Source organism: Isoptericola jiangsuensis (assembly GCF_048320105.1).
GTDB classification, from domain to species: Bacteria; Actinomycetota; Actinomycetes; order Actinomycetales; family Cellulomonadaceae; genus Isoptericola; species Isoptericola jiangsuensis_A.
In genome coordinates this window covers 2,377,721-2,839,093 of record NZ_CP182942.1, presented here as the reverse complement: position 1 = coordinate 2,839,093, position 461,373 = coordinate 2,377,721, and the positions used below count along the sequence as shown (strand labels likewise).

Sequence of the window (461,373 nt, the reverse complement as noted above, 5' to 3'; positions counted from 1 at the left end):
CACCGGGCACCCGGTGCTCGACGGTGCGCTCGACGTCGTCGGGCGGCAGCCGCGCAAGCCCGAGAACCTCGTGGCACCGTTGGCGAAGGGCGTGACCGAGGCTCTGCTCTCCGGGCTCGCCGACCGGCGGATCCTGCGCCGCCAGGAAGGGCGCTTCCTGGGGATCTTCCCCACCACCTCGTGGCCCGCCACGGACTCGTCGCACGAGACCGCGCTGCGGGCGGAGTGCGCGGACGTGCTGCTCGGGCACCGGGCGCCGAGCCCGACGACGGCAGCACTGCTCTCCCTCACCCACGGCACGTCCCTGGTGAAGACGCTGGTCCCCGCAGAGCACCGCAAGCAGGCCGAGGCCCGCGTCAAGGAGCTGAGCGAAGGGTCCTGGGCGAACACCGCCGTGACCAGGTCCGTCGAGGCGGTCAACGCCGCCGTGATGGTCGCCGTGATGTTGCCGCTGACGACCGCCACCATCATCTCGAGCTGACCCGCGCCGCGCGGCACGAGAGAAGCCGGGCGCCGTCCCGGGGATACAGGACGACGCCCGGCCGAGGGGTGCGCCGGGCAGCAGGGCTGGTGACCCGCGCCCCGGCGCACGTGTTGCCGGCGTCGACCCACGCCGGGAACAGTCGGGAAAACTTGTGGCGGCCGCCTCAGGCGAACGCTGTGGAGAACCGCGTTCGCCGTCGGCTCCGCTCCAGGCGAGTGCCTTGCTCCGCTGCGGCCCTCACCCTGCGCTGCACCTCAGGCGAACACCGTGGAGAACCGCGTTCGCCGTCGGCTCCGCTCCAGGCGAGTGCCTTGCTCCGCTGCGGCCCTCACCCTGCGCTGCACCTCAGGCGAACACCGTGGAGAACCGCGTTCGCCGTCGGCTCCGCTCCAGGCGAGTGCCTTGCTCCGCTGCGGCCCTCACCCTGCGCTGCACCTCAGGCGAACGCGGAGACACCGGTGATGTCGCGGCCCACGATGAGCGCGTTCATCGACTCGGTGCCCTCGTACGTGTGCAGCGCCTCGACGTCGGCGAAGTGCCGCGCGACCCGGTTGGCGAGCAGGATGCCGTTGCCGCCCAGCATGTCGCGGGCGACCGAGGCGATCTCCCGCGCCCCCCGCGTGCACGTGTACTTGGCGAGCGAGGCCTGCTCGCCGGTGAGCTGCCCGGCGTCGGCGAGCTCGGTGAGGCGCCCCACGAGCAGCTGCATCTGCGTGAGCGTCGACAGCATGCGCGTGAGCCGTTCCTGGACCATCTGCTTGGCGGCGAGCGGCTTGCCGAACTGGATGCGCTGACGGGAGTACGCGACGGCGGCCTCGTAGCAGGCCACGGCGTGCCCGACGGCGGACCAGGCGACGGAGAGCCGGGTCGCGAAGAGCACCTGGGACGTCGCCTTGAACGACGTCGCGCCGGGCAGCGCGGCGTCGGCGGGGACGAACACGTCGTCGAGCACGATGTGCGCCTGCCAGATGGCGCGCAGCGCGAGCTTGCCCTCGATGGTGGTGCCCGTGTAGCCGGGGGTGTCCTGCGGGACGATGAACCCGTGGACCTGGTTGTCCCCGTCCTCGCCCACGAGCCGGGCCCACACGACGGTGATGTCGCCGCAGGAGCCGAACCCGATCCACTTCTTCTCGCCGTCGATGACGTAGCCCTCGACGCCGTCGCGGGTCTCGCGGCGGGCGGTGGTCTCCAGCGAGACGGAGTCCGAGCCGTGGGTGGGCTCGGTGAGCGCGAACGCGCCGAGGATCTCCCCGCGCGCCATGGGCTCGGCGTACCGCTCGATCTGCTCGGGCGAGCCGTGCATGACGATCGAGCGCAGGGCGAGCCCGCCCTGGACGCCGCAGATCGTCGCGACGGAGCCGTCGCCGCGGGACATCTCCATGCTGGCCAGCCCCTCGGCCATGAAGCTCACCGGCTCGTGGCCGGGGACGTCGACGCCGTCGCGCAGGAGGTCGAGCTCGCCCAGCTTCTTGACCAGGTCGAACGGGACCTCGGCACGCTCCCAGTAGCCGTCGATGACGGGCAGCACCTCGTCCTGGACGAAGGCCCGCACGGCGAGCTGGTGGGCGCGCACCTCGGGGGCGACGTCGGCGAAGGCGGCCGCGTAGTCGACGTCGGAGGGGGTGGCGACGTCGTAGTCGGGGGCGGTGACGCCGAGCAGGGCGGGGGCGGGGCGGTTCATGAGGTTCTCTCTCTGCAGCGCGTGGACGACGGCGCCGCTGCCCGAGGCTGGTGGGCAGCGGCGCCGGTCTTCTCTCATCATGCTCCCGCGACTCCGTATCAGTCAAGCGATACGGGGTATCACCCTGCCGAAGCCGTCCGCGCCCGCGCCCGGACGGACGTCCTCCCGCCGGACGCCCCGGTCTGCCACCATGTTCCCCGTGCCCGACGACGCGGACCCCCGCCCCACCCACCCGCCGGACCCCGCTCCCCCGGTGGCCACCGAGGCCGACCGCGGCGGCCGGCTCCTGGCGAGCCCCTGGCTGCTGACCCTCGCGTTCGTCGTCGTCCACGCCCGCCTCGTCCACGAAGCCATCACCTGGCAGAACACGATCTTCGGCGACGTCACCCTCTACGAGTGGTGGGCCCGCCACGGACAGAGCGTCGGCGAGTGGCCCGTCCTCGACTACGAGTGGGTGTACCCCGCGGGCGCCCTCGTGCCGGTGGTGCTGCCCGCGGTCTTCACCGACAGCGTCGTCGGCTACCAGATCCTGTGGACCGCGATGATCGTCGCGCTCGACGCCGTCGCCACGATCGTCCTCGTCCGGGCCACCCCGCGCGGCGCGCTCGGCGCGTGGTGGTGGCTCGTGTTCCTGCTCGCGCTCGGCCCCATCTTCCTCGGGCGGCTCGACGGCGTGGTCGCACCCCTGATCCTCGTCGCCCTCGTCCTCGCCCTGCGCCACCCGCGGGTCGCCACCGCCATCGCCACGGCCGGCGCCTGGATCAAGATCGCCCCGGGCGCCGTCGTCGTCGCGATCGCCGCGACCCGCCGCGACCTGCGCGACCTGCTGCGCGCCGTCGTCGTGCCCGGTGCGATCGTGTCCGTCGTCGTGGTCGGCCTCGCCCTCGCCGGCGGCGCCGGCACCCGCGCGCTCAGCGTGTTCGGCCAGCAGAGCGCCCGCACCCTGCAGGCCGAGTCCGTGGCCGGCACCTGGTTCTCGATGTCGCGGTGGTGGGACCCGAGCGTCACCATCGAGTACAACGACGAGATCTTCACCTACGAGTTCACCGGCGACTCCGCCCGTGCCGTCGCGGACGCCCTCGACTGGCTGCTCGTCCTGGCCGTGCTGGCGATCGCCGCCGTCACCTGGTGGTCCGCGCGCCGCCGACCGACCCAGCGCTACGAGCTCACGCTGCTGTCCGCCGCCGCGCTGCTGGTGGCGCTCATCGTGTTCAACAAGGTGGGCTCGCCGCAGTTCATCGCCTGGATCGGGCCCCCGGTGGCGGTCGCGCTCGCCGCCGTGCCCGCCGGGCGTCCCCTGCGCTGGTGGTGGCCGCCCGCCCTCGGCATGGTGCTCGTCGCGTACGGCACCTACCTGGTCTACCCGGTGGCGTACGGGCCGTTCCTCAACGGCGAGTCCTGGATGATCGTCGTCGAGGCGCTGCGCAACCTCGCCCTGGTGGCGCTGATGATCGGTGCCGTCGCCCGGATCGTGCGGGTCGGGCTCCTCGCCCCCGAGCGGCCGGTCGCCGAACCCGCGCCGTAGCGCCCGGTCCGCGCGCTTCGGGGCGAACGTTCGCCGTCTGTTCGGCCACTCGACCCCGACACGTCGCCGCACGCACCCCCGCCGGTCACTCCCCGGCACCACAGTGCAAGACGTGAGGGTAGCGATCGTCGCCGAGTCCTTCCTCCCGCAGGTGAACGGGGTCACCAACTCCGTGCTGCGGGTCCTCGACCATCTCCGCGGTACCGGGCACGAGGCACTCGTCCTGGCACCCGACTGCGACGACGGCGACGTCCCGCCGTTCGTCCACGGCGCCCCCGTGGTGGAAGTGCCGGCCGTCGGGCTGCCGGGCTACCCCGACGTGCGGGTCGTCGTCGGCCAGCGGGCGCGGATCGAGCGCACCCTCGCCGCGTTCGGGCCCGACGTCGTCCACCTCGCCTCGCCGTTCATGCTCGGCTACCGCGGCCTGCAGGCCGCCGAGGCGCTCGGGGTGCCGACCGTCGCGGTCTACCAGACCGAGGTCCCCGGCTACGCCGCCCGGTACGGGATGCGCCACCTCGAACCGTTGCTGTGGCGCCGCGTGCGCAACCTGCACCTGCGCGCCAGCGTGAACCTCGCCCCCTCGACCCCGACCATGGACCACCTGCGCGCCCGCGGCATCCCCCGGCTGCACCGCTGGGGTCGCGGCGTCGACACCGTGCAGTTCCACCCCGGCGCCCGCGACGAGGACTGGCGGCACGAGGTCGGGAACGGCCGCCCCCGGCTGGTCGGCTACGTGGGCCGCCTGGCCGCGGAGAAGCAGGTCGAGGACCTGCGCGCCCTGGCCGACCTGCCCGACGTCCGCCTCGTCGTCGTCGGCGACGGCCCCGAGCGTGCGCTGCTGCAGGAGCTGCTGCCCGGTGCGCACTTCACCGGGCTCCTGCGCGGCGCCGAGCTGGCGCGCGCGATGGCGAGCCTCGACGTGTTCGTCCACCCGGGCGAGCTGGAGACCTTCGGGCAGACCCTGCAGGAGGCCCTCGCCTCCGGGGTGCCCGTCGTCGCACCGGCCGCGGGCGGGCCCGTCGACGTCGTCGCGCACTCCCACACCGGCTGGCTCTACCCGCCCGGCGACCTCGCGGCCATGCGGTCCCACGTCGCCGACCTGCTGGGCGACGACCGCAAGCGCCGTGCGTTCGGGCAGGCGGCCCGCGAGCGCGCACTGGGTCGCACCTGGGCGAAGGTGTGCCACGAGCTCCTGGAGCACTACGAGGCGGTCCGACTGCCCGCGGGGGTCTGAGATGCGCATCGTGCACGTCGCCAACGCGTACGCGCCGCGGTCGGGCGGCATCCGCACCGCGATGCACGCCCTGGCCCACGAGTACCTGAGGAGCGGCCACGAGCCGGTCCTGGTGGTGCCCGGCCCGACGGCGCACGTGCACCACGCCGCCGGCGTGCGGGTGGTCCAGGTCCCGGCGCCCCGGGTGCCGGGCGCGCCCGGGTACCGGATGGTGGTGCGGCCGGCGGTGGTGCGCTCGGTGCTGGAGGCGCTGGCGCCGGACCGGCTCGAGGTGTCCGACCGTGCCTCCCTGACGGGGCTGGGTCTGTGGGCGCGTGACGCCGGCGTGCCGTCTCTGGTGATGCTGCACGAACGGCTCGACGGCGTCCTGGCGGCGTTCTGGCCCGGGGCGGGCAGCGGAGCCCGCCCGGCGGGCGCGGTCCGGGCGCTCACCCCGGTCGTGGCGGACGCCTGGAACGCCCGCACGCTCGGCCGGTTCGACCGGCTGGTGGCGACGACGGAGTTCGCGGCGGGCGAGGTGGAGCGCCTCGCGGCACGACGGCGTCCGGCAGGCCCGGGCGGGCAGGACGGCGCGCACGGCCTGCCGCCGCTGCACCGGGTGCCGCTCGGCGTCGACCTCGACCGCTTCACCCCGGACCGCTTCGAGGCGCCGCTGCGGCGGTGCCTCGCCCCGCGCGGGGAGACGGTGGTGCTGGTGGTCAGCCGGCTCTCGCGGGAGAAGCGGGTCGACCTGGCCGTCGACGCCGTGGGTCGCCTGGTGGCCGACGGCGTGGGGGTGCGTCTGGTCGTCGCGGGCAGCGGGCCGCAGCTGACGGCACTGCGCCGGCGAGCGCAGCGCCTGGGGATCGACCACCGGTTCTGCGGGTTCGTGCCGCAGCGCGACCGGGTGGCGGCACTGCTGGCGAGCGCCGACGTCGTCGTCGCCCCGGGGCCGATCGAGACGTTCGGGCTGGCCGCGCTGGAGGCGCTGGCGTCGGGGACGCCGGTGGTGTGCAGCGCCACGAGCGCGCTGCCGGAGGTCGTGGGCGCGGCAGGCGCGTGGGCGTCCCCCGAACCGGGACCGTTGGCGCTGGCCGTGCGCGAGGTGCTGGACAGGCCCGTGGCGGCACGGCGGGCGGCGGCGCGGGCACGGGCCGAGCTGTTCGGGTGGGCCGCGACGGGCGAGGCGATGCTCGCCCTGCACCACGCGACGAGCGCGGGACCGTCGGCCCGGACGGGCCCACCCCCGCGGGCGGACATGCGACCCGTGGCGCGGGTCGGCGACGGCGGTGCACGATGAGCGGCCCGACGATGGTCGCGCTCGGCGACTCCATCACCTCGGGGGTGGGGGACGCCGTCGGACCGGTCGCCCCGCACGGGCCCGGATGGGCCGCGCACCTGGCGACCCTCGTCGGGGCGGCGGCGTTCACCAACCTGGCCCGGGACGGGTCGCGAGCCCGGACGGTCGTCGAGGAGCAGCTCGACGACGCCCTCGCCCTGCGCGCGGACGTCGTCACGCTCGTCGTGGGCGGCAACGACGCGCTCCGCAGCGACTTCTGCCCCGCCGAGGTGGCGCGCCACCTGTCGCGCGCCGTCGGGGAGCTGCACGCCCGCGGTGCCGTCGTCGTCCTGGCGACGCTGCCGCCGATCGGTCTGTTCGAGCTCTTCCCGGGGCGGGTGCGGCGCGTCATGCGGGCAAGGATCGCCGCGGTGAACGCCGCGGTGCGGATGTGCGCGGCAGCGTGCGCGGCGGTGGACCGCACGGCCCTGTTCGACGTCGCGGGGTCGCTGCAGGGCATCGGTGCGGCGGCGTGGCACGTCGACCGGGTCCATCCGTCGGCGCTGGGGCACCGCTACCTCGCGGCCGGGGCGTACCACCGCCTGGCGGGCGGGGACCTGCACGGGCACGTCCACCGGCTGCCCGCGCCGCCGCCCGCGCCGTCGGTGGCCGCCCGGACCGGCTGGCTGGCGGTCGCCGGCGTGCCGTGGCTGATGAACCGGGGACGCGACTTCCTGCCGGGGCTGGTGCGCGCCGTCGTCGACGACCTGCGCCGCACCGCCCCCGCGCCGGCCCTGCTGCCCCCGGCCGACCTGCTGTCCACGGCCGACCTGTTGTCCACGTCGCCGCAGCGGGACGCCGCCGAGGCGTTCATCGCCGGGACATGACCGGTTCACCGGACGGGGGCCGGCCCGCTACCCGCCGTCCCTAGCGTGCGAGCGACGGGCGTCGCGGCCTGCGCGCGCCCCGGGACCACGGAGGACCTCCTTGTCACGCACCAGCCGAGCCGCGCTAGCGCTCACCGCCGCCGCAGCCCTGTCGCTGCCCCTCGCCCTGCCGGCCTCCGCGGCCGGGCTCGAGCCGGTCGAGCACCTGGCCGACGGCGCCGCCCTCACCCTGGACCCGCTGGGCACCTACTCCACGGGCGTGTTCGACGAGTCCGCGCAGGAGATCGTCGCCTACCACGCGCTGACCCGGCGCATGTTCACCGTCGACGCGCACGCGGCCCAGGTGCGCGCCCTGGACGTGCGGAACCCGACGAAGCCCACCGAGCTCTTCACGGTCCAGACCACGGGCGTGCAGGCCGCCGACGGCTCGACGGTCCCGGACGGCGCCGTCGCGAACTCCGTGGTGGTGCGCCCCGACGGGCTCGGCGTCGTCGCCGTGGAGTCCGACGTCAAGACCGATCGCGGCTGGCTGGTGTTCTTCGACGCGGCGGGCCGCGGTGCCGCGCTCGGTGCGGTGCGCGTCGGCGCCCTGCCGGACATGGTGACCGTCTCCCCCGACGGCCGCACCGCCGTCGTCGCGAACGAGGGCGAGCCCGCGGACGACTACAGCGTCGACCCCGAGGGGTCCGTCGCCGTCGTCGACCTGCCGTGGCTCAAGCGCAAGGCCGGCAGCATCCGGCAGAAGGACGTGAGCATCGCGGACTTCCACGCCTTCGAGGGCGACGCGCTGCCCGACGGCGTGCGCGTCTTCGGGCCGGACGTCGCGGACGCGTCGGGCTCGCTGGCCCACCGTGTCTCGCGCAACCTGGAGCCCGAGTACGTGACCGTCTCGAAGGACTCGCGCACCGCGTACGTGACGCTGCAGGAGGCGAACGCGATCGCCGTCGTCGACCTCCGGCGCGCGCGGGTGGAGGACGTCTGGTCGTTGGGGTCGAAGGACCACTCGGTCGCCGGGCAGGGCATCGACCCGAGCGACCGGGACGGCGCCGCGAACGTCCGCACCGTGCCCGTCAAGGGCCTGTACATGCCGGACACGATCGCGTCGTACTCCGTGCGCGGCACCGAGTACCTCGTCACCGCGAACGAGGGCGACGCCCGCGAGTGGGGCGACTACGTGGAGCCCGCCCGGGTGAAGGACCTCGGTGAGGACGGCCTCGCGCCCGTGTGCGAGGACTCCCCCGCCGCGACGCTGCTCGACGACGCCGGCCTCGGCCGCCTCAACGTCACCACCGCCTCCGGGCTGCGCGCCGACGGCTCCTGCTACGCCGAGCTGTACGCGATGGGCGGCCGCTCGTTCTCCATCTGGACCACGGACGGCGACCTCGTGTTCGACTCCGGGGAGACGCTGGAGCAGGTGACCGTCGAGGCGCTGGGCGAGGCGTTCAACACCAACCACTCGGAGACGAGCTTCGAGGGCCGCAGCGACGACAAGGGCCCCGAGCCGGAGGCGCTGACCATCGGCGAGGTGTCCGGGCGCACGTACGCGTTCGTCGGGCTGGAGCGCGCCGGCGGCGTCGTGACGTTCGACATCTCGCGCCCGCGTGAGACGTCGTTCGTGTCGTACGTGTCCAACCGCGACTACTCCGTGTCCGTCGAGGACGCGCTCGACGACGGTGCCGACGTCGGCGAGACGCTGGCCGCCGCGGGCGACCTCGGGCCCGAGGGCATCACGTTCGTGCCCTGGTACGCCTCCCCGACGTGGCGGCCGATGCTCGCCGTCGCCAACGAGGTGTCCGGCACCACGACGCTGTACGACGTCGAACGGCCGGGTCGCCGCTGACATCCGTGCGGAGAGCACCTCGGCCCTGGCAGGTCACGGACGCCTGGCCTCGACCAGGTGCCGCGTCGAGTGCGCGACGAACGGGCCCTCGGCGGCGATGAGGTCGTGCAGGTCTCGCAGCCGGTCCCGGTACGCCTCCACCGTGAAGCCCGGCACCCACCAGATCACCTTGCGCAGCAGGTAGACGACGGCGGCGACGTCGTGGATCTCGATGCGCAGGCGGGCGGTACGCAGGTCGACGATCTCCAGGCCCGCCACCCGGGCGGCGGCGGTCTCGTCGTCGGGGTGGCGGCCGCGGTGTGCCGCCGGCTGGGGGCCGAGGAAGAACTCGATGAGCTCGAACACGCTGCCCGGGCCGACGTGCTGGGCCAGGTAGGTGCCACCCGGGCGCAGGACGCGGGCGACCTCCTCCCACCAGATCGTCGCCGGGTGGCGGCTCGTCACCAGGTCGAAGGCGCCGTCCGCGAACGGTAGCGGCGGCTCGTCCGGGTCGGCGACCACGACGACGCCCCGCGGGTGCAGGCGTTGCGTCGCACGGGCGACGTGGGGCGGCCACGACTCGGTGGCCACCGCCGTCGGCGGGAACGTCGTCGCCTCGGCGAGGACCTCCCCACCCCCGGTCTGGAGGTCGAGCGACGCCTCCGCAGTGGCGAGGCGCTGCGCCATCAGGCGGGCGTAGCCCCACGGGGGCCGTTCCTCCGTCGCGCGGCCGTCCAGCCAGGAGAAGTCCCAGCCGGACACGTCCGCGGACGCGCCGGCGTCGAGGAGGGCGTCGAAGGTGTCGCTCACACGACCACTCTCCCAGGGCTGTCCAGGCGCGGACAGCTCATTGCCGATGCGCGACCGGGACGCGGTGGCTAGCGTCGAGGGCGACAGCAGGGACGACGAAGGGAGACATCGTGACGCTGCACGGCAAGGTCGCGCTGGTCACCGGCACGGGTTCGGGGATCGGACGGGCGACGGCGGTACGCCTCGCGCAGGACGGCGCCACGATCGTCGCGCTGGGGCACCGGCAGGAGAGCGCGGAGGACGTCGCCGCGGAGATCCGGCGCGACGGCGGCACGGTGCTGCCCGTGGCCGCGGACGTCGGGGACGCGGACGCGATGCGCGCGGTGGCGGCCCGCGTGGAGGACGAGCTGGGCCGGCTCGACGTCGTCGTCGCGAACGCCGGGGTCAACGGCGTCTGGGCGCCGCTGGAGGAGCTGGAGCCTGAAGAGTGGTCGAGCACCATCACCACCAACCTCACGGGGACGTTCCTGACCGTGCGGTACGCGCTGCCGCTGCTGCTGCGCCAGGGGGGTGCCGTCGTCGTCGTGGCGTCCATCAACGGCACGCGCACGTTCAGCAACTCCGGGGCGTCCGCGTACGCGACGAGCAAGGCGGGTCAGGTCGCGTTCGCGCGCATGGCCGCCGTGGAGCTCGGGCCGCGCGGGGTGCGGGTCAACGCCGTCTGCCCGGGCGCGATCGAGACCGAGATCGACGACAACACCGAGCAGCGCAACACCGACGGGCTGGGGGTGCGGGCCGACTTCCCCGACGGGCAGATTCCCCTCACGGGACGCGAGCCGGGGGCCGCGTCGCAGGTCGCCGACACCATCGCCTACCTCGTCTCGGACGCTGCGAGCCACGTGACCGGCACCGAGGTGTTCGTGGACGGCGGCCAGTCGCTCATCGCCTGAGCCGCCCGGCCGACGCGACGGACCGGGGCCGGCGCCCTACCCTCGGGTGATGCTTGCCATGCGACGCCCCCTGCTGACCGTGCTCGCCGTGGCGACGGCGGCCCTCGCCCTCACGTCCTGCTCCGACGACGACGGCGTCGCGTGCGTCGACGGCGTGGTCGAGCTCGGGACGGGCCTCGACCTCGAGCTCGGCGACGACTGCGCCCTCGTCCGCATCAGCGGGACCGACACCACCGTGGACGTCACGGGTGTCGACGTCGAGCAGGTCGAGATCAACGGCGACCGCAACCACGTCGTGGCCGACGCCGTGCCGGAGGCCGTGCGGATCTCCGGTCAGGAGAACACGATCGAGGGCGTGCAGCTCGGGACCGTGGAGATCCACGGCGACCGCAACGTCGTGTCGGTGGAGGACGACGTCACGGCGGTCGCCGTGCACGGCAACGACAACGAGGTCGGGGCGGAGACCGTCGGCGACGTGACCGACGGCGGCGACCGCAACACCTTCGCCGAGAGCTCCTGACCCGTTCAGCCTCTAGGAGACCAGGGCGGACTCGACGAGCATGGCGACCTGGAGCAGGACCATGGCCGTCAGGGCGACCTGGACAGGATCCCGTCGACGTCGCAGGAACCGCACGGCCTCGACGGCCACGGCCCCCACGGCGAGCGCCATCGTGGCTGCGCTCACCCAGACGGGCACGGTGGCGACCCCGTCGAGGCGCGGACCGAGGTTCTCCAGCCAGTGGCCGGCGAACAGCCACGCGACACCGACCTGGACCAGACCGAGGAAGATCAGCATGATCCCGCGGAACGCGCCAGGCGCCGGCGTGCCGGGCTTGTCGGCGGTCGCAGCGCTCGACTCACCGGGGTGCGCGTCCATGCGGCCTCCTTCGGTGCGGGTGCGCTCACCGTAGCGTCCGACGCCGGGGCATGTTCTGCGATGAGGCGGGCACAGATCAGGACATTCCGACTGTCGACGTGGAACTCTGTGGTCACCGACGGGACAGGAGATCGAGAATGAGCTCGACGCAGGAACGCTGGGCCACGGTGGCGACGTGTGCCGTCATAGTCGCCGTGATGGCGGCGACGTGGTTGATGTGCGAGGGCACTCTCGGCTGGCGTGACACCTTCCGGCTCGAGGACCTGGCGGCAGCGCGCGGCCAGGACGACGACTTCGAGGCGTACCGGCCCGGCGGCGTCTTCGAGTCCGCGACGGCGTGGGCCGCTGCGGTCGCAGGCCTGGTCGCCGTCGTCCTCGCCGTCGTCGCCGGCGTCCGGTCGGGGCGTTGGCGCCCGCTCCTCGCGAGCGCCCTGGCCGTCTGCTGCGTGATGGTGGTGCTCGTCGGGACGGTGCTGCCCTTCGGCCTCTTCGCCCTGCTCTTCGCCGCGCTCCCCCTCACGCTCGCCGTGCGCAGCCTGTCGGGCGGCAGGTCCGTGCCGCACGACGTCGACGTCACGAGCCCGATAGCGTCGGACCGGTGACCGCGAACCAGAGTGCCCCGACGCCGCTGCGCGCGCGTTGGGTCAACTCGGCGCGGACGACGATGGGACGCGCGCTGAGGTCGTCTGGCGGAACCTCACCTTCGCCATGCCGGTCTTCGTCGTCTACTCCCTGCTGATCTGGGCGCTGCTCCCGATGCTCGCGACCCTCGCAGTCGTGGGTCTCGTCGCGGTCTTCACGAACGTCGAGCTGCCCCTGTGGGCGGCCGGGGCCGTCGCAGGGCTGGCGACGGCGGCCTGGGTGTCGTGGGGCGTCGGCTACCCGGACGACGGCATCACCGACGGACTGATCCTCGGTGCCGGCGTCGTCGGTGCGACCCTGGTGCTCGGGAACAGCTGGCGCCGGGGCGTTCGGCTGCTGGCCGCGACGGGGGTCGCCGCCGCCGCCGCGCTCGTGGCGTTCGCCGTGTTGTTCGCCCTCCACTGAGCGGGGGCGGAACGCCTGCCGACACTTCCCTGCCGCCCGGGCCGCTCGTCGAATGTCAACATACAGCGACAGGTGACCCATGTCGCCGCACGTTGACACGGCAGCGGTGTCGCCGTACGTTGACAACATGGATTCCCCGTCCTTGCTCAACGCGAGGTCGCTGTCTCGGCTGGGTGCAGCGGTCCGCCGCCTGCGCCACGATCGAGGCCTGACCCAGGCCGAGCTCGCGCGGGCTGCCGGGGTGTCCCGGCAGTGGCTCGTGGGGCTCGAGAGCGGCCGAACCCCCGGTCTGGAGATGTCGCTCCTCCTGCGCGTGCTCGACCAGCTCGACGCGAGCCTCACCATCCGCGACGACCACGAGAGCGCCTGAGATGGCCGGCGCGAACCACCTCGCCGTCCTGCTCGAAGGCCGCCACGTCGCGAACCTCCGACGCACCAGGTCGGGCAGGCTTCGCCTCGACTATCTCGACGAGGCGCGCGAACCCAGCGCCACTCCCCTCTCACTCTCCCTGCCCACCAGCGAACCCACGCACCGCGGAGACGCCGTCGAACGTTTCGTGCGCGGCCTCATACCCGATCACCCCGGAGCGCTTCGCGCGATCGCGCGCCGTCACGGCGTCGACGCGGACGACGTGCTCCAGGTGCTCTCCGCGATCGGCAAGGACTGTGCCGGCGCGGTGCAGTTCTGCCCCGAGGACGAGATCGACGAGACCATCGAGCGCGCCGGAACCCTGGAGGAGTGCACGACCATCGACATCGAGATGCGCCTCGCCGAGATGGACACCGACGAGAACACGGCATGGACCATGGCAGGCGAGCACTGGTCTCTCGGCGGGACGCAGCAGAAAATCGCGCTGCCACGGGAACCTGACGGGTGGTACGTCGCCCAAGGCGCCGCGGCCACCACCCACATCATCAAGCCGGGGATTCGCCGGATGGCGGCGCAGGCGCTGCTCGAGCACGTCTCGATGCGCGCCGCTCGGCTGCTCGGCGTCGACGTCGCGGACACGGAGTTCACGTCCTTCAAGAGCGAGGATGCCATCGTCGTCACCCGCTTCGACCGACGACGGCGAACGGACGGCACGGTGGAGAGGCTCCACCAGGAGGACCTGTGCCAGGCCCTCGGCAACGTTGAGAAGTACGAGGAGTTCGGCGGGCCCTCGCCGATCGAGATCGTGGCCCTTCTGCGCGACGCCGCGGCAACGGCGGCCACAGCTCGACGCAACGTCGACCGATTCGTGGACGGGCTCGTCTTCAACACGGTCGTCGCGGCGCCTGACGCGCATGCCCGCAACTACGCCGTCTTGCTGAAAGGCGACGACGTCCGACTCGCGCCGCTCTACGACGTCGCATCCGGGCTCGCGTACGAGATGCGGCCAGGATCGCGCCGGGCTCTCTCGATGAGCGTCGGCGGCACGTTCGACGCCGACTCGATCACTGCTGGCCACTGGGCGGAGTTCGCGGAGTCCGCCCGGCTGGACACCGAAGAGTTGCTCGAACGAGTCCACACGATGCGCCAGGGTGCACCTGGCGCGTTCGCCACCGCCCTGGACGAGATCGACGACGTCGACGGCCACGCGGCAGCACTGCGTGCACGACTACTGCCTGCACTCGAAGCCCGCATGTCCTGACGCGCGATTGCCGAAGACGTCCGCTGCCCGCTTCCGGCGAGTATGTCGATGATACGGAGCCCGGACGGCGTGCACCGACGCGCAGATGACGAAGGACCCCACAGCCGCATGATTCTGCGGGTGGGGCCCTTCGGGTGGCGGTAGCGGTGGGCTTGAGAACAGCGGGTTGGCTGGCACTGCTCGGCTGGGTGCTTCTGGCATCTGACCTGGTTTTTCGCAGTGCTGACCCTTGGACGATCTTGCACCCGTGGGGACGGATGCGGCGACGAAAGCGGAGGCATTCCGGAGACCTTTCGGCCCCCCTCCGGGCGGGGACACTCCGAGGCGCCGTACCGATAGCGGAGCAGCAGAGGCCGGCGGAGGTCCGGGTCAAGGGTGGCCGCAGGCCATCGCGCAGCGACGCCGCAGGCGCCCTTGACGCGGGCCGGAGCCGGCCGGATGCTCGGCGATCGGTGCGGGGCCGGAACGTACGTCGGCGCCGCTTCCGCTGCCATCGCCGGTCATTCGCGTTAGCAGCTTCGCTAGCATCGCCACCATGGGAACTTGGAACACCGGACCCTTTGACAATGACACTGCCTTGGACCTCCTTGATGAGATCGCTTCGCCGGAGTTCGCCTTCGACGACCTTCAGTGGGCGTTCGACGATCCGGAGTACCTTGGCGTCGTTGGCGGCGTGTTCGCGATCGCCCTCGGGGCACTCGTCCGGGCAGTTCGTGGTGAGCCAGGCACAGAGGTTCCGGAGGGGTTCAACCTCGCGAGCTTCGCAAGCCACGTCACTGCGGAACGAGTCGCATGGACCCGCGCTCAGATTGATCGTGCGTTGGCCGGAAGCAAGGAGTCTGAGCTATACGAACTTTGGGAGGAAACGCCGAGCCTTGACGAGTGGCTCCTCGCCTCACGTGCGGCGATCCCCTCTGACACGGGCGAGGCGCGCTGACGTCATTCGGCCGCCGCGTCGGCGTTCGGTGCGGGACCGGTCATCGAGCCACGATGCGCCACGGCGTCCTACGATCTCACCATGCCGGACGACGACCATCCGCACATCGGGCGTCATGCGCGCCGACGCGGCGATCCTAACCCTGGCACCTGGCGAAGCCGCCTCAAGGCCGTCGTCCATACGGACCTCCGCAAACTCCGCGCGCTCCCCAACGACGTCCGCGAAGTCGCACACACCCTGTCCGACGCGCCCTGGCGACCTGCGTAGGCTCTGGCGCCGGCGTCGCGGAGGCCCGCAGGACGGGGCGTAGGTGTGGGAGTGCATCGACGTAGCGTCGGCAGGGCTGACACGAGGACCATCGAGGGCGGGCTCCAGAACATCGGGCCCGCCCTCCGTCACGCGCCGGGACAGTCGTTCGGGTGGGGTGCGCGCAGCGAGCTTGCGAGCGGAGCGCGGGGCCCCGACCGAACGACTGCTCTACGCGCGGCGGAGCCGCGCGCTTGAGTCAGTAAGGAAACTCCTCACACGGCCAGCGGTCGCGGACACGCCGGGCATCGCGCCAAAGTGGGTGAACTTCCGAGTAAAACCTACATTCGAGTCGCTGCACGAGTAACCTCCCAGGAGGTTCGCAGCCGGTCCCCGCGATACGGAGGTCAAGTGACTCCCCCCACCCCATCGGATAATGGCCCCGACTTTGAAACGCGGGCGATCGCACTTGCGCGCGCTCGACATGACCCACTCGGTCATCAAGGTGCAATCATGTTCGAAGGCGCGGAGCACGACGGCGCATTCGTTGACGGGACTTCAATCAGCGTCTACGAGTTTACGACCCTAAGATCAAAGGCGAAAGCCGAAAAAGACGTTCGAAAAATCGCACGTCTGGTGAAGCACCTAGAATCACAGCCCGACAACCGATTCAAGAGCGCCACAGGGTACTTCGTCACGAGAGATGAGCCCACCGCGGAACAACGCTCCGTGGCCGTCAACATCTCCAAACAATCAGGCGTCACGATTCGCGCACTCAGTTTTATTGTACTTCAGAAGCTACTGGTTGATATCGAATCATACATCCGTCTCCGCCAAAATGCACCCTTCGGTAGCGCCTCCACACATCTTGCCGACAGCGAGTATCCGAACACGTCTTCCACGGACTACGTCGAGCCCGAATTTCAAGGTGGCGTCAATGAGATTCTGCGTCTAAACGATCTGGTCGACCTAATCGAATCCTCGTCACGAGTGGCGGTTACAGGGGATTACGGAATCGGTAAGAGCGCGGCCTTTCGCGAGTTATTCTTTCGACTTCGGAAGCGGTACTTCCGCGCGCCGGACGAGCGCTGCTTCCCGGTACACATCAATCTGCGCGACTGCATCGGCCTCAAAACTCCGAACGAGATCCTGCGGCGACACGCAGAAGAGATCGGCTTCGAAGGTGCCTCTGGGCTAGTTTCGGCGTGGCGAGCAGGCCGTGTGCACCTCCTGCTGGATGGATTCGACGAACTGGTCCCCACCCGATGGGTTGGTTCGGTGAAGAACCTCAGACAGGTGCGCTGGAACGCTCTCGCCGCCGCAAGAAAACTGATCGAGCAGACTCCGCTGGAAGCTGGCGTCGCGGTTTCAGGGAGAAATCAGTACTTTGGAGATCACGAAGAGCTCTCCAAGTGCCTCGCCATTGACGAGAATCAAATCTTTCGGCTTGCGGACTTTGATGATGCTCGGGCTCGTCAATTGGCTCAGGGCGTCCAACTTCCTGAATGGCTTCCGACACGCCCCCTCGCGATCGCATTTTTCCGCGAGTCCACCCGCTCCGAGAGCGCAGTATCAGGAATTCCGCAATCTCGCGGAGCTGTGACTGGCTGGCGCGATCTCATTCGGATGGTCGCGACTCGTGAGGCGCAACGAGTTGACTCGATTGACGAGAGCACGTTTGTTGAACTGCTCGCCAGAATCGCCGTCTATGGGCGCATAGAGTCCGGCGGCGAACGGATCTCCATATCGAACATGAGCCGGGCGTTCGTCGAAGTTTGCGGGTACGAGCCGGAAGAGGAGGGAATCCAGGCACTTCTCCGACTGCCTGGTCTTGCCGCCCCACCGACTTACAATGGCACCGAAGACGTCCGCTTCTTCGTCGACAGAGATCTCGCGGACGCGGCGTTCGGGCTGGGAATGGCAGATTACGCGCAGGCTCCGTACTCCGATCACCCACTCGGTGAGGATGCCGGTTGGCCCACAATTAGCGGAACGCTGGTCTGGGAAACTTGCTCAGATGAGCTGACCGCAAAGGGGTTCTCGCCGGCAATCGTCACGGGCGCCATAAAGCAACGGATGGATGGCGGGAAGTACGATGCGGTCCTAGCCGATCTGATCGGCATTGCGGACGCGATGGGCATGACCGCACCTAAGGCGCCTTCGAGTGTCACTGGCGTTATTGCCGAGCGAATTAGCGTAAGCGAAGAAGCATCGACGTTGGCGGGTACGACGTGGACTAGTTGCGTGATCGAGACTCTTGACGTTGCCGATCATGGGGGCGTCGGCGACTTTCCGCATTTGGTCGACACACTTATCGGAAGCATCGAAGGCTGGGCGCAGATCCCGCCAGCACTGGCCAGTCATTTTTCTAACTGCGAGATTGGAGCATTCTCGCCGGGTGGTTCGAATGTCTCGGAGATTAAGGCTCTAGAATTGACCGGGGTGCAACGTGTCGCACTGACGGTCCTCCGAAAGGTCTTTATGCAGGCTGGTAGTGCTCGGAAGTTCTCCGCACTGCGCCGAGGATTGCCCCCGGAGCTTCGCGACCTCGTACCAGCCGCTGTCGACGTCCTAGTATCGCGAAGCTTCGTCGAAATTGTCGACGGAAAGGCGGAGAAGCTGGTGCATGGCGTGAGAAGTGCCCGCTCGCAAGCAATGGCTCTTCTCAATGCTCCTGCAGGAATTCGCGAGATCGTACCAGACTGATGCGCTACAAGAAGCTGCTTCCGGCGTCGATTGCAGTCCCGGAAGGCGGGTATCACCTAAGGCGGGCGGCGGCAATAGCTTTGTCGTCGTGCCGCTTCGCGCGGGGAAATTCTTTGCTGCCTGGGTCCTCGATTGACTCCCAGCGGTAGAGATTATTGAGGAGCCGCTCGAGTTCGATGCTGCTCTTGGCTGCAATACCGGCCCAGTTGTCGAGGCCGAGCTTTTGCGCAAGCCGATGGGCGCCATCAGTAGCGAGGACTAACCAGGGCGTGGTCTCGAGGCCGACCTGCACCATGATTGCGCGTTGCGCCGCGGCAGGATCGGCTTCAGCGATCCAGTAGCCACCATCGACCTTTCGATGTCTAGCCTGCTCGGTCTGTAGGGTCGCGAGGATCTTGGTGTGCGTCTCATCGTACCCGTACCCGTTCGCAAGACGTGCCTGGTACGCCGCTCGTTGTTGCTGAGCGATGTGGGCGATTCGGTCGTCGACGTAGATGCCGTTCGGCGTGGCGATCTGGGTGTCGCCCAGAACCAGGAGGTCGACGGCTTCGCCGTCCTGCCGAACTATGGCGACCGTGCTCGATGGCGATGATCCCGGGCAGAGGTCGAGTTGCGAAGCGGTGGCCGCGATCGCCTGTGCCAGCAGGTCGGTAAGGGGGATCCCGGGCTCAGCCGACAGTCCTTCAATGAGGAACTTTCCGAGGGTGTCGACGTAGGTGGTCGGCGAGACGTCGACCGGCACGAAGGCCGATGCCCGGCACCAAGGTCACGCCGCACGACTTCCGCCGCACCGTCGCTACCCAGGTCGCCAACTCCACCACCATCGCCAACGCGACCGCGCTGCTCGGTCACGCCGACGAGGGCACCACCGTGCGGCACTACGTCAAGCGGACCCACGTCGCCCCGGACCTGCGAACGGTGATCGACCAGCTCATCACCCAGGCGTCGACGTCGGAGATCGGGAACAGCCGAGAGGTCGGTGATCCCGGTGACGACTAGAGAATCAAGACGACGGCTGGATCGGGCTCGCCAGCTCGTTGAGGCTCACCATGAACTTCTTCAGGGTGCGCCGCTTGAGCCGACCCGAGAGCGACTCGTCGAACCAGTGGAGCCAGATCGCGTCGACCTGCTCCACCGTGATCGATCCGTCGTCGACGAGGTGCCGGGCGATGGGTTCGGCTTCGAGCTCGTACTCGTCGAGCGGAGCGCCGTCCGGGAGGCCGGGCTCCAGACCGTAGGGGTCGACGTCGTTCAGCAGGGCGAGTACGCCCGACACCGTGCTCTTCCACAGACTGCTTCCCTCGTTCACTCCGCCATGATGACGCAGCGCGGGAGCCAAAGTGGTGAGTTTCCGGTGACCTGGGAACGACGAAGGGCCCCACATCCGCATGATTCTGCGGGTGGGGCCCTTCGGGTGGCGGTAGCGGTGGGATTTGAACCCACGGTGGACTTGCACCCACACACGCTTTCGAGGCGTGCTCCTTAGGCCGCTCGGACACGCTACCTCCGCCGGACGGACCGGCCCGACGATGCTACCGGACCAGCAGCCCTACGACGAAATCCGCGGGGACCGAGGTGTCCCACGTCTCTTCGTCGTCGTGCTGCCGGACCGGCGCATCGGCGACCTCAGGCGCAGGGCGTCCCGGCGTCCCAGGCGTTCCACGTCTCCGCGCCGGGCACGGATCCTCGGGTCCACCACATGGCGGTGTGGTTGACGCCGCCCTTGGAGACGACGTCACCGGAGGTGTAGGCAGTTCCGGCGTCGAACGCCGCACCGCACTCCTCCACGGCGGCGGGGTGGTCGCCGTGGGTTCCGACGACGGCCCACGGGCCGTGCGGGGAGGTGCCGGGCTCTTGGTTGCGGGTCCACCACTTCGCGGAGTACTCGGTCCCGTTGTGGGAGACGACGTCACCGGTGGTGTAGACGCCGGTGGCGTACCAGGGCGCTGCGCCGCCGTCGGCGACGAGCGGTCCGGGTGCGGCCGCGCGGAACGTGTCGGCGAGGGTGCCGCCGAGCTCGTTGCGGTAGTCGCCGGCGATGTCCCAGAAGTAGGCGCCGCCGTACCCGTTCTCGGCGATCCAGTCGGCCTTGGCGGCCACGGACCGGGGGGTGTCGAGGCTCCACCACTGGTCGCCGTCGTAGCGGTAGGCGGCCACGGCCTCTCCGTCGTAGTACTCCGTGCCGAGGGTGCGCAGCTCAGAGTAGTTCTTCACGCCGACGGCGGCACCTGCGGCGGCGCCGGGCGTCGGGTCGTCGATGCCGGACCAGCCCTGGCCGTAGGCGGCGAGCCCGAGGACGATCTGGTCGTCGTCGTACCCGGCGGCGCGGTAGGCGCCGAGCAGGCCGTCGGCGGCGAGCCCCCAGTTGGCGCTGGGGTTGTCCGGCCAGGCGTAGGGGTGCAGGTTGCCCTGGTGGCCGGTGCGGTCCGCGACCCAGGTGCCGTGGTAGTCGTAGCCCTGGATGTTGAGGAAGTCGACGACCTCGGCCAGGCGCGGGTCGACCCAGCCGCCGTTGGTGCGCGGCGACCAGCCGGCGGGGGCGAACCCGGTGAGCAGGTAGTCCTCGCCGGTGGCGGCGGAGCGCTCGTCGAGCTCGGCGCGGAACAGCTCCATGAGCGACAGGAAGTTCTCCTTGTCGACGTCGGGGTTCGGGGAGGCGTGCTCGCCGGAGGCGGCGGGCCACTCCCAGTCGATGTCGAAGCCGTCGAAGATGCCCGCGGCGACGCCCTCGCCGCCCTGTGCGCCGTAGACCGGCAGGTCGCCGTCGAGGTAGACGTCCAGGCAGGAGTCGACGAGACGTTGGCGGGACTCGGCGGTGAGCGCCGCCTCGGAGAAGTTGTCCGACCAGGTCCAGCCGCCCAGCGAGACGGTGATCTGCAGGTCGGGGTACAGCTCCTTGAGCTTGCGGAGCTGGTTGAAGTTGCCGGCGAGCGGCTGGTCGGCGGTGTCGGCCACGCCGTCGACGGCGTCGCTCGCCCCGACGAGGCGCAGGTAGTCGTTCTCGGGGTCGCCCTCGGGGGTGCCGGGGTCGATCCCGTCGTCGGGCACGACGTCGTCGCTGGCGTCGCACACGAGGTCGCTCGTGACGTTGCCGAAGGCGTAGGTGAGGTGGGTGAGGTCGGCGACGGCGCCGGTCTTGACGAGGTCGGCGACCTCGTAGTCGTGGCTGTCGCCCACTCCCCAGCCGGGGAAGTAGCCGAGGGTGCGGAACCCGTTGACGCCGTCGGCGTCGTGGGTGGAGCCGGCGTCGGGGGCGGTCGGTGCGGCCGCGGCGGCGGCCGCGGTGCCGACGACGAGCGTGGTGGCGGTGGCGAGGGCGAGCGCGGTGCGGTGGCCCGGGGTCGAACGGTGTCTCATCGGTGAGCCTCACTGGCAGACAGAGTTTGTTCGGACTCCTGCAATTTAGTCGGCGGGCGCACGGTGTGACCAGGGACACACCGCGGTCGTCACCTATTCGTTACCTACCCTCACAGACCGGCGCTGGCATGGGCCTCCCAGCGTTCCCAGGAAAGCCGCAGGTCCAGCCCAGTTCCGCCGAAGTCTGGTCGTGTTCACTCGGTGTTCATCAGCCCGTACGCCCCCGTCGCGGCCCACCCGCACACGACATCCGGAGAAGCCCCATGTCGCCCTACCTGCTCTACGCGATCGACGCGGTCGCCGTCACGATCCTCACGTTCGCCCTCTACTTCCCCCGGCACCGGCGCCGCGACCTCGTCGTCGCCTACCTGGGCGTGAACGTCGGCGTGCTCGCCGTCGCGACCGTGCTCGCACAGAGCAGCGTCGGCGCCGGCCTCGGCCTCGGCCTGTTCGGCGTGCTGTCCATCATCCGGCTCCGCTCCACCGAGCTCTCCCAGCACGAGGTCGCCTACTACTTCGCAGCTCTCGCGCTCGGCCTCCTCGGCGGGCTCGGCTCGTCGGTCGGCTGGCTCGCCGTCGCCGGCATGGCCCTGATCGTCCTGGTCATGGCGCTCGCCGACAGCCCCCGGCTGTTCGCCGGGCACCGCACCCAGCGCGTCGTCCTCGACCGGGCCGTCACCGACCACGGCGTCCTCGTCGCCGAGCTCGAGCACCTGCTCGGCGCCCACGTGCACAGCGTGTCCGTCGAACGCCTCGACCTCGCCAACGACACCACCGCCGTCGAGGTGCGCTACCGCACCACCTCCACCCGCGGACGCGCACAGGCCCGCCCCATCGAGGACGACGTCTCGGCGCGCAGCGGCGACCTGGCGGTGACCCGATGACCATCCCGCCGACCGCCACCCAGCCCTGCCCCACCTCCACCGACGTCGTCACCCACGCCCTCGCGGACAGCACGCCCGTCTCCCTCACCGAGCTCGACGCGACCGCCGCGCTCCAGACCCGCGTGGACCGCAAGTACGTCCTCACCCCCGGCGAGGTCGCCGACCTGCTCGCCGGCATCGGGCCCGGCGTGCGCGTCCTGCAGATCGACGGCAGCCGCACCTTCACCTACGCCTCCACCTACTACGACACCGCCGACCTCGTGACGTTCCACCAGGCCGCCCGCCGTCGTCGTCGCCGCTACAAGGTGCGGATGCGCACCTACGTCGACACCGGCGGCACCTTCCTCGAGGTCAAGACGCGCGCCGCCCGCGGCGTCACCGTCAAGGAACGCGTGCCCACGGCGGACGCCGGCCCGCAGCTCGCACCGCAGGCCGCCCGGTTCGTCGACGACCGACTCGCCGCCGCCCGCATCGCCGCACCGCCGTCGTCGCACCTGGCACCCGTGCTCTCCTCGCACTACCGCCGCACCACCCTGCTGACGCACGACGCCCGCGTCACCCTCGACACCGACCTCACCTGGCGGCTCGCCCCCGGGCCCGACGGCGTCGCCCGCTGGGCCGACGTCGGCGGCCTCGTCGTCGTCGAGACCAAGGCGGGCACCGCGCCGTCGTCCGTGGACCGCCTCCTGTGGCGGGCCGGGCACCGACCCGACCGCATCTCCAAGTACGCCACCGGGCTCGCCGTGCTCCGGCCCGAGCTGCCCGACCATCCCTGGCGACGCCTGCGCCGCGAGCGCCTGGCCGCCTGACCCGTACGCCCCCGACCCCGAAGGGATCACCCATGAACCCGCAGCACCTGCCCCGCTGGGCACGCACCCCCTGGACCAAGGCGGTGGCCGTCGCGGCCGCCGGCGTCCTCACCGTGGGCGCCGTCGCGGCGTGCTCCACCGACGACGCGACCGCCACCGAAGCATCCTCGACGACCACCAGCGAGGTGTCGGCGACGTCGTCCGCGGGGATGACGGCCGCCGAGGTCCTCGCCGAGAACCTCGACGCCGGCGAGACCGTCGCGCTCGCCGACGGCACGTGGGACGAGGCCGACGAGATCGCCGTCGACCTCGACTCGCCGTCCGCCGCCGACGGTGTCGAGGTGGACGGCGACACCGTCACCATCACCGCACCGGGCACGTACCGGCTCTCCGGGACGCTCGCCGGGCAGGTCGTCGTGGAGTCCCCGGACGACGGCGTGGTGCGGCTCGTGCTCGACGGTGCGGACATCACGTCCTCCACCGGTGCCGCGATCGACGTCCAGGACGCCGACCAGGTGTCCGTGGTGCTCGCCGACGGTTCCACGAACCGCCTGGAGGACGCCGAGGAGTACACCGAGACGGACGAGGACAACGCCGCCAACGCCGCGCTGTACTCGACCGCGGACATGGCGATCTCGGGCGAGGGTTCGCTCGAGGTGGTCGGCAACGCGAACGACGGCATCACCGGCAAGGACGGGCTCGCCATCACCAGCGGCACCGTGGACGTCACGGCGGTCGACGACGGCATCCGCGGCAAGGACTACCTCGTGGTGGACGGCGGCACGATCGACGTGACCGCCGGCGGCGACGCCCTGAAGGCGGACAACGACTCCGACGCCACCGCCGGGTACATCGCCCTGCTCGACGGCGACGTGACCCTCGCCGCGGGATCCGACGGCGCGCAGGCGTTCACGGACATCGCGGTGGCGGGCGGCAACGTCACGGTCACCGAGTCCGAGGAGGGCCTGGAGGCCGCGGTGGTCGCGATCTCCGACGGCGTCGTGGACATCACCGCCTCCGACGACGGCATCAACGCCACCGTCAAGGACGCGGAGGACGACACGGCCACGGACGAGACGACCGACGAGTCGACCGACGAGACGACCGACGGTTCCGTGGCCGACGACGGCACGGTGCCCGAGGACTCGGCGGCGGCCCCGGCCGCACCGGAGGCTGACGGCACCACCGGTACCACCGGTACCGAGGACGACGCCACGGGCGACGTGCCCGGTGCCGTGCCCGGCGACACGGGCGACACGGCCGACGGGAACGCCATGGGCGCCCGCCCCGGCCCGGGCGGCGGCGAGGAGCCGGCGCAGGAGGGCGCCTCGCTGACCGTCACCGGCGGCACGGTGAACATCGACGCCGGCTTCGACGGGCTCGACTCCAACGGTGTCACCGAGATCAGCGGCGGCGACCTCGTCGTGGAGTCGGCGCCGGGCGTCGGCGGTGACGGCGCGCTGGACGCCAGCGGCACCACGACCGTCACGGGCGGCACCATCGTGACCGTCGGCAACGCCAACACCGGCACGCTCGAGAGCACCAACGGGTGGATCTCGGTCGAGACGTCGGTCGCGGCCGGCAGCACGGTCGAGGTGACGGACGCCGACGGCACGGTCGTGGCCACGGCCGAGCTCAGCACGGACGCGACGACCGTCTCCGCGACCGCCGAGGGGATCACCAGCGGTGAGACCTACGGCGTCTCGGTCGACGGCGAGCAGGTCGCCGAGGCGACCGCCGTCGAGACGTTGACGGGCAGCGGACCCGGCGCCGGTGGCGCCGGGGGCCCCGGTGGCGGCGTCCCGCCGGAGGACGGCCAGATGCCTGGTGGCGGGGTCCCGCCCGAGGACGGCCAGGTGCCGCAGGACGGCCAGGTGCCGGGCAGCGCGACCGACGGCACGACGTCGGGCACGACGTCCGGCACCGCCTGAGCGAGGCTGGACGACGCACGGCCCGAGGGCCGGGAAGCACCGTGGGGTGCTTCCCGGCCCTCGGGCCGTGCGTGCCGGCGTCAGCGGCAGAGCTCCACGGCGGACCAGGACCCCCAGACGCTCGCACCCGGCTCCTGCCCACGGGTCCACCACATCGCCCGGTGGTTGACGCCGTCGAACGACACGACCTCACCCCCGGTGTAGGTGGTCCCCGCGTCCCAGGCGGCGGCGCACTCGGCGACCGCGGGGGCGGCGTCGGCCGGGCCGACCTCCGCCCACGGACCGAAGCCGAGGAACGTGCCCGGCTCCTGGTTGCGGGTCCACCAGCGGGCCTCGTAGACGACGCCGTCGTGCTGCACCACGTCACCGCGGACGTACACGGTGGAGGCGAACCACTGGTCCGGGCCCGGCTCGGCGTCCGAGACCTCGGGCAGCAGGTCGATGACGGTCGGCTCCTCGACCGGGGCGAACCGTGCCCCGGCGTCGGCGGGCGCGGCCTCGGTGAGCTCGAACAGGCCGTGCATGTCGATCGAGCCGTCGGCCGCGATCTCCGGCGTCACGGCGTCGACGTCGGTCGACACGAACCACGACGCGTCCACCGTCGTCGCGCCACCGAGGTTCCAGTGGTTCGACGGGTCGGTGAGCAGCGACGTGTCCGCCTGCTTCAGGGCGAGCAGGTCGACGGTCGGGTTCTGCCACGAGACGGCGCCGGTGGCCTCGTACGCGGTCGAGGCCGCGTTGGTCTCGAGCCGCACGCCACGGTCGTTGGCGACCGACGTGACGCCGTCGAGCCGCACGTCCGGGCCGGAGTTCGACGTGACGCCGGTGCCGAGGTTGCCGTAGCTGAGCGAGTTGCGCAGCAGGTGGTCGCCCGGCATGGACTCGCCGCCGAGCTTGAACCCGTTGCCCTCACCGGTCCTCGACGGGTCGGCCTCGAGGCGGCCGTTGTCGTACGCGACGGAGTCCTCCACGATCACGGTCCCGATCGGTCCCGTGGTCGACTTCGCGTACAGGTCCCAGCCGTCGTCGATATTGTGGTGGGCGATGTTGTGCCGCAGCACGTTGCCCTCGCCGACGGTGAGCTTCACGCCGAAGCCGTCCGCGTCGTTGCCGCCCGGGTCCGCGTTGTTGTGCGACACGGACGACACGACCAGGTTGTCCGACGGCCACATCGACGGCGGCTCCGCGGAGCGACCGGAGATCTGGATGCCCGTGTCGGCGTTGTGGTGCGACTCGACGCGCTCGACCACGTTGTGGTTGCCCTCGATGAGCATCGGCTTCGCCTTGTCGCGCGAGCCGGTGATCTCCAGGTCGTACACGTGCCACCAGTCGCCCCGCAGCACCAGGCCGCCGTCCGGCGAGCCGGCCAGGTCGAGCGTGGCGCGCGCGCCCGGCTGGGACATCAGCGTGATCGGGGCGTCGGCGGTGCCGTCACGCCCCCGCTCCACCACGACCTTGCGCTCCAGCGCGTAGGTGCCGTCGGCCAGCACGACCTGCTGACCGGCCTGGGCGAACCCGACGGCGGTGTGCAGGTCGAGCGGGTCGGCCTGCGTGCCGGTGCCGTCCGCGGAACCGTCCGGGGCGACCCAGATGGCCTGGCCCGGCCGACCGTAGGAGTGCACCGTGATTCTCAGGCGCACGTCGACCGGGTCGGTGGACTCGATCTCCTCGCGCTCACCGAGGTGGGGCTGCTCGGCGTCGGGCAGCAGGCGCGCGGTCAGCTCGTTGACGCCGGGCTCCAGGTCGACGGTGGCCAGCGCACGCTCCCCGGGGGCGAGCGCGATGTCGTCCACGACGACGTCTCCTGCGGCGTCGAGGATCTGGCCGGTGCCGTACATGTTCGCCACGAACGGCACGTCGAGGCTGTCCTGCGGCGTCGTCGAGGTGATGTCCACCCCGAGGGTGGCCGGGACGTACTCCGTCGGCGGCTCCAGCGGTGCCTCGTCGTCGTCGGGGTGGATGGTGGTGAGCTCCCAGTCGGAGACCGTCACCTGGATCTTGCGTGCGACGGCCATGCCGACGTAGAGCCGGTCGCCGTCCTGCTGGAGCAGCATGTCGGGGTCGTACTGGATGACCTCGAGGTCCTCGCCATCGCGGTGCCAGGTGGCGTGGTAGCCCGTGTTCGACCTGCGCAGGCTGAGCGTGAAGACGTCGCCGGTGGCGAACTTCGGCCCGGTCGCGACCTCGGAGCGCCACGCGGGGTCGAAGACCTCGGAGTCGGACGAGTCGCGCGCGCCGGCGGTGTTGTCGGTCGGCGCACCCGTGTAGCCCTGCACGAACCGCGCTCCGGGCATGCCGTCGGTGACGCTGCCGGTGCCCTCGCCGTACCGGGTGATGAGCGCGCCGGCCGAGTTCATGTAGCGGGCCGCGGACTCCCCGGGGACCAGGGTGTCGACGGCGAGCACGCCGAAGCCGGACTGGTTGTCCTTCGTGGCGGCGTCGTCCACGGTGAACGTCGCGGTGAGCGTGAAGTTCTCCGTCGTCGGGTCGATCTCGGTGTAGTAGTACTGGAAGCCGTCCTCCGAGGACGCGAGCTTGGTGGAGCTGGCGCGCGCGTCGAAGGTGATGGTGCCGTCGGCGTTCTCGACGATCTCGCCGCCGGAGTTGGCGTTCGAGCCGATGTCGGAGCTCTTCCACCGCTCGACCGCGGCGGCGACGGCGACCTCGACGGGCTCGCCCGCCGTCGTGTCGGTGCCGCGCTGGGCCACGACGCGCACCTGGTAGGTGGCGCCCGGGGTCAGCCCGGGGACGTCGGCGGTGGTGCCGGTGACGTCGGCGACGGCGGTGGTGAACTCCCCGCCCTGCGCCGTCTGCACGGAGTACGCCTCGGCCTCGGCCACGGCGCCCCACTCGACGGTGACGGTCGCCGTGCCGGCGGCCACGGCCGTCGTCAGCGCACCGGTGACCTCGGGGCCGGCGAGCGGCAGCGTGAACCCGTCGTGGGCGACGCGCTCCGAGGTCAGCGGGGCGTCCTGACCGTACCGGGTGAGCTCGACCTCCACCTCGTAGTCGCCGGAGGCGGGCGGGTTCAGCGCGATGGTGCCGTCCGGCCCGTCGGTGACGGTCATGGCCTGGTCGACGACCGCGCCGGTCGCGTCGTACAGCGCCGCGTGGGCGACGTCGCCGCCGTCGGTGCCGAGCAGACCGGTGTAGTCCACCAGGAGGGTGCCCGGGTCGGCCGGGTCGAGCGTGACGGCGTCGACGGTGGGCGCCGCGACGTCGGCCCAGGGTGCGCGGTCGCCGAGGTCGAGAGCCCCGAGCTGGGCGTAGAACACGTTGACACCGGAGCTCGGCGAGGCGAGGTAGTAGTCACCGGCGGCCTCGACGTCGATCGTGGCGGTGGCGACGGGCACGTTCTCGTCGTCGCCGAGCGCGGGCACGCGGGCGACCTCACCGGTGGCGTCGTACAGGGCGATCGCGCGGTCGCTGCTGCCGCTGCTGCGCGCGTTGACGACGACCTGGGTGGGCACGTCGTCGGCGCCGACGGTGAAGTGCAGCGAACGGCTCTCGGCGGTGCCGGAACCGTTGAGCTTGATCCGCTGGGTGAACACGTCGCCACGGTCGGAGATGCGGTCGGTGGAGTCCACGGACACCTTCTTGGCGTCGGTGGCGTAAAGGGTGAAGTCCGTCCCGGTGTCCGTGACGGTGGCGTAGTCGCCGGGCGCGAGGTCGCTCGCGTCCAGCGCGTCGTCCGGCCCGACGGCGACTGCCGTGAGCGCGGACGTGACAGTCAGTGCCGCTGTGGCCAGCACGGCCAGCGACGTGCGGAAGCTCCGCCCGATCGGTGTCATGGATCTCCTCGTCGAGATGTTGCGTCGTTCTGCGGTGAGCGTCGCGAGAAACCGGTTTCTCATCAAGGTAACCGCTATCCCGACGGTTCGTCAACGCCCTCGGGGTTCCTTCACCCGATCGTGACCGGCGCCGTGCGCCACCCCGTCCCGGGCCCGTCAGCGGGGCCACGCACCGGACGCCCCACGAGCCGCCGTCGTACCCTCGAGGAGTGCAACCCGTCGTGCGTCCCGTCGCCCCCACGTACCAGGAGCGTCACTGGTCCCTGCCACCGGACGCGGTCGTGGCCCACGGCACCGTCGAGGACGCCGCCCGTGCGCTGGAGGGCCGCACGCTCACCGTGCTCACCGGCGCCGGGATCTCCACCGACTCCGGCATCCCGGACTACCGCTCCCCCGACTCCCCGCCGCGCAACCCGATGACCTACCAGCAGTTCGTGAGCGACGACGCGTTCCGGCGGCACTACTGGGCCCGCAACCACGTGGGCTGGCAGCACGTGCGCCGCACCCACCCCAACGCCGGCCACCGGGCGCTCGTCGACCTGGAGGCGCGCGGGATCCTGCGCGGCGTCATCACCCAGAACGTCGACCTGCTGCACGAGGACGCCGGCTCCCGCACCGTCATCGACCTGCACGGACGCTACGACCGCGTCATCTGCCTGCAGTGCTCCCGCGTGATCTCCCGCGAGCACCTGGCCGAACGCCTCGACGCCCTCAACCCGGGGTTCGTGGAGTCCGTGCTGGAGGGCGGCACCACGGTCGCGGACATCGAGGTCGCCCCGGACGCCGACGCCGTCGTCGAGCGCACCTCCCACTTCCGGCCCGCGGACTGCGAGTTCTGCGGCGGCGTCCTCAAGCCGGAGATCGTCTACTTCGGGGAGAACGTGCCGCGCGACCGCGTGCAGCGGGCGTTCGACCTGGTCGACTCCGCCGACGCGCTGCTCGTGGCCGGCACGTCCCTGACGGTGATGAGCGGGCTGCGGTTCGTGCGCCACGCCGCCAAGGCGGGGATGCCCGTGGTGATCGTCAACCGGGGCGTCACCCGGGGTGACGCGCTGGCCACCGTCAAGGTCGAGGCCGGCGTCACCGAGACGCTGGTGGAGCTCGCCGACCTGCTCTGACGCCGCACGTCTCCGAGCGCGCCAGGTCAGGGCGCGAGGTACGCGACGTCCCCGTTGGAGCTGTGGATCTCCACCGTCCTCGTCGCCGCCGGGTCGGTCGGCCCCTCGACGACCTGCTCGCCGTTCGACGTGTCGATGGTCAGCGCCACCGGTTCCCCGTCGCCCACCACGGTGACCCGACCGTTGGAGGTCCTCGCGAAGACGTCGCCCGCCACCGCCGCCACGTCGACGGACCCGTTGCTGGACCGCGCGTCCGTCGACCCGCCGACGTCGCGCACCTCGACGTCGCCGTTCGACGTCCTGACCACGGCCCGGTCGCCCACCTGCGCGACCTCGATCCGACCGTTGGACGACTGCGCCTCCAGGCGTCCGCTCACCCCGGAGACCTCGATGTCGCCGTTCGACGAGCGCGTCACCGCGTCGCCGGCGACACCCCGCACCTCGACGTCGCCGTTCGACGACCGGGCCCGCACGTCACCGTCGACGTCCTCGGCCCGCACGCGACCGTTCGAGGTGTCGATGTCCGTGTCACCCACCGGCCCGGCGGCCAGCACGTCGCCGTTCGAGGTCCGCACCGTCACCTCGGTCCCCGCCGGGACGACGGCGTGCAGCCGCCCCGAGCACGTCCACGACACCAGGCCCGCCCACGCCGGGCACTCGTTGGTCAGGACGAGGTGGTCGCCGCCCACCTCCTGCCGGGAGTAGGCCGGTGTCGCCAGCCCGCCGCGGGACTCGACGTCGACCTCGACACCGGTGGCGTCCTCGGCCGCACGGACCGTCACCTCACCGTCCGCGACCAGCTCGAGGTGCTGCGTCGCATCGAAGGACTCCTGGCGGTGCTCGGTGCCGCTGAGCGCCAGGTCCACCAGGTGCACGCCACCCCACAGGGCGCCGAGCACCGCGACCGTCACGCCGACGACGAGGAGCACCCGCCCCGCACCGCTGCGGCCTCCCGTCGGCGCAGGGCCCGCGGCCTCACCCGTCGAGCCGGACGGCGGCACCGTGGACTGCGGCGCTGCGGACTGCGGCGGGGTCGTGGGGTGCGGCGGGGTCGTGGGGTGCGAGGACGATGCCGTACCGGCCCGGTCGAGGGGCTGGGTGTCGTTCATCGCAGGTCTCCGTTCAGGTCGAGCCAGCGCAGCACCGCGAGCACGCGCCGATGGGTGTCGGCGTCGGGCGGGAGCCCCAGCTTGGTGAGGATGTTCGTGACGTGCTTCTCGACGGCGGGCAGCCCGACGACGAGCCGCTCGGCGATCGCCGCGTTGGACAGCCCTTCGGCCATGAGCGCCAGCACCTCGCGCTCGCGGCGGGTCAGACCCCCCAGGTCGCTGCGCGACCGGGCCAGGACCTGCGAGACCACCTCGGGATCGAGGACCGTCCCGCCGGAGGCGACCCGGTCGACGGCGGCGAGGAACTCCTCGACGTCGGCCACGCGGTCCTTGAGCACGTAGCCCAGGCCCCGCGTCCCGGCGGCGAACAGCTCGGCGGCGTAGCGCTGCTCCACGTACTGGGACAGCACCAGCACGGGCAGGTCGGGGTGCACGGAGCGCAGGTGGACGGCGGCCCTCAGGCCTTCGTCGGTGTGCGACGGCGGCATCCGGACGTCGGTGACGAGGAGGTCGGGGAGCTCCGCTCCGTCCCGGGACAGCGCGGCGACCATCGGCTCCGCGGTGCGGTACGTGGCCACCCCGTGCCCCTCGGAGCGGAGCAGCCGGGCGAGGCCGTCGAGCAGGAGGACCGAGTCCTCGGCGATCACGATGCGCACGGCACCTCCACGGTCAGTCGGGTGCCGGCGCCGGCCGGGCTGGTCAGGTCGAACGTGCCGTCGAGCGCGGCGACGCGCCCGCGCAGGCCGGCCAGGCCGCTGCCGGCACGGGGTTCGGCCCCACCGGCGCCGTCGTCGACCACCTCGATGCGCAGCCGCCCGGCGGCGTCCGTCCCCTCGGGTCCGGTGTCCCCGTCGGCCGGGCCGGTCACGACGGCGCGCACGACGGCGTGCTGCGCGGCCGCGTGCCGGGCGACGTTGGTCAACGCCTCGGCGACGACGAAGTAGGCGGCGGCCTGCGCCGTCGCGCCGGCCCGTTCGAGACCCGGACCGGCCTCGACGCGCACGGGCACGGGGCTGCGGGCGGCGAGCGCCGACAGTGCGGCGTCGAGCCCGCGGTCGGCGAGCACGGCGGGATGGATGCCGCGCACGAGGTCGCGCAGCTCGGCCAGGGTCTCCTTGACCTCGTGGTGGGCGTGCTCCAGCGCGACGACGGCGGCGCCGGGGTCGCGCTCGGCCTCCCGCCGGGCGGTGCCGAGCGCGACGCCGAGGGCGACGAGGCGCTGCTGGGCGCCGTCGTGCAGGTCGCGCTCGATGCGGCGTCGTTCGGTGTCGGCGGCCTCGAGGGCTGCGGTGCGGGTCTCGGTGAGGACGTCGGCGCGCCGGCGGGCCGTCTCGGCGGCGGTCTCGGCGGCGCGCGCCTCGGCGGCGGCGGCACGTGCCTGCCGTTCGGCGGCCTGCTGGGCGGCGCGCGCCTCGGCGTCGGCGGGCGGTCCGAGCATGGCTCGCGCGAGAGCGACCGTGACGAGGTTGCCGGTCTGGGCGGCGAGCGCGGCGGTCCAGACCAGGACGACGGCGGCGGGGACGGCGAGCAGGCCGAGCGGGTCCGCGTCGGTCAGGGCGCGGACGCCCAGCACGACGGCGGCGACGGCGCCGGCCATCAGCTCCACGACGACGGCGAACAGCAGCGAGTAGGCCAGGTAGGCGACCATCAGGTAGGCGACGGCGAGCCAGCTCCGCGCGTCCGCGAGCTGTGCCCACGTCCACGACCACCAGCCGGGCCGCGCCGGGACCCGGCGGGCGGGCGCCGGGACGACGACGCCGGTCTGCGCGGCGATCCGGCGGCGTTCGAGGGCGACGAACCCTCGGGTGAGCGCGAGCGTGGGCGGCAGCAGCAGCAGTCCGAGCCCGAGCGCGGGCACGAGCCCGGCCGCGGTGACGACCAGGACCCACACCGGGATTCCCACGAGCAGCCAGATCCAGCCGACGACCACCTGGGCGATCCCGTCGTAGGTGGCGGACGCCCAGGGCGCGCGACGCAGGTCGCGCAGGGTCGTCAGTGCCGGCGCGACGCGGGCGGTCGTGGGCGGGTGGGTCGTCATGCCCTCGACACTACGGAGCGGCGGGCGGGCACGACATGCGGTGCGCCCACCTCCTCGGGGTAGGGCCTGCCCTACCCTCGGCCCGGCGCGGCCCGGCGCTGCGACCGGCGGTCCCGGCGGGTCAGCGCCGTGCGGCGAAGAAGTCCTGCAGGACGGCGGCGCACTCGTCCGCGCGGACGTCACCGATGACCTCGACGGCGTGCAGGGAACGCTGGTCGCGTACGAGGTCCCACACGGACCCGGTGGCGCCGGCCTTCGGGTCCCAGGCGCCGAGCACCAGCCGGTCGACGCGGGCCGCGACGAGCGCGCCCGCGCACATGACGCACGGTTCGAGGGTCACCACGAGCGTGCAGCCCTCGAGACGCCAGCGCCCCCAGGACGCCGCGGCCTGGCGCAGCGCGAGGACCTCGGCGTGCGCCGTGGGGTCCCCGGTCAGCTCGCGCCGGTTGCGCCCGACGCCGAGGAGCCGCCCGTCCGGGGAGACGACGACGGCGCCGACGGGGACGTCGTCGGAGGCGAGCGCGTGCGTCGCCTCGTGCAGCGCGAGCCCCATGAGGTGGCGCCAGACGGCGTGGCGCCCGCTGATCGTCGCGGGCGGGAAGGTGCCGTCGGCCCAGGGCAGCGCGAGGCCTCGTTCCTTGTCGGCCACGCCCACCACCTCTGTTCCGGTCCGGCATCGGCGGGTCCGGACGGACCCGTGCAGGGACAGCGTAGGGACGATGCGGGGCCCCTGCCGGACGTCGACGATCGTGACCAATATTTCTGACATGCCGTTCTTCTGTACTTTTTCACCCCGAACTGCTGGGATGGCTTCCGTCCCCCGCTGTCTCCGTCGGGCGCCGTGCCGGTGCTCGCACCCGTCGAAGGGAATCACCCCCACCGTGAAGAGGATCCTGGCGGCCGTCGCGACCGCGACGCTCGCCCTCGGAGGGCTCGTCGCCACCGCGACGACCGCCGCCGCCCACACCCCGAACGTCGACGCGACCTGTGGTGCCCTGTCGATCAACCTGACCCAGTACTCCGACCGCGGCGGGAACGCGAACACCGTGAAGGTCGTCGTCGACGGTGAGACGCTGCTGGCCGAGTCCTTCGGTCGCTCCATCGAGCGCAGCTTCTCCCTCACCAAGGACGAGAAGCACGAGTGGAGCGTCGTCGTCGACGCCGTGGACGGCAGCCGCTACGACGCGAAGAAGCGCGGCACCATCAAGCCCTGCGTCGAGGGCTCCACGGAGCAGAAGGTCGAGACGGCCTTCTACGTGTACCCCAAGCTCGACGCCGACAAGCCGGCGGCCTGGGCGAACTCGGGCTACCAGACCCTCATCGCGACGCGCGACGGCGGCGAGTTCTGGGAGACCCTGCCGGAGAACTACCCCGGCGACCTGTTCGACGTCGCGGACCTGCCCGCCGACGTCTGCGAGGGATCGTGGGGCGTCCAGCAGGACGTCGTCGGGATCCACCGTGGCTTCGACTGGGCCGACTACCAGCACATCACCTACCCCAAGGGTCCGTACTTCGAGAAGCTCGTGCGGCACCGCCACAGCGAGCTGGCCGACCTCCTGCCCGAGTGCGGGGAGGACGCCGGGGAGCCCGTCACCCTGCCCGCCCCGTCGCCGGTCGAGGTCTGCGACGCCGAGAACAGCGTGACGCTGCCCGAGACCGAGGACGCCGCGTACACCGAGGAGTGGAACGACGAGCGCACCCAGGTGACCGTCACCGCGACCCCGGCCGAGGGCGTCGTCCTCGCCCCCGACACCGTCACCGAGTGGACCTTCGAGTTCACCGGTGAGATCTGCGAGACCGAGCCCGTCGTCGTCACCCCCGAGGCGCCGCAGGTGACCGACCTGTGCGGCGTGGAGAACGACGGCCTGGTCGTCCCGGCGAACACCGACGAGATCACCTACTCCTCGGTCGACGAGGGCGTCCTCGCGACGGCCGCCGAGGGCGCCACCCTGGGCGAGCTGCCCGAGGGCTTCACCTCCGTGGACGCGTCCACGGCCCTCTTCGCGGTGGACGAGTCCGCCTTCACCGACGAGGCCTGCGGTCTGATCCCCGGCGACATCGCCGCGGTGTGCGAGTCCGACGTCCCCTACCTCGCCTACGCCGTGAGCCTGCCCGAGGGTGTCGAGGTGGACGGCGACTCCCCGCTGACCGTCACCTTCCTCAACCCGGACGGCGAGAACCACGTCACGACCGACCTCCCGCTCGAGGGTCGTCTCCTGTGGCCGGGCGCCTCGGCCACCGAGCCGCTGCAGTGGCCGGGCTGGGAGCTCGTCGACGGCGAGTACGTCGAGACGGACGGCAACTTCGCGTGGACGCGTGACGGCGTCCAGGTCCTCTTCGAGGTGAACCCGGACTACTCCACCGTCGTGGAGTACCCGGAGGCCACCGCCGACTGCGCCAACCCGCCGTCGGACGTGCGCCTCGCCGCCCAGGAGACCGCGGTCGACGCCACGGGCGACGACGTGGCGGACGCCGACGTGGCCGCCCAGACGGCCGCCGAGCTGCCGCGCACCGGCGCGACGGTCGGCATCGCCGCCGGCGTGGCCGCTCTGCTCGTGGCTGCGGGCGTGACGCTGTTCCTGGTGCGTCGCCGCCTCGCGCAGCGCTGAGTCACCCGTGAGCCGCTGAGCGGCTGACCACGACGGGCCCGGCACGGAAGCTCTCCGTGCCGGGCCCGTCGTCGTCCCGGTACCGTGGCACCATGCGCCTTCACGTCGCCGACCACCCGCTGGTGGCCCACAAGCTCTCCGTCCTGCGCGACAGGACCACGCCGTCGCCGGTCTTCCGCCAGCTCGTCGACGAGCTGGTCACCCTGCTCGCCTACGAGGCGACCCGGCACGTGCGGGTCGAGCCCACCGAGGTGACCACGCCGGTCACCACGACGACGGGCGTGACGATGAGCTCACCGAACCCGATCGTCATCCCCATCCTGCGCGCCGGCCTCGGGATGCTCGACGGCATGACCCGGCTGCTGCCGACCGCCGAGGTCGGGTTCCTCGGCCTGCAGCGCGACGAGGAGACGTTCGAGGCCGTCACGTACGCGAACCGGCTCCCCGACGACCTGACGGACCGGCAGGTGTTCCTGCTGGACCCGATGCTGGCCACCGGCGGCACCCTCGTCGCCGCGATCGACTACGTGCTGGAACGCGGCGCCCACGACGTCACCGCCGTCTGCCTGCTGGCCGCCCCCGAGGGCATCCAGGTCGTGCAGGAGTCCGTGGGGGACCGCGTGGACGTGCAGGTGGTCGTCGCCGCCGTCGACGAGCGCCTCAACGACAAGAAGTACATCGTGCCGGGCCTGGGGGACGCCGGGGACCGCCTCTACGGCGTCGTCTGACCGACCGTCGTCAGCGGTACTCGCAGAGCGAGAGCTTCTCCCACTCGCGCCACTGGCCGTTCCAGCGGCCGTCCTTCCACCAGCGTGCTCCGTCGCCCTCGGCGGCGGCGCCCTCCGGCGGGGTCCCCGACCAGCCCTGGTACCGGAAGGCGTACCCGTTCCAGGAGCGCACGTCGCCGGCCTGGTACTCGGTCCCCCAGGCGATGCGCTCGGCGCACCACCCGGACTCGGCGGCGGTGAACGTGCCCGTCTCCAGGGTGGTCGACCAGGTGCGGGTCTTCACCGTGTACGACGCGCCCTGTCGGCCGTCGACGCGGGGGCCCTCGACCGTCCGGGTCTCACCGGCCGGCACCTTGGTCGACTCGTCCAGGCCGTGCGGCCCGATCACCTGGAACGTGACCGGCACCGTGGACCGCGTGTTGTCCAGCACGACGCCGACCTTGCGCCAGGACGTCACGTAGGCGTCGTACCGGTCCGTCTGGACCTCGCCGTCGTCGATCCGCGCCCGCGGGTCGACGACGACGCAGCGGACGCGGTCGTGGTCGACGACCTTCTCGACGGTGAACTCGGTGCCCTCGATGCTCCGCGAGAGCTTCACGGTGACGCTGCCCGACCTCAGCCACGCCTTGCCGGCACCGCCGGTGAACCCGGCCGAGCCACCGCCGCTCAGCGTCGTCGACCCGAGCCTCTCGTCGCCCCGCTCGACGACGGCCCGCCAGGTCCGACCGCCGGAGTTGACGACGTCGACCGCGAGCGACGCCACGCCGTCCGTGCACTGCGGTGCTGTGGAGACGGTGACCGATCCCGGCCATCCCGGGCTCTGCGCGCAGGAGCCGAAGCCCACGTCCAGGGTGCGCAGGTCGCGTCCGTCCGCCGTGACCGTCCCGGTGCGGGTACCCCAGGGCACCTGCACCTCGACGGTCTTCTTCTCGCCGGCGCCGAGCGTGACCCGCACCGGGTCCCCGCCGGCCCGCACGACGAACGCGACCGGCAGCGTGGACCCGGAGTTGTCCAGCGGCACCGTGAAGGCGCGCGTCGAGGTCTCCTGCGACGCGTCGTACGTGCACTCGCCCGCACGGTCGGCCTGCCCGGCGGCGGGGGCGATCGTGGCGCCGCGGTAGGTGGCGGTGGGGGTGGTCGCGGGCACCACGCCGGCCGAGGGCTGGTCGCCGTCGAAGTCCGTGACCCACCGGAACAGGTCGAACGTCACCGACCCGGCGTCGAGGGCGGTCTTGTCGGTGGTGATGCCGAACGTCAGGGTCTCCCCGCCGCCGAGGCGCGCCGCACCGGACCGGTCACCGGCAGCGGACATCGACGCCTGCATCGGCTCGCTGCCCTGGTTGGTGATGGTGCCCTCGACCCGCACCCGGCCGCCGTCGTTGACGACCTCGGCCGACGACTCGACCTTCCAGCTCGGGGAGTAGCACTCGGCCTGCTCGTGCCGGCCGCCCAGGACGTCTCGCTCGTACGTCGTGCCGGCGACGCTCGTCGAGACGTTCCACGTGACGGTCCCGCCCGGGACCCGCAGGCCGTCGGGGACGACGACGGTGACCGCGTCGCCCGGTGCGAGCGGCTCCCCCGCGGACGCCCAGCTCCCGGCGGCCCCCATGCGCACGCGCAGGGTGAGCGCGGTCTGGTTGCGGTAGGTGCTCGTCACGACGGCGTCGGCGACCCCGACGCCACCGGTCGCGGCGCAGGACGCGGCGGCGGGTCCGCCGCCCGAGGCCGCACCCGCCCACGCCCGGCCGACCGAGACGGTGGCCGCGGAGCGCAGGGCGGGCTGGTCGTCCGGCAGCACCGGGACGACCGCGAGCTCGTAGTCGCCCTCGGAGGTCGTCCCGTCGGCGACGACGGTGGCGACACCGGCGACCGAGGCTCCCGGGGCGAGCTCGGCGCCCGTGCAGCGCCAGACGTTCGTGCCGGAGTCCTTCGCGGTGGCGTCGGTCTCGCAGGCGAGGTCGCCGGTGATCGACTGCGGCACGAGCCCGGCGGGCACCCGCACGCGGGTCTCCCAGCCGGAGGCGGCGGGACGGTCGCCGGTGTTCTGGACGCGGAAGGTGACGTCGGCGCGTCCGGGGTTGACGACGGCGGCGACGGCGCCGGTGGTCGCCGTCAGCTCGGAACCGAAGTAGGCGACCTGCGCGGAGGGCAGCGTGGCGGTCCGCGGTTCGACGCCGTCCGCCCAGGTCTTCACCGCGACGTCGTACGAGCCGCCCGCGTCGGCCCTGACGGGGACCGTCACGGTGCGCGTCGCTCCCGGCTCCAGGGTGCCGATGCGGCAGAGCGCCTGGGCCGCGACGTCGGTGGGCGTGCACGGCAGGGTCGTCACGTCGAGCGGTGCCGCGGCCGAGGAGCCGCCCGCCGTGGAGCCGCCGGTGGAGGATCCACCCGCCGAGGACCCGCCGGCTGACGTCCCAGAGGTCGAGGAGCCCGGGGTCGAGGCGGCGGGAGCCGCGGAGCCTCCGTACGACGCCGTCCTCGCGACCCGCATGCCGGTCGGAAGGTCGACACGCACCAGGGTGTCGTGCGCCGTCGTGCCGCCGGAGTTGGACACCGTGAGGTCGATCCCCTCGGCGACGCGGGGCTGCAGGACGTCGCCCGCGTCGGCCACGCTGACACCGACGGCCGCCGGCGCCGGGACCGCCACGGCCCGCACGACGTCGGGGTCGACGAGCGCGGGCACGTTGGCCGGGTTGGTCGGGTCGGCGCTCGGCTCGGGCGCGGGCGAGGCGGTGGGGGTGGGCAGCACCGCCTCCTCGGAGGGGAACTGTGCGGCTTCGGCGGCCGGCGGGGCCGCCGGGGGCTCGGCGGGCTCCCCGCCGCCCATGGCGCCGAGCATGGTGACGACGCCGACTGTCGCGGCGGCCACGGCGCCGGTGGAGGCGGCCACCGTCACCCCGGAGATGCCTGCGGTGCTGGTGGCGAGCACCGCGGTGGTCGCCACGGAGGTGGCCGTCGACGCCGTCGCGGCGGTCGCGGTCGTCGCGGTGGCGGCGGTGGCCATCGTCGCGGCGCTTCCCGCGGTGGCGGCCGTACCAGCCGCACCGCCCGCCGCAGCGCCTCCGGCCGCAGCACCTCCGGCGGCGGCACCGCCCGCGGCGGTCCCGCCGGCCGTCGCACCGGCACCCACCGTGGCGCCCGCCCCTGCCGTGGTCCCGACCCCGGCACCCGCACCGGCACCGGCACCAGTGAACGCGCCGCTCGCACCCGCTCCGACGGTCCCGGCACCGGTCGCGGTACCCACGCCTCCGGCGGCGGTCCCCGCTGCCCCGGCGGCACCCGCCGCGGCGCCCGCACCGGCTCCTCCGGCGCCCAGCACGGCCGCACCGAGCGGGAGTGCGCCCAGCAGTGCCAGCCCGGCGATGCCGACCACCAACGGGGCGATCACGGTGCGCATCCCGTGCGCGACGTCGCCCAGCTCCAGGACGAGGGTGCGGCACCCGCCGCAGTCCTCCAGGTGCTTGTCGACCTTGCCGATCTCCCGTCGCGACAGGCTGCCGCGCACGTACCCGCCCAGCAGCGGGTTGACGGTGCGGCAGGTGTCCGCGGGCTCGGCGGTCAGGTGCTCCTGGAGGTAGCCGACGCGCAGGCCTTCGCGCGCCCGGTAGGCGAGCGCGGAGACCCCGTTCGCCGTCAGCCCGAGGATGGGGGCGACGTCCGCCGGGGACATGCCCTCGACCTCGGTGTACCAGAGCACCGCCTGCCAGCGTTCGGGCAGCCCCTCGTAGGCACGGGCCACGACCGAGCTCTCGAAGCCCGCCAGGGCAGGGTCCTCCGGTGACGACGAGGGGCCGAGCGCCAGCTCGAACGTGCCGTCGTCGTCGGTGGGGCGCAACCGCCGCGCGCCCTTGGCCAGGTCGGCGGCGAGCCGGCGCACCACGGTGAACAGGTAGGCGCGGAAGTGGGTGTCGGGCCCGTTGCCCTGCTGCAGGACGCCGAGCACACGGTGGAAGGCCTCGGCCACGACGTCGTCGGCGTCGCTCTCGCTGCGCACGTACTGGCGGGCGAGCGCCTTGGCTGCGGCGGCGTGGCGGGCGTACAGGGCTCCGTAGGCGTCGAGGCTGCCGCTGCGCACCTCAAGGATCAGCTCGCCGTCGCTGGGAGCTGATCCGTCCGAACCTACGTAGACGTCGGTCACGCCTTTCCCGCTTCTCGTGCCGTCAGTCGTCCCGACGCCAGATCGGTGCGGGACGGCGCTACTCTACTGGCCCCCAGGACGACTCGCGTCAGGGCCGACCGGGTGAAAGTCTGGTCAGAACGTTTCACCCGCACCCGGATGCCGGAAATCGCGTCATAGTCGTACCTCATGGGAGTCTCAACAGCATGACCACGCCGACCGGTGGCCCTCCTGCCACCAGCACCCGCGAACGCTGGCGCGCCGCCAGCCTCACGGAAGTCTGGCTGCGCCCGGGCGACTGGTACCACCCTGCCGTCGACGCCGTCGTCGAGGCGATCATCGACGGCCGCTCCCCGAGGCTCCTGCCCACCGACTCGGGTGCGCGCGCAGCTCGGCGGGCATCGGCCTGGACGAGACCCTCGAGGACGTGGCCTGCCTCTACCGTTCCGTCGGCGCCCCCGTGGACGTCGACGTGGTGCGCGGCGCCGCCCTGGGCTGGGTGCAGGGGCGCGAGCGCGAGCCGTCGCTGGCCGGCGTCCGCGACCCGGCGACGGGCCTGCCGACGGCGGACTACCTGAGCGAGCGCCTGCGCGAGACGTACGGACGCACGGAGGGGACGTGCCAGTCCGTGGCCGACTCCCACTGCCTGGTGGTCATCGACGTCGCCATCGACGACCTCGACGCCTGGCAGCGGATGGCGCGTGCGGCGTCGGTGGGACGCACCCTGGAGCAGGTCTTCGGGCCCGGGCACCCGATGGCGTCGCTGAGCGACGGCGTGTTCGCCGTCCTGTGCGAGCGGACCCCGGACGTGGCGCGGTTGTCGCAGTCGGTGCGCCGGATCGTGGAGCGCAACGCGCAGATCCTCGGCGTCGCGGACACGATGCGCCGTCCGGTCCGGGTGTGGATGGAGCGGCTGCCCGCCACGCACGGCAGCGCCGTGGACCTGCTCGAGCACCTGCGTCGCTGAGCGCGACCGCGCGACGCCGCCACCACCCGCGGGCCGCGGGTCACCGGCCACGAACGTCGAAGAGCCCGGACGGATGGATCCGTCCGGGCTCTTCGTGATCGTGCGGTCTGCCGCTGCGGGACTCAGGAGGTCTGGAAGGTCAGGCAGTCGGCGTGGTCGGTGCTCTGCGGGCCGGAGCCGACGCGGATCGAGCTCGCGGCGCACTCGAGGCCTTCGTTGTGGACGCAGTCCTGCCGCTGGCAGGCGCCGACGTGGGCGACCACCTTGTCCAGGCCGCCCTTGGTGCCGAGCGGGATGAACGTCGCGCAGGCGGCGTCGCCGGGGACCCCGCCGATGGTGACGGCACCGGCGTGGCAGTCGTGGTCGTGGTTGTAGCCGCAGCCCTCCACCGAACACTCGGTGACCTCGGGCATCTCCATCAGGGTCGACATGTTCGCTCCTCGGGTCGGTACTCGTCGTGACGGCAACTCGTCGTGACCGATGACACCACAATAGGCGCGAATTCGAATCCTGCCTAGGCAGGATATGCTAACCCGAAAGAATTAAGGAAAGCCTTACCGCACAGAATTTGAGTTACGAAACATCGCCATTTCGTAATTATTCGTGCTCTCGGTGCGGCGACGGCCGCCACAGCACCAGCGCCCCGGCGGACTCCCGCCGCGCCTCGATCTCGAACCGCAGGTCGGTCCGGTTCACCCGGCGGCCGAGCGGGACGGCGACCACGTCGCCCCTGGTCCCGGCCGCGAACACCCGGCCGTCGGCCTGCCGGCGCTCGGCGATGAGCCCGGCCAGCTCGGCCAGCCGGTGCTCCAGCACGGACACGTGCTGCTCGAGCTCGAGGATCCGTTTGATGCCGGCGAGGTTGATGCCCTCGTCCTGCGCGAGCCGCTGCACCTCGAGCAGGCGCGCGACGTCGCGACGCGAATAGCGCCGTCCACGGCCCCGCGTGCGGCGCGGGACGACCAGCCCGAGCCGGTCGTACTGCCGCAGCGTCTGCGGGTGCATCCCGGCGAGCTCGGCCGCCTGGGAGATCGTGAGCACGGGAACGTCGTCCGTGGCCATGCCGACCTCCTTCCCGACGTCCTTCCTGGTGCGAGGCTACTGCGGGGCCTGCGCGCTGCCGGCGCTACCGCGCCGCGCGCTCGGCCAGACCGGCCCGCACGTCCTCGCCGTCCACCTCCGCGGCGAACTCCTCCAGCGCCTTCTTCTGCGCGCGGCTCAGCTTCTGCGGGACCGCCACCTGCACGGTCACCAGCAGGTCGCCGGGATGCTTCGCCGGGACCCCTCGGCCCTTGACCCGCAGGGTCCGGCCAGACGGCGTCCCGGACGGGACCTTGAGCCGCACCGTCTCACCGGACAGCGTCGGCACCTCGACCGTCGTGCCCAGCGCCGCCTCGGCGAACGTGACGGGCAGCGTCATGCGCAGGTTGTTCCCGTCGGCGCTGAACACCGGGTGCGGCTCCACGCTGATCTTGATGAGCAGGTCGCCGGCCGGTCCGCCGTTGACACCCGGGCGGCCCCGGCCGCGCAGCCGGATCTTCTGCCCCTCGTGCACACCGGCGGGGATGCGCGCGGTGAGGTCCTTGCCGTCCACGGTCAGCTCGACCGTGGTGCCCTGCACCGCCGCGCGGAACGACAGCGAGGCCTTGTGCTCGATGTCGGCGCCCTTGCGCTGCTGCGGTCCGCCGAACCCGGCGGGACGCCGTCCGGCACCGCCGCCGAACATCTGCCCGAGGATGTCCTCGAAGCCACCGGGCTGCTGGTACTGCACGCGAGGACCGCCCGGCCCGCCGGCGCGGCCGGTGCCGCCGCCGAACATGGAGCCGAAGACGTCCTCGAAGCCCGCGGGCCCGCCACCGGGCCCGCCGGCGAACCGGGCGCCACCGCCCGCCATCGACCGGATCGCGTCGTACTGCTGCTTCTGCTCGGTGTCGGACAAGACGGCGTACGCCTCGCCGATCTCCTTGAAGCGCGCCTCGGCGGCGTCGTCCCCCGGGTTCTGGTCCGGGTGGTACTGGCGCGCCAGCTTGCGGTACGCCTTCTTGATCTCCGCCTGGTCGGCGTCCTTGGAGATGCCGAGCGCGGCGTAGAAGTCCTTCTCGATCCAGTCCTGACCGGTCATGACACCTCTCTGCTCCCTGGGAAGTACGGGTGGGGTCCGGGCCTCGTGCGCGAGACCCGGACCCCACCCCTGCCGTCACTCGGGGCCGACGACGCCCACGCGGGCGGCTCGGACCACCTTGTCACCGATGCGGTAGCCCGGCTCGACCACCAGGTTCACCGTGGTGGACGCGGCCTCCGGGTCGGTGCTGTGCATGAGGGCCTCGTGCACCGTCGGGTCGAACTCCTCCCCGACGGTGCCGAACCGCTCGACGCCGAACTTCGTCAGCGACGCGTCGAGCTTCTCCGCGATGGCGGCCATCGGCCCGGAGAGCTCGTCGTGCTGCCTGGCGCGCTCGATGTCGTCCAGCACCGGCAGCAGCGCGGCCAGCACGTCCTGCGTGCCCCGGGTCCGCGCGGCCTCCTGGTCGCGCAGGGCCCGGTTGCGGTAGTTCGTGAAGCTCGCCCGCTCACGCTGCAGGGCGTCGAGGTGCTCGGCGGCCTGTGCCTTGGCGGTCAGCAGCTCCGAGTCCTCGGCGGCCTCGCCCTCCGGGGCGAAGTCGAGCGCCTCCAGCGGGTCCGACGTCGCGGACGCGTCGGCGTCCTGCTCGGCCGGGGTGCCGACGTCGGGGGCGTCGCGCTTCTCGCCCGAGGTGGGGTCGACCTTGCGCTTGTCCGTGAAGTGGAAGGGGGAGTCCCCGAGCCGCCCTCGGGCTGCTCGGGGGTTCCCTTGGTCTCGTCCGCCGTCACTTGCGGTCCTTGTCGTCCTCGTCGTCCACGATCTCGGCGTCGACGACGTCCTCGTCGGAGCTCTCCGGCTCCGGCGTGGCGCCGCCCGTCGCGCCCTCGGCACCGGCGTCCGCACCGGCGGACTGCTCCGCCGCGTACAGCGCCTCACCGATCTTCTGCGAGGAGGCCCCGAGCTTCTCGTAGGCGGCCTTCACCGCGTCCGCGTCGTCGCCCTCGAGCGCCGTCTTGACGGCCGCGACGTCCGCCTCGACCTCGGAGACGACGTCGGCGGGGAGCTTGTCGCGGTTGTCCGCGACCTGCTTCTCCATCGAGTAGGCGAAAGACTCCGCCTGGTTGCGGGTCTCGGCCTCCTCGCGACGCTTCTTGTCCTCCTCGGCGTGCTCCTCGGCCTCCTTCACCATGCGGTCGATGTCCTCCTTGGGCAGGGCGGAACCGCCGGTGATCTTCATCGACTGCTCGGTCCCCGTGCCGCGGTCCTTGGCGGACACGTGCACGATGCCGTTCGCGTCGATGTCGAAGGTGACCTCGACCTGCGGCACGCCGCGGGGGGCCGGGGCGATGCCCGTGAGCTCGAACGTGCCCAGCGGCTTGTTGTCCCGGGTGAACTCGCGCTCGCCCTGGAACACCTGGATCGCCACCGACGGCTGGTTGTCCTCGGCCGTGGAGAAGATCTCGCTGCGCTTGGTCGGGATGGCCGTGTTGCGCTCGATGAGCTTCGTCATCACGCCACCCTTGGTCTCGATGCCGAGGGACAGCGGGGTGACGTCGATGAGCAGCACGTCCTTGCGCTCACCTCCGATGACACCGGCCTGCAGGGCGGCGCCGACGGCGACGACCTCGTCCGGGTTGACGCCCTTGTTGGGCTCCTTGCCACCGGTGAGCTCGCGCACGACGTCGGTCACGGCCGGCATGCGGGTGGAACCACCGACGAGCACGACGTGGTCGATCTCCGAGACCGACACGCCCGCGTCGCGGATGACCGCGTGGAACGGCGCCTTGGTCCGGTCGATCAGGTCCTGCGTCATCTGCTGGAACTGGGCGCGGGTCAGCTTCTCGTCCAGGTGGACGGGGCCGTTCTCGCTCATCGAGAGGTACTGCATCGAGATGTTGGTGCTGGTCGCGGACGACAGCTCCTTCTTGGCCTGCTCGGCCGCCTCGCGCAGACGCTGCAGGGCGATCTTGTCCTTGGACAGGTCGACGCCCGCGGTGTTCTTCACCTGCTTGATGAGGTGCTCGACGACGCGCTGGTCCCAGTCGTCACCACCGAGGCGGTTGTCACCGGAGGTGGCGCGCACCTGGATCGTGGAGAAGTCGTCCTCGTCCTTGCCCACCTCGAGCAGGGAGACGTCGAACGTGCCGCCACCGAGGTCGAAGACGAGGATGAGCTCGTCCTCCTTGCCGCGGTCCAGGCCGTAGGCCAGCGCGGCGGCGGTGGGCTCGTTGACGATGCGCTGCACGTTGAGTCCGGCGATCTGGCCGGCGTCCTTCGTGGCCTGGCGCTCGGCGTCGTTGAAGTACGCCGGGACCGTGATGACCGCGTCGGTGACGGGCTCGCCCAGGTACTCCTCGGCGTCGCGCTTGAGCTTGCCGAGCACGCGGGCGCTGATCTCCTGCGCGGAGTACTTCTTGTCGTCGATCTGGGTGGACCAGTCGGTGCCCATGTGGCGCTTGACCGAGCTGATCGTGCGGTCGACGTTGGTGACGGCCTGGCGCTTGGCCACCTCGCCGACGAGGACCTCACCGGTCTTGGAGAACGCCACGACCGACGGGGTGGTGCGCGCGCCCTCGGCGTTCGCGATGACGGTGGGCTCGCCGCCCTCCAGGACGGCGACCACCGAGTTGGTGGTTCCGAGGTCGATACCGACTGCTCGAGCCATGTTGGCGCTCCTTCGTGATGGGGGTTGAGTCGTCTGCACTCAACTTAGGACGCGACCCGGAGCATGTCCAGTCGAGACGCTCAAAGTTGAGTCCACCTGGCTCAACCTCGGCGCAGAGACGGATATTCCTGCAAGTGAGGCGCCCCGTTCGCCCTGAGCGATGCCGGTGTAGGTTCGCGTTGAACCTGTCATATTTAGCGTTACCGTGTCATGGTCGTGGCATATTTCGCGTTAGCGTGTCATCGGGCATGATGCGGCTTGTGACCGTTTCGTCCACTCTTCGTGCTACCTACGTCGACGGCGACGGCGTGGAACGCTCGGCGCCTCTCGACTCGATCGATGCTCGGCAGGTCGCCGACGGCCTGCCTGTCCGGATGCCGCCCTCGTACGTCGGCCAGAGGCACTACCCCGGGCACTTTTGGTCGTCGACCATGGGACGCCACGTCGTCTACGAGAGCCTCCTCGAGAGGGACTGGTTGTGGACTGCCGACTTCGACCCCTCCGTCGTCAGGATCGCCGCTCAGCCCATCCTGATCGAAGGATTTGATGGTGCCGCCAAGCGCACTCGGTTTCCAGACTTCATGTGTCTCGCGGTCGACGGCCGCGTGCACGTCGTCGATGTCAAAGCGCCGCAGGCTCTGAGCAAGCCCGAGGTCACGACGGCGCTCGATTGGACCCGGCGAGTGATCGAGGAGCGCGGCTGGTCCTACGAAGTTTGGACCGGGGCGAGTCGGACAGTGCTCCGCAACATCCAGATGATCGCCGCAGGTCGCCTGTCTTGGGTGTGCGACGAGCAGTCACTTGAGGTGGTCGTCCGCGAGGCCCGTTCCACGACAACGATCGAGGAGCTTGAGCGCCGCCTGCTGTCGCAGCCGGACCTCACGTCGCTACCGCGGCTCGCCATCCTTGCCGCCCTGTGGAAGGGCCGCCTTCGCTGCGACATGACAGTCCCGCTGGCGAGGTCCAGCTGGATCGGGGTGGCATGAACGCTCCGAAGACGACGCGGATGCAGATCGGCGGGCAAGTCTGGTGGGAAGGGGCGTACTGGGAGCTGTGCGCCCTCGGTGAAGGCCGCGCGACCCTGAAGCGAGGCGGCAGCACCGCATCTGTCTCGGTCAACCGACTCGCTCAGCTGACGATCGACGCTGCACCACCGTCCGACGACGACACCGACGACGTGACCGACTCTGCACTGTCACTGTCGATGGTGCCAAAGACCGAGCGAGCCCGAATCGAACGGTTGACGGGCGTCATCGTGGAACTGGGACTGCTGCACGGATAGGTGACACCTGACCTGTGGTGCCTGCGGGTGCTGTTGGAAGGATGTGTCCCGTGCCCAGACCCCATCCGAAGGAGTTCCGCGACGACGTCGTGGCGATCGCCCGCCAGGGCGAGACTCCGATCAAGCAGATCGCGAAGGACTTCGGCATCTCCGAGTCGTGCCTGCGCAACTGGCTGCATGCCGCTGACGTCGAGGACGGTGCCAAGCCCGGCGTGACGAGGTCCGAGTCGGCCGAGCTGCGCGATCTCAAGCGTCGCAACAAGCTCCTCGAGCAGGAGAACGAGGTGCTGCGCCGCGCGGCGGCGTACTTCGCCCAGGCGCACCTGCCGGGAAAATGAGCTACCCGCTCGTCCGAGAGCTCGCCGAAGACGGGATCCCCGTCGCGGTGACGTGCCGGGTCCTCAACCTTGCCCGCCAGCCGTACTACCGGTGGCTCGCCGCACCGGTCAGCGCCCGTGAGCTGGCCCAGGCGCATCTCGCCAACACCCTGTTCGACGCCCACCGCGATGACCCGGAGTACGGGTACCGGCTGCTGGCAGACGAGGCCCGCGAGGCGGGCCATGTCGCGTGCGACCGCACGATGTGGCGGGTCTGCCGCGACGGGCGCTGGTGGAGCGTGTTCGGCAAGAAGCGGTCGAAGAACGGCAAGAGGCCCGGCCCGCCCGCGCACGACGACCTCGTCCAGCGGAACTTCACCGCGGCCGCGCCGAACGAGCTGTGGCTGACCGACATCACCGAGCACCCCACCAGCACCGGCAAGGTCTACCTCTGCGCGATCAAGGACGTCTACTCCAACCGGATCGTGGGCTACTCCATCAGCGACCGCATGAAGTCCTGTCTGGCCGTCGCCGCGCTGGAGAACGCCGTCGCCAGACGGACCGTGGAGGGCCGCGCGGTGGCCGGCTGCATCGTCCACTCCGACAGGGGCAGCCAAGGCGGATTCAACTGGTCGTCGCAACACGTTGCTGTTCCAGGGATAGTAGGTGCTCGTTCCAGGCTTCGGCGGGGGTACGCCAGCCGAGTCTCTTGCGGGGGCGAGTGTTCAGAGCGTGAGCGACGGCCTGGAGGTCGTCCGGTCTCCACCGGGCGAGGTCGGTGCCCTTGGGGAAGTACTGGCGCAGCAGCCCGTTGGTGTTCTCGTTCGTTCCGCGCTGCCAAGGGCTGCGGGGGTCGGCGAAGTAGACCTTCAGGCCGGTGTCGATGGTGAACTGCGCGTGGGCCGACATCTCCTTACCGCGGTCCCAAGTCAGTGACCGCTTCAGATCGTCAGGCATCGATGCCAGCGCCGCCGCCAACGCCTTGTTCATCGAGATGGCGCCGTAGCCCGAGAGCGAGACCCCGTTCTTGACGATGGGCTGCTCGCGCCACCCGACCTCTCGCGGTAGATGGACGAGCGTCGTGAAGCCTGTTGTGCGCTCGACGACGGTCCCGATCGCTGACCTGTTGATCCCGATGATCAGATCGCCCTCGTGGTGACCTGGAACGGCCCGGTCGTCTGCCTCTGCGGGCCGCTCGCTGATCAGGACGTCGGGGGTGACGTGCGCCCAGGCCGCCCGCTTGGAGCGGGCGCGAGGCATGCGCAGTGCCCGCCCGGTGCGCAGGCAGAGGATGAGTTCGCGCTTGAGCGCGCCCCTGGCCTCGATGAACAGGGCCTGGTAGATCGCCTCGTGGCTGATCCGCATGGACTCATCATCGGGGTGGTCGATCTTGAGCCGGTGCGAGATCTGCTCGGGGCTCCACGCGTTGACCCACCGGCGATCTTGACGGTGCGGCTTGTTCAGCCCCTTCCACTCCCGCACGGTCGGACCGGGCACGATCACACCGTTCGGCAGGCGGATCTGTCCGGCGAGGCGTTCCTCGACGTACTTCCGTAGCTCGGGGTTCGTCGCGAGCTTTGCGGCCTTGGGCCGGCGGGCGTACAGCTCCGCCTTCCACTGCGCCACCGACGCCCGGTACTCGACCTTGCCGCCGCGGGTTGCCGCGTTGCGGCGTAGCTCCCTCGAGACCGTCGACGGGCTCCGCCCGAGCGCGCCGGCGATCTCGCGAACGCCCTTGCCGAGCGCGTTGAGGATCGCGATCTCCTCTCGCTCTGCGAACGACAGATACCGGCCCGACGGGGCAGGCCAGGAGTACGGCGTCATCCCGCCAGCGTGGCGGAACCACCGCTGCCCCACGGCCTGCGCCACACCCACGGCTTCTGCGGCCTCCCGCGGCAGCTTCCCGGTGGCGACCTCATCCCAGAACGCGCGCTCCACCGCGCGCTGATGGCCCGGATGTCCCGGAGACCGCATCGGCCCCCGCTTGGCCACCTCCGTCACCCATCTCGACGGTCGTCCCACAACACCCTCCTGACCTCGGGTGTTGCGACCACCGGTTGAGCCCGGGCAATTTCGAAGCCGGCGATTCCTGGCCGCGCTGCGCCGTCACGACCTGCGCGGATCCATGGGGCAGGTCGCCTCCGCGGGAGACAACGCCGCCATGGAGTCCTTCTTCGCGCTGCTGCAGAAGAACGTCCTGAACCGGCGCCGCTGGACCACCCGCGAAGACCTGCGGATCGCGATCATCACCTGGATCGAACGCACCTACCACCGACGCCGCCGCCAGGCCCGCCTCGGACGATTGACCCCCATCGAGTACGAAGCCATCATGACCACTCAGGTCGCACTCGCCGCCTGACACCCGCTGTCACCTATCCGTGCAGCAGTCCCTAGCGACCGGATCGGCGCAGCACTCCTGCTACGACGTACTCGCGCTCCGCCTGCGGAGCCGTCTGCACCAGGTCTCCCAGTGCAACGTCATACAGGAAGAACGGGATGCAGCACACCTCGAAGGTGTCGTCGCTGACCTGGCGGCACCACAGCTGTTCGTAGCGTTCTTGCTCGGGCAGTGCGGCATTGACGATGAAGTTCGCGCGCTCGCGCCAGGCCGGCTCGTCGTGAACTGAGAACTTCTCCGTTGGTGCACTCATCCGATAAGTCTCCACGTCTTGCGAGGTCGATGGCACTCGACTCTCGCTGGCGGCTCGACCGGGCAGTCCGACGCGCTTCTGCATGAGGTGCGCAGGGCGACACACGGTGACACGGCGTCCGGGCAGGGGTCGAGGTCCCCCAGGATGGAAGTTCTCACACTGGCCATCCGGAAGACCTCGACGTGCGTGACGCTACCTTCGCTGCTCCTGACCTGACCACCTTCGCGCGCCTGGACGAGCTCGGCCTCGTCGCTGTCGGGCAGCACGTGGAGCCCGACCGGGCGGTGCTGGACTGCCGTGTCGCAGGCCGGCAGGACGATCCGTTCTGCCGCAGGTGCGGCGCCGAGGGCGTCATCCGAGACACCGTGACGCGGCGTCTGGCGCATGAGCCGTTCGGGTGGCGTCCGACGACGTTGCTGATCAGGGTGCGCCGCTACCGCTGTGCGGGATGCTCGCGTGTGTGGCGCCAGGACACCACGAAGGCTGCTGGACCGCGGGCGAAGCTGTCGCGCGCGGCGGTGCGCTGGGCATTGGTCGGGCTGGTCGTCGGGCACCTGACCGTCGCCCGGGTGGCCGAAGCGTTGGCGGTCGCGTGGCACACCGCGAACGACGCCATCCTGGCCGAGGGCCAGCGCGTCCTGATCGACGACGACACCCGGTTCGACGGCGTCAGGATGATCGGCGTCGACGAACACGTATGGAGACACACCCGCAGGGGCGACAAGTACGTGACCGTCATCATCGACCTCACCCCGATCCGCGACGGCGCCGGACCTGCCCGCCTGCTCGACATGGTCGAGGGCCGCTCGAAGAACGCGTTCAAGCAGTGGTTGGTCGGGCGCCCGAAGACCTGGCGCGACGGCATCGAGGTCGTCGCGATGGACGGCTTCACCGGCTTCAAGACCGCCACCACCGAAGAACTGCCCGACGCGACGGCGGTGATGGACCCTTTCCACGTCGTGCAGCTCGCGGGCGACGCCCTGGACCGCTGCCGACGCCGAGTCCAGCAAGACCTGCACGGCCACCGCGGACGATCCAAGGATCCGCTCTACCGGGCCCGGCGGACCCTGCACACCGGTTCCAGCCTGCTCACCGACAAGCAGCACGCTCGACTTGAAGCACTGTTCGCCGTCGAGGAACACATCGAGGTCGAGGCGACCTGGGGCATCTACCAGCGGATGATCAGCGCCTACCGCCACCCCGACAAGGCCCGCGGCCGCGAGCTCATGACTGCGGTCATCAACTCCGTCAGCAAGTCCGTGCCCGCCGCCCTCGTCGAGCTGCGCCGACTCGGACGAACGCTCACGAAGCGTGCCACCGACGTCCTGGCCTACTTCGACCTACCCGGCACCAGCAACGGTCCGACCGAGGCGATCAACGGCAGGCTCGAGCACCTACGCGGCTCCGCCCTCGGATTTCGCAACCTGGCCCACTACATCGCCCGATCCCTCCTGGAAGCCGGCGGCTTCAGACCGCTGCTACACCTTCATCTGCGATGAGCCACCAACCTCTCCGGCGTTCGACGGCAGCAACGGTTCGATCCGCTTCCACTGCTTGTTCGTCAGGATCTGGAAACGGCTCACGGCCGAGAGTCCGCCGCCACCGCCGCGCGCGGAGTTGGGAGAAACGCCCGAGGTCAGTCACGATTCGGTAACGATCGAGGCGCCGGTGAAATGTTCTGCTGCCGACGGCAACGTATAGGCGACAAGCAAGCCTCGCGAGGCGCCGCCCTTCACCCCGCGAAAATCAGATCTTGCGTGAGCGCCACACACGGGTCGAAACGCCATGCCCAAATCGCACCTGACCTGACATGAAAGATTTGCGCCCAACACTTGACAACCCTCATGGGTGGCACCAGAATCCCAAGCGGCGAACCACCCCAACGAAAGGACCTCGGGTGCCCACTCACGCAAGTAGAAAGAATGCTCGAATGGCTGTGACAGCGTTTGTCGCTGCGGGTTGGCTTGCATTGGCTTCAAGCCTTCCCGCGTCAGCCACCTACTACTCCGGCGGTGTTGGCGACAACATCTTCTCGGTCCAAATCACGGGCGTGAACAGCACGTGGAATGGATACCTGAAGCATGGGATCACCACGTGGAGCAACACCTACAGCAAAACGGGGACTTCGATCGCGAACTCATCAAGCTCGAACAAGAAGATGACGGCGTCCAACTACAGTACTACCTGGCTCGGCCTGTACACGCCGGGAGGTACTCGTTCGGATCGCTCCTTTACGATCAAGGCAAACGCGACGAGAATTAACGACATGACCGGTGGCACATTTGCGCGCTGGGCACAGTGGGTCTCCAATCACGAGCTAGGTCACGGACTCTCGCTCGCTGACAACCCAAGCACCAGTCGGTCCTCCGTCATGAAGTATCTTTCCTCGTCGTCCAACCCGTCTACTGGCCTTTTCAGCTATGACCTCGACGAAGTCATTCGCATTTACTAGGGAGATTTGATGAGTAAACTGATCCGCACCGCACTCGTCGGCGTCGGCCTGGGCGCATCGGTCGCGTCGATTGCTGGATGCTCACCCGCATCTAGCGGCGACGAGGTGGTCTACCACGCTTCGTATCCGGTCTACTCAAGTGTCGAAGATCTGGAATCATCTTCGGACCTCATTGTGATTGGTACACCGATATCCAGTGAAGTACGGCAGATCGATGTTGCGGCAGAGGCACCCGTGCCAGGAGACTCGGAACTTGATCCTGGCTCTGGCGATGTCGAAGGTGAGGAGTTGTCGAGTCTGTTGACGTACACGGTCTACGAGGTCGAGGTCGACCAGGTCTTGCAGGGCGATGCACGCCGTGGCGAGACCGTGGAAGTTGCGATCCTGGGGGGCACGATGGGGGGCGTCACTTACCGTGAGGCTGAGGGAATCGACCCACTCGCGCTGAACGAGGACGCCGCGTTCTATCTCGCCGCGTTCGAGGGCGCACCTTATCAGCCCCTAAACAGTGCACAGTCCATCTATGCGAAGAGCAGCGACTCGACGTTCACATCTGTTGGAGTCGAGAACCCCATCTCTCGAGATGTCGCCGCTTCTCTCCGAGCGGTGACCGAGTAGGGCCTGAGTTCTGGACATGACGGGCCCTAGACGGTATGGCGTGACCGCTCGTCGTTGAGTTGGGCCCCGGCCCGAAACCACTCCACGACGAGCGGTCACGTCAGGGACTGCTGCACGGATAGGTGACGTTGATGGTGTAGGGGTCCGCGTCGTCCGAGCGTGTGACCCCGTCGGTGACTGACGACCGAGGGCCTGTCTTGGAACTGATCCGTCCACGCTCGGGCGGCGTGGGCGCCGGTCCGACGCATGTCGGCCAGAGGTCCATCATGACTACTTCCGTCACTAACGTCATCGGGGCGCCCACCATCGTCGCGGGCGTCGATACCCACTCCGAGACGCATCACGTGGCCGTCTTGTCGGCAACGGGAGCCAAGCTCGGCGACCGGGCCGTCCCGGCGACGGCAGCCGGCTACGACGAGCTGCTCCGGTTCGTGCGTTCGTTCGGTCAGATCGGCCTCATCGGCGTTGAGGGCACCGGCTCCTACGGGGCCGGGCTCGCCCGCTTCCTGAGTGGTGAAGGCGTACCGTTTCGGGAAGTCATCCGTCCTCGCCGCGCCCAGCGTCGCAGGGGCAAGTCTGATCCGATCGACGCCTACGCCGCTGCTGCCCAGGCGCTGGCCGAACCCGAATCGCTTCCGCTGGCCAAGGCCGGCGACAGTGCCGTCGAACAGATCCGCGTGCTGCTGATCGTGCGGCGCAGTGCCGTCAAGGCACGCGTCGCCGTGATCCGACAGATCAGATCGATGCTGGTCACTGCCCCCGAGGCGCAGCGCGTGCGCTGGTCACGGTACCGGGAGCCCGAACTCATCGAGACGATCGCGGCCACCCGACCCGGTTCGGCCACCGACTCGGTGACCGCGGCGACCGGATCCGCCCTGCGACGTCTTGCACGCCGCCACCAGTACCTCACCGCCGAGATCGACGAGCTCGAGGACGACCTGCGCGTGCTGGTCCAGCACACGGCTCCCGCCATGATCGCCACCAAGGGCTACGGCGTGATCACCACCGCCACGCTCCTGGTCACCGCCGGGGCCAACCCTGACCGGTTGCGGTCGGAGGCCTCGTTCGCCGCCCTGTGCGGAGCATCACCGATCCCGGCATCTTCCGGCAAGACGCACCGGCACCGACTCAACCGCGGAGGCGACCGGCAGGCGAACTGGGCGCTGCACCAGAACGCACTCTCCGCCGACCCGCGCACGAAGTCCTACTCCACGCGCCTGCGCGCCAGCGGAAAGTCGACCAAGGACGTCCTGCGCTGCCTCAAGCGCGCCATCGCTCGCGAAGCGTTCCGACTTCTCGTCCGACCCGACCCAGTCCCCGCGACCGGTGACCTGCGCCAGCTACGCCACGAGCAGGGCAAGACCCTCGCCCAGGTCGCCGCGATCCTGGCCGTGGAGCCCGCGCGAATCAGCGAACTCGAACGCGGACGACGCCCCCAACGCAGAGCTGGCGACCGCCTACCGCGCCCTCCTCAGGGCCGCTTGACACCCATAGGAGCATCATCATCTGATCTGGCAGGAGTCCCGCACATGCGACGGTTGAGTACCAGCGCACCGCGGGTCTGCCGTCTGAGGAACTCGCCACCCTAATGAGAACCCGGCTACGACACGCTACCGCGAAGCTGCAGGCCACAGCCCCGCTCGTCCGACAGGTACCGCGCGAACCTACAGCCGGGGCACAGGAACGCCCGCGGCGATGACCGCCGCGGGCGTTCCGGTGCCCTGTCGCTCCGACGAGCTCGACTCGGACGATGCCGGCTCAGACGATCTCGACGCCGTCGGCCTGCGGCCCCCGATCGCTCTGGCGGACCTTGTACCGGACCCGGTCGCCCTCTTCCAGGATCTCGGATCCCCGCACGACCGAGACGTGCACGAACAGGTCCTCACCCCCGGCGTCGGGCGTGATGAAGCCGAAGCCCCGGTCCTCGTCGTAGCGCGCCACGGTGCCCTCGCCACCGCGCACCGGCCCGCCCGACGCACCCGGGCGCCCCGGGCGGCCGCGGTCCGCACCACCGCGAGCGCCGCGGGAGCCGCCGACGACCTGCACGTTGCGAGCGTTCGGGCCCTTGTCGCCCGCGACGACGTCGTACGTCACGCGCGCGCCCTCGTCGAGCTCGGTCAGGCCGCGGCCGAGCGCCTTGACGTGCACGAAGACGTCGTCGCCGCCTGCGTCGGGAGCGATGAACCCGAAGCCCTTGACGTCGTCGTACCAGGTCACCGTGCCGTCCGCGCCGTCCGCCGCGGGTGCGGCGGCCTGGGCGCCGAGCGGCAGCAGGTTGTCCGCCTGCGGCCCCTTCTCCCCGTCGACGACGAGGAACGCCACCCGCTGACCCTCGGCGATGACGCCACCGGTGACGATGGCCGAGCTGTGGACGAAGATCTCGGTGCGGCCGTCGTCGGGGGTGACGAAGCCGTACCCCTTGGCGGGCTCGTACCAGTTGACGGTGCCGAGGACTCCCAGCGGCGCGTCGGCGGCCAGGTCGCCGGTCACGCGGACTCGGCGCGCCTGCGGGCCGCGGTCGCCCTCGCCCATCTCGAACTCGACGGCCTGCCCCTCGCGGAGCTGCTTCGGGCCGTCGTCGCCGACGATCTCGGACGCGTGCACGAACAGGTCGTCGCCCTCGTTCCCGAGGTCGATGAAGCCGAACCCTCGGTCGGCGTCGAACCATCGGACTGTTCCCTGGGGCACGGAGACTCCTTCACTCGTCAGACATTGCTGCCACCCAGTGTCCCCGACAGAACTGCCGGCGCGTGCCCGGAGCCTCCCCTGCGCCCCGGCAGCGCAGGGAATGTGAGCGACGACGCACATACTTGCCGGGTTGGAAAGTAGTTGCCTAAAGTGCCACCATGGAACACCTCCAGGGGCCCGAGGGCGCACCGACGCACCGCGATGCCTCGCACCTGCTCTCGCAGGCGGGAGCCACCACGGTGGAACGTCCGGGAGACCGGCGCACCCACGCCACCTCGGTCGCCGCGGTGGGCCTCCTGTGGGGACTGTGGGCCGGTGCCTACTGGGCCACGGCGGGTGCGCGATGGGAGGGGCTGATCACAGCCGCTCTCCAGGTGGTCGCCCTGGTGGCGCTGATCGCCCTCGTCGTCCACCGGGAACGTCGCGTCCGCACCGTTCCACGCGGCGTGCGTCGCACCGCCATGGTGGGCGCGCTGTGCACCGGCCTGCTGTTCCTGGTGGCCGCGTTCCCCACCGTCGACCGTGGCGCCGGTGGTCTGCCGGCCGCGCTCGCGATCGCCGTCGGTGTCGCCGCCCCGGCCGTCTGGGCCGCTGCCCGGGTCGCGCGGGCACCTCGATGACGCCCGACGAGTCGGACGCTCCACACCCGCGTCATGACCTCGACCCCCTGCTCAACTCCCCCGTCCGCCTCAGCATCGTCGCGGCACTGGCGTCGGTCGACGCGGCGGAGTTCCGCGTCGTGCGCAACACCGTCGGACTCAGCGACTCGGCCCTGAGCAAGCAGGTGAGCCGGCTCGAGACCGTCGGCTACGTCGCGGTCCGCAAGGACGCGATCGGCCGCTATGCCCGCACCTGGCTGCGCCTGACCCGCCCGGGTCGCTCCGCCCTGGCCAGGCATCTCGACGCGCTGCATCGCATCGCCGGCTGAGCACGCCGCCGTCGGCACCCGAGCGTCGGGGCGCGGGTGGTGACCTGCTCGGATAGGTTCGGCCCATGGCAGCCGTCCGCCCCGGTCCCGTGCGCGAGCGCTCGACGCTTCTGCGGTGGGGTCGCCGTGCCTGGGCGGTGGTCGGGATCGTCCTGGCGGCGATCGCCGTCTACCTCGGCATGTCGATGATCTCGGGACTCGTGGTCCCCCTCGTCATCGCGCTCGTCGTCGGTGCGCTGTTCGCGCCCGTGTGCGTGGTGCTCAGCCGGTGGATGCCGCGCCCGGCCGCTGCGCTGGTGGTGCTCGTCGGCCTGGTCGCGGTCGCGGTCGGGACGCTGTGGGTCGCGGTGCGGGGCGTGGTCGAGCAGTCCGCGGAGATCGGCGAGCAGATCTCCCGGGGCTTCGACGCGCTCGCCGTGTGGCTGGCCGAGACCGGGGTGACGATGCCCTCGTTGACTGACGCCTCCGAGGGCCTGCCCGAGTGGGGCACGTCGCTGCTGTCCGGGTTCACCGCCCAGCTCGGCGACGTGTTCTCAGGGACGGCCGCCCTGGTGATGGGCACGTTCGTGGGGATCTTCCTGCTGTACTTCGTGCTCGCCGACTGGGACCTGCTGACCCGCTGGACGTCACGCCACCTGGGGGTCGCCGAGGACGTCGGGGCGGGGATCATCGAGGACAGCTCCTGGGCGATGCGCCAGTACTTCCTCGTGCTGACGGTGTCGAACCTGGTGGTGGCGATCATCGTCGGCCTCACCGCCGTGTTCCTCGACCTGCCGCTCGCCTTCGCCATCGCGGTGGTCACCCTCGCCACCGCGTACGTGCCGTTCCTGGGGGCGATCGTCTCCGGCGCGTTCGCGGTCCTCATCGCCCTGGGCTCCGGCGGGATCACCGCCGCGGTCATCATGCTCGCCATGATCCTGATCGCCCAGAACGGCGTGCAGACGATCATCCAGACCTTCATGTCCCAGGGCGCCCTCAAGCTGCACCCCATCGTCATCCTCGGGTCCACCATCGCGGGCGCGGCCCTGTTCGGCCTGCTGGGCGCCGCCCTGTCGACGCCGGTGGTGGCGATCCTCATCAAGGTCGTCGAGCGTTTCCGTGCGCTGCAGGCCGCACCGGCCGACGACGTCGCTCCGCAGCCTCCGTCGGCGCCCGAACCTGCGTAGCAGGACCCCGCTGGTCGCCGCCGGGAGCACGGGGCCCGGCATCGCCCACGGGGCAGGCTCCCGGCCGTAGAATCGGCGGATGCTCTCTTCGCTCCGGCGTGGCGTCGCATCGGCCTTCTGGCGCCTGAGCCGGTGGCGGTTGCACTCCGAACCCGCACCCCCGCACGCCGGCATCCTCATCGGTGCCCCGCACACGTCCAACTGGGACTTCGTCCTCATGCTCGCCATCTCCTGGCGCCTCGGCCTCGACGTGCGCTGGCTCGGCAAGCACAGCCTGTTCGCCGGGTGGAAAGGACCGCTCATGCGCGCCCTCGGCGGGATCCCCGTGGACCGCCGCGACCCCAGCGGCGTCGTCGCGGAGGTCCTGGAGCACGTCCGTGCGGGCGAGGTGTTCCACCTGGTCGTCACCCCGGAGGGCACCCGGTCCGGGGACGGCTGGAAGTCCGGCTTCTACCGCATCGCCCGCGAGGCCGACCTGCCCGTCACGCTCGGCTACGTGGACCGCACGACGATGACGACGGGACTCGGCCCCACCATCCGGCTCACCGGGGACGTGGGCGGCGACATGGACCGGATCCGCGAGTTCTACGCCGACAAGGCCGGGTACCGTCCCGAGCTGCGCACCGAACCCCGGCTGCGCTCGGAGGAGATCTGACGGTGCCCGACGGCGTCACCCCGGTCGCGCTGCCCGCCGGCGTGACGCTGCGGCTCGTCGGGATCGACGACGGTCCGGCGCTGGCCGCCGCCCGACGGCGGGACCGGGAGCACCTCGCCCCCTGGGAGCCGGTGCGACCCGAGGGGTTCGAGGACGTCGACCAGCACGTCGACCGCATCCGTGACCAGCTCGACGGCCACCGGGCCGGCCGGCTGGTGCCGTACGTGCTGGAGCAGGACGGGCGGATCGTCGGCAGCCTCACCGTGAGCGACGTCGTGCTCGGCGCCTTCTGCAGCGCCCACGTCGGCTACTGGCTCGCGAGCGACCTGACCGGGCACGGGGTCATGACGGCCGCCGTCCGCGCGAGTGCCGTCCAGGCGCGCGACGTCCTCGGGCTGCACCGCCTGCAGGCCGCGACCTTGCCGCACAACACGCCGTCGCAGCACGTCCTGGCGCGCGCCGGGTTCGAGCAGATCGGCTACGCCCCCGCGTACCTGCAGATCGCGGGGCGCTGGCAGGACCACGTGCTCTTCCAGCGGATCCTGCACGACTGACCGGACGGGGCCGGGCGCCGTTCACCGCGGGTGACCGCCGACCTCGACCGCATCGTCACCGGCCGCCTGGTCGGCGCCCGCCTCGACGTGGGTGTCGGCGTCGGTGTCGCTGCCGGTGTCGGTGTCGGTGTCGGGTCCCCCGGCCTCCGCCGTGGCCCGTCGCTTCCTGCGCCGCACCCGACCGAGGGACAGCAGGACCAGACCCGTCAGCAGCGCCAGCGCCGCCACGACGACGGCGGCCCCCACCCACGGGGCCCGGTCGGCGGCGGACTGCGTGTCGGCCGCGAGCGCCCGGGCCCGGTCGAGGTCGCCGTCGGCGAGGGCGGTGCGGGCGTCGGCAGCGGTCTCGGCGGTCCCGAGCAGGGTCTGCCCGAGCTCGGTGACGGGGTCGTCCTGGGCGGCGACGGTGTCGCGTGCGGCGCCGACCGCGCCGATCGTGGTGGCCGCCTCGCCGAGGAGCTCGGGGAGCGCGGCGTGGTCCTCGGCGGTCTCGGCGCCGTCGTAGGCGTCGAGGACGGCCGCCGGGACGGGCAGGCCGGTGGTTTCGGCGGCGTCCTGGACCGCGGCGGCGACGGGTGCGGTGGTGGCGAGGGCGTCGACGGTGTCGGTGGCGGCGGCGAAGCGCCAGCTCGTCATGGCGGTGCGCAGGGCTCGGGGCGGCTGCCAGTCGCCGTCGGCGTCGTCGTAGGCGGCGTAGGCGGCGCGGGCGTCGGTCCGCTCGTCGAGGAGGGCGGCGTCCTCGGAGCCCACCACCCAGGTGCGCATCGCCTCGGTCCCGTCCACACCGCCGCGTTCGGCGGCGAGGTCGAGGAACTGCTGCCAGTCGACGGCGCGGGTGATGCGGTCGCTGCCCGGTGCGGCGTAGGGGTCCTCGCCGGCGAACGCGGCGGAGACGACGGCGGTGAAGGTCTCGTCGTCGAGGTCGCCGAGGACGGCCTGCACGGCCGTGTAGGCGGCCGGGTAGCCGTAGTCGTCGGCCTCCCGGTCCCACTCGGTGTCGGTCCAGTCGAGCAGGGCGAAGGCGTCGGCGTGGTCGCGGTCCGGTGCGCGCCGGGGTGCGTCGTCGGACCCGAGGGCGTCGAGCACGCGGTAGGCGGTGACCTCGGTGAGTCCCTCGTAGAGCCAGCGGCCGGTGAAGCGTTCGCCGTCGAACCAGGCGTGACCGAGCTCGTGGTAGAGCGTCGCGTCGTCGAACTCCTCGCCGACGACGATCTCGTCGCCGTGGTCGTCGAACCAGGCGTAGCCGAGGACCTGGGGCGAGACGTCCTCGCGCACGACGTCGATGCGCCCGGGCCACGGGTCGCCGATGAGGCGTTCCAGCTCGGGCATCCCGGTCTCGATGCGTTCGGCGGCGAAGGTGAGCCAGGCGTCGTCGCCGGGGAAGCTCTGCACGGTGAGGGTGTCGCCGTCGCCGACGGCCAGCTGCTTCTCGTCGGACCTCTCCGGGTCCCGCACGGACACGGCCGACCAGATGCCGCCGTCGCCGTTGTTCTCCCGCAGGGTGTAGGTGGTGCGCTCGTCGCCCGCCTTCTCGTCGAACTCGTCGGTCGCGTCGAAGGTGGAGCCGGTGGGCGCCTGGACGACGACGCGGGTGCGGCCGTCGTCGCCCCACGCCTGCACGGGGAAGGTGGCGTAGCCGGGTCCGACGCGGGTCCACAGCTCGTCGTCGCGGATCGGGTCGCCGGCGATCCGGTAGGTCCACTCGATGGTGCGGGTGCGTCCGTACCGCAGGGGCGCGAAGCTCACCTCGGCGTAGCGGGTGCTCGGGTCGTCGGAGGCGCTGAGTCGCACCGGCAGGTCGGTGCCGCCGCTGGTGGCGGTGACGTCCTTCGCGGAGTGCGGCACGGGGATGCTGTAGTCGACGAAGAAGTAGTACCGGTCGCCGCGGTCGGGGGTGACGTTGGTGATCGTGGTGGTCACCTCGGCGGTGACCTTGCCCTTCGCGCCGACGACGTAGGTGGCGCGGGACTCCTCGGTGAGGCCGTTCGCGGCGGACGCCCTCGGGCCGGCACCTCCGGCGAGGACGCCGGGTGCGAGGAACCCGGTGAGCGCGAGCCCGACGGCACACACCGCCGTGGCGGACCGGCGGACCAGGGAGCGCAGGCGTCCCTGGTGAGAAGTGTCCGTCTGCTGCACTGTGCGCCCCGTCGGTCCTGCGGCGGCCGCCGTGACCGCCGTCCAACCCTAGCGATCGCGCGGGGGCCCGTGGGCGGCCCTGTGGACGGTGAGACGGAATCGTGACGCGGCCCACCGAAGCGGGCAACCGGTTGCTCGGGACATTTGTTGATCGGTTCAGTGATCGCGCGCCCGCTCGGCTCGCGGGTGGGGCCCACCTCAGGTAGACCGGTGCAAAGAGGAACTGACCCGGGGGGACACCATGGGGACCGAGGCCGGAGCGACGACCATCGCACTGCTCACCGCGTGCTCCGACGACGACCTGGGGATACGTTCCGCCGTCGTGCAAGAGCTGCTCGACGAGGCGACCGGGGACCCGCGCCTCGCCCGGCAGGTGATCACCACCATGCTGACCGCGTCCGTGCTGTCCCTGCGCGCCTACTCCGACGCGACCGACCGGGAGCCGTCCGACGTGCTGCAGGCGCTCGGGCTGAGCTGGTCGGCGCGCTCCCTCGAGGTCTGAACCTCTCCGCCCCACCGGTGCCCGACGGCGTGCGCGCGCACCCGACGACGCACCTCAGTGCCCGGCGCCGAGCCGACCCGCCAGCAGGTCCAGCCGCGCCCGGCTGTCCTCGTTGAGGCCCCGGAACTCGACCGTCTTGCCGTGCGCCGCGTACTTGTGCTGCACGGCGTCCAGCGCGGCCACCGTCGAGGCGTCCCACACGTGCGCCGCGGACATGTCCACCACGACGCGCTCCGGGTCGCCCGCGTAGTCGAACTGGTACACGAGATCGTTCGACGAGGCGAAGAACAGCTCGCCGTCGACGGCGTAGACCCGCACACCGTCCTCGTCGGACGCGTCCAGGCGGGTCACCGTCGTCATGTGCGCCACCCGCTGCGCGAACAGCACCGCCGCGACGACCACGCCGACGATGACGCCGTAGGCCAGGTTGTGGGTCCACACCGTCACGCCGACCGTGGCGAGCATGACGACCGTCTCCGGCACGGGCATGCGGCGCAGCGTGGAGGGCCGCACCGAGTGCCAGTCGAACGTGCCCACCGCGACCATGATCATCACGGCCACCAGGGCCGCCATCGGGATGATGGACACCACGTCGCCCAGCACCACCACGAGGACCAGCAGGAACACCCCGGCGAGGAACGTGGACAACCGCGTCCGCGCCCCCGAGACCTTCACGTTGATCATCGTCTGGCCGATCATCGCGCAGCCGCCCATGCCGCCGAAGAACCCGGTGACCAGGTTGGCGACGCCCTGACCCCACGACTCGCGCGTCTTGTTCGAGTGCGTGTCCGTGACGTCGTCGACCAGCTTGGCGGTCAGCAGCGACTCGATGAGCCCGACCAGCGCCATCGCCAGCGCGTAGGGGGCGATGATCTGCAGCGTGTCGAGGTTCAGCGGCACGTCGGGGAAGAACAGCGTCGGCAGCGACGACGGCAGCTCGCCCTCGTCACCGACCGTCGGCACCGCGATCGTCGCCGCCACGCACACGAGCGTGAGCAGCACGATCGCGACCAGCGGCGCCGGCACCACCCGGGTCAGGCGCGGGAAGAACACCATGATCGCCAGGCCCGCCGCGACCAGCCCGTAGATCCACCAGCGGTTGTCCGCGGTCACCTTGTCCCCGAACAGGTGCGGCAGCTGGGAGGAGAAGATGAGGATCGCCAGCGCGTTGACGAACCCGACCATCACCGACCGCGGGATGAACCGCATGAGCCTCGCGACGCCGAGCACGCCGAGCACCACCTGGATCAGCCCACCCAGGATGACCGTCGCCACGAGGTAGTCCAGACCGTGGTCGCGCACCACCGGCGCGATGACCAGCGCGATCGCCCCGGTGGCGGCGGAGATCATCGCCGGCCGGCCGCCGACGAACGAGATCGTCACCGCCATCGTGAACGCCGCGAACAGGCCGATCTTGGGGTCCACGCCCGCGATGATCGAGAACGCGATCGCCTCGGGGATGAGGGCCAGCGCGACCACCAGGCCCGCGAGGACCTCGGTGCGCAGCCGGGTCGCCGAGCTGAACGCCGCACGGAACGAGCCGGACGACGTCGCCTCGGGAGCCCCCGAGGCGGGTACCGGCACGGGAGCCGGGTCGGGCAGGGAGGCACGCAGGTCGTCAGGCACGAGGGCGTCTTCCTCTCGGTGGTGGCGCAGCGGGGCGCGCCGGGCACGGACGGGGGCGCGACGTGGCGCGGAGAAGGTGAGGTGCCGCGAGCGCCACCTGGGCATGGGCGCTCGCGGCTCGCGCAACTCTACCCTCACGTGAGGGTAGAGTTCACCTTCGTGCCCGCACGCGCGAGAATCCAGCCATGAGCACGCCCGGGACCATCCACATCGGAGCGGTCGCCGAGCGCACCGGCCTGTCCCTGCGCACGCTGCGGCACTACGACGAGGTGGGCCTGCTGCCCCCGTCGGCCCGCTCCGAGGGCGGGTTCCGGCTCTACACCGAGTCCGACGTCGAACGCCTCCTGCTGATCCGGCGGATGAAGCCGCTGGGGTTCTCCCTCGACGAGATGGCCGACCTGCTGCAGATCGCCCACAGCCTCGCGGCCGGGCAGCACGACGGGCACGACGGCGGTCCGGCGTTGCGCCGTCGGCTCGACGAGTACGTCGTCGCCGCCCAGGAGCGCCGCGCCGACCTGGCCCGCAAGCTCGACATGGCCGACGAGCTGATCGGGCTGCTGCGCGACCTGTGAGCCGGGCTCAGCGCGCCAGGGCCTCGCCGAGCCGGTCCACCAGCGCGGCCTGCGCCGCGACCACCATCCGGCGTGCGTCGTCAGGGGCGAACCAGGCGACCCGGTCGATCTCGGGGACCTCGAGCACACGGCCGGAACGTGGCGGCCACCGGATCTCGACGGTGTTGCTGCGCACCCGGCTCAGGTCGGGCCCGGGGTCCGGCCACTCGCGCGCCCAGGCCAGCACCCGCTTGCCGGCCTTCTGCCGGACCTCGCCCAGGTCGACGTCCCGGCCCGACGGCGGCAGCTCGAGCCCGAGCTCCTCGGCCGCCTCCCGCTCGGCGGCGGCGTGCGGCTCCTCGCCGTCGTCGACCTCGCCCTTGAAGATCGTCCACGCGCGCTCGTCCTTGCGGGCCCAGTAGGGCCCGCCCATGTGGCCGAGCAGGACGTCGAGGCCGTCCGGCCGGACACGGTAGAGCAGCAGGCCCGCACTGGTCCGCACGGCCGGGCTACCGCCGTCGTCCCTGCAGCTTGTCGATCTCGCGGCGCTCCCGCTTGGTGGGGCGCCCCGCGCCCCGGTCGCGCAGGCCCACCTCGGCGCGCTCCGCGCGGGTCGGCACGGGCGGGCTCTGGTCGAGGTAGGCCTTGACGGCGAGCGGGGCGCCGACCCGCTTGGGCAGCAGCTCGCGCACGACGACGACGCGGTCGCGCAGGGGGTCGCGCCACGTGACGCGGTCGCCGACCTGCACCTGGCTGGCCGGCTTGGCGACGGTCCCGTTGATGCGCACCCGCCCCGAGCGCAGCGTGGAGGCGGCCACCGAACGGCTCTTGAAGAGTCGCACCGCCCACAGCCAGATGTCGATCCGCATCTGCCTACTTTCGCACGCCCCGCCCTCGCACCGGGGCGCGGGGGCCGTCCCGGGCGCCGAGACCGAAGACCAGCTGCGGCACGCCGTCGACGTCGAGCCGGCGCACCGCGATCTCGTACACCGGCTCCAGCACCTCCGGCACCAGCACCTGAGCCGGCACCCCTGCCGCGACCACGCGGCCCGCGCACAGCAGCACGAGCTCGTCGCAGTAGCGGGCCGCCAGGTTGAGGTCGTGCAGCACGGTGATGGTCGTCAGCGGCAGCCCGTGGACCAGGGAGAGCACCTCGTGCTGGTAGCGCACGTCGAGGTGGTTGGTGGGTTCGTCCAGCAGCAGGTGGCTCGAACCCTGCGCCAGCGCCCGGGCGATGAGGACGCGCTGCCGTTCGCCGCCGGAGAGGTCGTCGACGGGACGGTGGGCGAGGTGGGTGACACCGGCCCGGGCCATGGCCTCGTGCGCCGCACGTTCGTCCTCGGGGCGGTACCGGCTCCACCCGGACAGTCGTGCGGAGCGGCCGAGCAGCACGGACTCCCAGGCCGTCAGGGGCAGCCCGCTCGGCTCCTCCTGGGCCACCACGGCGATCCGGTCGGCGCGTTGACGCGGGGTCAGGTCCCGCACGAGGTCGTCGTCCACCGTCACCGCTCCCTCGGCGGTGACCGCACCCAGGACGGCGCGCAGCATGGTCGACTTGCCGGACCCGTTCGGACCGATCAGGCCGAGGGTCCGCCCGTCGGCGGCCGCGAGGTCCGCGGCCGCCACGGCGACCGTCCGGCCGTACCGGACGGTCAGCCGTCGCGTACCGATCATCAGGGCGTCACCGGTCCAGCTCGCCGGTGCCTGCGAGCACGGCCTCGAGTCCGCGGATCGACCCCGGGTCGGGCGCGAGGTCCGCCGCGGGCACGCCGACGACACGGCCCTCCTGCACCGCGACGAGGTCCTCGACGCCGGGCTCCCCCATGAACGTGGCCAGCGCGTCGTCGTAGCTCTCCCCGTACAGGCCGTACGCCAGCACCACGACGTCCGGGTCGGCGTCGAGCAGCGTCTCGACGTTCACCTCGAGGTAGACGGACGCCTCGTCGCCGTAGACGTTGTCGAGGCCGGCGCGGGCGAGCACGTCGTCGGCGATGCCCAGCCCGCCCCGGGCGGACAGGGAGGCCTCGGCGGAGAAGTGGTAGACGACGGCTGCGGACTCCTCGCCGCCCGACCGCTCACCAGCGGCAGCGGTGAGCTCGTCGAGCTCGTCGCGCAGGGCCGCGACGTTCCGGGCCGCGGTCGCCTGCGTGCCGAACACGGTGCCGAGGCGTTCGACGTCGGCGAAGATCGCGTCGAAGTCGGTCCTGGCCGTGAGCGCCGAGTCGTGGCTGCACTCGCCGTCGATCACCACGCTGGTCATGCCGGCCGCTTCGACGTCCTCGGTGGCCGTGTTGAACAGGCCGTAGCCGACGATGATGTCGGCCTGGGCCCCGACGATCACCTCGATGGTCGGGTCGTAGGGGTCGAGCACGGGCGCGTCGGACGGCGGGTTCGTCAGGTCCGGGGGGAGGTCGGCGCCGAACTCGCCGGCGCGCGCCACGATCCGCTCCGAGGCTCCTGCGGCGTCGAGCAGCGCCACGGCGGAGGTCCCGACGGAGAGCACCGACTCGGGCTCTGCGGGGATCTCGAGCTCTTCGCCGCAGTTCTGGACGGTCACCGGGTAGACGGTGGCCTCGGTCTCGCTCGCCGGCGGCGTGACCGTGCCGTCGGCCCGGGACGAGGCGTCGGCGTCACCCGAGCAGGCGGTGAGCGCTGCGAGGGCGAGCAGGCCGAGCACGGCGGTTCCGCGGCGGCGCAGGGGGGCAGGGGGAAGCATGGGAGAGGTCTCCGTCTCTGGGTGGGGTGATCCTCAGCGGGTGAGGGATCGTCGGACGAGCGCGATGAGCAGCGGGGTGCCGATCAACGCGGTGAGGATGCCGAGCGGCAGCTCACGAGGGGCGAAGGCGGTGCGGGCCAGCACGTCGGCGCAGACGAGGAGCAGTGCGCCGAGCAGCGCGGACACGGGCAGGACGATCCGGTGGCCGGCGCCGACGAGGCGGCGCGCGATGTGCGGGACCACCAGGCCGACGAACCCGATGAGCCCGGACACCGAGACCGCGACGGCCACGAGGAGGCTGACCAGGACGACGGCGGCGGAACGGAACCGGACGGGGTCCGTGCCGAGCGCGAGCGCGGTGTCGTCGCCGATGGCGAGCGCGTCCAGCCGGCGGGACCAGCCGACGAAGACCGCCGTGGCGGCCAGGACGGCGACGACGGCCAGGGGCACGGATTCCCACCGGGACTGCGCGAGGGAACCCAGCGTCCAGAACATGACGGCCCGGGCGCCCTCGCGGGACTCGCTGGCGAACACCAGGAAGTTCGTCAGGGCGGTCAGTGCGAAGCCCACGGCGATCCCGGCGAAGACGAGTCGCGACACGATCAGCCGGCCGCCGATCCGCGCGACGGACAGCACCAGGACGATCGCGAGCAGGGCCCCGGCGAACGCGCTGCCGGTCAGGGCGAGCACCCCGCCGCCCACACCGAACAGGATGCTGGCGGCGGCCCCGACCGAGGCGCCCGAGGAGATGCCGAGCAGGTAGGGGTCGGCGAGCGGGTTGCGCACCAACGCCTGGACGACGACACCGGCCAGGGCGAGCGCCGCCCCGACGGCGACGCCGAGCACGACGCGGGGCACACGGATCAGCCACACGATCGAGTCGTCCGCGGCGCCGGTCCCGGCCGTGTCGGCCAGGCCGAGGCGACCGAGGACGACGTCGGCCACCGTCGACGGCGCGATCGCGACGGGGCCGATGCCGACGGCGACGACGCAGACGACGGCCAGGCCGGTGGACAGCGCGACCAGCAGCAGGGCGTGCCGTCGGCGTGTCGCGCTCGCTGCTGCCGAGAGGACGGACTCGGTGACGGTCACCTGTGGCGCCCCTCACGGTCGATCGTGTACAAAGGACCTCCAGTAGTGCGAATGATTCTCACTCTCACGATAGCAGGTACCTGTGATCCACCTCCGCCTCCGGCGCCTCACGCGATCCGTCGCCCCAGGTCAGACCTGGTGCGTCGTCGTCGGGCTCCTCCTCAGCGGCCTCGCGGTCGCCCAGGCGATCGCCATGTCCCGACTCTTCGCCGGGATCCTCGACCAGGCAGCCCTGGCGGACCTCGCAGCACCCTTCGGCCTCCTGGCCGTCGCCCTGCTGCTGCGCCCCGTCGGCACGGCGCTGCGCGAGCTGACCGCGCACGCCGTCGCCGGCCGCATGAAGCGAGGCCTGCGCGCCCGGCTCCTCGACGCCGAGGTCGCCCGGGGTCCCTTCGCCCGCACCTCCGACGACGTCGGCGGTCGCCACTCCGAGCTCGTCGACGGCGTCGAGAACCTCGAGCCCTACGTCACCCGATACGTCCCGCAGGTCGTCGTGACCGCGGTGACCGCCACCGTGACCGTGTCGATCCTGCTCGCCGTCGACCCCGTCGTCGGACTGACCGCCGGCCTCACCGCCGCCCTCGTCCCGCTGCTCCCCCGCCTGTGGGACCACGCGCTGCGGTCCCGCGGGGACGAGCACTGGGACGCCTACGCCGGCATGCACGCCGACGTCGTCGACTCCCTGCGCGGGATGGAGACCCTCAAGCTGCTCGGTGCCACCTCCCGGCGACGGGAGCACCTGGTCTCCGCGAGCGCCCGGCTGCTGCGGTCCACGTTGCGCCAGCTCCGGCTCTCCCTGGTGGAGTCCGGGCTGACCGGCCTCCTCCTGGTCGCCGGGCCGGCACTGGCCCTGGCCGTCGGGGTGCTGCGCGTCGACTCCGGCGCACTGGCCGCACCGGCCCTGTTCACCGTGACCCTGGTGGCGTTCGAGGTGTTCCGACCCTTCCGGGACCTCGCCAACCACTGGCACGCCGGCTACCTCGGCGTCTCCGCCGGGTCCCGGCTGCTGGAACGGCTGACCGCAGCGGAGCCCGCGCCGTCGGCACCCGCGCCGTCGACCGTCGCCACCACCGGCGACCCGGCGACCGTCGTCGCGCTCGACCACGTCCGCGCCCGCTACCCCGGCGCCGACCGGCTCGCCGTCGACGGCCTCACGCTGCACGTGCGTCGCGGCTCGGTCACCGCCGTGGTCGGCCCGTCCGGCGCAGGGAAGTCGACGGTGGCGAACCTCGTCCTCGGACTGCTGGCCCCGGAGTCCGGGCAGGTCACCGTCCGGGCGTCCGAGCGCGACACCCCGCCGGTGACCCTCGTCTCCCAGGACCCCGTCCTGTTCGGCGGCACGGTGCGTGACAACCTCCTGCTCGTCGCCCCCACGGCGTCCGACGCGGAGCTCGTCGACGCCCTCGGCCGCGCCCAGGTGCCCGAGCTCGCCGGCACCGACCGTGCGGGCCTCGACGACGAGGTCGGCGAGGGCGGCAGCCTGCTCTCCGGCGGACAACGCCAACGTCTCGCCGTCGCACGTGCGCTGCTGCGCCGCTCCCCCGTGCTCGTCCTCGACGAGGCGACCTCCGCCCTCGACGCCGACCGCGAGCGCCGCCTCCTGACGGCCCTGCGCTCCGGCCCCGAGGCACCGACCCTGCTGATCATCGCCCACCGGCTCAGCGCGGTCCGGGACGTCGAGCGGATCGTCGTCGTCGACGACGGCCGCATCGTCGAGGACGGCACCTACGACGACCTCGCCGCCGCCGGCGGGACGTTCGCGCGGCTGCACGCCGCCCAGGCCGAGGAGGTCGGCGCATGAGCGCGAACGCCACCACCGTCTCCCTGCTGCGCCCCGTCGTCCGCCTGCTCGGCGAGGTCCGCGACGAACGGTCGCTGCTGCTGCGTTCCACGGCCGCCATGACCGGCTACCAGGTGGCCACCGCGGCCGCGGCCGGTCTCAGCGCTGCCGTCGCCTCGCTCGTCGTGTCATCGGACCCCTCGATGGTGGGCCTGCTCCTGGCGGCCCTCGCCGCGGCCGTCGTGGCCGTGGCGGTCCTCACCTGGATCGAGTCCTGGCTGAGCCACGTGCTCGCCTACCGGGTCATCGACGCGCTGCGGGTGCGGGTCTACGACGCCGTGGAGCAGATCGTCCCGGCGCGGTCGGGGCGCCGTCGTGCGGGAGAGGTCGCCGGGACGGCGATGAACGACGTCGAGATCCTCGAGTGGTTCTACGCCCACACCCTCGGCGCCGGTCTGAACGCCGTGCTGTCCCCCGTGCTCGTCTCGGTCGCCCTGGTGGCCCTGGTGGGTCCGCGGGGGCTGATCGTGCCCGCGGGGGTGGCCGTGCTGCTCGCGGTGCCCTGGGTGTTCGCGTCGCTGCAGCGTCGGCAGGGCGCGGCGATCCGGCGTGAGCTCGGCGCCCTGCAGGCGGTGGCCTTCGAAGGAGCGCAGGCGCGGCGGGAGCTCGCGGCGCTCGACCTCACCGAGCACCACCGCGCCCAGGTGCTCGCCGGCACCGACGCCGTGCAGGACGCGAAGCGGCGGTTCGCGTTGCGGGCCGCCGGGGAGTCGGCCCTGGCGGACCTCGTCGTGGCGGCCACCAGCCTGCTGTTCCTCGTGTCCCTGGTGCAGGGTTCCCTCGTCGGCGCCGTCGAGGCGGTCCTCATCCCTCCGGCCGCGGTGCTCCTGGCCGCGGCGGTCTCCCCTGCCGTCGGCGCGTTCGCCATGGTGCAGCGCCTCGGGGAGATGTCCGCGGCGGCGCAGCGGGTCCTCGACCTGATCGACCAGGGTGATCGTGCCCGGACCGCGGTCGAGGGCGGCGACGCCCTCGCCGGTGCGCCCGGACCCCGGTGCTCCTCGACCGGGCGCGGGCACCTGCGGCTCGACGGCGTCCGGTTCGCCTACGACGACGGCCCGCCCGTGCTGGACGGGGTCGACCTGGAGATCCGGCCCGGGGAGCAGGTCGCCCTCGTGGGGGCCTCCGGTGCCGGCAAGTCCACGCTCGCGCGGCTGCTCACGCGGCTGTGGGCCCCCCAGGGCGGGCGGATCCTCCTCGACGGCGCCGAGACCGGCTCCCTCGAGGCCGACGAGCTGCGCCGACGGGTCGCGATGGTGTCCCAGCATCCCTTCGTGTTCCGCGGCACCGTGCGCAGCAACCTGCTGCTCGCTGCGCCCGGGGCCGACGACGCCACGCTGTGGCAGGCGTTGGAGGACGCCGGCCTCGCGGCGACGGTGCGCTCGCGACCCGACGGGCTCGACACCCCGGTGGGCGACCGGGGGGCGACGCTGTCCGGAGGGCAGCGGCAACGTCTGTCCGTGGCGCAGGCGCTGCTGCGCGACCCGGCCGTGCTCGTCCTGGACGAGGCCTCCGCGCACCTCGACGCGGTGGGCGAGCAGGACCTCGCCGACACGGTCGCGCGGTGGCGCCGCACCACGGTGGTGATCGCCCACCGTGTCTCGACCATCCGCCGCGCCGAGCGGGTCGTGCTGCTGGCCGGCGGGCGCATCGCCGCCGACGGCACCCACGCCGACCTGCTGCGCACCTCCCCCGACTACCGGCGTCTGCTCGACCTGTCCTCAGGTCGAGCAGACGCCGGAGAACCGGAGCCGGCCGTCCTGGCCGGTTCGAACCGAGAAGAAGGAAGGAGTGAGCACCCATGACGACGATCACCCTCGTCGCGGTGGCGACGGAGCGGTCCGAGGACCAGATCCTGGCCCCGAACGCGAACAACCACGGTCACGTGTCGACCGCCTTCGCCTGGTCCTGACCAGGCAGCGGGTGTCCCCGGTGGCCCACCGGGGACACCCGTCCCCCGTCTCCCCACCCGCCGTCCCGGAAGGACCTGCCCGTGCCGACCCCCTCGCTCACCCTCACGCCCCGCGTGGAGGTCCGTCCGCTCACGGCGGGCCGCAGCCTCGTCACCACCCCGGTCGGTGCGTCGTTCGTGCTCGACGTGCCCGCCGAACGGGTGCTGCAGATCCTCGACGCCTGGACCACCGGGCAGGCGAGCCCGGCCCTGCCCGACGGCTGGGAAGCGGCCGCCGCCGTGCTGCGGGACGTCCTGGACCGCGACGGGGCGTTCACCCCGGCTGCCGTGGCCGGTCCCGACCTCGGCGATGGTTCGCCGTCGTACGACGACATCGACGCGGCGCTGCCCGGGGACCTGCTGCTCTCCGGCGACCCCGCCGTGGTCGCGGCGCTGCAGACGGTCGCGCGGACCGCTCGGCCGGAGGTCACCGTCCGGGCCGTGCCGGCCGACGACTGGCAGCGCGTGGTCCACCGCGCCTTCCGCACGGGCGAGCTGCTCGTGCACGTCGTGCGGGGCGGCGACGACGCGACGCTCGTCGCCCTGGACCGGCTCTGCGCCGACGCCCGCACCCCGTGGGTGGCGCTCGAGGTGACCCGGTCCGTCGTCTGGCTCGGCCCGTTCGTCACGCCCGGCGTCGGCGCGAGCTACGAGGACCTGGCGGACCGTCGTACCGCCGCCGCGTACGACGCCGAGTCCCACCGGGCGCTGCGCTCCCCGCCGTGGGCGGGGACGCTGGCGCGCCGCCGAGGCACCTCGCCGACGCCCTGCGCACCGCTCTCGACCTGCTGGCCGGGGCGAGGTCCCCCGCTGCCGGTCCTGGCGCGCCCGGACCCGACGGCGACGGACCCGCCGGGGACCTGGTGTGGGAGATCGCCGCCGACGGCACCGCGACCACCCACCCGGTCCTGCCGCTGCCCACCCGGATCCTCAGCGGTTCGCGGTCCCACACCCCCCGCGACCTCGTCGACCCGCTGACCGGGCTGGTCCAGCGCACCCGCGACGTCACCCACCACCCCAGCCTCCCGCCGTCGCTGGCGACCGCGCAGAGCGACGTGTGCAACATGCGCCGCGTGTCACGGTGGGCCAACAACACCTCGTGCCAGGGCTCGGCGTTCGGCGACCCCGCCCAGGCGCGCGCCAGCGCCGTCGGCGAGGCCGCCGAACGCTACTGCGGGAACCTGCTCGACACCCTGCCGGTGACCGTCGGGAGCTTCGCGGACCTGCGCCGCCGCGGCACCCGCGTGCTCGACCCGGCCGAGCTGGTGCTCTACTCCGAGCAGCAGTACGACACCCCCGGCTTCCCGTTCGTGCGGATGACGCCCGACCTGGAGCTGCACTGGGTGCCGGGCCGTTCGCTGACCACCGGCGAGGAGCTGCTGGTGCCCGCCAGCACGGTGTACGTCAACTGGTTCACCGCCGGGTACTCGGCCGCCCCGGTGACGAACTTCTGCCCGTTCGCCGGGATCGCCGCCGGCCCCTCCCTGGACTACGCCGTCACCTCCGCCCTGGAGGAGGTCGTCGAACGCCACGCGACCATGGTGTGGTGGCTGAACGCCCAGCCGATCGACGCCACCCACCCCGGCGAGCTGGCCCGGCTGTGGGACGACGTCCCCGCCGAGCACGGGCAGCGGCCCAGCCTGATCATGCTCGACAACGAGTTCGGGATCCCTGTGGCCGCCGGGGTGCTGCACAACGACGTCGACACGCTGGTCAACGTCGGCTTCGCCTGCCGGGACACCCCGCAGGCCGCTGCCTCGAAGGCCTGGACCGAGGCCTGCACCCTGCAGGAGGGCAGCCGCGACCTGCTGCGTGCGGACGGCGCGCACTGGGACGCCATGCGGCACGGCGAGCTGAACAGCAGGTCGTTCAAGCCGTGGCGGGCCGACCGCCGCTACCTCGACTCCTACCGCGCCGACATGCGCGACTGCGACGACCTCATGGTCCAGCAGCAGGTGCACCTGGACCCGCGTGCCGTCACCCACGTGGCGCCGCTGCTGGAGCGACCGGTCACCCGGACCTTCTCGGACACGCCCTCGCTGCCCGAGCGCACACCTGACGCCTACCGGACGGCGCTGGAGGCCGCCGGGCACGAGGTGATCGTCGTCGACGTCACCTCCCCGGACGTCGCCTCCACCGGGATGCGCGTCGTCCGGGCGATCGTTCCCGGCACGGTCGGCAACGCCCCGGCAGCCTTCCCGTTCCTGGGCCGACGGCGGGTGCAGGACCTGGCGGTCGAGCTCGGCTGGCGCACGACGGCGCTGGCGGAGGACGACCTCAACCACTTCCCGATCCCGCACGCATGAGACTCACCGTGCACCGGCTGGGCGAGGACCGCGTCCTGGCGTGCCGGGACGACGGACGGCGCTGGGTGCTCGACGTCGGCGCGGACGGCCTGGAGGGCGATGCGGCGCGCTCCGCGCTGGACGCCCTGGCCGCCGTCGCCGACGGCGAGCCGGTCACCGGTCCGCCGCCGGGCCCCGACGTCGCCGCAGCGAGCCTGCGGGGCCTGGCGCAGGTCGCGGTCGCACTGGACCGCGAGGGTTCCGACGGTGGGACCTCGGAGCGTGAGGCGTCGGAGCGTGTGGTGCGCTGGCCCTTCGCCGGGTCCACCTACCGGGTACGTCTGCGCGCCGGACGGGCCGTCGAGCTGGCGGACACGGTCTCGGCGCTGCTGCGGGCCACGGTCGCCGACCCGGAGCAGGCCCGTGCGCTCGTCGAGGACCCGGTGGCGATCGTGGCGGGCCCGGCCACGGTCGCGGTACCGGGCTCCGGTGCGGGCTCGCGGAGCCCTGGCCCCGGACCGGCCACCGGCTTCCTGGAACGGTGGACCGACGGCGGGTGGCGTCCCCACGCCGTCGACCCGCCCGCCGTCGTCGACCCGGTGACCGGGCTGCTGCACCGGGTGGTACGCCGCCGTGCCGATCCGCGGGTTCCGAGCGGCTTCGTCCACCTGCACGCCGAGCTGCCGTACCTGGCGAGCGTCGACGCGCGCTGGCAGCCCGACCTGCTCGCACCGGCCGGTGCCCTCGGGGCCGACGCCGACCGGGCCGCCGTGCTCTCCGGTCTGGCGCACCTGTGCGGCGCCCACCTCGGCCAGGGTGAGCTGCGCCGCGCCACCCCTGCGGAGCTGACCGCCACCGGGCATCGGGTGCTCACGGTGACGCAGTGGCGTCCCCACGACCCCGCGCTCGACGGCATGCCGGGATTCCCGTTCGTCCCGTCCGGACCTGACGACCGCGCCTGGTGGCTGCGCGGGACCGAGCACGCCGAGGACGGCCCCGCGCCCTGCTGGGCGCCCTTCAGCCTGGTGCACGCCGGATACCTCTCCGCCCGGCTGGAGGGGCTGACTGCCACCAACGGGCACAACCTCGTCGGTCTCGAGGCCGGCCGCAGCCGCGACGAAGCACTCGACCGGGCCGCCGGGCGCCTGCTCGCCCAGGACGCCGTGGCCCGGTGGTGGCACGACGGCGGTGCGCCGCTACCTGGCGTGCCGACGCCGCCGCGGGTCGGTGACGACGGCGCGGTCGTCGAGGTCCGGGTGCTGGCCGTGCCGACGAGGTCCGGCGTGCCGGTCCGGCTCGCCGTCGCCGACGATCCCGAGGACGACGTCGTCGCGCTCGGTTACGGGTGCGCGGTCGATGCGACCGTCGCCGCCGAGCTCGCCGTGGGCGAAGCGCTCGTCCAGCACGCCTCGGCCCGCGACCTGGCGGTCGAGGAGAGCCTGATCCGTCGAGCCCCGGTGCTCGGGAACGGGGGCGTGGCCGGGCTGGCGCCGCACGACCCGGATCGACGCTACGGCGAGACGTTCGCGGACCGGAGGTCCTTGATCGACCCGATGTGCCACGTCCAGTACGGGCTGGACCCCGCGGTGGTCGCGGACGTGCGCCGTCGTACCCGGGCCCTCGGCGACGCCCCGGACGAGCCGCGGGCCGACGGTGCGCCGTTCGTCCGGCTGGTCGCGACTGCCGACCGTGTCGTGACCGTCGACGTGACCACCCCGCGGGTGCGGGACGCCGGGTACTGCGCCCACCGGGTGCTCGCGACGGGGCTGCGCCGCCTCTCCGTCGGCGCGTTCCCCCAGGTCCGCTCCGACGCGACGACGCCGTATCCCGGGTGGTGACCGCCGCCGTCGGCGACGGGAGTGCGCGTCGGCCAGCGGGTTCGTTCGGCACTTCGCGCTTCGTTCGGCAGTTCGTACTGCCGAACGAAGCGCGAAGTGCCGAACGAACCCCAGCGCCGCGCTACCTCGCGACCGTCGCGGTGGCGACGCGCGGATCGCTGACGGTCACCTCGTGGACGCCGCCGGTGAGCCGGGCCACCGCGCGCGGCGTCGCCGACCCGGGCAGCTCCTGCTTGCGGGCCGACTTCTCGTTGCTGATCGCCCCGCCCGTGGTGTCGCGCAGGTCGGTCGGCGGCTCCGCCACGGCCGCCACGTGGGAGCCGACCCACACCTCCACGTCGCCCGGCTCGACGACGCGCACGCCCCGGCGGTCGCTGAACGCGAACCGTGAGGTCGGCACCTCGAAGGTGACGGTGGCCGACTCCCCCGGCGCCAGGTCGACGCGCTCGTAGGCGAGCAGCTGCGCCACGGGTCGCGCGAGGGAGGCGACGACGTCGTGCCCGTAGAGCTGCACGACGTCGGTCCCGGTGCGGTCGCCGGTGTTGGTCACCCGCACCGCGACGGTGAGCGAGCCGTCCGTGGCGGCCTCGGACGGCACCCGGAGGTCGGCGTAGGCGAACGACGTGTAGGACAGCCCGAACCCGAACGGGCGCAGCGGCGTCGGGTCGGTCGAGGTGACGTCGCTCGCGCCGCCCAGCACGGGGTGCAGGTAGGAGTACGGCTGGGCACCCGCGGAGCGCGGCAGGGAGACGGGCAGCCGGCCGGACGGGTTGACGGCACCGGTGAGGATCGCGGCGATCGCGGTGCCGCCCTCCTCGCCCGGGAAGAACGCCTGCAGCACGGCCGCGGGACGGCGGTCGCCGTCGAGCGCCCAGTCGACGGCGTACGGCCGGCCGGACAGCACCACCATCACCACGGGCGTCCCGGTCGCCACGACGGCCTCCACGAGGCCGCGCTGCACGCCCGGCAGGTCGAGCGACTCGGTGTCGTTGCCCTCCCCCACGGTGCCCCGGCCGAACAGCCCGGCCTGGTCCCCGACGACGACGACGGCGACGTCCGCGGAGGACGCGGCGGCGGCCGCCTCGGCGAACCCGGAGGTGTCCGCCCCTTCGACGTCGCAGCCCCGGGCGTGCACGAGCGCCGGAGCGGGCGCGCCCGCGGCGGCGAACGCGCCGCCGAGGGCGTCGAACACGGTGGGCACCTCGAAGCCCAGCTCCCGCTCCGGGTGGTGCGCGAGCACGTGGTTGGCGAACGAGTAGCACCCCATGAGCGCCTCGGCCCGGTGCGCGTTGGGTCCGACGACGGCGACCCGCTGCGGCGACGTGGTCCACGCCGACAGCGGCAGCAGCCCGTCGTTGGTCAGCAGCACGACGGACTCGGCGGCCAGGCGGCGCGCCACGGCCCGGTGCCGGGTGGAGTCGAGGTCGACGACGTCGGGCGGGTCGTCGGCGAACGCGTCGTCCTCCAGCAGCCCGAGCTCCTCCTTCTGGGCCAGCGCCCGCAGTGTGGCCCGGTCCACCAGGGCCTCGTCGACGCGGCCCGCGCGCACCGCCTCGGCGAGCGGGTCGAGGTAGGCGTCCCCCGACGGCAGCTCGACGTCGAGCCCGGCCGCGAGCGCCTGGGCGGCGGCGGCGGCACGGTCGGCGGCCACGCGGTGCATGACCTCGAGGAACGCGACGCCGAAGTAGTCGGCGACCACCACGCCGTCGAACCCCCAGCGTTCCCGCAGGATCCCGGTGAGGTACTCGGCGGAGGCGTGCTGGGGCACGCCGTCGATGTCGTTGTAGGAGGCCATGACGGACCGCACGCCGCCGTCGACGACGGCCATCTCGAAGGGCGGCAGGAACACGTCCGCGATCTCGCGCGGGCCGGCGGAGACCGGCGCGTGGTTGCGGCCCCCGCGGGAGGCGGAGTAGCCGACGAAGTGCTTGAGGGTGGCGTGCACGCCCTGGGACTGCAGGCCGCGCACGTAGGCGGTGCCGAGGGTGCCGACGACGTACGGGTCCTCGGCGATGCACTCGTCGACGCGTCCCCACCGGGGGTCGCGCACGACGTCGAGCACGGGCGCGAGGGCCTGGTGGATGCCGAGGGTGCGCATGGACTCCCCGATGAGCGCTCCCATCTCGGCGACGAGACCGGGGTCGAACGAGGCGCCCCAGGCGAGCGGCGTGGGGAACGTCGCGGCCTTCCAGGCGGCGAGGCCCGTGAGGGTCTCCTCGTGCACGAGCGCGGGGATGCCGAGCCGGGTCTCGGTCCGCAGGCGGCGCTGCTCGGTCCACAGCCAGTCGGCGCGCTCCACGGGGTCGACGGGCCGGGTGCCGTACACGCGCGTGTAGTGGCCGATGCCGTGGCGGGTGATCTCCCCGAGCCGGTCGGTGCCCTGCTGCCCCGCGGTCATCTCGCCCTGCAGGGGCGCGACGACGTCGCCGCCCTTGTCGAGCCAGTACCCGACGATCTGGGCGAGCTTCTCCTCGAGGGTCATGCGGGCGTGCAGCGCGGCGACCCGGTCGGAGACGTGCGGCATCGCCGCGACGGTGGTGTCGGACATCGGTACCTCTTTCTGCACGGTCATCCCTTCACCGCGCCCTGCAGTCCGTTGACGATGCGCTTCTGCATCGCCAGGAAGAAGACGAGGGCCGGGATCATGGCCAGCGTGGTGAAGGCGAAGACGCCGGCGGTGTCGGAGGAGTGCTCTGACGAGAAGTCGGCCACGCCGAGCGGGAGGGTCTTCTTGTCGCCCTGCAGGAGCAGCAGGGGCAGCAGGTAGGCGTTCCAGGACCCGACGAATGCGAGCACGCCGACGGTGACCATGCCGGGCCCGGAGAGCGGCAGGAGGATCCGCCAGAAGAACCCGATGCGGCTGGTGCCGTCGAGCTGGGCGGCCTCGTCGAGCTCCCGGGGAAGCGCCGCCAGGAACGGGCGCAGGATGACCACGGTCATGGGGAGCGCGAACGCGGCCTGAGGCAGGGCGACGCCCCACCAGGTGTTCCCGAGCCCGAAGTTCTGGGTGAGCAGGATGAACAGCGGGATGACGGCGACCGTGGCGGGGAAGAGCAGCCCGGCGACGAACACCATGAACAGCGCCTCGCGCCCCTTGAACCGGTAGCGGGCCAGCGGGTAGGCGGCCATCACCCCGAACACCACGACGATGGCGGTGGTGATGACGGCGACGATCACCGAGTTGGCCGTGTACTGCCAGAACGACGGGTTGGTGACCACGCCCGTGTAGTTGGTGAAGATCCACGGGTCCGGCAGGGAGGCGGGCGCCTCGGTGAGCTGGGCGTTGCTGCGGAACCCGCCGAGCACGCCGTAGACGACGGGACCGAGGGTGGCGCAGACGACGACGAACGCCACCGCGTAGACCACCGGGTTGCCGCCCTGGAACCTGCCGGCCGCGCCTCGGCGCCGGCGTCCGGTCGGTGGTGCCGCCGGTGGTGAGGTGGGTGGCGGTGTGGTCGGTGCTTGAGTCGACGTGGTCATCACGCCACCCCCTTGGCGTCTCGGCGCAGGATGAGTCGCTGGTAGAGCACCGCCATGACGAGCGCGATCATGAAGAGGATCACGGAGGCGGCGCCGGCGATCCCGAAGTTGTTGCTCCGGGTGCCCTCGTTGACGAGGAAGATCGCCATCGTGCTGGTGGAGTTGGCGGGGCCGCCCTTGGTGAGGATCCAGACCATGTCGAACAGCTGCAGCGAGCCGATCATGGACAGGAACCCCCAGGTGCGGATGGTGGGGCCGAGCAGGGGGATGGTGATCCGCCGCTGCACCTGCCACCAGGAGGCGCCGTCGAGCTGGGCGGCCTCGTAGAGCTCGTCGGGCACGCCCTGCAGCCCGGCGAGGAAGAGGATCACGGCCAGGCCGAGGTACTTCCACGTGAGGATCGCCAGGACGGTCCACAGGGCGAGGTCGGGGTCGCCGAGCCAGCCCTGGGCGGGCGGTTCCAGGCCGATGCCCTGCAGGATCGTGTCGAGCACGCCGTAGTAGGGCTGCAGCAGCTGGAACCACACGACGCCGGCCACGACCTCCGCCAGGACGTACGGCACGAAGATGATGGTCCGCAGCAGGCCCTGGCCCCACATCTTGCGGTTGAGCAGCAGGGCGATCGCGAGTCCCAGCGGGAGCTGGACGGCGATCGAGGCCACGACGATGACCAGGTTGTTGACGAGCGAGCCGACGAACACGTCGTCGGTGAGCACCGAGACGTAGTTCGCGAGCCCGACGAAGTCGACCAGCGGCCCGCGTCCGTTCCACCGGTAGCCCGACATCTGGACGGCCGTGATGACCGGCCACGCGACGAAGAGGACGAGCATCGCGAGCGCCGGTGTGACGAAGAACGCGATCTCGAGGCGCTTGCGCAGCTCGGAGCGGTCCGCCCGCCGACCTCCTGCCGGACGCCGGTCCGCCGGGCCGCCCGGCTGGGCGGCTCCGGCAGGCCGGCGCGGGGAGGTGGCAGGCGACGCCGTGCCCGTCGTGGTGACGGCGTCGTCTGCCCTGCCGGTCACTGCTGTGCTGCCGCGGCGTCTTCGATGGCGTCCACGACGTCCTGCGGGCCGGCCTCGCCGGCGAACATCAGGGCGATCGCGTCGTTCATCGCGTTGCCGACGCTCTGGCCGAGACGGGTGTCCAGGTAGAGCTGGGTCTGGCCGCCGCCGTCACGCACCGGGACGAGCTGCGCGAGGGTCTGGTTGGAGATCGAGCCGGTCGCGGCCGGGTTGGTCGGCAGGCCCATGTCGAGCTCGGCGAATCCGGTCTGCACCTCGTCGGACAGCAGGTAGGCGGCGAAGTCGACCGCGGCGTCGGGGGCGTCCTGGGACACGGCCCAGGCGTCACCGCCGCCCATCTGGTCGGTCGGCGCGCCGGCCTGGCCGGTGAAGGTCGGGAAGGCGAACCAGCCCATCCAGTCGGGGACCTCGCCGTCCTCGCGCAGCCCACCGACGACACCGGGCTCCCAGTGGCCGGCGAGCTCCATGCCGACGCGCTCGCTGGCGAGCAGGCCGGAGGCCGACGTCGGGCCCTCCTGCGCCCCGGTCGCCAGGAAGCCGGGGTTGAACGGCTCCTTCGCGAGGATCTCCTGGACGTCCTCGCCGGCCCGGAGGAAGCACTCGTCGGAGTAGTCCCCGGACTCGATCGCCGCCTCGACGGTGTCGAAGGCGCACTCGCGGACGACGCCGTAGTACCAGTAGTGCGCGGCGGGCCACTTGTCGCCCGCGCCGACGGAGATCGGGTCGATGCCGGCCGCCTCGAGCTGGTCGACGTAGCCGGCGAACTCCTCGATGGTGGGGCTCGGGGAGACGTCGGTGATCCCGGCCTCCTCGAACAGGTTCTGGTTGTACCAGAACCCGACGATGCCCATGGAGAAGGGCAGCGCGTAGACGCGGTCGTCGATCGAGTACTGCCCGGCGAACGCGGAGACCGTCTCGACGGTGTCGGCGGCGTCGTCGGTGAGGTCGCGCAGGAGGCCCGCGTCGACGTCGTTCGCCAGCTCGCCTCCGCCACGGCTCATGAAGACGTCCGGGACGTCGGACCCGGCCTGCATGGCGGCCTGCAGCTTGGTGACCATGTCCTCGTGCTGCATGGCCTCGACCTGCACCGTGACGCCCGGGTTCGCCTCCTCGAAGTCGGCGGCGACCTGGTCGTAGTACTCCTTGCCCTCGCCGGTGTTGGAGTTGTGCCACCACTCGACGGTGGTGTCCCCGCCGGCAGAGGCGGTGGTCTCGTCGTCGTCCTGGTCCGCCGTGCCCTGTCCTGCGCAGGCGGTGGCCAGCAGGGCGATGCTCGCCCCCAGCGCGAGGGCGCTCGCGCCCCGCATCTTCCTCGTCATCGTGGAACCCCTCGGTCGTCGTCGACTCCTGTGGTGGACGGGCCGTCAAGACGCCGGCCTGCCGTGCAGATCTCAGACTGGCAGGTGCGTCCATCGTTCGTCAATCGTTTTCGATAACGGTTTCGCCACGAGCGGTCCCGTCCGTCGCCCCGCGCGACGGACCGCTACGCTCCTGTGTGTGAGCACCGCTGCCGACCCGCCCCTCGCGGGCACAGACCCGCGCCAGTACACCGGTCGCGTGACGATCTCCGACGTCGCCCGGGTCGCGGGGGTCTCCGTCGCCACGGTCTCCAAGGTCGTCAACAACCGGTACGGCGTCGCGCCCTCCACCGCGGAGCGGGTCCTCGGCGTCGTCGCCGACCTCGGCTACGAGTCCTCCCTCGTGGCCCGCAGCCTGCGCCGGCAGTCCACCAACGTCATCGGCGTGCTCGTCGCCGAGTTCGAGCCGTACTCCACCGAGCTCCTCAAGGGCATCTCGTCCGCCGTCGACGGCACCGGCTACGAGCTGCTCGCCTACTCCGGAGGGTCCGACGGCGGCGCGCTGGGCGGCTGGGAACGACGCTCCCTGTCCCGGCTCGCCGGCACCCTCATCGACGCCGCCATCGTCGTGACCCCCACGATGGTGCTCTCCGAGGCCAACGGGATCCCCGTGGTCGCCATCGACCCGCACACCGGCCCCGAGGGCACCCACACCGTCGACTCCGACAACACCACCGGCGCCCGCGAGGCCGTCGAGCACCTCATCGCGCTCGGCCACCGACGCATCGCGCACCTCGGCGGACGCACCGACCTGGAGTCCGCTCGCCTGCGCGAGCTCGGCTACCGCCAGGCCCTCGACGCCGCCGGCATCACCGTCGACCCCACGCTCGTGCGCGTCGGCGGCTACCGCTCCGACACCGCCGACACCCCCGCCCGCGAGCTGCTGTCAGCACCCCGCGGCGAACGCCCCACCGCCGTCTTCGCCGCCAACGACCTGTCCGCGATGCACGTCGTGGAGGTCGCCGCCGAGCTCGGGCTGCACATCCCCGAGGACCTCTCCGTCGTCGGCTTCGACAACGTCCCCGAGACGGCGATGGTCGAACCGCCGCTCACCACCGTCGCCCAGCCCCTGCACCGCATGGGCGCCGAGGCCCTGCGCATGCTGCTCGACATCCTGCACGACACCCCCCGCGAGCAGCACCTGCGCCTGCCGACCTCGCTCGTGGTGCGCTCCAGCACCGGCCCCGCGCCTACCGAGTGAGGACCGCAGGGCTCACCCGCTGACGCGGGGTTCCACCGGCCCAGGGCTCAGCCGGGGATCCCGGCGAACCAGCGCTCGACGGCGTCGAGCCGGTTCGAGGTCTGGGCCGGCCAGTCCGCCTCCTGGACCCGGTGCGGACCCGTGGCCAGGGACAGCAGCACCCCCGCGATGCGCGCCGACAGCTCGGCCGGGTCGACGACGTCCTGGAAACCCCGGGCGTACCGGACGGCCAGGGCGTGCAGGCGCGGCTCGTCCCAGCCCCGCAGCAGCGAGAGCGTCTCGATGTGCGCGACGAGGCAGGCGAGGTCGTCCGCGCGGCGACCGGGACCGGCGGAGTCGACGTCGAGCAGGCCGGTGATGTGCCCGGCGTCGAGCATCACCTGCGCCTCGTAGAGGTCCCCGTGGGTGGGCTGGTCCGCCGGCTGGCCGGCGATGCGGGCGGCGATCGCCTCGGCGAGATGGGCGGCCCGGTCCGCCTCGGCGGGCAGCGCCGCCCCGATGACGGAGGCGTAGTGGGCCGCGTTCTCGCTCCACGAGGTCCGCAGCGGGAGGTCCGCGACGGCGTCGGGCAGGCGGCCCAGCAGCGTGACGACCTCCTCGGCGCTCGGGACCGGGCCGCCGTCGCGCACCGCGTGACGCATCGACTCCCCCGCCAGCGGCGCGATGACGAGCAGTCCGTCCGCGTTGCGGCCCAGCGGCTTGGGCACGGGCAGCCCCGCGTTCGCCAGCAGGGCGTGCCGCGCGTGGAGGTCGTCGACCTTGTCCGGGCGGACCACCTTGAGGAACACCCGGGCACCCGGGGTGCTGGCCTCGATGACGGCGCGCCGGGTCGGGCGGTAGGCGCGCACCTTGAGCGTGACGGGACCGCGCGCGACCTCGGGGACGCCCAGGTCGCCGAGCAGGGCGGCGACGGCCGACGCGTCGTAGGCCGTGGCCAGCGCGGGCAGCGCGGGATCGCCGGGGAACCTCCACACGGCGACCGCGTGCTCGCCGTCGTCCAGGGTGAGCACGCCGGGCACCTTCTGGTCGCCCGGTCGTCCGAGGGACGCGCCCAGCGTCTCCGTGCGGACCTTGGCGCCGTCCCCGGTGCTCGCCCAGCGGACGCGGGCCCGGTAGGCCACGGTGGTCGAACGACCCGGGCGGTGGTCCACCTGCCGGACCGACCAGTCGACGAGCTCCCCGCCCGCCGTCGACACGGCGGTGGCGAGCAGCTCGGTGGCGTCCTCGCCGGTCAGGAGATCCAGATCGTTCTGTGCCATCGCACCATCCTCGCCAGAACCGGCCCGCGGCGCCCGTTCACCACGCCGGACGACGACGGCACCTTCGTCCTCGACGGTACGCAGCAGGTACGCAGCAGGTGCACCGGACGCCCACGACGACGCACCCCCCGGGTCCGTGCGGACCGGGGGGTGCGGGGACGTGCGGGACGTGCGGGGACGGCGCTCAGGCGCCGAACATCTCCCGGAGCTCACGGCTCTCGACGTCGGAGACGTTGGTGCTGACCAGGGTCGCCTTGATGCCGTGCAGACGCTCCCGGAACCGGTCGACGTCACCCTGCTCGGACGCCAGGAAGAGGGCGGAGGTGCCGGGGACGATCTCGGACTTGATCGCCTCGAGGTCCTCCTTGCGGATGCCGACGTCGGACAGCGCGCGGCTCAGCCCGCCGATCGCCGCACCCGCCACGGCCCCGACGACCGGGATGAAGAACAGGGCGCCGATGAGCAGGCCCCACAGCGCACCCCATCCCCCGGCCTTGGCGGCGTCGTCGTTGATGCCGTGGGTCTTGGGCTGCTTCTCGCCCTCGGGCCACTCGACGACCGCGTGGTCGATGATCGTGACCAGGTTGTCGGCGGCGGCGTCCTTGACGATCTGGGCGGCACGGGCCGCACCTTCCGTGTCCTCGAACTTCCACACCGTGAAAATTGCCATCTGCGCAGTCCTCCTCGTGCCGCGTGCTGTCGCGTCCCGTCGCGGGCCGACCGCCTCGATCCTGACACCGGGGGACGAATGCCGCCACAGCAGGAGAAAACACGTGACCGACCGCCGGACGGCCACGCACGCGCGGGCGCGGGTCATTACCGTAGGGACCATGACGACCACCCCTGTCGACGCCACCGCCACGTCCTCCTGGGCCGAGCTCGAACGCCACCACCGCGAGTTCCGCGGCGACCTGCGCGGCTGGTTCGCCGCCGACGCGGGCCGCGCCGAGCGCCTCAGCCGCACCGCGGGCGACCTCCTGGTCGACCTGTCCAAGAACCTCGCCACCGACGAGACCCTCGACCTGCTGGTCCGCCTCGCCGAGGAGGTCGACCTGCCGGGTCGTACCGAGGCGATGTTCACCGGTGAGCACATCAACGTCACCGAGGACCGCGCCGTCCTGCACACGGCGCTGCGTCGCGCCCCGGGCACGGAGCCTCGGCTCGTCGTCGACGGCCAGGACGTGGACGCCGACGTCGCCGCAGAGCTCGACAAGGTCGCCGCGTTCGCCGAGAAGGTCCGCTCCGGCCAGTGGACGGGCGTGACCGGCAAGCCGGTGCGCACCGTGGTCAACATCGGCATCGGCGGGTCCGACCTGGGGCCGGTCATGGTCTACGAGGCGCTCAAGCCGTACGGTCGCGACGACCTCGAGGCGCGCTTCGTGTCGAACATCGACCCCACCGACGTCGCGCAGAAGACGGCGGACCTCGACCCGGAGACGACGCTGTTCATCGTCGCCTCGAAGACCTTCGGCACGCTGGAGACCCTGACGAACGCGCGTCTCGCCCGTGCGTGGCTCTGGGAGACGCTGACCGCCGCCGGTGCGATCGAGAACTCCGACGCCGCCCGCGAGTCCGCCGTCGGGCAGCACTTCGTCGCGGTCTCGACCGCCCTGGACAAGGTCGAGGCGTTCGGCATCGACCCCGCCAACGCCTTCGGCTTCTGGGACTGGGTGGGCGGTCGCTACTCGGTGGACTCGGCGATCGGCACGTCACTGGCGATCGCGTTCGGCCCGGACGTCTTCCGGGAGCTGCTGGCCGGTTTCCGCACGATGGACGAGCACTTCCGCACCGCCCCCCTGCACCAGAACGTGCCCGCCCTCATGGGCCTCCTCAACGTCTGGTACGTCAACTTCCTCGGCGCGCACACCCACGCCGTCCTGCCCTACGCCCAGCAGCTCCACCGGTTCCCCGCGTACCTGCAGCAGCTGACCATGGAGTCGAACGGCAAGTCGGTGCGCGCCGACGGCTCGCCCGTCACGTCCCAGACGGGCGAGGTCTTCTGGGGCGAGCCCGGCACCAACGGCCAGCACGCCTTCTACCAGCTCATCCACCAGGGCACCCGCACGATCCCGGCGGACTTCATCGCCTTCGCGACGCCCGCCTACCCCCTGGTCGACGCCGCCGGGGACGGCAAGGACGTCCGTCCGGGCGCCGACGTGCACGAGCTGTTCCTGGCGAACTTCTTCGCCCAGACGAAGGCCCTGGCCTTCGGCAAGACGGCGGACGAGGTGCGCGCCGAGGGCACGGCGGAGGAGCTCGTGAGCGCGCGGACCTTCTCGGGCAACCGCCCGACGACGTCGATCATGGCGCCTGCCCTCACGCCGTCGGTCCTGGGTCAGCTCGTGGCGCTCTACGAGCACATCACGTTCGTGCAGGGCGTGGTGTGGGGCATCGACTCCTTCGACCAGTGGGGCGTGGAGCTCGGCAAGAAGCTCGCGCTGGAGATCGCGCCCGCCGTGTCCGGCGACGGCGACGTCCTCGCCTCCCAGGACTCCTCCACCCGCCGGCTCGTGGAGTACTACCGCGCGCACCGCGCCTGACCAGCACCGTCGTCGAGAGGCCTCCTGCCGCACGGCAGGAGGCCTCTCACGCTCGCCGGCCGGCCACGGAGAGAATTCACAGAGCGGACATTCGGAGGTCGCCCGCGTCAGTACACTGGGGCCGCGGTCGAGCAGACGGCCGCCGCAACCCCCCGCTCCAGCAAGGAGTCCCGCGATGACGACCGTCGCCCCTGATGCCCTCGCCTCGACCCTCCGCGACAACGCCGAGGCCGTGCGCGCCGTCTGGCTGGACACCGCCGCGGCGGAGCTGCGGGGACGCACCTCCCGCGGGGAGCTGGAGCGTGAGCAGTCCGACATCTACGAAGCGCTGGTCGACGGGCTGGACGCCGGGAGCGTCGCCCTCGACACCCCGGCCTTCGACCAGCTCCGCGGCATCCTCGCGGACGTCTCCTCCGCGCGGGCCCGGCTGGGCTTCACGCCGCGGGAGACGGCCGTGGCCGTCTTCGCCCTCAAGGAGGGCCTGTACTCCCTGGGGGCGGTCCGGGGCGACGGCATCAGCGCCCTGCTGCGCCTGGTCGACGACCTCGGCCTGTTCACCTTCGAGTCCTTCGCCGCCGCGCGCGAGGCGATCATCAGCGAGCAGGCGGAACAGCTCCTCGAGCTGTCCACGCCGGTGGTGAAGATCTGGGACGGCATCGTCGCGGTGCCGCTCGTCGGCACGCTGGACTCGGCCCGCACCCAGGTCGTCATGGAGAAGCTGCTGAACACCCTGGTGGAGACCGGCAGCGAGCACGCCATCATCGACATCACCGGCGTCCCCGCGGTCGACACCCAGGTCGCCCAGCACCTCCTCAAGACGGTCGTCGCGGCCCGCCTCATGGGCGCGGAGTGCACGATCAGCGGCATCCGCCCCCAGATCGCGCAGACCATCGTGGCTCTCGGCATCGAGTTCGGCGACATCACCACCCGCGCCTCGCTGGCCGACGCCCTGGTGGACGCGCTGCGCTCCGGGAACCGCACCGCCGCGCTCGGGACGTCAGCGTGACCGACGCCGTCCCCATCCTCAAGATCGGGTCCACCCTGCTCGTGTCGATCCAGGTCGACCTGCAGGACGACACCGCGCTGCAGCTGCAGGAAGACCTCGCCGACCGCATCACGCAGACCGGTGCGCGCGGCGTGATCATCGACATCTCCGGCCTGGAGATCGTCGACAGCTTCATCGGCCGGATGCTCGCGTCCGTGGCCGCCATCTCCCGGGTGCTCGACGCGCGGACCGTCGTCGTCGGCATGCGCCCGGCCGTGGCCATCACGATGGTCGAGCTCGGACTGTCCCTCGGCGGCGTGAGCACCGCGCTCGACGTCGACCGTGGGCTGGCCCTGGTCGCCCCCTCCGAAGAGTCCGCGGAACAGGTGTTGCTCCGCGCCGTCGAACGTGAGGAAGGATGACGACCGTCCTGCCGGCGACCGCTCAGCGGCTGCCGATCGCCACGGACTCGGACATCGTCCACGTCCGTCAGCTCGTCCGCACGGTGGCCCAGCAGGCCCGGCTCACCCTCGTCGACCAGACCAAGCTCGTCACGGCCGCCAGCGAGCTGGCGCGCAACACCCTCGTCTACGGCGGGGGCGGTGACGTCATCGTCACCCTGGTGAGCGACGCCCGTCGCACGGGTGTGCGCTGCGTCTTCTCCGACTCCGGTCCGGGGATCGCGGACCTCGACCTCGCCCTCACCGACGGCTGGACGAGCGGCAGCGGCCTCGGCCTCGGCCTGTCGGGCTCGCGACGCCTCGTCGAGCACTTCTCCATCGACACCACTCCCGGGCTGGGCACGCGCGTCGAGATCGCGACCTGGTCCAGATGACGGGCGTCGTCGACCCCGAGGAACCCGGCCGGGTGCTGGAGAACGGTGCCTGGTACACCCTCGACCACCCGTCGGCCGTGGGCGGGGTGCGTCGTGCTGCCGCCGTGTCGGCGCTGCACCTCGGGTTCGGCGAGTCCCGTGCCGCGGAGATCGGCCTGGTCGTGTCGGAGCTCGCCACCAACCAGACGCGTCACGCCGGCGGCGGGTCGGTGCTGATCCGGGTGCAGCGGTCCGCGTCGGCGGCCGCCCTGGAGGTGCTCGCCGTCGACGGCGGCCCCGGGATGCGGGACGTCACGGCGGCGATGCGCGACGGCGTGTCCTCACGGGGCACGCTCGGCATCGGCCTCGGCACCCTGCCCCGGCTCACCACGGCGTGGGACGCCTGGTCCTCGCCCGGCCTCGGGACCGTCGTGGCCGCGTCGTTCTCGTCCCCGGGCGGAGCTCCCGGGCTGGACCGGACCACGGGCATCACCCGGGCGATGACCGGGCAGCAGGTGTGCGGCGACGCCCACGCAGAGCGCGACGACGACGGCGTGCGGACCCTCATGGTGGCGGACGGGCTGGGTCACGGGCCGTTGGCGGCGGCGGCCTCCCAGGCCGCGGTCCGCACGTTCCTCGACGCGCCTCTCGACACGCCGGCCACGATCCTGCGTCACGTCCACCGCGCGCTCGGCGGCACGCGGGGCGCCGCCGTCGCCATCGCCCAGCTGCGCGGGTCGACCCTGCACCACGCCGGGCTCGGGAACATCGCCGGTACCCTGCACGGCGCGCGGTCGCGCAGCCTGCTCAGCCAGCCGGGCATCGCCGGGTCGCACGCCCCCTCCCTGCAGGAGACGGCCCTGCCGGTGTCCCCGGGCGACGTCGTCACCCTGTTCAGCGACGGGCTCACCAACCGGGTCGACCTCGGCGCCTACCCGGGACTGGCCACCCACGTCCCCCTGGTGGTGGCGGGCGTGCTCATGCGCGACCTCGCCGTCCGACCCGACGACGCCTGCGTGGCAGTCCTGCCGGTCTGGGAGGCCGCATGACGACCCTGCTCTCCACGGTGCTCACGGACGACGCCGCCCTCTTCGCCCTGCGCCGGGCGGGCCGCGAGATCTGCAGCATGCTGGGCCTGGACGCCCACGCCCAGGTTCGGCTGGCCACCGCGCTCTCGGAGCTCGGGCGGGCCGCGCTCGACGTCGGGCCGGTCGAGGTCGAGCTGCGGACCGCGCGGCGGCACGGCACGGTCCGCCTGCAGGCCGAGCTGCGTCCGGCCGCCGCGCTCCAGACGTCGGGCGACCCCGCCGACGGCGGCCTCCCCGCCGCCCGCCGCCTCGTGGACTCCGTCGAGGTCTCCGCGGACGGCCGCCGCGTCGTGCTGACCGTCGAGCTCGGCGCGTCCGTGCGCCTCGACGACGCGGCCGTGGAGCTGCTCGCCCGGTCCGTCTCGGCAGGGCCTGCCACCGACGCGCTCGACGAGCTGCGCCTGCAGAACGCCGACCTCCTGCGCGCCCACGACGAGCTGCGCGTCCAGCAGGAGGAGCTGCGGCGCCTGAACGCCGAGCTGCAGGAGACGAACCGGCACGCCCGGGCGATGTACGACCAGCTCTCCGCGGAGCTCGAGGAGACGAACAGCGGAGTCGTCGCGCTCTACGCCGAGCTCGACGAACGCAGCCAGGAGCTGCAGGCCACGAACGAGGCCAAGTCCCGGTTCCTGCGCAACGTCAGCCACGAGCTGCGCAGCCCCGTGAACTCGATCATCGGGCTCGCCTCCCTCCTGGCGGAGTCACCGCTCGACGGCGACCAGACCCAGCAGGTCGCCTACGTCCGCGACAGTGCGGGAACGCTCCTGACGCTCGTCGACGAGCTGCTGGACCTCGCCCGCGCGGAGGCCGGGCACCAGGACGTCACCCCCGAGCCGATCGACCTGACCGCCCTGTTCGACGAGCTGCGCGGCACCATCGCACCCCTGACGCGCCCCGGGGTGGAGCTGGTCGTGGCCGCCGCGCACGGGGTGTCGCTGGTCAGCGACCGCGACCTGCTGGCCCGCGTGCTGCGCAACCTGCTGACGAACGCCGTGAAGTTCACCGAGGCGGGGTCGGTGCGCCTCGACGCGACGACGGACGACGTCGGGCGGGCCGTGCTCACCGTCCGCGACACCGGCGTGGGGATCCCCGCCGACCAGGTGGCGACCATCTTCGAGGAGTTCGTCCAGGTGCCCAACCACCTGCAGCCGAGCGTGCGGGGCACCGGCCTGGGCCTGCCGTACGCGCGGCGCACGGCCGAGGCGCTCGGCGGGTCGCTGGTCGCCCGGTCCGAGGCGGGCGAGGGCAGCACGTTCACCGTGACGCTGCCCTCCCTCGAGGCCTCTCCCGACGTCGTCGCCCCGGCGGTCTCGGGTGCCGGCACGGACGGCACGGCTCCCGACGGCGCCGCCCCGACCCCCGTGCCCGTCGCGGCACCCGCGCCCTCGCTCGGGCACGTCCTGGTCGTCGACGACGACCGGGCGTTCGGCGCCGTCGTCGCCGGATTCCTGAGGGACGAGGCGTCTCAGGTCAGCGTCGCCCACGACCCTCGCCACGCGCTCGCGCTGCTGCGCGACGGCCCGGCCGACGCCGTCGTCCTCGACGTGTGCATGCCCGGGATCGACGGGGCGACCCTGCTCTCCCGGGTGCGCGCCACCCAGCCGGCGATCCCCGCCGTGCTCATGTCGAGCGGGCCGCCGCCCGAGGTCCCGGACCAGGCCGGGCCCTTCGCGTTCCTGCCCAAGTCGGGGATGGACCGCCCCTCGCTGGTGGCAGCCCTGCAGGACCAGGAGCGGCCGGACCGGTGACGAACCTGACGACACCCCGCACGGTGCTCGTCGTCGACGACACCGATGCGCACCGCTACGTCATGGCGACCTGGTTGCGGAACGCCGGGTACGACGTCGTCGAGGCGTCGACGGGCGGCGCCGCCCTGACCCTGGCGACCGCCGCGACGGACGCCGTCGTGCTCGACGTGAACCTGCCGGACGTCCCGGGCCGGGAGGTGTGCCGACGCCTCAAGGAGGCCGCCACCACGTCCCAGGTCCCGGTGCTGCACGTGTCGGCCACGTCGATCGACGCGGCCTCGCGCACCGCCGGCCTGCAGGGCGGGGCCGACGCCTACCTGCCCGAGCCCCTCGACCGGGCCGAGTTCCTCGCCACCATCGACTCGTTGTGCCGCAACCACGCCGAGAAGCGGGGCATGGGTCGCGCGGCTCGCCGGCTGGAGGCGCTGGGCGAGGCCCTGGTCCCGCTGCACGAGGCCCGCTCGCCGGAGCGCGCCGCCGACCTGGTCGCGCGCGGCGCCGCGGCCGTGCTCGGGCGTCCCGTCATCGCGATGGTCGTCGCGGAGCCGCAGACCGTGCTGCGGTCGCTCTGCGTCGCGCCGGACGCCCCGCTCGTGCGCGGGCGGGGCACCGCGCCGGTGCTGCCTCCCGGCCCGCTGTCCGAGACGGTCTTCCGGGCGGACGAGGTGCCGCCGGCGTGGCGCCCGCTGATCGACCGCGCCGCCCTCCCTCCCGCCGCGTGGTGGACGGTCTGGCTGCGCGACAGCGCCGGGGACCTCGTCGGCGGGCTCGCCGTGCAGGTCGCCCCCGGCCAGGAGACGCCGGCCGCCGAGGACCAGCGGGTGGTCCGGCGCTTCGTCGAGGCGACGTCGGTCGCCCTGGCGAACCTGCGCTCGTTCGCCGAGGAGCACCGCATCATCACGGCCCTGCAGCACGCGATGCTGCCCGCACAGCTGCCGGACCTGCCCGGGCTGGACGTCGCGGCCTGCTACGAGGCGTCCGACGACCGCCTCGACGTCGGCGGCGACTTCTACGACGCGTTCGGCCTGCCGGACGGCCGCATGGCCGTCGTGATCGGCGACGTCCAGGGCCACTCCCTGCGGGCGGCGACCGTGATGGCGCAGGTGCGTCTGACGCTGCGGGCGTACCTGCGCGAGGGCCACGACGCGGGCCGCGCGCTCAACCTCCTGAGCGATTCGCTGCGCCAGGACCACGCCGAGCTCGTCACCGTGTGCGTGTGCGTCGTCGACCCGGCCACGGGCGCGCTCGAGGCGACGGACGCGGGGCACCTCCCGGCGGTCGTGGTGCGCCAGGACGGGACGACGACGTCGCTCAAGGCGCCGTCGCGGCTCCTGGGCCTGCCGGCCCCGGACGTCCGCCCGGTGGACCGCACGGTGCTCGCACCGGGAGACCTGCTCGTGCTGGTCACCGACGGTCTCGTCGAGCGTCGCGGCTCCACCCTCCGTGCGGGCATCGAGCGTCTCCTGGAGGCGGCGGCCGGGCTCGCCGGGCTCGCCGCGGACGAGACGTGCCGGAACCTCCTGGACCGGTTCGACGACGGCGAGCGGGAGGACGACGTCGCCATCGTCGCCGTGCGGCGCACCGACCCGGGGGCCTGAGGGCCGCCGCCCGGTCGTCCCTGCGGGCCGGGTCCCTACCCGTCGGATCCCTGCCCGTCGGATCCCTGCGTGCGGGGTCCTCGGGCGTCGGGAACCTGCGCGTCGGGAACCTGCGCGTCGGATCCCTGCGTGCGGGGTCCTCGGGCGTCGGGAACCTGCGCGTCGGGAACCTGCGCGACGACGTCCTCGGACGTCTTCGTCGGGGGTGCCGCGACCGGCCGGTAGACGAGCCGCACGACGCCGGTGGGGAGCGCCTCGCTCGCCACGAGGGCGAACGCCCGCGACGCGGCGTCGTCGCCGAACAGACGCAGCCTCCCGCCACCGGCGGTGGCGGGGTGCAGCAGCAGGCGCAGCTCGTCGAGCTGGTCGGCGGCCAGGAGCTGACGCACGACGCTCACCGACCCGGCGACGAGGATCTTGTCGATCCCGTCGGCCTGCCGGAGCTCGCGGACCGTGGCCACGACGTCCGACGACGCGGCGACGTTGCGCCAGCCGAGGTCCTGGGAGCCGCGCGTCGCGACGATCTTGCGCAGGTCCCCGAGCTCGGCGGCGAAGGCGGCGTCCTGCTCGCCGGCTGTCTCCCGCTCGGGCCACGCCCCGGCGAAGCTGTCGTAGGTGACACGGCCGAGCACCAGCACGTCGGTCCCGGCGTAGTCCTCGGCCACGGCGGCCCCCACGCGGTCGTCGAAGTAGGGGAAGTGCCAGGTCTCGTCCGGCTCGACGACGCCGTCCAGGGCGATGAACAGGGTGGAGATCACGAGGGTCATGCGGGGGTCGACCCTTCCGACGGGCGGAACTCATCGCCCGGCGGGGCGCCGGATCGCTAGGGTCCTGCTCGTGGCCACCTTCGACCCGCGGGCGATCCTCGCCGGACGCCCCACGGCACGCCCGTCCGTCGGTACGGTCGTGACGATCGCCGTGTCGTCGGTGTGCCTGGTGGTCGCGCTCGTCGTCATGCTGGCCGGCGGCGCCTCCGGCATCGGGACGTCCGTCGTGCTGGCGCTCGTCCCGCTCCCGGCGCTGCTCGCCGGCATCCTCGCCCTGGACCGTCTCGAGCCCGAGCCGCCGGACGCCCTCGTCACCGCCTTCGGGTGGGGTGCCGGGGTGTCGGTGCTGGTGGCGCTCCTGGTGAACACCGCGGGCACCGAGCTGCTCTGGACGCCGCTGCTCGGTGCCGAGGCGGGGATGCTGGCGACGGTCACGGTGGGCGCCCCCGTCGTCGAGGAGCTGGCCAAGGGTGCGGTGCTGGTGGGACTGCTGTGGTTCCGGCGCCAGGAGCTCAACGGGCCCACGGACGGGATCATCTACGGATCCATGGTCGCCCTCGGGTTCGCGACGGTGGAGAACATCAGCTACTACGCGTTCGCGCCGCCCGGGGCGCTGGCCGCCACGTTCGTGCTGCGCGGCGTCGTCTCCCCGCTGCTGCACCCGCTGTGCACGTCGCTGATCGGCATCGGCGTGGCGACCGCGGCGCTGCGACCTCGGGGTCGCCGGGTCGCTCCGGTGGTCGCGGGCTTCGCCGGCGCCGTCGGCCTGCACGCCGTGTGGAACGCTGCGGCGTCGTTCGGGCTCGGCGGCCTCGCCTGGGGGTACGTCGTCGGCCTGGCGGTGCTGGTCGGCCTGGCCGTGGTGCTCCACCGTGACCGACGCCGGATCGTGGGGCTCGTGCGGACGTACCTGCCGCCGTACGCGGCCGTGGGCGTGGTCACCGACCGCGACGTCGTCATGCTGAGCACCCTCGGCGGGCGGCGCCGTGCCCGCGAGCAGGTGCGTGCCCGGCGGGGCCGGGGCGCGGCCCGGGCGATGGCGGACTTCCAGCAGGCCGCCACCGAGCTCGCGATGCTGCACCGGCGTCACGCGCTGGGACTGGTGGAGGGTCCGGAGTTCGAGGCGCGCCGCGAACCCCTGGTGATCCTCATGGCCCACGCGCGGGTCGCGTTCGGCGGCTGAGCCCGGCTGCACCGTACCCGCCTGCCTGCGCTGAGCCGTGCCCGACCCGCGGGCCGGTGGGCCTCAGATCCCCAGGAACTCCGCGACCCGGTCGGACGCCGGCGCGGTCCGCAGCGCGTCGGGGGTGTCGACCTGGAGCAGCCGACCGGCGTCCATGACGGCGACCCGGTCGGCGACGGTGAACGCCTCGGCGTGGTCGTGCGTGACGAACACCGACGTCGTGCCGGTGTCCTTCAGGGTGCGGCGCACGTCGTGGGCGAGGCGTTCGCGCAGCTGGCGGTCGAGCGCGGAGAGCGGTTCGTCGAGCAGCAGCAGCCGGGGCTGGGGCGCGAGCGAGCGCGCCAGGGCGACCCGCTGCTGCTGCCCTCCGGACAGGGTCGCCACGGCGCGCCGGGCGTACCCGGTCAGCCCGACCGCCTCGAGGAGCTCCTCGACCCGCGCGTCGCGGTCCGCCCGCGACATCTTCTGGATCTCCAGCCCGTAGGCGACGTTGCGTCCGACGTCGCGGTGCGGGAAGAGCTGCCCCTCCTGGAACAGCAGCCCGAACCCGCGTCGGTGCACGGGCACGTCGGCGAGGTCCTCGCCGTCGAACTCGATGGTGCCGGCGGCGACGGGTTCGAGCCCCGCGACGGCCCGCAGCAGCGACGACTTGCCGCAGCCGCTCGGTCCGAGCAGGGCGAGCACCTCGCCGCCCGCGACGTCGAGCGTGACGCCGTCCACCGCCGTCGTCGTCGTGTCGCGCCGTGACCGGCCGTAGCGCACGACGACGTCGCGGATCGCGAGCCCACCGGGCTCGATCATCAGAACTCCCCTCCGCCGGCGTCGCCGCGCAGTCGTTCGGCCACCATCATGACGCTCGCGGTGAGCACGGCCAGCACCACGGACGCCGCGAGCGCCATCCCGTAGTTCTCGGCCCCGGGCAGGCCGATGAGCCGGTAGATGACCACGGGCAGGGTGGCGGCGTCGGGTCGCGCGAGGAACGACGTCGCGCCGAACTCGCCGAGCGAGACCGCGAACGCGAACCCGACGGCGAGGCCCAGGGACCGTGCCGCGAGGGGGAGGTCGACGGTGCGCAGCACCCGTCCCGGAGGCGCGCCGAGCGTCGTGGCGGCCTCGCGGAGCCGGGGGTCGATGGCGCGCAGCACGGGCAGCACGGTGCGCACGACCAGCGGGATCGCCACGACGGCCTGCGCGACGGGGACCAGCAGGCCGGAGGTGCGCAGGTCGACGTCGAGCCCGAGCGGGCGGTCGAGAGTGATGAGGAACCCGAACCCGACGGTCACGGCGGAGACCCCGAGGGGCAGCATGAACACGGTGTCGAGGGTGCCGACGGCGCGGCGCAGGCCGCGCGAGCGGGGGCGGCGGGACACCACGAGGGCGACCAGCCCTCCGACGACGACGGCGATGAGCGCGGCGAGCGCGGCGGTGCGCAGGGAGGTGGCGAGAGCCTCCCAGACCGTGACGGTGAGCGCGTTGCGTCCGCCGGTGGTGCCGAGGGCCACGTAGTTGTGCAGCCCCCAGGACCCGTCGGGCGCCCGGAAGGACCGGGCGACGAGCCCGGCCATGGGGAGCACGAGCAGGCCGCCGACGACGACGGCGGTGACGGCTGCGGGGACGACGTCGGACGGCGTCCAGCGCCACCGGTGGGCGCCGGACCTGTCGCTGGTGAGGTGCAGCGCGCGCTCGCGACCACGGCGCAGGCGGGCGCTGACGAGGAGTGCCGCGGTGACGACCACGAGCTGCAGCACGCTGAGGACGGCGGCCGACCGCAGGTCGAGGAACTGGGTGGTCCGGACCCAGATCTCGGTCTCGATGGTGCCGTAGCGGAGGCCGCCGAGCACGAGCACGACCCCGAAGGCGGTGGAGCAGAACAGGAACACGACGGAGGCCGCCGATGCGACGGCGGGCCCGAGCGCGGGGAGCGTCACGGTCCGGAAGGCGCGCCAGGGTGTGGCGCCGAGCGCGCGGGCGGCCTGCTCGGCGCGCGGGTCGAGGCGTTCCCACAGCCCGCCGACGGTGCGCACCACCACCGAGTAGTTGAAGAACACGAGGGCGGCGACGACGGCGGCGAAGCTCTCCTCCCACCCGAGCCACCCGAGCGGTCCCGACGGCGACAGCACGGCACGGAAGGCGACGCCCACGACGACGGTCGGCAGCACGAACGGCAAGGTCACCAGGCCGCGCAGGAGCGTACGTCCCGGGAACCGGCACCTGTACAGCAGGTACGCACCGGGGAGGCCCAGCAGCACGCTGAGCACCGTCCCGGCCGTGGCCTGCGCGAGAGTCTGGCCGACCACCCGCCAGGTCCGGGGCTCGGACAGGACCTCCGCGAACCCGCTGAGGTCGAGCGCACGTCCGCCGGCGCCGTCGTCGGAGAAGAAGCCCTGGACGACCAGGGCGACCACGGGCCAGACGAAGAACACGCCCAGGAACAGCAGCGGCAGACCCGCCGCCAGCCCCCAGGCGATCCGGGCGCCCGGCCCCGGCCGGGGTCCGGACCTCTCGCTCACCCGATGACCGTGGCCGTCCACCGCTGGATCCACTCGTCGCGGTGGGCGTCGATCTCGGCCGGCGCGACGTCGAACGGCTCGGCGGCGAGGGGGGCGAACTGCTCCCACTCGGCGGGCAGCGCCGTCTGCGGGTCCGCCGGGTACATGTACATGCTCCCCGGGACGTCGGCCTGCACGTCCGCCGAGGCGAGGAAGTCCACGAGGGCGCGCGCGCCGTCCGGGTTGTCGGTGCCGGCCAGCACGCCCGCGTACTCCACCTGCCGGAAGCAGGTGTCGAGCAGCGCCGCCGTCGTCGACTCGCTGCCGTCCTCGGTCACGGTGAAGGCGGGCGACGTCGCGTACGACAGCACGATCGGTCGCTCACCGCCCTCGCCCGCGCCGGAGAAGTCGGCGTAGTAGGCGTCCGACCAGCCCTCGGTCACCTTCAGGCCGTTGTCCGCCAGGGCGGACCAGTACTGCTCCCAGCCGTCCTCGCCGAGCGCGTCGATCGTGGCCAGGAGCATCGCGAAGCCCGGGGACGACGTCGCGGGGTTCGGCACGACGGTCAGGTCCTGGTAGGCGGGGTCGAGCAGGTCCTCGAAGGTGGTCGGCGCCTCGACGTCCTGCTGCTCGAACCATGCCGTGTCGACGTTGACGCAGACGTCGCCCTGGTCGATCGGCGTGAGCGCCTCGAGGCCGTCGCCGGCGAGCGCGCCCGCCGCGGGGTCGAGGTCCTCGGGCTGGTACGCCTCGAAGACCCCGGCCCCCACCGCGCGCGACGCGAAGGTGTTGTCGATGCCGAACACGACGTCGCCGAGCGGCGAGTCCGCCGTCAGGACGAGCTGGTTCACCAGGGTGCCCGCGTCGCCGACCGCGACGTGCTCGACGGTCAGCCCGCTGGACTCCTCGAACGAGGCGAGCAGCCCGTCGCTCAGGGCGAACGAGTCGTGGGTGACGAGCGTGACCGTCCCGGAGAGCTCCCCCGCGGCGCCGTCCGACGAGGGCGACCCGCCGGGCTGCTCGCCGGCGTCGTCCCCGCCGCAGGCGGCGAGCAGCGGGAGCAGCGCGACGACGCCGAGGGCGGCCGCTGTCGTCCGAGGGGTCCTGATGGTCATGCGTCCTCCTGAAGGTGCTGGAGGGGATGCCGTCGGCCGGGCACGCGCCGACGGGTTCGAGAAGCCCGACTTCCTCCACCGGTGCTAACCGGATCAGGTTCGAGGGTCTGCGGTGGCCCGCACTCTCAGCGCCCGCGGGCGCTCCCCTGTCGTTCACCCCGAGCCTACTACCGGCGCGCACGCTACGGTGGAGCCCGTCCGTCGTGCGGACGCCTCCGGGCACGTGCGACGCCATCGACCCTCAGGAGGACCCGTGGTACTGCAGGAGCACGGCGAGCCGACGCTGGCCGTCAAGATCGGGACCGTCGCGGCCACGTTCGCCGCCGGCTGGGTGGCCCAGAAGCTCATCAAGGTCGCGTGGGAGAAGGCCACCGGCAGCGAGGCCCCGATCGACGTCGACGCGGACGAAATCCCCGTCGTCCAGGCCATCGTGTTCGCCGCCGTCACCGGTGGCGTCGCCGTCCTCGCCCGGCGCCTGGCGCGTCAGGGCGTCTCGAAGGCGTTCGACCGCCGCGCGGACAAGGTGTCCGTCGTCTGAGTCAGGAGTCGCTGGGCCGCCGCCGGGCGAGCTGGGCCTCGTGCCCTCTCGGCCGGTCGACCGGGTGCACGGACGCCAGGGCGCCCTCCAGCCGGTCGACGGGTTCGCCCTCGGTCCTCCACGCCGCCACCACCTGGGCCGCGGCGACCTGCACCGGGACGCCCGCCCGCGCGGCGAGGTCGGCCAGGGACGCACCCGCCTCCGCCTCCCCGACACCGCGCACGATCATCAGGGCGCCCTTGACCTGCTCGACGGCGGACGCCGCGACCATCGCCCGGCCGACGGCCCGCTGCGACTCGCGATCGAGCGCCTCGCGCGTCACGGGGCTGATGTCCAGCACGTAGCCGACCACCTGGACCGTGGTGCCGTCGGAGTCGTACTTGCCCTGCCCGGTGACGACGACGGTGCGGGACTTGCCGTGCGGGTCGACGATCCGGTGCGCGCTCGCGAACGGACGTCCGCCGCGCAGGGCGACCGCGGCCGTCCGGAACACCCGCGAGCGGTCGTCGGGGTGGGTGCGTGCGCGGATGACGTCGATGCTGGGTTCGAGCTCGCCGGGCTCCTGCCCGTGCAACCGGTAGACCTCGTCCGACCACCACGTCCGACCGGTCTCGACGTCGATCCGATACCGGCCGACCACGAGCTGCGTCCCGGTGGCGAGAACCTCCGCGACGGCCGAGAGGCCTGCGGCCTGGGTCCTGTGCGACGTCGGCGCAGTCATGGTCACCCCTTGGTCAACGCGGCCCTCGGTAGCCGCTGCCGGTTGCGCCCACGGTACCCCGGGTGCCGATGAGCGCCACCCGGGGCCGATCCTTCACCCGCGCGAGACCTCGGGCCCGACCCCGTCGACGGCCTGCGCCGACGCTCCGACGGCGGCCGGGACCGGCTCCGCGAGAGCTTTCTGCGCACGGTGCGCCCGCACGGACCAGACGACCGCGGCGGCCCAGACCGCGGCGATCAGGGTGAGGGTGCCGGCGAACCAGGAGCCGTCGACCTCGAAGGTGGTGAGCAGGGTCCGTGCGTTCGTGAGGACGATGAGGCCGCCCACGGCAGAGCCCAGGACCCGGGGCGGCACGATGCGGACCAGGTAGGCCGCGATCGGTGCCGCGACCAGGCCGCCGACGAGCAGTGCGACGGCCCATCCGGCGTCGATCCCCGCCGTGCCGAGACCGACGAAGAACCCGAGGCTCGCGGCGATCGCGACGAAGAACTCGCTGGTGTCGATGGACCCGATCACCTTGCGCGGCTCCATGCGCCCGCTGGCCAGGATGGCCGGCGTGCCGACCGGACCCCAGCCACCGCCACCCGTGGCGTCGACGAACCCGGCGACCAGGCCGAGGGGGGTGAGGAACCGCTTGCGCAGCGGGGTGCCGAGCCGGTCGGTGCGCAGCCCGCGGAACGTGAAGCGCAGCAGCACGTAGAGGCCCAGGGCGAGCAGGATCACGGAGATGAGCGGCTTGGCGAGGTCGGTCGCGAGCCACGAGAGGAACGTGGCACCCACGAAGGCACCGACGGCACCGGGGACGCCGATCCTGCCGACCACCTTCCAGTCGACGTTGCCGAACTTCCAGTGCGAGATCCCCGACGCGAGGGTGGTCCCCACCTCGGCGAGGTGGACCGTCGCCGAGGCCATCGCGGGGTTGGTGCCGATGGCCAGCAGCAACGTCGTCGAGGTGACGCCGTAGGCCATGCCGAGGCTGCCGTCGACGAGCTGGGCGGCGAAACCGACGATTGCTATGAGGACCAGCGTCTTCATCATGACTCCCAGGTAGTAAACCGACCAGACATGTAGGGATACTAGACATAGGTGGTCGCGCTCGTCCACCGTCATCTCAGGACGAGGACGACTTCACCCTGCGCCGGCGGACCGGTGCCGTCAGGGGTTCTCCCAGGCGTCGGCGTCCTGCACCAGCAGCCGGACGGACTCCGGGATCGCGCCCGCAGCGATGTCCGCCACGGTGACCTGCTCGAGGACCGCGCGGACGTTGGCGCGCAGCGCCACCCACACGTCCAGCAGCGACAGCGCCGCCCCCGTGTACTCGAGGTCCGCGGGCCGCTCGTCCCGCACGTACACCAGCGGCCCGTCCACCGCCCGGACGACGTCGGCGATCGTCACCTCGCTCGCCGGCCTCGACAGGGCATACCCCCCGCGCGCCCCCCGCCGGCTCACGACGATGCCGTCGCGGCGAAGGTCCCTCAGGATCGCCTCGAGGAAGCGGTGCGGGATGTGCTGCGCCGTCGCCAGCGCCTCGGCGGAGACCGGATCGGAGCTTCCCGCAGCCGCCAGCTCGACGGTGGCGCGAACGGCGTAGTCGGCCTTCGCGGAAACTCTCACCAGTGGTCCTCTCGGTCGCCTCTCAGCCGGTGACGTCGCCACCGAGCGCGAACAGCTGCCCGATCGTGCGCGCGCCGCCCGCGAAGGACCCGGCCAGGGGCAGCTCCGGCAGGATGACAGCCTGAGCAGCATGGTAGACGTCCGGCTTGCCGATCCAGGTCCGCCCCGACGGCCGGTTGTCCACGTCCAGCTCGTGGAACCAGGAGCCGCCCTCATGGTCCACGAGGTGGTCGTCGATCCACTCCCACCAGCGTGCCGCGTCGTCCTCGTACCGCTGCTCACCGGTCACCCGTCCCAGCACGTCCGCCGCGGCCACCGCCTCGGCCGCCACCCAGTGGAACCGTCGTGCCTCCACCGCCGCACCGGACCAGTCGGTCGTGTACACGAAGCCGCCCGCAGGGTCCCAACCGTCGGCGGCCGCACGGTCGTAGAGCGCGACCGCGGCCGCGGTCCGGTGGGAGGGCGTCCCGCCGGCGACGTCGAGCTGGAGCAGGAGGCGCGCCCACTCCAGACCGTGACCGGGGGTCGCCCCGAAGGGCTTGAACGGGTCACGGGGGTGGTCCGCGTTGAAGTCGAGCAGGACGTTCCACCCGGTGTCGAAGTGCTCGGGGATGCGCCAGGAGTTCTGCGCGGCCCACCCCACCACCCGATCGGCGATGGCCACGGCCCGGGCGATGCACTCCGTGTCCCCCGTCGCGTCAAAGGCAGCCAGCAACGCCTCGACCGCGTGCATGTTCGCGTTGACGCCGCGGTAGGGGGCGATCGTCGACCAGTCCCGTGAGCACTCGTCCGCATGGAGCCCGGCCCTCGACTCCCAGAAGCGTCGGTCCAGGCACGTCAGCGCCGAGTCCAGGAGCTCCCGCGAGCCGTCCACGCCGGCCTGCACGCCCGTCGAGGCGGCGAGCACCACGAAGGCGTGGGCGTACGCCTGCTTGGTGGCGTCCCCGTCTTCATCCGGGGTACCGACTGACGCAAACCATCCGCCGTAGGTCCCGTCGTGCAGGATGTCGGCCAGCGCTCCGATCGTCGAGCGAGCCCCCTCGGCCGCACCGGAGACACCCAGGATGGCGCCGAGGCCGAGGACGTGCGCCATGCGGGCCGTGATCCATGTGTCCACCCGACGATCCAGGAGCGGCTCGAGGTCGTCGTCGAGCCAGCACGCAGCACCGTCCTGACGCAGCGAACGTCCAGCCACATCGACCAGGGACCGGAAGTGCTCCCTGCGCTGTGCCGCGGTGCGCACACCGGGGAAGGACGTCAGGGCTCCGTCGCTGCTCACCACGACATCCTAGCGGCCGCGCCGGATCCATCTGAAGCGCTTCAGTACCCGCTGTGCGGGAGCCCTGGTCGGATCCTCCCTGTCGCGCCACCTCGTGCTGACCTGTCCTGCCGTGCTGCCGTGCTGCCGTGCTGCTGGTGGCGGGTTCGCCTGCGAGGTGCGCAGAGCTGCGATCGTGGGGGGTGCCCGGAATGCAGCAAGGCCCCCCAACCGGTGGTTGGGGGGCCTTGTTGTGAATGGTGTCCGGCGGCGTCCTACTCTCCCACCCCGTCTCCAGGGCAGTACCATCGGCGCTGAAGGGCTAAGCTTCCGGGTTCGGTATGGGACCGGGCGTTTCCCCTTCGCTGTGACCGCCGTAACGTTGTCGAGTTGTTCGGGTTTCCCCCCTTGTTGTGGTGGCTGGTGTCAACGGGTGTGTTGACGGCCTGGCCGGCCTGGGGGGGGGTGGTGCCCGTTTCTCGGGAACCGCACAGTGGACGCGTAGCATGTTTTGTGGTGTGTGAAGTTGTTGGCTGATTAGTACCGGTCAGCTGCGACAGTCTTTGGTCCTGTCTTCCACTTCCGGCCTATCTACCCAGTGGTCTAGCTGGGTGCCTTCACCCCTCGAGGGGGATGGAAACCTCATCTTGAAGCAGGCTTCCCGCTTAGATGCTTTCAGCGGTTATCCCTTCCGAACGTAGCGAACCAGCGGTGCTCCTGGCGGAACAACTGGCATACCAGAGGTTCGTCCGTCCCGGTCCTCTCGTACTAGGGACAGCCCTTCTCAAGTTTCCTGCGCGCGCAGCGGATAGGGACCGAACTGTCTCACGACGTTCTAAACCCAGCTCGCGTGCCGCTTTAATGGGCGAACAGCCCAACCCTTGGGACCTACTCCAGCCCCAGGATGCGACGAGCCGACATCGAGGTGCCAAACCATCCCGTCGATATGGACTCTTGGGGAAGATCAGCCTGTTATCCCCGGGGTACCTTTTATCCGTTGAGCGACGGCGCTTCCACAAGCCACCGCCGGATCACTAGTTCCGACTTTCGTCCCTGCTCGACCTGTCGGTCTCACAGTCAAGCTCCCTTGTGCACTTGCACTCGACACCTGATTGCCAACCAGGCTGAGGGAACCTTTGAGCGCCTCCGTTACATTTTGGGAGGCAACCGCCCCAGTTAAACTACCCACCAGGCACTGTCCCTGGTCCGGATCACGGACCGAGGTTAGATGGTCGATGCGGTCAGAGTGGTATTTCAACGGCGACTCCACTCGCGCTGGCGCGCGGGTTTCATAGTCTCCCACCTATCCTACACAAACCGCACCGAACACCAATACCAAGCTATAGTAAAGGTCCCGGGGTCTTTCCGTCCTGCTGCGCGTAACGAGCATCTTTACTCGTAGTGCAATTTCGCCGAGTTCGTGGTTGAGACAGCGGAGAAGTCGTTACGCCATTCGTGCAGGTCGGAACTTACCCGACAAGGAATTTCGCTACCTTAGGATGGTTATAGTTACCACCGCCGTTTACTGGGGCTTAAATTCTGGGCTTCGCCGAAGCTGACCCGTCCTCTTAACCTTCCAGCACCGGGCAGGCGTCAGTCCGTATACATCGTCTTGCGACTTCGCACGGACCTGTGTTTTTAGTAAACAGTCGCTTCTCCCTGGTCTCTGCGGCCCTCACCGCTTCCCCCAGCAAGTGGGTTCACGGATCAGGCCCCCCTTCTCCCGAAGTTACGGGGGCATTTTGCCGAGTTCCTTAACCACGATTCTCTCGATCGCCTTAGTATTCTCTACCTGACCACCTGAGTCGGTTTGGGGTACGGGCGGCTAGAACCTCGCGTCGAGGCTTTTCTTGGCAGCATAGGATCACCCAGTTCCCCCGTACGGGTTCTCTGTCAGCTCTCACCCTTGATGCTCTGCGGATTTGCCTACAGAGCGGGCTACAGCCTTGGACGTGGACTACCATCGCCACGCCGGGCTACCTTCCTGCGTCACCCCTGTTAATACGCTTACCTACTACCGGTTTGGGTCGCACGCCGCCTCGTCAGGTGTCACCCGAAGGTGACGGTTGACGTCTTGGGGTGCTGAGCATCACCGGGCTCGGTATGGGCGGTTCTTCGCCGGTAGGAGAATATCAACTCCTTGTCCATCGACTACGCCTGTCGGCCTCGCCTTAGGTCCCGACTTACCCAGGGCGGATTAGCCTGGCCCTGGAACCCTTGGTCATTCGGCGGACGGGTTTCTCACCCGTCATTCGCTACTCATGCCTGCATTCTCACTCGTGTAGTCTCCACCGCTGGATCACTCCGCGGCTTCACTGCCCACACGACGCTCCCCTACCCACCCACACTCCTGAACACACCTCAAGGATGTGCTGGGATATTGTGTGAGTGCCACGGCTTCGGCGGTGTACTTGAGCCCCGCTACATTGTCGGCGCGGAATCACTTGACCAGTGAGCTATTACGCACTCTTTCAAGGGTGGCTGCTTCTAAGCCAACCTCCTGGTTGTCTGTGCAACTCCACATCCTTTCCCACTGAGCACACGCTTAGGGGCCTTAGCCGGTGGTCTGGGCTGTTTCCCTCTCGACTACGAAGCTTATCCCCCGCAGTCTCACTGCCACGCTCTGGCTTACCGGCATTCGGAGTTTGGTTGACGTCAGTAACCTGGTGGGGCCCATCGGCCATCCAGTAGCTCTACCTCCGGTAAGGAACGCGTGACGCTGCACCTAAATGCATTTCGGGGAGAACCAGCTATCACGAAGTTTGATTGGCCTTTCACCCCTAACCACAGGTCATCCCCTCAGTTTTCAACCTAAGTGGGTTCGGTCCTCCACGCCGTCTTACCGGCGCTTCAACCTGCCCATGGCTAGATCACTTCGCTTCGGGTCTAGACCCGGCGACTGTATCGCCCTATTCGGACTCGCTTTCGCTACGGCTTCCCCACACGGGTTAACCTCGCCACCGAGCACTAACTCGCAGGCTCATTCTTCAAAAGGCACGCCGTCACCCCTGCTAGGGAGGCTCCGACGGATTGTAGGCACACGGTTTCAGGTACTATTTCACTCCCCTCCCGGGGTACTTTTCACCTTTCCCTCACGGTACTGGTCCGCTATCGGTCACTAGGTAGTATTTAGGCTTAGCAAGTGGTCTTGCCAGATTCACACGAGATTTCTCGGGCCCCGTGCTACTTGGGATCCCCTCCACCAGGCCGCACCATTTCGTCTACGGGACTCACACCCTCTACGGTCCGCCTTTCAATGCGGTTCGACTATGACACGGCTTTCTTACTGGTCCCAGGACTGTCAGATCCTGAAAGAAGGTCCCACAACCCCGCACACGCAACGCCTGACAGCTTGACACGTGCACGGTTTGGCCTCATCCGCTTTCGCTCGCCACTACTCACGGAATATCTCTTCCTGCCGGTACTGAGATGTTTCACTTCCCGGCGTTCCCCCCTACACCCTATGTATTCAGATGCAGGTGACCCAACATGACTTGGGCCGGGTTCCCCCATTCGGACACCCTCGGATCACAGCTCGTTTGCCAGCTCCCCGAGGATTATCGCAGGCTACCACGTCCTTCTTCGGCTCCTAGTGCCAAGGCATCCACCGTGTGCCCTAAGAAACTTCGACACACTCTACAAAATTGCTACAGAAATCCAAGAAACAAGCACCCCCTCAAAGAAGAGGTGCCGCTTGAACATCTGAGATGCTCGCGTCCACTGTGCAGTTCTCAAGCAACGGACGAACCCGCCGGCCCCCGTGCCACCAACCCCGCGACCAGACCCCCTCCCCTCCAGGGAAGAGAACCCAGCACCAGGCGGTATGACACCAGCCGACGACCCGCGTCGTGAAACCCCCGACCATGGCCGGTTGCCTCAGGACCCAACAGTGTGCTCTCCCAGCCAACCCCGACACCGAGACCCGTTCCCACCAGCAGACCCCCGAAGGAACCCACCAGCTGTACTGGACGCCTCGACCACCAGGGCCGACCGTACGGTCAATGTTCCACCCAGAGCAGCCACCAGACACACGAACGGTGCCTCGAGCGGCCTGCATGGACCCCAGCTACCAGCCCCACCAGCAACCCACCCGAACGGGCGAGCACACGCCGACGAGACCACCAGGGCCACGTGCTCCTTAGAAAGGAGGTGATCCAGCCGCACCTTCCGGTACGGCTACCTTGTTACGACTTAGTCCCAATCGCCGGTCCCACCTTCGACCACTCCCCCCGGAAAACCGGTTGGGCCATGGGCTTCGGGTGTTACCAACTTTCGTGACTTGACGGGCGGTGTGTACAAGGCCCGGGAACGTATTCACCGCAGCGTTGCTGATCTGCGATTACTAGCGACTCCGACTTCATGGGGTCGAGTTGCAGACCCCAATCCGAACTGAGACCGGCTTTTTGGGATTCGCTCCACCTTACGGTATCGCAGCCCTCTGTACCGGCCATTGTAGCATGCGTGAAGCCCAAGACATAAGGGGCATGATGATTTGACGTCATCCCCGCCTTCCTCCGAGTTGACCCCGGCAGTCTCCCATGAGTCCCCGGCATAACCCGCTGGCAACATGGGACGAGGGTTGCGCTCGTTGCGGGACTTAACCCAACATCTCACGACACGAGCTGACGACAACCATGCACCACCTGTGCACCGACCTTGCGGAACAACCATCTCTGGAAGCGTCCGGTGCATGTCAAGCCTTGGTAAGGTTCTTCGCGTTGCATCGAATTAATCCGCATGCTCCGCCGCTTGTGCGGGCCCCCGTCAATTCCTTTGAGTTTTAGCCTTGCGGCCGTACTCCCCAGGCGGGGCACTTAATGCGTTAGCTGCGGCACGGAACTCGTGGAATGAGCCCCACACCTAGTGCCCAACGTTTACGGCATGGACTACCAGGGTATCTAATCCTGTTCGCTCCCCATGCTTTCGCTCCTCAGCGTCAGTTGCGGCCCAGAGACCTGCCTTCGCCATCGGTGTTCCTCCTGATATCTGCGCATTCCACCGCTACACCAGGAATTCCAGTCTCCCCTACCGCACTCTAGTCTGCCCGTACCCGATGCACGCCCCAGGTTGAGCCTGAGGTTTTCACACCAGACGCGACAAACCGCCTACGAGCTCTTTACGCCCAATAATTCCGGACAACGCTTGCGCCCTACGTATTACCGCGGCTGCTGGCACGTAGTTAGCCGGCGCTTCTTCTGCAGGTACCGTCAACCGAAGCCTTCTTCCCTGCTGAAAGAGGTTTACAACCCGAAGGCCGTCATCCCTCACGCGGCGTCGCTGCATCAGGCTTTCGCCCATTGTGCAATATTCCCCACTGCTGCCTCCCGTAGGAGTCTGGGCCGTGTCTCAGTCCCAGTGTGGCCGGTCGCCCTCTCAGGCCGGCTACCCGTCGACGCCTTGGTAGGCCATCACCCCACCAACAAGCTGATAGGCCGCGAGCCCATCCCCCACCGAAAAACTTTCCAACCCACACCATGCGATGCAGGCTCATATCCGGTATTAGACCCCGTTTCCAAGGCTTATCCCGAAGTGGAGGGCAGGTTGCTCACGTGTTACTCACCCGTTCGCCACTGATCCACCCAGCAAGCTGGGCTTCACCGTTCGACTTGCATGTGTTAAGCACGCCGCCAGCGTTCGTCCTGAGCCAGGATCAAACTCTCCGTAAAAGAGAGAAAACACCACAACACCCCGAAAGATGCGCGATGCCAATCGATACTGGCCAGACCAAACAAACTAGCAAAACTAGCTGTCCAATCTAGTCCAAAGGAACCAATAAGGTTCAAAATTTGGCATTGACTATCAAGCACACTGTTGAGTTCTCAAACAACCGACACACACCATCAGAAGCCAGAACAACCGTCCCGACCCCCTCCGGGGCAACCCCTCTAACTTAGCAGTTCCGGATTGTCTTCGCAAATCGCTCGGATCCGTAGATCCTCGCCATTCCTGACAAAAGGAACACGCCCCACGTCACCAGAACGCAATACGTCCCGGTCCAGAAGGATGTGGTGGCCAGCTCCGGCCCGGCCACCGGTACCCAGCCTCTCGGCTGTCTCCTCGGTGTCCGTCGGCCTGTCGGGCTGACTCAGAGAACATTACAGACGTCTTCCGTCGGAAGTCAACGCGGTGCAGCGTGGCGCGCGCCACTCCCTCGACACCTCCCTGGGTACTCACCCGTCATGCCGTCATCGTCGGTCGCACCACCGGTCGATCTGGACGCCGGGCGACGGCTCGGTGGCAGGCGCTGGAGGCGGAATCCTTGCCGGCTGGTCTCGCGGGCCCCGGATCGTCCGGCGCAACCTGGCCGGTCTGCCTGCCGACGCTTCACCACGGTCGTTTCCACGCCGCGGCGCCTGCCGTGCACAGGCAGTGCACCCTCCCGCTCAGACAGCCCCCGGCATCGAGCACTTCCGTGGCGACGGGCGGCAGCCTCCTGGGCGACCCCAGGGCAGCGGGCGGGCACCCCGTTCGGGCGACCCGATGGAAGCGGGCGACGCGCACTCCCTCAGACAGCACCGGGCGTCAGCCGGCCGCGGGGGCACCGGCTGATCCCCGGCGACGAGCGGCACCCGGCGCAGGCAGCTCCGGAGCGTTGCAGCTCTTGAGGTGCCGGGTGTGCCCGAACAGGAGAGGCGAATGCACCGGCCGACGGCCGTACGGAGCGCTCACTGGACGCAGGACCGAGCTGCGAGCTGATCATCGGCCGAGTGCGGTCGTCGAAGCCGCGATCGCGACGCCGGCGACAGGGAATGTCCTCGAGCCAGGACGGCGGTGGGCGGGGTCTCGAGCGAGCAGGCGATCACGCCGACGGCCTGATCGGCATCCACCGGCGCTGCCGCGCCGCAAGCTTCGAGGGGAAGCATGGCCCGGTTGCCGACAACGACGAACGGCCCGATCCCCGGTGGGATCGAGCCGTTGGTCTGCGTGTGCGCCCGGAGGGATTCGAACCCCCAACCTTCTGATCCGTAGTCAGATGCTCTATCCGTTGAGCTACGGGCGCCTACCGGCCGGAACTCGCGTACCGGCCGACGAGAACATTACCGCGCCGGGCGCCGAGCGCCAAACCCGATCCGGCGAACGTGACCCAGGCCACCTGGACCGACCTGCGGGAACAGAAAAGGCCCCGGGCGACGAGCACCGGAGCCTTCCTGGCGGAGACGGCGGGATTTGAACCCGCGAACGGGTTGCCCCGTTACCACCTTAGCAGGGTGGCGCACTAGACCAGACTATGCGACGTCTCCATGACAAGGCCCCGTCAAGGGGCCGCAGCGACCAGGGTACCGGCCGACCGTCCTCTGGGGCAAAACGCACGACCGGCGCACCCGCCACGCGTCATCACCCCAGGTCAGCACCTCAGGTCAGTGCGGACAGCGCCAAGCCGAGACCGACCCAGCTCGACCTGTCCGGCGTGCGGGGGCGCGGCGTCCACGGACGCCACGCCCCCGGCCGAGTTGGCGGAGGGCGCGGGATTCGAACCCGCGGTTGCTCGCGCAACAACGGTTTTCAAGACCGTCACATTCGGCCGCTCTGTCAGCCCTCCAGGCTCCGGATTCTATCCGGAGCGCAAGCGAGGCCGACGCGGCCGCCGGGGTCGGTGCTCCGACCCCGACGGCCACCGTCGGCCTCGTGCTCAGCTGGCCGTGCCGCCCGTCCGCAGCTGGCGCATGGCGAGCTGGACCAAGGAGATGAGCGTCTGCTTCGTCGCAGCGCGTGACCTCGCGTCGGTGTACAGCATGGGGACGTGCGCCGGGATCTGGAGCGCCTCACGGACGTCCTCCAGGCGGTGCTTCGCCACGCCGTCGAAGCAGTTCACGCCCACCACGAACGGCACGCCGCGCTGCTCGAAGTAGTCGATCGCCGGGAAGCACTGCTCGAGACGGTCCGTGTCCACCAGGACGACCGCACCGATCGCCCCGCGGACCAGGTCGTCCCACATGAAGAGGAAGCGGTCCTGGCCAGGGGTGCCGAACAGGTAGAGCCAGAGGTTGCCGGGCAGCGACACCCGCCCGAAGTCCATCGCCACCGTCGTGGTGGTCTTCCGGTCGGTCACGCCACCCGCGTCGTCGACGCCCACCGAGTGCTCGGTCATCGCCGCTTCGGTGTTCAGGGGCTCGACGTCGGAGATCGAGCCGATGAAGGTCGTCTTGCCGACCGCGAACCCGCCCGCGACCACGATCTTGGTCACCGTCGGAGCCGCGCCGGCAGTGCCGGGGGTCGGCGCAGCGGCCGGGGCAGCCTGCGCGGCCGGCTGAGCAGGGGCCTGCGACTGTGCCGGCGTCTGCGGCTGTGCTGCTGCGCCCGCCCGGTCGTCGGCCTGCACCGCAGGCGACGCGTCGAGCGTCGCGGCCGGGGCGGCGCCCGTCGACGACGCGGCGGCCGGGCTCGAGGCCGACTCGCTCTGGTTGCGGGCCGTCCCCGTGGTACCACCGAGCACGCTCTGACGCGCCGGTGTGCTCGGCGCCGCAGCAGGGCTCACGGCCGCGGCCGGCGCAGGCGCCGGTGTGGCCCACACACCCGACGGCTGCGAGACCGGCGCCCAGGCAGGGGCCATGGCGCCGGAACCCTGGGGCGCCGCGCTGTCAGAGGGCGGAAATGCCATTGAGAACACTCTCCAAGACGCTCAGGGAAAGACCCGAGTGGTTGCTGCCGTGGCCCGTGTGGACGTTCACCGGGGCCGAGGTGTGCACGGTGATGTGGCCCTCCTCCTGCATGTCCGCCACGAGGATGCGGACGACACCGAGAGGAAGCTTCAGCAGTGCCGAGAGCTCGGCGATCGACACGTAGGTGTGCGCCGCGTGCTGAAGGATGGCCCGCTTCTCAGGGGTCAGGCCGAAGCTGCTCACAGCACCCGGCATGACCTCGACCAGCGCTTCGAGCGGCAGGTCGGACATGGAGGAACGGACGCGGCCACCAGTGACCGCGTAGGGACGCACCGTGGAAGCCTCGTAGCTGTCCGCGGTCTGCGAGCCCTGGGAACCGAACGGTGCGTGTGCCATGGCTGCCTCATCCCACCCGCACGGAGCGGACAGCGCCGTCGACGGGGAGGTTGCCACGCATCTCCGAGATGAGCTGCGGGGTCAGGGTCGCCTCGGTCCGCGACACCAGGAGCGCCATCTCGTAGCCGATGAGACCGATGTCGCAGGTCGCCTCGGCGACGACCGCGAGCACGGACCCGTTGGAGACGTTCATCAGGAACAGGAACCCGTTGTCCATCTCGATGATCGCCTGGCGCACGTTGCCGCCGTTGAGCTGGCGGGACGCGCCACGGGTGAGGCTCGACATGCCCGACACGATCGCGGCGAGCTGGTCACCGCTCGTCCGGTCGAGCTGGTCCGACATCGCCATGAGCAGACCGTCGGCAGAGACCACCAGGGTGTGGCGGCTGCCCGGCACGGTCCGGACGAAGTTGTCGAGAAGCCACCCGAAGTTGGTTGCTTCAGTACTGAGGGTCACGCTTCCTCCTCGTCAGGTGCGCGTGTGCGCGCAGGTCACCGCTGGTGCGGAGCAGATCCATGGACATCATTCATCGTGAAGGCCCCATCCGTCGAGGCCCCGTCCTCCGTGACTTCCGAACGACCACGTGCTGTGGCGGACTGGAAGGCCGAGAGACGCGCGCGCAACTGCTCCGGGTCGCGCTCGATCCGTGCCGTGAAACGATCGTTCGACGCGACCTGCTCGGCGCTGCGGTTGCGGCGTGAGAGGCCCGGGCCGGCGGGGACCACGGTGGTGGGCTCATAGGTGGGCTCGGGATTGCTGGTCGTCACGTTTCCTTCCTGGAAGACACCCCGCTGCATGAGCGTCGACATCTCCTCGTAGAGGACCGCCGACGCCATCCACTCCGAGCGCGCCTCGACGGTGTCGTGCGTGTACGGGGAGTCCAACGGATCGGCGGGTCGGCCGCTCGTCGAGCGCAGGGGCAGCACTGATTCGCCGTAGCCCGTCGATCCGGCATAGGCGGTCGGCTCCGGCTCGTCGGCCCGCGCAGGCGCGGGCGCGGGCGCCGGCGCCGGGGCCGGTGTGGGGGCCACCTGCGCGTAGGGGACTTCCTCGACCGCGGGGGTCAGGTCCGCGGCCGGCGCGGGCGTCGACTCGGCGGGCGGGGCAGGTGTGGTGGAGGACTGCGGCGCCATCCACGACGGGTACGGCACCGACTCCGGCGTCGATCGGTCGGGGCCCGACGACGCCGGCCGCGGATCGAACGACTCGTCGAAGGCCGGAGCAGCGGCGGACGCCCAGCTCGGCTCGGCCTCGGGGACGAAGCGCTCGCCGAGCGGGTCGTTGCCGTCGAGCGATCCGATCGGCTGCGTCGAGTCCGCGACATCGTCCGGGGCGACCGCGTCGACGGCCGGCTTGCGGCCGAAGAGGCCGCGCTTGCGGCTGGTCGGAGCCTGACCGTCGCCCCGCTTGTTCGGCAGGTCCGACATGAGGTCCTCGAACGCCGGCAGCGCGGAGTATCCCTGCGACTCCTGCTCCTCCCGGGACTCGGGAGCCGACCCGGTCTCGGCGACCGGCTCGGACTCGACCGGGCGCACCGGCTCGGGCTCCGGGACGCGCGTCGGCTCGGGCGCCGGGACGCGCGTCGGCTCGGGCGCCGACTGCGAGGCCGCGTCGACGTCCGGCGCGGTGACGGGTGCGTGCTCGGCCGGGGACTCCTCGCCGAAGCTCGCCGGGAGGTCCGCCGGGTCGTCGGTGACGGCGTCGAGCTGGAGAGTGCTCTCCTGCGGGCTCTCCTCGAGTCGCTCCATGGACCGGAAGCTCGAGAACAGCCCGGTGCGCTGCTCGACACCGAGGGACTCCAGCGGGCTCTCGACGTCGGGCGCGATCAGCGGCATGGTCCCCGAGACGGCGGGCGGTTCGGTGCTCGACTGCGCGGACCGCTGCCGGCTCGGCAGCGAACGGCTCGGCAGCGACCCGCTCTGCGCGGCCACGTCGCTGGGCGGGCTCCACTGCGCGTCGAGCTCGGCCGGCAGCGAGGACTCGTCCAGCTCGGGGGTCGCGAGCGGCGGCAGCACGATGGCCTCGGTGGGCGTCTCGGTGTCGTTGCGGCGACGGCGCGGCATGCCGCTCGTCGTCGTGCCGTCGGTGAGCGCGTCGAGGTCGACCGCCTCCACGACCGGAGGTTCGGGCTCGGCCAGGCCGAAGCTCGAGGTGGTCGGGTGCGCCGACGCGGTCGGCGCCGCGCTGTCCGCGCTCGCCGAGGCGACGGGCGAGGGCTGCGGCCGGGCGACGGGGGCGTCGTCGGACGCGGTCGGCACGGGGGTCTCGGACACCGCGGGCGCCGTGCCCAGGGCCGCCACGGAGCGCTGCGTCGCCGCCTCCAGGGGGTCGGTCGGCTGCGGCAGGGGCACGGCCTCGTCGGCGAGGAACAGCTCGGGCGGGAAGACGACGGTCACGAGCGTGCCCTTGCCCTCGATCCCGGTGCTGAACTCGACCCGCGCGTTGAGGCGGGCCGCCAGGCGTCCGACGACGTAGAGGCCGAGGCGCTGGGCGCCGACGGCGTCCGACGCGGTCGACGAGCCGACGCGCACGTTGGCGTCGGCGATCTCCTGTGCCGACATCCCCAGGCCGTGGTCGCGCACCGCCACGACGACACCGCGGGCGTCCCGCGTGGTCGTCACCTCGACCGGGGTGTGCGGCTCGGAGAACATCGTCGCGTTCTCGAGCAGCTCGGCCAGCAGGTGCGCCGCGTTGAGCGCGTTGTGGCCCAGCATCTGCGGGTCGACCATCAGGTTCAGTCGGACCCGGTCGTACAGCTCGATCTCCGACGACGCCGTACGGATGACGTCGGAGACCGGCATCGGGTTGCGCACACGCCGACCGGAGTCGATGCCCGCGAGGACCAGCAGGGACTCCGCGTTGCGGCGCATCCGGGTCGCGAGGTGGTCCAGCCGGAAGAGGTTGGACAGCGTGCTCGGGTCCTCCTCGGAGCGCTCGAGGTCGTCGAGGAAGGCGAGCTGCCGGTTGAGCAGCACCTGGTCGCGGCGGGCGACGTTGACGAACATCTCCGCGATCGACCCACGGAGGGCGGCCTGCTCGCGGGCGACCTCCATCGTGGTCTCGTTCACCTCGTTGAACGCGTTGGCCAGGCGGCCGATCTCGTCGGACGACTCGACCGGGATCTGCACCAGCTCGATGGCGGGCGCCTGACCGGGGACGGCCATCTGCTCGACCATCTGGGGCAGGCGGTCACGGACCTCGGCGGTCGCCGTCGTCAGGCGACGCAGCGGCGTGACGATCCGGCGGGCGATGACGAGCGCGATCACGAGCGAGAGGAGCACGATGCCGAAGGTCGCCAGGATGGTGCCGATGGCCTGGTTCCGGGCGTTCGACGACAGGTCGGTCGCGTAGCCGACCGTCTCGGCCCGGACGTCGTCGCGGACCGGCTGCATCGCGGAGATCCACTCCTGGGAGAGCTCCGCGGCGCGGGCGGCCGCGGCCGGGTCGATGCTCGTCGGGCTCCAGAACTCGAGCGCGAACCGCAGGTCGTTGAGGTCCTCGGACAGCGCCGGCAGGTCGCCCATCCCGAGGTCGCTCAGCCGCTCCTGCGCCTCGCCGCGCAGCTCGTCGGTCTCCTTGATCGCGCTCACGACCCGCTGGGTGAGCTGCGTGTCGTAGACGGGGTTGTCCTCGTCCTTGAGGCGGGCCTGGGCGATGTCCGCGATGGCCAGCGAGATGAGCGGACGCTCGTAGGTGTTGGCCAGCATGGCGTCGTCCATGGCGATGTACGCGTTGAGCCGCTCCGACAGCCCGACGTCCTCGGCGGAGGCCGAGACGCTGCGCGGGACGTCGAGCGCGTTCTCGATGACGGCGGTGTACTGCTCGGTGGCCGCGGACTCCGAGATGGGGCTGTTCGCGACGCGGTCCTGGAGCTCGTCGAGCACGCTGCGGTCCGCGAGGGTCTTGTTGATCGCGTCCCGGACGTTGAGGCTCATGGCGCTCGTGTCGAGGTCGCGCAGCCGCTCGTTGCGGGCGTCGACGGCGATGTCGGTCTGCTCCTGCGCCTGCGCGAGGGCTTCCGCGGTGTCGGGCACACCCCTCAGGAACGCCATCGCGACGGCACGTTCCGTCGCCACGGCCGTTCCCGCCGCGTCCTGCAGCTCGAGGCTGTCGACCAGCTCGGACGTCTGACGAGCCTCGACCGCGTCCTGCGCGGCACCCCACGAGATGTAGGACGCCGCGAGCACCAGGACGAAGATCGGCACGGCGAGTGTCGCAAGGATCTTCCCGCGAACGCCCAACCTGCGGAGCATGGGGACCTCTCTCCATCACTGATCGTTCGGCGGCACGGGAGGGTCTTCCCCTCGCGCCGTCGGTGTACGCCGCAACCGCCTGGGACCGCTCCCTTGCTCGACATCGCGCGCGGGTAGGCTCAATCGGTGTGCGAGCGGTCACGATAACGGTCCAGGAGCCCTCAGGGAAACTCACCACGAGTCGGGCGGAACTTCGCGAACCGGACCAGGGCGAGGTCCTGGTCGAGGTCGCCTCCAGTGGCGTCAACCGTGCTGACCTGCTACAACGCGCCGGAAACTACCCTCCGCCGCCCGGCGCACCCGAGTGGCCGGGTCTCGAGATCTCCGGTATCGTCCGTCGGCTCGGGCCTGGCGTGTCCTCCCGGCGTGTCGGTGAACCGGTCCTCGCGCTCCTCGAAGGCGGTGGGTACGCCGACCACGTGGTGGTGCGCGCGAGCCAGACGATGCCCCTGCCCGCGGGGGTCCCGCTGGTGGACGCCGGCGGCCTTCCCGAGGCCGTGTGCACCACCTGGGCGAACGTCGTCGACGCCGGCCGCCTGCGGCCCGGGGAGACCCTGCTCGTCCACGGCGGGTCGGGGGGCGTGGGCAGCATCGCCGTCCAGGTCGGGGCCGCGCTCGGTGCGCGTGTCGTGACGACCGCGGGTGGCCCCGACCGTGCCGCCCGCTGCCGCGACCTCGGTGCCGACGTCGTCGTCGACCACCGCACCGAGGACGTCGTCGAGGCGGTCCGCGACGCCACCGGCGGGCGGGGTGCCGACGTCGTCCTCGACGTGCTGGGCGGCGGCGGCCTGCAGGACAACGTCCGAGCCCTCGCGCCCGGCGGCCGACTCGTCGTCATCGGGCTGCAGCGGGGCCGTCGCGGCGAGCTCGACCTCGGTGCGCTCATGGCGAAGCAGGCGGTCGTCACCGGCACCACGCTGCGCCCGCGCAGCGCCGACCAGAAGGCCCGTCTCGTCAGCGACGTCGTGGAGCACGTCTGGCCGATGATCGAGGCCGGGCAGGTCCGGCCGGTCGTGCACGCCCGGGTGCCGTTCGCCGACGCCGAGACGGCGCACACGCTGATGGAGTCGGGCGAGGTGTTCGGCAAGGTGCTCCTCATCCCCTGACGTCGTCCGCCGACGCGGTGCCCCGACGACCCGGCCGTCCCTCAGCGGCGGCCGGTCGCCGTCATCATGATGGCCCCGCTGATCAGGGCCAGCCCGACCAGCTCGGGCCAGGTCGGCAGCTGCTGCAGCACGACGGCCCCGACGACGGTCGCCGTCGCCGGCAGCATCGCCAGGAGCACGGAGAACGTCGCCGTCCCGACGCGCCGGAGCACCACCTGGTCCAGGACGTAGGGCACCACCGACGAGCACAGGGCGACGACGAGCAGGAAGCCGAGCAGCGCCACGTCCGGCACCACGACGGCCACCGAGGAACCGAAGAACGGCGCGAACACCAGCGCGCCCGCGACCATGCCGACCGCGAGCGCGTCGATCCCGCCGCCCGCCCCGGCCACACGCTTGCCGAGCACGATGTAGCCCGCCCAGCACGCCGCGGCCGTCAGCACGGCGACCAGGCCCACGACGACGTCGTCGCGCGGCAGGTCACCCTCCAGCGTGACGCCCGCGAGCAGCACGACGCCGAGGGCTGCCACGACGATCGCGCCACGCTCGCGCCAGCCCCGGCCGGTGACGGCGGCGACGGCGATCGGCCCGGTGAACTCGATGGCCACGGCCACGCCGAGCGGGAGGTGGTCGATCCCCACGTAGAAGACGATGTTCATCGCGGACAGCGCGATGCCGAACAGGGCGGCGACCAGCAGCTCGTGCCGCGTCCAGCGGCGGCGCCACGGGCGCCGCCAGGCGACGAGGACGACGGCGGCCAGCACGATCCGCCACCAGCTCACGGTGGGTGCACCGAGCGTGTCGAACAGCCCGACGGCCACCGCCGCCCCGAGATAGAGCGTCAGCCCCGAGACGACGAACAGGGCCGGCGCGGGCACCCGGTCGAGCGCCGGCACGCGCGTCGACGACGGCGGACCGGGCGGCACGGGGGCGGTCGCGTCGGGCACCTGGGGAGCCTACGTCCGCGGCGGGGCGAGACCGTCTCGCTGAACCGAGCGTGTGATGAAATCATGGCGAATGTCTGGACGCCACGTGGGCACAGACCCTATGTTCACGGTCCGTGGCACGCCTGTGCCGCGGCCCCACCTCGAAAGGCGCACCATGGGATTCGGCGAGGCCGTCACGTCCGTCCGCACCAACCTCACGACCTTCACCGGGCGGTCGCGACGCTCGGAGTTCTGGTGGTGGTACCTCTTCTGCGCCCTGGTGGGGCTCGGTGTCGGCATCGTGGCGGGGGCCATCAGCGGCATCATGGCCGCGATCGACGTCCCTGCCCTGACCTGGACCGTCGGTGTCGTCCTGGGTCTGGCGCTGCTGGCCCTGTGGGTGTACTTCTTCATCGCCACCCTGTCGGTGGCCGTGCGCCGCCTGCACGACCAGGACAAGTCCGGCCTGTTCCTGCTGCTGGCGTTCATCCCGGTCGTCGGCGCCATCGTCCTGCTCGTCTTCTGGCTGCTCGAGGGCACCCGGGGACCCAACCAGTACGGCGCCGACCCGCGCGGCGCCGTCGCTCCCGGGTACCCCGCCGGAGCCTGACCACGCCCGGATGCTCCGGCCGTCCCCCTCGGGGCGACGACGGAGCGAGGGGCTGCCCATGAACGGTGGGCGGAGGAGAACCTCCGCCCACCGTTCGTCGGCCTGGTGAGGCGCCGACGTGAGGTGCCGACCGGTGAGGTGCCGACCGGGTGATCAGCCCTTGACCGCCCCCGCCAGCATCCCGCGCACGAAGTACCGCTGCAGCGCGATGAACACGACCAGCGGCACGATCATCGAGATGAACGCACCGGCCGTCAGCAGGTGCCAGTCCCCGCCCCGGGAGCCCGCCAGCTCGGCCACGGCCACCGTCATCGGCTGGTAGGGGCGCGCCGCGAAGGTGAGGCCGACGAGCAGGTCGTTCCAGACCCACAGGAACTGGAAGATCCCGAACGAGGCGATCGCCGGCACGAGCAGCGGGAACAGGACGCGGAAGAAGATCTTGACGTGGCCTGCGCCGTCGACCCGCGCCGCCTCCACGAGCGACGGCGGGATGTCCCGCATGAAGTTGTGCAGCAGGAAGATCGCCAGCGGCAGGGCGAAGATCGAGTGGGAGAGCCACACCGTCCAGAAGGAGCCGTTGATCCCCCAGTCGACGTAGTCCGACAGCAGCGGGACGAGGGCGACCTGCAGCGGCACCACCTGCAGCGAGAACACCGCCACGAACAGCACCTCACGGCCCTTGAACGGGATCCACGCGAACGCGTAGGCCGCCAGCAGGGCCAGCGTGAGCGGGATGATCACCGCGGGGATGGTGATGACGAACGAGTTGACGAAGAACGTCGCCAGGTTCGAGGAGTTCCCGTAGAGCGCCTCGTTGTAGTTGTCGGCCGTGAACTCCGCCTCGCCGGTGAAGATGCCGGGGATGACGGTCCACCACCCGCTGTTGCGGATGTCGAGCTCGGGCCGCACGGAGGTGACGAGCAGGCCGATCGTGGGGATGGTCCACAGGATCGCCAGCAGGATCGCGATCCCGGACGCCCACGGCGAGCTCAGCCGGCCCTTGGTGGCGATGGCCCGCTTCTCGAGCCGGGACAGCTTGCGCGGGGGCGCCTGGGCGGCCGTGTCGTCGTCGACGGCGTGGGTGGGGACGGGCGTCGGGGTACTCATCGGATGTCCTCCGCCTTCCGCATCTGGCGCACGTTGTAGACGATGATCGGGACCACCAGGATGAACAGCACGACGGCCAGCGCCGCGGCGAGCCCCTGGTTGTTCTGCCGGAACGCCTGGGTGTAGAACTCGTTCGCCACGACCTGGGTGCCGAACTGCCCACCGGTCATGGTCCGGACGATGTCGAAGGCCTTGAGCGTCGCCATGGCGATCGTGGTCAGCACGACGACGAGGGCGGGACGGATGCTCGGCACCGTGATGTACCGGAACATCTGCATCCCGTGCAGGCCGTCCAGGCGGGCCGCCTCGACGATGTCGTCGGGGATGGCCTTGATGGCGGCGGACAGCACGGTCATGGCGAAACCGGTCTGGATCCAGATCATCACGACGATGAGGAACCCGGTGTTCCACGGCTGCCCGATGAGGAACTGCTGCGGCGGCAGCCCGAGCCAGACCAGCACCTGGTTGAGCAGACCGATCTGCTGGATGCCGGCCTGGTCGGGCCGGAACTCGTAGACGAATCCCCAGATGATGGACGCGCCGACCATGGAGATCGCCATCGGGATGAAGACGAGCGCCTTGGCGAGCTTCTCGAACCGGGTGCGGTCCACCAGGACGGCGTAGACCAGCCCGATGACGGTGCTCAGCAGCGGCGCAAGGACGACCCAGGCCGCTGTCACCAGCAGCACCTTCTGGAACTGCGGCGTGGTGAACGCCGTCACGTAGTTGTCGAGCCCGACGAACTCGGTGCTGTTGCGGTTGAGGAACGAGTTCCACAACGTGATCCCGGCGGGACGCAGCAGCCCGTAGGCGAGGAAGGCGAGCGGCAGACCGACGAACCCGAGCGCGACGAGCCAGTTGGGGATGCGCTTCGGTCGGTCCACGGCGAAGAGGACGATGCTCATGATCGCGACGAACAGCAGGATCGCCACGAACATGACGAGGAACTTCTCGGCGGGGTTGGACGGCTCCAGCAACCAGGACACGGGTGACCTCCTTCAGGGACGGCGCGGCCGGTCCGGGACGCCTCGGGCGCCCCGGACCGGCCGCGGACGGATCACTCGGGCCAGGAGCTCTCGATCGTGTCCACGACCTCCTGGGTGTCCGAACCGGTCAGCCAGTTGACGATCCCGGTCCAGAACGTGCCCGCACCGACGTCGCCGGGCATCAGGTCGGAACCGTCGAACGCGATGACGGCGTTCTCGTCGGCCAGGGTCTCCCAGGCGAGCTGGTCGAACTCGGTCTGCAGGTTCTCCGGGTCGAGGCCCGTGTTCGCGCTGACCCAGCCGCCGTCGGGCGTGGCCATGGCCTTCTCGTTGGCCCAGTCGTCGCTGGAGAGGAAGGTCTGGAAGGCCTGCACCTCGGGACGGTCGTCGAACGCCGCCACGAACTCGCCGCCGCCGAGGACCGGCTTGATGTCCGTCTGGTCGGTCGGCAGGTAGAACGCGAAGACGTCACCGTCGGAGGCGACCTCCGTGCCGGACGGCCACTGCGTCTGGTAGAAGTTCGCCGCCCGGTGCAGCCAGCAGTTGCCGTCCAGGATGGGGAACCCGGCGTCCGTCCACGGGGACGTGGCGATGGAGTCGACCCCACCGAGCCCGGCGTTCACGTAGGCGTCGTTCTTGAGGATCTCCCCGGTGGTGTCCCACGCCTCGACGATCTGCGGGTCGTTGAAGGGGATCTCGTGGGTGTACCACTGCTCGTAGACGTCGGGACCGGCGGTCCGCAGGACGACGTCCTCGATCCAGTCGGTGCCCGGCCAGCCGGTGGCGTCACCGGACTCGACACCGGCGCACCAGGGCAGGGTCTCCTGGTCCGAGGCGATGGTCTCGGTGAGCGCCATGAGGTCGCTCCACGTCTCGGGGATCTCGTAGCCGGCGTCGGCGAACATCTGCGGGGAGTACCAGACGAACGACTTGGCGTTCGCGCCGAGCGGGGCCGCGTAGAACGTGTCGTCGACGGTGCCGTAGCCCTTCCACGTCTCCGAGAAGAACTCGTCGACGTTGGCCACGGTCGCGTCGGGGGCCGGGACGATGGCGTCCGGGTAGTCGTTGACGATCGTGTTGAGCAGACCCGGCTGGGGCAGGTAGGCGATGTCCGGGGCGTTGCCCGCCTGGACGCGCACCAGGAGCTGCGCCTCGAACTCGCGGGAACCCTCGTAGTTCACCGTGACGCCCGTGCACTCCTCGAACGCGTCGTAGGACGCCTCCTGGGTGGCCTGCTCGGGCTCGACGATCGAGGTGTAGACGCTCACCTCGGTGCCCTCGAGGTCGCCGAACTCCTCGTAGTCGGCGCAGTCGACCATCGACTCCATGGCCTCGCCGGACTCCTCGTCGGTGCCGACGCCGCCCTCACCGTCGGGGTCGCTGCAGCCGGCAAGGATGAGCGCGAGGCTCGCTGCGCCCGCGAGGACGACACCTCCGCGCCGTCGTGTCGTCGTGCTTCTGGTCATGCCAACCCCTCCACTGCGTCGTGTGGTCACCGACGACGGTCGCCGTCGACCTGGGCGAGTCCCTGGTCCACTTTGTCCCGGACAGGTCGATCTCGCACCCTTTGTAAAGCAGACCGCAACGTTGCTGAGAGCGCAACCGGACAAGCGGTGTCCCAGGATCACGATGCGGTGACGATCCACGCGCCCGAAAGCGTCGCGATCCGCGGCACGAGCCTGCCGTGATCCGTGCCACGCCCCCTGCCACGACCCCTGCCACGAGCCGTGCCGCAATTCATGACACCCTGTAGCCAGCACCCCCGGACCGGACCCTGGAAGGACACCCATGATCGAGCTGAGGACCCCGCGCGAGGTCGAGGAGATGCGGCCCGCCGGGCGGTTCGTGGGCGAGACGCTCACCGCCGTGCGCGAGGCCGCCAGGCCGGGCGTCAACCTTCTCGAGCTCGACGAGCTGGCCCACCGGCTGATCAAGCAGCGCGGCGCGGAGTCCTGCTACATCGACTACCACCCGTCGTTCGGGGCCAGCCCCTTCGGCAAGGTCATCTGCACCTCGGTGAACGACGCCGTCCTGCACGGCCTGCCCCACGACTACACGCTCGTCGACGGCGACCTGCTCAGCATCGACTTCGCCGTCGCGGTGGACGGCTGGGTGTCCGACTCCGCCCTGTCGTTCGTCGTCGGCGAGCCCACCACCACCGAGCGCGGCGAGGCCGACACGAAGCTCATCCGCACCACCGAGCTCGCCCTCGACGCCGGCATCGCCGCGGCGCAGCCCGGCGGCAAGATCGGCGACATCTCCGCGGCGATCGCCGCGGTCGCCCGCGAGGCGGGGTACTCCATCAACACCGACTTCGGCGGCCACGGCGTCGGGCGCACCATGCACGGAGACCCGCACGTGCCCAACGACGGGCGCGCCGGGCGCGGCTACCCCCTGCGACCGGGCCTCGTCATCGCCATCGAGCCGTGGTTCCTGGAGACCACCGACGAGATCTACACCGACGACGACGGCTGGACCCTGCGCTCGGCCGACGGCTCGCGCGGCGCGCACAGCGAGCACACCGTGGCGATCACCGCCGACGGCCCGCTGGTCCTGACCGCCCGCGACTGAGCCTCACCCGAGGAGGGCGCGCAGCACCGTCGCTGCGCCGTCCTCGTCGATCGTGCCCGTGACCTCGTCCGCCGCGCCGCGCACGACGTCGTCGGCGTGGCCCATCGCCACCCCGCGCGCGGCCCAGCGCAGCATCTCGAGGTCGTTGCGGCCGTCACCCAGAGCGAGCGTGCGGTGCGGCTGGACGTGGGTGCGGCGTCGGACCTGCTCCAGCGCCGTCGCCTTGGAGACGCCGAGCGGCGCGAGGTCCATCCAGGCGCTCCACCCCACGGCGTAGGTGACGTCGTCGAGCCCGAGGTGATCCACCAGCTCGTGGAACCGCTCGGACGTGGACTCCGGGCTGCGCACGATCACCCGGGTCACCTCCGTGGCCCACAGCTCCTCCAGCGGCACCACGACGTGCACGCCCTCCAGCTCGCCCTCCGGGAAGCTGTCGGTCATCCGGAAGCCCACGCCGAGGTCCTCGACCGCGTAGAGCGCGTCCGGGAGCTCGTGACGCAGCACGCTGAGCGCCGGCTGCGGGTCGAACGTGACGACGTCCTGCGCGACCCAGCCCTGCGGCAGGTCCCAGTCGAGCCGGACCGTCACCGCACCGTTCGAGCACACCATCCAGCCGGACCCGATCCCCAGGTGCTCCGCGACGGGCAGCATCGAGATCAGCGAACGCCCCGAGGCGAGCACCACCTCGTGGCCGGCGTCCCGCACGGCGCGGACGGCGTCGTGCACCACCGGCGCCATCACGCCGTCGTAGGACAGCAGCGTGCCGTCGATGTCGAGCGCGACCAGGTACCGGTCGCCGCCGCCCTCGGTCGCCACCGGTCAGCGCACCGGCTCGAGGACCTCGAGCCCGCCCAGGTAGGGCCGCAGGCCCTCCGGGACGCGGACCGAGCCGTCGGGCTGCTGGTGGTTCTCCAGGATCGCGACGATCCAGCGCGTGGTGCCCAGCGTGCCGTTGAGCGTCGCGACGGTGCGCGTGCCGTCCTGCGTGCGCTCGCGCACGTTCATGCGGCGCGCCTGGAAGGTGGTGCAGTTGGACGTCGAGGTCAGCTCCAGGTAGCGCTCCTGGCTGGGCAGCCACGCCTCGCAGTCGAACTTGCGGGCCGCCGACGTGCCGAGGTCGCCCGCGGCCGTGTCGATGACGCGGTAGGGCAGCTCGACCTTCGCCAGCATCGCCTCCTCCCAGGCGAGGAGACGCTCGTGCTCGGCCGCGGCGTCCTGCACCGAGCAGTAGCTGAACATCTCCACCTTCTGGAACTGGTGCACGCGGATGATGCCCCGCACGTCCTTGCCGTGCGAGCCCGCCTCGCGGCGGTAGCAGGCGCTCCACCCGGCGTACCGCTGCGGGCCGTCGGACAGGTCGATGATCTCGTCGCCGTGGTAGCCCGCGAGCGCCACCTCCGAGGTGCCGACCAGGTAGAGGTCGTCGCGCTCCAGGCGGTAGATCTCGTCGGCGTGCTCGCCGAGGAACCCGGTGCCGCGCATCGTGTCCGGGGTGACGAGCGTCGGGGTGATCATCGGGGTGAACCCGGCCTGGAGGGCCTGGTCGATCGCCGCGTTGAGGATCGCGAGCTCGAGGCGCGCGCCGACGCCGGTGAGGAAGTAGAACCGCGAGCCGGAGACCTTCGCGCCGCGAGCGGTGTCGATCGCGCCGAGACCCTCGCCGATCTCCAGGTGGTCGCGCGGGGCGAAGCCCTCGGCGGCGAAGTCCCGCGGCGTGCCGACGTGCTTGAGCTCCACGAAGTCGGCCTCGCCCCGGGGGGCGCGCCCTCGACGACGTTGGGGATCCGGTACAGCAGCGCGTCGAGCTCGGCCTCGGCGTCGTTCGCGGCCGCCTGGTGGCTCTTGACCTGCTCCGAGAGCTCCTTGGTGCGGGCGAGCATAGCCGACTTCTCGTCGCCCGAGGCCTGGGCGACCTGCTTGCCCATGGCCTTCTGCTCCGCGCGCAGCGACTCGTACTCCGCCAGGGAGGTCCGTCGTCGGGAGTCCGCGGAGATCGCCGCGTCCACGAGGGAGGTGTCCGCGCCGCGGGCCTGCTGGCTCGCACGGACGACGTCGGGCTGGTCACGCAGGAGGCGGATGTCGATCACCCGGCCAGCCTATCGGTCCGGGTTCCCGGGCCACCCGTGGTTTCCCGGCTCAGGGTCTCCCGGGCCGCCGCACGGTTCGGGTGCTCTCGGACCGGTCGGGTGGAGCGGCAGGTCGCGGTGGTGGGCGTTTCGCCCTATGTTGCGGACATGCCATGGGAGCTGATCGTCGGGATCGTCGCACTTGTCGTCGGCCTCGCCGCGCTCGCACTCTCGCTCGTCCTGCTGCGGCGGCACCGCCCGTCGTCCGCGCCGGCTCCCGCCGCGCCGGCCGCGGCACGGCCCGCCGGACCGCAGGTCGCCGTCGTCGTCAACCCCTCCAAGGAGCACACGCGGCAGGTCGCCGCGACCGTGCGTCGCATGGCGGCGGAGGCCGCCCTGCCGGAACCGCGGTTCTACGACACCACCGTGGAGGACCCGGGCACCGGCCAGGCCCAGGAGGCGCTGGCGGACGGCGCCGACATCGTGGTCGCCGCGGGTGGCGACGGCACCGTCCGGGCGGTCGCCGACGGCATGGTCGGGACCGGCCGACCGATGGGCATCATCCCCGCCGGCACCGGCAACCTGTTGGCACGCAACCTCGACCTGCCGCTGACCGACATCGAGGACGCGTTCGCGATCGTCCTCGGCGGGATCGACCGCACCATCGACGTCGGTCGTCTGCGGGTCACCGAGCGCCCCGCCGACGACGAGTCGGCGGACGACGGTTCCGACGACGCCTCTCCCGACGACGGCACTTCCGACGACGGCACTTCCGACGACGGCACTTCCGACGACGGCGCTTCCGACGGTGCGGCTCGGACGGCGGACGACGAGCGGGCGCACGACGCACCCGCCGAGGAGCCCGCCCACCTGTTCCTCGTCATCGCAGGCCTCGGGTTCGACGCCGCGATGGTCGCCGACGCCGACGACGTCCTCAAGGCGAAGATGGGCTGGGTCGCCTACTTCCTCGCCGGGGCACGCCACCTGCACGGCCGCCGGCTGCACGCCCGCATCACCGTGGACGACCTGCCCCCGGTCGAGGCTCGCCTGCGCACCATCATGGTCGGCAACTGCGGCCGGCTGCCGGGGGGCATCACGCTGCTGCCCGACGCCCTCATCGACGACGGCGTGCTCGACATCGCCGCCATCGACACCCGCGGCGGCCTGGCCGGGTGGGCGCAGCTCTTCGGGGAGGTCGTCGCCCAGGGGATGGGCATGCAGAACGACCTCAAGATGAAGATCGGCCGCATCGACCACGCCCGCGCCCGCCGGGCCACGATCCGTGTCGAGGGCGGCGAGCAGGCCCAGGTCGACGGCGACGTCCTCGGACGCGCCCTCGAGGTGGAGACCTGGGTGGAGCCCGGTGCACTCGTCGTGCGCACCACCGCCTGAGAGCCCGCCCGCAGGTCGGCGCCGCATAGGCTGACCGCGTGCGTCACCCCGTCCGTCCCCTCGCCGTCGTCCTCGGCCTGCTCTGCGCCCTGGCGCTGAGCCTGCTGCCGACCGCCGCGCACGCCGACGACACCGAGACACCCACCGACACCCCCCTGGTGCTCGCGGGGGTCGCGGGACTGCAGTGGACCGACGTCGACGCCGCCCGCACCCCGAACCTGTGGCGGCTCGTGGGCGGCGGGTCTGTCGCGTCCGTGTCCGTGCGCACCCTGACCCCCACCTGCCCCCGCGACGCCTGGCTGTCCCTGTCCGCCGGCAGCCGCGTCGTCACCGACGACGCCCAGGACCCGCAGGCCGGCGACGACGACAGCGGCGACGACAGCGAGGGCGACGGCGACGGCGAGACCGAGCAGACCCTCACCTCGTGCCCGCCGCTGCCCGTGCCGCCCGGCTCGACCACGCCCGAACCCACCCGCGTACCCGGCTGGTCGACCCTCGTCGACGACGAGGAGCTCCCCACCAGCGCCTCCCCCGGCGCCCTCGGTGCGCTGGCCGAGACGGTCGGCACCTGCACGACGGCGGCCGGACCGGGCGGAGCGCTCGCGCTCGCCGACCCCGACGGCGACGTCGAGCGCTACGTCACCGACGCGGCCGACCTCACGGACGTGGACGTCGCCGCCTGCCCGGTGACGGTGGTCGACCTCGGCGAGCTGCCCGACACCGCCGCGGAACGCATCGACGCCGTCGCCGAGGTGGACGACGCCGTGGGACGTCTCGCCGACCTCCTGCCCGACGGCGGCCGGCTCGTCGTCGCCGGGCTCGCCGACACCCCCCTCGGGCCCGCCGACCTCCAGGTCGTCGTCGACTGGACCGCGCCGGGCGGGTCCGCGACCTGGCTGAGCTCGACGTCGTCCCGCTGGCCGGGCGTGGTCGTCACCGGCGACCTGTCCGCCACGCTCGCGGACGCGCTCCTGCAGGAGGCGGACCCGCAGGGCGGGCAGGACGAGCAGGACGAGCAGTACGAGCAGGACGAGGCGGTGACCGAGGCGGCCGCGGCGTTCACCGGGTCGCCCCTGCAGCGCGGGGAGGACCGCCGGCTCAGCGTCGCGCGCACCGTGGAGAACCGGCAGTACCTGTCCGTCCTCACCGAGACGCTGCCGCGCATGACCCCCGTCCTCGTGGGGGCGATGGCGCTGGCCGTCGTCGCCGTCGTCGTCTCCCTCGGGCTGTCCCGGCGGCGCACGCCCACCGGTCACGGCACGCGGCTCGCGCTCGCCACCCTCGTCGTGGCGGCCGTCGTGCCCGTCGCCGCGACCCTCGCCACGCTGACCCGCTGGTGGGTCGGGCCGGCGCCCGTGACCGTGCTGTCCCTGGCGGTCGCCGGCATCGCGCTGCTCGTCGCGGCGGCGGCCTGGTGGGCACGGCTGCTGCTCCCCCGTCCCGGTGGCGTCTGCCCACGACGCTCGCGGCGGCCACGTGGATCGTGCTGACCGTCGACGGACTGACCGGCACCACCCTGCAGCAGGGCTCGCTGCTCGGCCCCGCCCCGTCGCTCGGCGCACGGTTCTACGGCTTCTCCAACACGGTGTTCGCGATCTACGCCGTGGTCGGTCTCGTCCTCGCGGGCGGCACCGTCGCGATCCTGCGCGCCGCCGGCGCCCGCCGGCGCACCCAGGTGCTCGCGGCGTCCGCGGTGGCGGCCGTGACGGTGGTCGTCGACGGGCTGCCCCCGTTCGGCGCCGACCTGGGCGGCATCCTCGCACTGGTCCCGGCGTTCGGCGTGCTGGTGCTCGGCGTCGCGGGCGTCCGGATCACCTGGAGGCTCGTGCTGCTCGTCGGCGGCCTCGCCGTCGGGATCGTGGCCGTCGTCGCGATCGTCGACTGGGCGGTGCCGCCCGCCACGCACCTGGGCGGGTTCGTGCAGTCCGTGCTCGACGGCGCCGCCTGGCAGGTGCTGGCCGGCAAGGCCGGCGGCGCGTGGGCGACGGTCGCCAACCCCGTCGGAGCGCTCGCCGCCGTGGTCTGCGTCGTGACGGCCTGGGCCGTGCTCGACCCGCGCCGGGCACGGCTGGAGCGCCTGGCGGCCGCCTACGACGCCGACCCCCTGCTGCGCCGCACCGTCGTCGCCGTCGTCACCGTCGGCGTCGTCGGCACGCTGCTCAACGACTCGGGTGTCGTCGTCGCCGGGTACGTCGTCCTGATGTCGGTGCCGCTGCTGCTCGCCGGCGCCCTGGAGGCGCGCCTGACCGACGCCCCCGGTGGCGGTCGCGGCACCGCCCGGCACCTGGCCGGCGTGGCCGCCGCGCTCGTGATCGCGATGCAGCTCGGCGGTGTCGCGCTGCCCGCCTCCGGGCTCTCCCACGCCGGCGACGTCACCACGGGCGGCGACCCCGTCCTGACCGACGACGAGCCCGTGGTGGTCGTCGGGACCGAGGGCGTCCGCTGGGAGGACGTCTCCCCGGCCGCCACCCCCACCCTGTGGAACATGCTGCGCGACGGCGGGAGCGCGGGCGGGGTGACCGCCGCCGTCACCGGGGCGTCCGGCGACTGCTCCGCCGCGGGCTGGCTCGGGTTGTCGTCCGGGCGCAGCCCGGTGACCGGTGAGGTCGTCGACGGCACCTGGACGTGCGCGCCCTGGGAGGTGGACGCCGACGGTGCGGACGAGGGTGCGGACGAGGGTGCCGGGCCTGCGGCCGTCGAGGGCTGGGACGAGCTCGCCGCGCTGCAGTCGTCGTCGGAGTACCGGCCACGGCTGGGTGTCCTCGGCGACACGTTCGCCGCGGGCGGCATCTGCACCACCGCCGTCGGCCCCGGCGCCGCGCTCGCCCTGGCCACCGGCGACGGACAGGTCGCCCGCTACCGCGACCTGGACGCCGCGCTCGCGGACCCGGCGGACGCGTTCTCCTGCCCCGTGACGTTCGTCGACGCCGGGGCAGCCCCGTACCACCCCGGCGGGAACGGCTCCGGGAACCGGACCGTGCCCGACGACGCGACCGGCGACGGCGCGCTGCGCCAGGAGGCCCTGCGGGCCGTGGACTCCCGCGTGCGCCAGGTCCTGGCCGCGGCGCCGCAGGACGTCACCGTCCTGGTGACGGACGTCGGCAACCCCGCTCCCACGCGCCCCGCGCTCGGTGTCGGGATCGTGCGCGCCGACGCGGAGGCCGCGCCGTCGTACCTGGCGTCGGCGTCCACGCGCTGGCTGGGCGTGGTCCGCCTGCTCGACCTCCCGCCGTCCCTGGTGGAGGACTTCGGCCTGGCCCGCCCGACCGAGTTCTCCGGCGCGCCGATCGGCCTCGCCGACCAGCGGCCGAGCAGCACCGGTACGACGGTGCGCGACCTGTCCGCGCTCACGGAGCGCGACCACTCGCTGCGGGTCGTGACGGGCACGGTCACGGGGGTGCCGACGTACGTCGCGCTCGTGGCGTTCGCGCTGGTGGCGCTCGTCCTGCCGCGGGTACGACGACGGCGTCCGGCCCGCGTGGTGGCGGTGTGGACGCGGTCGCTGGAGGCGGTGCTGCTGGTGTGCGCCGCGGTCCCGGCGGCGTCGTTCCTCATGACGACCTGGTCGTGGTGGCGCCTGCCGGACCCGACGGCGGGGCTCTGGCTGGCGCTGGCCGGGGGCACCCTGCTGGTCGCGACCGTGGGGACGCTCGCGTCCCGCCGCCCGGCCTGGGGCGGCACGGTGCTCGTCGCGAGCGTGACGTTCGTGGTGCTCACGGTCGACGCGGTGCTCGGCACTCCCCTGCACCGGGGCAGCCCGCTGGGTGCCGCACCGACGCTGGGCGGCCGGTTCTACGGCTTCGGCAACCCGACGTACTCGGTGTACGCGGTCGTGGCGGTGCTGTGCGCGGCGGGGCTGGCGTCCCTCGTCGCCCGCCGCTGGAACCGGGTGGCCGCCGCGGTCACGGCGAGCGTGATCGGCGTGGTGACCCTCGTGGTGACCGTGTGGCCCACGTTCGGCGTCGACGTCGGCGGCGGGCTGGTGCTCGTCCCGGTGTTCGCGGTCGTCGTGCTGGCGGTGCTCGGCGCACGTCTCACCTGGCAGCGGCTGCTGGTGGCCGGCGGTGCGGGCGTGCTGCTGGTCGCCGTGATCGGCGTCCTGGACTGGCTGCGGCCCGCGGACGAACGCTCCCACCTGGGCGCGTTCGTGCAGTCCGTGATCGACGGGACGGCGTTCGAGACGGTGTGGCGCAAGGCCGGCTACGCCCTGCGGTCCCTCGACGCGGGACCGCCCGCCTGGCTGTCCCTGGCCGTGCTCGTGGGCGTCGTGCTCGTGCTGTGGGGCGGCCGCCGGTTCCGTGCCCGCTGGCTTGAGCAGGCGGAGGACGCCTGGCCGCTGCTGCGGGCGGTGCTCGTGGCGATGCTGGTCGCCGGCGTCGGGGGTGCGCTCGTCAACGACTACGGCATCCGCGTGGTGACGATCATGCTGTTCCCGGCCGTGCCGATGATCGGGCTTCTCGTCCTGCGGGCGGGCCTGACGGACGAGCCGTCGGAGCGTATCGTCACCGATCGCGCTCACTGACCTGCGGCCCCGCCCGTCCGGACGTCGGCGAGCACGGCGACGCGCCGATGACGCGGGAATCATCACGGCGTGTCGCACGTTATGTCACCAGCTACCGCCGAACGAACGAGGAGAGCAGTGCGACGCATTCCCCGGAAGGTCGAGATCGAGGACGCCGCCGGCAACGTCACCCGGTACGTCAAGCACGAGAACGGTGAGGGCTACGCCTCCCCGCAGGCGTCCGTGCACCGCGAGGCCCGGCTCGAGCCCGGCGCCTACGTCGAGGCCGGCGCCCAGGTGGCCGCCCTCGCCCGCGTGGGCCGCTACGGCTGGGTCGACGTCGACGCCGTCGTCGGACCCCGGGCCCACGTCGGCAGCGGCGCCCACGTCGGCGTGCGCGGCCGGATCGGTGCCGGCGCCCGCATCGGGGCGCACGCACGCCTCGGCAGCGACGTCCGGGTCGAACCCGGCGCCGTCGTCCTGCCGGACGAGGTCGTCCCCGACGGAGCGCACGTCGCCCCCGACCGCCGACGCAAGGTCGACGTCGCCGCCTGACCGTCCCGGCGGAGCGACGGACCCGGTCGGCCGACGGCCGGCCACCTCCCTCGTCCCGCGCCCCGCGTTGCACGACCGTGCCCGGACGGCGACGCTGGGGAGGCCGGGGACCCCGGCCGAGGACGAGGAGACCGCGATGACCCACACCGCCACGGCAGGCACCGAGCCCGACCCCGACGACGCACGCAAGCCTGCCTCCCCCAGCGACCTGGCCAAGCCGTCCTGGGGGCTGGCCCTGAAGAACACCCTGCGCGAGTTCTCCGACGACCAGGCCACCGACCTCGCCGCCGGGCTCACCTACTACGCCGTGCTGGCGTCCGCGCCCGCGCTGCTGGCCCTGGTGTCGCTGCTGGGCTTCGTCGCCGACGCCGAGGCCGCGATCGACTCCATCCTGTCCACCGTCGAGCAGTTCCTGCCCGAGGAGACGCTGGCGATCGTCCAACCCCTGGTGGAGAACGCCGTCGGCGCCACCGGGGCGGGCTGGGCCCTGCTGCTCGGGCTCGTGCTGGCCCTGTGGTCGGCCTCCGGGTACGTCGGGGCGTTCGGCCGGGCGATGAACCGCGTCTACGAGGTCGACGAGGGCCGCCCCGTGTGGAAGCTCCGCCCCGTCATGCTGGGCGTCACCGTCATCGTGGTGCTGCTCGCCGTCGTCATCGTCGCCAGCCTGGTGCTCTCCGGCCCCGTGGCGCAGGCGATCGGCGACTCCGTGGGCCTGGGCGACACCGCCCTCACCGTGTGGAACATCGCCAAGTGGCCCGTCGCGCTGTTCCTCGTGGTCGTCGTGGTGGCGCTGCTGTACCACCTGACCCCCAACGTCAAGCAGCCGAAGTTCCGGTGGATCAGCGTGGGCGCGCTGGTCGCGATCCTCACCTGGGTGGTCGCCTCGGCGGCCTTCGGGTTCTACGTCACCAACTTCGGCAGCTACGGCTCCACCTACGGCGTGCTGGGCACGTTCATCGTGTTCCTGCTGTGGCTGTGGATCACCAACCTCGCGCTGCTGTTCGGCGCCGAGCTCGACTCCGAGCTGGAGCGCAGCCGAGAGCTCCAGGGCGGCATCGCCGCCGAGGAGACGCTGCAGCTCCCGCCCCGTGACACCAGGGCCAGCGACAAGAAGGCGGGCAAGCGCCGCGACGCGATCGCCGAGGCGCGCGACCTCCGGCTGTCAGCCGGCACACCGGCCGACGGTGCAGGCGACGCCAGGGCCGACGGGTCCTCCGGCTCGGCGTCCGAGCGGCCCTGACGCGTCAGGCCTGCCCGCGGCGACGCAGGAAGGTGAGCACCCCACCGACCGCCACCAGGAGCACCGCCAGGCCCAGCAGCGGCAGCACGAACGCGCCGGTCCGCGGCAGCGGGTCGCCGCCCGGGGCCGGCGGGGGTGGCGGCACCGGGTCGAACGTGTTCGTCACCGTGATCGTGGCGGCGTCCCCGGCGGCGATCGTCACCACGCCGGGCTCGCCGCCGTCGATGCTCGACACCTCGCTGAGGGCCGCACCACCGGCGTCCGTCTCGGTGACGACGCACTCGGCGCCCACCGGCAGCGGCGACCAGGTGACGGTCTCGCCCGCCTCGACGTCGCGGGTCGCGCCGCCCGGCACGTCGAGGTCGCGCCCCTCGAACGTGCACGCGAGGGACACCTCGAACGGACCGGTCTCGAAGGAGCCGCCGGACAGGTCCACCACCTTCGTGGCCCGCAGCGCGCCGGCGGGGTAGTCGTTGGTGACGGTCACGACCACGGGGTCGGCGTCGGCGGAGGCTGCGGGCACCACGACCTCGCCCGGCCCAGCTCCCTCGCCGAGGGTGGACACGGTGGACGACGTCGCGCCCGCCGCGTCGGTCTCGGTGACGACGCACCCGGCCCCCACGGGGAGCTCGTCGTAGGTGGTGGTCTCCCCGGGACCGAAGGTGCGGACGGCGCCGCCGGGGACGTCGATCGGCTCGCCCTGGAACGTGCACTCGGCGGTGACCTCGTACGGGCCCACGCCGAACTCGGCCGCCCCGCCGGTGAGCTCCTTGGTGACGTCGAACGATCCGAGGTCGAACTCGTTCGTCACGGTGACCTCGGCAGGGCCGGCGTCGGTGCCGGGCACGACGACCTCGCCGGGCGCACCGCCGTCGACCGTGGTGGACACGGTGCTCGACGTCGCCCCCGCCGCGTCCGTCTCCGTCACCAGGCACTCCGCACCGACGGGCAGCTCGGAGTACGTGACGGTCTCCCCGCCGACGAGGGGGCGCGACGCGCCGCCCGGCACGTCGATCGGCGTGCCCTGGAAGGTGCACTCCAGCTCCACCTCGAACGGCCCCGTGCCGTACGCGGCCCCGTCACCGTCGACCACCTTGGTGACGGTGATCTCGCCGAGGTCGAACGTGTTGGTGACCACGATCTCGAGCGGGTCCCCGGGGTCACGCTCCGAGACCGTCACCATCGACGGTTGGATCGTCACCTCGGTGGCGCCCCCCTGGCCGGTCTCGGCGAGGGTGCACTCGGCACCGTCCTGCAGGCCGAAGTAGACGGCGACCCCGAGACCGTCGACCACGTCGATCTCGCGGACGGGCCCGCCGGGCACCTCGATCGGAGAGCCCTGGAAGATGCACTCCAGGGTCACCTCGAACGGCCCGGTGCCGTACGCGGCACCCTCGCCGTCCACCACCTTGCTCACCAGCAGCGGGCTGATGGCGAACGTGTTCTCCGCCGTCACCGTCACGGTGGAGGGCGCCCCGCCCTGGTTCGGCGGGACCACCACGTCGACGGAGGTCCCGGGCACGGGGTCTCCCCCGTCGACGGTCATCGTCGTGGACGTCGCACCGAAGTCGTCCGTCTCGGTGACCGTGCAGGTCGCACCGACGGGCAGGCCCTCGTAGACGGCGGGGGCGTCCACCTCGAGCTCCCGCACCGGACCGCCGGGAACCTCGATCCGCTCCCCCTGGAAGGTGCACTCCAGCGTCACGTCGAACGGGCCGACGGGGTACAGGATCGCTCCGAGCCCGGCGGTCTCCTTGTCCACCTGGACGGTGCCGACGTCGTAGGTGTTCGTCGCGGTGATGGTCACCGGGTCGGCGTCGTCCGCGGGGACGACGACGTCGCCGGGCGCGCCGCCGTCCACGGACGTGGAGATCTCGACGCCGGTCGCGCCGTAGTCCTCCGTCTCGGCGACGACGCACTCGGCACCCACCGGCAGGCCGTCGTAGGTGACGGACCCGCCCGGGGTCAGGGTCTGCGTCGCACCGCCCGGGACGGCGATCTCCGCACCCTCGAACGTGCACGTCACCGACACCTCGAACGGGCCGACGCCGAACGCGGCGCCGTCGCCGTCCACGACCTTCTCCACCGTGAACGACCCGAGGTCGTAGGTGTTGGTCACGGACACCTCGACGACGTCCGTGGTGCCGTCCGCACCCCCGACGACCACGGTGTCCGGGTCGATCACGACGGAGGTGGCCTGCCGCGGGTCGGACTCGGAGACGGCGCATTCGGCGCCGATCGGCAGCCCGCCCCAGCTCACGGTGCCGCCGTCGGTGACGGTCCGGGTCGCGCCGCCGGGCACGTCGATCGGCTCGCCCTCGAAGGTGCACTCCAGCGTCAGCTCGTAGGGGCCCTGCGCGAACTCCGCGCCGTCCCCGTCGACCGTCTTCGTGGCCTCGACCGCTCCCGCGTCGAACGTGTTCGTCGCGACGACCTCCACGGTGCCGCCCCCGTCGGCACCGGGCGGCACCACGACGTCCACCGTGGTGCCGTCCACCGGGGTGCCGCCGTCGACGGCGAGCGTCGTCGAGGTCGCCCCGCCCGTCGACGTCTCCGTCACGGTGCACTCCGCGCCCACGGGCAGGCCGTCGAACGTGACGGTCTCCCCGCTCACGAGCGTCTGCGACGACGGGTCCACCGGGACGTCGGCTCCCTGGAACGTGCACTCCACGGTGACCTCGAACGGCCCGACCCCGAAGTCGGCGGCCGCGCCGTCCACCGCCTTCGACACCTCGATCGCCCCGAGGTCGAACGTGTTCGTCGCGGTGACGGTCACGGTGCCGTCGGCCTCGATCGTCACCGGGCTGGGCGAGACGTCCACCGTCGTCGCGCCGCCGTCCTCGGACTCCGTGACCGTGCAGGAGGCCCCCGCCGCCACGTCCTCGATGGTCACCGACTCGCCGCCGGTCAGCGAGACGGTGTCCCTGTAGACCTCCGTCTCGCCCTGACCCGTGTCGAGCCGGCACACGACGTCCAGGGTGAACGGGCCGGTCCCGAACCCGGCACCCTCACCGTCCACGGTCTTGGTGATCTCCAGCGTGCCGGTGTCGAAGGTGTTCGTGATCTCGACCTCGTTGCGCAGGGCGCCGGTGGTGACCACGTCGGGTTCCAGCACGACCGTGGTCGACGTGCCGTCGGTCGTCACCGGGTCCGCGTCGTCCTGCGTCACCGTGATGGACGTCGACGGTGCACCAGCGGTTCCCGTCTCCGTGATCGTGCACTCCGCTCCCGCGGGCAGCCCCGTCAGGGCGACCGGGTCGGCACCGTCCTCGAGCGGCACGACCATCGGCGTGTCCGCGCCGTAGCCGTCGGCGTACACGGGATCGCCGAGGAACGTGCACTCCACCGTCGCCTCGAAGGGACCGTAGGCGATCGGGTCGCCGTCGGCGTCGACGGCGTCGCTCTCGACCGTCTTCGACAGCTCCAGTCCCGCCAGCCGGTAGACGTTGACCACGTAGATGTCGGTGACGTCCGGCTCCTCGGCGATCGTGACCGACGAGGGCACGACGACGACGTCGGTCTGCCCGTTGGCCGGGTCCTCCGCGATGGTGCACTCCGCCCCGTAGGGAAGGTTGGGCACCAGGACCGGCTCTCCCGGCGTGATCGTGATCGAGATCGGGTCCAGCTCGGTCTCGACCCACGAACCCACCGCCGACGTGCACAGCACCTGGAGGTCCATCGAGTCGGGGGCGTAGCCGACGCCCGCGCCGGTCACGAACTTGTTGACCTCGAGCGGCCCGCTGGCGGTCGCGATGCCCACCTCGCTGCCCTCGACGGGCAGCAGGCTGCGCAGGGTCCCGTCCTCGCGCTCGTACACCGCCGACACGGCGGCGGAGTTGAACCCGATGGACCGGTCACCGGCCTCGGGAACCCTCGGCGGGGTCGTCGACGTCGCCTCGAGGGAGACGGACTGTCCGGGCTGGAACGGTTCGTCCTCGGGGAAGGTGAGGACGAACTTGATCGCGGTCATCTGCCGTACGAGCTCGGTCGGCTCGTCTCCGGTCAGTGCGACCCAGCCCGTCTCCGGGTCGTCGGTCGGGCAGATCGGTTCGTTCAGGGGGTCCTCGATGTCGTCCAGGCAGTAGTCGTCCACGGTGGTGTAGAAGAACGTGACCCCGGTGCCCTCCGGGGCGTTGACGAGCCGGGGCGGGGGGTCTCCCCGCAGGATGGGTCCGAAGGCCGAGTCACGTGGCGTGTCCGCGTAGGATCCCGTGTCCCCCGGGGTGGGGAGCCGGTCGTAGCCGACGATCTTGGTGAACGGGTCGTTGCCGACGTTGCCGATGTTGATCCGCCACGTCTGGTCGTGGCCCGGAGGGATCACCGGCGTGCACGGGTAGGAGTAGAAGCCGTCCGCGTCCGTGGTGCAGACGGTGTCCGGGTCGGCGCCGGGCGCCAGGACGACGTCGATCTCGTCGTCGTCCGTCGCCTTGACGAGCTTGGTCTGGTTGAGCACCGCCGACTCGGTGGGGCGCACGTCCGCGTCCGCCTCGCAGGCCCCGGACTCGTCGTCCAGACGGGTCGTGCACTCGTCCCAGGGGCGGTCCCCCACCACGGCAGCGGTGTTCTCCACCGTGATCTGCGACGACAGCCCGAGCCGGAAGTTCACCTGCACGGTGATCGTGTAGGTCTGCCCGACGCCCAGGACGGAGCCGTCGGGGAACGAGACCTCGATGCTCTCGAGGTCTCCCGTCTGGTCGAGGACGACGCCGTCCGGCCCACCCGCCGTGGTCGGCAGCGGTGTGCCCTCGGCCGGGTCGGGGTCCGGCCCGGAGAGGGTGAACGTGTACGGCTCGTCGACCTCGGCGAGGGTGAGCTGGGGGCCGTCGTCGTCCACCGGCATGACGTCGCTGATCACCAGGTCCCCGATCGCCCGGTCGCCCGTGTTCTCCACGGTGATGTTCATCGGGAACGTCGAGGTCGGTGTCTTGGTGCCGCCCGTGACCACACCGTCGAAGTCCTTGACGATGACGACCTCGTTGCTGGCGTGCACGTACACCAGGTCCGCCTCGGCCTCGGCCGCGTCGTTGACGGCCACGAGTTCTCCGGTGTCCGGGTCGATGACCTGTTCGATCCCGGTCACGGTGCCCTGCAGGCTGTTGCTCGCCAGGCCGGGAGACGTCTCCCCCGGGCCCGGAAGGTTGGCGGCGAGGTCCGGCAGCACCGGTCCCCCGGTGCGCATGTCCTCGCGACGCTCGATCGTGACCGGGACGTCCTGCACCGGGAGGGCGGGGTTCTCCCAGATGGAGCCGTCCGTGCGGCTGAACGTGAAGCGCAGCCCCTGCACGTCACCTGCGGTAACCCCGTCCGGCAGGGCGAACGTGGCCGACGGCGTCCCCTCGACCCAGTCGCCGCCGCTGACCGTGACCGGGTCGGGCGACCCCGGGTCGCCGCTGAACGTCCCGCCCACGAAGGCGTCGACCTGCACCTGCTGGATCGGGGCGGTCAGGGACGCCCCGTCGAAGCCGACGAAGTCGTACTGGTTCCAGAACTGCGGGTCGTCGTCGACGAGCACCATCTCGGCGGCCCGCGAAGGTCCGAGGGGCTGCCCGGTGAGGGTCATGGTGACCGGGCCGGTGGAGGGCTCGACGACCTGCTCGGGAGAGAACGCCTTCGCCACCCGCAGCTCGATGGACGGGTTCTCGAGGACCATCTCGGCGTCGTCGTACGCGTCGCGGACGTCTTCCCCGGTACCACCGGGGTCGTCGATGGTGGCCACCGCCCCGTTCGGCACCGGCGAGTACTCGCCGACCGAGACCTGCTCGCCGTCGTACCGGTCGAGCACCCGCAGCTTGAGCGACAGCTCCATCGACCCCGACGCGCCCGCCGGCACCAGGCCGTCGAACGCCACCTCGACGCCGACGACGTCCAGCAGCTCGAGAGGGGTCAGCGCCTCCGCCTCCGCCTCGTTATGCGTGGTCGTCGTGCCGTCCTCGTGGTGCACCGTCACCGTGGTCGTGGCGTCCGGCGACATGCCCGGCGGCGGGGTGACGGTGATGCCGGTGAGCGTGAAGGCGTCGAACGGGGACGTCTCCGGAGCCGTCTGCGCATCGTTCTCCCCCGGCGCTCCCGGTTCCACCAGGCGCAGCTGGTCCACCTTCGCGTTGGAGCTGTTCGTCCCCGTGATCGTGGCGACGGTGGTGGGGTAGGCGGAGATCGGGGTCTCCGCGGGCGGGACCGAGACGGGGCCGTCGTCCCAGGTCTTCGTCACCCCGACGTTGAGGGGCTGGTCGATGATGAGGACGTCGTCACCGTCGGTGTCGGTGTACTCCTCACCCTCGTAGGTGCCCACCGCCTCGACGGTGTCGTTCACCAGGCCGGGGTCGCCCGTGTTGTACAGCGTGCCGTTGGTCGACCCCAGGGCCGGCGAGCCGTCGGAACGCTTCGTGTCCCGGACCCGGAACGTCAGGTCCACGTGGCGATCGTCGTCCAGCGTGGACCGCGCCACCCCGTCACCGGGCTGCGGGGCCAGCGGGTCCGTCGTGGGACGGTCCGGGTTCTCGGTGTACGTCAGCCGCACCGAGGTCGCCTGGTCCTGCTCGTCGGCCGTCAGCGTGTAGCCGGGGAACGAGCCGGCGCACGGGCACGGGTCGCCCGACGCCGGAACCCACGCGCCACCGATGTACAGCTCCACGGACTCCACCTGGTCGTACTCGATCAACGGGTCGGTCGAGGAGTCGATCGCCTCCACGCGCACCAGGTCGAACGCGTCGTAGAACGAGTCGGCGATGTCGGTGCCCTCCGGGTCCGCGACGTCGGACAGCACCAGCGGGTCGACGCCGGAGAAGCCCCCCGTGGACCAGGTGAGCCGCGCGGTGGCCTCGTCGTCCGACCGGGCGAGCACGCTCACCGGGGCGTCCCCGAGGAAGTTCTTCTCCACGAGGTCCACGTCACCGTCGCCGTCCACGGGGAACGGGTCGACCGTGGCGCAGCCCTCGGCAGGCACCGTCGGGTCCACCGCGACCGCCGACGCGCTGGAGGCGCCGCAGTTCTCCAGCGGGTCGTCCCAGTCGTCCGGGCCCGTGAACTCGGCCACGAAGTTCGGCTGGAACTGGGTGCCGGGCGGGAAGCCGTCGCCGGTGGAGTCGTAGACGAACTGCACACCCTGCGCGCCGTCGGGCAGGTCGCAGCTCGCCGTCGCCGGCCCCGTGTAGGGGCCGCAGCCCGGAGCGGGCACCCAGGCCGAACCGTCCCAGTAGTTGATCGTCAGCGTCGAGTCCGCCGGCACGTCGGTGGTGCGGACGGAGCCGGCGGTGAAGTGGTCCCAGAACGAGCTGGAGTCGGTCGGGTCGGTCGGGTCGGAGATGACGACCTGGTCGGCGTTCGTGGTGGACCCGTCCGGGCCGAACGGCAGGAGCTGGCTCGGCAGCTGCACGATGACGCTCTGCCCCGGGACGGCAGGGAACTCGGACGGGGAGATCACCTTGCCCGTGTCGGTCGCCAGACGGTCGTTCAGCGTGACGAGGGTGTCGGACGCCGTGCCCTCGGCGTTGGGGACGTCGACCGTGATCTCGTTCGGGTGGTCCACGTCCGGGTCGGTCTGGTCGGGGTCGGTGTCCGCCGTGAACGGGATCGAGGCCTCGCCGCCGGCGACGATGTCGCCCGTGAACTCGATCGTGAACCCCACGACCTCGCAGCCGTCCGGAGGATTCGGCAGCGTCCCGACCGTCGTCGTGCTGCTGGTCGGCGTGTCGCCGTCCGCGCACGTGAACGTCACGTCGGCCGCGGTCGCGTCGGCCGGCCAGGTCACGCCCGTGCCGTCACCGGACGGGCCGAAGCCGGTGAACGCCAGGGAGTCGTCACCCTCGAAGGGGCTGGGCGTGCCCTCCGACGGCTCGGTGATCGTCAGGTGGTCGACCGGCGTGCCGGTGTTCTCGGCGCCGAGGGTCACGGTGACGGGCTCGCCCGCGCTGACCGGGTTCGGGCTGAAGCTCTTCGAGGCGTCCACGCTGTTGTTCGGCGGCGTGATGACGTACGTGTCGTCGTCCGTGGACGGGTCGGACGGCTCCGTGTCGGGGTGCGTGACGAACGACGAGGCGTCGTTCGTGACCGTGGTCGGGTCCGTGAGCTCCTCGACGTCGTCGTTCTGCACCACCTCGATGGGGACGCTCGCCGTCGCACCCGGCTGGATGTCGCCGCTGAACGTGTACCGGACGCCCTGCACGGAGGCCGGGTCCACCGTGTCGTCCAGCGGCTCCCACGAGTCACCGTCCCAGTACTCCGCCACCACCGTGTCCGCGTCCGGCGGGTAGGTGATCGTTCCCGTGCCCGCGTAGTCCAGGTACTCGAACGGGTTCGGGTCGGCGGTCGGGTCCACCGGGTCCTGGATCACCAGGGTGTCCACCGGGTCGTTCGACGTGTTGGTCGCGTCCACGGTGACCGTCGCGCTCGTCCCCGGGGACGCGAGCGCCCCCTCCGGCGTGATCGTCTTGGCGGTGTCGGAGTCCAGGACGAGCTCGACCTCGGGCACGACGTCGGCGGTCGCGGTCTGCTCGGACGCGTTGTCGGCGACGACGTCCGCGGTGTTCGTGATCGGCACGCCGCTCGCGGAGTACGGCAGGTCGGGGTCGATCTGCACCACCACGGTGACGACGGCCTGCTGCCCGTTGGGGAAGGTGTCCCACTGCGCGGTGGCAGTGTCGGTGTCGGTGTCGGCGTCGATCGTCCCGCCCTCGGGACCGCTCGCGATGGTGGCGCTGACCAGCTCGAGCCCGTCGGGCAGGGCGTCCGTCAGGACGGTGCCCGTGCAGGACTCGACCGGGTCCGAGCAGGCGACCGTGATGTCGAACGACACCTGCTCCCCCGGCTGGAAGGGGCCCTCCCCCTCTACCACCTTGGAGACCCCCAGGGTGGCCGCCGACGCCGTCGTCGCCGGGATCGCGACCATCGGCAGAGCGAGCGCGAAGACCGCCAGCACCGACCATCCGCGCCGGAACCTGCCCCGCGCTCCGCCGACCCTGGGCTTGCCGCGCATCCTGCCGTGACGGGCCTCTGCTCGACCCGTCGACGCGCGACGATCCCCCATCGGTGCCCCTCCACGAGGTCCGTGTCACCTCCCGCGCGGCCCCTGCCGCGCAGACTCACCACGACGGTGCCAGACATCACCGCAGTTGGCGCGGCGAAAAGGGGTGACTCCGGCGGACTGCCGGGGTCGTGACCACGCAGACCCGGCATTCCACGCGAAACCACCTGCCGGGAGCGGACCCGAGACCGGGCCGACGGTCCGGTCACCGCTCGCGAGGGCGGGCCCGGTGCGGCAGGGTGCTGCCAGGACCGACGACCCCCGTGAGAGGCGGTACGAGTGACGCGGCCGACCCGCCCGACACCCCGTGACGTCGTCTCCGGGTTCGTCACCGGGCTGTTCTCCATCCCGGAGGGGATGGCGTACGCGACCGTCGGGGGGTTCGCCGCACCGATGGGCCTGTGGTCGGGGGCGGTACCGACCGTCATCGGCTCGATCTTCGCCCGCAGCGTCCTCATGGTCACCACCCTGACCAGCGCCATCGCGCTGTCGGCGAGCAGCATCCTCACCGACGCGGGCCTCGACCCCGGCGACCTGGGCGCCGTCGCCGCCCTCACCCTCGTCGTGGGCCTGTGGATGGTGCTGCTGGGCGTGCTGCGCCTGGGCTCGGTGATGTCGTTCGTCTCCACCGCCGTCATGACCGGGTTCACCGCGGGCATCGCCGTGCAGATCGTGGCGGGCGTCGTCGAGGACGCCACCGGGTACGCCCCGCAGTCCCACAACACGGTCGGCAAGCTCGTCGAGGCGGTCGCGCACGTCGGGGCGTGGGACGGACCGACGGTCGCCGTCACCGGAGCGACCGTCGCCGTGTGGGCGGGACTCAGCCTCGTGCCCCGGCTGCGCAAGACGGCCACCCTGGCCTCCCTCGTCGTGGTGACCGTCGTCGTGGCCGTGGCGGGCGTCGGGGTGGAGAAGGTCAGCGACATCGCCGCGATCCACCGTTCGCTGCCGCCCCTGACGCTTCCCGACGTCGGCGCGCTGCCCGACCTCGCGTGGGGCGGCCTGGCCATCGCCCTCATCGCCCTCGCCCAGGCCGCGGGCATCAGCGCCGCCGTCCCCAACCCGGACGGATCCCGCGCCGACGCCTCGAAGGACTTCACCGCCCAGGGTCTGGCCAACGTGGCCGGCGGGTTCTTCGGGGCGCTGCCCACCGGCGGTTCACTGTCTCGCACCGGAGTCGCCACCAGCGGCGGGGCGCGGACCCGGTGGGCCGGGATCTTCGCCGGCGCGTGGCTGATCCTCCTCGTCCTCGTGCTCGGGCCGCTCGCCGGCGCGATCCCCATGGCGGTGATCGGTGGGCTGCTGCTCGTCATCGGCGGAGAGCTCGTCGCCGGCCGCCGGCGCGACATCCGGCTCGTGATACGAACGTCCTGGCTGTCGGCGGCCGCCATGATCATCACCTTCGCCGCCACCACGCAGCTTCCTCTGCAGCGGGCCATCTTCCTCGGGGCAGGCCTCTCGATGGTCCTGTTCGCGGTCCAGGCGGCGCTGCGCGGCCGGGTCCTGGAGCTGGTCGCCCAGGATGACGGCGACTTCACCATCGCGGACGCCCCCACCGTCCTGCCGAGCGGCCGCACCACCGTGCTGCACTACGCCGGGTCCGGGTTCTTCGCCGAGGTGAACCGCCTCGAGGAGCAGTGGCCCGATGCCGCCGGGACGCACGACGCCGCCCTCGTGATCTCGCTGCGGGGATCCGCCGGCGTCCCCTCGACGACGTTCCTCAAGTCGCTCGACCGCCTCCTCGACCGTTGGCACCACCAGGGCGTCCAGGTCGTCATCTGCGGCGTGCCCGACGAGGAGCGCCGCCGCTTCGACCGCGGCGGCGTCTCGGAGCGGCTGCGCGACTCCGTGATCGGGGACCAGGGCGGTGTGCTCGCGACCGTCCGCGAGGCGTACGACCTGGCCGAGGGGCGACGTCGTGCCGCGAGCGCCACCACCCACCGAGGCCCCGCCGGCCCGACCGACCGGCCGGGCCGACCCGAAAAGGAGAGCCCATGACCGACGTCCTCACCACGATCGCGCAGGTCGCGATCCTCGTGTTCGTCCTGACGTCGATGATCGGTCTCGGCCTGTCGCTGACGGTGCGTCAGATCCTGGACCCGCTCAAGGACGCCCGCAAGGTCGTGCTGGGGTTGGTGCTGAGCTTCGTCGTCGCTCCCGCGCTCGCGTGGGGCATCGCCGCGGTGTTCGGGCTGAGCGACAGCGCGACCCTCGGACTGCTGCTGCTCGGTGTGGCCGCAGGGGCGCCGTTCCTGCCGAAGCTCACCCAGATGGCGCACGGCGAGGTGCCTTACTCGGTGGCCCTCATGATCCTGCTGATGGTCGTCACCGTCGGGTACGTGCCGCTGGTGCTGCCGCTGCTCGTCGACGGCGTGGCGGTGAGCGCCTGGGACATCGCCCGGCCTCTGCTGACGCTGATGCTGCTGCCGCTGGCGGTCGCGCTGGTGGTGCGGGCCCGCTATCCGCAGTCCGCCGACCTGGCGCCGCGGTTCAACCAGATCTCGTCGGCGTCGATGGCGCTCGGCATCGGCGCGGGGATCGTCGTCGCCCTGCCCCAGATCTGGGACCAGGTCGGCACGGGCGTCATCCTGGCGACGCTGCTGATGGTCGTGGTGCTGCTCCTGGTGGGCTACCTGCTGGGCGGCTCGGGACGCGACCAGCGCGTCGTCACCGCGCTGGGGACGGCGCAGCGGAACCTGTCGGCCGCGCTGCTCATCGCGGGCACGAGCTTCATGGACACCCCCGAGGTGCTGGTCACCGTCCTGGTCGCGAGCCTCGTCCTGACCGCAGCGCTGCTCGGCACAGCCGCCGAGCTGGGACGCCGGCGTGGCACCACGACGACCTCGGAGAAGCAATAGGGCTTGGGCGGGCGAGCCCCGTCCCGCGCTGGCAGTCTGGAGGCATGTCGCAGCCAAGACCCGCCTCGCCCACCGTCGCGCGCCAGCAGCAGGAGCTCCGCGAGCGACTTCCCTTCGACGACACACAGGACTTCGACGACGCCACCCGCGGTCTGGTCGCCCGACGCGAGCCCAACGCCATCAGCGCCGACGACGGCACCCCTGTCTGGGACAACGACACGTACTCCTTCCTGGAGGGGGACGCCCCCGACACCGTCAACCCCAGCCTCTGGCGCCAGAGTCGGCTGCTCAGCGAACAGGGCCTGTTCGAGGTCGTACCCGGCATCTACCAGGTTCGCGGGTTCGACATCTCTAACGTGACCTTCATCGAGGGAGACAGGGGTGTCATCGTCCTGGATCCTCTCCTCACCCGGGAGACTGCCGCGGCGGCGCTCGCCTTCTATCGCGAGCATCGAGGCGACCGCCCTGTCACAGGGGTGATCTACACGCACTCCCACGTCGACCACTTCGGGGGGGTCAAGGGCGTCACCAGCCAGGCGGACGTCGACGCCGGACGCGTCCCCGTGATCGCTCCGGAGGGCTTCACGCAGCATGTCGTCTCGGAGAGCGTCTATGCGGGTACCGCGATGGCCCGGCGGTCGGGCTACATGTACGGCGCCACCCTCGACAGGGGGCCCTACGGCCAGGTGGGTGCCGGGCTCGGGCAGACCACCGCCACCGGGGAGATCACCCTCATCACGCCTACCCTCGACATCACTGCTACCGGCCAGGTCGAGACGGTAGACGGAGTACGCCTGCACTTCCAGATGGCTCCGGACAGCGAGGCCCCCTCAGAGATGCTCGTCCATCTCCCCGACCACAAGGCACTGTGCACGGCCGAGGACGCTACCCACACCCTGCACAACATCCTGACGATCCGGGGGGCCGTCGTGCGCGACCCCCACGCGTGGGCAGGGTACCTGACCGAGACGATCGACCTGGTGGGCCACGAGGTCGAGGTCGTGTTCGCCTCCCACCACTGGCCTACCTGGGGCAACGAGAGGATCGTCGAGTTCCTCAGCCTCCAGCGCGACCTCTACGCCTACCTGCACGACCAGACGCTCCGACTGCTCAACCAGGGCCTGACGGGCATCGAGATCGCCGAGACGATCACACTGCCACCGGCGCTCGAGAACGCCTGGCACGCCCGGGGCTACTACGGATCGGTGAGCCACAACGTGAAGGCCATCTACCAGCGCTACATGGGCTGGTACGACGGAAATCCTGCGCACCTGTGGCAGCATCCCCCCGTCGAGGCAGGCCGGCGCTACGTCCAGTTCATGGGCGGCGCTGACGCCGTCGTGGAGAAGTCCCGTGCGTCGTTCGACGCGGGCGACTTCCGCTGGGTGGCCGAGGTGCTCAACCACGTCGTGTTCGCCGAACCTGACCACAGGGGCGCCCGTGAGCTGCTCGCCGACACCTACGAGCAGCTCGGCTACGGCTCCGAGAACGGCACCTGGCGCAGCGCCTACCTCTCGGGCGCCACCGAGCTCCGGGACGGCGGCTTCGGCACCCCCGTGGTCTCCGCGTCCTCGGACGTCGTCGCTCAGCTCACGCCTTCCATGCTCTTCGACGCCATCGCCATCCAGGTCGACGGCCCCCGCGCGTGGGACGAGGCCCTGACGATCGACGTCGTGCTCACCGACCTCAACGCGCGCTACCGCCTCCGTCTTGCGAACGGTGTCCTGACCCACACGTCAGCGCCCCAGAAGGGTGCGGCGGACACCGTCATCACCACGACCCAGCGTGCACTGCCGACGTTGGCGCTCGGCGGGTTCGCCCCCGACAGGCTCGCCGACGCCGGGATCGAGATCACCGATCCCACCGTACTGGCACGACTGGCCGCCGTTCTCGATCCCGGCGACCCGGACTTCGCCATCGTCACGCCCTGAGCCCCGGCGGACCTCCGTGCGCGGTCTGCCACTGCCACCAGAGGTCTCATGAACATCGAGTCGCTCGCACCGCTGGCCGTTCTCGTGCTCGGCTGGGCGTTCGTGTCCGGTGCGCTGCAGCGTCAGGAGATCACCGGGCCGTTCGTGTTCGTCACGGCTGGTGCGCTGCTCGCCAACGATGCCTGGGGTCCGTTCCCCATCGCCGTCGAGACCGCCTCGGTGCACGCCCTCGCCGAGATCGCGCTCGCCCTCGTGCTGTTCTCGGACGCCGTCCGCATCGACCTGAGGGGGCTGCGCAGGCACGCCGCGCTGCCCGCGCGCCTGCTGCTCGTCGGCCTCCCTGTGACGATGGCGCTCGGGTTCGGTGCGGCGCTGCTCCTGCTGAGCGACCTCCCGTGGGAGCTCGCGCTGCTCGTCGCCGCCGCGCTCGCGCCCACCGACGCGGCGCTGAGCTCCCAGGTGGTCGGCGACAAGCGGGTACCGGGACGGCTCCGGGTGGCGCTGAACGTCGAGTCGGGGCTCAACGATGGCATGGCCACGCCCGTGGTGGCGCTCGCCATCGCGCTCGCGGCCACCGTGCTCGGCCTCGGTACGGTCGAGAGGGCCGGGATCGGCGGTGCGCTGCTCGAGCTCGGGCTCGGCCTGGCCGTCGGCGGGGGGTTCGGGCTGATCGGTGCCTGGGGCGTGACCGTGTCGTCGCGTCGCGGCTGGGCCGACGCCGACGCGCTGCGGATCGCGACGTTCGCCACGGGTGTCGGGGCGTTCACCCTCGCCACGGCCGCGGGCGGGAACGCCTTCATCGCGGCGTTCGTCGGGGGCCTGGTGTTCGGCCTGGTCGCCGACCGCGCCCAGTGCGACGACCAGAACCTCTCGGCGCTGTCCGAGCTCGGTGGTGAGCTGATGACCCTGGTCGTGTGGTTCCTGTTCGGCGCCGCACTGATCCCGCTCGTGATCGAGTACGCGAGCCTCGCCATCGTGGGCTACGCCCTGCTGTCCCTGACGGTCGTGCGGATCGTGCCGGTGGTGCTGTCCATGCCCGGCTCCGGGCTGCCGTGGCGGGACGTGCTGTTCCTGGGATGGTTCGGCCCGCGCGGGCTCGCGTCCGTCGTCTTCGCCCTGCTCACCGTCGAGAGCCTCGGCGAGTCCGAGGCCGTCTCCGTCGCCGTCGCCACCATCGCGACGACGGTGGCCTGCTCCGTCGTCCTGCACGGGCTGACGGCCGGGCCGGCGGCTGCCCGGTACGGCATGGAGGACGACATGGTGGTCAGGGGTCGCCCGTCGCGTCTCGGCTGACACCTGCGGATGCTGCCCGTCCACACGCCTAGAAGACGAGCACCGCCACGAGTCCGCCGAGTCCGAGCAACGCCGTCCCGGTGCAGATGACGGCGATGCGGCGTCCGTGCCGCAGCCGGGGCTCCTCGTGCCCCAGGTGGTGCACCGTGTGCTCCGCGTGCCGCTTGGCGAACCACCACAGCGGCGGGGTGAGCACCATCGCGATGGCGACGGCGACGACCAGCATCGTCGGCCCCTCGACGAACGGCAGCGTCTGCCACGCGACCCCGCAGGCCGACGCGAACGTCAGCAGGGTGCGGCGCCACGCGAGCGACGTCCGCTCGGCCTGCAGCCCTCGGTCACGGTCGGGGCCGACGAGCGGCGGGTCGGGGCGGTCCATGTCGGCCTTCTCAGCGCAGCAGCGTCGCGAGGAGGACGAGCACGCCGACCACGGTGACGGTCACGACCAGCAGCATCCCCGTGCGGCCGCCCGGCAGCGGGGCGTGCTCGCGCATCGCACGCTCGACCCGGGCCCACTCGACCCAGGCGACCACCGGGGTCAGGGTGCCCGCCACGAGCAGGACGATCGCGGCGACGAGACGCAGCGTCGGCTCCATCGGCAGGTCGAGCGCCTCGAGCGCCGTCCCCCGGCGATGAGGCCCAGCGAGGTCCGCAGCCAGGCGAGGATCGTGCGCTCGTTCGCCAGGGAGAACCGCGCGTCCGGCTCGGTGCCCCGGGCGTACACCCAGCGGGGGAACCGTTCACGGCTCATGCGCGCTGCTCCGGCGCCTGGGTTGCCATGCCCAGCACGCTAGCGTCGGCCCGCCGCAGCGGCACCTCGAAGTAGGCCAGCACCTCGCCTTGCGCAGGGATGCGTCCTCGCGTCAGCGGATCAGTCGTCCTCACGTCCGGTTCGACGGCGGACCCCGTACAGCAGCCCGCCCGCCACGATCAGCGCGAGCGCGACCGAGGCCAGCGCGACCCACTCGGCGCCGGTGCGCGGGAGGAACCCGGACGGCGGAGACGTCGCCGGGGGCGTACCCGGGGATCCCGGTGCCGACGGCTCCGGCGAGGACGGCTCGACGACGGGCACGCTCGTCGAGCAGTCCGGGTTGAACGCGGCCAGCAGCGTCGGCAGCGTGATCGGCACCACCGCGGACATCCCGGCCGGGCTCATCGACGGGTCGACCGCGCACGTGGACTCCGGCGGACCGGACACCACGTTGTCGAGCACCCCGTCACCGGTGTCCGGATCGTCCACCGTCACCGAGTAGGTGATCATGACCGTCTGCCCGGGCTCGATGGGTCCGGTCCAGGTGAGCTCCGGCGCGGTGTAGTCGAGCGTCCCGACGTCGGGGTCGGCCGCCGCGTCGTCGTCGTACGTCGCGTCGTCCAGCACCGCGGACAGATCGTCAGTGACCACGGCCGGGTCGTCGTCGGTGTAGACGAACGTGCCGGTGTTGGTCACCTCGACGGTGTACCCGACCGTCTGACCGGGCATCACCTCGTCCCCGGCGTCGGAGGTCTTGACGATCTCCAGCGCCCGGACCGGAGTCTCGGTGGTGCACCCTTCCTCGGTGCCGTCCACACAGCTCGACTCCGGCGGACCGGTGACCACGTTGACGAGATCGCCGTCACCGCTCACCGTGTCGCTGACGGACACGGTGTACGTGATCGTCACGGACTCCCCGGCCGCCAGCGGGCCGGACCACGAAAGGATCGGGTCGTCGAAGGTCACCTCGCCCTGGTCGGGCCCGACCATGATCGAGTCCTCGTCGAGCGTGGCGTCGTCGAGGACGTCGGACAGGTCGTCGGCGACGATCGCAGGATCGTCGGCGGTGTAGTCGCCGGCGCCGGTGTTCTCGACCGTCACCGAGTAGGTGACGTCCTGCGTCGGGCCGGTCCAGTCCTCACCGGACTCCGTGGCGACCGACTTGACGATGTCGAGCTCGCGCACGGGGGTCGACGTCGCACCGCAGGGCTGGCCGTCCTCCGTCAGACCGTCCTCGCACTGCTCCGGCGGGTTCGGCGGCTCGGGGGCGCAGAAGCCGCCGGGGCACGGGCCCGGGTGGTGGACGATGTTGTCGAGCACGCCGTCACCGTCCTCGGCCAACGGGTCGCCGACGGTCACCGAGTAGGTGATCGTCACCGTCTCGCCCGGCTCGAGCGGTCCGTACCACGCCAGGTAGGGCTCGACGTACGCCAGGGTGCCGGCCTCGGGATCGACGGTCGCGTCCTCGTTGTACGTCGCGTCGTCGAGCACGTTCGTCAGGTCGTCGATGACCTGCGCCGGGCTCGCGTCCGTGTACGGGGCGGTCCCTGTGTTGGTCACCTCCACCGTGTACTCGACCGTGCCACCGGGCAACGTCGTCTCCGGCGATGCCGACTTGGTGACGTCGATGTCCCGCCCGGGCACCGACACGGTGCAGCCGTCCTCGTTGCCCTCCACGCACGGCCCCTCCGGGGGTCCGGTCACGGAGTTGACGAGCACGCCGTCACCGGCCAGGGGGTCGTCGACCTCCACGGTGTAGGTGATGGTCACCTCGTCACCGACGGCCAGCGGGCCTTCCCAGCGCAGGACCGGGTCGTCGAAGGTCACCTCGCCCACGTCGGGGTCGATCGTGATCGAGGCCTCGTCGAGCGTGGCGTCGTCGAGCACGTTCGTCATGTCGTCCTCGATGAACGCCGGGTCCTCCGCGGTGTAGTCGAATCCACCAGTGTTGGTGATCTCCACCGAGTAGGTGATCTCGTCACCCGGTGCCAGGGCCTCGATCGGTTCGACCGGATCGGTCACCGTCTTGACGATGTCGAGCTGACGGACCGGGTCGGTGACCGTGCAGCCCTCCTCGGTGCCCTCTACGCAGGTCGACTCCGGCGGGCCGGTCACGGTGTTGGTGAGGACACCGTCCCCGCTCACCGGGTCGTTCACGGTGAGCGAGTACGTGATCGTCACCGACTCCCCCGCGGCCAAGGGACCTTCCCAGGTCAACGACGCGTCGGCGAAGTCCACCGCACCCTGGTCCGGCGCCACTGCGGCGTCGTCGTTGTACGAGGCGTCGTCCAGCACGTCCGACAGGTCGTCGGACACCACGGCAGGATCGGCGTCGGTGTACACGAACCCGCCGGTGTTGGTCACCGTCACCTCGTAGCTCACGGTGTCGCCCGGCAGCACCTCACCCGCGGCGTCGGAGGTCTTGACGATCTCCAGCGCACGCACCGGCGTCGTCGTGGTGCAACCCGGCTCTTCCGGATCCACACAGGTGGACTCCGGCGGCCCGGTCACCGCGTTCGTCAGCACCCCGTCGCCATCATCCGGCAGCGGGTCGCCCACAGTGACGGAGTACGTGATCGTCACCGTCTCACCCACCGGCAGCGGACCGGACCAGGCCAGCAGCGGATCCGCGAACGCCACCGACCCCGCGCCGGCCGCCGCGTCACCGTTGTAGGTCGCATCGTCCAGCACGTCCGACAGGTCGTCCGTGGCCGTGGCTGGGTCGGCGTCCGTGTAGTCCATGCCACCGGTGTTCGTCACCTCGACCGTGTAGCCCACCGTGTCACCCGCCTGCACCTCACCGGCGGTGTCGGAGGTCTTGACGATCTCCAGCGCACGCACCGGCGTGGTGGTCGAGCAGTTCGGATCTGCCGGATCGGCGTCCTCCACACAGTTCGACTCCGGCGGACCGAGGATCGCGTTCGTCAGCACCCCGTCACCGGCCGGCGGATCGTCCACCGTCACCGAGTACGTGATGGTCACCGACTCCCCGGCGGCCAACGGACCCGACCAGCTCAGCGTCGGGTCGGTGAAGTCCACCGCACCCTGATCCGGCGCCACTGCGGCGTCGTCGTTGTACGAGGCGTCGTCCAGCACGCCGGACAGGTCGTCCGACACCACGGCAGGATCGGCATCGGTGTACACGAAGCCGCCCGTGTTGGTCACCGTCACCTCATAGGTCACCGTGTCGCCCGGCAGCACCTCACCCGCGGCGTCGGAGGTCTTGACGATCTCCAACGCACGCACCGGCGTCGTCGTGGTGCAACCCGGGTCTTCCGGATCCACACAGGTGGACTCCGGCGGACCGGTCACCGCGTTCGTCAGCACACCGTCGCCGTCGTCCGGCAGCGGGTCGTCGACCGTCACCGAGTACGTGATCGTGACCGTCTCGCCCGCAGCGAGCGGACCGGACCACGTCAGCGTCGGGTCCGTGAAGTCCACCGCACCCTGGTCCGGGTCCACCCCGGCGTCGTCGTTGTAGGTCGCATCGTCCAGCACGCCGGACAGGTCGTCCGACACCGTGAGCAGCGAGTCCGGGTCGGCGTAGTCGACGCCACCGGTGTTCGTGATCTCGACCGTGTACTCCACGGTGTCACCCGGCAGCACCTCACCCGCGGCGTCAGAGGTCTTGACGATCTCCACCGACCGCACCGGCGTCGTCGTCGTGCAGTCCGGGTCCGCCGGATCAGCGTCCTGGACGCAGTTGGAGCCCGGCGCGGAGACCGCGTTCGTGAGCTCACCGTCCGCGAGAAGTCCCGGCGGGTCGTCCACGGTCACCGAGTAGGTCAGGGAGACGGTCTCCCCGACGTCAAGCGGACCGGACCACGCCAGGTACGGGTCGGCGAAGGCGAACGTCCCCGAGTCCGGGTCAGCCGCGGCGTCGTCGTTGTAGGTCGCGTCGTCCAGCACGTCGGACAGGTCGTCGGTCACCACCAGAGGGTCGTCGTCCGTGAACGCCACCGCACCGGAGTTCGTCACCTCGACGGTGTACGCCACCACGTCGCCCGGGACCACCTCGCCGGCGGCGTCGGAGGTCTTGACGATCTCCACGGCCGGAGTCGGGGTCGACGTCGAACAGTTCGGGTCCTCGGGAACCTGGTCGGGGTCGCAGTTGGACTCCGGCGGCCCGACCACGGCGTTCTCGACGATCGAGTCGCCCGCCGGCGGGTCGTCCAGCGTCACCGAGTAGGTGACGGACACCGTCTCCCCCACGGCGAGCGGCCCGGACCACGTGAGCTCGGGATCGGTGAAGCCCGCGGCGCCCTGGTCCGGGTCCACCACGATCGACCCGGTGTCGAACGACGCGTCGTCCAGCACGCCCGACAGGTCGTCGGTGAAGGTCGCCAGGTCGTCCGGGTCGGTGTAGTCGACCTGACCGGAGTTGGTGATCTCCACGGTGTACGTGATGGTGTCGCCGGGCGCGACGTCCTCGGCGGCGTCGGAGGTCTTGACGATCTCCAGCGCCCTGATCGGGTCGGTCACCGTGCAGTCCGGATCCTGCGACCCCTCGGGGCAGTCCGAGCCCGGCACCACCACGGTGTTCGTCAGCACGCCGTCCCCGGTCGGCGGGTCGTCCACCGTCACCGAGTACGTGATCGTCACCGTCTCACCCACCGCGAGCGGACCGGACCAGCTCAGCACCGGGTCGGTGAAGTCGACCGTGCCCTGGTCCGGATCGACGACGATCGAGTCCTCGTCGAGGGCGGCGTCGTCCAGGACGCCCGACAGGTCGTCGGCCAGCGTCGCCGGGTTCAGCAAGGTGTAGTCCACCTCACCGGTGTTCTCCAGCGTGATCGTGTACTCCACGGTGTCGCCCGCCAGCACCTCGCCCGCGGCGTCCGACGTCTTCTCCACGGTCAGGCCGGGCTCGAGCACGGGCACCTCGGTGGAGCAGTCCGGGTCGAACGCCGGGTCGTCCGGATCCGTCACCGCCGGGTCGGGGCAGTCGCCGCCCACGACGGCGTTGGTGAGCACACCGTCACCGCTCACCGGGTCGTTCACCGTCACCGAGTACGTGATCGTCACCGTCTCGCCCACGTCGAGCGGGCCGGACCAGCTCAGCGTCGGGTCGGTGAAGTCGACCGTGCCCTGGTCGGGGTCGAGGGTGACGGCGTCGTCCCACGTCGCGTCGTCGAGCACCTCGGTCAGGTCGTCCGACACCACGGCCGGGTCGTCGACGGTGTACACGAACCCGCCAGTGTTGGTCACCTCGATCGTGTACGTGACCTGGTCGCCCGCGACCACGCCCGTGGGCGAGTCGGACGTCTTGACGACCTCGAGCGACGCCACCGGCGTCGTCGTCGTACAGCCTTCCTCGGTGCCGTCCACGCAAGTCGACTCCGGCGGGCCCGTCACCGCGTTCGTCAGCACCCCGTCGCCATCATCCGGCAGCGGGTCGCCCACAGTGACGGAGTACGTGATCGTCACCGTCTCACCCACCGGCAGCGGACCGGACCAGGCCAGCAGCGGATCCGCGAACGCCACCGACCCCGCGCCGGCCGCCGCGTCACCGTTGTAGGTCGCATCGTCCAGCACGTCCGACAGGTCGTCCGTCGCCGTGGCAGGATCCAGCAGCGTGTAGTCCACGCCACCGGTGTTCGTCACCTCGACCGTATAGCCCACCGTGTCGCCCGGCTGCACCTCGGTCTCGGCGTCGAAGGTCTTGACGATCTCCAACGCACGCACCGGCGTGGTGGTCGAGCAGTTCGGATCTGCCGGATCGGCGTCCTCCACACAGTTGGACTCCGGCGGACCGAGGATCGCGTTCGTCAGCACCCCGTCACCGGCCGGCGGGTCGTCCACCGTCACCGAGTACGTGATGGTCACCGACTCCCCGGCGGCCAACGGACCCGTCCAGCTCAGCGTCGGGTCGGCGAAGTCCACCGCACCCTGATCCGGGTCCACCACCGCATCCTCGTTGTAGGTCGCGTCGTCCAGCACCTCGGACAGGTCGTCGGACACCACGGCAGGATCGGCGTCGGTGTACACGAAGCCGCCCGTGTTGGTCACCGTCACCTCATAGGTCACCGTGTCGCCCGGCAGCACCTCACCCGCGGCGTCGGACGTCTTGACGATCTCCAACGCACGCACCGGCGTCGTCGTCGTGCACCCCTCCTCGGTGCCCTCGACGCAGGTCGACTCCGGCGGCCCGGTGACCGCGTTGGTCAGCACCCCGTCGCCGTCGTCCGGCAGCGGGTCGTCGACCGTCACCGAGTACGTGATCGTGACCGTCTCGCCCGCAGCGAGCGGACCGGACCACGTCAGCGTCGGGTCCGTGAAGTCCACCGCACCCTGGTCCGGGTCCACCCCGGCGTCGTCGTTGTAGGTCGCATCGTCCAGCACGTCCGACAGGTCGTCCGACACCACGGCAGGATCGGCATCGGTGTACACGAAGCCGCCCGTGTTGGTCACCGTCACCTCATAGGTCACCGTGTCGCCCGGCAGCACCTCACCCGCGGCGTCGGACGTCTTGACGATCTCCAACGCACGCACCGGCGTCGTCGTCGTGCACCCCTCCTCGGTGCCCTCGACGCAGGTCGACTCCGGCGGCCCGGTGACCGCGTTGGTCAGCACCCCGTCACCGTCCTCAGGCAGCGGGTCGCCCGCGGTGACCGAATACGTGATCGTCACCGTCTCGCCCACGGCGAGCGGACCGGTCCACGTCAGCGTCGGATCGGTGAAGTCCACCGCACCCTGGTCCGGGTCCACTGCGGCGTCGCCGTTGTAGGTCGCGTCGTCCAGCACGTCGGTCAGGTCGTCGGAGACCACGGCCGGATCGGCGTCCGTGTAGTCCACCTCGCCGGTGTTCTCCACGGTCACCGTGTAGGTGACCGTGTCCCCGGGAAGCAGCTCGTCGCCCGCGTCGGACGTCTTCGAGATGCCCAGGCCCGGCTCCAGCACCGGCACCTCGGTGGAGCAGTTCGGGTCGACAGGGTCGGCGTTCTCGTCGCAGTTCGACTCCGGCGGCCCGACGACGAAGTTCGTCATCGTCCCGTCTCCCGACGGCGGGTCGTTCACCGTGAGGGTGTACGTGATCTCCACGGTCTCCCCGACGGCCAGCGGCCCGGTCCAGGTCAGGGTCGGGTCGGTGAACGACGCCGTCCCCTGGTCCGGGTCGACGACGATCGAGCCCTCGTCGAGGGTCGCATCGTCCAGCACGGCGGACAGGTCGTCCGTGACCGTGAGCAGCGAGTCCGGGTCGGCGTAGTCCGCGCCGCCGGTGTTGGTGATCGCCACCGTGTAGGTGATCTCTTCACCCGGGGCGACACCGGTGACCGGGTCGGACGTCTTGACGATCTCCACCGCCCGCACCGGCACGGTCACCGTGCAGTCCGGGTCGGCCGGGTCCTGCGCCGGGTCGCAGCCGGACTCCGGCGGGCCGACGACGGTGTTGTCGAGCACCCCGTCACCCGTGAGCGGGTCGTTCACCGTCACGGTGTACGTGATGGTCACCGACTCCCCGGCTGCCAGCGGACCGGACCAGCTGATCGAGTCGCCGTCGAACTCCGCGTCGGGCGGCGTCGGGTCGGTGCTGATGTCGCCGAACGTGGCGTCGTCGAGCACCTCGGTGAGGTCGTCGAACACCTCCGCGGGGTCGAGGACCGTGTAGTCCGCGCCACCGGTGTTCGTGACCTCGATGGTGTACTCCACCGTGTCGCCCGGCAGCACCTCGCCGGCGGCGTCCGAAGACTTGACGACGTCGAGCGAGCGCACCGGCGTCGTCGTCGTGCAGCCGGGGTCGGTGCCGTCCACGCAGGTGGACTCCGGCGGACCGGTCACCGCGTTCGTCAGCACCCCGTCGCCGTCGTCCGGCAGCGGGTCGTCGACCGTCACCGAGTACGTGATCGTGACCGTCTCACCCACGGCGAGCGGACCCGACCAGCTCAGCGTCGGATCGGTGAAGCCCACCGCACCCTGGTCCGGGTCCACCACCGCGTCGTCGTTGTACGACGCGTCGTCCAGCACGCCGGACAGGTCGTCCGAGATGGTCAGCAACGAGTCCGGGTCGACGTAGTCCACGCCACCGGTGTTCGTGACCGTCACCGTGTACTCCACGGTGTCACCCGGCAGCACCTCACCCGCGGCGTCGGACGTCTTGACGATCTCCACCGACCGCACCGGCGTCGTCGTCGTGCAGCCGGGGTCGGTGCCGTCCACGCAGGTGGACTCCGGCGGACCGGTCACCGCATTGGTCAGCACACCGTCGCCGTCGTCCGGCAGCGGGTCGTCGACCGTCACCGAGTACGTGATCGTCACGGTCTCGTCCACGGCGAGCGGACCGGTCCACGTCAGCGTCGGGTCGGTGAAGTCCGCGGTGCCCTGGTCCGGGTCCACCACCGCGTCGTCGTTGTAGGCCGCGTCGTCCAGCACGCCGGACAGGTCGTCCGAGATGGTCAGCAACGAGTCCGGGTCGACGTAGTCGACGCCACCGGTGTTCGTGATCGTCACCGTGTACTCCACGGTGTCACCCGGCAGCACCTCGCCCGCGGCGTCCGAGGTCTTGACGATCTCCACCGACCGCACCGGCGTCGTCGTCGTGCAGTCCGGGTCCGCCGGATCAGCGTCCTGGACGCAGTTGGAGCCCGGCGCGGAGACCGCGTTCGTGAGCTCACCGTCCGCGAGAAGTCCCGGCGGGTCGTCCACGGTCACCGAGTAGGTCAGGGAGACGGTCTCCCCGACGGCCAGCGGACCGGTCCACGTCAGGTTCGGGTCGGCGAAGGCGAACGTCCCCGAGTCCGGGTCGGCCGCGGCGTCGTCGTTGTACGTCGCGTCGTCCAGCACGCCGGACAGGTCGTCAGTGACCACCAGGGGGTCGTCGTCCGTGAACGCCACGGCACCGGAGTTCGTCACCTCGACGGTGTACGTCACCACGTCACCCGGGACCACCTCGCCCGCGGCGTCGGAGGTCTTGACGATCTCCACGGCCGGCGACGGGGTCGTCGTCGAACAGTTCGGGTCTTCGGGGACCTGGTCAGGGTCACAGTTGGACTCCGGCGGCCCGACCACGGCGTTCGCGACGATCGAGTCGCCCGTGGGCGGGTCGTCGAGCGTCACCGAGTAGGTGACGGACACCGTCTCCCCCACGGCGAGCGGCCCGGACCACGTGAGCTCGGGATCGGTGAAGCCCGCGGTGCCCTGGTCCGGATCGACGACGATCGACCCGGTGTCGAACGTCGCGTCGTCCAGCACGCCCGACAGGTCGTCGGTGAAGGTCGCCAGGTCGTCCGGTTCGGTGTAGCCGACCTGACCGGAGTTGGTGATCTCCACGGTGTACGTGATGGTGTCGCCGGGTGCGACGTCCTCGGCGGCGTCGGAGGTCTTGACGATCTCCAGCGCCTTGATCGGGTCGGTCACCGTGCAGTCCGGGTCCTGCGACCCCTCGGGGCACTCCGAGCCCGGCACCACCACGGTGTTCGTCAGCACGCCGTCCCCGGTCGGCGGGTCGTCCACCGTCACCGAGTACGTGATCGTCACCGTCTCACCCACCGCGAGCGGGCCGGACCAGCTCAGCACCGGGTCGGTGAAGTCGACCGTGCCCTGGTCCGGATCGACGACGATCGAGTCCTCGTCGAGGGCGGCGTCGTCCAGCACGTCCGACAGGTCGTCGGCCAGCGTCGCCGGGTTCAGCAGGGTGTAGTCCACCTCACCGGTGTTCTCCAGCGTGATCGTGTACTCCACGGTGTCGCCCGCCAGCACCTCGCCCGCGGCGTCCGACGTCTTCTCCACGGTCAGGCCGGGCTCGAGCACGGGCACCTCGGTGGAGCAGTCCGGGTCGAACGCCGGGTCGTCCGGATCCGTCACCGCCGGGTCGGGGCAGTCGCCGCCCACGACGGCGTTGGTGAGCACACCGTCACCGCTCACCGGGTCGTTCACCGTCACCGAGTACGTGATCGTCACCGTCTCGCCCACGTCGAGCGGGCCGGACCAGCTCAGCGTCGGGTCGGTGAAGTCGACCGTGCCCTGGTCGGGGTCGAGGGTGACGGCGTCGTCCCACGTCGCGTCGTCGAGCACCTCGGTCAGGTCGTCCGACACCACGGCCGGGTCGTCGACGGTGTACACGAACCCGCCAGTGTTGGTCACCTCGATCGTGTACGTGACCTGGTCGCCCGCGACCACGCCCGTGGGCGAGTCGGACGTCTTGACGACCTCGAGCGACGCCACCGGCGTCGTCGTCGTACAGCCTTCCTCGGTGCCGTCCACGCAAGTCGACTCCGGCGGGCCCGTCACCGTGTTCGTCAGGACGCCGTCGCCGCCCGGCGGGTCGTCCACCGTCACCGAGTACGTGATCGTCACGGTCTCGCCCACCGGCAGCGGGCCGGACCAGGTCAGGTTCGGGTCGGCGAACGCGACCGACCCGGCGTCTGCCGCCGCGTCACCGTTGTAGGTCGCGTCGTCCAGCACGTCCGACAGGTCGTCCGTCGCCGTGGCCGGATCCAGCAGCGTGTAGTCCACGCCACCGGCGTTCGTCACCTCGACCGTATAGCCCACCGTGTCGCCCGGCTGCACCTCGGTCTCGGCGTCGAAGGTCTTGACGATCTCCAACGCACGCACCGGCGTGGTGGTCACACACTCCGGGTCGAACGCCGGGTCCGCCGGGTCCGTCACCGCCGGGTCCGGGCAGTCCCCACCCACCACGGCGTTCGTCAGCACCCCGTCACCCTCCAACGGGTCGTCCACCGTCACCGAGTACGTGATCGTGACCGTCTCGCCCGCAGCGAGCGGACCGGACCACGTCAGCGTCGGGTCCGTGAAGTCCACCGCACCCTGATCCGGCGCCACTGCGGCGTCGTCGTCCCACGTCGCATCGTCCAGCACCTCGGACAGATCGTCCGACACCTCAGCCGGCAGCACGTCCGTGAAGTCGACCCCACCGATGTTCTCCACCGTGATCGTGTACGCCACCGTGCCACCGGGCTCGACCTCACCGTTGAAGTCGACCACCTTCGACACGTCCAGAGCCGCCACCGGCGTGCTGGTCACACACTCCGGATCGAACGCCGGGTCCGCCGGATCCGTCACCGCCGGGTCCGGGCAGTCCCCACCCACCACGGCGTTCGTCAGCACCCCGTCACCCTCCAACGGATCGTCCACCGTCACCGTGTAGGTGATCTGGACCTGCTCGCCCACGGCCAACGGACCCGACCAGCTCAGCACCGGATCCGTGAACGACACCGTCCCCTGATCCGGCACCACCGTGACGTCGTCGTCCCACGTCGCATCGTCCAGCACCTCGGACAGATCGTCCGACACCTCAGCCGGCAGCACGTCCGTGAAGTCGACCCCACCGATGTTCTCCACCGTGATCGTGTACGCCACCGTGTCACCCGGCTCGACCTCGCCGTTGAAGTCGACCACCTTCGACACGTCCAGAGCCGCCACCGGCGTGGTCGTCGTGCAGTCCGGGTCCACCGACCCCTCCGGGCAGTTCGACTCCGGCGGACCGAGGATCACGTTCGTCAGCTCCGCGTCGCCCGTGACCGGGTCGTTCACCGTCACCGAGTAGGTGATGGTGACCGTCTCGCCGGCGGCCAACGGGCCGAACCACGACAGCTCCGTGCCGGAGACGTCCACCGTGCCCTGGTCCGGGTCCACGGCCGCGTCGTCGTTGTACGTCGCGTCGTCCAGCACTCCCGACAGGTCGTCGGTGAAGTCCGCAGGAGCCGCGTCGGTGTAGTCGGCCGCACCGGTGTTGGTCACCTCGACGGTGTAGGTCACGGTGCCGCCCGGCAGCAGCGGGTCGGAGGACGGCGTGGCCGTCTTGGCGATGTCGAGCCCCGGCGCGGGCAGCACCACGGTGCAGTCCGGGTCGGCGGGGACGGCGTCCGGGTCGCAGTTCGACTCGGGCGGGCCCTCGACGACGTTGAGCAGCTCACCGTCGCCCGACAGCGGGTCGTTCACCGTCACGGTATAGGTGATCGTCACGGACTCCCCGGCCGCGAGCGGGCCGCTCCACGACAGCACCGGCTCGGCGTAGCCGACGGTTCCCTGGTCGGGATCCACCGCCGCGTCGTTGTTGTAGACCGCGTCGTCCAGCACCGCCGAGAGGTCGTCGTCGGCCGTCGCCGGGTCGTCGGCCGTGTAGTCGTAGCCGCCGGTGTTCGTCACCGTGAACGAGTACTCGATGTCCTGGCCCGGCGTCAGCGTCGTCACCGCGTCGGAGGTCTTGACGATCTCCAGCGACCGCACCGGCGTCGTCGTGGTGCAGTCCGGGTCCGCAGGGTCGACGTCCGGGTCGCACGTGGAGTCCGGTGCCACGACGGTGTTGCTCAGCACGCCGTCGCCGCCCGGCGGGTCGTCCACCGTGACCGAGTACGTCAGGGTGACCGTCTCGCCCACGGCCAGCGGACCGGACCAGGTGAGCGTCGGGTCGGTGAAGTCCACCGTGCCCTGGTCCGGGTCCACCGCGGCGTCACCGTTGTAGGTCGCGTCGTCGAGCACGTCGGACAGGTCGTCCGTCAGGGACGCAGGATCTTCCGGATCCGTGTAGTCGGCCGTCCCGGTGTTCTCCACCGTGACCGTGTAGGTGACGACGTCTCCGGGCGAGACGGTCTCCCCGGCGTCGGACGTCTTGACCACCGTCAGCTCCGGCTCGACGACGGTGACGACGTAGTCCTCCACCTCGCCACCCGTCCAGCTTCCCGTGGGTTGCGGGTCGTCGTTGGCGCCGTCGAACAGGCGCACGCGCAGGTAGGACTCGCCGAGCACGCTCGCCGCGGGCAGCGTCACCGGGTAGGTGTCCGATCCGCTGCCGGCCGGGACCGTCACCGCGGTACTGGCCTCGCCCGGGTCGAACGTGCCGTTCTGGTCACCGTCCATCCACGCGACGAGCGTGGCGTCGGTCGTGGTGTCGTTGGTCGCGAGCACGTCGAGGGTGACGTCCTGGCCCAGCTCCGCCGTCACCGGCTCGGTGATCGACGACTCGTCGTCCACCCCGGCGAGGTCGTCGCCGTCGGCTCCCGCCGTGGGGACGCCGTCGTCCTCGGTGTCGACCGTGTTCTCGTCACCGAGCATGAGCGGCGCGGTGCTGGTTGTCTCGTCGTGGTCGACGACGGCGTGGCTCGCCCCGCCGGACTCCGCGAGCGTCCCGTAGGAGTCGGGTGCGTCGCCGTAGTCCACGGGGAGCTCGACGAGCTCCACCGGCCAGTCCTCCACCTCACCCGTGTCGACACCCGGCCCCACCTCGGAAGTGTCCGTGGGCAGGCCGTCGGGCGGGAGAAGAGCGGCCCGCAACCGCAGGTAGGACGCGCCCGGCACCGCGTCGGCAGGGACGTTCCACGTGAGGTTGTCATTGCCCGACCCCGTCCCCGTGTCGACCTCCGAGCGCTCATCCTCCTCGAACGTGCCGCTCAGGTCGAAGTCGATCCAGCCGACCAGAGCCGCTGCCACGTCGGAGTCGTTGGTGATCGGGACGCTGAGACTGGTCTCCGCGCTGTCGATCGACACCACTGGATCCTGGGTGAACGCGTCGTCCTCGTCGAGCGCCGCCGAGGCGTCGGGCTGTCCGTCGACCTCGGTCGTCACCGAGTCACCGATCGTGAGCAACGGGTCGTCGGGGTCGTTCGTCACGCCGTGGAAGGGCCCACCGGAGGCCAGCAAGGTGTCGTACGAGTCAGGCGCGTCGCCATAGTCGATAGGAAGCGGGGCAGTCGGGCACCGAGTGCCGTCATTGCTGCTCGACGGCGGACCGTACGAGAAGAACTCCGCGGTCGTCGGATCAGCCATGTCGATCCGCCAGATCTGCCCCGTGTTGTTGTTCGACATGTACAGATAGCCGTCGGGTGTCGTGTATGCCGCACCCCACGCGCTGGTCTGCGGGTTCGCGACGCCGTTTGGGCCGACCAACTGTCCCGGGACCCCGACAACGGTCAACGAACCGTTCGCCGGGTCGAAGCGGACGATTCTCGGTCCCCCGGCCGTTGCGGGAGTCATCGCCAGGAAGGTACTCGTGCCAGGGTCGAAGCCCCAGTCGTACACCCCCGCTGACACGCCCGGAAAGCCCACCTGGCCCGAGTCGAGGACTTCGAAGTAGGTCGAGGAGTCCGGGTTCATGTCCAGTTCTACCCAGTAGAGGGGCGAAGCACTTCCACCGTTCGCGAGCCAGAGGTGTCCCTCCTCGTCGAACTCGCCGACGTTGTAGATGGTCTGGGGACTTCCGACCGTGGACCAGTTGCCCGGTGTCCCGAGGTTCTGGACCTCACCGCTCGCGGTGATCCGGACGATCTCCGTCGGGCTGCTCCCCGTGAGGGATCCGTAGAGATAGTCGTCGAGCGTGTTGTACCCCACCCCGTTGATGCCCTGCTCCGAGAAATCGCTCGCGATCTCCTCGGCATCACCCGTGATGAGGTTGATTCCATAGGCGTCGACCGGCGTGTTCTGGAAGAGATAGGCGCCGGCGTCGCACTGGAACGCATCGTCGATAAAGGTGACGTCCGTGTCCCCGGGTGGGTTGAGTCCGAAGAGCTCGGTGAAGTCGTCGGGGCCGTTGGTGTACGTCCCCACGGTGTCGGAGGTGACACCGACGGTGATGGTGCACGTGACCAGGTCCGGGTCGACCAGGTCGCCACCCTCCAGCGAGACGGTGCCCGTGCCCGCCTCGGCGGTGACGACGCCGTCGCCGCACGTCGTCTCGGCGTCCCCGGTCAGGACGAGGTCCTCGGAGTTGAACACGTCGGTGAAGGAGAAGTCCTCCTTGGGGCCGGACGGCGTGCTCTCGTCGACCAGCGGGTCGTAGGTGTTCGTCACCGTGTAGGTGAGCGTCGCGTCCGTCCCCACGGGGTACGGGCCGGTGGAGAACTCCTTGTCGATCTTCGGCGTCGTGTCGAGGATGACGATGTTGTCGAACGCGGTGTCGTTGCCGTTGGCGCCCGCCTGCTGGTTGACGATCTGCACGCCGATGGAGTCGCCGGTGGAACGCAGGGACGTGTCGCCGAGGAACGTGCCGATGCGGGTCTGGCGCGACTGGTTGCTGACGCTGGCGGCGGGCAGCACCATGCCGTAGGCGGCGTCGCGCGCGATGTCGCAGGTGTTCACTGGGCTGCTGAAGGCCGACGTCGTCGACCCGTCGGCCTGGGTGAGGAGGAACTGCGGCTGCGCACCGACCGCTCCGGAGACGTTGCAGCTCTGGCTCGCCACGTCGATGGAGAACTGGTAGTACCGGCCCGGATCGACGGGGAGCGGCTGCTCGAACTCGAGCATCGCACCCGGTTCCACCGTGTTGCCGGTGCCGGCGTTGGTGTACGACGACACGATGTGGTTCTCGCTCGCGTCCTGCGGCTCGACCTGGTCGAGGTAGGGGTACTTCGCGTTCTGGTGCCACTGCCCCATGGCGTTGCTCATCGCGCGCAATCGGTTCCACCAGGTGTTGTCTGACTGGTTGCCGGTCGGGATGCAGCCGTCCGTGGGGTTGAGCAGGGGATCGGCCCAGTACTGCGGCCTGGGGGAGTCGTACTGGGTGCCGGCGAACGCGATGGCGCCGTGGGTGGCGACGATGATGCCGTTGCAGTAATTGCCTGCCGCCCAGTCGTTGTCCGCGGTGTAGGTGGTCACCCCGTCCGCGTTCACGTACCCGGGCTGGTAGTTCTCCTCCGAGCCGTCCGCGCCATAGGGGAACTCGGTGAGGGTCTGGACGAAGTCGCCGGCGTCCCAGTCGTTGCTGTTCGATCCCGCACCGGCCTCGTCCGGCTCCTGCCAGGTGACGTTCTCGAAGTTCTCGAAGTAGAAGTCGCTCGGCGCCTCCATCACACCCGGGTTCCCGGGCACCGCCGCGGCCTGCGGCAACGCCTCCTCTGCCAGCGGTTCGATCACCACCGGGAGGGCTGTGAGCCCCCCGGCCAGCAGGAAGGAAGCCGCGGTCGCCGACGCCACGTTGCGTCGAGTCGTCCGGGTCGTTCCGGTCTTGTCCCGTGCGCGCATTTCTGTCCCCTGCCGAAGAGATGCATGTCATGAGGCAACAACTTCAGCAAGGGTGACATAGGTCGCAGCGAACCGCCCTTCAAGTCGATATTCGCACGGACTTCACCCGAATGGAGGGCGGTGAATCAGTTCATAAAGGCCGACAAAGGCGATCCTGCGCAGATATCAGAGCACTTGGGGTGACATCGGAGTTCAAGGGCGCTTTGTCCGGTTGCCGGCACGGCCCACGGCGCCCACCGCGCGGCGCACACGTCGGGCGTTCACCGCGAGCATGACGTCCCGGTACTGGCCGGCCCGGTGCAGCTGGCCCTTGAGGTCGTTCGACGACGCCCGGTGGCGCAGGTCGCACGGTACCTCGACCGCGACGTAGCCGGCGCGCAGCAGGTCGATCGTCATCCCCGTCTCGACACCCCAGCCGCGGGCCAGCGGCGTCGCCGCCTCGAACGCCTCCCGGGTGAGGCACCGCATCCCGGACAACGGCTGGGTGGGGCTCCAGCCGGTGAGGTTGTGGATGGAGCGGCGCGCAGCCCCGACGACGATGCCCCGGCCACCGGCGCCCCTCTGCTTGGGCAGCAGGGCGATCGCGACGTCGGCGACGCCCTCGCGCACGGGACCGACGAGCGGTGCGGTGTTGACGGCGGTGTCGCCCAGGTCGCCGTCGATGAAGAGCAGCAGGCGGGCGGCGCGCCCGTCGACGTCGCGCATCGCCGCCACGGCCGCCCCGGTCTCCATCGCGGCGGCCTTGCCGCGGTTGTGCGAGTGCCGCACCACGACCGCACCGGCGTCGCGGGCGACGTGCTGGGTGTCGTCGTCGGAGCCGTCGTCGACCACGAGCACGAGGTCGACGTGCGGGATGGCGCGGGCCGACCGCACGGTGGCGGCGATGCGCTCCGACTCGTCCTTGGCCGGGATGATCACCGCGACGCGCTGGCTGTTGCGCCCGTCCCGGGACGACGGCGGCCGCGGCGTCCGCGCGACCGGCATGCCGCTGCGCCGAGCCGTCGGGCTGCTGATCGCAGCATCAGAGGTCACGTCCTCACCCGTGCGGGTGACACCCTGGTCCGCGTCCACAGCTCCCTGCCCCTGGCGGTCGATGAGATCCACGGAGTCCCGTGGATCGGAAATGCAAAGAACTTCCCTCGGAATCCTACTCCCCTGGTACGGCGACTTTCGACATCGCAACGCAGGGCCGACGAAGACCGCGTGGAGATCCTGCGAGGATCAGCGCAGCGTCACCTGACGCGACACGATGCCGGCCCGCGCCCGACGCTGGGTGGCGTCCAGCGGCTCCGTCACCGCGAGCGCCTCGTCCAGCCGGCGGCCCAGATCCTGCACCGGCTCGGTGAGCTCGTCGGCCTCGGTGCCGCGGGGCAGCTCCCAGACGGGGACGACGAGCCCGCAGGCGCGGAACATGCCGAGGAACTTGCCGCCGGCCAGGCCGGAGTCGCGGCGTGCGTGCAGGCGGGCGATCGCGTCGACCACCTGGTCCTCGTCCTCGGTGCGCGCCCAGCGGACGAACTCGCGGCTCATGCGGCACCAGTAGGCGGCCTCGACACCGTCGATCTTGACGGTCGGGACGGTCTGCTCGGCGGCCTCGTCCAGGCCGGCGCGCACGTCGTCGGTGATCTCGGAGCTCGCGTCCATCCAGTAGTCGTAGCCCTCGTGCACGGTGACCTCGAAGGGCACCGACGTGTCGAGCACGTCCTGCAGGCGGGGGGCGTCGGGGGCGGTGTCGAGCTGGTCGGGGAAGATCCCGCTGCCGGGCTCGGCGTCGATCGCGGCGAGGAGCACGGCGGCGAGGTCACGGCTCAGGTCGTCCGAGGCGAGGACTCCCTGCACGGCGACGAGGACGGTGCCGTCGTCGCGGTGCAGCGCGGCCCAGCCGCCGGGCAGCACGGTGGTGACGACGACGTCGCGGCCACCGTGCGCGGCGACGGTCCGCGCGGTGGCCGTGGCGGAGGGCACGATCTCCCGCATCGAGACCCAGTCGGCCTCCCCGGGGAGACCTTCGAACGGACGCAGCACGAATTCAGCGGTGGACTTGGCCATGCGCCCGATCCTAACGAGCATTCCCGCGAGGTAGTACCGACGGTGGGACGACGGGGATACGTTGGGGTGATGAGGGGGCTCGTCGCGACGTTGCCGGTCCTGGACCTCGCGCTCGGTGCGGTCGAGGCCGTCCGTGCTGCGGCTCGCCGGGCGGGCGCCGAGGGCCCGGTCGTGGACGCCCCGCTGGATCCGGCCCGTGTCGCGGCATCGTTCGCCTCGGACCGTCTGCTGCGGCTCGACGGCGAGGCGTGGGTGCCGTTCGGCCCGCACTCCGGGTTCTTCCGCACCTGCGACGGCTGGGTGCGCACCCACGCGAACTACCCCCACCACCGCGTGCGGCTGCTGCGGAGCCTGGACCTGCCGGACGCCGCGGGCCGCACCGAGATCGCCGCCCGGCTGGCGGCGTCGTCGGCGCAGGCGGTGGAGGACTCCGCCTGCGCCGAGGGGGCCGTCGCGGTGCGGGTCCGCACCGAGGCGGAGTGGCGGGCGAGCCCGGCCGGGCGCGCGGCGGCGCTCGGTCCGCTGGTGCGGATCGAACCGCGCACCGACGGGCGCGCCGACCGGCCCGTGCGGATCGGGTCCGGGGAGCAGCCGCTGGCCGGCATCCAGGTGCTCGACCTGACACGGGTGGTCGCCGGGCCCGTCGCCACGCGCACGCTGGCGCTGCTCGGCGCGGACGTGCTGCGGGTCGACCCGCCGGAGCCCGCCGAGATCGGCGTCCAGCACCTCGACACCGGCCAGGGCAAGCGCACCGTGGTGCTCGACCTGCGCGACTCCGACGACCGGCACGTCGCCCAACGGCTCCTGGACGCCGCGGACGTGCTGGTCACCGGCTATCGGCCCGGCGCGATCGAGCGGCTCGGACTGCGACGCCCGGAGGGGATCGTGCGGGCCCGGGTGTCCGCGTGGGGGCAGGGGGGCCCGTGGGCGGCGCGGCGGGGTTTCGACTCGATCGTGCAGGCGGCCTGCGGCATCGCCCTCGTCGAGTCCGCCGACGGCGTCACCCCGGGCGCGCTGCCCGCCCAGGCGCTCGACCACGCCACCGGCTACCTGCTGGCGGCCGGCGTCGTGGACGCCCTCACGGCCGTCGCCCGCGACGGGGTCGGGCGCGACGTCGTGGCGTCCCTCGCCCGCACCGCCACCTGGCTGCTCGACGCCCCGGGCCGCGACCCGTACCACCGGACTCCCGCGACGCCGTCGGGCTCCCTCACCGTCACCCACGACGGCGTCACCACCGCGCGTCCGGCGCTGCCGGTGGACGACTACCCCTCGCCCGCGCACCCCTGGGGGTCGGACGAGCCCGGCTGGGGCTGAGGACCGCCGAGCAGGCCAGAGCCGCCAGGATCAGAGCCGGTCGAGGAACTGCAGGATCGCGCCCTCGCGCAACGCCCACGGGCAGATCTCGACCTCTTCCACGCCGAGCGCCCGCATCGCCTCCTCCGCGACGACCGCACCCGCCACGATCTGCAGCGCGCGGTTCGCCCCGATCCCCGGCAGCACCGTGCGGTCCACGGAGGACAGCTTGGCGAGGCGCGGCTGCCAGTCCGCGAGATGGTCCTGGCGCATGCGCCACCGCTCGCCGGTACCGAGCACCTGGCGCGGCAGCCCCGCGAGCCGGGCCAAGGACCGGAACGTCTTGGACGTCGCGACGGCGTGGTCGGGCGTCGGGGCGTCGCGCACGGGGCCGACGGCGTCGTCGAGGACCTGGCGCACGTGCCGGCGCAGCCGTTCGGCGTCCTCGGGGCGGGGCGGGTCGTCCGGGAGGAACTCGCGGGTCATCCGGCCGGCGCCGAGCGGGACGGACAGCGCCACCTCGGGCGTCTCGTCCAGTCCGGTCGCGATCTCCAGCGACCCCCCGCCGATGTCGAGCAGCAGCAGCCGCCCTGCGCCCCAGCCGTACCACCGCCGCGCCGCGAGGAACGTCAGGCGCGCCTCCTCCGGGCCGTCGAGCACCTCGATCGGCACCCCGGCGCACTTCTCCAGCCGCGCCAGGACCGCGGAGCCGTTGCGGGCCTCGCGCACGGCGGAGGTCGCGAGCGCCATGAACCCCTCGACGTCGTGCTCGCGCCCCACGTCCGCGGCGTCCTGCACCGCCCGGCACAGCGCCTCGACGCCCTCGGCGGAGATGGCGCCGTCCGGCTGCACGTACCGCATGAGCCGCACCACCGTCTTGTGGCTGGCCTGCGGGACCGGCCGTGCCCCCTCGCGGGCGTCCATCACCAGCAGGTGGACGGTGTTGGAGCCGATGTCGATGACGCCCAGTCGCATGGGGGAAACCTACTCGGTCGGCGCCCCGGGACGTGCCGGGCTCCGGGGAGCAGGACGGCCCGCCACGGAGATCCGTGGCGGGCCGTCCTGGAGGGCCGACGGGCCCTGCGACCTGGGGCCCGCGGTCAGGCGAGAGCCTTGGCCTTGAGGGAGGCGAACTCCTCGGGCGTGATGGTGCCCTCGTCGAGCAGCTTCTTCGCGGACGCGATCTGGTCGGCCGGCGAGGCGGGCGTCGCGACGGACTTGATGTAGTCGTCCGTGGCCGACTTGGCCTCCTTCGCGGCGGACATGCTGCGCTGCGCCATGCCGCGCCCCCGGGCGATCAGGTAGATCAGCGCGGTGAGCATCGGCACGAAGATCAGGAAGAAGACCCACACGGCCTTCCACCAGCCAGAAAGATCGACGTCCCGGAACAGGTCCGTGAGGATCTGGAACAGGACGATGAGGTAGGCCATGAACAGGAAGATCCAGATCAGGAACCAGAAGAAGTCCCAGAAGCCGTCCATGTGCGGGGTCCTTTCGACAGAGCGACGTGTTCGACGGGCCGGTTCCCCGGCCCTCGCCGGTCACCGTATGCAGGCGTGCACTCGTCAACCTACTGGCGGATGCCGGTATTCGCCCGACATAGATCCCTATGCCCGAGATTCTTCAGCCGCTCGGCTTCCGCGCAGCGCCTCCTCGGCCCCGCGCACGACGGCGGCCTCCCGTTCGCGGGCCGCGGCGAGCGCCGCCGCCCGCACCTCGACGATGCGGTCGTGCAGGGCGGCGTGGACCCGCCGCCGGGCCCCGCGTGCGATCGCCTCGACGTCGTCCTCCGTGGCCCCGCCGTACGGACCGAGCTCCGCCTCGAGCCGCCGCACGGCCGCCTCGACCTCGGCCGCGACCGTCGCCTCGGCCTCGTCGAGCAGCGCGACGACGGCGGCGTCGGCCGCCCGGCCCAGTCGCGTCTCCTCGAAGCGTCCCGCCGCCACGGAGACGATGTCGTGGGCGCGCTCGACGACGGCGACCTCGGTCGCGGGCGCGTTCGCCTTGAGGGTGGACAGGTCGTACAGCAGCACGCCCTCGACGTCCGCGACCTGCGGGTCGACGTCGCGGTGCAGGGCCAGGTCGAGGATCACCAGGGCGTCCGGCTCGGGCTGGTCCTCGGCCCGGGCGGCGGCGCGCTCGCGGGCCCGCGCCACCGCCGCGGCGTCCAGCACGTACTCGATGGAGACCTCGGCGTCCGGACCGGCCGCACCGCGCCGCGCACGCGCTCCCGAGCAGGACACGACGACGTCGGCGTCCGCGAGCGCCTCGACGAGGGACTCCGGGCCGACGTCGACGGCGACGACGTCGTGGGAGGCCGCGAAGTCCGCGGCGCGTCCCGAGCCGGAGAAGACGCGCACGTCGGTGCAGCCGCGGGCGCGCAGGGCGGCGACGGACGCGCCGGCGTAGGCGCCGGTGCCGATGATGACGGCTCGGGCGGCCGGGTAGGGGCGCAGGGTCTCGCCGGCGAGGTCGAGCCCGAGCGACACCAGCGAGCGGCCGGTGCCGCCGAGGGTGGTGCGGTGCGCGACCTGCTTGGAGGTGCGGGACGCCGTCTGGAAGAGCAGCTCGAGGGTCTTGGAGGTGGTGCCGTCGTGGCGGGACTCGTGCAGGGCACGCTTGACCTGCCCGGCGATCTCGCGCTCTCCGACGACCATGGAGTCCAGTCCGGCGGCGACGGCGAACAGGTGGGCGGCGACCTCGGTGCCGGTGCGCACGGTGAACGAGTCGACGGCGACCTCGGGGGTGATGCCCGAGGACGCGGCGACGATGTCGGCGACGTGGCGGGTGGCGTGCCGCACGGAGTCGCCGTCGAGGGGGGCGTCGACGTCGAGGTACAGCTCGAAGCGGTTGCAGGTGGAGATCACCACGGAGCCCTGCACGGGGCGGCACGTGCCCACGATCGTGCGGCCCACGGACATCGAGCCGGAGGACAGCCGTTCGAGGGCGTCCAGGTCCAGCTCGCGGTGGGAGGCGGTGAGGGAGATCAGAACCACAGTGGCCCCACTTTATGATCCGGCGGGGCAGGAGGCAGAATCATGGACCGTGACATCCCCCACGGCGAACGTCAGCGACCTGCCCGCCTCCCATCCGCTGGTGGACGGCCGGACGACCACGTCCGCGCTGGTCACGGCCCTGCGGGGCGGTGAGCCGTCCCGGACCCCGGTGTGGTTCATGCGACAGGCGGGCCGGTCCCTGCCGGAGTACCGGCAGGTGCGACAGGGTGTCGGGATGATCGAGTCGTGCCTGATGCCGGAGCTGGCGTCGGAGATCACGCTGCAGCCGGTGCGGCGGCACGGGGTGGACGCGGCGATCTTCTTCAGCGACATCGTGGTGCCGCTGCGCCTCGCCGGGGTGGGTGTGGACATCAAGGCCGGGGTGGGCCCGGTGATGGATCGCCCGTACCGCACCGCCGCCGACGTGGACGAGCTGGTCTCACGGGAGCTGGACGACGCCGCCCTCGCGCCGATCCGCGAGGCGGTGCAGCGCACCGTCGCCGAGCTGTCCCCCGCGGGCGCCGGGGCCGGGACGCCGCTCATCGGGTTCGGCGGTGCGCCGTTCACGCTGGCGGCCTACCTGGTCGAGGGCCGACCGTCGCGGGACCACCTCGCGGCCCGCACGCTCATGCACGCCGACCCCGAGACGTGGCAGCGCCTCACCTCCTGGACGGCGGACCTCACGGGACGGTTCCTGCACGCCCAGGTGCTGGCGGGGGCGAGCGCCGTGCAGCTGTTCGACTCCTGGGCGGGCTCCCTCTCGCTGGCCGACTACACGTCGCACGTCGCGCCGTCGTCGGCCCGTGCCCTGCGGCACGTCGCCGGCCTGCGGGCCGACGACGACGGCGCGGGCGTGCCCGGCATCCACTTCGGCACGGGCACGGGTCACCTGCTGGAGGCGCTGCGCGACGTCCTGACGGGCGCCGGCGTCACGCACCCCACCGTCGGGATCGACTACCGCACCCCGCTGGACGAGGCCTCGACGCTGCTGGGCGACGGCGTGTCCGTCCAGGGCAACATCGACCCGGCGCTGCTCGGGGCGCCGTGGGAGGTGCTCGCCGCGCACGTGCGCGACGTGGTCGCCCGGGGGCGCCGGGCCCCGGGGCACGTGGTCAACCTCGGGCACGGCGTGCCGCCCGAGACCGACCCGACGGTCCTGACGCGCGTCGTCGAGCTCGTCCACTCGCTGTGAGCCAGCAGGTCGACGCCGTCGTCGTCGGCGGCGGGATCGCGGGGCTGGTGGCGGCTCGCACCCTGATCGAGCGCGGTCTGCGCACCGTGGTCCTGGAGTCCACGACCCGCCTGGGCGGTCCGGTGCGGGGCGGGTCGTTCGAGTCGCTGCCCCGCGTGCCCGTCGACCTGGGCGCCGAGTCGTTCGCCGCCCGGGGCAGCGCCGTCGGGGACCTCGCCGCGACGCTCGACCTGGACGTCGTCGAACCCGCCCCGCTGTCCGCCTGGGGGTACGCCGCCGGGCAGTCCTTCCCCCTGCCGGCCGCGGGCGTGCTCGGCATCCCGTCGGTGCCCTGGGCGCCGGACGTGCGCCGGGCGATCGGCTGGCCCGGGGTGGCGCGCGCGTCGCTCGACCGGGTGCTGCCGCGCTTCGTCGGCGCCCGCGCGGACGACCTCGGCTCGCTGGTGCGCGCCCGGCTCGGGGCGCGCGTGACCGACCGCCTGGTGGCGCCCGTGGCCTCCGGCGTGCACTCCGCCCCGCTGGACCGCCTCGCCGTGTCCGCCGTGGCGCCGGGCCTGCGCGGCCGGTTCGACGTCGAGGGCTCGCTCTCGCGCGCCGTCGCGTCGCTGCGGGCGGCGGCGCCCGCCGGGTCCGCGGTGCGCGGGATCGCGGGCGGCATGCACACCATCGTCGAGGCGCTCGCCGGGCAGGTCGCCGCGAGCGCCGAGGACTGGACCGACTCGCCCACGACGGACGCCACCGGTCCCATCCACACCACGCTGCGGCTCGGTCACGAGGTGATCGGCGTGGAGCGCGCCGGCGACGGCTGGCACGTGCGCACGCGGGCCACGGTCGCCGGGGTGCGCGGGGGGCGCGGGTCGGAGCACACCGTCGTCGCCCCGCGGCTGGTGGTGACGACGCCCGCGGTCGCGCCGATGCTCGAACCGTGGACCGGCGTCGTGCCGCGCGCCGAGGAGGGTGCCGACATCCGGCTGCTGACGCTCCTGCTGGAGGCGCCCGCGCTGGACGCCGCACCGCGGGGCACGGGGATGCTCGTCGCGCCGGACGCCGGCCCGGTGCGGGCCAAGGCGCTGACGCACTCGACGGCGAAGTGGCCGTGGCTGGCCCAGCGGGTCGCCGCGGCGGCCGGGTCGGGCATCCACGTGGTGCGGCTGTCGTACGGGCGGATCGGGGAGCCGACGGCGGCGCCCGATCCCGCGGAGGCCGCCCGGGACGCCTCGGTGCTGCTGGGCGTGCCGCTGGAGGACCGCGTGCTGGACCACCTGGCCCAACGGTGGCAGGGGTCGTTGCCCCCGCCGACGCCGGCCTACCGGGCGGCCGTCACCGAGCTGAGCGGCGCCGTCGGGCACACCCCGGGGCTGGCCGTCACCGGCGGCTGGGTGGCGGGCACCGGGCTCGCGGCGATCGTCGGGCACGCGCAGGCGGCCGTCGCCGGGCTCTGAGCGGACACGAGTCGGCCGAAACCCTGGTGGACGTGCGACTCCGGGCCGGAGATCGCTGTGAGATCGACCTCGGAACACCCGCGGGGTTGTGGACGACCGGGAGTCCTGCGAGAGACTGGACGGGTGAGCACCCCCACCGCAGCCCTGCGTCTCGGCACCCGCGCCAGCGCGCTCGCCACCACGCAGTCGTCGATGGTCGCGAGGCGGCTGACCGAGCTGCTCGGACGCCCCGTCGAGCTCGTGCACATCACCTCCCAGGGCGACGCCGACCGCACCAGCTCGCTCGCCTCCCTGGGCGGCACCGGGGTGTTCGTCACCGCGCTGCGCGAGGCGCTGCTCGACGGACGCTGCGACGTGGCGGTGCACTCCCTGAAGGACCTGCCCACCGCCCAGCCGCCGGAGCTGACCATCGTCACCCCCGAGCGCGAGGACCCGCGCGACGCGCTCTGCGCCCGCGACGGCCTCACCCTCGACACGCTGCCCCGCGGCGGCAGGGTCGGCACCGGCTCCCCGCGCCGTGCCGCACAGCTGCGGGCCGCCCGGCCCGACCTGGACGTCGTGGACATCCGCGGCAACGTCGAGACCCGGCTCGCCCGCGCGCTCGGACCCGACGCCGACCTCGACGCCGTCGTCCTCGCCTTCGCCGGGCTGAACCGCCTCGACCGCACCGCCGTGGTCAGCGAGGTGCTCGACCCGGTCGTCGTGGCGCCCGCGCCCGGTCAGGGCGCGCTCGCCGTCGAGGCCCGCACCGGCGACCTGGCCGGCACCCTCCTCGCGGACGCCTTCGCCGCCCTCGACCACCGGGCGACCCGGCTCGCCGTCATGGCGGAGCGGGCCGTCCTCGCCCGCCTCGAGGCCGGCTGCGCCGCCCCCATCGGGGCGTACGGACGCGTCGAGGACGGCGAGCTCGTGCTCTCCGCCGTCGTGGCGAAGGTCGACGGCACCGAACAGCTCAAGCACGTCGCCCGCGTCGCCGTCGACCCCGTGGTCCCGGCCGCCACCGCAGGCGCCACCGATCTGGCCGACCCCGCTGACGGCGCGGCGTACGACCTCGGCGTCCGGGTCGCCGAACGCCTCCTCGCCGACGGGGCCGCCCGCCTCGCCCCGCTCACCGCGGCCCCGCCCGCCCCCGCGAGCGCCGCCCCGCACGTCCCCACCGGGACGGACGACCCGGAGGGCGCGTGAGCGGACCCCTGGACGGCCGGTCGATCCTGCTGCCCCGCGCCCCCGCGCGCGCGGCCGGGCTCGCCGCGCTGCTGCGCGACGCCGGCGGCGACGTCAGCGTCGCCCCCGTCATCGAACGAGCGCCCGCCCACGACACCGCAACGCTCACCGCAGCGGTGCGTGACGTCGTCGCCGGGCGGTACGCCTGGACCGTCATCACCAGCGTCAACGCCGTCGACGCGCTGAGCGCGGCCCGCCCCGACGACCTGCCGATCGCCGTCCTCGGTGCCGCGCCCACCCGGTGGGCCGCCGTCGGCCCGGCGACCGTGCGCGCTCTGGCCACGATCGACGTCACGGCCGACCTCGTGCCCGACGACGCGTCCGCCGCGGGGCTGGTCGCCACCTTCCCGGCGCCCACGACGGCCGGGGGCACCGGGTCCGGGACCACCGACGTGCTGCTCCCCCTCGGCGACCTCGCCACCGACACCCTGCGCGACGGGCTCGCCGCCGCCGGCTGGACGCCGCACGTCGTCACCGCGTACCGCACCGTCACCTCCGCGCTGCCGCCCGACGTCGTCGCCCGCCACCACGACCTCGTGGTCGTCACGTCCGGCTCGGTGGCCCGCGAGATCGCCGCCCAGCTCGGCACCGACGCACCCGTGGTCGCCATCGGGGCGCCGTCCGCCGCCGTCGCCCGCCAGGTCGGCCTCACCGTCGCCGCCGTCGCCGCCACCCCGACCGACACGGCGCTCGCCGCCGCCGTCATCACCGCACTCAAGGAGCCCTCATGAGCAACTCCGGGATCGTCTACCGGCCGCGTCGACTGCGTGCGACGCCGCGCGTGCGACGCCTCGTGGCGGAGACCCGGCTGCACGCCGCGGACCTCGTGCTCCCCCTGTTCGTCAAGGAGGGCCTCGCCGAGCCGGCACCGATCACCTCGATGCCCGGCCAGGTGCAGCACACCGAGGACACCCTCGCGGACGCCGTCGCGGACGCGGCGCGGGCCGGGGTCGGCGGCGTGATGCTGTTCGGCATCCCCGCGGTGCGCGACGCGCGCGGCTCCGCCGGCGACGACCCGGACGGCATCCTGCAGCGCGGCATCCGCCTCGCGCGCGCGGCCGTGGCGGCCGTGGAGACGGAGACGGGCCGGCCCGGACCCGTGGTCATGGCGGACACCTGCCTGGACGAGTTCACCGACCACGGCCACTGCGGCGTCCTGGACGCCGACGGCACGGTCGACAACGACGCCACCCTGGAGCGTTACGCCACCATGGCCGTCGCCCAGGCGAAGGCGGGCGCGGAGGTCGTGGCGCCGTCAGGCATGATGGACGGCCAGGTCGCCGTCATCCGGGACGCCCTCGACGACGCCGGGTTCGAGCAGGTGTCGATCCTGGCCTACAGCGCGAAGTACGCGAGCGCGTTCTACGGCCCGTTCCGCGAGGCCGTCGACTCCGCGCTCCAGGGGGACCGCCGGACGTACCAGATGGACGCCGCCAACGCCCGCGAGGGCCTGCGGGAGGCCGACCTGGACCTCGCCGAGGGCGCCGACATGGTCATGGTCAAGCCCGCCGGGACGTCCCTGGACGTGCTGCGCGGCGTCGCCGACCGGACCGACGTCCCCGTGGCCGCCTACCAGGTCTCCGGCGAGTACGCGATGATCGAGGCGGCTGCCGCGAACGGCTGGATCGACCGGCGCGGCGCCGTGCTGGAGTCGGTGCTCGCCATCAAGCGGGCCGGCGCGGACCTGATCCTCACCTACTGGGCGGTCGAGATCGCCTCCTGGCTCGACTGACGTCGAACCGGCTGGACCGACTGCTCTCGAGAACGACGGAAGGACGACGATGACGGACACGGCAGGCTTCGGCCAGGTCGAGGCGGCGCTCGTGGACACCACGGCCCCGGCGGACAACCATGCGGCGTTCCTGCGCGCGCAGGCCGCGATCCCCGGTGGGGTGAACTCCCCGGTGCGGGCGTACGGGTCCGTGGGCGGCGACCCGCGGTTCCTCACCTCGGCGCGCGGCGCGTACGTCACCGACGTGGCGGGGCGCGAGTACGTCGACCTGGTCGGGTCGTGGGGTCCGGCGCTGCTGGGGCACGCCCACCCCGAGGTGGTGGCCGCCGTGCAGGAGGCCGCCGCCCGCGGCCTGTCGTTCGGTGCGCCGACGGTGGCGGAGGTCGAGCTCGCCGAGGAGGTGCGCCGTCGCGTGCCCGCCGCGGAACGGGTGCGGCTCGTGTCCACGGGCACGGAGGCGACGATGACGGCCGTCCGTCTCGCGCGCGGCGTCACCGGGCGTCCCCTGGTGGTGAAGTTCGCGGGCTGCTACCACGGGCACGTCGACGCGCTGCTCGCCGAGGCGGGCTCCGGCGTCGCGACCCTCGCCATGCCGGGCACCGCGGGCGTCACCGCGGCGTCCGCCGCCGAGACCCTCGTGCTCCCCTACAACGACCTCGCCGCCGTCGAGGCCGCGTTCGCCGAGCACGGCGACCGCATCGCCGCCGTCATCACCGAGGCCGCGCCCGCCAACATGGGCGTCGTGCCGCCGTCGGACGGCTTCAACGCCGGGCTGCGGCGCATCACCGCCGCGCACGGGGCGCTGCTGGTCCTCGACGAGGTGCTCACCGGGTTCCGCCTGTCCGAGGCCGGGTACTGGGGTCTGGCCCGCGCGAACGGCGAGGACTGGACGCCCGATCTGTTCACCTTCGGCAAGGTGATCGGCGGCGGCATGCCCGTCGCGGCGCTCGGCGGCCCGGCCGCCATCATGGACCAGCTCGCGCCGCTCGGCCCCGTCTACCAGGCCGGGACGCTGTCCGGGAACCCGGTGGCCGTCGCCGCCGGGCTGGCCACCCTGCGCCTCGCGGACGACGCCGTGTACGACCGGGTGCGCGAGGTCGCGAGCGTCGTGTCGGCCGCCCTCGGCGACGCCCTCGACGCCGAGGGTGTGCCGCACCGGGTGCAGCGCGTCGGCTCGCTGTTCTCCGTGTTCTTCGGGGAGGCGGCCGCCCGCGACGGTGTCCGCACCTACGCCGACGCCCAGGCGCAGGACGTGTGGCGCCACCGCCCGTTCTTCCACGCCATGCTCGACGCGGGGGTCAACCTGCCGCCGTCGGTGTTCGAGGCCTGGTTCTGCTCCGCCGCGCACGACGACGACGCCGTCGGACGCATCCTCGACGCCCTGCCCGCCGGGGCGCGGGCCGCCGCAGCCGCGACCACGACCGCGTAGCCCGCCGGGCGCCGCCGTCACCGCTCGGAAGGACGACGGCGGCGTGACGGGCCATGATGTCCTCACCGAGATGAGGAGCGTCGATGGTCGGGCAACGGTGGCGCCGGGACGCGGTCGGCGCCGGAGTGCTCGCACTGCTGCTCGTCGGGCCGTCGATCGCCGCGGGTGACCCCGACCTGCCCACCCTCGTCCTTGCGGTCGTCCAGGCGTCGGCGCCATCACGGCCGGGTACGGCACCTTCACCATCGGCTGCGGCACAGCACCCCGTTCTGGGATGTTTGGCGATGACTCCACTGCCGTCCTCGTGACCGTCGCCACGCGTCCTCCCGTCGCAGACACCTGACTCTGCTGCGTGCGTAGCAGGCGGGTGGACGACGTCCGCGGGCCATCGCCGGCACCTGCTGCACGCAGCACGGCACATCGCCTGTGCCGGGGGACGCGCGACGCTCCCTGGTCCGGAACCCTGGTGGTGAACCGTCAGCCGCTCGAGGAGATCCCTGATGAAGTTCCTGACCGCCGTGGCGCTCACCGCGATGACGTTCCTCGGCACCGCCCACGACACCCAGTCCTCCCCGGGCTGCGTGTCACCGAGGCCCGGCGTGCGCACGTCTGGTGGCACGGCGACCTGGCGGCCCCCGGCCTGCCGGCGGACGCGCGGAGCATCGCCGAGCGCCCGTGGTTCGACGCACCACCCGCGCACGCGGAGACCTGCTTCGTCGTCGACGTCGTGGAGGGGTTCGCTCGTAGCGCCCCCGAAGCGGTGCCGGGGTTCGTCCACGAGCCGGTCACCGGCACGACGACGTCGGGGCTCAGCGGGCACGAACGTCGATGACCGGCGAGCACGTCGACCGTCGGCGAAGGTGGCGACCGGCCCGCTCGCGGCGTGGCTGACCTGCCTTTCCGGGCGTGCCGAGAGTAGGTTCGGTGGCACGGCAGGTCCGACAGGCAAGGCACCACGGAAGGTGGCAGGCATGAACAAGACCCAGCTCGCGGCAGCCGTCGCAGAACGTACCGGCGCCAGCCCCGCCGATGCTCGCCGGCAGGTGGACGCCGTCCTGGACTCCATCTCCACGGCCGTCGCCTCCGGGGAGCGCGTGACCCTGCTCGGCTTCGGCACGTTCGAGGGCGCGGCTCGCGCGGCGCGCACGGCCCGCAACCCGCGCACGGGCTCGACGATCGACGTTCCGGCAGCCGTCGTCCCCCGATTCCGTGTCGGGGCGGCGTTCAAGGCGCGCGTCGGCGAGGGTGCACCGGCTCCCGTCGTCACGGGGACGGCGTCCGCGGACCCTGGCGAGCGGCAGGGCGCCCGCCCGAGCACCGACAGCGGCACGAAGGTCCCGGCGAAGCCGGCGAGGCCGGGGGCAAGAAGTCCGCCGCCACGGCGGCGAAGGACGCGAAGGCCCCGACGAAGGACCCGAAGAAGGGCTCGAAGAAGTCGTCGGCCAAGCCCTCGAAGAAGGACGCGAAGAAGTCCAAGAAGGGCAAGAAGAAGAAGTAGCACCGGCCGCCCGTCGACGCCGCTATTCTGTGCCCGGACCTGGGGTTTCGCACCGGGTCACCGAACACCGGAGGCGGACCGATGAGGCGCGGCGAGTTCAAGGCGTGGCGGACGGGGGTCGTGGCCGTGCTGTGCGCGGTGCTGGCCGCAGGGACGGTCGTACCGGCGGGGGCGGTGAGTGCCGCGGCACCGACGTCGACCCTGGTGACGGCGACCAAGGACGCTCCACCGACGATCCGGTGGTCCCACACACCCAAGCGGCACCTGGCGCGCAAGAAGGCGACGAAGCGCCAGTCCGAGACGGAGACGTGGCGCCGCCCGACGTTCCGGTGGGCCGGCCAGGACGACCGCGCCGGCCTGCGCTACGAGGTCCGGGTGCGCGAGTTCTTCGGCGCCCGACCGGGCAAGGGGTACGCCACCGGATGGCAGACGATGTCGGGCGAGACCGCCTCGTCGTCGTACCGGCCGTGGGTGTACGCGGGACGCACCCTGTGCGTGCAGGCCCGTGCCGTCGACACCGCCGGGCAGCGGAGCGCCTGGACGCCGAAGCGCTGCACCACGATGCCGGTCCAGGGCTCGGACCTGCTCGGTCCGCAGACGTCCTCGGCCTACCGCAATGCGCGGACGACCGTCGGGCAGGGGCGCAACCAGCAGGTCACCATGGGCGGGAGCTGGAAGGTCAAGGGCGGAGCGGTGCGGATCGGCGTCGCCGCCTCGCCGGGAGCGGGCGAGCTCGACGTCTACGTCGGCAAGCGCAAGATCGGGCACGTCGACGCACGGTCCTCGAAGCGCAGGGTCAAGTACGTGACGGTCGATCCACGCAAGGACTTCGGCTGGGGCAAGCTGCGCCTGGTGGGCACCGAGGGCGTCGTGGACGTCCACTCCTACGTCATCCTGCCCTGATCCTCAGGCTTGCGCTCATACCCCCTAGGGGTATAGTCGACGTATGACCGAGGCCCTGACGACCCTGCCCGAACCCGTCGACGAGCACGACGGGCCGCACGGCTACGCCTCCGACAAGGTCGCCTACCTCAAGCGCATGCGCCGCATCGAGGGACAGGTCCGTGGCATCGCCCGCATGATCGACGAGGACGTCTACTGCGTCGACATCCTCACGCAGGTCGCCGCCGTCACGAAGGCCCTGCAGTCGGTGAGCCTCGCGCTCGTCGAGGACCACCTGGGGCACTGTGTCGTCGACGCCGCCCGGCAGTCCGACGAGGCCGGCGCCGCCAAGGTCAAGGAAGCCGCTGCCGCCATCGGCCGACTCGTCCGCTGAACCGCTCGTCCGCCAACCGAAGGAGAACCCATGAGCACCGTCACCACCCTGGGAGTCACCGGGATGACCTGTGCGAACTGCGTCGCCCACGTCACCGAGGAGCTGGAGGCCGTCGACGGCGTCGAGCACGTCTCCACCGTCCTGAACGACGGCGGCGAGTCCGAGGTCACCGTCTTCTCCGACGAGCCCGTCGACGAGGACGCCCTGCGCGCCGCCGTCTCCGAGGCCGGCGACGACTACGCCGTGGCCTCCTTCGAGATCCAGCCGAACGCGATGGCCGCCCAGCAGGCCGAGCAGGCACCGGCCCGGCAGAAGGCGCACGACGACGCCGCACCCCGCCACTGAGACGTCCGGCCCGGAGCACTCCTCCCGGCCGACCCCGCGGACCCCGGGCGTGACACCCCGGGCCCCGCACCCCCGCGGAACGCCTGCCGTCCCGCGGTCCGACGCCCCGGCGTCGGACCGCGCAGGCCCTCCGCGCCGTGCCCGACGGGCACCCGACCTCCGACGCCCGACACCCCGGGCCGTCGCCGGTGACCTCCGCACGCCCCACCCAGGAGTCACCCCGTGAGCACCCCGAACACCCCCACCACCCCGACCGCCACCACCACCGACGACCAGCCGCTGCGCGAGGTCGACCTCGCCGTGCAGGGCATGACGTGCGCGTCGTGCGTCGCCCGCGTCGAGAAGCGCCTCGCCCGCCTCCCCGGCGTCGAGGCGAGCGTCAACCTCCCCCTGGAGTCCGCGCACGTCGTCCTGCGCCAGGACCACGACGACGACGCCCTGCTCGCCGCGGTCTCGGCCGCCGGGTACAGCGCGACGGTCACCGGCACCCGCACGCTCGGCCCGGGGCCGACGTCGGGCGGCGCCATGCACGACGAGCCCGACGGCGCAGAGCCAGACGGCGCCGACCACACCGGGTCCGGGCACGTCCACACCGAGTACCGCGGGGACGACCTGCGCCGGCGCCTGCGGGTCTCCGCCGTGCTCACCGTGCCGGTGCTGGCACTGTCGATGGTGCCGGCGTGGCAGTTCGACGGGTGGCAGTGGGTCGTCGCCGCGTTCGCGCTGCCCGTGGTGACGTGGGGGGCGTGGCCGTTCCACCGCGCCGCCGCGAAGGCGGCCCGGCACGGCGCCTCCACGATGGACACGCTCGTGTCCATCGGCGTGGTCGCGGCGACCCTGTGGTCGCTGTGGGCGCTGCTCCTCGGCGGTGCCGGCGAGATCGGCATGCGGATGGACGTGTCGCTGCTGCCCTCACGGGAGCACGGCGCGACGCCGGAGCTGTACTTCGAGGTCGCGGCCGTGGTCACGACGTTCCTCCTCGCCGGCCGGTACGCCGAGCACCGCTCGAAGCGTCGGGCCGGGGACGCCCTGCGGTCCCTGCTGGAGCTGGGCGCGAAGGAGGTCGACCGGGTCACCTCGGGCCAGGACGGCAGCCCGCTGACCCGCGGCGACGGCTACGTCACCGAGCGGGTCGCGATCTCGGCGCTGGACGTCGGCGACCTGTTCACGGTGCGCCCGGGCGAGAAGGTCGCCACGGACGGCGAGGTGGTCGAGGGCACGTCGGCGCTGGACACGTCGCTGCTGACCGGGGAGCCGGTCCCCGTGGACGTCTCCGCCGGTGACGCCGTCACCGGTGCGACCGTCAACACCTCCGGACACCTGCTCGTGCGGGCCACCCGGGTCGGCTCGGAGACGACGCTGGCCCAGATCGGCCGTCTCGTGTCCCAGGCCCAGACGGGCAAGGCCCCGGTGGCGCGGCTCGCGGACCGCATCTCGGCCGTGTTCGTGCCGGTCGTGCTGGTCCTCGCCGTGGCGACCTTCGCCGGATGGCTCGTCGCGGGCGCGGGGCTGCAGTTCGCGTTCACCGCGGCGGTCGCGGTGCTCATCATCGCCTGCCCGTGCGCCCTCGGGCTCGCGACGCCGACCGCACTGCTGGTCGGCACCGGGCGTGCCGCCCAGCTCGGGATCGTCGTCAAGGGGCCGGAGGTCCTGGAGTCGACCCGCCGCGTCGACACGGTCGTGCTCGACAAGACGGGCACCGTCACCCAGGGCGCGATGGCGCTGGAGTCGGTCGAGGCCGCCGACGGCGTCGACGCCGGTGAGGCGCTGCGCCTCGCGGCGGCGGTCGAGGCCCGCAGCGAGCACCCCGTGGCCCGCGCCGTCGTCGAGGCCGCGACGCACGGCACGTCGACCCCGGCCGTGCCCTCGCCCGCAGCAGAAGCACCGGCCCCGACCGGCACGGGCACCGGCACCGGCAGCGACACCGACACCGGCGCGGTCGGAGCCGACGGGGTGGAGATCGGCGCGCTGCAGGTGTTCGACTTCCGCTCCACCGCGGGCGGTGGCGTCGAGGCCGTGGTGCGGACCGCGCACTCCGGCCTCGGTGGCGGCGTCGGTGGCCTGGCCACGGGCCCCGGCGGCCTGGGCAGCCGACGGGTCTCGGTCGGGCGGCTCTCCTGGCTCGACGACGTCGGCGTGCACGTCCCCACCGAGGTGCGCGACGCCGTCGGGCGGGCCGAGCGCGACGGCGCGACCGCCGTCGTCGTCGCCTGGGACGGCACGGCCCGCGCCGCGCTCGTGCTGCGCGACCCGGTGAAGCCGACCTCCGCCGAGGCCGTGCGCGAGCTGCGCGACCTCGGTCTGACGCCGGTGCTGCTCACCGGCGACTCCGAGGGCGCCGCCCGGGCGGCGGGGTCCGAGGTCGGCATCGACGAGGTGATCGCGCGGGTCCTGCCCGCCGACAAGGCCGCCACGATCCGGCGCCTGCAGGACGAAGGACGCGTGGTGGCGATGGTGGGCGACGGCGTCAACGACGCCGCGGCGCTCGCGACCGCCGACCTCGGGCTCGCGATGGGCACCGGCACGGACGTGGCGATCGAGGCGAGCGACCTCACCCTGGTCCGGGGCGATCTGCGTGCCGCGGCGACGGCGGTGCGGATCTCGCGGCGCACGCTGCGGATCATCCGGCAGAACCTGTTCTGGGCGTTCGCCTACAACGTGGCTGCCATCCCGCTCGCGGCGGCCGGGCTGCTCAACCCGATGATCGCCGGGGCGGCGATGGCGGCGTCGTCGGTGATCGTCGTCGCGAACTCCCTGCGGCTGCGCCGCGCAGGCTGAAGCGCGGCGACCTCCCGCCGAGCATGCCCTCTGTGCCACCGGAGGACCGGCGGCACAGCGCCCGGGTGCCGAACATGCCCTCTGACCGGTCGAACATGCCCTGGCGGCCCGTCCGCTCGTCCGGACCGGCCGCCAGGGCATGTTCGGCAGCCGGGGGCGGGAGGGGCAGCAGGGTCAGGAGAAGCGGCGGCCCTCGTCGCGGCGGTAGGCGAGCACGGCGAGCACCGCGAACACGGCCGTCCAGCCGAGCAGCACCAGCCACGCGCCCCCGTAGGCGGGCACGCCCGTGGTCACCTCGACCACCAGGTCCCGCCCCGCGCGCGACGGCGTGAACCGGGAGACGGTGTCCAGCCAGGCCGGGAACATCATCGGCGGCAGGAACAGCCCGCCCGCGAACGCCAGCGGGAACACCATGACCTGCACGACGGCGATCGCCGCCTTGGCGGGCATCGAGTAGCCGATCGCCAGGCCCAGCAGCACGAACGGGACCCCGACGACCAGGACCGTGCCGATCCCGCCCAGCAGCTGCACCACCGTCACCGCGGCGGCCGTGAAGATCCAGCCGACGACGAGGAGTGGCACGAGGGCCAGCAGCGACATCACCGTCCCGTTGCCGATCCTGCCGACCATCCGCGGCCACGGACCCGCGGGCAGCGTGCGCACGAACGGGTCGAACGGCAGCTGACGGTCCTCGGACACACCGAGACCGTGGGAGAACAGGCTCGAGGACATGACGGCGAACACCGACAGCGAGGCGACGGCCGTCGTCGCGAAGAACGGGTCCTGGGCGACCGTCTGCTGCGGCACCACGAAGAATCCCAGCGCGAGCGCCGGGAACACGAGGTTGCCGATCACGGCGACCGGGATGCGCACCGTCTCCAGGAACTGGAAGCGCAGGTGCAGCCACGCCAGGCGCCACGGTGCCACGGGGCTGCCCGGCGACGGGACGGCGGGCAGGGTCGGGCTCGGGGACGCGGTCATGACGGGGCTCCTTGCGTGGTGGTGTCGGCGACCATCTGGGCGAACGCCTCCTCGAGGCTGGCCCCGCGCACCTGCAGGTCGGAGAACTCGACGCCGGCCAGCACGAGGTCGCGCACGAGCGCGTCGGCGTCGGTCGTGTAGAGCTCCTGGGCGCCGTCGGGCCGGTACGACCCGCGGACCACCAGCGTCCACGCGGACAGGTCCTGCGGGCTGCGCAGCACCACCTGGCGCAGGCCGACGCGGTGCAGGATCTGCGCCATCGTGTCGTCCGCGCGCACCACCCCGCGGTCGATGACGACGACGCGCTCGGCGAGCGCCTGGACCTCCTCCAGGTAGTGGCTGGTGAGCAGCACGGTGCCGCCGCCGGCGTGGTAGTCGCGGATCGCGTCCCACAGCTCCTGGCGTGCCGACACGTCGAGCCCGGTCGTGGGCTCGTCCAGCAGCAGGACGCGGGGCCGTCCCACCATCGACAGGGCGACCGCGAGACGGCGCTTCTGCCCTCCGGACAGCGCTCCGGTCTGCTTGCGGGCCATCCCGGCCAGCCCGAACTGCTCCAGCAGCCGTGCCGTCGGGACCGGGTCGGGGAAGTGCCCGGCCACGAAGTCCACGACCTCCGCCACGCGCAGCGTCGCCGGCAGCCCGGTCTCCTGCGGGGTGACGCCGAGGCCGACCCGGCTGCCGGCGTCCCGGGGGTCGCCGCCCAGCAGCCGGACGGTGCCCGTGTCCGGCCGGCGCTGTCCGTTGACGAGCGACAGCAGCGTCGACTTGCCGGCCCCGTTGGGTCCCAGCAGCCCAACGATCTCGCCGGCCTCGACGTCGAGGTCGACCCCGTCGAGGGCGGTCACGTCGCCGAACCGGCGCGTGACCCCCTCCAGTCGGATGACGTTCATGATCCCGCTCCTCTCAGCAGGGCGTCCAGCGTGGTGGTGTAGTCCTCGAACGCGCGCCGCCCGACGAGCGTCAGCGCGAGGTAGGTCACGGGCTTGCGTCCGCTGTGGGACTTGGTGACCTGCACGTAGCCGGCGTCCTCCAGCTTGCGCAGGTGGGTCGACAGGTTGCCGGCCGTCATCCCCAGCACCTGCTGCAGCTTGGGGAACGTCATCTCCTCGCCGACCGCCAGCGCGGCCAGGGTCGCGGTGACGCGCAGCCGGGCGGGGGCGTGGATCACCGGGTCGAGGTCGCTCACGGTTCGTCCTGCCGGACGGCGCCCGTCGCCTCCGCGGACGCCCGCGCCCGGCGGCGGGAGGTCAGCACGGTGTCGACGACGCCCATGACGAGGAACCCTCCGCCGCCCGCGACGCTCATCACCAGGTAGGTGCCGGGCATCCCGGCGACGGTGGAGACGCCGCCGACCAGCAGGATCCACACGCCGAGCACGTAGAGGCGGTTCTCCAGGAAGCACGCCCCGCCGCCGATGTACATCAGGCCGACGATGAAGCACGCGAGCGTGTTGGCCACCAGCCCGAGGACGTCGTCGGACGCGCCGGCGTCCGCGATGCCGCCCATGACGAACGGGTACACCGAGAACCCGAGGGGCCATCCGAGCCCCCAGAGCGTCCCGGCCCGGGACCCCGGTCCGCGCAGGCCCGAGGTGCGGCGGACGGTGTGCACGATCGTGATCGTCACGGCGGCGACGAGCAGCGCGAAGAAGACGGCGAAGGCGACGGCGTCGGGGACGCCGTCGCTGCGGGCGCTGCGCCACAGCACGAGGTAGCCGACCCCCCAGGCGACCGCCCAGGTGCCGAAGAGCAGGCGCCCGTCGGGCTCGGTGCGGGTGCGGACGCGGTGCTGCGAGTCCTCGATGAGCCGCCGGGACTCGGCGACGTCGAGGCGCGCCTGCGCGAGGTCGTCGTGCGCCGGTGGGCCGGTCCGGTCGTCGTGCGGTCCGCCGCTCTGCGGGCTCATGCTCTGCTCCTGATGAGGTTTGTGGTGCAAAGTTGTTTGTCCAGCATGGCACCTGCGGCCGGTCCCCACAACCCCCTCGACGCCGTCGGACCGCCGACCTGGCCGTCGCCGCCTCCGCCGTTAATGTGATATCAATTTGCTAGCGCTGGACGAGCCCGGCGCGACGACACCAGGAGCATCGATGACCGAGACCACCGTCACCCAGGACTCCGTCGGCGGCGCGCCCGCCGGCCAGCCCGTCGGCCACGCCGGCACCCGCGTCGACATCGCCGAACGGACCGCCTGGTCGCTCGGCGCCGGCGGCACGGTCGCCACCGTGGCCCTCGCGCTCGCCCTGGCGGCCAGCGGCGTGCTCGCCGTCGTCGGCGGCGGAACCCCCGGCACGGTCGCGGGCGTCGTCATGCTCGCCCTCGCCGTGGTCTCCCTGACCGGGATCGCCGTCGTCAGCCCCGGCGAGACGCTCGTCGTGCAGCTCTTCGGGCGCTACGTCGGCACCGTGCGGCGCACCGGCCTGGTCACCGCGCTCCCCCTGACCACCCGGCGCCGCGTGTCCGTGCGCGTCCGCAACTTCGAGACCAGCGAGCTCAAGGTCAACGACGCCGACGGCAGCCCCGTCAACATCGCCGCCATCGTCGTCTGGCAGGTCGCCGACACCGCCCGGGCGAGCTTCGCCGTCGACGACTACGACGACTTCGTCGTCGTGCAGGCCGAGTCCGCGCTGCGCCACGTCGCCATGTCGCACCCGTACGACGGCGCCGACGACGTCGCATCCCTGCGCGGAGCCACCGAGCTCGTGTCCGAGGAGATCGCCGCCGAGGTCGCCGAACGCGTGGCCGTCGCCGGGGTCGAGGTCGTCGAGACCCGGATCTCCCACCTCGCCTACGCCCCGGAGATCGCCCAGGCCATGCTGCAGCGCCAGCAGGCCGGCGCCATCATCGCCGCCCGGTCCCGCATCGTCGAGGGTGCCGTGTCGATGGTGGAGAACGCCCTGTCCCGCCTGGAGTCCGACGGCGTCGTCGCCCTCGACGACGAGCGCCGCGCGACCATGGTGTCCAACCTGCTGGTCGTCCTGTGCGGCGAGAGCCGGGCCACCCCCGTCGTCAACGCGGGCTCCCTCTACCAGTGAACGAGGCGGCCACGCCGTCCCCGCCCGACGACGGCACCCGCGCGAGGGACGTCGAGGGCGCTCGCGGGGAGGACGTCGAGGGCGCTCGCGGGGAGGACGTCGAGGGCACGCGCCCTGGCGGCGCCGCGACCCCTCGCCGTCGCCCCGCGCGCAAGCAGGTGCTCCTGCGCCTCGACCCGGCGGTCCACGACGCGCTCGCACGGTGGGCCGCCGACGACCTGCGCAGCGTCAACGCGCAGATCGACATGGTGGTCCGGCGCGCGCTGGCCGACGCCGGTCGCCTGCCGCGCGACGTCGGCCCGGCGCGGCGTCCCGGCCGCCCGCGTCACGAGGGGTGACCCGGGCGGCCGACGACGTCACTGCAGCCAGTAGAGCGCGTTGCCGTCGTAGATGTTGTAGTCCTCGAAGTCGTTCCACGCACCGCCGGCGGGGGCGGGCTGGGAGTCGGGCACCGCGGCCGCGAAGCACGTGCTCAGCGTCTCGCCCTCGTCGAACTCCGTCGTGAACGACTCGCTCGGGCAGCTGTCCCAGCCGATGAGCGAGATGTTCTGCAGCTGCTCGCTGTTCTCGTCGACGGCGTAGAACTCCGACGCGATCGAGCTGTACGCGACCTCGTCGCCCGAGTTCTTCTTCATGTCGGCCCACAGGTAGTAGACCGTCATGCCCTTGAGCTGGGAGATCTCCTCCTGCAGCGCCTTCTGGTCGGCGTCGGGGGCGGCCTCGATCTCGGTGACCGTCACGTCGATGACGGCCGAGCCGCCGTCGTCGCCCGCGACCTCGAACGGCAGGGACAGCCACTCGCCGAGGCCGGCGGTGTCGCCGGGGGCGGCGACGTCACCGCTCGGCGCGGCGGCCTCCTCCTCGGCAGTCTCCTCGGTCGCCTCCTCGGACGGCTCGGCCTCGGCGGTCTCCTCGGCAGGAGCCTCGGTGGCGGTGTCCTCGGCGGGCTCGTCGCCGGAGCAGCCCACGAGGAGCAGGCTCAGCGAGAGGGCGGCAGCAGGGCCAGACGGGTGGTGCGTCGCACGGTGATTCCTTCGGTCGCTCAGACAGGCCGGGAACGCGTTTTCCGCGCGCGACGAAGCGGCGCGGCCGTCATCGGCACGCGTTCCGGGGATGGACGGCGGCACGCCGCTCGTCCGAGGTGACCGTCCCACCTCCGGTTGCCTCCCGCAATGGAGACGCCCCCCCCCCGCCTCACGACGCAGACTGTGACCTCGGTCTCTGCCGCGACAGGTTCCCCCGAGGTCGCAGTGCTATAACCGGACGATGACCACCGCGCCGGCCGACCCGCCCTGGACTCCCCCACCGGCCGCCGCCCCCGTGACCGAGCGCCGTGACCGACGTCGGACCGGGGCCGAGATCTGGATCGTCCTCGGGCTGAGCCTCGGCCAGAGCGCCGTGTACGCGCTCGTGGCGATCGGGGTGCGCGTCTACGACGCGCTCGCGAGCTCGACCGCGCTCAGCGAGCAGACGGCCACCCTCAACGCCTCCCGCTCTCCGCGCCCGTACCTCGACCTCACCTACCAGGTGCTCGGCATCGCCTTCGCCCTGCTGCCCGTCGTCCTGGCGCTGTACCTGCTCAGCGGCCGCGGGCCCGGCACCCTGCGGCGCATCGGGCTCGACGCCGCACGCCCCGGCCGGGACACCGCGTGGGGGTTCGCGCTGGCCGCCGGGATCGGCATCCCCGGGCTGGCGTTCTACGCCCTGGGGCGGGCGCTCGGCATCACCGTCACGATCCAGGCCAGCGCGCTCGACCCGTACTGGTGGACGGTGCCCGTGCTGATCCTGTCCGCGCTGAAGAACGGTCTCCTCGAGGAGGTGATCGCGGTGGCCTACCTGCACGAGCGCACCGCGGACCTCGGCTGGGGCCGAGTCAGGTTCGTCGTCGTGAGCTCCCTGCTGCGCGGCTCCTACCACCTGTACCAGGGCTTCGGGCCCTTCCTCGGCAACGTCGTCATGGGCGTGGTCTTCTCCTGGTTCTACACCTCCCGGTGGGGTCGCCACCGCGTGCTGCCCCTGGTGATCGCCCACACCCTGCTCGACGTCGTCGCGTTCGTCGGGTACGCGTACGTGCCCGACTCCTGGCTTCAGGCGCTCGGCGTGACCTGACCCCGCCGTCGAGCCTGCTCGACCGGGTCCGGGACCGGCAGCGACGCCAGCAGGCGACGCGTGTAGTCCTCGCGCGGCGCACCGAGCACCTGCTCGCCCGTGCCCTCCTCGACCAGCCGGCCGCGGTACAGCACCGCGATCCGGTCGGCCACCAGGTCCACGACCGCCAGGTCGTGCGACACGAACAGGCAGGCGAACCCCAGGTCGGCCTGGAGCTGCGCGAACAGCTCCAGCACCCGGGCCTGCACCGACACGTCGAGCGCGGACGTCGGCTCGTCGGCGATCAGGAGCTCCGGGTCCAGCGCCAGGGCGCGCGCCAACGACGCCCGCTGCCGCTGCCCGCCGGACAGCTCGTGGGGGTAGCGGTCGCCGTAGGACCGCGGGAGCTGGACCGCCTCGAGCAGCTCGTCCACGCGTCCCCGCGCCGCGCCGGGGTCGCCGGCACGCCCGCTCACCACCAGCGGCTCGGCCACGCACTCGGCGATGGTGAGCAGCGGGTTGAACGACGTCGCCGGGTCCTGGAACACGAACCCGAGCCGCGGCCGGACCCCTGCGAGGTCCCGGCCGCGGGCGCCGCGCATCTGCGTGCCCAGCACCGTCAGGGACCCGTCCGTGACCGCCGTGAGGCCCGCGACGGCTCGCGCGATCGTCGTCTTGCCCGACCCGGACTCCCCCACCAGACCGAGGACCTCGCCCGGGCGGATGGTCAGGGAGACGTCGTCGACGGCGGTGAACCCGGGCCGGCGGAACCGCCCCGGGTAGGTGATGGTCAGGTGCTCCGCGTGCACGACGGGCGCGGTGTCCGCCCACCCGTCCGGCCGGGCCGCGGCCCGCTCGCGCGCACGGGCCGTCCCCTCGCCGACCCGCGGCACCGCACCCAGCAGGGCCCGGGTGTAGTCGGCCTGCGGCGCGGCGAACAGGTCGGTGGCCGTCGCCTGCTCGACGACCTTGCCCTGGTACATCACCGCCACGCGGTCGGCGAGGTCGGCCACGACGCCCATGTTGTGCGTGATGAGCACGATGGCGGTGCCGGTCTCGTCGCGCAGGCGACGCAGCAGGTCGAGGATCTCCGCCTGGACGGTGACGTCGAGCGCCGTCGTCGGCTCGTCGGCGACGATGAGACCGGGACCGAGCACGAGGGCCATCGCGATGACGATGCGCTGCTTCTGCCCGCCGGAGAACTGGTGCGGGTAGTGGTCGACCCGCTCGGCCGGGTCGGGGATGCCGACGGTGCCCAGCACCTCCACGGCACGACGTCGCGCCTCCTTGGCGGACACCCGGCCGTGGGCGCGCAGACCCTCGGCGATCTGCCAGCCGACGGTCTGCACCGGGTTGAGGGCCGTGGAGGGCTCCTGGAACACCATCGCGACGTCACGACCACGCACGGCGCGCAGCCGGGCCGCCGACGCGTGCACGACGTCGGTGCTGCCGCCGTCCCGCCCCGACAGCACGACGGCGCCACGGGCGGTGGCCGTCTCGGGCAGCAGCCCGAGGATCGTCTTGGCGGTGACGGTCTTGCCGGAGCCGGACTCCCCGACCACGGCCAGGACCTCACCGGGTGCGACGTCGAGGCTCACCCCGTCCACGGCTCGCACGGGACCGGCGTCGGTGGCGAACGAGACGGCGAGGTCCTCGATGCGGGCGACGGGTGCCGGACCGGCGGCGGGACCGGCGGCGGGACCGTTCGTGGGACCGTTCGTGGGACCCGTGGTGGCGGTCATGCGGACTCCTCCTGGGGACCGACGGACGTCTCGGCGACCGTGCCGGACACGTGGCCGGCACGGGCCCGCGTGCGCAGGCGGGGGTCGGCGAGGTCGTTGAGCGACTCGCCGACCAGGGTCATGCCGATGGCGGCGAGCACGATCGCCAGGCCGGGGAACAGGGCCGTCCACCAGATGCCGCTGGTGACGTCCGCGACGGCGCGCTGCAGGTCGTAGCCCCACTCGGCCGCCGCCGTCGGCTCGATGCCGAACCCGAGGAACCCGAGGCCCGCGAGGGTCAGGATCGCCTCGGAGGCGTTGAGCGTGACGATGAGCGGCAGGGTGCGCACCGAGTTGCGCAGCACGTGGCGGGTCATGATCCGCCGGTGGGGCGTGCCGAGCACCCGCGCCGCGTCGACGAACGCCTCGGCCTTGACCCGCACCACCTCCGCGCGGACCACCCGGAAGTACTGCGGCACGAACACCACGGTGATGGACAGGGCGGCGGCCAGGATGCCGCCCCACATGCTCGACTGCCCGCCCGAGATGACGATGGCGAGCAGGATGGCCAGCAGCAGCGACGGGAACGCGTAGATCGCGTCGGCCACGACCACGAGCACGCGGTCGAGCCAGCCGCCGAAGTACCCGGAGACGAGGCCGAGGGCCACGCCGACGACGATCGAGGCGAGCACCGCCACCACCACGACGAGCAGGGCGGTGCGAGCACCCCACACCACCCGGGACAGCACGTCGTAGCCGCCGACGGTGGTGCCGAACCAGTGCTCGGCGCTGGGCGGCTGCTGGGCGCCGAACGTCTGCTCGGCGTCGCGCAGCTGGGACCAGCCGTACGGCGCGATCAGGTCGGCGCCGACCGCGACGACGACGAACACCACGCACAGCACGAGCCCGGCCACCAGCATGCCGCGCTGCAGGCCGACGCTCTGGCGCACCTGGTGCACGACGGGCAGCCGGCGGAACCAGGCGCCCCGCCCGGTCAGCCGTTCGGGGGACGCGGGGCCGGCGGTCGCGCCGGCCAGCTCGGGGGCAGTCATCAGTACCTCACCCTCGGGTCGACCAGTGCGGCGATCACGTCGACCAGGAAGTTCGTCACGGCCACCACCACCGCCATCACCACGACGATGCCCTGCACGGCCACGAAGTCCCGGGCCTGCAGGTACTCGGCGAGCTGGAAGCCGAGGCCGCGCCACTCGAACGTGGTCTCGGTCAGCACCGCACCGACGAGGAGCATGGCGATCTGCATCCCCGCCACCGTGATGATGGGGATGAGTGCCGGCCGCCACGCGTGCGCCGTCACGAGACGGCGCTCACGCACCCCGCGGGAGCGGGCGGCGTCGACGTACTCGGCGCCCAGGGTGCCGATCATGTTGGTGCGCACGAGCCGCAGGAACACCCCGGCGGTGAGCAGCCCGAGGGCCGCGGCCGGCAGGACGGCGTGCGACAGCACGTCGAGCACGACGGCGGGGTCGCCGGTGGCGAACGCGTCCACGAGCATGAACCCGGAGTCCGCGCCGGCCTTGCGCATCTCGATCTCCCCGGCGACGGACACGCGGCCCGCCACGGGGAACCAGCCCAGCCAGACCGAGAAGATCAGCTTGAGCATCAGACCCGCGAAGAACACCGGGGTCGCGTAGGCGAGGATCGCCGCGAGCCGCAGGACGGCGTCGGGCAGCCGGTCGCGACGGTAGGCGGCGATCATCCCGAACGGGATGCCCAGCACGAGCGCGACCAGGACGGCGTACAGGCTCAGCTCGAGCGTCGCCGCACCGTAGGTGGCCAGCACCTCGGTGACGGGTCGGTTGTCGGAGATGGTCAGCCCGAAGTCGCCCGTGAAGATGCCGCGCAGGTACTCCATGTACTGCACGAGGATCGGCCGGTCGTAGCCGGCGGCGGCGATCCGTTCGGCGAGCTGGTCCTGGGTGAGACGACCGCCCAGGGCGGCCGTGATCGGGTCACCCGTGGCGCGCATGAGCACGAACACGGCCGTGACCAGGATGAAGACGGTGGGGATGATCAGCAGGAAGCGCACCAGGATGTAGCGTCCCAGTGCGCTTCCTGCTGCGGGTGAGGCAGCCACGTCGCGGAGATTCCCTCGGTCAGCCCTTGCTCAGCGCCGCGTAGCGGAACTTGAACGAGGCGTCGAGGGTGTCCTCGGCGCCTTCGACCGTGGAGCCCACGACGGCGACCTGCGCACCCTGGAGGTACGGCACCGTGGAGAGGTCCGCGGCCACCGTCTCCTGGATCTCCTCGATGATCCCGGCCCGGGCGTCCGGGTCCTCGGTGACGCCCTGGGAGACGATGAGGTCGTCGACCGTGGGGTTCGAGTAGTGGTTGCCCAGGAAGTTCTCCGTGAGGAAGAACGGCGTCAGGTAGTTGTCCGCGTCGGAGTAGTCCGGGAACCAGCCCAGCTGGTAGCTCGGGTACACGTCGGCGGTGCGGTCCTTGGAGTACTGCACCCACTCGGTGGTCTGCAGGTCCACGGTGAACAGGCCCGACGACTCGAGCTGGTCCTTGATGAGCGCGTACTCGTCGCCCGAGGACGGACCGTAGTGGTCGTTCGAGTACTGCAGGCTGAGCTGCACCGGCGTCTCGACGCCCGCGTCCGCGAGCGCCTGCTCCGCCGCAGCGGAGTCCGGGCCGCCGTCGCCGTCGCCGTACATCGTCTTGAGGGACTCGGTGGCACCCGTCAGGCCGGCGGGCACGTAGGAGTACAGGGGGGTGTAGGTGCCCTTGTAGACCTGCTCGGCGATCGTCTCGCGGTCGATGAGGTGCGCGACGGCCTGCCGCACGGCGAGCGCCTTGTCCTCGTCGGCGTCGTCCTGCGCGGCACCGTAGGGCTGGGTGTCGAAGTTGAAGACGACGTAGCGGATCTCCCCGCCGGGGCCCTCGACGACCTTGACGTTCTCGTCGCCCTGGAGGTCCTCGACGTCGGTGGCGGACAGCGAGCGGAACGCCACGTCGACGGCGCCCTGCTGCACGTCCAGCTTGAGGTTGGAGGCGTCGGCGAAGTAGGAGACGTTGACCTCGGGGGTCTTCGCGGCGCCCAGGATGCCCTGGTAGCCGTCGTAGGCCTCGTAGGTGACGAGCTCGTTGAGCGCGTAGCTGGTGATCGTGTACTGGCCGGCGAAGGCCTGGCCGTCGACGATCTCGGAGTCCGGCGTCAGCGCGTCGGCGGCGAACACGTCCTCGTCGACGATGGGGCCGGCGGGGGACGACAGGATCTGCGGGAAGACCTGGTCGTTCGGCTCCTTGAGGTGGAAGACGACGGTGGTGTCGTCCACGGCCTCGGTGGAGTCGAGGTTGTACAGCAGCGACGACGGCCCGGCCTCGTCGGCGATCGCGACCTGGCGGTCGAAGCTGAACTTCACGTCCGAGGCCGTGAGGTCGTTGCCGTTGGCCCACTTCAGGCCCGACTTCAGCACGACCGTGTACTCGGTGGGGGCGGTGAACTCCGCGGACTCGGCGATGTCGGGCTCGACGTCGGGGCTGCCGTACGGGGTGTTCATCAGGAAGGGGTAGACCTGGTTCATCACGGCGAAGGAGCCGTTGTCGTAGGAGCCCGCCGGGTCGATCGTGGTGATCTTGTCCGTGGTGCCGATCGTCAGGGACTCGCTCGCCCCGCCGTCGCCGTCGCTCGCACCCTCGTCGGTGCTGCTCCCACTGCAGGCCGTGAGGACGAGCGCGAGCGCCGCCGTCCCGGCCGTGACCGCGGCGGTCCGCCGCATGCCTCGGGTCATCGTCATCTCTCGTGTTCCTCCTCGCCGAGGTACACGGGATCGCCGCGTACCTGATCAGTCATGGCGGCGTTTCTACCAGGCGACTGTGTCTGTCAGATCACACCAGTGTGTCACGCAGCGGTGACACTCCCGTCCCAGGTCACGTCCGCCCGGGCCGTCAGGCGCTCGCGCGCCTAGACTCGCGGACATGTCCGGAGCGAGCGGGGAGGCCGTCGGCGGCCCTCGCACACCTGCGACGGCGGTGCACGACGTCGGTTCCTTCGTCGGCGACGACTCGAACCCTCCCACCGGCGCGCTGCGCGCGCTCTTCGCGGGCGGCACGACGCGGGACGACGACGCCGGGCTCGTCCGGGTGGTCGACACCCCCGAGGTGCGGGTGCGCCACCCCTCCGACCTGCTCGGGCTCATCGGCAGCGCGCTCGGCGTGGCGCTCGTGCTGGTCCTGGCGGTCGTCGCGCACGGCACCACGGAGGGCGTCACGGCGGACGTGCGCGAGTTCAACACGCTCCTGGCGGACCTGCTCGTCATCCCGGTGGCGCTGCTGGAGGGCCTGGTCACTCTGTTCGTGCCCGTCGCGGTGCTCGCCGAGCTCGGGATGCGGCGGCTGGGCCGGCAGGTCGTGGAGTCGATCGTCGCGGCCACGCTGGGCCTCTCCCTCGGCGTCGTCGCCGTGCTGACGGTCGACTGGCTCGGGTCCGACGAGCTGGTCCGCACCCTGTCGGTGGCGCGCGACGGCGTCTGGGAGATCACCATCCCGGGCTACGTCGCCGCGATCGCCGCCCTGCTCACCACGGCGGGCCCCCGCACCCGGCGGCGCACGGTGCGATGGTCCTGGAACGTGCTGTACCTGGCGCTCGTCATCGCCCTCATCACCGGCCAGGCGTCCCTGCCCGGCGTGCTCGTCGCGCTCCTGCTCGGCCGCTTCGCCGGGCAGACGGTCCAGTACGTCTCCGGGGTGCGGTCCGAGCGGGCGTACGGCGGCGAGCTCGTCACCGCCGTGCGGCGCGCCGGGTTCCGACCCACCGCGCTGGTGCGCGTGCGTGCCGTCTCCGCCCCCGCCGAGGACCACCAGGACGACGGCCACGACGACGCCCCGCCGGACGCCGGCCTCGACACCATGCCCGACGAGACGGTCACGCACGTGGACGCGGCCGGCGTCGTCACCGGACGCACCACCCTGCGCGCCATGCTGCGCAACCGGGCCCGCGGGGGACGCGCCGCACGCGGGGACGCCGTCCCGGACGAGCTGCCCACGTCGGGCACCCTGGCCGACCCCGCCACCATCGCCCTGACACGTGCGGGCGACGCCCGCGTGTACGCGATGTTCACCGCCGACGGCGTGCGCCGCGACGTCGTCGTCCTCGACGGCGACCGGCACGTGCTGGGCATGCTCACCCGGGCCTGGCGGGCCCTGCGCCTGCGCGGGCTGGAAGGTCGCGCCCAGGTCTCCCTCAAGGCCGTCGCGGAACGCAACTCGCTGCTCGCGTACGCCGCGTCCGCGGCCGGCGTGCGCACGCCGCGGCTGCTCGGCGTCGGCGAGGCCGCCGACTCCATCGTCCTGGTCACCCAGCACGCCGAGGGCACCGTGTCCTGGGCGGACCTGCCCGAGGAGGCGCTCGCCGGGGAGCGCGGCGACGCGATCCTCGCCGCGGCCTGGTCCCAGCTCCGCCGTGCGCACTCCGCCGGGCTCACCCACCACGCCCTCGTCCCGGACGTGCTGCTCGTCGGGACCTCCGACGACGGCGAGCCCCAGGTGTGGCTCACCGGGTGGGAGCAGGGCGAGATCGCCTCGACGACCCTGGGACGCCGACTCGACCTGACGCAGATGATGGCGCTGCTGGCCCTGCGGGTCGGCGCGGAACGGGCCGTCGCGTCCGGGGTGGCGGCACTGCCCGACGACGACATCGCCGCCGTCGGACCGCTCCTGCAGTCCGTGGCCCTGCCGCCCGCCACCCGGGTCGCCGTGCGCCACGAGAAGGGCCTGCTCAACGCGCTGCGCGAGGCGCTGGTGGCTCGGCTGCCCCAGGTCGACGTCCAGCCGCAGAACATCACCCGGTTCGGCGCCCGCACGGTGGTGATGCTGGCGCTCGTCATCGTGGTCGTCACCGCGCTCGTCACCACGATGAACCTGGAGGAGATCACCGCCGCGGTCACGCAGGCCAACCCGTGGTGGGTCGTGGGGGCGTTCCTCCTGGCCGCGATCACGTGGTTCGGCGCGGCACTGACGTTCGTGGCGTTCTCACCGAAGCCGCTGCCGCTGTTCCGCGCGACCCTCACGCAGGTCGCCGGGTCCTTCGTGTCGCTGGCCGCCCCCGCCGGCATCGGACCGGCGGCGCTCAACCTGCGGATGCTCACCCGCCGCGGCGTCGAGACCCCGATGGCGGTCGCCACCGTCGCCCTCGTGCAGGTCTCCCAGTTCGTCGTCACCGTGCTGCTGCTCGTCGTGCTGTCGATCTTCACCGGCTCCGGCGGCCTCATCGAGCTGCCGTCCATCACCGTGCTGCTGACGATCGCCGGCGTCGGCGTCCTCGTCGTGGCGACTCTGCTGGTCCCGGCGATCCGCCGCTGGGTCTGGGAGAAGGCGCGGCCGACCCTGGAACAGGTGTGGCCCCGCCTGTCGCAGATGCTCGGCCAACCGGGTCGCCTGGCGCTCGGTCTGGGCGGCAACGTCATCATGTCGCTCGGTTACGTGCTCGCGTTCGACGCCGCCCTGGCGGCCTTCGGGCAGTCGCTCCGGCTCGTCGACGTCGCCGTCGTCTACCTCGTGGGCAACGCGCTCGGCGCGCTGGTGCCGACGCCCGGCGGTCTGGGCGGCGTCGAGGCGGCGCTGACCGCCGGACTCACCGCCGCCGGGGTGCCGGCGTCCATCGCCCTGTCCACCACCGTGCTGTTCCGGCTCGTGACGTACTGGGGCCGGGTGCCCTTCGGCTGGGCGGCGATGCGCTACCTGGAGCGCAAGGGCGACCTCTGACCGGGCGCCGTCCGAGCGCGAGCGCACCCGCGCGCACCGACCCGCGCACCCGCCCCGGAAAGCACCGTGGGCACGGGACGTGCGGGTCAGGACAGGTCCTGGCCCGCACGTCCCGTGCCCACGGCACGTGCGCGGGGGTCGTCAGCTGGTGACGGCCTTCTTCAGCAGCGAACCGGCGCTGACCTTCACGCCGTAGCCCGCGGGGATCTGGATCTCCTCGCCCGTGCGCGGGTTGCGGCCGGTGCGGGCCGCGCGCTCGACGCGCTCGACCGACAGCAGACCGGTGACCTTGACGGCCTCACCCTTGGCGAGGGACTCCACGAGGACGTCCTGGAACGCCTTGAGGGCCTCCTCGGCCTGCGCCTTGGTCAGACCGGCCTTGGCGGCGATGGCCGAGGCGAGCTCGGACTTGTTGAGCGACATGTGCATCCCTTCTCCGGATCACGACGTGCACGTCTGGCACGTCGTCACGTTCTCGGTCCCGCCTCTCGAACCGGCGGACCGGGAACACACTAAGGAACATCCGCGGGTTTCTGCGACCTTTCGGCGCGTCGGCGCGCCCCAGATCGCCCGTCGGACGTCAGTTCAGTCCTGCGGCCCCTCCTGGCCGGGGGCGCCCTGCGGGTCCTGGGGACGACGGCGCGCCCGCACCACCAGCGCCAGCGCGACACCGATCGCCGCCACGACCGCCGCACCGTAGACCCACGGCAGCGCACCGGAGCCGTCCGAGTCGCCGTCCGCGGACGCGTCGAGGGCCACCGCGGACGGCGACTCCGCCGGCTCCGCCGCTTCCTGGCTCGGCGCGGGACCGGCTCCAGTGCTGGCCTCCGGGCTCGCCGCGGGGCCGGCCTCCGGGCTCGACCCGGGGCTCTCGGCAGCCTCCGGCTGGTCGGCGACCGTGTAGTCGAGCTCCCCCTCGATGGGGTGGCCGTCGGACGAGACGACCCGCCAGCGCACCGCGTACTCCCCGCCGGACGTCTGCTCGCCCAGGTCGGCGACGACGTCCTTGCCGTCCACCGTCACGTCGGCGGTGACGTCGCCGTCGGGCGTCGTGACCTCCACCATCGTGCCGTCGGGCAGGATGTCGGCGCTGTACGTCAGCGTGATCGTTCCGGTCGGCTCGTCCAGCTCCGCGCCGTCCTTCGGGTCCGACGACACGAGGCTGTCGTGGGCGCTCGCCGGGAACGCCGTCATGATCGTCACGGCCGTGCCGCCGAGCACCGTCAGCAGCATCGCGAGCGCGACGATCGCCGCGACGACCCGCCGTCGCCCCTGGGGCCGCACGGGCCGCCACGAGTCGTCGGACGTCGTCGGACGAGGTCCGGGCCGGGGATCGGCGGGCACGCGGCCCGCAGGTTTCTGCGCCACGCAGGCGACCCTAGCGCCGCCCACCGACCTTCAGCGAACGCGTGGGCCGCGACGTCGGGCACACTCGGGGTGTGGACTTCCGCAACGCCTACGCCCACGGGTTCGCCCGCGTCGCCGCCTGCACCGTGCCCGTCACCGTCGCGGACCCCGCGGCGAACGCCGCCGCGATCCTCGCCGAGGCGCGCGCGTGCCACGACGACGCCGTCGCCGTCGCCGTGTTCCCCGAGCTGTCCGTCTCGGGCTACGCGCTGGACGACCTGCACCTCGCGGACACGCTGCTGGAGGCCGTGCACGACGCCCTGGAGCAGATCGTGGAGGCCAGCGCGGACCTGCGCCCGCTGCTCGTGGTGGGCGCCCCGCTGGAGGTCGACGGCCGCGTCCACAACTGCGCCGTCGTCGTCCAGGGCGGGCGGGTGCTCGGCGTCGCCCCCAAGTCCTACCTGCCGACCTACCGCGAGTTCTACGAGCAGCGCTGGTTCGCCGCCGGGGCGCGGACCGGGGGCGGCTCGGTCCGCCTGCCCTTCGCCGACGACGACGTCCCGTTCGGTCCCGACCTGCTGTTCCGGGCGCGCGACGTCGCCGGGCTCGTGGTGCACGTCGAGGTGTGCGAGGACATGTGGGTGCCCGTGCCGCCGTCCGCGGAGGCGGCTCTCGCCGGCGCGACCGTGCTGCTCAACCCGTCCGCGAGCCCCATCACCATCGCGCGCGCCGAGGACCGCCGGCTCCTGGTGCGGTCGGCCTCCGCCCGCTGCCTGGCCGCCTACGCCTACGCGGCGGCCTCGCCGGGCGAGTCGTCCACCGACCTGTCCTGGGACGGTCAGACGATGCTCTACGAGGTCGGCGACGAGCTGGCCCGCACCGAACGCTTCCCCGAGGGACCGCGGCGCGCCGTGGCCGACGTCGACCTCGACCGGCTGCGCCAGGAACGTCTGCGCCAGGGCACCTTCGACGACAACCGGCGGGCGCTCGGGGAGCGGACCGCCCGGTTCCGCACCGTCGAGTGGTCCGTCGAGCCGCCGTCGGGCGACGTCGGCCTGCGCCGCAAGGTCGACCGGTTCCCGTTCGTGCCCGACGACGCCGAGCGCCTCGCCCGTGACTGCTACGAGGCGTACAACATCCAGGTCACCGGCCTGGAGCAGCGGCTGGCCTCGATCGGGCAGCCGAAGGTCGTCATCGGCGTCTCCGGGGGGCTGGACTCCACGCACGCGCTGCTCGTCGCGGCGAACGCGATGGACCGGCTCGGGCGGCCCCGCACCGACGTCCACGCGGTGACGATGCCCGGCTTCGCGACGTCGGCGGAGACCAAGGAGCGCGCGACGCGGCTGGCCACGGCGCTCGGCGTCCGGTTCGAGGAGCTGGACATCCGCCCCGCCGCGACGCAGATGCTGCGCGACCTCGGCCACCCGTTCGGCGACGGCGAGCCCGTCTACGACGTCACCTTCGAGAACGTGCAGGCCGGTCTGCGCACCGACTACCTGTTCCGGATCGCGAACCACCGCGGCGGCATCGTGCTCGGCACCGGCGACCTGTCGGAGCTGGCGCTCGGCTGGTGCACCTACGGTGTCGGCGACCAGATGTCGCACTACGCGGTCAACACGGGGGTGCCGAAGACGCTGATCCAGCACCTGATCCGCTGGGTCGCGGACTCGGGGGACTTCCCCGACGAGGTGGGCGACGTGCTGCGCGAGGTGGTGTCGGCGGAGATCTCCCCCGAGCTGGTGCCCGTGGGATCCGGCGAGACGCCGCAGTCGACGCAGGCCGTCGTCGGGCCGTACGCCCTGCAGGACTTCACGCTCTACTGGACGCTGCGGCACGGCCTGCGACCGTCCAAGATCGCGTTCCTCGCCTGGCACGCCTGGCGGGACGCCGACGCCGGCGAGTGGCCGCCCAACTACCCGCACGACGAGCGCTCCACCTACGACCTGGCCGAGATCCGCCGCTGGCTCGTGGTGTTCGTGCGGCGGTTCTTCTCCTCGCAGTTCAAGCGGTCGGCGCTGCCGAACGGGCCGAAGGTGTCGCCCGGCGGGAGCCTCTCGCCGCGCGGGGACTGGCGGATGCCGTCCGACGCGTCGCCCGCGGCCTGGCTCGCCGAGATCGAGGCCAACGTGCCGTCCGAGCAGTGACCTGCGGCAGCCGACCCTTTGGATGTGAGACACGTCACACGCCAGGTCACGGGTTTGCCTGACGGGCGCCCGACGTAGTCGAATCGTTCCTAGGCGTTCCCTCGGAGCCGTCACCACGACCATCTCTGCTGCCCCCGCACCGTCGGGGCTTGCCCCTGCGCGCACCCCGTGCCGGAGCAGGAGTCCTCCCCCACCCCGGTGGCCTCCGCAGAGACCGAGGGCGCCGTCAGCCGAGCCGGTCACCGCGGCAGTGTCGATCATCTGGCCACCGATCATTCGCGGCAACCGGTCAACGTGGCAACCGGTCCAACGCGGCAATCGATCAGTGCGGCAGTTTCTGATCTGATCGGCAGTTCAAACTGCCGAATCGACATCAAGGTGCCGCGTAGATCCGGGCCCGCGAACCGAGGGCCGTCCGGCGGCCCGGATGGCACCGGGATCCGTCACCGGCCGGCGAGGAACCTCCCCATCAGCGGACCCGCCGTCGTCGACCCGAACTCGCCGTCCTCGACGAACACCGCCACCGCGAGGTCGTCCGCCACCGCCAGCATCCAGGCGTGCTGCGCCGAACCGTCGCCGTACTGCGCCGTGCCGGTCTTGGCACCGACGACGCCGGGGATGTCGCCCAGCTCGTCCGCGCTGCCCTCGCTGACCACGGCTCCCATGAGGTCGAGCAGGTCCGCCGCCTCGCCCGCGGTCAGGCCGTCCGCCGTCCCCGCCGACGGCGCAGGCGACCCGGACGGCCCGGACGACCCGGACGGCGCAGCACTCGCCCCGTCGTCCACAGCGCCCCCGGCACCGTCGGCGTCCGGCACACCGCCGTCGACGGACACCACGATGCGCGGCACCACCTGCTCGCCCGCCGCCACGCTCGCCGCGACGGTCGCCATCCCCAGCGGGGAGGCCAGCACCTCACCCTGCCCGATCAGCGCCTCGGCCTGCGCCGTCCCGGAGAACGACGTCGGCACCTCGCCGAGGAACGACGCCGTACCCGTGCCGGGCGGGACCGTCAGCCCGAGGTCGGCCGCCGCGTCGACGACCACCTGCGGCTCCACCTCGGAGGTCGCCCCGATGAACGCGGTGTTGCACGAGTGCGCGAACGCCGTCCGCAGCGACACGTCGCCCAGCGCGGACGTCGGATATCCCGGCACGTTGGAGTACGTGCGCCCGTCCACGGTGAGCGTGTCCGGGCACCGGACCGTGTCCTCGCCGTAGACGCCGGAGCGCAGCAGCGCGAGAGCGTCGACGATCTTGAACGTCGACCCCGGGGCGTACTGGCCGAGCGTTGCCGTCGACCACCCCTCGCTGCCCGGACCGCTCGCCGCGGCCAGCACGTCACCGGTGGACGGCTGGATCGCGACGACGGCGCTGGCCGACTCGACGTCCTCGAGCACCTCCTCGGCGAGCACCTGCAGGTCAGGGTCGAACGCCGTCGTGACGTCCGCGCCCGGCGTCGGATCGACCCGGAACAGCTCACGCGGCTCCTCGCCGGCGTCGGCGTCGACCTCGGCGGGCAGGACCGTCACCACGAGGCCGTCCGCGCCGCGCAGCGCCACGTCGTACTCGCTCTGCAGACCGGACAGCCCGACGACGTCACCCTGGACGATCGTTCCGCCGGACTCCTCGATGATCTCGGCCGTCGCCTCGCCGGACCGGCCGAGGATCGGCCGGGCGAACGACGACGTCGGCGCGAGGTCCATCGTGTCGGCGACCACGTTGACCCCGGCCAGGGTCCGCGCCTCGCCCGGGGCGAACGACACCCCGGAGTCCTCGGCACGGATGGTGATGGCCTCGACGAACGCCTTGTCGCCGGCCGACTCCACGCGGGCGGCGTACTCGTCGGGGTCGAGTCCCACCAGCAGCGCGAGGTCGCGCGCCTGCTCGTCCCACTCGTCCGCCTCGCCGAACGTCTTGTCGACGCCGATGCGCCAGACGTCCCGCTCGGTGACCAGCGGCTCGCCGTGCACGTCGAGGATCTCACCGCGGTCGGCGCTCGCCCGGTCGATCTCGAGCCGCTCCCCCGCGCCGAGCCCCGGCACCACCAGGTCGTGGTCCCAGAGCACCGCCCAGTGCCCCGGCTGCTCGGAGCCCTCCGGCGGCTCGACCCAGTCCAGCTCCGTCTCGGTGCTGTACTCCCACGTCGCGCTCGCCGTGAGCGGCCACGACCACGCGAGGGTGACCTGCGCGGTGGGGATCTCGGCCTCCTCGTCGACGACGGTCCGTGCGACGGTGACGGACGGCTCGACGCCGGACGCCTCGGCCGCCTCGCGCAGGGGTGCGGTGGTCTCGGCCAGGTGCTGCTGCGGGTCCGCCGACGTCTCCGTCTCCAGAACGATCCCGTCCAGGTCCCCGGCTGCGAGCGCGCTCGCGAGCGCCGCGGCGGCGTCCGACGCCTCGGGGCGGTCAGGTCCGGTGCATCCGCCCAGCAGGACGGCAGCGGTCAGGGCGGCCAGGGCAAGAGCTGTCCGTCGTTGCACGTGGCGAGCGTAGCGGTCCTTCTGGCACTCTGGTGGGAGTGCCCACCCTTCCGAGAGTCCCGCGCGCGGCCGGAGCCCTGCTCGCCGCGACGTTGGCGACGGCACTCGCCGGTTCTCCGGCTGCGGGTGCCCATGCCCCGGCGGAGGTCACCCCGGAGTCCGGCAGCCCGGTCACCAGCAGCCCGGTCACCAGCAGCGCGGCATCCAGCACGCCCGACCCGACCGGCACGGCAACGGAGGCGGCCGGTGCGATCGTGGGCTGGGACACCGACGAGCACCGCGTCGCCGGCACCACGTGGTCCGACGCCGTGGTCGTGTCCGCCGCCCTCGGCCGTTCCGCCGAGCTCCAGCACTGGACGGACGGCGCCTGGGTCGTCCGCCGCACCCTGCCCCTGGCGGCCACCCGCACCGACCTGCTCACCGTCGAGCTGACGTCGCAGTGGTCGCACGCCCCGACCACGCTGTGGCGGCTGCACGTGCCGGCGGCCGACGGCCTGGCGGAGATCACCAGCAAGGTCAAGCGGGTCACGACGACGTGGCGCGCGTCCACCGACCCGGCCGACCCGGCCGTCCTGGTGAACAAGTCGCACGCGGTGGAGCCCTCGGGCTGGCGGCCCGCGAAGCTGACCGTGCCCGCCATGACCGCCGCGGGCAGCCACGTCCGGCTCCAGCCGGTGGCCGCCGACGCGCTGGCCGATCTCGCCACGGCGGCGCAGGAGGCCACGGGGCACCGGCTCGTGCTCGTCTCGGGGTTCCGGTCCGCCGCGTACCAGAAGTCCCTGTTCGCGCGGTACGCCGCGCAGCACGGCACCGACGGCGCGGACCGGTTCTCGGCACGGCCCGGCCACTCCGAGCACCAGACCGGCTGGGCGGCGGACGTGACCCAGGAGGGTGTCGACTTCACGGACTTCGGGGGCACGGCGGCGTCGGACTGGGTGGCGCAGCACGCGTGGCGGTTCGGGTTCGTGGTGCGCTACCCGGCGGGCGCGGAGGCGATCACCGGGTACGACGCCGAACCGTGGCACCTGCGGTACGTCGGCGAGGACCTCGCCGCCTACCTCGACACCACCGGCCTCACCCTCGAGGAAGCGTTCGGCGAAGCGGACTGACCGCTCCCTGGGAGCCCGACACGGCCGATCCGCACCACAGCGTCAGCGCGTCAGCGCCTCAGGGCCTCAGGGCGGGCACCAGCCGGTCGAGCGCCTCGGTGAGCAGCCCCTCGGACGCCGCGAGGTTCAGTCGCAGCCACCCGCGTCCCCCCGCGCCGAAGTGCGCGCCGTCACCGAGCGCCACCTTCGCGGTGTCGAGCACGTGCCGGTGCGGATCGGCGCCGGCAGGGACCGCGTCGCGCACGTCGAGCCAGCACAGGTAGGTCCCGTCGCCCGGGTGCACCCGGACGGCGGGGGCGCGCTCACCGAGGGCCTCCTCGACGAGGGCCCGGTTGCGCACGATCCCGGCGCGCAGAGCGTCCAACCAGGCGTCCCCCTCGGCGTAGGCGGCCGCGTGCGCGAGGACGGCGAGGTGGTTCACGGCGTGGCCCGCCTCCTCGGGGATCCGGCGCAGGTCCGCGGCGGCGTCCGCACCGGCGAGGGCGGTCGCGGCGCGCAGGCCGGCGAGGTTGAACGCCTTGGACGCCGACTGGACGGCGATGGCTCGTTCGCCGCCCGCGACGGCGAGGAGCGGTGTGAAGCTCTCGGCGCCGGGACGCAGGTCGGCGAAGGTGAACGGGGCATGGATCTCGTCGGCGACGACGCGCACGCCGTACCGCTCCGCGAGGGCGAGGACGGCCTCGAGCTCCCCCGCCGTGTGGACGGTGCCGGTGGGGTTGTGCGGGCTGCAGAGCAGCAGGACGGCGCGGCGCCCCGACCCGGGTCCGCTGCCGTGCGCGGCGGCACCCGTGGCGCGGCGGAACGCGGCCTCCAGCGTGCTGAGGTCGAGCCGTCCGGCGTCGTCCAGGGGCGCCTCGACGATCTGGCGGCCCTCGTTGCGCACGTACCCGTAGAACGGCGGGTAGACGGGCGGGGTGACGACGACGGCGTCGCCGGGCGCGGTGAGCACGCGCAGAATCTCGACGATCGCCACCATGACGTCGGGCAGCGTGCGGCTCGTGCGCTCGTCGGGCGTCCAGCCCCAGCGGCGCCGGGCGAACGGCGCGAGCGCGGCGGCGTACCCGGTGCCGACGTCGTACCCGGTGTCGCCGATCTCCAGCGCGCGCGCGATCGCGTCCACGACGAACGGCGCCTGCGGCACGTCCATCTCGGCGACGAAGAGGGGCAGCACGTCCTCGGGGTAGGCGCGCCACTTCACGGACGTCCGACGACGCAGGTCGGCCACGGAGAGCTGGTCGAGCGGGCAGGGCTGATCGGTCATGCTCCCGGTCTACCAGACCGGGCGCCACCGGGCCGAGCCACCGCCGCGCGACCGAACCCACGGCGACGTCGGCCGCACCCGGCTCTATCGCACCCGGATCGCGCTCGGGCCGACCGTCCCGCCGTCGGACCGGTCGGACGTCAGCCCGCGCGGACCTCGGCCGGGCGGACCACCTCGGCCCACTGCTCCGGGCGCAGGTCCGCGCCCGCGGCGTCGTGGCCGGCCCACCGACGGGCGTCGGCGATCGCGTCCGCGAGCAGTCCGCGCAGCCTGTCGTCGACGTCGGTCACGTACGCCTCGCTGATGCCCTGCACCGCGGTGGAGACCACCGAGGGTGCGGCGTCGCGCACGAACCGCTTGGGCTTGACGTGCGTGCCCGCGCAGAACTGCCGCGCCCACGCCGCCGTCGTCGGGACGGTGGCGAGCGCCTCCACGCTCTCGGGGGCCATCGTGCCCTGTTCGCGACCGTCGAGGACGTCGAGCATCCGCTCCCCGCCGTAGATCGCGACGGCGAGGGTCTGCTGACGGTCCGACGGCGCGACGGGCAGCGCGGTGCGGGCGGCCCGCAGCGCGAGGTGCACGTCCCAGCGCGGGTCGTCGCTGTTCAGCCCGATGACCGACGGGATCATGGTCGCGAGCTTCGGGCGCGCGGCGTCCGAGGTCAGGTCGTTCACGGCACGCGCGAGCATCGCCAGCAGCGGGTGCGTGCACTGCGGATGATCGCTCCACCGCTCCCCCGCGAGGAACGACGCCAGCTCCATGAAGCAGGCGCCCTTCTTCGGGTTCCGGTGCTTTCCACGGCCCAGCATGGGCAGGGCATCGAACGTTCCAGCGGTTCGGTCCACGGTTCCACCCCCGTATCGGTCCTGGCTCCATAGTGCGCGCGGTGTGACCCAGGTCGCAACGGCTAGCGGCGACGAGCGGTGGTGCCGGGCGGTGGTGCCGGGCGGTCCCGCGGACCCGCCCGGACGCTCCGAGGGCGGCCCCGAGAGGCGCCGACGGGCGAATTATCGGCACTTTCGGGCCCGGAGTGACGGGTAATCCGCGATCTCGGGGCCATACTGGGTGCGATGCCCGAGACGCAGGTCCTGGGTTCGGCGAACCAGGGCTCCACGGTGACCAGCGCAGCCGACGAGGTGTTCGACCGCATCGTGCGGCTCGTCCACCGCAACCTCGGCGTGCCCGCGGCCGCGTTCGTCGTCGTCACGCCCGACGGCCAGTACCTGCCCGGGGCGGTGGGCCTGCCCGCCGAGGCGCAGGCCACGCGGCACTTCCAGTTCGAGCACCCGGCCACCGCGCTGGTCGTGGCGAGCCGGACGGCCCTGGTCGTGGAGGACACCGAGCTGGACGAACGCGTCGTCGACAAGAACCTCGTGCGGCAGCTGGGCGCGCGTGCCGTCGCCGGCTTCCCCGTGGAGGACGGTCGCGGCACCGTGGTGGGCGCCCTGTGGGCGGTCGACCTCGCGCCGCGCCAGTGGGACGACGAGGACCTCGCGACCCTGTCCGACCTCGCGGCCTCGTGCTCGGGCGAGCTGCGGCTGCGGGCCGAGCGCGAACGGGCCCGCCGTGCCGAGCAGGTGGCGTTCCGCGCCCACCAGCGCGCCCAGTTCCTGCTCGGGCTGTCGGAACGTTTCGCCGGGGTCACCACCATCGAGGAGGTCGAGGAGACCATCGCGGAGGTGGTCGGCACGGGCATGGGGGCGCGGTGGTGCTCCCTGGCGCTGGTCGACGCGGACCGCCGCCACCTGCGCTACGTCACCGTGGGCCACCAGGAGCCCGGGTTCCCGGACGACATGCGCAGCGCCCGCCTGGACGCACCCCGCCCGGACACCGCCGTCGTGCGCGAGCGCCAGACGCTGTTCTACCGCGACCACACCGAGATGATCGAGGCGTACCCCGCGATGGCGGGCATCGGCCTGATGTCGGCCGGGGCCCGGTCGTTCCTGCCCATCATCGTGGAGGACGACGTCATCGGCGTCGTGATCTGCGTCTGGGCGGAGACGCGCGACCACGACGCCGGCACCGCCGCGCTCGAGACCACGGTCAGCCGGTACGTCGCGATGGCGCTGGAGCGGGTCGCCCTGCTGGAGGCCCGTCGGCGCGTCGCCACCACGCTGCAGGAGTCCCTGCTCACCGACCCGCCCGCCGTCGCCCACCTCGACATCGCCACCACGTACGCCCCGGCGGCCCGCACGGACCAGGTGGGCGGCGACTGGTACGACGCGGTGGTCCGCGACGACGGGAACGTCGTGCTGATGATCGGCGACGTCACCGGGCACGACGTCAGCGCCGCCGCCCAGATGGGACAGCTGCGCTCCATGCTGCGGGCGCTCGCGTGGAGCGACGACGGCTCGCCCGCGGCGCTGCTGACGCGGCTGGACCGCGCCAACGCCGAGCTGGGCCCGCACGCCCTGGCGACCGCCGTCGTCGTGCGCCTCGACCACGACGTCGAGCCGCAGGGCGACACCGGGCCGGACGGGCAGCCGGAGCGGGGGTACACGCTCACCTGGTCCGACGCCGGGCACCCGCTGCCGCTGGTGCTGCGCCGTGACGGGACGGTGGAGACGCTCACGTCCCGGCCCGACATGCTCCTGGGGATCGACCCGGGGTTCCCGCGCACCGACCACTCGACCCGGCTGCTGCCCGGCGACACGCTCGTGCTGTACACCGACGGGCTGGTCGAGCAGCGCGGCGTCATGATCACCGACCGCACCGAGGACCTCGTCGGCGTCCTGGCGGACCTGCACGGGGAGTCGACGGCGGGGCTGCCGCGCGCCCTGGTGCGGCGTCTCGTGGGGCACGCCCAGCGGGACGACGTCGCCGTCCTGGCGGTCCGTGCGCGCGTGCCCGCGCCGTCCGGTCCGCCGTCCGACGACGGGCCGGCGCGGGCCGAGCGGAAGGTCGCCGAGACGCTCAAGGACCTGGGGCCGGCCCGACGCTGGGTGGACGACGTCCTGGAGTCGTGCGACATCGGTTCCGAGCAGCGCCGCACGGCCATGCTGCTGAGCAGCGAGATCCTCACCAACGCGCTCGAGCACGGTACCGGGCCCATCACGGTGCGCGTCGAGGTCGACGACCGTCGGCTGCGGGTCGGCGTCCGGGACGGCTGCACCCGCCCACCCGTCCTGCAGGCACCGCAGCCGCAGGACCTGTCGGGCCGCGGGGTGCAGTTCCTGGAGCGGCTGGCGTCCCGCTGGGGGGTCGAGCAGCACCTGGGCGACGACCTCGTGGGACGGCACACCTCCCTCGGGGACGGCAAGACGGTGTGGTTCGAGATCGACCGCACCGCGACGCCGCTCACGGGGACGGTTCCCGTGGTGCGGCGCTCCAGCCCGGCGACCAGCTCGATACCGCTGGTCGAGCGCGTGCTGCCGTGGACGCGCGACGAGGCGCGCCGTCGTCGGACCTGACGGGCCCTGGCGGCTGTCGGTGCCTGGTCGTAGCGTGTGATCCATGACACAGATGACCCAGGCGCCCGACGTCGGCGCTCTCCTGGAGGGTCACCGGCGCGAGCTCACCGGCTACTGCTACCGCCTGCTCGGCGGGTCCGCCGACGCCGACGACGCCGTGCAGGAGACGATGATCCGAGCGTGGCGCGCCTACGACCGGTTCGAGGGACGGTCCTCCCTGCGGTCGTGGCTCTACCGGATCGCGACCAACGTCTGCTTCGACGCGCTGGCGTCGGCCAAGCGCCGCGAGCGACCGATGGGTCTCGGCGCGGCGCAGCCCGCCGAGATCGAGAACTTCGGGCAGACCCTGGCGGAGGAACGCTGGGTGGAGCCCGTCGCCGACGAGGCCGTGCTGCCGCGCGAGGGCGACCCCGCGGACATGGCCGTGGGCCGCGAGTCGGTGCGGCTCGCGTTCGTGGCGGCCCTGCAGCACCTGCCGCCCCGCCAGCGCGCGGTGCTCGTGCTGCGCGAGGTCCTGCGCTGGTCCGCCGCGGAGACCGCGGACCTGCTGGACACCAGCGTCGCCTCGGTGAACAGCGCCCTGCAGCGGGCACGGGCCACGCTGGGGACCAAGGCGCTGGACCGTGACGCCGAGCAGTGGGGCACCGTCGACGACGCCCTGCTGCAGCGCTACCTCGACGCGTTCGAACGCTACGACATGGAGGCGCTGGTCGAGCTGCTGCACCAGGACGCCGTCCTCAACATGCCCCCGTACACCCTGTGGGTCTCGGGGCCGGCGGAGATCGCCCGCTGGATGCTGGGGCCGGGCCACGGGTGCCGGGGATCGCGCTGCCTGCGCGTGCACGCCAACGCCTCGATGGCGTTCGGGCAGTACCGGGCGTCGCCGGGCGGCGGCTGGGAGCCCTGGGGGCTGGTCGTGCTGGAGGACGACGGCGCCGGGCGCATCACCGGCATCACCACGTTCCTGGACACCGCCACGTGGTTCCCCCGCTTCGGGCTGCCGGACCACCTGCCCGCGAGGTAGCACGCGTCGGGCCCGCCGGGCCAGGATAGGACGGTGCCCGCCACCCGACCTCCCCACCGCGACGTGCGACTCGTCGCGCTGGTCGCCGCCGGAGGAGCCGTCGGGTCGTGCCTGCGCTGGGCCGTGGGACTGGCGCTTCCGCACGCCGACGGCCACTGGCCCTGGTCCACGTTCACCGTGAACGTCATCGGGGCCTTCCTGCTGGGCTGGCTGCTGGAGGCGCTGGCACGACGCGGCCCGGAGACACCGCGCCAACGCCGGGTGCGCCTCGTCGCGGGCACCGGGACGCTCGGCGGTTTCACGACGTACTCCTCGCTCGCGCTCGACGTCACCCACCTCGCCGACGGCGGCACCTGGGTGGTGGCGAGCGTCTACGCGGGCGCCACCCTCCTGCTGGGCACGGTCGCGGCCCTGCTGGGGGTCCTGCTCGGGTCGCGCACCACGCCGAGCACCACCGGGCGGCTGCTGCACGCCGCGGACACGGCGGACACCGACGACGACGCGGACGTCACCGACGTCGGCAACCGGCCGGGGGCGCGGGACGGCGCGGACGTCGTCGAACCCCGGAGCGACGGACACGGCGGGGATCGCGAGGGCCAGGGATGAGCGGGCTGCTCGGCGCGGTGCTCGTGGGCGTCGGCGGTGGGCTCGGCGCCGCCGCCCGGTTCTGGGTGGCCGACTCGATCAAGGCTCTGCGCCCCGACGGGTTCCCGTGGGGGACGTGGGTCGTCAACGCCGTCGGCTCCTTGCTCATCGGCCTCGCCACCGGATGGATCGTCCTGGCCGGGGCGGCGCACGAGTGGCAGCTGCTGCTCGTCGTCGGGTTCTGCGGCGGGCTGACGACGTTCTCCACCGCGGTCGTCGAGACGGTGACGATCCTGCGCGACGGGCGGCACCGGTACGCCGTGGTGCACGCGCTGAGCACCCTGCTGGTGTCGGTGGCCGCCGTCGTCGTCGGGCTCTGGCTGGCCGACGCCCTCCTCGGCCGGCTGTCCTGACCCGGGCCTGACCCGGTGGCCGTCACCGCCACCTGGCAGGCTGACCCCATGCGCCTGCTGCTGCTCGACACCGCGTCGCTCTACTTCCGGGCCTACTTCGGCCTGCCCGACTCGCTGCGCTCCCCCGCCGGGGAACCGGTCAACGCGGTGCGCGGACTGCTCGACATGATCGCGTTCCTCGTCACGGAGCACCGCCCCGAGCGTCTCGTGGCCTGCTGGGACGACGACTGGCGACCGGCGTTCCGCGTCGAGGCGATCGGCTCGTACAAGGAGCACCGCGTCCTGGAGCGTCGCGACGACGGACCGGACGTCGAGGAGATGCCGGACGACCTGCGCGCCCAGGTCCCCGTCATCGTCGAGCTCCTGGAGGCGCTGGGGATCTGCCGGGTGGGCGCGCCGGGGTACGAGGCCGACGACGTCATCGGCACGCTCGTCGCCCGCGAGGTCGGCGCCGGCGCACCCCGGACGGGCGGGCAGGACGAGGGCGGGCCGCTGGTCGGCATCGTCACGGGCGACCGCGACCTGTTCCAGCTCGTCGACGACGCCGCGGGTGTCGCCGTGCTCTACCCGGCGCGCGGGATCCGCGACCCGGACGTCGTCGACCAGGCGCGGCTCGTCGAGAAGTACGCGGTTCCCACGGGCACCGCCTACGCCGAGATGGCCGTCCTGCGCGGCGACCCCTCCGACGGGCTGCCGGGCGTCGCCGGCATCGGGGAGAAGACGGCGGCGAAGCTGCTCGCGACGTTCGGCACCCTGGACCGCGTGCTGGAGGCTGCCGCCGCCGGCGAGCCGGGGGTGACGCCGTCGCAGCGCAGCAAGATCGCCGCGGCCGCCGACTACCTCGCGGTCGCTCCCGGCGTCGTGCGCGTGGCCGCGGACGCCCCGGTGGGCGACGTGGACGACGCCCTGCCCCGCGCCCCGCGCGACACCGAGGCGCTGACGGCGCTCGTGGAGCGCTGGGGCGTGCGGTCCAGCGTCGACCGGGTGCTGCGCGCTCTCGCCGAACGCTGACCGCTGGGGCTCCGCGCGCGACTGTCGGGGGCTCGTGCTGGACTGGCGAGGCTCAGCACCAGGACCGAGACATCTTGTGGAGGAGCCATGCCGGCACGCGGAGTCGTCAACCACGGCGCACCGATCTGGATCGACCTGGGGACGGACGACCTCGCGGCCGCCGTCACCTTCTACACCGCCCTGTTCGGGTGGGAGCACCAGGACTTCGGGGCGGAGTTCGGCCACTACGGCCAGTTCCTGCACCAGGGGGCGCCGGTCGCCGGGGTCGGCCCGAGCCAGCCCGCCGACCAGCCCAGCGAGTGGTGCGTGTACCTCGCCACCTCGGACGTCGAGGCCGCGGCCACCGCGGTGACGACCCACGGCGGGACGGTCCTCGTGCCGCCTGACGGCGTCCCCGGCCAGGGCCGCTTCCTCATGGCGGCGGACCCGGCGGGCACGACGCTGGGGTTCTGGCAGCCGGACGGTCACGACGGGTTCGCCCGCGTCATGGAACCGGGCGCACCCTGCTGGTTCGAGATCTGGACGGCCGACTACGACGCGACGCTCAGCTTCGCCCGCGACGCCCTCGGCTGGGACACCCACGACATGCCGGGCGACGACATGCGCTACGCCACCAACGGCCCTGAGCAGGACGCCACCGCCGGTGTGTTCGACGCCGCCGCCGAGGTCGGGCCCGGCGGGTCCGCCTGGCTCGTCTACCTCGGCACCGACGACGTCGACGCGGCCGCCGCTCGTGTCCGCGAGCTCGGGGGGACCGTCCACGACGAGCCGGTGAACACCCCGTTCGGCCGTCAGGTGACGGTGAGCGACCCGACCGGCGGCCGGTTCCGCCTCATCGCCACCTGAGGCCGACGCGAGGGCAGGTCAGCCGGTGTTCTGCAGGCCGGCGGACACGCCGTTCACGGTGAGCAGCAGCAGGTGCTGCCAGCGGTCCTTGTACCCGCCGTCGACCCACTCGCCGTCGTCCACCGTCAGGCCCTCGCTGGACCCCTGGGTGCGCAGCGCACGCAGCGCACGCACCTGGAGCAGGGAGAGCGCGTCGACGTAGGGCGAGCGGAGCTGCACGGCCCGGCCGAGCACGCGCCGCCCGGCCAGCGGCCAGTCGTTGCCCGTGATCTTCAGGACCCACTCGCGGGTCAGACGCAGCTCGGTGAGCACCATCGCGGCCAGGTCGTCACGGTCGCCGAGCGCCAGGTACTGCTGGGCGATGCGCTCGTCCGTCTTGGCCAGCGACATCTCGATGTTGTCCAGCAGCGTGCCGAACAGCGGCCACTCGAGGTAGGCGGCCTTGAGCTCGTCGAGGCTGCCCTCCCCCTGCGCGAACGACTGCAGCGCCGTGCCCAGGCCGTACCAGCCGGCCAGGTTGATGCGCGCCTGCGACCAGGAGAACACCCAGGGGATCGCCCGCAGGTCGTCCAGGGAGTTGACCGACAGCCCGCGCTTGGCCGGCCGGGAACCGATCGGCAGCAGACCGACCTCCTCCAGCGGCGTCACCTGGGCGAACCACTGCGGGAAGCCCTCGGACTTCACCAGCTCGTGGAACCGGGCCCTGCTGGAGGCGTCCAGCGCGGTCGCGACACCGGCGAAACGCTCCGCCGTCGAGGCGTTGCGCTCCTCCGTCGACGGCGCGGACGCGAGCAGCGTGGCCGCGGCGACCTGCTCGATGTGCCGGGCCGCGATCGTCGGGTCGCCGTAGCGGGCCAGGATGACCTCGCCCTGCTCGGTGAGCTTGAAGCGGCCGTCCACCGAGTGCGGCGGCTGAGCCAGCACCGCGCGGTTCGCGGGGCCGCCGCCACGGCCGAGTGCACCGCCGCGACCGTGGAACTGCGTCAGCGTGATGTGGTGGCGCTCGGCCCACTGCGCGATCCGGGACTGCGCCGAGTGCAGTGCCAGGGTCGCGGCCACCGGACCGACGTCCTTGGAGGAGTCGGAGTAGCCGAGCATGACCTCGACCCGACGACCGTTGGCGTCGAGGCGACGCTGCACCTGCGGCATCTCGAGCATCGCCTCGAGGATGTCGACCGAGTTCTCCAGGTCCGCGAAGGTCTCGAACAGGGGGATCGCGTCGATGACGGGGGCGTCGTCCGACCCGTCGAACGCGGCCTCGGCGAGCTGGTAGACCGCCGCCATGTGCTCCGGCGCCTGCGTGAACGACACGATGTAGCGGCGCGCGGCGCGCACGCCGAACCGCTTCTGGACCGCGCCCAGGGCACGGAACGTGTCCAGCACCTCCTGGGTGCGCTCGGACAGTTCGCCGTGCACGCCCTTCTCGGAGATCTCCGCCAGGGCGGCCGCGTGGACCTGCGAGTGCTGACGGACCTCGATCTCGGCCAGGTGGAACCCGAAGGTCTGCACCTGCCACACGAGGCGCTGCAGGTCGCCGTAGGCCGACCGGTTCGCCCCGGCCTCGACCAGCGAGTCCTGCACGACCCGCAGGTCCGCCTCCAGCTCCTCGGGCTCGGCGTACGCCAGGTCGGCGTCGCGGGTGCGGGTGGCCGAGATCCGCCCGGCGATCGCCAGCACGGCGGCGCGGTGCGGCTCGTTCGGCGACTCGGCCTCCGCCCTGGTGGTGAGCTGGTCGGACAGCTGGCGCATCCGCTGCCACAGGGCCTTGAGCTCGGCGGACGCCGGGGTGATCGCCTCGGCGAGGGTGAGCTTGCGGCCCGTCTCCCGCGCCGCGTTCTCCAGGGCGGTCAGCGCGTGCTCGGCGGCCAGGGTCGCGGCCTGCCGGGTCACCTCCGCCGTGACGTTCGGGTTGCCGTCCCGGTCGCCACCGATCCAGGAACCGAGGAACACGAACGGCTTGGCCAGCGGCGTCGTCCTGCCCGCCTCCCCGTCGAGGAGCCAGTCGTCCAGCCGGCGGTAGACCTCCGGGAAGGTGTCGAACAGCGTGGCGTCGAACACGCCCATCGCCGTCTTGACCTCGTCCAGCACGGTCGGCTTCGAGGCGCGGATGGGCGAGGTGCGCCACATCGTGTCGATCTCGGCGAGCATGCGGCGCTCGTTCTCCGTGCGCGACGTGCCACCGAGACGGACCACGTCGCGCTCCGCGAGCAGGCCGGAGATGCGGCGCACGGCACCGGAGACGGCACGACGGCGTGCCTCGGTGGGGTGCGCGGTCAGGACCGGGCGGAACTCCAGCCCGTCCAGACGACGCAGCGCCTCCTCGCGGCCGACCTCCTCGGCGAGCTGCGTGAACGCCGCGGGGAGGGACTCCTCGATCGCGGCGCCCGCCTCCGCCTCCCGGGCGCGCAGCACGCGCACCCGGTGGTACTCCTCGGCGAGGTTCGCCAGGTGGAAGTAGCAGGTGAAGGCACGTGCCACCTGCTCGGCACGTTCGAGACTGAAACCGGCCACGAGGTCCGCGGCCTCCGCGAGGACCGCACCGCCGTCGTCGACCCCGTACGCGCGGATCGTCAGCTCGCGCAGGCGCTCGACGTCGTCGAGCAGGTCCTGTCCGCCGGCCTCGCGCAGGACCGTGCCGAGCAGCCCGCCGAGGAGGCGGATGTCGTCACGGAGCGGGTCGGGCATCTCGTGCCGGGCGACCACACGCTCGATCGCGCCCGTGCTCGGGCTCTGCTGTCCGTAAGTGTCGCTCACGCCCAAGAGACTATGCCGAACGTCCGAGGAGACATAGTTCGCGTCCGCTGTGCGGTCGCTCGGCCGGGCGGGCGCCACGGCCGGGCGCGCGCCGTCCGGGTCGGCTCAGCCCTCCACCGGGGGGTACGCGCCCTGCCACACCGTGGCGAACGGGGTCCGTGCCGTGACGCGCGCCTCGATGCCGGCCGTCACCATGTCCTTGGCGACCCGGGCCGCGTCGGGGACGTCGGCTCCCTTGGCGAGCTCGGCGGTGATCGCCGCGGCGAACGTGCAACCCGAACCCGACACCCGCTCCTCGCCGATCTTCGGCGAGGAGAGCACGGTGACCTCCTCGCCGTCGAACACGACGTCCACGGCGTCCGGCCCGGGGAGCTCCGCCCCGCCCTTGGCGACGACGTAGCGCCGGCCGGCGCTCGTGTCGAGCTGGGCGTGGATCCGGCGGGCCGCCTCCGTGAGGTCGGCGATGCTCAGGACGTGCTCCATGCCGGCCAGCGTGCGCGCCTCGAAGAGGTTGGGCGTCACCACGGTGGCGAGCGGCAGCACCTTCTCGCGCAGCGCGGTGTCGGTGTCGAGGGCCGCCCCCGGCTCCTGTCCCTTGCAGATCAGCACCGGGTCGAGCACCAGGTGGCGCCACGTGCGCGCGCCGAGGGACGCCGCGACCACGTCCACGGTGGCGGGGGTGCCGAGCATGCCCACCTTGACGACGTCGAGATCGTGCGTGGCCGTGGCCGCCTCGATCTGGTCCGCGATGACCTGCGGCTCCACCGGGACGAACCGGTGGGCCCAGTCGTTCGCGGGGTCGAACGAGACGATGCAGGTCAGTGCGCCGACGCCGTACGCGCCGAGCTGCTGGAACGTCTTGAGATCGGCCTGGATACCAGCGCCACCGGTGGCCTCGGAACCGGCGACGACGAACGCGAGCGGAGGGGTGCTGGGCATGCTCCCAGGGTACGCGCGCCGCTCGTGGTGCGCGGGTGCGCGGGGTGCTGGGGTGCTGGGGTGCTGGGTGCTGGGGTGCGGGGTGCGGGGTGCGGCGGGCGAGGGCCCGCACCGTTGGCGCGAGAGCAGCAGGACCGGTCATCGACGGCGGCTCGTCGAGGTTCTTCGGTGCGATGTGACACGCGCGGGGCCCCCGGGTCGGTGGCGAGGCCTAGGCTGACGGGCATGAGCGAGCAGAACGGTGCCCAGCGGATCGGTGCCCACGTGTCCCTGGACGACGCCGTCGCGGACGCCGGGCGGCTCGGGGCCGACGTCGTCCAGGTGTTCGTCTCCGATCCCCAGTCCTGGAAGGTGCCGCCGCTGGAGTACCCGGGTGGCGCCGAGGGGTTCCGGTCCGCGGTGACGGACGCCGGGATCGACGTCTACGTGCACGCGCCGTACGTCATCAACGTGGCCTCGCCGAACAACCGCATCCGCATCCCCAGCCGCAAGCTGCTCCAGCAGGTCATGACGCGGGCGGGCGAGCTCGGGGCGAAGGGGGTGGTCGTCCACGGCGGGCACGTCACCGCGAAGGACGACCCGGCGACCGGGTTCGACAACTGGCGCAAGGCGATCGACTCGCTGGAGACCGACGTGCCGGTGCTGGTGGAGAACACCGCGGGCGGCGACTTCTCGATGGCGCGGCGCCTGGAACGCATCGAGCAGCTCTGGGCTGCGATCCAGCAGGCCGACGGCGGGTCGGAGGTCGGCTTCACGCTCGACACCTGCCACGCCTGGGCGGGTGGTCTGGATCTCGCCTCCGCCGTCGCGGACGTCCGTGCGATCACCGGACGCATCGACCTCGTCCACGCCAACGACTCGCGCGACGCCGCCGGCTCGGGGGCGGACCGCCACACCAACTTCGGCGTCGGACAGATCCCCGAGGACCTGCTGGTCGGTGTGGTGCGCGAGGCGGGTGCACCCGTGATCTGCGAGACCAAGGGCGACGTCGGCACCGACATCGCGTGGCTGCGCGAACGACTCTGAGGCCCCGGCCTCGGAAAGAGGCTGCCCTGTGGAAAACCTCCACGACCGGGTCGAGACCCGTCACGCTGTGACGATGCTGCACGACGAAGAGCCCAAGCCCGCCATCGAGCTCATGGTCGACCTCGACGACGCGGAAGGTGGATCCTGCAGCGACAGCGACGCGCTCGCCCGTCAGCGGCGGTTCCGCACCCCTCGGCTCCGCCAGGACGGCCTGGCGGTCGTGGCCGCCGGGGCGGTGCGCCTGGAGAGCGCGCGACGCGGTCTGTCGCAGAAGGACCTCGCCCTCGAGCTGGGCCTCTCCCGCACCGCCGTCTCGGCGCGGTTCCGGGGGCACGCGCCGTGGACGCTCGACGAGATCGGGCGCCTCGCCCAGCTCTTCGACTGCCGGGTCGTCGAGCTCGTCAGCGAGGCACCCGACATCCGCGGCCGCACCGTCTGGTGACCGGCTCGCCGAAGACGCCGACGCCGACGCGTGACGAACCACCCGGCAGTCCGAGGTCATGATGCTTGTCTTGTGCGGGTGTCAGCACCGCCGAACTCGGGACGCACGAGGCGTCGCGAATCACGCTCAGCAGGAGTTTCGCGCCCACCGGGATTGCGTCCCCTCGTGAGGTCGGGAATCCCGCGATGCTGACACCCCTGAAAAACACCCACGCCGTCCGAGGCCAGCGGTCGAGTCGCCGGACGGTCGGGACCGCACCGAGGCGCCCCGAGGACCACCACCGCCCGGGACTACCCCGCGCCCAGCCCCGACTCGTGGACCATGATCGCCGCCTGCACCCGGTTGGCGACGCCGAGCTTGTCGAGGATCCGTGACAGGTGCGTCTTGACGGTGGGGACGCTCATGAAGAGCTCGGCGGCGATCTCCGCGTTGGACGACCCGCGCGCCAGCACGACGGCGACCTCCCGCTCCCGGTCCGTCAACGACGCCACGCGTTGCGCGGCGGAACCCGGACGGACCACGGGATCCGGCACCTCCGCCGACACCCGCGCCATGAGCTGTGCCATCACCGACGGCGACAGCGTGGGTTCGCCGGCCGCAGCGGCGAGCACCGCCGCGACGAGCCGTTCGGGCGGGGTGTCCTTGAGCAGGAAGCCCGCCGCCCCGGCACGCAGCGCCTGGAGCACCAGGTCGTCCGTGTCGAAGGTGGTCAGCACGAGGACGCGGGGCGCGTCGGGCAGGGCCATGAGGAGGCGCGTCGCCTCCAGCCCGTCCACCCGCGGCATCCGGATGTCCATGAGGACGACGTCCGGACGCTCCCGTCCCACCACCTCGACGGCCTCCGCGCCGTCGGCGGCGTCGGCGACCACCCGCACCTCGGACGCGCCGCCCAGGATGAGCCGCAGCCCGGCCCGCACCAGCGCGTCGTCGTCGACGAGGACCACGCTCACCACGTTCATGACGCCCACGGTAGCCATGCCTGCACCACGAACCTGCCGTCGCCGTCGCGCACCGACAGCGTGCCGCCGGCCAGCTCGGCCCGCTCCATCAGTCCCAGCAGCCCCAGCCCGGAGGACGGCGGGCCCACCGCCCCGTCGCGCCCCTCCACCCCGTCCCGCCCGGCCGGACCGCGCGCCGGCGTCGGGTTGCTGACCGTGACCCACAGGCCCTGGCCGGGCGCGCCCCGCAGCACGATCGAGGCGGTCGAGGCGGGCGCGTGCTTGCGCACGTTGGTCAGCGCCTCCTGCACGATGCGGAACGCGCTGCGCGACATCGCCCGCGGAAGGAGACCGGGCTGGGCGACGCGATCGGTGACCCGCACGGCCGTCCCGGCGGCGGTCGTGGCCGCCACCAGGTCGTCCAGGTCACCGAGGGTGGGCTGCGGCCGCTCCGGCGCACCGGCCCTCGCTCCCTCGTCCGGGGCAGGACCGTCGAGACCACGCAGCACCCCGAGGACCTCCCGCAGCTCGCCGAGCGCCTCGTGCGCGCTGTCCCGCACCAGGGCCGCCGACGCCGCGACCTGCTCGGGCGGCAGATCGGTCCGGTAGGCCAACGCCCCCGCGTGCATCGCGACCAAGGACATGCGGTGCGCCAGCACGTCGTGCATCTCGCGGGCGATGCGGGCCCGCTCGTTCGACCGTGCCTGGGCGACACGGCTCGCCTGCTCACGCTCCGCCGTCGCGATCCGCTCGTACAGGGAGGCGACGTGCTCGCGACGCAGACCGACGTACGCGCCGATCCACACCAGCAGCGCGAACATGCCGACCCCCGCGCCGACCGCGAGCTGCCACGTCGTCTCCACGGTCGAGGGGTACAGCACCTCGTACGTCACCAGCGCGACCGTGAACACCGCACCGACGGCGACGATGCGCCACCACCTGCGGTGGGTCGCCACCGAGACCACGGCCAGCACCACCGGCCCGACGGCGAACGTCGACACCGCACCCGCCGCGCACACGACCAGGGCGACCACGGTCGGCCAGCGGTGCCGGACGGCGATCGCCCCGAAGCACAGCAGACCCACCAGGAGGTCCACCGTGAGCTCGACGTCCGAGACGTCGAGCCGTCCGGCGTCGACCTCCGCGATCGTGAACCCGAAGATCAGCACGCTGATGAACAGCGCCGTCCCGAGCCGCCACGTCTCCGACCAGACGACGGCCACCCTGGATCGGTCAGCCGGCCGGGAGGACTCAGCAGGCGCAGCGGTCACCCACCGAGCGTAGGGCGCGTCCGCGAGCCACGGGTATCCACCGTGCGGCTCGAGCGCACCTCGCGGCCTCCGCCGAAAGGATGACCAGGTACATCCTCACGGCCGACCGGAACCCACCTTCCGGGCGATGCGCCCGCACCACCCCGACGGCCAGGGTGGAGCCATGATCACCGTGGAGCACCTGACCAAGAGATACGGACCGGTCGTCGCCGTGGACGATGTCTCGTTCACCGCCGAACCAGGGCTCGTCACCGGCTTCCTCGGCCCCAACGGCGCCGGGAAGTCGACCACGCTGCGCATGCTGTGCGGCCTGACGCCCCCCACCTCCGGATCGGTGCGCGTCCTGGGTCTGCCGTACGCGGCGCTCAGCAACCCCGGTCGGCGCGTGGGCGTCCTCCTCGACGCCTCCGCCCAGCACGCCGGACGCACCGGCCGCGAGGTGCTGGCGCTCGCTGCCCTGCTGACGGGCGTCGGCCGCTCCCGCGTCGACGAGGTGCTCGACGTCGTCGGGCTCACCACCGCGGAGTCCGCGCGCCGGGTCGGCACCTACTCGCTCGGCATGCGCCAACGCCTCGGCCTGGCCGGAGCGCTCCTCGGCGAGCCGGAGGTCCTCGTCCTGGACGAGCCCGCCAACGGCCTCGACCCCGCCGGCATCCGGTGGATGCGCGACCTGCTGGCGGCCTTCGCCGACGACGGCGGCACCGTGCTGCTCTCGTCGCACCAGCTCGCCGAGATCGAGGTGATCGCGGACCGGATCGTCGTCATCGGCCGCGGACGCATCGTCGCCGACGGCACCAAGGACGAGCTGCTGCGCGGAGACGGCACGTTCGTGAGGTCCACGGACGACGCCGCGCTGACCGCGGCGCTGCAGGCGGCCGGCATCGAGGCCCAGACCCGCGTCGGCGGTGGCGTCGTCGCGACGGCAGACGCCGAGCTCGTGGCCCGTACCGCCTCGGCCGCCGGCGTCGTCGTCGTCGAGCTGCGCGAGGCCTCGTCCCGTGGGCTCGAGGAGCTCTTCCTCGAGCTCACCGCCGAGCACGCCCGTGAGGAGGTGACGGCATGACCACCGTCGACCCCGCCCTGTCCCGCCCGGCCACGCTGACGAGCCGCAGCGACGTGAAGGCCGTGCCGTTCTCCCGCCTGGTCCTGGTCGAGTGGCGCAAGCAGCTCGACACCCGCGCCGGGCGCTGGCTGCTCATCGTCATCGCGATCGTCACCGCGGGCGTCATGCTGCTCATGGGGGCGGTCGGTTCGGGCGACGTGTCGTTCGAGGCGTTCCTCATCGGCACGACGACCCCGCTGGGGATGCTCCTGCCCATCGTGGCCATCCTCGCCGCGACGTCCGAATGGTCGCAGCGCACCGCTCTGACGACCTTCACGCTCGAGCCGCGACGGCTTCGCGTGATCGGCGCGAAGACCCTGTCCGCCGTGGGTTCCGGCGTCGGCTTCTACCTGGTCGCCGTCGGCCTCGCCGCCCTCGCCCACCTGTGGGTCGTGTCCTTCCGGGGGGCGGACGCCGACTGGGACGTCACCCGGTTGACGTACGGCACGCTGCTCATGGTGGTGCTGTGGATGATCGGCGGCATCGCCTTCGGCCTCGCCTTCCTCAGCACCCCGATGGCGATCGTCACCTATCTGGTGCTGCCGGTGGTGGTCAGCACGGTCGCCCTCTTCGTCACGGCGTGGGCGGACGTGTGGCCGTGGATCGACCTCAGCACAGCGGCCGCTCCGTTGGCCGTCGATCCGGACCTGGCCGTCGAGATGGGCATGTCGAGCGGCGGGGAGATGTGGGCGCAGATCGCCACCGCCACCCTCATCTGGGTCGGCCTGCCGATGGCGATCGGTGTCTGGCGGGTGCTGCGCGGCGAGATCAAGACGGCCTGACCTCCGTCCCGCACCGAGCGGGCCCGCTGGTCGACCCTCGAGCCGAGGGGCACCCGGGCCCGCTCGACGCCCCAGGGGCGAGGGCGGTTCGAGCCCGCCGACTGCGACGCGAGCGGGTCGGCACCGTGCACTCGGGCGCGAGCGACAGGTCGGGCTCAGAGGATCTCGCCACGCATCTCGACGGCGATCTGCTCGGCGTCGAGCTGATCGAGCATGCGGGACAGGAGCGCCGAGTCGAAGGTGCCGTCCGCGCGGGCACGCAGCAGGGCTTCCCGCTGGGTCTCGATGATCCGCACCCGCAGCTCGACGAGCTGGGTCGACAGGTCCGTGGACCGAGCGGCGGCCTCGTCCTGCTCCGACTCCTGCTTGACGATGGCGCGCCGGGCACGCTCGAGCACCGGCGGCGCGTACGGGGAACCGTCAGGACGTCGCGGCCCGACGCCCGACAGCAGGTCGGCGGCGGCGTCGTGCACGACGGCGCGCAGACCGGCCGCATGATCCTCGGCGTTCGGCGACGCCACACCCGCGAGGCCGAGCCGGCGCACCACCCAGGGAAGCGTCCCGCCCTGGACGAGGAGCGTCCCGGCCGCGACGCCGAACGCGACCAGCACCAGCAAGGACCGCTGCGGGAAGTCCGCGGGCAGCGTCTGCGCCGCAGCGAGCGTCACCACGCCCCGCATCCCCGCCCACACCAGCACCACGCCCTCGCGAGGGCCGAGCGGTGCGGCGGCCAGGTAGTCGATGTCCGCCACACGTCGCGTGAGCCGGCGGCGGAACTGGTCGATCCGGTCCACCAGGCGCGCCCGACGGCGGGCCTCGCTCAGGGCGTCCATCATCTCCGACGAGTTCAGCGGCCGGTCCGGGTCGTGGGCGGCGAGCTTCGTGTCGATCCGGTCCTGCATGGACACGTACGCCTCGCGTCGCGCTGCACCGCGCCGCCTGCGGCGGGCGAGCAGGCGCAGCAGCGGCAGGATGAACGCCGCGCGGATCACGACCACCCCGACGGCCGCCACCACCGCCACACCGAACGCCAGCCTCAGGGAGCCGTGCACCTCCCGGACGTCCGTGACCAGCGCGAAGAACTCCAGCCCCATCACGAGGAACAACGCCCCCTCGAGCAGCCCTTCGACGGCGCGCCAGTTGGTCCTCTCCGCCGTGCGGACCTGAGGTGTCAGGAAGCGCGCGGACAGGGTCCCGGTCACCAGACCCGCCGTCACGGCTGCGACGATGCCGGACCCCTCCAACGCCTCGGCCGGCAGGTACGCCGCGAACGGCACCAGGAACGACACGCCGGTCGAGAGCGCCGGGGTGGGCAACCGCCGTCGGACCCGGAGCCCGACGAGACCCACCACCACCCCGCTGACGACCGCGACGGCGACCGCCCACACGAAGTCGCCGACGACGGACCAGAACGACACGCTCGCGGCCGTCGCCGCGACGGCCGACCGCAGCAGGACCAGGGAGGTCGCGTCGTTCAGCAGGCCCTCGCCGTCGAGCACCGTGACGACCCGTGCCGGCGCTCCGAGGCGCTTGATGATCGACGTCGCCACCGCGTCCGTGGGGCTGACGATCGCGCCCAACGCGATGCCTGCCGCCAGGTCGAGGCCGGGGATGATCCATGCGAACACGAACCCGAGGCCGACGGCGGACACCACGACGAGCAGCACGCTCAGCCCGGAGATCGCACCGAGGTCTCGCCGGAAGTCCATCGAGGGAAAGGACGCCGCCGCCGCGTAGAGCAGCGCGGGCAGCACCCCGGCGAGGACGATCTCGGGCTCCACCTCCAGCGCCGGGACGGCGGGCACGAAGCTCACCACGACACCGATCAGCACCAGGACCAGCGGCGCGCCGACCCCTGCGCGCGGCGCGAGCGCGGACACGGCGATGATCACGGCGACGGAGGCGACCGCCACCAGCATGACGTCCATGCACCTCACGGTAGGCGCGCCCCGTCGCCCCCGCCCGCAGCGCGTCCGGCCGGGCGCTGCCTCGCGGGGCGGGCGCCACCTCGCGCCGCGGGGCTACCTCGCGGGGGTGAGGGTGAGGTCGGCGGGTGAGTCGACCGGGGTCCAGCCGTGCGGCACGGTGCCGACGCGCAGCGGGCCGACGGCGCGACGCGCGGCGGGCAGCACGTCGGCCGCGACGAGGGGGCCGAGGTCGAGGTCGGTCAGGGACTCGACGTCGGCGACCGGCACCTGGAACGTCCGGTACGGGCCGAGCGGCGGGACGTCGCCGACCGCGAGCGCTCGCGCCGACGCGGCGCGCAGGTCGGCGGCGTCGAGCTGGGGGCTCTGGTCGAGCAGGAACGCGGCCGACCGGAGCACCGTGCCGCCGTCGGCCCAGGCCACGACCTTCCAGAACTGCCGGGGCAGGGCGATGCCGCGGTACGCGGGGTCGGCGGGGTCGAAGACGCAGCCGGTGTGCACGACGAGGCGGTGGTCGTTCGCGTCGGCGTAGGCGAGGACGTGGTCCTCGAGCCCGTTCCACAGCTCCTTCGACTGGTTGAACGTGTCCACCTGGGGGGCGGCGTTGGTGTAGACGAACGTGGCCTCGCCGGCGACCCGGGCCTCGGCCTCGGTGCCCCACATCGGGTCGAGGCGCCGCACGAGGTGGCCGCGGTCGAGGGGGTTGTCGCGGTAGAGCTCGTTGCCGGCCTGCTCCTGCGGGGGCGCCTGGGCGTCGAGCCGCCAGCTGCCGGTGCGCCGCAGGGGGTGCAGGTGGGCGCCGTCGACGAGGCAGGCGGCGACGGCCGCGAGGCGGCGGTGCGGGTCCAGCAGGATGCTGAAGTGCGGGTGGTCGAGCTGTCGCAGCGGGCGCGGCGGGGCGCCGTCGTCGGGTGCGACGGGGGTGGGGAGCGGGACGTTCAGGGCGTCGTCGGGGCCGAGGAAGCGGGCGTCGTAGCCGGTCACGAGGACATTCTGTCGAACTGTTGTCAACGATATATCGTTGATGTATCTTCGATACGTCGGATGGAGCGACCTGCTCTCCGACCACCGCCCACAACGATCTCAGGAGAGACACCATGCGTACCCCCCACCACTCCTTCACCCGCCCCGAGGGGCCCAGCGACGACTTCACCGACAGCTTCACCGACGACCCCCGCCGCCCGGGTGACCACCCCCGCGGCGGCCGCGGACGCCGCGGAGGCTTCGGCCCCGAAGGTCTCGGTCCCGGCGGCTTCGGCCCGGGCGGCTTCGGCCCCGGCGGTCGCGGCCCCGGACATCGCGGCTCGCGGCGCGGGCGCGGCCAGATGCGCGCCGCCGTCCTGCTCCTCCTCGACGAGGGGCCGCGCCACGGCTACCAGATCATCACCGACATCACCGAACGCTCCGACGGCACGTGGCAGCCCAGCCCCGGCGCGGTCTACCCCGCCATCGCCCAGCTCCAGGACGAAGGTCTGGTGTCCGTGGCGGACGACGGCGGTCGCCGCCTCGCGTCGCTCACCGACGCCGGCCGCACCTACCTCGAGTCGCACCGCGACGAGCTCGGCACCCCGTGGGAACAGACCGACGACCCGCGACGCGGCGGCCACCGCGAGCTGCGCACCGCGCTGCACGCGCTGCACGGCGCCGTCGAGCAGGTCGGTCGCACCGGCACCCCGGAACAGACGGCCAAGGCCGTCGAGATCCTCACCACCGCTCGGCGCGAGGTCTACCTCCTCCTCGCCGAGTGACCACCGGCCCTCGCCTCAGGTGGCGCCGAGGGCCGCCAGGCCCTTCGGCCACCACCGCAGCAGGTGCCCGTCCACGGCGACCTCGACACCCCACCCGTCCTCGACCTGCTGCGAGGACCACAGGTCCTCCCCGGTCGTCACGTCCACCGCACGCCACAGGGAGATCACGCTCGCGTCCGTGTACACGGGCACCACGAGAGCCACCACGGCACCGTCGGTGAACACCGACCGGACGCCCCCGTGGCGGGCCTCACCGGTCGTCGCCGCCACCTCGTCCACGACGTCCGGCCGCACCCAGAGCACCGTGCCGTCCGCCAGGTCCAGCCCGACGAGACGGTCCCGGACGTCCATCACCACCGCCGTGCGCGCCGTGCGGGCCAGCACCTCCACGGCCTGCACGTCGCTGGACCACACCTCCTCGCCCGTGCCGTCGACGGCGACCGTCCCGTCCGCTCGCGCGACCAGCCAGCGGTCCCCCGCCACCCCGTCGGCCGCTCCGTCCGTCGCCCACGGGTCCAGCAGCCGGCCCTCGACCGAGAACCGGAGCACCCCGTCGGCGTCCAGGACGTCCTGGTCCCACGCCGCGCGACCCCACCCGCCCGCGGACACCGCGAAGCCCCCGTCGGCCAGGGGCCGCACCCGGCGCACGACCTCGTCGGCGGAGCTCTGCAGACCCGACAGGTCCAGCGGGCTGCCCGTCGGGGTCAGGTACGCGAGGATCCCGCACCCCGACACCCCCACGAGCCGCTCGCCGACCACGTGGTCGATCGTGCCCGCCCGGTCGAGCTCGGCGTTGCGGCCGCCCGCCGACCAGCGCACGCACTGGTCGGTGTCGAGGACCTCGCCGAACGGCACCACGGACGTCCACCGCTCGTCCCCGGTGAGGGCGTCCACGAGCGTGACCTCCAGGTCGTAGCCGTCGTCGATCTCGCCCGTGACCCGCAGGTCCGTGAGCGGGTCCCCCTGGAGGCTGACGTCCACGTCGTCGGGCTCGCCCACCCAGGTCGCCGTGAGGACGGAGGATCCCGGTCCCGGCACCGCCAGGTCGTACCCGTCGCCGATCGCACGCCGCGCCAGCACCGTGCCGTCCGGCTCCACGACCGTCACCGTCTGCTCGCCCGCCCCCGACTCCCCGACGCACACCACCTGCTCCGACGGGTTCAGCTCGACGCGCTCCGACCAGAACTCCATCCCCGGCCCGCACGTGCCCGACGGGTCCATCAGGTCGACGGTCCACCGCCGCTCGCCGGTCGCCAGGTCGAGGCCGATCAGGTGGTCGAGACGTTGGACGGCGGCCACGTCACCGGCGACGGCGACCAGCCCCCGGGAGACGTCGGCGCTCTCCTCGAGGTCCTCCACCCGCCAGATCTCCTGCGGGGGGACCGACAGGTCGAGCACGCCACCCGCAGCGGCCCGCAGCTCGGCGACGTGGTCGCGGTCGGAGACCTCGCGCACGACGCCGTACGTGCCCACCAGCGCGACGCCCACCACCAGCACGGTCAGCCGGGTCCGCCGCGACGTGCGTCGCCAGGCGGTCTGCCACCGGCCGGGTCCCCGCGGCGGCGCACCACCGCCGGCGCCGTCCCCGCCGCCACCGTCACCGTCGGGCACGGCGTCGGGTCCGGCCTCCCCCTCGTCGGGTACCAGGTCGAACGTGTACGCCCCCTCGGGACCGCGTCGCCGCCCCATCCTGCGACCGTAGCGCGGCTCCGGCCCGCACACCGGGCGACCGGTTCCTGCCGTCGCAGCGGACCCGGGACCCTACGGGGTGGCGTAGCCCCGCACCGTCGAGTCGGTGGTCGGCGCACCGGTCCGGGCGTCGTACGTCTCGCCGTCGCCGGTCTCGGCGATCACGACGTGGCCGTCGACGGCCATCACCTGGGCCAGGGGGTCCGTGAGCTCCATCGACCAGCGCGTGGCGCCGTCCCCCAGGTCGAGCGCGAAGAGCTCGGCTCCGCTCTCCACGCCGGACGTCACCAGGAGCCCGACCCGTCCGTCGGTCAGGCCGGACACGAGATGGCCGCCGCTGCCCGGCCCGAGCCGTTCCTCGCTGCGCCAGAGCACCTCCCCCGTCTCGACGTCGAGCGCGAGCGGGCCGCCGTCGTCCTGCGCGACGACGAACGTCCCGGCGGCCTGCAGGAACGCGCGGGTCATCCGCGGCTCGCCCTCGGTGTGCCACCGGCGGGTGCCGTCCCTGTCGTAGGCCGCCATGCCGTCGGCGACCACGGCGAGGAGCGGTGCGTCGACGTCGTCGGTGGTGCTCACCTCCATCACGTACCCGGGGACCGAGAAGCGGCTGCCGTCCGGGCCCTCGACGGTCGTGCCGTCCTCCGTGTAGGCGAACCGCAGACCGTCGGACTCCCGCTCCCGGCTCCAGGTCCCCTCGGTGACCGTGCCGTCGGCGGCGATGCTCAGCACGGTGCTGCAGACCGCCAGGAAGGTGCTCATGCCGTCGGCCTGGGCGTACGGTCCGGTGCCGACCCAGCTGGACCCGCCTCCCGTCCCCGTGTCGCCCAGGCAGTCGAGCACGACGGCGCTGTCCACCGTCAGCTCGCCGCGGCCACGCACCTCGCCCGTGAGGGCGTCCTCGACCCGCAGGGCCGGGTCGTGCCACTCGCCGGCGGCCCGCCGGGCGTCGAGCTCCGCCAGGACGTCGGCGGGGTCGTCTCCGGTCACCTCGATGTCGACCACGTCGCCGACGGCGACGGCCCCCTCCCTCATCACCAGCGCCACCTCACCGTCCCGCTGGTCCCCGGCGGTGGCGTTGCCGACCTCCCCGAGGACGCGCCGTCCGAGGATCTCGCCGTCCGCCGCCACGACGACCGCCGTGCGCTGCGGCGACCCGACGAGACAGACGACGCTGTCCTGCGGCTCCAGGTCCGAGCCGTACGTCCAGCCGTCGTAGGCGCTCCCGCACTGCAGGTCACGGCCGAGGTCGTGGCGCCAGGCCTCCTGCCCCGTGACGGCGTCCACGGCGAGGACCTCGCTGCCGTCCCGGAGCACGAGCAGGCCGCCGTCGAGCTCGGCCAGGACGCCGCCGTCGGACTCCACCTGCCAGGTCTGCACGAGCGGGACCGAGAGGTCCACCACCCCGCCGGGCAGGGCAGCCATGCGCGCGGCGTGCGCGGCGTCGGCGCGGTGGTCGAGCACCACCGCTGCCCCCGTGACCGCCACGGCGACGGTGGCCGTGGCGGCGACGACGCCGATCCGGGTGCGGCGCGGCACCGCCGCCCACCGGGCGCGGACAGGACCTGTGACGTGCGCGGTGGACCACGACCGGAACCGCGAGCGGCGAGGCGGCTCGCCGGCGGCCCCGGTGCCGCCGTCGTGCGCCGTGACGTCCTCGACGTCCGGGCCGGTGTCGATCTCGATGATGAGGCGGGAGTCACGCCGTCGTGCCATGGCGGTAATCTACCGGCCTGTTCCGGGTCAAAGAGAGGCGTTCGCCAGGAGCTGCGGACCCACCACCGCCGCCGTGGCCGCCACCGGCAGCACCGTCGTCAGCACCCCTGCCGCGCGCACCGTCGCGGCGCCGGGCGCCTGCCGGTCCAGGTCGAACAACGCCGCCAGCGCCCACACCGCCGCGAGCAGCAGCAGCACCGCCCCGAGCACCGCGCCCGCCGCCCCGGACCCGAAGGCGCCCAGGGCCGCGAGCGCCCCGAGACCCGCCACCACGGTGAACAGCCCGAGGGACGCGCCGACCTGCCGGCGGGCCTGCTCCGCGTCGTCGGACCTCGTGGCCGGCAGCCGTGCGGCGCGCCTCAGGCCGCCGTGCACGCGCACCCCCAGCACGCACAGCCCGGCGAGCAGCAGGGGTGCGGCGGCGAAGACGACGGCGCCCGGGCCGGTGACGTCACGCCCGTGCGGCAGGGCGAGCTCCCACCACGCCACGCCGAGGAGGCCGCCGAACGCCGCCACCAGCACCGACCCGGCCGCGCGTCCGGTCGCGTCCCACGCCGTCCGTCCGGTGCCGCGTCGAGCCGTCGCACGGCGGCTCATCCACGGTGCGGCGGCGCCCAGCACCCAGGCCACCGCGAGCACGACCACCAGGGGACGGCCCGCCCCCCACAGCACCGCGGCGACCTGGCCGAACGCACCGACGAGCAGGCCGACGGCCGCGAGCAGCCACACCCCACCCCGCCACCGGCCCTGCCCCGCACCCTCGACGAGCAGCCACCCCACCAGGAGCACTGCCAGCGCAAGCCCCCAGGCGACCCCGTTCACGGCGGGGTCCGGAGGGCGTCGACGGCGGTCATGCGACCGACGCTAGGCCGCACCACCGCCGTCGAGGAGCCTGTTCAGGGGTATTCGGGGGCTGACCCCGACCAGAACCGGGGGATACCCCTACCCGTCACGCCTCCGCGCCGAGGGCCTGCTTCCACGACACGCGTCCGCCCGACTGCAGGAGCGCCCCGCGGAACGCCCGCTCGCACACCAGCAGCGCGCCGACGGCGAACCCGGCCAGGATCACCAGGGAGACCACCGGCTCCCACCACGACGCCTGACCGGACAGCACCCGCACCGGCATGGCGACCACGTTCGCGAGCGGCACGTAGGACAGCACCGTCAGGAACGTGCCCGAGGCGGTGAACGTCACGAAGTAGATCCCCGAGACGATCACCATCATGGGGGTCATCGTGTGCTGCAGGTCCTCCTGGCGGCTCGCCAGCGCGCCCGACACCGCGAACAGCGCCGCCAGCGCCAGGAACCCGACGGTGAAGAACACGACGAACCAGATCAGCGACGTCGACACGGCCGGCAGCGCCAGGGACACCGGTGAGACCGCGATCGCGACCAGCCCCACCGCGGCGAACAGCAGATTCTGGGCGAGCGCGATCACCGAGTTGCCGAGGATCTTGCCGACCAGGAGCTGACGCAGCGGCACCGCCGTCGCGATGATCTCCACGAGGCGCGACTGCTTCTCCTCCACCACCGAGCCGGCGATCATCGTGCCGGACGTGAGCGCCCCGGTGAAGAACAGCAGGGACAGCGCGAACGACGCGAAGAACAGCATCTGCTCGCCCATCGCCCCCGGGTCGAGCTGCTCGGTGGTCAGGGTCGCCCCGACGCTCAGCTCCGCCACGGACGTCCCGGCCGCCGCGGCGTTCTCGCTCACGACCTGCTGCTCGATGCTCGCGCCCAGCAGGCGCGTCAACGTGCCGTCCGGTTCGCCCTCGCCCGTCAGGACCCAGCCGTCGTCACCGGGGTGCAGCCACACGTCCGCGTCACCGTCGGTCAGGGCCGTCCGCGCGGCCGCGTCGTCGGCCACCGCCAACGGCACGATCTCGTCGGTCGAGTCCTCCGCGGCCGCCAGCTCCTGCGCCGTCGCCACGGCTGCCGCCCCGGCCGCGTCGGCGCTGCTCACCGCGACGGTGTAGGTCTCGACGCGCGAGCCCTGCCAGGCGAAGAAGCCCGCCAGCGCCGCCAGCACGGCGAGCGAGACGACCAGCCCGACGGCGAACGACTTGTTGAGGGCGCGCACCACGATCTCGCGCTGCATGACGAGCAGCCACGCACCGCGCGGTGCCTCGGCCGGGACGCTCGCCCGCGACGAGGTGGACTCGGGGGTCGGGGCCAGGGTGGTCATGCCGTCACCTCACGGTAGATCTGGGCCAGCGAGGGCCTCACGGGACTGAGCTCGTGCACCGGGCCGCGCTCCAGGGCCTCGGCGAGCAGACGCTGCGACGCGGCGTCGTCGACCAGCTCGAGCAGCGCCGTCGGACCGTCGACGTCCACGGCGTGCACACCGGGCACACCGCGCACCCACCCGGCGTCGGACCCGACGACGAGCCGGTGACGGACCGTGCCCGCCGAGCGCAGCTCGTCCGGCGTGCCGTCGGCGACGACCTCGCCGGAGCGCAGGATCACCAGACGCTCGCAGAGCCGCTCGACGAGGTCGAGCTGGTGGGAGCTGAACAGCACCGGGACGCCGCGGGCCGTGTGCTCGCGCAGCAGGTCGACCATGCCGTCCACGGCTGCCGGGTCGAGCCCCGAGAACGGCTCGTCCAGGACGAGGGCCTGCGGGCGACCCATCAGCGCGGCCACGATCTGCACCCGCTGCTGGTTGCCGAGGCTGAGCTTCTCGACGTGGTCCTTGACGCGCTCGCCGAGCCCGAGCCGCTCCAGCAGGTCGAGCGCCTCCGTGCGGGCCGCCGACGCGGGGACGCCGCGCAGGCGCGCCAGGTAGACGAGCTGGTCGAGGGCGGGCTGCTTCGGGTACAGGCCGCGCTCCTCGGGCATGTAGCCGAAGCTGCGACGGTCGGCACGGGTCAGGGGGCGGCCGTCGATCAGCACCTCGCCGGAGCTGATGGCCAGCACGCCCATCATCATGCGCATCGTGGTCGTCTTGCCGGCGCCGTTGGAACCGACGAACCCCGTCAGCAGGCCGCCCTCGGCCGTGAAGGAGATGCCGTCGACGGCACGGCGCTCGCCGAAGGTGCGGGTCAGGTCTCGGACCTCGAGAGTGGTCATGACCACGAACCTAGGGCGCCCGGGCCGCCGGCGGATCCCCCTCGGGACGGAACCTGGGCAGTCCGTCCGGCGGTGGATGACGACGCCGGTCGGGAGCCTCGTCAGTCCGTCTCGATCAGCCCGTGCCGGTGCACGTGGACGACGGCCTGCACCCGGTCACGCAGGTGCAGCTTCGCCAGCACGTTGGAGACGTGGGTCTTGACCGTGGCCTCGCCGAGGAACAGCGCGGCCGCGATCTCCGCGTTCGACATCCCCCGCCCGACGTGGACCAGCACCTCGCGCTCGCGGGGTGTGAGCCGGTCCAGCCCGGTCGCCGGGGGCCGCGACCCGGCGGAGACCTCGGTCGCCGCCGAGACCGTCGACTCCCCGGACGACGCTGACGACGCTGACGACGCCTTCGAGGCCGCCGAGACCATCCTGTCCACGACCCGCCGGGTGACCTCCGGGGAGAGCAGCGCCTGCCCGGACGCCACGGTGCGCACGGCGTCGACGAGGTGCTGCGGGTCGGCGTTCTTCAGCAGGAATCCCGACGCCCCGGCCGCGAGCGCGTCGAACACGTACGCGTCGTCGTCGAACGTGGTCAGCACCAGCACCTTGGCGGTGTCCTCGGCGGCGATCCTGCGGGTGGCCTCGATGCCGTCCATGACGGGCATCTGGACGTCCATGAGCACCACGTCGGGGCGCAGCTCACGGGCGGCGGCCACCGCCTCGGCACCGTCGGTCGCCTCGCCGACGACCTCCAGGTCGGTCTCCACCTGGAGGATGAGCCGGAACCCGGACCGGACGAGCTGCTGGTCGTCCACGAGCAGGACGGTGGTCACGCGGACTCCTCGGGCAGCGGCAGGCGGACCCGCACACGATAGCCACCGGTCACCCGCGGCCCGATCTCTGCTGCGCCGTGGTGCACCGCCACCCGCTCCCGCAGCCCCATGAGGCCGAGCCCGGTACCGCCGGACCCCGGTCGGGGGCGGCCGTCGTCGAGCACCTCGACCTCGGCGAACCCGTGGGCGAACCGGGCGTCGTCGGGCAGTCCGCGGCGCTCGACCCGCACGGTCACGCGTGCCGTCCTGGCGGTGGAGTGCTTGCGGACGTTGGCGAGCGCCTCCTGCGCCGTGCGGTACAGGCTGAGGCCCAGGGAGGCGGGGACGTCGGGTGCTGCGCCCGCGGGCGGGTCGCCGTCGGGCGCGACGACCAGGCGGTACTCGACGTCGAGCCCGTCGTCCCCGGCGGCGAGGTCCGCGATGTCGGCCAGGCCGGGCTCCGGGGACCGGTCCTTGCGCGGCCCCGCGTCGTCGTCGGCGCGGCGCAGCGTGCCGACGAGCCCGCGCATCTGCTCGACGGCGTCGCGCGACGCGGACTCGATCGTCGTCAACGACTCCTGGGCGTCCTGCGGTCCGGCGCCGTCCCGGGCCAGGACGCGGCGCGCGGCCGCGGCATGGATGCCGATGACGGACACGTGGTGCGCGACGACGTCGTGCAGCTCGCGCGCGATGCGCAGCCGGTCGGTGACGACGGCCTGCTCGCGCAGCGCGTCCGCCTGCCGGGCGATGGTGCGCGCCTGCTCGGCGAGCTGTGCGCGACGCCGGGCGCTGTTCCAGCCGACCTGGCCGACGGCGACCGCGCCGAAGAAGTACGCGATGTTGGTCAGCCAGTTGACGAGCACGATGGCGGTGAGCGGCGAGACCGTGCCGGGCGGGTCGTCGAGCAGCCCCTCGGCGGCGAGGTAGTCCTGCAGGGACGTGCTGATGACGAGCTGCCAGAACAGCCAGCCGAACATCACCGCCAGGCAGGCGGACACCACCAGGAGCATCGCGCGCCGGTCGCGTGCCCAGGCCACCGCCGTGTACAGGGTGAGGAAGTAGACGACCTGGAGCACCTGCGTCAGCACCACAGCGGGCACGGTGAGCCCGACGAGCAGGAAGTGCGTGTACACCACGGCGAGGACGGCCAGGGGGTAGCGCCGGCGCAGCACGAGCGGGAGCGCGCCCGCCGCCGACAGCAGGTAGAGCAGCCACACCGGCGTGGTGTCGTCCTGCAGGAACCCGGCCGAGCGGGCCAGCTCCACGCCTGCCACCGACAGGGCGGTCAGGGTCAGGCCGAGCCAGACGTCGCGCCGGTAGGCCCCGCGGGGGTCCGCGGGCCGGCGCTCGAAGTCCGTGTCGAGCGCGAACCAGGTGCGGAGCGCCTCCACGGTGCGATGGACCATGGCCTCAGCCTAGGGACGACGACGACGGCGCGGATCCGTCGTGAGACGGAGTCCGCGCCGCGAGACCGTGGTCAGTGGTCGTGGTCGTCCTCGTGATCGTCCTCGTCGGCCTCGTCGGCCTCGTGGTCGTGCTCGTCGGCGTCGGCCTCGTGGTCGTGCTCGTCGGCGTGCTCGTGGCCGTCGGCCTCCGGCAGCCCGGTGACGCCGTTGATCTCGTTGGGCGTGACCCCGATCTCGCCGGAGAGCCAGACCTCCTGGTCGACGAGGTCGACGGCGTGGATCGAGTCGGTGGCGGGGTCGGTGACGTACACGGACCCGTCGAGGGCGAGCACGGCCGGGCGGGCGTCCTGCCACTCGGTGGGCTCCTCCCACGGTTCGATGACGGGGATGGAGGCCGTGATCTCCCCCGACTCCGGGTCGATGACCTGCAGCGCGCCGTCGGTGGTCAGCACGAGCGCCTCGCCGTCGTCGCCGCGGGCGAGCGAGCGGAACGTGTAGGAGGCGGGCAGGTCGACGAGGCGGATGCCGGCGTCGCGGGTGTCGACGAGGCTGACGCGGGTGGGCCGTTCGAGCTCGGCGTCGGGGTCGGTCTTGTAGTCGCCGAGCACGATCGGGGAGACGGGCGTGCCGGCCTGGTTGCCGATGCGGGAGTAGTCGTCGGGGGTGTCGACCTTGGCGATCGTCCCGTCGTCGACGACGAGCGCCCCGTCGGTGCAGCCGACCACGACGACCTCGTCGGCGGCCACGGTCTCGCCGTGCACGCCGGGGCACTCGTCACTGGCGGCGATCTCCTCGCGGGCGGCGTCGAGCACGCGGATGCCGGTGCGCTCGTCCTCGGTGCCCTCGGTGACGACGAGGGTGTCGTCGTCCAGGGGGACGGCCACGCCGTGGTGTGCGGCGGGCAGCTCCACGGTCTCCACGGCGGCGCCGGCCGTGGGCGCGTCCGCGGAGGCGACGAGCTGCACCGTGCCGGTGCCGTCGTCGAAGAACGCGGTGACGCCGTCGTGCACGACGACGTGGCCGGGGGTGGTGGCCGCGTAGGTGACGTCGGTGAGCGCGGGCGCGGCGGTGAACCAGTGGTGGTGGTCGTCGTGGCCCTGTCCCCAGGTGCCGAGGTCGAGCACCTGGAAGCCGCCGGTGGTGGAGACGGCCAGGTGCCGGCCGTCGCCGAGGGGGTTGAGCCGGTTGAACCCGGCGAGCTCGACGTCGCCGACCTCCTCGAGGGTCTGGGCGTCGAGGATCTTGACACCGCCGTCGTAGGTGACGGCGAGCCGTGGGGTGCGGGCCTGGACCTCGGTCGCCTCGCCGGCCGCGTCGGTGCCGGCGGCCGCGGTGTCGGACGGCGCGGCGGCGCCGGCGGCCTCGTCGCCGGTGGTGTCCGGGTCGGCGCAGGCGGCGACCAGGGCGAGCGGCAGGGCGAGGGCGAGCGCCGTGGTGGCGCGGCGGGTGCGGGTGCTCATGGATGTCTTTCCGTGTCGGGGCAGCGCGAGAACCGGATCCAGGAATGAGAACCGTTCGCAGAACTGCCCCGATCTAAGCACGAGTGATAACCATTTTCAAACACTGGATCGGCCCGAGACCTGCGCCACCTGTGCCGACGAACGCCAGTGGGTCCCCGCCTCCGGCCAGCGGTGGGCCACCCTCGCCGAGCTCGCCGCCGAGGGACGCCGTCGAGCTCTGGTCCGGCGAGCGGCAGATCCTTCCCGGGGTCACGCTGAGCCAGACCGGCGGCCACTTCCCCGGCTCCGCCGTCGTGCACTGGGCCGGCGGCGCGGACGGCCGCGGCGTGCTGCTGTCCGGGGCGGTCGCGACACGGGTCGCCGAGCACGTCGCCCGCCGGCCGTTCGACCGGCTCTACAACAACTTCGCGGACGTCGTCCCCGCGGACGCGCGCGACGTCGTCCTGCGCTCCGCCGCACGCCACGCGGCCTGGGCGCGCGGCGACTTCGACGACCTCACGTGATCCGTCTCACCTGATCCGACTCACCCGAGCCGCGCCGCCCCGGCCCGCTCGTCGCCACCGACGCCCCCGACGGGCTCGACGGGCTCAGCAGGTTCAGCAGGTTCAGCAGCACGGTCGACCGGCCCGCCGGGGACCACCACCGCGGCGATCGCCGTCGTGACCGGGATGGCGAGCACCAGCCCGATGGAGCCGACGAGGGTCCGCACCACCTCCTCGGCGATCTCCCCCGACGTCAACGACATCAGCGGCGACTGGTCCAGCAGCCACACGGTGAGCAGCAGCGGCAGCGCGGCCCCCACGTAGGCGAACGCGATGGTGTACACCGTCGAGGCGATGTGGTCCCGGCCGATCCGCATCGCGCGGGCGAACAGCACGCGACGCGGGGCGTGCGGAGCCATCGCCCGCAGCTCCCACACCGCCGACGCCTGGGTGATGGTGACGTCGTTGAGGACACCCATCCCGGCGAGCACCAACCCGCACAGCGCGATGCCCCGCAGGTCCACCCCGGGCGCGATGAGGGGCAGGTTCTGGGCCATCTCGTCCGACGCACCGCTGATCCGTGCGGCTCCCGTCGCCCACGCGCCGATCCCCGCGGTCAGCGCCAGCCCCGCCAGCGTGCCGAGCAGCGCCACGGTGGTGCGCGCCGTCAGCCCGTGCGCCACGTACAGCACGACGAGCATCACCGACGCCGACGTCACCAGCGCGACCGCCAGGGCGTCCTGCCCCGCGAGCAGCGCCGGGAACGTGAACCACACGAACACGGCGAACGCGGCACCGAGCCCGACCAGCGCCGCCAGTCCGCGCCAGCGCGCCACCAGCAGGACCACCAGCACGTACGCGGCGGCCAGCAGCCCGAACGGCACGTCGCGCTGGTGGTCCATGAACACGTACGGCGTGACCGACTCGGCGAAGTCGCCGATGAACAGCGCCGTCACCCGGTCGCCCGGCTCCAGGGCGAACCGCGGGTCCGCCTGCATGCCCGACGTCGACCCGTCGGGCAGGCGCACCTCGACGTCCCCCGCGGTGGCGTCCTCGACGGTCGGCCACGAGTCGCCGTTCGACTCCGCCAACGGTCCGACGACGGTCACCACGACCAGCTCGCTGCCCTCCACCACGACGGGGACCCGCTCCGGGACGTCGGCGGCCGACGGCCACAGCGCCCACAGGCCCAGGGCGGTGACGAGGATCGCGGGGACCACCAGGCACGCGAGCACCACCCGGGTGCGCCACGGCGCGGGCGGCACCGGCCCGCCGTGGGAGTGGGCGTGCACCGGCAGCTCCTCGGCGGGGCGCTCGGGGCGCCCGGAACGGGCGTGGCGGGCGCGCGCGGGGTCGACGTCGGTGCTCACGGTCCGCATGGTGCCATCCGCAGGCAGCCGGACGGGGGCGCGCACGCCGCGGGTGCCTAGACTCCCCCGGGTGACCTCCTCCGCCCGCTCCGTCGTCGTGGGCGTCGCCGCGGCCGTCGTGGCCGGTCTGTGCGCCGCGGCGCAGAGCCGCGTCAACGGCACCCTCGCCCAGGAGGTCGGCTCCGGGTTCGCCGCCGCCGTGGTCTCGTTCGGCTCCGGGCTGCTGGTCCTCGGTCTCGCGCTGGCGTGCTGGCCGGCCGCGCGGGCCGCGGTCGGGCGGGTCGCGGCCGCCCTGCGCGCGCGACGGCTGCGCTGGTGGGAGGTGCTGGGCGGTGCGGCCGGCGGGTTCTACGTCGCGGCGCAGGGCCTGACGGTGGGGACCCTCGGGGTCGCCCTGTTCATGGTGGCGGTGGTGGCGGGGCAGTCCGTCAGCTCGCTGCTGGTGGACCGGCTCGGGATCGCACCGGGCGGGGTGCGGCTCGTGACGCTCGGCCGTGCCCTCGGCCCGGTGCTGGCCGTCGTCGCGGTCGGGATCGCCGTGTCGGGGTCCCTCGACCAGGTGGACCGGCTCTGGATCGCCGTCGTGCCGTTCCTCGCCGGGGCGGGCCAGGCGTGGCAGCAGGCGGTCAACGGGCGGGTCCGCAGCGCCGCGGAGACGACGTCGTCGTCACCGTTCGCCGGGGTCGCGGCGGCCACGTTCGGGAACTTCCTCGTCGGGACGGTGGTGCTGCTCGTCGCGCTCGGCGTGTCCGTGCTGGTGGTGGGCGCGCCGACCGGCTCGCTGCCCACCGACCTCCCGCTCGACCTCGTGCTCTACGCCGGCGGCCTGCTCGGCATCTGCTTCATCGCGATCCAGGCGGCGGTGGTGCACCGGATCGGAGTGCTCCTGCTCGGGCTGGGGATGATCGCCGGGCAGATCGTCGGAGCGCTGGTGCTGGACGCCGTCGTCCCCGACGCGGCCGCCCCCGGGGCCGCGATGTACGCGGGCGCCGCGCTGACGCTCGTCGCCGTCGTCGTCCCTCTGGTCGAGGCGCGCCTGCTCGGGCGCCGCTGACCGCGACACGGCGCGGCGACCGCGACGGCCCGCCCTGCGCAGCAGGACGGGCCGTCGCGCCCGGACCTCCGGGCGGGTCGAGCGCAGCAGGCGGTCAGTGGAAGCTGATCTGCTGCTGCGGGTTGAACTCGCGGTAGGTGTGGGTCTTCTGCTTGCCGACCGCGCGGTCGCTGATCTCCAGGACGTCGAAGCCCTGCTGGATGTCGTTGGAGAAGACGTAGCCGTTGTAGTAGTACGCCGACCACGACCCGCCCAGGACGAGCCGCTCGGTGGACAGCGGACCGCGGTCGAACCAGGCGATCTCCTTCGGGTTCGCCGAGTCCGTGAAGTCGTACACGGAGATGCCGCCCTGGTACCAGGCCTGGACCATGACGTCCTTGCCCTTGACCGGGACGAGCGAGCCGTTGTGGGCGACGCAGTTCTCGGTGTTGGTGTTCGTGCGCGGGATCTTGTAGTAGCTCGCGAACTCCAGCCGGAGGTCCTCGATCTGCGGCTTGTCGTGCCCCTTGCCCTTGCCCTTGCCCTTGCCCGACTTCTTCGCCGACGCCGTGTCGTCCACGACGATGTCGTAGATGCCGTTCGCTCCACGCGTCGGGCCGACGTCCGGGTTGCACGTCGCCGCGCCGCCACCGCCGAGCTCGTCGGTGAACACGACCTTCGTGCCGTCGTCGTTGAACGTCGCGGAGTGCCAGAACGCGAAGTTCGTCGTGTCCCGCACGGTGTCGACGACGACGGGGTTCTCCCGGTCGGAGATGTCCATGAGGATGCCGTCACCCATGCAGGCGCCGGCCGCGAGGTCGAGCTCCACGTAGGTGGTGATGTCGTGGCAGCCGGAGGTGTTGGTGTACCCGCCCTCGGGGAACAGCACCGGCGTGGACACGACCGCGGCCCGCTGCGGCGCCTTGACCGGGATCTTCACGATCGAGACGAGGTCGTGCGGAGGCTGGCAGTCGGGGAACGCGCCGTTCGGGCTGTACGAGGACACGTACGCGTAGAGGTCGCGGCCGTTCTTCGACGGTGCGAGCGAGTGCGTGTGGGAGCCGCACGCGGTCTCGACGGCGGCGACGTACTGCGGGTTCCGCACGTCGGAGATGTCGAAGATCTTCAGCCCTTCCCACGAGTCCTTGACCGTGGCGGACTGGGAGGTGCTGGCGCACGAGTCGTCGCTGCGGGAGGAGTCGGTGGACAGCACCAGGAGGTCGTCGTAGACCGAGATGTCGTTCTGCGAGCCGGGGCAGAGCACCTGCACGACCTGCTTCGGAGACTTCGGCCTGCTGATGTCGTAGATCGTGAAGCCGTTGTAGTTGCCCGCGAACGCGTACTTCCCCTGGAAGGCGAGGTCCGAGCTGTAGCTGGTCTCCGCCGCGAAGTCCCCGTTCTTGGGGATGGTGGCGAGCAGGTCCATGCGGAAGTCGTCCGACGTCCCGGGCAGGCTCAGCGAGTCGGGCACGGCCGAGTCGTCCAGGGCGGCGATGCTCTGGGCGGGCAGCTCGGTCCCGTCCCCGGGCTCGGCGAAACCCGGGGCGGCGAGGGCGAGGGAGCCGACGGCGATGGCTCCGGCGAGCGCTCCTGCCCCGAGTGCACGGCGACTCTGCGGTGATGTCCTGGGACGCACGGGCGTCACACCTCCTTGGTAGTGTTCCCCCACTTTCACCCACTGTGATCCTCCTCACCAGTGGAAACGCAGGAAATTAACAGGGTGGTGACAATGCAGGTCAAGGCGACTCCCAGCCCGTCCACCGGCAGCGGACGGGCCGCACGCGTGCCCGCGGTCCTCGCGCTGCTCGCGGCGTCCCTGACGACGGCGGCGTGCACCGGGTCCGACGACGAGGAGGCGACACCCCCGCAGAGCGTCGTCGTGCAGCCCGGCCGGCCCGGGGAGACGGCCGCCACGGTCGCGCCGGACGAGGACCGTCCCGGCCTCGAGGCCGCGGCCCCCAACCAGGTCGACGTCGACTACTTCGCCGACATGATCCACCACCACCGCCAGGCCCTGGAGATGTCCGAGCTCGCGCCGGACCGCACCGACGACCCCGACGTCCTCGCGATCGCGGACCGCATCCACGACGTCCAGGCGGCGGAGATCCACGGCCTGGCCGCGTGGCTCCAGGAGCGGGACCTGCCCGTCCCGGTGGACCTGGAGGAGGGCGACGGCGAGGGCCCGCGACTGCCCGACGGGATCGCGGAGCACGACCACGGCTCGGCGTCGATGCCGGGCATGCTCACGGACGAGCAGATGGCGGAGCTCGCGGCGGCGTCCGGCCCGGAGTTCGACCGGCTCTACCTGGAGGGCATGATCCAGCACCACGACGGCGCCGTGCAGATGTCCTTGACGGTGATGACCGACGGCACGGACGAACGGGCCGAGGAGCTCGCCACGGACATCGGCGCCGGTCAGCAGGCGGAGATCGGCCGCATGCAGGACCTGCTCGCGGACCTCTGACGCGAGCCACCTCCGCAGCCCGGCCTGCGCGTCGATCCTCGTCAGCAACCGATCAGGGTGCGGTGACGAACACGTCGAACAGCTCGGGGTGGTGGCCGTGCACCAGCACGGCGAACACCACGGCGTCGAACAGCAGGTGCACCGTCACCACGTACGGCAGGGACTTGTAGCGGGCGAAGATCCAGCCCTGCACCAGCGCGAACGGGACGGTCAGGACCGGCCCCCACTCGCGGTACCCGAGCTCCCACAGGAACGACACGAACACCACGGCCTGGAGCACGTTCGCGACCTGCAGCCCGAAGTGGCGTCGCAGCAGCGCGAACACGGTGCAGATGAAGAACAGCTCGTCCCAGATGCCGACGGCGTTGACGCCCACGAACAGCCGGGCGATGTCGCCGTCGCCCTCCAGGGCCGGCCAGTTGAGGTACGCCCCGGACGACAGGAAGTACCAGGGCAGCACCAGGTAGCCCACCACGACCACCACGGCGAGGTAGATCCACTGCCCACGGCTCCAGGCCCGCCCGGTGGCGACGGGGAAGCGCACCGCCCCCGCGCCGTCGTCGTCCTTGACGACGAACTTCGACAGCGCCCACGGCACGAGGACCGCCAGGGAGAGCGCGACGGTGAAGCGCGCCATCCCGGCGTCGGAGAGGTCGGCCTGCAGCGGGATCGCCGACACGATGGCCATGCCGAGCCCGATCAGGGCGAGGTCACGGCCGAGGCGACGGTCCACCCAGAGCCCCAGCGCGATGCCGGCGACGAGGGGCAGGTAGCCCCAGGGGCGCACGTGCACCGCGAAGAGCAGGACCGCCGCACCACAGGTCAGGGCTGCTGCTGCGAGCCGGGCCGTCATGGCCGCACCCTACCGGCCGCGCCCTCGGCGGTCCCTGCGCTGCATGGCAGAATCGGTTCATGGAGGCGCGGACCGACGAGCCGGACACGGCGTGGGCGCACGTCGGCCTGGACGGGGCGGGCGCCGATCCCACGTTCGACAGCTTCGCGCGGCTGGTGCGCCGTCATCTCGGGGTCTCCACGGCGCTGGTCTCCGTCGTCGTCGCGGACGCCCAGCACTATCCCGGGGCGCTCGGCCTGCCGGAGCCGCTGCAGACCGAACGCCGCTCGAGGTTCGACGACGCGATGTGCTCCGAGGTGGTGCGACGGCGTGAGCCGCTGTCCTTCACCGACCTCACCCGGGAGGACTCCCCGCAGGCGGCGGCGCTCGTCTCCGGTCTCGGCGTGCACGCCTACGCGGGCCACCCCGTGTTCGACCGGTCCGGCAGGGCCGTGGGGACGGTGTGCGCGATGCACCACACCGCCCGGACCTGGTCCGACGACGACCTGGACACCCTGGAGGACCTCGCGGTCGCCTGCTCGGCCGAGATCCGCCTGCGTCAGGAGCGCTTCCGCGCCCAGGAGATGCAGCAGGTCGCGCTGCGGGCCGGGCGGCGCACCCGGATCCTGCTGGAGATCACCGACATGTTCGCCCGCGCGACGACGCTGTCCGACGTCGTCGCCACCGTCCAGCACGCCGGGCGCGGCGTCGGCGCGACGTGGGCGGGACTGGCGCTCCTGGACGCCGCGGGCACGTCGTTGGAGATCGTGCGCGACGGCACCCTGCTGATGCCCACGCCCTCCACGGACGTGCCGGTCCGCATCCGGCTCGACGACGAGCTGCCGGCCTGTCACGCGGTCCGCACCGCCACGGCGCACTGGTTCGAGGACGGCGCCGCCGTGATCGACCGGTGGCCGCGGGTGACACGGTGGGTGCACCCGGAGCTCGGCGCCCACGCCTACCTCCCCCTCGACGGCGAGGGGTCGGCCCGCGGGGTCGTCGCCCTGGGGTGGCCCGAGCCGGCGCACCACGACGCGGAGACCCGTGAGCTGTGCGCCACGATCGTGCGCAGCGTCGCGAACGCCCTGGACCGGGTGCAGGTCCTCGAGGACCGTCACCGGGTGGCGTCCACCCTCCAGGCCGCGATGCTCACCGACCTGCCCCGGGTGGAGCACCTGGAGCTGGCGGCCTCGTACTCGACGGCGATCCGCACCGACCAGGTGGGCGGGGACTGGTACGACGCGATCGCGCGGCACCGCGACCGTGCCGTCCTGACCGTCGGGGACGTCACCGGGCACGACATGCGCGCGGCCGCCCGGATGGGTCAGCTCCGTTCCATGCTGCGCACCCTGACGTGGTCCGGCTGCGACTCCTCGCCCGCGAGGCTGCTGCGGGACCTGGAGGAGGCGAACGACGGCCTGGGTGTGGGGGCGAGCGCCACGCTGCTCGTCGCACGGGTCGAACGCCTCGACGACGGCGCGCAGGTGCGGTGGACGTCGGCCGGCCATCCCCCGCCGGTGGTGCTGCGCGCCGACGGCACGGTGGACGAGCTCGCCGGCCGTCCCGACCTGCTGCTCGGCGTGGACCAGCACGCCCCGCGCCACGACCACACCGCTCACCTCGGGCTGGGCGACACGATCGTGCTGCACACCGACGGGCTCGTGGAGTCCCGCACCGTGCCCTACCAGGAGCGGGCGGCCGAGCTGCGGTCCGTGCTGGCCGGGCTCGCGGGATGCCCGACGGTGGACCTGCCGGTGCTGCTCGGCGAGAAGCTCGTGCCGCAGCCGCAGCGCGACGACGTCGCGATCCTGGCCGCGCGCGTGCGCTGAGCGTCAGTCACCCCCGGCGTCGACACCCCCGGTACCACCGTCGTCCGACGTCCCCAGGGACCCGGCCGTCGGTGCGGACCCGGCCGTCGGTGCGGACCCGGCCGCCGGTGCGGACGCGGGGGACGGCCGCAGCGGTCGGCGCACGAACCACACGACGGCGCCCGCCACCACGAGGACGACGACGCCGAGCGCGGCCCACGGCACGGACCAGCCGGTGTCGCTGCCGGTGGCGCTGGTGGCACCCCCGCCCCCGATGCCGACGACGGCGCCGTCGACGCGGACGTCGGCGGCGACGCGCAGCAGCGGCCGCACGCCCGGCACCTCGACGGTGCGGGCCACCTCGGCACCGGGCAGGAGCTCGTCGAGGGCCCCGCCTGCGACCTGCGGCGCGCTGCCGCCCGGGCCGGCGACGGTGACCGTCTCGGTGGGCACCACGCGGGCGTCGCCGGTGTTCACCAGCGTGTAGGTGACCGTCGTGGTGGCGGGCGCGACCGGGTTGACGCCGGTCGCGGACTCCACGGTGACGTCCCGGACCTCGAGCCCTGGGCTCAGCGCACCGGAGACGCGGGCGTGCACCCGCAGGGCGAGCCGCCGGTCGATCGCGAGCGCGCCGTCACCGACCGCCTGGGTCAGGGAGGTGACGACGCCGCCGGCGTGGTCGCCCGGGCGGGCGTCGTCGGGCACGGCGAGCGTGAAGGGGACGCGCTCGGTCTCGCCCGGTCCGACGGTGAGCCCGCCGTCGGGGACGTCGAGCGTGAGCCAGGCACCCAGGTCGACCGGTTCGGCGTCGGCGGGCAGCAGGTCGAGGCTGCCGTCACGCGTCGTGGTGGCGTCGGCGGCGTAGACGGCGAGGTCGAGCGGCGTCGTGGACCGGTTGGTGATGACGAGCGTGTCCGCGACCTCGTCACCGGGGTCGACGACGTAGGCGTAGTTGGCGCGGTCGCGTCCCGTGGAGCCGACGGCGGTGTCGGTCGGGTCGGGCCCGCGTCCCGGTGCGAGGGCCCAGGTGAGCTCGTCGGCGGAGGTCGAGGCCGAGGTCGGCACGGCGGACGGCACGGCGGACGGCACGGCGGACGGCACGGCGGACGGCACGGCGGACGGCACGGCGGCGAGCACGGTGGACGGCACGGCGGCGAGCACGGTGGACGACGGCGGGACTGCCGCGGCGGCGGGGACCGCGCCGCCCGCCCCGGCGGCCACGAGGGCCGCCAGGGCGAGCGCGCGGGTGAGGCGGGTACGCACGGTCCGGTCAGCCCACCGCGGTGAGCGTGAGCACGCCCGAGTAGTCGCCCGCCGGGGTGTCCAGCGGGATCGACAGCGTCAGGTCGGCACCGAGGACGGCATCGACCTGGCCGGTGGCTCCGGCGCCCGAGGCGAGCAGGGACGTCGTGGTCAGGCCCGGGTCCGAACCGGCGACGACGGGCGAGCCGACGTTCGCCGCACCGTCGGTGACCGTCGGCGCCCAGCCCAGCGCGGAGCCGGAGAACGACGACGCGCCACCGACGAACGAGCCGACCTGGCCGTTGATCGTCCAGGTGCCCTCGGGGCGGGTGTCGGACACGGTGACGGTGTGCAGCGCACCGGTGGCGGTGAACGCGGAGTCGCCCTGCACGGCCGTGCCGAGGCTGACCGCGCCGGTGCCGGAGATCGTCCAGGAGAACGCGCCCGGGTCGACCGGCTCCTCCAGCTCCGGGACCTCGACGTCGACGTCCACGTCACCCTCTCCGGAGCCGTCCGGCGCCGCGAACGTGACGGCGGTGGCGAGCTCCTGCGCCGCGTTGGCGGCCGCACCGCCTGCCGCGTAGGTGTAGACGCCGTAGACGCCGTCGACGGAGTCCTCGGTCCGCACCTCGAGCTCGGCCGTGAACGTGCCGTCGTCGTTCATCAGGACGAGCTGGTCGGCCACGTTCGGGAACGCCGCCTTGACCTGGCTGTACGACGGCTCCGGGATCGCCCACTTCTGGGAGACGACCGTGCGGGCCGACGACGCGGCGCCCGCGGAGGGACGCCAGTCGGAGGCGAACTTGCCGAAGACGACGTAGACGCCGGCCGGCTGGTCCTTCGCGACGGGCGGGCGCCCACCGGTGTTGAGGTTGGCGGCCGGGTCGAAGCCGGAGCCGTCCACCGTCAGGGCGGAGGTGGCGGCCGGGTCGAAGCCGGACGTCCTCGACACCTGCACGGCCGGGCTCCAGGAAGCCGGTGCGGCGTCCAGGTCGGCCGTGACGGTCAGGTCGTCGAGCTCGGCACCCGCCTCCAGGAAGCCCTGCAGGGCCGTCGCGCCCGCGGGGGTGAGGGTGACGCCCGCGGCGGTCACCGAGACCTCGTCGTCCGCGACGGAGACGGTCGTGGTCGCGACGTCACCGAGGACGACGTCGTCGCCACCGTAGGTGCCGGCGTCGTGGCCGAGGTTGTTGTCCGGGATGACGACGCTCAGGTCGCCGACGATCGTGCCGGTGCCGTCGGTGACGTCGATGCCGACGTTCTCCACCGTGACGGTGAAGGCGTGCGACGGGAACGCGAAGACCGCGCCGCCCGTCGACGACACGGACAGGTTGTCCTCGTCCGCGACGCTGCCGCCGGCCACGGGCAGCAGGTACGGCAGGGTCTCGTTCGGCGGCGTCGTGTCGGCCGTGGCCGCCGGGGTGCCGTCGAGGTCGAACTCGGCCGGAGCCTCGAGGGTGATGCGCTCGCCGACGGCGACCGGACCGACCGGCGGCAGCGCCGCCGTCTGGAGCCCGACGTACCGGCGGAAGCTCTCCCGGAAGCCCCAGGAGACGGACCCGGACTCCGCGACGACGTCACGGGTCTCGGCCGCCTGGGCCGGGGCGACCGTCACGAGGGCGGTGCCCAGCCCGAGGGCGAGCACGCCGAGCCCGGCGACTGCCCGGCCGCGAGCGGCAGGGCGGTGGGTGGTGGTCATCAGTTCGTTGCCTTCCATGAGTGGGTGGGGCGGGGTCGGGGGTCTGTGGTGCCGTCAGGTGAACGGCAGGACGAGCCAGCCGCGGCGGAAGCCGACGATGCTCCCGGAGGCGGTCAGCGCCACGGCGGCGACGCCCCAGGGCAGCAGCTCGCCCGGTGCGCGTCCGCCGGCGGACAGGGACGGGACGAGGTCGTCGTTGCCGAGGCCGAGCGTGCCGACCGCGCCCGCCGGGAACACCACCGGCTGCGCACCGGCGGCCGGTGCGGCGGTGCGCACCGGCACGCCGAGACCGCTCGCCGACGTGGCCGACGCGCCACCGCCCGCCGCGGACGACGTCGACGGATCGGCGGCGGACCCCGTGAGGTCCTGCGGCACGAACGTCGAGGTGCCCGGGTCGTCGGCGTCGTCGCCCGTACCGGGGTCGGGCACCTCGGTGCGACCACCGCTGACGGACGCGTCGAAGCTGACCGTCATCGGGTAGGGCTGCTTCGCCGCGTTGCCCGCCTCCGGAGCCGTCGAGTACCAGAACGGCGCCTGCCCGGTGTCCCGCTGGAACGCCACGAACGACCGCGGGAACGACCCCCCGCACGTGGTGCCCGGCACCGACACGAGCGACTGGTCGGCCACCACGTCACCCACGTCCACCCCGCACCAGTCCGGGGTGAGCACGCCGTCGGTCGCCCCGAACCGGCCGTCGTGGAACGTCGCCAGCTCGACCTCGCGCTCGGTCAGCCGCGACCACTCGGTCAGGTCCTCGCGGGACGTGCCGTAGCCGCCGAGGGTCGCGGTCAGCGCACCGTCGCCGTTCTCGTCCAGCACCAGGTGCGGGTCCGACGCCCACCAGTACGTGAGGCCGTTGTAGAACACCACGGTGAACGTGCCCGTCCACGCGATGTCCACGCTGCCGTCCTGCGCTCGCGTGCCGACACCGCCGTCGATGACGACCTCCGCCCCGCTCGTCGACCGGTCGCGCACCACCGGGTCGCCCTGCGGGTCCTGGCAGCGGGTCGCGAACGTCGGCCGACGCTCGCCGCGCCCGTCCGCCGTCGGCACGAGGATCTCGACGTCGCCCTGCGCCGCGCGGTACAGGTCGTCGTCGGAGGCCGACCACAGGCGGCTGCCGCCCGCGTCGCCGCCGTCGCCGGGCACGCCCGCCATGACGAAGTTGCAGGCACCGGACAGGTGCGAGGCCGTGCCCGACTCCTCGTTCAGACCCCAGCGCAGCTCGGCGTCCGTCAGCTCGGCCGCACCCGTGGTCGGTGGCGGCGTCGTCCCCTGTCCCACGTCCGGGACGGTCACCTCCACCTCGACGTCACCGCCGACCCGCACCGGCGGGGGCAGCTCGTCGTCCGCGGCCGCCACACCGGGACCGGACGCACCGGAGACGAGCACGGCGACCAGCCCGACGAGCGCCGAGCGCACCGCCGTCCGGAGTCCGACGCCGTGCCGCGCCGCGCTCACGGCACGTCCCGCGAGGGCGGCACGCCCTGCGCCGCCGGCGCGGTGGGCGCAGACGGCGCGGCGGGCGCACGGACGGCGCGACGACGACGGGCAGCCGTGATCGCCGACGACACCACCACGAGCAGCAGCACCAGCAGCGCCACCCCCGCCGCCAGCTCGCCCCACGTGTACCCGCTGCCCCAGGCGCTCGCAGCCGGGGAGCCCGGCCCCGCGGCCGACGCGACGAGCGCCTCCTGAGCGGCGACGTCCGCAGGGTCACGGGTCACCGTGACCTCCACCTCGGGCTGCTTGCCCGACGACGCCGCGGTCACCTTCAGCACGTGCGTGCCGAGCCGCAGGTCGTCGGGAAGCTCCATCAGCCCCGCGATCTCGCCGTGCGTGCCCGCGGTCATCGGGCCGACGGCGATCACCCCGTCGTCCAGCACGGCCACGACCTGCTCGCCCGGGACGAACCCCTGCCCGGCAAAGCTCAGCACCCGCCCCGCCACGGCCGTGCCCTGGTCGAACCCGAGGGTCGCCGGACCCGTCGCGGCGGACGCCGACGGGGAGGGCGACGGCGCGCCGTCGCCACCCGCGGCCCCCGCGGAGGAACCCGCCGACGTGCCGGCCTCGCCGCCCGCCGACTCGCCGTCACCGCCGTCCGACACGTCGCCGTCGGCCGTGCCGCCGGAACCGGCGTCGGCGCTCGCGGACCCCACGAACTCCACCGGGGTGAACGTCTCGTTGGTGGCGTTCGCGACGCCGTGCGCACCGATGGTGATGACGCCGCAGGTCACCGCCAGGCAGTCGACCTCCACGGGGTCGCCCGCGCGGTCCTGCGCCGTGAAGACGGGCCCGGGCACGATCAACGTGGCCGACCAGGTGCCGTCGGCGTCGACGAGCCCGCCGTTCGCCTCGCCCGCCGTGCTCGACCCGGGGAAGGCGACGAACCGCTGGTACCCGGCGTTCGCGCCCGTCTCGGCGTCGGGCACGTAGCGCAGCGTGGCACCCGTGGCGCCGCCCTCGCTCGGGCCCCACGAACCGCCCTGCACCCAGCCGAACAGCACGTAGATGCCGCCGAACCCCTTCGGCACCGACTGGAAGCCGGAACCGGAGAGCTTCAGCGTCGTCGCGCCCTCCGCCGAGGCGCGCGCGGCGCCGTCGACGCCGGAGACCGACACGCGCGCCGCGGCCTGCGCGGGAGGGGCGGCGTGCGGGACGAGGGCCGGCACCGCCAGCGCGGTGCACAGGGTCAGGGCGATCAGTGCGGCGAGCCGTCTCACGGCGCGGCCACCTCCCGGGTGGTCGTCCCGTGCCGCGGCAGCACCAGCAGCGCGCCCGTCACAGGATGGGTGAGGACGTCGACCGGATGGTCGTAGACGTCGGAGAGCAGGTCGGAGGTGAGGACGTCGGCGGGCGCGCCGTCGGCGGCGACCCGCCCTCGGGCGACCACGACGACGCGGTCCGCCCACGCCGCGGCGAGCGGCAGGTCGTGCAGGACGACGACGACGGCACCCCCGGCGTCGGCGTGGCGGCGCGCCTGCGCCAGCACGCGCGTCTGGTGCTTGACGTCGAGAGCGGCGGTCGGCTCGTCGAGGAGCAGCAGGCGCGGCTCCTGCGAGAGCACCCGCGCCAACGAGGTGCGGGCCTTCTCGCCGCCGGACAGCGTCGGGAAGCGGCGCTCCGCGAGATGGCGCACGTCGGCGGAGTCCAGCGCCCCCGCGACCACGGCCTCGTCCCGGGCCTGCTCCGCGGTGCCCTCCCACGGCGCACGACCCATGCGGACCACGTCGACCACCCGGAAACCGAAGGCGACATGGTTCTCCTGCAGCAGCACCCCGCGCAGCCGGGCCAGCTCGTTCGGGCGGACGGCCCCCAGCGGGGTGCCCTCCCACGCGACGTCGCCGTCGTCGGGGACGCGGTCGCCCGACAGGACGGACAGCAGCGTGGACTTGCCGGCGCCGTTCGGGCCCACCACCACGAGGATCTCGCCGGTGCGCACCTCCAGGTCGACGCCGTCGAGCAGCGTGGCGTCACCGATGCGCACGCGCGCCCCGCGGACCGTCAGCAGCGTCGTGGCGGCGAGGTTCGTCGGGCTCATGCCCAGCCTCCTGCCTGGCGGCGGGTGCGGTGCACGAGCCACAGGAAGAACGGCCCGCCGACCAGCGCGGTGAGCATCCCGATGGGCAGCTCCGCGTAGGGCACGGCGGTGCGCGCCACGAGGTCGGCGGCGAGCAGCAGCACGGCACCACCCAGGGCGCTGGCGGGCACGAGCACGCGGTGACCGGGGCCGACCGCCATGCGCACCAGGTGCGGCACCACGAGGCCGACGAACGCGATGATCCCGCAGAACGCGACGGCCGCGGCCGTGAGCAGGGCCACCACGACGACGGCGACCACCCGCAGCCGTTCGACGTCGACGCCGAGGTGGCGGGCCGAACGCTCCCCGAGGGACAGCAGGTCCAGGCGGCGGGCCAGCAGCATCGAGGCGACCAGCCCCACCACGACCAGCGGGGCGACGATCGCGACGTACACCCAGCGGGTGCCGTTGAGGGAGCCGAGCTGCCAGAACACGATCTCCTCGCGCGCCTGCGTGTCACCGAGGAACGTGAACAGCGCCAGCCCGGCACCGCAGATCGCGTTGACGGCGACACCCGTGAGCAGCAGGGTGACGACCTCGGTGCGTCCGCCGGAGCGCGCCATCGCGTAGACCGCGAAGGTGGCGACGAGCCCGCCGAGGAACGCGGCGGTCGCGGTGGTCCACGGGCCCAGGCTCGTCAGCCCCAGCGCGATCGTCGCCGCGGCGGCCACCGCCGCGCCGGAGGAGACGCCCACGACGCCGGGCTCGGCCAGCGGGTTGCCGAAGATCCCCTGCATGACGGCACCCGCCGCCGCGAGCGCCGCGCCGACCAGGACGGCCATGACGACCCGCGGGAAGCGGATCGTCCACAGCGCGGCGTACCCGTTGGGGTGGGTCGGCTCGGGCCCGATCTCCAGACCGAGACCCCGGGCGAGCGCCCCGAGCACCTCCGCGGGTGCGACGTGCAGCTGCCCCGATCCCGCGGACACCACGGCGAGCACGCCGAGCGCGGCGGCGAGCAGCACGAACAGGAACGTGACGCGTCCGGTGCGGCGCGGCGGCAGCGGTGCGGACTCCCGCGGCGCACCGGGGAGCGGGCCGCCGGTGACGGGCACGGCGACGGGCACGGCGACGGGCACGGTGGGCCCAGCGGGGGCGGCGGGCGCGGCGGCCCGGTCGACGTCGGTCATCCGAGGCTCCCCGGGGCGTAGAGGCCGCGGGCGAGGGAGTCGAGCACCCCGGCGGTCGCGGGGCCGAAGGCGAGGATCTGGCTGTCGGGCATCGCGACGACGCGGCGGTTCTGCCCGGCGGGGGTCTGGGCGATGGCGGGCAGTCGTTCGAGCAGGCCGTCGACACCGCCGACCGACTCCAGCCCACCGGACATCATCAGGACGACGTCGGGCTGGGCGGACACCATGCCCTCGTCGTTGACGGGCCGCATGCCCGTCCAGCCGATCTCCCCGGCGACGTCGACGGCGCCCAGCGACTCGATGAGGGAGTCCGCCCCGGAGCCGTCGCCGAACATGTAGTAGACGCCGGACTGTCCGCGCACGTAGAGGAAGACGGCGCGCAGCCGGTCGGCGTCGTCCGTCGGCGCGAGGGCGGCGACCTGGGCGACGGTGTCGTCGATCTGCGACTGGGTGCGCTCGGCGAGCTGCTCGCCCGCCTCCGCCATGCCGAGGGCGTCGGCCACGGCCCGGGTGAGGTCGCCGGCGTTGTCGGCGCTGCGGTGCGGGTCCACGACGACGACGGGGATGCCGGCGTCGCGCATCTGCAGCACGACGTCCCAGGGGCCGAGCGTGGTGTCGGTGAGGATCACCGAGGGAGCGAGCTCGAGGATCGCCTCGGCGGTGAGCTCGTGGCCGTTGGAGGTGACCTCGGGCAGGTCGGCGATCTCGGGGAAGGTCGAGGAGGTGTCCCGACCGACGACGCTGTCGCCCAGCCCGAGCTCGAACACGGTGCGCGAGAGCGTGCCGTACAGGTCGAGGGCCAGGATGCGGCTGGTGTCGGTGACGGTGACCTCGGTGCCCTGGGCGTCCGTGACGGTGGCCGGGAGCTCCGGCCGCGCGTCGGTGACGATCGGGTCGACGGGCGTCCCGGCGGCCTGGACGACGACCTCGCCGGTCCAGTCCTTCGGGTCGGTGAGGTGGTCCTCGCTGCCGGCGAGCTCGGCGAGGGGCGGACCCTGGGCGAGGGTGGTGTCGCCGTCGTCTGCGTGCCCGACGGCACCGCAGGCGGTGAGCAGGGCGACCGTCACGGCGGTCAGGGCGGCGAGCGTGGGGCGGCGGCGAGCCGGGGACATGCGGGGATCTCCTTCGTGGCCACCACATTAGGCGAGCCTCACCAAAGTTAGATGAGGCTGTCCTCATCTCACAAGTTGCGGACGTGCGTCGACCCTGTGGGATGGATCACGGGCAGGAGCACGGACCGCAGGACGACGGGTGCGGGCGGGCCGCCGGCCGACCTGCGGGTCGACCGGCATCCCTGGGACGTGCTCAGCCGGGCAGGTGCGCCCGACCCAGCTCGACGAAGACGGCACGGTTGAGACGGAACGCTGCCTGCGCCTCGCCGACGGCGGCGTCGACCTCGGCCGCGTCGAGGGCCAGGCCGTCGAGGCGCTCGCGGTACAGGTCCTTGAACGGCTTCGCCTTGGGGATCTCGGGGAAGTCGTAGAACTCCAGCCCGGCGGTGCCCATGCCGTAGTGGCGCTGCATCATGCGCTGGATGATCTGCCCGCCGGACAGGTCACCGAGGTAGCGGGTGTAGGCGTGGGCCGCGTAGTGCGGCAGGCTGCCCGCGACCTCGCGCAGCCGGGCGGCGTACGCCTCGGTGGCCGGCAGGATGCGGATCTCGTCCGCCCAGCCGGGGCCGTGGAGGTGCGCGAGGTCCCGCTCGATGGCGGGCACCCGCGTCAGCTCGTCGAACACGAGGGTCGCGCCGCGGGCGTCGGCCCGGATCGCCGCGCTCGCCTCCTCCAGCGCCGTGTAGACCACGAGCTGCTGGGCGGCGAGGTCCGCGTACGCGGCGACGTCGAGGTCCCCGCCCATGAGCCGTGAGACGAACCCCTCGGTCTCCGCCTGCTCGTGCTCGGAACGGGTCCCCTCGCGCAGGAGCAGGGAGAGCGTTGCCTCGGGGGCGATGGCGGACATGGGGTGACCTCCTGGGGCACGACATGACGGACCGTCGTGACAATCTGTCAGGACCTGGCCATACCGTAACACCTGTTGTTAGGCATGCCTACCCTGTGTTCAAGACGCTTCCGCGCTCTCCGTCAGGACCTCTCACGACCTCCGCGGCATCAGACGACCCTGCTGCACGACCCCGGGAAACACCCCGGTAACCATTCCGAATGTTGCCCGCATCACAGATGCTTTACGTTTCCTTCAGACGCTCGTCGCCGGCAGGTCACATCGCCGTGACCCACCGACCCGGGCGTCACGTCAACGACCGACACGAAGGGAGCGCAAACGTGCGCTTGCGGAAACACCCGTCCCTGATCCGGCTCGCCGCCACCACCTCCGGCGTCGCACTCGTCCTCACCTCGCTCACCGCCACGGCGTCGAGCGCGGACACCGTCGACCCCGAGGACCTGCAGCTCGCCCCGACCCAGCCCACGGTGACGTCCCACGAGAAGGACGGCTCCAAGGCGCCCACGAGCGCCCTGGTGGAGACCACCCCCAGCCTGCTCAGGCTGTCGTCACCGAAGAAGGTGCCGGTCCTCATCAAGTACGACTTCGACGCCGTCGCCTCCTACGGCGGGACGCTGCCCGACTTCGAGGCGACGAGCCCCGCCCTGACGGGCGAACCACTCGACGGCGGTGCTGCCGAACGGTCCTACCGAGGCTTCGTGGAGCGCGAGTCGAGCGACATCACGGCCGACGTCACCGACGCGGTGCCCGGCACCGAGATCGTCCAGGAGTTCGAGACCGTGTACGGCGGCGTCGCCGCACTGGTGCCCGGCGACGACATCCCCGCGCTGCTGGAGGTGCCCGGCGTCGTCGCCGTGCAGGAGAACACCCTCGAACAGCCGCTCACCGACTCCAGCACCGACTTCATCGACGCACCCGCCGCCTACCAGGAGCTCGGCACCACCGCCGAGGCGGGCGACGGCCTCGTGCTCGGCAACATCGACACCGGCCTGTGGCCCGAGCACGAGTCGTTCGAGGACCTGGGCAACCTGTCGCCCTACGACGGACCCGACCTGGCGTGCGACTACGGCGACAACCCGCTCACCGACGAGATCGACCCCTTCGAGTGCAACGACAAGCTCGTCGGCGGCTACTCGTTCACCGAGTTCTACGACCTGCTGAACCCCGACTACCTGCACCAGGGCACGGCGCGCGACGCCGAGGGCCACGGGTCGCACACCTCCGGCACGACGGCGGGCAACGTCGTCGAGGACCCGACGATCGACGCCGACGTCGAGCGCGTCCAGGGCGTGGCGCCCGGTGTGAAGATCGTCGAGTACAAGGCCCTCGGCCCGGACGGCGGCTACACCTCCGACCTGGTCGCCGCCGTGGAGCAGGCGATCCTCGACGACGTCGACGCGATCAACTACTCGATCTCCGGCGGCAGCAACGCCACCGACCCGATCGAGATCGCGTTCCTCAACGCCGTCGACGCCGGCATCTTCGTGGCAGCCTCGGCCGGCAACGACGGGCCCGGCGCCGCCACGGCGAACCACGTCAGCCCGTGGGTGACCACCGTGGCCGCCTCGACCCAGGACCGCGCGTTCACCACGACGCTCACCCTGGAGGCCGACGACGGCTCCTCGTTCGTCGTCGAGGGCGCGTCCCTCACCGGTGGCATCACCGAGCCGACGCCCGTCGTGCAGGCCGCCGACGCCCCCTACTCCGACCCCCTGTGCCTCACCGAGGCCCCCGCAGGGCTGTTCGAGGGCAAGATCGTCGTCTGCGAGCGCGGTCAGAACGCCCGCGTGGCCAAGGGCTACCACGTCCTCGCCGGTGACGCGGCCGGCATGGTGCTGTACAACCCGGCCCTCGCCGACGTCGCCACGGACAACCACTACCTCCCGACCGTGCACGTCGCCGACGGCACCGAGCTCAAGGCCTACCTCGACTCGCACACCGGCATCACGGGATCGTTCCCGGCCGGGTCGAAGGGCGAGGGCCAGGGCGACGTCATGGCCGCGTTCTCCTCGCGCGGACCCGCCGGGCCCGTCCTCAAGCCGGACGTCACCGCACCGGGCGTGTCCATCCTCGCCGCGATGACCCCGACCCCGCTGTCCACGGACAGCGGTCCGGCCGGCCGGTACTACCAGGCCATCTCCGGCACGTCGATGTCGTCCCCGCACATCGCGGGCGTGGCGCTGCTGCTCCAGGCCGTCTACCCGGACTGGACCCCGGGTCAGATCAAGTCGGCGATCATGACGCAGTCGCTCACCGACATCCTCAAGGAGGACCTCGCCACGCCGGCCGACCCGTTCGACATGGGCGCCGGTCGCGTCGACGTCGGCGAGTCCCTCAAGGCGCCGTTCACCATCAGCGAGACCACCGAGAACTACGTCGCGCTGACGGGCGACCCGGTGCACGCGATCGACCTGAACATCCCGTCGGTCAACGCACCGACCATGCCGGGCCGGGTCACCACCACCCGCACCCTGGAGAACACCTCCGGGTCCACGCTGGTCGTCACCCCCAAGGCGGACGCCCCGGACGGCTCCACGATCACCGTCACGCCCAAGCAGGCGACCGTCCGCCCGGGCGCGTCGGCGTCGTTCGAGATCACCATCACCGACACGTCGGCGAGCGGTGAGCAGAAGTTCGGCACGATCACCTTCCGGACGAACCACGGCAAGGGCCACATCCCCGTCGCGTTCGTCCCCGAGCAGGGCAACGTCGTCGCGTCGCAGTCGTGCGACAAGACCACGATGACCACCGACGAGACGGTCACCTGCACCGTGACCGCGACCAACGAGTCGTTCAACGAGCAGACCGTCACCGCCACCACGCAGGGCACCGGGAAGCTCCGGGGCACCACGGCGGAGACGGCCACCCTCTCCGGTGCCGTCCCGGGCGTGCCGTCCGTGGACGACGTCGTGGACGGGTCCCCGGCGGGCTACCTCGACCTCGCGGACTTCGGCATCGCGCCGAACGCCTTCGGCGACGAGGACCTGCTCAACGCGAGCGTCCCGGCGTTCACCTACAACGGTCGCGTCTACACGTCCGTCGGCATCGACTCCAACGGCTACCTGGTGGCCGGCGGGGGCACCTCCGAGGACAACAACTGCTGCGACCTGCCGGCAGGTTCGTCGTCGGCCCGCCCGAACTCCGTGCTCGCACCGTTCTGGACGGACCTGAACGGGGAGGGCGCCGAAGGCGTCCGCCTCGGCACGCTGACCGACGGGGTCAGCGACTGGCTGATCGTCCAGTGGGACATGTTCGTCTGGGGCACCACCGACGCGCGCACCTTCCAGGTGTGGATCGGTCTGGGTGACACGCAGGACGTGTCCTTCACGTACGCGGCGGCGATGGCAGACCCGAGCGGTCAGCCGTTCCTCGTCGGCGCGGAGAACCACATCGGGCAGGGCGACATGGTCGCCGAGCTGCCCGACGGCACCGACAAGGTCGTCACGTCGACCGACCCGGCGCCGGGCGGATCGCTGACCTACGAGGTCACGCTGGACGCCCGCAAGGCCGGCGAGGGCGTCGTGCACACCGAGATCGTGGCGGACGAGGTGCCAGGGACGACCGTCCTCGAGACCCCGGTCACCGTGACGAAGTCGGTGGCCGACAAGACCAGGCCCACGGTCACGGTCAAGCCCGGCAGCGAGTTCACCGTCGGCTCCGACCCGTACGAGAAGGTGTCCTTCAAGCTCTACGACGCCGGGAAGATCGACAAGGTCGTCCTCAACGGCGTCGAGAAGGACCTCACGGACAACGTCTGGTCCGACCTGAACTTCGTCAGGCGGGGCGTGTTCGGGGCCGTCGAGGGCAAGAACACCCTCAAGGTCCACGACGTCGCGGGCAACGTCACGATCGTCCGCTTCACGCTCACCAGCTGACCGCAGGCGCCACCCGGCCGGTCACGAACCGGCCGGGTGGTGCCGTGTCCGGGGTCAGAACACCGGCTTGCCGCCGGTCACGCCCAGCACGGTGCCGGAGACGTACGCGGCGTCCGAGGGCGAGGCGAGGAACACGAAGGCCGGCGCGACCTCCGCCGGCTGCCCTGCACGGCCCAGCGGCGTGTCCTGACCGAACTTCTCGATCTTCTCCTCGGGCTGGGTGGACGGCTGCAGCGGCGTCCAGATCGGACCGGGAGCCACCGCGTTCACCCGGATGCCGCGCGGACCGAGCTCCGCCGCGAGGTTCACGGTGAGGTTGTTGATCGCGGCCTTCGTCGAGGCGTAGTCCAGCAGGGACGTGGACGGCTGGAACGCCTGGATCGACGAGTTGTTGATGATGCTCGCCCCCTCGCCCAGGTGGGCCAGCGCCGCCTGGGTCACCCAGAACAGGGCGTACAGGTTCGTGTGCAGGGTGCGGTCGATCTCGGCGGTCGTGACGTCCTCGAAGGCGTCACGCCGCGCCATCTGGAAGCCCGCGTTGTTGACCAGGACGTCCAGGCCCCCCAGCGCACGGGCAGCGTCCCCGGGCAGCGCGCGGGCAGCGCTCTCGTCCGTGATGTCGCCCGGCAGCAGGACCGCGGTCCGGCCGGCCTCCCTGATCCAGCGGGCCGTCTCCTCGGCGTCCTGCTGCTCCTCGGGCAGGAAGCCGATAGCCACGTCCGCACCCTCGCGGGCGAAGGCGATGGCGACCGCCCGTCCGATCCCCGAGTCTCCGCCCGTGATCAGAGCACGCAGCCCGTCGAGCCTGCCGCTGCCGCGATAGCTCGACTCGCCGTGGTCCGGGACCGGGTCCATCGCGTCGGTCAGGCCCGGGGGCTGCTGCTGCTGGGCCGGGAACGCGTCGTCGGTCATCAGTGTCCTCCTGGTGGTGAACGGTGGTGAACGGTGGTGACGAGGCCGCGGCATGACCTCGTCACGACGCTAACGCCGGGTGCCGCCAGCGGCCAGCGCTGGCCTGCGGGGTGCCCGACGGCCAACCTCGTCCTGACGGCACCGGATGGTCTCCAAGGCGCCCCTCAGGCACCACGAGGTCGTAGGTTCGAAGCACGCACCCGACGAGGAGGCTCGAGTGAACACGCTGCCCGGGACGAAGCAGATGCTCCTGCACTACCTGCACGACGTCCGCACGGCACTGCGGTGGAAGTGCGAAGGACTGTCCGAGCGTGAGCTGCGCATGCCGCGCACCAGCACGGGGACCAACCTGATCGGGCTGGTCAAGCATGCGGCCGGCATCGAGATCGGCTACTTCGGGGAGACGTTCTCCCGCGCGTGGCCGACGCCGGACGAGGTCCCCTGGCTCGACGACTTCGACGACGACCCGAACGCCGACCTCTACCTCTCCGCCGACGAGTCGTCCCGAGGCATCCTCGACCTGTACGGCCGCGTGGCGGAGTTCGCCGACTCCACCATCGCCGACCTACCCCTGGAGGCGCACGGCCACGTGCCGTGGTGGGGCGATCGCGGAGACGTCACGCTGCACCGGGTGATCCTGCACGTCATCACGGACCTGTCCCGCCACGCCGGTCACGCCGACGTCCTGCGCGAGGAGATCGACGGGGCCGTCGGGCTGATCCCCCGCGCGACGAACATCCCCGACATCGACCACCGCGCCCACGTCGCGACGGTGCGGGCCATCGCCGAGTCGTTCCCCCAGGAGTCCCGACCATGACCACGTACCCGCAGATCCGTCAGGTGGTGCTGGACACGACCGACGCTCGCGCGCTCGCCGAGTTCTACCGCGAGCTGTTCGGGCTGACGTACCGCCCCGGGGACGAGCCGCCCGTGCCCGGCGGGCCGGACCCGCGCGGCACCGACTGGCTGGTGCTGCACGGCCCGGGCCTCGGGCTGGCGTTCCAGCAGGTCGCCCGGCTCACGCCGTCCACGTGGCCAGACGGCGCGGTACCGCAGCAGCTGCACCTCGACGCCACCGTGCCCGACGTCGCCGAGCTCGCCCGCCAGCACGAACGCGCTCTCGCGCTCGGCGCGACGCTGCTCCTCGACCGCACCGACGATCCCGACGAGCCTCTGTACGTGTACGCCGACCCGGCCGGCCACCCGTTCTGCCTCTTCGTCGCCTAGAGCCCGTCACCTTTCTGAACCGTTAAGCCTGTGAGATATGCACGTGACCCCGGCTAAGCATAGTTGTGGACAGTCTTGCGCAGGTGTTCTGCATGGCCATAGATCTCGTCAATAGTTTCTATATAGTGGCGCGTCTCAACCTTGGCTTCGTCGAAGAGACCCAGATACTTCTTACCGGTATTAAAATGAAGGCGAGCAATGGGCTTACGATTGTTGTCATCCAAGAGGATACCCATGTAGCTCTTCGTGTCTCGGTGAACAATCCTGCTCGGAGTTACTTCGCTGCACACGATCGCGGGGACAATCTGGTAACCCTCTATTTCTTCCAGGGTGGTTTCGATTCCTCGTGAGTCCGGAGCGTCGGCCTCCTCGACGCTCTCCTCCGCTGCTTCCATCCCCGACATAACGCTGGCAGATGTCTCGCCGTACGCCTGACTACCAAGCGCGGCCTTGAGTCGCTCGTTCACCTGGTCAGCGAGAAACTGCTTGGACGCCTTCCCCACCAGCGTCCTGAACTGATCCTTGACGCGCTGCGTGAAGGAGCCCTCGTAAACACGGTTCGTCAGCGCCTTGACCCAATCATCATCCGGATCTCGAAACTGCGCTGCCAGAACCCTCTTGAGCGCTCCGATGTACTTGAGCTCTTCTGCCGCATTCACCACCGAGTTAAGGTCGAATGAGTCTTTGGTGAGCTTCTGAAGTTCAGGAACCAGAGTCTCGTCGATATCAAGCAGATCAAGCTGAAGAAACGGCTTCTCGTCCATCCGATTCGGTTTGTCCAGATCGGTGAAGAAATGGTAGCTCTGCCCGTTGGTTAGTACTGCAATTCGGGCATTGGTAGTGGCGAAGTATCGAAAGAGTTGCGAAGCATGATTCAGGTTCAATGGAGCCCCGACAGCCTTCGCCTCGACCAGCATCTGGACCTCTCCATCCTTCACGATGGCATAGTCCACCTTCTCGCCGCGCTTCGTCCCCACGTCAGCGGTGAACTCTGGGACGACCTCGTTCGGGTTGAACACGTCATATCCGAGAACCAGCGAGATGAACGGCATCACGAAGGCGTTTTTTGTGGCCTCTTCCGTCTCAATCGTCGCTCTCTGCTGCTCGATCTTCGTCGCCAGTGACGCGAGTCGCTCTCCGATTTCCATCTGAACTCCTTGCCCGACCACACTGTCTGCCTGTTCCAGGGTAACTTTGGACCGGCTCCTCCACGAACCGCAGGACAGCGCCCGGCGGGTGAAGAATCAGCGGTTCGATCCTTTAGGCCGCGAAGGCACTCTCACTGGAAACTCAGCCGACACTCGGCCACCCTCGGATCCCGTTCCAGTACAACGGCACGAACCCGCCCATGCGGGGAAATCCCCCGGCGATACCCCGCGCGGGAGTCGCGGCTCGGAGTGCACTCCTCATTCGGTCAGAGGTCGAGCGCCCGCTGCAGGGCAGCGGCCTGCGCGCGCCAGAAGTCCGCCGTGACCTTCTTCTTCGGCAGGACGGCGTCGAAGCCGTGGAACGCCCCGTCGACGACGAGCAGCTCGCAGGGCACACCGGCGTCCCGCAGGCGCCGGGCGTAGGCCACGTCCTCGTCGTGGAACAGGTCGAAGGTGCCGACGCCGATCCACGCCGGCGGCAGGCCGCCGAGGTCCTCGCGGCGGGCGGGCGCGGCGTACGCGGAGATGCCGGCACCGCCCGGCTCCTGGCCGAGGTACGACGTCCACCCGTAGCGGTTGCTCTTCTTGCTCCACATCCGCACCCCGGGCACGTCGTGGTCGGTGCGGGTGACGGTGCGGTCGTCGATCATCGGGTAGACGAGCAGCTGGAACGCGACCGGGATCTCGCCGCGGTCGTGGGCGAGGAGGGTGAGCCCGGCAGCCAGCCCGCCACCGGCGCTGGCACCCCCGACGGCGATGCGGTCCGGGTCGATGCCTCGCTCGGCGGCGTGCCGCAGCGTCCAGGACAGCACCGCGTAGCAGTCCTCCAGGGCAGCGGGCGCGGGGTGCTGCGGGGCGAGCCGGTAGTCGACGGAGACCACGGTGAGCCCGAGGACGCGGGCGAACGCGATGCTGGTGCGCTCGTCCTGGGCGGGGCTGCCGATGATCATGCCGCCGCCGTGGATCCACAGCAGCGCGGGGGCCGGGCCGGCCAGTCCGCGCGGCCGGTAGATCCGTGCCGGGACGGCCGGTGCCCCCGCCGGGCCGGGCACGTCCACGTTCTCGATCTCGACGTCGTCCGGCGCCGCCGGGTACGACGGCGCTCTGCTGTTGGCGAGCGCGGCGACGCGCGGGCCGAAGCTGAACGGGGGGATCATCCGCGCGAGGGTGAGGTCGGGGTGGAAGCGGGCCATGGTTACTCCTGGACGGGTGGCACCGGAGTCCGTGCGACGTCGAGCCCGGTGCGCCGGGCGCTCTCGGCCCACAGGGCGTCGGCGAGGGCGGCGTCGTTCTGCTGAGGGTTGGGCCGCCGGGGGAACCGGTTCGGCCCCTCGTAGTACTCGCCGGACACCCACGTCTCGCCGGGTGTGCCGTCCACGGCCCACACGAGGTTGTCGGCACCGGACTCGGACGTCGAGAGCAGGCGGGACAGCACGGTGCTGTACAGGAGCCGCACCAGGACGTTGCCCGTCTCCTTGCCGAAGTTGGAGGCGATGGCACCCGGGTGCACGGCGACGGCGCTGAGGCCCTGGTCGTGGAAGCGGGTGTGCAGCCCCTTGGCGAACAGGATGTTCGCGAGCTTCGAGTCGCCGTAGACCTTCATGGACCGGAACCTCCCGGAGGCGTCGAGGTCGGTCATGTCCAGCTTGGCGAAGGCGTGGGCGGCGACGCTGGAGGTGTTGACGACGGTGGCGTCGCCGGCCAGCAGGAGGTCGATCAGCAGGTTCGTGAGCAGGAATCCTGCGTAGTGGTTGACCTGCATGGTGCGCTCGTTGCCGTCCGCGGTGACCACGCGGTCGGCGAAGACCCCGCCGGCGTTGTTGACGAGCACGTCGATGCGGTCGGTGCGCCGGCGGATCTCGGCGGCGAGCGAGCGCACGTCCGCCAGGCTCTCGAAGTCGGCGACCAGGGCGTCGGCTCCCAGGGGGCGGGCCACGGCGTCGATCTTGTCGCGCCGGCGTCCGACGAGCAGCAGCCGGTCCCCGCGGTCCGCGAGCTTCCTCGCGACCGCTGCGCCGATGCCGTCCGAGGCGCCGGTGATGACGATGGTGCGCTGAGTCATGCCTCACTCCTTTGGCTCGTGACCGGCTCCGAAGCCTACGCGCCGCAGCGGTTCCCCCGGCACGGCGCGACGCTCCGGCACGGCACGGCGCGACGCTTCGGCACGGCACGGCACCCCGGCACGCCCCGCGAGCGCCAGGACCGACAATGGACGGGTGCAGTGCCTCCACTTCGATGCCGGCCGGTGCCGGTCGTGCACCCTCCTGGACGTCCCGCGCCCTGACCAGGTGCGCGGCAAGGAGGAGCACGTCCGTGACCTGCTGGCGGCGTACGACGACGTCGCGTGGCTGCCGCCCGTCGTCGGCCCCGGTGCGGGGTTCCGCAACAAGGCGAAGATGGTCGCGCTGGGCACGGCCGAGGCGCCGGTGCTCGGCATCGTCGGCCCGCCCGGGCCGTACGCGGGCCTCGACGTCGACCTGACCGACTGCCCTCTGTACCCGCCGGAGCTGCAGGCCGCGTTCGGGCCGCTCAGCGAGCTGGTCACGCGCGCGGACCTCACGCCCTACGACCTGGCCCCCGCCGTCGGCCCCGACGGACGCCGCCGCAGGGTCACCCCGCGCGACGCCGCCGCCCGCGGCGAGCTCAAGCACGTGCTGGTCACGCTCTCCCCGGACGGCGAGCTGATGGTGCGGCTCGTGCTGCGCTCCACCGCCGCCGTCGACCGCGTGCGCAAGCACCTGGGGTGGCTGGCGGCCACGCTGCCGGCGTTGGCGGTGCTCAGCGTCAACGTCCAGCCGGCGCACGCCGCGGTGCTGGAGGGCGAGCAGGAGATCGTGCTCACCGAGCGCAGCACCCTGCCGATGCGGCTCGACGGCATCACCCTGCACCTGCGCCCGCAGAGCTTCTTCCAGACCAACACCGACGTCGCGGCAGCCCTGTACCGGCAGGCGCGCGAGTGGGTGGACGACATCGCACCGGCCTCGGTGTGGGACCTGTACTGCGGGGTGGGCGGGTTCGCGCTGCACTGCGCGGCGCCCGGCCGCGCCGTCACCGGCATCGAGATCTCCGCGGAGGCGGTCGCCTCGGCGACCACGACGGCGGCGGAGCTGGCCGCGCTGCCGCCGGACGTCGTCGTCGGCGACCACGACGCCGCCTGGTGGCGTGGGGCGATGGCGGACGTCCGGTTCGACGCCGGGGACGCGGCCTCGTTCGCGCTCGGCAGCGACGCCGACCCGGAGCTGGTGATCGTCAACCCGCCGCGACGCGGTATCGGCGCGGACCTCGCGGGGCGGCTGGAGCGGTCCGGGGCGCGGCACGTCGTCTACTCGTCGTGCAACGCCACCACGCTGGCCCGCGACCTGGCGGACATGCCGTCGCTGCGCCCCCGCCGCGCCCGGCTGCTGGACATGTTCCCGCAGACCGACCACTACGAGGTGCTGGTGCTCCTGCAGCGCGCCTGACGCGCCCGGCTGCCGTCCTCGACGCGCACGGGACGTCAGCGTTCGAGGCCGAAAAAGGACAGTCGTGCGCCCGGCTCGGACCCCGCCTCACCACGCACCTCGACGGTGACGTCGCGCTCACGAGACCCGATGGTGCGCACCCACCAGCGGCCCTGCCGGTCCTGCGAGATCTCGGTGCGGTTCCCGCCCGTCACGGAGACGATCTCGCCACCGTCGGTAGGCACCACCCGGAACCAGCCGAATCCTCCGACCCGGAGGGTCAGGCTCGCCGTCACGGGCTCCGGCTCCGGGGGCTTCACGGGCTCGGAGGGCTCGGGCTTCGGCCGCGAGACCTCGGGTCCCGGCGGCGGGGCCACCGTCTCCTCTGTCTCGTCCGACCCGCCAGGATCTTCCGGACCGGGCGTCACGTCCGAGGTGTCGGGCACCGTGCCGTCGGACTGGTCCTCCTCAGGGTCGGGCTCCGGAGCCGGCCCGACGTCGGGCTCCACCGTGGCGTCGGGCCGGGCACGTCCGCCGTCGTCCTCGGGAGCCTCGGCGTCGTCCGGACCAGCCCCGGACCCGGCGTCCGCCTCGACGCCAGGCTCTGCCTGCTCCCGGGCGCCGACGTCCGCCGCCTCGGGCTCGCCGTCGTCACCGTCCGCCTCGGGCGCGGCCGACGGCGTCGGCGTCACGTCGGCCGGTGACGCCGTCGGACCAGGTTCCGCGGGCGCCGTCGGCGCCGCCTCCTCGGGGGTGTCCGCCGAGGGCGACGCCGCCACGGGGACCGGCAGACCGGCCGGCGTGCCACCGGGGGCGAGGCTCATCGCGACCGCCGCCACGGCGACGACGGCTGCGGCCGCGCCCGCCGCCAGCCCGACAGGCTGCGTCAGGAGGCGCCGCGCTCCCCGGACGACCCACTCGACGAACGCGGCCACGCCGGCCCCCGCGCCGGCGAACCAGCCTGCCGCGCCCGCCGACCCGCTCGCCCCGGCCGCGCCCAGGACGACGGGGACCGAGACCCCGCTCGCCGCGAGCGGGCCCAGCAGCACCGGGGCGGCGTCCCGCAACGCCCAGGACGTCTCCCGGACGTCGACGAAGGCGCGCAGGCAGCCGGCGCAGCCGAACAGGTGATCCTCGAGCACCGCGCGCCGGCCGCCACCGAGGCGGTGGCCGACGTAGTCGTGCAGTGCGCCGCGGGTCTCGGCGCACACCTGCTGCACGACGCCGCGCGCGTGCGACGCCGACAGTGCGGCGGCGAGCTGTTCCTCGGCCTTCCGCAGCCGGCGCGCCGCCGCGCGGACGTGCATCCCCAGGGAGTCGGCGACGGTGTCGACGCTGCGGCCCAGGACGTGGTGGTCCCACAGGATCCGCTGCTCCGGGTCGCCGAGGGTCGCGAGCGCCGTGCGCAGCACGTCGGCGTCGACCGTGCCCGCCGCGCCGGGTGCTGCCGCGCCCGACCGGCCTTCGTCCGCGACGGCGCGCATCCGCGCGATGGCATCGTCGACGGCCTGCCCGCCGCTCGGCGCCGTGCCCTCACCGCTCGTCATGCGTGTCCCCTGCCGGATCGTCCGTCGGACGGCATTGTGGCAGGCGCTTGCCCGTGCGCAGAAATCGATTCGCCACCGCCTCGGCCACGCCGAGGCGGTCCACCGCGCGGCGTCGCAGGTCGACGCCGGTCGACGCCCGCACCGGCACCGGGGAGGGTGACGACCTTCACGACCGGTCCCGCCGGGCACACCCCGGCGGAACCGGTCGTCGCGTCACACCGACGGGGTGAGCACGGGTGCCGCGACGAGGGAGAAGAGGTCCTTGGGGTCGGCGGGCTCGGCGATCAGGTCCACGCGCTGCAGCAGGTCGCGGGCCCACGGGTCGCGGCGGACGGCGTCGTGGACGTACCGCAGGGCGCACCAGTCCTCGACGGCGAACCCGACGGAGTCGAACACGGTGACCTGCTCGGACGACGTCCGTCCGGGCGCGTCACCGACGAGGACCTGCCACAGCTCGGTGACCGCGAAGTCGGGGTCGAGCTGCTGGATCTCCCCCTCGATCCGGGTCTGCGGGGTGTACTCCACGACGACGGCGGTGCCGGGCGCGGTGAGGATCGCGGGCTCGAGCTCCGTCTTGCCGGGGCAGTCGCCGCCGATGGCGTTGACGTGCACGCCCGGCGCGGCGGCGGCGAGCATGTCGGCGGTGAGCACGGTGGCGTTGCGCTTGTCCGCCGTGCAGGTGGTGACGACGTCGGCGCCCGTGACGGCGTCGGCTGCGCTGGTCGCCTCGTGCACGACGAACCCGAGGCCGCGGGCGTTGCGCACCAGCTTCTCCCGGGCGGCGGGGTCGACGTCCCACGCCCGCAGGTGCGTGATCCCCAGCGCGGCACGCATCCCGAGGGCCTGGAACTCGGCCTGCGAGCCGGTGCCGAGGAGCGCGAGGGTGCGGGCGTCCGGCCGGGCCAGCGTGCGCGCGGCGAGACCCGACGTCGCCGCCGTGCGCAGCGCCGTGAGCAGCGTCATCTCCGCCAGGAAGGTCGGGTAGCCGTTGTGCACGTCGGCGAGCACGCCGAACGCGGTGACGGTCTGGAACCCGCGCGCCGGGTTGGTCGGGTGGCCGTTGACGTACTTGAAGCCGTAGGTGACGCCGTCGGAGGCGGGCATCAGCTCGATGACGCCGCCCGGCGAGTGCGAGGCGACGCGTTCGCGCTTGTCGAGCTGGGGCCAGCGGCGGAAGTCTGCCGCGAGGGCGTCGGTGAGCTCACCGATGATGCGCTCGGCGCCCCGGGAGCGGACCCAGCGGGCGGTGGCGGCGACGTCCAGCAGGTCGACGGTGCTCATGCGGCCACCTCCGTCGTGCGCGCCGGGCGGAGCTCGAGGGTGCAGCACTTCACGGACCCGCCGCCCTTGAGCAGCTCGGACAGGTCGACGCCGACGGGCTCGAACCCTCGTTCACGCAGCGCGGCGTGCATGCCGGTGGCGCGGTCCGTGAGGAACACGTGGCGTCCGTCGCTGACGGCGTTGAGACCCAGCACGGCGGCATCGTCCTCGCTCGCCTCGATCGCGTCGGGGTAGCGCTCGCGCAGCACCGCCAACGACGCCGGGGTGAACGCGCCCGGGAAGTAGGCGATCTCGGCCGCAGCGGCGCCCTCGGTCCCGCGGGTGCCCGACGCCGTGCTCAGGACGGCGAGGGCCGTGTCGAGGTGGTAGAAGCGCGGGTCGACGAGCTCGAGCGTGAGGACGCCGACGTCGAGCCGGGCGGCCGCCTCGGCGTGCGCCTCGCGCGTGGTGCGGAACCCGGTGCCGGCCAGCAGCACCTCGCCGTCCCACAGCAGGTCGCCCTCGCCCTCGTTGCGCTCGACCGCCTGGCCGAGGCTGACGATGCCGTGCCGGGCACCGGTGGTGCGCAGCCACGCCTCGTAGGCGACGCCCTCGGGCTGCCGTTCGGGGTAGGTGAAGCGTGCGGCCAGCGCACGCCCGCCGACGACGACGGCGCCGTTGGCCGCGTAGACCATGTCGGGCAGGCCGGGCTCGGGCCGGACGACGTCGACCGTGTGGCCGCGGGCCTCGTACGCCGCCTTGAGCGCCTGCCACTGCACGACGGCGAGCCCCGTGTCGACGGGCACGCTGACGTCCATCCACGGGTTGATCGCGTAGACGACGTCGAAGTGCACGGGCGGGCACATCAGCAGGTGGCGCGGGGTCGCGGTGCGGCCGGTGGACTGCGGTGCGATCGCGGTGTCACCGCCGGGCAGCGGGGGTGTGAGCAGCGTCATACCGAGAGGCTAGGAGGGGTAGCGTTGTGATCGACGGCCTGTTTCCTGCGCATCGACGGGTCGATCTGCAGGATCCTTGTCGTTGGACGCAACGGATCGCCGCACCGGGAGGACGCATGGACGACATCAACCGCCGCATCGTCGCGCACCTGCTCCGCGACGGGCGCGCCTCGTACGCGGAGATCGGGGACGCCGTCGGGCTCTCCGCCCCGGCCGCGAAACGTCGCGTCGACCGGATGGTCGCGCGCGGCGAGATCGCCGGTTTCACCGTGCAGGTCTCCCCCGAGCAGCTCGGCTGGAAGATCGTCGCCTACGTCGAGATCTTCTGCCGCGGCAACATCTCGCCGGCCGCGCTGCACCGCGACTTCGGGCCCATCCCCGAGGTGGTGCGGGTGGACACCGTCACCGGTGAGGCGGACGCCCTGGTGCAGATCATGGCCGACTCCATGGCCGACGTCGAGCGCATCGTGGAGACGTTCCGGGTGTCCGCGCGCGTCGACAAGACGCGGACGGCGATCGTCATGTCCCGCGTCATCGACCGCCCGGTCCGCTCCGTCTGACCCCCGCGCCCGCCCGACCGCCCGCCCGACTGCCGACTGCCCGCCCGACTGCCGACTGCCCGCCCGGCTGCCGACTGCGCGCCGAGCACCGACTGCGTGCCCGCCGAACATGCCCTCTGAACAGCCGAACATGCCCTGACGGCCCGTCCGGTGGTCAGGACGGGCCGTCAGGGCATGTTCGGCACTGCGCGGTGGCAGTGCCCTGCGGGGGCTGTGGGTCAGCGGGTCAGGAGGACGCCTCCCACGGACCCCACGGCGTCGCGCCGGGCGCCTGGTTCCGCGTCCACCACTTCGCCGTCCAGGTCACGCCGTCGTGGGTGACGACGTCACCGGCGACGAACACGCGCGAGGCGGTCCAGACGGCGGTGCCGTCGTCGGCCGTGGCGATCTCCTGCCACGAGCCCCACACGGACGCACCCGGCGTCTCGGTGGTCCACCACATCGCCTCGAACAGGGCGCCGTCGTACATCACCTGGTCGCCGGCGGTGTAGACCGTCCCGGACTCGTACTCCGGGGCCTGCGGCGTCGCCGCCTCGACCTCGACCGGCACCGACACCTCGGTCCCGGTGGAAGCACCGGCCAGCGTCAGCGTCGCCGTCCCCGCCGCGACGTCCGCCGGCAGCGTGACCGACACCGAGGCCGTGCCCACCAGGTCGTCGACGGTGGTGCCCGGCGTGGTCGTCACGGGGAACGAACCCAGCTCGGCGCCGTCGAGGCTCACCGTGAGCTCGGCGTCCTTGACGTCGTCCGCGGTGGACATCGACCAGGACGACACGTCGAACGCGACCGTCGCGCCCGGTGCGTACGACGCCGGGGCGTCCGCCGGGAACGAGACCCCGACGGCACGCTGGGAGTAGTCGACGGCCAGCGGCTCGTCGGCGGCGAAGGTCGCCAGGTAGTCGACCATCGCGGCGAGGTCGATCTTGCCCGTGTCGCGCGCACCGGTGCCCTCGGCCAGCGTGAAGAAGTTGTCCCCACCGGTCGCGAGGAACGAGTTCACCGTCACCGAGTACGACGCCGCGAGGTCGAGGGGCTCGCCGTCGAGGAACATCGTCCCGATGCGGTCGCCCGCCTCGCCGGCCGGGTCGAACGTGTACTCGAACCCGTCCGAGACACCGAGGCGCAGGAACGGACGCGACGCGCCCGCGGGCTGCCACTGCTCCTCCAGCACCGACTTGATCTGGGCGCCGGTGAGCTGCATGTTCACCAGCGTGTTGGCGAACGGCTGCACCACGGCGGCCTGCTTGTAGGTGAGCGTGCGCGGGAAGTCCGTGCCGGTGCCGACCATGTCGGCCCGCAGACCGCCCGGGTTCATGAACGCGATCTGCGCCGCGCCCGACTCCGCACCCTCGGTGGCCCAGCGCTGCACCTCCGCGACGAGGTTGCCCAGCGTCGACTCGCCGCCGCGGTTCTCCGCGCCGGAGGCCAGCTTCGCCCGGTTGAACGCGCCGGCGATCTCGCCCAGCGGCTCGGCACCGAGCACGTCCGCCTCGGTCACCGCGTCGGACACGATCGTCGTGACCGCCGGGTCGGCCGGGTAGTTGCCCGCCAGCGGCAGGACCGCCGTCTCCAGGCCCACCACGTCGCCCGAGTCCGGGTCCACCGAGTACACGAGCTGGTTGAGGTTGTAGCCGTACTGCCCCGCCGAGACGACCGGGCGCTCCGTGACGGCACGACCCGCCCACTCGTCCACCGGGAAGGCGCAGTCGTAGGCCAGGTGCGTGTGGCCCGAGACGACGGCGTCCACCTCGGGGCTCAGGCCGTTGACGATGCCGGCGAACGCGTTGTCCGCCGTCGCCATGGCCGTGCAGTCGGTGGTCTCCGCGCCGTCGTGCACGAGGAGGACGACGACGTCGGCCCCCTCGGCGGTGAGTGCGTCCGCCTCGGCATTCGCCGTCTCGACGATGTCGGCGACCTCCAGGTCGGCGATGCCGGCCGGGCTCACCAGCGACGGCAGCTCCTCGGTGACCGCACCGACGAAGCCGACCTGCACGTCGCCGAAGTCCTTCAGCCACGACGCGGGCACGGCGTCCTCGCCGGTGGCGCGCATCTTCAGGTTCGCGGCGACGTACTGCCACTCGGCCCCGCCGAACGGGTTCGTCTCGGCGTCGTAGGGCGCCATGACGCGCTCGACCAGGTCGGCGTACCCCTGGTCGAGCTCGTGGTTGCCGACCGCCGAGACGTCGAGGCCCGCCTCGTTGAGAGCGTCGATCGTCGGCTTGTCGTGCTGGATGAACGACTCGAACGTGGAGGCCCCGATGAGGTCGCCCGCAGCGGCGAACACGGTGTTCGGGTTGGCCTCGCGCAGCTCGTCGACCGCGCCGGCCAGGACGGCGGCACCCGCCTCGGAGCCGTTGGCCTGGATGCGGCCGTGGAAGTCGTTCGTGGCAAGGATCTGGATGTCGACCGGGTCGGCGGCCTGCGCGGGCAGCGCTCCGACGGCGGCGACACCCGCGAACGCGAGACCGAGGGCGGTGACCCCGGCCGCACGCTGACGCATGGTGTGCATGTGTGGCTTCTCCCACTGTTGAGATGGATGCGCGTCACACTAGCCAGCGGGATCGTCCGGCGGGATCCGAACGGGTAACGATCCGGAAAACTCCGGTCGACGCCGCGCCCTCGGCGTGCGGCGACCGCTCAGCGGGTGGCGGGCACCGGCTCCGCCGCCTCCTGCGGCTGCACGTCGCTCAGGTGCCCGGTACGACGCAGCCACCACTCCGCGATCAACGTCGTGAAGGGCGGGACCGCGGCCGCGAGCGCCACCAGCGCGCGCCACCAGCCCCAGCGGTGCTGCACCGCGACGATCAGTGTGACCACGCCGTACGCGACGAAGGCGCCGCCGTGCAGCCGCCCGAACAGCCACACCCCGGCCTCGGTGGTCTCGGTGACGTACTTGAGGAACATCCCCACGAGCAGACCCGCCCACGTGAACGCCTCGATCCAGGCGACGACGGCGTACACGCGCCCCCAGCGGGACAGGGCGGGCTTGGTGCGGGCGGGCGCGGGCATGGGGGGTCCTTCGGTCCGAGGTCGGGGATCGCTGGGGTCAACGTGCGACGTGGGCGCGAGGTTCCGCCGTCGTGCCGGGGCCTGGCAGGATCGCAGCATGAGCACGCGACAGGGCCGACGACGCTGGGTGCGGTGGACGGTGGCGGTCGCCGGGTCGCTCGTGCTCGTCGTCGGGGTGCTCGCCCTGCTGGTGTGGAACGGCGTGATCTGGCCGAACAGGTTCCTCGCCGACGGCTACGACGTGCGGGGCGTGGACGTCTCGCGCTACCAGGGCGAGATCGACTGGCCGGTGCTGGCGGCCCAGGGGGTCGACTTCGCGTTCGTCAAGGCGACCGAGGGGTCCAGCCACGTCGACGAACGCTACGCGGCGAACTGGGCGGGTGCGCTGGAGACGGACCTCGTGGTCGGCGCCTACCACTTCCTCAGCTTCGAGAGCCCCGGCGAGGACCAGGCCGCGCACGTCGTCGAGCAGGTCCCCGCGCTGGCGGGGACCCTGCCGCCGGTGGTCGACGCCGAGTTCTACGCGGGGTTCGCCGCCGATCCGCTGCCCGTGGACGAGCTGCGCGCCATCCTCGACCCGCTGCTCGCGGACCTCGAGGCGCACTACGGGGCGCCCCCGATCCTCTACACCACCTCCGAGTTCCGCGACCGGTACCTCGGCGACGACTACGGCCGGTACCCCCTGTGGATCCGTGCCGTCGCCCTCACCCCGGACGTGCCGCGGCACGAGTGGGAGTTCTGGCAGTACTCGGACCGCGAGGTGCTCGACGGGTACTCCGGCGAGGAGGAGTTCATCGACATGAACGTGTTCGACGGCTCCCTCGACGACCTGCACGCGATGACGCTCGACTGACCGGCAGGCCCCCGCCCCCGCCTGCCGTCCTCGTCGTCGGGCGCGCCTGCCGTCCTCGTCGTCGGGCGCGGTGGTGGGTCAGCGGGCGAGGGCAGCGGCGAGGTCGTCGGCGGTGGTGACCGGCCGGTCGCACACGAACCCGCGGCACACGTAGGCGGCGGCGCCCCCGTCCACGAGCGGTCGGTCGGCCAGCAGCGGCACGCCCTCGGCGTCCGGCTCCCCGGGCACGACGACGGCGCCCGCGGCCGTGGACCGGCGTGCGGTCGCCAGGAGCTCGTCCGCCGCGGGGCCGCTGCCGACGACGGCCACCTGCAGCGGCCCGGCCGCCAGGGCCTCCGCCGTGGCCAGGGTCCACCCGGCGAACCGGCTTGCACGCCGGGCGAGCGTCCCGGACGCGCGGACCGCCGCCTCGGCAGCGGCACGGTGCCGCGAGGACCCGGTGAGCGCCGCGTACGTCGCCAGCGCACCGGCCAGGGCCGACTGGCCCGACGGCTCGGGACCGTCGCTGAGGTCACGGGGGCGCACGACCAGCCGTTCGGCGTCGTCGGCGACGTCGTGGAACCCGCCGTCGTCGGCCGTGAACCGGTCGAGCGCGACGTCCAGCAGGCGGCCGGCGGCGGTGAGCCAGCGCGGGCGCCCGGTCGCCTGGTGCAGCGCGAGCAGGCCCTCGGCGAGATCACCGTGGTCGGCGGCGACGCCGGGCGCCTCCCCCACCACGCCGTCGCGCGACGCCCGCCGCAGCCGCCCGTCCACGACGTGCGTGCCCAGCAGCAGGTCCGCGCACTCCTGCGCCGCGATCACCCAGCGGGACTCGCCGAACAGGGCGCCGGCGTCGGCCAGCGCCGCGATCGCGAGCCCGTTCCACGCCGTGACGACCTTGTCGTCGCGAGCGGGCTGAGGACGCCGGTCGCGGGCGGCGAGGAGCGCGGGACGCACCCGTGCCCACCACGCCGGGTCGGGGTCGCGGGGGAGCTGCAACGTCGAGGAGCCGTGCTCGAACGTCCCCTCGTCCGTGACGCCCAGCACGGCGGCAGCGCCCGTGCCGTCGTCGTCGCCGAGCACCTCGCGGAGCTGGTCCGGCGTCCACACGTACGTCAGACCCTCGACGCCGTGCCCACCGCCGTCGTGCCCACCGCCGTCGACCGGGGTGTCCGCGTCCAGCGCGGACGCGAAGCCGCCGTCCGCGGTGCGCAGGTCACGCAGCAGGAACTCCGCCGTCTCCCGCACCACCCGCTCCGCGAGCGGCGACCCCGTGGACCGCCACCAGTGCGCGTACACGCGCAGGAGCTGGGCGTTGTCGTAGAGCATCTTCTCGAAGTGCGGCACCACCCAGGCGGCGTCCACGGCGTACCGGGCGAACCCGCCGCCGAGCTGGTCGTAGAGGCCGCCGCGCGCCATCGCCTCGCACGTCCGTGACACCATCGCGATCGCGTTCTCGTCGGCGGTGCGCCCGTGATGGCGCAGCAGGTGCTCCAGGGTCATCGACGGCGGGAACTTCGGCGCACCGCCGAACCCGCCGCGCACCACGTCCGCCTCCCGGCGGAGCGCGACGACGGCGCCGGCGAGGGCGTCGTCGTCGAGCGGTGCTCCCGGCACTCCCCCGGTCGCCTGCGCGATCGCCGCCGTGACCGCCGACCCGCGCTGCACGACAGCGTCCCGGGCGTCCGCCCACGCGTCCCGGACCGCCCCCAGCACCCCGAGGAACTGCTCGCGCGGGAAGTACGTGCCGCAGTGGAAGGGATCGCCGTCCGGGGTGAGGAACGCGGTCATCGGCCAGCCGCCCTGCCCCGTCATCGCCGTCGTCGCCGCCATGTAGACCGCGTCGACGTCGGGACGCTCCTCCCGGTCGACCTTGATCGCCACGAACCCCTCGTTCATCGCGGCCGCGACACCCGCGTCCTCGAACGACTCGTGCGCCATGACGTGGCACCAGTGGCAGGCGGCGTACCCCACGGACAGCAGCACCGGCACGTCCCGCCGCCGGGCCTCCGCGAAGGCGTCGTCACCCCACTCCCACCAGTCCACCGGGTTGTCGGCGTGCTGGAGCAGGTACGGGGAGGTGGCGCTGCGCAGACGGTCGGCCATGAGGCCACGCTACGCACCCCCGACGCAGCGCCCCTGTCTCACGCGTCACACGACGTCGTCCGCGCCCCGCGGGCACTCTCGGGTTAGGGTGCCTTCCCGTGACCGACGTGACGCCCCCGAGCGCTCCCCTGCCCGTCAGGACGAGCCGACTCGTGCTGCGCACCTACGCCGAGGACGACGTCGAGGACCTCCTCGACTACTACAGCGACCCCACCACGGCGCGGTTCCTCCTGGAGGACGCGTGGACCGCCGAGAACGCCGTGGAACAGGTGGCCCGCCGCATGGCGCGCACCGGCGTGGACGGCCCCGGGTCGGCGCTGGCGCTCGTCGTGGAGCACGAGGGCACCGTCGTCGGCGACGTCTCCCTGTGGACGACGGGTGACACCGTGTCCCGCGGGGAGGTCGGCTGGGCCTTCAACCCGAAGTTCACCGGCCGCGGCTTCGCCACCGAGGCGCTGCGCACCCTGCTCGGGATCGCGTTCGACCGCTACCGCATGCACCGCGTCGTCGCCCAGCTCGACGCCCGCAACGACCGCTCCGCGCTGCTGTGCGAGCGCGTCGGGATGAAGCGCGAGGGCCACCTGCGCGCCGACTGGTGGTCGAAGGGCGAGTGGACCGACACCCTCGTGTACGGGATGCTCGCCCGCGAGTGGCAGCGGCCCTGACCGAACCGACGGTGCTCAGGCCGAGTCGCGGACGACGAGCGACGTCGGCAACGTCATCGCCGCGGGCTCCGCACCGCCCACCAGCTCCATGAGCAGACGCACCATCTCGGCGCTGATGCGCTCGTACGGCTGCCGCATCGTCGTCAGCGCCGGATGGAGCTGCTCGGCCACGCCGTTGTCGTCGAACCCCGCCACCGCGACGTCACCGGGGACGTCCCGCCCGGCAGCCTGCGCGGCCACCAGGGCACCCGCCGCCATGAGGTCGCTGTGGACGAACACGGCGTCCAGGTCGGGATGGTCGGCCAGCAGCCGCGCCATCGCCCGGCGCCCGCTCTCGCGCGTGTAGTCGCCGTGCTCGACGAGCGCCGGGTCGAACAGGTCGCCGAGCGCCTCGCGGAACCCCTGCAGGCGCAGCACACCTCCCGGGGTGTCCATCGGACCGGTGATCGTGGCCACCCGGCGGCGTCCCGCGTCGAGCAGGTGCTGGGTCATGGCACGGCCCCCGGACAGGTCGTCCGCCGCGACGTAGGCGACCTTGTCCTCGTAGCCGAGCGGCACGCCGCACGCGACCGTCGGCACGTTCAGGCGGAGCAGCTCGGCGAGCATCGGGTTGCCCGCGTGCGAGCTGATCAGCAGCACGCCGTCGACGTGACCGGCCTCCACGTACCCGGCGACCCGACGGCGCTCCTCCGCGGTGCCCGCCACGAGCAGGACCATCGGCATCTCGCGCGTCGCCGCCGCCTCCGTGGCGCCACGGAGCAGCCGGGGAAAGTTCGGGTCCTCGAACAGCAGGTGCTGCGGCTCGGTGAGCAGGAACGCGATGCTGTTGGCGCGGCCCGTGACCAGCGACCGGGCGTGCTCGTTGGCGCGGTAGCCCGTCTTGCGGATCGCGTCCTCGACCGCCGCGCGCGCCTCGGGGGACACCCAGTGGCCCCCGTTGATGACGCGCGAGACCGTGCCCCGGGACACGCCCGACGCCGCCGCGACGTCACGGATCGTCGGACGCCGGTTCGGGCGTCGGGTCGTGCGGCGCCGGCTCGACGACGGCGCGGGCGACGACGGCGCAGGCGACGACGGCGCAGGCGACGACGGCGCAGGCGACGACGGCACGGGCGGGGACGGCACCGCGGCGGCGGTCGCGGCCCGGTCAGCGGCCGGAGGGACGACATCGGCGTCGCGGCTCGCAGTGCTGCTCATGGGGCTGAGTCTAGCCGCAGGCTGTGAACGTTCCCAGCCAAGGCGAGCAGGGACGCCGCACCGCCGGAGCCCCCCGCCCCGACCTTCTGCGCGCTTCTACGCGGCAGTTCGTGATCTGTTCGGCAGTCGCGACTGCCGCGTAGATCACGAACTGCCGCGTAGATCGCGGACTGCCCCGTAGATCGCGGACTGCCCCGCGCAAAGCCGCCGACCTCCGCGCACCAAGCTCTGCGCACAGCCCCCGCGTCCAGCCGTAGAATCGATTCGATGCCCGCCCAGACCGCCGTCGACACCCGCCGTGCCACCGTCATCCTCGTCGCGATGGCGACCTCGACGTTCCTCTTCGTGACCGTCGAGTCGCTGCCCTCCGGGCTGCTCACCCTCATGGCCCCCGACCTCGGTCGCACCACCTCCGAGATCGGGCTGCTCGTCACCGCGTACGCGCTCGTCGTCCTCGTGTCGTCGGTGCCGCTGGCCTGGGCGACCAGCCGGATCCCGCGGCGCTGGGTCCTGTCCGCCTGCTGCGGTGTCGCCGCCGTCGCCACGCTGTGGGCCGCACTGGCACCCACCTACGAGCAGATCATGGCCGCGCGGCTCGTCACCGGGCTCGCGCAGGCACTCTTCTGGGTCGCCGTCGTGCCCGCCACCATCGGCCTGTTCCCGCCGATCGTGCGCGGGCGCGTCATGTCGCGGCTCGCCGTCGGCAACTCCCTCGCCCCCGTGCTCGGCGTGCCGCTCGGCACGTGGCTGGGCGAGCTCACCTCGTGGCGCGTCACGTTCGCCGCCGTCGCCGTCGTGTCCGCCGTCGTCATGGTCATCGTGCTCGTGCTGTTCCCGACCGTGGCACCCCGCGCCGGCGGCGCCGCCGTCGCACCGCACCCCAGCGGCCGCCGGTTCGGCTTCCAGCTCGTCGCCACCGCCCTGGTGGTCACCGGCGCGTTCGCCACCATCACGTTCGCGACCCAGTACCTGCAGGACGTCAGCGGGTTCACCCAGTCCGACATCCCCGCGCTCCTGCTGCTGCAGGGCGGGGCCGGGGTCGTCGGGGCGATCGTCGTGGGCCGGTACCTGGACCGCTATCCCGCCGCGGCCGTGATCATCGGGTGCAGCCTCTACGGCGTCGGACTGCTCGGGCTGTGGACGTTCGGCGCGAACCCTGCCGCCGCGATCTTCTTCCTGGCGGTCACCGGGCTGTCGTTCTCCACGGTGCCGCCCGTGCTGTCGCACCGCGTCATGCTCGTCGCACCCCGCGGCACCACCATGGCGCAGGCGGTCTCGTCGTCGGTGTTCAACCTGGGCATCGCGGGCGGGTCGGCGCTCGGCGCGCTGCTCGTGGCCGTCGTCGGGGTGCAGGTCGTGCCGCTCGTGTCGGCCGCGCTCGTCCTGGCCGGACTCGGCGTCGTGCTGGCCGAGGAACGCCTCAACCCGCCGCTCGGGTCCGTCGTCGAACGGGTGGAGGACGCCGTCGCGCACGAGTCGTGAGCACGTGCGCGACGCTCCTCCCGGCGTCGACCGCCCCGCCGCGCAGGCGCGACATTGGCGACGACGGCGAGCTGGTCGCGCTGGGGCCGCACCACGGTGGTCACCACGGCGTCCGTCCCGGCCTCAGGAACGGCCGGTCGGGGCGTCGTCGTCGCCCACCGGGTCCGACGGGGTGACCGGGTCAGGCGTCGCAGCCGGGTCCGACGACACGGCCGGCTCCGACGACACGGGCGGCTCCGGTGACGCGAGCGGCTCCGGCTCGGAGCCGACGGCGACGGCGTCCGTGCCGGTGGTCGCGGCCGGTGCCGACACCTCGACGGTGCCGCCCGTGCCCGTCGCGGCGTCGTAGGTGAGGACGGCGGGCTGCACCGCGCGCAGGGCGTCGTGCGGGGCGACGTCCTGCGTGTCCTGCACGCCCTTGAGCTGATCGCCGTTGAGGAGCAGGTTCAGCAGGATCGCGGCGATCGCGCCGGCGCTGATGCCCGAGTCGAAGACGAGCTGGAACCAGGTGGGGAACTCGGCGTAGATCTCCGGCTTCACCGTCGGCAGCATCGCGACGCCGAGAGCCACGGCCACCACGAGGATGTTCTTGTTGTCGAAGCGCACCTTGCTGAGCGACCGGATGCCCGACGCCGCCACCATGCCGAACAGGGCGATCCCGGCGCCGCCCAGCACCGCGCTGGGCACGCCCTCGACGACGGCGCTGACCTTCGGCACCAGACCGAGCACCACGAGGATGAGGCCCGCCATCGTCGCCACGAACCGGGACGCGACGCCCGTCAGGCTGACCAGGCCGACGTTCTGCGCGAACGCCGTGTACGGGAACGTGTTGAAGAAGCCGCCGAGCATGGTGGACAGGCCGTCGGCGCGCAGACCGTCCGCGAGACGCTTCGTGCTCACCGGCTTCTCCACGATCTCGCCGACGGCGATCATGTCGCCCGTCGTCTCGACCATGATGACCAGGCCCACCACCAGCATCGACAGCACGGCCGCGACGGGGAACGTCGGCAGACCGAAGTGCAGGGGCGTGACGACGGCGAACCAGCCGGCGTCCCCGACGCCCGACCAGTCGACCTTGCCCATCGGCAGGGCCGCGAGCGTGCCCAGCGCGAGGCCGATCAGCACCGAGCAGCGGGCGATCGCCGACGGCGCGAACCGTTCGACGAGCACGATGAACAGCAGCGTCCCGGCCGCCAGCCCGAGGTCGGACGGGGCCGCGGACTCCCCCTGGCTCGTGATCCAGCCCGCGGCGACGTCCATCAGGGAGACGCCGATGATGAGGATGACGGTGCCCGTGACGATCGGCGGGAAGAACCGCAGCAGCGTGGAGAAGAACGGGGCGACGAGGACCATGAACAGACCCGTCGCGATGGTCGCGCCGAAGACGGCGGTGATGTCGTAGGTGGTGCCGATGCTGATCATCGGGCCGACGGCCGCGAACGTCACCCCCTGCATGATCGGCAGCCGCACGCCGAACCGCCAGAACCCCACCGACTGGATGATCGTCGCGATGCCCGCGACGAACAGGTCCGCGCTGATGAGGAACGCCAGGTCCGCCGCCGAGTAGCCCAGCGCCCCTCCCACGATGAGCGGCACCGCGACGGCGCCGGCGTACATCGCGAGCACGTGCTGCAGCCCGAGCGGGAAGAGTCGCGCCAGGCGAGGGATCTCGTCCACCGGGTGCTTGGTGGGCGGCACCTCGTCGACCTCTCGGGCCGCCGCGGCCACTGTGTCCGTCATCGCTGGTCCCCTCCGCCGGGCGCTCGCTGCGCGCAAGGTCGACGTTAGGGACGAACCGTTTCGATGGGATGACGGCGTGTTTCGGTGACGTGATTTCTTCGCGACGCGTGCCGGTCGGCTCGTGCCCGATCATGGGCGCATGGACGACCACGCACGCTGCCCCTGCCTGAGCGGACTCCCCTACGGCGAGTGCTGCGGACCTTTGCATCGCGGTGTCCGTGCGGCGCCGACCGCCGAGGCGCTGATGCGGTCGCGGTACTCGGCGTTCGTCGTGCTCGACGCCGACTACCTGCTGGCGTCGTGGCACGCCTCGACACGACCCCCGTCGTTGGAGCTCGATGCCGGCCAGCGGTGGTTGCGGCTCGAGATCCTGGCTGTGGACGGCGGTGGGCCGTTCGACTCCGTGGGGACCGTGGAGTTCGCCGCGCACTTCCGCGCCGACGGGCAACGCGGGCAGCTGCTCGAGGTCAGCCGGTTCGTGCGTGAGGACGGGCGGTGGTTCTACGTCGACGGCGACGTGACCTGACGCCTTGCGCGGGTGTGGCGGCCGGAGGGGTGAAAGTGCTCTGACCTGCACTGTCACCCTTGCCTGCTGCTCCGCAATCTGATGAGCTCAGGTCGTGGACACGGACGTCGAGAAGTCGATTCGCCAGGCCGTCATGGCGTGGGTAGGGCAACGGGCCGAGGCGAACGGCGGATTTCTTCGTCGAGAGGAGCTCCTCAGCTTCCGGCACCGCAACGAGAAGCTCCCCATCATCGACTACTCACGAGGAATCAGAAATCCCCGCGACTTCGGATCCACCCTCTCGATCGTGAGCGCCGCTGACGGCCCCTACGACGACACCGAGTCCGATGACGGTCTGCTGCACTACGCCTACCGTAAGGGCGACCCTTGGAGCGGTGACAACCGAAAACTCCGGAACGCGATGACCACCGGGATGCCGCTCATTCTCTTTCGCAAGGAGATTGCCAACATCTACACACCGATCTTCCCGGTGTATGTGGTCGATGACGAGCCGGATAATCGTCAGTTCCTCATCGCACTCGATGAGGCCTTCCGATTCATCCAGGACCCCGCACACCTCTCCGCCCCGCAGCGCGAGTACAGTCTCCGGCTCGCCAAACAGAGGTTGCATCAGCCCGCTTTCCGCACGAGGGTGCTGGTGGCCTACGAGACCCGCTGTGCGATCTGTGAACTCAAGCATGGAGCATTGCTCGACGCGGCACACATCGTCCCGGACGGTCACGAACTCGGCGCACCCACAGTCAACAACGGCCTTTCGCTCTGCAAGATCCATCACGCGGCCTACGACCAGAACATGCTCGGAATCACGCCCGACTACGAGGTACAGATCGATGGCGATCTACTCCGGGAGATCGACGGGCCCATGCTCAAGCACGGCCTTCAGGAGATGCACGGACGCAGGCTCTCCCTTCCGCGCCGCCGGCTCGACCGTCCCCACCAGGAACACCTGGCGTGGCGCTTCGAGCACTTCCGGGCGCGCCCCCACGCCAACCATTGACCAGTTCATCGTCGACGAGCGACGGCCCGACCCCGTCTCCGTGTCGTCGTCAGCTCAGCCCGCGCCGACGCCCTCCCACGCCTCCGCCTTCGCCAGCCGCCGGCGCACGCCCTCCCCGCCGACGTCCTCGATCCACGACCGATCCCCGACGACGACGAGCAGCGTCCGCGCCCGCGAGAGGCCGGTGTAGAGCATCTCCCGGGCGCGCGCCTCGTCGCGGACGCCGTTGACGGCCAGCACCACCACGGGACGCTCGAGCCCCTTGAACCCCAGCACGTGCCCGTAGAACACGTCGTCCTCGGCGAAGAAGTCGTCCCAGTAGGCCGCGTGCCCGGACGCGCCGATGACGTTCACCTGCTCGGGGTGCCGGCGTCCGGTCGCGAGCAGCGCCACCTGGCCGGGGTCCCAGCCTTCGTCGAGCAGCGCCTCGACGGCGTCGTCGGCCGCCTCGACGGCGTGATCGGCGGGGACGTCCACGACGCGCACGGGTGCGCCGTCGAGCCCGCGCGGCCGGACGACGTCGGGCGACAGCGCACCGAACACCTGCGCGATCTGCTTGGTGCTGCGCAGGTTCTCGTCGAGCGTGACGGGGACGAGGTCGATGGGCGCCCGTCCGTCGCGCGGGAAGACTCGCTGCGCGTCGTCGAGGAACACGTACAGGCCGCCGTGCTCGGCGTCACGCAGGCAGCGCAGCAGGGACGGCCACCACAGGTCGCCGAAGTCCTGCGCCTCGTCGACGACGACGGCGTCGAACAGGTCGCCGGGCGCACGTTCGCCGGCGAGGCGTCCGAGCTCGAGCGGCAGGTCCCGCTCCCAGTACTCGGGGTCGTCGTCGCGGCCGCCGGTCGCGCCCCAGGCCAGCGGCAGGTCGTGGAAGAGGCCCACGTAGGCGGGCCGCTCGCGCCGCGGCCACGTCGCGGTGATCCGTTCGAAGTAGCGTCCGAGGCCGCGCGAGTAGCACAGCAGCGCGACGCGCTCCCCGGCCCGGGTGCGACGTCGCGCCTGTTCCAGCGCGAGGTACGTCTTGCCGGACCCGGCGCCGCCGACGACGCGCATCCGGCGCACCTGGCACAGCGTGTCGAGCACGCGCGCCTGGTCGCGGGTCATCTGCTCCAGCCGCGTCTCGTGCTCCAGCGCCCTGGTCAGGTGCTCGGCCTGGCCGGGGAACCCGCCCGCGATCGACTCGACCAGCTCGTCGACCGCGAGCGCGTCGAGCGGGAAGTGGCCCTGTCCGTGCCGCTCGATGGCCCGTTTGACGCGGGCGACGACCTGGCCGGGGGACTCGAGGTCACCGCGGTCCAGCAGCATGTCGCGGGGGAGGTCGAGGGCCTCCCAGGTGGACGGCACGTACCGGTGCGGGAACGCCACGAGGTGGGCGGTGCGGGACGACGCCGCGAGGGCGCCGCGCTCGCGCAGCAGCGCCTGCAGCGCGTGCCGGGCGCCCTGCACCTGCGCCACGGGGTCGATGCGGTGCTGCCGGCTCCCGCTGCCCTGGTACCAGGCGCCGTCGGTGCGCTCGATGTGACCGCCCTTGACCTCGACGGCCGCGACTCCGACGCCGGGCCACGCGACGAGCAGGTCGATCTCGTACTCCTGGTCGTCCTCCTGCAGGTGGACGCCGTGGAAGAGGGCGGCGTCGTCAGGCAGCTCGGCGGCGAGGACCTCCCACACCGCCCGCTCCGCCCCGCCGTCGTCGTCGCGGAACCGGGGCTCGGGCGGCAGTGCGTGGACCATGTCTCGTTCGTACCGGATCAGACTGTCCGCGTCACGCCTGCACCAAGAGATCGTCGTCGTCGTCACCTGATTTCACCCTCTCCATCCATCGGTGGGCGGGTGAGGTGACCGTCACCCACCTGACGTGGTTCCAGCGAGAACCCGGACGGCGCCGCCCGGTCGTAGACGACGACGGCGTTCAGGTCGCGCAGACGGCGGCGCCACGTCGCGAGCCGGTGGCGATCCAGCCGGTCGACCGGCCCTCCGTGCCAGGCGTGGAGCTGCAGCGCGAGCATCTCCAGGTGGAGGTTGTCCAGGTGCCGACCCTCGACCCGCCACGGGAGCCGTCCCGTGCTCGGTTCTCCCCCGGCCGGCCGCTCTCCCTCACCCGGCGGGCCGAGTTCCTCCCGGCCCGCCCCGCGACGCACCGTCACTGCAGAGAGACCTCGACGCCGCCGGAGAACATCGAGTCGTGGAGCTGGAGCGTCGCCGGCGTCGCCTTCTTCGGAAGGTCGAACACGACCACACCCTCCACCGTGTTGCCCGGGTTGATCTCGTTGAGGAAGCTGTTCGAGTCGTCGAGGTAGATGGCGGCCTCGGAGTCCGCCGAGTGGGTGCGCCCCTCGGTGTCCACCAGCTCCTGGCTGCCGCCGTCGAAGTACTGCGCCTCGTCGCCGATGTTCTCCACCGACATGTGGACGAGCACGAACTGCCCCTGCGCCTCCTTGTTCAGGAAGTCGTCGCCGACCGTCTCCACGCCGTCCTCGACCTCGGTCACCGTGAACTCGAACTTGCCGTCCCGGGCAGGCTCGCCGATCGTCGGCAGATCGGCGGGCTCCGGCTCCGCCTCGGGCTCCGGCTCCGACGCGTCGGCAGCAGCGGCGACCTCCTCGGCCGCTGCGTCCGCTCCGCCGTCCTCGCTCGCGACCTGCGCTGCCGCCCCGGCGCCGTCCGCGTCGTCGCCACCACCGTTGAAGGCGCTGACCACGACCGAGAACGCCACCACGGCACCGATCCCGGTCAGGATCTTGTGGCGGGCGAACCAGCTCTTCCGCGGATCCGGCGGCTGCGGAGGCTGCGGCTGGGCGTACTGCGGGCCGGGCTGCGCGTACCCCGAGGGGTGCTGCTCATCGGACATCGGTGGCTCCTTCGTCGGACGGTTGATCGAACGAGTGAGATCCTCGAACGCAGGGGCCTGACGGCGGATCCCCCGTACGCCTCGACCCACCGACCCGATCGGTGGACCCGCACGCTCCAGGTCGACCCGATCGGTGGAGGTCCGGCGTCGGTGCCGACCCGTACGCTTCCCCGCATGCGTCCACCCCCGTCGAGCCCCGCGGTGCCGCCGCACGTGTCACCTCCGGCACCCAGCGGTTCGTCCGGTGCGCCCTCAGCACAGCCCGGACCGTTCCACGCGCTCGACCCCTACGCGCCGCTGCACCCCGGCGACCGCCACGGGGCACAGCCGCTGCCCGGCCCTTACGCCCCGCCGGCAACTGCCGCCCGCGATGCGATTCCGGCACCGGGCAGCCTCGGCCGCCGAGCGGCAGCCGTGTCGGGGTCGATCGGGGCCGTCGTCGTCACCTGGCTGTGCTCCATGCTGGGCGCGTCGCTCGCGAGCCCCGTCGACTCCACCGGCCAGGAGCTCTTCTTCACGCTCGTCTGGTTCTTGCTCGCCACCGCAGCGGCGACCGCCGTCTGGTGGCGCACGAGCCACCCCGTCGTCGTCTGCCTCACGACGGCCGCCGTCGGGATCCTCTCCCCGATCGGCGCCGTCGCCCCCCTGATCGCCCTGCCGTGGGTGATCGCGCGCACCGACCTGCTGCGCAGCCTGTGCTGCGGAGGCATGACGGCGCTCGCGCTGGCCGCCACGTTCTGGCGTGACTCCCGCCGCGAGGGCACGAACGTCATCTTCTCCCTGCCGGCCTCGGACACCGGGCCCGCCACGTACATGTCCCCGCTCGGGTACGCGGTCCTCGGGGTCGTCGTCCTGTGCATCGCCGTCGGTGCCGGGCTGCTGCGCCGCAACATCACGCGGGCACGGGCGGACGCCGCGGCGGCCCGCGACGTCGCCACCGCCGAGTCCCACCGGGCCGACACGTTCCGCACGCGGTCCGAGTCGTTGGAGACGGAGCTGTCGCGCCAGGAAGAACGCGACCTCATCGCCCGCGAGATGCACGACACGGTGGCCCACCAGCTGTCGCTGGTCTCGTTGCAGGCCGCGGCGCTCGAGGTGTCCTCCGACGACGCGGGGACCGGAGAGGCCGCGCGCTCGATGCGGTCCTCGGCCCACCGGGCGCTGGAGGAGATGCGCACGCTCATCACCTCGCTGCGCGAGGGTGCCGAGGACTACGCCGGACGGGACCGGACGCTCGACGACCTCGCAGACCTGCTCGACGGGGCGGGGTCGCGCGGGGTCGACCTCGTCGCCACCGTGTTCGTGCGGGACGGGGACGCCGCTCCGCCGACGTTGACGCGCACCGTCTACCGAGTCGTTCAGGAGTCGCTCACCAACGCGGCCAAGCACGCACCGGGCGCCCGTGTCGCAGTGAGCGTCCGGGCCCGGCCGGGCGACGGCATCGACGTCACTGTGCGCAACCCGACGGTGGCGCCCTCCGACGTCGTCCCGGGCAGCGGCGCCGGGTTGCGCGGGATGCGTGAGCGCTGCGAGACCCTCGGCGGCGAGTTCGACGCCGGCCGACAGGATGACGGGACGTTCCTCGTTCGCGTGCACCTGCCCTGGTCACCGGCCGTTCGGTAGCCGGGCACTGTCGCACGCTGGCAGTAGGGTCATCGACGTGGTCCGGGTGATGATCGTCGACGACGACACGATGGTGCGGCAGTTCCTGCGACAAATTCTCACCAAGGGTGGGCTGGACGTGGTCGCGGAGGCCTCCGACGGCGACGAAGTCGTGACCGCTGTTCAGGCTCATCGTCCGGACGTGGTGCTCATGGACCTGCGCATGGCGCGAATGGACGGGATCCGCGCGACCGCAGCGGTCGTCGCCCTGCCCTCGGCTCCGGGAGTCGTGGCCATGACGTCGTTCGACACGGAGTCCGCGATCCTCGACGCGGTGCACGCCGGCGCCGCCGGCTTCCTGGCCAAGGACTCGGGACCGCACGAGCTGGTCGCCGCCGTCGAGTCGGTCGCCGCCGGGGACGGCGCCCTGTCACCCCGTGCCGCTCGCGTGGTGATGGCACAGGTCGCCGCCGCTCCGACGGTACGCGGGCGACAGGACGCCCAGAAGGCGCTGGCGGAGCTCACCGACCGGGAGCGGCAGATCGCCGACGGGGTCGCGGCCGGGCTCACGAACGCCGAGATCGCGGCGCAGCTCTTCCTGGGCGAAGCGACCGTCAAGACGCACCTGGGCAAGGCCTGCCAGAAGCTCGGGGTGAACCGGGTGCAGCTGGCGCTGCTGGTGGACCGCGCGGCCTGAAGAGCCTCGTGTCGGACGGCGGCGCTACCGTCGGACGCATGACCTACGCCAACGTCGGCACACTCGGCGCCGTCCCCGGGAAGCGGGACGAGCTCGTCGCCCACCTGACGCAGCGCAGCCCGGAGCTCACCGCAGTGGGATGTCTGCTGTACGAGGTCGGTGTCAACGATCAGGAGCCCGACACCGTGTTCGTCACCGAGCTGTGGACATCGTCCGAGGCGCACCGCGCCTCCCTGGAGCTGCCATCCGTCCAGGCGTCCATCGCCGCCGCGAGGCCACTGCTGTCCGGGGAGTTCGGCGGGTTCGACTTCACCGTCGTCGGGTCACCGCTGCGCGACTGAGCGTGCGCCCGTGTCGCCTCCCAACTCGTTCGGCAGTTCGAGCTTCGTTCGGCAGTTCGAACTGCCGACCGAAGCTCAAGGTGCCGAATGAACCGAGCAGCAGGAGCCGGTCAGCCACCTAGCCGAGTTCGGTGCTGTCGGCGGCGAGGATCTCCCCGGCGAGGTCGCGCGGCGCCTGCGCCAGCCATGCACGACGCACCCAGTGGTTGAGCTGCTGTCCGTCGAGCGCGTCGAGCGACACGCTCACCCCGCCGGCGGTCGACACGGCGGCACCGATCTCGGCAGTCATGCGCTCCGTGTCGTCGCGGTCCAGCGCGAGCTCGATCCCCACGCCGGGCACCTCCGCCACGAAGACGACGTCGTGCACGCGGAACGCCCCGTCCGACTCGACGACGTCGGGCAGCGCGAGGGCCGCCTTGCGGAGCTGGGTCTCGGTGGTCATGGCTCCCACGCTCGCACGGACCTGCCCGATGCGCTCTGCCGTTGCCCCTTTCGTCGCCGAACAGGTGGTTGCGCCCGCAATGCCCGGTGAGACCGGCAGCGGCGGCCCGCGCGGCCTGGGGGCGGCCGGTTCAGTCGAAGTAGCGCGGCACGTCGATCGCGCCGCCGGCTGCGGCGAACTCGGCGTCCACCGCCACCCGCAGGGCGTCGTCGCACAGGTAGTCCAGCGCGGTGAGCGCCAGCCCGGCCGCGCCGTCGACGGCGGCCCGCACGGCCCGCTCCGACCCGGCGGCGGCCGCGAACTCCACCGTGTGCAGCGCGACGTCCGGGTCGGCGACCTGGATGAGCGGGTGGATGCCGGGCACCCGGAAGCTGACGTTGCCGAAGTCGGTGGACGCCGCGACCGTCTCGGGCACGACGCCGCCCGGCAGCACGTCGCGACCCCGCCGTCGTTGCGCGGCCACCCAGCGGCGGGTGAGCGCGGCGTTGGTGCGCACGGGCAGGGACGGGTGGGCGCCGTCGTCCCAGCCGATCTCCACGTCCGTGCCGGTCATCAGCGCGGCGCCGCGGGCGACGTCGTCGAGGCGTCGCGACAGGTCGCGCAGCGTGTCGGGGTACTTCGACCGGGCGTACAGCCGCATGACGGCACGCTCGGTGATGATGCTGGGTCGGGTGCCGCCGTCGGTCATGATCGCGTGCACACGGTCCGACGGCGGCATCTGCTGCCGCAGCAGCCCGATCCCCGTGTAGGCGAGGTTCGCCGCGTCGAGCGCGTTGCGCCCCATGAACGGCTGCGCGGACGCGTGGGCGCTGCGACCCGTGAAGGTCCAGGTCAGCAGGCGTCTGCCGAGCCACACCTGCTCGGCGACGTCCGCGCCGTACGGGTGCACCATGATCGCCGCGTCGACGTCGTCGAACGCTCCCGCCCGCGCCAGGACCTCCTTGCCGGAGTGCCCCTCCTCGGCCGGGGTGCCGAGCAGCAGCACCCGGCCCGACGGCGCGTCCGCGGCCTCGAGCACGTCCTTCAGCGCGAGGAACGCCCCGACGCCGGCCGCCGCGATGACGTTGTGCCCGCAGGCGTGCCCGATCTCGGGCAGGGCGTCGTACTCGGCGCAGACGGCGATGGTCGGGCCGTCGCCCCGCCCGAGCTCGGCCCGGAACGCCGTGTCGACCCCGTGGACGCCCACCTCGGCGGTGATGCCGTGCCTGGCGAGGAGATCGACGAGCAGTCGCGCGCTGTCGTGCTCCTCGAACGCCGTCTCCGGGTGGGCGTGCAGGGTCCGCACGACGGCGGCGAGGTCGGGCTCCAGCGCCGACGCGGCGGCGTCGACCACGTCCGTGAGCGCCGCCGGCGCACCGGCGTGCGTGTCCCCGGGGTCGACGGGGGCGCTGCGGCGACGCTCCTCGGTCTCTGCGGCCAGGTGGTCGAGGTAGGCGGTGCTGGGCGGTCGGGCTCCATCCACAGGCATCTCGCCATCGTACGGACGTCGTCGTGCGCTGTGCGCTCGGCCAGGACGTCGAGGTGCTCGATCGCCTCCGGCGCATGATGCCGGGACACCGCAAGCGCCGCGCGAGGGCGCGTTCCTGCGCGCCGTGACCAGCGGCGCACGAGGGCGTAGCGCCGCCACGGCTTGCCGGTCTGGCAACAGCGCTGTCGTGCTGGGAGATCCTGGGTGCAGCATGGATGCCACGCGCCGTCCGCCCGTCCCCCTGTGAGGTCCGATGCCCCGCCCCACCGTCCGGCTTCTCGACGACGTCCGCCCGGACGAGACCGACCACGAGTTCCTGCCCGGCATGTCGCGCGGCTGGCTGATGCCCTGGTACGACGTCGTGGCGCGGTTCCGCAGGCTGGGCCGGCTGTACCGGCGCACCGTCGAGGTCGCGGGCGTCGGAGCGGGCCAGCACGTCCTCGACGTGGGGTGCGGCACGGGGAACCTCGGCGTGCAGGTGCTGCGCACCGCGCCCGGCGTCGTCCTCACCGGCCTGGACCCGGACGGCGACTCGCTGCGCCGCGCGGCGCCCAAGCTGCGACGTCGCGCGACGGCCCCGGTCACGCTGGTGCGCGGGTTCGCGCACCGTCTGCCGGTGCCGGACGCGAGCCAGGACCACGTCGTGTCCTCCCTCGCCCTGCACCACGTGCCGCTCGCGGAGAAGGAGCTGCTCGCCCGGGAGCTCGCGCGCGTCCTGAGGCCGGGTGGCCTGGTGACCGTCGCCGACTTCGCGGGCGACCACGCCGCCGGGCACGGGCACGGGTCGGCCGGCCACGGGTCGGGCCACCACCGGCCAGGCCGGCACCAGCCGGGGCACGGCCCCGGCAGCCGGACGCACGACGCCGACAACGCCGACGGCGGCATCGAGCGCCTGCTGACGGCTGCCGGGCTGGTGGACGCCCGCGCCGTCGAGCGGATGCCCCTGCTGGGCGACCAGGTGGTGCTCGTCCAGGCGCGCCGGCCGAGTTCACCCGCCGTTGACGTCGGCGTCACAGGCACCGACTAGCGTGACGGTCATGCGACGAAGCCTCCTCACCGCGACCCTGGTCCTGACGGTCGGCCTGGCCGGCACCCTCGCGCCCCTCGCGGCGAACGCCGACGACGGCGCCCGTTCCGCGCGCGGCGACCACGGCACGCAGCCTGGCCAAGGCAACGGGCACGGCAACGGCAACGGCAACGGAGCCACGAAGAAGACCCTGCGGGTCGCGACGTACAACCTGTCGCTCAACCGGGCGAGCGAGGGCGAGCTCGTCGACGACCTGTCCACCCCGGACGACGCCCAGGCGCGCACCGTGGCCGAGGTCATCCAGCGCGCCGACCCGGGCGTCGTCCTGCTCAACGAGTTCGACTTCGACGCCGAGGGCGAGGCGCTCGACCTCTTCCGGGAGAACTACCTGGAGGTCGGTCAGGGCGGTGCCGACGCGGTGCGGTACCGGTACGCGTACACGGCGCCGTCGAACACGGGCGTGACGAGCGGGTTCGACCTCAACAACGACGGCACGGTGGGCGGCGGCGACGACGCGTTCGGGTTCGGCCTGTTCGAGGGCCAGTACGGCATGGCGATCCTGTCGAAGTACCCGATCGACACCGACGAGGTGCGCACGTTCCAGAACTTCCTGTGGAAGGACATGCCGGGCGCGCTGCTCCCGGACGACCCGACCACCCCCGAGCCCGACGACTGGTTCACCGACGCCGAGCTCGACGTCGTGCGGCTCTCCAGCAAGTCGCACTGGGACGTGCCGGTGCGGGTGGGCCGCGAGACCGTGCACGTGCTGGCCTCGCACCCCACCCCGCCGACGTTCGACGGGCCCGAGGACCGCAACGGCCGCCGCAACCACGACGAGATCCGCTTCTGGTCGGACTACGTCACGCCCGGCAAGACGTCGCGCTACGTCTACGACGACGACGGCGAGCGCGGCGGTCTGCCCGGCGGCGCGAGCTTCGTCGTCGTCGGCGACCAGAACGCCGCCCCGCACGACGGCGACTCCTACGACGTCGCGATCGACCAGCTCCTGGACAACCGGCGGCTCACGGACCCGATGCCGACGTCGGACGGCGCCGTCGAGGCGGCCGAGCTCCAGGGCGGCGCCAACACGACGCACACCGGCGACCCGGCGCTCGACACCGCGGACTTCGCCGACACCACGCCGGGCAACCTGCGCGCCGACTACGTCCTGCCGTCCCGTGACCTGCGGGTCCGTGACGCGGGCGTGTTCTGGCCGACGGCCGACGACCCGCTGTCGCGCCTGACCGGCACCTACCCGTTCCCGTCCAGCGACCACCGGCTGGTGTGGGTCGACGTGACCCTCTGAGCCGACGTACGACCCTCCGACGGGTCGCGGGGGGTGGAAGATCACCCTCGCGACCCGTTGGTGTATCAGCCCGGGGCGTCACACACTCATAGACGAGTGCTGCGTCGGCGTCGACGCAGTCGCCGGCTCTGGGCCCTCGGGCCTGTCGCGCACCCGCGGAGGCTCCGCGTCGAGCGCACCCGCGCGGCCTCCGGGCCCGCCCTCACATCGCTGTGCATCGCTGTGCCTCCCAGGAGCTCACCCATGAGACGTGCTCTGTCCGTCTGTGCGGCCGCCACGGCCGCGCTCGTCCTCGTCGCCGCCCCGGCCACGGCGCACGGGTCCAAGGACCCTCGCCCGCCGGCCTCCGAGACCATCACCTCCGGTCTCGTCACCCCGCTCAGCCTCGCCGTGGGCCCGAAGGGCACCACGTTCGTCAGCCAGAACTTCGCCGGGCTGCTCACCGCCGTCGACCGCGACGGCGACGCCACCGTCATCCACGCGTCCGCGGACGGCGCCGAGGTCGGGGCGCTGTCCTACGCCGACGGCGTGGTCACCTTCGCGGAGTCGGGCGCCGATCTCACGCTCCGCCGGCTCAAGGTCTCGACGAAGGGCGAGCCGCGCGGCGAGGCCCGCACGGTCGCCGACCTCGGCGCCTACGAGGAGGCGAAGAACCCGGACGGGAAGGTCGTGTACGGGTTCCGGTCCCTGCCGGCGTCGTGCGCGGCGCAGTTCCCGGAGGACTTCCCGGCGTCGTACCCGGGCATCGTGGAGTCCCACCCGTACGCGACGACGTCGCGCCGCGGCACCACGTACGTCGCGGACGCCGCGGGCAACACGATCCTGTCCGTCGACTCCCGGGGCAAGATCCGCACGGTCGCGGTGCTGCCCGCCCAGCCCGTGAAGATCACCGCCGAGGTGGCCGCGGGTCAGGGGCTGCCCGACTGCGTGGTCGGCAAGAAGTACTGGTTCGAGCCGGTGCCCACGGACGTCGAGGTCGGGCCGCTCGGCCTGCTGTACGTGTCGCTGCTGCCCGGCGGTCCCGAGGACGCCTCGCTCGGTGCCCGCGGGTCGGTGGTCGTGGTGTCGCCGTGGACCGGCAGGGTGCACACGGTCGCCGACGACCTGCTCTCCCCCACCGGTGTCGCGGTCGACAGCCGGGGCACCGTGTACGTGGCCCAGCTCTTCGGCGGCGAGATCTCGAAGCTGGACCGGCGTGGCAGCACGCCGGTCGCGTCGGTGGCGCTGCCGGGTGACGTGGAGCTCGACGGGTCGGACCTGCTGGCCACGGTCAACGTGCTCCCGCCGGACGAGACGAGCCCGCCCGACGGGCAGCTCGTGCGGTACTCGCTGAGCAAGCACGGGCACCGCTGACGCCTGACGGCCCCGCCGAGCAGCTGCTCGGCGGGGCCGTGGCGCGGGCCCGCGCACCAGGTCAGCGGGCCGTGCCGCCGTAGTGCGCGGCGAGCCGGCGGAACCCCTCGTCGATGCTGACGGAGGGACGCCAGCGCAGGTCGGCCCAGGTGGCCCGCTGGTCGAACCAGTGCGCCGTCGAGAGCTGCTCGGCGAGGAACCTCGTCATCGGTGGCTCGTCGGTGCCGGGGCGCACCCGCCACACCGCCTCGACCAGCCCGCCGGCACCACGCGCCAGGCCCGCGGGGACGCGGAGGCGCGGCGGTTCGACGCCCGCCGCGCGGCAGATCCCGGCCAGCAGGTCCGCGACGGGGCGAGGTTCGCCGTTGGTGACGACGTAGGCGCGCCCGTGGACGGCGTCGGCCCGGTCGAGCCCCGCCACGATGCCCGCGGCGGCGTTGTCCAGGTAGGTCGAGTCGATGAGCGCGGCACCGTGTCCGAGCAGCGGCAGCCGCCCGGACGCCGCACGGTCGATCACCCGCTCGACGAGCTGGGTGTCCCCCGGGCCCCACACGATGTGCGGACGCACCGCGACCACGCTGAACCCGCTGCGGTCACGGTCCAGGGCCAGCAGCTCCGACACCGCCTTGGTGCGCGCGTACTCCCCGCGCGCTTGGGCCGGGTCGGCGCGCTCCGCACCCACGCCCACCAGGGACGTTCCGGAGTGCGCCACCGACGGCGAGGACACCTGCACGAACCGGCGCACGTCCGCGGACTCCGCGGCGTCGAGCAGCACGCGCGTGCCGGTCACGTTCACGGCCTCGAACTCGGCCGGGTCCCCGGCGAGCGAGACCTTCGCGGCGAGGTGCACGACGGCGTCCACCCCGTCGAGCGCGGCGGCGACGGCTGCGGCGTCGGTCAGCGACCCGGAGGCGTCCTGCGCACCCGGCACGCCCGAGGGGCGGCGCTGGAAGGTCCGCACGTCCTCGCCCCGTTCGAGCAGGACACGTGCCACGGCACCGCCGAGCAGCCCGGACGCGCCGGTGACCAGCACGGTCACGGTGCACCCACCCGGCCGCCGTCGAGCACCCCCGACGCCCACCGCGCCAACCGCGCACGGTCGATCTTGGAGTTGTGCCGCACGTCGGTCGGCAGCTCGGGCACCACCAGGACGGCGGCGAGCGGCCGCGGTTCGTCGGCCGCGGCGCCCCCCGCGTCGGCTGCCGCGTCGGCTGCCGCAGGGTCGAGCGTGGCGTCACGCACGGCGTCGCGCACGGCGTCACGGACCGCGGCGTCGAGCGCGGCTCCCGCCAGGCCCGGCCGCCGCACACCCGCAGCCTCCACGACGGCCACCGCCTGCTGCACACCCGCGGGACCGACGCCCACGACGGCGGCCCGCCGCACGTCGTCGACCCGCTCCACGGCCTGCTCCGTGGCGACGGGCGCGACGGGACCGGACGGCGTCGTCAGCACGTGCGCGAGCCGCCCCTCGATCCACAGCCGGCCCTCGGGGTCCAGGTGCCCGACGTCCCCGGTGCGGTGCCAGTGCCCGGGCGGGGTGTCCCGCTCGGCGGCGACGTCGGTGAGCCACAGCCGGTCGTACCGCTCCTTGAGGTGGGGGGCACGCACCAGCACCTCGCCGAGCACCCCGGGGTCGGACGACGGCGCACCGGACGCCGCGCCGTCGTCGTCCAGGGCGCTGATCAGCACCTCACCGCCACCGACGGGACGGCCCACGCACACGCCGCCGTCGGGCGCGGACGCGGCCGCGCGGATGCCGTCGAGCGTGATGTCGGTGACGAGCAGGCACTCCGTCATGCCGTAGGGCGTGTGCGGGGTGGCCGCCGGCATGAGGTCCTGCGCGGAGGTGAGCATCGCCGCGCTGATCGGCGCGCCCGTCGACAGGAACGTCTCGACCCGGCCGAGCGCCTCGCGGTCCGCGTCGTCGAGCTCGCCGGCGGTGTCGACGACGTTCAGGATCGCCGCGGGCGACAGGAACACCATGCGCGCGTCCGACGCACGGACGGCGTCGGCGACCGCGCGCGCCGTCAGCGTGCGGGGCGCGGACACGTCCATGTCGGGCGTCACGGACCGCGTGCCGAGCGCCGGCCCGAGCAGCGCGAACGGCGCGAAGCCCGTCACCAGCCCGGTCTCGGGTCCGACGGCGAAGTGCTCCGCCAGGGCGTCGCGCAGGGCGGACAGCCGGGCGTGCGTGTACACGACGCCCTTGGCCGGCCCGGTCGAGCCGGACGTGAACAGCACGGCCGCCTCGTCTTCGGGGCCCGGGGCGGGAGGCAGGTCGAGGCCCTCGCCGGACCGGGCGACGTCGACGAGCTCGTGGTCGACGCCGAGGGCCCGGCGCACGACGGGGTCCAGCGGGTCCGCGGAGATCCTGGTCCCGGGCCAGCCGAGGGCGCGCGCCGCCGCCAGGCCCTTGCGCTGCGCGACGACGAACCGCGGCCACGCCCCGCGCTGCGCCCGGGTGAGGCCCTTGACGCCGAGCCCGGCGTCGGCGACCACCACGACGGCCCCGATGCGCAGGCACGCGTACACCAGTGCCGTCAGCGTCGGACCGGGCTGCACCAGCAGCGACACCCGGTCGCCGTGACGCACGCCGATGCCGTGCAGGCCTGCCGCGATGCGGCGCACCTGCCGCTCCAGCGCCCGCCAGCTCACCGCCGCGGGGCCCTGCCCCGTCAGGTCGAGCACGGCGGCCTCGTCCGACGTCGGACCTGCGGCCCGCTCGTCGAGCCCGACCCACATCCCCCGGAACGGGCTCTCCGCACCACCGAAGGCACCACCGTCGTCAGCACCACCGTCGTCAGCGCCGCCACCGTCCACCGCAACCGACGACGTGTCGGCGGCCCGGCCGTCGAGGGCACCGGATGCCGCGCGCTCGGCGGACGGAACCTCCGACCCTCCGGCCACCGCCGTCGACCCCAACCAGTCGAGGAGCGGGCCGGCATAGTCGACGTCCTCGGCGACCAGGTGCCCCGCCTGCTCGAACCGGTGGACCCGCGCGTGCGGGAGCCGGTCGACCAGGTCGTCGAGGTAGCGGTCCGAGAACACGGGGTCGCGCGGTCCCCACAGCATCAGCGCGGGCACCGCCAGCCGCGCGACGCCGTCGGCGATCCGGTCCAGCTCAGGGCGGCTGACGTGCTCCGGCGTCGCCGGGATGTCCGCGACGAATCCCTCGATGCCCGCCCGGTCGGACGCCGTCCGGTAGGGCAGGCGGAAGGCGTCGGCCACGTCGGCGTCGAGCCGCGGGCGGGCCAGCGCGAGCGTCGTCTCCAGGAACGCGCGCGTCGAGCGGGTGCCGAGGGGCAGCACCGGGCCCGCCGTGGCGAGCCGCAGCACCGCCGGGATCGGCACGTCCGCCGGCTGGTGGATGGCCGTGTTGAGCAGCGCGACGCCCGCGAGCAGGTCGGGATGGTCGACCGCCCAGCCCAGCGAGACCACGCCGCCCCAGTCGTGCCCCAGCGTGACGACGGGTCCCGACAGTCCGAGCGTCTCCGTGAACGCCCCCAGGTCCGCGACCCGCTCGGCGAGGGTGCGGTACCGACCCGTGCGGGCGGACAGCCCCATCTCGAGCTGGTCGACGGCGACCACGCGCCACGCGTCGACCACGGCGTCCGGACGCTCCCCCGCGGCCGCCGACGCCGCGACCGCACGGTCCGTCGCCGTCGCGAGCAGACGGCGCCACAGGTAGGACCACGTCGGGTTGCCGTGCACGGCCAGCACCGTGCCCACCGGTTCGATGCCGTGCATCGACAGGGCCGGGCCGTTGTCCAGGTAGTGCCACTCGCCGCCGTCCGACGCCGGGGAGGACGGGACGGACAGCACGTGGCTGAAGCGCGCGTCGAGACCCGGGAGCCCGGGCGGGACCGGGCTCGCCGACCGGACGATCACCAGGCCAGCTCCATCATCGCCGTGTTGATGCCGGAGCCCACGCCCATCAGGAGCACGCGGTCACCCACGCTCAACGAGTCCTGCTCGCCCGCCAGGGTGATCGGTACCGACGCCGGGCCCACGTTGCCGAACCGCGGGTACGTCGTCGGCACCTTGGAACGGTCCAGGCCCACGGCCTCCACGATCGCGTTGGTGTGCACCCGCGACACCTGGTGCGTCACGTAGCGGTCCATCGACGACCAGTCCCACTCGGCGACCGCGTCCTTCCAGGCGTCGACGACCAGCTCGAGACCGCCCTCCAGGAGTGCCTGGGCGTCCGTGAACATCCCGTCCGTGCTGCCGACGCACAGCCGGTGGTGCTGCGTCGCCGCCCGCGTGACACCGCCGAGCACCCGGTGACCCTCCGGGTGCAGGTCCGCCGGGCCGAGCACCGCCGCCGCCGACCCCGACCCGAGCGTCAGCGACGCGAACTCCTGCATGAACCCCTCACGGCCCGAGTCGAAGCTCAGCAGCCGCGCGATCGTCGTCTCCTGCACGTCGTCGGCGTCCTCGCCGTTGACGATGACGGCGTACCGGATCTGGCCGGACTCGATCATGCCCGCCGCGAGGCTCATGCCGTTGATGAACCCCAGGCAGGCGTTCGCGATGTCGAAGTTCACCGCCGAGCTCGGCAGGCCCAGGCCGTGGTGCAGGCCGACCGCCACCGACGGCTCCAGGTGCTTGCGCGTCACCGACGTGTTGATGAGCAGGCCGACGTCCTCCGGCCCGACCCCCGCCAGCGCGAGCGCCTCCAGCCCGGCCTCCACCGTGGCGGAGTCGGCGTCCTCGCCGGACGCCCAGGAGCGTCGCTCCTCGACGCCGGCCACCCGTTCGAGCAGCGACGACGGCAGCCGCAGCCGCTTGAGCGCGGGGGCGAGCCGGCGCTGCACCTCGCGCGACGAGGTGACGCCGGACGGCATCCGCCGCGTCACGGACAGCAACGAGACGTTGGTGAACCTGGTGGTGGCGTTCCCTGACACACGAGCTCCAGACATCCGGCCACTGGAGTGCCGGGACGACGACAGGTCGCCGGGCGCGGTCTGCGCCCGACGTCGGGTAGGGGTCTGCGCGACGACACCCGCCCTCGAGGTTATGACGCTCGAGGCTTCGTCGCCGTTCCTAGCACCGTGCTGTGGTGTTCGCGACACCACCGTGCCAGGTCGTCACAGGATCCGCCGACCCGCCACACAACCTAGCCGTTGCTGGTCGTGCCGGCGGTTGCTGGTCATGGCTGGTCGTTGCTGGTCATGGCTGGTCGTTGCTGGTCATGGCTGGTCGTTGCTGGTCGTGGCGGTGGTGGTGGCCGCTGCGTCGTCGGCGTCGGGGGCGTCGTCGGCGTCGGTGGTGTCGGGGGTGTCGTCGGCGTCGGCGTCGGCGTCGCCGAAGCCGAAGCCGGAGCCGCCCGACCGTACGCTGGTGAGGTGCCCGAGACGCCCCCGCCGTTCGTCCCCTTCGCCTCCGACAACTACGCCGGCACGCACCCCGAGGTCCTGGCGGCCGTCATGGCCGCGAACGAGGGGTTCGCCGTCGCCTACGGGGACGACCCGTGGACCGCGCGGCTCGGCACCCGCGTCGAGGAGGTCTTCGGCGCCGGAGCGCGCGCCTTCCCCGTCGTCAACGGCACCGGCGCGAACGTCGTGTCGCTCATGGCGCTGTCCGAACGGTGGGGCGGAGTCGTCACCTCCGACGTCGCGCACGTCAACACCGACGAGAACGGCGCCCCCGAACGGGTCGGCGGGCTGAAGATGCTGCCCTGCCCCTCCGACGACGGGCGCATCGCACCGTTCCACGTGGAACGGTGGGCGCGGCAGCGGCACGACGTGCATCGCGCGCACCCCGGGGTGCTCTCCCTGACGCAGTCCACCGAGCTCGGCACGGTCTACTCCCTCGACGCCCTGCGGGACCTCGTCGACACCGCGCACGGCCTGGGGATGGCCGTGCACCTGGACGGGTCACGGCTGGCGAACGCCGCGGTCGCACTCGGCTGCTCGCTGCGCGCGCTCACCACGGACGTCGGGATCGACGTCGTCTCCCTCGGCGCGGCCAAGATCGGCGGCATGCTCGGCGAGGCCGTCGTCGTCCTCGGGCCCGACGCCGCCCCCTCCTTCCCCGGTTCGGGTTACGACGGCGCCGCGTCGCGCCGGGGCGCCGCCGCGGCCGTGCCGTACGTCCGCAAGGCGACGATGCAGCTGGCCTCCAAGGCGCGGTTCGTCTCCGCCCAGCTGCTGGCGCTGCTCGGCGACCCCGGCGAACCGGTGCACGACGGCGCCCCGTCCTGGGCCGGGTCCGGTGCAGGCGGGTTCGGGTCGGGAAGTGGCGACGCCGGGTTTGGTGCTGCCGTCGGCTCGTCGCCGCCCGCCGCCGACTCGCGGGAGACCCTGGACGTGGCGCTGGGCGGGCACGCGGGGCTCGCCGTCGGGCCGCCCCTGTGGCACCGTACGGCGGTCCACGCCAACGCGATGGCAGCGCGCCTGCACGCCGGACTGGCCGACGCCGGGCTGATCGCCGCCGGTCCGGTCGGGTCCGACGACGCACCAGGCCACCTGGACACGACCGCCTCGGGCGGCGCGGAGGTTCTGCAGGCAGACGGCCGCCGGACGGACGACACCGAAGACCTGCAGACGGGCAGCCGCCGGGTCGACAGCACTGGAGTTCCGCAGGCGGGCAGCCGCCGGGTCGACAGCACCGGAGTTCCGCAGGCGGGCAGCCGCCGGACGGACGGCGCAGCGGACGCAGGCGTGCAGCCCGCAGGAGCGGCGCCGTCGTACCCGGTGCGCATCACGCGGCCGGTGGAGGCCAACGCCGTCTTCGCGACCCTGCCCCGCGGGGCCGCCGACCGGCTGCGCGTGCGGTCGCGGTTCTACGACTGGGGCCCCGGTGAGACGCCGGACCGCGTCGAGGCTCGCTGGATGTGCTCGTGGGACACCCCGCCGGAGGCGGTGGACGCGTTCGTGGCGGCGCTCGCCGCCGATCTGCACGGCACTCACTGATCTGGTCGGCAGTTCGTGATCTGGTCGGCAGTCGCGACTGCCGAGCAGAACACGAACTGCCTCGCAGATCCCCAGGCAGCTGCCGCGAGTGAGGGTCAGCAACCGCGCAGTCACCCAGCCGCGCAACCGCGCAGTCACCCAGCCGCGCAGCCACCCAGCCACCCAGCAGTCGCGCGGATCACGCGCGCGTCGGCCACGGGAGCAGCGGATCGACCCGCGACGACCGCACCACGTCCGCACCGAACTGCTGGAGCAGCAACCGGGTGGCCCGCTGCGGGTCGACGCCGTCGCGCGCCGTGAGGCGCAGCGGGCGGACCCCCGTCGTGGCGGTGATCGCATCCTCACGCACCTTGTCCTCGAAGCGCACGCGGTCGGCGTCGTACCCCCGCCCGAACGCGCCGTCGGTGTACTTGACCCGCCCGTCGAACTCGACCAGCACGCGATGCTCCGGCCAACCGAGGTCGACCCGGTAGAGCGTGTGCGGTGTCTGGACCGGCAGCTGCGTGACGGCAGGCGGCAGCCCGGCGCGCAGAGCGAGGTAGCGGGCCCAGGTCTCCCACGCCGACTCCGCTCCTCCGTCGGCGGCCGCCAGCACCCGCCGCGCCCGTGCGGTGCCGTTGCGACGGCGGGGCTCGGCGAGCAGCGCGAGCGCCCGACCACGGTCCATGCCAGCGCGCAGCGCCCAGTCCGCCACGACGAGCGCGTCCAGCGGCGGCAACGTCAGCGCGCAGTCGACGACCGTCGTCAGCAGATCGGTCGCGGGCAGGTCCTGGAGCAGGCGCTCGTGCGTCGGCAGACCGGTGTGCCGGGCGACGTCGGGGGCCGACCGACCGCTCGGCCGCGACCGCACCCGGACGTGCACCCGGTCCGGTGCCCGCCACAGGGGCGCACCCCACAGCAGCGCGGCCGTCTCGTGGCTGAAGACGTGCCGGCTCCGCAGTTGGCGGTGCACCGCCGTGGCCCGGGCCAGCGCGAGACGGGTCGCCGCCGTCGGACCCGATGCGTGGGTGCCGTCCGCAGGAACGGGCCGGTAAGCGCCCCGGCGGACACGTTCCAGCGCGCCGTCACGCCGGGCACGGCGCAGCTCGGCAGGGTCTCGCTCGTGGGCGAGGACCAGCTCGTCGGACGTCGTCATGGCGTGAACCCTGGCGCGCGTGGAACGAGTCCCGCCGGCCCGTGAGGGCGACCTGTGGACGACGGTCACCTGTGGACGGGCCGACGACGGCGCTCCCCGCCGATCTGGTCGGCAGTCCGTGATCTGTTCGGCACTTGCGACTGCCGAACAGATCACGGACTGCCGACCAGATCAGGAACTGCCGCGCCCACCGGCGGGTGCCACCGGCGGGTGCCACGGTTGGGCCGCCCGGCGGGTGCGCGCTACGGTCGTGAAGCACCGTCGACGTGGCGGTGCGGCGCGAGGCAAGGAGCAGCCATGACCCACGACGACACCGCCCGGCACACGGCCACGGCCTCCACCCACGTCGCCGAGCCGCCGGCCCGGGTGTGGGCCGAGCTGCTGCACCCGGGCGCCCGCTGGATGCTCGGCGCGAACATCGAGACCGACTTCCGCCCCGGCAGCCCCATCACGTTCGAGGGGCACTTCTTCGGTCGCCACTTCGAGGACCGGGGCACCGTCATCGCCGTCGAACGGTCGCGGCTGCTGCACTTCACGCACTACTCGCCGCTCAGCGAGCTCCCGGACACCCCGGAGAACCATCACGAGATCCGCATCGAGCTGACGGCCGACGACGGCGGGACGACGGTCCGGGTCACGCAGTCCAACATCGACACCGCCGAGCACGCCGCCCGCTCGGAGCAGCACTGGTGCGAGGCCCTGGCGTCGCTCGCCCACCGCGACGGCCCGCCCACGGCCGGCCGCTGATGCCCCGGCCCCGAGGCGCATCCACCCCGTTCGCCGGCACGGCCGTCCTGCTGGGGGCCCTGCTGCTCGCGGCGTGCACCGCTCCCGGCGGGTCGCCCTCGGGGACCTTGCCCGATGCCGGCACCCCCGGCACCCGGACCCCCGGCACCCCGTCGCCCAGCGCCCCGACGCCGGAGCCGTCCGGCTCGCCGTCGCCCGCGCCGTCCTCCCCCAGCCCCACGCTGCAGGACGTGCTCGACTCCATGAGCCTGGAGGAGAAGGTCGGACAGCTCCTCGTCGTGGGCGCGCCGGTCTTGGACGGCGAGTCCGGGGACGCGACCCGCACCGCCCTGCGGGATCACCATGCGGGCGGCATCTTCCTGCACGGCCGCAGCGAGGCGGGGGCGGACGCGGTGCGCGACCTCGTGGACGGCTATGTGGCGGACGCCCCGGGCGACACCGAGCTCCTGGTCGCCACGGACCAGGAGGGCGGCTTCGTCCAGGTCCTGCAGGGCCCCGGCTTCTCGGAGATCCCGCGCGCCACGGTCCAGGCCGACTGGTCGCGGGACCGGCTGGAGCGGGAGGCGACCACCTGGGCCTCCGAGCTCGCGGACGTCGGCGTGAACCTCAACCTGGCGCCCGTGATGGACCTCGTGCCGCCGGACAACCAGACGGCGAACGAACCCATCGGGTACTACTCGCGCAACTACGGCAACACGGCGGACCAGGTCGTGGAGTCGGCGACGGCGTTCTCGGCGGGCATGCAGGCGTCGGGCGTCGAGCCGGTGATCAAGCACTTCCCGGGTCTGGGGTACGTCACGCAGAACACGGACACCTCCGGCAACGTCGTCGACGACACCGTGACCGCGGACTCCGCCTCGGTGGACGTCTTCGCCCAGGGGATCGACGCCGGGGCGAGGTTCGTCATGGTGTCCAACGCGGTCTACGCGAAGATCGACCCGGACGTGCCGGCACCCTTCTCCGAGAAGGTCGTCGACGGCCTGCTGCGCGACGACCTGGGCTTCGACGGCGTGATCATCACCGACGACGTCTCGGCCGCCGCCGCCGTGCAGTACCTGTCCCCGGCGGAACGCGCGGTCGACGCGATCGACGCGGGTGTCGACGTGGTGCTCGCGTCCGCCGATCCCGCCGTCGTGCCCGCCATGGCGGACGCCATCGCCGAGCGAGCCCGCGACGACGCGGAGTTCGCCCAGCGGGTCGACGAGTCGGCGAGCCGCGTCCTGGCAGCCAAGGCCGACCTGTAGCGACCGGCGCCGCAGCCCCAGCGCCGCAGCCCCAGCCCCAGCCCCAGCCCCAGCGCCAGCGCCAGCGCCAGCGCCCCAACGCCCCGGCGCCCCAGCGCGAACGATCCGCACAGCCGGTCAGCCGGCCCCATCAACCGATCAGCACAGCCGACCAGCCCGGCCGACCAGCCCGGCCGACCAGGCCGGCCCACCAGCCGAGCCGATCAGCACAGCCCGTCAGCCCGCCGTGCCCGCGAGGTAGGCGGACAGCTCGGTGCCGGCACGCTCGACGGCGGCGAGGTCCGCCGGTGACGGCTCGCGCTGCCACTGCAGCTCCGGGCCGACTCCGTCGGGCAGCGCCCGTCCCGGCCAGCGCCAGCGCGCGGCGAGGCGGTCCTCGACGAGCACGGCGTGGACGAACGCCCCGACCCGGTCGGGCTGCGGCGCCCGGGGGTCGTCGAGGACGCCACGAGTCTCGCGGTAGGAGGCGAGCAGCTCGTCGTAGGCGCACAGCAGGTCGGCACCGCTGCCCGACGGCGCGCCGGCCTGCGGCACCGGCGGGGTCGCGCCGGACGCCTGGGCGGCGTCGTGCACCTCCGGTGTCGTGACGAGGGTGAGCCCGTCCAGCTGGCCGCTGCCCGGCACCTCGACCGCCTCCCCGGTGTCGAGGAGGACGGCCAGGCCGGACCGCAGCTCGGTGAGGGTGAGCCCGGACCACTGCGCGACGTCCTTGACGGCGGCGTACGCACGCGCGGGCAGGTAGCGACGCCACAGCTCGACGACGGCGGTCGCGCGGTCGAACACCGACCCGAGCGGTCCGTACCCCGGCGTCGCCCGGGTGTCGAAGGGTGCGTAGGTGTGCCGTCCGTCGGCGCGGGGACCGCTGACGACGAGCCGCTGCAGCTCGGCGTGCATGAGCACGTGGGTGAGCAGGATCCCAGGGGCGTCGGGCGCGAGCACACCCTGGTCGGTGAGGGTGTGCGCGAGCTGGTCGCGGGTGCGGGGTCCGTGCTCGACCTCGGCGACGACGGCGTCGATCGCCGCCGCCGGGTCGCCGAGCCCCCAGGACTTCTCGGTGGTCGACATGAGGCGCTCCACCCGGGGCGCGGTGAGCTCGACGAGCCAGCGTGCGTCGTCGGGCAGCACGAGGTGCCAGGTGGGGCGCAGCACGTGGGTGCGCAGGACGTTGCCGTCGTCGAGCGGGACGAGCGTCGCGGCCTCACCCGTCCGGGCGGCGGGTCGCAGCCGGCGGTTCAGCCCCCAGAACGTGGGGCGCAGCTCCTGCCCCTGGACGGCCAGCAGGTGCCCGACGGCGGTGGTGACGTCGGGCAGGCCGGGTTCGCGCAGGTGCTGCGCGCGCAGGCGGGCGCTGCGGACCGTGGTGGCATCGACGCTCATAGAGCCACCCTGCCACCGGGGCCCGACGCCCCGCCCCCGTCGACCGGCCGTCGACCGCCCCGTCGACCGGCCGCCGGCGCCTGTCGCCATGTCGCCCGACCCCGACGCCGCGGCTCCTCGGCGACCGACCGGTGGCGCCTGCGGAACCGCGACGACGGAGGGGAAGGGGCGCGTCGGGTGGAACGGGGCGGGTCAGGCGAGGTCGAGCGACACCGTCGCGTACGAGTGCGCCGGCAGCGTCACCTCGAGGCCGAGTTCGTGCGGACGCACCGACTCCAGCGCGACGGGCGCGACGGCGTCGGGCGCGTCCGGCGTGTTGTGCGCCGCGGTGTCCGCCGCCGTCAGCACCGTGGCGGTGTGGCCGGTGACCTCGCGGCCACGCAGGTCGAGCACGACGGTGCGCTCGGCATCGGCGTCGAGGTTGCTGAGCGAGACCAGGGCCGTGTCGCCCTTGACCGACGCGGACGCCGAGACGAGCGCCAGCTCGCCCCCGTCGACCTCGCGCGACGGCACGCCGCGCAGGTGCACGTCGAGGGCGTCGGCGTCGTGGTGGGGCGTGTTCATCGCGAACACGTGGAAGCTCGGCGTCCTCACCAGCGCGCCGGACTCGGGGTCGGTGAGCAGCATCGCCTGGAGCACGTTGACCGTCTGGGCGATGTTCGCCATGACGACACGGTCGGCGTGGCGGTGGAACGCGTCGAAGTGCACCGACGCCACCAGGGCGTCGCGCAGGGTGTTCTGCTGGTACAGGAACCCGGGGTTGGTGCCGGGTTCGACGTTCCACCAGGTGCCCCACTCGTCCACGACCAGGCCGACGCGCTTGGCGGGGTCGTAGCGGTCCATGACCTGGCCGTGCCGGGTGAGCAGGTGCTCCATGAAGGAGGCCTTCTTCAGCGCCAGGTACCACTCGTCGGCGCTGAACTCGGTGGCCGCGCCCTTGTCCTGCCAGGTGCCGGTGAACGTGTAGTAGTGCAGGGAGACTCCCTGGAACGGTGCTGCCGGGGCGGCGGCGTCCGCGGGGGCGTCGAGCGGCCCGAAGGACTGCATGAGCACCTCGGTCCAGTGCAGGTCGCCGTCCGAGGCGCCCGCGGCGATGCGGTAGACGTCGTTGCCGGCGTGGTTGCGCACGTAGGTGGAGTACTGGCGGGCGAGCGAGGCGAACTGCTCGACGCGCAGGTTGCCTCCGCATCCCCAGGCCTCGTTGCCGATGCCGAAGAACGGCACCTTCCAGGGCTCGTCGCGGCCGTTCTCGCGGCGCAGGGCCGCCATCGGGGAGTCGTCGGCGCGAGTGAGGTACTCGATCCACTCGCTCATCTCCGCCACCGAGCCGGAGCCGACGTTGCCGGACACGTAGGCGTCGGTGCCCAGCATCTCGACGAGGTCCATGAACTCGTGGGTGCCGAACGAGTTGTCCTCGACGACGTCGCCCCAGTGGGAGTTGACCATGCGGGGGCGCGTCTCGCGCGGGCCGATGCCGTCGCGCCAGTGGTAGTCGTCGGCGAAGCAGCCGCCGGGCCAGCGCAGGTTGGGGATGTCCAGCTCGCGCAAGGCCTCGACGACGTCGAGGCGGATGCCGCGCTCGTTCGGGACGTCGGAGTCCTCGCCGACGTAGAAGCCCCCGTAGATGCAGCGGCCGAGGTGCTCGGCGAAGTGGCCGTAGACGTGCCGGGAGATGCGGGGTCCGGGCAGGTCGAGGTCGATGACGGCGGTGGTCTGTTCCATGGGCGCGAGTTTAACGATAAAATCGCGGCGGACGGAAGAGCGGCGAAGGACCAGTACGGTGACCGGTGTGAGACCGACCATGAGCGACGTGGCCCGAGCCGCCGGCGTCTCCGCCATGACCGTGTCCAACGCGCTCACCGGCCGCCGACCGGTCAGCGCGGCCACGCGCGAACGCGTCGAGGCCGCCGCGGCCGCCCTCGGCTACGAGCTCAACCTCACCGCCCGGCACCTGCGCGCCGGACGCACCGACACCGTCGCCCTCGTCGTCCCGCACTTCGACCACCCCTACTTCGGCGAGCTCGCCGCCCGCATCGCCCGGATCCTCGAACCGCAGGGCCGCCACCTCGTCGTCGAGCAGACGGGCGCCAGCCGCGAGGGCGAGCTCGCCGCCGTCTCCCAGACGCGCTGGCAGCTCTACGACGGCGTCCTGCTGTCGGTCGTCGGGATGTCGGGCGCGGACCTCGACGCCCTGCAGACGTCGGCACCCCTGGTGCTCCTCGGCGAGCAGGACATGCCCACCCGCTACGACCACGTCCGCATGGACAACGTCGTCGGGGCCCGCCTCGCCACCGCCCACCTGCTGGCCACCGGGTCGCAGCACGTCGCGATCGTCGGCGGCACCACGCCGTCCCCCGCCGCCGGGATGATGCCCGCCCGCACCGCCGGCTGGACCGAGGCGCACACCGCCGCGGGGCTGCGACCCGCCGCCGGCCTCGTGGCCCCCGCACCGAGCGCCGACCTCGCCGCCGGACGCGACGCGGTACGCCGCCTGGTGCACGACGGCGTGCGGTTCGACGGGATCTTCGCCGTCACGGACACGCTCGCCACGGGAGCGCTCGCCGGCCTCGCCGAAGCGGGTCTGCGCGTGCCCGACGACGTCCAGGTCGTCGGCTTCGACAACCTCGCGGCGTCAGAGTTCACCGTGCCCGCACTGACGACTGTCGACCCGGGTCACGACCGAATGGCCGCAGCCGCCCTGCGGCTGCTGGACCGCCTCGCGGACCCCGCCGACGACGGGGAGCCCGAGCAGGTCGTCGTCCCGGCACGGCTCGTGCACCGTGCCACGACGCGCGCGGACTGACCTGCCGACGCTGTCAGGCGCCCGCCGTCTGCTCCTCGCGCACCACCGGGATCCTGTCCCCCATACCGATCATCTCCAGGACCTCCGTCACCGCCTCGGACGGCTCGAGGAGCTGCACGGGCGCCCCGGACTCCTGACCCAGCATGTACACCTGCAGGATGAAGGCGACCCCGGAGGAGTCGAGGAACGTGACGTCCCGGGAGTCGATCACGATCGGCGTCGTGCCGGACCGGGAGACGACCGCCGACATCGCGTCGCTCGCCGACTCGCGCAGCGCAGCGTCCACCTCACCCCACAGCGTGAGGTAGGTGCCGTCCTCCTGGTGCTGGCAGGCGATGCCCGACCCTGCATCAGGGTCGGGCTCGAGCTCCGTGGTGCGGTCGATGTCCATCGGGGTCGATGCTCCAATTGTGCCGTCGGCGGCCTGAGGGCCGCCGACACCCCCCAGCACGGCAGCCAATGAACGAGTGTTCCCCCTCGCGGCGTTTCGTCCAGTGGGACGCGGCGTTCGCGAGGGTGTGACCTCACCCGGTGCTCACACCGGGGTCGGTGACGTCGGCGACCTGTGCCCCGAGCACGCGGACCAGGTCGTCCGCGTCCAGCGAGGCGGCCACCCCGTGCCCTCCGGCACCGATCGACACCGTGCCCGTGCCGGGGACCCGGGAGTCCACCACCACCGGCCACGCGGTGACTGCGCCGAAGGGCGTGATCGTCCCCCGCTCGTACCCGGTCACGGCGCGCGCGACGTCGGCGTCCGGCATCGACAGCCGGTTCACGCCGAGCAGGGCGCGCAGCCTGGGCCAGGAGATCGTCCGGTCCCCCGGGACCAGGACGAACAGGAAGTCGTCGTCCCCGCGGCGGACCACCAGCGACTTGACGATCTGGTGAGGCGACAGTCCCCGCGCCGCGGCGGCCTCGTCCAGGGACGCGACCGGGCCGTGGCTCGTGATGCTGAACGCGGCCCCGCTGGCCTCGAGCCCCCGGCGCGCACGTTCCTGGGTCCGGGTGTCGGTCATGGGCCGGTGCGCTCCGGACGAACGCCCTCGGGACCGAGAGCCGAGCTCCTGCTCACTGGTCGCGCTGCTCCTCGTCGTCGTCGCCGTCCTTGGGGGACGTCGCGAGGGACTTGCCCTGGGCCGACGGCGACGGCTCCGGCGTCGGATCGGTCGGCGGTGCCGAGGTCTGCGGGGCCGGCTCGGTCGGCGTCGACGAGGGCGTCGGGCTCGGCTCGGTCGACGGCGACGGCGACGGCGACGGTGTCGGGGACGCCGTCGGTGTCGGGCTGGGCTTGACCGACGGCGAGGGCGTGGGCGTGGGGTCCGGCTTCGGCGTCGTGGTGGGCTTCGGGGACGGCGACGGGCTGGGCTTGGCCGACGGCTTCGGAGACGGTTCGGGCTCCTTCGAGCCCTTGTCCTTGGCGTCCTCGCCCTGGGAGCCCTTGTCCTTCGGGTCCTTGTCCTTCGGGTTCTTCGTCGAGCCGCCCTTGTCCTTCGGGTCCTTGTCCTTCGCGTCGCCCTGGTCCCGGGCGTCGTCGGACGACCCGCCGGACCCGCCGACGGTCGCGACGTCCTCGACGGACACCGCCCGGTCGGGGATCGGGCCGGCGGCGAAGAACTCGAAGTGCCAGGGCTCGGGCTTGCGCCCGTCGGGACGCGCCCACACCGGGTTGTCCCAGCCGTAGTCCGGGCCGTGGACCCGCAGCCACGCGTACTCCGCGGACGTCCCCCCGGAGATCGGCGTGGACAGGTCCAGCGCGAGACCCCACCCGTGGTTCGACGTGCCGGGGACTGCGGCCAGGGTCGGCTTCGCGGCCCGGACGGCGACCTGCGCGTCGTAGGAGCGGTAGGAGTCGGTGATCGGGATGTCGGTGCCGAACTGCTCGCGGTAGGCCTCGTTGAGCGCCTCGAGCTGGGCCGCCGCGTCGCAGCGCAGCATGTGCCACGTGGCCCACGGCACGGTGCAGAGCACCGATGCCGGGATGCGGCCGTTGCTGTACCCGATCGTGGACGCGGCGTGCTGGTCGACCATCGCCTGCAGCGAGGCCGCGAGCCCGGACCGCGCCAGGTCGAGCGGGATGCCGTCCGCGGTGACGGGGACGCCGTCGTCGGAGACGTAGGTGCCGTCCGGGAGGCGGGTGACGGCCGGTTGCACGTCGACGACGACGGACGCGGACATCGGGTCGAGGAGGCTGGCGAGGTAGGTGGCCGCGACGACGACGTCGTCGAACGTCACCGGCCCGTCCTCGTGCTCGTGCTCGTGCTCCGCCTCGTCGCCGGTCGCGTGCTCCGCCTCGTCCTGCGGGGCGGGCGCGACGCCGGAGGTCGGCTCGGGCGCCGTCGGCGTCGGAGCGGGTGTCGGTGTGGGCGCGGCCCCCGGTTCCGTCGCGACGTCGGGCGCGGGCGCCTCGGCGGCCTCGGGGTCGACGTCCGGGTCGGTCGTGACGTCCGGGTCGACCGTCCGGTTGACCCGGACCGCCGCACCGGCGGCGGACTCCGGGGCGGTGGCGGGCGCCGGCAGCAGGCGGTCGACCGGGTCGAGCACGCCCGACGCGGCCGGGGCGACCTTCGAGGTCGTCGTACCCGCCCCGGCGGTGGGCGTCGCGGCGACCTCGCCCGACGGCGGGACCTCCTCGGACGGCGGAGGGGTCGGGGCGGCCGACGGCGGTCGGATCGTCACCTCGGGCGTCGTGTCCGGCTCGTCGCCGACGGCGGGGTCCTCCGGGTCGGTGCCGGCGCCCTGCCCGGCACCGTCCGCGATGCCGTCCTCGAGACCGCCCCCGGTGCCGTCCTCGGCCTCATCGGGTGCCGCGTCCTCAGCGGGAGCGGCCGCGTCGGCCGGTGGCGCGGCGTCGACGCGCGGGTCGACGAGAGCGTCCTGCTGCGCCACGTAGGTCAGCAGCAGCGAGCCGAGCCCGGCGGCAGCCTGCTGGACGTCGGGGCCCATCTCGACGCCGTGCTCGACGGCGGCGAGCTCGGCCCGCTCGATGACGTCGAGCACCTGGTCGATCGTCTGCGGGCCGCTCGGCGACGCACCGCCGACCACCAGGCCGGCTCTCTCGGCGTCGTCGGCCACGGGTGCGGTGAAGTCGGGGTGCGTCGCGAAGTCGTTCCAGGGCAGAGCCGTCGCGGAGACGGTCATGAACCCGGCGGTCAGCGCGAGGGTCAGGAGGCCGGCGCCGGCGGTGTGCCACCGCGTGGCGACCCGGTGCCGGGGTGGTTCGACGGGCTCGACGGCACTCCGCGGAGAAGCCGCGACGACGTCGTCGTCACGGCGTTCGCGGTCATCGCTGTCGTCGACCGTCACGTGGAACCTTTCCCCGAGCTTCGGTGCTGGTCGGGCGCATCGTTGCACACCTCGGCGTCGCCTCACACAACTGTGCGTGAACTGCTCGCCGGACGCCAGTCGTGCACCGGGCGAAACCGCCTCGCGAGCGCCGCTGCGAGCACCTCTCGAGCGGGCAGACTGGACCAATGAACGCCTCACCTGCGGGCACGCCGCACACCGTCGACCTCAACAGCGACCTGGGTGAAGGTTTCGGACGCTGGCAGCTCGGCGACGATGTCCACATGCTGGACATCGTCACCAGCGCGAACGTCGCCTGCGGCTTCCACGCGGGCGACGCCGCGACGATGCGCCGAACCGTCCGCGCCGCCGTCGCGCGGGGCGTCGTCATCGGGGCGCACGTCGCCTACAACGACCTGGCGGGATTCGGACGCCGCGCGATGGAGGTCCCCGCCGACGAGCTGCGGGCCGACGTCGTCTACCAGCTGGGCGCGCTGCAGGCGATCGCCGCGGCCGAGGGAGGTCGGGTGGCGTACGTGAAGCCGCACGGGGCGCTGTACAACCGAGCGGCGGTGGACGAGCGGGTGGCGCGGGACGTCGCGGTGGCCATCGCCGACGTGGACGCGACGCTGACGATGCTGGGCCTGCCCGGCAGCGCCGCGCTCGACGCGGCCCGCGAGGCAGGGCTGCCGACGGCCGCGGAGGCCTTCGCCGACCGCGCCTACTCCCCCGCCGGGACGCTGGTGCCGCGCAGCGAACCCGGTGCGGTGCTCGACGACCCGGACGTCGTGGCCGCGCGCATGCTGCGGCTGGTCACCGAGGGGATGGTCACGGCGGTCGACGGCAGCGACGTGCGGGTCGCGGCCGACTCGGTGTGCGTGCACGGGGACACCCCGGGGGCGGTCGGGACGGCGGCACGCGTGCGCGACGTGCTGGCCGCGGCCGGAGTCGACCTGCGACCCTTCGCCGGGCGCGGGTGACGGGCCCGTGATGAGCCCCGTGCCGCGTCCCGTGCCGACGCCCTCGGCCCTGTCGGTGCGCACGGCGCGCGACGACGTGCTGCTCGTCGAGGTCCCGGACCTCGACGCGGCCGTGCGGCTGCACCGCTCGCTGCGCGCGGATCCGGTCCCGGGCACCCTCGAGTCGGTCCAGGGCGCGCGGACGGTGCTGGTGCGGTTCGACCCGGTCGCGATCCACCGTGCCGCACTGACCGCGGCCCTGCGGGCGCGCGCGGTGACGCCGTCGGCGTCGGTGCACGAGGGCGGCGTCGTCGAGGTGCCGACGGTGTACGACGGCGAGGACCTGCCCGACGTCGCACGCCTGCTGGGGTGCAGCGTCGAAGAGGTGGTGCGGCGGCACGCCGCGGCGTCGTGGACGGTGGCGTTCATGGGGTTCGCTCCCGGGTTCGGCTACCTCGTGGGTGACGACCCGGGCCTGGCGGTGCCCCGGCGCGAGTCGCCGCGCACCCGGGTCCCGCAGGGGTCGGTGGCGCTGGCCGGGGAGTACGCGGGGGTGTATCCCCGCGAGGGTCCGGGCGGCTGGCAGCTCCTGGGGCGCACGGAGGTGGTGCTCTGGGACCTGGGTCGCGAGCGCCCGGCCCGGTGGGCGCCGGGTGATCGGGTGCGGTTCGTGGCGGAGCGGGCCTCGGTCTGGACTTCGTTCGGCAGTTCGAGCTTCGTTCGGCAGTTCGGACTGCCGAACGAAGCTCGAACTGCCGAACGAAGCCACCAGGGATCGGCCGTCGATGTGGTCGACGCCGGGCTGCAGTCCCTCGTGCAGGACCTCGGCCGCGCGGGGCGGACGGACCTCGGCGTCACCCCGTCGGGCGCCTTCGACCCGCGCAGCCTGCGCGCCGCCCGCCGCGCCGTCGGCGACCGCGCGGACGCCGCCGTCGTCGAGACGCTCGGCGGGCTGCGGGTCCGCGCCCACGGTCACCTGGTCGTCGCGGTCGCGGGGGCACCCTGCGACCTCACCGTGCACCCCGCCGACGGCGGTGCGGCCCGTCGTCCGACGGCGGCCAGGCCGGTGGCGCTGGCGGCCGGCGACGAGCTCGTCGTCGGGCATCCGAGCCGGGGTCTGCGCGCCTACCTGGCCGTGCGTGGCGGGCTCCTCGCCGAGCCCGTGCTCGGCTCCCGCTCCACGGACGTCCTGGGGCGGCTGGGACCGGCACCCCTGGCGGCCGGCGACAGGATCGGCGTCGGACCGGCGCCCGGCGACGCCGTGGCCACCACCGACACGGGCGCACCCGACCCCGACCTCCTGCCCGCCGCAGGCGAGGTGGTGCACCTTCCGGTCGTCGTCGGACCCCGCGACGACTGGTTCACGCCCGCCGCCCTGGACACCATGCTCGGTCAGGCGTGGGAGGTCACCGCACGGTCGGACCGGGTGGGGCTGCGGCTCGCCGGCGCACCGCTGGAGCGCACGGCGGCCGCCACCGGACGCGAGCTGCCGAGCGAGGGCTGCGTCACCGGGTCGCTGCAGGTCCCCCCGGACGGACGGCCCGTCGTCCTCGGCCCGGACCACCCCGTCACCGGGGGCTACCCCGTGGTCGGTGCCGTCGCCCACACCCACCTGTGGATGCTCGGCCAGCTCCCGCCCGGCGCCCACGTCCGGTTCCACCGCGCCACCGAGCAGCGACGCCGTCCCGGGTGACGACGCCGTGCCGGGGCGAGCATGATCCTGGCGCACGATCTCCACAGTTCTGTGACGAGGGACATCGTCCGAACGTGCACGGACGGGGCAGAATGGCGGCCATGACGTCGATGACGACCGCCTCCAAGGGCCGCGGCAACCCCTCCCGCTTCGCCGCAGCCAGCCTGCTCGCCCTGGCGATGATGCTCACGGGCTGTGCCACCGGGGTCGACGTCGAGCAGTTCATCGCCGACGCGCAGAGCCAGGCGGAGGCGATCGAGGAGGACATCAACGAGCTCTCCGAGCAGGTCACCGACGTCCCCGCCGAGCTGCAGGGCCAGGTGACCGACGCGGTCGCCTCCGCCCAGGCCGCGACCGACGAGGCCCGCACCGCGCTCGACCAGGCCGCGTCCGCCGAGGACGGCGCCGTCGTCGCGCTGGAGGACGCGCAGGTGGCGCTGGAGGCCGCGAGCGCCGAGGTCAGGCACGTCACCGAGCAGGCCCGCGAGAACGGTGCCGACGAGGTCGCCGACCTGCTCGCCCAGCTGCAGGAGCAGATCGACGGTCTGCGCGGCGAGACCGAGGACGCCGCCGGCTGACCGGCCGAGCGGGGGCGTCGAGCGCTCGTCGGGGGGCCTGTCGGTCGGCGGCTGTTGCGCGTCGCCGACGTTGCCCCGAAGGTGGACGGCATGCCCGACGACCCGCCCCTGCACCTCCAGGTCGGCCACGACGAGATCGTCGTGCGCGACCGCTACGAGTCGGCGAGCATCGCCAACGACATCCTGATCGGCCTCTGGTTCGTGGTGGGCAGCGCGCTGTTCTTCAGCTCGTCCACGGAGACCGCCGGCACGGTGCTCTTCCTGATCGGGAGCGTGCAGATGCTCCTGCGCCCCGGGATCCGCCTGGCCCGGCGGGTCCACCTGCGGCGGATCGGGCACGCGCACGCCGAGACGGCCCGCGACTTCTAGCCGTTGGTGGCGGCCGCGCAGGTCGGGCTCAGGTGGGGTCGTTCGGGTCCAGGGGTGCGTCCGGGTCGAGGTTGACGGTGCCGCGCCGCCAGTACCCCGCGACGGTCGACAGGTCGGGGCCCACCCCGAGGCCGCGCAGGTGCCGGCGCAGGGGCACCAGCTCGCCCGCCTCACCGAGCGCGACGACGTACTCGTCGTCGTCGGGCGTCCCGAGCGAGCGCACCGCCTCGGCCAGCTGTCCGGGCCCGTCGGACCGGTAGAGGATCTCGACGTCGGCCCCGGCGAGCTCGGCCTCCACCACGTCCTCGTCGGTGTCGTCGCCGATCTCCACGATCGCGGTCACGCGCACCCCCGGTCCGACGGCGGCGCTCCAGCGGGCCGCGGCCGGCAGTCCCGTCTCGTCGACGGCGAGGGTGAGACGGCCGATGCCCGCCGGGACGGCGCGGCTCGTGCCGGGGCCGACGAGCACCACCTCGTCCCCCTCGCGCGCGGCGGCCGCCCACGCCGACGCCGGACCGTCGCCTGCGTGCAGCACCCAGTCGACGTCGACCTCGCCCGCGCCGTCCACGGTGCGGGTGGCGCGGACCGTCATCTCCCGCGAGATCGACACGCCACCCGCGGGGCGCTGGATGCCGCCGTCGGGCGCGAGCGTGGGGGCGTGCAGCACGCCCGTGGCCGGGTCCGGCAGGAACACCTTCACGTGGTCGTCGGGGCCCGGGGCGTGCAGGGCGGCCACGGACGACGCCGCGGCCCCGGTCGTCCCACCGGAACCGGTCACGCCATCCGCACCGGACGCGCCGTCGGCACCGGGGGCGTCACGGAAGGTGGTGCGCACCATCGAGCCGGTGAGGCGGCGGACGGCGTGCACGCGCACACGACGGGGGACGAGGTCGAACGTGGTGACGGGTCGGGCGAACATCCTTCGATTCTGGTCCATCCGGCGGGCTCCCGCGGAGGGTCCTGGTGCTCGGAGCGTCGATCCGCGACACTGGCCGGGTGAGCGATCCCTACCAGACCCCGGACCCCTCCTCGACGCCCCCGGGCAACCCGACCGGGAGCGGGCAGCAGCCCACGGACGGCTACGGGGAGGCGGGGTACGGCTACGGCCCGCCCGCGGACCAGCAGGCGTCCGCGCCGCAGACGCCCGGCCAGCAGGTGCCGGGCCAGCAGCCGCCGGCGCCTCAGGGCTACCCCCAGCAGGGCTACCCGCAGCAGGCCTACCCCCAGCAGGCCTACCCCCAGCAGGCCTACCCCCAGCAGGGCTACCCGCCGTACGTCCCGGAGATCCCCGGCCGCACGATGGGGATCGTCGGCTTCATCCTCGCGTTCCTCGTGCCGCCGGCCGGGATCGTGGTGTCCGCGATCGCCCTGTCCCAGTCCAAGAAGGCCGGTGCGCCCAACGCGCTCGGCACCTGGGGCCTGTGGCTGTCGATCGCCTTCACCGTGGTCGGCGTGCTCGTCGTCGTCGCCTGGTTCGGGCTCGTGCTGTCGATGTTCGCGACGACGACCGCGGTCACGTCGACGATCCCCACCACCTGACCCTCGACACCTGACCCCCACCGCCTCACCTCCGGCCCCTCACCTCCGGCCCTCACCCTCGGCGCACCGGCTCAGAGCGCCGGGACCCGCACGCCGAAGACGTCCCGGGCGGCACGTCGCGCGGCGTGCCAGCCCGCCATGCCGTGCACGCCGGGTCCGGGCGGGGTGGACGCCGAGCACAGGTAGACGCCCCCGGCCTGCCGGTACGGGTCTGCGGCGGCGGTCGGCCGGGCGATCATCCGCCACAGGCTGGTGCGACCCCCGGCGATGTCGCCGTCGACCAGGCTGGGGTTGTGGTCGACCAGCCGGGCTGCGGGCGTGCAGCGTGCGGCGACGACGACGTCCCGCACGCCGGGTGCGAAGCGTTCCAGCTGGGTCAGGACGTCCTCGGTGACGTCGCGCGTGGATCCGGTCGGGACGTGGGCGTACGTCCACAACGGGCGAAGCCCCCGACCTCGCGCGACGGGTCGACGACGGTCGGGTCGCTGACCAGGCACATCGGCGCCTCCGCGTGGCGCCCCGCGGCCACGGCGGCCTCGGCACGGGCCATCGCGGACCGGGTGCCCCCGACGTGCACCGTCCCCGCACGCCCCACCTCGGGGTCGCTCCACGGCACCGGGCCGTCCAGCACCAGGTCGACCTTCGCCGCCCCGTTCCCGGCCGGGAACCGGGACAGTCGCCGCGCTCGCGCGGGGGTCAGGGCGTCGGCCAGCACGTCGACCAGCGTCCGGGCGGGGGTGTCGAACAGGTACGTCCGGGCGGAGGGCAGGTCGTGCCGGGTGTGCACGGGGTGGTCGGTGACGACGGTGCCGCCGTGCGCCTCGAGGTCCGCGACCAGTGCCGCCGTGACCGCCCCGGAGCCTCCGCGCGGGATCGGCCACCCGCCGGTGCGGGGCACGGCATGGGGCACGGCGTGGGGCACGGCGTGGGGCACGGCGTGGCCGAGCGCGCCGAGCAGCAGCGCCGTGCCGGCCGACGTGAGCGAAGGCAACGGCGCGATCGAGTGCGCGGCGACCCCGGTGAGCAGGGCGGCGGCCTCCTCGGTGCGGAACCGGGCCCCCCACGCCGGCGACCCCTGTTCGAGCATGCCCGCCAGGAACCGGAGGGCGCCCGCCGGGCCCCCGGCGCCCAGCAGCCCCGGCGGGACGGACCTCTTGTCGCCCGTCGCGATCGCCACGACGGCCTCCCAGCGGGTGGCCAGGCGGCCCAGCAGCGCCCGCCAGGCGGGGCCGTCGACTCCGAGCCGGTCGGTCGTGGCGTCCAGGTCGCGGTAGGCGACGCCCGCGGGCCGGTCGAGCAGCGGCTGCGCGTAGGAGACGGCCGGGGTGAGCAGCTCCACGCCGTGCGCCGCCAGGTCCAGAGCACGGAAGAACGGCGACGCCCACGCCATCGGGTGCACCGCCGAGCAGAGGTCGTGGACGATCCCGGGAGCGAGCCCCAGGTCGACCGTGCGCGCCCCGCCGCCCGCGGTGGGCCGGGCCTCGAGCACCGTCACCGAGAGCCCGACGCGCGCCAGGGTCACCGCGGCGGCCAGCCCGTTCGGGCCGGAGCCGACGACGACGACGTCCAGCATGTGCGCCTCCGGTTCGGCGTGGGTAGCCCGAGGGTAGGCGCAAAGGGTTTGCATCGTCTTGCGAGAATGGGAGGTCGTGAGCACCGAGCAGTCCTCCACCCCGCGCCCCGCCGACGACGGCGGGCAGCGAGGCGACGGCACCGAGCACCGGTCCCGCGGTGCGCGACGCGGCCGGAACCGGAACCGGAACCAGCGACGTCAGGACGGCGCGCCCCGCCCGGCCCGGGTGAGCCGCGAACAGCTCGACCGGGCCGCCGCGGCGCGGGCCGCCGTCGTCGTCCCTCCCATCACCTACCCGGAACAGCTCCCCGTCTCGGCACGGCGGGACGACATCGCCGCCGCGATCCGCGACCACCAGGTCGTCGTCGTCGCCGGGGAGACCGGCTCGGGCAAGACGACGCAGCTGCCCAAGATCCTGCTCGACCTCGGGCGCGGCCGCGCCGGCCAGATCGGGCACACGCAGCCCCGCCGGATCGCGGCGCGCTCTGTCGCCGACCGCATCAACGAGGAGATCAACGAAGCCCGGCCGCAGCCCCTGGGCGGCGTCGTCGGCTACCAGGTGCGGTTCACCGACACGTCCGGCGCGGACACCCTCGTCAAGGTGATGACGGACGGCATCCTGCTCGCCCAGATCCAGCGCGACCCCGACCTGCTCGCCTACGACACGATCATCATCGACGAGGCGCACGAGCGGTCCCTCAACATCGACTTCCTGCTCGGCTACCTGTCCCGCCTGCTGCCGCGCCGCCCCGACCTCAAGCTCGTCATCACCTCCGCGACCATCGACTCCGCCCGGTTCGCGGCCCACTTCTCCCCCGCGCACCTCGCCGAGGTCGGCGGCGCCCCGCAAGCCGTGGTCGACGTCCTGCCCGACGCCGCACCCGTCGTCGAGGTCTCCGGGCGCACCTTCCCCGTCGAGATCCGCTACCGCCCCCTGACCCCCGACCACGACCCCGCCGCCCCCGCCAGGAAGAAGGGGGAGGACAAGGACCTGGTCACCGGCATCGTCGAGGCCTGCGACGAGCTCATGCGCGAAGGGCCCGGCGACATCCTCGTGTTCCTGTCCGGGGAGCGCGAGATCCACGACGCCGCCGACGCCCTCGAAGGACACCTCAAGGAGCGGGTGCGCGACCCTCGGCACCCACAGCACGTCGAGATCCTCCCGCTCTACTCCCGGTTGTCCGCGGCCGAGCAGCACCGCGTCTTCCAGTCGCACCCCGGACGGCGGATCGTGCTGTCCACGAACGTCGCCGAGACGTCCCTGACCGTGCCCGGCATCCACTACGTCGTCGACCCCGGCACCGCCCGGATCTCCCGCTACTCCAAGGCGACGAAGGTGCAGCGGCTCCCCATCGAGCCCGTCAGCCAGGCCTCGGCGAACCAGCGCTCCGGCCGGTCCGGCCGTGTCGCCGACGGCGTCGCGATCCGCCTCTACTCCGCCGAGGACTTCGAGGGACGTCCCGAGTTCACCGAGCCGGAGATCCTGCGCACCTCGCTCGCCTCGGTGCTGCTGCAGATGATCTCCGTCGGCGTCGTCACCACGCCCGACGACGTCGCGAAGTTCCCGTTCGTCGAGCCCCCGGACACCCGGGCCGTGCGCGACGGCGTCCAGCTCCTCACCGAGCTCGGTGCCCTGCGCGTCCACGACGGTGCCGCCCGCCTCACCGACGTGGGACGCACCCTCGCGCGCCTGCCCATGGACCCCCGCCTCGCCCGCATGGTCATCGAGGGGTCCCGCCACGGCGTCGCCCACGAGGTCGCGATCATCGCCGCGGCGCTGTCCATCCAGGACCCCCGCGAACGTCCCGCCGAGTCGCGCGAGCAGGCCGACCAGCTCCACCGCCGTTTCACCGACCCGACGTCGGACTTCCTCACGTACCTCAACCTCTGGGAGTACCTGCGCGACCAGCAGCACCAGATGGGGTCGTCGGCGTTCCGCCGCCTGTGCCGCAGCGAGCACATCAACTTCCTGCGCGTGCGCGAGTGGCAGGACGTGGTCGCGCAGCTCCGTCAGATGGCGAAGCAGCTCGACATCGACATCGCCCACCGTCCCCGATCCGGTGCCGCGGGGCCGGCAGACGTCGGGCCGGCCTCCACCGCCGACGCCGACCCGAACGGCGCCGCACCCGCTGCCGAGGCCGAGGGGGCGGCACAGGACTGGCGGCGCGTGTGGGACGGCGACACCGTGCACCGGGCGCTGCTCGCGGGCATGCTGTCGCAGATCGGCATGCAGGACTCCGGGGAGATCAAGGCGTCCTCGGTGGCGCACCTGCGCGGCGAGGCCCGCGCGCGGGCCCTGCGCCAGGCCGCCAAGCGCGCCCGCAACGAGTACGTGGGCGCCCGGGGTGCGCGCTTCGCGATCTTCCCCGGTTCCCCGCTGAGCAAGAAGCCGCCGGAGTGGATCATGGCGGGCGAGCTGGTCGAGACGTCGCGGCTGTGGGCTCGCGACGTCGCGCGGATCAAGCCGGAGTGGGCGGAGTCGCTCGCGGGCGACCTGGCGAAGCGCACCTACTCCGACCCGCACTGGTCCACCCGGCAGGGCGCCGCGATGGCGACGGAGAAGGTGCTGCTCTACGGCGTCCCCGTCGTCGCCGACCGGCCGGTGCTGTTCGCGAAGGTCGACCCGGAGGCCGCGCGCGAGATGTTCGTGCGCCACGCCCTCGTCGAGGGCAGGTGGACCACGCACCACCGGTTCTTCGCCGAGAACCGGCGCCTCCTCGCCGAGGCGGAGGAGCTCGAGGCGCGGTCCCGTCAGCGCGGCCTGGTGGCGTCGGAGGACGACCTGTTCGCCTTCTACGACGAACGGGTCCCGGCGTCCGTGGTCAGCGCCCGCCACTTCGACACCTGGTGGAAGGCGGCGCAGCGCGACGACCCGGACCTGATGACGCTCACGCTCGACCAGCTCGTCGACACCGCGGCGGTCGACACCTCCGAGTTCCCGGAGTCGTGGACGCAGGGCGAGGTGACGCTGCCGCTGACCTACCAGTTCCAGCCCGGGTCGGACGCCGACGGCGTCACCGTGCACGTGCCCCTGTCCATCCTCAACCGGGTCGCGCCCGACGGGTTCGACTGGATGGTGCCCGGGCTGCTGGACGAGCTCTGCGTCGCCACGATCCGCTCCCTGCCGAAGGCGGTGCGGCGCGAGCTCGTGCCCGCGCCCGACGTCGGCGCGGCGGTCGCGTCCTGGCTGCGGGAGAACACGCCCTCGTGGGAGGACATGACACGTGCAGGGGACATGGCCTCCCCGTTCCACGTCGAGTTCACGCGCGCCGTGCGCGCGCTGCGCGACGTCGTCATCGACGACGACGTGTGGGACGCCGAACGGGTCGAGCGCCTGCCCGCGCACCTGCGCGTGACGTTTCGCGTGGAGGACGCCGCACCCGCGGCGGAGGACCGGCGGCGACCCTCCGGCGGCAAGCGGAAGCGTGCGCCGCAGCCGGCCCGGCCGGTGCCGCTCGACGAGTCGAAGGACCTGCTCTCGCTGCAGAAGCGCCTCGCCCCTCAGGCGGAGGCCGCGGTGCGGGCCGCGGTCAAGGGTGCGGTGGGGGTCGCGTTGGAGGAGGCGCGGGCTTCGGCCGGTGCCGGCGGCCCGGGGGCCGGGGTGGCGGGTGCACCGTCGGGCACCGGGACGTCGACGTTGGCGGATGTCGGCGCGACACCCGCCAACGCCGACAGCATCCCCACGACGGTGAGGGAGGAGGAGGGGCTGACGACGTGGCCCTCCTCGGTGGCGGACGGCGTGCTGCCCCGCGCGGTGTCGACCGACCTCGGGGGCGGCGTCGTCGTGCGCGGGTACCCGGCGCTGGTCGAGGAGCGGGCGGCGAAGGGCTCGGGCGCAGCCCCGACGGTCGCGCTGCGGGTCCTGGCCGACGTCGCGGAGCAGGACGTCGCGCACGCGCGCGGTGTGCGGCGGCTGCTGCTGGGCGAGGCCGCGCTGGCGACCGGGCGGATCACGTCGCGGTGGACGGCGAAGCAGTCGCTGACGCTCGCTGCCGCGCCGTACAGGACGACAGATGCCCTGGTGACGGACCTCCAGCTCGCGGCGGTCAACGCGCTGACCAGCCCGGACGCGGAGAAGGCGCCGGGGACGCCGACGGGCGGGCCGGTGGCTGTACAGATTCGCGATGCCGATTCGTACGTCGAGGCGCTGGCCTTCGTGCGTCGCCACCTGGAGGACGAGGTGCACCGCGTCGTCGGGCACGTCGTCGCCGCGCTGACCGCCTGGCGCACGGTCGAGGGCGAGGTGCGCGCGTCGTCGTCCCTGGCACTGCTCAACACGCTGCAGGACGCCCGTGACCACGTCGCAGGGCTCGTGCACGCCGACTTCGTGTCCGCGACCCCGCCCCGGCGCGTGCCGCACCTGGTGCGCTACCTGCGGGCGGCGTCGTACCGGCTGGAGAAGGCGAGCACGAATCCGGCCCGCGACGGGGAGCTGGCGTGGCGGATGCAGGACGTGACCGCCGCGTACGAACGGGCGCGCGCCGCCTACGCCGCGGGTGCCGCCGACCCCGCCCGTGCGGCCGAGCTCGCCGAGGTGCGCTGGCTGATCGAGGAGCTGCGCGTCTCGCTGTTCGCCCAGCAGCTCGGCACCGACGGCACCGTCAGCGAGAAACGGATCCGCAAGGTGCTCGGCGGCTGGTGAACCCCTGGACCGGCCCGGTCACCGCCGCGGCCGGGCGGCGTCCGGACCGGCGAGCGCGAGCGTGTCCGGCACGCGCGACCCGACGCCGTCGGGCCAGCGGACGACGGCGTCCCCGCCGTCGGTCGTCAGCCGCGCCGCCTGCTCGGGCCCGGCCACGTCCCTGCGCAGGGTGAGCAGGACGGCCAGCCAGGTGCCCGCCTCCACGGGAGCGTGCAGCACGGGGACCCGGGAGACGTCGCCGAGGGGGCTCGCCCCGGTGCGGCGCACCGTGGACGCCGTCCACCGCCCGGCGAGCGGTGTGAGCGTCGACGTCAGGTCGTCGCCGGTCACGACCGGCCAGCCCGCGACACGCAGCGCGGCGGGCGCCGCGTCGCGGGCGACCTCGTCGACCCGCACGCACCGCACCTCCCACGGGCCGCGCACCAGCGACACCACGGTGAGCAGGCCGGCCTCCACGGCGGTCCCGCGGCGACCGTGGCCGTGGTCCTGCTGGCCGGGATCCGGGTCGAGCCAGTGCGCCCGGGCCCGCGAGGCCGCCACGCCGACGCCGTCGACGAGGCAGGGCGCACGGAGCGTCTCGAAGCCGGTCCGGTGGGTGGTGCGTCCCGCGCGGTCCACGAGGGTGACGGACTGCTCGGCGGGCGAGTCCCAGCTCGCGTCGTCGAGCCACGGGCTGGTCGCGGTGGAGTACCCGAGCCTCGCGTACAGCGGCGAGTCGCCCACCCGGGATCCCGGCACGGCGTGGTCGGTGCCGTGGTTGACCACGCGGACGACGCCGTCGTCCCGGGTGCCGCTGACGATCCAGCCCGGCGCGGCGACGGTGCGCAGCACGTCGCCCTGCTCGACCGGCAGTGGTGCGGGCGGCTCCGTCCAGACCGGATGATCGGCGGGCAGCGCGAGGCCCAGCATCCCCTTGGACGCCCAGTAGGGCGAGCCCGACCCGGAGTACGCCTGCGCGATGCGGGGCCAGGAGCGGTGCCAGCCGAGGGTGAGCAGCCCGTCGTCGTCGGGCGCACCGTGGGCTGCGAAGTGCCCGACGACGGCGGACGCCGCCGAGCGCAGCAGGCCCGGCGGGTGCGAGGGCACCTCGGCCATCGCCCCGACCCAGAACGGCGCGGCAGCCGCGAAGCGGTAGGCGAGCGAACGGCCCTGCAGCAGCGGCGACCCGTCGCCGCCGACGAGCGCCAGCGCGTCGGCGAGGAACCGGTCGAGCGTCGCGACGTCGCGCTCCCGGCGACCCGCCGCGAGGTCGGCGGCGCCGGTCATGCGCGCCCACAGGGTGGGGTAGAGGTGCAGGGCCCAGCCGTTGTAGTGGTCGAAGGCCCGTTCGGCGCCGTCGGCCATCCAGCCGTCGGCGCGGGCGAACGTGTCGTGGGTGGCGAGGTCGGCGCGCATCTCGTCGAGCGAGTGGGGCCCGCCGACGCCGCGCAGGAACGTCTGCACCACGAGGCGGAACCACACCCAGTTGATGCGCGGGTAGGTGTCGTCGCCGACGGCGTCGGCGAGGTGGTCGACCACCTGTTCCTGGACGAGCGGGTCGAGCCGGTCCCAGAGCCAGGGGCGCGTGAGGTCGAGGACCAGGGCGATCGAGGCCGCCTCGACCTTGGCCTGGCCGTGCTCGGACAGGCGCACCCAGCGTTCCGACGACGTCGGGTCGGTGCCGGTCGCGAGTCCGGCGGCGTACCGCTCGGCGTACCCGTGCGGGTCCGCGCCGCGCTCGCCCGCGAGCCGGAAGCCGGCCAGCAGGAACGTGCGGGCGAAGCCCTCGAGGCCCGCGATCTCGCGGCTGTTGGCGCCCGTCGGCCCGGGCAGGGTGATCAGTGCGCCGCCGGGCGAGGCGAACGGTGCCACGGCCGCGAGCATGTGGTCGGCGTGGGCGGCCCAGCGGTCGCGGTCCCAGTCGTGCACGCACGTCCCCTTCGTCGTCGTCCCGCGTATTGAATCGATACAGCCGCCTGTCGTCAACTGCGGTAGCGTCACGCGCAGCCACCTCGAGGGAGCCCGATGAGCACCGACGCCTTCCACGGCCCCCTGGCCGACGCCTTCGCCGCCGCCCGCGCCGCCGCACCCCTGACGGACCTGCTGCTCCCGCCGGACGACACCCTCGACCTGCCGCCCGCCACCGACCGCAGCACCTGGGGGCCGCACGTCCTGACCGACCACCCGCCCACGGCCGCCGCGATCCTCGACCGGGCACGCACCGACCTCGCCACCCCCTGGCCCCAGCCGCTGGCCAGCACCGCCGCGCTCGTGCACCGCGACGGCGACCGCGACACCCACGAACAGCTCGTCCTCGCCCGCCAGCACCGCGTCACCCGCGCCGTCGCCGCGGCCGCCGCCACTGCGGACGACACGCTCCTCGACGAGGCCGCCGACGGCCTGTGGCTGCTGTGCGAGCAGTCGTCCTGGTGCTGGCCCGCCCACGACGACTCGACCCGACCGCACGGCCAGGTCCTCACCGACGTCACCGCACCCGTCCTCGACCTCGGCGCGGGCGAGGTCGCCGCGCTGCTCGCCCGGGCCGACCACGTGCTCGGGCCGCTGCTCGACGCCCGCTACCCCGGCCTGCGCGCCCGGATCCGCCACGAGACCCGCACCCAGGTGCTCGACCCGTTCGTGACGCGCCGCGACTGGCACTGGATCGGCCGCGACACCGCCGTGCACAACTGGAACCCGTGGATCCACGGCAACGTGCTGGTCGCCGCCCTGCGGCTGCTCGACGCGCCCGGCCAGGAGGCCGACCGCGCGCACGTCGTCGACCTGTGCGTCCAGGGGCTCGACCGCTACGTGGCCGCGCTGCCCGTCGACGGCGCCGTCGACGAGGGCGTCGGCTACTGGTGGAACGGGGCGTGCCGCGCCCTGGAGGCCCTCGACGTGCTGCGCAGGGCGAGCGGCGGGGTGCTCGACGCGCTCGCGCCCGACGTCGTCCCGCCCGCCCTGCGCGAGACCGTGGCGTTCGTCCACCGCATGCAGCTCGGCGGCGACTGGCACCTCTCCCTCGCCGACGCCCAGGCCCGCGCCACCGACGTCCACCCCTGGCACGCGCTGCACCGCGCCGCCCGCACCGTCGGCGACCGGGACGCCGCCGCCTACGCCGTGTCGCGCACCAGCCCCCGGGAGCCCCGCGCCACGGCCGAGGCCGGGCTCGGACGGCTGCTGCGCGCGCTCACCGACACGACCTGGCACGACGCCGTCGCCGGGGCCGCCGCCGCACCCCTGCCCGGGCGCACCTGGTGGGCCTCCACCCAGGTGCTCGTCGTCCGCGAGCGCCCCGGCTCCGCCGCCGGGCTGACGCTCGCCGCCAAGGGCGGCCACAACGGCGAGGCGCACAACCACAACGACGTCGGGTCCGTCGTCGTGGCGTCCGACGGGGTGCCCGTCGTCGTGGACGCGGGACGGCCGACGTACACGGCACGGACGTTCGGCCCGGACCGGTACGGCCTGTGGATGATGCAGTCGTCGTGGCACTCGGTGCCCGAGGTGGCGGGCGTCGCGCAGGGTGCGGGCGCGCGGTTCGCGGCGCGGGACGTGTCGCCGTCCGACGACGGGCTCTCGCTCGACCTGGCAGGCGCCTACCCGGTGCCCGGTCTGCGCTCGTGGCGTCGTACGGCCAGGCTCGTCCGGCCCGACGGCGCGGTCCGGCCCGACGGCGCTGCGTGCATCGTGGTCCAGGACTCCTGGTCCTGGGAGTCGGCACGGCAGGGGTCGGCGCCTCGGGGGTCGGAACGCGTGGGCGCAGCCTCATCGCCGGCAGCGTCGGCGGCGAGCCCGGGACCCGACGGCGGGCGCACGTCCGTGCGCTTCCTCCTGGCGGGCGACGTGAGGCTCACGGCGGGTCGCGCCGTCGTGCACCCGCTCGACGGCGCGACCCCGGTCGTGCTCACCTGGCCGGTCGGTGTTCCCGCCGCCACCACCGGGCGTCCGCTGGACGATCCGATGCTGGCGGACGTGTGGGGCGCGCGGCTCACCCGGCTCGACCTGGACGTCACGGGCCATGACGCCCTGCAGGTGACGATCACGGCGCTCTGACCTGCGCGGACACCTCCAGGCGTGCACCGTCGGGGCAGCCGTGCCTACGGTGGGCAGGACCACGGAGACCCCGCGGGAAGGAGCTGGACATGGCTGGAGAGAACCTCACCGGACGGACCGTCCTGGCGATCGTGACCAACTACGGCGTCGAGCAGGACGAGCTGGTGGTGCCGATCGAGCACCTGCGGGAGCGGGGCGCGATCGTCACCGTCGCGGCGTCGTCCACGGACGACGTGCAGACCCTCGTGGGCGACAAGGACCCGGGGCGCACCGTCGCACCGGACGTGCGGCTCGACGACGTCGACCCGACCGGGTTCGACCTGCTGCTCGTCCCCGGCGGCACGATCAACGCCGACACGCTGCGACTGCAGGAGGGCGCGTCGCGGCTCGTGCGCGGCTTCACGGAGTCGGGGCGTCCCGTCGCCGCCATCTGCCACGGACCGTGGGCCCTGGTCGAGGCCGGGGTGCTCGGCGGCAAGACGCTGACGTCCTACCCGTCGTTGCGCACGGACGTCCTCAACGCCGGGGCGGCCGAGTGGCGCGACGTCGACGTCTTCGTCTGCGACGCCGAGGGGTGGCGGCTCATCACGTCGCGCGACCCGGGCGACCTGGACGCGTTCCTCGGCGCCATCGACGACACGCTCGCCGGCACCGCCTGACCGCAGGGCCTGAGCGCACCCGACAGGAGGCGCCATGCACATCACCGCTGTCCAGGGAGACATCACCGAGGCCGCCGTCGACGCGGTGGTCAACGCCGCCAACTCGTCCCTGCTGGGGGGTGGCGGGGTCGACGGAGCGATCCACGCGGCCGCCGGGCCGCGGCTGCTGGAGGCCTGCCGCGAGCTGCGCCGCACGACCCTGCCCGCCGGCCTCGGCGTGGGCGACGCCGTCGTGACGCCCGGGTTCGACCTGCCCGCCGCGTGGGTGGTCCACACGGTCGGGCCGAACCGGCACCGGGGTCAGACGGACCCGGCGAAGCTCGCCTCGTGCTTCACCAGCGCGCTGGGTGTCGCGGCCGACGCCAAGGCCCGCACGGTCGCGTTCCCCGCGGTGAGCGCGGGGGTGTACGGGTGGGACGCCGCCGAGGTGGCGCGGGTCGCCGTCGAGGCGGTGCGCGGCTGGGACGACGAGAACCCGGGCGCGGTCGACGAGGTCCGGTTCGTGCTGTTCGGCGCGGACGTGCTCGCCGCCTTCGAGCAGGCGCTGGCCGCCTGACCCGGGGCCGCGCCGGTTTCGTTCGGCAGTTCGCGCTTCGTTCGGCAGTTTGAACTGCCGAACGAAGCGCGAACTGCCGAACGAAACCCAGGAGGCTCAGCGGCGCTTCGGGTACCCCGCCTGCGGCTTGTCGGCGTCGAGCTCCTCCGGGTGCTCGAACCCGAGCTTCTCGTGCTTGGCCGTACGCCGGTACAGCCACGTGATGAACGACAGCACGAGGCCGACGGCGATGAGCCCGCCCGCGATGAGGTACTGCTCCTGCTGCTCCTCGCTGCGCGCCCACGGCCCGGCGAGGAACGCGCAGGTCACCGCACCGAGCAGCGCGAGCGGCGTCCACGTGCGGAAGTGCTGGTGCTCCACGGGCTGGCGTCGCAGCACCAGCAGGGCGACGTTGACGACGGCGAACACGATCAGCAGCAGCAGCGACGTCGTCCCGCCGAGCAGCGCGACGGAGTCCGCACCGCCCTCGGTCCCGCTCTGCAGCACCACGTAGGTGATGAGGCCGTAGGAGATCAGGGTGGTGACGATGATCGACACCCACGGCGTCTGGCGGGTGCGGTGCACCTTGCCGAACGCGCGCGGCAGCACGCCCTGGTTGGCGAGCCCGTAGAGCAGCCGGGACGCCATGAGCATGTTGATCAGCGCGGAGTTCGCGACGGCGAACATGCCGATGAACGGGAAGATGACGTCGAACGGCAGGTTGGGCGCGCCGGCGGCGACCACCTGGGTCAGGGCGGACGCCTTGGACGGGTCGGTCAGGTCGCCGACCGGCACGAGCGCCACCGCGGTGATGGCGACGAGCACGTAGATCAGCCCCGTGATCGACAGCCCGGTGAGCATCACGCGCGGGAAGTCCTTGACGGGGTCCTTGCACTCCTCGGCCATGTTGACCGAGTCCTCGAAGCCGACCATGGCGAAGAACGCGAGCGTGGTCGCGGCCGTGACCGCCAGGAACACGGACTTGTCGTCGGCGCTCTCGAACACCACGACGCGCGAGAAGTCCGCCCTCCCCTGCGTCATCCCCCACAGGCCGACGAAGATGACGAGCAGCAGGCCGGACAGCTCCACGAGGGTGAGCACGACGTTCGCCTTGACGCTCTCCCCCACCCCGCGGAAGTTCACCAGCGCGACCAGCGTCATGAACCCGAGGGCGATGAGAAGCAGCGGCGTCGAGCCGTCCTCCATCCCCAGCCCGAACCCGTCGTTGAGGAACCCGGCGAACGCGTTCGACGCCGTGGACGCGGACGTGATGCCGGAGCTCATCACCATGAACGCGATGATGAACGTCACCAGGTGGATGCCGAACGCCTTGTGGGTGTACAGCGCCGCACCGGCGGCCTGGGGGTACTTGGTGACGAGCTCGAGGTAGGAGAACGCGGTGATCGTCGCGACGACGAACGCGATCAGGAACGGCGCCCACGCCGCCCCGCCGACCTCGCCGGCGACCTGCCCGGTGAGCGCGTACACACCCGTGCCGAGGATGTCCCCGACGATGAACAGCAGCAGGAGCTTGCGCCCCATCACCCGCTTGAGCCCGGGCTGTGCGGGGTCTCCGCCCGTCCCGGGCGCCTCGGTCGCCTGGCTCATTGCCTGACCTCCTCGTCCGTCACGTCCCGGATGTCGGGAATCAGTCCATGTAACCGCCCTCCGCCCGATACCGCGCGCGGAACACCGACCGTCACCGGGCGTACCGAGACCGCCGGTGCGGGAGCAGCTCGCCCCACTGGCCTTCTCGGATCGAGAGAAACTCCAGGTCAGGGGTGTTTCGACGTGTCGGTGAGCATCGTGGCCGTCGATGCGGCATCGTGTGCGCCGCGGGCGCGCAACCGGGCGCGCCACCGGTGGAGGGCGACGCGACGTGCGACGAACGGTGGTCACAGGGATCGGGGCGGTCACACCGCTCGGGCTCACGGCGGCAGAGACCTGGCGCTCCCTGCGCGACGGACGCAACGGCGTGGGCCTCCTCGAGGAGCCGTGGTCCGCGGGCCTGTCCGTGAACGTCGCCGCGCGCGTCGACGACGCGTTCCTCGAGGCGCTGCCCGTCCGGGAACGACGCCGCACCGACCGCGTCGCCCAGCTCACCCTCGTCGCCGGTCGCGCGGCCTGGGCCGACGCCGGCAGCCCGGACGTGGAGCCCGAACGGCTCGGCGTCGCCGTCGGCACGGCCAACGGCGGCTACGGGACGACGCTCGCCCAGCACGCGCTGCTCGACGGCGGTGGCCAGCGCGCCGTCTCCCCGCACGCCGTGACGATGGTGATGGCGAACAGCCCCGCGGCGTGGCTGTCCATCGATCTGAAGGCCAAGGCGGGCGCCCGGGCACCCGTCACCGCGTGCGCCGCCGGCTCCGAGGCGATCGGCATGGGCCGCCAGGCGATCCTCGCCGACGAGGCCGACGTCGTCGTCTGCGGAGGTGTCGAGGCGAGCGTCCTCGACCTCGTCGTCGCGGCGTTCTCCCGGGCGAGGGCGATGTCCACCCGGTCCACGGAGGACGACGACGACCCCACGACGGCGTCCCGCCCCTTCGACGCGTCCCGGGACGGGTTCGTCATGGGCGAGGGGTCCGTGATGGTGGTGCTGGAGGAGGAGTCGCACGCCCGCGCGCGCGGCGCCACGGTCCTCGGCGCCGTCGACGGGTTCTCCCTCACCTCGGACGCGCACGACATCGTCGGCGGGGAGCACGTGAACCAGGCGCGCACGATCCGCCTCGCGCTCCGCTCGGCCGGGCTGATGCCGTCGGACGTCGGGCTCGTGCACGCCCACGCGACGTCCACCCCTGCGGGTGACCTCAACGAGGCCCGCGCCCTGAGCACGGTGGGGGTCACCGCGCCCGTGACCGCCACGAAGGCCTCCACGGGACACCTGCTCGGCGGTTCCGGACCCCTCGGCGTGCTGGCCGCCCTCGGCGCGATGCGCGACGGCGTCGTCCCCGCCACGCTGCACACGTCCGCGCTGGACCCGCAGGTCGACCTCGACCTCGTCACCGCCGCCCGGCCGACGACGGCGCGGCACGCCCTGGTGGACGCGTTCGGGTTCGGCGGGCACAGCTCCGCGCTGGTGGTCTCCGCCCCCTGACGCTGACGCAGACGCAGACGCAGACGCGTGAGGGGAGGTCAGGACACCGGCGTCCAGTACCTGTGGACGACGTCGGAACGACGTCGGAGGCCTGCGGCACGCTGGAGCCATGACGGACCAGACCTTCGGCTCCACGCCATCCGCCCGCTGCTTCGGCGACGGCGACCCGCTCTACGAGCACTACCACGACACCGAGTGGGGACTGCCGGTCCACGGGGAGGCCGCCCTCCTCGAACGCATCGCGCTGGAGGGCTTCCAGTCCGGGCTGTCGTGGCTGACGATCCTGCGCAAGCGGGAGGCGTTCCGCGAGGTCTTCCACGGGTTCGAGCCGGAGCTGGTCGCCGCGATGGGTCCCGACGACGTCGAGCGGCTGCTCGCAGACGCCCGGATCGTCCGCAACCGCGCCAAGATCGAGGCGACGATCGGCAACGCCCGCGCCGTCGTCGCGCTGCACGCGCAGGGGCGCACGCTGGACGAGCTGTTCTGGTCGTTCGCTCCCCCGCCCCGCGGCGTGCGCCTCGCGACGTGGACCGACGTGCCCGCTGTCACGGAAGAGTCGACGGCCATGGCGAAGGCCCTCAAGAAGGAGGGCCTGCGGTTCTTCGGCCCGACGACGGCGTACGCGGCGATGCAGGCGTGCGGCCTGGTCGACGACCACCTGGCGACCTGTCCCGTCGTGACCGGCTGACGGCCGGCGTCAGTCCTTGTCCAGCGCCCGACGGGTCGCCGACCACGCGCCGGTGGACCACAGGGCGAGGGCCACCAGGACCGCCTGGAACGGCAGCCGGGCCAGGCGCTTGGCGTCCGTGTCGAGGCCGAACCCGTCCTGGTGCTCCAACCACTGCGCGACGTTGCCCGGGAAGATCACCACGAAGAACGCCGCGGCGATCAGCCCGACGGCGACCTTCCAGCGCGACAGCGCCACGAGCGAACCGCCGATGACGATCTCGACCACGCCGGAGGCGAGCACCGTGACGTCCTCGTCGATCGGGAACCACGACGGCACCTGCGCCCGGAACTCCTCGCGCGCCACCGTCAGGTGCGTGATCCCGGCGCCTGCGAGCGCCAGGCCGAGCGCGACACGGCCGATGGTCTGCGGGATCGACGTCGAGGTGGGCTTGGTGAGCTCGGTGAGGTCCATGTCGGCGATCGTCGCACCGGGTCCCACGGACCGCACCTGGTCCGCGGCTGGTCTGCACCGGGTCCGCACCGGGCGGGCGACGGACGGGAGACGGGCGGGCGACGGACGGGAGCCGGTGGCACCGGTGATCGAGGTGCGCCGCGCACGATCTCGGACGTTCTGGTCGAATGGCGGCATGGATGGCTTCTGGGGGCTGATGTGACAGATCCGCAAGATCCGCAGGGTGCGCAGGGCGCGCAGGGCGCGCCGGTGCCCGGGGGCGGCCCGAGCGCCACGCTGACACCGCACCCGTCCCAGCGCCCGCACCTGGCGGCGGTCGTGGAGGACAAGATCTACGACGTCCTCGGCGGGGTGCTGCGCCGCCTCGGCTGGCGCCCCCGGGTCCAGCCGTTCACCGGCCTCGGCAGCCCGGACAAGGTGCGCGTCCTGGCCCGCGTGCTCCTGGCGCCGCCGCAGGCGGCCCTGCGTGACGACCGCCGCGCCGCACGCCGGGGGTTCCGCCACTTCCTCACGGTGCCGGCACCGCAGAACGACGTGCGGCTGCACCTCGCGGGCCGCAGGGTGGAGGTCGTCACGGACCGTTCCGGCTACGTCGACGTCGAGGTGCACCTGGAACAGGGTCAGCACCTGGAGCCCGGCTGGCAGGAGGTCACGATCGAGCCGCGCGACCCGGTGCGGGACGTCGTCGGCGAGCGGGCCGTGGCGCCGCTGCTCGTGGTGGGCCCGACGACGCGGTTCGGCGTGATCAGCGACGTCGACGACACGACGCTCGTCACCGCCGTCCCCCGGCCGTTCCTCGCGACCTGGAACACGTTCGTGCGCCACGGCACCTCACGTCAGCCGGTGCCGGGGATGCCGGAGCTGTACCGGCGGCTGCGGGACTCCCATCCGGAGGCCGTGGTCGTGTACCTGTCGAACGGTGCCTGGAACACCACCGGAGCGTTGCGGGAGTTCCTGTCGCGCCACCGCTACCCGTCCGGGCCGCTGCTGCTGACGGACTGGGGGCCGACGCTGACCGGCTGGTTCCGCAGCGGCCCGCAGCACAAGGGGTCCAGCCTCGACCTGCTCATGTCACGGTTCCCGCAGGTGCGGTGGCTGCTGGTGGGCGACGACGGGCAGCTCGACCCGGAGATCTACGCGAACGCGGTGGAGCGTTGGCCGGACCGGGTGCGGGCGGTCGCGATCCGCCAGGTGGGGCGGGGCGCGCAGCCCGTGGCGCACGACCAGCTCGACGGTCTCCTGGCGCACGACGTGCCGGTGGTGCGCGGGCCCGACGGTGACGCTCTCGGCGAGCACCTGGCTCGCATCCCTGGCGTCCTCGACAACGCCGACCCGGGCCGTCGCCCCTAGCGACGAGCTCGTGGGTCCCCTGGGCCGGTTTCGCCGACCTGGGCACACCACCGCTCGATCACGCGGGTCGGCACCTGCGACCAGGTCGCCAGGGAGGCGGGATAGCCCGCAGGGCCCTCCAGGGCGTGCAGCGTCCACCGGTGAGGGTCGGGCCATCGGTCGAACCGCACGACACGTGGTCCTGAACCGAGCTCCTCGACGACGACGGCGCGGGGGTCGATCGTCAGGCCGAGCCCGGTCGCCTTGAGCACCGCCTCCTTGCGCGTCCACCGCGTCGTCAGGTCGTCGGTGGTGCAGGACTCGTCGGGCGCCAGCACGGTGCCCGCCAGCTCCGTGAGGTCACGACCCGGCTCCTCGACGTCCAGGCCGACCAGACCGTCGCGGGCGCACGCCAGCCCGACCCACCCGCCGGCGTGGGTCACCGAGATCTCGACGCCGGGGAGCCGGGGCGGCCCGTGGTCGCCGTCGCAGTGGCGGCAGCGACGCTCGACGACCGCCCGCCCGGGAGCGGTGCCGCTGAGTAGTCCCGCCAGGCGCCGGACCAGCGCGGCTCCGACGACGAACCGGTCCCGGTCCGCGGCCCTCAGGAGCCGGGACTCGCGCTCCCGCTCGGAGGCGGAGAGGATCCCCCGGTCGACCTGCGCGACCGCGCTCGTCGGCACCCACCACACGTGCACGAGGCCTGGTGCGGGCAGGAGCGCTGGCCCGGACGTGACGCTCGAGCTCTCCTCTCCCACGCCGGTCACCACCGCGTGAGCAGGATCGCCGGGAGACAGGCTGCAGCGACCGGCGCCGGCAGGGGCGAAGCGGCACCGCACGTCCACAGGGTTCGGTCGTGCGCCATCGCGGGCGTCGCCCCTCGTCGTCGGTGGGTGTGCCGAGTCAGGCGGCGAGCTCCTGGCCGCTCATCGCGCCGATGGAAGCCATGACCTCGTCGGTGAGCTCGCGGCGCGCGAGGGCCGGTCGGGTCCCGGCCTCGATCTGCCGGGAGGGGTCGATGGGCGGGCCGAAGGAGACCTGGATGCCGCGGATCGGCCGCGGCAGCTTGCCGACCGGCTGCACCTTGTCGGTGCCGCGCAGCGCGACCGGCACCACCGGCGTCGCACCGGCGAGCGCCAGCCAGGCGACGCCCGTGTGCCCCTTCTGGAGGCGTCCGTCGCGCGAGCGGGTGCCCTCGGGGTAGATCCCGAACGCGCCGCCGCGCTGCAGCACGGCGAGCGCGTCCTCCAGGGAGCGCTGCCCGGCGCGGGGGTCGGTGCGGTCCACGGGGATGTGTCCCATCGTGGTGAAGAACCACCGCGAGATGCGCCCCTTGATGCCGCGACCCGTCCAGTACTCCGCCTTGGCGATGAACGTGACGTGCCGCGGCACCACGAGCGGCAGGATGATCGAGTCGATGAACGACAGGTGGTTGCTCGCGATGATGACGGGTCCGCGACGCGGGATGTGGTGAAGTCCTGTCACCCGGGGTCGCAGGAACACGGCCACCAGGAGCGAGCACAGGAGCTTGAGCACACGGTAGGTCACCGCACCATTGTGCCCCGTGGGCGCGTCTACCCCTCGGAGCCGAGCGTCACGAGGTAGTCGTCGGCGTCGTCGTCCCAGGCGAGGTTCACCGCGCCGGCCGCCTCGGCGCCCTTGCAGAACTGCAGGAACCCGCGGTAGCCGAGCGCCTTCTCGGAGAAGTCGGGGCGCCGCTTGCGCAGGTGGTTCTTGAGCCCGGAGAGCTGGGTGGACCCGCCCTCGTCCGCGATGACCGTGCGCAGCAGGTCGAAGGCGCGGTCGCCGTCGGGCTGCTCGGGGAGCTCCACGGCGGGGTCGCCGGTGGAGGGGCCGTCGCTGAGGACGACGACGTCGCGGTCGGCGAGGTAGCGCAGGAACTCCGTGAACGTGCGGAACCCGTAGTCGGACTCGGAGAAGGTGGGCTCCTTGCGCACGAGGGTGCGCTTGAGCTGGGACGCGGTGACCGACCCGGAGGAGGAGGCCTGCAGGCCGGCGAGGGTCTGGGCGACCTTGACCTCCATGGTCGCCGGCTCGCCGGCGGGGGCGTCGTCGTCCTCGTCGTGCTCCGGCGCGGAGGACGCGGTCTGCTGTTCCGGTTCGGGCGCGGGGGCGGCCTTCTTGCGGCGGCTGCGGGGGCCCGACGACGGCGCGGCAGCCGCGTCGTCGGCCGTCGCCTGGTCCTCGGCGACGGTCTCGGCCGTGGCGGCCTGGGCGGTCGTGAGCGTCGCGGCGGCGGCCTTCGCGCGGCTGCTGCGGCTCGACGTCGTCCCGGAGGTGGACGCTGCACCGGACGACGTCGAGCGACGCGAGGAGCCCTTGCGCGACGGCTTGCGCTCGGACTCGTCGGGCACGTCCACGCCCTCGAGGCGGTCGTAGAAGATGAACTCGTCGCAGGCGGACGGCAGCAGCCGGGAGGTGGAGTTCTCGACGCCGATGCCGATGACGCGCTTGTCCAGCTCGCGGAGCTTGTTGACCAGCGGGGAGAAGTCGGAGTCGCCGGTGCACATGACGAACGTCGTCACGTAGTCCCGCTCGAACGCCATCTCGATCGCGTCCACGACCATCTTGATGTCGGCGGCGTTCTTGCGGGAGGCGCCCATGCGCTGCGGCATCTCGATGAGCTCGACCTGGTGACGGGTGAGCATGCGGCGGTCCTCGTCGAAGTACGACCAGTCCGCGTAGGCGCGGCGCGTGACGATCCGGCCGCGCACCGCGAGGGCGTCGGCGATCGGCTGGAAGTCGAACTGCATCCCGCCCAGGTGCTCCCGGGCGCCGAGCGCCAGGTTCTCGTAGTCGAGGAAGACGGCGAGGCGCTCTTCGGTATCCATGGTCGCCAGCCTATGCCCGCGCGCCGGTCGGGACCGGATCCACGGTTCCGGCGTGCGGGCCGCCGCTCAGAACGCGTAGGGCCCGAACCAACCCCAGGCGACGAAGACGGCCATGAGCATCAGGACGACGTTGACGACGACCGACTTCGACTCCTGGCGTCGTGCGTGGAAGACGGCGGCGAGCACCATGACCACGGCGAGGGCGACGGCGGCGATCGGCGTCAGGACGGGAAGGATCCCGGTGGCGGCGGGCAGGATCAGACCGAGCGCACCGAGGATCTCGGCGATCCCGAGGAGGCGCACCCCCTCGCGGGGCACGTTCGCCGTCCAGGGCAGCGACTCCTCGAGCTTCTCCTTCGACGAGGCGGCCTTCTTGGTTCCGGCGGCGAGGAAGACGAGGGCGAGCAAGACCTGGGCGATCCACAGGGCGATGTCCATACGAGTCCTTCTGCTGGTGCGGTGGGGGGCGGGAGGGATTCTATTTCCGCATCAACTATCCTCTCCTCTCTTACTTGCTGCGTCAAGTACAGTCGCCGCATGGAGGATCGCAGCGAGACGCGCTGGCTCAGCGCGGAACAGCGGGACGCCTGGATCGCGTTCGTCGCCGCCAGCACCTGGCTGCCCGACGCGCTCGACACCCAGCTGCGTCGCGACGCGGACCTCAGCCACGTCGAGTACCGGGTGCTGTCATGGATCTCGATGCACCCCCGTCGATCCCGACGCATGAGCGAGATCGCCGCGCTCGCGAACGCCTCGCTGTCGCACCTGTCCCGGATCGTGGCGCGCCTGGAGAAGCGGGGGTGGGTGCTCCGCACCCCGGACCCGGACGACGGACGCGCCACCCTGGCCTCGCTGACCGATGCCGGGTGGGTCAAGGTCGTCGAGTCGGCCCCCGGGCACGTCGAGGAGGTCCAGCGCCTGGTCTTCGACAACCTGACGGCAGCCCAGGTACACCAGCTGCGGGAGATCTGCGAACTCGTCCTGCACGCGGCCAGACCCGACCTCTGCCTCCCCCACCACGACGACGCCGCGCAGGACCTCGAGTAGGGGGAGCCGGCTCAGCCCGCCCAGGTCTCATCATGTGGTCCGGCTTGTCCGCACCTCGGTCACCCTCTAGAGTCGACGGCAAGCCATCCAGAGCGGCCGAGAGTCCTGGCTCGACGACGCCGCAGCAACCCGTTCTCCGACGGAAGCCTCCCGAGGACGAAGGTGCTCAATCCAGGCTCGATGGAGTGACGCATGGTCGCAGAGGCAATTGTCCAGCCGTACCGTCCGACGGTGAGCTTCGAGCTCATGCCGCCGCGACGGCCCGACGCCGCGCCCAAGTTCTGGGAGACGGCTCGCCGTCTGGTCGAGGCGCGCCCCGACTTCGTGTCCGTCACCTACGGCGCGGGCGGCGGTGACCGCGACACCGCCCGCCAGGTGGTCTCCACCCTCCTGGGGGGCACCTCCGTGCTGCCGATCGCCCACCTGACCTGCGTCGGAGCGTCCCGCGAGGACGTGTCGGCCGTCGTCGAGGGGTTCCTCGACGCCGGGGTGCGCAGCATCCTCGCCCTGCGGGGCGACCCCCCGAAGGACCAGCCCGACTGGTGCCCGCCCGACGACGGCGTCCACTCCTCGATGGAGCTCATCGCCCTGCTGCGAGAGGTGGAGGCACGCCGCTGCGCCGCCGACCCGGCGGCCGCGATGCGCGGCGCCGCCCGCCCGCTCACCGTCGGGGTCGCGACGTTCGTCGACGGCAACGTCCAGGCGGGCACCACCCGCACCCAGGAGGTCGCGCGGCTGCTGGAGAAGCAGCAGGCCGGCGCCTCCTTCGCGATCACCCAGCTGTTCTACGAGGCCTCCTCGTACACCGACTTCGTCACCGAGGCCCGCGCGGCCGGGGTGACGATCCCGATCCTCGCCGGGTTGATACCCACGACCGAGCCTCGCCGGCTCCGTCGCGTCGAGGAGCTCACCGGCGTCGTCCCGCCAGCGCACCTGCTGGAGGCGCTCGACGCCCTGCCGGACCCGGAGGCGCAGCACGCCTACGGCACCGCGCACGGTGTGGAGCTCGCCCAGCGCGTGCTCGACGCCGGTGCACCCGGCCTGCACGTGTACACGTTCAACAAGTACCGACCCGCTCTGGACCTGCTCGAGGGTGTCCACCTCGGCGGTCGGACGGCGGGGCCCGCCGACGGGCCCGTCGTCCCCGACCTGGCCAGAAGGCCGCTGGTGCCGGGCATCCCGACCGACGTCCCGACGGCCGTCTAGGGGCGCTGCCCCGCGACGACCACTCGGCGCCACCCGCCCCCGCAGGGGTCACGGGTCGCGTCGTCGACCCCGGGACACGAACCCGAGAGGAATGCTCATGTCCACCTCCGCCACCCCCGCTTCCGCCGTACCCACCCCTGCCCCGGCGTTCACCGGCGGCACCGTCCTCGGCTACCCCCGCATCGGGCGTCGCCGCGAGCTCAAGCGTGCCGTCGAGGCCTGCTGGGCCGGTCGCACCACGACCGACGAGCTCGAGGCGACCGCCCGTGACCTGCGGCTCGCCACCGTCTCGCGCCTGGTCGAGCTCGGGCTCGACGCGACCGACGGCTCCGTGCCCGGCTCGTTCTCGTTCTACGACCAGGTGCTCGACGTCGTCGCCACGCTCGGCGCGGTCCCGGCCCGCTTCGCGCCGCTGACCGACGACGCTGGCAGGCTCGACCTCGCCGGCTACTTCACCGTCGCCCGCGGCGCCGGGGAGGACGCGCCGCTCGAGATGACCAAGTGGTTCGACACGAACTACCACTACCTCGTGCCGGAGATCGGACCCGACACCCCGATCTCGTTCGTCGACGACCGCCTCGTCCGCGAGTTCGTCGAGGCCCGCGAGGCGGGTGTCGTCACCCGTCCCGTCGTCGTCGGGCCGGTGACCTTCCTCGCCCTGTCGAAGGCTGCCGACGGCGCCCCCGAGGGGTTCCGTCCGCTGGACCGTCTGGACGACGTCGTCGCCGCCTACGCCGACCTGCTGCGCGCGCTCGCCACGGCCGGTGCGCCGTGGGTCCAGCTCGACGAGCCCGCCCTGGTCACCGACTCGGTGGACGCCTCGTTCGACGAGCTGTCGGCCGCGGTGCGCAGCGCGTACGACGTGCTCGGCTCCCAGCTGCGCGTCGGCGCCGCCGCGGCGTCGGACGCCCGGCCCGCCCTCCTCGTCGCCGCACCGTTCGGCGACCTGCGTGGCGCCGGGATCGACGGCGGCCCCGCCCGCGACGGTCTCGCCCTGCTCGCCGGCACCGACGTCGAGGCGGTCGCCGTGGACCTCGTCAAGGGCGGCCTGCCGACCGGCCCGGTCCCCGGGCTCGCGACGAAGACGCTGGTCGCCGGGGTGATCGACGGCCACAACATCTGGCGCGCCGACCTCGCCGCCAAGCTCGACGTCGTCGACTCGCTCGCCGGGCTCGGGGCCGCCGCGCTCGCCGTCGGTACCTCGACGTCCCTGCTGCACGTCCCGCACGACGTCGAGGACGAGGTCTTCGGCGGGCCCGAGACGCCGGGCACGGTGCTGGACCCGCGCCTGCGCGACTGGCTCGCCTTCGCCGACCAGAAGGTCGTCGAGGTCGCCACCCTGGCCCAGGGTCTGGCCGAGGGCCGGGAGGCCGTCGGCGACGCGCTCGCCGCGTCGTCGGCCGCCGTGGCCTCCCGCGCCACCGCCGAGGGCGTCGTCGTCCCGGCCGTGCGCGAGCGTGCCGCCGCCCTCACCGCCGGCGACTTCGCCCGCGGCCCGTACGCCGAGCGCGCCGCCGCGCAGGCCGAGCGTCTGAACCTGCCGCCCCTGCCGACCACGACCATCGGGTCGTTCCCGCAGACCCCGGAGATCCGCCGGGCACGCGCGCAGTGGACCAAGGGCGAGCTCGCCGACGCCGACTACACGGCCGCGATGCGCGAGGAGGTCGCCCGGGTCGTGAAGCTCCAGGAGGACCTCGGCATCGACGTGCTCGTGCACGGCGAGCCGGAGCGCAACGACATGGTGCAGTACTTCGCCGAGCACCTCGACGGGTTCGCCGTCACCGCGAACGGCTGGGTGCAGTCCTACGGGTCGCGCTGCGTGCGCCCGCCGATCCTGTGGGGCGACGTCTCGCGGCCCGCGCCGATCACCGTCGAGTGGTCGGCCTACACGGCCTCGCTCACCGACAAGCCCGTCAAGGGCATGCTCACCGGTCCGGTGACGATCCTGGCGTGGTCGTTCGTGCGGGACGACCAGCCCCTCGGCGACACCGCCAACCAGGTCGGGCTCGCGCTGCGCGACGAGATCGCCGACCTGGAGGCCGCCGGGATCGGGATCGTGCAGGTCGACGAGCCCGCGCTGCGCGAGCTCCTGCCCCTGCGCAGGGCGGACCAGGGGGCCTACCTCGACTGGTCGGTGGGGTCCTTCCGGCTCGCGACGTCCGGCGTCGTGCCGGCCACGCAGATCCACACGCACCTGTGCTACTCGGAGTTCGGCGAGGTCATCGGCGCGATCGACGGCCTCGACGCCGACGTCACCTCCGTCGAGGCGGCGCGCTCGCGCATGGAGATCGTCCCGGAGCTGCACGACGCCGGGTACGCGCGCGGGATCGGACCGGGCGTGTACGACATCCACTCCCCCCGCGTGCCGTCGACCGAGGAGGTCACCGAGCTGCTCCAGCTCGCGGTGAAGTCCATCGACCCGAGGGTCGTGTGGGTCAACCCGGACTGCGGGCTGAAGACGCGCCGCTACGACGAGACCGTGCCGTCGCTGGAGAACCTGGTCGCGGCCGCGAAGGCGGCCCGCGCGACGCTCTGATCGCGGCGTCCCCGGTCGAGCCCGCGGGTGCCCGCTCGGCGGTGCCGGATGCCCGTTCCCGTTCCGGCGGGAGCGGGCACCTCGGCCCCGGCCAGTCCGCCCGACGGCTGCGGGCACGGGAGGTCTTTGTGGAGGGTGTCCGCTCTCACGGACTCCCTCCACGCGAGCGGGTCGCAGTCCCGCTGAGCGTGAAGTTCACGCTCAGCGGGATTCTCGTGCGCCTGTCGGTCACGAGTCCAGGGAATCGGGCACTCTCGAGACATTGATCCGCAACCCTGGGCCCCACTCGCACCCCCGCTCGCGCACGCGGGCGAGCAGCCGCCGAGCGCCCGCGCAACACGCAACACGCAACGTCGTCGTGCGTCGTGCGTCGTGCGTCCGGAAAGACCTCAGCCGGCGTTGCGGTCGACGTAGAAGCCGTCCCGCAGGTTGATGCCGTGTTCCACCCAGGCCTTGAGCGCCGCCAGCATCCCCGTCCACCCCTCGCAGTTGCCGAAGGCGTTGCGTGCCCCGTCGGGGGTGACTGCCCAGGCGGACTCGGTGATCGTCACGAGCGTGCCGGCGCCGTCGTCGAGCGGTTCGAGCTCGAACGTGGTGCGGGTGCGGGGGCTGCCACCGACGGTCGCCTCACCCGCCCACTCGATGACGATGCGGTGCGGTGGGTGCGCCTCGATCACGGTGACGGGGAACCTGCCCGGGAAGTCGGCAAAGTCCCAGGTGACGGTCTCACCCGGTTCGAGCCGCCCCCGAGCACCGCCGGTCGTGAAGTAGTGCGAGAGCTGATCGGGGTCGGCGATCGCCTCGTAGGTCTGGTGACACGGACGAGCGATGCGTCCGGACACCGTGAAGGTCAGTTCCGTGAGCTGCTGCGCGTCATTCATGTTGTATTTTTATCACATGAGTTCGTCCAGCGCTCCCCCCTCGTCCGCCGAGGACGACGACGCGGTCTTCAAGGCCCTCGCCTCCCCGGCCCGACGCCGCATGCTCGACGCACTGCGCGGCTCACCCCGGACCACCGGCGAGCTCGCCGCCGTCGTCCCCGAGCTCGACCGCACCACGGCGCTGCAGCACCTGCGGGTGCTCGAGAGGGCCGGGCTCGTCACCGGGCGAAAGGTCGGCCGCGAACGACACCTGTCCCTCGCACCCCTGCCGATCAAGCGCATCCACGACCGCTGGATCAGCGGCTACACGCGGGCCGCCGTCGACCTCCTGGACCGCCTCGATCAGCCTGACCAGCACTGATCCCCTGTTCGCTCACAGCGAACAACCGCCCTCTGGCACTCTCCCCTCTAGAGTGCTAATAGTTTGTCCGTAGCCAGGTGACGCCGGAAGGACCGGCGCACTCTTCGCGGAGAGGGCCGCGGTTCTGCGGCCCACATCGAGGAGGTGATGCGCGATGGCTACGTACTGGGACCCGTTCCAGGAGATGGACCGTCTGATGGGCACGCTCGCGGCAAACACCCGCAACGCTCCCGACATGCCGATGGACCTGTTCCGCGAGGACGACCACTTCGTCCTCGCGGCCGACCTCCCCGGCATCGACCCCGGCAGCATCGACGTGTCGTGCGAGGACCGCACCCTGACCATCCGGGCAGAACGTACGCCGCGCTCCAGCGAGGGACGATGGCTGCTGCGTGAACGAACCAGCGGCACCGTCGCGCGCCAGGTCGCACTCGGGCGAGGACTCGCCCTTGACCACATCTCGGCCGTCTACTCGGATGGCGTCCTCACCCTCACCATCCCCGTCGCCGAAGAGGCCAAGCCACGCCGTATCGAGGTCAGCCACGCCCGATCGCCGGAACGCACAGCGATCGAGGCCTGAAGTGGTCCTGGGGCCCGTCATCTACTGGCGGGCCCCAGCACCACGACGCCGTCGCCCGATCCGACCCTGCACTCGCCAGCTCGCTCCGGGTCAGCGCTCCACACCCTCCGGTCGCGCCGACCCTGCACTCGCCAGCTCGCTCCGGGTCAGCGCTCCACACCCTCCCGTCGCGCCGACCCTGCACTCGCCAGCTCGCTCCGGGTCAGCGCTCGGAAGCACCGATCATCGGGAGGCCGAACGCCAGCCCGATCGCCAGGATCCCGCCCGTGAAGACATAGGGAGCGATCGACGGGTCGGCCACGGCGCCGATGCCGATGCCGGCCAGGCCCGCGACGAACAGCACGAACGAGACGATGACGCGGCCGAGCATCGCTCCCGGTGCGTCGTTCTGCGGGGCCGGGTTCACCTGGAAGTCGCTCATGGGGTCAAGACTAGTCCCCGCCTACGGCAGACGCGGCCGTCGAACAGCCAGCCCCGCACGCGTCGGGTCCAGCTCGACCGGGCTCACCAGGACGGCCGGACCACGGCGCAGCACCCCGTCGGTCACCGGCATGCACCGCACTCCCCCGCGCCCGCGCATCGCGTGGTGCGCGCCCGGAGCCAGCACCCGGTCCATCCACGCGCACGGGTGCGCCGGCCGGCCCACGCGCAGGCTCACGACGTCGTCCCCGCTTCGCAGCTCGACGTCCTCGCCCACGAGCGGCCCGAGCTCCGCGCCCCGCAGCACCACGTTGCGGCGCGTCAGCAGCGGGTCGAGCGCACCGGTCCCGAGCTCGCGGGCGATCTCCTCCAGCGCCTCGACGGCGAACAGGGTCACCGCCGCGTCCATGTGCGCGGCCTTGCCGAAGAACCGGTCCCCCACGACGCCCTTGCCCGCCACCACCTGCACCTCGTCGAGATCCGACGTCGGGACGTCCGCCGCACCGTCCCGCGGCCGCCCGAAGTAGGCGTGCTCTGGCGAGACGAGCAGGTGCAGCACCTCGACCGGGTACTCGTGAACAGGCACCGGCCCAGTCTCCCCCACCGGGTCGGGCCCGGCGACGATCTGCGGATGCCGCCCTCCGCCGACGCTCCCCCGCGTCCGCGGCGCGTCCTCGTCGAGGGGGTGTCGGGGCCGGCAGGACGACTCGCCAGGCGGGTCGCCGCCGCGACAGGGGCTCTCCCACACCGAGCTCGACGGGCTGTTCCCCGGCGCTGGGCACCACCTCCCGGGTGAGCGCCTCTACCGCACAGGGGCGGTGAGCAGCGGGGCGAGGGCCTCGACGATCCGGACGTCGCCGTCGAGCCAGTCGACGTCCCACAGGGACGACACGTCGAGCCAGCGCAGCGCGTCGTGCTCCACGAGGGGCTCGGGCTCCCCGCTCGCCAGCCGGGCGAACCAGAGCCGCATCACGTGCCGGTCGGTGATGACCCAGCCACCGTCGTCGGGGCCGGTCAGCTCGTCGCCGAGGGTCACCGTCACGCCGAGCTCTTCACCGAGCTCACGGTGCAGCGCTGCGACGGGCTCCTCCCCGGTTCGGCCTTGCCGCCGGGGAACTCCCAGCGCCCGGCGATCTCGGCAGGGCGGGAGCGCCGTGCGGCGAGCAGACGGGTGGGGTGCTCGAGCGAGTCGACGATCGCGGCGGCGACGACGAGGCGACGGGTCATGGCGGCGAGTCTGCCACCTGGACCGGTGCCGGGCACCGAGGGCGTGCTCGTGCCGTACGTCGCGAACCCTGCCACCGACATCCCCCGAGTGGTGGCAGGGTTCGCGCGTGCACGGCTCAGAACTCGCGAAAGCCCGCCTCGCGGGCCCAGGCGACGGCGTCGGCCCGGGTCGAGACCCCGAGCTTGCGGTAGACGCTGCGGACCTGGGACTTCACGGTGTTCCGCGTGACGAACAGGCGGGTGGCGATCTGCTCGAGGGTGACGTCCTCGGACAGGTTCGACAGCACGACCTGCTCACGGCGGGTCAGACCGGGGTTGTACAGCGGCCGGTCAAGCTCGATTGCGCTCATGTCTCTTCCTCCGTGACGGCCGCCGACCGATGCAGTCAGCCCTGGGGATCTGCCGTCACGTGGTGAGAGGGTGAAGTCTGGGGTTCATGACGCGGGTCACCATGACGTGTGGCACCCGGACGGCGTCATGAGGGCTCCTGCCCGAGGGTGTCGGCCACCGCTTTCCGGCGTCCGTGCAGGTCAGAGCCGCGCGGATGGCGGTCACGGAGGATCGGGAACCTTACATCACAGTTTGGTCACAACCGCACCCTCGGGGTCCTCGATCGCGTCATCCCGCGTGCTGGGCGTACTCCTCGGCGCTCAGGAGCTGACCCTCACCGGTCACGTCCACCTTGAAGAGCCACCCCGCGCCGAACGGCTCCGAGTTCACCAGCGCCGGGTCGTCCACGGCGGCGTCGTTCACCGCGACGACCGTCCCCGACACCGGCGAGTACAGCTCCGAGACGGACTTCGTCGACTCGATCTCACCGACGACGGTGCCCGCCTCGATCGTCGCCCCGACCTCGGGCAGCTCCAGGTAGACCACGTCGCCGAGCGCGTCGGCGGCCACGGAGGTCACGCCCACCGTGGCGGGTGTCGCGTCGTCGATCCACTCGTGCTCGACGGAGTAACGCAGGTTCGCGGGGAAGTCAGCCATCTCGGGGCTCCTCGTCTCGGGCTTGTCAGGAACTCAGGGTGCAGGGTTTGCGGTGCCGCTCAGGAGCGACGGTAGAACGGCAGGGCCACCACGGTGAACGGCTCGGCCCGTCCGCGCACGTCCACGGCGAGCTCGGTCCCCTCCGCGGAGACCTCCGGCGTCACATAGGCCATGGCGATCGGCGCACCGAGGGTGGGCGACGGCGCACCGGACGTCACGGTGCCGAGCTGCGGCCCGGGAGCGCCGTCGGCGCCGGGCTGCACGACGGCGTACCCCGCCCGGGCGGGTCGACGCCCGGCCCCGCGCAGGCCGACCAGCACCCGCGCCGGCGCGCTGTCCCGGCGCGCGGCGAGCGCGTCGCGGCCCACGAACTCCAGCGGTGCGCCGTCGTCGGACACCTTGTCGAGCTTGACGACGCGGCCGAGTCCCGCCTCGAACGGCGTGGTGGTCGTGTCGAGCTCGTGGCCGTACAGCGGCATGCCCGCCTCGAGTCGCAGCGAGTCGCGTGCCGAGAGTCCCGCGGGCACGAGGCCGCGGGGCTCCCCCGCCGCCAGGAACGCCCGCCACAGCGGCACCGCGTCGGGCAGGTCGACCCACACCTCGAAGCCGTCCTCGCCGGTGTAGCCCGTGCGGGCGACGAGCACGGCGTGCTCACCGAACCGCATGCCCAGGCAGGCGTAGTACCGCAGCTCGTCGAGCGTGGTCCCGCCCGAGATCTCCTCGTCCTCGGTGAGGACGTCCCGCAGGATCTCCTCCGCCCGCGGGCCCTGCACGGCGATCAGCGCGCCCCCGGAGGAGACGTCCCGCACGACGACGTCGAACCCGGCGGCACGCTCCAGGAGCGCGACGAGCACGGTGTCGGCGTTGGCGGCGTTCGCGACCACGAAGTACTCCCCGGGCGCGTTGTGGTAGACGATCAGGTCGTCCAGCACTCCCCCGTCCTCGGCGCAGATCATCGTGTAGCGCGCCCGCATGACGCCGACGGCGGACAGCCTGCCGACGAGCGCGTGGTCGAGGAAGGCGCCGGCGTCCGGGCCGGTCACCGTGATCCCGCCCATGTGGGACAGGTCGAACAAGCCGGCCGCCTCGCGCACGGCGCGGTGCTCGGCCAGGTCGGAGGTGTAGCGCAACGGCATGAGCCAGCCGCCGAACTCGGTGAGGTTCGCGCCCAGCGCGACGTGCTCGTCGTGCAGGGGGGACTTCTTGTCGGTCATGTCCTCGGCCCTCTCAGTTCTCGGCGTAGGCGGCGACGGGCGGGCAGGAGCACTGGAGGTTGCGGTCGCCGTGGGCCTGGTCGATGCGACGCACGGGCGGCCAGTACTTGGTGCCGCGCAGCCGTGCCACCGGGAAGGCGGCCTGCTCGCGGGTGTACGGGCGTTCCCAGGTGTCCATCATCACCGACGCCGCCGTGTGGGGGGCGTTGCGCAGCGGCGAGTCCGCGACGGGCCAGCGACCTGCGGCGACGGCGTCGATCTCAACGCGGATCGCCACCATCGCCTCCACGAACCGGTCCAGCTCGGCGAGGTCCTCCGACTCGGTCGGCTCCACCATGAGGGTGCCCGCGACGGGGAACGCCATCGTGGGGGCGTGGAACCCGAAGTCGATGAGCCGCTTGGCGACGTCGTCGACGGTCACGCCCGTCTCCGCGGTGATCTGGCGCAGGTCGAGGATGCACTCGTGGGCGACCAGCCCGGCGTGCCCGGTGTACAGCACCGGGTAGTGCCCGCCGAGGCGCGAGGCCAGGTAGTTGGCGCCGAGCACGGCGTGCTGGGTGGCGCGCACCAGACCGTCCGGCCCCATGAGGGCCAGGTAGGCGTACGAGATCGGCAGGATGCCGGCCGAGCCGTGCGGTGCCGCGGAGACGGGCGGTACGACGACGGCCGTCCCGGTGGCCGGGGCCGACGGCGTGGGGTCGCCGGGCAGGAACGGCACGAGGTGCTCGGCCACGGCGACGGGCCCGACGCCGGGGCCGCCTCCGCCGTGCGGGATGCAGAACGTCTTGTGCAGGTTGAGGTGGGAGACGTCGCCGCCGAACTCCCCCGGCTTCGCCAGCCCGACCAGCGCGTTGAGGTTCGCACCGTCGATGTACACCTGGCCGCCTGCGTCATGTACGGCGCCGCAGACGTCGCGCACATGGTCCTCGAACACCCCGTGCGTCGAAGGGTAGGTGATCATGATCGCCGCCACCCGGCCGGCGTGCTGCTCCAGCTTGGCGTGCAGGTCGTCGAGCTGGATCTCGCCGTCGTCGGCCGTCGCGACGACCACGGCCCGCAGGCCCGCCAGGGTCGCCGACGCGGCGTTGGTCCCGTGCGCGGAGGCGGGGATGAGGACGACGTCCCGTTCCGCCGCCCCCTGCGAGGCGTGGTAGGCGCGGATCGCCAGCAGACCCGCGAGCTCACCCTGCGAACCGGCGTTGGGCTGCACCGACACCGCGGCGTACCCGGTGATCTCGGCGAGCTGCGCCTCCAGCGCCTCCACGAGCTCCGCGTAGCCGAGCGCCTGGTCCGCCGGCACGAACGGGTGCAGGTCGGCGAACCCGGGCCAGCTGATCGGCTCCATCTCGGCCGTGGCGTTGAGCTTCATCGTGCACGACCCGAGGGGGATCATCGTGCGGTCGAGCGCCAGGTCCTTGTCGGACAGCGCACGCAGGTAGCGCATCATCGCCGTCTCGGAGCGGTGCTGGTGGAACACCGGGTGCTGCAGGTACGACGTCGTGCGCAGCAGTGCCTCGTCGAGCCCGAGGTCGTCGCCGGCGTCGGCCGACCGTGCACCGAACAGCGCGAGCAGCGTGGCGACGTCGTCGCTGGTGGTCGTCTCGTCGCAGGAGATCTGTACATGATCGGCATCAGCGATGTACAGGTTGTAGCCCGCCTCGACGGCCGCCGCACCGACGTCCGCCGCACGGCCCGGCACCGCCACCCGCACGGTGTCGAAGAACGCCTCGTGCTCCACCTCGACGCCGCTCGCCCGCAGGCCTCCGGCCAGCGTCAGCGCGTGCCCGTGCACCCGCTCGGCGATCGCCCGCAGACCGTCGGGACCGTGGTAGACGGCATACATCGACGCGACGTTCGCCAGCAGCGCCTGCGCGGTGCAGATGTTCGACGTCGCCTTCTCGCGGCGGATGTGCTGCTCGCGCGTGGAGAGCGCCAGCCGGTAGCCGACCGCACCGTCCGCGTCGACGGACACCCCGACCAGACGACCCGGGAGCTGACGCTCCAGACCCTTGCGGACCGAGATGTAGGCGGCGTGCGGGCCGCCGTAGAACAGCGGCACCCCGAACCGCTGCGCCGAACCGACCGCGACGTCCGCCCCGAGCTCGCCCGGGGAGGTCAGCATCGTCAGGGCCAGCGGGTCCGTCGCCACCGTCACCAGGGCGCCGCGCTCCTTGGCCTCGGCGACCACCGAACGCAGGTCGAGCACACGGCCCGAGGCACCGGACTGCTGGGCGACGACCCCGACGAGCGCCCCCTCGGGCAGCTCGGTGCCGGCCGCCACGACGGCCTCCAGCCCGGCGTCGAGACCCGCGTCGAGGGGAACGACGACGACGGGCAGCCCGACGGCGTCCGCCCGACCCTGCGCGACCGCCAGCGTCTGGCCGAACAGCTCCGCGTCGAGCACGACGTAGCCCTGCTTCGCGCGGGAGGCCCGCCACATCAGCGCGACGGCCTCGGCCACGGCGGTCGCCTCGTCGAGCAGGGAGGCCCCGGCGATCTCCAGGCCGGTGAGGTCCTCGACGGTCTGCTGGAAGTTGAGCAGAGCCTCCAGGCGCCCCTGGGAGATCTCCGGCTGGTACGGCGTGTACGCGGTGTACCAGGCGGGGGACTCCAGCACGTTGCGGCGGATCACCGGCGGCGTCACGGTGGGGTAGTAGCCCTGCCCGATCATCTGCCGCTTGACCTGGTTCTTCGCCGCGATCTCGCGCAGGTGGTCGAGCACCTGGGCCTCGCTGCGCGCCGCGGGAAGGTCCAGCTCGTGGGCCTGGCGGATCGCGGCCGGGACGGCGGCGTCGACGAGGGCGTCGAGGTCGGCGTACCCGAGCTGCTCCAGCATCGCGGCGGTCTCACCGGCGCGCGGGCCGATGTGCCGGTCGGCGAAGAGGTCCGGGTCGGCGGGGGAGTGGGTCACGGGGCGCTCCGGGGGTCGGACGACGGGGTGCCCTCCCCGCTCTGTCATGGGACCTGAGAGTTTGGCCGGGGCCGCGGGCGGCGACCGGCTTGCACCGTCGGTGGACCTGCCGTCGCCGACGGGTCGCTTTTCAGAGTTGCCTCGCCGTGGCGGTACGGGGGCCTGAGAGATTCCCGGGGAGGGTTTGCTCCTTCGGCGCTGCCGGGGTACGGCAGGCTCTCCCGACACGGCTCGAGCGGCTGTGCGGTTGTCGCGGTCAGTCTAGGTGATGAGCTCCAGGTCGCGGGCTACCTCCACCATGGCGTCGACGACGGCCCGCACCGCCGGCCCCGGTTCGTGCCGGGTGGAGCGGTGCCGCACCACGATCCGCCGGGTGCCGAGACCGGGCATCGCGACGACGTCGGTGCCCTCGGGGGGTTCGCTGCGCCGCACGGCGAGCGCGGGGAGCATCGCGATGCCCTGGCCCGCGGCGACGAGCGCGAGCGCGGTGTCGAAGTCGAAGTAGGAGTGCCGCACGGTCAGCGTGGTGCCGAGGGTGCGCCCGAGCCGTCGCAGCGCACGGTCCGCGGCGGTGTCCGGTTCGGCGCCGATCCACTGCAGGTCCATGAGGTCGTCGAGACGCTCGGGCGTGGGGATCGACGTCGGGACCACGAGGAGCCAGGGTTCGTCGATGAGCGGGACGTCGTGGGCGCCGCGGGGTGCCGGGGCGTCGACGTCGACGTCGCGTTCCAGCAGGACCATGTCGAGGTCGCCGGCCCGCAGCATCCGCAGCGCCTCGGCGGGCTCGCGCTCGCGCACGTCGATGGTGACGCCGGGGTGCAGCTCGGCGAGGGGACCGAGCAGCGGCGCGACGACGGCGCGGATGGCGGACTGGAACGCGCCGATCGCGACGGTGCCGGAGACGCCCTCGCCGAGGTTCGCGACGGCCTGGCGGGCCTCGAGGAGCTCCGCCTCGATCCGCTCGGCGGCCTCGGCGAGGACGCGGCCCGCGGGAGTGAGGGTGACGCCGCGGGGTCCACGGTCGAGCACGGCGAAGCCCTCTTCCTCCTCCAGGCGAGCGATTTGCTGGGACACCGCGGACGCGGTCACATGCAGAAGATCTGCTGCCGCGAGCACGCCTCCCGCCCGGTGCACGGCAAGGAGGAAACCAAGTCTTCGTGGGTCGGTTGCCATGTAGGGATACTAAACGGCAGTTGCAGCCATGTTCAATTGTGCTGAACCAGATTCGTGTCGCACCATGGTGTCTGCGCCGGCCGGGGTACGCCCCGGTCACCCGGCTCTCGGGACCCGGCGCGCCCTGAAACTCATCTGTCCTGGCAGCGTGCTGCCACCGTTGTGCCCGGAGCCACCATGTCGTTCTCGATCCTGACCCTCATCACCGCCCTCGGATGGGTCGGCGCCGTCGCCGGCCTCGTCGCCTATGCGATGGTGAGCAGAGGTCGGTGGAGCTCGAGCTCGTGGGCGTTCCAGATCACCAACATCGCCGGGGCGATCATCATGACCGTGGTCGCCGGCGTGAACGGCGTGTGGCCGTCCGCCGCCGCCAACGTCGCGTGGATCGTCATCGGCATCCAGACCCTGATGATGGCGAGCAAGAACCGCCAGGCCGCACAGGCCGCCGTCGTCGCCCCCGCGACCGTCGTCCCCGAGGCCGTCGCCGAGGTCGAGCTGCCCCTGGTGGACAGCCCGCTGGACCTCGCCGCCGCCGAGCGCGCCGTCGAGCTCACCCCGACCCTCGAGTTCCACCTCCCGGACCGTGAGCTGGTCGCCGCCGGCACCCGCGAGGCCGCGTACGCCAGCTGAACCGGTCCACCCCGGCGTCGGAGCTACAGCCCCGCCTGCCAGGCCACGATCCGGTCGACGGCCCGCGCGACGACGTCCGGTGACGCCGCGAACGACAGCCGCACCCAGTCACGGCCCCGCTCACCGTCGAAGTCGGTGCCGGGCGTGATCGCGACGTCGGCCTCCGCGAGCAGGCGCGCGCAGTAGGTCACCGAGTCCAGGCCGAACCGGGCGATGTTCCCGTAGAGGTAGAAGGCGCCGTCGGCCGGAGCGACGGGCCGCCAGCCCAGCTCGTCCACGCGGTCGAGCAGCGCCGCCCGGGAGGCGGCGTAGGCGGCGACGTTCTCGCCCGCCGCCGCGTAGCCCTCCGCGGTGAACGCCGCGACCCCGGCGTGCTGCGCCAGCGCCGGGGGAGACAGGGCGACGTTGCCGGCGAGGGCGTCCACCGGGGCGACCAGCTCGTCGGGCAGCACCAACCAGCCCAGCCGCCACCCCGTCATCGCCCAGTACTTTGAGAACGAGTTCACCACGACGGCGCCCTGGCCCGTGTACGTCGCCGCCGTCGCCTGCTGGACGTCGTCGCCGTAGGAGATCCCGTGGTAGATCTCGTCGCTGATCAGCCGCACGTCGTGCTCCGCGCACCACCCGGCGACGGCCGCCAGCTCCGCCGGCGCGATCATCGTCCCCGTCGGGTTCGCCGGCGACGCCACGACCAGCCCGTCCAGACCGCCGTCGTAGTACGCGCCCATGAGCTGGGAGACCGTCGGCTGGTAGCGCGTCTCGGGACCGCAGTCCAGCTCCACCACCTCGCACCCCAGCGCGGCCAGGATGTTCTTGTACGCCGGGTAGCCGGGGCGGGCCAGCGCCACCCGGTCCCCGACGTCGAACGCGGCGAGGAAGGCCAGCAGGAACCCCCCGCTCGACCCGGTGGTCACGGCGACCCTCGCGGGATCGACCTCGACGTCGTACCAGCGGGCGTAGTGGGCGGCGATCTGCGCGCGCAGCGCGGGCACGCCCATCGCCTCCGTGTAGCCGAGGTCGGCGCTGCGCAACAGCTCCGCCGCCCGTTCGCGCACGACGTCGGACGCCCCCGTGGACGGCTCGCCCGCGCACAGGTTGAGGACGTCGGCGCCCGCGGCACGCCGCGCGTTCGCGGCCGCCAGCACCTCCATGACGGCGAACGGGGGGACGTGGCTGCGGCGCGACACCTTCATGTGCCCATCATGCCGCCTTCGATACCGTGAGCCCGTGAGCCTCCTGACCGCCACGGACCTCGTCGCCCGCGCCGCCGCGACGTTCCTGGACGCACCGCCGCGGCCCGACGGCGTCGACGCGGGGCACCTGCCGAGCGAGCAGGCCGGGATGAGCCTGTTCGCCGAGCGGCTGGCGGAGGTCGTCCCCGAGGTGCCGGTGTCGTTCCTCGCCACCGGTGACCTGCTGCGCAGCGTCTGACCTCACCCCGTCCCGGGTCGCGACCGGGACGGGGTCGACCTACGTTCTGGTGCATGGACGACGCGCACCCGGAGCACCGGGCCCAGCCCGGCGCACCGACGCCGCCGGCCCCGGCGGACGAACCGCGACCGCCCGCCCCGACCGACCGGTGGGTGCCGGACGTCCTGCCCGGGTTCGAGCAGCGCACGCTACCGCTGGCGCCCGACTTCGAGGGCGACGTCGTGACCACCCTGGTGCGACCGACCCGCGACCCGCGGGCGACGTCCGGCCCCTCAGCGGACGCGGGCGTCGACCTGCTGTACGTCCACGGCTGGACGGACTACTTCTTCCAGACGCACCTCGCGGACTTCTGGGAACGGCTCGGGGTGCGGTTCCACGCGCTCGACCTGCGCAAGTACGGCCGCAGCCTGCGCGAGCACCAGACGCCCGGCTTCATCACCGACCTGACGACCTACGACGAGGACCTCCAGGCCGCCCTCGCCGAGATCGGGCACGGACCGGACGCCGGGACCGACCGTCGGGTGATCCTCATGGGCCACTCGACGGGCGGGCTCGTGCTGAGCCTGTGGGCCGCCGACCATCCCGGACGGGCCGACGCCGTGGTGCTGAACAGCCCCTGGCTGGAGTTCCAGACGCGGCGCGTCGGGCGCATGGTGCTGGAGCCGAGCGTCCGGGCACAGGCGGCTCTCGCCCCGCGCAGCCACCTGATCAACGTGGACCTGGGGTTCTACGCCCGGTCGATCTCCCGGCGCTTCGAGGGTGCGTGGGACATCGACCCCGCCTGGCGCCCCGACGACGGCTGGCGCACCACCCCGGCGTGGCTCTCGGCGATCTTCGACGGCCACGACCGGGTGGCGCGCGGTCTGCGCCTCGACGTCCCCGTGCTGGTCATGCTGTCGAGCCGGTCGATCGCGCCCGTGCGCTGGAGCCCCGACATGCTGCGCGCCGACACGGTGCTCGACGTCGAGGGCGTGGCCCGCCGCACGATCCAGCTCGGGCGGCTCGTCACGCTGTGCCGGGTCGAGGACGCCCTGCACGACGTCACCCTCTCCGCCCCCGAGGTGCGCGACGTCGTCTGGCACGAGCTGGAGCGCTGGTTCCGGGCGTACGTGCCGCCCCCGGCGCCGGCACCCGTGCGGGAGCCGGCGCGACGCCCGTGGTACCGGCGGATCCTGGGCCGCTGAGCCCGACGCGCCGCTGGACGTGCGGGCGCCCCCCGGGCGTCGGCCCGGAGCGCCGCGTAGCGTGGGCGCATGGGAACCACAGGCGGCGACCGCATCGCCGTGACCGGCGCCTCCGGGCAGCTGGGCACCCGGCTCGCGTTCCGCCTCGCCGCCGAGGGCGCGCACCAACGGCTGGTCCTGCGCGATCCCTCCCGAGCCCCCGGGCTCGGTGACGGTCGCCCGCTGCCCGAGTGCGAGATCGCCGTCTGCGACGGGTACACCGACACCGCGGGGATGCGCACCGCCTTCGAGGGTGTGGACACCGTGTTCCTCGTCAGCGCCCGCGAGTCGGCGGACCGCGTCACCGAGCACGTCGCGGCCATCGACGCTGCGGTCGACGCCGGCGTGGAGCGGCTCGTGTACGTCTCGTTCGTGGACGCCTCCCCGGACGCGGTGTTCACGTTCGCCCGCGACCACTTCCACACGGAGCAGCACCTGCGCGCCTCCGGTCTGCGCTGGACCGTCCTGCGGGACAACCTGTACCACCGGGCCCTGGCCTCCTTCGTGGGCGCCGACGGGGTGATCCGCGGCCCGGCCGGCCAGGGCAGGGTCGCCTCCGTCTCGCACGACGACGTCGCGGACGTCGCCACCGCCGTCCTGCTCGACGAACGGCCCACCCGTCACGACTCCGTCGTCTACGACGTCACGGGACCGCAGGCGCTCACGCTGGAGGAGGTGGCCGCGCTGCTGTCGACGGCGAGCGGCCGCCCTGTCACCTACCACCCGGAGACGGTCGAGGAGGCCTACGACTCGCGGCGGCGGCTCGGGGCGTCGGCCGTGGAGCTCGCCGGCTGGGTGTCGTCGTACGAGGCGATCGCCGCAGGTCGGATGGCGGGGGTGTCGTCCACCGTCGAACGGCTCGTGGGACGCCCGGCCCGGTCCTTCGAGCAGTGGCTCGACGACTACCCGGCCGAGTGGCAGGAGCTGCGCCTTCCCGGCGTCCACGACGCGGGAGCCTGACGCTCCCGGTGGCTCCCCGCCGCGCCCCGCGGATCAGGGCGAAAAACTCTTGGCGCGCTCCGACGTCGGGCGTAACGTCACCGACGAACCGGAAAGGAGGTGATCTGAAGACGTGAAGACTCTTCGGACCCGAGAGGTGGTCGCGGGCTGACGCCTGCGACCACCGGGGACCCGCGGGTGGCCGTGCCATCGTCCAGCACGGCAGGAGGCGACCGCCTCCGGCCCGCGGGTCTCTCCGTACCCGCTCAGCCTCGTTCGCAGTAGATGGTGATCGCCTCGGAGGCGATGTACTCGGTCACCGGGTCGGGGGTGTCCTTGCAGTTCACCAGGCCGGTCTCGACGACCTCGAAGCTGGTCGCGGTGGCATCCACCGGCGAGCTGCCGTCCCCGCAGGACACGACCAGGGTCTCCACCGAGCGCGTGGTGTAGGAGTACTGGACGTACTTGCCCTCGTCCTTGCCGACCAGCAGCTCCTGGGGGTCGGCGAGACGCGGGGCCGACGTCGAGCCGACGAGACCGGCGGAGGTCGCGTCGTCGATGATCGCCTGCTGCTCGGCGGTGGCACCCTTGGCGACCTTCACCCCGGCACCCTCCTGGCGGTCCCAGGAGTCGCGGACCTCGATGGTGCCGTCGTCCGCGACGCGCGAGACCATGATCGCGGTGAAGGTGTCCGACTCGTCGGGGGAGCCGACGGGCTCGACCTTCACCGAGCCGGTGCAGGAGCTCGCCACGGCCGGTGCCGTGCTGGCGCTGGACTGCGCCGAGGGCGTCCCGCTGGCGGCCGAACCGGGTTCGTCGGCACCCGCGCAGCCCGCCGCGAGCAGGGCGACGACTCCTGCGGTCGCTATCGTCCGGACGTATCGGTGGGTACTCGCCTCATTGCGTCTCACGCGGCGAAACTATCGGAAGGAAAGCGCTTAACACCAGGGTTTCGCCGGACTCGCAGGCAACGATCGTGCAACAGATGCCTACATTTCTGCCTTTTCCGGGCAGCGGGCGCGCCCGCCCACCTCAGTCCCGCCGTCGGACCCACAGGGGCAGCACCGCCCACAGGCCGAGGAGCATCAGCGCGACCGCCACCCCCACGACGAGCCCGGCCACACGCCCCAGGACGACGTCGAACACCAGCATCGTCGTCGCGGACAGCGCGACCGCCAGCACGACGAGCCCCACCCGGGTCAGCCGGTCGCCCGCCGTGACCACCGACCTCTTCAGGTGCTGGCGGAACAACGAGCGGTGCAGCGCCACCGGCGCGATGAACAGCCCGGTGGCGACGATGCACAGCAGGACGTCGACGAGGTAGACCGTGCGCTGGACGTCGTCCAGGTCGGCGAACCGCGACTGGAACGGCAGGATCAGCAGGAACCCGGTGAGGATCTGCACCCCGGTCTGCAGGACACGGAGCTCCTGCAGCAGCTCGTTCCAGTTGCGGTCCGAACGCTGCTCAGGGGTCTCGGGGCGTCCCTGCGAGGCGCCCGTCAGCGCCCCGGTGGTCTCGTCGCTCATCCGCCTATCGTGGCCGACGGCGGCGCCCGGGTCGACACTTCGGCGAGGGTCGTCGCGGCGTCAGCGCCCGAACGGCTTGTCGGGGTCGATCGTGGAGCCCGGCGCCGGGGCGTCGGGGGAGTGCGTGCCGGTCGTGGTGCCGGTCGTGGTGCCGGTCGAGGTGGTGTCGGCGGACGACGCGTCGACGGCCTGCTGCTGGGCACGCTTGACGACCGAGAGGACCGCGGCGGCCGAGACCACCATGCACAGCACGACGACCACGAGGAACACCGGGAAGGCGATGATCTCCAGGGTCAGCAGGACGACCGCGGTGATCAGCACCGCGGCCTCCACCAGCGCGACGACCAGGAAACCCCTGGTCAGGACGTTGCGGGAGCTCGACGGCTGGTCGGACGGCTGGTTCGACGGCGGTGAATCCATGGCCCGAGCCTAGCGAGGCGACCGCGACGGCCGCCCCGGCCACCGCCGCGGTCCCGTCGCGACGCGTCGAGAACCCGTCTCATCTTCGGGCCTCCACGGAGCCCGATGCCGTGTGCCGATGTCCTCGTCGCCCGATCGTCGTAACGTGGCTGTCGTCCACCAGGCGCGCCGCCGTGGACGCGACGCGCGCCGAACGAAGGAGTCCTGATGAGCGAGACCCGCGAAGCCGACCTGCTGTCCTCGGTGCCCGACGGCCTGTTCGTCGGTGGCGCGTGGCGGCCGGCGAGCGAGGGCAAGACCTTCGGCGTCGCCGACCCGTCGACGGGGGAGACCGTCAAGGAGATCGCGGACGCGTCGGTGGCGGACGGCGTCGCCGCGCTCGACGCGGCGTGCTCCGCCGCCGACGAGTGGGCCGCCACGCCCGCACGCACCCGGGGCGAGATCCTGCGCAAGGCGTTCGACCTCCTGCAGGAACGGGCCGACGACGTCGCCCTCCTCATGACGATCGAGATGGGCAAGCCGCTGGCCGAGTCCCGCGGCGAGGTCACCTACGGGGGCGAGTTCCTGCGCTGGTTCGCCGAGGAGGCGCCCCGCATCCAGGGCCGCTACGGCGCGAACCCGGAGGGCACCGGCCGCATCGTCGTGTCCCAGCACCCCGTGGGGCCGTGCTACCTCATCACGCCGTGGAACTTCCCCCTGGCGATGGCCACGCGCAAGATCGCGCCCGCCCTCGCCGCCGGGTGCACCGTGGTGCTGAAGCCGGCGTCGCTCACCCCGCTGACCACGTTGTTCGTCGCTCAGATCTTCGCCGACGCCGGCCTCCCGGACGGTGTCCTCAACGTGGTGACGACGACGTCGACGGGCCCGGTGTCCGAGGCGATCCTCAGCGACCCGCGGCTGCGCAAGGTGTCCTTCACCGGGTCGACGCCGGTGGGGCAGAAGCTGTTGGCGCAGGCTGCGGACGGCGTGCTGCGCACCTCGATGGAGCTCGGCGGCAACGCCCCGTTCGTCGTGTTCGACGACGCCGACCTGGACAAGGCGGTCGACGGCGCCATCGCGGCGAAGTTCCGCAACATCGGCCAGGCCTGCACGGCGGCCAACCGGTTCATCGTGCACCGGTCCGTGGTCGAGGAGTTCACGCGCCGGGTGACCGAGCGCGTCGAGTCGTTCACCACCGGCCGCGGCACCGAGGACGGCGTCACCATCGGCCCGCTCATCGACGACCGCGCGGTCGCCAAGGCGTCCTCGCTCGTGACGGACGCCGTCGAGCGCGGTGCCACGCTCCGCACCGGCGGCGAGGCGCTCGACCGGCCCGGCACCTACTTCGCGGCGACGGTGCTCGACGACGTGCAGCCCGGCAGCGAGATCCTCCGCGAGGAGATCTTCGGCCCGGTCCTCGCCATCGTGCCGTTCGACGACGAGGACGAGGCCGTGCGGCTGGCGAACGACACCGAGTACGGGCTCGTGTCCTACGTGTACACGGAGAACCTGGCGCGCGGGCAGCGCATGATCGAGCGGCTCGCCACCGGGATGATGGGCCTCAACATGGGTGTCGTGTCGAACGCGGCGGCACCGTTCGGCGGCTGGAAGATGTCGGGCCTCGGGCGCGAGGGCGGTGCCGAGGGCATCCACGAGTACCTGCAGACCAAGTACACGCTGACGCCGGACCCGTTCGCCTGAACCCTGCGCGGACGACCGCCGGGCAGGGGATCACCCGGGTGATCCCTGCCCGGGGCGTGTCGGGACCGCGTGGCACAGCCTCCCTACCGGTGTCCGATCGTCTCGACCCGGTAGGTCCCCGTGCTCCCGTCCCTGCGCCACCTTCTCCGCGACGCCCGTGGTGTCGCGGCGCTCGTTCTCGGCGTCGCGCTGCCTCTGGCGGTGCCGGTGCCGACCGAGCCGTGGCCCCACCAGTACCCGGTCCACGAGCCGAGCGCCGTCGCCACGCTGACCTCCGCTCCCGCGGTGCTGCACTGCACCGTTCGCCGCGAGGTCGACGGGTGCGTCTCGTTCGCGCCGGACGCACCCGGGGCCGTCGTCGCCGTCCTCTACACGCAGCCGTACTTCCGGGGCACGCGGGTCGTGGTGCACCTCGACGTCGGCGCGACCGAGTGCAGTGCGCGCACCTCGGACGACGAGGGCGGGGGCGACCTGGGCGGGCCGTTGCGGGCGGCCCTCGGGCGCATCAGGTCGGTCGAGACGTCCCACCGGTGCGACGTGCGGCTGCACGACGAGTTCCTGGGGACCGGCGGTCGGGCCTCGGGGTGGCTGCACCGCGAGCTCGTGGTGTCGGCGGGCCTGCCGGTCGCCGCCTTCACGATCTCCTGAGCCCGAGCTCCTGGGGCCGGCCCGACACTGCCTCGCCCACCCTGCCGGCCCGCACTGCCGGGCCCGCACTGCCAGGCCCGCACTGCCAGGCCCGCACTGCCAGGCCCGCACTGCCAGGCCCGCACTGCCAGGCCCGCACTGCCAGGCCCGCACTGCCAGGCCCGCACTGCCAGGCCCGCACGAGGCGGAGCCCCGGAAGACCTCCAACCAGGTCCTCCGGGGCTCCGCCCGTCGCGCGTCGATCAGTGCGCGGTGCGACCGATCAGCCGAAGCTGACCTGCAGCGAACCGTCCGAGGCGAACGACCAGTCGAGGTCGCCGCTGTAGGTGGAGCAGGCCGAGCTGTTGGACCCGCTGAAGAACGAGTTGCCTCCGAGGTCGGAGCCGATCGTCCTGTCGTTGGAGCCCGAGTCGCACGAGGTGTTGTTGCTGAACTTGTGCGTGCCCTCGTCGAAGTTGAAGTTGCGCTCCTCGTTGCCCACCGAGACGTTGCCGTCGACGGTGATCGAGCCCGGGTTCGAGTTGAACGTGAACCCGTGCTTGCCGTTGTTCACGGCGTAGGAGTTCTTCACGACGTGGTTGACCTTGATGTCCTCGCCACCGAGCTTGTAACCGTTGCGGTCACCGGCGCCGGCCTGGCCGCCGTCGGACAGCGTGCCGTTCTCGTAGGCGAGGGAGTTCTCGATCGTCACGGCACCGATGGGGCCGGTGTCGTCCTTCGTGTACAGGTCCCAGCCGTCGTCGATGTTGTTGTGCGAGACGGTGTCGCGGAACACGTTGCCCGGCCCGGAGGTGAGCTTGGCGGCGAACCCGTCGGCGTCCTCGCCGTCGGAGTCGGCGTTGTCGTGCGACTCGCTGGAGACGATGAGGTTGTTCGACGGCCACTCGCTCGACGGCGCACCCGCGACGAGGCGGGAGAGCTGCAGACCGGTGTCGTGGTTGTAGCGGGTCACGACGCGCTCGATGACGTTGTCGTTGCCTCCGAGCAGGATGCCGTTGTCGCCCGCGTGCTCGACGACGATGCCGTAGACGTGCCAGTAGTCGCCGCCGATGGCGAGACCACGGTTGGCGGAGTTCTCGGACTGCGCCGAGAAGTTCAGCACGGGGGTCTCACCGGGGACGGCCGACAGCAGGGTGCGGTCGCTCGAGGTGCCGTCGTTGCCGGGCTCGATGGTGACGGTCTCCGAGAAGCTGTACCTGCCGCCCTTGAGGAAGATCTCGCCGCCCGGGTTGACCCGGTCGATGGCGGAGACCAGCGTGGTCGGGGCGGACTCGGTGCCCGCCGCGCTCGCGCTGCCGTTCGGGGCCACGTAGATCGTGTCCGCGCCCGGCTGGGGGTCGGTCGGGTCGTCGGTGGGCTCGGGGTCCGGGTCCTCGGTGGGCTCCGGGTCCGGGTTCGACGTCGAACCGGCGTACGTCTCGAGCTCGGCGACCTGCGGGGTGCCGTTCGAGCCGGTGATCTCGAAGTTGATCTTCGTCAGCGACGTGGTGGGGATGGCGATGGCGCCCGCACCGGAACCGGTGGCCAGCGTCTCGCCGTTGTCGTTGTTGGTGACCTTCCATGCACCGATGCGCCCCTGGGCGGCAGCGGTCTCACGGACCACGAGGGAGGACACCGAGGTGGCGCTGCTCCACTTGATCGAGATGCGGCCGGTCGAGCCGCTCGGGGACCAGTAGGTGCTCAGGTCGCCGTCGCGGACGTTGCCGTAGCTGGTGCCGCTGCCCTTGCTGGATCCGTCCGAGCCGGCGCCGAGCGACAGGTTCTCACCGCTGGGCTCGCCCGTCGGGTCCGGGGTGGGCTCGGTGGTGGGCTCCTCCGTCGGCTCCTGCGTGGGCTCGTCGGTGGGGTCCACGGTCGGCTCCTCGGTGGGGTCCGGCGTCGTCGCCGAGCAGGATCCGTCGGAGACCTTCATGCCCTTGTTCGCGCCGGCGGTCGCCGCGAGCAGGTTCGGCACGCACTCCGCGCCGTCGAGCTCGTAGCTGTACGGCACGCTGACGTCGGTGGTCGACGTCGGGTTCGGGCCGGCCGGGTGGTTGTCCGAGCCGTCGGACGTCCAGGTGATGTTGTCCCAGACGTTGCCGGAGACCTCCCACGAACCCATGTCGTCCGTGTAGAAGGTGCCCAGCGGGTCCTTGGAGTCCTGGAAGTAGTTGTTCTCCACCAGGGCCTTGGCGCCGAGGCGGGCGTTGATGCCCGACTTGACCAGACCGACGTAGTGGTTGTTGTACGAGTGCGCCGTGCCGGCACGCAGCAGCGGCGTGCGCGAGTCGATGTTCTCGTAGATGTTGTGGTGGTAGGTCACCGGGCCGTTGCCGGTGTCGGAGTCGCTGGACCCGACGAGCCCGCCGCGACCGGAGTTGCGCAGGATCGAGTAGGACAGCGTGACGTTCTTGGTGTCGGCCTTCATGTCGAAGAGGGCGTCGTAGCCCGCCGACTCGCCACCGGACGCCTCGAGGGTGACGTGGTCGACCCACACGTTGCTGACGTCGGTCTCCATGCCGATCGCGTCGCCGCCGTTCGAGGTCGGGGAGCCCGACTTCTTGACGTTCTTGACGGTCACGTTCTGGATGATGATGTTCGACGAGTCGCGGATGTGGATGCCGAGCTGGTCGAAGGTCGCGCCGCTGCCGACACCGACGATCGAGACGTTGCTGACCTGCTTGATCTCGATGACGCCGTCCGCGGTGTTGCAGGAGTCGCCGGACACCTTGGACGTGTTGCCGTGGTTGATGGTGCCGGAGACCTCGATGATGATCGGGGTGTCGTCGCTGGCACGGTTGCACAGTGCTTCGTGGATCTGGGTGCCGGTGGTGGCACGCACGGTCTCGCCGCCGGCACCGCCGGTGGTGCCGCCGTTCTGGGTGGCGAACCCTGAGGCATCGCCCGTCACGCTGGCCGAGGCCGGCATGAGTGCCGTGATGCCGATCGCGCCCGCGACGGCCACGGAGGCCCCTGCCGCGAAAATCTTGGCTGCGACTGGACGTTTCATCGTCGTCTCACCTTCGTCGTTGAACATCGGGTCATTGCTTCGCTGCGATCCGCAGGTGCAGTGACGGGTGCGTCCCGCCCAGGTCGGCGCGACCGCTGGCTGCGGACGTCGTCGTGCACGCTCCGGTTCGCGGTCGGTCGCATCCGTGCCGGCGGTTCCTCCGGTGCGGGCATGTCCCGCACCGTGCGTCCCCGTCGACGTCGCCCCGAGCATGTCCCGCTCCGACGTTGGAGCAGGCACCCGGATGGACCCTCACCGTGAGATACCGGTTTCTCGATACTAGAGACCGGTTTCCCGGTAAAGCAAGACCCAGTTGATTGGCTTAACGGCGACTTACTCTTGAAGAACCGGAGTATGTTCACCATCCTTCTTTGACTCGCATATGGCCTCCGCGTCCGATCGGGCCCCGCCCGGTCCGCCGCGCGGAACCGGCGCATCCACCCCCAGAACCTGCCGCGAACCAGCACCCTCGGGCCCCGCGTGGCAGCGCATCCACCACCCGTCAAGGTCGATGGATGCGCGACCCTCGGCCCGGTGCCGCTCAGGTCACGAAAAAGAAACGCCACCACGTGCTCGCCACCTTCTGACCCGCTCGCGCACACATGATCTTCACATCTGAAACGGTTCGGTCACCGACCCGCGCGAGCTGGCTCAGCGTGCGGACCCCGTCCACCGACATCGTCCGGGCGCTGCCAGGACCCGCGCTGCCGGACCGGCGGCGCGGCTCCTGCACCGTGCCGCGGAACGGGACCTGTGGTCGGATCGTTCGAGTGGGCAGGGACAGCCGAGGGAGCCGAGATGGATGACGACGGGACGACGGACGACGCGAGCCGCGCCGAGTACGAGCTCCTGGAACGGCTCCGCGCGGAGCACGTGGGCGAGGTGCCCGACGCCGTGGCCGCGGACGCCGAGCTGCTCGCCCGGTTCCGCGCGCTGCGCGACCAGTTCCAGCACCTGCAGATGCTCTACCGCTTCGGCATCGCCGAGGTGTCGACGAAGATCGACATCCTGCGCCAGGAGTTCGAGAGCGTCTACGACTACAGCCCCATCGAGCACGTGCGGACCCGGCTGAAGTCCCCGGAGAGCCTCGTCTCCAAGGCGCTGCGCCAGGGGACCGCGCTCGACGTGCCGGCGATCCGGGCCGAGATCCGCGACATCGCCGGGATCCGCATCACCTGCAGCTTCGTCTCCGACGTGTACTGGATCGCGGAGATGCTCAGCACCCAGGCCGACCTCCGGTTCCTGACCACCAAGGACTACATCGCCCGCCCCAAGCCCAACGGCTACCGGTCGCTGCACCTCATCGTCGAGGTGCCCGTGTTCCTGTCCCGCGTGGTCGAGCACGTGCCCGTGGAGCTGCAGATCCGCACCATCGCCATGGACTTCTGGGCCAGCATGGAGCACAAGCTCCACTACAAGTACCGCACGGAGATACCGGACCACATCGCCGCGGAGATCGACGACGCCGCCCGGGTCGCGGCCGACCTCGACGCGCGGATGGGCCGGCTGCGCGACGAGGTGCGTCCGTTGCCCCGGCACGGGCCCGATGACGCCCCGCCCGGGGTGCCGCCGCGCGCCACGGCGCCCACCCCGCCAGGATGATGGTGTGCCCACGGCCCCTGACGATGCCGAGATCGAGCTCATCCGCCGCTCCGGTGTCGCGCTGCGCGTCGGACGGCTCTCCCTGTCGGCCGGGACGGGGTCGTACCGGGTCAAGGCGTCGATGGCCCGCACGGCCCGCGCCCTGGGGATCGAGGAGCACCAGGCGCACGTCACGCTCACGGAGATCACGACGACGTCGCACCAGGGGTCGAGCTTTCGCACGGAGGTCACCGAGGTACGGTCCGTCGGCATCGACGCGAACCGGCTGAGCGCCCTGGAGCGGTTCGCGCAGGACGTCGAGGCGCACGCCCCGGTGACCGTCGAGGACGCGACCCGGGAGCTCGACCGCATCCAGTCCACGCCCCCGCTGTACCCGGCGCTGCTCAACGCCCTGTGGGCGGCGATCGCGTGCGCGGCCTTCGCGTTCCTCAACAACGGCGGACCGGTCGAGGTGATCGGCGTCTTCTTCGCGGCGGGGGCGGGTCAGCTGCTGCGACGCAGCCTCGTGCACCGCGGCTGGAACCAGTTCGGCGTGACGATGCTCGCGGCCGCCCTCGCGAGCCTGACGTACGTCGCCCTGCTGGCCGTCTTCGCGGCGTTCGGCGGGGAGGCGGTGAGCCACGAGGCCGGGTACGTGTCCGCGGTGCTGTTCCTGGTGCCGGGGTTCCCGCTGGTCACCGGTGCGCTGGACCTCGCCAAGCTCGACTTCTCCGCCGGGCTGGCTCGGCTCACCTACGCGCTGATGATCATGACGTCGGCCGCGCTCGCGCTGTGGGGCGTGTCGATGATCGTCGGACTGACCCCGGACCCCGAGGGACCGGCCGGTCTGGATCCCGGCCTCCTGCTCGGGCTGCGGCTGCTGGCGAGCTTTCTGGGGGTGCTCGGCTTCGCCCTGATGTTCAACAGCCCGTGGACGATGGCGGTCGCGGCCGCGGCCATCGGGATGGTCGCGAACGTCGGACGGTTGTGGCTGGTCGACCACGGTGTCGCGGTCCAGGCCGCGGCCGCCGCGGCCGCGCTCGTCGTCGGGCTGCTCGCCGCCGTCGTCGCCCCCCGCATGAACGTTCCCCGGGTGACCGTGTCGGTGCCCGCCGTCGTCATCATGGTGCCGGGGGCCACGGCCTACCGGGCCGTCTTCCACCTCTCGAACGGGGAGACCACCCAGGCGCTGGCGTACGCGGTGGAGGCAGGGCTCGTGGTCGCGTGCCTCGCGATCGGGCTGGCGGTGGCGAGGATGCTGACCGACCGCGAGTGGGGCTTCGAACGCTGACGCGGGGCGTCACCGGTTGTAGTAGACCTCGCCGGGCTCGGGGTCACCGAGGAGCTGGGGCACGGTGACGAGCGTGTACCCGTCCTCCTGGAGCTGGTCGATGATGCCCGGCACGGCGTCCACGGTGGTCGGGTGGATGTCGTGCATGAGGATGATCGCACCGGAGGCGGCGCCGTCGAGGGCGCGCTGGGTGGTGATGTCGGCGTCGCGGTTCTTCCAGTCCTCGGTGTCGACGTTCCACAGGATCTGCGCCTCGCCCCGGTCGGCGAGGATCTCCGCGACGGTGTCGTCGGTGGCGCCGTAGGGGGGTCGCATGAGGGTGGGGCGCACGTCGGCGGCCTTCTCGATGGCGTGGTCGGTGCGTCCGACCTCGTGCTCGATCTGCTCGTCGCTGAGCGTGGTGAGCTGCGGGTGGTCCCAGCTGTGGTTGCCCACGACGTGTCCGGCGTCGACCTCGGCGGCGACGAGGTCCGGCCGGGTGGCCGCGTTGGACCCGACCACGAAGAACGTCACCTTGACGTCCTTCTCCTCCAGCTCGGAGAGCAGCTTCTCCGTGTACGGTCCGGGCCCGTCGTCGAAGGTCAGGGCGATGCACTTCAGCTCGTCGCAGTCGACGGACTCGCCCGGGTCCTGCTCGGCCGCTGTCGGGGTCGGCACCTCGGACGGTTCAGGTGCCGGGCTGGGGGACGGCGGGTCGGGCAGGCCTTCGAAGGGTTCGCCCGCCATCGCGGCGTCGCGCACGACGTCGCCCTGCTCGGTCAGGAGGTCGGCACTGACGTCTGGTGCGATGCGGACGGCGAGCTCGCCCATCGACTCCGCCGCGGCCTCGCCCTGCCCGACGACCACGACGAGCGCACCGTCGGGCTCGAACCGCAGGTCGGAGCTGACGGCGGACTCGTCCGGGGCGCCGGACTCGACCCCTGCGGCCTCGGCGGCCTGCTGCACGAGCTCGACGGTGGCGGCGGGGTCGGCAAGCAGGTCTTCGCCGTCCCAGGCCTCGTCCTCGTCGACGTTCGCGTAGACGGCGCGGGAGGTGGTGGTGCTGTGGGCGCCTCCGGTGTAGATGGAGGTGGTGGAGACGACGCCGAGCACGGGGCCGGCGGCCAGCACCGGCGCCCAGGAGACGTTGAGCTCGTTGACCACGCCGGGGCTGAGGCGCCCCTCGTAGATCTCGACGTCGGTGTCGGCCAGGTCGGCGAGGGCGTTCTCCATGGCGGGCTCGCCGGGGATCGACGCGGTCGTGACGGATCGCCGGTCCTCGTCCTCCTCGACGTGCTCCACCTTGACGCCGGTGACGCCCGCGACCGAGGAGTGGTCGAGCACCGGTGGGACGTCGACCACCTGGGAGTCCGCGGCCGCGGTCATCGAGGGCATCGCGGACTCGCTGGTGGACTCCGGGTCGGTGTCCTCGGTGCAGCCGGCGGCGACGAGCACCAGGAGGGCGAGCGCTCCGCAGGACGGGAGGCTGAGGGGCTTCGGCATGCGGCACTCCTGGTCGGCGTCACGGGCGGGCTCCTGGAAGGATCGTAGGTTCGTGCTGCCGACGGCGCCCGGTGGGGGATCGGTGGGGGATCGGTGGGGGATCGGTGAGGGCTCGGCGCGCTCCTGCTACCCCGTGGTGCGCCGTGCCGCGGTGAGGTGCCGCTCGAGCGCGGGCAGCAGCACGTCCCACGACGACGGCGGGGGCACCTGGTGGCCGACGTCCTCGAGCACCAGCAGCGACGCGCCCGGGACGGCGGCGGCGAGCACCGCCCCGTGGCCGGGGAACAGGGGGTCGACGGCGCCGTGGACGACGAGCGTCGGCACGGCGATGTCGCCGAGGGTGCCGCGCACGGGCTCGCCCTCGGGCGCCTGGAGGTGGTTGTCCCCGACGCCGGCGTCCGTCGATCGTGCGACGGCGCGGCGGGCGATCGCGCGCGTGCGGTCGGCGTCGAACCGTCCCCGGCCGGTCAGGGCGCGGTCGACCTCGACGAGGGAGTCGACGAGCGCTTCCGGGTCGTCCGGGTCGGGGCCGTCTCCGCTCCACAGCCCGCTGAGCTCGGCCGACGGCGGTGCCGGCGGCGGGCCGTCGGGGCCCGCGACGACGCGGCTGGTCGAGACGAGCGTGGCGGAGGCGACCCGCTCCGGGTGCTCGATCGCGAGCTGTTGGGTGATGGCGCCGCCCATCGACAGGCCGACGAGGTGCGCGCGGGACGCCCCGACGGCGTCCAGGACGCGCAGCGGGTCCTCGGCCAGGTCACGGCCGGTGTATGCCGGAGCGCCCCGGGGGACGTCGTCGAACGGCCGGTGTCGCGGTGGTCGTAGCGGACCACCCGCCGTCCTGACGCGGCGAGCGCGAGGCAGAGGTCGACGGGCCACCAGTCCATCGACGACGACGCGCCCGCGAGGAGCAGGATCGTCTCGGCGTCGGGGTCGCCGACGCTCTGGTAGCAGAGGCGCACGCCGTCGACGGCGACGATCTGCTCGTCGCCGAGCGCCTCGCCGTCGGCCGGGCCGGGCCGGACGTCGGTCATGCGTCCCACGCTAGGTTCACGGCGGGGGTCCCGCAGCGTGTGCCGTCCGGTCACGTCCCGAGCTTGTCGGGCGCCAGGACGATGTCGACCCGGGTGACCAGGGCGTCGTCGACCGTGAACGCCACGACGAAGACGCACCGCCCCCGTGCGCGGCCCACGAGGCCCAGTTCGCCGTCGACCGGCTCGAGCCCGAACACCATCTCGCCGCGCCTGCGCGGTGACGAACGCCGTGACCACCCGGTCGTGGGTGTCCTGGTCGACCTCGAAGCGTTCCGCCAGATCTTCAGCGTCCATCCGCCACGCCGTCCAGCCACGTCGTGAACGTCGTGCGGCCCAGGACGGCGGTCGGGTCGTCCGCCGCGGTCAACGACCCGTCCCGCATGCGGCGCCCCGCCGCACCCGGGAGCGGGACCGGCACGACCCGACGTCCGAGTCCGCGTGCCCGGGAGAACCGGCGGGCCAGGTCGTGCATCAGGTGCACCTCGGGGCCCGCGAGGTCCGGGACGCGGCCCGTCGGGCCCTGCTCGGCCAGGGCGACCAGCGCCTGGGCGACCTCCCGCGCGGCGACCGGCTGCGAACGCATCCGCGGGACCATGCACACCGGACCCAGCCGGGCGAAGCCCAGCGCCTGCTCGGCGAACTCGTGGAACTGGGCTGCACGCAGCAGGCTCCACGGCTGGTCTGCGCCCGTCAGGAGCCGCTCCTGACGGACCTTGCCGAGGAAGTATCCCCACGGGACGTCGTCGATGCCGATGATGGACAGCGCCACGTGGTGGCCGACCCCGGCCTCGCGTTCGCCCGCCAGCAGGTGGCGGGTGACCGCGCCGAAGAACGCCTCCGCCTGCTTCTGCACGGGTGCGTTGGCGACGTCGATCACGGCGTCGACGCCGGTCAGCCGCTCGGCGAGCCCGTCACCGGTGGTGAGGTCCACGCCCGAGGACCGCGTCAGCGGGACGACGTCGTGGCCGTGCTCGACCGCCACGTCGACGACGTGCCGCCCCGCCGTGCCCGTCGCGCCCGCCACCGCGATCCGCATGCGACCCATCTTCTCCTGCTCGTCGGTGTCCATGCAGGGTGGACGGGTGAGCGGCCGAGAACGTGACACACCCTCCGGTCCGTGTCCCCGGTCAACATTCCGGTGACGTGCGGCGGCTACCCTGCGGCCACGACGAGACGGACGGAGGTCGACGCATGGAAGCACTGGGACTCGACGACCAGGTGCTCGACGTCTACCGGCACCTCCTGCACAGCCCGTCCGCACGCGTCGGCGAGCTGGCGGACGCGCTCGGTCGTCACCCGCGCGAGGTCCTGCACCACCTCTGCGACCTGGAACGTCGTGGTCTGGTCACCCGGTCGGCCTCGGGGCACGACCGCTTCACCGCGTCCCCGCCCGAGATGGCGATCGGGGCGCTCCTCGTGGAGCGCCACGACGAGCTGCGCCGGGCCGAGCTCGAGCTCGCCGAGCTCGCGGCCGCCTACCGGGCGGGTGCGGGCCGGGGGCTCTCCGAGGTCGTGGACGTCGTCGACGGCCGCGACGCCGTCGTCCAACGCTTCGCGCAGATCCAGCACAGCGCCACCCACGAGGTGCTGGCCTTCGTGAAGCCCGAGATCGCGGCCGTCGAGCCCGGAGACGAGGCCGAGAAGCGCGCACTGGAGCGCGGGGTCGACTACCGCGTCGTCATCGAGCGCGGAGTCCTCGACCGGCCCGGGTTCGTCGAGGACGCCCGGGACAGCGTGCGGCGCGGCGAGCAGGTGCGCGTCGCCGCGACGCTGCCGATCCGCATGCTCGCCTGCGACCGCCGGGTCGCGATGCTCCCGATGCGGTCCGGCGACGGCGCGGCCGGCACCGGGGCGCTGCTCGTCCACGAGAGCGCCCTCCTCGACGTCCTGCTCGACCACTTCGAAGCCGTCTGGCGCGAGGCGGCCCCGCTGCTGCCCACCGGCGTGCCCGCCACGGGCACCCTCGACCCGGTCGACGTCGAGGTGCTCTCGCTGCTGCTCGCGGGCCTCACGGACCGCGCCATCGGCACCCAGCTCGGCCTGTCGGTCCGCACCGTGCAGCGGCGCGTGCGCAGCATGATGGACCGGGCCCTGGCGAGCTCCCGCGTCCAGCTCGGGTACGAGGCGGGCCGGCGCGGCTGGATCTGAACCCCGCCGCACCGGCACGCCCACCCGCCCGTCTCAGCCGATCTCGTACAGGTCGATCAGGTACTGGTCGACCTCGGACCCGTGCTCGTCGGTCGTCGTCACGTGCAACGACGCCGCACCGCCGGAGCCGCCGGTGTTGTCGACCAGCGCCACCCACCGACCGTCACGCTGCACGACCGGGACGTCCGTCCACGTGTACTCGCTCGGCAGCTTCTCGTCGAGCACGTCGATCTCCTCGAACGTGACCTGCGCCGTCATCGCGGTGATCGAGCCCGGGTCGTAGCCGTCCTGCCCGTGCAGGTCGACCTCCACGGGGAAGTCCGCCGTCGCCGGAGCGCGGTTGAAGTCGTCCACCGGGGCGTCGTACCGAGGGATCGCGACGGGCAGGGCAGCGACGTCGTCGCCCTCGGGCTGGGGCGAGTCGAACGAGAACGTCGTCATCGTGCCCCGGCCGATGCTCCACGTGGACTCACGTCCCCAGCGCAGCTGGGTGAGCCGCATCTCGATCTCGTGGTCCCCGGGGCCGATGTCGGCCCGCACCTGCGGGAACGCGGACTCCCCGAGGTACTCGCCGTCCACCGTCAACTGGATGTTGCCGACGTCCAGGAAGCCCGCGACGCCGTACCGGCCGGCCACCGTGTCCTGCCAGTGCGGGAAGGCGAACCCGACCAGGCTGCCCTGTCGTTCGGCCACCCGGGTCGGGTTGCCGTCGAGGTCGCTCGGGATCGCGGTCCCTGTCGGCAGCCTGAACCACTCGGCCTCGTCCCGCTCGCCCGCCCGGTAGGTGCGCACGGGGTCGATCCAGGTCTCGGCCTGCCGCAGCGAGCTCGAGGTCAGCTGCTGCCAGGGCACGTCCGCGGAGAAGTAGGCGGTGCGTGTCGCCGGCGTGGTGATCCGGTCCAGCGAGGTCACCGCGACGGGATCGCCCTGCGCCGGCACGACCTGCGCCGCCTCCAGCGCCGACCACCCCGTCCTCTGCGCGTACCAGTGCTCGGTCACGGCGGCGAGGTCCTCGTCGTGCACCGTGTGCGACTGGTCCCGCCCGATGCGTCCGTCCTCGACGAACGCCAGGTTGTACACGTACGGGCTCGTCGTCCTCTCCGCCGCCGGGTCGGACCCGCGCAGGTACGTCCCGAACGAGAAGGTGCCCGTGTCGACACGGTCGGTCGGTGCGACGGCGAACGTCGTGCCGCTCGCACGCAGCGTCGTCTCGACGATCCACGTGTCGTCCCAGGTGCGCTGGGCCACCAGGCTGCCCGACGAGAGGGCGAGGGGCCGGTCGGCCTCGACCTCCACCGGGACGGCGCGGCGCGCGTCGAGCACCACCGTCTGGTCACGGTCGAGGTCGGCCGACGGCACCCCGACGTAGGCCCAGGCGTTCCCGTCGTCCGTGGTGGTCCGCACCAGCGCACCCACGGAGTGCTCGCCCGCCCGGAGGGTCAGCGTCTGGTCCGCACCGCTGAGGTTCGTGTAGGAGCGGGTCGGCTGGTGCAGGTCGGTGACGTCGAGCGCACCGGTCGTCGCCGGCGCGCCGTCCGCGTCGAGCACCGTGAAGGTGACGTCGACCGTCCGGGGCGCGACCCACAGGCCCACCGCCGTCGTCAGGGTGCGCTCGTCGTCCTTCCCGTGGCCCTTGCCGTGCTCGGGCACGTCCTCGACCGTCGCGACCAGGCGTGCCCCGATCTCGCCGTACGCGTCGTCACGGAGCCCGACGTCACCGCGCACGCTGACCGGCACGTCGGCCGTGCCGTGGGCGGGGACGACGACGCTGCGCCGGTCCACCTTCACCAGCGACGACGGGACCCGCTCACCGTCGGCGCCGACGAGGTCCTCGACCTCGACCTTCACCTGCACGGACGTGTCGGAGTCGTTCGTGTACGTCACCGTGGCGCTCTCGCGCTGGTCACGGTCGTGCGGCCACTCGAACGTCGCGAGGTGGACGCTCGACGACGTCGTCACCTCGGCGCCCAGCGCGCCCGGCACCCACAGCTCCCCGGAGCCCTGCTCGTACACCGATCCGGGCGACTCCTGCTTCACGCCCGCGGTGATCGCCGCCTTGATCTGCGCGCCCGTCCATCCGGGGTGCGCCTGCTTGACGACGGCGGCCGCGCCGGCGACGTGCGGGGACGCCATCGACGTGCCGGACATCGCCGTGTAGTGGATGCCGCCCGGGCTCGTCGCCTGCGCACCGACGATCGCGACCCCCGGGGCGGCGACGTCGGGCTTCACGCGGTGCTCGCCGATCGTGGCACCTCGGCTCGAGAAGGCGGCCGTGGCACCGTCGGCGTCGACCGCGCCCACCGTCAGCACACCCTCCGCGCACCCGGGCGAGGCGACGGTCTCGCGGCCGGAGCCGCTGTTGCCCGCCGCGACGACGAACAGCGTCTCCGACGTCGACGACAGCTCGTCCGCGGCCTGTGCCAGCGGGTCCGTGCAGTCCGACGTCGTCGTGCTGCCCAGGCTCATGTTGACGACGTCCGCACCGGACTCGACGGCCCACTCCATGCCGTCGACGATCCACGACGTCTGCCCGCCCGTGGTACCGAGGACGTGCCCGATGAGGAGGTCGGCGTCGGGGGCCATCCCGACCCGGGTCGCGTCCGCCGCACCCGTCCCGGCGATCGTCGAGGCCACGTGCGTGCCGTGCCCGGTCGAGTCCTTCATCCCGCCGCCCGTGAAGTCCGCCGTGCCGACCACCCGGCCCTCCAGGTCGGGGTGGTTCGCGTCGTATCCCGTGTCGAGCACGGCGACCGTGACGCCCTCGCCCGTCAGGTCACGTGCCCACGCCTCCGTGACGCCGGTCTGCTCGACGCCCGTGGCCGGGTCGAGCTCGGGCGTGCGGGCCGCGCTCACCGGCGCCGCGTCGACGACACCGATGCCCGGCACCATCGCGTCCAGCCAGATCTTCTCCACCGAGCCCGCCGAACGAGCCGATCCCACGAGGCGCGAGTACGCCTCCTTCGCGTCCGTCTTGTCCACGGTGACGGCGGTCGCGTCGATCGACTCCAGCTCCGTCGTGGACGTCACCCCGGCGGCCCGCGACGTCGCCACCGTCCCCGTGACGATGAGCGGGAGGTCGTCGCGGTCGGTGTCCCCGTAGCCCTGCGCCACCAGTCCCGTCACGTTGAAGAGCTCCGGGTCCAGGCGGCCGGACGACACCGCGTCCAGCACCCCGACGGGGTACACGTACAGGTCGTCACCGACCCGCTTCGTCACCACGTCCACCCCGGAGTCCACCGCGACGGACGGTGAGCCGTCGGCCGCGACCGTCACCAGCACGGAGTCACCGGTCAGCAGGGTGACCGGGGTCGTCGTCGACCCGGAGGCGTCCGACGCCCCGGCGGCCGAGCTGAAGAGCGCGTCGTCCACGACGCCGAGGTCGCGGTCGTCGGCCGCCGACGACGGGAGCACGAACGCCGTCGCGGCGATCGCCGCGAGTGCGCCGGTCGCCGCAGCCGACCTGCGGAGACGTGCACGGGGAGGGCGGGACATCGTGGGTCCGATCTCTCGAGGAACAAGGTGCCCCCACGGTCGCACCCCGCCTCCGCCCGCCGGGAGGGTTCCGGGTGACGGGTCCACGCCATGTCGCGAACACGCCAGGCCGCAGCGGGCCGCACCCCGTGGCGACGGGGTGCGGCCGCGCCGGTCAGTCGAGCACGAACTCGTAGGTGCTCGTGTTCCCTGCGACGTCGTGGACGACGAGGGTGTTCGCCCCGGACGTCGCGCCGAACACGCCGGGCCTGACGAAGTTCACGTCCGACCAGGCGTTGTTGGACAGGTCCTTGGTGACGCCGTTGAGCACGACCTTGTCGACCTTGCCGGCGTCGTGCAGCTTGAAGCTGATCAAGCTGTACCCCTCGCCGGTCCTCGTGGTGAAGGACGCGCCGTCCTTGATCGTCGCCGTCGGCGCGGTCGCGTCGACGGTCACGTCGACCGTGCTGGTGCGCGACACGTTGCCGGCGAGGTCGTGGGCGTTGTACTTCACGGTGTACGTGCCCGAGGGGAGCGTGACGGACGCCGTGTGCGTGCCGGCCTTCGCGCCGTCGGCCACGGCCGACTGCGTGCTCTTGACGAGCTTGCCGCCCGAGTACACGTTGGCGACGATCTTCGCCAAGCCACGGTCGTCGGTCGCGTCGACCTGGACGGCGAGCTCGCGCACGGGGCCCGACGACGTCGGGGCCACGAGCGTGACCTCGGGTCGCGTCGTGTCCGGCTCCGTGACGGGCGGTTCGACGCCGGCCTCGGTGACCCACTTCTCGCCGTCGTCGGCCTTGGTGACCGTGAACTCGTCGTACACCGCACCGACGGGCAGGTCGGTCGTCGCCGTGGCGGTCTTCTCCGCCAGGTAGGAGCGGTAGTGCAGCGCGTCGGCGGTCACGTCGATCACCTGATACGTGGTGACCCCGGCACCACGGATCACCTGCGTGGCGCCGTTGTTCGTCCAGACGTTCTTCTCGTCGGTCTCCAGCGCGTAGTGCTTGGCGCCCGCGTTGGACACCACGTACACCGGGCCGTCGGTGACGCCGGGGACGTCCGTGACGTCGTCGTCGTTGTAGCCACGGGCGTAGGTGTGGTCGTGGCCCATGAGCACCAGGTCGATGTCGTGCTCCTGGAAGACCGGCACCCAGTACTCGCGCAGGACGGGCTCGTCACGGCCCGCCGATGCCGAGTAGACCGGCTGGTGGAAGGTAACGACGTTCCACTTCGACGGGCTCTGCGTGAGCACGTGGTCGAGCCACCCGGCCTGGAACTGCGTCCACAGCTCCGCGACCTTCGTCGAGGGGCACTCGGCGCCGGTGCACGCGGGCAGGGCGTCGGGCGTGAGGAACGTGGTGTCGCGGGTGGCGTTGATCGTGATGAACCGGACGCCCTGGTAGTCGGTGAAGTACACCGTCTCCGTGGCGAACCGGGCCCAGTGCTCGAAGTAGGCGGCGTACTGCCTCGCGACGTCGGTGTCGCCGACGGCGAGGTCCGCGAGGTCACCGATCGTCTCGGTGGTCGGGTTGTTGTGCGGGTACTCGAAGTTCGCCTTCCACGACGCCAGGAGCTTGTCGCCCGAGTACTCGTGGTTGCCCGGCGCAGCCATGACGTTCGTGGTCGCCGCGGAGGTCTCCATGCCGGTGAACCAGTTGACCCACTCGGTCTCGTTGCTGCCGGTGTTGATGAGGTCGCCCGCGTGGACCGACCCGATGGAGTCCGGTGCGGACGCCTCGGCCATCTCGACGACCTTCGGCCACGTCGAGTCGAGGCCGATCTGGGCGTCGCCGTAGTAGACGAACTGGAAGTCCGTGTCCGTCGGGTCGGCGGTGGTGAACTCGTTCCACCCGCTCCACGCGCCCTCGAGGCCGACGCGGTAGGTGTAGGCGGTGCCGGCGGTCAGGCCGTCGACCGTGGTGGAGAAGTGCTGCAGCGGGTTGCCGTTCACGGTGCCGGCGGCGTACGCGTCGACGGTGCGGACCTCGCCACCGTCGGCGGGCCGGATCTGCACCTGACCGGCCGTCTGGGACTCGTGCCCGGCGAGCCAGGACACCGACTGGCTGGTCTCGGGCGTCTCGGTCGGCGTGAGGATCACGCGCGACGGCGGCGTCGGGTCGACCACGCCGGGAGCGAGCTCCTCGACGAGCCGGATCGACGGGACGTCGAGGTAGATGTCGCTGGAGGTCTCGCGGTCCTGGTAGAGCGCCACGGCGACCGTGTTGACGCCGTCGACGAGCACGTCGCCGTCGGCCGTGAAGGTCGTCGCCGTCGGGTCGGAGTTCCCGGACCCCGCGTACTGGACGTTGGAGTCCTCGGTGACGCGGTCCGCGTGCAGGCCGGCCACACGCTCGCCGTTGATCCACACCACCGCGCCGTCGTCGTACACGATGTCGCCCACGACGTCCGCCACGTCGTCCGCGACCCCGGCCTCGAGCGTGAAGCTCGTGCGGAAGAAGAACGTCGGCACGTTCGGGGCGGCCTGGCCGTCGATGTACTGGTTGAGGAGCGTCTTGGGCAGACGCGGTCCGACGGCGGTGAGCTCGCCGCGCTTGGCGCCGAAGCTGCCGGTCGCCTGCTTCCAGGACGAGTCGTCGTACCCGGTGGTGGTCCAGACGCGCAGGTTCGCGTCGCCCCGCGCGGGGTCGGTGCCGTCGTCGAGGTAGCGCCACGTCGTGCTGCCGTCGACCACCGGCACGTCGGGCACCTCGGCGGCCGCGGTCGCGGGCATCGCGAGCGCCCCGGCCAGCAGGCCCGTGATCGTCGCGCCGACGGCGGCCCTGCGGCCCCACCGTCCTGTCGAGCTCGTCATCGTCTCCCCCATCGTCGGTACGGACGGACGCGCGCCGAGGAAACGGTCTGTGCCAGCCTCCTCAGGCGGGTCCGCCCCGATTGAAGCGGGGCTGCGTGGACGCGTGGTGGCCGGGGAGTTCACCCCTGATGAACTGATCGGGCGTCGAACGCGAGGGGGGTTCCGTCGTCGGCCCGACCTGCCGCGCGCCGTCCAGGCACACCTCCAGGGGACGGCCAGGCGCACCCGCTTCGCGTGTGTGCCGCGATCGCCGCAGAGGGGCCGACGTCGGAACCTGCCGTCCCGGAAGTTCGGATCCTGCCGTAGTTCAACCTCGGAGTCTGCCGATCGGATCGCATCCACGGCCACCTATGTCCTCGGTGCCCAACGGCCGCAGCCTGACCGTCACCTCTACGTGCAGCAGTCCCGAACCACCGGCAGCCACCGGACAACCCAGCACGCCCCGGACACGGCCACCGACGCCCGGCAACCACCCAGAACGGCCAGATCGACGGTCGTCACGCTGATCCACCAGGCGGCCGACCCGCCATCAGGCTTCCCGGTCGCGCTGCCGCACCGCACGAACCGCCCAGAAACGACAAAAGTCCCGACCGGGTGACCCCGGTCGGGACTTTCGTAACTCTCATCCTCAGAAGACGAGAACTGCCTCACGTGGGTGGTTTCCGAAACTCGCTCACCAGAGCCTCCATCGCGACTGCGCCAGCGCCAGGCACACCCTGATCGGCCGTCCAGGCACACCTTCAGCCTTGGGCCGAGAGTCGATACTCGCGGTGTCGACTGGTCGGCGGTGCGGTCGCGATGACTACCCCCTCTGCGACGAGCACTCGTAGCCTCGGTCGCAAGGTGCCGACCGTCGTATCGAGGCGGTCGGCCATCGCGCGCACCGAGAGCTGTCCCGCATCGGCAAGCGCGTTGAGGATCCTGTCGTCGATGCTCCCCGGTGCAGGCGCACGCACGTCGGCCTGAGGGAAAAGGGCGACCTGGTCGCGCCGCACACCGTCGAGCCGGTGTCCGGGTCGGTAGGCCCCGTCCGTACGACGCGGAAACTGCAGCCAACCGTCGTCGACCAAGCGTCGGAGCACCTGCTTGGCGTCCGCCGAGTCCATCGCCAGCTGCGCACGCAGCACCTGGTCGTCGACGGCATAGCCGCGGTGGACCAGAACCAGCGTGCGACGCAGATCGGCGTCCAGGTCCGTCGCACCGACGGAGTCGAGCCAATCGCTTGTCTCTGGGCTCAGTAGTCCGTGCCGGTCGAGAACGACAGTCAAGTCTGTCACTCGTGCGACATAGCGCGGTGCCGCCAAGCCGGAGCGGCCGAGCGCACCGGTCATGGCCGGGATCCCCGAGCCCGCGTTTTCCGACACGGCCTCCTCGGTGTTGAGCATGGGCACGTCCGCTAGCAGCGCCGACAGGACCGCGTTGCGAGAGCGCGAGGTTCCGCTGAACAGGTCGACCACGCGACGCCCACCCCAAATCCCGCCGGGGTTGGCGATCTCGAGGCGGTCCGGGAACAGTTCGACGCGGACTTGGTCGCCGAGTGCCCACGGGCTGTAGTCGCGGTGCGTCAAGGCATTGGCGATCGACTCACGGATCGCCAGCTCGGGAATCTCCGGTTCGTCGCGGGCACCCGCCCCGGCGACGACCCGGCGAACCTGGATGTTCTGAAGCACGGCCCGCACTACGTCTTCCACCATGGCGGGAATCGGCCCTTCGATGACACGCCGGTCGAGCATCCGTTGTTCACCGACGAACACATCTTTCGAAGTTCCCGGATAGACAGCGAACGTCACCATGGCCTGCGGCACGAAGTGCTGGGGGTATCGCCCGAGTGCCAACAACCCGGCCAGTGTCGGCCTCGCACCGTCGCTCGCGAGAACGTTGTGCCGCACGAGGATGTCCTTGACGGAGGTCAGATCAACGACCGAGCGCGGGCGTCGCCGACGAAGCCTGGCGACGAAGCGTTCGACCAGATCGTGCTCGAGGTCGTTCAGGGTCGCACCCGACACCGGCTCGGAGTCGACGCGCGGTTGCTCGACATTCGTCGAGAGGAGAAACACCCCGTACGTGCTCATGCGCCGGTCGCCGTCGCCGACACGTTCGTAGGTTCCAGCCTCCTTGCCCTGGCTTGTCACGAACAAGGGCCTCTGCCCGGCCGGCAGCGCTTCGACGTCGACGACGACCACCGGAGCGTCGTCGACGACAGCAATGTCGACGGAACCAATGGGACGTGGAGTAACCGGGCCCGCACCCTCGTCACTCCGGCGCGGCCGGAAGCCGTTCGAGACCGCATCCCGTATCGCGGTCGCGTCGAAGCCTTCGACGGCGGCGAAATGATGCTTCTCGTCCAGGCCCAGGATGATGAGCCCGCCGTCCCCGTTCGAGAACGCGCTCACCGTCGGCCAGATGTCCTTGGGCAAACCACCGCCGGCAGCCTTGACCTCGATCTGCGCCAGGTCGGTCGACGCTGCACGCAGGCGCCACACCACCTCGTCGAGCGGGCCCTGACTCGTTTCCAACCGAGCACCATCACTCTCACGTCAGTGCATCATCACTACAGTTCAGTGATGATCACTGTAGTCCAGTGAGTCGATCGTCACCTGCTCATGGAGCGACCAGCCCGAACCCTGGGCCGAGCAGCTCGGCGAACCACCCGACACCCGGCCCATGGGCCGAGCCGCCCGGACAGCGCACCGACCTCGCCGAAGACCACCCCAGCGACACCAGACACCCGGCGACAACTGACACCACCGGCATCGCGCACCCCGGCCCGCGCCACGCACCGCCGCGCCCGCGAACGCCCCCCGCAGCCCCCAAGACGCAGCTTCACCAGGATCGACGCCAGGAAACAGGGCTCGCACCGTCGCCCGCACCCGACCACACCGTCCGGAACGCAGAAAGTCCCGGCCAGGAGAACCTGACCGGGACTTTCCGAAGGTGTTCCGGCCCTGAAGCCGATACCTTCCACGTGGGTGGTTCCGGAAACCCGCTGACCAGTGGTACCGCGGGGACTGCACCGCTGCCAGGCACACCCAGATCCGCCCTTCAGGCACACCTTCGGCCGTCAAACGCAAGTCAGATTGACTGCGTCTGCAGTCCAAGTCATCGGCAATGATTCGAAGACATCACGAAGAAATGGGCACATCTATATTCGGCCAGACGACCGAGCTGGTCAGCGCGAAAGCTGCTGGAGAACACCCGAACACAAAGTGGTGTCACTCGACTCACAGCCTGTGGCCGCCACCTGCACTGGCACGCGCTCCGCGGACACGCGAGGGCGCCACCGACCAACCTCAACGCGCCGCACGCAACCCTCTTCAGGAACGCGCCTATGCCCTCTTGAATAGCTTGCGCACTAATAATCCAATACTTAGGTCCCAGGTTCCGGCTCGAAGCTTTTCTTGACCGGTCGGCGTATCAACCAGGATGACAGGGAAAGTCTTGTCAATTCGAGTGAATCTTCCCTCCAAGTACGCTACAGCAACATTCAGGAGTTGATCGATCTCATTCATAATCTCGGAATCATCGGGTCGCACCGTAGGGTGCGCTAGGTAGAATTCACCATCCACTGTCAGGTCGAACAGTTCCCCCTTCGTCGCTATTCGCGCCCATCGTCCTGCATTATCACGCCGCGTCACGACGAGGACTGCCATGGCGTCGCGGTAGGAAACTTCGGAGTCGAACTGGGTCAAGTCCGCACTGATCGCACGCATGTAGTCTGCAATTTGCGCTCGATCCATCGTCATCTCCTCCAAAGCGATCGAACCTTGTTCCAGGGCACTCGGGCGGTTGCTTTCTTTGGGTGCCACGTCAGGGAAACCACGTCACGATCCCAGTGAGTATGTATTGGCATCAACCTCTTCTTCCAACTGGGAGCTTTCGCGTAGTACTTTGGAGACGGCCCTGTCGACACCCTAAAGGTATCCTTATTTCCCTTCAATCCATTGCCGATCCGGAGAATATTGTTTCCATTCCGAATAAATTGGGAGTGTCCGATGAACGGTGGGCGGGCCACGGCGTTCCTTAGTTGCTCGAGGGGTTGATGCGCCCCTCGAAGGTGATCGCGAACGCGTTGAGTGCGGCCTTCCACCTGATGACCCATCGTGCCCGACCCCGGCCGGTGGGGTCCAGGGACCGGGTCACGAGGTAGAGGCACTTCAGCGCGGCGGTGTCGTTCGGGAAGTGCCCCCGCGCCCGCACCGCCCGTCGGTAGCGGGCGTTGAGGGACTCGATCGCGTTGGTCGTGCAGATGATCTTGCGGATCTCCACGTCGTAGTCCAGGAACGGGATGAACTCACCCCACGCGGACCGCCACAGCTTGACCGCGGCCGGGTACTTGCCACCCACTTCTGCGCGAACTCGTCCATCCGGACCTCGGCCTGCTCGGCGTTCACCGCGGTGTAGATCGGCTTGAGGTCCCGGCCATGACGTCCCAGTCCTGCCGGGCGGCGTAGCGGAACGTGTTGCGGATCAGGTGGATCACACAGGTCTGGACCTGTGCGAGCTCCCAGACCGTGGTGATCGCGTCCGGCAGGCCCTTGAGCCCGTCGCAGACCGCGATGCATACGTCGGCGACGCCGCGGTTCTTGATCTCGGTGAGCACGTTCAGCCAGAACTTCGCGCCCTCGCCGCCGTCGCCGGCCCAGATCCCCAGGATGTCCCGCTCCCCGCGGGTGGTCACGCCGATGACGACGTAGAACGGCTTGTTCGTGACCTGCCCGTCACGCACCTTGACCACCAGGGCATCGATGAAGATCACCGGGTAGACCTCGTCCAGCGGGCGGGTCTGCCACTCGGCCATCTCACCGATCACCTTGTCCGTGATCCGCGAGACGGTGTCCTTGGAGACCGATGCGCCGTAGACCTCGGCGAAGTGCGCGCTGATCTCCCCGGTCGTCAGCCCCCGCGCCGTCAACGACAGCACCAGCTCGTCCACACCGTTCAGGCGCCGCTGCCGCTTCTTCACGATCGCCGGTTCGAACGACCCGTCACGGTCGCGGGGCACGTCGATCTCCACCGGCCCGATCTCCGTCAGGACCGTCTTGGAACGAGTGCCGTTGCGCTCGTTCGACCCGGTCTTGGCCTCCCGCTCACCTGGCGGGTAGCCCAGATGCTCGGTCAGCTCCTCCTCCAGCGCGGTCTCCAGGACCTGCTTGGTCAACCCGGTCAGCAGCCCGTCCGGGCCGACCAGGTCGATCCCCGCCGCCTTCGCCTGGGCCACCAGCTGCAGTGCCAGTGCCTGCTTCTCGTCCTCGTCGAGCGTCACGGGCTCGATGATCTCGGTCATCCTGCCTGCTTCCCCGCCAAGCCTGCGCCCGGCGTGTCAGGCCGAGACCCACCCACCGTTAATCAGACAGACCCAGACCGGTGCGTTCTCGCAGCACACGCACGACGTCATCGCGGATCCCCGCACCGGGGAAGTGGCTCCGTGCCCGGAAGGCTGCACCTATATCGCCGACAACCTCGACTCGCTGATCAGCTTCCTCGTGCTCGCCGGCATCCCCGAGTCCGTCCCACTGCCCAGCACTGCCGCCGTCGACAGCACCGACTTCGAGATCCACGCCCACCCCCACGTGCCGATGATCGACTCCGCGGGACGGACCTACTGGTCCCCCGACCACTCCGCCGGCTGGGGTCACCGCACAGCGACCGACCGCCGCCAGATCACCAGGTTTCTCGGGTACTCCGTCCACATGATCGTCGGCGCCCCGCCGGTCGGAGGTGACCCCATCCCGCAACTGTGCCTGGGGATCGCACTTCGCCCCGGTTCACGCGACGTACCTTCGGCGGCGATCAACCTCCTCGACGCCCTCAGCAGCACCCGACAACGCATCACCGAGGTCATCGTCGACCGCGGCTACAGCACCGCCAAGCCCGAGCGATTCGCTCGCAAGCTGCGCCAGCGCGGCATCTCCGTCGTCATGGACCTCCACGCCAGCCAACGCGGCACCCGCCCCGGCCCTGTGGCCGGAACCATCTGGCAGGACGGCCACCTCGCGTCCAACTCATTGCCACAGACCCAGCGCGACCTCGTGGCACCCGACCCCCGAGACAGTTCCGGGGACGTCAGCCGCAGCCGGGAGCTCTTCGACGCTCGCCGATGCCACTTCTTCGTCGCTCACTCGCGCCACGACGACCGCCGAGGAACCCAGCGACTCAAAGGCCCCGCTCTCGCCGGCCACGTCCGCTGCCCCAACAACCCCGCCTCGATGCGGCGCGGCCCCGAGATTCCCACCACCAATTGCACCCCGGACGTGCCCTGTGGCTGCGGCCTGACGGTCACCGTCGCCGACACCGATCTCGAGCGCGACCGCCAGCGCCACCTGTGGCAGACCAGCGAGTGGGGACGCTCCTACGACCGCCGCACCCTCGTCGAAGGCCTCTTCGGCAACGTGCGCTACAACGCCAGCAACATCAACCGCGGCTACCTACGCGTCCGCGGATTCTTCGGCACCGCCTTCCTCCTGGCCCTGGCGATGCTGGGCTACAACGTCAAGCGCCTCCACCAGTGGCACCTCGAGCGAGACCGCCCCGACCCCTGGCAGATCGAGCTCGACGAAGAACCCGAAGCGATCACACCCGATCCGATCTACCGCACCCGCGGCCCCTGACCCCACCGAGCACCACAGCCCACGGCGCACCCGCCGTCACCACCACGAAAGACCATCGGGACCCCGCACGGGACTGCTGCACGGATAGGTGACAGCGGTTGTCAGGCGGCGAGTGCGACCTGAGTGGTCATGATGGCTTCGTACTCGATGGGGGTCAATCGTCCGAGGCGGGCCTGGCGGCGGCGTCGGTGGTAGGTGCGTTCGATCCAGGTGATGATCGCGATCCGCAGGTCTTCGCGGGTGGTCCAGCGGCGCCGGTTCAGGACGTTCTTCTGCAGCAGCGCGAAGAAGGACTCCATGGCGGCGTTGTCTCCCGCGGAGGCGACCTGCCCCATGGATCCGCGCAGGTCGTGACGGCGCAGCGCGGCCAGGAAACGCCGGCTTCGAAATTGGGCGGGTTCAACCGGTCGAAGCAACACCCCGATCTCGGAGGTGTTGATGGGACGTCATCCGGACTGGATGGTGACGCAGACAGGCCGGCCAGCGATGCGTTCTCCTGGGCGGCCCCCGATACGTCGGGAGGTCGGCCGCGCGTTCTGGTCGCGGATCGCCGATGGGCTGTCCAGTGAGGAGGCTGGAATCGCCGTCGGTGTATCGCAGGCCGTTGGATCACGCTGGTTCCGTCAGGGTGGCGGCATGCCGCCGTTCAGCCTCGGCCCGTCGTCGGGACGCTACCTCTCCTTCGCCGAGCGTGAAGAGATCGCCCTGTTGAAGGCGCAGGGACACGGTCCTCGCGCGATCGCCCGATCGATCGGGCGATCACCGTCGACCGTCTCTCGCGAACTACGTCGCAACGCAGCCACCCGAGGCGGGAAGCTCGAGTACCGAGCGTCAGTGGCCCAGTGGAAGGCCGAGTTGATCGCCCGCCGCCCGAAGACCGCGAAGCTGGTCCAGGACAAGCGCTTGCACGACTACGTCCAGCAACGACTGGCAGGTGAGATTCGTCGTCCCGACGGGGCCGTGGTGCCGGGTCCCCGCCCGCCGGCGTGGAAGGGTCTCAACACACCCCGCCGACGTGACAGACGGTGGGCGACAGCGTGGAGCCCGGAGCAGATCTCGCACCGGCTGAAGATCGACTTCCCCGATGATGAGTCCATGCGCATCAGCCACGAGGCGATCTACCAATCGCTGTTCATCCAAGGCCGTGGCGCGCTCAAGCGTGAACTGGTGACCTGCCTGCGCACCGGCAGGGCACTGCGAGAACCTCGCTCCCGGTCACGCAACAAGCCCCAGGGACACGTCACCGCCGATGTCGTGCTGGCCGAGCGGCCCGCCGAGGCCGCGGACCGCGCCGTCCCGGGGCACTGGGAAGGAGACCTGATCATCGGGACCGGTCGGTCCGCGATCGGCACGCTGGTCGAACGCTCGAGCCGCTCCACGATCTTGGTGCATCTGCCCCGGCTGGAGGGATGGGGTGAGCAGCCCGCGGTGAAGAATGGTCCCTCGCTCGGCGGCTACGGCGCCGTTGCGATGAACGCCGCACTGACCGCGTCGATGACGACACTGCCCGAGCAGCTGCGCAAGACGCTGACCTGGGACCGTGGCAAGGAACTGGCCGGGCACGCGCTGTTCGCTCTCGAGACCGGCACGAAGGTGTTCTTCGCCGACCCGCACTCGCCGTGGCAGCGGCCCACGAACGAGAACACCAACGGGCTGCTGCGCCAGTACTTCCCCAAGGGCACCGATCTGTCGCGGTGGTCGGCCGACGATCTCGAAGCCGTCGCCCTGGCGGTCAACAACCGGCCCCGCAAGGTTCTCGGCTGGAAGACCCCCGCCGAGGTCTTCGCCGAGCAGCTACTCTCGCTCCAACAACCCGGTGTTGCTTCGACCGGTTGAACCCGCCAACTACCTCTCGATCGTCTACACCGACCGCATCGGCGCGCTCGGCGCGAAGCCGTCCACCGGGACCGTCGGTGACAGCTACGACAATGCCCTGGCAGAGGCCGTCAACGGGCTCTACAAGACCGAACTGATCCGCCGACGCGGGCCGTGGCGCACGATCGAACAGGTCGAGCTCGCCACCCTGGAGTACGTGTGGTGGTGGAACAACCAGCGCCTCCACGGCGAGCTCGACATGCGCACCCCGTTCGAGGTCGAGGCGGCGTACTACGCTGCCCAAGAATCACCCCGGCCAGCACTCGCTGGCCAAGGGAACGCATAGGAACGAAACCCAGGGCGATTCAGGGCGTAGTGATCGATCATGACCACACGCTGTGGGTCGACGCCGACACCGGCGAGATCGCCCCGTGCCCGTCCACTTGCCCCGCGGTGACGTTGACGCCCGAAGACGTCCACACCGCGATCGTCCAGGCGGGCCTACCCAAGACCTTCTTCAGAACGCCCTCGGTCGCCATCGATGGCACCGACGTGGAGTCCTACTATCCCGCGTTCCAACACGACGCACTCCCTGCCGGCGGGAGTATCTGCGCAGACCCGGACGCGGGCTGGGTCAAGCGGACGGCCACCCATCGCAGGCCCTCCGAGTTTTGTGCCGGCTACGAGCTTCACCTGGCCACCTACGTCCCCCAGATCGACGGCGAGCAGCTGCCCGTGCTGTGTGCTGGCATGGCGCTGCGCCCCGGCGTCACTGACCGCAACGGAGCAGCCCTCGCCCTCGTCCACGCCGTCATGAACCATGGCCCAATCCGCGAAGCGCTCTTCGACCGGGGTTACACGATGGCCAAGGGTGAGAATTTTGCCCGGCCCCTGCGCACCCTCGGCATCGACGTCGTCCTCGACCTGCACACGACTCAGCGTGGATGCCGTCCCGGCCCCGTACCTGGCACCTTGTGGATCGACGGCAGCCTTTACTCCGACGCGATCCCGGAGAACCTGCGACGCATCGACCCGCCCCGCATCGGTCAGACTGCCGCTGAGAGGGCCCGGATCCGCGAGCTGTTCGACGCCCGCGAGGCCTACCGTTTTACCCCGCACAGCCGGCACAACGAGACGCTGGGTACACAGCGGTACAAGGGCCCCGCCCTGGCCGGCCACGTGCGCTGCCCAAACACGCCAGCATCCATGCGTCGCAGCCACGCCTTACCCACCACGACCTGCACTCTCGGCGCCGAGTGCGGCTGCGGCATCACCCTGACAGTGCCCGACACCCTGCACCAGAAGGACCGTCAACGACTGCCCTGGCAGTCGACCGCCTGGTCCCGCTCCTACCACCGCCGCAACCGCGTCGAGAACCTCAACTCCCGCATCCGCGTCCACGACGCCGACGTCAACCACGGCTTCATCCAGGTCCGCGGACTGACCCCCACCGCCCTCCTGCTCGCCTTCGCCCTGGCGGCCTACAACACTCGCGAGCTGCACCGCTGGTACGTCGCTGCAGGCCTCGCTGAGCCGTGGCAAGTCGAGCTCGGCGAACCACCCGACGAGCGCCCTGTCGGCTACACCACCCGCTCACGCACCGCCCGTCGGCGAGGACCACCCGGCCAGGCCAGCAGCACCAGCCACAACCCGACTACCTGACCCACCGGCACCGCCGACCGGACGAGCACGTCCCGAACAGGTCCTGAACCACGCCGCGGCCACCGCAGGACCACCGCCCGACACCACCACCGCCGCCGGACGACCGGCCCACCGGGCGCCCGACCCAGCACCAGCCGGCGCCACGCTGCACGAACCACCCAGAAACGACAAAAGTCCCGGCCGGGTGACCCCGGCCGGGACTTTTCGAAACTGCACCGCTCTCGAAACCGAGAACGGCCTCACGTGCGCGAGGGGGGAGTTGAACCCCCACGCCCTTTCGGGCACACGGACCTGAACCGTGCGCGTCTGCCTATTCCGCCACTCGCGCGTGCCGTAGGAGATTAGCACGGTCGGGCCCTGCGATCCCAACCCGGTCCACCCCTGTTGACCGGGACGTGCGTCACAGGGACGGCGTCCGCACCCGGCAGGACCGCCCACACCTGCGACCTGTGACCGGCCCGTGACCTGCGGGCCCGACTCTGCGCGAGGGATTCGCATGAAATCCACAGGTTCCCGGGCGCGGGTGGTGCGCCGCTGCCTACGATCTGGATAGTCTGCCCGCAAACGGGTGCGGGTCGACGAGAGGAGGTGGCATGGGAGCGCTGGACCGCTTCGAGAAGAGCGTCGAGCGGGTGATGAACAACGCGTTCGCGAAGGTCGGACGCGGTGGCGAGGTCAAGGCGGTCGAGCTGGCGAGCCGGTTGCGCCGCGAGATCGACGACCGTGCCGCCGTCGTCGGGCACGACCGTACGGTCGCCCCGAACGAGTTCACCATCGAGCTCTCGCCGGCCGACTTCGACCAGGTGCAGAGCTGGGGGGCGGAGACCCTCGCGGACGAGCTCGCCACGAACCTCACCGAGTACGCGGCGTCGCAGCACTATGCCTTCGTGGGTCCCGTGAGCGTCTCCTTCGAGGACCACGAGGAGCTCACGGGCGGCCGCTTCCAGCTCCGCTCCGCCACGGTGCGCGGCAACGTGGCTCCCGCCACCAACCCCGCGCCGAGCACCCGCCACCCGCTCATCGACATCGACGGGCAGCGCTACCTGCTCACGGGCCCGGTCACCGTCATCGGCCGCGACGCCGAGGCCGACATCGTCGTTGACGACCCGGGCGTCTCCCGCCGCCACCTGGAGATCCGCGTCGCACCGGACGGCGTCATCGCCACCGACCTGGGCTCCACGAACGGCCTCTTCGTCGAGGGACACCAGGTTCCCGCGGCGACACTCCTGGACGGCAACACCCTGACGATCGGGCGGACCCGCATCATGTTCTGGACCGGCACCTCCGCCGGCCGGCAGACCGAGGACTGGTGATCGACCGAGGATGAACGAGCTGACGTTCACCCTGCTGCGGCTGGGATACCTGGTGCTGCTGTGGGTGTTCGTGCTCTCCGCGGTCGCCGTGCTGCGACGCGACCTCGCACTCCGTGCACCGCGCGCCCGGCGCACCAAGAAGTCCGACGACGTCGCCGCCGCCCCGGCGGTACCGGCCGCCACGGGGCCGTCGTCGTCCAGGTCGGGGCCGACGCGACTCGTGGTCGTGGCCGGCCCCCTCACCGGCACCACGCTGCCGCTGACGACGTCGTCGATCCTCATCGGTCGCGCACCGAGCTGCACGCTCGTTCTCGACGACGACTTCTCGTCATCGCGCCACGCCCGGATCTTCCCGCAGGGCGACCACTGGTACGTGGAGGACCTCGGCTCCACGAACGGCACCTACCTCGGGGAGCAGAAGGTCACCTCGCCCGTGCACCTGCCGGCCGGCGTCGGCGTGCAGATCGGCCGTTCCGTCGTCGAGCTGCAGGGGTGACGCGCGGTGACACTCGCCCTGCGCTACGCGGCGCGGTCCGACGTCGGGCTCGTCCGTAGCGACAACCAGGACTCGGCCTACGCCGGTCCCAACCTGCTCGTCGTCGCCGACGGCATGGGAGGCCACGCCGGCGGGGACATCGCCTCCAGCCTCGCCGTCGCGGCCCTCGCCCCTCTCGACACGCCCGACCACGGGCCGGAGCAGGCCCTCGCCGACCTGGAGCGCACGGTCGAACAGGCCCGCCAGGACCTGGTCCACGCGTCCGAGGTCGACCCGGACCTCGCCGGCATGGGCACCACGGTCACGGCCCTGCTCCGCTCGGGCAACACCCTGGCCATGGCCCACCTCGGCGACTCTCGCGCCTACCTGCTGCGCGAGGGCACCCTCGCCCAGGTCACCATCGACCACACCTTCGTCCAGCACCTCGTCGACACGGGCCGGATCTCCCCGGACGAGGCCGAGACCCACCCCCAGCGCAACGTCGTCATGCGCGTGCTGGGGGACTTCGACGTCGACCTCACGCCCGACATGTCGATCCGCGAGGCCCGCGCGGGCGACCGGTGGCTGCTGTGCTCGGACGGGCTCTCCGGGTTCGTCCCGGTGGACCAGATCACCGAGGTCCTGGTCGACTCGGAGACGCCCGACGAGGCGGCCGACATGCTCATCACGCTCGCCATGACGGCGGGCAGCACCGACAACATCACCGTGGTCGTCGCGGAGATCGTCGACGACGGCGAGACCGCGCCGTCGGCCGGCACGCAGGTCGTGGGCGCCGCGGCGTCCGGCGTCACCCCGGAGCTCGCCCGCCCTGCCGACGAGACCCCGGACGACCTCGCACCGAACCAGGGAGACGAGGACGACGACGAGGACGACCAGGACGCCCGCCCGCCGAAGCGTCGGCCCTGGATCGGCGTGCTGGTGATCCTGCTGGTCATCGCCGCCGTCGGCTACGGGGGCTGGTGGGCGTACGGCTGGACGCAGCAGCAGTACTACGTGGGTGTCGCGGACGGTCAGGTGGCCGTGTACCAGGGCATCCCGCAGGACGCCGGGCCGTTGACCCTGTCGACCCCGGTGGTCCTCACCGGGACGTCGGTGGACGACCTGCCCGACTACTGGGTCGACCGACTCGACGGCACGATCCAGGCCGGTTCCGAGGCGGAGGCGGTGGAGCGTGCCGACCGGCTCATCGCCGAGGCGCTCCCGACGCCCACACCCTCACCGTCCGCATCGTCGGACGTCGCACCGAGCCCGACCCCCAGCCCCGCGGCCTCCGGGGCCGCCGACGAGGAGGCCACCGAGTGACCTCCGAGAACCCCACGGTGGAACCGCGGCAGCGGCGTCCGCTGCGACTCGCCGAGATCTTCCTGCTGATCCTCGCCCTGGCCGGCGGCGTCGGCGGGTTCGCGATGGTGGGCCTGTCGATCCGCGGCGAGCTGCCCGCGGGCTTCTGGAGCACGAGCCTGCTGCTGGCGGCCATGGCTCTCGTCGCCCACCTGGTGCTGCGCTTCCGTGCCCCCTGGGCGGACCAGGTGATCCTGCCGGCCGTCGTGCTGCTCAACGGCATCGGCCTGTCCATGATCTGGCGTCTGCAGATCTCGGGCTCGACCGGCATGGCTGCGGCGGACGCGACGGGCAACATGCGCGCCTCGCTGATCGGCGCCGTCATCGCCTTCGCGATGCTGTGGCTGCTCAAGGACCACCGCTGGCTGCGCCGCTACACCTACACCGCCATGCTGGTCGGTCTCGCGCTGGTCGCGCTCCCGCTGATCCCCGGCATCGGCACCGAGATCAACGGCGCGAAGATCTGGATCTCCGTGGCCGGCTTCTCCCTGCAGCCCGCCGAGTTCGCGAAGATCGCGTTCGCGGTGTTCTTCGCGGGCTACCTCGTGGTCAACCGGGACACGCTCGCCCTGGCCGGACCGAAGATCCTCGGCCTGCACCTGCCACGCCTGCGCGACCTCGGCCCCATCCTGCTCGTGTGGGCGGCGTCCCTCGTGGTCCTGGTGATGCAGCGGGACCTCGGTACCTCGCTGCTCTTCTTCGGCCTGTTCGTGGCCATGCTCTACCAGGCCACCTCGCGATCGAGCTGGGTGCTGCTCGGCCTGACGCTGTTCGCCGTCGGCGCCCTGACGGCCGCACGCCTCTTCCCGCACGTCGGGGCCCGCATCGACGTCTGGCTGCACCCGTTCGACGCCGCCCAGTACGAACGCGACCCGGGTGGTTCCTACCAGCTCGTCCAAGGCCTCTTCTCGATGGCGAACGGTGGGCTGTTCGGGACCGGCTGGGGAGCCGGACGCCCGTTCCAGATCCCCTACGCCTACTCGGACTTCATCTACGCGGCGCTCGGCGAGGAGCTCGGGCTCACCGGGCTCGCCGCGATCCTGCTCACCTACCTGCTCATCGTGCAGCGAGGCCTGAAGGCGGCCCTGTCGGTGCGCGACGGCTTCGGCAAGCTCCTCGCGGGCGGCCTCGCCTTCGTCATGGCGCTGCAGATCTTCGTGGTGGTGGGCGGCATCACCCGCATCATCCCGCTGACGGGCCTGACCCTGCCGTTCGTCGCGCAGGGTGGGTCGTCGCTGCTCGCCAACTGGATCGTGATCGCGCTGCTGCTGCGAATATCCGACCACGCGCGCCGGCCCTCGGACCTTCCGGTGCGCGGGCAGGTCGGTGCCGGTGGCGCACGGGAACCGGAGCCCGTCCTCGTCGGCGGGCCTGACGACTCCACGGGCACGCCGGCCGCCGGGATGTCCCTGCCCCGGCGTCCCGTGTCCGAGCGCGAGGCGGCCGGCACGGCCACCAGCGGCGCCTCGCCGGCGGCCGCCACCGAGTACATCGACCCCGAGCAGCCCGCCGACCCGCGAGGAGGTGACAGCGCGTGAACACGACCACCCGCCGCCTGGCCGGCATCGTCATGGTGATGTTCCTGGCGCTGCTGGTCTCCACGACGTGGATCCAGTTCTTCCGGGCCGAGGCGCTCAACGACGACCCCCGCAACGCCCGGTCCCTCTACGCCCAGTTCGGGACCAACCGTGGCCCTATCGTCGTGGGCGACGAGACCATCGCCAGCTCCACCCCGGTGGACGACGAGTGGAACTACCAGCGCGAGTACGCCCACCCTCGGCTCTACGCACCGCTGACCGGGTACTACTCGCTGGTCAGCGGATCGTTCGGCGTGGAGAAGGCGGAGAACGACTTCCTCGCGGGAGCCGCCGACGCGCTGTGGGTGGACCGGCTGCAGAACCTCCTCACCGGGACCGACCCCCAGGGCTCGTCGGTCGAGCTGACGATCGACCCCGAGGCCCAGCAGGCCGCGTGGGACGCGCTCGGTGACCAGCGCGGCGCCGTCGTCGCCATCGAGCCGTCCACGGGACGGATCCTGGCCATGGTGTCCAAGCCGACGTACGACCCGAACGACCTGGCCACCCACGACACGGGCGCCGCGAACGAGGCCTACCTCGACCTGCTCAACGACGACGACGACCCGCTGATCAGCCGTGCCTCGAACTGGCTCTACCCGCCCGGCTCCACCTTCAAGCTCGTCACGACCGCCGCGGCCCTCGAGAGCGGCGACTACGAGCCGGACACCGTCATCCCCGCGCCGGTGACGTACACCCTGCCCGGCACCAGCACCTCTCTGCCCAACTACGGCGGCGAGGCCTGCTCGTCCACGAACGAGCAGACCCTCGCGGACGCCCTGCGCATCTCCTGCAACACCGCATTCGCCGAGCTCGGCGTCGACCTCGGCGCGGAGGCCCTGTCGGAGCAGGCGACCGACTTCGGCTTCGGCGAGGCACCCAACGTCCCGTTCGCCACGGTCGCCAGCGACTACCCCGACCCGGACTCGCTGACACCGGACCGCGTGGCCCTCTCAGCCATCGGCCAGGGGGACGTCCGGGTCTCCCCGCTCCAGGTCGCGATGACCTCGGCGGCGATCGCCAACGGCGGCGAGGTCATGCAGCCGTACTCCGTGGAGCGCATCCGTGACCCGCAGCTCGAGGTCGTGTCCGAGACGCGTCCGTCCGGCCTCGGTGACGCGATCTCCAGCAGCACCGCCGCCAGCCTCACCGACATGATGGTGAGCGTCGTGGAGAGCGGGTCGGGAACCTCGGCCCAGATCTCCGGTGTGACGGTCGCCGGCAAGACGGGGACCGCCCAGACGACGAGCGACGTGCCCCCGCACGCCTGGTTCACCGGGTTCGCGCCGGCGGACGACCCGCAGGTCGCGGTCGCCGTCGTCGTGGAGCAGGGCGGGTCCATGGGGTCGGAGGCCACCGGCGGCCGTGTCGCCGCGCCGATCGCCAAGGCGGTCATCGAGGCGGTGCTCAACCGATGAGGCCAGCAGTGGGCATCTCCCTCGGCGACCGATACCGCCTGACGCGGCGGATCGCCATCGGCGGCATGGGCGAGGTCTGGGTGGCCGACGACGGCTACCTGGGCCGCGACGTGGCCGTGAAGGTGCTGCGCGAGGAGTACACGGGCAACGAGGACTTCCTGAAGCGTCTGCGCACCGAGGCCCGCAACAGCGCCGCCCTGTCGCACCCGAACATCGCGCAGATGTACGACTACGGCGAGCAGGACGGCGCCGGGTACCTGATCATGGAGCTCGTCCTCGGCGAGCCGCTGGCCGACCTGCTGGAGCGCGAGCCCGTCGTGGCACCCCGCAAGCTCTTGCCGATCCTGTCCTCCACGGCGCGCGGTCTGCACCACGCCCACCTGGCGAAGGTGGTGCACCGCGACGTCAAGCCGGGCAACATCCTGCTCGAGCACAACGGCCGCGGCGTCAAGATCACCGACTTCGGCGTCTCCCTCGCCGCGAACCAGGCGACGATGACGGCCACGGGCATGGTGATGGGCACCGCGCAGTACCTCTCGCCCGAGCAGGCGGTGGGGCAGGCCGCGACCCCGGCGTCCGACATCTACGCCCTCGGGATCGTCGCCTACGAGGCGACGGCGGGCCGTCGACCCTTCACGGGCTCGACCCCGGTGGACATCGCCGTGGCGCACGTCAACGCCGCCGTGCCGCCGCTGCCGTCGACCGTCCACCCGGGCCTGGTCGACGTCGTCATGCGGATGCTCGCCAAGGACCCGGGGCGTCGTCCGACGTCGGGACAGGCGCTGGCCGACGAGCTCGACCAGCTCGCCCACGAGATCGCGGAGGACCCGCTGGGTGCGCGGTCGCGGGCAGCACGGCGCGCCGCCCGCAGCGGCAAGCCGGCGCCGGTGCGCCACGCCCGGCCCGACGACGCCGATCGCGCCCCCGAGCCCGCCGACGCCGCCTCCACGGCGACGCCGGACGCGCCCGAGGTCCCGACGTCCCGCCCGCACGCCGCCCGGGCACCCGAGACCCCGGCGGCGCGCGGACAGCGCACCTACCCGGCACGCCGCGACCTCCACGGCGGTTCCATGACCCGCCCCACACCCCCGCAGGGGACGCGCAGCCGCACCACGGTGACCCGGGAGGACCCGCCGCAGAAGCCCACACGGTCCTCGACCACGACCGGGCAGCGGCTGGGACCGCTCGGCCGGTTCTCGTGGCCGCTGCTGGCCCTGCTGGGCCTCCTTGCGGTCCTCGCCATCGCGTCGCTGCTGAGCGCCCTGCTCGGCGGGGACGACGACGGCACGGCCGCGGCGCTCGTCGCTGCGGGTGTTCTGACGACACGGCCTGCGGCGTTGCGGGCGATGACAGCTCCCGTCTCTGGGATGATGCTCCCAGACCGGTCGTGCCCGCGCGGCACGACCTCGACCGAGAAGGACGACTGAGTGGTGGAGAACACGCCCCGAGTACTCGCGGGCCGGTACGAGGTCGGTGAGCTCATCGGCCGTGGAGGCATGGCCGAGGTGCACATCGGCCACGACGCACGCCTCGGTCGCACGGTCGCGATCAAGGTGCTGCGCTCTGACCTGGCACGCGACCCGTCGTTCCTGGCCCGGTTCCGTCGCGAGGCACAGTCCGCCGCGGCCCTGAACCACCCGGCCATCGTGGCCGTCTACGACACGGGGGAGGACACGGCCACCGACTCGAACGGTCAGCCGGTCCACATCCCGTTCATCGTCATGGAGTACGTGGAGGGGCACACCGTCCGCGACATCCTCGCCGACGGCGCCGCCGTGCCGATCGAGGAGGCCGTGGAGATCACCGGCGGCATCCTCAGCGCGCTGGAGTACTCCCACCACGCGGGAATCGTGCACCGCGACATCAAGCCCGCGAACGTCATGATCACCCCCACCGGGGCCGTGAAGGTCATGGACTTCGGGATCGCCCGCGCCGTGGCGGACTCGGCGGCGACGATGACGCAGGGCCAGGCGGTGATCGGCACCGCGCAGTACCTCTCCCCGGAGCAGGCCCGCGGCGAGCAGGTCGACGCCCGGTCCGACCTCTACTCCACCGGCTGCGTGCTCTTCGAGCTGCTCACCGGCCGCCCGCCGTTCGTCGGCGACTCGCCGGTCGCGCTCGCCTACCAGCACGTCGGCCAGGAGGCTCAGCGGCCCAGCGAGATCGCCAACGACGTCCCGGACGTCCTGGACCGCATCACGCTCAAGGCCCTGACGAAGGACCGTGACCAGCGGTACTCGTCGGCCGCGGAGTTCCGGGCGGACCTCGACTCCGCGATGCGCGGCGGGGCGGTCGGCGCACCCGCCGTGGGTCTCGCGGCCGGGGCGGCCGCGGGGTACGCCGCGACCCAGGTGCTCGGGGACCCGACGGCCACGCAGGTGATGGACCCGAACCAGACGTCCCCGTGGGGGGCGACGGGTCTTCCCGCGGACCAGACCGGCGTGGGCAGCCCGGTGGACCCGGAGGAGGACAAGCCGAACCGCAAGGCGCTGATGTGGACGCTCATCGCCGTCGGCGTCGCGGCTCTCGCCGCGATCCTCTGGTTCGTGTTCCAGGACGACGGGAACGACCCGGAGATGGTCGCGGTCCCGTCCCTGACGTCGGACATGAGCCCGGACGACGCCGAGGCTGCGCTGGAGGAGGTCGGTCTGGTCTTCTCGCAGCGCATCGACGAGGAGTCCGACGAGCCCCAGAACACCCTGACCCGCTCGGAGCCCACGTCGGGCGCCCAGGCCGAGGTCGGCTCCACCGTCGCCGTCTACTTCTCCGGCGGTCCGGAGACCTTCGCGATGCCCAACCTCGCGGGGATGAGCGAGGACGAGGCCCGGTCGACCATCACGGAGAACGACCTCACGGTCGGCGACGTCACCCAGGGCGCCAGCGCCTCGGTGGAGGCGGGTCACGTCATCTCCAGCGACCCGGCGGCCCGTGAGGCCGTCGAGCCGGGCGACTCCGTCAACCTCGTCATCGCGAGCGGGCAGGTCGACCTGCCCAACCTCATCGGCGAGTCGCAGGACGACGCCGAGGGCGTGCTCGCGGACCTGGGCCTGAACTCCAACATCGAGTCCATCCCGGTCGACGACGGCAACGACGTCGGCAAGGTCGTCGACCAGTCCCCGGGCGAGGGCACCGTGGACCAGGACACCCGCGTCACCCTGACGATCGGCTCGGAGCCCGAGGCCGAGATGGTGCAGGTGCCGAACGTCGTCGGGCAGAGCGCCGAGGACGCCAAGGCGACGCTCGGCAGCCAGGCGAACCTGCAGGGCGTCGAGACGACGGCGTCGAACGACCAGTACTGCCCCGGCTTCGTGTTCGAGACGAACCCGCCGGCGGGGACCGAGGTCGAGGTGGGTTCGGACGTCCAGCTGTCGGTCTCCACGGGCGCGCAGGGCCAGGACTGCTCGGGCGGCGGGGCCACACCTGCCCCGGCCTCCGGCAACGACGAGCCGGACGAGCCCGACGACGGCGACGGCGGTGACGACGGCCAGGGGTGACACCTCGGCATGACGGAGCCCCGCTGACCGGCACGGATCGTGCGCCGGACGGCGGGGCTTCGTCGTGCCCGGCTCAGCCCGCGTGGACCAGCGGAGCCATCCCGGCCGAGCGTCCGACGGCGTCAGCGTCGCCGCACACCGTCAGCCAGTTCGCCAGGAGCCGGTGACCCCCCTCGGTGAGGACCGACTCCGGGTGGAACTGCACGCCGTGCAGCGGGAGCTCGCGGTGCTGCACGCCCATCACGACGCCGGACGCCGTGGTGCACGTGACCTCCAGCTCGGCGGGCACCGTCTCGGGCTCCACGGCCAGCGAGTGGTACCGCGTCGCGGTGAAGGGGACCTTCAGGCCGTCGAGCACGCCGCCGCCGTCGTGCTGGACCTCGCTCGTCTTGCCGTGCATGAGCTCGGGGGCGTGCGAGACGGTGGCGCCGTACACCTCCGCGAGGGCCTGGTGGCCGAGGCAGACGCCGAGCATCGGGGTGCGTGATCGGGCGCAGGCACGGATGACGTCCTCCGACGACCCGGCCTCCTCGGGGGTGCCGGGGCCGGGGGAGACGAGGACGCCGTCGAAGGGCGTGCCGTCCTCGTGCCAGAAGCGGCCGTCGTCATCGGGCTCGGGCACGGCGTCGTTGCGCACCACGGTGGTGCGCGCACCGAGCTGGTCGAGGTAGCCGACGATCGTGTAGACGAACGAGTCGTAGTTGTCGATGACGAGGATGGAGGTCATGGGTGCGCCTCGACGGTGTTGTCGTTGATGGGGACGTACTCGGAGAACCAGGGGAAGACCCACTCGAAGCAGACCCAGACGGCCGCCACGAAGAGGACCACGAGGAGCAGGATCCGGACCCAGGTGGGACCCGGGAGCATGCGCCACAGCAGGCCGTACATCATCTCACCCCCGCCGGTGCCGGTGCGGACGTGCCCGCCGCCTGGACGTCGACGCCGGCGTCGAGCAGCTCGGCGGGCGTGCCCTCGTCCACGGGCGACCAGTAGTCGAGCTCTCCGTGCACGACGTACCGCTGCGCGGCGGAGTACATGGGGTGGCAGGCCGTCATGGTGAGGAAGCGTTGCGTGAGCTCGGGCAGGGGCTCCCCGGGCTCGACCCCGGGGACGGGGGAGACGACCTCGACCTGGTTCGGCCAGACGATCTCGTGCGACGTCATGCGGTACACGTACCACGTGTCCTCGGTGCGCACGACGAGCGCGTCGCCCTCCTTCAGGTCGGCGACCAGGTGGAACGGCTTGCCGTAGGTGGTGCGGTGACCCGCCACGGCGAAGTTCCCGAGGTCGCCGGGCATCGCCGTCCCCGGGTAGTGGCCGATGCCGAGCCGGTCGAGGATGGTCGCCTTGTCCACACCCTGGGCGACGGGGGAGACGTAGTCCGCTCCCCAGCGCGGCACGTAGAACTCCGCGAAGACCTCGCCGATCGGCGGCTCGTCCATGACCGGGGGGTCGTCGCGGTACTCGGGGGACACCTGCGGCCCGTCGTCCACAGGGGCAGGGGGCGGGGTCCACTCCAGCTCGGCGAGCACCTCGGTGTGGATGCGTTCCGCCTGCACGTCCGTCCACCACAGCTGCCAGACGACGAAGAGCCCGAGGAACACCCCTGCCGTGATGAGCAGCTCGCCGACGAAGCCGACCAGCGAGCTGACGATCCCGCCCCGGTGGTGCACCCGTCCGTGCGAGGGCGGCGGGGGCGAGCCGGCCGGCGGACCCGCGGGCAGGGTGGCACGCACGTGCTTCACGAGAACACGTCCGTCCCGGCCGGCACGTCGGCGTACTGCAGGTCGCGGGTCCCGGCGTAGGCCGGCATGTCGATGACGTCGTGACGCGCGACGTCGTAGCCGATCCCGACCCAGTCCACGTACTGCCGGTAGAGGGCGACGCCGGAGGAGGCGTCGAGGGCGGCCTCCAGCCGGTCGGGGTCGCCGATGGCCTCGACGACGTAGGGCGGCGAGAAGACCTTGCCGTGCAGGAGCAGGATGTTGCCGGAGCACCGGAAGGCGCTGGTGGAGGTCACACGCTCGCCCTGCAGGGTCATAGACTCCGCGCCGCCGGCCCACAGCGCGTTGATGACGTGCTGCAGGTCCTGCTGGTGCACCACGAGGTCGTCGGCGGCAACACCGGGGATGTCGAGCGACGACGTCGGGGCGTCCTCCAGGGCGACGCTGAGACCCCCGCCGGTGACGGGCCACGTGCCCGACACGACGCCTTCGCGCTCGCGCAGGTCGGGGCTGCGGGAGGGGACGTCGACGTCGACGGCGGCGCTCAGCTCCTCGACCTCGGCGTTGAGCGCGGCGGCCTGGTCGCCGAGGGTCTCGACGCGGTCGGACTCGTTGGCGACCACGGAGGAGAGGTCCTCGGCGTGGCGTGTCTCTTCGCCCTGCGAGAGCTGCGCGCTGACCGCGAACAGCATCCCGGAGAGCGCGAGCACGAGTGCGACGGACAGACCGGATCTCGTCCTGGGTGACACCTGGCCTCCTGCGCTCTTGTCCACAACCCTCGTCCACAACTCCTGTGGACAAATTCTCGCATCCTCGGCGTCGCCGGGCTGCCGCGCCGACCGTGCGCACAGGACTGTGCACCGGCCGGTCGTGCTGGCCACTACGCTAGACGACAAACCGTCGTCGGCGTCCGGGTGAACTCCCGCCGTCGCACCTTGCTGACAGGAGCAGACCCGTGTCCGAGTCGAAGTCGTCGAAGCCCGGGAAGAACAAGCGCGAGGCCCAGGGCGTCCCGACCCCTCAGCAGTCCTCGGTCAACCCCAGGTGGCTCGTGCCCACGATGCTGACGCTGATGCTCGCCGGTCTCGCCTGGATCGTGACCTACTACCTGACGAGCCAGAACCTCGGGCTCCCGATCCCCGCGCTGGGGAACTGGAACCTGCTGGTCGGATTCGTGCTCATCATCGCGGGGTTCTCGCTGACGACCCGCTGGAAGTAGTCCTGTACAAGTGACACGGGTGTGATTCCACACCTGTGTACATCCCTGGGGACAACTCCGGGACGGCGCCGTCGAGGACGTCAGGGACGCCGTCGGGACAGCACCGTCAGAACAGTGCCAGCTGCGGCACCGTCGAGTACTTCCACCACGTCAGCGCCACGAGCACGACGCCGACGACGACGGGCAGCGCCCAGCCGACGAGCCGCTGACGCTCCCGGGGCGCCATGGCGAAGCCTGACCCGATCGCCAGCCCCACGACGAGACCACCCACGTGCGCCTGCCAGGCGATGCCGCCGACGAAGAACGGCAACGCCATGTTGATGGCGATCAGCGCGACGATCTGCCCCGCGTTGCGGCCCAGCCGGCGCAGCACCGGGATGATCGCGCCGAACAGTCCGAACACGGCACCGGACGCCCCGACGACGCCGGTCCACCAGCTCTGCTCCAACGGCTGGGCCAGCAGCAGCACCCCCACCGAACCGCCGAGCGCGGCCAGCAGGTACAGCGCGAGGAACCGTGCGCGACCGAACGCCTGCTCGAGGAACGGACCCACGAGCCACAGCGCGTACATGTTGAACAGGATGTGCAGCGGGCTCGTGGAGTGCAGGAACGCCGCCGTGAGGAAGCGCCACGGCTCCTCCTGACCGGCCGCGGGGGAGAACGCCCACTGCTGGGTCCACGCGCCGCTCGTCGTGAGCTGCAGGATCCAGCTCACCGCGCACAGCGCGATGATCGACAGGGTGACGACCGGGCGGCCCTGGCGGACCTGCGCCCCGAAGACGGTGCGCGTGGTCGGCGTCGACCGCGCCGCCTGGGCGACGCAGTCGACGCACTGCACGCCGACCGCCGCGGGCCGCTGGCACTCCGGACAGGTGGGGCGTCCGCACCGCTGGCAGCGCACGTACGCGACCCGGTCCGGGTGACGCGGGCAGACCGGCGGCGCGTCGCCGGACTGCCCGGCAGGCTGAGGCGTGGAGATGGCTCGGCCCTCCGAGGCTCGCGGGGAGGAGTCAGTCCTCGACGGTCACCGAGTTGATCACGATGTCCTCGACGGGACGGTCACCCGGGCGGGTCTGCGTGGAGCCGATGGCGTCGACGACGGCACGCGACTCGTCGTCCGCGACCTTGCCGAAGATGGAGTGCTTGCCGTTGAGCCACGAGGTCGCCGCCGTGGTGACGAAGAACTGCGAGCCGTTGGTGCCCTCGACCGCGCCCGTCACGGGGTTGCGGCGCTTGCCGGCGTTCGCCATCGCGAGCAGGTACTTCTGGTCGAACACGAGCTCGGGGTGGATCTCGTCGTCGAACGTGTAGCCGGGGCCGCCCGTCCCGGTCCCGAGCGGGTCGCCGCCCTGGATCATGAAGTTGTCGATGACGCGGTGGAAGATGGTGCCGTCGTAGAGCGGCTCGTTGCGCTCCTCGCCCGTGCGCGGGTCGGTCCAGGCCTTGGATCCCGTGGCCAGACCGACGAAGTTCGCGACGGTCTTGGGCGCGTGGTTCGGCAGGAGCTCGATACGGATGTCACCGGCGGTGGTGTGCAGGGTTGCGAACATGTCGTCCATTCTCGCACCCGCCGCTCGGTCGCGGTCCACATGCGACGAATCGGGCGTGTGGCGGTGCGGTCCGGCAGAGGCGGTGGCAGAGTGGGCACATGGTGCAGACCCCGAAGATCGACACAGACAAGGTGAAGGACTCGGCCGCCGAGGTCGCGGCCGCACTGGTCGGCGCGGGCTCCCGTGCCGCCGACGGCGCCCGTGATGCCGCAGGCCAGGCCATCGACTGGGCGTCGCCCCGGGTGGACTCCTTCGTCGACTGGCTGAGGCCTCGTGCGGAGAAGGCGTGGAACGACAGCGTCCAGGCCGCCGCCCCGCGGGTCGAGGGCGCCGCCAAGAAGGCGGGCCCGCTCGTCGACACCGCCCACGAGAAGGTCGTCGACGACTACCTCCCGAAGCTCGTCGCGGCGTTCAACGCCGCCGCGGCGCGCGCCGCGATGACGGCCGAGGAGGCGGCCGACGCCGCCAAGAAGGCCGCCAAGCACGCCGAGAAGGCGGCGAAGAAGGCGCAGCGCAAGGGTCGTCGTCGCAAGACGCTGGTCTGGACGGCCGTGATCGGCGGGACCGCCGTCGTCGGCTACGCCTTGTACCGGCGGGCCCAGCCGCAGACCGACCCGTGGGCCGAGCCCTGGGAGCAGCAGTCCGGCGCCGACCTCGACCACGTCGCCCGTGACGCGCGCCACGTGGTCGGCGACGCCGCAGAGGCCGTCGGCGAAGCCGCGGGTGCCGCGGTCGCCAAGGGCAAGGAGGCGACGGAGAAGCTCACGGAGAAGGCCGCCGAGGTCAAGGACGACGTCACCGCCCGGGCGTCGCGAGCCCGCAGGAAGACCACCTCGGCCACCGAGTCCGCCGCTGACGACGCGGCGGAGGCCGCTGACGACGCGAAGGACGCCGTCGTCGACGCCGCCGAGGAGACCAAGGACGAGACCAAGTAGTCCACCGTCCCCGAACGCACAGGAGCCCCCGTCCGCAAGGACGGGGGCTCCTGTCGTGTGGTGGAGCCAGGGGGACTCGAACCCCCAACCCCCTGCTTGCAAAGCAGGTGCGCTACCAATTGCGCCATGGCCCCGGGAAGATCAGTCGAGGGTGTCGGTGACCTCGGTCCACAGGTCACGGTCGGCCGCGTCGGAGGAGACACGACGCCACACGAGGTAACCCGCCGCAGCGGCGAGCAGCACGACCATCAGCTTCTTCATGCTGGACCTCCTCGTCGGGGGTGGGGCTAGGAGGACTTGAACCTCCGACCTCTTCCTTATCAGGGAAGCGCTCTAACCGTCTGAGCTATAGCCCCTCGCACGATGCTTCCGCGAGGCTCTCGCGAACGCGCGTGCAGCACGGAACATTACCGTACCGGGTGCCCCGCCCCCAAACTGCGCGGGGGCGGGGCCGGTGTGACGTCCGTCGCTGCGGACGCCCTGGTCCTACTCGTCGGTGAGGGTGAGGTGCACGCCGCCGACGAGAGCCGCCGTGATGTTGTAGATCATGGCCATGATCGTCGCGATCGCGGTCATCAGCACGATGTTGACCAGCGCGATCAGCGTCGCGAGCGACACCACGCGCTCGAACGCGACGAACTGCGTGAGGTTCGCCGCCTGCGGGCCGAGGGTGTCGATCATGAACTCCTGGATCGTCGCGAACGTCTCCAAGGAGTTCAGCGAGTACCAGACGACGATCGTGGCGACCACGGTCATGACCGCGATGGCCACCGACAGCAGGAACGCCAGCTTCATGATCGACCAGGGGTCGATCCGCGAGACCGACAGGCGCACGCGTCGCGGGCTGCCCACCGGCTCCGTCGGCGCCGCCGGCTGCGGCTGGGCGTAGCCGCCCTGGTCCGCGGACTGCGCACCCGGGGAGCCGTGCACGCCGCCGGCGGCGTAGTGCATCTCCGGGCGCGGCGCGGCATTGCCGGCGTCCGGGGGCGGCGGCGGGGTGGCCGACGTCGTCCCGGGGCTCGACTGCTGTGCTCCCGCCGACGCCGTCGACGCGGTCGACTGCACCTTCTTCGCGGCGCTGCGGGCCGCTGCGAGTGCTGCGGCAGCGGCCTTCACCGCGCTGTCCTTGACGTTGGACGACGTCGACGGCGAGCCCTGCGCGCTCGCGTCGCTCGCCCCCGTGGCCGGCGCCGTGGTCGGCGCTGTGGTCGACCCGGCCGGCTCGCTGCCGGCACGCCCGGCGTCCGACGGCGCCGGGGTGACGTCGTCGTTGTCGACGTCGGTGTGCTCGGTCGGCGCGGCGGGCTTCCGGGCGGGGGGCGTCGGCGCCTTGGGCGTCTTGGCGGCACCGTTCTTCGATCCGCCGGTCGCCGCGGGGCTCGTGGCGTCGCCCTTGCCGGGTGCGCGGACGGGCGCGAGCGGCTGCGTGCTGTCCGCGGCCTCGGCCGTCCTCGTCCCCGCCTGCGGCGAGGTGTTCTCGCTGGGCATCAGCTGTCCCCGTCTCCGGTCTCGTCCTGCTCCGGCGTCACCGCCGGGATGCTGTCCACGGGCTCGCCGTCGGCGGCCTGCTCCTCCACGCTAGCCGACTCCTCCTCCTCGCGACGCTCGACGTTCCGAGCGACGGCGATGATGCGGTCGTTCTTGCCCGGCTTCGCGAAGGTCACGCCCTGGGTCGTGCGTCCGGTGAGGTTCACCTCGTCGACCCGTGAACGCACGATCTTGCCCTGCTGCATGATGACCAGCACCTCGGTGTCCTCCTCGGTCACGAGGGCGCCCACGAGGTCGCCCCGCGCCTCGACGAGGTTGGCCACCTTGATGCCGTAGCCGTTGCGACCCTGCACGCGGTACTCGTCGATGCGGGTGCGCTTGGCGAATCCGCCCTCGGTGACGACGAACAGGTCCTTGCCCTCGGTGACGACGTCGGCGGCCAGCAGGTCGTCGTCCTCGCGGAACTTCATGCCCGTGACGCCGGACGTCGCCCGACCCATCGGCCGCAGGGTCTCGTCGTCCGCGGGGAAGCGGATGGACTGGCCCTTGCGGGAGACGAGGATGAGCTCGTCGTCCGCGTCGACCAGCCGCGCGGCGACCAGCTCGTCGGCGGTGCCGTCGTCGTCGGACCGCAGGTTGATGGCGATGAGACCGCCGCTGCGCGGGGAGTCGTAGTCGCTCAGTCGCGTCTTCTTCACCAGACCGCGCCGGGTGGCGAGCACCAGGTACTCGGCGTCGCCGTAGTCGCGCAGGGCGAGCACCTGGGCGATCTTCTCGCCCGGCTGGAACGCCAGCAGGTTGGCCACGTGCTGACCCTTGGCGTCGCGCCCGCCCTCGGGGAGCTCGTAGCCCTTGACCCGGTAGACGCGGCCGGCGTCGGTGAAGAACAGCAGCCAGTTGTGGGTCGTGGTGACGAAGAAGTGGTCGACGATGTCGTCCTCGCGCAGCTTCGTCCCCGTCACACCCTTGCCGCCGCGGCGCTGGGCACGGTAGGCGTCGCTGCGCGTGCGCTTGGCGTAGCCGCCGCGCGTGATCGTGACGACCACGTCCTCCTCGGGGATGAGGTCCTCGACCGACATGTCGCCGTCGTACGGCAGGATCGTGGTGCGACGCTCGTCGCCCCACTTCTCGGTGACCTCGTCGAGCTCGGTGCCGACGATCTCGCGCTGGCGCTCCGGGCGGTCGAGGATGTCGCGGTAGTCGAGGATCTCGGCCTCGAGGACGGCGTGGTCGTCGAGGATCTTCTGCCGCTCGAGCGCGGCCAGACGCCGCAGCTGCAGCGCCAGGATCGCGTTCGCCTGCACCTCGTCGATGCCGAGCAGGTTCATCAGGCCGGTGCGCGCCTCGTCGGCGTCGGGCGAGCGGCGGATGAGTGCGATGACCTCGTCGAGGGCGTCCAGCGCGCGGAGGTAGCCCACGTAGATGTGGATCTTCTCCTCGGCCTCGCGCAGCAGGAACGCCGTCCGCCGCCGCACGACCTCGATCTGGTGCGTGGTCCAGTGCCGCACGAACGCGTCCAGGCTGAGCGTGCGGGGCACCTCGTCGACCAGCGCGAGCATGTTGGCGCTGAAGTTGTCCTGCAGCGGCGTGTGCTTGTACAGGTTGTTGAGCACGACCTTCGCCACGGCGTCGCGCTTGAGCACGATGACCAGCCGCTGGCCGGTGCGCCCCGAGGTCTCGTCGCGGATGTTCGCGATGCCCTGGATGCGCCCGTCGTTGACGAGGTCGGCGATCTTCGTGGCCAGGTTGTCTGGGTTGACCATGTAGGGCAGCTCGGTGATGACCAGGCAGATCCGGTTCTGGATCTCCTCGACGTTGACCACGGCGCGCATCGTGATGGAGCCGCGACCGGTGCGGTACGCCTCCTCGATGCCCTTGGTGCCGAGGATCTGCGCACCGGACGGGAAGTCGGGGCCCTTGATGCGCTTGAGCAGCGCGGCGAGGAGCTCCTCCTTGGTGGCGTCCGGGTTCGCCAGGTGCCAGCGCACACCCTCGGCGACCTCGCGCAGGTTGTGCGGCGGGATGTTCGTGGCCATGCCGACGGCGATGCCCGCGGACCCGTTGATCAGCAGGTTCGGGATGCGCGACGGCAGGACCGTCGGCTCCTGGGTGCGGCCGTCGTAGTTGTCCTGGAAGTCGACGGTGTCCTTGTCGATGTCCCGGACCATCTCGAGAGCCAGCGGCGCCATGCGGCACTCGGTGTACCGCGGGGCGGCGGCCGGGTCGTTGCCGGGCGAGCCGAAGTTCCCCTGGCCGGCCACGAGCGGGTAGCGCAGCACCCAGTCCTGCACGAGGCGCACGAGCGTGTCGTAGATCGCCGTGTCGCCGTGCGGGTGGAACTTGCCCATGACGTCACCGACGACGCGCGAGCACTTGGAGAAGGCGCGGTCGGGTCGGTACCCGCCGTCGTACATCGCGTACAGCACGCGGCGGTGGACGGGCTTGAGCCCGTCGCGCACGTCGGGGAGCGCACGACCCACGATGACGCTCATCGCGTAGTCGAGGTAGCTGCGCTGCATCTCCAGCTGCAGGTCCACCTGCTCGATCCGGCCGTGCTGCACCGCGACGGGCGCGGTGGCCTCGTCGAGGCCCTCCGCGCCGTCGGGCATCTCGGGTCCAGGAGTCTCGTCCGTCACCGTGTCATCGTTCCTTCCTGCGCCGCCGGGGCGCGGATCCTGCCTCGTCCATCCCTGTACATCTGCGTGCACATCTCATGTACACGCGCGTTCAGGTCAGATGTCGAGGAACCGGACGTCCTTGGCGTTGCGCTGGATGAAGCTGCGGCGGGACTCGACGTCCTCGCCCATGAGCACCGAGAAGATCTCGTCCGCGGCCGCTGCATCGTCCATCGTGACCTGCAGCAACGTGCGGTGCTCGGGATCCATGGTCGTGTCCCACAGCTCGGTGTAGTCCATCTCGCCCAGACCCTTGTACCGCTGGATCCCGTTGTCCTTGGGGATCCGCTTGCCGGCCGCGAGGCCCTGCTGGAGGAACGCGTCGCGCTCCCGGTCCGAGTAGACGTAGTCGTGCGGGGAGTTCGACCACTTGAGCCTGTACAACGGCGGCTGCGCCAGGTACACGTGACCGTGCTCGATGAGCGGGCGCATGTACCGGAACAGCAGCGTCAGCAGCAGCGTGCAGATGTGCTGGCCGTCGACGTCGGCGTCGGCCATGAGCACGATCTTGTGGTACCGCAGCTTGGCGATGTCGAAGTCCTCGCCGATGCCGGTGCCGAACGCCGTGATCAGCGCCTGGACCTCCGCGTTGGAGAGCGCCTTGTCCAGCCGGGCACGCTCGACGTTGAGGATCTTGCCGCGCAGCGGCAGGATCGCCTGGTTGTGCGGGTCGCGACCACGGACGGCGGAGCCGCCCGCCGAGTCGCCCTCGACGATGTAGATCTCGCACTCGTCCGGGCGCGTCGACTGGCAGTCCTTGAGCTTGCCGGGCATCCCGCCGGAGCTGAGGATCCCCTTGCGTCGCGTGGCCTCGCGCGCCTTGCGGGCGGCGATGCGCGCCTGCGACGCCGAGATGGCCTTGCGGATGATGTCGCGCGCCTCGTTCGGGTGCGAGTCGAACCAGTCGACCATCCGCTCGCGCACGATCCGCTGCACGAACGTCTTGGCCTCGGTGTTGCCGAGCTTCGTCTTGGTCTGCCCCTCGAACTGCGGCTCGCCGAGCTTGATGCTCAGGACCGCCGTCAGACCCTCGCGGATGTCGTCACCGGTGAGGTTCTCCTCCTTCTCCTTGAGGATCCCCTTCTCCCGGGCGTAGGAGTTCACCAGGGTGGTCATCGCCGCACGGAAGCCCTCCTCGTGCGTGCCGCCCTCCGTGGTGGAGATCGTGTTGGCGAAGGTGTGCACCGACTCGCTGTACGACGTCGTCCACTGCATCGCGATCTCCACCGAGATCGTGGCCACCTTGTCCTCGGCCTCGATGTCGATGATCTCCGGGTGGACGATCTCCGACTTCTTCGCCGAGACGATGTGCTTGACGTAGTCGGTGAGGCCGCCGTCGTACTTGAACGTGACCGTGCGGACCGCGCCGCCGACGACCGCCGCGTCGTGCACCTCGTCGTCCGGGGAGCCGGCGCCGTCGACGCCCTGCGCGTCCTCGGCGGCCAGGGCGGCCAGCACCTCGCGGGTGTCGAGCGCGCCGGTGACCTCGTCCGGGCCCGAGACGTGCTCGGCACGCTCGTCCGTGAGCGTGATCCGCAGGCCCTTGTTGAGGAACGCCATCTGCTGGAAGCGCGAGCGCAGCGTCTCGAAGTCGTAGTCGGTCGTCTCGAAGATCGCCGGGTCCGCCCAGAACGTCTGGGTGGTGCCCGTGTCGTCCGTGGCGCCCAGCTTCTGCAGCTCGCCCACCGGCACGCCACCGTCGGCGAACTCCTGGCGCCAGCCGAAGCCGTCGCGCTCCACCTCGGTCACCACGCGCGTCGACAGCGCGTTGACCACCGAGATGCCGACACCGTGCAGACCGCCGGAGACGGCGTAGCCACCACCACCGAACTTGCCGCCCGCGTGCAGGATCGTCATGACGACCTCGACCGTCGGCCGGCCCTCCGTGGGGTGGATCGCCACCGGGATGCCACGGCCGTTGTCACGCACCCGCACCCCGCCGTCGGCGAGGAGGGTCACGTCGATCGTGTCGGCGTGCCCCGCCAGGGCCTCGTCCACCGAGTTGTCCACGACCTCGTAGACGAGGTGGTGCAAGCCTCGTGCGCCCGTGGACCCGATGTACATGCCGGGTCGTTTGCGGACGGCCTCGAGGCCCTCGAGGACGGTGATGTTCCCGGCGTCGTAGCCGCTGTCGGATCGCTGAGCCACAGGCTGGAGCACTCCTCGTCTTCCACGCACGCGACAGGGGTCCCGGTGGGTGTCCGGGGTGCAGCGCACGGGATGGCACACGGGGGTGCGTGCCGGCTGCGCGTCGGTGCTCGAATCGGCCCCGGGACGCCCCCCGGAACACCGTGCAAGTCTACCGCCTAACGGCAGGAAACCGCGGGTTCTCCGTGCGGGCGCGTGTGCGTTCTCACACGTTGTCCACAGGGTTCTCCACATCCGGCCCGCGCGGGTCAGCCGTAGGTGTCCCCGGGGCCCGGACCACGCACCGAACGACGCCCCCGGCGGAAGCTCGGACCTGCCGGACCGAGCACCTGCACCTGCTCCACGACGCCCTCGCCGACCTCCTCGGCGAGCCTGCGCAGCAGGGTCGGCACCAGCAGCCGGACCTGGGTCGCCCAGGCCGTCGAGTCCGCCCGCACCACCAGCACCTTGTCCTCGAACGTCTCCGGGGTGCAGTGCTCCGCGACCTGGTCGCCGACCACCTCACGCCACCGACCGATCACCCCGCCCACCGAGACGTCCTGCGTCCAGCCCTTGTCACGCAGCAGGCGCGCCACGACGTCGCTGAGCAGCCGCGGGTCCCGCGCGCCGGGGCCCTTGCCCGGCTCCTTGCGCGGCTCCGCCAGCGGGGACCGGCGCGACGGCGCACCCGGGCGCAGGCCCTTCGCGCGGGCCGCCGCCTTCGCACGGTTGAGAGCCTCCCGGGCGACCTCCGACGGCGGGGTCAGCTCCGAACGCTGGGAGACCGGCCGGGGGTCGCGCGGATCCCGGGGGACCCTCGTCCCGTGCGGGCCGGTCGACGACGGCGGCTCGTCCGCCGGCTGGTTCACCGGACGGTCCTCCGGATCGCCCGCCGGGCCGCCCACCGGGTCAGGCACGGGACACCCGGCCCGGTGTCACCTCGAAGCGCACCCCGGCAAGCTGCTCGGGGACGTCCTGCGGCACGGCCGCGGTGACCAGCACCTGGCGGGCCGGCAGCACCAGCTCGGCGAGGCGTTCCCGACGCCGGACGTCCAGCTCGGCGAAGACGTCGTCCAGGATCAGCACCGGATCCGCGTCGGACCCGTGGTCCGGGTCCCAGAAGACGTCCCCGGCCACCGGCTCGTCCCCGCCGCCGAGGATCCTGAACGCCGCGAGCCGCAGCGCCAGCGCGAACGACCAGGACTCCCCGTGGCTCGCATAACCCTTCGCGGGCAGGCCGCCGAGGGTGAGCGTCAGGTCGTCACGGTGCGGGCCGACGAGGCTCTGCCCGCGCTCCACCTCTGCGGCGCGCCGTTCCGCCATCTGCTCGAGCATCAGCTTCTCCAGCTCGGCCACACCGAGAGCGGACGACGGCGCGTCCGCGGCGTCGTCGGGCAGCACCGCCGAGCGGTACTCGATCTGCGCGTGCCCGTCCGCCTCGCTGACCTGCTCGTACGCCGTCGCGACCAGGGGCTGGGCCGCCCCCACCAGCGCGGAGCGCCAGGCGAGGATCTGGGCGCCGAGCTGTGCGGCCCGGCCGTCCCACACCTCGAGGGTGGACAGGTCGGGGGAGCGCCCGGCGGCGCGGTGCCCGCGCAACGACTTCAGCAGGGCCGAACGCTGCCGTACCACCCGCTCGTAATCAGCCATCACCCCGGCAGCGCGCGGCAGGAGCTGCACCACCAGCTGGTCGAGGAACCGGCGGCGGCCGTCCGGGTCACCCTTGACCAGGGCCAGGTCCTCCGGGGCGAACAGCACGGTGCGCAGGATCCCGAGGACGTCCCGTGCCCGGCCGAGCTGGCCGCGGTTCACGCGGGCCCGGTTCGCCTTGCCCGCCGTGATCTCCAGCTCGACCGTGGAGGCCCGCTCACCGCGGACCACACGCGTGCGCACCACGGCGCGCTGCGCGCCCGCGCGGATCAACGGGGTGTCGTTCGCGACCCGGTGGCTGCCCAGCGTCGCGACGTACCCGATCGCCTCCACGAGGTTCGTCTTTCCCCGACCGTTGCGCCCCACGAACGCGTTCGGACCCGGCTCCAGCTCGACGTCGGCGGCCTCGTAGGACCGGAAGTCCAGGAGTGACAGGTGCGAGACGTACATGACCCCAGTCTCGCGCGACTACGACGACGGCTTGACCGCGTGCCCGCCGAACTGCTGACGCAGGGCCGCGACCGCCTTCATGGCGGGCGACTCCGTCTGCCGCGACGAGAAGCGCGCGAACAGGGCCGCGGAGATCACCGGCAGCGGCACGGCGTTGTCGATGGCTTCGTCGACCGTCCAGCGGCCCTCGCCGGAGTCGTCGACCCAGTCGTCGATCGCAGCCAGGCTCGGGTCCTCCTCGAGCGCCTTGACCATGAGGTCCAGCAGCCACGAGCGCACCACGGTGCCGCGCATCCACGCCTTCATCGTGCCGTGGACGTCCGTGACGACATCCTTGGCGGCCAGGAGCTCGTACCCCTCCGCGTAGGCCTGCATGAGGCCGTACTCGATGCCGTTGTGGACCATCTTCGCGTAGTGCCCGGCACCGACGCCGCCCGCGTGCACGAAGCCCTCCTCCCGGGGCCCCTCCGGCCGCAGGGCGTCGAAGATCGGCATGACGTGCGCGACGTCGTCGTCGGTGCCGCCGCACATCAGGCCGTAGCCGTTGTCCAGGCCCCACACGCCGCCCGAGACGCCGACGTCCACGTAGCCGATGCCGCTGGTGGCGAGCTCGGCCGCCCGTGCCTGGTCCTCGGGGTAGTGCGAGTTGCCGCCCTCGACGACGAGGTCGCCCTCGCCCAGCAGGGTGCCGAGCTCACGGATCACGCCGCGCGTCGGGTCGCCGGCCGGCACCATCACCCACACGACGCGGCGCGGGCTGGGGAGCGCCTCGACGAGGTCGGCCAGCGACACGACGTCGGACACGTCGGGGCGGGGGTCGTAGCCCACCACCTCGATGCCCGCTCGGCGCAGCCGCTCGCGCATGTTGTTGCCCATCTTGCCCAGACCGACCAGACCCATGTGGGTGACCATGTGGAAACCTCCCGGAGAGCGTCGGTGCGAGCGTAAGCCGGAGCCCGGCCGTCGCGCACGGGCAGGGCGGCCTGCGCGTCAGGACGAGAAACGGATGGGGACCAGCAGGTAGCGGTAGTCGGAGGAGTCCTCGCCGTCCAGCGAACCCTGGCCGGTGAACTCGACAGGCTTGTTGGGGTGCGTGAACGACATGCGGACGAAGTCGGTGCCGAGCGCGCCGAGCCCGTCCAGGAGGAACTGCGGGTTGAACGCGACCTGGATGTCCTCGCCCACGAGCACCGCCTCGAGCGCCTCGGAGGCCTGCGCGTCGTCGCCCTGGCCGGCGTCGAGCACGACCTGGCCCTCCGAGAAGGCCAGCCGGATCGGGGTGTTGCGCTCCGCGACCAGCGAGACGCGCTTGGCGGCGTCGATGAGCGCCTGGGTGGGCACGACGGCGTGGATGGGCGTCGCGTCCGGGAACAGCCGGCGCACGGCCGGGTAGTCGCCGTCCACGAGCTGGGAGGTGGTGTGCCGGCCGCCCGCCTCGAAGCCGATGAGCTCGATGCCGTCCCCGGTCGAGAGCGCCATGTTGACGAGCCCGCCGCCCGAACCGAGCGACTTGGCGACGTCGTTGAGGGTGCGAGCACGCACGAGCGCGACGGCTGAGTACCCGGGGGTCGCCGGCGTCCAGGTGAGCTCGCGCAGCGCCAGGCGGTAGCGGTCCGTGGCGAGCAGGGTGATCCGCTCGCCCTCGATCTCCATGCGTACACCCGTCAGCAGGGGGAGGGTGTCGTCACGGCTCGCGGCCACGCTGACCTGCGCGACGGCGTGGGTGAGGGCGTCCCCGGTCACGGTGCCCGACAGCTCCGGCATCGCGGGCAGCGAGGGGTACTCCTCGACCGGCATCGTCAGGAGGGTGAACCGGGACGCACCACAGGTGAGAGCCACCTTGTTGCCCTCGACGGACACGTCGACCGGCTTGTTGGGCAGGGCCCGGGAGATCTCGGCGAGGAGCCGCCCCGACACGAGCACCGTGCCCGGCTCGGAGACCTCGGCAGCGATCTCGGACCGGGCGGAGACCTCGTAGTCGAAGCTCGCCAGCACGATGGTGCCGGAGGCGTCGGCCTCGATCCGCACACCGGCCAGCACGGGAGCCGGCGGGCGCGTGGGAAGGGTGCGGGCCGTCCAGGTCACGGCCTCGGCCAGGACGTCACGCTCAACCCGGAACTTCATCCCACTCCTCAGTGTCTCGTGCAACGCCCTCGTGCGGACGACGTCCTCGTGTGCACCGTGCCCGCTTGTGACGTGTCCTCGTGCGAAGTGTCCGCTTGAGGCGTGTCGTCGTGCGACGCGGTGCATCGAGGAAACCCTACCGTGCCGGCCCGTTCCAGGAGGGTCCGTGCGTCGGCGTTCGTCAGGGCCATGAAGGCGGGTCATCCATCCTCTGAGAGAAATCACGTTCATCGTCGTCGTAGGGGTTGTGGATTCTGGGGAAAAGCGATGTTCCTGCAGTTCAGAGGCTGTTTCTGTGTGTGGACCGGGCAGGGGGACAACCTGTGGGTAACCGGAGCGGCCTGTGGGCGGCGAAACCTGTCCCCACAGGCGTCCACCGATCGGGTGCTCGTCGTCCACCGGTCCACCGGCGTGTTCCACAGGGCGTCCACAGGTGAATCCACAGGTGTGAATCGCCGTCGTGCGCTCTGACCTGTGGTTTTCCACGGCGCGCGTCCACACCGTGGGGACGATGCGGGTGAAGAGCGCAGGATTCCGCGGTTCCGGCTGTGCACAACCCTGTGAACTCGTACATATCCACACACATGTGGATATGTGGATTCAGCCGCGGTGCTGCTGCTTGATGCGGCTGGTCAGCTCGGTGACCTGGTTGTACGTCGAGCGACGCTCCGCCATCTGGCCGGCGATCTTCTTGTTGGCGTGCATCACCGTGGTGTGGTCGCGACCGCCGAACTGCTGGCCGATCTTCGGCAGCGAGAGGTCCGTCAGCTCGCGGCACAGGTACATGGCGATCTGGCGGGCCGTGACCAGCACGCGCGAGCGGGACGATCCGCAGAGGTCGTCGATGGTCAGGCCGAAGTACGCGGCCGTCTGGGCGATGACCACCGCGGGCGTGATCTCGGTGGCCTGGTCGTCGTCGGTGATGAGGTCCTTGAGCACGATCTCGGCCAGCGCCAGGTCGACCTGCTGCTTGTTGAGGTTGGCGAACGCCGTGACGCGGATGAGCGCACCCTCGAGCTCACGGATGTTGGTGGAGATCCGCGAGCCGATGTAGCTGAGGACCTCGGTCGGCACGTCGAGCCGCTCGCTCGCCGCCTTCTTGCGCAGGATGGCGATGCGGGTCTCGAGGTCGGGCGGCTGGACGTCCGTGATGAGGCCCCACTCGAAGCGGGACCGCAGGCGGTCCTCAAAGCCGTCGAGCTGCTTCGGTGGGACGTCGGACGTGATGACGACCTGCTTGTCCGCGTTGTGCAGCGCGTTGAAGGTGTGGAAGAACTCCTCCATCGTCTGTTCCTTGCCCTGCAGGAACTGGATGTCGTCGATGAGGAGGACGTCGACGTCGCGGTAGCGGCGCTGGAACGCGCCCGTGCGTCCGTCACCGATGCTGTTGATGAAGTCGTTGGTGAACTCCTCGGAGTTCACGTACCGCACGCGCACGTGCGGGTACAGGTTGTGGGCGTAGTGCCCGATGGCGTGCAGCAGGTGGGTCTTGCCCAGCCCGGAGTCGCCGTAGATGAACAGCGGGTTGTAGGCCTTGGCCGGGGCCTCCGCCACGGCGACGGCCGCGGCGTGGGCGAAGCGGTTGGACGAGCCGATGACGAACGTCTCGAAGATGTACTTCGGGTTCAGCCGGGTGGGCTCCGCCCGGTCCTTGCGGTCGGGCAGCGGGGGAGCCACGGACGGCGGCACCATCGGTTCGGTCACCGGGTCCGACGGCGGGGCGTAGTCCTGGGTGGGGCCCGTGAGAGCCTCGTGGCTCAGCTCCGGGTCGACGGTGATGCCGAAGCGGACGTCACGGCCGAGCGCCGCCGACATGGCCGAGACGAGCTGGTCGCGCACGCTCGTCTCGAGATAGGCGCGGGTCTGCTCGTGCGGGACGGCGATGAACACGGTGTCGTCGAGGATCGCCATGGGCTTGGCGAGCTTGATGAACGCGAGCTGCCGGGCCGACATGTCGGAGCGGGCCTCCAGCGCGGCCAGCGTCTGTGACCAGACGTCGCCGATGTTCACGTCCATCTGGGCCACGGGGTTCCTCCATGCGGTGCTGTGTCTCGGCGATGTGTCTGAGGTGCTCGGTCCGAGGTGCTCGGTCGGGATGTCCACATAGTTTTCCACACCCTGTGGAGGCTGTGGACATCCATGTGGACGGAGCGGACGCAGGAGCCGCCGTGTCGTCGTCGTCACGTCGTGCGTAGTTGACCTGAGGGCCTCGGACGACGTAACGTCGGACAGCCGTTCCAGGTACTTTTGCGCGCCCTCGTCCGGACGCGAGCCTCGGGTCGGCCCGGTCGACACCTTGCACCTGCCTGGTACGACCTGCAACCAGACCGACATCGTCGAGGACTTCAGACGGTGTACCTCCCCGACGTTTCTTGGAGTACCTCGTGAGCAAGCGGACCTTCCAGCCGAACAACCGCCGTCGTGCCAAGACCCACGGCTTCCGGCTGCGCATGCGCACCCGTGCCGGCCGCGCCATCCTGGCCAACCGCCGCCGCAAGGGTCGCGCCGAGCTCTCTGCCTGAGCCGTGCTGCCCGCGGCGCACCGAATGCGCCGCTCGGTCGATTTCGAACGGGCGGTGCGCCGCGGCACGCGTGCAGGCCGATCGACCGTGGTCGTCCACCTCAACCGTCAGACGGAGGAGGCGGACGGACCACTGGTCGGTCTTGTCGTATCCAAGGCCGTGGGCAACGCCGTGCACCGAAACCTCGTGAAGCGCCGACTGCGCACCGCCGCAGCACGTCACCTCGACGTGCTGCCGGGCGATGCGCTCGTGGTGCTGCGTGCGCTGCCCGGTGCGGCCGAGGCCGAGTACGGTCAGCTCGAGCATGACGTGGCGCGGGCACTTGCCCGAGCCGTCCACAGGGCTGCCGGTTCACCCCGATGAGTGCCGGAGTGCTCCGCCGAGGGCGGGAGGTCCTGCGGCAGCTGCCCACGATGGTCCTCGTCGGGGCGATCAAGGTCTACCAGGCCGTCGTGTCACCGATGACAGGGCCGACCTGCCGGTACTACCCGTCATGCTCCCAGTACGCCCTCATCGCCATCAGGACGCACGGCCCGCTGAAGGGGACGGGCCTGGCCCTGTGGCGGATCCTGCGTTGCAACCCATGGAGCCTGGGGGGTGTGGACGACGTGCCCTCTGCTCGGTCGCACGAGCACCGCGGCGCCTCGTCCAGCTGACATCCCGGTAGCGCCACCGGGACCCAGGTATTCCGACACAGGAGACAATTCGTGATCGACACCCTGCTCTACCCGATCCAATGGGTCGTGGCCTGGATCATGTACGGGTCGCACCAGATCCTCACGGCGCTCGGGATGGACGACGGCCCCGGGCTCGCCTGGGTGCTCTCGATCGTCATGCTGACGGTCGCCATGCGTATCGTTCTCATCCCGCTGTTCTTCAAGCAGATCAAGGCCTCGCGCGGCATGCAGATCATGCAGCCCGAGCTCCAGGCCATCCAGAAGAAGTACAAGGGCAAGACGGACCCGTCGTCCCGTGAGGCCATGGGCCGCGAGACGATGGAGCTCTACCGCAAGCACGGGACCAACCCGTTCTCGTCCTGCATGCCGGTGCTGCTGCAGTCGCCGATCTTCTTCGCGCTGTTCCGGGTGCTCTACAACCTGCAGCCGATCGCCGAGGGGACCAAGGACCCGATCGGCCCGATCAACGCCTCCATCGCCGCCGACATCGAGAACTCGGACCTGCTCGGCGCGAACCTCTCCGACGTCTTCATGCAGACGGACGACTGGAGCGTCCGCGCCGTCATCCTGGTGCTGATCCTCGCGATGAGCGCCACGATGTTCTTCACGCAGCGCCAGCTCACCATGAAGAACATGCCGAAGGCCGCGCTCGAGGGCCCGATGGCGAACACCCAGAAGATCATGCTGTACGCGCTGCCGGTGATCTTCCTGATCTCCGGTGTGAACTTCCCGGTCGGTGTGCTGATCTACTGGACCACCACGAACCTGTGGACCATGGGTCAGCAGTTCTACACGATCAAGCGCATGCCGGCTCCCGGTTCCGAGGCGGAGCGGCTGCTCAACGAGAAGAAGGCCGCCAAGGCGCAGAAGAAGGGCATCGTGATCGAGGAGCAGACCGAGATCGAGCCGCCCAAGCCCGCCGGCCAGCGCCAGCAGCCCATGCGCAAGAACCGCAAGAAGAAGAAGTGAGGTCGATGTCATGACGAACGCATCACCGGAGAAGTCACAGGTCACGCGCCTCGAGGAGGAGGGCGAGATCGCCGCGGACTACCTGGAAGAGCTGATGGACATCGTCGACCTCGACGGTGACATCGACCTCGACATCCACCACGATCGCGCGGCGGTCGAGATCGTCTCCGAGGACTCGCCCGGTTCCTTGGATGCGCTCGTCGGCCAGGACGGCGAGGTGCTGGAAGCTCTCCAGGACCTGACCCGCCTGGCGGTCATGGCGCGCACGGGGGAGCGCAGCCGTCTCATGCTGGACGTCGCGGGCTACCGGGCCCGCCGCCGGTCCGAGCTCGAGGCCGAGGCGACGGCAGTCATCTCGCAGGTCAAGGAGGGCGGCTCAGCGGTCTCCATGCGGCCGATGAATGCGTTCGAGCGCAAGGTCGTCCACGACGTCGTCGCCGAGCAGGGGCTCGTCAGCGACTCCGCAGGAACTGAACCGCAGCGCCACGTCGTCGTCCACCCGGCAGCACCCACCGACGACTGAGCGCGCCGCGAAGGGCCCGCTGTTTCACGTGAAACAGCGGGCCCTTCGCTCTGCCGGAGGCAGACAGGGCAGGCTGAAGCCTGCGCCCCACGATGATTGGATAGAGCCATGACCACGACGGACGACGAGATCGGCACCAGCCAGCAGGTGCGTGACTACTTCGGTGGCTCGTACGACACGGTGGCCGCCTTTCACAGGCGCCTGCTCGATGAAGGGGAGATTCGTGGCCTGATCGGCCCGCGGGAGGTGGACAGGCTGTGGGAGCGACACATCCTGAACTCGGCGGCTGTGGTGCCGTTCCTCGCCGAGGCCACGTCGATCGCCGACATCGGTTCGGGGCGGGGCTCCCCGGCATCGTCATCGCGGCCATGAGGCCGGAGTCCGAGGTCTACCTGGTCGAGCCGATGGAGCGCCGGGTCACCTGGCTCATGGAGATGGCAGCCGACCTTCACCTGGAGAACGTGGAGGTCAAGCACGGACGCGCGGAGGAGTTCCACGGCGCTTTCGAGGTGGACGCCGTGACGTCACGCGCCGTCGCCGCTCTGCAGAAGCTGGCTCGGATGAGCCTCCCGCTCGTCGCCCGCGGCGGGCAGATGGTGGTGCTCAAGGGACAGAACGTGGCGCGCGAGATCGAGCCGGCACGAAAGGTGTTGAGCTCCTTCAAGGCCTCGGCGCCAGAGATCCTCGAGGGATCGACGGTTCCTGGAGTCGAGCCGACCACCATCCTGCGCGTGCGACGGGGCTGAACCCGGGCGGTCGTTCGGTGGCGTTCCTCTCCCCGTCGACAATCGCGCCGGGGGTGGAGCGGGTCGTGTTTCACGTGGAACCGCGCCCGGGGTTTCACGTGAAACGGCGGGCAACGCTCGCGGTGATGAGGTCTCCCTGAGGGTGTCACCTGCGCGGTTGCCGCCGCACGCCGTAGAGTGATCGCGGCATGATGTCGCGACGTGGAGGACGACCGTGAGCATGAACACCGACCGCCCGGACACTCCGTCCGACGACGCTCCGTGGGCCGAGTCGGTTGCTACCGATGTTTCACGTGAAACAGGGCCGGCGGCGTGGTCAGCTCAGGTCACCCACCCGGACACTCATCGTGAAGCGCTGATGCGGTCCGTGCCGGAGATGGACGACTCCACGCCCCTTGCGGCGCAGCTCGCCGAGGATGCCCGCCGGCGGATCGAGCTCGACGGGCGCAGATTTCCGCGCCCGGAGTCGACACGCATCATCACCGTCGCGAATCAGAAGGGCGGGGTCGGCAAGACCACGACGACGGTGAACATCGCGGCCGGTCTGGCACGGGCGGGCCTCAAGGTCCTGGTGCTCGACAACGACCCTCAGGGCAACGCCTCGACGGCGCTCGGACTCGAGCACCGGGCCGGCACGCCGTCGATCTACGAGGTGCTGGTGGAGGACGCTCCGCTCGCCACTGCCGTGCAGGCGTGCCCGGATGTCGAAGGCCTCTGGGGTGTCCCGGCGACCATCGATCTCTCGGGTGCGGAGATCGAGCTGGTCTCACTCGTCTCGAGGGAGACTCGACTGCGCAAGGCGCTGGACGCCTACCTGAAGGATCGGGTCGCACAAGGCGAGGAACGCATCGACTACGTGTTCGTCGACTGCCCTCCCAGTCTCGGACTGCTGACCGTGAACGCCTTCGTGACCGGGCGCGAGGTGCTGATCCCGATCCAGTGCGAGTACTACGCCCTCGAAGGGCTCAGCCAGCTTTTGAAGACGATCGAGCTCATCAAGGCACACCTCAATCCCGATCTCATCGTGTCGACGATCCTGCTGACGATGTACGACGGCAGGACGAACCTGGCACAGCAGGTGGCCGACGAGGTACGCACGCACTTCCCGCAGCAGACGCTCCGAACCACCGTTCCGCGGTCGGTACGAATCTCCGAGGCGCCCTCACACGGGCAGACAGTGATGACGTACGATCCAGGTTCGACGGGTGCGTTGGCGTATCTCGAGGCGGCACGTGAGGTGGCGGAGCACGCAGTTCAACGCGCTGACCTGCAATGACGCGCGTAGCATCGAGGTAGAGGACGGCAGCTGGCGGCGTCACCGACGCCCCGAGGATCTGAGATGTGGCGGGTCGGAGATCCCGACCGTGACCAGGAGGCTGGTGGAGAATGAGCCAGAAGAAGCGAGGGCTCGGACGTGGTCTGGGCGCTCTGATCCCGCAAGGCCCACCACAGGAGAAGCCCGTCGACGTCTTCTTCTCCGGAGGAGACACGAGGGAGGCAGGCGCTGTCCTGACAGCACCCGTGGACGACGGCGGCGTCGATCTGGCTGTCGACGCTGACCCTGCGGAGTCGGCGAGCAGCGCAGCCAAGGCGGATCGTCGGACCGCCTCCTGGGACTCAGCCATCGCCGGGGGACGTCTGGCGATCAACACGGGGGTGCTCGTCCCACGGGGGAGGAGCAGGAATCACCGGCGACGGTGGATGCCCTGTCCGAGCTCGCCGGCCTGGCTTCGCGACTCGAGGCCGAGGCGGACCAGGTGGACACGATCGCGGAGCTGGGCGTCATCGAGGTGGTCACGGTCGACGAGAGCGAAGCCGCCTCCGGGCTGGGGACGAACGTCGGTGTCGAACCGTCGACGGCCCCAGGCCTCTCTCGTTCGACAGGTGATCGCGCCGCGGCGGAGGGTCTCACGTCGGGGGAGCCGTCAGACGTGCAGGACCGTGTCGGCGCCGATGGTCTGGTACCCGTACCGGGAGCTCACTTTGCTGAGATCCCGGTGGATGCGATCAGGCCGAACGCACGGCAGCCGCGCACCGTCTTCGACGAGTCGGACCTGGACGAGCTGGTTGACTCGATCTCTGAGATCGGCATCCTCCAGCCGATCATCGTTCGGCCCGGCGGGGGAGCGGGCGACTACGAGCTCATCATGGGTGAGCGGCGGTGGCGCGCCGCGCAGCAGGCGGGGCTGGCCACCATCCCGGCGATCGTGCGCGAGACCGAGGACTCGCAGATGCTGCGGGACGCGCTGCTCGAGAACCTCCACCGTGCGGCCTTGAACCCGCTCGAGGAGGCCGCCGCCTATCGCCAGCTGCTCGACGACTTCGGATGCACCCATGAGGAGCTGGCGACACGGATCGCCAGGTCACGGCCCCAGATCTCGAACACCCTCCGTCTCCTCAAGCTCCCACCCCTGGTGCAACGACGAGTCGCCGCTGGTGTCCTTTCCGCAGGTCACGCGCGGGCGCTGCTCGGACTGACGGACGGTGCGGAGATCGAGCGACTTGCCCAGAGGATCGTCTCCGAGGGTCTGTCGGTGCGCGCCACGGAAGAGATCGTCGTGATCCTGGCCGAGGGTGCTCCGGAGACCAAGCAGCGACGCGCACCCCGAGCCGGTCAGCGTAGCGAGGCGATGGACGAGCTCGCCTCCCGCCTCTCGGACCGCTTCGAGACCAGGGTCAAGGTCAACCTCGGCAAGACGAAGGGCCGGATGACGGTGGAGTTTGCGTCCGTCGACGACCTGAACCGCATCCTGGGAGTCCTCGCCCCGGAGGACCCGGGCCTGCTCAAGCCCTGACTCCTGGACGGACTGACCGACGGTCCCGAGGCCCCGCCGTGTTTCACGTGAAACACGGCGGGGCCTTCTCGTTGGAGAGGCGTCGATGGAGGACCGGCACAGCGCGAGGCAGTGAGCGATGTTTCACGTGGAACATGGGTGCCCGCCCTTCGTCAGCGGGGCGGCTGCGGCGACAGTGATGACAGGAGCGGGCTGTGGGGAGCGGAGCGGGAGAGCAGGCCTGCACGGCAGGTCGTCGGGGCGGAGGCTCGCCAGCATCGCGGCGCGTCGGTCCTGAGCTGACATGTCCGACTGAACGGACCTCGGTGGAGCCGGTCGGTACGTTCTCCCGCGGGCACCACTTCAGCGGTCACGGGGGAGCCGGGCACGGGTGACGAGGGAGCGGATACCCGGAGCCGGGCATGGGTGACGAGGGAGTGGAGACCCGGAGACCGAGGGACCGGGGCGGGTGACGGGGGCGGGAGCGGGGGCGGGAATCGCCGGGAGTGTGCCGGTGCCGGCGTCGGACCGGGTGGTACGCGTCGCGCCGGGGTGACGACGACGGCCCTGACGAGATGTTCCCCGAACGACGGAAGGCCGCAGCCCTGTGGGCTGCGGCCTTCCGTGAGGACGGGGAGCGGGAGATCAGGACGTGAGCACGCCGTCGATCTCCTCGACCAGTGCACGCTTGGGACGTGCGCCGATGATGGACTTCACGACCTCGCCGCCCGAGTAGACGTTGAGGGTCGGGATGGAGGTGATGCCGTAGGCCATCGTGGTCGCCTGGTTGGCGTCGGTGTCGAGCTTGACGATCTTCACCTTGCCCTCGTACTCGTCAGCCAGCTCTTCGAGGATCGGTGCGACCATGCGGCACGGACCGCACCAGGTCGCCCAGAAGTCGACCAGGACGGGGACGTCGGACTCGAGGACCTCGGTCTTGAACGTGTCGTCGGTGACGGCGATGGTGGGCATGTTCAGCTCCTTCGATGTGCTGGGGGTGGGTCTCAGTCGGCGAGCTCGTCGAGTGCTACCGGCAGATCCTCGGGATCGGTCTCGTCCATGTCGGCGAGGTCCGCGAGGTAGGACTGGGCGTCGAGTGCGGCGGCGCAGCCGGATCCGGCGGCGGTGATGGCCTGGCGGTAGGTGTGGTCGACGAGGTCGCCGCAGGCGAAGACGCCGTCGAGGTTGGTGCGGGTGGTGCGGCCCTGGACCAGGACGTAGCCGTCGTCGTCGAGGTCGATCTGCCCGGCGAGGAGCTCGCTGCGGGGGTCGTGACCGATCGCGACGAACAGGCCGGTGGCGTCCAGGGTGGACTCGGTGGCCGTGGTGGTGTCGCGCAGGCGCACGCCGGTGACCTTGTCCTGGCCGTCGATGCCGATGATCTCGCTGTTCCACGCGAAGGAGATCTTGGGGTCGTGGTGGGCGCGGTCGGCCATGATCTTGGAGGCGCGCAGGGCGTCGCGGCGGTGCACCACGGTCACCTTCGAGGCGAACCGGGTCAGGAAGGTCGCCTCCTCCATCGCGGAGTCGCCCCCGCCGACCACGACCACGTGCTGGTCGCGGAAGAAGAACCCGTCGCACGTGGCGCACCAGGACACCCCGCGCCCGGACAGGCGCTTCTCGTCGTCGATGCCGAGCTCGCGGTAGGCCGACCCGGTCGCCAGGACCACGGCCCGCGCCCGGAACGTCTCCCCACCACCGGTGACGATCGTCTTGACCTCACCGCGCAGGTCCAGCGACTCCGCGTCGTCCCACAGCACGCGCGCACCGAACTTCTCGGCCTGCTCACGCAGGGAGTCCATGAGGTCCGGGCCCTGCACCCCGGTGGGGAACCCGGGGAAGTTCTCCACCTCGGTGGTGTTCATCAACGCCCCGCCCGCGGTCACCGACCCCGCGATCACCACGGGCGACAGACCCGCCCGCGCCGCGTAGATCGCCGCCGTGTACCCGGCAGGCCCAGAACCCACGACGACGATGTCGTGCGTCGTCGGGGTCGTGGTCGAGGTCGACTGGTCGGTCACTGTGTCTCCAGGAGTCGGTGGCGTGCGGGTCGGGCGTTCCGGGGCGGAAGGTCCCGTGGGGCGCCGACACGAGGTGCCAACACCCCGGGAGGTCTGAGTGTTCCAGGCGTCAGGAGAGGGTGATCTCGTTGATCTCGACCCGGAACTGGTCGTTGCCGACGGGCGGCAGCTCGGTGATCCACAGGACGAACTCGTCGAGGATCACCGGCTCGTCGAGCTCGATGACCGTCTCGTCGCTGAACGACCCCGAGGCCAGCACGTCTCCGCCGTTGGGGGCGTCGGCCGTCGTGCTCCGCAGCTCCCAGGCTCCACCGTCGCTGTTGGTGTCGAGGGTGACCTCGGAGACGGGGGCCGACTCGCGGAGCTCGACCGCGAAGCCGAGCCCCTCCTTGAGCCCACCGAACACGGGGTTGTTGTTGTAGGTGTAGGTGAACCAGAACGTCGACGGGTCGGAGTCGTAGGCCAGCTCGACCTTGTCGGGCTTGTCGCCCTCACCGCTCAGCACGGCCTCGCGGCCGGACTCGATGATCGGACGCACGTCCGGCTGCTCCTCCTCGGCCTCCTGCGAGGCGCCGTCCCCGCTCGGCTCTCCCGACGCGGAGTCCTCGGGGGCGGCGCTCTGGGTGGTGCCGGCCGTCACCGGGGCGTCGTCGAAGGGCTTGAGGGCTTGGGCGACCGCCCACACGGCGGCGAGCACCACGCCCACCAGGATGATCCCCAGCACGATCGGTGTGGGGTTCACGCCCCGGCGGCGGGGTGCGGCCGTGGACGAGAAGGAGCCGGTCGTCGGGCTGCCCGACCCGGGCCCGCCCGGGGCCGGCGGCGGGGTCCCCTGGGCGGGCTGGCCGAAGGACTGCTGCGGGGCGGGGGGCGGCACCGGCCCCTGGGCGACCGGAGCCTGACCGTAGACCTGGGTCTGCTGGTTCGGGGAGTACCCCGACGCGGGCTGTGCGTAGCCGGGAGCACCGGCGGGGTGTCCGTACCCTCCGGCGGCGGACTGGCCGTAGGCGGCACCGCCGGCAGCTCCCACGGCGCCCGCACGAGCGATGCGTCCCGTGCTCGGGCGACGCACGGGCGGCGCCGGCGGCGGCGTGCCGGGGCGGCTCTCGACGGTTGACGCCGACCCGGCACCGAGCACGGAGGAACGGACCGGACGTTCCGGTGCGGGCTGCACGAACTGGGGCAGGGCGGCCATCACGGACACCTGCCCCCACGGCTCGATGGCGGCCACGACGTCGGCCGGCGCCGTCGGGACGTCGTCACCGGGGCCGAACGTGCGGCGGACCAGGGCGTCGACCTGCTCGTCGACGTGCGGCACGAGGTCGGAGACCGGCACCACGCCGTCCGATCCCGCCTGTGCGGGCAGGGGCCGTACGGCGTCGGGAGCGATCCACGGGGCCTCGAGGTTCTCGGCCGGCCATCGCGCCGTCAGGGCGTAGTACCCCAGCGCGACGAGGCCGCGGGCGTCCGTCGCTCCGGCGTCCACCTGGGCGGCCTCGATGCCGGCCAGGCCGGCGTCGACGCCGAGACCCGTGACGACGACGCGGTGCCCGTCGACGCGGACGGCTTCCGGACGGAGGGCCAGGTGGTGGACGCCGCGCTGGCGTGCCGCCTCCAGGGCGGACGCGGCCTCGCCCATGAGTGCCCGGGCCTGCTGGGCGTCCACGAGCCCGCGCGAGACGATCTGGGTCAGCGACTCCCCGGTGTACGGCTCCGTGATGACGTAGGACCGTTCCCCGTCGCCGAGGTCGGCCGTGCCGACGTCGAGCACGCGGCACAGCCGGGGGTCGGCGACCAGCGCGGCACGGCGCGCCGCGTCCAGGGCGGACGCCGCGTGCTGGCCGGTGACGAACGTGACGCGGACGGCACGGTCGAGGATCTGGTCCTGGGCCTGCCAGGCCTCGGCCTCGGCGAGGTCGGTCGGGGCGGGCTGGGTCAGCCGGTAGCGGTCGACCATGACGGTCCCAGCCTGGACGTTGCTCACCTGGACGCCTCCGTAGGGGTGTGGTGGGGGATGGTGTGGCGGCAGGGGTCGCCGACACTCCGTTCCATCCGACCATGGTAGAGGGCAGGGTCGGTCATCAGGACCTCCGGCGGACGCGGCGCACGATCGGGGCGAGCGCGTCGTCGACCTCGCGCACGCGCAGGAGCTTGAGCATCCCGAGATAGGTGAGGCCCATGGCGATCCCTGCCGTCGCCGTGACGAGCACGGCCCACGGCCAGGACGAGGACGCCGAGGCGTCCAGGAGGTGCACGAGGAGCCAACCGACCCCGGCGGCGAGGAGCGCGGACGCCGCCGCCCGGCCGTACATCCCGAGGATGCGCGGTCCGTCCATGCCCTGGAGCTTGCGGCTCATCCCGCGCACGCGCAGCAGCAGGGAGATCCACGTCGACAGGGCGAAGGCGCCGCCGGCGGCGATGGCCCACGACTGCGCCGGCAGCACCGAGACGGCCGCCCACAGGGCGACGACCATGGACACCGTCGCGATGACCTGGATGACGAAGACGCTGCGGCCGTCCTCGAACGCGAAGTACATGCGGCGCACCAGGACGGTGGCGCCGAGCGCGATGCACCCGACCGCCATGGCCTGCAGCACGGGGGCGATGGCCTCCACCGCGACCTCTGACGCGGTCGGGACCAGCGTCTTGACCAGCGGGTGGGCGAGGACGACGAGGGCGGTGGCGGAGAACACGGAGAAGATCCCCGCGGAACGCAGCCCGAGCGACATGTCCCGGCGGACGGCGGGCAGGTCTCCGGACGTCACGGCGGCGCTCATCCGGGGGAAGAGCACGGTGACGATCGAGACCACCACGAGCGAGTGGGGCAGCAGGTAGATCGTCATGGCGTTGGTGTACGCGGCGTTTCCGGCGACGGCCTCGCCGGCCTCCACGCCTGCCTGGCCCGCGGCACCGAGGACGTTGGTGAGGTAGAGGACGCCGAGCTGCTCCAGCGCGACTGCGCCGATCGTCCAGCCGACGACCTTGCCGGCGGAGCGCAGGCCGATGCCGCGCAGCCCGAGCCGGAATCCCCAGCGGAACCCGGCGCGGCGCAGCGGCCACACCAGCAGCAGGGACTGGGCGGCGATGCCGAGCGTGGCCGTCCCGGCGAGCAGCGTCGACTGCGCCGTCGTCCACTCGGAGAGGTCCGTGATGCCGTTCGCGGGAGCCGAGCCGAACACCACGAGGAAGATGCCGAACCCGATGAGCGAGACCACGTTGTTCGCCACCGGTGCCCACCCGTAGGCCGCGAAGCGTCCGTGCGCGCTCAGCACCTGGCCGAGGAGGGTGTACAGGCCGTAGAAGAACACCTGCGGCAGGCACCAGTAGGCGAACACGGTGGCGAGCTCACGGGCCTCGGGCGTCCAGGCGCCGCTCAGCGTGAACAGGTGGACGACGACGGGGGCGCAGGCGACCAGGACGATCGTGCCGGACAGCAGCCCGAGACCGGTGATCGTCAGCAGCTTGTCGAGGCGTTCCCGGGCGTTGGTCGCCTGCATCGACTTGAGGATCTGCGGGACCAGCACGGACTGCAGCACGCCCGCCGAGATCAGGGCGAACAGGATGTTCGGCAGCTTGTTCCCGATGTCGAACGCGTCGGCGACGGTGCCGGTGGCGCCCACGCAGGCGACCAGCAGCATGGTGCGGACCAGGCCGGAGGCCCGCGACGCCGTCGTGCCGAGCGACATCGCCAGCGACCCGCGTCCCAGGCTGGACCGGCGCGCCCCGGAGGTGGCCGGCTGGGGCGGCGGGCCGGCGTCGTCGGGGGAGGGCCCGGCGGCGTTCGGCGCGGGCGGGTCGACGGTCATGGTGCGGGTTCCTCCGGGTCGTCAGGGCTCGGTGCGTCGTGCTGCGCGCCGGTGGGCACGGCGGCGTCGGCCACCTGCTCCCCGGTGGTGCGGCGGTCGGAGCGTCCACGGCGCACGGTGCGCCAGATGCCGACGACGAACAGCAGACCCACACCCGCGGCGATGACGGCCGTGCCGACCGTCTCCCAGCCGGCGCGCACCTTGACGGTGAAGTCGGCGGGCGCGGCGACCACGACGCCGCTCGGTGCGGTGACCTCGATCCCGAGCGTGACGTCGCCCGAGCCGATGGCCCGCACCCGGACCTCCGCGTCCCGCGACTCGCCGGCCGGGACCACGAGGGTCGGTGCCGTCTCGACGACGAGGCGGGGGTCGTCGGGGGACAGGGAGACGGTGACCGTCGCGTCGGCGGGCAGGTCGTTGCGGATGCGTACCGGCAGGTTGCCGGAGTCGCTGATCAGGGTGACGTCGGCGCGGTCCACGACGGAGATGCCGGTGCGCACCTGGTTCGCCTGCTCGGTCGCGAGGCCGATAGCGGCGTCGCGGGCCTCCGGCGCGGAGCGGTATGCGACCGACAGGGGGACGGTCAGGGCGCGGTCCACCTCTCCGGTGAGGTCGCTCGGGTCGGTCGCCACGGTGGCGAACGACGCCAGGTCGTCGCGCGTGGAGGTGAGACGGCGCACGGCGCCGGGACCGAGCTCGTCGTCGTCCTGCGCGAGGTCCACGGCGGTGACGGAGCCCGTGCCGGGGTCGGTGGCCAGGGTGGACAGGGGGGTGAGGTCGACCCAGCTCTGCGCGGCGACGCCGGACATCACGGCCTCGAAGGTGTCGACGTCGGGCGACCATCCGCGGGGCAGGGCGGCGAGGAGCCCGGCGGACGCCCCGTCCTCCTCGGCCTGCGCCGCGAGCACCGCGGTGTCCGCGAGGACCTCCTGCAGGGTGGCTGCTGCGGTGCCCGCGGTCCGGGTGGAGGTCACGGCGGCGGAGAGGGTCGGGTCGGCGAGGACGACGGGGACGTCGCCCTCGTCCGTGGCGACCAGGCCCGTCGTCGTCGCGGCGTCGTCCGGCCGCAGCCCGTCGGTCGCGACGACGGGCTGCAGCCCGGCGCCGGCCGCCGTCGTCAGCGTCGGCAGGTCGGTGGTCCCGGCGGGCCACGCCACCTGTGTCGACCAGGCCGACGGGACCTCCCAGTCGTCGAGGATCGCGGAACCGTCCGTCACCGCGGCCACGTCCCTGGGGCGGGTGTCCGCGTGGGCGAGCGCGGCGAGGTCGACGTCGTACGGGGGCAGGACGACGACGTCGGCGGCGCCGTCGCGCTCGAGCTCGGCGGCCCAGGTGCTCGCGGTGTCGTCGGTGCCGGTGGAGGCGGACGCGACGACGGCGGGGTCGACGGCCAGGGAGAGCGCCCGCGACCCGGTGGTGGCGGCGGTGAGGAGCCGCGCGTACTCGCCGTCCTCCGCGGTGCGCTGGGCGACGGTGTCGTCGTACGCCTCCGGGTCCGCGGGGTCGAGCGCCGGTCCGGTGAGGGGTGCGGCCACGGTGAGCGACACGGGCGTCGGGGCCGTCCGGCCGGCGTCGGAGGTCCCGCCGTCGGGGTCGTAGAGCATGAAGGTGTGCAGGACGGCGAGGGTGCCGGTGCCGTCGGCGATCGTCACGGACAGCCGCCGCGGACCCCAGGGTGCGTCGTCGCCGAGCTGGAGCGAGGCCACGTCGAGCTCGAACGTGACGTCCGCGGACTCGCCGGGGGGCAGGTCGTCGACGGGCAGGCCGAGCTGCCCGGAGGAGCGGCGGGAGGCGTCGGCGTCGGCCCAGGAGGCGACCGCTCCGCGGGTGGCGACCACCTGCCAGCCGACGCCGAGCTCCGCCTGCAGCCCGGTGCGTGCGGTGGTGCCGCTGTTCGTGACCCGGACGGTGACGTCCTGGGTGTCCTCGGGGCCGACGACGGTGGGTGCGATCCGCACGACGTCGGCCGTCACGTCGGGCTCCTCGGCCGCGCGGGCGGGAGCGGCGGGGGCGAGCGACGGCACGCCCGCGAGCACGAGGAGCGCGAACAGCAGGGCGAGGGCACGGGGCAGCGCCCCGGCGAGGCGGGTGACGGTCACGCGTGCGCTCACTCGACGAGGTCCGGCGTCCGGTTCAGCACCTGCAGGGCTGCGGCGGCGAGGCGTTGCTCGTTCGGGTAGGCGAGACGGTCGGGCAGCTCGTCGAGCGGCACCCATCGGGCGTCCTCCGCCTCGTGGTCCGGGTCGCCCTCGACCGTGAGCTCGCCGCCCTCGGCTCGGAGCAGGAAGTGGTGGACCACCTTGTGGACGCGACGATCCTCCCCGGAGAACCAGTAGTCGATGACGCCGAGCGTGGTGCGGACGGTGCCGATGATGCCCGTCTCCTCGTGGATCTCGCGCACGGCGGCCTCGGCCGGGGTCTCGCGCCCCTCCAGGTGACCCTTCGGCAGGCACATCTCCAGACGGCCGGCGCGGTTGCGGCGCAGGATGACGGCGGCCCGGGGACCGCCGAGGTGCGGTTCGACGACCAGGCCGCCCGCGGACGTCTCGTCGACGACGGGCAGGTGACCGGGGGTCGGGACGGGGGTGGTGCTCGCGGGGAGCGTGCCACCCTGCAGACGCGCGGGGTCGACCTTGAGGGGGTGCCCGCCGGGCGGTACGGGCACCGGCACGGACGGGCGCCCGTCGGGGGGCCCTGGTGCCGGTACCACGAAAGACATGGGGCCACCCTACCGAGTTCACCCGCCCCGCCCGACGTCCTCGGACGGCCACGTCCGGCGCACGAGGGCGGACCTCGGGACGCGTGCGCGTCCGGGCCGTCGATCTGGGAGGATGGGACGTCGTGTCGACCCCTGAGAACCCCGCCCCCGCCGTGCTGCTGCGCCGTGCGCTCGGCGTGCTCACCGAGATGGCCCCCGCCGCCCTCGAGCTCGGGGAGATCTTCTCCGCGCAGGGCCACGAGCTCGCGCTCGTCGGGGGACCCGTCCGGGACGCGTTCCTCGGCCGGGCCAGCAACGACCTCGACTTCACGACGTCGGCCGACCCGGACACCACGCAGCGCCTCCTGGCGCGCTGGGGGGACGCGCACTGGGACATCGGCAAGGAGTTCGGCACGATCGGTGCGCGCCGGTACGGCCGGGGCGGGGCCGACGACGTCGTCGTCGAGGTCACGACGTACCGCTCGGACGCGTACGACCCGACGTCGCGCAAGCCCGTGGTCGCGTTCGGGGACACGCTCGACGGCGACCTGTCGCGACGCGACTTCACCGTCAACGCGATGGCGGTGCGCCTGCCGGACCTGACCTTCGTCGACCCGTTCGGCGGCCTCACCGACCTCGCGGCGGGCGTGCTGCGCACCCCGATCGCCCCGGAGCGGTCGTTCGACGACGACCCGTTGCGGATGCTGCGTGCGGCGCGGTTCGCCGCCCAGCTCGGGTTCACCGTGGAGACGGCCACCCGCGAGGCGATCGTGCAGATGTCCGGACGCCTCGACATCGTCTCCGCCGAGCGGGTCCAGGCGGAGCTGTCGAAGCTGCTGTGCTCGCCCTCGCCCCGGGCCGGGCTGGAGGTCCTGGTGGACACCGGCATGGCCGACGAGGTGCTGCCCGAGCTGCCCGCCCTGCGCCTGGAGATCGACGAGCACCACCGCCACAAGGACGTCTACGAGCACTCCCTCATCGTGCTCGACCAGGCGATCGCGCAGGAGACGGGCGCCGACGGCGCGGTCCCGGCCCCCGACCTGGTGCTGCGGCTCGCCTCGCTGCTGCACGACATCGGCAAGCCGGCGACACGGCGGTTCGAGTCCGGCGGCGGGGTCAGCTTCCACCATCACGAGGTGGTCGGGGCGAAGCTCGTCGCGAAGCGGCTGCGGGCCCTGAAGTACGAGAAGCAGGTCGTCAAGGACGTCGCGCGGCTGGTCGAGCTGCACCTGCGGTTCCACGGGTACGGCGACGGGGCCTGGACGGACTCCGCCGTGCGCCGCTACGTGACGGACGCCGGCCCTCTGCTGGAGCGGCTGCACCGCCTGACCCGGGCGGACTGCACCACCCGCAACCGGCGCAAGGCGAAGCGGCTGGCCGACGCCTACACGGACCTGGAGGAGCGGATCGCAGCCCTGCGCGAGCAGGAGGAGATCGACGCGATCCGCCCGGACCTCGACGGCACGCAGATCATGGCGATCCTGGGGATCGGGCCGGGTCGCGACGTCGGCGCCGCCTACCGGCACCTGCTCGCGCTGCGGATGGAGCACGGCCCGCTCGGCGAGGAGCGCGCCACCGCGGAGCTGCGCACCTGGTGGGGGTCTCGCCAGGGCTGACCTCCAGGCCCTAGGGTGTCGCCAGGTTGCCGCGGGCACGCGGCCGTGGCGAGCGGAGGCCCGGGCATGGGGACGGATCGCAGCGGGGCCGACGTCGCTGAGCGGGACCGCAGGGCCCGGGCGGGCGCCGGTGCGTTCTACTTCGTCCAGGGTCTGTGCTTCGCCGGCCTGCTCGCCCAGGTGCCCACGCTGCAGCGGGCCCTGAGCATCACCGACACCGAGCTGACGTTCGTGCTGCTGCTGGTGCCGGTCGTGGCGGGCGTGGGCAGCCTCCTCGCCGGTGCCGTGTCACCCCGCACGGGCAGCGCCGTCGTGCTGCGCCTCGCCGGCCCGCTGGTGGGGGTGGCGATCCTGGGCACGGGACTGGCGCCGTCGACCCTCGTGCTCTACCCGGTGGTCGCCGGCGTCGGCCTGCTGCTCGGACTCGTCGACGCGACGATGAACATGCAGGGCGTGGCGGTGGAGCGCCGGTACGGACGCAGCCTGCTCAACGGGTTCCACGGTGCGTGGAGCGTGGGCGGGATCCTCGGGTCGCTCGCGGCGGTGCTCGCGCACGCCCTGGACTGGGGGCTCGTGGCGGGCCTGGGCCTCGTCGCCGGCGTCGCGGTGGTGGTCGACCTCTGCGCCGGGCCGCTGCTGCTGGGACGGGCCGCGGAGTCGACCCCCGGTGCGGTGGGGGCGGAGGGGGTCGACGGGGCGGGATCGCCGGTCGCCCCCGGAGGGGCCCACGTGCCGTGGCGCCCCCTGCTGCTGGTGGGCACCGCCGTCGCCATCGTCTACCTGGCGGACTCCGCCGTCTCCAGCTGGTCGACCAAGTACATCGCCGACGTCCTGCACAGCGCCGACGCCGTCGCCCCGCTGGGTCTGGCCGCCTACCTGGCCTGCCAGCTCGTGGGTCGCCTCGCCGCCGACGCGCAGGTGAACAGGTTCGGCGCGGTGCGTCCCGTCGTGGTCGGCGGCCTGGTGGGCGCCACCGGTCTCGCCCTGGCGGCCGCCGCACCCGCGCCGTGGGTGGCGATCCTCGGGTTCGGCGCCACCGGGCTCGGACTCAGCGTGGTGGTGCCGCTGTCGTTCTCCGTGGCCGGGGCGCTCGACCGGACCGGCGTCGCCGTGGCTCGCGTGAACCTGTTCAACTACGTGGGGTTCGTGCTGGGTGCCGCCGTGATCGGCGGGGTCGCGGAGCTGGCGGACCTGCGCTGGGCGTTCGCCGTGCCCGCCGTGCTGGCGCTCGGCGTGGTCGCGATCGCCCCGGCCTTCCGGTCCGTCGGCCAGGGCGACCGCGAGGCAGCACCCGACTCGCGAGACAGCACCCCGACCGCGAGGTAGCACCTCGACCTGAGAGCAGTGCGGTCGCGAGGCGGTGCGGTCGCGAGGCGGTGCGGCCGGGCAGGCGCGGGCTCAGTGGGCGGGTGCGCCCTGCGGTGCGTCGGCCTTGCGCAGCCGGAACGCGAGCGCGACCGCCCCGACCATCACCGCGGCACCCACCAGGAACGCGAGCTGCGCCCCACCGGCCGTGGCCACGGCCTCGGACGCGCCGTCGTCGGACAGAGCGACCGAACGGATCGTCAGGAGCGCGACGAACAACGCGGTGCCGGCCGCGCCCGAGAGCTGCTGCACCGTGCTGAGAGCCGCCGAGCCGTGCGAGTACAGGGACGGCTTGAGCCCGCCGAGCGCCGAGGTGAACGCCGGCGTGAAGATGCAGGCCAGCCCCAGGCTGAGCACCAGGTGGCCCGCGAGGACCCACCACAGCGCCGACCCCGGCCCCAGCGTCGAGAACATCAGCATCGCGACGCCGACGGCGGCCGCCCCGGGCAGGACCAGGGGCCGCGGACCCACACGGTCGTACAGGCGCCCCACCACCGGACCGAGCACACCCATCAGCAGCCCACCGGGCAGCATGACCAGGCCCGCCGTCAACGAGTCGAGCCCCATCGCGTCCTGCAGCACCAGCGGCAGGCCGATGATCATGCCGAACATGGCGATCATGGCGACCGCGAGGACCGCCAGGCCCGGGGTGAAGCCCGGCGCGAGGAACACCCGCAGGTCCAGCAGGGCCGAGTCGGTGCGCTGCAGCACGAGCTGACGCCACACGAACAGGCCGAGCGCCACCGCACCCACGACGAGCGGGACCGCCGGGTTCACGGGCATCTCGTGCTGGGCGGACTCACCGAGCGACGACAACCCGTAGACCAGGCCGCCGAACGCGGCGACGGACAGCAGCAGGGAGAGGGGGTCCAGCCTGGTGCGGGCGCGCGTCGAGACGTCACGGACCAGGAGCGCGCCGATCAGCAGGGCGACCAGGGAGATGGGCAGCACCACCCAGAAGACCGCCCGCCAGCCCAGCGACGTCACCACCGCACCCGAGAGGGCCGGGCCGAGCGCCGGCGCGACGGCGATCACCAGGGACACGTTGCCCATGACGCGCCCGCGGTGGTGCGGCGGGACGAGCGTCATCACCGTCGTCATCAGCAGCGGCATCATGATCGCCGTGCCGGTGGCCTGCACGACGCGGGCCGTCACCAGCAGCCCGAACGCCGGCGCCAGCGGGGCGAGCAGCGTGCCCGCGCTGAACAGCGACATCGCCAGGATGAACGCGCCGCGCGTGCCGAGACGCTGCAGCAGCCAGCCCGTCGTCGGGATGACGATCGCCATCGTCAGCAGGAACGCCGTGGTCAGCCACTGGCCGACCGCCGCCGTGATCTCCAGGTCGTCCATGATCGACGGCAGCGCGATGCCCATGGTGGTCTCGTTGAGGATCACCACGAAGCCCGAGACCAGCAGCAGCGCGATGACGCTGAAGTGCTCCCGGGAGAGCTTGCCGTCGTCAGCGGCAGGCGGGGCCACGGGCCCCGGGGGCGCGCCGTCCGGTGCGTCCGTCGTCGTGCGTGCAGTCATGACCCCTCCGGTACTCATGTGGACGTCTGAGCCGCGGGCGACGCTGCGCACGGAAGACCTGTGAACTGAAGTGCTCTGTCAGGGTGCGGTATTCCCGCTGTCCTGGTCGACCGAATACCCGGCCGGGAATCATCGGTCAGGCGGCGCTCTCGGCCGGCGGCGCGTGCGGGCCGACGACGGGGGCCGGGGTGCGGGCCCCACGGAACCACAGCAGCGCCGCGACCGCGACGTACGCACCCGCCAGGAGGACGAACAGCCCGCGCGACCAGCCGTCGTCGGGCACCGCGAACGCCGCCAGGACGGCCGCGCCGACGAACGCCGCGTTGTAGAGCACGTCGTAGAACGCGAACGCGCGACCCCGGTAGGTGTCCACGGTGTCGCGCTGGACGATGGTGTCGACGGCGATCTTCGCGCTCTGGGCCGCCAGTCCGAGCAGGCCCGCACCGACGAGGACGACGGCGCGTGCCGGCGTCGTCGCCAGCAGCAGCTGGGACGCGGCCGCCAGCAGCAGCATGATCACGATCCAGGCCTGCGGACCCGTGCGTCGTGAGAAGAGGGGAGTGATGACGACGGCGCCGGCGCCGCCCACCCCCGTCATCGCGATGACCAGGGCGAAGTTCGCCAGACCCGCGCTCGTGTCGCCCGCCGGTGCGAGCAGGTTGCGCGAGATGAGGATCGCCGCGATGAACACCACCCCGTACAGGAAGCGGTGCGCCGCCATGACGAGGAGACCCTGGCCGGGCGTGCGCCGCGCCACCAGGTAGCGGGCGCCGTCGACCAGGCCGTGCGCGACGGCGGACAGCTCCGCCCGCAGCGGGCCCCGGGCGGGGTGCTCCGGGCCGAGCTGGTCCCGCCCGAGACGCAGGGACAGCAGCGCGGCGACGCCGAAAACGACGGACGCGCACACCAGCGCGGCGGCGTCGTGCAACCGACCCGGCGCGACGCCGAGGCCCAGCACGAACCCGATACCGCCGCCGAGGAACACCGCCCCCGCACCGAGCGTCGGGGTCAAGGAGTTGGCCGTCAGGAGCAGCGGGCCGTCGACGACGCGAGGAAGGCCCGCGCTGAGAGCCGCGAGCAGGAACCGGTTGACGCTCAGAGCCACCAGCCCGAGGAGCACCACCCAGACGTCACCGGCACCGCCCAGGCCGATCGAGAGCATCACGGCCGCCATCGCCGCCGTGACCAGGAGCCGCACGGCGTTGCCCACCGCGAGGACCTGGCGGCGGCTCCACCGGTCGAGGAACACGCCCGCGAACGGGCCGACCAGGGTGAACGGCGCCAGCATGACCGCGAACGCCCCCGCCACCCCCGCAGCCGTGCCGGCCCGCTCCGGGGAGAAGAACAGGAGGGAGGCGAGACCCACCTGGAACATGCCGTCGCCCGCCTGGGAGACCAGACGGACCGCGAACAGCCGACGGAACCCGGGCAGGCGGAGCAGGTCACGCAGGTCGTGCGCGGTCTCTCGCAGGGCGCCCACGACCCAACCTTCCCCTCTTCGGTCTCCCGACGGTCGAGTGCTGGCGGGAGAAGGCCCGCGAGGTAGCACGGATGCCGTGCTACCTCGCGAGACCGCTGCGGACCATCGCTGGATCTGGATGGTCGCGATAGTCCTGCGCTCGCAGGCTCGCTGCGGACCATCGCTGGATCTGGATGGTCGCGATCGTCCTGCGCTCGCAGGCTCGCTGCGGACCATCGCTGGATCTGGACGGTCGCGATCGTCCTGCGCTCGCAGGCTCGCTGTGGACTATCGCTCGTTGTCACCGCGGATGAAGGACTCCAGCTGGACGCGTCCCTCGGTGTCCTCCATCTGGACCGGCGGGGACTTCATGAAGTACGTCGACGCCGACAGGATCGGGCCGCCGATGCCGCGGTCCTTCGCGATCTTCGCCGCACGGATCGCGTCGATGATGATGCCCGCCGAGTTGGGGGAGTCCCACACCTCGAGCTTGTACTCCAGGTTCAGGGGCACCTCGCCGAACGCGCGGCCCTCGAGACGCACGTACGCCCACTTGCGGTCGTCGAGCCACGCCACGTAGTCCGACGGGCCGATGTGGACGTTGCGGTCCTCCTTCTTGCCGCCGAGCTGGCCGGTCAGGTTGGAGGTGACGGCCTGCGTCTTGGAGACCTTCTTGGACTCGAGCCGGTCGCGCTGCAGCATGTTCTTGAAGTCCATGTTGCCGCCGACGTTCAGCTGGTACGTGCGGTCCAGCGCGACACCGCGGTCCTCGAAGAGCTTCGCGAGCACGCGGTGCGTGATCGTCGCGCCGACCTGCGACTTGATGTCGTCGCCGACGATCGGCACCCCGGCGTCCTCGAACTTCTTCGCCCAGACCGGGTCGGAGGCGATGAAGACGGGCAGGGCGTTGACGAAGGCGACACCGGCGTCGATCGCGCACTGCGCGTAGAACTTGTCGGCCTCCTCCGAACCCACGGGGAGGTAGCAGACCAGGACGTCGACCTGGGCGTCCTTCAGCACCTGGACGACGTCGACCGGGTCGCCCTCGGCCTCGTCGATCGTGGCCTGGTAGTAGTCGCCGAGCCCGTCGAGCGTCGGACCGCGCTGGACGGTCACGCCCGTCGGCGGGACGTCGGCGATCTTGATCGTGTTGTTCTCCGAGGCGTTGATCGCGTCGGAGAGGTCGAAGCCGACCTTCTTCGCGTCGACGTCGAACGCCGCCACGAACTCGAGGTCGCTCACGTGGTAGTCGCCGAACTGCACGTGCATGAGGCCCGGGACGGTGCTGGCCGGATCGGCGTCGCGGTAGTACTGCACACCCTGAACCAGGGACGATGCGCAGTTTCCGACACCGACGATGGCAACGCGGACGGAGGTCATCCTCGCTCCTTGTTTCTCTGGGCCGGGGCGTCGTGCGCCCCGGCGTTTCGGTCGCGGTCGCGGCCGCTCGCGCGGTCGCGCTCGGTGGTGATGAGCCCGTCGAGCCAGCGCACCTCGCGCTCGACCTGCTCCAGCCCGTGCCGCTGCAGCTCGAGCGTGTACTCGTCGAGCCGCACGCGGGTCCGGGCTGCGGACTCCCGGACAGCCTCCAGGCGCTCGGTCAGCCGGGTGCGCCGGCCCTCGAGGATGCGGAGGCGGGTCTCGGCGTCCGTCTGCGCGAAGAGCGCGAACCGGACGTCGAAGCTCTCGTCCTCCCAGGCCGCGGGCCCGGCAGAAGCGAGAGTGGTCTGAAGGTGTTCCTTGCCGTCCGCGGTGAGACGGTAGACGATACGCCCCCGTCGCCCGGCCAACGGCTTGGCGCCCGACGGCGTCCGTCCGGCCACGCTCGAGGCGCCGGCGCGGGCGACGGGAAGGTCGGGTTCGACCGTCTCGATCAGGCCGCGCGTGACCAGGGACTTCAGGGCAGGGTAGAGGCTTCCGTACGAGAACGCGCGGAACGAGCCCAGCAGCAGGTTGAGTCGTTTGCGCAGCTCGTAGCCGTGCAGCGGGGACGAGCTGAGCAGGCCGAGGACGGCGGTCTCGAGCACGTTCGAACGACTGCGCACCGGGCCCCCCTCCTGGTCCTGCCCCCGCGCCGACCTCACGGTCCGCGCAGTGGTCTGGCGTCCCGGAACTCGACGAAAACTCGACGGATCCGACTCGTTGTATCGAGTCGATACATCGTGAGGATAGGACGAGTCTACGGCGACGAGCAACGGGACAGGTGTGTCCGCAGACACCCCGGGAAGCTCTGCCGAGATGTGAAGACCACGTGGACCAAGCGGCAGAGGACTGCGGACGACCGGTTCGAAACCGCGTCAGGACGTGGCCGACCTGGACAGGTCGCCAGGTCGATCCCCTAGTGTCTGGGGTGGTTCGCCGTGTCCGCTCACGGACGGAACGGTCGAAGGTACTGAGTCGAAAGGCAGGGCGTGGCGAGCATGCGCAGACGTCGCTTCTGGAACTATCCGCGCCGGGGCAAGGGCCTCGTGCAGCGGTGGCTGCCGTCGTGGCGCGTCGTCGTCGGTTCGATGCTGGCCTGCCTCGCGCTCGGTGCCGGCGTGTTCTTCGCCGCCTGGACCTCGACCGAGATCCCCGACAACCTGGACGAGGTCCGCAACCAGGCGAGCACCGTGTACTACGCCAACGGCAAGGAGGTCGGCAGCTTCACGAAGGCGCAGCGCGAGATCGTCGACTACGCCACCCTGCCCAGCTACGTGGGTGACGCCGTCGTCGCCTCGGAGAACGCGTCCTTCTGGGACGACCCGGGCGTCGACTTCCTCGCCCTCGGGCGCGCGGCCTACAACAACTTCACCAACCCGGGTGCCCGGCAGGGTGGCTCGACGCTCACGCAGCAGTATGTCGAGCGGTACTACCTGGGCCAGACGACGGACCTCGTGGGCAAGGCCAAGGAAGCGATCATCGCGCTGAAGATCGGCCAGAGCCAGCCCAAGGAGCTGGTGCTGGAGCGGTACCTCAACACCATCTACTGGGGTCGGGGAGCCAGCGGCATCCAGGCCGCGGCGCAGGCCTACTTCGGCAAGGACGCCGCGGAGCTCACCTACTCCGAGGCGGCGCTGCTGTCCGGGATCATCCCCTCACCGGTCAACTGGGACCCCTCGGTCAACCTCGACCAGGCGACCCTGCGCTGGGAGCGCAGCCTGGACCGCATGGCCGAGCAGGGTTACATCACGGCCGACGAGGCGGAGACCGCCAAGGCCGACGGGCTGCCCGAGTTCGTGGAGAAGGAAGAGGGCAGCAACAGCCTCGGTGGCCAGAACGGCTACATCATGGCTGCCGTGCGCTCAGAGCTCGAGAAGAACGGCGTCAGCCCCGAGGACATCGAGTCCGGCGGCCTGCAGATCCACACCACGATCAAGCCGAAGCTGCAGCGCGAGGCGGCGAAGATCGTCAAGAACATGCCCGATGACGCCAACGAGAAGATCCGTCCGTCGATCGTGTCCATCGACCCTGAGAACGGTGCGATCGTCACGCTCTACGGCGGTCAGGACTACGTCGAGCAGAACAAGAACACGGCCTGGCAGGACGTCGTGCAGGGCGGCTCGACATTCAAGCCCTTCACGCTCATCGGCGCGCTGGAGGAGGGTCACCAGCTCAACGAGATGTTCGACGGGAACTCGCCCGGCCACCTCGATCCCGAGGACCCGTCCAAGGAGTGGCCGCAGAACTTCGGCGACCACTCCTACGGCACGGTCGACCTCGTCCAGGCGACGCAGGACTCGATCAACACCGCCTACGTGGAGCTCAACATCGAGGTCGGCCCCGAGAAGACGGCCGACGTCGCACACCGTCTCGGGATCCGGGAGGACGAGGACAACCCGATCGAGCCCTTCCCGTCGAACGTCCTCGGTGCGGCCGCCGTGTACCCCGTCGACCTCGCCTCGGCGTACGCGACCATCGCCAGCGGCGGCTACTACGTGAAGCCGCACGTCGTGGACCGCGTCGAGTACAGCAGCGGAGAGGTCTTCTACGAGCCGGACGTCACCGTCGACAAGCGGTTCGAGGCTGACGACATCAGCGCCACGACCTACGCGATGACCCAGGTCGTCGAGAAGGGGTCGGGCAGCGAGGCGCTCGAGCTCACCGGGCCCGACGGCACCCGCCGCCCGGTCGCCGGCAAGACCGGGACCACCCAGAACAACGTGGGTGCGTGGTTCGCCGGGTTCACGCCGCAGCTCGCCACCGTGGTCAACATCCGGCAGTACGCCGACGTCGACGTCGAGCAGGGCGTCCTCAAGGACGACGAACCGATCGAGCCTTTCGGCGAGTGGAAGGCCCAGGGCCGCACCATCACCGGCAGCACCTGGCCCGCCCAGGCGTGGACCGAGTTCATGCAGGTCGCGCTCGACGGCGAGGAGATCGCCGAGTTCCCCGAGTACACCCCGCCGCGCCCGACCTTCTCCCCGTCGCCCTCCCCGAGCGAGTCGTCCCCCGAGTGGGTCGAGATCCCCGGCAACATCGTCGGCATGGACGTCGCCCAGGCCACCGCCCAGCTCGAGCAGCTCGGCCTGAAGGTCCACGCCCAGGCGCAGAACGACGACTCGTCCAAGGGCACGGTCGTCAAGATCAGCAACAACGGCAGGGTGCCTGCCGACTCGTCCATCACGCTCTGGGTCTCGACCGGGGTGTCGGACGAGCCGCAAAGTGTCGTCGTGCCGGGAGTCGCCGGCCAGCAGCAGGGCAGCGCCGAGGCGCAGCTGCGCCGTGTCGGCCTGCAGGTCAGCGTGAGCGAGGACTACGACAACCGGACGCCGGCCGGGCAGGTGATCCGCACCGACCCCGGGGCCGGCGTCGAGGTCGACCGCGACACGACGGTCACCATCGTCGTCTCGCTCGGGCCCGAGCCGCAGGAGACCGAGGAGCCCGACCCGGAGCCGTCCCAGACGGAGACGTCCGGGCCCGGTGGCAGTGAAGGAGGCGGCGGTGACGGCGGAGGCGGCAACTCCGGCTGACCCCTGACCCCTGACCCATGACCGTCGCGCCGGTGGGTGACCGATACCACGCGACGACCGACTTCGTCCGGGGCGCCCGAGCGGGTATCCTGGTCGACTGGCTGTGCCGCCGTCGGCCCAGGTGCTCACCGAGCGCCGGGACGGCGAACCCGCGGTGCAGCCGACGCACGCAATAACCCTCCTGCCACGGATCGACCGTGGCCGCTGAGACCAGAGGAGGTGGGTTGAACACATGCGTCAGTACGAACTGATGGTGATCCTGGACCCGGAGGTCGAGGAGCGCACCGTAGCCCCGTCGCTCGAGAAGCTGCTGACGGTCATCAAGACCGACGGTGGTTCCGTGGACAACGTGGACATCTGGGGTCGTCGCCGGATGTCGTTCGACATCAACAAGCGTTCCGAGGGCATCTACGCCGTCGTCGACTTCACCTCGACGTCGGACACCGCGAAGGAGCTGGACCGCCAGCTCGGCCTGAACGAGGCCGTGCTGCGCACCAAGATCCTCCGCGCAGACGCTCGCTGAGAACCTGCTGAACCGGAACACTCCGCGTCCCGCCGCGACACCTGTCGGTGCCGCGTGATGGGATGCCACCTGGACATCGAGTAGAGCCGATTCTCGCGGACGAACGAAGGAGCTTGGCATGGCTGGAGAAACCGTCATCACGGTTGTCGGAAACCTGACTGCGGACCCGGAGCTGCGCTTCACCCCGTCGGGTGCAGCCGTCGCCAACTTCACGATCGCGTCCACCCCGCGCACGTTCGACCGACAGTCGAACGAGTGGAAGGACGGAGAGGCGCTGTTCCTGCGCTGCTCCATCTGGCGCGAGGCTGCGGAGAACGTCGCCGAGTCGCTGACGAAGGGCATGCGCGTCATCGCGCAGGGCCGTCTGACGCAGCGCTCGTACGAGACCCGCGAAGGCGAGAAGCGCACGGTCGTCGAGCTGCAGGTCGACGAGATCGGCCCCTCGCTGAGGTTCGCCTCGGCCAAGGTCACCCGCGCCCAGCGCAGCGGTGGCGGCGGTGGCGGTGGCTTCGGCGGCGGCAACGCCGGCGGGCCCGGCAACGGCGGTGGCCAGGGCGGCGGTTTCGGTTCTTCCGGCGGCGGTCAGCAGAACGACCCCTGGGCCACGGCTGGCCCGGCGTCGTCCGGCGGCGGGTTCTCGGACGAACCCCCGTTCTGATCGTCCCCCAACCCCACGTTCATCCATCCCTGCCCCGGCAGGGAGCACCTGAAAAGGAGCACCCACCATGGCAAAGCCTGTGGTGCGCAAGCCCAAGAAGAAGGCCAACCCCCTCAAGGCGGCCAAGATCGAGTCGGTGGACTACAAGGACACCGCTCTGCTGCGCAAGTTCATCTCCGACCGAGGCAAGATCCGCGCTCGTCGCGTGACCGGCGTCTCCGTGCAGGAGCAGCGCCAGATCGCCCGTGCCGTCAAGAACGCCCGCGAGATGGCCCTGCTGCCGTACTCGTCGTCGGCCCGCTGACCGGAAGGATCCAGATCATGGCAAAGCTGATCCTGACCCACGAGGTGACCGGCCTCGGTGAGCCCGGCGACGTCGTCGAGGTGAAGGACGGGTACGCCCGTAACTACCTCATCCCGCGTTCGCTGGCCACGCCGTGGACCAAGGGCGCCGAGTCGCAGGTCTCCGCGATCCGCAAGGCTCGCAAGGCCCGCGAGATCGCCTCCCGCGACGACGCCCAGGCTGCGGCCGAGTCGATCCAGTCGCGGACGTACACCGTCAACGCGCACGCGGGCGACTCCGGTCGTCTGTTCGGCGCCGTCACCTCGGCCGAGATCGCTGACGCGGTCGTTGCCGCCGGTGGCCCGTCGGTGGACAAGCGCAAGATCGAGATCCGCCAGCCGATCAAGTCGACCGGTGAGTACACCGTGTCGGTCCGTCTGCACCCTGAGGTGTCGGCGAAGATCGCGCTCGAGGTCGTCGCCGGCTGACGCCGGTTCGATCACGCAGGCCCCGGCCCCCGTTCGTGGGGGCCGGGGCTTTCGCGTTGCCCGGGTGCTTCGTTCGGCAGTTCGTGCTTCGTTCGGCAGTTCAAACTGCCGAACGACGCACGAACTGCCGAACGAACCTGCAGGCTGTGGATGGCGGCAGCGGGACCGGCCGCCCGCGAGGCAGGCTGCTGTCATGTCGGAGCCCGAGTTGCTCATCGCCCGGGAACAGGTGCGCGCCGGGCTGCGCGGCGCCGTGCGCCGCGGCGAGGTCGAACGCATCCGCCGCGGCGCCTACCGTCGGTCGCCCGACGACGGCCCGGACCGTGCCACCGGTAGGGACCGGTGGACGGCCCTGCGTGGCCTGCACGTGGATCGCGCTCGCGCCGTGGCGGCCCAGCTGAGCAGCAGCCACTGGTTCAGCCACGAGACGGCGGCCGTGCTCCACGGGCTCCCGGTGTGGCGGCTCCCGCACCAGGTGCACCTGGTCCAGCACTACCGGGCCTCTGCCCGTGCGGCGCCCGACCTGCGGCGCCACGCCCTGCCGGTCGAGCCCGGGCACGGCTGTGAGCGCAGTGGGCTCGCGGTGACCAGCCTGGCGCGCACCGTCGCCGACTGCGTCACCACCCTGCCCTCCCTGGACGGTCTCGTGGTGGCCGACGCCGGGCTGCGCGCGGGTGCGGATCCCGCGGAGGTGGCGAGGATCGTCGACGACCGCTACCGCGGACGCGCGCGTGGCCTGCTGGTCCTGGAGCTCGCCGACGCGGGGGCCGAGAGTGCCTGGGAGACCTGGGTCCGCTACGTCGCGCACTGGGCGGGTCTGCCGCGACCGCGGACCCAGGTCCCGGTGACGACCCGGCGCGGGCGGTACCGGATCGACGTCGGGTGGGAGGAGCACGGTGTGCTCGTGGAGTTCGACGGACTGGTCAAGTACCGCGACGGTGCGCTCGGGGACGCGCACGACGCCGACGAGGCCCGTATCGCGGAGAAGCTGCGGCAGGACGCGGTCGCCGAGGCGGTCGGCGTCGGCCTGCTCCGGGTCACCGCCCGCGACGCGAGGGATCCGCAGGCCGTCGCGGACCGGATGCTGGCGAGGTTCCCGGCGGAGATCCGCCGGCGGGCGTGTCGGAACCCGCTGCTGCCTCGGCCGCGTTGAGGCGGCCGGCCGCTGCGTGCCTCACTCGTTCGGCAGTTCGCGCTTCGTTCGGCAGCTTGAACTGCCGAACGAAGCGCGAACTGCCGAACGAAGGCCAGCGCTGACGGGTGCCGGGCTGACGGGTGCCGGGCTGACGGGTGCCGGGCCGACGGGTCAGGCCCCCGTCACCATCCAGCGCTCGCCGCGGGCCCGCAGCCCCGTCGTGACGGCACGGGCCAGCATGAAGACCCCCGCGAAGGCGGCCCACAGCCACGCCAGGCCCGCTGCGCCGTCGGGCGCCCACGCCCGCACCGCCAGCGCGACGGGGGCGTACACGACCAGGGTCAGCATCCCGGCCCACGCCAGGAACCGGCCGTCCCCGGCGCCGATGAGGACGCCGTCCAGCACGAACACCCAGCCCGCCATCGGCATGAACAGGGCGGTGACGCCCAGGGCGAGCGCGACGGCGACGCGCACGTCCGGGTCGGGGGAGAACAGCGGGGCGATCCACCAGCCGGCGGCCGCGAGGACGACGCCCATGACCGCGCCGGCACCGACGCCCCACTGGAGACAGCGGCGCAGCACGCCGCGCACGCGCTCCAGGTCGCCGGAGCCCAGGCCGTGGCCCACGAGCGCCTGGGCAGCGATCGCCAGCGCGTCGAGTGCGAACGCGGACAGTCCCCACAGGCTGTTGACGACCTGATGACCGGCGAGGGACACCGCCCCGAGGCCGGTCGCGACCCAGACGGTGAGCAGGATCGCCAGGCGCAGGGACGCGGTGCGCACGAAGAGGGGTGCTCCGGCGACGGCGTTGGCCCAGATGCCCGCCTGGTGCGGGCGCAGCGAGGCGCCGCGGCGGCGGGCACCGGTGACCACGACGGCGCCGAGCACCACCGCCATCGCGAGCTGCGCCGTCGTCGTCGCGAGGGCCGAGCCCGCGATGCCCATGCCGACGCCGTACACGAGCGTGACGGAGCCGACGGCGTTGGCGATGGCGCCCCCGGCGGCGACCCACAGGGGCGTGCGGGTGTCCTGCAGGCCGCGCAGCACACCGGTCGCGGCCAGGACCAGCAGCATGCCGGGCAGTCCTGGCGCGGACCACCGCAGGTAGGTGACGGCGTGGGCGGCGACGGCGCCTTCCGCGCCGAGGGCGCTCACGGCCTGCGGTGCGGCGAGGTACAGCGCGGCCGCGAGGACGACGCCGAGACCGAGGGCGAGCCACATGCCGTCGATGCCGGACTGGAGGGCCTCGCGCTCGGCCCCGGCACCGAGGCGGCGGGCGACGGCGGCCGTGGTCGCGTAGGCGAGGAAGACGCACAGCCCGACCAGGGTGACCAGCAGCGTCGAGGCGAGCGACAGCCCGGCGAGCTGGGCGGTGCCGAGGTGCCCGACGACGGCGCTGTCGACGAGCACGAACAGCGGCTCGGCGACCAGTGCGCCGAGTGCCGGCACCGCCAGCGCCAGGATCTCGCGGTCGAGCCGACGCACGTCACCCACCTTTCTTCGGTCCACACCCTGCGCACAACGTCTGCGCAGGTGGGACGGCACGTCTGCGTTGTACACAGGAGATATCCCCAGTTGTGCACAGAGTTGTCCACCGCCCGTGCACAGGGTGTCGGCAGTCTTCCACACGTGCATCCACAACCCTGTCCACAGGCTCGATTGCGCACCGGGGCACGCGCGCCTAGCGTCGTCCCGAGTGTCGGTGGGGCACGGTAGAACGAGTGCTTGACGGCAGATGAACTGCCTGGCCGGCGCACGGGTCCGGCGGGAGCCGGTAGAGGGGGAACACATGTCGATCGACGAGCTCCAGGCGGGCTATTCGCCGTCGTCGGGAGCGGGCTTCGACCGGACCCCGCCGCAGGACGTCGCCGCCGAGATGAGCGTGCTCGGCGGCATGCTGCTGTCCAAGGACGCCATCGCGGACGTCATCGAGGAGATCCGCGGCAACGACTTCTACCGACCCGCGCACGAGCTCGTGTACGAGGCGATCATCGACCTCTACGGCCGCGGGGAGCCGGCGGACGCGATCACCGTCGTCGCCGAGCTGACCCGACGCGGAGAGATCGGGCGCATCGGTGGCGCGTCCTACATCCACGACCTCATGGCCGGGGTGCCCACCGCGGCCAACGCCGGCTACTACGCACGCATCGTGCGCGAACGCTCCGTGCTGCGGCGGCTCGTCGAGGCCGGCACCAAGATCGTCCAGCTCGGGTACGCCACCGACGGCGGCGACGTCGACACCGTCGTCAACAACGCCCAGGCCGAGATCTACGCCGTCACCGAGCGCCGCACCACCGAGGACTACCTCCCGCTGGCCGAGATCATCGGGCCGACCTTCGACGAGATCGAGGCCGCGCAGGGACGCGGCGAGGGCATGACCGGCGTGCCCACCGGCTACTCCGACTTCGACCGACTGACGAACGGCCTGCACGCCGGGCAGATGATCGTCGTCGCCGCCCGGCCGGCCATCGGCAAGGCTCTCGCCCTGGACACGCCGCTGCCCACGCCGTCCGGATGGACGACCATGGGTGACGTGGCCGTCGGGGACTGGCTCGTGTCGGCCGACGGGGCGCCGACGAGGGTGGTCGCGGCGACCGAGGTCATGTCCGGTCGGCCCTGCTACGAGGTCGAGTTCGACGACGGCACGGTGATCGTCGCGGACGCGCAGCACCAGTGGGTCACGTCGAACCGTTCGCAGCGCCGACGCGTGCGCGCCGGGGATGCGCCGGAGACGGCCGTCCGGACGACCGAGGAGCTCGCCGCGTCGTTGCGGTGCGCGACGGCGGACCAGCGGGCGAACCATTCGGTCGCCACGGCAGCGCCACTGGACCTTCCCGAGACCAAGGTCCCGATCCATCCGTACGTCCTCGGGACCTGGCTCGGTGGCGGCAGCTCGCGGCGTGCAGAGTCCACCTCGGCCGACCCCGAGATCGCGATGCGGATCGAGGGTTTGGGCGAGGACGTCGAGCCGTCGGCCGATCGGCTCAGGACGGTCGGGGTGCTGGAGAACGAGCACATCCCGGCCGCCTACCTCCGGGCGAGCGAAGCCCAGCGCCGGGAGCTCTTGGCAGGCCTCCTGGACGCTGACGGCTCCGTCGCTCCGCAGGGAAGCGTGCAGGTGACGTTGACGAGCGAGCGTCTCGCGCGTGAGACCCGCGAACTGATCCACACGCTGGGCCATCGCACCGGCTGGTCGACACGACGCGTCGACGGACGTCACGAGTCGTCGTCGACGGCCTACACGATCACCTTCACGACGAGCGACGACGTGTTCCAGCTCGAACGCAAGCGACTTGTCCACAAGGAGCGCCGCCCGGGCACGGCCAGGCCGACCTCGCGGCTCGTGGTCGACGTGCGACCCGTCGCCTCCGTCCCGGTGCGGTGCGTGGAGGTCGACCACCCGTCGCACCTGTACCTGGCGAGCCGGGCCATGGTGCCGACCCACAACTCTGTGCTGGGTATCAACGTCGCCACCCATGCTGCCGTGCACCACCAGATGGCGTCCGTCATCTTCTCGCTGGAGATGAGCCGCAACGAGATCACCATGCGTCTCCTGGCGGCAGAGGCGAAGGTGCCGCTGACCCGGATGCGGTCGGGAAAGATGGACGACGCCGACTGGCAGAAGCTCGCCGGAACCATGGGCAAGGTCTCCGAGGCGCCGCTGTTCATCGACGACTCGCCGAACATGTCCCTCATGGAGATCCGCGCCAAGTGTCGCCGGCTCAAGCAGCGCCATGATCTCAAGCTCGTCGTCATCGACTACCTCCAGCTGATGTCGTCCGGCAAGCGTGTCGAGTCGCGCCAGCAAGAGGTCTCGGAGTTCTCCCGTGCACTCAAGCTGCTCGCCAAGGAGCTGGAGGTGCCGGTGATCGCCATTTCGCAGCTGAACCGTGGTCCGGAACAGCGCGGCGACAAGAAGCCGCAGATGAGCGACCTTCGTGAATCGGGGTCGATCGAGCAGGATGCGGACGTCGTCATTCTTCTGCACCGCGAAGACGCGTATGAAAAAGAGTCGCCCCGCGCGGGCGAGGCGGACCTGATCGTGGCGAAGCACCGTAATGGCCCGACCGACACGATCACCGTCGCATTCCAGGGCCACTACCAGCGGTTCGCCGACATGCAGATGTAAGCAGGGTGTTGTTGTCGTGTCGACGTGACTTTGCTGATTCTTGCAGGTAGGTTGCTTAAGCCCAGCGACATAGCGCGACCGGCGGCACGCGGGCGCCCATCGGACGGCCGACACGTCCAGTGACAACGTGCGATCGTTCCCGGCATCCCGGGGGGCGTGGCGGGGTCTTACCTCGCGGCCCGGGGCATGGGAGGCTCGAACCCCAGGTCAGACGGCACATGACGCCGTCTGCGCGGCGTCGACGATTTGGTAGGGCATGACAAGCATCGAAGCTCCTCGGCAGACGGCCCCTGCTTCCACTCGACCCCTCGCGGTCGTCCCGCATTCTCGTCAACCGCTCACGACCGAACTCACGGTGGTCTTTCCGGCGGAGCAGTTCACGTGCTCGTCCCGATGTCGGTGACGGATCCTCGCTACTTCCAGGAGGCGGTCGGCCGGCTGCGGGCCATCGGGCACGACGTCCCCTCGAACGGCTCGCGACGCCGCAGTTCGCGCAGCACGTCGACACCGACCACCTGACGGTGGCGCAGGTCGCCGAGCGGATCGCCGAGCTCTGCGAGGTCGAGCTCGCCACCGACGACGCCGGGCCCCTGCGTCGCGCGACGAGGCGCCTGGCCACGACGTGGAACCACGTGCGTCCTCGCTGATGCGGCCCGCCCGCCCGTCGTCCGGCCCGCCCGGCCCGGCCCTCAGAGGTCGTCGAGGAGTCCGGTGGACTCGCGCCAGACGACGTGCGCGACGCTGCCGGGTCGCTCGGGTGGTTCCTCGTCGCGGATGCGTGCGACGAGCTGGTCCAGCGCGCGGCGACCGAGCCGGGCGTAGTCGATCTGGACGGTGGTGAGGCTGGGGGACAGCCAGGCGCCGAGCGGGTTGTTGTCCCACCCGGTGACGACGACGTCGTCGGGCACCCGCCATCCGCGCTCGCGTGCGCCGCGGATCGCGGCTGACGCGAGCAGGTCGTTGGCGGCCACGACGGCCGTGACGCCGGCGTCGGCGGGCAGGTCGAGGACGGCCTGGCGGCTGGTGGCCGGCAGCCAGTCGCCCCCGGCGACCCCGGCGGAGCGGAGCCCGAGCCGCGCGATGGTCTTGCGGTAGGTCTGCTCGCGGGCGCGTGCGGTGGGGTAGGCCCGGTCTCCGGCGAGGTGGAGGAAGGTGCGGTGCCCGGCGTCGGCGAGGCGCTCGATGATCTCGGCGAGGGGGCTCGCGTCGGCGAGGTCTCCGATGGCCCGGAGCTCGTCGTCGTACTCGGCGGCGACCACGACGGGGGCGGAGGTGGTTCCGGGTTCGGGGGCGTGGGCGAGCACCGGCGTCAGGGCGAGCACGCCTTCGAAGAGGCCGGACTCGGCGAGCTCGACGACGCGTGCGGCGAGGGCGGTGGCGGGGCCGTCGAGGGTGACGCCCTCGACCTGGTAGCCGAAGGCCTGTGCGCGTTCGGTGGCTCCATTGAGCAGGTGGAGGGCGCCGAGGGCTTCGCCGGCGGGGAGCAGGACGGCGAGGCGTCCGGTGCGGCGCGTGCGCAGGGCACGGGCGGCGACGTGGGGGCGGTAGCCGAGCTCGTCGATCGCGGCGCCGATGCGCGCGGCGGTGGCGGTGCTGACGCCGGGGCTGCCGGCGCGCAGGTAGCGCGACACGGTCATGTGCGAGACGCCGGCGGCCTGGGCGATGTCGTAGATGGTGGTGCGTCGGGGGGTGGGGGCGGCCGCGGGCATGCTCCGATGATGGCAGCACGGGCGTGGTCTTGACGGTGATGTTATCGATAACTAACCTCGCGGCGGCGGGGTTCCCACCGACCGTCCCGACCTCGGACCGCCACCGACGACGCCAGGGAGGCCCTCGCGATGCCCTACCTCACCGACGACCCGGCGGGCGGCGTCCTGCTCGCCGCACCCGGCACGACGACGTACGTCGCCGTCGCGGCGACGGAGACCCCCGCGCTGCACCGCGCCGTGCGCGACCTCGCGCAGGACCTCGCCTCGGTGTGCGGTGCGGTCACGCAGATCGGGGCCGACGCCGGCCCGGCCCGGATCGTCGTCGGAACGGCCGAGGGCAGCGACCTGGTGCGTGACGCCGTCGGGCGCGGCGTGCTCGACCTGTTGGGCCTGCACGACGACGACGGTCACCTCCACTGGGAGGGATACGTGCTGCAGGAGGCGGAGGGCCGCCTGTGGATCGTCGGTGCCGACGTGCGCGGGGCGATCTTCGGCGTCTACGACCTGTGCGAGCAGGCGGGCGTCTCACCCTGGTCGTGGTGGGCCGACGTCCCGGTCCGCCGGCGCCCGCACGTGACCGTGCGACCGGGCACGAGCGTGGCCGACCACCCGTCGGTGCGGTTCCGCGGCATCTTCCTCAACGACGAGGAGGAGCTCGACGCGTGGGCACGCCGGCACACCCCCGACGACACCATCGGGCCGCACACCTACGAGCGGGTCTGCGAGCTGCTGCTGCGCCTCAAGGGCAACTACCTGTGGCCGGCGATGCACGTCAACGCGTTCAACGCCGACCCCGCCAACGGCCGGCTCGCCCACGACATGGGCGTGGTGATCGGCACCAGCCACTGCGACATGCTGCTGCGCAGCAACCAGCACGAGTGGGCGCCGTGGCTCGCCGAGCGCGGCGGACCGCACCTCGAGTACGACTACTCGATCCCAGGTGCCAACCGGGACGCCCTGCACGACTACTGGCGCGACAGCATCATCCAGAACCGCGACCACGAGGTCACCTGGACCCTCGGCATGCGCGGCATCCACGACTCCGGCTTCCACACCAGCGCCATCGACGAGGACGACACGCTCACCGCGGAGCAGAAGCACCGCGCCCGCGTGGACCTGCTCGGCCGGGTGATCGCCGACCAGCGCGGCCTGCTGGCGGACGAGCTGGGCGCGGAGCGGGCGCGGCGCGCCCCGCAGGTGTTCGTCCCGTACAAGGAGGTGCTGCCCCTGTACGCCGATGGGCTCGACCTGCCGGAGGACATCACGCTGGTGTGGTCCGACGACAGCTACGGCCACGTGCGGCGCTTTCCCGACGAGCAGGAGCTGCGCCGCCCGGGCGGTCACGGGCTGTACTACCACTCGTCGTACTGGTCACCGCCGTCGCGCAGCTATCTGTGGGTCTCCTCCACCCCGCCCGCCCAGATGCGCAACGAGCTGCGCAAGGCGTGGGACCGCGGCATCCGCACCCTGTGGGTCGACAACGTGGGCCCGCTCAAGCCGCTCGAGCAGGACGTCGAGATGTTCCTGCGCCTCGCGTGGGAGGCGGGCAGGGAGACCACCACGGCCGACCCGTCGGCGTACCTCGCCGCGTGGGTCGACCGGACCTTCAGCGGCGGTCACGGCGCCCGCGTCGCCGAGATCCTCCAGGACTTCGCCCAGCTCAACGACGTGCGCAAGGTCGAGCAGCTCGCCTCGCGCGTGTTCTCCCAGACGGCGTACGGCGACGAGGCAGCGCGGCGTCTAGCCCGGCTGCGCCGGTCGTACGACGACGTCAACGACGTCATGGCCGCGCTGCCCCACGAGGAGCGGGACGCGTTCATGCAGCTCGTCGCCCTCAAGGTGCACGCCGCGTACCTGACCAACGCCCAGTTCTGCTTCGCGGACCGCAGCATCCTCGCCCACGAGCAGGGCAAGCTCGCCGCCGCCGACCACTGGCTGGCGGTCTCGCGCCGTTTCGACGCGTTCCGGCGCGCCCTGGTCGCGCACTACAACACGGTGATGGCGGACGGGCGCTGGGAGTCGATCATGACGCCGGACGACTTCCCGCCGCCCGCCACCGCGCAGTACCCGCCCGCCCGTCCCGCGCTCGGAATCGGTCGGCCGGGCCTGGGCGTCGTCACCTGGGACTCCCCGTCCCCGGGCGAGCGCCCGCGCCTGACCTTCAGCGCCCACGGCACCCGCACGAAGTGGATCGAGGTGTTCTCCACCGGCGCCGGCCCCGTCGACTTCACGATCACCGCCGACTCCTGGATCGAGGTCGCCGAGGCGTCCGGCAGCGTGCGGACCGAACGGCGGGTCCGGGTGCACGTGCCGGCCACCGGCGCGACCGCGGGACGTCGCGGGCAGGTCGTGGTGCACTGCGCCACCGACGGTCGCACCGTCGTCGTGGACGTCACCGTCGAGGACGCCTGCCCCCTCGACGGCCACACCCCGTCCGACGGCGTCGCCTCACCCGGGGGTCACGCCAGGTCCGACGGCGTCGCCCCGTCCGACGCTGTCGTCTCGCCCGAGCCCCGGCGCGACCTGCACCTGGAGGCCGACGGCTACGTCTCCGTCCCCGCGACGGCGACGAGCGCCCGGGTCGACGCCGACCACCTGCGCTGGGTCGAGGTGGACCGGCTGGGGCGGGGCGAGGGCGCCCTCGTCGAAGCCCGCCGCACGTCCGAGGCGGGCAGCACGCCGGGGGAGGGCCGGGGCGCGACGTCGGAGTACGACCTGCACCTGCACACCGCCGGCGCGCACCTGCTCGAGCTGCACCGTGTCCCCACCCTCAACGCGACCGGTCGGTTCCGGCTCGCCGTGGCCCTGGACGACGCCCCGCCCGTCGTCCTGGAGTCCGCGATCACGGACGAGTACCGCGGCACGTGGACACGTGCGGTCGTCGAGGGGGTGGAGCGGCTGTCGGTGCGTCTGCCGTGGGCCGAGCCCGGTACGCGCAGGCTGCGCGTGGAGGCGCTCGACGAGGACGTCGCCCTGACGCGGCTGGTGCTCTACACCGCCGAGCCGCGACGCACGGCCCTGGGACCGCCGTCGAGCGCGTCGTCGCGCACGCCTCGTGCGGAGCACCACGATCCCGCGCCCGACACCCACGACCTGGCGGCACCGGAGCGGGTCTGCCGCGAGGTGTACCGGATCGACCCGGACGCGCTGCCGCTGCCCGACGTCGTGCACGTGCCGCGCACGTACTGGGACGGCGACACCCTGTTCGGCGTGAACCCGACGACGCCGCAGCGTCGCCCGGGCGCGGTGCGGCACGCCGTCCGACCGGACGGCACCAAGGACGTGCCGGCGGACATGCCCGCGGGCCGGGTCGAGGCCCGGGACGGGGTTCTCGCGGTCGACGTGGAGCGGGCGCTGCTCGGCACCGGTGACGGCTGGCTCACCCCGAGCGGCGACGAGCCGGGCGTCGGCTGGACCCACACCCAGGCCGAGACGGGCGGCGGGACCGGCCTCGCGCTGCACGTGGACGCCCCCGGTCGGCGCTGGGACGACCCGCTGACAGCGCCGGGCCTGCACGTCGCGGTCCGGGCGGCGACGTCGGGCACGTACCGCGTGTGGGCGCTGGTGAAGTTCGACGGCACCGACGACGACTCGTGCCACCTGGCGCTCGACGGGACGCCGCAACCGCTCAGCGCGCAGTTCAGCGGTGGCGACATGTTCACCTTCGGCACCGCGCAGGCGTGGATCTGGACGGAGCTGACGGACCTGCCGGTGACAGCGGGCGACCACGTCGTGTCGGTCCTCGCCCGCAAGGCCGGCCTGCGGGTCGCTCGCCTCTACCTGACGCTCGGCGAGGAGCTGCCGCCCGTCGACGAGGACTGGCCGTGCTGACGGCTCAGCTGCCCGCCTCCGCCACGGCCGCGGTGAACTCCCAGTGCCACGGCTCGTACTTCGAGCCGCCCGAGCGCGCCCACGGCGGGTTGTCCCAGCCGTAGGTGGGGGCGTTCGCGGCGAGCCAGGCCCACCGGTCCCCGCCGTACGTCGTCGGGCAGAGGTCGACGGCGAGGCCCCAGCCGTGGTTGGACGTGCCGGGAGGTGCGGCGAGGTAGCCCTTGGCGGCCTTGGTCGCGACCTGCTGGCTGTAGCTGCGGTAGCCGTCGGTGACGCACATGGACTCGCCGAACGTCGCCCGGTAGGCCTCGTTCAGGTGGGCCAGCGCCACGGCCGCGTCCGCGCGGATCGAGGGCCCCCCGTCCCACAGGGCGCACATCTCGCTGGCGGCGATGTTGCCGTTGGTGCCGGCACCGGTGGCCTCGCCGTCGCATCCCGGCAGCACCGGCGGTTCGGGCGCGGCCTTGACGTCGACCTTCATCGCCTCGGCGGTGATGGTGGCGTCCACGGGGACCACGGTCTTGCCGGCGGTCGACGGCGCGGTGCGCGCGCCGCTGCGGGACGCGCCCTGACGGCGGTCCAGCGCGGCGGCGGCGGCCTGCGGCTGTGCGACGGGCGCCTGGGGCTCGGCGGCGGTGCCCGCCGCGGGGGTGGGCTCGCCGAGGTCCTCGGCGCTGTGCGTGGCGGGGGCGCCCTGCGCCACGGAGAGGCCGGTGGTGGTCGCCATCGTGACGGCCAGGCCGATCCCGATGCTCAGGGGCCAGCTGCGGGGGACGAACGGGGACGACGACGGCCCGGCGGCCCGGCGTCGTGCCGGCGGTGCGCTGTGGCGCCCCTTGCTCGGGCCCCGGCGGGTGGTGGTCGCGCGGGTCCGGGGCGTCTCCGCCTCGTCCCGCGCGTGCCTCACTGCGATCCTCCGGACGTCGTCCGTACGAGGTCGCCCGGTGGGCAGGACACGGGCCCGTGTCCGAGGGGGTGCGTCATGGTGGATCTCCTGGCGCCTGCGAGGTTAGCTGTCGGGTTCGGGTCGGAGACTGACCCGGCCGGCGGCCTGTGACCGCGCGACTTCACCCCGAGGACACCGTGGTGTCCGAGAATGGTTCCCCCGTCCCTGTCGTGTGCTTCGTCGGCGATCCGCAGCGGTGACAGGGCTCGGCGCCCGCGCGGACCCCTCACGGAGGTGTGAGGTGGCTGGAATCTATCCCATCGAGCAGCCGATGTCACGAACAGGTCACGACCGCCGTTCGAGGTGCCTCTGGTGCGCGGGCGGACGCAGCGGTCGGCGCGGGCACGCCGCGCTACGCGAAGTCCGCCCAGACCCGCCGGTTCGCGCCGTCCACCGTGAGCAGACCGCCGTAGGGCAGGAGCCACTGCGGGCGGGTGTGACCGAACGGCACCCCCACGACGACCACGGCGTCCGGGTTGTAGCGCCGGACCGTCTCGACGACGACGTCACGCTGCTCGGCCCGCCGGGCCGCGCTCTCGGCGGACGTGAGCGCGACGTCGAACGACGTCGTCGGCGGACGGGCGACGACGACGGCGTCGACCGCGGCGAGAAGGCCCCGCTCGCCGAGGGAGCGCACGATCCAGCCGATCTCGCGAGCCGGCACGAGCTCCTCGGAGCTCTCCAGCAGCAGGACGCCGTCCTGCAGCACACCGGGGTCGGCGGGGAAGCGGCCCGCCATGAGGATCCACGGCAGGACGTCGACGCACCCGCCCCAGGTGCGCCCCGTGACGGACCGTTCCGGCCCCGCCCAGGTCCACGGCTCGGTGGCCTCGCGGACCCCCGTGTCGGTGAGGGCGGCCGGGTCGAGCCAGTCCACGCCGAAGTCCTCGGACTCGCCGGGCTCGGTGACCTCCAGGCGCTCGCCGGTGAGCAGCGCCGCACGCAGGGACGCGGCGTGCACCGGGTCGACACCGGGCCCGGCACCCAGGTGGACCTGCGTGGACCCGCCGTAGAACCCCGCCACACCGTGCGTCCACAGCCAGCTCAGCAGGTTCGTGTTGTCGCTCGTGCCGCAGAACGGCTTCGGGTCGGCGCGCACCAGCGCGGGATCCAGGTGGGGGATCACCGTGATCTGGTCCTCCCCGCCGATCGTCGCCACCACGGCACGGACCTCCGGGTCGGCGAACGCGGCGTTGAGGTCGGCGGCACGGTCCTGCGGCGTCGCGCCGAGCCTCCTCGTGGTCGGGTACTCGACCGGTACCAGTCCCGTGACCTCCGCCAGCCGGGTCATCGCCTGCTCGTGCACGGCGGGCGCGAACCCCGGTGCGGCGAACGACGGCGAGACGACGGCGACCTTGTCCCCGGGAGCGGCCTTGCGCGGCGCGACGAGTTCCATGCCCCGCATCGTGCCCCACCCGGCGGCGTCGACGGCAGTGAATTGCCGGACCCGGCCGGCAGGCCCGGAGCCCGGCGTCTGGCGGTACCGGGGCATCGGCACTAGCGTCGGCACGGCCGGCGCTCGCCGGCCCGATTCAGGAGGACAGTCGATGGGTCTCTTCGGCCGCCGTGCACCGCGCCGCCCCGCGGTCGAACCGGACCGCCCCGCGGAGCGAGCCCCCGCCGGACCCCCCGCGCCCGGCGGAGCCTCCAAGCTGTGGTCGGACGGGTTCGGACGCGTCGGGACCCGCTCCCTGCAGACGCTCGCCGTCATCGCCGTCATCGCGGTCCTCGGCTACGTCGGCACCCGCCTGACCCTCGTCGTCATCCCCGTCCTCATCGCCCTCGTGCTCGCCGCAGCCATCTCCCCGCTCGTCTCCGTCATGCGACGGCGCGGGACCCCGTCGATCCTCGCGACGTGGATCGCCCTGCTCACCGTGGTCGCGATCCTCGCCGGCGTCATGTGGCTGGTCGTGCGCGCCGTCATCAGCCAGTGGGACCAGCTCGCCAGCCAGGCACTCGACGGCTTCGACTCCCTGCAGACCTACGTCCAGGACCTGCCGTTCGACATCTCCCAGGAACAGCTCGACTCGGCACGCGACTCCGTGGTCGGCGTCCTGCAGTCGAGCGCCGTCGGGTCCGGCGCCATCGCCGGCGTCTCCCAGACCGCCGACTTCGTCACCGGCTTCTTCATCATGATCGTCGTGCTGTTCTTCTTCCTCAAGGACGGCCCGGCCATGTGGGAGTTCCTCCTGCGTCCCTTCGAGGGCAAGGCCTACGAACGCGGACGCCGGGTCGGCGCCGCCGCCGTCACCACCCTCGGCGGCTACGTGCGCGGCACCGCCATCATCGCCGTCGTGGACGCCGTCGGCATCGGCATCGGCCTGGCGATCATGGGCGTGCCGCTGGCCATCCCGCTGTCCGTGCTGGTCTTCCTGCTCGCGTTCATCCCGCTGGTCGGCGCCACGCTCGCCGGCGCGCTCGCGGCCCTCGTCGCGCTGGTCGCCGTCGGCCCGATCGAGGCGCTGATCGTCGTCGGCATCGTCATCGGCGTGAACCAGCTCGAGGGCAACTTCCTGCAGCCCGTCGTCATGGGCCGCACCCTGCGGCTGCACCCGCTCGTCATCCTGTTCGCCCTCACCGCGGGGACCGTCCTGGTCGGCATCACCGGCGCGGTGCTGGCGGTGCCGATCGCCGCGTCGATCTGGCGGGCGATCCAGGTGTGGGACGGGCCGGACCTGCCGGCGAAGTTCGCGCGGCAGAAGCGCGCCGAGACCGTCTGAGGCCGGGGCGCGACCCGGCTCAGCCGAGCCGGACGAGCCGGTGGACGTCGTCGTCGGGCAGGTCGTCCGCGACCGCCGCGACCTCCAGGTCCGCCAGGGTCGCCGTGCCGTCGTACACGCTGAGGAACGCCGTGTCGGCGGCGTCGCGCCCGGCCGCGATCCGCACCAGCGTGGACCGGGGCGCCAGCGTCGTGGCGTCCACGACGTGCCAGGCACCGTCGACGAACGCCTCCGCCACCGCGTGGAAGTCCATCGGGTCCAGGCCGGGCGCGTACACGGCCGCCAGGCGGGCGGGCACGTCGAGGGCCCGCAGCAGCCCGACCACGAGGTGGGCGTAGTCCCGGCACACGCCGCGCCGGGCGAGCAAGGTCTGCACCGCGCCGTCGGTCGGCTGGCTCGACCCCGGCACGTACTGCAGCCGGGTGCCGACCCACGAGCTCACGGCCGCCAGCAGGTCGGTCCCGGCCAGCCCGGCGAACTCGGCGCCCGCCGTCGGGCCGAGCGAGTCCGACTCGGCGTACCGGCTCGGTCGCAGGAACCGCAGCAGGTCGGCGGTGGTGGGGGAGGGCGTCACGGCGTCTTCGTGCCGGCCGTGCACGCGTGCGGCGTAGTCGACGACCAGCCTGCCCGGGTCCGCGCGCACCACGTGCAGGCGCGTGCCGTCGGAGTCCGTGACCTCCTCGGGGGAGACGGGGACGCCGTCGAGCGTGATCCGCAGCGACTCCTCCGCCCCGTGGCCGGGGACGACGGTGACGGCGAGGGCCAGCGTCGCCGCGGAGGTGACCTCGATGGTCAGGTGGGCGGAGACGTCGCGTCGCATGGGGCCATGATGCGGCATCGCGACCGGGACGAACAGCGGCGGCGCCGGCTACAGCAGGAGCAGGTCGAGTGCCGCGAGGGCCACCATGACGGTGACGAGCCGTTCGAAGAGCTGCTGGTCGACGTGCCCGACGACCCGGCGACCGACCCACGCGCCGACCAGCACGAGGGGAGCGAGCACCGCCCACAGCCCGACCGTGTCGAGACCGACGATCCCCACGCCCACGGCGACCGGGAGCTTGATGACGTTGACGGTGAAGAAGAACCACGCCGTCGTGCCGAGGAACCGCCACTTCTCGTACCGGGAGGCCAGCAGGTAGAGGCTCATCGGGGGCCCGCCCGCGTTGGCGACCATCGTGGTGAACCCGGCCAGGCCCCCGTAGCCGAGGGTGGCGAGGCGCGTGTCCGTGCGCAGGTGGTCGCGCCAGAGGTTGAGCACGAGCAGCGCCAGCAGGATCGCTCCGACGGTGCGGCGCATGACGTCGTCGCTCACGAAGGTCAGGAACAGCGCGCCGAGCGCGACGCCGCACAGCACGGGGGCCAGGAGGCGCCCGATGGCCCGGAAGTCGGCGTGCCGACGATAGGCCCGGATGGCGACCAGGTCGCCCGTGAGCAGCAGCAGGAGCACCGCACCCGTGGAGTCCTTGGCGGGAACCACGAGCGCCATCAGCGCGGCGGCGATCATGCCCAGCCCGCCGAGGGCCGTCTTGGAGAAGCCGACGACCAGCGCGACCACCACGACGACGGCCCAGCCCGTCCAGGGGAGGCCGTCGATCAACGGGGCGGGCACGAGCACCGGGAAATCCTAGGCGCCCGGACCGCCGTCCGGTCCGCACGACCGTCGAGACCGACGCCGACGCACGTCAGGACGCGCACACGGTGCGGTCCGGCCCTATTGTCGGTGTCGTGCACGGCACGGGCGGCCTGCTGGGCCGTGACGAGGAGCGGCGACGCATCGCCGCGGTGCTCGGCGCCGCCCGCAACCACCAGGGCAGCGCGCTGCTCGTCGTCGGCGAACCCGGCATCGGCAAGTCCTCCCTGCTCGCGGACGCCGTGGCAGATGCCGCCTCCCACGTCGTCCGCGTCGACGGGTACGAGTCCGAGTCGTCGATGCCGTACGCCGCCGTCCAGCGCATGGTCGGCCTGCTGGACGACCACCTGCCTGCCATCCCCGCCCGCCAGCGACAGACTCTCCGCGTGGCGTCGGGGGTCGCCGACGGGCCGCCACCGGACAAGTTCCTCGTCGGGCTGGGCGTGCTCAGCCTCTTCGCCGCGGCCGGCACCCGACGGCCGGTCCTGTGCGCCGTCGACGACGCGCACCTCCTCGACCCCGAGAGCCTCGACGTCCTGGCCTTCGTCGCGCGCCGCCTGCGCGCCGAGAGCGTCGCCCTCGTCGTGGTCGGCCGTGCCGACAGCGGCCTGGAGGAGCGGCTGGCAGGAATGCCCGTGCTGGTCGTCACCGGCCTCGCCCCCGAGCCCGCCGCGGCCGTCCTCAACCGCTCCGCGAGCGGCCCGTTCACCCCCACCGCGACCGCCGCCATCGTGCGCGCCACCGCGGGCAACCCCCTGGCACTCACCGACCTCGCCGCGGACCCCCTGCTCCGCGAGCTGGTCGACCTCGGGCTCGGACCCGACCCGGTGCCGATCGGCAGCCACCTGGAGGCGCACTACCTGCGCCGCGTGATGCACACCCCGGCACCGGTCCAGCGCTGGCTCCTGCTCGCCGCCGCCGACTCCTCCGGTGACGTCCGGCTCCTCGCGGAGGCCGCACCCCGGTTCGACGTCGTGACCGACGACGGCGACGAGGCCGAGTCAGCAGGACTGGTGACCCTGCGACCCGGGGTGCGGTTCCGCCACCCCCTCGTCCGTTCCGCCGTCTACGGCTCCGCACCCGCCGCGCACCGGCGGCTCGCGCACCGGGCGCTCGCCACGGCCGCCGCGACGCTCGGCATGGTCGAGGCCGAGGCGTGGCACGCCTCGCGCGCGGTCACCGGCGTCGACCCCGACGTCGCCGACCGGCTCGACCGGGCAGCGGCGCTCGCGGCCCGCCGCGGCGGGTCGACGTCGCGCGCGAGCATCCTGGCTCGCGCCGCCGAGCTGACCCCGCCCGGCCCGGTGCGGGCAGACCGGCAGGTCGCGGCAGCGGAGGCGAGCCTGGAGGCGGGTGCGGCCGACGTCGCGCAGCGGCTCCTGGAGGCCGTGGACGACGCCGACCTGGACCCCGTCGCCCGGGGCCGGTCCATCAGCGTCCGCAGCGCTGCCGCGATGTTTCTCGCAGACCCGGACGGTGTCCGGTCGGCCACCGCCGAGCACCTGCGTGCCGCGGACGAGTTCCGCGGGCGCGACCCCGGACGCGAGCAGCAGGAGCTCCTGGCCGCGTTCGAGATGTGCCTGACGGCGGAACGGCTGGTGGCGGGGACGACGCTGGAGCTGGTCGGCCGTCGGCTCGCCCAAGGTGCCGGTGACGCCGACGGGCCCACCGCGGTGGTGCTGCGCGGCATCGCGGCCCTCGTCCTGGAGCCGTACGCCCACGCCGTCGGGCCGGCACGGGCGGCCTTCGACGTCGTCGTCACGTTGCCCGACGAACGCATCCGGCGCCGCGGGTCGCTCATCGCGTCCCTCGGGGCGTACCTGTGGGACGAGGCCGGACGCGGCCGTGGGCTGGACCAGGCGCGCCGCGCGGCGCGCCGCCTCGGCGACCTCCAGCAGCTCGACACCCTGCTGTGGGTCAGCGCCCTCGGCGAGCTGAGCGGTGGCACGGTGGTGCAGGCACGGAAGTTCGACGCCGGGGTGCGCGAGGTCCGGCGCGCGATGGGCTACGACGGCGAGAACGTGGTCAACGCCGCCGTCCTGGCCTGGACCGGCGCCCCCGGCGAGCTCGTCGAGGCGGTATCGGCCGGAGCGCACGCGACGGGCTTCGGCGGCGTCTCCTCGTCGGCCGCCTGCGCGCTCGCGGTGCGGGAGCTGGCCGGTCGCGACCACGAGGCCGCGCGGGTGCGCCTGCACCGCTACGTCGTGGACGAGCCGTTCCTCCAGACGAGCCCGCTGTTCCTCGCCGACCACGCGGAGGCCGCGGCACGCAGCGGGCACCTCGACGAGGCGGCCCGGTCGGCCGCGGCCCTCGCCGCGCTCGCCGAGGCCAACGGGTCGCCGTGGTGCCGCGGCGTCGCCGAGCGCGCGCTGGCCCTGACGCACGGCGATGCCGAGGCGCACCACCGGGCGTCGATCGAGGCGCTGACCGGCACGGAGGCCGTCGTCGAGCTCGGCCGGTCCCACCTCGTGTACGGGGAGTGGCTGCGCCGGGCGCGCCGTCGTCGGGAGGCCGCGACCCAGCTGCAGCGCGCACTGACGACGTTCGAGCGCTCCGGCGCGGACGTCTTCGTGCCGCGGACGACGGCGGAGCTCGTCGCCGCAGGCGGCGCCGGGGTCTCGATGCCCGCGGACGACGGTCTCGGCCTGACGGCGCAGGAACGGACCATCGCGCGGCTTGCGGCGGCGGGACGCACCAACGCCGAGATCGCCACGAGGCTGTTCATCAGCCCCAACACGGTCGACTACCACCTGCGCAAGGTCTTCCAGCGGCTCGGCGTGACCTCCCGGCGCCAGCTCGCGGACCGCCTGGGCGCGCCTGGCCAGCCCCGGACGTAGCGGGCGGCGGACTACGAGGACCACGTGGTCCGGTGAGGGACGTGGTCGGCGAGGCTCGGGAGGTCAGCAGTCCCGAGCGCTCTGGGGGTCGCCATGCCGTTCATCACCACCGACGACGGTGCCGAGATCTTCTACACCGACTGGGGAGGCGGCGGCTCGCCCGTGCTGCTCAGCCACGGCTGGCCGCTGAACTCCGACGCCTGGGCCGCCGCGGCGCTGTACCTGGCCGAGCACGGGCACCGCGCGATCACCCACGACCGACGCGGCCACGGGCGATCGAGCCGCACGTGGGACGGCAACGAGATGGACACCTACGCCGACGACCTGGCGTGCCTGATCGAGACGCTCGACCTGCGCGACCTGACGCTCGTCGGGCACTCGACCGGAGGCGGGGAGATCGTGCGGTACGCCGGCCGGCACGGCACCGACAGGGTGGCGCGCGTCGTCCTGGTCTCGGCCGTGCCGCCGCTCATGCTGCGCACCGACGACAACCCCGACGGGTTGCCGATCGAGGTGTTCGACCAGATCCGGGCGGGGGAGAAGGCCGACCGGTCCCAGCTCTACCGGGACCTCGCGGACGGGCCGTTCTTCGGCCACAACCGCTCCGGCGACGTCGACCAGGGGTTCCGGGACGCGTTCTGGCTGCAGTCGATGGCGTGCGGGCACCGGGCCGCCTACGAGTGCATCGCCGCGTTCTCCGCCACGGACTTCCGGCCCGACCTCGCAGCGATCGACGTCCCCGCCCTGGTGATCCACGGCGACGACGACCAGATCGTCCCGTTCTCCGTGGGTGGGGAACGCTCCGTGGAGCTGATCGACGACGCCCGCCTGCTGACCTACGAGGGCAGCGGGCACGCCCTGCCCGACACCGACCGCGTGCGCCTGCACGCCGACCTGCTCGCCTTCATCGACGCCTGAGGAGACCGCCATGAGCACCGCACCGAACACCGGACCGAACACCCCCGACACCGTCGTCCTCGTCCACGGCCTGTGGATGACGCCGCGGAGCTGGGAGGGCTGGGTCGCGCACTACGAGGCCAAGGGCCTGCACGTCGTCACCCCCGCCTACCCGGGCTTCGAGGTGGAGGTCGAGGCGCTGCGGGAGAACCCGCAGATCATCGCCGACCTCACCGTGAAGGACACCGTGGAGCACCTGGCGGCCGTCATCGAGAGCCTGGACCGACCGCCGATCATCATGGGTCACTCGTTCGGTGGTGCCCTGACGCAGATCCTGCTGGCGCGCGGG

361 protein-coding genes, 7 tRNA genes, 3 rRNA genes, 9 pseudogenes and 4 riboswitches (2 of these 384 only partly in view) are annotated in these 461,373 nt (G+C 72.3%); of the genes and pseudogenes, 181 read left to right on the top strand and 199 right to left on the bottom strand.

Annotated features, from left to right (window positions below):
- On the top strand, window positions 1-481 hold the 3' portion of the coding sequence (locus ACNHYB_RS13010) for a GOLPH3/VPS74 family protein (protein WP_418275765.1). The gene continues 212 nt to the left of window position 1, outside the view; only the last 481 of its 693 coding nucleotides appear in the window; its start codon lies off the left edge, out of view; it ends in the stop codon at window positions 479-481.
- 439 nt (window positions 482-920) lie between these two features.
- On the opposite strand, the gene ACNHYB_RS13005 is transcribed toward ACNHYB_RS13010, so the two are convergent.
- The gene (locus tag ACNHYB_RS13005) at window positions 921-2,165 is read right to left on the bottom strand and encodes an acyl-CoA dehydrogenase family protein (protein WP_418275763.1); all 1,245 of its coding nucleotides are present in this window, start codon (window positions 2,163-2,165) and stop codon (window positions 921-923) included.
- 190 nt (window positions 2,166-2,355) lie between these two features.
- Between ACNHYB_RS13005 and ACNHYB_RS13000 the strand changes: the two genes are divergently transcribed.
- The 5 genes from ACNHYB_RS13000 (at window position 2,356) to ACNHYB_RS12980 (ending at window position 8,909) form a co-directional block, all read left to right on the top strand.
- The gene (locus ACNHYB_RS13000; RefSeq protein WP_418275762.1) at window positions 2,356-3,690 is read left to right on the top strand and encodes a glycosyltransferase 87 family protein; all 1,335 of its coding nucleotides are present in this window, start codon (window positions 2,356-2,358) and stop codon (window positions 3,688-3,690) included.
- Window positions 3,691-3,802: 112 nt separating this feature from the next.
- Entirely contained in the window at window positions 3,803-4,924 is a 1,122-nt protein-coding gene (locus tag ACNHYB_RS12995; protein ID WP_418275761.1) for a glycosyltransferase family 4 protein, read from the top strand.
- Window position 4,925: 1 nt separating this feature from the next.
- Window positions 4,926-6,203 (top strand): glycosyltransferase, encoded by a 1,278-nt coding sequence (locus tag ACNHYB_RS12990; protein ID WP_418275760.1) that lies wholly within the window; start codon window positions 4,926-4,928, stop codon window positions 6,201-6,203.
- Window positions 6,200-7,069: an SGNH/GDSL hydrolase family protein gene (locus ACNHYB_RS12985; RefSeq protein ID WP_418275759.1), complete on the top strand. Its 870-nt coding sequence runs from the start codon at window positions 6,200-6,202 to the stop codon at window positions 7,067-7,069. Before ACNHYB_RS12990 ends, ACNHYB_RS12985 begins: the two co-directional genes overlap by 4 nt.
- A gap of 100 nt (window positions 7,070-7,169) precedes the next feature.
- A complete protein-coding gene (locus ACNHYB_RS12980) occupies window positions 7,170-8,909 on the top strand; it encodes a choice-of-anchor I family protein (RefSeq protein ID WP_418275758.1) in 1,740 nt (579 codons plus the stop codon).
- Window positions 8,910-8,942: 33 nt separating this feature from the next.
- Here the strand turns inward: ACNHYB_RS12980 and ACNHYB_RS12975 are convergent, their stop codons facing one another.
- On the bottom strand, window positions 8,943-9,698 hold the full coding sequence (locus ACNHYB_RS12975) for a class I SAM-dependent methyltransferase (protein ID WP_418275757.1): 756 nt from the start codon (window positions 9,696-9,698) through the stop codon (window positions 8,943-8,945).
- A gap of 110 nt (window positions 9,699-9,808) precedes the next feature.
- Here ACNHYB_RS12975 and ACNHYB_RS12970 point away from each other — a divergent pair, with 110 nt between their 5' ends.
- On the top strand, window positions 9,809-10,588 hold the full coding sequence (locus tag ACNHYB_RS12970) for an SDR family oxidoreductase (protein WP_418275755.1): 780 nt from the start codon (window positions 9,809-9,811) through the stop codon (window positions 10,586-10,588).
- Between the two features lie 49 nt (window positions 10,589-10,637).
- On the top strand, window positions 10,638-11,108 hold the full coding sequence (locus ACNHYB_RS12965; RefSeq protein ID WP_418275754.1) for a DUF3060 domain-containing protein: 471 nt from the start codon (window positions 10,638-10,640) through the stop codon (window positions 11,106-11,108).
- A gap of 12 nt (window positions 11,109-11,120) precedes the next feature.
- On the opposite strand, the gene ACNHYB_RS12960 is transcribed toward ACNHYB_RS12965, so the two are convergent.
- Complete coding sequence (locus tag ACNHYB_RS12960) at window positions 11,121-11,465, bottom strand: hypothetical protein (RefSeq protein ID WP_418275753.1); 345 nt, start codon at window positions 11,463-11,465, stop codon at window positions 11,121-11,123.
- A gap of 137 nt (window positions 11,466-11,602) precedes the next feature.
- Between ACNHYB_RS12960 and ACNHYB_RS12955 the strand changes: the two genes are divergently transcribed.
- The 6 genes from ACNHYB_RS12955 (at window position 11,603) to ACNHYB_RS12930 (ending at window position 18,032) form a co-directional block, all read left to right on the top strand.
- Window positions 11,603-12,067 carry a hypothetical protein gene (locus tag ACNHYB_RS12955; RefSeq protein WP_418275752.1) on the top strand — a complete coding sequence of 155 codons (465 nt, stop codon included), beginning with the start codon at window positions 11,603-11,605 and terminating at the stop codon, window positions 12,065-12,067.
- 106 nt (window positions 12,068-12,173) lie between these two features.
- A complete protein-coding gene (locus ACNHYB_RS12950) occupies window positions 12,174-12,512 on the top strand; it encodes a hypothetical protein (protein WP_418275750.1) in 339 nt (112 codons plus the stop codon).
- Between the two features lie 127 nt (window positions 12,513-12,639).
- The gene (locus ACNHYB_RS12945; protein ID WP_418275749.1) at window positions 12,640-12,882 is read left to right on the top strand and encodes a helix-turn-helix transcriptional regulator; all 243 of its coding nucleotides are present in this window, start codon (window positions 12,640-12,642) and stop codon (window positions 12,880-12,882) included.
- A 1-nt stretch (window position 12,883) separates the two neighbouring features.
- Window positions 12,884-14,143 (top strand): HipA domain-containing protein, encoded by a 1,260-nt coding sequence (locus tag ACNHYB_RS12940; RefSeq protein ID WP_418275748.1) that lies wholly within the window; start codon window positions 12,884-12,886, stop codon window positions 14,141-14,143.
- Between the two features lie 535 nt (window positions 14,144-14,678).
- Window positions 14,679-15,080, top strand: coding sequence for a DUF4259 domain-containing protein (locus tag ACNHYB_RS12935; RefSeq protein ID WP_418275747.1), 402 nt, complete (start codon window positions 14,679-14,681; stop codon window positions 15,078-15,080).
- Between the two features lie 759 nt (window positions 15,081-15,839).
- A complete protein-coding gene (locus ACNHYB_RS12930; protein WP_418275746.1) occupies window positions 15,840-18,032 on the top strand; it encodes a hypothetical protein in 2,193 nt (730 codons plus the stop codon).
- 52 nt (window positions 18,033-18,084) lie between these two features.
- Here the strand turns inward: ACNHYB_RS12930 and ACNHYB_RS12925 are convergent, their stop codons facing one another.
- A complete protein-coding gene (locus ACNHYB_RS12925; RefSeq protein WP_418275745.1) occupies window positions 18,085-18,774 on the bottom strand; it encodes a hypothetical protein in 690 nt (229 codons plus the stop codon).
- 8 nt (window positions 18,775-18,782) lie between these two features.
- On the opposite strand from ACNHYB_RS12925, the gene ACNHYB_RS12920 reads away from it, so the two are divergent.
- Entirely contained in the window at window positions 18,783-19,031 is a 249-nt protein-coding gene (locus ACNHYB_RS12920; RefSeq protein ID WP_418275744.1) for a hypothetical protein, read from the top strand.
- Between the two features lie 4 nt (window positions 19,032-19,035).
- Here ACNHYB_RS12920 and ACNHYB_RS12915 read toward each other — a convergent pair whose 3' ends face one another.
- The 3 genes from ACNHYB_RS12915 to ACNHYB_RS12905 all read right to left on the bottom strand — a co-directional run bounded on the left by ACNHYB_RS12915 (window position 19,036) and on the right by ACNHYB_RS12905 (window position 21,389).
- A complete protein-coding gene (locus ACNHYB_RS12915) occupies window positions 19,036-19,341 on the bottom strand; it encodes a hypothetical protein (protein ID WP_418275743.1) in 306 nt (101 codons plus the stop codon).
- A 106-nt stretch (window positions 19,342-19,447) separates the two neighbouring features.
- Window positions 19,448-19,537: transfer RNA gene (locus ACNHYB_RS12910), tRNA-Ser, on the bottom strand.
- A 121-nt stretch (window positions 19,538-19,658) separates the two neighbouring features.
- Window positions 19,659-21,389, bottom strand: a complete 1,731-nt coding sequence (locus tag ACNHYB_RS12905) for a glycosyl hydrolase family 18 protein (RefSeq protein ID WP_418275742.1) — start codon at window positions 21,387-21,389, stop codon at window positions 19,659-19,661.
- A 263-nt stretch (window positions 21,390-21,652) separates the two neighbouring features.
- Between ACNHYB_RS12905 and ACNHYB_RS12900 the strand changes: the two genes are divergently transcribed.
- The 3 genes from ACNHYB_RS12900 to ACNHYB_RS12890 are packed head-to-tail and all read left to right on the top strand — an operon-like array spanning window position 21,653 to window position 25,013.
- A complete protein-coding gene (locus ACNHYB_RS12900) occupies window positions 21,653-22,273 on the top strand; it encodes a DUF4956 domain-containing protein (RefSeq protein ID WP_418275741.1) in 621 nt (206 codons plus the stop codon).
- On the top strand, window positions 22,270-23,082 hold the full coding sequence (locus tag ACNHYB_RS12895; RefSeq protein ID WP_418275740.1) for a polyphosphate polymerase domain-containing protein: 813 nt from the start codon (window positions 22,270-22,272) through the stop codon (window positions 23,080-23,082). The genes ACNHYB_RS12900 and ACNHYB_RS12895 overlap by 4 nt, the downstream gene beginning before the upstream one ends.
- Window positions 23,083-23,114: 32 nt before the next feature.
- Entirely contained in the window at window positions 23,115-25,013 is a 1,899-nt protein-coding gene (locus ACNHYB_RS12890; protein ID WP_418275739.1) for a carbohydrate-binding domain-containing protein, read from the top strand.
- Window positions 25,014-25,093: 80 nt separating this feature from the next.
- Here the strand turns inward: ACNHYB_RS12890 and ACNHYB_RS12885 are convergent, their stop codons facing one another.
- Complete coding sequence (locus ACNHYB_RS12885) at window positions 25,094-28,804, bottom strand: carbohydrate-binding protein (protein WP_418275738.1); 3,711 nt, start codon at window positions 28,802-28,804, stop codon at window positions 25,094-25,096.
- 209 nt (window positions 28,805-29,013) lie between these two features.
- Between ACNHYB_RS12885 and ACNHYB_RS12880 the strand changes: the two genes are divergently transcribed.
- Window positions 29,014-29,922 (top strand): Sir2 family NAD-dependent protein deacetylase, encoded by a 909-nt coding sequence (locus ACNHYB_RS12880; protein ID WP_418275737.1) that lies wholly within the window; start codon window positions 29,014-29,016, stop codon window positions 29,920-29,922.
- Between the two features lie 26 nt (window positions 29,923-29,948).
- Here ACNHYB_RS12880 and ACNHYB_RS12875 read toward each other — a convergent pair whose 3' ends face one another.
- From ACNHYB_RS12875 to ACNHYB_RS12860, 4 genes are all read right to left on the bottom strand, one after another.
- The gene (locus ACNHYB_RS12875) at window positions 29,949-31,031 is read right to left on the bottom strand and encodes a DUF4097 family beta strand repeat-containing protein (protein ID WP_418275736.1); all 1,083 of its coding nucleotides are present in this window, start codon (window positions 31,029-31,031) and stop codon (window positions 29,949-29,951) included.
- A complete protein-coding gene (locus ACNHYB_RS12870) occupies window positions 31,028-31,687 on the bottom strand; it encodes a response regulator (RefSeq protein ID WP_418275734.1) in 660 nt (219 codons plus the stop codon). Before ACNHYB_RS12870 ends, ACNHYB_RS12875 begins: the two co-directional genes overlap by 4 nt.
- Complete coding sequence (locus ACNHYB_RS12865) at window positions 31,675-33,069, bottom strand: histidine kinase (RefSeq protein WP_418275733.1); 1,395 nt, start codon at window positions 33,067-33,069, stop codon at window positions 31,675-31,677. The genes ACNHYB_RS12870 and ACNHYB_RS12865 overlap by 13 nt, the downstream gene beginning before the upstream one ends.
- 121 nt (window positions 33,070-33,190) lie before the next feature.
- Window positions 33,191-33,622: a nucleoside deaminase gene (locus tag ACNHYB_RS12860; protein WP_418278050.1), complete on the bottom strand. Its 432-nt coding sequence runs from the start codon at window positions 33,620-33,622 to the stop codon at window positions 33,191-33,193.
- A gap of 328 nt (window positions 33,623-33,950) precedes the next feature.
- Here ACNHYB_RS12860 and ACNHYB_RS12855 point away from each other — a divergent pair, with 328 nt between their 5' ends.
- On the top strand, window positions 33,951-35,678 hold the full coding sequence (locus ACNHYB_RS12855; protein WP_418275732.1) for a hypothetical protein: 1,728 nt from the start codon (window positions 33,951-33,953) through the stop codon (window positions 35,676-35,678).
- Between the two features lie 92 nt (window positions 35,679-35,770).
- Window positions 35,771-36,406, top strand: coding sequence for a uracil phosphoribosyltransferase (upp, locus tag ACNHYB_RS12850; protein WP_418275731.1), 636 nt, complete (start codon window positions 35,771-35,773; stop codon window positions 36,404-36,406).
- Window positions 36,407-36,416: 10 nt separating this feature from the next.
- Here the strand turns inward: upp and ACNHYB_RS12845 are convergent, their stop codons facing one another.
- Window positions 36,417-40,544 (bottom strand): sigma-70 family RNA polymerase sigma factor, encoded by a 4,128-nt coding sequence (locus ACNHYB_RS12845; RefSeq protein ID WP_418275730.1) that lies wholly within the window; start codon window positions 40,542-40,544, stop codon window positions 36,417-36,419.
- A gap of 406 nt (window positions 40,545-40,950) precedes the next feature.
- On the opposite strand from ACNHYB_RS12845, the gene ACNHYB_RS12840 reads away from it, so the two are divergent.
- The gene (locus ACNHYB_RS12840) at window positions 40,951-41,490 is read left to right on the top strand and encodes a hypothetical protein (protein WP_418275728.1); all 540 of its coding nucleotides are present in this window, start codon (window positions 40,951-40,953) and stop codon (window positions 41,488-41,490) included.
- A gap of 122 nt (window positions 41,491-41,612) precedes the next feature.
- Here the strand turns inward: ACNHYB_RS12840 and ACNHYB_RS12835 are convergent, their stop codons facing one another.
- From ACNHYB_RS12835 to dnaK, 5 genes are all read right to left on the bottom strand, one after another.
- Window positions 41,613-41,921 carry a DUF1540 domain-containing protein gene (locus ACNHYB_RS12835; protein ID WP_418275727.1) on the bottom strand — a complete coding sequence of 103 codons (309 nt, stop codon included), beginning with the start codon at window positions 41,919-41,921 and terminating at the stop codon, window positions 41,613-41,615.
- 166 nt (window positions 41,922-42,087) lie between these two features.
- The gene (locus ACNHYB_RS12830; protein WP_418275726.1) at window positions 42,088-42,552 is read right to left on the bottom strand and encodes a heat shock protein transcriptional repressor HspR; all 465 of its coding nucleotides are present in this window, start codon (window positions 42,550-42,552) and stop codon (window positions 42,088-42,090) included.
- A gap of 64 nt (window positions 42,553-42,616) precedes the next feature.
- Window positions 42,617-43,612, bottom strand: coding sequence for a DnaJ C-terminal domain-containing protein (locus ACNHYB_RS12825; protein ID WP_418275725.1), 996 nt, complete (start codon window positions 43,610-43,612; stop codon window positions 42,617-42,619).
- A 75-nt stretch (window positions 43,613-43,687) separates the two neighbouring features.
- Entirely contained in the window at window positions 43,688-44,443 is a 756-nt protein-coding gene (gene grpE / locus ACNHYB_RS12820) for a nucleotide exchange factor GrpE (RefSeq protein ID WP_418275724.1), read from the bottom strand.
- Window positions 44,337-46,217 carry a molecular chaperone DnaK gene (gene dnaK / locus ACNHYB_RS12815; protein ID WP_418275723.1) on the bottom strand — a complete coding sequence of 627 codons (1,881 nt, stop codon included), beginning with the start codon at window positions 46,215-46,217 and terminating at the stop codon, window positions 44,337-44,339. Before dnaK ends, grpE begins: the two co-directional genes overlap by 107 nt.
- 248 nt (window positions 46,218-46,465) lie before the next feature.
- On the opposite strand from dnaK, the gene ACNHYB_RS12810 reads away from it, so the two are divergent.
- The 4 genes and pseudogenes from ACNHYB_RS12810 to ACNHYB_RS12795 all read left to right on the top strand — a co-directional run.
- Window positions 46,466-47,203, top strand: coding sequence for a TnsA-like heteromeric transposase endonuclease subunit (locus ACNHYB_RS12810; RefSeq protein WP_418275722.1), 738 nt, complete (start codon window positions 46,466-46,468; stop codon window positions 47,201-47,203).
- Complete coding sequence (locus tag ACNHYB_RS12805) at window positions 47,200-47,499, top strand: hypothetical protein (RefSeq protein WP_418275721.1); 300 nt, start codon at window positions 47,200-47,202, stop codon at window positions 47,497-47,499. The genes ACNHYB_RS12810 and ACNHYB_RS12805 overlap by 4 nt, the downstream gene beginning before the upstream one ends.
- 50 nt (window positions 47,500-47,549) lie before the next feature.
- Complete coding sequence (locus ACNHYB_RS12800; RefSeq protein ID WP_418275720.1) at window positions 47,550-47,837, top strand: transposase; 288 nt, start codon at window positions 47,550-47,552, stop codon at window positions 47,835-47,837.
- Window positions 47,834-48,421 (top strand): annotated as a pseudogene (locus ACNHYB_RS12795) (DDE-type integrase/transposase/recombinase); the annotation flags it as partial. The gene ACNHYB_RS12800 and the pseudogene ACNHYB_RS12795, both read left to right, overlap by 4 nt.
- Window positions 48,422-48,440: 19 nt before the next feature.
- Here ACNHYB_RS12795 and ACNHYB_RS12790 read toward each other — a convergent pair.
- Window positions 48,441-49,790: an IS30 family transposase gene (locus ACNHYB_RS12790; protein ID WP_418278049.1), complete on the bottom strand. Its 1,350-nt coding sequence runs from the start codon at window positions 49,788-49,790 to the stop codon at window positions 48,441-48,443.
- A 94-nt stretch (window positions 49,791-49,884) separates the two neighbouring features.
- Here ACNHYB_RS12790 and ACNHYB_RS12785 point away from each other — a divergent pair.
- Window positions 49,885-50,175, top strand: a pseudogene (locus ACNHYB_RS12785) (integrase core domain-containing protein); the annotation flags it as partial.
- A 31-nt stretch (window positions 50,176-50,206) separates the two neighbouring features.
- Here ACNHYB_RS12785 and ACNHYB_RS12780 read toward each other — a convergent pair.
- Complete coding sequence (locus tag ACNHYB_RS12780) at window positions 50,207-50,467, bottom strand: DUF4265 domain-containing protein (protein ID WP_418275719.1); 261 nt, start codon at window positions 50,465-50,467, stop codon at window positions 50,207-50,209.
- A gap of 182 nt (window positions 50,468-50,649) precedes the next feature.
- Between ACNHYB_RS12780 and ACNHYB_RS12775 the strand changes: the two genes are divergently transcribed.
- The 4 genes from ACNHYB_RS12775 to ACNHYB_RS12760 all read left to right on the top strand — a co-directional run bounded on the left by ACNHYB_RS12775 (window position 50,650) and on the right by ACNHYB_RS12760 (window position 55,126).
- A complete protein-coding gene (locus ACNHYB_RS12775) occupies window positions 50,650-51,966 on the top strand; it encodes an ISL3 family transposase (protein WP_418275718.1) in 1,317 nt (438 codons plus the stop codon).
- 431 nt (window positions 51,967-52,397) lie between these two features.
- The gene (locus tag ACNHYB_RS12770) at window positions 52,398-52,919 is read left to right on the top strand and encodes a hypothetical protein (RefSeq protein WP_418275716.1); all 522 of its coding nucleotides are present in this window, start codon (window positions 52,398-52,400) and stop codon (window positions 52,917-52,919) included.
- A 9-nt stretch (window positions 52,920-52,928) separates the two neighbouring features.
- Complete coding sequence (locus tag ACNHYB_RS12765) at window positions 52,929-53,537, top strand: hypothetical protein (protein WP_418275715.1); 609 nt, start codon at window positions 52,929-52,931, stop codon at window positions 53,535-53,537.
- A 266-nt stretch (window positions 53,538-53,803) separates the two neighbouring features.
- A complete protein-coding gene (locus tag ACNHYB_RS12760) occupies window positions 53,804-55,126 on the top strand; it encodes an IS110 family transposase (RefSeq protein ID WP_418275714.1) in 1,323 nt (440 codons plus the stop codon).
- A gap of 169 nt (window positions 55,127-55,295) precedes the next feature.
- Here ACNHYB_RS12760 and ACNHYB_RS12755 read toward each other — a convergent pair whose 3' ends face one another.
- Window positions 55,296-56,225 carry a cold-shock protein gene (locus ACNHYB_RS12755; RefSeq protein ID WP_418275713.1) on the bottom strand — a complete coding sequence of 310 codons (930 nt, stop codon included), beginning with the start codon at window positions 56,223-56,225 and terminating at the stop codon, window positions 55,296-55,298.
- Window positions 56,226-56,383: 158 nt separating this feature from the next.
- On the opposite strand from ACNHYB_RS12755, the gene ACNHYB_RS12750 reads away from it, so the two are divergent.
- The 5 genes from ACNHYB_RS12750 to ACNHYB_RS12730 all read left to right on the top strand — a co-directional run bounded on the left by ACNHYB_RS12750 (window position 56,384) and on the right by ACNHYB_RS12730 (window position 59,528).
- Window positions 56,384-56,845 carry a hypothetical protein gene (locus tag ACNHYB_RS12750; RefSeq protein ID WP_418275712.1) on the top strand — a complete coding sequence of 154 codons (462 nt, stop codon included), beginning with the start codon at window positions 56,384-56,386 and terminating at the stop codon, window positions 56,843-56,845.
- Window positions 56,842-57,153, top strand: coding sequence for a winged helix-turn-helix domain-containing protein (locus tag ACNHYB_RS12745; protein WP_418275711.1), 312 nt, complete (start codon window positions 56,842-56,844; stop codon window positions 57,151-57,153). The genes ACNHYB_RS12750 and ACNHYB_RS12745 overlap by 4 nt, the downstream gene beginning before the upstream one ends.
- A 65-nt stretch (window positions 57,154-57,218) precedes the next feature.
- Window positions 57,219-58,319 (top strand): AI-2E family transporter, encoded by a 1,101-nt coding sequence (locus ACNHYB_RS12740; protein ID WP_418275710.1) that lies wholly within the window; start codon window positions 57,219-57,221, stop codon window positions 58,317-58,319.
- A gap of 79 nt (window positions 58,320-58,398) precedes the next feature.
- Window positions 58,399-58,974 (top strand): 1-acyl-sn-glycerol-3-phosphate acyltransferase, encoded by a 576-nt coding sequence (locus ACNHYB_RS12735; protein ID WP_418275709.1) that lies wholly within the window; start codon window positions 58,399-58,401, stop codon window positions 58,972-58,974.
- Window positions 58,975-58,976: 2 nt separating this feature from the next.
- The gene (locus ACNHYB_RS12730) at window positions 58,977-59,528 is read left to right on the top strand and encodes a GNAT family N-acetyltransferase (protein WP_418275708.1); all 552 of its coding nucleotides are present in this window, start codon (window positions 58,977-58,979) and stop codon (window positions 59,526-59,528) included.
- 21 nt (window positions 59,529-59,549) lie between these two features.
- On the opposite strand, the gene ACNHYB_RS12725 is transcribed toward ACNHYB_RS12730, so the two are convergent.
- Complete coding sequence (locus ACNHYB_RS12725; RefSeq protein ID WP_418275707.1) at window positions 59,550-61,664, bottom strand: hypothetical protein; 2,115 nt, start codon at window positions 61,662-61,664, stop codon at window positions 59,550-59,552.
- A gap of 241 nt (window positions 61,665-61,905) precedes the next feature.
- Here ACNHYB_RS12725 and ACNHYB_RS12720 point away from each other — a divergent pair, with 241 nt between their 5' ends.
- Entirely contained in the window at window positions 61,906-62,166 is a 261-nt protein-coding gene (locus ACNHYB_RS12720; RefSeq protein WP_418275705.1) for a hypothetical protein, read from the top strand.
- Between the two features lie 54 nt (window positions 62,167-62,220).
- Here the strand turns inward: ACNHYB_RS12720 and ACNHYB_RS12715 are convergent, their stop codons facing one another.
- The gene (locus tag ACNHYB_RS12715; RefSeq protein ID WP_418275704.1) at window positions 62,221-63,792 is read right to left on the bottom strand and encodes a SulP family inorganic anion transporter; all 1,572 of its coding nucleotides are present in this window, start codon (window positions 63,790-63,792) and stop codon (window positions 62,221-62,223) included.
- A 185-nt stretch (window positions 63,793-63,977) separates the two neighbouring features.
- Between ACNHYB_RS12715 and ACNHYB_RS12710 the strand changes: the two genes are divergently transcribed.
- Window positions 63,978-64,364, top strand: a complete 387-nt coding sequence (locus tag ACNHYB_RS12710) for a MerR family transcriptional regulator (RefSeq protein WP_418275703.1) — start codon at window positions 63,978-63,980, stop codon at window positions 64,362-64,364.
- A gap of 7 nt (window positions 64,365-64,371) precedes the next feature.
- Here the strand turns inward: ACNHYB_RS12710 and ACNHYB_RS12705 are convergent, their stop codons facing one another.
- The 5 genes from ACNHYB_RS12705 to ACNHYB_RS12685 are packed head-to-tail and all read right to left on the bottom strand — an operon-like array spanning window position 64,372 to window position 68,151.
- Complete coding sequence (locus ACNHYB_RS12705; RefSeq protein WP_418275702.1) at window positions 64,372-64,845, bottom strand: NUDIX domain-containing protein; 474 nt, start codon at window positions 64,843-64,845, stop codon at window positions 64,372-64,374.
- A gap of 7 nt (window positions 64,846-64,852) precedes the next feature.
- Window positions 64,853-65,212, bottom strand: coding sequence for an RNA-binding S4 domain-containing protein (locus tag ACNHYB_RS12700; RefSeq protein WP_418275701.1), 360 nt, complete (start codon window positions 65,210-65,212; stop codon window positions 64,853-64,855).
- Between the two features lie 4 nt (window positions 65,213-65,216).
- Complete coding sequence (locus ACNHYB_RS12695) at window positions 65,217-66,017, bottom strand: ABC transporter ATP-binding protein (RefSeq protein ID WP_418275700.1); 801 nt, start codon at window positions 66,015-66,017, stop codon at window positions 65,217-65,219.
- Between the two features lie 7 nt (window positions 66,018-66,024).
- A complete protein-coding gene (locus ACNHYB_RS12690; protein WP_418275699.1) occupies window positions 66,025-67,059 on the bottom strand; it encodes an ABC transporter substrate-binding protein in 1,035 nt (344 codons plus the stop codon).
- Window positions 67,060-67,092: 33 nt separating this feature from the next.
- Window positions 67,093-68,151, bottom strand: coding sequence for a FecCD family ABC transporter permease (locus ACNHYB_RS12685; RefSeq protein ID WP_418275698.1), 1,059 nt, complete (start codon window positions 68,149-68,151; stop codon window positions 67,093-67,095).
- Window positions 68,152-68,233: 82 nt separating this feature from the next.
- Between ACNHYB_RS12685 and ACNHYB_RS12680 the strand changes: the two genes are divergently transcribed.
- The 5 genes from ACNHYB_RS12680 (at window position 68,234) to ACNHYB_RS12660 (ending at window position 76,062) form a co-directional block, all read left to right on the top strand.
- A complete protein-coding gene (locus ACNHYB_RS12680) occupies window positions 68,234-69,952 on the top strand; it encodes an ABC transporter ATP-binding protein/permease (protein ID WP_418275697.1) in 1,719 nt (572 codons plus the stop codon).
- Window positions 69,949-71,793: an ABC transporter ATP-binding protein gene (locus ACNHYB_RS12675; RefSeq protein WP_418275696.1), complete on the top strand. Its 1,845-nt coding sequence runs from the start codon at window positions 69,949-69,951 to the stop codon at window positions 71,791-71,793. Before ACNHYB_RS12680 ends, ACNHYB_RS12675 begins: the two co-directional genes overlap by 4 nt.
- A gap of 188 nt (window positions 71,794-71,981) precedes the next feature.
- Window positions 71,982-72,917, top strand: a complete 936-nt coding sequence (locus ACNHYB_RS12670) for a hypothetical protein (protein WP_418275695.1) — start codon at window positions 71,982-71,984, stop codon at window positions 72,915-72,917.
- Window positions 72,803-74,245 (top strand): YcaO-like family protein, encoded by a 1,443-nt coding sequence (locus tag ACNHYB_RS12665; protein WP_418275694.1) that lies wholly within the window; start codon window positions 72,803-72,805, stop codon window positions 74,243-74,245. The genes ACNHYB_RS12670 and ACNHYB_RS12665 overlap by 115 nt, the downstream gene beginning before the upstream one ends.
- Window positions 74,242-76,062: a YcaO-like family protein gene (locus tag ACNHYB_RS12660; RefSeq protein ID WP_418275693.1), complete on the top strand. Its 1,821-nt coding sequence runs from the start codon at window positions 74,242-74,244 to the stop codon at window positions 76,060-76,062. The genes ACNHYB_RS12665 and ACNHYB_RS12660 overlap by 4 nt, the downstream gene beginning before the upstream one ends.
- Window positions 76,063-76,183: 121 nt before the next feature.
- On the opposite strand, the gene ACNHYB_RS12655 is transcribed toward ACNHYB_RS12660, so the two are convergent.
- Genes ACNHYB_RS12655 through ACNHYB_RS12640 form a run of 4 tightly spaced genes read right to left on the bottom strand, consistent with a single transcriptional unit; the run spans window position 76,184 to window position 81,883 of the window.
- A complete protein-coding gene (locus ACNHYB_RS12655) occupies window positions 76,184-78,610 on the bottom strand; it encodes a beta-glucosidase family protein (RefSeq protein ID WP_418275692.1) in 2,427 nt (808 codons plus the stop codon).
- A 20-nt stretch (window positions 78,611-78,630) separates the two neighbouring features.
- Window positions 78,631-79,542, bottom strand: a complete 912-nt coding sequence (locus ACNHYB_RS12650) for a carbohydrate ABC transporter permease (protein ID WP_418275691.1) — start codon at window positions 79,540-79,542, stop codon at window positions 78,631-78,633.
- Window positions 79,542-80,564, bottom strand: a complete 1,023-nt coding sequence (locus ACNHYB_RS12645; RefSeq protein ID WP_418275690.1) for a carbohydrate ABC transporter permease — start codon at window positions 80,562-80,564, stop codon at window positions 79,542-79,544. The genes ACNHYB_RS12650 and ACNHYB_RS12645 overlap by 1 nt, the downstream gene beginning before the upstream one ends.
- Window positions 80,561-81,883, bottom strand: coding sequence for an extracellular solute-binding protein (locus tag ACNHYB_RS12640; RefSeq protein WP_418275689.1), 1,323 nt, complete (start codon window positions 81,881-81,883; stop codon window positions 80,561-80,563). Before ACNHYB_RS12640 ends, ACNHYB_RS12645 begins: the two co-directional genes overlap by 4 nt.
- Window positions 81,884-82,121: 238 nt before the next feature.
- Here ACNHYB_RS12640 and ACNHYB_RS12635 point away from each other — a divergent pair, with 238 nt between their 5' ends.
- Window positions 82,122-83,123, top strand: coding sequence for a LacI family DNA-binding transcriptional regulator (locus ACNHYB_RS12635; protein WP_418278047.1), 1,002 nt, complete (start codon window positions 82,122-82,124; stop codon window positions 83,121-83,123).
- Between the two features lie 47 nt (window positions 83,124-83,170).
- On the opposite strand, the gene ACNHYB_RS12630 is transcribed toward ACNHYB_RS12635, so the two are convergent.
- Together ACNHYB_RS12630 and ACNHYB_RS12625 are read right to left on the bottom strand one after the other, a co-directional pair.
- Window positions 83,171-84,382, bottom strand: a complete 1,212-nt coding sequence (locus tag ACNHYB_RS12630; RefSeq protein ID WP_418275688.1) for a phosphotransferase — start codon at window positions 84,380-84,382, stop codon at window positions 83,171-83,173.
- Between the two features lie 184 nt (window positions 84,383-84,566).
- Window positions 84,567-85,052, bottom strand: coding sequence for a DUF1269 domain-containing protein (locus ACNHYB_RS12625; RefSeq protein ID WP_418275687.1), 486 nt, complete (start codon window positions 85,050-85,052; stop codon window positions 84,567-84,569).
- Window positions 85,053-85,212: 160 nt separating this feature from the next.
- Between ACNHYB_RS12625 and pgi the strand changes: the two genes are divergently transcribed.
- The 7 genes from pgi to ACNHYB_RS12590 all read left to right on the top strand — a co-directional run bounded on the left by pgi (window position 85,213) and on the right by ACNHYB_RS12590 (window position 93,155).
- Window positions 85,213-86,922, top strand: coding sequence for a glucose-6-phosphate isomerase (gene pgi, locus ACNHYB_RS12620; protein WP_418275686.1), 1,710 nt, complete (start codon window positions 85,213-85,215; stop codon window positions 86,920-86,922).
- A 175-nt stretch (window positions 86,923-87,097) separates the two neighbouring features.
- Window positions 87,098-87,928 carry an STAS domain-containing protein gene (locus ACNHYB_RS12615; protein WP_418275685.1) on the top strand — a complete coding sequence of 277 codons (831 nt, stop codon included), beginning with the start codon at window positions 87,098-87,100 and terminating at the stop codon, window positions 87,926-87,928.
- Window positions 87,925-88,329: an STAS domain-containing protein gene (locus ACNHYB_RS12610; protein WP_418275684.1), complete on the top strand. Its 405-nt coding sequence runs from the start codon at window positions 87,925-87,927 to the stop codon at window positions 88,327-88,329. Before ACNHYB_RS12615 ends, ACNHYB_RS12610 begins: the two co-directional genes overlap by 4 nt.
- Complete coding sequence (locus ACNHYB_RS12605; RefSeq protein WP_418275683.1) at window positions 88,326-88,742, top strand: ATP-binding protein; 417 nt, start codon at window positions 88,326-88,328, stop codon at window positions 88,740-88,742. The genes ACNHYB_RS12610 and ACNHYB_RS12605 overlap by 4 nt, the downstream gene beginning before the upstream one ends.
- Window positions 88,739-89,770, top strand: a complete 1,032-nt coding sequence (locus ACNHYB_RS12600) for an ATP-binding SpoIIE family protein phosphatase (RefSeq protein WP_418275682.1) — start codon at window positions 88,739-88,741, stop codon at window positions 89,768-89,770. The genes ACNHYB_RS12605 and ACNHYB_RS12600 overlap by 4 nt, the downstream gene beginning before the upstream one ends.
- Window positions 89,767-91,557 (top strand): ATP-binding protein, encoded by a 1,791-nt coding sequence (locus ACNHYB_RS12595; protein ID WP_418275681.1) that lies wholly within the window; start codon window positions 89,767-89,769, stop codon window positions 91,555-91,557. Before ACNHYB_RS12600 ends, ACNHYB_RS12595 begins: the two co-directional genes overlap by 4 nt.
- The gene (locus tag ACNHYB_RS12590) at window positions 91,554-93,155 is read left to right on the top strand and encodes a SpoIIE family protein phosphatase (RefSeq protein WP_418275680.1); all 1,602 of its coding nucleotides are present in this window, start codon (window positions 91,554-91,556) and stop codon (window positions 93,153-93,155) included. Before ACNHYB_RS12595 ends, ACNHYB_RS12590 begins: the two co-directional genes overlap by 4 nt.
- A 35-nt stretch (window positions 93,156-93,190) precedes the next feature.
- Here the strand turns inward: ACNHYB_RS12590 and ACNHYB_RS12585 are convergent, their stop codons facing one another.
- Complete coding sequence (locus tag ACNHYB_RS12585) at window positions 93,191-93,922, bottom strand: dihydrofolate reductase family protein (protein WP_418275679.1); 732 nt, start codon at window positions 93,920-93,922, stop codon at window positions 93,191-93,193.
- Window positions 93,923-93,992: 70 nt separating this feature from the next.
- On the opposite strand from ACNHYB_RS12585, the gene ACNHYB_RS12580 reads away from it, so the two are divergent.
- Window positions 93,993-95,105, top strand: coding sequence for a PrsW family intramembrane metalloprotease (locus ACNHYB_RS12580; protein WP_418275678.1), 1,113 nt, complete (start codon window positions 93,993-93,995; stop codon window positions 95,103-95,105).
- A gap of 63 nt (window positions 95,106-95,168) precedes the next feature.
- Here the strand turns inward: ACNHYB_RS12580 and ACNHYB_RS12575 are convergent, their stop codons facing one another.
- From ACNHYB_RS12575 to ACNHYB_RS12565, 3 genes are read right to left on the bottom strand one after another with little or no spacing between them, the layout of a single operon-like run.
- A complete protein-coding gene (locus ACNHYB_RS12575; protein ID WP_418275677.1) occupies window positions 95,169-95,906 on the bottom strand; it encodes an ABC transporter ATP-binding protein in 738 nt (245 codons plus the stop codon).
- A complete protein-coding gene (locus ACNHYB_RS12570; RefSeq protein WP_418275676.1) occupies window positions 95,906-97,615 on the bottom strand; it encodes an ABC transporter permease in 1,710 nt (569 codons plus the stop codon). The genes ACNHYB_RS12575 and ACNHYB_RS12570 overlap by 1 nt, the downstream gene beginning before the upstream one ends.
- On the bottom strand, window positions 97,612-98,709 hold the full coding sequence (locus ACNHYB_RS12565; protein WP_418275675.1) for a thiamine ABC transporter substrate-binding protein: 1,098 nt from the start codon (window positions 98,707-98,709) through the stop codon (window positions 97,612-97,614). Before ACNHYB_RS12565 ends, ACNHYB_RS12570 begins: the two co-directional genes overlap by 4 nt.
- Window positions 98,710-98,762: 53 nt before the next feature.
- Window positions 98,763-98,867: riboswitch (TPP riboswitch) on the bottom strand.
- A gap of 95 nt (window positions 98,868-98,962) precedes the next feature.
- On the opposite strand from ACNHYB_RS12565, the gene ACNHYB_RS12560 reads away from it, so the two are divergent.
- Complete coding sequence (locus tag ACNHYB_RS12560; RefSeq protein WP_418275673.1) at window positions 98,963-99,247, top strand: DUF4235 domain-containing protein; 285 nt, start codon at window positions 98,963-98,965, stop codon at window positions 99,245-99,247.
- A gap of 1 nt (window position 99,248) precedes the next feature.
- On the opposite strand, the gene ACNHYB_RS12555 is transcribed toward ACNHYB_RS12560, so the two are convergent.
- The 14 genes from ACNHYB_RS12555 to ACNHYB_RS12490 all read right to left on the bottom strand — a co-directional run bounded on the left by ACNHYB_RS12555 (window position 99,249) and on the right by ACNHYB_RS12490 (window position 116,090).
- A complete protein-coding gene (locus ACNHYB_RS12555) occupies window positions 99,249-99,968 on the bottom strand; it encodes a PAS domain-containing protein (RefSeq protein WP_418275672.1) in 720 nt (239 codons plus the stop codon).
- 93 nt (window positions 99,969-100,061) lie between these two features.
- Window positions 100,062-101,003: a sulfite exporter TauE/SafE family protein gene (locus ACNHYB_RS12550; RefSeq protein WP_418278046.1), complete on the bottom strand. Its 942-nt coding sequence runs from the start codon at window positions 101,001-101,003 to the stop codon at window positions 100,062-100,064.
- Window positions 101,004-101,123: 120 nt separating this feature from the next.
- The gene (locus ACNHYB_RS12545; protein WP_418275671.1) at window positions 101,124-101,582 is read right to left on the bottom strand and encodes an RrF2 family transcriptional regulator; all 459 of its coding nucleotides are present in this window, start codon (window positions 101,580-101,582) and stop codon (window positions 101,124-101,126) included.
- Between the two features lie 22 nt (window positions 101,583-101,604).
- Window positions 101,605-102,861 carry an AGE family epimerase/isomerase gene (locus ACNHYB_RS12540; protein WP_418275670.1) on the bottom strand — a complete coding sequence of 419 codons (1,257 nt, stop codon included), beginning with the start codon at window positions 102,859-102,861 and terminating at the stop codon, window positions 101,605-101,607.
- Window positions 102,862-103,102: 241 nt separating this feature from the next.
- A 5S ribosomal RNA gene (rrf, locus tag ACNHYB_RS12535) occupies window positions 103,103-103,219 on the bottom strand.
- A gap of 138 nt (window positions 103,220-103,357) precedes the next feature.
- Window positions 103,358-106,472, bottom strand: a 23S ribosomal RNA gene (locus tag ACNHYB_RS12530).
- Window positions 106,473-106,982: 510 nt separating this feature from the next.
- Window positions 106,983-108,506: ribosomal RNA gene (locus tag ACNHYB_RS12525) — 16S ribosomal RNA — on the bottom strand.
- Together the 16S, 23S and 5S rRNA genes form the textbook arrangement of a ribosomal RNA operon.
- Before the next feature lie 1,261 nt (window positions 108,507-109,767).
- Window positions 109,768-109,840, bottom strand: a tRNA-Arg gene (locus ACNHYB_RS12520).
- 149 nt (window positions 109,841-109,989) lie between these two features.
- Window positions 109,990-110,081: transfer RNA gene (locus ACNHYB_RS12515), tRNA-Ser, on the bottom strand.
- Between the two features lie 211 nt (window positions 110,082-110,292).
- Window positions 110,293-110,380: transfer RNA gene (locus ACNHYB_RS12510), tRNA-Ser, on the bottom strand.
- A gap of 90 nt (window positions 110,381-110,470) precedes the next feature.
- Window positions 110,471-111,025 (bottom strand): GTP-binding protein, encoded by a 555-nt coding sequence (locus ACNHYB_RS12505; protein WP_418278045.1) that lies wholly within the window; start codon window positions 111,023-111,025, stop codon window positions 110,471-110,473.
- A gap of 394 nt (window positions 111,026-111,419) precedes the next feature.
- Entirely contained in the window at window positions 111,420-111,836 is a 417-nt protein-coding gene (locus ACNHYB_RS12500) for a DUF742 domain-containing protein (RefSeq protein WP_418275669.1), read from the bottom strand.
- Between the two features lie 7 nt (window positions 111,837-111,843).
- On the bottom strand, window positions 111,844-112,293 hold the full coding sequence (locus ACNHYB_RS12495; protein ID WP_418275668.1) for a roadblock/LC7 domain-containing protein: 450 nt from the start codon (window positions 112,291-112,293) through the stop codon (window positions 111,844-111,846).
- Between the two features lie 35 nt (window positions 112,294-112,328).
- Window positions 112,329-116,090, bottom strand: coding sequence for an ATP-binding protein (locus ACNHYB_RS12490; protein WP_418275667.1), 3,762 nt, complete (start codon window positions 116,088-116,090; stop codon window positions 112,329-112,331).
- On the opposite strand from ACNHYB_RS12490, the gene ACNHYB_RS12485 reads away from it, so the two are divergent.
- The gene (locus tag ACNHYB_RS12485) at window positions 116,048-117,196 is read left to right on the top strand and encodes an NAD(P)H-quinone oxidoreductase (protein WP_418275666.1); all 1,149 of its coding nucleotides are present in this window, start codon (window positions 116,048-116,050) and stop codon (window positions 117,194-117,196) included. The two genes, ACNHYB_RS12490 and ACNHYB_RS12485, sit on opposite strands and share 43 nt — an antisense overlap.
- Window positions 117,197-117,237: 41 nt before the next feature.
- Here ACNHYB_RS12485 and ACNHYB_RS12480 read toward each other — a convergent pair whose 3' ends face one another.
- Entirely contained in the window at window positions 117,238-118,074 is an 837-nt protein-coding gene (locus ACNHYB_RS12480) for an EamA family transporter (protein WP_418278043.1), read from the bottom strand.
- Window positions 118,075-118,297: 223 nt separating this feature from the next.
- Here ACNHYB_RS12480 and ACNHYB_RS12475 point away from each other — a divergent pair, with 223 nt between their 5' ends.
- Window positions 118,298-118,732: a DUF805 domain-containing protein gene (locus ACNHYB_RS12475; protein WP_418275665.1), complete on the top strand. Its 435-nt coding sequence runs from the start codon at window positions 118,298-118,300 to the stop codon at window positions 118,730-118,732.
- Window positions 118,733-118,885: 153 nt separating this feature from the next.
- Here ACNHYB_RS12475 and ACNHYB_RS12470 read toward each other — a convergent pair whose 3' ends face one another.
- From ACNHYB_RS12470 to ACNHYB_RS12460, 3 genes are all read right to left on the bottom strand, one after another.
- The gene (locus ACNHYB_RS12470; RefSeq protein WP_418275664.1) at window positions 118,886-119,839 is read right to left on the bottom strand and encodes a carbohydrate ABC transporter permease; all 954 of its coding nucleotides are present in this window, start codon (window positions 119,837-119,839) and stop codon (window positions 118,886-118,888) included.
- Window positions 119,836-120,825 (bottom strand): carbohydrate ABC transporter permease, encoded by a 990-nt coding sequence (locus ACNHYB_RS12465; protein ID WP_418275663.1) that lies wholly within the window; start codon window positions 120,823-120,825, stop codon window positions 119,836-119,838. The genes ACNHYB_RS12470 and ACNHYB_RS12465 overlap by 4 nt, the downstream gene beginning before the upstream one ends.
- A gap of 71 nt (window positions 120,826-120,896) precedes the next feature.
- Window positions 120,897-122,291 (bottom strand): ABC transporter substrate-binding protein, encoded by a 1,395-nt coding sequence (locus ACNHYB_RS12460; RefSeq protein WP_418275662.1) that lies wholly within the window; start codon window positions 122,289-122,291, stop codon window positions 120,897-120,899.
- A 322-nt stretch (window positions 122,292-122,613) separates the two neighbouring features.
- Between ACNHYB_RS12460 and map the strand changes: the two genes are divergently transcribed.
- On the top strand, window positions 122,614-123,396 hold the full coding sequence (gene map / locus ACNHYB_RS12455) for a type I methionyl aminopeptidase (RefSeq protein ID WP_418275661.1): 783 nt from the start codon (window positions 122,614-122,616) through the stop codon (window positions 123,394-123,396).
- A 3-nt stretch (window positions 123,397-123,399) separates the two neighbouring features.
- Here map and ACNHYB_RS12450 read toward each other — a convergent pair whose 3' ends face one another.
- Both ACNHYB_RS12450 and serS read right to left on the bottom strand, forming a co-directional pair.
- On the bottom strand, window positions 123,400-124,212 hold the full coding sequence (locus tag ACNHYB_RS12450) for an HAD family hydrolase (protein WP_418275660.1): 813 nt from the start codon (window positions 124,210-124,212) through the stop codon (window positions 123,400-123,402).
- 3 nt (window positions 124,213-124,215) lie between these two features.
- Window positions 124,216-125,483: pseudogene (serS, locus tag ACNHYB_RS12445) on the bottom strand (serine--tRNA ligase).
- 147 nt (window positions 125,484-125,630) lie between these two features.
- Here serS and ACNHYB_RS12440 point away from each other — a divergent pair.
- From ACNHYB_RS12440 to ACNHYB_RS12420, 5 genes are all read left to right on the top strand, one after another.
- On the top strand, window positions 125,631-126,854 hold the full coding sequence (locus tag ACNHYB_RS12440; protein WP_418275659.1) for a diacylglycerol kinase family protein: 1,224 nt from the start codon (window positions 125,631-125,633) through the stop codon (window positions 126,852-126,854).
- 38 nt (window positions 126,855-126,892) lie between these two features.
- Window positions 126,893-128,344 carry a hypothetical protein gene (locus ACNHYB_RS12435; RefSeq protein ID WP_418275658.1) on the top strand — a complete coding sequence of 484 codons (1,452 nt, stop codon included), beginning with the start codon at window positions 126,893-126,895 and terminating at the stop codon, window positions 128,342-128,344.
- On the top strand, window positions 128,269-131,376 hold the full coding sequence (locus ACNHYB_RS12430) for a hypothetical protein (RefSeq protein ID WP_418275657.1): 3,108 nt from the start codon (window positions 128,269-128,271) through the stop codon (window positions 131,374-131,376). Before ACNHYB_RS12435 ends, ACNHYB_RS12430 begins: the two co-directional genes overlap by 76 nt.
- Window positions 131,377-131,493: 117 nt before the next feature.
- Window positions 131,494-131,910 (top strand): transferase, encoded by a 417-nt coding sequence (locus ACNHYB_RS12425; RefSeq protein WP_418275656.1) that lies wholly within the window; start codon window positions 131,494-131,496, stop codon window positions 131,908-131,910.
- A gap of 136 nt (window positions 131,911-132,046) precedes the next feature.
- Window positions 132,047-133,150 (top strand): YihY/virulence factor BrkB family protein, encoded by a 1,104-nt coding sequence (locus ACNHYB_RS12420; RefSeq protein WP_418275655.1) that lies wholly within the window; start codon window positions 132,047-132,049, stop codon window positions 133,148-133,150.
- 4 nt (window positions 133,151-133,154) lie between these two features.
- Here ACNHYB_RS12420 and ACNHYB_RS12415 read toward each other — a convergent pair whose 3' ends face one another.
- Window positions 133,155-142,064, bottom strand: a complete 8,910-nt coding sequence (locus tag ACNHYB_RS12415) for a DUF5979 domain-containing protein (protein ID WP_418275654.1) — start codon at window positions 142,062-142,064, stop codon at window positions 133,155-133,157.
- Window positions 142,065-142,448: 384 nt separating this feature from the next.
- Here ACNHYB_RS12415 and ACNHYB_RS12410 point away from each other — a divergent pair, with 384 nt between their 5' ends.
- From ACNHYB_RS12410 to ACNHYB_RS12395, 4 genes are read left to right on the top strand one after another with little or no spacing between them, the layout of a single operon-like run.
- Window positions 142,449-144,167, top strand: coding sequence for a SulP family inorganic anion transporter (locus tag ACNHYB_RS12410; protein WP_418275653.1), 1,719 nt, complete (start codon window positions 142,449-142,451; stop codon window positions 144,165-144,167).
- A complete protein-coding gene (locus ACNHYB_RS12405; protein ID WP_418275652.1) occupies window positions 144,164-145,027 on the top strand; it encodes a bile acid:sodium symporter family protein in 864 nt (287 codons plus the stop codon). The genes ACNHYB_RS12410 and ACNHYB_RS12405 overlap by 4 nt, the downstream gene beginning before the upstream one ends.
- 44 nt (window positions 145,028-145,071) lie before the next feature.
- Entirely contained in the window at window positions 145,072-146,958 is a 1,887-nt protein-coding gene (locus ACNHYB_RS12400; protein WP_418275651.1) for an alkyl/aryl-sulfatase, read from the top strand.
- Between the two features lie 48 nt (window positions 146,959-147,006).
- A complete protein-coding gene (locus tag ACNHYB_RS12395) occupies window positions 147,007-148,251 on the top strand; it encodes a cation:proton antiporter (RefSeq protein ID WP_418275650.1) in 1,245 nt (414 codons plus the stop codon).
- Window positions 148,252-148,279: 28 nt separating this feature from the next.
- Here the strand turns inward: ACNHYB_RS12395 and ACNHYB_RS12390 are convergent, their stop codons facing one another.
- The 5 genes and pseudogenes from ACNHYB_RS12390 to ACNHYB_RS12370 all read right to left on the bottom strand — a co-directional run bounded on the left by ACNHYB_RS12390 (window position 148,280) and on the right by ACNHYB_RS12370 (window position 166,963).
- Window positions 148,280-148,630 carry a DUF202 domain-containing protein gene (locus ACNHYB_RS12390; RefSeq protein ID WP_418275648.1) on the bottom strand — a complete coding sequence of 117 codons (351 nt, stop codon included), beginning with the start codon at window positions 148,628-148,630 and terminating at the stop codon, window positions 148,280-148,282.
- 10 nt (window positions 148,631-148,640) lie between these two features.
- Window positions 148,641-149,002 (bottom strand): annotated as a pseudogene (locus ACNHYB_RS12385) (YidH family protein).
- 120 nt (window positions 149,003-149,122) lie between these two features.
- The gene (locus ACNHYB_RS12380) at window positions 149,123-164,809 is read right to left on the bottom strand and encodes a GEVED domain-containing protein (RefSeq protein WP_418275647.1); all 15,687 of its coding nucleotides are present in this window, start codon (window positions 164,807-164,809) and stop codon (window positions 149,123-149,125) included.
- Window positions 164,810-165,106: 297 nt separating this feature from the next.
- Window positions 165,107-165,898 carry a glycosyltransferase family 2 protein gene (locus ACNHYB_RS12375; protein WP_418278042.1) on the bottom strand — a complete coding sequence of 264 codons (792 nt, stop codon included), beginning with the start codon at window positions 165,896-165,898 and terminating at the stop codon, window positions 165,107-165,109.
- 237 nt (window positions 165,899-166,135) lie between these two features.
- The gene (locus tag ACNHYB_RS12370; protein ID WP_418275646.1) at window positions 166,136-166,963 is read right to left on the bottom strand and encodes a DUF5926 family protein; all 828 of its coding nucleotides are present in this window, start codon (window positions 166,961-166,963) and stop codon (window positions 166,136-166,138) included.
- A gap of 69 nt (window positions 166,964-167,032) precedes the next feature.
- Here ACNHYB_RS12370 and ACNHYB_RS12365 point away from each other — a divergent pair, with 69 nt between their 5' ends.
- Window positions 167,033-168,277, top strand: coding sequence for a CoA transferase (locus ACNHYB_RS12365; protein ID WP_418275645.1), 1,245 nt, complete (start codon window positions 167,033-167,035; stop codon window positions 168,275-168,277).
- Between the two features lie 30 nt (window positions 168,278-168,307).
- Here the strand turns inward: ACNHYB_RS12365 and ACNHYB_RS12360 are convergent, their stop codons facing one another.
- The 3 genes from ACNHYB_RS12360 to ACNHYB_RS12350 all read right to left on the bottom strand — a co-directional run bounded on the left by ACNHYB_RS12360 (window position 168,308) and on the right by ACNHYB_RS12350 (window position 171,252).
- A complete protein-coding gene (locus ACNHYB_RS12360) occupies window positions 168,308-169,231 on the bottom strand; it encodes a Ppx/GppA phosphatase family protein (protein WP_418275644.1) in 924 nt (307 codons plus the stop codon).
- A 125-nt stretch (window positions 169,232-169,356) separates the two neighbouring features.
- On the bottom strand, window positions 169,357-169,737 hold the full coding sequence (locus ACNHYB_RS12355) for an SHOCT domain-containing protein (protein ID WP_418275643.1): 381 nt from the start codon (window positions 169,735-169,737) through the stop codon (window positions 169,357-169,359).
- A 126-nt stretch (window positions 169,738-169,863) separates the two neighbouring features.
- On the bottom strand, window positions 169,864-171,252 hold the full coding sequence (locus tag ACNHYB_RS12350) for a glutamyl-tRNA reductase (RefSeq protein ID WP_418275642.1): 1,389 nt from the start codon (window positions 171,250-171,252) through the stop codon (window positions 169,864-169,866).
- Between the two features lie 49 nt (window positions 171,253-171,301).
- Between ACNHYB_RS12350 and hemE the strand changes: the two genes are divergently transcribed.
- The 11 genes from hemE to ACNHYB_RS12295 all read left to right on the top strand — a co-directional run bounded on the left by hemE (window position 171,302) and on the right by ACNHYB_RS12295 (window position 184,168).
- Window positions 171,302-172,444, top strand: a complete 1,143-nt coding sequence (hemE, locus tag ACNHYB_RS12345; RefSeq protein WP_418275641.1) for a uroporphyrinogen decarboxylase — start codon at window positions 171,302-171,304, stop codon at window positions 172,442-172,444.
- A complete protein-coding gene (locus ACNHYB_RS12340; RefSeq protein ID WP_418275640.1) occupies window positions 172,441-173,886 on the top strand; it encodes a protoporphyrinogen/coproporphyrinogen oxidase in 1,446 nt (481 codons plus the stop codon). Before hemE ends, ACNHYB_RS12340 begins: the two co-directional genes overlap by 4 nt.
- Window positions 173,887-174,009: 123 nt before the next feature.
- Window positions 174,010-175,071 carry a hydroxymethylbilane synthase gene (gene hemC / locus ACNHYB_RS12335; protein ID WP_418275639.1) on the top strand — a complete coding sequence of 354 codons (1,062 nt, stop codon included), beginning with the start codon at window positions 174,010-174,012 and terminating at the stop codon, window positions 175,069-175,071.
- On the top strand, window positions 175,068-175,841 hold the full coding sequence (locus tag ACNHYB_RS12330) for a uroporphyrinogen-III synthase (RefSeq protein WP_418275638.1): 774 nt from the start codon (window positions 175,068-175,070) through the stop codon (window positions 175,839-175,841). The genes hemC and ACNHYB_RS12330 overlap by 4 nt, the downstream gene beginning before the upstream one ends.
- Window positions 175,838-176,842 (top strand): porphobilinogen synthase, encoded by a 1,005-nt coding sequence (hemB, locus tag ACNHYB_RS12325; RefSeq protein ID WP_418275637.1) that lies wholly within the window; start codon window positions 175,838-175,840, stop codon window positions 176,840-176,842. The genes ACNHYB_RS12330 and hemB overlap by 4 nt, the downstream gene beginning before the upstream one ends.
- A 49-nt stretch (window positions 176,843-176,891) precedes the next feature.
- A complete protein-coding gene (gene hemL / locus ACNHYB_RS12320) occupies window positions 176,892-178,271 on the top strand; it encodes a glutamate-1-semialdehyde 2,1-aminomutase (RefSeq protein WP_418275636.1) in 1,380 nt (459 codons plus the stop codon).
- A 500-nt stretch (window positions 178,272-178,771) separates the two neighbouring features.
- Window positions 178,772-179,854: an HU family DNA-binding protein gene (locus tag ACNHYB_RS12315; RefSeq protein WP_418275635.1), complete on the top strand. Its 1,083-nt coding sequence runs from the start codon at window positions 178,772-178,774 to the stop codon at window positions 179,852-179,854.
- Window positions 179,851-180,672: a hypothetical protein gene (locus tag ACNHYB_RS12310; RefSeq protein WP_418275634.1), complete on the top strand. Its 822-nt coding sequence runs from the start codon at window positions 179,851-179,853 to the stop codon at window positions 180,670-180,672. The genes ACNHYB_RS12315 and ACNHYB_RS12310 overlap by 4 nt, the downstream gene beginning before the upstream one ends.
- A 43-nt stretch (window positions 180,673-180,715) precedes the next feature.
- Window positions 180,716-181,045 (top strand): metal-sensitive transcriptional regulator, encoded by a 330-nt coding sequence (locus ACNHYB_RS12305; RefSeq protein WP_418275633.1) that lies wholly within the window; start codon window positions 180,716-180,718, stop codon window positions 181,043-181,045.
- A gap of 30 nt (window positions 181,046-181,075) precedes the next feature.
- Window positions 181,076-181,390, top strand: a complete 315-nt coding sequence (locus ACNHYB_RS12300; RefSeq protein ID WP_418275632.1) for a heavy-metal-associated domain-containing protein — start codon at window positions 181,076-181,078, stop codon at window positions 181,388-181,390.
- A gap of 309 nt (window positions 181,391-181,699) precedes the next feature.
- Window positions 181,700-184,168, top strand: coding sequence for a heavy metal translocating P-type ATPase (locus ACNHYB_RS12295; RefSeq protein ID WP_418278040.1), 2,469 nt, complete (start codon window positions 181,700-181,702; stop codon window positions 184,166-184,168).
- Between the two features lie 174 nt (window positions 184,169-184,342).
- Here ACNHYB_RS12295 and ACNHYB_RS12290 read toward each other — a convergent pair whose 3' ends face one another.
- From ACNHYB_RS12290 to ACNHYB_RS12275, 4 genes are read right to left on the bottom strand one after another with little or no spacing between them, the layout of a single operon-like run.
- On the bottom strand, window positions 184,343-185,149 hold the full coding sequence (locus ACNHYB_RS12290; protein WP_418275630.1) for an ABC transporter permease: 807 nt from the start codon (window positions 185,147-185,149) through the stop codon (window positions 184,343-184,345).
- Window positions 185,146-186,039, bottom strand: a complete 894-nt coding sequence (locus tag ACNHYB_RS12285) for an ABC transporter ATP-binding protein (protein ID WP_418275629.1) — start codon at window positions 186,037-186,039, stop codon at window positions 185,146-185,148. Before ACNHYB_RS12285 ends, ACNHYB_RS12290 begins: the two co-directional genes overlap by 4 nt.
- Window positions 186,036-186,335, bottom strand: coding sequence for a transcriptional regulator (locus ACNHYB_RS12280; protein WP_418275628.1), 300 nt, complete (start codon window positions 186,333-186,335; stop codon window positions 186,036-186,038). Before ACNHYB_RS12280 ends, ACNHYB_RS12285 begins: the two co-directional genes overlap by 4 nt.
- Window positions 186,332-187,054 carry a hypothetical protein gene (locus ACNHYB_RS12275; RefSeq protein WP_418275627.1) on the bottom strand — a complete coding sequence of 241 codons (723 nt, stop codon included), beginning with the start codon at window positions 187,052-187,054 and terminating at the stop codon, window positions 186,332-186,334. Before ACNHYB_RS12275 ends, ACNHYB_RS12280 begins: the two co-directional genes overlap by 4 nt.
- Window positions 187,055-187,235: 181 nt before the next feature.
- Here ACNHYB_RS12275 and ACNHYB_RS12270 point away from each other — a divergent pair, with 181 nt between their 5' ends.
- The gene (locus tag ACNHYB_RS12270; RefSeq protein WP_418275626.1) at window positions 187,236-188,180 is read left to right on the top strand and encodes an SPFH domain-containing protein; all 945 of its coding nucleotides are present in this window, start codon (window positions 187,236-187,238) and stop codon (window positions 188,178-188,180) included.
- Window positions 188,177-188,518 (top strand): hypothetical protein, encoded by a 342-nt coding sequence (locus ACNHYB_RS12265; RefSeq protein WP_418275625.1) that lies wholly within the window; start codon window positions 188,177-188,179, stop codon window positions 188,516-188,518. Before ACNHYB_RS12270 ends, ACNHYB_RS12265 begins: the two co-directional genes overlap by 4 nt.
- 18 nt (window positions 188,519-188,536) lie before the next feature.
- On the opposite strand, the gene ACNHYB_RS12260 is transcribed toward ACNHYB_RS12265, so the two are convergent.
- Entirely contained in the window at window positions 188,537-189,148 is a 612-nt protein-coding gene (locus tag ACNHYB_RS12260) for a hypothetical protein (protein WP_418275624.1), read from the bottom strand.
- 298 nt (window positions 189,149-189,446) lie between these two features.
- Between ACNHYB_RS12260 and ACNHYB_RS12255 the strand changes: the two genes are divergently transcribed.
- A complete protein-coding gene (locus ACNHYB_RS12255) occupies window positions 189,447-190,289 on the top strand; it encodes a CPBP family intramembrane glutamic endopeptidase (protein WP_418275623.1) in 843 nt (280 codons plus the stop codon).
- On the opposite strand, the gene ACNHYB_RS12250 is transcribed toward ACNHYB_RS12255, so the two are convergent.
- From ACNHYB_RS12250 to ACNHYB_RS12235, 4 genes are read right to left on the bottom strand one after another with little or no spacing between them, the layout of a single operon-like run.
- Window positions 190,268-192,010, bottom strand: coding sequence for a dipeptide ABC transporter ATP-binding protein (locus ACNHYB_RS12250; RefSeq protein WP_418275622.1), 1,743 nt, complete (start codon window positions 192,008-192,010; stop codon window positions 190,268-190,270). The two genes, ACNHYB_RS12255 and ACNHYB_RS12250, sit on opposite strands and share 22 nt — an antisense overlap.
- Window positions 192,007-193,041: an ABC transporter permease gene (locus ACNHYB_RS12245; RefSeq protein ID WP_418275621.1), complete on the bottom strand. Its 1,035-nt coding sequence runs from the start codon at window positions 193,039-193,041 to the stop codon at window positions 192,007-192,009. Before ACNHYB_RS12245 ends, ACNHYB_RS12250 begins: the two co-directional genes overlap by 4 nt.
- Window positions 193,041-194,084 carry an ABC transporter permease gene (locus ACNHYB_RS12240; protein ID WP_418275620.1) on the bottom strand — a complete coding sequence of 348 codons (1,044 nt, stop codon included), beginning with the start codon at window positions 194,082-194,084 and terminating at the stop codon, window positions 193,041-193,043. Before ACNHYB_RS12240 ends, ACNHYB_RS12245 begins: the two co-directional genes overlap by 1 nt.
- Window positions 194,085-194,103: 19 nt before the next feature.
- Entirely contained in the window at window positions 194,104-195,750 is a 1,647-nt protein-coding gene (locus ACNHYB_RS12235) for an ABC transporter substrate-binding protein (RefSeq protein ID WP_418275619.1), read from the bottom strand.
- A 181-nt stretch (window positions 195,751-195,931) separates the two neighbouring features.
- Between ACNHYB_RS12235 and ACNHYB_RS12230 the strand changes: the two genes are divergently transcribed.
- A complete protein-coding gene (locus ACNHYB_RS12230) occupies window positions 195,932-198,715 on the top strand; it encodes a flippase-like domain-containing protein (RefSeq protein ID WP_418275618.1) in 2,784 nt (927 codons plus the stop codon).
- 141 nt (window positions 198,716-198,856) lie between these two features.
- Here ACNHYB_RS12230 and ACNHYB_RS12225 read toward each other — a convergent pair whose 3' ends face one another.
- Both ACNHYB_RS12225 and ACNHYB_RS12220 read right to left on the bottom strand, forming a co-directional pair.
- On the bottom strand, window positions 198,857-199,138 hold the full coding sequence (locus ACNHYB_RS12225) for an HU family DNA-binding protein (protein ID WP_418278039.1): 282 nt from the start codon (window positions 199,136-199,138) through the stop codon (window positions 198,857-198,859).
- Window positions 199,139-199,300: 162 nt separating this feature from the next.
- Window positions 199,301-200,083, bottom strand: a complete 783-nt coding sequence (locus tag ACNHYB_RS12220; protein ID WP_418275617.1) for a copper resistance protein CopC — start codon at window positions 200,081-200,083, stop codon at window positions 199,301-199,303.
- A gap of 71 nt (window positions 200,084-200,154) precedes the next feature.
- Here ACNHYB_RS12220 and ACNHYB_RS12215 point away from each other — a divergent pair, with 71 nt between their 5' ends.
- Entirely contained in the window at window positions 200,155-202,206 is a 2,052-nt protein-coding gene (locus tag ACNHYB_RS12215) for an NAD(+) synthase (RefSeq protein WP_418275616.1), read from the top strand.
- A gap of 443 nt (window positions 202,207-202,649) precedes the next feature.
- Here ACNHYB_RS12215 and ACNHYB_RS12210 read toward each other — a convergent pair whose 3' ends face one another.
- The gene (locus ACNHYB_RS12210; protein ID WP_418275615.1) at window positions 202,650-204,683 is read right to left on the bottom strand and encodes a penicillin-binding transpeptidase domain-containing protein; all 2,034 of its coding nucleotides are present in this window, start codon (window positions 204,681-204,683) and stop codon (window positions 202,650-202,652) included.
- Between the two features lie 38 nt (window positions 204,684-204,721).
- Here ACNHYB_RS12210 and ACNHYB_RS12205 point away from each other — a divergent pair, with 38 nt between their 5' ends.
- On the top strand, window positions 204,722-205,792 hold the full coding sequence (locus ACNHYB_RS12205; protein WP_418275614.1) for a M15 family metallopeptidase: 1,071 nt from the start codon (window positions 204,722-204,724) through the stop codon (window positions 205,790-205,792).
- Between the two features lie 58 nt (window positions 205,793-205,850).
- Here ACNHYB_RS12205 and ACNHYB_RS12200 read toward each other — a convergent pair whose 3' ends face one another.
- Window positions 205,851-207,053: a MalY/PatB family protein gene (locus ACNHYB_RS12200; RefSeq protein WP_418275612.1), complete on the bottom strand. Its 1,203-nt coding sequence runs from the start codon at window positions 207,051-207,053 to the stop codon at window positions 205,851-205,853.
- Window positions 207,054-207,193: 140 nt separating this feature from the next.
- The gene (locus ACNHYB_RS12195; protein WP_418275611.1) at window positions 207,194-207,862 is read right to left on the bottom strand and encodes a hypothetical protein; all 669 of its coding nucleotides are present in this window, start codon (window positions 207,860-207,862) and stop codon (window positions 207,194-207,196) included.
- Window positions 207,863-208,123: 261 nt separating this feature from the next.
- Between ACNHYB_RS12195 and ACNHYB_RS12190 the strand changes: the two genes are divergently transcribed.
- From ACNHYB_RS12190 to ACNHYB_RS12165, 6 genes are all read left to right on the top strand, one after another.
- Window positions 208,124-210,463 carry a SpoIIE family protein phosphatase gene (locus ACNHYB_RS12190; protein ID WP_418275610.1) on the top strand — a complete coding sequence of 780 codons (2,340 nt, stop codon included), beginning with the start codon at window positions 208,124-208,126 and terminating at the stop codon, window positions 210,461-210,463.
- A gap of 43 nt (window positions 210,464-210,506) precedes the next feature.
- Window positions 210,507-211,487 carry a sigma-70 family RNA polymerase sigma factor gene (locus ACNHYB_RS12185; protein ID WP_418275609.1) on the top strand — a complete coding sequence of 327 codons (981 nt, stop codon included), beginning with the start codon at window positions 210,507-210,509 and terminating at the stop codon, window positions 211,485-211,487.
- A gap of 33 nt (window positions 211,488-211,520) precedes the next feature.
- Window positions 211,521-212,093: a fluoride efflux transporter FluC gene (locus ACNHYB_RS12180; protein ID WP_418275608.1), complete on the top strand. Its 573-nt coding sequence runs from the start codon at window positions 211,521-211,523 to the stop codon at window positions 212,091-212,093.
- Window positions 212,090-212,485, top strand: coding sequence for a fluoride efflux transporter CrcB (crcB, locus tag ACNHYB_RS12175; RefSeq protein WP_418275607.1), 396 nt, complete (start codon window positions 212,090-212,092; stop codon window positions 212,483-212,485). Before ACNHYB_RS12180 ends, crcB begins: the two co-directional genes overlap by 4 nt.
- 48 nt (window positions 212,486-212,533) lie before the next feature.
- Window positions 212,534-213,496 (top strand): 5'-3' exonuclease, encoded by a 963-nt coding sequence (locus ACNHYB_RS12170; RefSeq protein WP_418275606.1) that lies wholly within the window; start codon window positions 212,534-212,536, stop codon window positions 213,494-213,496.
- Between the two features lie 87 nt (window positions 213,497-213,583).
- Window positions 213,584-214,342, top strand: a complete 759-nt coding sequence (locus tag ACNHYB_RS12165; RefSeq protein ID WP_418275605.1) for a VOC family protein — start codon at window positions 213,584-213,586, stop codon at window positions 214,340-214,342.
- Window positions 214,343-214,360: 18 nt separating this feature from the next.
- Here the strand turns inward: ACNHYB_RS12165 and ACNHYB_RS12160 are convergent, their stop codons facing one another.
- Both ACNHYB_RS12160 and ACNHYB_RS12155 read right to left on the bottom strand, forming a co-directional pair.
- Window positions 214,361-217,027 carry a phosphoenolpyruvate carboxylase gene (locus ACNHYB_RS12160; protein ID WP_418278038.1) on the bottom strand — a complete coding sequence of 889 codons (2,667 nt, stop codon included), beginning with the start codon at window positions 217,025-217,027 and terminating at the stop codon, window positions 214,361-214,363.
- A gap of 174 nt (window positions 217,028-217,201) precedes the next feature.
- Complete coding sequence (locus ACNHYB_RS12155; RefSeq protein ID WP_418275604.1) at window positions 217,202-218,035, bottom strand: hydroxymethylpyrimidine/phosphomethylpyrimidine kinase; 834 nt, start codon at window positions 218,033-218,035, stop codon at window positions 217,202-217,204.
- Between the two features lie 225 nt (window positions 218,036-218,260).
- Between ACNHYB_RS12155 and ACNHYB_RS12150 the strand changes: the two genes are divergently transcribed.
- Both ACNHYB_RS12150 and ACNHYB_RS12145 read left to right on the top strand, forming a co-directional pair.
- Entirely contained in the window at window positions 218,261-219,061 is an 801-nt protein-coding gene (locus ACNHYB_RS12150) for a deoxyribonuclease IV (RefSeq protein ID WP_418275603.1), read from the top strand.
- Between the two features lie 73 nt (window positions 219,062-219,134).
- Window positions 219,135-219,503, top strand: coding sequence for a helix-turn-helix domain-containing protein (locus ACNHYB_RS12145; protein WP_418275602.1), 369 nt, complete (start codon window positions 219,135-219,137; stop codon window positions 219,501-219,503).
- A gap of 290 nt (window positions 219,504-219,793) precedes the next feature.
- Here ACNHYB_RS12145 and ACNHYB_RS12140 read toward each other — a convergent pair whose 3' ends face one another.
- Window positions 219,794-220,480 (bottom strand): response regulator, encoded by a 687-nt coding sequence (locus tag ACNHYB_RS12140; protein WP_418275601.1) that lies wholly within the window; start codon window positions 220,478-220,480, stop codon window positions 219,794-219,796.
- Window positions 220,459-221,664, bottom strand: a complete 1,206-nt coding sequence (locus ACNHYB_RS12135) for a sensor histidine kinase (protein WP_418275600.1) — start codon at window positions 221,662-221,664, stop codon at window positions 220,459-220,461. Before ACNHYB_RS12135 ends, ACNHYB_RS12140 begins: the two co-directional genes overlap by 22 nt.
- Before the next feature lie 211 nt (window positions 221,665-221,875).
- On the opposite strand from ACNHYB_RS12135, the gene ACNHYB_RS12130 reads away from it, so the two are divergent.
- Window positions 221,876-222,775, top strand: coding sequence for an ABC transporter ATP-binding protein (locus ACNHYB_RS12130; protein WP_418275599.1), 900 nt, complete (start codon window positions 221,876-221,878; stop codon window positions 222,773-222,775).
- The gene (locus tag ACNHYB_RS12125) at window positions 222,772-223,596 is read left to right on the top strand and encodes an ABC transporter permease (RefSeq protein WP_418275598.1); all 825 of its coding nucleotides are present in this window, start codon (window positions 222,772-222,774) and stop codon (window positions 223,594-223,596) included. Before ACNHYB_RS12130 ends, ACNHYB_RS12125 begins: the two co-directional genes overlap by 4 nt.
- A gap of 155 nt (window positions 223,597-223,751) precedes the next feature.
- Here ACNHYB_RS12125 and ACNHYB_RS12120 read toward each other — a convergent pair whose 3' ends face one another.
- Window positions 223,752-225,524, bottom strand: a complete 1,773-nt coding sequence (locus tag ACNHYB_RS12120; protein ID WP_418275597.1) for a cation:proton antiporter — start codon at window positions 225,522-225,524, stop codon at window positions 223,752-223,754.
- Between the two features lie 93 nt (window positions 225,525-225,617).
- Window positions 225,618-226,505, bottom strand: a complete 888-nt coding sequence (locus tag ACNHYB_RS12115) for a DNA/RNA non-specific endonuclease (protein ID WP_418275596.1) — start codon at window positions 226,503-226,505, stop codon at window positions 225,618-225,620.
- 113 nt (window positions 226,506-226,618) lie between these two features.
- Here ACNHYB_RS12115 and ACNHYB_RS12110 point away from each other — a divergent pair, with 113 nt between their 5' ends.
- The gene (locus ACNHYB_RS12110) at window positions 226,619-227,269 is read left to right on the top strand and encodes a PadR family transcriptional regulator (RefSeq protein WP_418275595.1); all 651 of its coding nucleotides are present in this window, start codon (window positions 226,619-226,621) and stop codon (window positions 227,267-227,269) included.
- 15 nt (window positions 227,270-227,284) lie between these two features.
- Here ACNHYB_RS12110 and ACNHYB_RS12105 read toward each other — a convergent pair whose 3' ends face one another.
- The 8 genes from ACNHYB_RS12105 to aztD form a co-directional block, all read right to left on the bottom strand.
- Window positions 227,285-228,958 (bottom strand): PQQ-binding-like beta-propeller repeat protein, encoded by a 1,674-nt coding sequence (locus ACNHYB_RS12105; protein ID WP_418275594.1) that lies wholly within the window; start codon window positions 228,956-228,958, stop codon window positions 227,285-227,287.
- Window positions 228,959-229,030: 72 nt separating this feature from the next.
- On the bottom strand, window positions 229,031-230,671 hold the full coding sequence (locus ACNHYB_RS12100) for a PQQ-binding-like beta-propeller repeat protein (protein WP_418275593.1): 1,641 nt from the start codon (window positions 230,669-230,671) through the stop codon (window positions 229,031-229,033).
- 27 nt (window positions 230,672-230,698) lie between these two features.
- A complete protein-coding gene (locus ACNHYB_RS12095) occupies window positions 230,699-231,493 on the bottom strand; it encodes a hypothetical protein (protein ID WP_418275592.1) in 795 nt (264 codons plus the stop codon).
- Between the two features lie 127 nt (window positions 231,494-231,620).
- Window positions 231,621-232,856 carry an ABC transporter permease gene (locus ACNHYB_RS12090; RefSeq protein ID WP_418275591.1) on the bottom strand — a complete coding sequence of 412 codons (1,236 nt, stop codon included), beginning with the start codon at window positions 232,854-232,856 and terminating at the stop codon, window positions 231,621-231,623.
- Window positions 232,853-233,740: an ABC transporter ATP-binding protein gene (locus ACNHYB_RS12085; RefSeq protein ID WP_418275590.1), complete on the bottom strand. Its 888-nt coding sequence runs from the start codon at window positions 233,738-233,740 to the stop codon at window positions 232,853-232,855. Before ACNHYB_RS12085 ends, ACNHYB_RS12090 begins: the two co-directional genes overlap by 4 nt.
- Before the next feature lie 101 nt (window positions 233,741-233,841).
- Window positions 233,842-234,561 carry a response regulator gene (locus ACNHYB_RS12080; RefSeq protein ID WP_418275589.1) on the bottom strand — a complete coding sequence of 240 codons (720 nt, stop codon included), beginning with the start codon at window positions 234,559-234,561 and terminating at the stop codon, window positions 233,842-233,844.
- Complete coding sequence (locus ACNHYB_RS12075; protein ID WP_418275588.1) at window positions 234,558-235,946, bottom strand: sensor histidine kinase; 1,389 nt, start codon at window positions 235,944-235,946, stop codon at window positions 234,558-234,560. Before ACNHYB_RS12075 ends, ACNHYB_RS12080 begins: the two co-directional genes overlap by 4 nt.
- A 71-nt stretch (window positions 235,947-236,017) precedes the next feature.
- Entirely contained in the window at window positions 236,018-237,406 is a 1,389-nt protein-coding gene (aztD, locus tag ACNHYB_RS12070; protein ID WP_418275587.1) for a zinc metallochaperone AztD, read from the bottom strand.
- A 131-nt stretch (window positions 237,407-237,537) separates the two neighbouring features.
- Between aztD and ACNHYB_RS12065 the strand changes: the two genes are divergently transcribed.
- On the top strand, window positions 237,538-237,909 hold the full coding sequence (locus tag ACNHYB_RS12065; RefSeq protein ID WP_418275586.1) for a hypothetical protein: 372 nt from the start codon (window positions 237,538-237,540) through the stop codon (window positions 237,907-237,909).
- 20 nt (window positions 237,910-237,929) lie between these two features.
- Here the strand turns inward: ACNHYB_RS12065 and ACNHYB_RS12060 are convergent, their stop codons facing one another.
- On the bottom strand, window positions 237,930-239,258 hold the full coding sequence (locus ACNHYB_RS12060) for a YibE/F family protein (protein ID WP_418275585.1): 1,329 nt from the start codon (window positions 239,256-239,258) through the stop codon (window positions 237,930-237,932).
- 70 nt (window positions 239,259-239,328) lie between these two features.
- Between ACNHYB_RS12060 and ACNHYB_RS12055 the strand changes: the two genes are divergently transcribed.
- Window positions 239,329-240,312: a DMT family transporter gene (locus ACNHYB_RS12055; protein WP_418275584.1), complete on the top strand. Its 984-nt coding sequence runs from the start codon at window positions 239,329-239,331 to the stop codon at window positions 240,310-240,312.
- Between the two features lie 94 nt (window positions 240,313-240,406).
- On the opposite strand, the gene ACNHYB_RS12050 is transcribed toward ACNHYB_RS12055, so the two are convergent.
- Window positions 240,407-241,927 carry an LVIVD repeat-containing protein gene (locus tag ACNHYB_RS12050; RefSeq protein WP_418275583.1) on the bottom strand — a complete coding sequence of 507 codons (1,521 nt, stop codon included), beginning with the start codon at window positions 241,925-241,927 and terminating at the stop codon, window positions 240,407-240,409.
- Window positions 241,928-242,020: 93 nt separating this feature from the next.
- Here ACNHYB_RS12050 and ACNHYB_RS12045 point away from each other — a divergent pair, with 93 nt between their 5' ends.
- Window positions 242,021-242,755, top strand: coding sequence for a DUF305 domain-containing protein (locus ACNHYB_RS12045; protein WP_418275582.1), 735 nt, complete (start codon window positions 242,021-242,023; stop codon window positions 242,753-242,755).
- A gap of 52 nt (window positions 242,756-242,807) precedes the next feature.
- Here the strand turns inward: ACNHYB_RS12045 and ACNHYB_RS12040 are convergent, their stop codons facing one another.
- Entirely contained in the window at window positions 242,808-243,608 is an 801-nt protein-coding gene (locus tag ACNHYB_RS12040; protein WP_418275581.1) for a CPBP family intramembrane glutamic endopeptidase, read from the bottom strand.
- 59 nt (window positions 243,609-243,667) lie between these two features.
- Here ACNHYB_RS12040 and ACNHYB_RS12035 point away from each other — a divergent pair, with 59 nt between their 5' ends.
- A complete protein-coding gene (locus ACNHYB_RS12035; RefSeq protein ID WP_418275580.1) occupies window positions 243,668-245,416 on the top strand; it encodes a SpoIIE family protein phosphatase in 1,749 nt (582 codons plus the stop codon).
- A 3-nt stretch (window positions 245,417-245,419) separates the two neighbouring features.
- On the opposite strand, the gene ACNHYB_RS12030 is transcribed toward ACNHYB_RS12035, so the two are convergent.
- The 8 genes from ACNHYB_RS12030 to ACNHYB_RS11995 all read right to left on the bottom strand — a co-directional run bounded on the left by ACNHYB_RS12030 (window position 245,420) and on the right by ACNHYB_RS11995 (window position 255,005).
- Window positions 245,420-246,658, bottom strand: a complete 1,239-nt coding sequence (locus ACNHYB_RS12030) for a WxL protein peptidoglycan domain-containing protein (protein WP_418275579.1) — start codon at window positions 246,656-246,658, stop codon at window positions 245,420-245,422.
- A gap of 7 nt (window positions 246,659-246,665) precedes the next feature.
- Window positions 246,666-248,336, bottom strand: coding sequence for an HtaA domain-containing protein (locus ACNHYB_RS12025; RefSeq protein ID WP_418275578.1), 1,671 nt, complete (start codon window positions 248,334-248,336; stop codon window positions 246,666-246,668).
- A gap of 54 nt (window positions 248,337-248,390) precedes the next feature.
- Complete coding sequence (locus tag ACNHYB_RS12020) at window positions 248,391-249,797, bottom strand: hypothetical protein (protein ID WP_418275577.1); 1,407 nt, start codon at window positions 249,795-249,797, stop codon at window positions 248,391-248,393.
- Window positions 249,794-251,059, bottom strand: coding sequence for a hypothetical protein (locus ACNHYB_RS12015; protein ID WP_418275576.1), 1,266 nt, complete (start codon window positions 251,057-251,059; stop codon window positions 249,794-249,796). The genes ACNHYB_RS12020 and ACNHYB_RS12015 overlap by 4 nt, the downstream gene beginning before the upstream one ends.
- Complete coding sequence (locus ACNHYB_RS12010) at window positions 251,056-251,877, bottom strand: heme ABC transporter ATP-binding protein (protein WP_418275575.1); 822 nt, start codon at window positions 251,875-251,877, stop codon at window positions 251,056-251,058. The genes ACNHYB_RS12015 and ACNHYB_RS12010 overlap by 4 nt, the downstream gene beginning before the upstream one ends.
- A complete protein-coding gene (locus tag ACNHYB_RS12005; RefSeq protein ID WP_418275574.1) occupies window positions 251,874-253,046 on the bottom strand; it encodes a FecCD family ABC transporter permease in 1,173 nt (390 codons plus the stop codon). The genes ACNHYB_RS12010 and ACNHYB_RS12005 overlap by 4 nt, the downstream gene beginning before the upstream one ends.
- On the bottom strand, window positions 253,043-254,158 hold the full coding sequence (locus tag ACNHYB_RS12000) for a heme/hemin ABC transporter substrate-binding protein (RefSeq protein ID WP_418275573.1): 1,116 nt from the start codon (window positions 254,156-254,158) through the stop codon (window positions 253,043-253,045). Before ACNHYB_RS12000 ends, ACNHYB_RS12005 begins: the two co-directional genes overlap by 4 nt.
- Before the next feature lie 193 nt (window positions 254,159-254,351).
- Window positions 254,352-255,005, bottom strand: a complete 654-nt coding sequence (locus tag ACNHYB_RS11995; RefSeq protein WP_418275572.1) for a heme oxygenase (biliverdin-producing) — start codon at window positions 255,003-255,005, stop codon at window positions 254,352-254,354.
- Between the two features lie 320 nt (window positions 255,006-255,325).
- On the opposite strand from ACNHYB_RS11995, the gene ACNHYB_RS11990 reads away from it, so the two are divergent.
- Window positions 255,326-258,880 (top strand): S8 family serine peptidase, encoded by a 3,555-nt coding sequence (locus tag ACNHYB_RS11990; RefSeq protein ID WP_418275571.1) that lies wholly within the window; start codon window positions 255,326-255,328, stop codon window positions 258,878-258,880.
- 54 nt (window positions 258,881-258,934) lie between these two features.
- Here the strand turns inward: ACNHYB_RS11990 and ACNHYB_RS11985 are convergent, their stop codons facing one another.
- Window positions 258,935-259,792, bottom strand: a complete 858-nt coding sequence (locus ACNHYB_RS11985) for an SDR family oxidoreductase (RefSeq protein WP_418275570.1) — start codon at window positions 259,790-259,792, stop codon at window positions 258,935-258,937.
- Window positions 259,793-260,009: 217 nt separating this feature from the next.
- Here ACNHYB_RS11985 and ACNHYB_RS11980 point away from each other — a divergent pair, with 217 nt between their 5' ends.
- Entirely contained in the window at window positions 260,010-260,609 is a 600-nt protein-coding gene (locus tag ACNHYB_RS11980; RefSeq protein WP_418275569.1) for a DinB family protein, read from the top strand.
- Entirely contained in the window at window positions 260,606-261,019 is a 414-nt protein-coding gene (locus ACNHYB_RS11975) for a VOC family protein (RefSeq protein WP_418275568.1), read from the top strand. The genes ACNHYB_RS11980 and ACNHYB_RS11975 overlap by 4 nt, the downstream gene beginning before the upstream one ends.
- 53 nt (window positions 261,020-261,072) lie before the next feature.
- Here the strand turns inward: ACNHYB_RS11975 and ACNHYB_RS11970 are convergent, their stop codons facing one another.
- The 3 genes from ACNHYB_RS11970 to ACNHYB_RS11960 form a co-directional block, all read right to left on the bottom strand.
- The gene (locus ACNHYB_RS11970; RefSeq protein ID WP_418275567.1) at window positions 261,073-262,167 is read right to left on the bottom strand and encodes a type I restriction endonuclease; all 1,095 of its coding nucleotides are present in this window, start codon (window positions 262,165-262,167) and stop codon (window positions 261,073-261,075) included.
- Between the two features lie 266 nt (window positions 262,168-262,433).
- Window positions 262,434-263,360 carry an alpha/beta hydrolase gene (locus ACNHYB_RS11965; RefSeq protein WP_418275566.1) on the bottom strand — a complete coding sequence of 309 codons (927 nt, stop codon included), beginning with the start codon at window positions 263,358-263,360 and terminating at the stop codon, window positions 262,434-262,436.
- Window positions 263,361-263,362: 2 nt separating this feature from the next.
- Window positions 263,363-264,229: an SDR family NAD(P)-dependent oxidoreductase gene (locus tag ACNHYB_RS11960; protein ID WP_418275565.1), complete on the bottom strand. Its 867-nt coding sequence runs from the start codon at window positions 264,227-264,229 to the stop codon at window positions 263,363-263,365.
- A gap of 154 nt (window positions 264,230-264,383) precedes the next feature.
- On the opposite strand from ACNHYB_RS11960, the gene rlmC reads away from it, so the two are divergent.
- Window positions 264,384-265,628, top strand: coding sequence for a 23S rRNA (uracil(747)-C(5))-methyltransferase RlmC (gene rlmC, locus ACNHYB_RS11955; RefSeq protein WP_418275564.1), 1,245 nt, complete (start codon window positions 264,384-264,386; stop codon window positions 265,626-265,628).
- 35 nt (window positions 265,629-265,663) lie between these two features.
- Here rlmC and ACNHYB_RS11950 read toward each other — a convergent pair whose 3' ends face one another.
- From ACNHYB_RS11950 to ddaH, 3 genes are all read right to left on the bottom strand, one after another.
- On the bottom strand, window positions 265,664-267,154 hold the full coding sequence (locus ACNHYB_RS11950) for a zf-HC2 domain-containing protein (RefSeq protein ID WP_418275563.1): 1,491 nt from the start codon (window positions 267,152-267,154) through the stop codon (window positions 265,664-265,666).
- A gap of 213 nt (window positions 267,155-267,367) precedes the next feature.
- Window positions 267,368-268,435, bottom strand: a complete 1,068-nt coding sequence (locus ACNHYB_RS11945) for an ornithine cyclodeaminase (protein WP_418275562.1) — start codon at window positions 268,433-268,435, stop codon at window positions 267,368-267,370.
- A complete protein-coding gene (gene ddaH / locus ACNHYB_RS11940; protein ID WP_418275561.1) occupies window positions 268,432-269,370 on the bottom strand; it encodes a dimethylargininase in 939 nt (312 codons plus the stop codon). The genes ACNHYB_RS11945 and ddaH overlap by 4 nt, the downstream gene beginning before the upstream one ends.
- Before the next feature lie 116 nt (window positions 269,371-269,486).
- Between ddaH and ACNHYB_RS11935 the strand changes: the two genes are divergently transcribed.
- Window positions 269,487-269,930: an Lrp/AsnC family transcriptional regulator gene (locus ACNHYB_RS11935; protein ID WP_418275560.1), complete on the top strand. Its 444-nt coding sequence runs from the start codon at window positions 269,487-269,489 to the stop codon at window positions 269,928-269,930.
- A 226-nt stretch (window positions 269,931-270,156) separates the two neighbouring features.
- Here ACNHYB_RS11935 and ACNHYB_RS11930 read toward each other — a convergent pair whose 3' ends face one another.
- Together ACNHYB_RS11930 and ACNHYB_RS11925 are read right to left on the bottom strand one after the other, a co-directional pair.
- The gene (locus tag ACNHYB_RS11930; protein WP_418275559.1) at window positions 270,157-272,439 is read right to left on the bottom strand and encodes a 5'-nucleotidase C-terminal domain-containing protein; all 2,283 of its coding nucleotides are present in this window, start codon (window positions 272,437-272,439) and stop codon (window positions 270,157-270,159) included.
- A 128-nt stretch (window positions 272,440-272,567) separates the two neighbouring features.
- Window positions 272,568-272,939: a DUF3817 domain-containing protein gene (locus ACNHYB_RS11925; protein WP_418275558.1), complete on the bottom strand. Its 372-nt coding sequence runs from the start codon at window positions 272,937-272,939 to the stop codon at window positions 272,568-272,570.
- A 97-nt stretch (window positions 272,940-273,036) separates the two neighbouring features.
- Between ACNHYB_RS11925 and ACNHYB_RS11920 the strand changes: the two genes are divergently transcribed.
- Window positions 273,037-273,792: a GH25 family lysozyme gene (locus ACNHYB_RS11920; protein WP_418275557.1), complete on the top strand. Its 756-nt coding sequence runs from the start codon at window positions 273,037-273,039 to the stop codon at window positions 273,790-273,792.
- A gap of 78 nt (window positions 273,793-273,870) precedes the next feature.
- Here ACNHYB_RS11920 and ACNHYB_RS11915 read toward each other — a convergent pair whose 3' ends face one another.
- Entirely contained in the window at window positions 273,871-275,877 is a 2,007-nt protein-coding gene (locus ACNHYB_RS11915) for a thioredoxin domain-containing protein (protein ID WP_418275556.1), read from the bottom strand.
- A gap of 98 nt (window positions 275,878-275,975) precedes the next feature.
- Between ACNHYB_RS11915 and ACNHYB_RS11910 the strand changes: the two genes are divergently transcribed.
- Complete coding sequence (locus tag ACNHYB_RS11910) at window positions 275,976-276,542, top strand: GNAT family N-acetyltransferase (RefSeq protein ID WP_418275555.1); 567 nt, start codon at window positions 275,976-275,978, stop codon at window positions 276,540-276,542.
- A gap of 15 nt (window positions 276,543-276,557) precedes the next feature.
- On the opposite strand, the gene ACNHYB_RS11905 is transcribed toward ACNHYB_RS11910, so the two are convergent.
- Complete coding sequence (locus tag ACNHYB_RS11905) at window positions 276,558-277,739, bottom strand: LacI family DNA-binding transcriptional regulator (RefSeq protein WP_418275554.1); 1,182 nt, start codon at window positions 277,737-277,739, stop codon at window positions 276,558-276,560.
- Between the two features lie 267 nt (window positions 277,740-278,006).
- Between ACNHYB_RS11905 and ACNHYB_RS11900 the strand changes: the two genes are divergently transcribed.
- Window positions 278,007-279,221: an MFS transporter gene (locus ACNHYB_RS11900; RefSeq protein WP_418275553.1), complete on the top strand. Its 1,215-nt coding sequence runs from the start codon at window positions 278,007-278,009 to the stop codon at window positions 279,219-279,221.
- A 123-nt stretch (window positions 279,222-279,344) separates the two neighbouring features.
- Here ACNHYB_RS11900 and ACNHYB_RS11895 read toward each other — a convergent pair whose 3' ends face one another.
- The gene (locus ACNHYB_RS11895; RefSeq protein ID WP_418275552.1) at window positions 279,345-280,961 is read right to left on the bottom strand and encodes a solute carrier family 23 protein; all 1,617 of its coding nucleotides are present in this window, start codon (window positions 280,959-280,961) and stop codon (window positions 279,345-279,347) included.
- 139 nt (window positions 280,962-281,100) lie between these two features.
- Here ACNHYB_RS11895 and ACNHYB_RS11890 point away from each other — a divergent pair, with 139 nt between their 5' ends.
- Complete coding sequence (locus tag ACNHYB_RS11890) at window positions 281,101-281,487, top strand: YchJ family protein (protein ID WP_418275551.1); 387 nt, start codon at window positions 281,101-281,103, stop codon at window positions 281,485-281,487.
- A 94-nt stretch (window positions 281,488-281,581) separates the two neighbouring features.
- Window positions 281,582-282,484: an HNH endonuclease gene (locus ACNHYB_RS11885; protein ID WP_418275550.1), complete on the top strand. Its 903-nt coding sequence runs from the start codon at window positions 281,582-281,584 to the stop codon at window positions 282,482-282,484.
- 54 nt (window positions 282,485-282,538) lie between these two features.
- On the opposite strand, the gene ACNHYB_RS11880 is transcribed toward ACNHYB_RS11885, so the two are convergent.
- From ACNHYB_RS11880 to ACNHYB_RS11870, 3 genes are all read right to left on the bottom strand, one after another.
- The gene (locus ACNHYB_RS11880) at window positions 282,539-284,218 is read right to left on the bottom strand and encodes an NERD domain-containing protein (protein ID WP_418275549.1); all 1,680 of its coding nucleotides are present in this window, start codon (window positions 284,216-284,218) and stop codon (window positions 282,539-282,541) included.
- A gap of 62 nt (window positions 284,219-284,280) precedes the next feature.
- The gene (locus ACNHYB_RS11875) at window positions 284,281-284,493 is read right to left on the bottom strand and encodes a hypothetical protein (protein WP_418275548.1); all 213 of its coding nucleotides are present in this window, start codon (window positions 284,491-284,493) and stop codon (window positions 284,281-284,283) included.
- Window positions 284,494-284,627: 134 nt separating this feature from the next.
- Window positions 284,628-285,335, bottom strand: a complete 708-nt coding sequence (locus ACNHYB_RS11870; protein WP_418275547.1) for a DUF4352 domain-containing protein — start codon at window positions 285,333-285,335, stop codon at window positions 284,628-284,630.
- Window positions 285,336-285,749: 414 nt separating this feature from the next.
- Between ACNHYB_RS11870 and ACNHYB_RS11865 the strand changes: the two genes are divergently transcribed.
- Genes ACNHYB_RS11865 through ACNHYB_RS11855 form a run of 3 tightly spaced genes read left to right on the top strand, consistent with a single transcriptional unit; the run spans window position 285,750 to window position 287,975 of the window.
- Entirely contained in the window at window positions 285,750-286,958 is a 1,209-nt protein-coding gene (locus ACNHYB_RS11865) for a sensor histidine kinase (protein WP_418275546.1), read from the top strand.
- Between the two features lie 37 nt (window positions 286,959-286,995).
- A complete protein-coding gene (locus ACNHYB_RS11860) occupies window positions 286,996-287,634 on the top strand; it encodes a response regulator (protein WP_418275545.1) in 639 nt (212 codons plus the stop codon).
- A gap of 38 nt (window positions 287,635-287,672) precedes the next feature.
- Window positions 287,673-287,975, top strand: coding sequence for a putative quinol monooxygenase (locus tag ACNHYB_RS11855; protein WP_418275544.1), 303 nt, complete (start codon window positions 287,673-287,675; stop codon window positions 287,973-287,975).
- A 118-nt stretch (window positions 287,976-288,093) separates the two neighbouring features.
- Here the strand turns inward: ACNHYB_RS11855 and ACNHYB_RS11850 are convergent, their stop codons facing one another.
- Both ACNHYB_RS11850 and ACNHYB_RS11845 read right to left on the bottom strand, forming a co-directional pair.
- Window positions 288,094-288,417: a hypothetical protein gene (locus ACNHYB_RS11850; RefSeq protein ID WP_418275543.1), complete on the bottom strand. Its 324-nt coding sequence runs from the start codon at window positions 288,415-288,417 to the stop codon at window positions 288,094-288,096.
- A gap of 130 nt (window positions 288,418-288,547) precedes the next feature.
- A complete protein-coding gene (locus ACNHYB_RS11845; RefSeq protein ID WP_418275541.1) occupies window positions 288,548-289,885 on the bottom strand; it encodes a M20 family metallopeptidase in 1,338 nt (445 codons plus the stop codon).
- Between the two features lie 253 nt (window positions 289,886-290,138).
- On the opposite strand from ACNHYB_RS11845, the gene ACNHYB_RS11840 reads away from it, so the two are divergent.
- The 3 genes from ACNHYB_RS11840 (at window position 290,139) to ACNHYB_RS11830 (ending at window position 293,571) form a co-directional block, all read left to right on the top strand.
- Window positions 290,139-290,912, top strand: a complete 774-nt coding sequence (locus ACNHYB_RS11840; protein WP_418275540.1) for a class I SAM-dependent methyltransferase — start codon at window positions 290,139-290,141, stop codon at window positions 290,910-290,912.
- Window positions 290,913-290,922: 10 nt separating this feature from the next.
- Window positions 290,923-292,218 carry an endonuclease/exonuclease/phosphatase family protein gene (locus ACNHYB_RS11835; protein ID WP_418275539.1) on the top strand — a complete coding sequence of 432 codons (1,296 nt, stop codon included), beginning with the start codon at window positions 290,923-290,925 and terminating at the stop codon, window positions 292,216-292,218.
- A gap of 243 nt (window positions 292,219-292,461) precedes the next feature.
- Window positions 292,462-293,571 carry a ScyD/ScyE family protein gene (locus ACNHYB_RS11830; RefSeq protein WP_418275538.1) on the top strand — a complete coding sequence of 370 codons (1,110 nt, stop codon included), beginning with the start codon at window positions 292,462-292,464 and terminating at the stop codon, window positions 293,569-293,571.
- 61 nt (window positions 293,572-293,632) lie between these two features.
- Here ACNHYB_RS11830 and ACNHYB_RS11825 read toward each other — a convergent pair whose 3' ends face one another.
- From ACNHYB_RS11825 to ACNHYB_RS11815, 3 genes are read right to left on the bottom strand one after another with little or no spacing between them, the layout of a single operon-like run.
- On the bottom strand, window positions 293,633-294,610 hold the full coding sequence (locus ACNHYB_RS11825) for an NAD-dependent epimerase/dehydratase family protein (protein ID WP_418275537.1): 978 nt from the start codon (window positions 294,608-294,610) through the stop codon (window positions 293,633-293,635).
- Window positions 294,607-297,459 carry an alpha/beta fold hydrolase gene (locus ACNHYB_RS11820; RefSeq protein ID WP_418275536.1) on the bottom strand — a complete coding sequence of 951 codons (2,853 nt, stop codon included), beginning with the start codon at window positions 297,457-297,459 and terminating at the stop codon, window positions 294,607-294,609. The genes ACNHYB_RS11825 and ACNHYB_RS11820 overlap by 4 nt, the downstream gene beginning before the upstream one ends.
- Window positions 297,456-298,493: a 3-oxoacyl-ACP synthase III gene (locus tag ACNHYB_RS11815; RefSeq protein ID WP_418275535.1), complete on the bottom strand. Its 1,038-nt coding sequence runs from the start codon at window positions 298,491-298,493 to the stop codon at window positions 297,456-297,458. Before ACNHYB_RS11815 ends, ACNHYB_RS11820 begins: the two co-directional genes overlap by 4 nt.
- A 426-nt stretch (window positions 298,494-298,919) precedes the next feature.
- Between ACNHYB_RS11815 and ACNHYB_RS11810 the strand changes: the two genes are divergently transcribed.
- Window positions 298,920-300,488 carry a threonine aldolase family protein gene (locus ACNHYB_RS11810; protein ID WP_418275534.1) on the top strand — a complete coding sequence of 523 codons (1,569 nt, stop codon included), beginning with the start codon at window positions 298,920-298,922 and terminating at the stop codon, window positions 300,486-300,488.
- 178 nt (window positions 300,489-300,666) lie between these two features.
- Here the strand turns inward: ACNHYB_RS11810 and ACNHYB_RS11805 are convergent, their stop codons facing one another.
- Window positions 300,667-301,623, bottom strand: coding sequence for a hypothetical protein (locus ACNHYB_RS11805; protein WP_418275533.1), 957 nt, complete (start codon window positions 301,621-301,623; stop codon window positions 300,667-300,669).
- A gap of 297 nt (window positions 301,624-301,920) precedes the next feature.
- Between ACNHYB_RS11805 and ACNHYB_RS11800 the strand changes: the two genes are divergently transcribed.
- A complete protein-coding gene (locus tag ACNHYB_RS11800) occupies window positions 301,921-302,370 on the top strand; it encodes an SRPBCC family protein (RefSeq protein ID WP_418275532.1) in 450 nt (149 codons plus the stop codon).
- A complete protein-coding gene (locus ACNHYB_RS11795; protein ID WP_418275531.1) occupies window positions 302,370-303,614 on the top strand; it encodes a glycoside hydrolase family 3 N-terminal domain-containing protein in 1,245 nt (414 codons plus the stop codon). Before ACNHYB_RS11800 ends, ACNHYB_RS11795 begins: the two co-directional genes overlap by 1 nt.
- Before the next feature lie 216 nt (window positions 303,615-303,830).
- Here the strand turns inward: ACNHYB_RS11795 and ACNHYB_RS11790 are convergent, their stop codons facing one another.
- A complete protein-coding gene (locus tag ACNHYB_RS11790; RefSeq protein ID WP_418275530.1) occupies window positions 303,831-304,991 on the bottom strand; it encodes a winged helix DNA-binding domain-containing protein in 1,161 nt (386 codons plus the stop codon).
- A gap of 192 nt (window positions 304,992-305,183) precedes the next feature.
- A complete protein-coding gene (locus ACNHYB_RS11785; RefSeq protein WP_418275529.1) occupies window positions 305,184-306,713 on the bottom strand; it encodes an alpha-N-arabinofuranosidase in 1,530 nt (509 codons plus the stop codon).
- A 79-nt stretch (window positions 306,714-306,792) separates the two neighbouring features.
- On the opposite strand from ACNHYB_RS11785, the gene ACNHYB_RS11780 reads away from it, so the two are divergent.
- Window positions 306,793-307,794 (top strand): LacI family DNA-binding transcriptional regulator, encoded by a 1,002-nt coding sequence (locus ACNHYB_RS11780; RefSeq protein WP_418278037.1) that lies wholly within the window; start codon window positions 306,793-306,795, stop codon window positions 307,792-307,794.
- A gap of 13 nt (window positions 307,795-307,807) precedes the next feature.
- Here ACNHYB_RS11780 and ACNHYB_RS11775 read toward each other — a convergent pair whose 3' ends face one another.
- The 3 genes from ACNHYB_RS11775 to ACNHYB_RS11765 form a co-directional block, all read right to left on the bottom strand.
- Window positions 307,808-308,185: an STAS domain-containing protein gene (locus tag ACNHYB_RS11775; RefSeq protein WP_418275528.1), complete on the bottom strand. Its 378-nt coding sequence runs from the start codon at window positions 308,183-308,185 to the stop codon at window positions 307,808-307,810.
- Between the two features lie 133 nt (window positions 308,186-308,318).
- Window positions 308,319-308,810, bottom strand: coding sequence for an aminoacyl-tRNA deacylase (locus ACNHYB_RS11770; protein ID WP_418275527.1), 492 nt, complete (start codon window positions 308,808-308,810; stop codon window positions 308,319-308,321).
- Window positions 308,811-308,862: 52 nt separating this feature from the next.
- Window positions 308,863-311,097 (bottom strand): M15 family metallopeptidase, encoded by a 2,235-nt coding sequence (locus ACNHYB_RS11765; protein ID WP_418275526.1) that lies wholly within the window; start codon window positions 311,095-311,097, stop codon window positions 308,863-308,865.
- Between the two features lie 167 nt (window positions 311,098-311,264).
- On the opposite strand from ACNHYB_RS11765, the gene ACNHYB_RS11760 reads away from it, so the two are divergent.
- The 4 genes from ACNHYB_RS11760 to ACNHYB_RS11745 all read left to right on the top strand — a co-directional run bounded on the left by ACNHYB_RS11760 (window position 311,265) and on the right by ACNHYB_RS11745 (window position 314,675).
- A complete protein-coding gene (locus ACNHYB_RS11760) occupies window positions 311,265-312,056 on the top strand; it encodes a LamB/YcsF family protein (protein WP_418275525.1) in 792 nt (263 codons plus the stop codon).
- Between the two features lie 10 nt (window positions 312,057-312,066).
- A complete protein-coding gene (locus ACNHYB_RS11755; protein ID WP_418275524.1) occupies window positions 312,067-313,728 on the top strand; it encodes a 5-oxoprolinase/urea amidolyase family protein in 1,662 nt (553 codons plus the stop codon).
- A gap of 101 nt (window positions 313,729-313,829) precedes the next feature.
- Window positions 313,830-314,306 carry a hypothetical protein gene (locus ACNHYB_RS11750; RefSeq protein WP_418275523.1) on the top strand — a complete coding sequence of 159 codons (477 nt, stop codon included), beginning with the start codon at window positions 313,830-313,832 and terminating at the stop codon, window positions 314,304-314,306.
- A gap of 90 nt (window positions 314,307-314,396) precedes the next feature.
- Window positions 314,397-314,675: a YrhK family protein gene (locus ACNHYB_RS11745; protein WP_418275522.1), complete on the top strand. Its 279-nt coding sequence runs from the start codon at window positions 314,397-314,399 to the stop codon at window positions 314,673-314,675.
- Between the two features lie 28 nt (window positions 314,676-314,703).
- Here the strand turns inward: ACNHYB_RS11745 and ACNHYB_RS11740 are convergent, their stop codons facing one another.
- Window positions 314,704-315,594 (bottom strand): siderophore-interacting protein, encoded by an 891-nt coding sequence (locus ACNHYB_RS11740; protein WP_418275521.1) that lies wholly within the window; start codon window positions 315,592-315,594, stop codon window positions 314,704-314,706.
- A gap of 77 nt (window positions 315,595-315,671) precedes the next feature.
- Here ACNHYB_RS11740 and ACNHYB_RS11735 point away from each other — a divergent pair, with 77 nt between their 5' ends.
- Window positions 315,672-316,214, top strand: coding sequence for a hypothetical protein (locus tag ACNHYB_RS11735; RefSeq protein ID WP_418275520.1), 543 nt, complete (start codon window positions 315,672-315,674; stop codon window positions 316,212-316,214).
- Between the two features lie 71 nt (window positions 316,215-316,285).
- On the opposite strand, the pseudogene ACNHYB_RS11730 reads toward ACNHYB_RS11735, so the two are convergent.
- A pseudogene (locus tag ACNHYB_RS11730) lies at window positions 316,286-317,787 on the bottom strand (phytoene desaturase family protein).
- Between the two features lie 76 nt (window positions 317,788-317,863).
- Between ACNHYB_RS11730 and hrpA the strand changes: the two are divergent.
- A complete protein-coding gene (hrpA, locus tag ACNHYB_RS11725; protein WP_418275519.1) occupies window positions 317,864-322,429 on the top strand; it encodes an ATP-dependent RNA helicase HrpA in 4,566 nt (1,521 codons plus the stop codon).
- An 18-nt stretch (window positions 322,430-322,447) separates the two neighbouring features.
- Here hrpA and ACNHYB_RS11720 read toward each other — a convergent pair whose 3' ends face one another.
- Window positions 322,448-324,337: a DUF2264 domain-containing protein gene (locus tag ACNHYB_RS11720; protein WP_418275518.1), complete on the bottom strand. Its 1,890-nt coding sequence runs from the start codon at window positions 324,335-324,337 to the stop codon at window positions 322,448-322,450.
- Window positions 324,338-324,433: 96 nt separating this feature from the next.
- Between ACNHYB_RS11720 and ACNHYB_RS11715 the strand changes: the two genes are divergently transcribed.
- The 3 genes from ACNHYB_RS11715 to ACNHYB_RS11705 all read left to right on the top strand — a co-directional run bounded on the left by ACNHYB_RS11715 (window position 324,434) and on the right by ACNHYB_RS11705 (window position 327,673).
- On the top strand, window positions 324,434-326,458 hold the full coding sequence (locus ACNHYB_RS11715) for a hypothetical protein (RefSeq protein ID WP_418275517.1): 2,025 nt from the start codon (window positions 324,434-324,436) through the stop codon (window positions 326,456-326,458).
- A gap of 89 nt (window positions 326,459-326,547) precedes the next feature.
- Complete coding sequence (locus ACNHYB_RS11710; RefSeq protein WP_418275516.1) at window positions 326,548-327,117, top strand: DJ-1/PfpI/YhbO family deglycase/protease; 570 nt, start codon at window positions 326,548-326,550, stop codon at window positions 327,115-327,117.
- A 34-nt stretch (window positions 327,118-327,151) separates the two neighbouring features.
- Window positions 327,152-327,673, top strand: coding sequence for an O-acetyl-ADP-ribose deacetylase (locus ACNHYB_RS11705; protein WP_418275515.1), 522 nt, complete (start codon window positions 327,152-327,154; stop codon window positions 327,671-327,673).
- Between the two features lie 96 nt (window positions 327,674-327,769).
- Here the strand turns inward: ACNHYB_RS11705 and ACNHYB_RS11700 are convergent, their stop codons facing one another.
- Window positions 327,770-329,260, bottom strand: a complete 1,491-nt coding sequence (locus tag ACNHYB_RS11700; protein WP_418275514.1) for an APC family permease — start codon at window positions 329,258-329,260, stop codon at window positions 327,770-327,772.
- A 283-nt stretch (window positions 329,261-329,543) separates the two neighbouring features.
- Here ACNHYB_RS11700 and ACNHYB_RS11695 point away from each other — a divergent pair, with 283 nt between their 5' ends.
- Both ACNHYB_RS11695 and ACNHYB_RS11690 read left to right on the top strand, forming a co-directional pair.
- Complete coding sequence (locus ACNHYB_RS11695; protein WP_418275513.1) at window positions 329,544-330,746, top strand: beta-ketoacyl-[acyl-carrier-protein] synthase family protein; 1,203 nt, start codon at window positions 329,544-329,546, stop codon at window positions 330,744-330,746.
- Between the two features lie 109 nt (window positions 330,747-330,855).
- Entirely contained in the window at window positions 330,856-331,434 is a 579-nt protein-coding gene (locus tag ACNHYB_RS11690; protein ID WP_418275512.1) for a DNA-3-methyladenine glycosylase I, read from the top strand.
- A gap of 9 nt (window positions 331,435-331,443) precedes the next feature.
- Here the strand turns inward: ACNHYB_RS11690 and ACNHYB_RS11685 are convergent, their stop codons facing one another.
- Complete coding sequence (locus ACNHYB_RS11685) at window positions 331,444-331,887, bottom strand: hypothetical protein (protein WP_418278036.1); 444 nt, start codon at window positions 331,885-331,887, stop codon at window positions 331,444-331,446.
- A gap of 198 nt (window positions 331,888-332,085) precedes the next feature.
- Here ACNHYB_RS11685 and ACNHYB_RS11680 point away from each other — a divergent pair, with 198 nt between their 5' ends.
- Entirely contained in the window at window positions 332,086-333,237 is a 1,152-nt protein-coding gene (locus tag ACNHYB_RS11680; RefSeq protein ID WP_418275511.1) for an App1 family protein, read from the top strand.
- Here the strand turns inward: ACNHYB_RS11680 and ACNHYB_RS11675 are convergent.
- The 4 genes from ACNHYB_RS11675 to ACNHYB_RS11660 form a co-directional block, all read right to left on the bottom strand.
- Window positions 333,234-333,974: a 4'-phosphopantetheinyl transferase family protein gene (locus tag ACNHYB_RS11675; protein ID WP_418275510.1), complete on the bottom strand. Its 741-nt coding sequence runs from the start codon at window positions 333,972-333,974 to the stop codon at window positions 333,234-333,236. The genes ACNHYB_RS11680 and ACNHYB_RS11675 overlap by 4 nt on opposite strands.
- 145 nt (window positions 333,975-334,119) lie before the next feature.
- The gene (locus ACNHYB_RS11670; RefSeq protein ID WP_418275509.1) at window positions 334,120-334,764 is read right to left on the bottom strand and encodes a lysophospholipid acyltransferase family protein; all 645 of its coding nucleotides are present in this window, start codon (window positions 334,762-334,764) and stop codon (window positions 334,120-334,122) included.
- Between the two features lie 26 nt (window positions 334,765-334,790).
- The gene (locus ACNHYB_RS11665; protein ID WP_418275508.1) at window positions 334,791-336,068 is read right to left on the bottom strand and encodes an NYN domain-containing protein; all 1,278 of its coding nucleotides are present in this window, start codon (window positions 336,066-336,068) and stop codon (window positions 334,791-334,793) included.
- Between the two features lie 66 nt (window positions 336,069-336,134).
- Window positions 336,135-336,506: a DoxX family protein gene (locus tag ACNHYB_RS11660; RefSeq protein WP_418275507.1), complete on the bottom strand. Its 372-nt coding sequence runs from the start codon at window positions 336,504-336,506 to the stop codon at window positions 336,135-336,137.
- A gap of 99 nt (window positions 336,507-336,605) precedes the next feature.
- Between ACNHYB_RS11660 and ACNHYB_RS11655 the strand changes: the two genes are divergently transcribed.
- The 3 genes from ACNHYB_RS11655 to metE all read left to right on the top strand — a co-directional run bounded on the left by ACNHYB_RS11655 (window position 336,606) and on the right by metE (window position 340,857).
- A complete protein-coding gene (locus tag ACNHYB_RS11655; protein ID WP_418275506.1) occupies window positions 336,606-337,115 on the top strand; it encodes a MarR family winged helix-turn-helix transcriptional regulator in 510 nt (169 codons plus the stop codon).
- An 80-nt stretch (window positions 337,116-337,195) separates the two neighbouring features.
- A riboswitch (SAM riboswitch) is annotated at window positions 337,196-337,302 on the top strand.
- 44 nt (window positions 337,303-337,346) lie between these two features.
- On the top strand, window positions 337,347-338,321 hold the full coding sequence (locus ACNHYB_RS11650; protein ID WP_418275505.1) for a methylenetetrahydrofolate reductase: 975 nt from the start codon (window positions 337,347-337,349) through the stop codon (window positions 338,319-338,321).
- Between the two features lie 97 nt (window positions 338,322-338,418).
- Window positions 338,419-340,857 (top strand): 5-methyltetrahydropteroyltriglutamate--homocysteine S-methyltransferase, encoded by a 2,439-nt coding sequence (gene metE, locus ACNHYB_RS11645; RefSeq protein ID WP_418275504.1) that lies wholly within the window; start codon window positions 338,419-338,421, stop codon window positions 340,855-340,857.
- A gap of 389 nt (window positions 340,858-341,246) precedes the next feature.
- Here the strand turns inward: metE and ACNHYB_RS11640 are convergent, their stop codons facing one another.
- Window positions 341,247-341,738 (bottom strand): SRPBCC family protein, encoded by a 492-nt coding sequence (locus tag ACNHYB_RS11640; protein WP_418275503.1) that lies wholly within the window; start codon window positions 341,736-341,738, stop codon window positions 341,247-341,249.
- A gap of 16 nt (window positions 341,739-341,754) precedes the next feature.
- On the opposite strand from ACNHYB_RS11640, the gene ACNHYB_RS11635 reads away from it, so the two are divergent.
- Window positions 341,755-342,099 carry an ArsR/SmtB family transcription factor gene (locus ACNHYB_RS11635; protein ID WP_418275502.1) on the top strand — a complete coding sequence of 115 codons (345 nt, stop codon included), beginning with the start codon at window positions 341,755-341,757 and terminating at the stop codon, window positions 342,097-342,099.
- A 154-nt stretch (window positions 342,100-342,253) separates the two neighbouring features.
- Window positions 342,254-342,679 (top strand): Hsp20/alpha crystallin family protein, encoded by a 426-nt coding sequence (locus ACNHYB_RS11630; RefSeq protein WP_418275501.1) that lies wholly within the window; start codon window positions 342,254-342,256, stop codon window positions 342,677-342,679.
- Window positions 342,680-342,881: 202 nt separating this feature from the next.
- On the opposite strand, the gene ACNHYB_RS11625 is transcribed toward ACNHYB_RS11630, so the two are convergent.
- From ACNHYB_RS11625 to ACNHYB_RS11590, 8 genes and pseudogenes are all read right to left on the bottom strand, one after another.
- Window positions 342,882-343,100, bottom strand: a complete 219-nt coding sequence (locus ACNHYB_RS11625; protein ID WP_418275500.1) for a hypothetical protein — start codon at window positions 343,098-343,100, stop codon at window positions 342,882-342,884.
- 21 nt (window positions 343,101-343,121) lie between these two features.
- Window positions 343,122-343,685, bottom strand: coding sequence for an MOSC domain-containing protein (locus ACNHYB_RS11620; protein WP_418275499.1), 564 nt, complete (start codon window positions 343,683-343,685; stop codon window positions 343,122-343,124).
- 216 nt (window positions 343,686-343,901) lie between these two features.
- Window positions 343,902-344,326: pseudogene (locus tag ACNHYB_RS11615) on the bottom strand ((deoxy)nucleoside triphosphate pyrophosphohydrolase).
- 116 nt (window positions 344,327-344,442) lie between these two features.
- The gene (locus ACNHYB_RS11610; protein ID WP_418275498.1) at window positions 344,443-344,676 is read right to left on the bottom strand and encodes a helix-turn-helix domain-containing protein; all 234 of its coding nucleotides are present in this window, start codon (window positions 344,674-344,676) and stop codon (window positions 344,443-344,445) included.
- Between the two features lie 268 nt (window positions 344,677-344,944).
- Window positions 344,945-345,313 (bottom strand): glycine cleavage system protein GcvH, encoded by a 369-nt coding sequence (gene gcvH / locus ACNHYB_RS11605; RefSeq protein ID WP_418275497.1) that lies wholly within the window; start codon window positions 345,311-345,313, stop codon window positions 344,945-344,947.
- Between the two features lie 59 nt (window positions 345,314-345,372).
- A complete protein-coding gene (gene gcvT / locus ACNHYB_RS11600; RefSeq protein ID WP_418275496.1) occupies window positions 345,373-346,527 on the bottom strand; it encodes a glycine cleavage system aminomethyltransferase GcvT in 1,155 nt (384 codons plus the stop codon).
- Between the two features lie 13 nt (window positions 346,528-346,540).
- Window positions 346,541-349,486, bottom strand: a complete 2,946-nt coding sequence (gcvP, locus tag ACNHYB_RS11595) for an aminomethyl-transferring glycine dehydrogenase (RefSeq protein ID WP_418275495.1) — start codon at window positions 349,484-349,486, stop codon at window positions 346,541-346,543.
- Window positions 349,487-349,578: 92 nt separating this feature from the next.
- Window positions 349,579-349,672: riboswitch (glycine riboswitch) on the bottom strand.
- Window positions 349,673-349,699: 27 nt separating this feature from the next.
- Window positions 349,700-350,611, bottom strand: coding sequence for a LysR family transcriptional regulator (locus ACNHYB_RS11590; protein ID WP_418275494.1), 912 nt, complete (start codon window positions 350,609-350,611; stop codon window positions 349,700-349,702).
- Between the two features lie 177 nt (window positions 350,612-350,788).
- On the opposite strand from ACNHYB_RS11590, the gene ACNHYB_RS11585 reads away from it, so the two are divergent.
- A complete protein-coding gene (locus ACNHYB_RS11585) occupies window positions 350,789-351,241 on the top strand; it encodes a CBU_0592 family membrane protein (RefSeq protein ID WP_418275492.1) in 453 nt (150 codons plus the stop codon).
- Window positions 351,242-351,264: 23 nt separating this feature from the next.
- Here the strand turns inward: ACNHYB_RS11585 and ACNHYB_RS11580 are convergent, their stop codons facing one another.
- A complete protein-coding gene (locus ACNHYB_RS11580; protein ID WP_418275491.1) occupies window positions 351,265-352,434 on the bottom strand; it encodes a pyridoxal phosphate-dependent aminotransferase in 1,170 nt (389 codons plus the stop codon).
- Window positions 352,435-352,468: 34 nt separating this feature from the next.
- On the opposite strand from ACNHYB_RS11580, the gene ACNHYB_RS11575 reads away from it, so the two are divergent.
- The 3 genes from ACNHYB_RS11575 to ACNHYB_RS11565 all read left to right on the top strand — a co-directional run bounded on the left by ACNHYB_RS11575 (window position 352,469) and on the right by ACNHYB_RS11565 (window position 354,855).
- Complete coding sequence (locus ACNHYB_RS11575) at window positions 352,469-352,672, top strand: hypothetical protein (protein ID WP_418275490.1); 204 nt, start codon at window positions 352,469-352,471, stop codon at window positions 352,670-352,672.
- Window positions 352,673-352,725: 53 nt separating this feature from the next.
- Window positions 352,726-353,856 carry an alpha/beta hydrolase gene (locus ACNHYB_RS11570; protein WP_418275489.1) on the top strand — a complete coding sequence of 377 codons (1,131 nt, stop codon included), beginning with the start codon at window positions 352,726-352,728 and terminating at the stop codon, window positions 353,854-353,856.
- 69 nt (window positions 353,857-353,925) lie between these two features.
- Window positions 353,926-354,855, top strand: a complete 930-nt coding sequence (locus ACNHYB_RS11565) for an SDR family oxidoreductase (protein WP_418275488.1) — start codon at window positions 353,926-353,928, stop codon at window positions 354,853-354,855.
- Between the two features lie 245 nt (window positions 354,856-355,100).
- On the opposite strand, the gene ACNHYB_RS11560 is transcribed toward ACNHYB_RS11565, so the two are convergent.
- From ACNHYB_RS11560 to ACNHYB_RS11550, 3 genes are all read right to left on the bottom strand, one after another.
- The gene (locus ACNHYB_RS11560; protein WP_418275487.1) at window positions 355,101-355,586 is read right to left on the bottom strand and encodes a hypothetical protein; all 486 of its coding nucleotides are present in this window, start codon (window positions 355,584-355,586) and stop codon (window positions 355,101-355,103) included.
- 280 nt (window positions 355,587-355,866) lie between these two features.
- Window positions 355,867-356,361 carry a DUF6328 family protein gene (locus ACNHYB_RS11555; RefSeq protein ID WP_418275486.1) on the bottom strand — a complete coding sequence of 165 codons (495 nt, stop codon included), beginning with the start codon at window positions 356,359-356,361 and terminating at the stop codon, window positions 355,867-355,869.
- A gap of 60 nt (window positions 356,362-356,421) precedes the next feature.
- Complete coding sequence (locus ACNHYB_RS11550) at window positions 356,422-356,781, bottom strand: hypothetical protein (protein ID WP_418275485.1); 360 nt, start codon at window positions 356,779-356,781, stop codon at window positions 356,422-356,424.
- Window positions 356,782-356,988: 207 nt separating this feature from the next.
- On the opposite strand from ACNHYB_RS11550, the gene ACNHYB_RS11545 reads away from it, so the two are divergent.
- Both ACNHYB_RS11545 and ACNHYB_RS11540 read left to right on the top strand, forming a co-directional pair.
- Window positions 356,989-358,461 carry an NAD-dependent succinate-semialdehyde dehydrogenase gene (locus ACNHYB_RS11545; protein ID WP_418275484.1) on the top strand — a complete coding sequence of 491 codons (1,473 nt, stop codon included), beginning with the start codon at window positions 356,989-356,991 and terminating at the stop codon, window positions 358,459-358,461.
- A 120-nt stretch (window positions 358,462-358,581) separates the two neighbouring features.
- On the top strand, window positions 358,582-359,109 hold the full coding sequence (locus ACNHYB_RS11540) for a hypothetical protein (protein ID WP_418275483.1): 528 nt from the start codon (window positions 358,582-358,584) through the stop codon (window positions 359,107-359,109).
- A 262-nt stretch (window positions 359,110-359,371) separates the two neighbouring features.
- Here the strand turns inward: ACNHYB_RS11540 and ACNHYB_RS11535 are convergent, their stop codons facing one another.
- Window positions 359,372-362,053, bottom strand: coding sequence for a pectate lyase family protein (locus ACNHYB_RS11535; RefSeq protein WP_418275482.1), 2,682 nt, complete (start codon window positions 362,051-362,053; stop codon window positions 359,372-359,374).
- 843 nt (window positions 362,054-362,896) lie between these two features.
- Between ACNHYB_RS11535 and ACNHYB_RS11530 the strand changes: the two genes are divergently transcribed.
- Together ACNHYB_RS11530 and ACNHYB_RS11525 are read left to right on the top strand one after the other, a co-directional pair.
- Entirely contained in the window at window positions 362,897-363,700 is an 804-nt protein-coding gene (locus ACNHYB_RS11530; RefSeq protein WP_418275481.1) for a GTP pyrophosphokinase, read from the top strand.
- 4 nt (window positions 363,701-363,704) lie between these two features.
- Complete coding sequence (locus tag ACNHYB_RS11525) at window positions 363,705-364,970, top strand: threonine/serine ThrE exporter family protein (RefSeq protein ID WP_418275480.1); 1,266 nt, start codon at window positions 363,705-363,707, stop codon at window positions 364,968-364,970.
- Between the two features lie 9 nt (window positions 364,971-364,979).
- Here the strand turns inward: ACNHYB_RS11525 and ACNHYB_RS11520 are convergent, their stop codons facing one another.
- The 4 genes from ACNHYB_RS11520 to ACNHYB_RS11505 all read right to left on the bottom strand — a co-directional run bounded on the left by ACNHYB_RS11520 (window position 364,980) and on the right by ACNHYB_RS11505 (window position 368,552).
- Window positions 364,980-366,452, bottom strand: a complete 1,473-nt coding sequence (locus ACNHYB_RS11520) for a polysaccharide deacetylase family protein (protein ID WP_418275479.1) — start codon at window positions 366,450-366,452, stop codon at window positions 364,980-364,982.
- A gap of 126 nt (window positions 366,453-366,578) precedes the next feature.
- The gene (locus ACNHYB_RS11515) at window positions 366,579-367,328 is read right to left on the bottom strand and encodes an alpha/beta fold hydrolase (protein WP_418275478.1); all 750 of its coding nucleotides are present in this window, start codon (window positions 367,326-367,328) and stop codon (window positions 366,579-366,581) included.
- Between the two features lie 205 nt (window positions 367,329-367,533).
- The gene (locus ACNHYB_RS11510; RefSeq protein ID WP_418275477.1) at window positions 367,534-367,683 is read right to left on the bottom strand and encodes a hypothetical protein; all 150 of its coding nucleotides are present in this window, start codon (window positions 367,681-367,683) and stop codon (window positions 367,534-367,536) included.
- Between the two features lie 83 nt (window positions 367,684-367,766).
- Window positions 367,767-368,552 carry an SDR family oxidoreductase gene (locus ACNHYB_RS11505; protein WP_418275476.1) on the bottom strand — a complete coding sequence of 262 codons (786 nt, stop codon included), beginning with the start codon at window positions 368,550-368,552 and terminating at the stop codon, window positions 367,767-367,769.
- A 122-nt stretch (window positions 368,553-368,674) separates the two neighbouring features.
- Here ACNHYB_RS11505 and ACNHYB_RS11500 point away from each other — a divergent pair, with 122 nt between their 5' ends.
- A complete protein-coding gene (locus tag ACNHYB_RS11500) occupies window positions 368,675-369,631 on the top strand; it encodes a helix-turn-helix domain-containing protein (RefSeq protein WP_418275475.1) in 957 nt (318 codons plus the stop codon).
- A 33-nt stretch (window positions 369,632-369,664) separates the two neighbouring features.
- On the opposite strand, the gene ACNHYB_RS11495 is transcribed toward ACNHYB_RS11500, so the two are convergent.
- The 5 genes and pseudogenes from ACNHYB_RS11495 to ACNHYB_RS11475 all read right to left on the bottom strand — a co-directional run bounded on the left by ACNHYB_RS11495 (window position 369,665) and on the right by ACNHYB_RS11475 (window position 381,201).
- The gene (locus ACNHYB_RS11495) at window positions 369,665-373,123 is read right to left on the bottom strand and encodes a S8 family peptidase (RefSeq protein WP_418275474.1); all 3,459 of its coding nucleotides are present in this window, start codon (window positions 373,121-373,123) and stop codon (window positions 369,665-369,667) included.
- 154 nt (window positions 373,124-373,277) lie between these two features.
- A complete protein-coding gene (locus ACNHYB_RS11490; RefSeq protein ID WP_418275473.1) occupies window positions 373,278-375,917 on the bottom strand; it encodes a fibronectin type III domain-containing protein in 2,640 nt (879 codons plus the stop codon).
- A 740-nt stretch (window positions 375,918-376,657) separates the two neighbouring features.
- Complete coding sequence (locus tag ACNHYB_RS11485) at window positions 376,658-378,433, bottom strand: ATP-binding protein (RefSeq protein ID WP_418275472.1); 1,776 nt, start codon at window positions 378,431-378,433, stop codon at window positions 376,658-376,660.
- A gap of 810 nt (window positions 378,434-379,243) precedes the next feature.
- Window positions 379,244-379,723, bottom strand: coding sequence for a hypothetical protein (locus ACNHYB_RS11480; protein WP_418275471.1), 480 nt, complete (start codon window positions 379,721-379,723; stop codon window positions 379,244-379,246).
- Window positions 379,724-379,937: 214 nt separating this feature from the next.
- Window positions 379,938-381,201: pseudogene (locus ACNHYB_RS11475) on the bottom strand (IS256 family transposase).
- Between ACNHYB_RS11475 and ACNHYB_RS11470 the strand changes: the two are divergent.
- The gene (locus ACNHYB_RS11470) at window positions 381,188-382,525 is read left to right on the top strand and encodes a hypothetical protein (protein WP_418275470.1); all 1,338 of its coding nucleotides are present in this window, start codon (window positions 381,188-381,190) and stop codon (window positions 382,523-382,525) included. The pseudogene ACNHYB_RS11475 and the gene ACNHYB_RS11470 overlap by 14 nt on opposite strands.
- A gap of 101 nt (window positions 382,526-382,626) precedes the next feature.
- Here ACNHYB_RS11470 and ACNHYB_RS11465 read toward each other — a convergent pair.
- A pseudogene (locus tag ACNHYB_RS11465) lies at window positions 382,627-382,920 on the bottom strand (integrase core domain-containing protein); the annotation flags it as partial.
- A gap of 64 nt (window positions 382,921-382,984) precedes the next feature.
- Between ACNHYB_RS11465 and ACNHYB_RS11460 the strand changes: the two are divergent.
- The 3 genes from ACNHYB_RS11460 to ACNHYB_RS11450 are packed head-to-tail and all read left to right on the top strand — an operon-like array spanning window position 382,985 to window position 386,002.
- The gene (locus ACNHYB_RS11460; protein WP_418275469.1) at window positions 382,985-384,361 is read left to right on the top strand and encodes an IS30 family transposase; all 1,377 of its coding nucleotides are present in this window, start codon (window positions 382,985-382,987) and stop codon (window positions 384,359-384,361) included.
- Window positions 384,342-384,686: an integrase core domain-containing protein gene (locus ACNHYB_RS11455; RefSeq protein ID WP_418275468.1), complete on the top strand. Its 345-nt coding sequence runs from the start codon at window positions 384,342-384,344 to the stop codon at window positions 384,684-384,686. Before ACNHYB_RS11460 ends, ACNHYB_RS11455 begins: the two co-directional genes overlap by 20 nt.
- A 29-nt stretch (window positions 384,687-384,715) precedes the next feature.
- Window positions 384,716-386,002 (top strand): hypothetical protein, encoded by a 1,287-nt coding sequence (locus ACNHYB_RS11450; protein ID WP_418275467.1) that lies wholly within the window; start codon window positions 384,716-384,718, stop codon window positions 386,000-386,002.
- 244 nt (window positions 386,003-386,246) lie between these two features.
- Here ACNHYB_RS11450 and ACNHYB_RS11445 read toward each other — a convergent pair.
- Window positions 386,247-386,330 (bottom strand) — tRNA-Leu (locus tag ACNHYB_RS11445).
- A gap of 265 nt (window positions 386,331-386,595) precedes the next feature.
- Here ACNHYB_RS11445 and ACNHYB_RS11440 point away from each other — a divergent pair.
- From ACNHYB_RS11440 to pknB, 7 genes are read left to right on the top strand one after another with little or no spacing between them, the layout of a single operon-like run.
- Window positions 386,596-387,315, top strand: coding sequence for an FhaA domain-containing protein (locus tag ACNHYB_RS11440; RefSeq protein ID WP_418275466.1), 720 nt, complete (start codon window positions 386,596-386,598; stop codon window positions 387,313-387,315).
- Window positions 387,316-387,325: 10 nt separating this feature from the next.
- Complete coding sequence (locus ACNHYB_RS11435) at window positions 387,326-387,811, top strand: FHA domain-containing protein FhaB/FipA (protein ID WP_418275465.1); 486 nt, start codon at window positions 387,326-387,328, stop codon at window positions 387,809-387,811.
- A 6-nt stretch (window positions 387,812-387,817) separates the two neighbouring features.
- Window positions 387,818-389,113, top strand: a complete 1,296-nt coding sequence (locus tag ACNHYB_RS11430; protein ID WP_418275464.1) for a PP2C family protein-serine/threonine phosphatase — start codon at window positions 387,818-387,820, stop codon at window positions 389,111-389,113.
- Window positions 389,110-390,690: an FtsW/RodA/SpoVE family cell cycle protein gene (locus ACNHYB_RS11425; RefSeq protein ID WP_418275463.1), complete on the top strand. Its 1,581-nt coding sequence runs from the start codon at window positions 389,110-389,112 to the stop codon at window positions 390,688-390,690. Before ACNHYB_RS11430 ends, ACNHYB_RS11425 begins: the two co-directional genes overlap by 4 nt.
- On the top strand, window positions 390,687-392,144 hold the full coding sequence (locus tag ACNHYB_RS11420; RefSeq protein WP_418275462.1) for a peptidoglycan D,D-transpeptidase FtsI family protein: 1,458 nt from the start codon (window positions 390,687-390,689) through the stop codon (window positions 392,142-392,144). The genes ACNHYB_RS11425 and ACNHYB_RS11420 overlap by 4 nt, the downstream gene beginning before the upstream one ends.
- Window positions 392,141-393,571, top strand: coding sequence for a protein kinase domain-containing protein (locus ACNHYB_RS11415; protein ID WP_418275461.1), 1,431 nt, complete (start codon window positions 392,141-392,143; stop codon window positions 393,569-393,571). Before ACNHYB_RS11420 ends, ACNHYB_RS11415 begins: the two co-directional genes overlap by 4 nt.
- Entirely contained in the window at window positions 393,572-395,638 is a 2,067-nt protein-coding gene (pknB, locus tag ACNHYB_RS11410; RefSeq protein WP_418275460.1) for a Stk1 family PASTA domain-containing Ser/Thr kinase, read from the top strand.
- A 73-nt stretch (window positions 395,639-395,711) separates the two neighbouring features.
- On the opposite strand, the gene ACNHYB_RS11405 is transcribed toward pknB, so the two are convergent.
- Genes ACNHYB_RS11405 through ACNHYB_RS11390 form a run of 4 tightly spaced genes read right to left on the bottom strand, consistent with a single transcriptional unit; the run spans window position 395,712 to window position 398,111 of the window.
- Window positions 395,712-396,365: an aminodeoxychorismate/anthranilate synthase component II gene (locus tag ACNHYB_RS11405; protein ID WP_418275459.1), complete on the bottom strand. Its 654-nt coding sequence runs from the start codon at window positions 396,363-396,365 to the stop codon at window positions 395,712-395,714.
- The gene (locus tag ACNHYB_RS11400) at window positions 396,362-396,526 is read right to left on the bottom strand and encodes a hypothetical protein (protein ID WP_418275458.1); all 165 of its coding nucleotides are present in this window, start codon (window positions 396,524-396,526) and stop codon (window positions 396,362-396,364) included. Before ACNHYB_RS11400 ends, ACNHYB_RS11405 begins: the two co-directional genes overlap by 4 nt.
- Window positions 396,526-397,383: a class E sortase gene (locus ACNHYB_RS11395; RefSeq protein ID WP_418275457.1), complete on the bottom strand. Its 858-nt coding sequence runs from the start codon at window positions 397,381-397,383 to the stop codon at window positions 396,526-396,528. The genes ACNHYB_RS11400 and ACNHYB_RS11395 overlap by 1 nt, the downstream gene beginning before the upstream one ends.
- Window positions 397,380-398,111: a DUF881 domain-containing protein gene (locus ACNHYB_RS11390; RefSeq protein ID WP_418275456.1), complete on the bottom strand. Its 732-nt coding sequence runs from the start codon at window positions 398,109-398,111 to the stop codon at window positions 397,380-397,382. Before ACNHYB_RS11390 ends, ACNHYB_RS11395 begins: the two co-directional genes overlap by 4 nt.
- A 206-nt stretch (window positions 398,112-398,317) precedes the next feature.
- Here ACNHYB_RS11390 and ACNHYB_RS11385 point away from each other — a divergent pair, with 206 nt between their 5' ends.
- Entirely contained in the window at window positions 398,318-398,581 is a 264-nt protein-coding gene (locus ACNHYB_RS11385; RefSeq protein ID WP_418275455.1) for a cell division protein CrgA, read from the top strand.
- A 106-nt stretch (window positions 398,582-398,687) separates the two neighbouring features.
- Here ACNHYB_RS11385 and ACNHYB_RS11380 read toward each other — a convergent pair whose 3' ends face one another.
- Both ACNHYB_RS11380 and ACNHYB_RS11375 read right to left on the bottom strand, forming a co-directional pair.
- A complete protein-coding gene (locus tag ACNHYB_RS11380; RefSeq protein ID WP_418275454.1) occupies window positions 398,688-399,419 on the bottom strand; it encodes a rhomboid family intramembrane serine protease in 732 nt (243 codons plus the stop codon).
- Window positions 399,420-399,591: 172 nt separating this feature from the next.
- Window positions 399,592-400,131: a peptidylprolyl isomerase gene (locus ACNHYB_RS11375; protein ID WP_418275453.1), complete on the bottom strand. Its 540-nt coding sequence runs from the start codon at window positions 400,129-400,131 to the stop codon at window positions 399,592-399,594.
- A 98-nt stretch (window positions 400,132-400,229) separates the two neighbouring features.
- Between ACNHYB_RS11375 and ACNHYB_RS11370 the strand changes: the two genes are divergently transcribed.
- Entirely contained in the window at window positions 400,230-401,066 is an 837-nt protein-coding gene (locus ACNHYB_RS11370; RefSeq protein ID WP_418275452.1) for a hypothetical protein, read from the top strand.
- Between the two features lie 58 nt (window positions 401,067-401,124).
- Here the strand turns inward: ACNHYB_RS11370 and ACNHYB_RS11365 are convergent.
- From ACNHYB_RS11365 to dnaA, 11 genes are all read right to left on the bottom strand, one after another.
- Window positions 401,125-401,200, bottom strand: a tRNA-Ala gene (locus ACNHYB_RS11365).
- 7 nt (window positions 401,201-401,207) lie between these two features.
- A complete protein-coding gene (locus ACNHYB_RS11360) occupies window positions 401,208-401,327 on the bottom strand; it encodes a DLW-39 family protein (RefSeq protein WP_418275451.1) in 120 nt (39 codons plus the stop codon).
- A 21-nt stretch (window positions 401,328-401,348) separates the two neighbouring features.
- Window positions 401,349-401,422, bottom strand: a tRNA-Ile gene (locus tag ACNHYB_RS11355).
- A gap of 130 nt (window positions 401,423-401,552) precedes the next feature.
- Complete coding sequence (locus ACNHYB_RS11350; RefSeq protein ID WP_418275450.1) at window positions 401,553-402,554, bottom strand: DUF3566 domain-containing protein; 1,002 nt, start codon at window positions 402,552-402,554, stop codon at window positions 401,553-401,555.
- On the bottom strand, window positions 402,554-405,190 hold the full coding sequence (gene gyrA / locus ACNHYB_RS11345) for a DNA gyrase subunit A (protein ID WP_418275449.1): 2,637 nt from the start codon (window positions 405,188-405,190) through the stop codon (window positions 402,554-402,556). Before gyrA ends, ACNHYB_RS11350 begins: the two co-directional genes overlap by 1 nt.
- A gap of 96 nt (window positions 405,191-405,286) precedes the next feature.
- On the bottom strand, window positions 405,287-407,377 hold the full coding sequence (gene gyrB, locus ACNHYB_RS11340; protein ID WP_418275448.1) for a DNA topoisomerase (ATP-hydrolyzing) subunit B: 2,091 nt from the start codon (window positions 407,375-407,377) through the stop codon (window positions 405,287-405,289).
- Between the two features lie 248 nt (window positions 407,378-407,625).
- The gene (locus ACNHYB_RS11335; RefSeq protein WP_418278035.1) at window positions 407,626-408,123 is read right to left on the bottom strand and encodes a DUF721 domain-containing protein; all 498 of its coding nucleotides are present in this window, start codon (window positions 408,121-408,123) and stop codon (window positions 407,626-407,628) included.
- Window positions 408,124-408,265: 142 nt separating this feature from the next.
- The gene (gene recF, locus ACNHYB_RS11330; RefSeq protein WP_418275447.1) at window positions 408,266-409,456 is read right to left on the bottom strand and encodes a DNA replication/repair protein RecF; all 1,191 of its coding nucleotides are present in this window, start codon (window positions 409,454-409,456) and stop codon (window positions 408,266-408,268) included.
- 18 nt (window positions 409,457-409,474) lie between these two features.
- A complete protein-coding gene (gene gnd / locus ACNHYB_RS11325; protein ID WP_418275446.1) occupies window positions 409,475-410,368 on the bottom strand; it encodes a phosphogluconate dehydrogenase (NAD(+)-dependent, decarboxylating) in 894 nt (297 codons plus the stop codon).
- 78 nt (window positions 410,369-410,446) lie between these two features.
- Window positions 410,447-411,580 (bottom strand): DNA polymerase III subunit beta, encoded by a 1,134-nt coding sequence (dnaN, locus tag ACNHYB_RS11320; protein WP_418275445.1) that lies wholly within the window; start codon window positions 411,578-411,580, stop codon window positions 410,447-410,449.
- A gap of 600 nt (window positions 411,581-412,180) precedes the next feature.
- Window positions 412,181-413,605, bottom strand: a complete 1,425-nt coding sequence (gene dnaA, locus ACNHYB_RS11315; RefSeq protein ID WP_418275444.1) for a chromosomal replication initiator protein DnaA — start codon at window positions 413,603-413,605, stop codon at window positions 412,181-412,183.
- A 359-nt stretch (window positions 413,606-413,964) separates the two neighbouring features.
- Between dnaA and rpmH the strand changes: the two genes are divergently transcribed.
- From rpmH to ACNHYB_RS11275, 8 genes and pseudogenes are all read left to right on the top strand, one after another.
- Window positions 413,965-414,102: a 50S ribosomal protein L34 gene (gene rpmH / locus ACNHYB_RS11310; RefSeq protein ID WP_013840089.1), complete on the top strand. Its 138-nt coding sequence runs from the start codon at window positions 413,965-413,967 to the stop codon at window positions 414,100-414,102.
- Window positions 414,103-414,105: 3 nt separating this feature from the next.
- Complete coding sequence (gene rnpA, locus ACNHYB_RS11305; RefSeq protein WP_418275443.1) at window positions 414,106-414,465, top strand: ribonuclease P protein component; 360 nt, start codon at window positions 414,106-414,108, stop codon at window positions 414,463-414,465.
- Window positions 414,462-414,758 (top strand): membrane protein insertion efficiency factor YidD, encoded by a 297-nt coding sequence (gene yidD / locus ACNHYB_RS11300; protein WP_418275442.1) that lies wholly within the window; start codon window positions 414,462-414,464, stop codon window positions 414,756-414,758. Before rnpA ends, yidD begins: the two co-directional genes overlap by 4 nt.
- Before the next feature lie 99 nt (window positions 414,759-414,857).
- Window positions 414,858-415,748 (top strand): membrane protein insertase YidC, encoded by an 891-nt coding sequence (yidC, locus tag ACNHYB_RS11295; RefSeq protein ID WP_418278034.1) that lies wholly within the window; start codon window positions 414,858-414,860, stop codon window positions 415,746-415,748.
- Window positions 415,749-415,758: 10 nt separating this feature from the next.
- Window positions 415,759-416,271, top strand: coding sequence for a protein jag (locus ACNHYB_RS11290; RefSeq protein ID WP_418275441.1), 513 nt, complete (start codon window positions 415,759-415,761; stop codon window positions 416,269-416,271).
- 108 nt (window positions 416,272-416,379) lie between these two features.
- Window positions 416,380-417,017 (top strand): annotated as a pseudogene (gene rsmG / locus ACNHYB_RS11285) (16S rRNA (guanine(527)-N(7))-methyltransferase RsmG).
- A gap of 220 nt (window positions 417,018-417,237) precedes the next feature.
- Window positions 417,238-418,293, top strand: coding sequence for an AAA family ATPase (locus ACNHYB_RS11280; RefSeq protein WP_418278033.1), 1,056 nt, complete (start codon window positions 417,238-417,240; stop codon window positions 418,291-418,293).
- A gap of 499 nt (window positions 418,294-418,792) precedes the next feature.
- On the top strand, window positions 418,793-419,812 hold the full coding sequence (locus ACNHYB_RS11275) for a ParB/RepB/Spo0J family partition protein (RefSeq protein ID WP_418278032.1): 1,020 nt from the start codon (window positions 418,793-418,795) through the stop codon (window positions 419,810-419,812).
- A 624-nt stretch (window positions 419,813-420,436) separates the two neighbouring features.
- On the opposite strand, the gene trxA is transcribed toward ACNHYB_RS11275, so the two are convergent.
- From trxA to ACNHYB_RS11245, 6 genes are all read right to left on the bottom strand, one after another.
- Window positions 420,437-420,763 (bottom strand): thioredoxin, encoded by a 327-nt coding sequence (gene trxA, locus ACNHYB_RS11270; protein ID WP_418275440.1) that lies wholly within the window; start codon window positions 420,761-420,763, stop codon window positions 420,437-420,439.
- A 32-nt stretch (window positions 420,764-420,795) separates the two neighbouring features.
- Window positions 420,796-421,812: a thioredoxin-disulfide reductase gene (gene trxB / locus ACNHYB_RS11265; protein ID WP_418275439.1), complete on the bottom strand. Its 1,017-nt coding sequence runs from the start codon at window positions 421,810-421,812 to the stop codon at window positions 420,796-420,798.
- 109 nt (window positions 421,813-421,921) lie between these two features.
- Complete coding sequence (locus ACNHYB_RS11260) at window positions 421,922-423,796, bottom strand: hypothetical protein (protein ID WP_418275438.1); 1,875 nt, start codon at window positions 423,794-423,796, stop codon at window positions 421,922-421,924.
- A 97-nt stretch (window positions 423,797-423,893) separates the two neighbouring features.
- The gene (gene murJ, locus ACNHYB_RS11255) at window positions 423,894-425,618 is read right to left on the bottom strand and encodes a murein biosynthesis integral membrane protein MurJ (RefSeq protein WP_418275437.1); all 1,725 of its coding nucleotides are present in this window, start codon (window positions 425,616-425,618) and stop codon (window positions 423,894-423,896) included.
- Window positions 425,615-427,717 carry a DUF6049 family protein gene (locus ACNHYB_RS11250; RefSeq protein WP_418275436.1) on the bottom strand — a complete coding sequence of 701 codons (2,103 nt, stop codon included), beginning with the start codon at window positions 427,715-427,717 and terminating at the stop codon, window positions 425,615-425,617. Before ACNHYB_RS11250 ends, murJ begins: the two co-directional genes overlap by 4 nt.
- A gap of 8 nt (window positions 427,718-427,725) precedes the next feature.
- Window positions 427,726-428,337, bottom strand: a complete 612-nt coding sequence (locus ACNHYB_RS11245; RefSeq protein ID WP_418275435.1) for an NUDIX hydrolase — start codon at window positions 428,335-428,337, stop codon at window positions 427,726-427,728.
- Window positions 428,338-428,459: 122 nt separating this feature from the next.
- On the opposite strand from ACNHYB_RS11245, the gene ACNHYB_RS11240 reads away from it, so the two are divergent.
- Together ACNHYB_RS11240 and ACNHYB_RS11235 are read left to right on the top strand one after the other, a co-directional pair.
- Window positions 428,460-429,932 (top strand): CCA tRNA nucleotidyltransferase, encoded by a 1,473-nt coding sequence (locus ACNHYB_RS11240; RefSeq protein ID WP_418275434.1) that lies wholly within the window; start codon window positions 428,460-428,462, stop codon window positions 429,930-429,932.
- 66 nt (window positions 429,933-429,998) lie between these two features.
- The gene (locus ACNHYB_RS11235; protein WP_418275433.1) at window positions 429,999-431,258 is read left to right on the top strand and encodes an MFS transporter; all 1,260 of its coding nucleotides are present in this window, start codon (window positions 429,999-430,001) and stop codon (window positions 431,256-431,258) included.
- A gap of 72 nt (window positions 431,259-431,330) precedes the next feature.
- Here the strand turns inward: ACNHYB_RS11235 and ACNHYB_RS11230 are convergent, their stop codons facing one another.
- The 4 genes from ACNHYB_RS11230 to ACNHYB_RS11215 all read right to left on the bottom strand — a co-directional run bounded on the left by ACNHYB_RS11230 (window position 431,331) and on the right by ACNHYB_RS11215 (window position 436,331).
- Window positions 431,331-432,827, bottom strand: a complete 1,497-nt coding sequence (locus ACNHYB_RS11230; protein WP_418275432.1) for an MDR family MFS transporter — start codon at window positions 432,825-432,827, stop codon at window positions 431,331-431,333.
- A 136-nt stretch (window positions 432,828-432,963) separates the two neighbouring features.
- On the bottom strand, window positions 432,964-434,307 hold the full coding sequence (locus ACNHYB_RS11225; RefSeq protein ID WP_418275431.1) for an MFS transporter: 1,344 nt from the start codon (window positions 434,305-434,307) through the stop codon (window positions 432,964-432,966).
- A 267-nt stretch (window positions 434,308-434,574) separates the two neighbouring features.
- On the bottom strand, window positions 434,575-435,666 hold the full coding sequence (locus ACNHYB_RS11220) for an inositol-3-phosphate synthase (RefSeq protein WP_418275430.1): 1,092 nt from the start codon (window positions 435,664-435,666) through the stop codon (window positions 434,575-434,577).
- Window positions 435,663-436,331, bottom strand: coding sequence for a PadR family transcriptional regulator (locus tag ACNHYB_RS11215; RefSeq protein WP_418275429.1), 669 nt, complete (start codon window positions 436,329-436,331; stop codon window positions 435,663-435,665). Before ACNHYB_RS11215 ends, ACNHYB_RS11220 begins: the two co-directional genes overlap by 4 nt.
- 375 nt (window positions 436,332-436,706) lie before the next feature.
- On the opposite strand from ACNHYB_RS11215, the gene ACNHYB_RS11210 reads away from it, so the two are divergent.
- The 6 genes from ACNHYB_RS11210 to ACNHYB_RS11185 all read left to right on the top strand — a co-directional run bounded on the left by ACNHYB_RS11210 (window position 436,707) and on the right by ACNHYB_RS11185 (window position 442,343).
- Window positions 436,707-439,238: a transglycosylase domain-containing protein gene (locus ACNHYB_RS11210; protein ID WP_418275428.1), complete on the top strand. Its 2,532-nt coding sequence runs from the start codon at window positions 436,707-436,709 to the stop codon at window positions 439,236-439,238.
- Between the two features lie 232 nt (window positions 439,239-439,470).
- Window positions 439,471-439,761: a 30S ribosomal protein S6 gene (gene rpsF, locus ACNHYB_RS11205; RefSeq protein WP_418275427.1), complete on the top strand. Its 291-nt coding sequence runs from the start codon at window positions 439,471-439,473 to the stop codon at window positions 439,759-439,761.
- Between the two features lie 118 nt (window positions 439,762-439,879).
- Window positions 439,880-440,419, top strand: a complete 540-nt coding sequence (locus tag ACNHYB_RS11200; RefSeq protein WP_418275426.1) for a single-stranded DNA-binding protein — start codon at window positions 439,880-439,882, stop codon at window positions 440,417-440,419.
- Window positions 440,420-440,486: 67 nt separating this feature from the next.
- On the top strand, window positions 440,487-440,723 hold the full coding sequence (rpsR, locus tag ACNHYB_RS11195) for a 30S ribosomal protein S18 (protein ID WP_418275425.1): 237 nt from the start codon (window positions 440,487-440,489) through the stop codon (window positions 440,721-440,723).
- A 17-nt stretch (window positions 440,724-440,740) separates the two neighbouring features.
- On the top strand, window positions 440,741-441,190 hold the full coding sequence (gene rplI, locus ACNHYB_RS11190) for a 50S ribosomal protein L9 (RefSeq protein ID WP_418275424.1): 450 nt from the start codon (window positions 440,741-440,743) through the stop codon (window positions 441,188-441,190).
- A 193-nt stretch (window positions 441,191-441,383) separates the two neighbouring features.
- Complete coding sequence (locus ACNHYB_RS11185) at window positions 441,384-442,343, top strand: hypothetical protein (RefSeq protein WP_418275423.1); 960 nt, start codon at window positions 441,384-441,386, stop codon at window positions 442,341-442,343.
- A 153-nt stretch (window positions 442,344-442,496) separates the two neighbouring features.
- Here ACNHYB_RS11185 and ACNHYB_RS11180 read toward each other — a convergent pair whose 3' ends face one another.
- Entirely contained in the window at window positions 442,497-443,810 is a 1,314-nt protein-coding gene (locus ACNHYB_RS11180) for an MATE family efflux transporter (protein WP_418275422.1), read from the bottom strand.
- 304 nt (window positions 443,811-444,114) lie between these two features.
- Here ACNHYB_RS11180 and dnaB point away from each other — a divergent pair, with 304 nt between their 5' ends.
- The 3 genes from dnaB (at window position 444,115) to ACNHYB_RS11165 (ending at window position 447,101) form a co-directional block, all read left to right on the top strand.
- On the top strand, window positions 444,115-446,454 hold the full coding sequence (gene dnaB, locus ACNHYB_RS11175) for a replicative DNA helicase (RefSeq protein WP_418275421.1): 2,340 nt from the start codon (window positions 444,115-444,117) through the stop codon (window positions 446,452-446,454).
- Between the two features lie 381 nt (window positions 446,455-446,835).
- Window positions 446,836-446,973, top strand: a complete 138-nt coding sequence (locus tag ACNHYB_RS11170; RefSeq protein WP_418275420.1) for a hypothetical protein — start codon at window positions 446,836-446,838, stop codon at window positions 446,971-446,973.
- A 2-nt stretch (window positions 446,974-446,975) separates the two neighbouring features.
- The gene (locus ACNHYB_RS11165; protein WP_418275419.1) at window positions 446,976-447,101 is read left to right on the top strand and encodes a hypothetical protein; all 126 of its coding nucleotides are present in this window, start codon (window positions 446,976-446,978) and stop codon (window positions 447,099-447,101) included.
- Window positions 447,102-447,143: 42 nt separating this feature from the next.
- Here the strand turns inward: ACNHYB_RS11165 and ACNHYB_RS11160 are convergent, their stop codons facing one another.
- Window positions 447,144-448,163, bottom strand: a complete 1,020-nt coding sequence (locus ACNHYB_RS11160) for a LacI family DNA-binding transcriptional regulator (protein ID WP_418275418.1) — start codon at window positions 448,161-448,163, stop codon at window positions 447,144-447,146.
- A gap of 129 nt (window positions 448,164-448,292) precedes the next feature.
- Here ACNHYB_RS11160 and ACNHYB_RS11155 point away from each other — a divergent pair, with 129 nt between their 5' ends.
- Complete coding sequence (locus tag ACNHYB_RS11155; RefSeq protein WP_418275417.1) at window positions 448,293-451,994, top strand: glycosyl hydrolase 115 family protein; 3,702 nt, start codon at window positions 448,293-448,295, stop codon at window positions 451,992-451,994.
- Window positions 451,995-451,998: 4 nt separating this feature from the next.
- Here ACNHYB_RS11155 and ACNHYB_RS11150 read toward each other — a convergent pair whose 3' ends face one another.
- Together ACNHYB_RS11150 and ACNHYB_RS11145 are read right to left on the bottom strand one after the other, a co-directional pair.
- Entirely contained in the window at window positions 451,999-452,901 is a 903-nt protein-coding gene (locus ACNHYB_RS11150) for a M15 family metallopeptidase (protein ID WP_418275416.1), read from the bottom strand.
- Between the two features lie 79 nt (window positions 452,902-452,980).
- Window positions 452,981-453,133: riboswitch (cyclic di-AMP (ydaO/yuaA leader) on the bottom strand.
- A 159-nt stretch (window positions 453,134-453,292) separates the two neighbouring features.
- Window positions 453,293-454,345 (bottom strand): S66 family peptidase, encoded by a 1,053-nt coding sequence (locus tag ACNHYB_RS11145; RefSeq protein ID WP_418275415.1) that lies wholly within the window; start codon window positions 454,343-454,345, stop codon window positions 453,293-453,295.
- A 142-nt stretch (window positions 454,346-454,487) separates the two neighbouring features.
- Here ACNHYB_RS11145 and ACNHYB_RS11140 point away from each other — a divergent pair, with 142 nt between their 5' ends.
- The gene (locus ACNHYB_RS11140; protein ID WP_418275414.1) at window positions 454,488-455,660 is read left to right on the top strand and encodes an AI-2E family transporter; all 1,173 of its coding nucleotides are present in this window, start codon (window positions 454,488-454,490) and stop codon (window positions 455,658-455,660) included.
- A 19-nt stretch (window positions 455,661-455,679) separates the two neighbouring features.
- On the opposite strand, the gene ACNHYB_RS11135 is transcribed toward ACNHYB_RS11140, so the two are convergent.
- A complete protein-coding gene (locus tag ACNHYB_RS11135) occupies window positions 455,680-456,480 on the bottom strand; it encodes a transglutaminase-like domain-containing protein (RefSeq protein ID WP_418275413.1) in 801 nt (266 codons plus the stop codon).
- Window positions 456,481-456,528: 48 nt separating this feature from the next.
- Window positions 456,529-457,275, bottom strand: coding sequence for a sulfite exporter TauE/SafE family protein (locus ACNHYB_RS11130; RefSeq protein ID WP_418275412.1), 747 nt, complete (start codon window positions 457,273-457,275; stop codon window positions 456,529-456,531).
- 110 nt (window positions 457,276-457,385) lie between these two features.
- On the opposite strand from ACNHYB_RS11130, the gene ACNHYB_RS11125 reads away from it, so the two are divergent.
- The 3 genes from ACNHYB_RS11125 to ACNHYB_RS11115 form a co-directional block, all read left to right on the top strand.
- Entirely contained in the window at window positions 457,386-460,127 is a 2,742-nt protein-coding gene (locus ACNHYB_RS11125; protein WP_418275411.1) for an AAA family ATPase, read from the top strand.
- A 93-nt stretch (window positions 460,128-460,220) separates the two neighbouring features.
- Window positions 460,221-461,045: an alpha/beta fold hydrolase gene (locus ACNHYB_RS11120; protein ID WP_418275410.1), complete on the top strand. Its 825-nt coding sequence runs from the start codon at window positions 460,221-460,223 to the stop codon at window positions 461,043-461,045.
- A 10-nt stretch (window positions 461,046-461,055) separates the two neighbouring features.
- Window positions 461,056-461,373 carry the 5' portion of an alpha/beta hydrolase gene (locus ACNHYB_RS11115; protein WP_418275409.1) on the top strand. 528 nt of this gene lie beyond the right edge of the window, so the window shows 318 of its 846 coding nt (coding positions 1-318); it begins with the start codon at window positions 461,056-461,058; the stop codon falls past the right edge of the window.

Excerpts from the sequence above, each read along its gene's own strand:
- ACNHYB_RS13005 (WP_418275763.1), bottom strand. The coding sequence starts at position 2,165 with ATGAACCGCCCCGCCCCCGCCCTGCTCGGCGTCACCGCCCCCGACTAC.
- ACNHYB_RS13000 (WP_418275762.1), top strand. The coding sequence starts at position 2,356 with ATGTTCCCCGTGCCCGACGACGCGGACCCCCGCCCCACCCACCCGCCG.
- ACNHYB_RS12990 (WP_418275760.1), top strand. The coding sequence starts at position 4,926 with ATGCGCATCGTGCACGTCGCCAACGCGTACGCGCCGCGGTCGGGCGGC.
- ACNHYB_RS12985 (WP_418275759.1), top strand. The coding sequence starts at position 6,200 with ATGAGCGGCCCGACGATGGTCGCGCTCGGCGACTCCATCACCTCGGGG.
- ACNHYB_RS12965 (WP_418275754.1), top strand. The coding sequence starts at position 10,638 with ATGCTTGCCATGCGACGCCCCCTGCTGACCGTGCTCGCCGTGGCGACG.
- ACNHYB_RS12960 (WP_418275753.1), bottom strand. The coding sequence starts at position 11,465 with ATGGACGCGCACCCCGGTGAGTCGAGCGCTGCGACCGCCGACAAGCCC.
- ACNHYB_RS12955 (WP_418275752.1), top strand. The coding sequence starts at position 11,603 with ATGAGCTCGACGCAGGAACGCTGGGCCACGGTGGCGACGTGTGCCGTC.
- ACNHYB_RS12950 (WP_418275750.1), top strand. The coding sequence starts at position 12,174 with ATGCCGGTCTTCGTCGTCTACTCCCTGCTGATCTGGGCGCTGCTCCCG.
- ACNHYB_RS12945 (WP_418275749.1), top strand. The coding sequence starts at position 12,640 with ATGGATTCCCCGTCCTTGCTCAACGCGAGGTCGCTGTCTCGGCTGGGT.
- ACNHYB_RS12940 (WP_418275748.1), top strand. The coding sequence starts at position 12,884 with ATGGCCGGCGCGAACCACCTCGCCGTCCTGCTCGAAGGCCGCCACGTC.
- ACNHYB_RS12935 (WP_418275747.1), top strand. The coding sequence starts at position 14,679 with ATGGGAACTTGGAACACCGGACCCTTTGACAATGACACTGCCTTGGAC.
- ACNHYB_RS12930 (WP_418275746.1), top strand. The coding sequence starts at position 15,840 with ATGTTCGAAGGCGCGGAGCACGACGGCGCATTCGTTGACGGGACTTCA.
- ACNHYB_RS12920 (WP_418275744.1), top strand. The coding sequence starts at position 18,783 with ATGCCCGGCACCAAGGTCACGCCGCACGACTTCCGCCGCACCGTCGCT.
- ACNHYB_RS12905 (WP_418275742.1), bottom strand. The coding sequence starts at position 21,389 with ATGAGACACCGTTCGACCCCGGGCCACCGCACCGCGCTCGCCCTCGCC.
- ACNHYB_RS12900 (WP_418275741.1), top strand. The coding sequence starts at position 21,653 with ATGTCGCCCTACCTGCTCTACGCGATCGACGCGGTCGCCGTCACGATC.
- ACNHYB_RS12895 (WP_418275740.1), top strand. The coding sequence starts at position 22,270 with ATGACCATCCCGCCGACCGCCACCCAGCCCTGCCCCACCTCCACCGAC.
- ACNHYB_RS12890 (WP_418275739.1), top strand. The coding sequence starts at position 23,115 with ATGAACCCGCAGCACCTGCCCCGCTGGGCACGCACCCCCTGGACCAAG.
- ACNHYB_RS12885 (WP_418275738.1), bottom strand. The coding sequence starts at position 28,804 with ATGACACCGATCGGGCGGAGCTTCCGCACGTCGCTGGCCGTGCTGGCC.
- ACNHYB_RS12875 (WP_418275736.1), bottom strand. The coding sequence starts at position 31,031 with ATGAACGACACCCAGCCCCTCGACCGGGCCGGTACGGCATCGTCCTCG.
- ACNHYB_RS12865 (WP_418275733.1), bottom strand. The coding sequence starts at position 33,069 with ATGACGACCCACCCGCCCACGACCGCCCGCGTCGCGCCGGCACTGACG.
- ACNHYB_RS12860 (WP_418278050.1), bottom strand. The coding sequence starts at position 33,622 with ATGGGGCTCGCGCTGCACGAGGCGACGCACGCGCTCGCCTCCGACGAC.
- upp (WP_418275731.1), top strand. The coding sequence starts at position 35,771 with ATGCGCCTTCACGTCGCCGACCACCCGCTGGTGGCCCACAAGCTCTCC.
- ACNHYB_RS12835 (WP_418275727.1), bottom strand. The coding sequence starts at position 41,921 with ATGTCGACCCTGATGGAGATGCCCGAGGTCACCGAGTGTTCGGTGGAG.
- ACNHYB_RS12830 (WP_418275726.1), bottom strand. The coding sequence starts at position 42,552 with ATGGCCACGGACGACGTTCCCGTGCTCACGATCTCCCAGGCGGCCGAG.
- ACNHYB_RS12825 (WP_418275725.1), bottom strand. The coding sequence starts at position 43,612 with ATGACCGGTCAGGACTGGATCGAGAAGGACTTCTACGCCGCGCTCGGC.
- dnaK (WP_418275723.1), bottom strand. The coding sequence starts at position 46,217 with ATGGCTCGAGCAGTCGGTATCGACCTCGGAACCACCAACTCGGTGGTC.
- ACNHYB_RS12810 (WP_418275722.1), top strand. The coding sequence starts at position 46,466 with ATGATGCGGCTTGTGACCGTTTCGTCCACTCTTCGTGCTACCTACGTC.
- ACNHYB_RS12805 (WP_418275721.1), top strand. The coding sequence starts at position 47,200 with ATGAACGCTCCGAAGACGACGCGGATGCAGATCGGCGGGCAAGTCTGG.
- ACNHYB_RS12790 (WP_418278049.1), bottom strand. The coding sequence starts at position 49,790 with ATGCGGTCTCCGGGACATCCGGGCCATCAGCGCGCGGTGGAGCGCGCG.
- ACNHYB_RS12780 (WP_418275719.1), bottom strand. The coding sequence starts at position 50,467 with ATGAGTGCACCAACGGAGAAGTTCTCAGTTCACGACGAGCCGGCCTGG.
- ACNHYB_RS12770 (WP_418275716.1), top strand. The coding sequence starts at position 52,398 with ATGGCTGTGACAGCGTTTGTCGCTGCGGGTTGGCTTGCATTGGCTTCA.
- ACNHYB_RS12765 (WP_418275715.1), top strand. The coding sequence starts at position 52,929 with ATGAGTAAACTGATCCGCACCGCACTCGTCGGCGTCGGCCTGGGCGCA.
- ACNHYB_RS12760 (WP_418275714.1), top strand. The coding sequence starts at position 53,804 with ATGACTACTTCCGTCACTAACGTCATCGGGGCGCCCACCATCGTCGCG.
- ACNHYB_RS12750 (WP_418275712.1), top strand. The coding sequence starts at position 56,384 with ATGGAACACCTCCAGGGGCCCGAGGGCGCACCGACGCACCGCGATGCC.
- ACNHYB_RS12745 (WP_418275711.1), top strand. The coding sequence starts at position 56,842 with ATGACGCCCGACGAGTCGGACGCTCCACACCCGCGTCATGACCTCGAC.
- ACNHYB_RS12740 (WP_418275710.1), top strand. The coding sequence starts at position 57,219 with ATGGCAGCCGTCCGCCCCGGTCCCGTGCGCGAGCGCTCGACGCTTCTG.
- ACNHYB_RS12735 (WP_418275709.1), top strand. The coding sequence starts at position 58,399 with ATGCTCTCTTCGCTCCGGCGTGGCGTCGCATCGGCCTTCTGGCGCCTG.
- ACNHYB_RS12720 (WP_418275705.1), top strand. The coding sequence starts at position 61,906 with ATGGGGACCGAGGCCGGAGCGACGACCATCGCACTGCTCACCGCGTGC.
- ACNHYB_RS12710 (WP_418275703.1), top strand. The coding sequence starts at position 63,978 with ATGAGCACGCCCGGGACCATCCACATCGGAGCGGTCGCCGAGCGCACC.
- ACNHYB_RS12700 (WP_418275701.1), bottom strand. The coding sequence starts at position 65,212 with ATGCGGATCGACATCTGGCTGTGGGCGGTGCGACTCTTCAAGAGCCGT.
- ACNHYB_RS12695 (WP_418275700.1), bottom strand. The coding sequence starts at position 66,017 with ATGATCGGTACGCGACGGCTGACCGTCCGGTACGGCCGGACGGTCGCC.
- ACNHYB_RS12690 (WP_418275699.1), bottom strand. The coding sequence starts at position 67,059 with ATGCTTCCCCCTGCCCCCCTGCGCCGCCGCGGAACCGCCGTGCTCGGC.
- ACNHYB_RS12675 (WP_418275696.1), top strand. The coding sequence starts at position 69,949 with ATGAGCGCGAACGCCACCACCGTCTCCCTGCTGCGCCCCGTCGTCCGC.
- ACNHYB_RS12660 (WP_418275693.1), top strand. The coding sequence starts at position 74,242 with ATGAGACTCACCGTGCACCGGCTGGGCGAGGACCGCGTCCTGGCGTGC.
- ACNHYB_RS12655 (WP_418275692.1), bottom strand. The coding sequence starts at position 78,610 with ATGTCCGACACCACCGTCGCGGCGATGCCGCACGTCTCCGACCGGGTC.
- ACNHYB_RS12650 (WP_418275691.1), bottom strand. The coding sequence starts at position 79,542 with ATGACCACGTCGACTCAAGCACCGACCACACCGCCACCCACCTCACCA.
- ACNHYB_RS12640 (WP_418275689.1), bottom strand. The coding sequence starts at position 81,883 with ATGACGAGGAAGATGCGGGGCGCGAGCGCCCTCGCGCTGGGGGCGAGC.
- ACNHYB_RS12630 (WP_418275688.1), bottom strand. The coding sequence starts at position 84,382 with ATGGCACAGAACGATCTGGATCTCCTGACCGGCGAGGACGCCACCGAG.
- ACNHYB_RS12625 (WP_418275687.1), bottom strand. The coding sequence starts at position 85,052 with ATGGCAATTTTCACGGTGTGGAAGTTCGAGGACACGGAAGGTGCGGCC.
- pgi (WP_418275686.1), top strand. The coding sequence starts at position 85,213 with ATGACGACCACCCCTGTCGACGCCACCGCCACGTCCTCCTGGGCCGAG.
- ACNHYB_RS12615 (WP_418275685.1), top strand. The coding sequence starts at position 87,098 with ATGACGACCGTCGCCCCTGATGCCCTCGCCTCGACCCTCCGCGACAAC.
- ACNHYB_RS12605 (WP_418275683.1), top strand. The coding sequence starts at position 88,326 with ATGACGACCGTCCTGCCGGCGACCGCTCAGCGGCTGCCGATCGCCACG.
- ACNHYB_RS12600 (WP_418275682.1), top strand. The coding sequence starts at position 88,739 with ATGACGGGCGTCGTCGACCCCGAGGAACCCGGCCGGGTGCTGGAGAAC.
- ACNHYB_RS12595 (WP_418275681.1), top strand. The coding sequence starts at position 89,767 with ATGACGACCCTGCTCTCCACGGTGCTCACGGACGACGCCGCCCTCTTC.
- ACNHYB_RS12585 (WP_418275679.1), bottom strand. The coding sequence starts at position 93,922 with ATGACCCTCGTGATCTCCACCCTGTTCATCGCCCTGGACGGCGTCGTC.
- ACNHYB_RS12575 (WP_418275677.1), bottom strand. The coding sequence starts at position 95,906 with ATGATCGAGCCCGGTGGGCTCGCGATCCGCGACGTCGTCGTGCGCTAC.
- ACNHYB_RS12565 (WP_418275675.1), bottom strand. The coding sequence starts at position 98,709 with ATGACCATCAGGACCCCTCGGACGACAGCGGCCGCCCTCGGCGTCGTC.
- ACNHYB_RS12555 (WP_418275672.1), bottom strand. The coding sequence starts at position 99,968 with ATGACTGCGCCGACGTCGCACAGGACCCAGGCCGCAGGCCTCTCGGCC.
- ACNHYB_RS12550 (WP_418278046.1), bottom strand. The coding sequence starts at position 101,003 with ATGAAGACGCTGGTCCTCATAGCAATCGTCGGTTTCGCCGCCCAGCTC.
- ACNHYB_RS12500 (WP_418275669.1), bottom strand. The coding sequence starts at position 111,836 with ATGGCACACGCACCGTTCGGTTCCCAGGGCTCGCAGACCGCGGACAGC.
- ACNHYB_RS12490 (WP_418275667.1), bottom strand. The coding sequence starts at position 116,090 with ATGCTCCGCAGGTTGGGCGTTCGCGGGAAGATCCTTGCGACACTCGCC.
- ACNHYB_RS12475 (WP_418275665.1), top strand. The coding sequence starts at position 118,298 with ATGGGATTCGGCGAGGCCGTCACGTCCGTCCGCACCAACCTCACGACC.
- ACNHYB_RS12470 (WP_418275664.1), bottom strand. The coding sequence starts at position 119,839 with ATGAGTACCCCGACGCCCGTCCCCACCCACGCCGTCGACGACGACACG.
- ACNHYB_RS12460 (WP_418275662.1), bottom strand. The coding sequence starts at position 122,291 with ATGACCAGAAGCACGACGACACGACGGCGCGGAGGTGTCGTCCTCGCG.
- map (WP_418275661.1), top strand. The coding sequence starts at position 122,614 with ATGATCGAGCTGAGGACCCCGCGCGAGGTCGAGGAGATGCGGCCCGCC.
- ACNHYB_RS12440 (WP_418275659.1), top strand. The coding sequence starts at position 125,631 with ATGCCATGGGAGCTGATCGTCGGGATCGTCGCACTTGTCGTCGGCCTC.
- ACNHYB_RS12420 (WP_418275655.1), top strand. The coding sequence starts at position 132,047 with ATGACCCACACCGCCACGGCAGGCACCGAGCCCGACCCCGACGACGCA.
- ACNHYB_RS12405 (WP_418275652.1), top strand. The coding sequence starts at position 144,164 with ATGACCGACGTCCTCACCACGATCGCGCAGGTCGCGATCCTCGTGTTC.
- ACNHYB_RS12400 (WP_418275651.1), top strand. The coding sequence starts at position 145,072 with ATGTCGCAGCCAAGACCCGCCTCGCCCACCGTCGCGCGCCAGCAGCAG.
- ACNHYB_RS12395 (WP_418275650.1), top strand. The coding sequence starts at position 147,007 with ATGAACATCGAGTCGCTCGCACCGCTGGCCGTTCTCGTGCTCGGCTGG.
- ACNHYB_RS12390 (WP_418275648.1), bottom strand. The coding sequence starts at position 148,630 with ATGGACCGCCCCGACCCGCCGCTCGTCGGCCCCGACCGTGACCGAGGG.
- ACNHYB_RS12375 (WP_418278042.1), bottom strand. The coding sequence starts at position 165,898 with ATGCCGGTCGCGCGGACGCCGCGGCCGCCGTCGTCCCGGGACGGGCGC.
- ACNHYB_RS12370 (WP_418275646.1), bottom strand. The coding sequence starts at position 166,963 with ATGGCCAAGTCCACCGCTGAATTCGTGCTGCGTCCGTTCGAAGGTCTC.
- ACNHYB_RS12365 (WP_418275645.1), top strand. The coding sequence starts at position 167,033 with ATGAGGGGGCTCGTCGCGACGTTGCCGGTCCTGGACCTCGCGCTCGGT.
- ACNHYB_RS12360 (WP_418275644.1), bottom strand. The coding sequence starts at position 169,231 with ATGCGACTGGGCGTCATCGACATCGGCTCCAACACCGTCCACCTGCTG.
- ACNHYB_RS12355 (WP_418275643.1), bottom strand. The coding sequence starts at position 169,737 with ATGGACGGCTTCTGGGACTTCTTCTGGTTCCTGATCTGGATCTTCCTG.
- hemB (WP_418275637.1), top strand. The coding sequence starts at position 175,838 with ATGAGCAACTCCGGGATCGTCTACCGGCCGCGTCGACTGCGTGCGACG.
- hemL (WP_418275636.1), top strand. The coding sequence starts at position 176,892 with ATGACGGACACGGCAGGCTTCGGCCAGGTCGAGGCGGCGCTCGTGGAC.
- ACNHYB_RS12315 (WP_418275635.1), top strand. The coding sequence starts at position 178,772 with ATGAAGTTCCTGACCGCCGTGGCGCTCACCGCGATGACGTTCCTCGGC.
- ACNHYB_RS12310 (WP_418275634.1), top strand. The coding sequence starts at position 179,851 with ATGAGGCGCGGCGAGTTCAAGGCGTGGCGGACGGGGGTCGTGGCCGTG.
- ACNHYB_RS12305 (WP_418275633.1), top strand. The coding sequence starts at position 180,716 with ATGACCGAGGCCCTGACGACCCTGCCCGAACCCGTCGACGAGCACGAC.
- ACNHYB_RS12300 (WP_418275632.1), top strand. The coding sequence starts at position 181,076 with ATGAGCACCGTCACCACCCTGGGAGTCACCGGGATGACCTGTGCGAAC.
- ACNHYB_RS12295 (WP_418278040.1), top strand. The coding sequence starts at position 181,700 with ATGACGTGCGCGTCGTGCGTCGCCCGCGTCGAGAAGCGCCTCGCCCGC.
- ACNHYB_RS12290 (WP_418275630.1), bottom strand. The coding sequence starts at position 185,149 with ATGACCGCGTCCCCGAGCCCGACCCTGCCCGCCGTCCCGTCGCCGGGC.
- ACNHYB_RS12285 (WP_418275629.1), bottom strand. The coding sequence starts at position 186,039 with ATGAACGTCATCCGACTGGAGGGGGTCACGCGCCGGTTCGGCGACGTG.
- ACNHYB_RS12275 (WP_418275627.1), bottom strand. The coding sequence starts at position 187,054 with ATGAGCCCGCAGAGCGGCGGACCGCACGACGACCGGACCGGCCCACCG.
- ACNHYB_RS12270 (WP_418275626.1), top strand. The coding sequence starts at position 187,236 with ATGACCGAGACCACCGTCACCCAGGACTCCGTCGGCGGCGCGCCCGCC.
- ACNHYB_RS12255 (WP_418275623.1), top strand. The coding sequence starts at position 189,447 with ATGACCACCGCGCCGGCCGACCCGCCCTGGACTCCCCCACCGGCCGCC.
- ACNHYB_RS12250 (WP_418275622.1), bottom strand. The coding sequence starts at position 192,010 with ATGACCGCCACCACGGGTCCCACGAACGGTCCCACGAACGGTCCCGCC.
- ACNHYB_RS12245 (WP_418275621.1), bottom strand. The coding sequence starts at position 193,041 with ATGACTGCCCCCGAGCTGGCCGGCGCGACCGCCGGCCCCGCGTCCCCC.
- ACNHYB_RS12235 (WP_418275619.1), bottom strand. The coding sequence starts at position 195,750 with ATGACGATGACCCGAGGCATGCGGCGGACCGCCGCGGTCACGGCCGGG.
- ACNHYB_RS12230 (WP_418275618.1), top strand. The coding sequence starts at position 195,932 with ATGTCCGGAGCGAGCGGGGAGGCCGTCGGCGGCCCTCGCACACCTGCG.
- ACNHYB_RS12225 (WP_418278039.1), bottom strand. The coding sequence starts at position 199,138 with ATGTCGCTCAACAAGTCCGAGCTCGCCTCGGCCATCGCCGCCAAGGCC.
- ACNHYB_RS12200 (WP_418275612.1), bottom strand. The coding sequence starts at position 207,053 with ATGACCGATCAGCCCTGCCCGCTCGACCAGCTCTCCGTGGCCGACCTG.
- ACNHYB_RS12195 (WP_418275611.1), bottom strand. The coding sequence starts at position 207,862 with ATGCTGGGCCGTGGAAAGCACCGGAACCCGAAGAAGGGCGCCTGCTTC.
- ACNHYB_RS12190 (WP_418275610.1), top strand. The coding sequence starts at position 208,124 with ATGCCCGAGACGCAGGTCCTGGGTTCGGCGAACCAGGGCTCCACGGTG.
- ACNHYB_RS12185 (WP_418275609.1), top strand. The coding sequence starts at position 210,507 with ATGACACAGATGACCCAGGCGCCCGACGTCGGCGCTCTCCTGGAGGGT.
- crcB (WP_418275607.1), top strand. The coding sequence starts at position 212,090 with ATGAGCGGGCTGCTCGGCGCGGTGCTCGTGGGCGTCGGCGGTGGGCTC.
- ACNHYB_RS12170 (WP_418275606.1), top strand. The coding sequence starts at position 212,534 with ATGCGCCTGCTGCTGCTCGACACCGCGTCGCTCTACTTCCGGGCCTAC.
- ACNHYB_RS12165 (WP_418275605.1), top strand. The coding sequence starts at position 213,584 with ATGCCGGCACGCGGAGTCGTCAACCACGGCGCACCGATCTGGATCGAC.
- ACNHYB_RS12160 (WP_418278038.1), bottom strand. The coding sequence starts at position 217,027 with ATGCCCGACCCGCTCCGTGACGACATCCGCCTCCTCGGCGGGCTGCTC.
- ACNHYB_RS12155 (WP_418275604.1), bottom strand. The coding sequence starts at position 218,035 with ATGCCCAGCACCCCTCCGCTCGCGTTCGTCGTCGCCGGTTCCGAGGCC.
- ACNHYB_RS12150 (WP_418275603.1), top strand. The coding sequence starts at position 218,261 with ATGAGCGAGCAGAACGGTGCCCAGCGGATCGGTGCCCACGTGTCCCTG.
- ACNHYB_RS12145 (WP_418275602.1), top strand. The coding sequence starts at position 219,135 with ATGCTGCACGACGAAGAGCCCAAGCCCGCCATCGAGCTCATGGTCGAC.
- ACNHYB_RS12140 (WP_418275601.1), bottom strand. The coding sequence starts at position 220,480 with ATGGCTACCGTGGGCGTCATGAACGTGGTGAGCGTGGTCCTCGTCGAC.
- ACNHYB_RS12130 (WP_418275599.1), top strand. The coding sequence starts at position 221,876 with ATGATCACCGTGGAGCACCTGACCAAGAGATACGGACCGGTCGTCGCC.
- ACNHYB_RS12125 (WP_418275598.1), top strand. The coding sequence starts at position 222,772 with ATGACCACCGTCGACCCCGCCCTGTCCCGCCCGGCCACGCTGACGAGC.
- ACNHYB_RS12120 (WP_418275597.1), bottom strand. The coding sequence starts at position 225,524 with ATGGACGTCATGCTGGTGGCGGTCGCCTCCGTCGCCGTGATCATCGCC.
- ACNHYB_RS12110 (WP_418275595.1), top strand. The coding sequence starts at position 226,619 with ATGCGTACCCCCCACCACTCCTTCACCCGCCCCGAGGGGCCCAGCGAC.
- ACNHYB_RS12105 (WP_418275594.1), bottom strand. The coding sequence starts at position 228,958 with ATGGGGCGGCGACGCGGTCCCGAGGGGGCGTACACGTTCGACCTGGTA.
- ACNHYB_RS12100 (WP_418275593.1), bottom strand. The coding sequence starts at position 230,671 with ATGGCACGACGGCGTGACTCCCGCCTCATCATCGAGATCGACACCGGC.
- ACNHYB_RS12090 (WP_418275591.1), bottom strand. The coding sequence starts at position 232,856 with ATGACCACCCTGGCCCCGACCCCCGAGTCCACCTCGTCGCGGGCGAGC.
- ACNHYB_RS12085 (WP_418275590.1), bottom strand. The coding sequence starts at position 233,740 with ATGACCACTCTCGAGGTCCGAGACCTGACCCGCACCTTCGGCGAGCGC.
- ACNHYB_RS12075 (WP_418275588.1), bottom strand. The coding sequence starts at position 235,946 with ATGGTCCATCGCACCGTGGAGGCGCTCCGCACCTGGTTCGCGCTCGAC.
- aztD (WP_418275587.1), bottom strand. The coding sequence starts at position 237,406 with ATGAGCACCCGCACCCGCCGCGCCACCACGGCGCTCGCCCTCGCCCTG.
- ACNHYB_RS12045 (WP_418275582.1), top strand. The coding sequence starts at position 242,021 with ATGCAGGTCAAGGCGACTCCCAGCCCGTCCACCGGCAGCGGACGGGCC.
- ACNHYB_RS12040 (WP_418275581.1), bottom strand. The coding sequence starts at position 243,608 with ATGACGGCCCGGCTCGCAGCAGCAGCCCTGACCTGTGGTGCGGCGGTC.
- ACNHYB_RS12035 (WP_418275580.1), top strand. The coding sequence starts at position 243,668 with ATGGAGGCGCGGACCGACGAGCCGGACACGGCGTGGGCGCACGTCGGC.
- ACNHYB_RS12025 (WP_418275578.1), bottom strand. The coding sequence starts at position 248,336 with ATGACCACCACCCACCGCCCTGCCGCTCGCGGCCGGGCAGTCGCCGGG.
- ACNHYB_RS12010 (WP_418275575.1), bottom strand. The coding sequence starts at position 251,877 with ATGAGCCCGACGAACCTCGCCGCCACGACGCTGCTGACGGTCCGCGGG.
- ACNHYB_RS12005 (WP_418275574.1), bottom strand. The coding sequence starts at position 253,046 with ATGACCGACGTCGACCGGGCCGCCGCGCCCGCCGCCCCCGCTGGGCCC.
- ACNHYB_RS12000 (WP_418275573.1), bottom strand. The coding sequence starts at position 254,158 with ATGTCCCCGGCTCGCCGCCGCCCCACGCTCGCCGCCCTGACCGCCGTG.
- ACNHYB_RS11995 (WP_418275572.1), bottom strand. The coding sequence starts at position 255,005 with ATGTCCGCCATCGCCCCCGAGGCAACGCTCTCCCTGCTCCTGCGCGAG.
- ACNHYB_RS11985 (WP_418275570.1), bottom strand. The coding sequence starts at position 259,792 with ATGACCGACGACGCGTTCCCGGCCCAGCAGCAGCAGCCCCCGGGCCTG.
- ACNHYB_RS11975 (WP_418275568.1), top strand. The coding sequence starts at position 260,606 with ATGACCACGTACCCGCAGATCCGTCAGGTGGTGCTGGACACGACCGAC.
- ACNHYB_RS11970 (WP_418275567.1), bottom strand. The coding sequence starts at position 262,167 with ATGGAAATCGGAGAGCGACTCGCGTCACTGGCGACGAAGATCGAGCAG.
- ACNHYB_RS11965 (WP_418275566.1), bottom strand. The coding sequence starts at position 263,360 with ATGGCCCGCTTCCACCCCGACCTCACCCTCGCGCGGATGATCCCCCCG.
- ACNHYB_RS11960 (WP_418275565.1), bottom strand. The coding sequence starts at position 264,229 with ATGACTCAGCGCACCATCGTCATCACCGGCGCCTCGGACGGCATCGGC.
- ACNHYB_RS11950 (WP_418275563.1), bottom strand. The coding sequence starts at position 267,154 with ATGACGAGCGGTGAGGGCACGGCGCCGAGCGGCGGGCAGGCCGTCGAC.
- ACNHYB_RS11945 (WP_418275562.1), bottom strand. The coding sequence starts at position 268,435 with ATGAGCACCGTCGACCTGCTGGACGTCGCCGCCACCGCCCGCTGGGTC.
- ddaH (WP_418275561.1), bottom strand. The coding sequence starts at position 269,370 with ATGACGCTGCTCACACCCCCGCTGCCCGGCGGTGACACCGCGATCGCA.
- ACNHYB_RS11935 (WP_418275560.1), top strand. The coding sequence starts at position 269,487 with ATGGACGACATCAACCGCCGCATCGTCGCGCACCTGCTCCGCGACGGG.
- ACNHYB_RS11930 (WP_418275559.1), bottom strand. The coding sequence starts at position 272,439 with ATGCACACCATGCGTCAGCGTGCGGCCGGGGTCACCGCCCTCGGTCTC.
- ACNHYB_RS11925 (WP_418275558.1), bottom strand. The coding sequence starts at position 272,939 with ATGCCCGCGCCCGCCCGCACCAAGCCCGCCCTGTCCCGCTGGGGGCGC.
- ACNHYB_RS11920 (WP_418275557.1), top strand. The coding sequence starts at position 273,037 with ATGAGCACGCGACAGGGCCGACGACGCTGGGTGCGGTGGACGGTGGCG.
- ACNHYB_RS11915 (WP_418275556.1), bottom strand. The coding sequence starts at position 275,877 with ATGGCCGACCGTCTGCGCAGCGCCACCTCCCCGTACCTGCTCCAGCAC.
- ACNHYB_RS11905 (WP_418275554.1), bottom strand. The coding sequence starts at position 277,739 with ATGAGCAGCACTGCGAGCCGCGACGCCGATGTCGTCCCTCCGGCCGCT.
- ACNHYB_RS11900 (WP_418275553.1), top strand. The coding sequence starts at position 278,007 with ATGCCCGCCCAGACCGCCGTCGACACCCGCCGTGCCACCGTCATCCTC.
- ACNHYB_RS11895 (WP_418275552.1), bottom strand. The coding sequence starts at position 280,961 with ATGACGGACACAGTGGCCGCGGCGGCCCGAGAGGTCGACGAGGTGCCG.
- ACNHYB_RS11890 (WP_418275551.1), top strand. The coding sequence starts at position 281,101 with ATGGACGACCACGCACGCTGCCCCTGCCTGAGCGGACTCCCCTACGGC.
- ACNHYB_RS11880 (WP_418275549.1), bottom strand. The coding sequence starts at position 284,218 with ATGGTCCACGCACTGCCGCCCGAGCCCCGGTTCCGCGACGACGACGGC.
- ACNHYB_RS11875 (WP_418275548.1), bottom strand. The coding sequence starts at position 284,493 with ATGCTCGCGCTGCAGCTCCACGCCTGGCACGGAGGGCCGGTCGACCGG.
- ACNHYB_RS11870 (WP_418275547.1), bottom strand. The coding sequence starts at position 285,335 with ATGTCCGATGAGCAGCACCCCTCGGGGTACGCGCAGCCCGGCCCGCAG.
- ACNHYB_RS11855 (WP_418275544.1), top strand. The coding sequence starts at position 287,673 with ATGACCTACGCCAACGTCGGCACACTCGGCGCCGTCCCCGGGAAGCGG.
- ACNHYB_RS11850 (WP_418275543.1), bottom strand. The coding sequence starts at position 288,417 with ATGACCACCGAGACCCAGCTCCGCAAGGCGGCCCTCGCGCTGCCCGAC.
- ACNHYB_RS11845 (WP_418275541.1), bottom strand. The coding sequence starts at position 289,885 with ATGCCTGTGGATGGAGCCCGACCGCCCAGCACCGCCTACCTCGACCAC.
- ACNHYB_RS11840 (WP_418275540.1), top strand. The coding sequence starts at position 290,139 with ATGCCCCGCCCCACCGTCCGGCTTCTCGACGACGTCCGCCCGGACGAG.
- ACNHYB_RS11835 (WP_418275539.1), top strand. The coding sequence starts at position 290,923 with ATGCGACGAAGCCTCCTCACCGCGACCCTGGTCCTGACGGTCGGCCTG.
- ACNHYB_RS11830 (WP_418275538.1), top strand. The coding sequence starts at position 292,462 with ATGAGACGTGCTCTGTCCGTCTGTGCGGCCGCCACGGCCGCGCTCGTC.
- ACNHYB_RS11815 (WP_418275535.1), bottom strand. The coding sequence starts at position 298,493 with ATGTCTGGAGCTCGTGTGTCAGGGAACGCCACCACCAGGTTCACCAAC.
- ACNHYB_RS11805 (WP_418275533.1), bottom strand. The coding sequence starts at position 301,623 with ATGACGACGTCCGACGAGCTGGTCCTCGCCCACGAGCGAGACCCTGCC.
- ACNHYB_RS11800 (WP_418275532.1), top strand. The coding sequence starts at position 301,921 with ATGACCCACGACGACACCGCCCGGCACACGGCCACGGCCTCCACCCAC.
- ACNHYB_RS11795 (WP_418275531.1), top strand. The coding sequence starts at position 302,370 with ATGCCCCGGCCCCGAGGCGCATCCACCCCGTTCGCCGGCACGGCCGTC.
- ACNHYB_RS11790 (WP_418275530.1), bottom strand. The coding sequence starts at position 304,991 with ATGAGCGTCGATGCCACCACGGTCCGCAGCGCCCGCCTGCGCGCGCAG.
- ACNHYB_RS11785 (WP_418275529.1), bottom strand. The coding sequence starts at position 306,713 with ATGGAACAGACCACCGCCGTCATCGACCTCGACCTGCCCGGACCCCGC.
- ACNHYB_RS11780 (WP_418278037.1), top strand. The coding sequence starts at position 306,793 with ATGAGCGACGTGGCCCGAGCCGCCGGCGTCTCCGCCATGACCGTGTCC.
- ACNHYB_RS11775 (WP_418275528.1), bottom strand. The coding sequence starts at position 308,185 with ATGGACATCGACCGCACCACGGAGCTCGAGCCCGACCCTGATGCAGGG.
- ACNHYB_RS11770 (WP_418275527.1), bottom strand. The coding sequence starts at position 308,810 with ATGACCGACACCCGGACCCAGGAACGTGCGCGCCGGGGGCTCGAGGCC.
- ACNHYB_RS11760 (WP_418275525.1), top strand. The coding sequence starts at position 311,265 with ATGAACGCCTCACCTGCGGGCACGCCGCACACCGTCGACCTCAACAGC.
- ACNHYB_RS11755 (WP_418275524.1), top strand. The coding sequence starts at position 312,067 with ATGAGCCCCGTGCCGCGTCCCGTGCCGACGCCCTCGGCCCTGTCGGTG.
- ACNHYB_RS11750 (WP_418275523.1), top strand. The coding sequence starts at position 313,830 with ATGACGTCGATGACGACCGCCTCCAAGGGCCGCGGCAACCCCTCCCGC.
- ACNHYB_RS11745 (WP_418275522.1), top strand. The coding sequence starts at position 314,397 with ATGCCCGACGACCCGCCCCTGCACCTCCAGGTCGGCCACGACGAGATC.
- ACNHYB_RS11740 (WP_418275521.1), bottom strand. The coding sequence starts at position 315,594 with ATGTTCGCCCGACCCGTCACCACGTTCGACCTCGTCCCCCGTCGTGTG.
- ACNHYB_RS11715 (WP_418275517.1), top strand. The coding sequence starts at position 324,434 with ATGAGCACCGACGCCTTCCACGGCCCCCTGGCCGACGCCTTCGCCGCC.
- ACNHYB_RS11710 (WP_418275516.1), top strand. The coding sequence starts at position 326,548 with ATGGCTGGAGAGAACCTCACCGGACGGACCGTCCTGGCGATCGTGACC.
- ACNHYB_RS11705 (WP_418275515.1), top strand. The coding sequence starts at position 327,152 with ATGCACATCACCGCTGTCCAGGGAGACATCACCGAGGCCGCCGTCGAC.
- ACNHYB_RS11700 (WP_418275514.1), bottom strand. The coding sequence starts at position 329,260 with ATGAGCCAGGCGACCGAGGCGCCCGGGACGGGCGGAGACCCCGCACAG.
- ACNHYB_RS11690 (WP_418275512.1), top strand. The coding sequence starts at position 330,856 with ATGACGGACCAGACCTTCGGCTCCACGCCATCCGCCCGCTGCTTCGGC.
- ACNHYB_RS11685 (WP_418278036.1), bottom strand. The coding sequence starts at position 331,887 with ATGGACCTCACCGAGCTCACCAAGCCCACCTCGACGTCGATCCCGCAG.
- ACNHYB_RS11665 (WP_418275508.1), bottom strand. The coding sequence starts at position 336,068 with ATGGATACCGAAGAGCGCCTCGCCGTCTTCCTCGACTACGAGAACCTG.
- ACNHYB_RS11660 (WP_418275507.1), bottom strand. The coding sequence starts at position 336,506 with ATGGACATCGCCCTGTGGATCGCCCAGGTCTTGCTCGCCCTCGTCTTC.
- ACNHYB_RS11655 (WP_418275506.1), top strand. The coding sequence starts at position 336,606 with ATGGAGGATCGCAGCGAGACGCGCTGGCTCAGCGCGGAACAGCGGGAC.
- metE (WP_418275504.1), top strand. The coding sequence starts at position 338,419 with ATGTCCACCTCCGCCACCCCCGCTTCCGCCGTACCCACCCCTGCCCCG.
- ACNHYB_RS11640 (WP_418275503.1), bottom strand. The coding sequence starts at position 341,738 with ATGAATGACGCGCAGCAGCTCACGGAACTGACCTTCACGGTGTCCGGA.
- ACNHYB_RS11635 (WP_418275502.1), top strand. The coding sequence starts at position 341,755 with ATGAGTTCGTCCAGCGCTCCCCCCTCGTCCGCCGAGGACGACGACGCG.
- ACNHYB_RS11630 (WP_418275501.1), top strand. The coding sequence starts at position 342,254 with ATGGCTACGTACTGGGACCCGTTCCAGGAGATGGACCGTCTGATGGGC.
- ACNHYB_RS11625 (WP_418275500.1), bottom strand. The coding sequence starts at position 343,100 with ATGAGCGACTTCCAGGTGAACCCGGCCCCGCAGAACGACGCACCGGGA.
- ACNHYB_RS11610 (WP_418275498.1), bottom strand. The coding sequence starts at position 344,676 with ATGAGCGCAATCGAGCTTGACCGGCCGCTGTACAACCCCGGTCTGACC.
- gcvH (WP_418275497.1), bottom strand. The coding sequence starts at position 345,313 with ATGGCTGACTTCCCCGCGAACCTGCGTTACTCCGTCGAGCACGAGTGG.
- gcvT (WP_418275496.1), bottom strand. The coding sequence starts at position 346,527 with ATGACCGACAAGAAGTCCCCCCTGCACGACGAGCACGTCGCGCTGGGC.
- gcvP (WP_418275495.1), bottom strand. The coding sequence starts at position 349,486 with ATGACAGAGCGGGGAGGGCACCCCGTCGTCCGACCCCCGGAGCGCCCC.
- ACNHYB_RS11590 (WP_418275494.1), bottom strand. The coding sequence starts at position 350,611 with ATGGCAACCGACCCACGAAGACTTGGTTTCCTCCTTGCCGTGCACCGG.
- ACNHYB_RS11585 (WP_418275492.1), top strand. The coding sequence starts at position 350,789 with ATGTCGTTCTCGATCCTGACCCTCATCACCGCCCTCGGATGGGTCGGC.
- ACNHYB_RS11580 (WP_418275491.1), bottom strand. The coding sequence starts at position 352,434 with ATGAAGGTGTCGCGCCGCAGCCACGTCCCCCCGTTCGCCGTCATGGAG.
- ACNHYB_RS11570 (WP_418275489.1), top strand. The coding sequence starts at position 352,726 with ATGGACGACGCGCACCCGGAGCACCGGGCCCAGCCCGGCGCACCGACG.
- ACNHYB_RS11565 (WP_418275488.1), top strand. The coding sequence starts at position 353,926 with ATGGGAACCACAGGCGGCGACCGCATCGCCGTGACCGGCGCCTCCGGG.
- ACNHYB_RS11555 (WP_418275486.1), bottom strand. The coding sequence starts at position 356,361 with ATGAGCGACGAGACCACCGGGGCGCTGACGGGCGCCTCGCAGGGACGC.
- ACNHYB_RS11550 (WP_418275485.1), bottom strand. The coding sequence starts at position 356,781 with ATGGATTCACCGCCGTCGAACCAGCCGTCCGACCAGCCGTCGAGCTCC.
- ACNHYB_RS11545 (WP_418275484.1), top strand. The coding sequence starts at position 356,989 with ATGAGCGAGACCCGCGAAGCCGACCTGCTGTCCTCGGTGCCCGACGGC.
- ACNHYB_RS11530 (WP_418275481.1), top strand. The coding sequence starts at position 362,897 with ATGGATGACGACGGGACGACGGACGACGCGAGCCGCGCCGAGTACGAG.
- ACNHYB_RS11520 (WP_418275479.1), bottom strand. The coding sequence starts at position 366,452 with ATGCCGAAGCCCCTCAGCCTCCCGTCCTGCGGAGCGCTCGCCCTCCTG.
- ACNHYB_RS11510 (WP_418275477.1), bottom strand. The coding sequence starts at position 367,683 with ATGGTGTTCGGGCTCGAGCCGGTCGACGGCGAACTGGGCCTCGTGGGC.
- ACNHYB_RS11505 (WP_418275476.1), bottom strand. The coding sequence starts at position 368,552 with ATGGACACCGACGAGCAGGAGAAGATGGGTCGCATGCGGATCGCGGTG.
- ACNHYB_RS11500 (WP_418275475.1), top strand. The coding sequence starts at position 368,675 with ATGGAAGCACTGGGACTCGACGACCAGGTGCTCGACGTCTACCGGCAC.
- ACNHYB_RS11495 (WP_418275474.1), bottom strand. The coding sequence starts at position 373,123 with ATGTCCCGCCCTCCCCGTGCACGTCTCCGCAGGTCGGCTGCGGCGACC.
- ACNHYB_RS11490 (WP_418275473.1), bottom strand. The coding sequence starts at position 375,917 with ATGACGAGCTCGACAGGACGGTGGGGCCGCAGGGCCGCCGTCGGCGCG.
- ACNHYB_RS11470 (WP_418275470.1), top strand. The coding sequence starts at position 381,188 with ATGATCTCGGTCATCCTGCCTGCTTCCCCGCCAAGCCTGCGCCCGGCG.
- ACNHYB_RS11460 (WP_418275469.1), top strand. The coding sequence starts at position 382,985 with ATGGTGACGCAGACAGGCCGGCCAGCGATGCGTTCTCCTGGGCGGCCC.
- ACNHYB_RS11440 (WP_418275466.1), top strand. The coding sequence starts at position 386,596 with ATGGGAGCGCTGGACCGCTTCGAGAAGAGCGTCGAGCGGGTGATGAAC.
- ACNHYB_RS11435 (WP_418275465.1), top strand. The coding sequence starts at position 387,326 with ATGAACGAGCTGACGTTCACCCTGCTGCGGCTGGGATACCTGGTGCTG.
- ACNHYB_RS11415 (WP_418275461.1), top strand. The coding sequence starts at position 392,141 with ATGAGGCCAGCAGTGGGCATCTCCCTCGGCGACCGATACCGCCTGACG.
- ACNHYB_RS11405 (WP_418275459.1), bottom strand. The coding sequence starts at position 396,365 with ATGACCTCCATCCTCGTCATCGACAACTACGACTCGTTCGTCTACACG.
- ACNHYB_RS11400 (WP_418275458.1), bottom strand. The coding sequence starts at position 396,526 with ATGTACGGCCTGCTGTGGCGCATGCTCCCGGGTCCCACCTGGGTCCGG.
- ACNHYB_RS11375 (WP_418275453.1), bottom strand. The coding sequence starts at position 400,131 with ATGTTCGCAACCCTGCACACCACCGCCGGTGACATCCGTATCGAGCTC.
- ACNHYB_RS11370 (WP_418275452.1), top strand. The coding sequence starts at position 400,230 with ATGGTGCAGACCCCGAAGATCGACACAGACAAGGTGAAGGACTCGGCC.
- ACNHYB_RS11360 (WP_418275451.1), bottom strand. The coding sequence starts at position 401,327 with ATGAAGAAGCTGATGGTCGTGCTGCTCGCCGCTGCGGCGGGTTACCTC.
- ACNHYB_RS11350 (WP_418275450.1), bottom strand. The coding sequence starts at position 402,554 with ATGCCCAGCGAGAACACCTCGCCGCAGGCGGGGACGAGGACGGCCGAG.
- recF (WP_418275447.1), bottom strand. The coding sequence starts at position 409,456 with ATGTACGTCTCGCACCTGTCACTCCTGGACTTCCGGTCCTACGAGGCC.
- gnd (WP_418275446.1), bottom strand. The coding sequence starts at position 410,368 with ATGGTCACCCACATGGGTCTGGTCGGTCTGGGCAAGATGGGCAACAAC.
- dnaN (WP_418275445.1), bottom strand. The coding sequence starts at position 411,580 with ATGAAGTTCCGGGTTGAGCGTGACGTCCTGGCCGAGGCCGTGACCTGG.
- yidD (WP_418275442.1), top strand. The coding sequence starts at position 414,462 with ATGAGTGCCGGAGTGCTCCGCCGAGGGCGGGAGGTCCTGCGGCAGCTG.
- yidC (WP_418278034.1), top strand. The coding sequence starts at position 414,858 with ATGTACGGGTCGCACCAGATCCTCACGGCGCTCGGGATGGACGACGGC.
- ACNHYB_RS11290 (WP_418275441.1), top strand. The coding sequence starts at position 415,759 with ATGACGAACGCATCACCGGAGAAGTCACAGGTCACGCGCCTCGAGGAG.
- ACNHYB_RS11280 (WP_418278033.1), top strand. The coding sequence starts at position 417,238 with ATGAACACCGACCGCCCGGACACTCCGTCCGACGACGCTCCGTGGGCC.
- trxA (WP_418275440.1), bottom strand. The coding sequence starts at position 420,763 with ATGCCCACCATCGCCGTCACCGACGACACGTTCAAGACCGAGGTCCTC.
- murJ (WP_418275437.1), bottom strand. The coding sequence starts at position 425,618 with ATGACCGTCGACCCGCCCGCGCCGAACGCCGCCGGGCCCTCCCCCGAC.
- ACNHYB_RS11245 (WP_418275435.1), bottom strand. The coding sequence starts at position 428,337 with ATGTCTTTCGTGGTACCGGCACCAGGGCCCCCCGACGGGCGCCCGTCC.
- ACNHYB_RS11235 (WP_418275433.1), top strand. The coding sequence starts at position 429,999 with ATGGGGACGGATCGCAGCGGGGCCGACGTCGCTGAGCGGGACCGCAGG.
- ACNHYB_RS11230 (WP_418275432.1), bottom strand. The coding sequence starts at position 432,827 with ATGACTGCACGCACGACGACGGACGCACCGGACGGCGCGCCCCCGGGG.
- ACNHYB_RS11220 (WP_418275430.1), bottom strand. The coding sequence starts at position 435,666 with ATGACCTCCGTCCGCGTTGCCATCGTCGGTGTCGGAAACTGCGCATCG.
- ACNHYB_RS11210 (WP_418275428.1), top strand. The coding sequence starts at position 436,707 with ATGCGCAGACGTCGCTTCTGGAACTATCCGCGCCGGGGCAAGGGCCTC.
- rpsF (WP_418275427.1), top strand. The coding sequence starts at position 439,471 with ATGCGTCAGTACGAACTGATGGTGATCCTGGACCCGGAGGTCGAGGAG.
- ACNHYB_RS11200 (WP_418275426.1), top strand. The coding sequence starts at position 439,880 with ATGGCTGGAGAAACCGTCATCACGGTTGTCGGAAACCTGACTGCGGAC.
- rpsR (WP_418275425.1), top strand. The coding sequence starts at position 440,487 with ATGGCAAAGCCTGTGGTGCGCAAGCCCAAGAAGAAGGCCAACCCCCTC.
- rplI (WP_418275424.1), top strand. The coding sequence starts at position 440,741 with ATGGCAAAGCTGATCCTGACCCACGAGGTGACCGGCCTCGGTGAGCCC.
- ACNHYB_RS11185 (WP_418275423.1), top strand. The coding sequence starts at position 441,384 with ATGTCGGAGCCCGAGTTGCTCATCGCCCGGGAACAGGTGCGCGCCGGG.
- dnaB (WP_418275421.1), top strand. The coding sequence starts at position 444,115 with ATGTCGATCGACGAGCTCCAGGCGGGCTATTCGCCGTCGTCGGGAGCG.
- ACNHYB_RS11160 (WP_418275418.1), bottom strand. The coding sequence starts at position 448,163 with ATGCCCGCGGCCGCCCCCACCCCCCGACGCACCACCATCTACGACATC.
- ACNHYB_RS11155 (WP_418275417.1), top strand. The coding sequence starts at position 448,293 with ATGCCCTACCTCACCGACGACCCGGCGGGCGGCGTCCTGCTCGCCGCA.
- ACNHYB_RS11145 (WP_418275415.1), bottom strand. The coding sequence starts at position 454,345 with ATGCGGGGCATGGAACTCGTCGCGCCGCGCAAGGCCGCTCCCGGGGAC.
- ACNHYB_RS11140 (WP_418275414.1), top strand. The coding sequence starts at position 454,488 with ATGGGTCTCTTCGGCCGCCGTGCACCGCGCCGCCCCGCGGTCGAACCG.
- ACNHYB_RS11135 (WP_418275413.1), bottom strand. The coding sequence starts at position 456,480 with ATGCGACGCGACGTCTCCGCCCACCTGACCATCGAGGTCACCTCCGCG.
- ACNHYB_RS11120 (WP_418275410.1), top strand. The coding sequence starts at position 460,221 with ATGCCGTTCATCACCACCGACGACGGTGCCGAGATCTTCTACACCGAC.